The sequence below is a fragment of the Euzebya tangerina genome (assembly GCF_003074135.1).
GTDB classification, from domain to species: Bacteria; Actinomycetota; Nitriliruptoria; order Euzebyales; family Euzebyaceae; genus Euzebya; species Euzebya tangerina.
Genome location: NZ_PPDK01000001.1, coordinates 1 through 461,373 on the forward strand (window position 1 = coordinate 1; position 461,373 = coordinate 461,373).

Sequence of the window (461,373 nt, forward strand, 5' to 3'; positions counted from 1 at the left end):
ACCCGTGATCATGTTCTTGACATAATCAGCATGGCCCGGCGCATCCACGTGGGCGTAATGCCGATTGTCGGTCTCATACTCCACATGCGACACATTGATGGTGATGCCACGCTCCTTCTCCTCCGGAGCCTTATCAATGGCATCAAACGCCGAGGCCGTCACATTCGGGTTGTGCTTGGCCAACACCGTCGTGATCGCCGCCGTCAACGTCGTCTTCCCATGATCGACATGACCAATCGTGCCGATATTCATATGCGGCTTCGTACGCTCGAACTTTTCCTTACCCATGCCTGTTCAGGCTCCTGTGTCATGGCGAGAGCGGCCGAGTCATCGCGGCCGACGTGGACAAGCCTCCAAACCGGTTCTCGGTTGGAGGCAGTAGCGGCGGGTGGACTTGAACCACCGACACCTCGATTATGAGCCGAGTGCTCTAACCCCTGAGCTACGCCGCCGTGTATGTGATTCGAGCCCCCCAACGGAATCGAACCGTTGACCTTCTCCTTACCATGGAGACGCTCTGCCGACTGAGCTAGGGGGGCCTGGATGTTGCAGTGGTCGAGGGACCGACCGAGCGTCAGAGTATCGGCCGTCCTCCGCCCCTGCGCAACCTGTCGCCATGGCCGGCCAGACTCGACCGAGCAGGTACCGACTGGGGTTGGCCTGCGTGGCCTGAACGCCCCGAGCGGAGCGGAGGGCACCTGGTGCAACCACGCGGACTTCCCCGACTGAGCACCGCAGGTGCGAAGGACCGGGACACCGCGAGCGCAGCGAGTCGGTCCGCGTGGTGGGTGAAGGATTCGAACCTTCGTAGGCGAAGCCGCTTGGTTTACAGCCAAGTCCCTTTGGCCACTCGGGCAACCCACCGGGAGCGGACAGCGTAGCAGCGGCGTTTCCCTCGACACCCGGGCCGTCTACGCTCCACGGCTATGGCAGATTCAAGCTTTGATGTGGTAGCCGAAGTCGACCGCCAGGAGGTCGACAACGCGCTGAACCAGGCCGGCAAGGAGCTGGCTCAGCGCTACGACTTCAAGGGCACGAACGCCTCGATCCGGTGGTCGGGTGACGAGATCGTCATCGAGGCCAACTCCGAGGAGCGAGTCGCGGCAGCCCTCGATGTGTTCAAGACACGCATGATCAAGCGGAAGCTGAGCCAGAAGGCCCTGGACGTCCGTGACGTGAAGCCAGCCGCCGGGTCGATGTACCGCCAAGAGGTCGCGCTGGTGTCCGGCATCCCCAAGGACAAGGCCAAGGCGATGGTCAAGGTCATCAAGCAGTCCAAGCTCAAGGTGACCCCCGCGATGCAGGACGACAAGATCCGAGTCAGCTCCAAATCGCGCGATGCCCTCCAAGAAGTCCAGGCGCTCCTGCGAGCCAACGACCAGGACCTTCCGCTGCGATTCACCAACTACAAGTAGCTTGTTGCACACTGCGTAACAAAGGAACTTCGTAGAGCAGTGTCCAACCGGACAAGGGCGGGGGCGGCGTGAGCTGTGTTAGCAGTTGCAAGCGGTGCTATAGTAAGGGACGTAACTAAGAACGATCCTTTCACCGGGAGGTGACCCGTTATGTCGAACACTGAGTTCGAAACGTCCTTCAAGAACCTGCTCAAGGCGTTCAACCGCCACCAGGACCTGCGTGCGCGGGGCGCCGACCTTGGCACCCTCGCCCGTTCCAGCCACCGGCTGCACGTCGACGGCATGAAGGCGTACCGCGCCATTCGCTAAGTAGTCCCAAGCAGTCCCGCCACGACCCCGATTGCCCTTGGTGATCGGGGTCGCTTGCTGCTCCGAGCCACGCGCCACCCCGCAGCCACCGCATGGGTGGGGTTGCGCCGAATCGGGTAAGCCCGCCAGGTACGCCGACACCGCACGCAAGGAGATCTGATCATGGCCATCGAACGCACGTCAGCAGCAGAGTGGAAGGGCGACCTCAGGGGTGGGTCCGGGACCCTCGAGCTTGGAAGTGGCGCCTACTCGGGCAACTACTCGTTCGTCTCCCGGTTCGAGACCGGCGAAGGAACCAACCCCGAGGAACTGATCGCCGCAGCCCACGCAGCGTGCTACTCGATGGCGCTGTCGAACGAGCTGGCCAGCGGCGGCCACACCCCCGACAGCGTCGCGACCGAGGCGACCGTCACGCTCGACGGTCTGGAGATCACCACGATCCACCTGGCGTGCACCGCGTCGGTGCCTGACATCGATGACGCAGCGTTCCAGGAGGTTGCGGCCGGCGCCAAGGAGAACTGCCCGGTCTCCAAGGTCCTCGCTGGAGCTGAGATCACGCTGGAGGCCACGCTCCTGTAGCCCGCCACACCACCTGTCCGGCCTCGATGGTGGTGTCGATCAGCGGCATCCCGGGTCGATAGGCGAGGTGATCTGGCGTCGGGGCCGACACCACCGCGAGGTCGGCTCGTGCACCGGTCTGCAGGTGTCCGATGTCACTCTGCCGCAACGCGGTCGCGCCGCCGGCTGTCGCGGACCACAGTGCCTCCGGGAGGGTCATGCGGCAGTCCCGCACCGCCAGGGCGATGACCAACGCCATGGCCGAGGTGAAGCTCGACCCCGGGTTGCAGTTCGTCGCCAACGCCACCACCGCTCCGGCATCCAGCAGTCGCCGGGCGTCCGGGTAGGGCTGTCGGGTGGAGAAGTCGGTGGCCGGCAGGAGGGTCGCCACCGTCGACGAACTCCCCAGCAGCGCGACGTCTTCGTTCGTGAGGTGGGTGCAGTGGTCCGCGGACGCACACCCCAACTCGACCGCAAGCGCCACCGCGGGTCCGGCCTGCAGCTGGCCTGCGTGGATCGTCGGCGTCAAGCCTGCAGTCGCGCCAGCCTCGAGGACGGCGCGGGACTGATCCACATCGAACGCGCCCCGCTCGCAGAAGACGTCGACCCGAGTCGCCAGCTCTGCACACGCCGGCGTCATCTCCTCGACCACCAAGCTCACGAACGCGTCGGCGTCGACCTCGGGGGGGACGACGTGGGCGCCGAGCAGGGTCGTGTGCGAGGTGACCTCTCTCGCCATCCGCAGCAGTCGGGCCTCGCCGGAGGTGGACGCGGCGTAGCCGGACTTGATCTCTCGCGTCGTGATGCCCTGGGCACGCGACTCGGCGACCCGTCGACGCAGTCCCTGGCGCAGTTGCTCGGCCGACGCCGCGCGTGTTGCCTCGATCGTGGTTGCGATACCGCCTGCCTGGTAGGGCGCGCCGGCCATACGAGCGGCGAACTCGGCTGACCGGTCTCCGGCGAACACCATGTGGGTGTGACTGTCGACGAAGCCCGGGATGACCGTGGCGCCCTCCACGTCCATCACCCCGTCGGCGGCAGGTGGGTGACCAGTCCCGGTTCGCAGCACTCGTGCCACCCCATCGGATCCGGGGCCGAGGACCAGCCACGCCCCCGTGAGCCCCGTCCCAAAATCTGGGCGGCCATCTGGCTGGTCCCCCAGGACACGTGGATGAGCCGGATCGTGGGTCACCAGAACGCCGATGTTGGCGATCACCACGGTCCGGGCCGGGTCGGCCAGGTTCCCCACCGGGTCGGTCAGGTTCCCCACCGGGTCGGTCAGGTTCCCTGCCCGGCGGTTGGCTGCGGCACCCCCGAACGGAGCGTTCACAGCGACCCCTCCCCGACCAGCGCACGGACAGACCGCTGCAACTCCCCTGCGACGTCGACTGACCGATGGGCCCTGTCGGTGACGATGAACCCTCCCCCCACCACGGTGTGACGCACGTCGGCCGCCGTCGCCGCGAACACCACGCGCGACAGCAGATCACCAGACCCGGCAAGTCGGGGGCCGTCGAGGCCCACGACGCAGAGGTCTGCTGGCGCCCCGACCTCGATCCGGCCGCACTCCGGCCACCCCACACGTGCAGCTCCACCACCCGTGGCAGCGGCCAGCAGCGTCGCTGGGTCGAGGATGCCTCGGCGGCCGGTGATCAGTCGCAGGTTGAGCTCGACCGCCCGGGCCTCCTCGAACAGGTCGGTCATCACATGTTGGTCCGTGCCCAGGGAGAGAGGCACACCCCGCTCGAGCAGCCGGTCCGCCCGCACGACGCCGTCGCCCAGGTCCCGCTCGGTCGTCGGGCAGACGCACACCCCGCCGCCCCGCCGGGCCAACTGCAGGACCTCCTCCTCGTCCAGCCACACACCATGGACCGCCGTGAAGCCGGCCCCGACCAGACCGCTGCGGTCCAGCAGCGCCAGCGGACCCTCCCCGTAGCGGTTGATCGTGGCGCCCACCTCCGCCGGCTGCTCAGCGACGTGGGCGTGCACCACAGGGTCCGACCCCAGGACGCCTGCGGCCAGCACGTCGGCGAGCTCGACCTGCTGTGGACCTGGGACAGCGCGGACGGAGTGCACCGCCGCGCCGAACCGGATCCGCTCGGAGGGGACGAGCCGCCCAACCCGGTCGGCCCAGGCGTGCACCGAGCCGTCGCTGAAGCGTCGCTGGACCGGCGAGAGCCCGGGATCATCCGCAGGCCGATCCACATCCGCCGTCAGGTACAGCGCATCGAGCAGGGTCAGCCGGATGCCGACTTCCTCGGCGGCCGACGTGAGGGCGTGCCCCATCGCGTTCGGGTCGCGGTACCGTCCGCCGCCGGAGGGATGGTGCAGGTAGTGGAACTCGCCGACCGTGCTGATGCCGGCGAGGGCCATCTCGGCGAACACCGCAAGGGCGAGGTGGTGATAGCGGTCGGGGTCGAGCCGGCTCGCGGCGGCGTACATCACCTCGCGCCAGCGCCAGAAGTTCCCCTCCGCCTGGGCCCCCTGGACCCGTCCCCGAAGTGCTCGGTGAAAGGCGTGGCTGTGCGCGTTGACCAACCCTGGCAGCGTCACCCCGCGAAGGTGCACCGCCCCAGCGGCCCGTGCGACCTCAGGCTCGACCTCCACCTCGACGCGCACGACTTGGCCCTCGGCGATGCCCAGCAGGACATCGCGACGTACGGCACCGTCGATCAGGGCGTGGTCGCACCGGTAGGTCTGGACCGGCCCGCTCGTCTTGGTCGTCGACGCTGCGGCCAGGTCGGCCACCATCACGCCCCCACCCGCGCCACGTAGGCGGCGATCCGCTCCTCGAAGGCCGCCCGGTGGTAGCGGTCGTAGTTCTCCCACGTCGTGAGGGTCCTGGTGTCGGCGACCCGGTCCAGGAAGACAATCCCGGCCAGATGGTCGCACTCGTGCTGGAACGTCCCGGCCGTCACGCCTCGTCGGGTCTCGTCGTGGGCCACGCCGTCCTGATCCAGCCACTGGACCCGGACAGCCGTGGCACGCGGTAACTCACCCCGGAGGCCCGGGACGGACAGGCACCCCTCGTTGATGGTCTCGGTGCCCTCGTCCAGCACGGTCAGGACCGGGTTGATCAGCACCGTCAGCGGGATCGGAGGCTTGTAGGGGTACCGGGCCCTGGTGTGGTCGTCCACCTCGGCAATGGCAACCTGCCGCGACACGCCGATCTGGGGCGCGGCGATCCCAGCTCCTCCAGCTGCTCGCATCGTGTCGATGAGGTCGGTGATGAGCGTCTGCAGGTCGGCGGAGGCGATCTCCTCGGCGTCGACCGGGCTCGCGGGTGCACGCAGGACCGGGTCGCCGATGTGGACCAGCGGTCGGACGGTCACCGGCGCACCCTCACTGCTCCAGCAGCGGAATCCGCACGCCGCGCTCCCGTGCCACCTGGGCCGCCCGCTCGTAGCCGGCATCGGCATGGCGCATCACGCCCAGGGCCGGATCGGTGGTGAGCACCCGCTGCAGCTTCTGCGCTGCCAGGTCGGTGCCGTCGGCCACGCAGACCATCCCCGCGTGGATCGAGCGTCCGATGCCGACCCCGCCGCCGTGGTGCAGGCTGACCCAGGTGGCGCCGGAGGCGGTGGTGGCCAGCGCGTTCAGCAGCGGCCAGTCGGCGATGGCGTCCGAGCCGTCCTTCATGGCCTCGGTCTCCCGGAAGGGCGAGGCGACCGAACCGGAGTCGAGGTGGTCCCGCCCGATCACGATCGGTGCCGACACCCGGCCGTCGCGGACCAGGTCGTTGAACACCTGTCCCAGTCGGGACCGCTCGCCGTAGCCGAGCCAGCAGATGCGAGCCGGGAGGCCCTGGTAGGCCACCTTCTGCGAGGCCTGGGTGATCCACCGGTGGAGCGGCTCGTCGTCCGGGAACGTCTCCAGCACGGCCCGATCGGTCACGGCGATGTCAGCGGGATCCCCGGACAGCGCCACCCAGCGAAACGGCCCCCGACCCTCGCAGAACAGCGGGCGGACGTAGGCCGGGACGAAACCGGGGTAGTCGAAGGCCCGTTCGAAGCCACCCAGCTGGGCTTCTGCGCGCAGGCTGTTGCCGTAGTCGAAGACCTCCGCGCCGGCATCGGCGAAGCCGACCATGGCTCGGCAGTGCGTCGCCATCGACGCCCGGGCCCGGCGGGTGAGCTCGGCAGGGTCGTCCGCGGCCATCCGCGCGGCCGCCGCCGGTGAGAGGTCCACCGGCACATAGGTCAGTGGGTCGTGCGCGGAGGTCTGGTCGGTCACGATGTCGGCGGGAAATCCGCGGTCGAGCAGTTCTGGAACAAGAACGGCGGCGTTGCCGATCAGGCCGACGCTGAGCGCCGTCCCGGCATCCCGGGCGGCCACGCACTGCTGGACGGCGTCCTCAACGTCGGCCGCGATCACGTCGAGGTAGCGGTGTTCGACCCGCCGCTCGGCGCGGGCTTGGTCGACCTCGATGCACAGCGCAACGCCATCGTTCATGGTCACGGCCAGCGGCTGTGCGCCACCCATGCCGCCCAGGCCGGCGGTCAGGGTGATGGTCCCGGCCAGCGAGCCCCCATGGCGACGTCGGGCGATCTCGGCGAAGCACTCGTAGGTCCCCTGCAGGATCCCCTGGGTCCCGATGTAGATCCACGATCCCGCCGTCATCTGGCCGTACATGGTCAGGCCCTCCGCCTCCATCCGGCGGAAGGTCTCCCAGTCGGCCCAATCGGGGACGAGGTGGGAGTTGGCGAGCAGGACCCGTGGCGCCCACGGGTGGGTGCGCAGGACCCCGACCGGCTTGCCGGACTGGACGAGAAGCGTCTCGTCCTCCTCCAACTCGGTGAGGCAGGCCACGATCGCGTCGAACGCCGCCCAACTCCGCACCGCCCGACCGGTCCCGCCATAGACGACGAGGTTGTCGGGGTCCTCAGCCACAGCGGGGTCGAGGTTGTTCATCAGCATCCGGAGCGGCGCTTCGGTCTGCCACGACTTCGCGGTCAGCGTGGGCCCTCGCGGTGCCCGGACGGGGCGGGCGCCAGCCGTGACGGCGCGGGACCGAGCGGCAGTCATGTCATGGGCTCCTGTGGTCAGGGGTGCGTGGGGGTGGCCAGGGAAGGTCGGCGTGCTCGCGGGCCCGCGCCAGCACCGTGCCATCGGCGATCAACGCCTCGACGGCCCGCAGTCGCGGCGCCAGGTGCTGGTCGTCGCCAGGCCCACCCGCAGCGGAGATCACGGCCTCGGCGACCGCACCGGTGCACGGCGACGCGGTCAGCGGGCGGCGGAGGACCTGGGCGTGCGTGGCGGCCAGCAGTTCGACGGCGAGGATCCGTCGCAGGTTGCCCACACTGGCGCGCAGCGCGCGGGCGGCACCCCAGCCCATCGAGACGTGGTCTTCTTGGCCACCGCTGGTCGACGCGCTGTCCACACCTGCGGGGGCCGCCAGTCGTCGGTTCTCGGCGACCATCGCAGCCTGGGTGTACTGCGCGATCATCAGGCCGCTGTTGACCCCGGCATCCACGGCGAGGAAGGGCGGCAGGCCGGCGGAGCGCGCCGGGTCGAGCAGCCGGTCGGTGCGGCGCTCCGAGAGCACTCCGAGGTCGGCGATCGGGATGCGGAGCATGTCGGCGGCGTAGGCCAGGGGGACCCCGTGGAAGTTGCCACAGGAGGCGACCCGGCCGTCAGGCAGCACCACGGGATTGTCGATGAAGCTGGCCAGCTCATGTCCCGCGACCGTCTCCGCGAACGCGATGATGTCCCGCCCGGCACCGTGGACCTGCGGCGTGCAGCGCAGCGAGTAGGCGTCCTGGACGCGCCCGTCACCGTGTCGGTGGCTGGACACGATCCCCGACCCGGCGAGGATGGCCCTGAGTGCCCGGGCACTGTCCTGCTGGCCCGGCTGGGGACGCATGGCCACCAGGTCCGCGTCGAATGCCCGATCGGTGCCGAGCAGTGCCTCCACGGTCATCGCGGCCACCACGTCCGCGACCGCGTACAGCGCCCGCAGGTCGGCCAGCGCCATGACGAGCATGCCGAGCATGCCATCGGTCCCGTTGATCAGCGCCAGGCCCTCCTTCGCCGACAACACGAGCGGCTGCAGCCCAGCTGCCTGCAGCGCCCCCGCAGCCGCCTGCCGACCCGCTGCAGTCGTGACCTCGCCCTCGCCGGTGAGCACCAGGGCGCAGGCGGCCAGGGGGGCCAGGTCGCCACTGGCCCCGACGGACCCGTACTCATGGACCACCGGCGTGATGTCGTGGTTGAGGAGGTCGAGGATCGCCTGCGCGACGACCGGGCGTGCGCCGCTGTAGCCCATCGCCAGACTGCGGGCGCGGAGGAACATCATGGCCCGGACAACCTCGCGCTCAATCGGTGCGCCCATCCCCCCGGCGTGGGAGCGGACCAGTGCAACCTGCAGCTCTGCGGAGCGCTCGAGCGGGATGACGGTCCCTGCCAGCGCACCGAACCCGGTGGAGACACCGTAGACGGGCTCGGGGTTGTCGGTGAGCGCCCGCACCACCGCTGCCCCCCGCGTCAGGGCCGCTCGTGCCGCATCCCCGAGTCGGACGGGTGCGTCCGCACGAGCGACGGCGATCACGTCGTCCGCGCTGACCCCTCCGGCCTCGAGTAGGATTCCACCTGCTTCCACACTGTGGAAGGTACTTCTGTCAGATGGAATGTGTCAATCGGAGTGGATGAGATGTCCTCGTCAACACCTCGGTCCAGCGACCGCGTCCTCAGCCTCCTCGCCGCCGTCGTCGACGGTGACAGCCCGTCGGGCGGCCCCACGCTGACCGAGTTGGCCGACGCCGTGGGTCTGGCACCCTCGACCACCACGCGGCAGCTCGCGTCGCTCGAACTGGCCGGGTTCGTCGACCGTTCCGCAACCGGCTACCGCCCGGGACCTCAACTGCTCCGGCTGGCGCACCGGGTGGTCGGGGGCCATCCGCTGCCGCGACTGGCCCAGCCGATCCTCGATCAACTCGCCCGGCGGACCGGTGAGACCGCCTACCTCGCTGTCATCCATGATGAGGACACGGCCAGCTACCTCGCTGCGGCCGAAGGCGGCCACACCCTGCGCCACACCGGGTGGCGGGGACGAGCGGTGCCCCGGACCGGGACCGCCGTCGGCGCCGTGCTGGCGGGCGGCGTGCCGCCCGGTGCGACCGAGGTCGCCCACGACAACGTGGAGACGGGCGTCACCGCTGTCAGCTCGCCGGTGGTTGATGCGACCGCTCACGCCGTCGCCGCACTGTCCGTGCTCGGACCGTCATTCCGACTGCGCGACACGACGCTGCAGCAAACTCGTGAGGCGGTCGCCGACGCCGCGGCCGAGCTGTCCTCACTGCTGGGCTGGGTTGGGACCGGCGGGACGGACGGCCCGTTTCGCCCGGCAACTCCTCGGTAAGGGTTTTGATGAGAGGGGATCGAGCCTGACCCCCGCTTATTGCCGGTCAATGACCGGCGTTCCCTCTTGTTCGCCGATTCCAAGACCACAGGAGAGAGATTTTCATGTCATCCGTGCTGAAGGACCTCGTTGAGACGCTCGAGGACGGGAAGAAGGGAATGCACGACGCGGCCGACAAGCTGGCCGGCGACGGCCACACCAGCATCGCCGACGTCCTTCGCCGCTTCTCGTCCCAGCGTGCGGAGTTCTCCGAGGAGCTGCGGACCCTCGCCTCGTCACAGGGCCAGACCTTGGAGGAGAGCGGCTCGCTCGCCGGCTCGTTGCATCGTGGCTGGATGGGGCTGAAGGATGCGCTGAGCGGTTCGGATCCGTCGAGCGTGCTGAAGGCTGTCGAGTCCGGAGAGGAGCACGCCGTCTCGGAGTACGAGGATGCGCTGAACAATGACGACCTCCCCGAGACCGCCCGTCCCGTCGTGACCCAGCAGTTGGCTGGGATCCGCTCGGCCAAGTCCGAGGTGGACGCCTTGACGATCAGCTAGCCCAGCTGACTCACCCCCTCGAGCCCCCGCCACCACACGGTGTCGGGGGCTTCTGCAGCCCTCAACTCCCCAGATGCTCCACGAACCAGTCGCGCTGAACCGTGGACGAGAGCTCGAAGGCCTCGTCGACGTAGGCGTCGAAGTGACCGCCAGGCAGCGTCAACAGCTTCTTCGGTTGCAGGGCCGCCTCGTAGGCCCGGGCGGACAGGTCATAGGGGGTCAGGTGGTCGCCTCGAGCAGCCACCAGCAACAGCGGCGTGGGTGAGATGTTGGCGATGTAGGTGGTCGGCTCGTACTCCATGAAGAGCTCCACCGACTGCAGCGTGACCTGGTTCTTCCAGCCCTTCCCCCGGTCCGGCGGCAGCTGCGTGAAGAACTCGTAGGTGTCAGCGGTCGGCAGTGCGCACGGCTCACCCTCAGGAGCCGTCACCGGCATGACCGCGTGCGGCTCGCCCGTCATGCGAGCGGCACGGTCGGCATCGAACATGTCCCGCGTGGGGGCGAACATGTCGCCGCGAACCAACCGCCGGGCCGACTCGAGCCCATAGGTCAGGGGGACCTGCGCGACGACGCACTTGACGCGCCGGTCGATCGCGCTGACGACCAGCACATGTCCTCCGGAGTAGCTGGAACCCCACACGCCGATGCGGTCCGCATCGACCTGCTGCTGGCTCTGCGCCCAGGTGATGGCATCGCGGTAGTCGCGGATCTGCTGCACGGGGTCGATGTGCTGACGCGGTTGGCCCTCGGAGTCACCGAACCCGCGATTGTCGTAGACCACCACGCCCAGGCCCGCGGCCGCGAACACCTCGGCGAAGTCATCCAGATACATCTCCTTGGTGGCCGAGAAGCCGTGGGCCATCACGATGGTCGGGGCAGGTCCCGACGCTCCCTCCGCGTCGTAGCGCCAGCCTCGCAGGGTGACGCCGTCCTCGGTGCTGAACTCGATGTCGTGCCGCACTGTCGTACCTTTCGTCGATGGGGCTCCTAGCGTGGCTGAGCGATCGACGGCGGGGCTTGTTGTTCGGCGCACACGAGGTGATGATTCGTGCAACGTTCGAGCGGGAGTCGAGATGACAGCGTCCACATCAGGGCACGGCACGTGGTCGGCGTCCGATCTTCCCCACTCCGGTCGCCTTGCTGGTGTCCGCGCGGCCCTGAGCGACACCCATCTCCCCTGGCAGATCGACCCGCCCAGCACGCCGAGCGTGGTCTGCGACCTTCGCTGGCACTCGCTGGACGATGCCAGAGTCGTCGAGTGCGCCACGGGTCCGATCGAGGGACGACGCGGCCGAGCCGAGCTGCGCCGCACCGACGATGAGATGCTGGCCGTGCTGTTGGTCATGAGCGGACGTGAGCACGTCCGTCAGGGTGAGGTCGTGGTGGATCTGGGGGCCGGCGACCTGCTGGTGTGGGACAGCCGCGTACCGGCCTCGTTCTGCGTTCGCGAACCGCTCCACAAGATCACGCTGATGGTGCCGAGGGATCGCGTGCCCCACGCGCAGGCGACGTCGTTGATAGCCGCCGAGCGACCGTTGGGGGCGTTGCTCTCGTCCCAGGTGATGTCGTTGGCACGAGTGGCCACGGACATGGGACCTGTCGAGGCGGTCACCGCAGTCGACGTCGTGACCGACCTGCTGTCTCGCACCCTGGCTGGCTCCGCTCCGGTGGTGGACGGCAACTCGCTGCTGGCATCACGCGCGATGACGATCATCGAGCACGAGCTGGACGATCCCGACCTCGGCCCGACGGTGCTCGCATCTCGGCTGGGAGTGTCTGTGAGAACGCTGCACCTCGCCTTCTCGAGCGTCGGAAAGACGCCGGCGGCGCACATCCGGATACGCCGACTGGAGCGTGTGCGGCGCGACCTGGCCGACCCTCGCATGGCGGCGAGGACGATCACCGAGATGGCCCATCGCTGGGGCTTTGCCGACGCCGCTCACCTCTCCCGGACCTTCAAGAAGGCCTACGGGATCACACCCTCGGCGCACCGCCAGGACGCAGTTCCCTCCTGAGCGATCAAGGCCTCTTGCTGATCAGGGCCACGTCTCAGCCGCCAGCGACCAGGGTCGACATCTCCGCGAAGCCGGCGAAGACACCGGGCAGGATGCCGAGCACGACAGCCGCCGCTGCCAGGCCGCCGATGACCGTCCCCAGGGGGATGCCGGGCTTGAGCGTCAGGCTCCCATCTGCAGGGTCGTCCATCCACATCGTGCGCGCGAGGCGCAGGTAGTAGAAGGCGCCGATGACGCTGTTGACGACGATGGCGACGGCCAGCGCGATCCCGACCGCGTTGGCGGGCTGGACCACGGCGGCCAACGTCACGAACTTGGCGTACCAGCCGACCAGCGGCGGGATGCCCGTGAGGGCCACCAGGAACATCGTCAGAGCGATGGCCATGCCCGGCTGGGTGTGCCCCAGGCCCGCGTAGTCGCTGATCAGCTTGCGTGGCTTCTGCCGTGCCATCGCGATCACCACGCTGAACGCCCCCAGGTTCATGACCGAGTAGACCAGCAGGTACACCATCACGGCTTGGAAGGCCTGGGAGTTGATGTCGACGGCGCCGGACTGGACGATGCCGAAGGGCACCAGGATGAACCCGCCGGTGGAGACCGAGGAGTAGGCCAGCAGGCGGACGACGTTGTCCTGCTGGAGCGCGGTGAGGTTGCCCAGCGTCATCGTGAGGATGGCGATGAGGGCGAGGACGGGGGCCCACACGGCGGCGAGGGGCTCGAAGGCGATGAAGCAGACCTGGAGCAGACCGGCCATGCCTGCGGCCTTGGAGAGCACCGACAGGAACGCGGTGACCGGCAGCGGCGCACCCTCGTAGGTGTCGGGCGCCCAGAAGTGGAACGGCACCGCAGAGATCTTGAAGCCGAACCCGACGATGACGAACAGCATCGCGCCCAGGACCAGCGGCTCGGTCGACAGGCCGGCGAGCGCCTCACCCATGGCCACCAGGTCCGTCGTGCCGGTGTAGCCGTACAGGATCGAGGCACCGAAGAGCAGGACGGCGATCGAGAGCACACCGATGAGGAAGAACTTCATCGCGCCCTCGTTGGAGCGGATGTCGAACTTCCGGAGGCCCGCCATGACGAAGCCCGGGACGCTCACGATCTCCAGGGCGATGAAGACCATCACCAGGTCGCGGGCCGAGGCCATGAGCAGCATCCCGACGAAGGAGCTGAGCAGCAGGAAGTAGTACTCGCCCTGGTAGGTACGGACCTCCTGGAAGTACCGCCAGCTGAGCAGCAGGATCAACAGGCCGCTGAGCAGGAAGAAGCCCTTGAACAGCAGGGCGTAGTTGTCGACGACGAACATGTTGCCGAACGAGCTTCGGACGCCGCCGTCGTCCAGCGCCAGCCACACGACCGCGCCGAAGGACGCCAGGGTCCCGACGATGCCGATGGGGTTGACGATCCAGACCCGGTCCCGCCGGACGAACGGCTCGACCAGCAGGACCACGAAGGTGGTGACGAGCAGGATCAGCTCGGGAGCCAGGGACTCCCAGTCGATCGAGGTTGGGTCAACCGGTGGCATCAGGGGGCCCTACGCCGAGAAGAACGACATCAGGGAGTTGACGTCCGGCGTCGTGATGCCCCAGACGAGGAAGGGCAGGACACCCAGCAGCAGGGTCATGGCCAGCAGCGGCATCCAGGTACCCCACTCGATCACACTGACGTCCTTGAGCCCCGCGGACAGCCATCGCTGTGGCGCCGAGCCCATGTTGATCCGCTGCAGCATGTACAGGAAGTAGCCCGCGGTCAGCACGGTACCGAAGGCCGCCAGGACCATGAGGACGCGGTAGAAGGTCAGGAAGCCCGCTGCCTCCAGACCCGGCGCCGGCTGGAAGGCACTCAGCAGCGCGCCGAACTCACCGGGGAATCCAGCCAGGCCCGGCAGGCCCAGCGAGGCGATCGAGACGTAGGTGAAGATCACCGCCATCTTCGGCATCACCTGCAGGGCGCCACCGCCGATCTCGGCGATGTCGCGGGTGTGGTAGCGCTCCTTCATCGACCCGACGACGAAGAACAACATCCCGGTGATCACGCCGTGGGCGATCATCCCGAAGATCGCCGCATTGATCCCGACCGGCGTGAGCGTGGCGATGCCGAGCATCACGAAGCCCATGTGCCCGACCGATGAGAAGGCGATCAGCCGTTTGAGGTCGGTCTGGGCCATGCAGCACAGGGCGCCGTAGATGATCGCGATCACCGACAGCACGCCCACGATGGGCGCGAAGTCCATCGCCCCCTCCGGCAGGATCGGGATGGCGATGCGGACGAAGCCGTACGTGCCCATCTTCAGCAGGATCCCGGCCAGCAGCACCGACCCGACGGTGGGGGCTTCGGTGTGCGCGTCGGGCAGCCAGGTGTGGAAGGGCCACATCGGCACCTTGATGGCGAAGCCCAGGAAGATCCCGAGGAATGCCACGCGCTGGAAGGTCAGCGTGAACGCGCCGGCCTGGCCCATCTCGGCGAGTTCGACCATGTCGAAGGTGCCGGCGGTGAACCGCAGGGCCAGGAAGGCCACCAGCATGAAGACCGAGCCGAAGAGGGTGTAGAGGAAGAACTTGACGGCGGCGTACTCACGACGGGGACCGCCCCAGACCCCGATCATGAAGTACATCGGGACAAGCACGACTTCCCAGAAGACGAAGAAGAGGAGCAGGTCGAAGGCGATGAAGGTGCCGGCCATGCCGGTCTGCAGCAGCAACATCAGGGATAGGAAGGCCTTGGGCTTCCCGGGCTCCTCGATGTGGTGGTAGGCGTAGACGCTGCAGAGGAAGGTCAGCAGGTAGGACAGGACGAACAGGGGCAGGCTGATCCCGTCGATCCCGATGTGGTAGTTCGCGCCGACCGCGTCGATCCAGGGGACGTTCACCTCGAACTGCAGGCCAGCCGCGTCGAAGTCGTACCCCGCAAGGATGCCGAGGCTGAGCGCGAATCCGATGACGGACACGACCAGCGCGACGGGCTTCGCGTTCTCCTCCGCGCGCTTGGGGATCAACGCGATGGCGATCGCACCGAGCAGCGGTGTGAGCAAGGTGAGCGTGATCGCCCAGTCAGACCAGAACATGTTGTGTCGGAGACCTCAGTTGTCGATTGACCTCGGAAGAGGGTAGCCCGCGATGGCAGCGCAGCGTCGGGCCCGGTGTCGAGAGTTGCGGGCAGTCTACGAAACCCTCGCCCGTCCTGCCGAATCCACCGCACTCAGGCTGCCGTGGCCGACCGAGCAGGAATCAGCAGTCGGCCATAGCGGATAGCCGCTGGCATATCGCACCGGTGGCTTCGAGGCCGAGCGCCCCCACCCGGTCCGTGAGGAATGCCCGGCGAATGGGTTGGAGGTTGTCGAAGGAGGCGACGCAGGGCTCCGGGAGCCCGTGATCCTCGTCGAGGGGTAGCTCGGTCGGGATCCCTCTCACCGTGCGAGTGACCGGCGCGGCCACCAACCAGCCGAGGTGGGGAACGGCGTCACTTCTCGTCACGATGAGGACCGGTCGCCGCTTGTCCTCTGCTTCGGCCCACCAGATCTCCCCCTGCTGAGGTGTACTCACCAAGGCTCCTCGGCGATCATTGCTGTCGTTGCCGCGTCGGCCCAGCCGACCTCGGTGTCAGTCTGTGGGATTCTCTTGTAGCCCTCGGCGATCTGCCGGCCGATCTCCCGTCGGCGGTACCGGTCGAGCATCTCGCGCAGTCCCTGTCGAAGGGCATCCGATCGAGACGCGAAGACGTCCTCGGATACGAGCCTGTCCAACTCCGCCAGCGTGTCGTCGTCCAGGCGTGTCATGATCTGTGTCATGTGAACGACATTACACTCTGCATGACGACTTGATAGTGTGAGGGCGTGGACGGGGCATCGACGACGGCAGCACGGTCTCGGCGGCCGTGGCTTGTCGGCGTGCTGTGTCTGGCAGTGGTCGGTGTGGCCTGGGTCGCTCGTCCGTCGGTGGTCGAGGACACACGACCGACCCTGAGCGCATCGCCAGCCGACGTGCCAACGAGTAGCGGGCGACCGGGGCAGCCACCGGTCGTCGCCAGCCAGCCGGCAACACCCAAGGACCGCCCTGGACCCTCGTGGCCTCCGCCTCTCTCGACGCTCTCGACGCTGCAGGGTCTGCAGTACGAGCTGCCACTTGTCCGTGGCGAGTGGAGCCGGCCGGCTCCACCATTCCCCGACAGCGAGGTGTCGGTCAACCGGCCATTGACGTTCGCGTGGGACGGCCAGGAGGTGATCGTGATTGCTCTATCGACGGTGAGAGCCTACGACCCGGACACTGGGACGTGGCGGCGACTGCCGGACCTGCCCGACGATCGGTCGCTTGGGAGCGAACGACGGGCGTTCGTGCTCGAGGGTCAGGTCGTGGTGGTGGACACCGAGTGGCCGCCACCCGCAACTGAGGGTCCGGTCGACGGGATTCGCACCGGTGCGTGGGTGCTCGAGGAGGAGTGGGTGGCGGTCGAACCTCCACCGCCGGGAAACCTGATTGGAACGATCGACGACATGGTCCTGGTGGCAAGGGTCCGCCAGCCGCCGGACGAGCGGGATCCCGCGATCGTGGACTACTCGCGGTGGACACCCGGCGGGTCGATAGCGCCCCTCGATGTGCCCGACGAGATCCTCGTTGACTTCCTCGTGGACACCCCCGACGGCTTCGTCCTGATCGGCCGGCCGACGCTCGAGGCTGATCCGCCCACTGGGCCGGTGGTGTACGCCTTCACCGATGGCCGATCGTGGCGGCGGCTGCCGGATGCTCCGGTGTTCTCCTCGGCGGAGGGCTCGATGTGGCTGCCCGGCGGGTTGGTGGCAGGCCAGTTGGTGCTGGCGGGTGGCCTGGTGGACGAGAGCGGCGTGGCCATCGCGAGCCTGGACTTGGAGGAAGCACAGCAGGACGCCGACGCAAGTTGGGAGACGGTGCGGCTGCCGCTCGACCCGTCGGCAGCCGAGACCGGCGTGCGAGCGTGGCTCGCCCTCGCCTGGGACGGCCTGGGGACGGTGTACGCCTACGGCACTGACCCGTCCCCGATCTTCGTGTCGTTCGGGATTGAGTCCGGCGAGCTGAGTGTGGCGGTGCACGACGGGCGCAGTGTCCGGGGGACACTGCATTGGGCCGGAAGCCAACTGCTGCTCCTCGGCGGGTTGGGCGACTCGGGCCCGGTCGCCGAAGTCCGAGCCTGGTCGCCGCTCGGCGAGGTCATGGCACCCCTGGACCCCGACCAGCCCGAACTCTCGGGCTGCGTGACACTGAACCCGCGGATCAGACGCGGTCAGGTCGATGCGCCCGCGGGCGTCGGTATGCAGCTGACCCTCGAGGAAGGCCTGCGGGACGGCTGGACCTTGGCCAGTGGTCTCGTTCAGGTCCGGGCCTACGATCAGGGTGTGGACGGCATCTACTACACCGGTGCCGTGGTCCGCGACCCGGACGACGTCGAGGATCTCGCCGTCTGGGTGTCTCCGGACAGCAACGCCACGCTGATCGGGAACGGCGCGGGCGTCGACCAGACGACTGGTCTCATCGACGTTGAACCCGACGAGGTCTACATCTACGCGGCCGACGAGGTTGCTGAGGCTGCTGCAACCTGGCGGCGTGCAGAAGACGGAGCGGGCGACGCCAGCGATTTGGACCAGATCACGGCTCGCCTGGCGTCCTGCTTGGGTCAGTGAGCCGCTCCGCGTTCGCGGGCAGCCCGGCTCAAGTCGGCGCTCGTGCCCCACACACGTAGTACCGGAACATCCGGGCGAACCGACACTTGAACGGGATCTAAGGCGCTCAGGAGCCGGCCCCGGCGCCCAGCAATCCGCGGACGTTGTTGTCCAGTCGGTCCAGGGCCGAGGTGAGCAACCCAAGTTCAGCCTCGGTGAAGCCTTCGAACACCCGGCGGCGTTCGGCGACGGTGTGTGCTAACACGTCGTCCGACAGGGCCCGCCCCGAGTCCGTCAGGGAGATGACCAGGGCACGGCGATCCGACGGGTCGCGCTCCCGAAGGAGCAGTCCACTCGTCACTAGGCTGTCCACCAGTCGGCTGACGTTCGGGGCATCCTCGAGCCCCTCGACGGTCAACTGGCCCTGTCGCAGGGGCCCGTCCTGCTGCAGTCGCGCGATCAGGAACCACTTCTCCGGCGTCAGCACCGGGTGGATCCCGCGCAGGAACCGCGACAGGTGGGTGAGCAGCAGCCGGTTGGTGCGGTGGAGGCGAAACGCCACGGCGTCCTCGAGGTCCGGCGAGTCGTGAACGCTCTCCGCCGTCGCTGCCAGCGGCTCCGTCATCAGGGACCGACCCGGTCTCCCTGGTAGTAGGCGGAGTCCGGCGGCGCAGCCAGGCAGGGACCCGCGATGGCCATCGTCTTCTTGAAGTGATCCGAGGCGACGTAGGTGTCGAAGTCGTCCTTGGTGGCCCACTCCTCGGCGATCATGACCGTGTTCGGGTCATGGGTGTCGACGGAGACGACGAACAGCTCACAGCCCTCGAACGTGGTCGGGACGGACGCCGCCTCCGCACTCAGGGTGTCGATCAGCGTCTGACGACCTTCGTCGGTTGCGGTCACTCGAACTCGTGCGGTCAGCATGGCTCCTCCATTTAGTTGCCTGAGCAATAGTTGCGTGCGCCACTATACACCCAGCTCGAACTCGACGTACCGATGGATCTCGATGAAGCCCAGCCGCCGGTAGACCCCGACCGCAGCCGCGTTGCTGGCCTTGACGTTGAGCCCGACGGTCAGCCCTCGATCGAGCAGCAGACGGCTCAGCCGTGCGGTCACCGCCGCGGCATGCCCCCGTCCACGGGCGTCGGGTGCGGTGATGATGCCACCCAGGCCGGCGACCCCGTACTGCTCGCTCAGCACATGGGTACCGCCAGCCGCGACCAGCCGACCTGCCTCGCGAACGCCGACGAACACACCGGCCCGGAGCATCGAGGGCAGGAAGTAGGCGGCCCCCGGATCGGTGTCGTACAGCGCCTGCAGATCGGCCAGGTCGTCCGTGCTCAGGACCTCGGCGCTGCCCGCTCCTACCGGCTCTCGAAGAGCCGCTGGCGAGATGCTCATCTTCACGTGGGTGCCGAAGCTGTCCACCGCCCGCACCCGGGCCATCGCCTCGTCGGCCCCCACCGGGGCGAGGACCAGTGCACCCGCCGGGATCTGGTCCACGACATCGGTGAGCAGCGCGGTCGTCAGGTCGGGCGCCCGCGGCGAGATCGCGTAGACGGCGACCACACCTTCAGGCCCAGGAAGCCGAACTCGACCGACCGCGGCTGCGCCGTCACGCCACCACACCGAGTTGTCCCAGAAGCGGTCTTCGAGATCGGCCAGGCCGTAGACGTGGATGGCCGTGTCTCGGCGGAACAGCGCGGCCAGCCCATCCCGATCAGTCGTCATCATCAGTCGGCTGGGTGCGTGGGCCATCGCAGCTCTCCGGCGACGACGGTTGCGGCACAGGTGCCCGCGCCGGACCGGACGATCTGGGTCACGGCGTCAGCGGCGGCCACGCCCGGCAGGTAGAACACCGCCAGGTCCGCCCGCTTGCCGGGCTGAAGGGACCCCAGACGGTCGGCCAGCCCCAACGCACCTGCACCACCGAGCGTGGCCGCGTGGAGCAGTCGGTCGAACACATCGGGGGCGTCGTAGCCGCCGGCGAACGCCAGGTCGGCCAGCACCGCGAGGTCCTCCAGGGGGTCGAGCGAGGTGGAGGAGGACAGGGAGTCGGTGCCGACCCCGAAGGCCACGCCTTCGCGCAGGAAGGCGGCGACCGGCGGATAGTCGACCCCGACGACGTGGTTGGAGCGGGGACACAGCGCCACGACGGAGCCGTGCTCGGCCACTCGCCGTCGGCCGTCCTGACCCAGATAGACACCGTGTGCGAGGTGGACGTCGGGCCCCAGCAGGCCCAGCTGCTCCACGAACTCGCTGGTGCTCAGGCCGGTCCCGCCCTGCTCGAGGATCGGCATCGGACGGCGGCTGACCACACGCAACCGGTCGGCCAGCGTGCCTGAGCCGCAGCGGAAGTACTCCTCCTCGCCGTCGGACTCCGCGACGTGGATGTGGAGGCGGACGCCGAGCTCGCGGGCCAGGTGGGCCATGGCTCGGAGCACGGACTCGTCCAGGCTGTAGGGCGCGTGGGGCGAGATGCCAACGGAGGTCACCTCGCTCGTGGGTGCCGTGGCGACGGCCTCTCGGAGCTCGTCGCCCACACTGCCCGTCCACTGGTCGGCATCGACGGCGATCAGTTCGAGGAAAGCGACGCCGGGGAGGCCGGCGTCGAGCAGCACGTCCCGGGCCTCGAAGTTGGTGACGATGTCGCTGACGCAGGTGACGCCGGCCGCCAAGGACCGGGCGACCCCCTGCTCAGCCGAACGCACCCAATCGCCGTCGGCCTGTCGGGCGTACTCCTCGTTGAACGCGATCGACCAGGCCGTGTAGTCCTCGTAGGGGGTCGAGCCGACGGCGGCGAAGGAGGTGTACTGCAGGTGGGTGTGGGCGTTGACCAGCCCAGGTGTGAGGACCCCGCGATGCTCGACGACCTGCGCGCCTGACCCGTCGGCAACGAGTTGCTCGGCGGTCCCCACGTCCGTGATGATCCCATCACGGACGGCGACGGCTCCCTCCGGGATCGGGGGGCTGACGACCGGGAGGACCACGTCCGCGACGTGGATTTGACGCGATCGTGCAGAAACCCGCGCATGCGTGGGTTTCTGCACGATCGTGTCGACGGCGGGCCGGTCGGTCACCACCGAAGAGAGGCCTCCACCTGCGCGGGCGACGGAACGTCGATCGTGACCCCGACCGCGTGGAGTTGTGACAGGGCCACCTCGTCGTCGATGTGCTTCGGCAGCAGGTGAACTCCGACGGGCAGATCAGCTTCGACCAGGTAGTCGAGCGCCCGCATCTGCAGCGCCAACGACAGGTCCATCACCTCGATCGGGTTGCCCTCCGCTGCGGAGGTGTTCGCGCAGAACCCCTCGGCGATGACGAAGACGGTTGGGCCACCCGCCACCACCAGTTCCCGGACCCCCGGTCGAACCACCTCACCGAACTCCAGCACCACCCCGTCCGTCGGGGTCGGGTCGAACTCCGGAGGCCCCATGCCGCCCACCGCGACGATCGCCCCGTCCGGCATCGCCGCGACGTGCTCAGCCGTGAGTGAGTGACCGATGCCGGAGGCGGTGATGACGACGTCGGCCCACGTCACAGCCTCAGCCACGGGCGCGACATCGTGACCGTCGTGGTGGGCTGCCAGCGCCTCGACCGGGTCGATCTCGGTCACGGTCACTCTCGCACCCAGTGCCCGGGCGGACGATGCGATGCCCTTGCCCACGCGGCCGTACCCGACGACCACGACGCGTTTGCCCTGCAGTTGGGTGTTGGTTACGTCCAGGACCGCCATGACGACGGACTGGCCCGTGCCGTGCACGTTGTCGAACAGCAGCTTGGTGCGGGCGTCGTTCACGGCGACGGCGGGCACCGCCAACGATCCGTCAGCGGCCATGTTCCGGAGCGGACGTACACCACTGGTCGTCTCCTCCGCCACGCCGATCAGCCCCTCCAGAAGCTCAGGCCGGTCGGAGTGGAGGTACCTGATGACGCTCGCGCCGTCATCGGCCAGCAACTGCGGCTCGGTCGCGACGAACGCCGCCCGTAGTTCGGCCGCCCGCTGGGCTGACGCGCCTCGTTCGGCGAAGACGGCGATGCCGGCCTCCCGCAGCGCGTCGGCGGTGGCGTCCTGCGTGGAGTTGGCCGACCCGGCAACCACCACTTCGGCGCCGAGCGAGTCCAGTGCCAGCGCCAGGTTGGCCGTCTTCGGCTCCAGGACCAGCGACAGGGCCACCCGCTTCCCCGCCAGCCGGCCGCCAGTGCGGGCGACATTGGTTGCCGCGGCGAGTGCGGGCATGTGCCGGCCAGCAAATCCGATTGCCCGCTGCCCGTGGGAGGCACTCACGACGCCTCCTCCCCGCTGAACAGCTCGCTGAGCGTGTCGGTCTGACTCACATCCAGCGCGTCGAGCGAGATCCCCCGACTGGCGAGCTTGGCTCTGGCGATCGCGTCATCAAGCTCCACCGGGAAGTCGTGGACACCCGGCGGCAGCGGCTCCCCGGAGGCGTCGGCGGCAGCCAGCAGGTGACACCCCAGGGCCTGCACGGAGAAGGAGAGGTCCATGATCTCGATCGGGTGCCCGAGCCCGCCAGCGATGTTGACCAGTGCGCCCTCGGCCAGGACGTAGACGTGTTTGCCATCCAGGTCGAGCTGGGTGACGCCCGGCCGGACCTCCTCCTCTGCCACTGCCAGGGCACGGAGGGCCGGCACGTCGATCTCGTGATCGTGGTGGCCGGCGTTGGCCAGGACCACGCCGTCGCGCAGCGCCGCCGCATGACCCTCGGACACCGCCCGGAGCCCACCGGTGGCCGTGATGACGATGTCGGCCGCAGCCAGCGCGGCCGCGATGTCGGCCACGTCGTGCCCGTCGGTGTGGGCCTCGAGCGCCTTGACCGGATCCACCTCGACCGCGGTCACCCGCGCCCCGAGGCCTGCGCAGTAGGTGGCGATCCCCCGGCCGACCCAGCCGTACCCGACGACCACCACCCGCTTGCCCGGCAACCGGAGGTTGGTGAGCTGGAGGATGGCCTGGACGGTCGACTGGCCGGTGCCGTACCGGTTGTCGAACAGGTGCTTCAGCTTGGCGTCGTTGGCGGCGATCGCGGGCATCGGCAGCCCGTCACGCTCGTGGAGTTGGACGAGTCGGGCGACGCCGGTGGTCGTCTCCTCCGACACACCTCGAACGGCGGCGTACTGCTCCGGCCGGTCGCGAGCCATCCGAATGGTCAGCTCGGCGCCGTCGTCGATGATGAACTCCGGACCGGTATCCGCCACGGCGAGCAGGTCCTTCTCCCACTCCTCGACTGTGGACCCCCTGGTGGCGTGGACCTGGATGCCGCGCTCGACCAGCGCCGCGGCGACGTCGTCCCGAGTGGACCAGGGGTTGGATCCGGCAGCCACCACGACGGCACCGGCATCCGCCAGCACCGTTGCCAGCAACGCCGTCTTGGCCTCCAGGTGAACGACAACTGCGACCCGCCTGCCCTCCAGCGACCCGTCGGAGAGCCGCCGACGGACCATCCCATCGAGCACCGGCGAGCGACGACGGGCCCACTCGATCGCCTGGTGCCCGGATGCCGCCCGGGCGGGTTCGGCGATCCTGCTCCACGCGGCCGCATCCGAGGCGCCGCTGCTCACGAGCCGTCGTCCTCGACGGTCAAGCTGGCCGCATCCATCTGGAGCGCCATGATCGTGGCGATGCGCGCGAGGTCGCGGTCCTGGGCCAGGACTGGAACGTCCTCGCTCTGCGCCACGGCAGCGATCATGCAATCGAGGAGGCCGCGGGGCGTGACCCCCCGTGCTCGACACGACCGGTAGATGGTCACCGCGCCGTCGAAGTGCGCCGTGGGACGAAACCGGAGCAGCGGGAAGCGGGCCATCATGCGACGCAACTGTTGCTCTCGGGCGGTGTCTCGTGCACCGGCCAGCACCTCCATCACCACCGGCTCGGTAACAGCCACCCGGTTGGTCGTCGCGATGAGGGCGGTCAGCCGCCGATCGACCGCGCTTCCGGTCGCCCGGTCGAACTCCACCCAGGCCGAGGTGTCCACGAGGATCACGACGCGCGATCGGCACCAGGCGGGAAGACGTCATCCGGGACGTCGGCCATCGCATTGGTGCCACGCATCGCCAGCGCCTCGGCCCTCGTCATGGGGTCCGCGCTCAGACGCCGGAGCGCAAGATCGACCGCCTCGGTCTTCGTCGACAGTCCGTACCGTTCCATCACCGTCGCCAGAGCCTGATCGTCGATCTCTATGTTCGTGCGACTCCGGCCCATACACCAATCGTACACCTAGAGCCGCCCAGCCTCGATGATGCGTTGGAGGAACTGACGGGTTCGCTCCTCCTTCGGGTCGCTGAACAGGGCCTCAGGAGGTGACTCCTCCACGATCCGGCCGCTGTCCAGGAAGCAGACCCGGTCCGAGACATCGCGCGCGAACCCCATTTCGTGGGTCACGATCAGCATCGTCATGCCCTGGGCCTTCAGGTCCCGGATCACGGCCAGCACGCCACCGATGAGTTCGGGGTCGAGCGCCGCCGTCACCTCGTCCAGCAGCAGGACGTCCGGCCGGGTCGCCATGGCCCGGACGATCGCCACGCGCTGCTGCTGCCCGCCGGAGAGCCGGTCGGGGTAGGCGTCGACGAAGTCACCCATCTCGAACAGCCGCAGCAGCTCGAGCGCGTTGGACTCCGCCTCCTCGCGCGTCACGTCGTGCACTTTGCGAGGCGCCAGCGTCACGTTGTCCAGGACGCTCATCGTGGGGAAGAGGTTGTAGGACTGGAAGACGATGCCGACCCGCTTGCGCAGCTGTCGCTCCGGCAGCGTGCCGCTGGCGAGGTCGACGCCGTCCAGCAGGATCTCGCCGTGGTCATAGGGCACGAGCCGGCCGGCACACCGCAGCAGGGTGGACTTGCCCGAGCCGGAGGCGCCGATCAGCGTGACGACCTCATGCTCGGCCACGTCCAGGTCGATCGCGTTGAGGACGAGCGTCTCGCCGTAGTACTTCGTCAGCCTGCGGATCGAGAGCTTGGGCGCGGCAGGGCTGGTCTGGCTCATGCGGTCCGCTGCAGTCGCCGCTCCGCGTCACGCCGGGCGTACCAGTCGGCGAACCGGGCCAGCGGAACGCTGGCGATCAGGAACAGGATGGCCGCGACGATGAAGGAGGAGTAGTTGAACGTCCGGTCCTTGATGATCTGCGCCTCGCGGACGGCATCGCGGATCCCGATGACGCTCAGCAGCGCGACGTCCTTCTGCAGTGACACCAGACCGTTCAGCAGGGCCGGCGCGACGTTGCGGATGGCCTGGGGGATCACGGCGTACCGCATCGTCTGCCACTGGTCCAGACCGAGGGCCTTGGCGGCGGCCCGCTGCCCGTCGTGGACCGAGTCCATGCCGGCGCGGTACACCTCTGCGGTGTAGGCCGAGTAGCCGGCCACCAGCGCAACCGTTCCCCAGAACAGCGCCCCGTTGGGCAGACCCGGCAACTGGAGGGCCGGGACCCCGAAGCCCAGCAGCAGGATCAGCAGCAGGGCCGGAACCCCGCGCAGGAAGTCGATGTAGGCGATGGCGAAGACCCGCAGGGGGGCGAACAGCGGCCCGGTCAGCGATCGCATGACCGCGAGGACCAACGAGACGACCAAGATCAGGATCTCGGCGATCACCCACACGCGCATGTTGATCCAGAAGCCCTCCAGGACGGCCGGGAAGGCCTCGACCATGGCCTCGCCCGAGAAGAACTGGCGTTGGACCACCGGCCACTGCTCCGAGGACCCGATCCACCACGCCAGCAGCCCACCGACCACGACCGTCGAGAGGATCGACAGCAGGATCGGCGTCCATCGCTCCCGGCGGCTCAGCCGGACGGGGGCCGGCGCAGCAGGAGCCGGATCGGTCGCGCTGGCCTCGCTGGAGGCGACCTCAGCGGTCATCTCGCGGCCATGTCGGCGATCAGGACTCGATCAGGGGGATGTCACCGTCGCCCTGCAGCCACTCCACCGCGAGCTCGTCCAGGGTCCCGGCCTCGTCAAGACTGGTCAGGGCGGCGTCGACACACGGCTTCAGCTCACTGCCCTCGCTGAACAGCAGACCCATGCCCTCGCCCTCGGTGCCCTCCTCCGCAGGGAGGACGGCGGCGATGGTGGCGTCCTCGATCTCCACGGCGGTGAGGAACAGGGCCGTCGGGAGCGCGGCGACGGTGGCGTCGATCTGCCCGGCGACCATGGCTGCGACGACATCGGCCTGGGTGTCGAAGACGGCGACGTCCTCGAGCTCCAGGACGTTCTCCATGTAGTCCAAGTCGGTGGTTCCGACGGTGGCGCCCCATGTACCGGCCTGCAGCTCCTCGAAGCTGGTGGCCTCAGCCGCGGGTGTGCCGTTCAGCGCGATGACGGATTTCTGGCTCTCGTAGTAGGGCACCGAGAAGTCGACGACCTCGTCGCGCTCCTCGGTGATGGAGTACTGCTGCATGTTGAAGTCGTAGTCCTTGTCACCCGGCGTGATGGCCGCGTCGAACTCGGTCCGAACCCACTCGACTTGGTCGGCGCTGAAGCCCATCTCCTCCGCCAACGCGTAAGCGACGGCACTCTCGAAGCCCTCACCGTTGGTCGGGTCGTCGTCGATCATCCACGGTGGGAAGACCGGCTCGCCGGTGGCGATGGTGAGGGTTCCGTCGGCGAACAGCGGCAGGCTGTCGACCTCGCAGTCGCCCGCCTCGGCCGCTTCATCACCGGCGTCCTCGTTGGCCTCGTCGCTTGCCTCCTCGTCCGTGGCCTCCTCGGTGCCGTCAGTCGTCCCCTCGTCGTCGGTGGTCTCACCGCCACACGCGACGATCAGGAGGGCCAGAACGGTCAGGAGGGCGAGCAGCCGTGTGTTCAATGTCGTGTCTCTCGTGAGGGGCCGTCTCTTCGGAGGACGGCAGCGGATCGCGTGACTCTATCGAAGGGGTTCGCTGGACGCCAGACGACCACAACCGGTTGGCAGCCTGTCTCCTCGGTCCAAGGATGCGGACTCGTGGGACATACAGTCGAACACGGAGACCAGCGCAGGGTGTACACCTCTACGCATGGCCAACTTCCATGTGCAGACCGTGACAGTTCGTCGGACGTTGCCCGGCACGTTGGTGGTGGCCGTGGTGGCAGCGCTGCTCCTGGTCGGGCCGGCACCGGTTGGCGCGATGCCCCCCGATCCGGTCGACATCGACGCCGGAGGAAACCGGACCTGTTCGGTCACCGCCGACAACGACGTGCGGTGCTGGGGTGTGGACGACTACGGCTCGGCCACACCGCCGACGGATCTGGACGATGCGACCTCGGTCTCCGTCGGGAGCAACCACGCGTGCGCCGTGACTGCGGCCGAGAGTGTGGTCTGTTGGGGGCTGAACGACGAGGGGCAGGCCTCACCCCCACCGCTGGTGGCCGTGAGCAGCGTGTCCGCCGGAGGCAGCCACTCCTGCGCCGTCGACGGCGGCGGCACGGTGACCTGCTGGGGTGACGACGCGTTCGGGCAGTCCACCGTTCCGGATGGGCTCGAGGCGGCGCAGGTCACAGCCGGCGGCAGCCACACCTGTGCCCTTCGGGTGCTGGAGGACACGGTGGTCTGCTGGGGCAATGGCGCCGACGACCGATTGGATGCCCCGGCCGGGGAGTTCACGGCCATCAGCGCCGGTGTCGGCCACACCTGTGGCGTGACCCTCACGGCGACGGTGGCGTGCTGGGGTCTGAGCGCCCAGGGTCAGGCGGCGCCTCCCGCCCTCACGGCGGTGACCGACGTCGTTGCGGGGGCCTCCCACTCCTGCGCCGTGCACTCTGACGGCCAGGTGGACTGCTGGGGGCTGGACGACGTCGGCCAGTCGACGGTCCCGGCCGGCCTCGCCCCGATGGTGGCGGTCACGGCGGGGGTCGATGTGTCCTGCGCGCTCCCACCGACCGGGGAGCCCGTCTGCTGGGGCAAGGACGTCACCACACCCTCCTCACCGCCCGCGACGCTTGGTCTGATCGACGTCATCTCCTCCGGCGCCTCCGGCAGCTGCGCGATCACCGTCACGGCCGCCATCAGCTGCTGGGGTGACGCGACGGTGAGAGGTCTGCCGCCGCTCACGCTCACGCAGGTGGTTGCGGTCTCGGTCGGCGACCAGCTCACCTGCGCGATCGACGGTGCCGCTGAGGCGGTCTGCTGGGATCAGGCCGGAGCGGTCGATCCCCCGATTGACCCAGGTCCGGTACGGGAGATCTCCACGGGTGGAGCCCACGTGTGCGCCGTCGGACGCGACGACGACCTGGTGACGTGCTGGGGCGCCGACGGGGACGGTCAGGCCACCCCGCCGGTCGGGTTGGGGCCCGTTCGGTCGGTGTCGGCCGGCGCTCGTCACACCTGCGCTGTGGACGATGATGCCGTGGTGGTCTGCTGGGGCGACGGCACTGACGATCAGACCAACCCGCCCGGCGATCTGCCCCTCGCAGCCGCGGTTGCAGCAGGTGAGGAGCACACCTGCGCGCTGAGCACCACCGGCACCGTGCGCTGCTGGGGTGGGGACACCTTCGGGCAGGCCACCAGACCTGGCGGCCTGGGCAATGTGGAGAGCATCGCCGTCGGCCCGCGGACGAGTTGCGCCCAGATCACCGGGGGCTCAGTCCAGTGCTGGGGTGATGACCGGCTCGTCCAGCCCGCTGCGACGGAGGCGCTGGAGCAGGTCTCCGTCGGCACGGACCACGTGTGCGCGATCGACATCGACAGCAGACCCGTCTGCTGGGGAGCCGCACCGGGCGGCCTGCTCGGTGCCGACGCGGACCTGGTCGCTCCGGCCTTCCCCACCGTCGAGGTCGGACAGCCGGTGCGGTATCGGGCCTACACCACGGGGGCGCCGCTCCCGACCATCGAGGTGACCGATGGTGCCCTCCCTGCTGGCCTCTCCCTCTCCTCCATCGGCGTCATCACCGGCACACCCACAGAAGGTGGGCTGTTCACGGTCACCCTCACGGCTGCCTCCGGCGTGTTCGGACCGGCTTCTCAGGTCATCGACATCCTGGTCCTGACCGACCCCGAGATCGACATCACACCCTCCAGTCCATCCGTGGCGAAGGGTGACACCGTCCAGTTGGCGGCCGCCGTCAGCGATGCGGACAACAACGACCCGGACAATCCGGCGCGGGGACTGCGGGTCGACTGGGATCTTGACGACGACGGTCAGTTCGATGATGTGGAAGACGCGTTCGAGGTGTCGTTCGACGCCTCCGCGCTCGACCCCGGGACCTACGACGTCACCGCGCGCGTGACGGACGACGAGGACGACACGGCGACCGCAGCCGTGACCGTGACCGTGACGAACCAACTGCCGACGGTGACGCTGAGCCCGACGAATCCGAGCGTGCGAGCAGGCGAATCCGTGGTGCTCACCGCGGCCGCCAGTGATCCCGATGGTGGACCGGTCGCGACCGCGTGGGACACCGACGACGACGGATCCTTCGATGACGCAGACGGAACGGCGGTCACGTTCACCACCGCTGGCAGAGGCCCCGGCACCTACCGGGTCGCCGTTCGTGTGACCGACGACGAGGGCGGGACGCGCATCCGCGCCACCACCGTCACGGTGACCGCCGCCCCGACCCCGACACCCACACCCACACCGACCCCGACACCGACACCGACACCGAGCCCGACCCTGGCCGCACCCACGATCACCGTTCAGGGGCCGGGCGCCGACGACCCGGCAGGACAGATCACCCTGGTGGTGACCGCGCCGGAGGCGGGACCGATCGACACCACGCCCGTCGCCGTGCTGGTCGAGGGGGCCGCTGACGTCACCGCGTCCGAGGACTGTGCCGTGGGAACCTCCGGCGTCGCCTGCAGCCTGGACAGCTTGGGGCCCGGGGAGCAGCGGAGCTTCGTGCTGGTGGTGCAGCCCGCTGGAGTGACACCGGTGACCGTGTCGGTGGCTGGGCAGGTCGTGGTCGTCGACACCCAGATCGCCGACGACCCGATCCCCTTCGCCATCCAGGTGTCGCGCGAGCGGTTCCCCCAACCGTCTGGACAGTCAGGGCGCGCCGCCGCGCACGTGGTGCTGTCCCGCAATGACGTCTTCGCCGACAGCCTGGGCGGCAGCGTATTGACCGCCGGAGCTCCACTGCTGTTCACCCCCAGCAGTGTGCTGGACGCCGCCACCGCGGCTGAGATCGATCGTCTGCTCGGTGGCACGGGGCTGGTCTACCTCCTCGGTGGCGAGGTCGCGCTGTCGCTGGAGGTGGAGGCGGCGCTGACCGGCGCCGGGTACGACGTGATCCGTCTGGCCGGCCCGTCACGGGTCGAGACCGCCGTGGCCATCGCCACGGAGCTCGAGCAGGCCCAGGGACCGGCCCGGGAGGTAGCGATCGCCCGAGCTGACTCACCCGCAGGCAACCCCACGGCTGCGTGGGCCGACGCGGTCACGGCCGGCGGCTGGGCGGCGGACACCCTGAGCCCGATCCTGCTGAGCCCCACGTCGGGACTGCACCCGGCGACGGCTGCCTTCCTCAGCGGCCGGCCCGACGCATCGATAACGCTGCTGGGTGGCGATTTCGCCATCGGGGACGCGGTCGAGGATGCGCTGGTGGATCGGGCACCGAACCGCATCGCGGGGGTCAACCGGTACGCCACGGCCGCCGCGGTGGCGGCGGGTCTTTGGGATGCGCCAGCCCAGGGTCGGATCCTCGCTCCCGGTGGGTCGGAGGACGGCTGGGCCTTCACGCTGGCCACTGCCGGTCTGGCCGCCGACACGGATCAGCCGGTGCTGCTGACCGAACTCGACCGACTACCGGCCGAGACGGATGCAGCGCTCTGCACGGCAGAGGGGCGGCGGCCGTTCCTCCTGTTGACCCCCGCCGACCGGACGGACGCCGCGGTGACAGCGACTGTGGCGGCCGCGTGCCAATCCTGATCGGCTAGGCCCCGTACTTCGCGAACCTGCCAGCGGCCGCCATCATCAAGGGCAGCAGGTGCTGGGTCGGCCGCAGGCCGAAGAGTCCACCGGCACAGGCCCGTTCACCGAAGGTCGTCACGTCGTCCACGCCGGCCGATCCCCCGGCCAGCAGCGTGGGGACCGGGTGCCAGGAGTGACCGAACGCCGACGCTGGTGAGGCGTGGTCTCCCGTGACGGCGACCACGTTGGCCTCTGCCGCCTCGAGCAGGGCGGGGATGTCGGCGTCGAGGTTCTCGAGCGCCTCGACCTTCGCCTCGCGGTTGCCGTCATGACCGGCGGCGTCGGCATACTTGAAGTGGACGAAGTGGTAGTCGTAGTCCTCGCGGTGCTGGGCCACCAGGTCGATCTGCTCGCGCATCGTCGTCGGAGGGCCGAGCACGTCGAAGCCGATCAGCTGGGCCACGCCCCGGTACATCGGGTAGGACGCGATGGCGCAGGCCCGCATGCCGGTCCGGTCGGTGAAGTCCGGCATGTCGCGCAACGAGTCGAACCCCCGCATGAGCAGGGCGTCAGGCGTTTGGTCGTGCAGCGCCTCGCGGATGGCCGCATCCAGTCGGTCGAGCACGTCGGCCGTGTGCTGGGCTGCCGGATCCTGCGGCTTCGCGGGCAGCGGCGGCACGCCGACCTCCTGAGGGTCCATGTCGTCGATTCGCCCATCAAGACCCTCGCCGCGCAGGATGACGACGACCCGGTGCTCCGACTCCGGCTCGAAGAACACCTCGACGTCGTCAAGAGCGACCCGTTCGCGCAGCTTCTCCACGACCGGTCGGGCCTGCTCGTCGGGGATCCGGCCAGCACGCCGGTCGGTGATGTTGCCGTCGTCATCCAGGAACGCCAGATTCCCTCGGGTGGCGACGTCACCCGGCTTCATGTCGAAGGAGACACCCACCGCGGACAGGACCCCGCGACCGAGGTCGTACCGCCACGGGTCGAAGCCGAACAGCGCGAGATGGCCAGGGCCCGACCCGACCGTTATCCCGGGACCGGCCGGCTCGGTCAGACCGGTGATGCCCGACGCCGCGAGCGCGTCGAGGTTGGGCGTGTGCGCGTCCTCCAACTCGCTCCCCCGATCGGCTTCGGGAAAGCCGCCCAGTCCGTCCACGACGAGCAGGAGCATCCGCCCCCCGTCCTGCAGGAGCGGCGTGTAGCGGTCGAAGTCGAGTCCCATGGGGCGGAGTCTAGGACCTGGCCACGCCGAAGGTCAGGCGGCAGCAGCGAAGAGCACGCCGAAGAGGAAGACACCGATGAACATGGCGCCGGCGTAGGCCTGCACGTTGCCTGACTGGGCGAACTTGATCAGCCCGCCGGTCCAGTTCGCGCCGGTCCCGGCACCGTTGACGACGCCGTCGATACCCTTCTGGTCCACGACCTTGTACAGCCCCCGGCCGGTGGCCGTCGTCGAGGCGCCGGCGAGATACACGACCCGATCGATCACCTTGTCGTTGATCCAGTACATGGCCGGGGAGATCCGGTCCCGCACCGTGTGCATGATCACGCCCGAGTACAGGTCATCCAGGAAGTACTTGCGCTGCAGGACGGTGGTGACCAGACCCAGGTTGTTGAACGGGTCCTCCGCCGGTGCCTTATACGTCCGGTACATCAGGTAACCCAGTCCCAGACCCAAGACCCCCAGCAGGGACGACCCGGCCGCCAGCGGCAGATCGAACAGCGCCGGGTGGGTCGCGAAGTACTCCAGGCTCGGCATCGTCCAGGCGGCGAAGCCGTAGGGGTGGAAGAAGTCGAACGGCAGGTTGATGAAGCCGATGAGTGCCGCGGGCACGGCGAGCAGGATCAACGGCCACTTCATCGACGGCGGCGACTCGTGTGGGGTGCCCTCACCGCGGTAGGTGCCGAAGAACGTCATCGTCGTCGCCCGCGCCATGTAGAACGCGGTGACGAACCCACCGATGGCCCCGAGCGTCACCACGACCGTTCCCGTGTACCCACCGGTCGTGAGCGCACTGACCAGCGCCTCGTCCTTGGACCAGAACCCGGCCAGGGGTGGCACGGCGGCCAGCGCCAGGGTGCCGACGACCCAGGTCCAGAAGGTGACGGGCATCTTCCGTCGCAATCCGCCCATGTTGACCATGTCGTTGGAGTGGACGGCGTGGATCACCGAGCCGGAGCCGAGGAACAGCAGCGCCTTGAAGAAGCCGTGGGTGAAGAGGTGGAAGATGCCGGCGGTGTAGCTGAAGGCCAGCGCCGCGACCATGTAGCCGAGCTGCGACACCGTCGAGTAGGCCAGCACCCGCTTGATGTCGTCCTGCACCAACGCGAGGAATCCCATCGAGAACAGCGTGATCGCGCCGATGATCGCGATGACCGCCTTGGCGGTGGTCGACAGCGAGTAGACCGGGAAGATCCGCGCCACGAGGAACACGCCGGCCGTCACCATCGTGGCCGCGTGGATCAGAGCGGAGACCGGGGTCGGGCCGGCCATGGCGTCCGGCAGCCAGGTCTGCAGTGGGAACTGCGCCGACTTGCCGATCGCACCGATGAACAGCGAGATCAGCCCGAAGGTCAACAGCCCCTTGTCGAGCTCGGCGCCCCCGGCCTGCACGCCGGCGGTGGCGTCGTGGATGATCGTGCCGATGTTGAAGGTGCCGAACTGGGCCCACAGCGACACCACACCGACCATCAGCCCGACGTCGCCGAACTTGGTGGTCAGGAACGCCTTCTGCGCAGCGGACTGGTTCTTCCGACCTTCCCAGTAGAACCCGATGAGCAGGAACGAGCAGACGCCGACCAGTTCCCAGCCAACCAGCAGCTGCAGCATGTTGTTGGCGATCACCATGAGGAGCATCGACATGGTGAACAGGCCGAGCAGCGTGAAGTAGTAGGTGTACCGGGGCTCGCCCTTCATGTAGCCGGTCGAGTAGACGTGGACCATCAACGACACGAAGGTGACCAGCAGGAACATCATGGCGGCCAGGCCGTCGACCCGCTGACCCGCCTCCAACTCGAAGTCGCCGCCCAGGCTGCCGAGCGACACGGACCTCTCGTTGACGAAGGACTCGAGCCCTGCCGGGATGACCACCTCGTCATCCGCCTCGGCCGCCAGGATCAGCCCGTCCAGGCCGGTCGTCGCGATGGCGACGTTGTCCAGGAGCGAGGTCTCCTCCCCCTCCTCACCGGCGCCGCCCTCCTCGTCGCCGTGGCCCTCCTCCTCGTGGGACTCCTCGAACTCTGCGACCACGTCGACGTTGGCGGTGAAGACCTCGTAGGCAACACCGCAGGACAGCAGGAACGCGAACACCAGGGCGGTGATGCCGAACTCGGCACCCTTGCCCTTGAGGTGCTTGCCGAAGAGCCAGGTGAGCACGGCACCAACGCCCGGGATGACCGGGATCAGCCACGCGTAATCAGAGATCATGAAGGGACAGACCTAGTACTTGAGGAGATCGGCGTCGTCGATGTTGACGGTCGCCCGGTTGCGGTACAGCAGCAGGATGATGGCAAGCCCCACACCGACCTCGGCAGCACCGATGGCGATCACGAACAGGGCGAAGATCTGACCGGTGAAGATGGCGTCGCCGTTGCCGGCCGCCAGGATCCCGAAGGCCACGAGGTTCACCGTGACCGAGGCCAGCATCATCTCCACGCTCATCAGCACCAGCACGGCGTTCCGGCGGGCGAGCACGCCGTAGACGCCCGTGCAGAACAGCACAGCCGCAAACGTCAGCGGGATGATCATCTGCATCACTGACCACCTCGTCCCGATGCCACGACGGGCGCCGTCTCCGTCGACGGGATGGAGTAGCCGGGTTCGGCGACGGAGTCGCCACTCCTGATCGGCGGTGCCTCCCCGGAGTCGATGAAGTCCTCGTCATCCGGCAGTGGGCCCTCACCCTCCTCAGCGCGGGCGATGATCACCGCGCCGACCAACGCCACGGTCAGCAGGAAGCCCATGGCAAGCAGCGGGAAGGCCCACTCGACGTAGAGGAACTCGGCCAGTGCGATCGTCGGCGTGACCGAGAGGTTCAGCTCGACGCCGTTGAACGAGACGATGATCAGTGACATCAGGAAGCCGAAGAGGGCAACGCTGACGCCGAAGGCCAACCGTGCGTTCTCGGAGTCCTCTCGCATCGGGCCGATCGGCGCACGCGTGAGCATGAGCCCGAACAGGATCAACACGATCACCGCGCCGGCGTAGACCAGCACCTGGGTCCAGGCCAGGAACTCGGCTCCCATGAGCAGGAACGCCCCGGCGACGCCGAGCATGACGACGACCAGGGAGAGCGCGGAGTGCACGACGTTCTTGTTGACGACCACGAAGACGCTGGCTGCCCCGGCCAGCACCAGGACGACCAGCATGAAGATGTCTGCCATTTCCAGGCCCATGGCTATCCCTCTTCCTTCGCGCGGATCTCGTCGGCCTGCCGCTTCTTCTCGGCACGAACATAGGCGGCCTTGGCCTTGGCTCGGGCCACACGCTCGCTCTTGCCCTCGGCGACCAGCTTGTCGAAGACGTCTTGGTCGATCTGGGCCTCGACGTGGATCGTGTCCTCCAGGCGCTGCTCGACCTCCTTCTTCTCACCCGAGTCCTGCTCGGCGTCGTCCTTCGCCGGTGCCGCCGCGGCAGTTGCGGCCGCCCGCTGAGCTGCCTTCTTCCGAGCGGCATCAAGACCCTGCTGGATCTCCTTGGGCAGTTCGGCACCGTACTCGAGCTCCGGCGGCGGAGGGACCGTGTCCATCCACTTGCGGAGCTGCTCCTTCTCGTGGGTCAGCTCCTCGATGGTCTCGGTGGAGTACTCGAACTCCGGGCTCCAGAACAACGCATCGAAGGGACAGACCTCGACGCAGATCCCGCAGTACATGCAGAGGGCGAAGTCGATGGCGAAGCGGTCCAAGATGTTCCGGGTCCGGGCACGACCGCCGTCCTTGGGCGGGACCGTCTCCTTGTGGGAGTCGATGTAGATGCACCAGTCGGGACACTCCCGGGCGCAGAGCATGCAGACGGTGCAGTTCTCCTCCATCAGCGCGATCACCCCACGCGTGCGCGGAGCGAGGTCTGGCTTGGTCTTGGGGTACTGCTGCGTCGTCGGCTTGGACAGGAAGGTCTTCAGCGTGACGCCGAGACCCTTCAGGAGACCGATCTGGGGCGGCCCCTTCTTCTTGGGCGCGGTTGGAGCTGACATCAGATGGTCCTCCAAGACGAACGGGGAAGCAGCGCGTCCATCCGCGCGCCGTTGGCAACGCGCAGCGAGCGACGCCTAGCGGCGCTAGGCAAGTCGAGCCGCAAGGCAGCCAGCGGGGATGCGGGGGGCGCGGGGCGAGTCGGGCGTCGAAGGAGGGACATCTAGGCGATCACCTTGCCGATGGCGGTGACGATGAGCTGGAGGATGGCGAGCGGGATCATGACGGTCCAAGCGAACCGCTGGAGTTGGTCCTCGCGTAGCCGGGGGTAGGTCGACCGTAGCCAGGTCATGACGAAGACGAGTCCGAGGATCTTGACCATCGACACGCCGAAGCCGATCAGGTTGGCCAGGATGGCGTTGTCGGGCAGCGGCACGCCCGGCCAGATGTTCCACCCACCGAGGAACAGGACCACCATCAGGGCGGAGTACACCACCATTCCGCCGAACTCGGTCAGCAGGAAGAAGGCGAAGCGCAGGCCCGAGTACTCCGTCATGTGTCCGGCGATGACCTCGGAGTCGGCGATCGGCATGTCGAACGGCGGCCGGTTCAGCTCGGCCAGGGCTGCGATGCCGAAGATGACCAAGCCGATGGCCTGAGGCACCGCATAGGGCACCGGGATGCCGAACGCGGTGAAGTCCGCCTGCGCGTTGACGATCCCGACCAGCGACATCGTCCCGGCCTGCATCACGACGGCGGCTGCGGCGATGAACAACGGGATCTCGTAGGCGATGAGCTGCGCTGCCTCGCGGATCCCGCCGATCAGGGAGTACTTCGACGCCGACGCCCAGGCCGCCATCATCACGCCGACCACGCCAACGGAGGAGACGGCCAACGCGAAGAAGATCCCGACGTCGAGGTCTTCGGCGAACCCACCCGGTGAGAGCGGGAGCACGGCAATCATGATCAGCGTCGGGATCAGCACCACTCCGGGTGCCGCGGAGAACACCCGCTTGTCCGCCGCGGCGGGGATGATGTCCTCCTTCTGGATGAACTTGATGCCGTCAGCCACAAGCTGCAGTGCACCGAACGGGCCGGCCTCCATCGGACCCAGGCGGTTCTGCATGAAGGCCATGACCTTGTGCTCCTGGTACCCGGCGATCAGCGGGGCGACCAGGAAGAACGCGACGACGGCGACGAGCTTCAGGATGAGTGACAGCCAGAAGCTGTCGAGGGCGAAGATCGACTCAGCCATCTATCTGTCCACATCCCCGACGACGAAGAAGACGGAGCCGAGGATGGCGATCATGTCGGCCATCAACTGGTCCTTCAGCAGGTACGGGATCGCCTGGACGTTGGAGAACGACGGCGTCCGCATCTTCATCCGCCACGGCGTCTTCTGGCCGTCGCTGACCAGGTAGTAGCCGCCTTGGCCGAGCGGGTTCTCGGTCCGGACGTAGATCGACCCCTCCGGGGCCTTGACGATCTTCGGCAGCTTGACGTTGACCGGTCCCGCCGGGATGTTGTCGTGCACCTGCTCGATGATGTCGACCGAGGCCTTCATCCGTTCGATCAGGCAGTAGAACCGGTCGAATGAGTCGCCGTTGGTCCCCACCGGCACCCGGACATCGACCTTGTCGTAGGCGGCGTAGGGCTCGGAGATCCGGACGTCCTCGGTGATGCCGGTGGCGTGCAGGGCGCAGCCGGTGACGCCGTAGTCGAGCGCCACGTCCTGCGGCAGCACGCCGACGTTCTTGGTGCGGAGCATGAAGATCTCGTTGCCGAGCAGCAGGTCCTCGTACTGCGCGATGCAGGTCTTCATCCGCGTGGCCATGTCGGCGGACGCCTGCAGGAAGCCTCGCGGCAGATCCTCCTTCAGTCCGCCAACGCGGCAGTAGGTGAAGTGGAGGCGCCCGCCCGTGGCGGATTCGAGGATGTTCTGGATGTCCTCGCGCTCGCGGACGGAGTAGAACATCGGCGTCAGGGCGCCGAGCTCCAGCGCGTAGGAGCCGAGGAGGAGCAGATGGTTGAGGATCCGGTTCCACTCGCACATCAGGGTGCGGATCCACTGCGCCCGGTCGGGGACCTCCATCTCGAGCATGCGCTCGACGGCGATGGCGACGCCGATCTCGTTGCAGAACGCCGAGAGCCAATCATGCCGGTTGACCAGCGCGATGATCTGGCGATAGTCGCGGTCCTCGGCCAACTTCTCGAAGCCGCGGTGCATGTAGCCGATGACGGGCTGGGCCTTGACGATCTTCTCGCCGTCCAGATCGACGACGAGGCGCAAGACGCCGTGGGTGGCCGGGTGGGCTGGCCCGACGTTGAGGTTCATCGAGGCGGTGTCGAGCTCGCCGCCGCCCGCGACCTCCACGAGCATCCCCTCCTGGGGGCCGCCGGGGATGACCGGGGCGTCCGGCCTGGCCAGGGTCTCACTCATGTCACATCGTCCTCTGCGGATTGGTCTCCGTCGTCGGCCGAGGGATCCCCTTCGGTCGTCGGGCGCGTCGTGTCGGCTGCAGGCACCGGATCGGCATCGTCGCCGTCGGAGGTGTCGCTGGCTTGTGCGTCCACGGCCTCGTCCCCACTGGGCCGTGCGGTCGAGTCGTCGAGGTCGTGGGTGCCCTCCGCCTCGACCCCCGGCGTGCCACCCGGGGACGCCGGACCACCCTCCGCGGCCGCTGCCTCCCGCTCCTCGTCGACCTTCGGTTCCCCGGAGTCGGGCTGCTCGCCGGTGGCGACGTCCTCGCCCGAGGTCGTGCCGGCCGCGGCATCCTTGGCGACAGCGGTGTCGGCGATCTTGGCGGCGCCCTCAGGCGTCGTCGGGTCGGGGGTGTGCGCGGGGGTCTCGGCCCCTGCGGCCGCGTCGGCGGCCTCACGGGCACTGCCAGGCTCGGCGTCGTCCGTGATCGCCGATCCGTCGTCCGCCTCGGCCGCCGTGCCGTCCGGCTGCGGCTGCGAGTCGGCGCCCTCCGAGCCCGTGGGATTCTCAGCCGCCTCAGCCGCAGCGCGCTCCTCCGCCTTGCGCTTCCGAGCCGCCGCCGCCTTCTTCTTGGCCCGCTCGGCCTTGGCCTTCGCGGCAGCGGCCCGATCCTCCGGCTCGGCGGCAGCCGGCTCGGGCTTGGAGTCCTTCTTCTCGTCATCATCCGAGGAGTCAGTGGGCTCCTTGGCGCCCGGCCACGGCTTGACCACGCGACTGGCCAGCTTGAACTCCTTGCGAAGCGGCCAGCCCTCGAAGTTCTCCACCGTCAGGATTCGCGGCAGCAGGCCCGGGTGCCCCTCGAAGAGGATCCCGAACATGTCGTAGGTCTCGCGCTCGTGCCAGTTGGCGCCTGCGTAGACACCGGTCAGCGTCGGGACCTTCGGCTCCTCGCGACCACCCGGGACCATGGTCTTGAGCAGGACCGACTCCCGCTTGACGTGGTTGTAGACCCGCGCGACGACGCTGAACCCCTCCTCCCGCTCGTCGACCCCGCTGAGGAAGTCGAAGAACGTCATGCCCAGGTCGTTCTTGCAGAACCGCGCGACCTGCGGGAAGTACGCCGGGTCGACGGTGACCGTCAGCTGGTCGTAGGCGACATCGGTGCCCAGAACCCGTTCCCCCAGCTCATCGCGGATGTGCTCCGCCAGCGTCTCCACAGCCATCCGCTACATCGGGTCCGACAGCGGGTGTGCGGTCGGGTCTCCGCCACCGACGACGATCGGCTGGCGGGCGTCTCGCTCGGCGTAGCGGTCCTTCAGCGACTCCTGTCCGATGAGCTCCTGCAGGTGGACGATCCCCTCCAGCAGCGCCTCCGGCCGCGGCGGGCAACCGGGGACGTACACGTCGACCGGGATGATCTGATCGACACCCTTGGTGACGGAGTAGGAGTCCCAGTAGGGGCCACCGCAGTTCGAGCAGGACCCGAAGCTGATGACGTACTTCGGCTCGGGCATCTGGTCGTACAGCCGCTTGATCGCGGGGGCCATCTTGTCCGTGAGGGTCCCAGCCACGATCATGAGATCGGCCTGGCGAGGCGCGTGCGCGAACGGGATGACACCCAGTCGAATGAAGTCATGGCGCGCCGTGGAGCCGGCGATGAACTCGATGGCGCAGCAGGCCAACCCGAAGTTGTACACCCAGAGGGAGTACTTCCGCCCCCAGTTCAAGACGAACTTGAGCGGCTTGGGAACGTCTACCTGGTCGCTCAGACCCACTTCAGGACACCCTTCTTCAGTTCGTACGGCAACGTCACGGTGACGAAGAACAGGAACACCAGCATCACGCCGAGCACGAAGCCCTGATCAGGACCGGCGGACTCGAGGTAGTTGGCCCAGGGGAAGACGAACAGGGTCTCCACGTCGAAGATCACGAACATGAAGGCGAACATGTAGTACCTGATGTTCGTCTGAGCCCAGCCGAACCCGACGGGGTCGATGCCCGACTCGAATGCGATCGGCTTCTCGCCATATCGTCCGTACTCCCGCTTGGGGCTGACGATCCGGCCCAGGAGGAACGCGATCGCGACGAGTGCGATGCCGGCGAGCAGGATCGCGATGACGGTCCCGTAGGCCTCGTAGTACTCGGTCATTGGTCTCCAGGTCGGGTCGTCGGGTTGCTCTGCACGCACGCACATCACGCCGTGGACGCGGCAGGGGCCCGGTCAGTCTACGAAACCGCGCTCCACCTTGCCGAATCCCTCCCGCCGCTGATGTTGCCTCGGCGACCAAGTGCGGCGGACATAGGTTGGGACTCCGTTGAGCCCCACCCTCACGCGGAGGACGATCACCCTCCTGCTGACCGTCATCGTCGCCATCATCGCGATGGCTGCGCTGCTCCTGCGCGTGCCGGTCGCCGGCTCCACCGACCTTGCCGATCAGCGGGACCGACAACCGAGTCCCAGCGGCGACATCCGTGAGGCGCCGATGGACGAGGTGGCGGCAGCCCAGCTGTCACAGGGCGTCCTCGAGACCAGTGAGGAGCCGACGCCCGAGGCCGGCCCGCCACCACCCGCGGACCCGACCGCAGTCCCGGTCCCGACCCCACTGGCCACCGCTCCGCAGGACCAACCCACCGACGGACCACCGGTCGAGCCGACCTTCCCGGCGCGCATCCAGGGCGTCTGGGTCCACGTGCTCGACGACGTGCTCCTCACCCGTGGCTCGATCACCGGGATGCTCGACCGGGTGGTGGCCGGTGGCGGGAACACCGTCGTCGTGGAGGTCGGGCGGCGCTACGACGTCTACTACGACTCGGGGTTCCTCCCGCGAGCCGGGGACCTCGGCTTCGAGCCGGGCCTCGACGTGCTGGCCGAGGTGGCGAGCCAGGCCCGCGACCGAGGGATCAGCGTCCACGCCTGGTACACCGCCATGCCGGCCTGGACGCCTGAGACCGCCAAGAACCCCGACGCCGAGCCGAACTGGACGTTCACCCAGCACGGTCGGGACGCCGCCCCGGAGGACACCTGGCTGACCTTCAACCAAGCCGGGGAGCCCAGCGACTTCCTGGACCCGGGCCACCCGGCCGTCCAAGACCTGGTCGTCGCCACGGCGGCGGAGCTGGCGAGGTACGACATCGATGCGGTGCACCTGGACTACCTGCGATACCCGGGCGCCGAGTACGGCTACAACCCGACGGCCCTGGGTCGGTTCCAGGCCGAGACGGGCCGGACGGACATCCCGGCCCCCGACGATCCCGAGTTCTCCGACTGGCGGCGGGCCCAGACCACCCTCATCCTGCAACGGGTCAACCAGGTCATCGACGTCACCAACCCCGAGGTCGGGGTCTCGGCGGCGTTGATCGCGTGGGGAGACGGCCCGATCGACGGTCGACCGTTCGAGTCGACGCCTGCGTTCAGCCAGGTCTATCAGCCGTGGCACCAGTGGATGGCGGGTGACCTCGTCGACGTGGCCATGCCGATGCTGTACTTCCGCGAGAGCCGCCACGCGGCCTTCCACCGCAACTGGATGTCCTACGTGGCCGGCATCCGCAACGCTACCGGGGTGACGACCGCGCCCGGTCAGGGGTCGTGGCTGAACACGCCGGAGGAGTCGGTGCTGCAGCTGACCGCGGCACAGCCCTTCGTCGACGGTGAGGTGCTGTTCAGCTACCAGGAGACCGCGGTCGACACCGGCCCGGAGGGGCTCCTCGGCGGGGCGCTGGCCCGGTCCGTCTGGTCCGACGATCAGTAGCCGACCCCAGCAGTTCAGCGGGCGGTGAAGACGCTGATGGCCTCCGTCCGCGAGCGGACGTCGAGCTTGGGGTAGATCCGGTACAGGTGGTTGGCGATCGTCTTCGGGCTGAGGTGCAGCGCCGACGCGATCTCCCGGTTGCTCTTGCCGGTCGCGAGCAGCAGCATGACCTGCCGCTCCGCGTCGGTCAGGTCGAAGGGATCCGGAGTCGCCTCGGCGCTGGTCAGACGGAGCCAACCCTCGGCCCCCAGCTGACCGAGCGCCAGCCGAGCTTCCCGCGCATCCCTCTCCGCCAGGTCGGCTTCCCCAGCGGCGTCGTACAGCTGGGCTGAGCGCTGCATCGCCCGGGCCCGGTCGAAGGCGTCGACGACTGGATCCAGCACCTGCGTGGCACGGTCGACGTGTCGGCGGGCCAGTGACGGGTCGGTGCTGAGGATCGCCTGGCTTCGCGCCGCCACGCCGACCGTCCATCGGGTCGCCCCGGGTCGGGCGGCCTCGGCCTCCAGCCAGGTGCAGATCGCCGCAGCATCGTCATCTCGACCGTCGGCATGGTGCAGCTCGATCAGCTCGGGCGCCCAGCGGCCGAGCGTCGGTGCCAACGTTCCCCCCAGCTCCTCGAACAGCCGGCACTCCTCCATCGCCTCGACCGCCCCGGCCGTGTCCTCGCCGACGCGTCGCACGGTCCCGGCGGCAGCGGAGAGGAAGTACCGCGCCCCGACCAGAGACAACTCCTCGGCGATGACCAGCCCCAACTCGAGGTCCGCCTCGGCGTCCGGCTGACGACCCTGCAGCGCGTGCAGCCGGCAGCGGATGGCCAGCCAGAAGGGGGCGAACGCCCGTTGGCCGGTCGACAGGCTGAGGGCGATCGCCTCGGATGCCGTCCGGACCCCCTCGGTCCAGCGACAGGCCCGAAGTTGGATCTCGGCCATGGCCCCGAGCGTCATGGCGAGGGTCGGGCCGCCGTACCGGCCACGGCTGACGGCACGCAGGTCGGCCATGACCCGGTCGGCGTCGTCGAAGCGCTCGGTCAGGCCCAGGGGCCGACCGATGTGCAGCCCGATCATGGGGTCGATGGCGATGACCTGCTCGACATCGAGTTCGGGCAGGATCTTCTCGAGGAGCGACTCGCCGTGTCCCTCGCGGATCGCAAGGCTTGCGTGTGCCAGCGTGGCCGCGGCCATGGTGGCGATCGGTGAGTCCTCCGGCGCCAGGTCCAGGGCGACCTGCGCCTCTTCCTGGATCTGACGGGTCATCCCCAACATCCCGAGCGGCATGGCCATGCCGGCGTGGATCTGCGAGCGGACGTCGGCGCGGCGCTCCACCCGTGCGGCGTCCTGCAGCCGCTGCAGGGAGTCGAACGGGGCACCGTTCAAGGTCTCGAGGATCCCGAGGGTCAGGCTGGCCTCGGACCGGAGCTCGTCGTCGATCGTCTCCCCGACCAGCGTCCGCAGCCGCTGGATCGCGGCGGCCACCGAGCCACCGGAGGCCAGGTTGCGGCACGCGCGCAGGGTCCAGCGGTCCACCAACGCCGGCTCCGCGACCAGACGGGCGGCCATCAGCCACAGCCGTCCTGCCTCGCCGGGTGCGCCACGTCGCTCCAGCCGGTCAGCTTCGAGAGCAGCTTGCTCCGCGATGCCGGCGTCCGTCCCCATCGTCGCGCCAGCCTGGTGGACCAGCCTGGCGTGGTCGCTGAGCCCCGGCACCCGCGCCAGCCGCGCGTGGAGGTCGCGCTGCTCGTCGGGCGAGAGATCAGCCAGCACGGCGGACCGCAGCAGCGGGTGGGAGAACTCCACGCTGCGGTCCTGAAGGCCCGCCAGTCCGTGTCGCTCGGCCTGCGTCAACAGCTCGTCGGCGGCCGAGCCGACCGCGGCTCGCACCACCTGCCAGCTCCCGTCGGTCGAGGTCGCTGCCAGGCGCAGCAGGTCGAGCACCTCGCCCTCCACAGCCTCCAGCGGCCGCGAGACGATGGCCTGCAGGTGGCCACTCAGCGGCAGCGGGTCAGGCAGGAGTGTCCGTCCCGTCAGCTCGTCCTCGGAGAGCCCCTGGGCGAGGTAGATCAGCGCCAGCGGATTGCCGACGGCCGAGTGGATGAGCACCTCGGCCACACGTGGGTTGATGTGTCCCTCCACCGTGGTGGCCAGCAGCTCGTTCGCGGCCGCGCTCTCCAGCCCAGGAAGCTCGATCACCCGTAGGCCATCGGTGAACTCGAGCACCGTCTCGGTCGGCCGTCCCGCGAGGACCACGAGGACAGCTGCGTCCTGCAGCCGCCGAAGCGCCAGGCTGAGGGTGGTGCGGCTGATCGGGTCGACATCGTGCAGATCGTCGATGAACACGGCCGTCGGGCCCCGATCAGCGGCGTCGCGGAGGACCTGCTCCAGGGTCTGTGCCACACCCCAGACCTCGTCCTCCGCTGGTCGTGACCCGTCGTCAGCCAGTCGGGCCAGCAGTTCATCGACCAGACCGAACGGCATCGGAGAGGGTCCTGCGTACCCGACCAATGAGACGACCTGCCGTGCGGGGCAGCGCTCATGGGTCCGGACGGCACCGCGGAGCGCTCGCATGACGGCTGACTTGCCCATGCCCGCGTCGCCCGTCAGGACCACCACGCGAGCTTCGCCGGCAGCAGTCCGCTCCCACTCCGCCAAGAGCGAACGCAGCACTCGGCTCCGCCCGAAGAGCTGCGGGCTCACGGCTCGTACAGCGCGTCGACGGTCTCGGCATCCGCACCGGAGAGGTCCTCGATCGTCGCGGCGACCAACTGAGCGACCGAGGTGTCGTTGCGCGACGCCGTGGTCGCCACCGCTTGAGAGACCAGCCGCTGGGCCTCGATCAGATCGAAGCGCCAGCCGTCGGCCTCGTTCACAAATCGCCAGCGACGCGGCGTCTCGGCTCCGGTCCCCGGCTCGGTGGCGACACCGAGCACGGACTGGTCGCTGACCGGGATGATGCGGCCCAACTCGCCGAGCGAGCGGTCCTGCCCGGCAAAGCCTCCACTGACGAGCGCCATGAAGGGGTCATCGGCATCCAGGAGCTCGTCGTTGAGGCGATAGGTGAGCACGAGCAGCTGCTCGGCGGCGGGGAGCGCCCGGACCTCCTCGGCCGGCGCGGAGCGCGCCAGCTCGACGATGCGGTCCTGATCCTCGATCGAGTCCTCCGAGATCGCGCTGACGACCGCCTGAGCATCGCCCTGCGACACCCCGACCCGGTACTCGGCGAAGACGGCGTTGACGGCGCCCACCACCTCTGGGCTGGCTGTCGGCGTGGCTGCCGTCTCAGGCTCCGACATCGATCCACATGCGGACACGACCAGCGCCACGAGGATGACGGTGGCCAGAAGACGGCGCGTTGGAGTGGGGTTCAACCGACGGTCAGGCGGGGCGCGCCGCTCAGCCGGCGCGGTCGGCGGCGTAGTCCGTGAGGTAGGTCAACCCGTCCATCACCGGGGCGAAGGTGGGTGGCACATCCAACTCGTCCAGGGCGGCCTTCGCCAGCTTGGCTTGATCACGGGCGCTCTGGCGCGCACGTTCGAGCGCCTGATGGGCGCGCAGCAGCGACAAGGCTGCCTCGACGTTGGCCTCGGTCGGGTCGTCCAGCAGCGCCGCCAGCTCGGAGCCCTCGCCCTCGTCCTCGAGCGCGTAGAGCACCGGCATGGTGTGGACGCCCTCGCGCAGATCGGTTCCGGGAATCTTCCCGGACTCCGTCTCCTGCGAGGCGATGTCGAGGACGTCGTCGGCCAACTGGAAGGCGTAGCCCAGGTGGTGACCGAAGCGCGTGAGCGCCTCGATGTGGTCGCGACGCTGCCCCGAGAGCAGGGCACCCAGGCGGCAGGACGCACGAATGAGCGACGCCGTCTTGCCATCGATGACGTCGAGGTAGTGCTGCCGGGTGGGCTCACGACGGACGGCGCCGTGCCGCGAGGCATCCAGTGACCCCTGCACCTCGAGGATCTGCCCCTCACACAGCTCGGCGATCGTGCGGGCCATGATCCGGGTGACTTCGACACCGAGGGCGGCGGAGAGCTCAGAGGCCCGCGCCAACAGGAAGTCGCCGGTCAGAATCGCAACGGTGTTCGACCACTTGACGTGGGTGGACGGGGTGCCTCGTCGAGTATCGGCCGCATCGATCACGTCGTCGTGATAGAGCGTGGAGAGGTGGACGAGTTCGACGATCACCCCCGCGCTGACCAGGTCGGGGTGGTCGGCCCTCGCACCACCCAACATGCCCGTGAGCAGGGACAGCATCGGGCGGAAGCGCTTGCCACCCGCGTCGATGAGGTGGCGGGCACCGTCGGTGACGAAGGGATTGTCGCTGACGACGGTCTGGCGCATCTGACGTTCCACGGCTTCAAGACCGGGGCGGAGGTCCACACCTTGCTGCGCCCCACGTTCGGTGAGGTCATCCAGGGCTTCGCGGGACAGTGGCACGCCCCAACGGTACCCACATCTCTCCGCGGCTGACCAAGCCAGCCACCCGACGAACCCCCGTCGGCCACGGCGGAGGCGCGAATGGTGCTGGCGGATGGGCGAACCCCGATTCAGGTCAGGCGGACGCGATGGCGGCGAGCAGGCGTCGCGCGGTGCGGACCGATGGCCGACCTCCGCGCCATACGATGCGGACGGGCTGGACGATCCGGGTATCGACCACCGGCACCTGCGTCAGCGCACCGTGCTCCAGGTCTCGTTCGATGCGGCAGGTCGGGAGGAACGCCACGCCATCACCATTGAGGACAGCCAGTCTGGCGGCCGTGGCACTGGGTACCTCGACGTGCTCACCCATCGCGCCGATGGCGTGTTGGGCGAGCGCGGCATCGACCACATCACGGGTGCCCGATCCGGGCGCCTGCAGGACCAACGTCGCAGACGCCACGGTTGTCGGTGGGAGCCCCCGGCGGCGACCGAACCACCGATGGCTCCGACCGACCACGGGCACCAGTCGCTCGGAGACAACGACCTGGGACCTGAGCCCGATCGGTGCCTGAGGACCGTCGGTGAACCCGATCAGGGTCTCACCACTGCGCACGGCCTGGGCCACGCGCAGGGTGTCGGCCTCGGTGATGTCCAGGCGAACATCGGCGAGGTCTGTGGCGCTGACCCAGTCGGAGAGGAAGTGGTCGACCACGTGACGGGTGGCGGCGACGCTCACCCGGGAGTGCTCGTCGCGCAGCTGCTCGGATTGATTGATCAGCTGCGATGCCACCGTGAGCAGTTCAGCACATGCGGGGGCCAGCTGGATGCCGTCAGCCGTCGTCTTCGACCCCGTTGGACCTCGATCGAGCAGACCGACGCCCAGCTGTCGTTCGAGCTTCTGCAGACGAGCGGTCGCGGACGGCTGGGACAGGCCGTGCCGCGCGGCCGCCTTCGACACGCTGCCCAGCTCCACGACGGTGAGGAACAGCCGCACCGAGGACAGATCGAGATCATCGGTCTCCGCGATTGTTCTCATAGGAACATCCTATGACCTGAGAAGCGGTTTCGGGGTTCCGAAGTCGGCCTGCCCGGTCCACAGTCGGACCTCATGCACCACAGCCCGCCATCGCCGCTCCGACCGATCCGCTACGGCGTGATCGGAACCGGGATGATGGGGATCGAGCACATCGAGAACGTCGGTGCCCTGGATGGTGCCGTCGTCACCGCCATCGCCGACCCGGCCGCCGACTCCCGGGGCCGCGGCCGGGCAGTCGCCGGTGATGGCGTCGCCGTCTTCGAGCGCCACGAGGATCTGCTCGGTAGCAGCCTGTGCGACGCCGTGGTGCTCGCCTCGCCCAACCACACCCACGCCGCGGTGATGGCCGACGTCCTGGCGACCGAGCTCCACGTCCTGGTCGAGAAGCCGCTGTGCACGACCGTCGCGGACTGCCGCCGCCTGATCGAGCTGGACGCCAGGCGCCCCGCGGGGGCACTCACCTGGGTCGGCTTGGAGTACCGCTACATGCCGCCCGCTGCCGAGCTCCTGCGACTGGTGCGGCAGGGTGCCGTCGGGACACCTCGGATGGTCTCGATCCGCGAGCACCGGTTCCCCTTCCTCGTGAAGGTCGACAACTGGAACCGGTTCACCGCCAACACCGGCGGCACGCTCGTGGAGAAGACCTGCCACTTCTTCGATCTGATGAACCTCATCCTGGGCGAGCGTCCCACCCGGGTGATGGCCTCCGGCGCCCAGGACGTCAACCACCTCGACGAGCGCTACGACGGACGGCCGGCAGACATGCTCGACAACGCCTTCGTCATCGTGGACTACCCGAGTGGTGCCCGTGCACTGCTGGACCTCTGCATGTTCGCGGAGGCGACGCAGAACCAGGAGGAGATCAGCGTCGTCGGTGACGCAGGGAAGGTCGAGGCGCTCATCCCCGACGACATCGTCCGGGTCGGCCGCCGCGACCGCGACGGGATCGGTGCGGTCGAGGTCAGACCGGTCGCCGACGCGCAGATCGCCCACGTCGGCCTGCACCACGGCGCCAGCTACCTGGAGCACCTCGCCTTCACCGCCGCCATCCGCGCCGGCCAACCACCCGCCGTGACGCTCGAAGACGGACTGTGGTCGGTGGCCATGGGCGTGGCCGCACATCGCAGCATCGACCTCGGCCGTCCCGTCCACCTCGACGAGGTCACGGGCCACGACGCCGCGGCCACCCACCAGGAATCGTCCACCCACCACGAATCGTCCACCCAGCCCATGCACACCCCCGTCAACCGCCAGGAGATACCCGCATGACCACCGCCCAGCCCGCCTCCGACACCAAGCCCGGCACCCGTCGTCCTGTCGAGATGTCGTGGTTCGCCGCCCTCTGCGACGACGACTACGAGTTCCTCGGCGTCCCTGATCCGCAGCTGCAGAGCTCCTACGAGCACTGCCGCAACATCGTCCTGACCGCCGACCGGTACGGCTACGACAACGTCCTGCTCCCGTCTGGGTACGCCCTCGGCATCGACGGCACGACCTTCGCCGCAGCGGTCGCACCCCAGACGTCCCTGCGCATGCTGCTTGCGGTCCGGTGCGGTGAACTCGTCGTGCCGCAGCTGGCCCGACAGCTCGCCACGCTGGACCAGATCATGGACGGGCGGCTCACGATCAACATCATCTCCAGCGACATCCCAGGCGAGGAGCTGGCCAGCGAGCCGCGGTACCGCCGCTCGACCGAGATCATGTTCGTGCTCCGTGAGCTGCTGGACGGCCACGCGGTGAAGTTCCACGGCGACTTCGTCGACCTGGAGCTGGACCCGCCCCGCGTCGGCACCGTCAGCGGCTCGAGTCCGCTGTTCTACTTCGGCGGACTCTCTCCCGCCGCCCGTGAGTGCGCCGCGGCCGGGGCCGACGTGTTCCTGATGTGGCCGGACACCACCGACAAGGTGCTCGAGGTGAAGGCCGACATGGACCGTCGAGCCGCGGAGAAGGGACGGTCGCTGCGGTACGGCTGGCGCTCTCACGTGATCGTCCGCGAGACCGAGCACGAGGCACGGGGCGCGGCCGCACGGTTGCTGTCCAAGCTCGACCCGGAGCAGGGCCAGGCCATCCGCGCCCGGTCACTCGACTCGGCATCCGCCGGGGTGGCCAACCAGGCCGCGCTGCGCGAGTCGGCCGACGACGACGGCTTCGTGGAGCGTCACCTCTGGACCGGTATCGGTCGCGCACGGTCCGGTGCGGGCGCTGCCATCGTCGGAGATCCCGACCAGGTCCTGGGCAAGATCAACGAGCTCGTCGACGCCGGCATCGACTCCTTCATCCTGTCGGGCTACCCCCACGCGGCCGAGTGCGACCTCTTCGCCCGCCACGTCCTGCCGCACATCAACCACGGGCGGCTCGAGTTCACGCCGGACCCGGTCGCGGTCTGATCCCCCGCACCGTCTGATCTCGCGCAACGTCCGATCGAGCACGCAGTGACCTCGACAGCCGACGTCGTGTCGGACCGACCCAGGTCGTCGGTCCGTCCGACCGGTCAGAAGGCCCCCAGCTCATCACTGCCGGGCCTGCTCCTGGTGGTGGGGCTGGCGGGCCTGGCCACCGTGCTGGCTGAGCTGAGCGATTCACTCTCCCCACTCGTCGTCGGGGTCGGGCTCGGGGCGCTGGTGTCCAACACCGTTGCCCTCCCGCAGACGACCGCACCGGGCATCGCGCTGGCATCGCGGCGGCTGCTGCGGATCGGGATCGTCCTGCTGGGCCTGCGCCTGTCGCTGAGCGACCTCGCCGAACTCGGCCCAGGTGGCCTCGGTGTGGTCGCCGTCGTCGTGACCGTCACGTTCACCGGTACACGGCTGCTGGCACGACGGCTGGGCATCCCACCAGATCTCGGTCTGCTGGTCGCGACGGGCTACTCGATCTGCGGCGCCTCGGCCATCGCGGCGGTGAACGGCGTCGTCCGGGCCGACGAGGACGAGAGTGCCTACGCAATCGCCCTGGTGACGCTGTGCGGCACCTTGTCGATCGTGGTGCTGCCGGTCCTCGGCGGCCCGATGGGATTCGTGGGCGAGACCTTCGGCACCTGGGTGGGCGGCGCGGTGCACGACGTCGGCCAGGTGGTGGCGACCGCTGCTGTGGCGGGAGACGAGGCGATTGCGGCGGCGACCGTGGTCAAGCTGTCACGAGTGGTGCTGCTCGCGCCGCTGGTCGCGGCCGTGGCCCTCTCCCGCCGGCGGGCCTCATCGGGGAGGGACGAGGCGACGGTCGAGTCCGCGAGCGCACAACCGCTGGTGCCGCTCTTCGTCGTCGGCTTCCTGGCGATGATCGCCGTCCGGACCTCCTCCGTGCTGCCGGTCGGTGTACTGGAGGCTGCTGCCCTGGCGGAGAAGCTGCTGCTGACCGCAGCTCTGGTGGCGCTCGGCATGGGCGTTCGTGTGGCGATGCTCCGCCGACTCGGCGGCCGCCCGCTCGTGCTGGGCCTGGCCGCCTGGGTCCTGGTCGCAGGGACGGCGGCGGTGGGAACGGCCGTCGTCGGCGTGTGAGCCGTACGAGGAGGCAGTTGGACGCACTTGTCCGAGGTTTACCAGAATCCGGTAAAGCTCGGACAACTTGGTAAACCTTCCTCGGCGAGGCGGCCGGACATCGTCGAAGGACCCGTATTGGAACTCCGGACGGCTTCGGGGCGTCGAAGTCCGTACGCGCAGATTGGCCCTGATCGTTGCCCTGTCCTGGGGACTCGTGGGGTGTACGTCTCCGGATGCTCCGCCACCGGACGTGTCCGGCAGGGTGGCCACGTCCAACGCCTCGACGGACTCGACGGAACCGACGGAGGATGACGGGCGGCGACCGGTCCTCCGCGCCGGCTGGGAGTTGCGCGAGGTGACGGCGGACGGGACCGAGGTTGCGTTGCGCGTCTCACATGGGGCCTGTGACGGGTACGTAGGGCCGGAGGTGGTCGAGGACGGTCCTGACGCCGTCGAGATCCGGATCGCCTACCAGCGACCGGTCGGCGTTCAGGAGTGCAGCGCCGAGGAACTCATCGAGCTGGAGACCGTGCGGCTGCCGACCCGGCTCGGGGACCGCGAGCTGCGCGGCTGCCGCAGCATGGGCAGCTGTCAACGTCCCGATGCCGAGGCGGAGTGGAACTCCAACCGCGGACTCGCCGTGACCGAGGGCGTCGTCGTCACCGTCGTCGATGACGGAATCCTCGGGCTGGACGAGCGCACGGGCGAGGAGATCTGGCGCGTCCCCCACGACCCCGCCGCCGGCACCTGGCTGGAGCAGCCGACCGCACTTGGCCAGGTCGTCCTGATTGTCGACCAAGTTGCCGCTGAGGGCGTCATCGCCCTCGACCCCGGCACCGGCGAGGAGCTGTGGCGGGCCAGCGGTCGCAACCCCTTCGCGGAGTTGTCCAGCCAGGTCACCGCCACCGGCTCGCTGGTCCTGCTGGCCCCGCGCGGAGGTGGCTCCGAGCCGCCGACAACGGGATCGGTGGAGGCGAGACGTCCTGACGGGTCCGTGGCCTGGTCGACCACCGTCGAGGGTCAGGTCTTCCAGACCTCTCTCAGCGACGGTCACGCGATCATCGTGTCCGGCCGGAGTCAGGACGGCCAGCAGCTGGGCTGGACGGTTCTCACCGCCCTCGATCCGCTGGACGGCACCACACGCTGGGAAGCCGTTCTTCCGGGTCAGCCCTTCGGTGTCGTCCCCCGGCCCGACGAGGACGTCCTGGTCGCCGATGTCCTGGGGGCCACCTATGGCCTGGAGCTCTCGACCGGGGAGGAGCTGTGGCGGCAGCTACCGCTCAACTACGGCGGGATCACCGATGTCGGCTCGGGGATCCTGCCTCCGCCCGGGCCGCTACGGCGACCCGTTCCTGCTGACAGACCCGCAGACCGGGGAACCGCAGGACGAGGTCCGTCGCAGCCAAGCGCTCATCGATCTCGACGTCCGACGCTTCGCCCGCTTGGACGACGATCTCTTCATCGCCCGTGAGGGGCAACTCCTCCGCCGGGACGTGACCGAGATCCCGTTGATCCAGCCGGACCCCGACCCGGTGTGGACGACCGACCTGTTCGCCTTGGCCGGCCCTCCCTCACTGGGCTCGGACGGACGGGTGGTCGTGCCCACGCCGCTGGGCGCACGAGCCTACGACAGCCAGTCCGGTCAGATGCTCTGGGCCTTCGCCGACACGCCCTGATCCCGCTGCGCTCGCGCCTGCAGCGCACAGGGGCACTGCAGGATGGCTGGCCGGCAGCCGGTCAGAGGCCGGCGAACGTCCCGGCCTGTTGCGCCAGGTTGACGAGTGCGCCCGGGGCGACGCCCAAGGCCACGGTCACGGCCGCCGCGACGCCAAGACCCAGCATCGCCGGCGCGGTCTGGCTCATGTCGGCGACCTGGCGGGACATCGCCGTCTCGTCCTCGACGAACATCGACGCCATGATCCGCAGGTAGAAGAACCCGGCGATCACGCTGGACACCACGGCCACCCCGACGAGGCCGAACTGGCCCGCCTCGACGCCGGAGCGGAAGACCGCGAACTTCGCCACGAACCCCGCGGTGCCGGGAATCCCCGCCAGTGAGATGAGGAAGAGCCCGAGTGCCATCGCGGGCGCCGGGTAGCGCCGCCCCAGACCGCGCAGGTCCTCCAGGGTCAGCGACTTCTTCACGCGCCGCTCGAACAGCGCGATCACGCCGAACGAGCCGATCGACATGAACGTGTAGATCAGCAGGTAGAGCAGCATCGCGCCGACGGCCTCACGGCCGACCTCGGGGTTGCCGCCGACCGTCCCGGGCGAGAGGGAGACCAACCCGATGGCGACGTACCCGGCGTGCGCGATGGCCGAGAAGGCCAGGATCCGCTTGACATCGGTCTGCACTACGGCGAGCACCGCACCACCGAGCATGGTGATGACCGCCATCCCCGTCACCACCGGCGCCCAGGTCAGCTGCAGCGGTGCCAGCGCGCCCACGAAGACGCGCATGAACGCCGCGAAGGCGGCAGCCTTCGTCGCTGCAGCCATGAAGCCGGTCACCGGCGTCGGGGCACCCTGATACACGTCCGGCGTCCAGAAGTGGAACGGCACCAGACCGGTCTTGAAGGCGAACCCGACCAGCATGAGCACCATCGCCGCGATCACGATGCCGGTCGGGGCATCCAGACCCGACAGCGCGACCCCCATCTCAGGGATGTTCGTCGATCCGGTGACGCCGTAGACCAGCGCGATGCCGTACAGCAGGATTGCCGAGGAGAAGGCGCCCAGCATGAAGTACTTGACCGCCGACTCCTGGGCGTTGAGGTCGCGCTTGGCGATCCCGCTCATCACGTACAGGGCCAGGGAGAGGATCTCCACGGCGATGAAGACCATGATGAGGTCGTTCGAGGACGCCAGCAGGGTCATGCCCGTCGCGGCGAAGAGCAGCAGCGGGTAGTACTCACCGCGGTGGATCTGTCGGTCTTCCATGTAGGCGAAGCCGATCGGGATCGAGATCATCCCGGCCAGGCAGATCGAGAACCGGCTGAACAGCGCCACGCCGTCAACGGCGACCATGCCGCCGAGCAGTGAGTCGGTCCCCACGAACAGCTGCGCCGGATCGACCGCCGACGCCAACTGGCCGTCGTAGACCGTCCACTGCCAGATGGTCACGCCGAGACCCGCAGCGAACCCGATGAACGTCAGCAGGGCCCCGAGGGTCTTGGGGCGGTCCCTCCAGATCGCGGTGAGCACGAACTGCAAGACCGCGCCGAGGGCAATGAGCCCAGAGAGCACCGGCACCTGCGAATCCACATCACCGGCGTTCTGCCACAGCGCCACGCCGCAGCAGGCGAGGATCACGACACCGGCGACGAACGAGACCTGCAGGCGGCCGGCGTGCGGCCGGTCAGAGCCGACCGTCTTGCCCGATCCGGCCGTGTCGATCAGCAGGACCAAGATGCCGACGCCGAACAGGACCAGTTCCGGCGACAGCGCGGCCCAGGGGAAGTCGGGGACCACGAACTGACCTGGCGCCTGAGCCAGCACGAGTGGTGAAGCGAGGGTGATCAACGGTTCCTACTCCGAGTCCGACACGGTGGCGTTCTGCGCGGCTGCGAGGTCGGCGTCGACCTGCTGCAGCACCGCCTCGACGGATGGGGTGACGCGGTCGTACAGGGGCTTGGGGTACAGGCCGATGACGAGCATGAGGACCAGCAGCGGGGCGACGACGGCGATCTCACGGGCGTTCAGGTCGGTCATCGTCTCGGCGTGACCGCCGACCGGACCGTGGAACATGCGTTGGTAGGCCCACAGCAGGTACAGCGCAGCCAGGATGACGCCGAACGCGGCGGTGACGCCGGCCCACGGAACGGTCTGGTAGGTCCCGATGAGGATCGGGAACTCCCCGACGAAGCCGTTCAGGCCCGGCAGGGCGATGGAGGACATCACGGCCATCAGGAACAGCCCCCCGAAGATCGGTGTGGCCTTCATCAGCCCCGAGTAGTCGGCGATCGCCCGGCTGTGCGTGCGGTCGTACATGAAGCCGATCAGCAGGAACAGGCAGCCGGTGGTCAGCCCGTGGTTGACCATCTGGACCACGGCGCCGCTGGCCGCGGTCGGCTGGAGCGCGAAGATGCCGATGGCGATGAATCCGAGGTGGGCCACCGAGGAGTACGCCACCAGGCGCTTCACATCGGACTGGACCATGGCGACCATCGCGCCGTACAGCACGCCGATGACCCCGAGCGCCAGGATCGGGCCCGCGTACAGATCGGCCGCCTCCGGGAACAAGGGCAGGTTGAACCGCAGGAAGCCGTACCCACCGATCTTCAGCATCACCGCGGCCAGCACCACCGAGCCGACGGTGGGTGCCTCCGTGTGGGCGTCCGGCAGCCAGGTGTGCAGCGGGAACAGCGGCAGCTTGATCGCAAAGGCCACGAAGAAGGCCCAGAACAGCCAGATCTGCTCGGTCCTCGACAGGTCGGTCTGCAGCAGCGTGGTGTAGTCGAACGAGCCGCCGGCCTTGAAGCTGAGGTACAGGATCGCGATGAGCATCAGCAGCCCACCGACCAGCGTGTACAGGAAGAACTTGATCGAGGCGTACCGACGGTTCTTGCCGCCCCACACGCCGATCAGGGCGTACATCGGGACCAGCATGATCTCGAAGAAGACGTAGAACAGCAGCAGGTCCAGCCCGAGGAACACGCCGATCAGCGCCGACTGCAGCGTCATCAGCGAGACGAAGAACCCCTTGGCCCGCTCCACCTGCTCCCAGGAGGCCAGGATGACCAGGGGGAAGATGAACGAGGTCAGGATCACCAGGAACAGGCTGATCCCGTCCACGCCGAGGGAGTACGAAACGCCCCACTCCGGGATCCACTCGATGGTCTCGGTGAGCTGGAAGCCGGCACTGGCGTCGGTCTCGCTGATCAGGTTCAGGCTGAAGATGAACGTGAAGATCGTCCCACCGAGTGCGATCGCGCGCAGCGCCGCTCGGTCGGTCGGCTTGACGAAGGCCAGTAGCAGCGCCGTGACCGCCGGGATGGCGATGGTGATCGACAGCAGGGGTAGGTCACCGAACATCATGCACCTCCCCCGACGACGTCGGGGCCGAGGAAGGCCGCCGCGACCAGGATGCCGAGGAACACCGTCCCGGCCAGGATCCCCAGCGCGTAGGACCGGACGTACCCGGTCTGCGTTCGTCGGAGGCCGCCGGCAAGACGGCGGGTGAGGCCAGCCGAGCCGTTGACGATGCCGTCGATCCCGCCCTTGTCGGCCCGGGCGAAGCCGGTTGCCAGCGCCCCACCGAGCTTGACGGTGAAGAACTCATAGAAGGCGTCCACGTAGAACTTGTTGCGGGCGATGCCTGCCATTCCGGCGCCCGTTCCGACGGTCTTCATGTCCACAGCGCGGTACATCAGCACGCCCAGGCCGACACCGAGTACCGCCGCGGCGATGGCGGTCGGCAGGATCACGCCCTTGGGGATCCACGTCTCGACCCGCTCGAAGGCGACCACGATGCCGCCGAACCAGCCGTGCAGCCAGCCGTCCTCCGGCGAGGTGTTCAGCAGCCCACCGGCAGCTGATGCCACGGCCAGGATGCCCAGTGGCAGGGTCATCGAGAGCGGGGACTCGTGGGGGTGGACATCACGGGTCGGGGAGTCAGGCGACGCGGCGTCACCCCAGCGCTTGTCGCCGAGGAAGATCAGCACGAACCAGCGGGTCATGTAGAAGGCCGTCATGGCGGCCACGATGATCCCGAGGATCCAGATGAGCTCGCCCCCCACCGTCTGCGCACTTGCCGCCAGGATCTCCTCCTTGGAGAAGAAGCCCGAGGAGTAGGGGAACCCGACGATGGCCAGCACCGCGATCAGCGATGTGGTCGCCGTGATGGGCATCTTCCCGTAGAGGCCACCCATGTTGCGGATGTCGGTGTGGTCGGCCATGGCATGCATCACCGACCCAGCGGCCAGGAACAGCAGCGCCTTGAAGAAGCCGTGCGTCAGCAGGTGGAACACGGCAGCGGTGTAGTCGCCGACGCCGACGCCGATGAACATGTACCCGAGTTGCGAGACCGTCGAGTAGGCCAGGATCTTCTTCAGGTCGACCTGCGCGCAGGCGATTGCGGCAGACACGAACGCCGTGATCCCGCCGATCCACGCGACCAGCAGGCCGATGTCGGGAATCTCGGTGAAGATGGGCGAGGTGCGGGCGATCAGGTACACGCCGGCCGTGACCATTGTGGCGGCATGGATCAGGGCTGAGACCGGAGTCGGACCGGCCATGGCGTCGGGGAGCCAGACGTAGAGGGGGATCTGCGCGCTCTTGCCGGTGGCACCGACGAAGAGCAGCAACCCGATGGCGATCAGCGTGCCCGTCGTTGCGGTGGCAGCGGCCGGCAGGACCTCGTCGAACTCGAGCGAGCCGAACGTCGCGAAGATGATGAACATCGCGACCATGAACCCGACATCACCGATGCGGTTGGTGACGAAGGCCTTCTTCGCCGCCGCGGCGTACTCCTTCTTCTCGAACCAGAACCCGATCAGGAGGTAGGAGGACAGGCCGACCAGCTCCCACCCGACGAACAGGGTCAGGAACGACGAGCCGAGGACCAGGACCAGCATCGAGGCGGCGAACAGGTTCAGGTAGGCGAAGAACCGCTCGTACCGGGGGTCATGGTCCATGTACCCCAGGGAGTAGATGTGGATCAACAGGCCCACGCCGGTGACGAGCAGCAGCATCATCGCCGAGAGCGGGTCGACCAGCAGGGACCAACTGACCGTGAACCCGGAGATGTCCAGCCAGGGCAGCACCTCGACGACGAACTGCCGGTGATCGGAGGGTTCGCCCTGCAGGAAGAGGAAGATCAGGACCGAGAGGGTCAGCGAGAAGCCGATGCCCCCGATGGCCAGAGCCGCGGAGAGCCGCCCCAGCCGCTTGCCGAAGATCAACAGGATCCCGGCCATGACCGCGGGGACGACCGGGATCAGCCAGGCCAGGTCGACAACGGACCCTGCTGCCGCCTCGGAGACGGCGGAGAAAGGCTCGGCGCTCTCTGCGGCCAGGAGGAGGGCGCTCACAGCCTCAACCGATCAGCGTCGTCGGCGTCGATGGACGCGCGGAGTCGGAAGAGGTTGACGATCAGCGCCAGGCCGACGGTGACCTCGGCGGCCGCCACCACCATGACGAAGAAGCTCAGGACCTGGCCATCCAGGTTCCCGTTGATGCGGCTGAACGCGACCAAGGTCAGGTTGACGGAGTTCAGCATCAACTCGATGCACATGAAGATGACGATCATGTTCCGGCGGATCAGCACGCCGACGACGCCGATGGAGAACAATGCGGCCGCGAGCAGCAGGTAGTACCCCGCAGGGATGCCGGCTTCGGGACTCATGCCTGGTCCCCATCCGTGCCCCTGGATTCGTCATCGGAGGTGTCGTCATCGGAGGTGTCGTCATCCCGGGTTGCCGGTCCATCTGCGGGCGCGGAGGTGCCCGCTCCCGGGCCGTTGGCACTCTCTGCTGACTCCGCGAGCTCGGGGGCCGCCGGAACCATGACCAACTCGTAGGGCTCACCCGGCGGATCCGCCTCGCCGCTGTCGACCAGCTCGGAGAGCTTGTCCGTCCGCTTGCCGAGGACCATCGCACCGATGGCGGCGACGACCAGCAGGACGCTGGTCACTTCGAACGCCCAGACGTAGTCGCCGAACAGCAGCCGACCGATCTGGGCGACGTTGCCGCCGGTCTCGTCGGCGTTCTGGGCCTCGAGACCGGTGCAGGGCCGGGCGTCCGAGCCCTGCTCGGCGATCGCGGTCGTCACCGCCTCGGAGGTGTTGCAGGCCGAGTCGGTCCCCATGAAAGGACCGGCGACCGACACCGTGAGCGCCGCGAACAGCACCACACCCAGCGTGATGCCGGCCACGCGTTGGCCGCGCACCTTGCCGGGACCCGCCTCGGCCTCGCGGTCGACGCCCAGCAGCATCAGGACGAAGAGGAACAGGATCATGATCGCGCCCGCGTAGACGATCACCTGGATCGTGGCCAGGAACTGGCCCTGCAGGACGGCGTAGAGCAGCGCGAAGGTGAAGAAGTTGATCACCAACATCAGCGCCGCGTGCACGGGGTTCTTCAGGATCACCACGGAGATGGCAGCGGCCAGCGAGATCGGCGCGATGATCCAGAAGACCCAGAACTCGGCTGACCCGGACGCCGCGGTCACCTCAGCGGCGACCTCCTGCGCCAGGAGCAGTGCGCTCACGCGACGACCTCACCGTCGTCATCGAGGCCGTCGTCCGGCTTGGTCGCGGGATTGGCCGGGACCTGTGCCGCCGCCAGATGCCCGTCCACACCCTTGGTCCGGCGAGGATCCGAGGCGTACGCCTGCGCCTTGCTGACGAGTGGCAGCTGTCCGGCGAAGTTGTCCTCGTAGTACTCCAGTCCGCGTGCGGCGACGTCAGCGTCGGTGTGTGGTGTCTCCTGGGCACCCTCGGGCAGCGGGGCGAGCAACTGGTCCTTGGTGAAGATCAATGATTCCCGGGTGTCATCCGCGATCTCGTAGTCGTTGCTCATCGTGAGGGCGCGGGTCGGGCAGGCCTCGATGCACAGGCCGCAGAAGATGCAGCGGAGGTAGTTGATCTGGTAGTCGACGCCGTACCGCTCGCCCGGTGAGTAGCGCGCATCGGGCGTGTTGTCCGCCCCGCGGACGAAGATCGCGTCGGCCGGGCAGGCCCACGCACAGAGCTCGCAGCCGACGCACTTCTCCAGGCCGTCCTCGTGCCGGTTCAGGACGTGACGGCCGTGGAAGCGCGGCTGGGTCGGTCGCTTGACCTCCGGATACTGCGTCGTGACCGCAGGCCGGAACATGGTCTTGAACGTCAGGCCGAAGCCCTTGCTGAGTGCTTGGAACATGAAGAGGTCCTACTCGGCTCCGGCGCCGACCGGTTCGGGTTCGGCATCAGGGGCGTCGCCGCCGCCGTCGCTGTCACCGATCTGGTCGTCGGAGTCGTCACCGGGGCTACCCGGATCGTCGTCGAGAGTTGAGGTGGCGTCGTCACGGTCGGCGAAGAGTGGCGCCACCACGGAGATGAGGAAGAGCACGCCGAGGATGACCGCGCCCCAGGTCAGGAGGGTCTGGGGGGCGCCCTCGTTCCCGCGGGCGTAGGTGCGGATGACCACCGCGAACCCGGTGAGGAAGACCCAGACGATGCCGAGGGGGAGCATGACCCTCCAGCCGAGGTCCATCAACCGGTCGTAGCGCATCCTCGGGAGCGTGGCGCGCAGCCAGATGAAGATGAAGATGAAGATGAAGACCTTGGCGAGGAAGTACCCCACGGGCAGGACGATCTGACCGATCGTGGCCACGACGCCGTCGCCGCTGGGGACCGGTCCTGAGGGACCGCCCAGGAACATGGTCACGACCAACGCGCTCATCGTGATCACGTTCATGAACTCGGCCAGGAAGAACATCGCGAACTTCGCGCCCGAGTACTCCGTGTGGAAGCCGGCCACCAGCTCACCCTCGGCCTCCGGGAGGTCGAAGGGTGGTCGCTGTGTCTCGGCGACGGCGGCGATGAAGAACAGCAGGAACGCGGGGAACATCGGCACGATGTTCCAAGCCGGGATCGCGGAGATGACCGGGATCGAGTCGCTGATCAGCCCGCCGGCCTGCTGGGCGACGATGTCACTGGCACGGAGTGACCCGGTGTAGATGAAGACGGCTGCTGCGCCGAGCCCCATCGCCAGCTCGTAGGAGATCATCTGAGCGGAGGATCGAACCCCACCGAGCAGCGGGTACTTCGAGCCGGAGGACCAGCCGGCGAGCACGATCCCGTACACCCCGATCGCGCCGGTGGCCAGTGGCCAGAGCAGTCCGATCTGGGGATCCCAGATCTGCAGGGTGATCTCGCGATCAGCCAGGGTGAACGTGCCACCGAAGGGCACCACCGCAAAGGTGACCATGGCGATGATGGCGCTGACCAGGGGTGCGGCGAAGTAGACGACCTTGTCGGCGGCCTTGGGTGTGATGTCCTCCTTGAAGAAGAACTTCGCTCCGTCGGCGAGGGTCTGGAGGATCCCGAAGGGTCCCAGTCGGTTCGGGCCGATCCGTGACTGCATCTTCGACACCAGGCGGCGCTCGCCCCAGATGAGCAGCGCGGTGCTGATCAGGAACAGCGCCCAGCCGGCGACGACGACGAGGAGGATGACGAGGAAGTCGACCCAGTCGCCCAGCTCAGCGATCGGCATCAGCTGTCCTCTCCGTCGGCAGTGTCATCGGAGCCTCCGGCGGCATCATCGCCGGACTCGCCCGCAGATTCCACTGCGGCGACCGCCACGAAGCGGTGCCCCCCACCCAGCTCACGCCGAGCGAGCTTGGGCACCACCACCGTGCCGGGGGCCACAGCAGGCGTGATCCGGCACTGCAGCTCGAGCGTCCCGGCCGCGCCGGTCACACTGACGACACCGCCGTCGGTGAGGTCTCCCGCATCGGCGGCGTTGACCCAGACCTGATGCGGTGGAGCGGACTCGAGCAGCTCCTTGGCGTCGGTGAGCATCGTGCCACCCTCGAGCAGCATCGGGAGGACCGAGACGGCCAGCGACCGGTCCTCGCTGCGCTCGTCCGTGGGGGGCGATGAGGCCGTGGCCTGGGACGGTCCCCGCTCATCGGTGGCGGCCATCAGCGGTGCGGCCTCGCGCCGCACGTCGTTGGCCGTCTCCCAGCCCAGGTCGGGAGTGCCGTCGTCCAGGGCGTGCAACGCCCGGGAGACCTGTCGCAGGATGTCCCAGTCCTGCAGGGTGTGTCCGACAGCGCCCGTTGACTGGGGCCAGGCCTGTCGGCGGCCCTCCCAGTTGGTGAACGAGCCGACGCGCTCCGGGGGTGCGGTTGCAGGGAAGACGATGTCGGAGAGGCGGACGGTCTCGGTCGGCAGCAGGTCACTGGCGATCACCGTCGGCACTTTCCGCAGTGCCTGGCGACCGAGTTCTGGGTGGTCGAAGTCCGATGCCGGGTCGACCCCGATCAGCCACAGCACGTCGATCTCGCCGTTCGCTGCAGCGCTGAGGGTGCTGCCGGCGTCCATGCCGGGCTCCTCCGGCAGCCGCGTCCAGGCGCTTGCAACCGGACCGGGCGCCTCCAGTGGCCGCCCCCCGGGCAGTGATCCCGGCAGCAGGCCGGCCTCCACGGCACCGCGCGCACCCGGCTTCCGTGGCACCCATGCGAAGCCCGCGCCGACGGTGTCGGCCAGTGCCCGGGCTGCGGGCAGCGCGCCGTCGGAGGCGGCCAGTCGCTCGCCGGCCAGCACGACGGAGTGGTGGTCGAGCACGCCGGTGATCGGCGCCAGGGCGTCCACCGAGCCATCAGCCAGCGCCTCCAGCGCCGCAGCCTCCCCACCGACCTCGGTGGGCAGCCACTGCCAGGCGATCTCCTCGAGGCGGCCCATGACCGGGCCCACGACCACGATCTTCAGGCCACGGTCGCGCCACGCCTTGCGGAGCCGCAGGAAGAGCAGCGGCAGCTCCTCGTGCGGCTCGAGCCCGACGATCACGACCGCGGACGCGTCCTCGATGCGCTCGTTGGTGACCGCCGTCTCGCCGGCGATGGCGGGGAGGACCGCGAGGTCGTCGGCGTGTGGGGCGACCCGGAAGTCGACGTTGTCGGTGCCGATGACGTCACGGGCGAAGCGACTGACCGCGTAGGCGTCCTCGTCGGTCAGCCGTCCCCCGGTCAGGATCCCGACGCGCGTGGGGTCGACGCCATGCAGCGCCTCGGCCGCGGCGTCGATTGCGGCTACCCACGAGGTGGGCTGCAGCGAGCCCGAGTCGCCGCGGACCAGCGGTGTCGTCAGCCGCTCGGGTGAGGCGACGAACTCGTAGCCGTACCGGTTCTTGTCGTCCAGCCACGCGTCGTTGACGGCCAGGTTCGTCCGAGCCAGGGTGCGCTGGATGACGCCGCGTCGGACGTCGTGCCGGACGTTCGCGCCGGAGGCATCGTGGAAGGCGATGCCGGGTATGCGCTTGATGTCGAAGGGTCGGGCGCCGAAGCGGTAGGAGTTCGAGGTGAGCGCACCGACCGGGCAGATCTGGACGACGTTGCCGGCGAAATAGGACTCGTAGGGCTGATCGCCGTAGATCGACACCTGCTCCAGCGCGCCGCGCTCGAAGAGCTCGATGAACGGGTCGCCGGAGATCTGCTTGGAGAACCGGGTGCAGCGGGCGCACAGCACGCAACGCTCGCGGTCCAGGGCGATCTGGGCGTTGATCGGCAGGGCCTTGGTGAAGACGCGCTTCTTCTCATACATCCGGGAGTCGCCGCGACCGTGGGCCAGCGCCTGGTCCTGCAGCGGGCACTCGCCACCCTTGTCGCACTGCGGGCAGTCGAGGGGGTGGTTGACCAGCAGGAGCTCCATCTGGGACTCCTGGTACTCCCGGGCCAACTCGCTGGTCTCCTGGGTGCGGATGACCATGTCGGGCCGTACGCGCTCGGAGCAGGCCGGCGTGGGCTTGCGGGCACCCTCGACATCGACCAGGCACTGGCGGCACGCGGCGACCGGGTCGAGCAGGGGGTGGTCGCAGAAGCGGGGGATGGTGACGCCGATCTGCTCGGCGGCACGGATCACCAGCGTCCCGGGCTCGACCTCCATGGCGACCCCGTCGATGGTGATCGGGATCAGCTCGGGCTTGGTGTCCTCAGACGCCGTGTCAGACATGGCCGACTCCGACCATCATCTTGGGCCGGTTGCTCTGCGCGTTGTCGGTGATGGCGCCGGCGTGCGGCGTGATGTGGTCGGGCAGTCGACCGCGCTGGATCAGGTACTCGTACTCGTCACGGAAGTACTTGATCGAGGACTTGACCGGGGACGTCGCCCCATCCGCAAGCGCGCAGAAGGAGCGCCCGAAGATGTTGTCGGCCAGTTCATCCAGCGTGTCGATGTCCTCCGGGCGACCCCGGCCGTCGAGCATCCGCTCGAGGATCTGACCCACCCAGAAGTTGCCCTCCCGGCAGGGCGTGCACTTTCCGCAGGACTCGTGCTCGTAGAAGCGGATCCAGTTGAGCGTGGCCTCGACCACCGAGGTCTTGTCGGAGTACATCATCATCGCGCCGGTCCCCATGAGGGAGCCGGCCTCGGCGATGGAGTCGAAGTCCATCGGGATGTCGAAGTGCTCGTCGGTCAGCAGGGGGGTCGACGATCCGCCGGGCGCCCAGAACTTGAGGTTGCGGCCGGGCAACATGCCGCCGCAGGCCTCCTCGACGATCTCGCGGCACGAGGTGCCCATCGGGAACTCGTAGTTGCCGGGCCGGGCCACCTCGCCGGACACGCAGAACAGCTTGGTGCCCGGTGAGCGCTCGGGGCCCCACTGCTTCCACCAGTTGGCGCCGTGCTCGATGATGTGACCGGCGGCGGCGATGGACTCCACGTTGTTGATGACCGTGGGGCAGGCGTAGAGGCCGGCGACGGCGGGAAAGGGCGGGCGGAGGCGTGGTTGGCCGCGACGGCCCTCCAGTGCCTCCAGCAGCGCAGTCTCCTCACCGCAGATGTAGGCACCGGAGCCGTAGTGCAGCGTGATGTGGTGGCTGAACCCGGAGCCCTGGATGTCCTCACCCAGGTAGTTGTTCGCGTACGCCTCAGCGAGGGCCTCCTCCAGCCGGATGCCGGGGAAGAGGTACTCGCCGCGGATGAAGATGAAGGAGCGGGGGGAGTTCAGGGCATACGCCGAGCAGATGATCCCCTCGATGAGTTGGAACGGGTCGCGCTCCATGAGCTCTCGGTCCTTGAAGGTGCCGGGCTCGGACTCGTCGGCGTTGACGACCAGGTAGACGGGCTTGCCGGTGTCCTGCGGCACGAAGCTCCACTTCAGGCCGGTCGGGAAGCCTGCGCCACCGCGACCTCGGAGCCCGGAGTCCTTCACGACCTCACGCAGGACGGCGGGGTCCTGGGCGAAGGCGCGCTTCATCGCCTTCCAGCCGTCCAGCCGGGTGTAGCCCTCAAGCGTGTGGGCATCCGGCTCGTCGTAGCGCTTGGACAGCACCTTGACCTGTGGCATCAGCTTGCTCCTTCGCTGTCGGCCTCGCCCGGTGGCTCCTCGCGAGGATCCGCGTCGTCGTCGGTGTCGGCCTCGGCTCCCTGGACGCCGGGATCGGCGTCGCTGGGCGCTGCCTCCTCCGCGATCTCGTCCGGCTGACCACCGGCTGCCGCCACGGCGTCCTCGGTCTGCTCCTCCGCCTCGGCGCTGGACCCTGCCGCGCCGGGGATCGGCTCCTCGGTGATCGGGACGTTCTTGGCGGGCGGGGGTACCTCATCAGGGCGAGCGGCGGCCCCGTCCGCGGTGGGATCCGCCCCGTTGGTCCCGAAGCTGATGATGCCGACACCACCGGCTCCGACGCCGGCCTCGGGCTGGGGCACGGCTCCGTGCTCGGCCGTGGCCAGGCCCAGTCGCTGGCCGGGACCGTCGGGGTCGATCGGACCGATTGCGGCCAGCCGGTGCGAGGCCTCGCGGACGCCGGGCGGGATCATGCCGCGGGTGGGCTCCGCCGGGTTTCCCTCCCGGAGACCCTCCACCAGGGAGATGGCGGCGTCGGGCTCGACCATCTCGTAGTTGATGTAGTCGACGCTGATCAGCGGGGCGCCCTCGCAGTTGCCCAGGCACTCGGCGTGCTCCAGCGTGATGGTCCCGTCCTGGGTGGTCTCGTTGTGGCCGACGCCGAGGTGGTCGCTGACCCGGTCGTAGACCTCCTTGCCGCCTCGGACGGCGCAGGAGAAGTTGGTGCAGATGCTGACCAGGTGGCGGCCCATCGGCTCGCGCTTGTACATCGTGTAGAAGGTCGAGACTGCGGCCACCTCGGCCTTGGTCAGGTCCAGCAGTTCGGCGCACTCCGCGATCCCGTCATCACTGACGTAGCCGTCCTGGTACTGCACCAGGTGGAGCAGCGGCAGCAGAGCGCTGCGCTTGACCGGGTAGCGCGCCACCAGGCCTTCGGCTTTGGATCGATTCTCTGGTGAGAACACAGTCGGGAGGGGCCTTTCGGTGTGGTCTCGGGACGACGGGCGGCGCAGGCCCGCAGGTTATCAGCGGAGGGGTCGCTTTGTGATCGGGCTCACAAGCCCATGTGACACTCGGGAGATGCAGTCCTCGTTCAGGTGATCAGGTCAGCAAGTTCGGCCACTCGCGAACTCCCCGCCGAGCCAAGCGCCTCGTGCCACGAGCCTCGCGCGTGACTGATCGGCGTACGCCCGTCGTCCAGCCACTGCCAGACCGCGTGGGAGCCGTAGGCGAATCCTGCTGCACCAGCGCGCAGAGCAGCACGGATGGCGCGTTCGACGTCATCGGCGTCGAATCGTCCAGCAGCCGGATCGAAGTCGATGGGGTGATCCTCGTAGCAGGGTTCGGCATCTAGACATGGCCGAGACGGGTCGAGACGGCGCATGCGTTCGACCAGGCGACGCGGGGCCGTCCGGTCGGAGGAGTGACCTGACTGGCACATGTGGAAGTCGATCCACGTCTCTGCCGCCAACTCGTCAGCACTCGTGTGGCCAGCAGGTGGGTGATAGCTGCACAGGTGGGGTTGCGCCTGGGTCTGGTTGATTCCCGCGGCCATGGCGGCCCACAGCGGGCGGTGGTCAGCTTCCGGCTCGACGACCGGTCGATCACCACCCAGGATCCAGATCACGTTTGCATGATCACCGAACCGGTGTCCCACCCAGCGGCCCCAGCGACCGGCAGCCGCGGCATCGAACAGGACCGGCGTCGGGCGCCAGAGCGGCGTGACGTAGGCACCCCAGGTCGGGAGCAGGCCGACGACGAGCCCCCGGTCGGCGCACGCGCTGATGATGTGGTCGGCATGCGCCATGTAGGACTCGTTCGGCCGGTCGATGTCGCCATCGACCAGTGGAAGCTCCCCGGCATGGTTCGGCGTCGTCGTTCCGTCGAGTTCGGCCAGCAGAACGGTCTGGATCACCGTGAACCCCTTCGCGGCCCGGTCGTCGAGGTACCTCTCGATCTCGCCGGGTGCCGCTCGATGGATCAGCTCCCAGGCCGTGTCGGCTGCGTAGGCGAAGACCCCGCCATCTGCGCGGCGGAGCCGGTCGCAGTCGCAGATGAGCGGGAACACCTCACGGCCCTAGCGGTCGACGCCGCCCATCACCGGGTCCAGTGACGCCACCGCCGCGATCACGTCGGCGATCTGGAGGCCCCGGGTCACCGAGGGGATGGTGCCGATGTGGATGAAGGAGGGCTCGCGCACGCGGACGCGGTAGGGCTTGTTGGTGCCGCTGGAGGTCATGGCGTAACCCAGCTCGCCGCGGGGGCTCTCGACGGCCTGATAGACCTGCCCCTTCGGCACCTCGAAGCCCTCGGTCACCAGCTTGAAGTGGTGGATCAGCGCCTCCATGGACTGGCCCATGATCTTGCCGATGTACTCCTTGGCGTTGCCCAGTCCGTCGGGCCCGAGCGCCAACTGTGCCGGCCAGGCGATCTTCTTGTCCGCCACCATCACCGGACCGCCGGGCAGGACCTTCAGGGCCTGCTGGACGATCTTGATGGACTCCCGCATCTCCGCGATGCGGATCAGGAACCGCCCGTAGCCGTCGCAGGTGTCGACCGTCGGGACCTCGAAGTCGTACTGCTCGATGCCGCAGTATGGCTGGGATTTGCGCAGGTCGTGGGCCAGACCGGTGGACCGCAGAACCGGCCCGGTGACACCGAGGTCCAAGCACTGCTCACGGGTGAGGACACCGACGCCGCTGTTGCGCTCCAGCCAGATGGGGTTCTGGGTGAGCAGGTCCTCCAGCTCGTCGATCTTGCCGGGCAGCGCATCGATGACCTCGCTGACCCGCTCGATGAAGGTCTCCGGGACGTCCTGAGCCAGACCGCCGGGGCGGATGAAGGCGTGGTTCATCCGCAGGCCGGTGACGAACTCGAGGATGTCGAGCAGGTCCTCGCGCTCTCGGAAGCCGTAGATCATGGCCGAGAGCGCACCCATCTCCATGCCGCCGGTCGCCAACGCGACCTGGTGGGAGGTGATCCGATTGATCTCGGTGAGGATCACGCGGATGGCCTGCGCCCGCTCCGGGATCTGGTCGGAGATGCCCAGCAGCTTCTCGACCGCCAGGCAGTACGCCAACTCGTTGTGCAAGGGCGCGAGGTAATCCATTCGTGTGACGAACGTCACGCCCTGGACCCAGGGCCGGTACTCGGCGTTCTTCTCGATTCCGGTGTGGAGGTACCCGATGACCGGCTGGTTGTCGACGATGACCTCGCCGTCCATGGTCAGCAGCATGCGGAGGACGCCGTGCGTGGACGGGTGCTGCGGCCCCATGTTGATGACCATGAGGTCGTCTTCGATGGCATCCGGCAGGTTCTGCCACTCCCCGGGCGCGGCAACGGTGAACTCCCCGTCGACGGGCTCGAGTGTCGCGGTGCTGGTGGTCGTCAGCTCGGCGGTCTCATCCGCCCATGCGCCTGTGTCGTCAGTCACGAGTGGCCTCTCCAGAGCGTCACGCTAGTAGTCACGCTCATCCGGTGGGGGGATGGTCTCGCCCTTGTACATGACCTCGACCCCACCGAGCGGGTAGTCCTTGCGGTGCGGGTGGCCGTTCCAGTCGTCCGGCATCATGATCCGGGTGAGGTTGGGGTGGCCGGTGAACTCCACGCCCATGAGGTCGTAGGCCTCACGCTCCATGAAGTTGGCCGAGGAGTAGATCCCGGTCGCGCTGGCCACGGTCGGGTCGTCATCCGGGAGGGACACCCTGATGCGGAACCAGTGGTTCTTCGCGACCGAGCGCAGGATGTAGTTGACCTCGATCGACCCCTCGTCCCGCTCCTCGGTGTAGGTCGGCCAGCCGGTGGTCTCCTCGACGTCGACGGGCATCACCCCACCCGGCCAGTGGACCGCGGAGATGTCGCTGAGCAGCTCGCACTGCGTCGCTGCGTCGTCGCGGGCGAACTGCAACGCCGCTGTCAGCGTCACCGGGTCGACGGTGATGGTCAGCTCGCCGCGGTGCTCGCTGGCCGTGGCGCCCGGGATCCCGCCGGTCAGCACCTCGCGCAGCTCCTGGAGATGGACCGACAGGGTGGAAGCGCCGGTGTCGTCGTCTTCCTTGGCGGCCTTCGTGGTCGTGGCATCCACCATCAGGCGCCGTCACCTCTGTCAGTGCTGCCGGAGCCGGACCCGCTCCCGGACGACCCGTCCCCGAAGCCGGCCCCGGTCGGCACGGCCCAGGACGCGCCGGGCTTGCCAGCCTCGACGTCATCAGCCAACTGCGCGGCGGACCGCCGGACAGCGTCTGACTTGGAGGCGCGGCCCGCAACCACCGCCTCCTTCGGCATGATCCGGTGCAGGGCGGGTGCGGTCATGGGCTTGCCGTCGGGTGTGACCTCCTCCACGGTGTCGCCGTCGACCCAGCCGGTCCGACGCCGGAAGTCCTCCATGGACTCGCCCTTGCGGGGCCGCTCGACCAGCTGCTCGTTGCGGATCTTGTCGTGCAGCTTGAGGATGCCGTCCATCAGCAACTCGGGGCGCGGGGGGCAGCCGGGGACGTACATGTCGACGGGGATGATGTGGTCGACGCCCTGGACGATGGCGTAGTTGTTGAACATCCCCCCGGAGCTTGCGCACACACCCATCGAGATGACCCACTTGGGATCGGCCATCTGGTCGTAGAGGTTGCGGACCACGGGGGCCATCTTCTGCGACACGCGACCGGCCACGATCATCAGGTCCGCCTGCCGCGGTGAGGCGCGGAAGACCTCCATCCCGAAGCGCGCCAGGTCGTAGTGGGCGGCGCCTGTGGCCATCATCTCGATGGCACAGCAGGCCAGGCCGAAGGTCGCCGGGAACAGCGAGCCGGCCCGGGCGATCCCCAGCAGCTTCTCCGTGCTGGTCAGCAGGATGCCGTTCGGCAGCTTGGACTCTATTCCCATTCCAGACCCCCCTTGCGCACGACGTAGAAGTAGGACTCGAGCAGCAGGGCCAGGAACACGCCCATCACGGCCAGGCCGTACCAGCCCAGCTCACCCAGGACCGTGGCCCACGGGTAGAGGAACACCGCCTCGACGTCGAAGATGATGAACAACATCGCGATCAGGTAGAACTTGACCGGGAAGCGTTGGCCTGCCACAGCGGTCTCGGGCTCGGGGATGATCCCGGACTCGTAGGCCGCTTCCTTCGCCGGGTTGGGGTTCGACGGACCGAGCTTGGCCGAGACGGCCACGCTCAGCACGACGAACAGCGTCGCAACGGCGAAGAGCAGGACGATCGGCAGGTACTCAACCAGCACGGCGGCTACTCACTCCTCGGGCATCGAGCAACATGTTGCATCTGGGCCTCGTCATGAGGGCTTCCCGCAACCTGTCGCACCATTTGGCATCCAGTTCGCAGCGTACCAGTGAACCCTCGCCAACTAACCTGCTGGTTGTGTCCTCGTCGTCACTATCTGCGGGCGGGTCACCCGGAGAGCCGGGTGACGAATCAGCCACGGGTGGCCTGTGGGGTGACCCGGCCGAGTACGTCGATCCGACGGGGGATCTGATCCTGCCGAGCGAGGCGGAGCAGGAGCAACTGCGGCAGCGCGCGACCGCACGTGCCGGCCGAGCGGTCAAGCAGAAGGTGAGCGACCTGTTCGGCGCCGGCGGGCCGGCCTTCAGGCTGCTGGCCAACGCGCACGCCGCCTCGACCGCGGGGGACACACTGGTTGCGATCGCGCTGGCGAACTCGCTGTTCTTCCAGGTCCCCTCGGCTGAGGCCCGCGGCAACGTGGCCCTGTACCTGCTGCTCACGATGGCACCGTTCGCCGTGATCGGGCCACTGCTGGGGCGGTTCTTCGACCGTGCCGGAGCGGAGCGGACGGTCCTCATCTGGGCCTCCTCCGTCCGTGTGGTCGCTGCGGTGACGTTGGTGGTGCTGGCCGACTCCATCTGGCTGTTCCCGCTGGCCTTCTCGCTGCTCGTGCTGTCCCGGGTCCACGGGATCGCCCGATCAGCGCTGCTCCCCCAGGCCCTGTCCAATCCGATCGCCCTGGTCACAGCGAACGCTCGATTGGCGCAGGTCAGCGTCATCGGCGGTGGCGCGGCCGCACCGGTCGGGGCCGCGCTGGCTGTTGTCGGGTCGGAGGCGGTCCTGGTCGGCGCAGCTGCGGTCTTCGGCATCGCGACCTGGCAATCGATGGTCCTGCCGGCGCTGCAGGGACGCCCGACGGATGCCACAGCGGAACCGGCACCACCGAGCCCGCTGCCGCTGCGAACCCAGACGCCGTACACGGATCGTCTGCGTCGGACGCGGCGCGTGGAAGATGAGGAGACCGAATTCGTGGAGGCGGTCGAGGTCGACCCCCGACCGGTCACGGGTCTCCTCGCCCTGAGCCAGACCACGCAACTGCGCCTGGCCCAGTTCGCCACCGCGATGGTCCGGCTGCTGAACGGCTTCCTGGTCCTGATCCTGGCCTTCGCGTTCCGCGACATCGATGCCCCGCTGTTCGACTTCGGGGCGGTGTTGGCCGCGGCCGGTCTCGGCTTCGGGTTGGCGGCCCTCGCGGCCCCGATGCTGGAGCGAGCGCTGCGGGAGGAGCCCATGGTGGTCGCCGCCCTGGCCGTCGAGGCCGCCGCGGCGTTCATCGCCGGGCAGTTCTTCGGGTTGCCCGCGGCCGCCTTCCTCTCCCTCGCGGCGGGGTATGCGTGGGGGACGGCCAAGTTCGCATTCGACGGTCTGCTCCAGGCGACGGTGGCCGCCGAGAACCGCGGCCGTGCGTTCACGCGCTCGGAGACGATCTTCCAGCTGGCGTGGGTGCTCGGCGCGGTCATCCCGACCGCGATCGTGCTGGACGTCCGGGTGGGGCTGATCATCGCCGGGATCACCGCGCTGTGCGCTCAGACCGTCTACGTCTCGCGGCTCCTGCAGCAGCGCTGAGCCGTCCCTGGAGGCGGTCAGGCCACCTTGGTCGCCTGCAGCGTGAAGGTCGCCGGCAGCCGGTTCGGTCTGCGCCTGAGCCGGAACTCCCCGGCATCGTCAGCCGCCATGGCCGCACCGAGTGCGTTCCAGGGAGCCGAGTTGTGCTCCGTCAGGGCGTCGATCCGCATGCCGGCGGCCAGGACCGCGGTGACGATCTCCCCGATGCCGTGGTTGAAGGAGACCGTCGTCGGCGAGGCGATCGGGCCATCCGCCTCGACGTAGGTCTCGGTCTCCTCCTCCACGACCGCCTCACCCTCGAAGTAGTCATAGACCATGGCCACCTCGTCGTCATCACGGCCGTAGTCGAGGGCGAGGAGCACGGGGTGCCCGTCGCGGATGAACAGTCGCCCGCCGGGCCGGAGCAGGGCGGCCACGACCCTGGCCCACGGGGTGATCTCGGGGACCCAGCAGATGGCCCCGATGCCCGTGTAGACCAGGTCGAAGCGCTCATCTCCGAGGACCTCGTCGGCCCGCAGGACGTCCGACTCGACGTAGGTGATCGGCTGGTCGGAGTCCTCGGCCAGTTGACGTGCGACGGACAACGCCGAGGGCGAGAAGTCCAGACCGGTGACGGTCGCGCCCAGCCTTGCGAGGGAGAGGGTGTCGGTCCCGATGTGGCACTGCAGGTGGACGACGTCCAACCCCTCGATGTCACCCAGTCGCGGGCGGTCGAAGGCGACCACCGGGGAGAGGTGATCCGGATCGTGGCGGTAGGCGTCCAACTGGTAGCCCTGCTCGTGCAGCGGCACCCGACTCTCCCAGTTGGCCTTGTTGACGGCGGTGTAGTTCTCGATCGGATTCATCGACCCAGGCTAAATCCCGCAAGATCGACGAGACCGCGCCACAGTTGGGGCGTGCCTCGTGTCGTCGTCGGCGTCCTCTCCACGGTCCTCGTTGCCCTGCTGCTCCCACTGCCGTCCATCCCGGCGGCCGCCATCGTCCTGGCAGCAGGCGTGGACGGTGAGTCGGCCCCCGGCCAGCGGAACCCGGCCCGCCGGGGCCCCGAGGTGTCGGTGATACGCACGACCGGGTCCTTGCCGGCCGATGTGGTCGTGCAGGCCGCGAACGTCGTCGGGGTCACAGCCGTGGCGGAGGTCGACACCGAGACCGTCCGGCTGATGGACACCTCCGCCGGTGTCGGTTGGGCATCTGGGTTCGGCGTGGCCTTCGACCTGTACGGCGTCGACCCCGCCACCTACGCAGATGTCGTCCCGGCGGCCGGGGCGTTGGATCAACTCGGGGACGGCGAGGTGGTGCTGTCGGCTACCGCTGCCCGCCAACGAGGCATCGGACCGGGGGACTGGATCGCCTTGCACGACGGGCGACGACTCGCTGTCGTGGGGACGATCGCCGCTGGGCTGATCGATGGTGCCGGAGGGGTCGTGACCCGTGGGACCCTGCAGGGCCGAACTCGCTACGCACTCGTGGCGCACGGCGTATCCGATGGGGTCCCGGCCGCCCTCGACGCCATCGTCGCACCGATCCCCCGGACCCTGGTCCGCACGGTCGGGGCGGCGCCGTGGTCGATCGGCTGGCGGACCGTGGCCTCACTGACGGCGCTGGAGGATGCACTCGGTCCGCTGCCATACCGGCCGGCCGCCGGGCGCTCGATCGTCCTCGGCCAGGCGGTGGATGTGGTGGACGCTGAGGTTCCCATCCTCGGACGGGTCCGGTGTCATGCCGCCATCATCGAGCCACTGCGCCAGGCCCTGGGCGCGATCGAGCAGGACGGCTTGGCCGACCTGGTGGATCCGACCGACTACGCCGGCTGCCACTCCCCCCGGCTCATCGCGGCTGGCGGACCGATCTCCCGCCACGCGTTCGGGATCGCCGTCGACCTGAACGCCTCGACCAACGGGTTCGGCGTCGCACCGACGATGGATCTCCGCATCGTGGAGCACTTCTCCGCGGCCGGCTTCGTCTGGGGTGGTGACTGGCCGGTGCCGGACGGCATGCACTTCGAGTGGCACCCGGACGCCTGACGGAGTGACGCGTGAGTTTGACGCAACGTGTTCCGCGAACTACTATCTGTAAGTAGACGGTAAGCCGACCGCCGCCACCAAGCTGCAGGACATGGGGGAGACCTTGGAGTCACACGCCAACGCCCACCTGTCCTGGCAGTATCTGAGCGATCCTGGCGTTGCGTCCCACCCGCCTGCAGGCTCGGAGGGTGGTCCCCCGGTCGGGTCCGGGCCGACCAGGCGCTCGGTCTCCAAGCTGGCCGGAAGCTCCGCGATCATCGGTCTCATCTGGGGCCGGGTGCCCATCGTCGGTCCACTGCTCGCCATCGGGCTCGGCATCGCGGCGATCCCGAGCGATCAGGCAATCCAACGGCTCACTCCAGGAATCGAACGGCATATGAATCGGCAGAAGTCGCGGCGTGTTCGCCGACGGGGCGGCGCACCGGGTCCCCGCCTGCGGAGGGCTGTCCTCCCAGCCCAGTTGGACCGTCAACCGGCTCCCTGATCACGAATACGGTGGCCGAGTGGACCGACCGGACCGTCTTGGAACGCCCCGACGCTGGGCCGTGCTGGCCCTCGGGCTGGTCTTGCTCGTCATCGGCGTGTCGACGTCCATCCTCGCTGGCCTGGGCGTGGGGTCGTGGCAGGTGTTCGAGACCGGCCTCATGGCCGCCACCGGGTTGCCATTCGCTCCGGTCGCGATCGCCGAGTCCCTGATCCTGCTGGTCGTTGCCTGGGTCTGGCTCGGTCAGCCGCCGTGGGCGGCGACGGTCATCCTGGCGTTCGCCGGCCTGCCCATCGGGTGGGTGCTCGACACGTTCTCCCAGCCGGACAGCCTGCTCGCACAGACGGCGATGCTGCTGGGCAGCATCGTGCTGATCGGTCTCGGGGTTGCGTTCTACCTGGCTGCCGCCCTGGGCGCGTCGGCCCAGGACGCGATGTTCGTCGGGCTGTACGAGACCTACTCGTGGCGACCGGGCTATGTCCGGTTCGGACTCGACTTCACACTCGTGGTGCTCGGCACGCTGCTCGGTGGCCAGTTGGGGATCGGGACCCTGGTCGCAACCATCGGCATCCCGGTGATCATCGAGCCAGCGCTCCGCCTGGGCCACCAACTGGCCGATACACCACTGCCGGTCGCGATGCGTCCGTCCGGCTGAGCGCTGTGTACCAAGAGTCGGACGTGCCCATACTCGGGGTCATGTCCGACGACGCCCTCGACGTCCCGATCTCCGGCGACACGATCAAGCTGGGCCAGTTCCTCAAGTTGGCGAACGTGATCGAGTCCGGCGCGCACGCCAAGCTGGTTCTGGCCGACGGCGTCGTCACCGTGAACGGCGAGGTCGAGGTCCGCCGAGGACGTCAACTCTCCGTCGGGGACGCTGTCGAGGTCGCTGGCGAGGTGTTCCTGGTCGGCGAGGGACACGGCACCCGCTGACGAGAACTATGCGGCTGGGACGACCCGGCTCAGCGTGTTGATGACCACGTCGGTCACGTTGCGGTTCTTCTCATTGACCAGGTGGGCCATCGTGCGGAACACGAAGTCCATGAGCCGACGGCGCGGCATGCCGTACTCGGTGCACATCCGCATGACCGTGGGGTTGGCCATGACGGTCAGGAAGACCCGCCCCAGCTGGTAGTAGCCGCCCCAGGTGTGCCTGAGCTCCTCCGGGTACCGGCGCAGCAGGTCTGGGTTGTTCGCGACGAAGGCCTGATCGATCGCGCGTGCGGCCATGTCGGCCGCCTCGATGGCGTAGGAGATCCCCTCCCCGTTGAAGGGGTTGACCATCCCGCCAGAGTCACCGACGAGCACCGCGCCCTTCCAGATGTGGGGATGCCGGTTGTGACCCATCGGCAGGCCGGCGCCCTTGACGCGGCCGACGCGGGTCTCGGGGTTCATCTCCCACTCCGCCGGGAAGCTCGCCACCCAGTCGTCGAGGACCGTGCGATAGCTGGTGGACTGGTAGTGCTCCGAGGTCGAGATCAGGCCCCAACCGACGTTGGCCAGCCCGTCGTCGAGGGGGAAGATCCAGCCGTAGCCCGGCAGCAGCTCACCGTCGGGGTTCCGCATCTCGAGGAACCCTTCCATGTGATCCATCGTCGATCGCGGTGTGCGGTAGTAGGCCCGGACGGCCGTTCCCATGGGTCGCGTCTCGTCCCGGTGCAGACCCATCTGGACTGCCAGGCGGGAGGATCCGCCGTCAGCCAGGACGACGATCCTGGCGTGGATGGCACCGTGGCTGCCGTCGGGCCGTTGGTAGACGACGCCACACACGGTGTCCTCGGCAGGCGTGGACCAGATCGGCGCGACTGCCTTCGTCTGCTCCCACAGATGTGCCCCGGCACCGGCGGCGTTCTTCGCCAGGGTGTGGTCGAACAGGGCCCGCGTGGCGGTGATGGAGTGGGTCGGGAACTCGTCGGTCTCGGGCCAGGGCATGTTCCACACCACGCCGCCGCCGTACATCCGCAGCCCCGTCTGCCGAGCCCAGCCGTCAGGGGTGCCCTCCGCCTCGGCAGTCAGATCCAACATCCGCATGGCGTGCACGGCCCGTGGGGTCAGCCCATCACCGCAGACCTTGTCGCGGGGGAAGGATTCCTTCTCCAGGATCACGACGTCGTGGCCCAGTTGGGCCAGGAAGTAGCCAGCCGCGGCGCCGCCCGGTCCTGCGCCGACGACCACGACATCCGCGGTCTCGGTCGGTCCGGACAGGTCGACGGGTTCGGAGGTGTAGCCGGCCGGATTGATCGGTGATGCCATCACCAGCAACGGTACCCACGGGGCCGGGTCGTGACCCCCGGGGCGTCCGGGCAGCACCAGGCCTGCTGAGCGATGCGCGCCTCAGCTCCGGGCCACGTGCTGGATGGCGGAGGCGGGGACGAAGCGCAACCGTTCGCCGTCGTCCTCGGCGTTGGCCGTGCCGTCGACCAGCAGCGACAGGTCCGACCGGCCACCCTCCGACGGCCACAGCAGCGTTGCGTTCGCCGCCGCCTGGACGTTGGTGAGCGATCCTCGACCGGGCGTCATGACCAGGTCGGTGCCGTCCCAGGCGACCGTCAGGGCAACCACCTTGGGGCCGTCCTGCCCACAGGTGATGAGATAGGCGGCACGCCCCCGCTCCTCCACCTGGCCGGGCAGGTCCGCCAGCTCCACCCGGATGCTCACGACGACCCCGCCGGGACGTCGACCGACGGCTCGTGCAGCTCGTGCACGAGCTCGACGAGGACCTCGGGCTTGGACCAGTTCAGCGCGTGGCCGTGACCGGGAACCCAGACGTTCCGGGCGTTCGGGATGAGCTCACCCATCCGTTCGGAGTGCCAGCGCGGCGTGGTCTGATCCTCCTCCCCACACACGACCACCGTCGACACCTCGATCTCTCCCAGGCGGTCGTAGAAGCTGGTGTGCGCCAGCCGGCTGAGCAACGGCACCAACGCCTGGTGGTCCTGCGACAGGAAGTCGTCGATGAACGCACGGCAGGCGGCTGGTGAGGGGTTCGGCCCGTAGATGGACGCGGCGAACGGCAGCGCGATGGACTCGTACTGCAACATGCGCTCGAGGAGTCCGCTCGTTATGAGGGGTATCTGCGCCCTCGTCTGTGGCGCGTCGACCGCCGCGTCACCGGCCAGGCTGGCGAACAGCACCAGCCCGCGGAGTCGGTCAGCGGTCTCGGGGTGCTCGAGCAGCGTCGCGATCGACACATATCCGCCCGTGGAGTGACCGACCAGCACACCGTCGGTCACGTCGTGCTCCTCCAGCAGCGCGACGATGTCGTCGGCGATGACCTCCAGCTCGATGCCGTCGGTGCCGATGGTGGTCTGCCCGTGGCCACGCCAGTCGGCACAGATCACCCGGAAGCCCGCGTCGACCAGCATCGTGGCGACCACCGTCCACGCGCGCATGGAGACGCCGTAGCCGTGCAGCAGCACGACATCGGGGCCGCTGCCGGCCACCTTGGATCGCATCCTGGCCCCGTCTGGACGGTCCAACCAGACGGTATCGCCCGGGGGATCCGATTCGAGCAGCAGCGGATCGATCGGGTCGGGGTTGGCCTGGATGGCGCCGACCTGTCGGCGGACGGCGGCGTAGCCGGCCCCCACGATGGCCAGTGCAAGGAGAGGAAGTCGCATAGCTGGAACCTAGTCCCTGACCACCACTGGCACTAGCGTCGCGGGTGCATGCGGGGGTGGTCGGCTCGGAGGCACGTCTGCCTGATTCGGCCAGTGGGACACCACCTCGAACTCTCGGTACACGCTCCGACCCGCCGGCCCACGAGATTAACCGAGAGATGCGCCTGACCTGCCACTCCGGAACTCTCGGCACACGATGTCCCGATGAGGGCCGCCAACCGGGTACTGAGAACCAGCGCTGTACCGAGAGTCGACCGGTGTACCGAGAGTCGACCGGTCTACCGAGAGTCGACCGGTCTACCGAGAGTTGACCGGTGTACCGAAGGTGGACCCCGTTCTGCCGGGGACGCGGCCGGCCACCGTGGCGTGTTCAGCTCCCGTCTGGGGTGCCTTCCACCGGAGGACGCCGTCGAAGTAGGGTCAGCGGCCTGATGACCAGCGACTCCTCGCCACAAAGCCCCCAGGACACCACGATGTTGGAGGCCCGTGTCGTGGCGCTCGCCACGGAGCTCGACCCGACCGTGGAGATCGTGACGATCGATCCTGACCTGGCCGACACGGCCGCGTTCTGCGAGGCCTACGGGTACAGCCTGGAGGAGTCGTGCAACTGCATCGTCGTGCAAGCCAAGACCGGTGAGGCGGCCTATGCCGCATGTCTTGTGCAGGCGACGAGGCGGCTGGACCTGAACCGGCACTCACGGCTCATCGTGGGCGCCAGGAAGGCGAGCTTCGCCTCCGCCGAGGCCACCGTGGAGGTGACGGGGATGGTCCCCGGCGGGGTGACGCCCATCGGACTGCCGACGGATCTGCCGCTGTTCGTGGACGAGCCGATCATGGAACTCGACCGGGTCGTGGTCGGCGGTGGCGGTCGTGGGACGAAGCTGCGGCTGAGCCCCACCGTCCTGGGTGACCTACCCAACGTCACCGTTGCCGCAATCAGTCGGTAGTGGCTCAGGCCAGGACGTAGGTGTTGGCCAGGACCGCCTCCTCCTTCTCGGTCCGCACGATCACCCGGCGGCGGACATACCCCGGGCCCTCGAAATGGTCGATCAGGTTCCAGTCGATTGACGGAGCCTCGAGCAGGTCCACGTGCACCGGTTCCGTCCCCTCCAGCGTCAGTCCCGGGTAGCCGTTCCAGCCATCGTCCAGGCGGCGGCCCCGGACCGTTCCGGCCGTCCACCGTCCACCGAAGGGCCGCAGCACCGCCTCGTTCGTGCCACCGGGCGCCAGGGTCCCGTACACCGCCAGACGCGTGGCCGCTTCGGCGCGCAGGAGGTGCCGGACGGCCACGGCGTCCATCGCGGAGGTCCCGACGGACTTGTAGACCGTCGGCCGCCCGCCGGCGGGCCCGAGCGTCACCGTGTCGGTGACCAGCTCGGCCAGATCGGCCACGACCACGCCGTCGTCGACCACGCCCGCCTCGATGGCCATCAGGATGTCACCGGCCTCGTGGGCCGCTGCAGCACGGTCGTCGACGAACACCCGTCCGGCGGCGATCAGGTCCGCTGCCAACTCCCGCGTGTCCGGGGAGAAGGCTCCGATCGCCGTCACGTGCGCCCCGTCGGCGATGTCCGAGGCACCGAGGAGGGCGGTCGGACTGTTCGTGCAGACCGACACGATGTCCGCCCCGTCCGCCGCAGCAGCTGGCGTCCCGGCGACGGCGACACGGCTGATGCCCAACTCGGCACGCGCGTGCTCCACTAACGCCTCCGCGCGGCCCTGAGTCCGGTTCCACACCCGCACCTCGACGACATCGCGGACGGCGCAGATCGCCTCCAGGTGGGCTCGGCCCTGCGCGCCAGCGCCGATGACGGCCATGCTGGAGGCATCCTCGCGGGCGAGGAGGTCCACCGACAGGGCGCTGGCCGCAGCCGTTCGCCGGGCCGTCACGGCGGATACATCGAGGGTGACGAGCGGCGCTCCCGTGGCACCGTCGAGGACGACGAGCACCCCGTTGACGGAGGGATCCGCCGTGGGGAACACCCCGACCACCTTGGTCACGAAGACGGCGGGGTCCTGACCATCGTCGGGCAGATAGGAGGGCATGATGCCGATCTGACCGGGCATCCCATCCGGTTGGTGCCAGATCCGGTCGGCCTGATGGACGGCCCCTGCCGCGACAGCCTCGGCGGTGCTCCGGGCCGCCTCCACTGCGGCAGGCCACGGCAACAGGCCCTGCACCATCGTTGCGTCCAGATGCCTCATCGTGGCGGACGCTACCAACCCGACCGGCTCGGGCGTCTACGGTTGCGGCCGCCCATGAGCGCAGCAGACCCGACCTCCGAACGACCGACCCGCATCGCGGTGTTCTGCGGCTCGCAGCCTGGGACCAACCCCGCCTACTCCCGCGTGGCCGAGGCTCTGGGTGCTCACCTGGCAGCCGCCGATATCGATCTGGTCTACGGCGGCGGCAGCGTCGGGTTGATGGGGGTTCTGGCCGATGCCGTCCTCGCCGGTGGGGGCCGGGTGACCGGGGTGATTCCGCGGTGGCTGGCGGACCGTGAGTTGGCGCACCACGCGCTGACCGAACTGGTCGTCGTCGAAGACATGCATCAGCGGAAGGCGAAGATGGCCGAGTTGGCGGACGCCTTCGTGGCCCTGCCGGGCGGCATCGGCACGCTCGAGGAGCTCTTCGAGCAGTGGACGTGGGGGAAGCTGGCCCTCCACACCAAACCCGTCATGATCCTCGACGTCGACGGCTTCTTCGCCAGCTTCGTCCGGCTCATGGAGGACATGGTCACCGGCGGGTTCCTGTCGGACCGACATGCTGAGATGCTGTCGGTGCTGACCGACCCGGCGGAGGTGACGACGGTGCTCTCGGACTATCACCACCCGCCAGGTCAGTGGCACGGCGAGCACGGCGTCGAGGCCTGAGCACACGCGCCGCGACTCCGGACCTGACCCGGATCACTCTTCGGAGCCAGGAACTGGATCTCGGAGGGGGATGAACCTGGCCGGGAGCCGCACTCGCTCCGCCAGCCCGCCGCCCGTCTTCGCCCAGACCACGCACTCGCGAGGCGCGGACAGCGGGACGATGAGAAGTCCACCCTCCTGCAGCTGACGCGGCCAACTGGGGGCGACGTCCTCTGCTCCCGCGGTGACGATGATGCGGTCGAACGGCCGCTCGGAGTCGACCGGCTGCCGTCCGTCGGCCACGCGGATCGAGACGCGGTCACCCAACCCGAGCTCGTCCAGGGCGCCCGCGGCGAACGCGACCAGCGACGGCTCGACGTCGACCGTGACCACACGGCCGGTCGGGCCGACGATGTGGCCCAGCAGTGCCGCGTTGTAGCCCTGTCCGGTGCCAACCTCGAGCACGCGGTGGCCCGGAGCGAAGTGGCCGTGCTCGAGCATCTGGGCGATCATCGTCGGCTGGGAGACCGAGCTCAGCAGCGTCGTCCCGTCGCGCAGAGTCGCCTGTGGTTGGTCGGCGTACGCCTCCCGGGCGGACAGGCCCGGGAGGAACACGTGCCTCGGGATCTGCGACATCGCCGCGATGACAGCAGGGTCCTGCACGGCACCGCGCTCTTGGAGACGACGGACCATCGCCCGACGCTGGCGGCGGGTCTCCCGGGAGTCATGCGCCTGCCCGGGCGCGCCGTTCGTGGGCTGGTCGCTCACGGCTCGTCCGGGCCCGCGGCGTGCCTCACACGGCCGCCCGCTGGATCGCCGGGTCGGGTTTGAGGCCGGCCTCGATGGCCTGCATGAAGCCGTCGTACGTCGTCCGAGCCGGGAAGTGGGCGAACTCCGCGATCACAGCCTCAGGAGCCCGGAACAGCACCCCGACGTCCGCGGCAGCCAGCATCGTGACGTCGTTGTAGGAGTCGCCGCCGGCGATCACCCGATAGTTGAGCGACCGCAGCGCCTCGACCGCCTTCCGCTTCTGGTCCGGCTGCCGCAGCTCGTAGCCGGCGATCCGGTTGTCCTCGACCACCAGCCGGTGGCACAGCAGTGTGGGCCAGCCGAGCTGACGCATGAACGGCTGCGCGAACTGCTCGAAGGTGTCGGAGAGGATGATGACCTGGGTGCGGGCCCGCAACTGGTCCAGGAAGTCCCGAGCCCCCGGCAAGGGCTCGAGCCCCGCGATCACATCCGTGATGGCGTCGAGCCCGATGTCGTGCCGGTCCAACAGGTCCAGCCGGTACCGCATGAGGGCGTCATAGTCCGGCTCGTCACGCGTGGTGCGGGTCAGCCCCTCGATGCCCGTCCGTTCGGCGACGGCGATCCACACCTCGGGGATCAACACCCCTTCGAGGTCGAGGGTGACGATGGTCTGCGGGTACGAGGCGAGGGGTTCGGGCACGTCGGACAGTGTGCCTGCCGTCTCGGGTCCGGGCGATCACGTCGCTCGGCCGGCTCTGTGCCCCGACTCGATGACCGCCGCGGTCAGCAGTGCGCCCAACGCTGCCCGGTCGACTGCCGCGATCCGGCTGAGCTCCGGACCGACCTCGTCGCTCTGACCAACGATGACCAGAAAGCTGCCGACGCTCACGACGCCTATCAGAATCGCGGGGAACCGCCACTCGGACCACCGTGCAGCGCCGATCAGCAGCCCGCCCACGCAGAGGAACAGGGCCGCCCGATGCCGCATCAGGACAACGACATCGGGGTCGGTCAGGTTGGTCCCGTACAACCGCCGGAGCGCCTCGGGCCCGCTCATCCCAGTGACCGGCAGCAGGTGCACGACGCCCACAGTGACCAACAACAGCGGCGACAGCAGTCCGACGAGCCGACGAACGGGGCTGGATCGTGGACGCGCAGGCATGCCTGGACAATCCATGCTCGGCCCGACGGCCGCAACTACCTCGGAGGTAGTGGAGCGACGCGCCACGAGGACCGAACGACTCGTCCTCGGCTGAGGGACTTCGTTCCCGCCTCGCTGGTCACTGGCGGTTCACATCGGCTGGTCGTCTGCTGCTGCGGCCCGCCAGTTGAGGACCTCACCCTCGCCGAGCAGGGCGCTGCCGGGGAACACGCGCAAGCGCCACGGCGTGAACTCGAGGACGGCGAACTCGGGCCGAGTCGGATCGGACCACGCCGGGATGATGGACGGGTCGTACCCGAGCGGTGGGGGCGCGGCGACGTAGGCGTCCCAGATCCGGCGGCAGGTGTCATCGTCGTGGTGCCACGTCGCGCGGCACTCCGCGGTCGCGATGTCATGCTGGCTGTCCCAGTAGGAGACGGAGACGTAGGGGCTGTGCTCCAGGTCGGCCACCTTCACGGGCGTTGGACCGGTGCCGACCCAGCCGCTCAGGGTGCCGTCTTCCCACTCCCAGATCGGGTGCAGGACACGCGAGCGCGGCCGACTGTGACGGTCCACGGTCGCCACGGTCGCCCAGACGATGCGATGGGCGATGTCGATGAAGGCCGGAGCGATGTCGGTGAGATCGGTCATGGGCGCACGGTGGCACTGCGCCCGTCAGCTGGGCAGGGCTGGACGGCCACCCGGCACCGGATTTTCGGCCGGTCGCCCTGCGGTACGATCATTGGGGCAGGGTGGAGCTACGTCCTGCCGAAGCGGGCGAGGAGGTGCCAGACCCGTTTCAGATCCTGCGGATCGTGATCGCCCTGCCGTGCTGCCTGGCCGATGACCGGGGGGGTCAGCACTCCGCCCGCGGCCACCGCCTGTGCGACCGCCAGCACGTGCGGGCCCCGGTATCCGGCGACCGTGGCCGCGTGACGGTCGATCACCTCTTCCACGACCATCGAGAAGCCACGGTGCCAGCTGACTGCGCAGCCCAGGGTCTGGGCCGCCGCCTCGACCGAGGTCCCGCGATACGAGGGGTCGAGCACGACGGCGGCGGCATCACGGCTGACGAGCACCGGCCCGTGGACCTGAGCCTCGACGTAGTCGTCGAGAGGATCCTCGACGGTGTCGGCGAGCAGCGTCGAGATCAGGTCACAGGCGTCCGCCGTGCCCAGCGCCGCGGGCTCGAGGGAGCTGTCCGGGTAGCACATGGTCACCCGCTCACGGACGCTGGCCGCCAGCACCAGGTGGCAGGAGCCGAACCGGGGTGAGCCACCAACGGCTGAGCCCGTGTGGTTCAGCGCCCCGTAGACCGGTCGCTCCTCGGGCGGCGCGTGGTCGTAGGCGCCACCGAACATCCGGCTCTCCCAGCACCACCGGTCACCGCCCGGAACGGCCGTCAGACCACCCGCCGAGACACCGGTCTCGAACTGAGAGCGGTACCGGCCCGTTGCCGCAAGTGACGCCATGATCAGACGGCCATCCACGATCCGGTCCGGATGGAAGTTGATCGTGATGGGTGTGGTCGCCGGAAGCGGGGGTCCGACGGCCGTGCTCTGCACGAATCTGAGCGCCCGGTCCTGGGCTCGACTCAAGACTGACCCCATGAGCCTGAAGCCTACGTCCGCTCGGCGACCCCCGGCTGCTCCGCCGACACCGGCCCCGACCGTGGCGGGGCGATCACCAGGGCCAGCAGACCACTGGACATCGCCGCCCACATGATGTTGCCGGTCCAGAACTCGACCTCGAGGCCGATGCCGTCGCGAAGTCCGGCCACCGCGTAGTAGGGGATCCAGAGGATCAGCGGGATCGTCACACCCAACAACCACGTCTGACGATTCGACAGGACCCGGGGGCGTGGACCCGACCGGTCTTGCAGACGGCCCACCAGCACGTCCACCAGGATGCCTCCCGCGACCAACGCGATGACCGCTTCAGGCTCGTCGTACTCCTCCATCGCACCGGCCAGCACCGCGACCGAGGTCCACATCACCGGGATGGCACCTCGTGGCAGGACCCACCGCCGTCCGGTCACCACCACGGAGGCGACCAGCACCGCTGAGGTCACGATCAGCGCCGCTGCGGCGACGACCGGATAGAGGTCGGCCTCGAACGCGGAGACCTCCCCGAGCCACTCAGGCGACACGTCGGTGTTCAGCGGCGACAGGAACATCAGCATGAACATCGTCGCCGCGACGACCAGCGTCAGCGACGCGAGCGCCGGCCCGAAGTGGCGCAGCGAGGACCACCGCGTGCCCGAGTCCGCCCAGGCGCGGCGGAGCGGTGTGGACAGGATGAGCAGGATGCCCGCGAACAGCAGCAGGTGGGTCGGGCTGAACAGGGCGTCCAGGCCCGTCTCGATGCCGAAGATCGTGTGCCAGATCATGTCCCCGACCCCACCCAGGCCGAAGATCACCAGGCCGAGGATCGCCAGGTCGTACCCGCGCGGGACGGCGGCCGCTCCGCGGATGCCCTGGGACTGCCGGCGGTAGACGACCCAGCCGATCCACCCCGCCGTCGCGCCGAACCCGGAGTAGAACAGTGCGTGCCAAGGCGTGAAGAACGTCTCGAGCTCGTTCAGGTTGCTGTGCGCCCAGCCGTCCACGAACAGCCCGACCAACAGCCACGACCCCAGCACCATCGTGACGATGTCGGTACGGCGGCTGGCGTCCGGGGCGGCGGTGGGGCGGGCTGACGGCCCGTCGATCGTGGTGCTCATGCTGGCAGTGGAGCACGCGAGATCGGGTCGGGCCAGTGACCTCAGGGGGAGATGGGGGAGATCCCCTGACGCCGACCCGGGGACGGCCGAGTCAGCGGTACATCGCCTCGATCTCCTCGGCGTAGGCGGCGTGCACCCCGCGACGCTTGAGCTTCATCGTGGCCGTCAGCTGCTCGGAGTCGGGCAGCCAGTCATCGCCCAGGATGGTCCACTTCTTGATGCGTTCGACGTTGTTGAACTGCCTGAGCACCTCAGCGATGCCTGCATCGACGGCAGCCTGCAGGCCAGGGTCGGCGGCCAGCTCGGGCAGGGTGGTCGCCTCGATGCCCTGGCTTGCAGCCCAACCGGGTGCGGTGTCCGGGTCCAGGACGAGGAGCGCGGTCAGGTAGGGCCGGTCATCACCGATCACGCAGGCCTGCCCGATCATGGGCAGCGCCTTCAGCTCGGCTTCGATGTTGGCGGGGGAGATGTTCTTGCCGCCCGCCGTGATGATGAGCTCCTTCTTGCGATCCACGATGGAGAGGTAGCCGTCCTCGTCGTACCGACCGATGTCGCCGGTGTGCAGCCAGCCGTCCTCGTCGAAGGTCTCGGCCGTGCGCTCGGGATCCTTGAAGTAGCCGCGGCTGACGATCGGCCCGCGGCACAGCACCTCCCCGTCCTCGGCCAGGACGACCTCGGTCCCGGGGATGGGCCGCCCGACCGTGCCCTGCTTGACGGCGTAGGGCTCCCAGGTCATCCCGCCCGTGTTCTCGCTCATGCCGTAGATCTCGCTGAACGGGATGCCGATGCCGCGGAAGAAGTCGAAGACGTGTGTCGGCAGCGGGGCCGCCCCGGCGAAGGCGTACTCCAGCTCGTCCAAGCCGAGCATCGCCCGGACCGGCGCGAAGGCCGCGGCGTCTACCTGTGCGTGCTTGGCCGCCAACTCCTCCGGGATCTCCTGCCCGGCCGCTCGCATGGCGGCAACCTGCTGGCCCAGCGCCAGTGCCTGCTCGAATCCGGCCACGGCCTCCTCCCCTCTGGCCGCCACACCTGCCAACACCGCCGAACGAAGCTTCTCGAAGACCCGCGGCGGTCCGAACAGGCCCTGCGGCTTCACGGGCGCCAGATAGGTCGCGAGCGTGGTCGGATCGGGGACGCACGTGACGATGTTGCGTTGGAACAGCCAGCCGTACTGGCTCACCATCCGTTCGGCGATGTGGGCCATCGGCAGGTAGGAGAGCCCGCGGAGGTTGCGGGTCTCCTCCCCCACCAGGCTGAACGTCGAGGTTGCCGAGGCTGCGATGTTGCGGTGGTCGAGCATCACACCCTTCGGGGTTCCGGTGGTCCCCGAGGTGTAGATCAGCGTGACGATGTCATCCGGCTGTGCCGCCTCCACGGCGGCGTCGAGGTCGATCGGGGTGGCCGTGAGCATTTCGCTGAACAAGGTGACGTCGTCAGGGCGCAGGTCGTCGGGATCGTCGACCACCACGATCTGCTCGAGTTCGGGGAGCTGTGATCTGACCTTCAGCACCCGTTCGAGGAACTCGATCGAGTCGCAGATCACCACCTTCGCTTCCATGTGGCCGAGCAGGAATTCGACCTGCTCGGGCGCGGAGGAGTTGTAGATGCTGACCGAGCGTGCACGGCAGAGCAGGCCACCCAGGTCCGCCGGGTGGAACTCGGCCCGGTTGAGCAGGAACAGACCGACGGCGTCGCCGGGCTCCACACCCCACTCCCGGAGACGGGCTGCCACGCGAGCCGACTGGTCCCCCACCTCGTTCCAGGTCATCTCGCCCCAGGCGTCCTCGCCCGTCCGCCAGCGCAGCGCGACGTCCTCGCCGTGCTCACGGATGTTGCGGAGCAACCACTGACCCACGACGACGCCCTCGATCGCGGCCTCCAGGTCCTCGCGCGTCATCGTCGACTCACCCATGGGTCGTATCCTCCAGCTCGAGCAGCCGCCCGGGGCGGCCCAGCGGGCGGCACCTCCGCCAGCGTCCCGTGACCCTAGAGCAGACGCTCCTTCGGGCCAATGGTCAGCCTGTGTTCTGCAGTGCGGCGGCGATGCCGTTCATGGTGAGCATCAGGACCTGCCGGTCAGCGTCCGTGGCACCCTCGGCCCGCGCCGTGCTGGTCCAGCGGATCTGGATCGCGGTCAACACGTCGAGGTAGGGGTTGCGCAAGGCGGTGGCCTGCGCAACGACGTCGCGACTTCCCAACAGCTCGTCGTGACCGGTGACGGCGAGCACCAACGCCAGGGTCCGGTCGTACTCCTCCATCATCGCCTGTGCCAGCTCCGGACGGTCTCCCAGCGCCAGCACCTGTCGCGCAGCGACCGGGTCGGCCTTCGCCAGGCTGAGTTCGGCGTTCTCCATCAGCGTCGCGAAGAAGCGGGACTCCTGCTGCAGCCGCTTGAGTTCGTCCAGGCCGTGCGCGTCGACGGCGGCCTGGAGTCCGGTACCGAGTCCGTACCATCCGGGCGCGTTGACGCGACTCTGCGCCCACGCGAACGTCCAGGGGATCGCCCGCAGCCCGTCGAGGCCCGCAGAGGTCTTGCGCTTCGCCGGCCGTGAACCCATCTGCAGGGCGCCGATCTCATCGATCGGGGTGACTGTTCGGAAAAAGGTCGGGAACCCCTCTGCACCGACCAGATCCCGCCACGCCGCCTCCGCGGCCGTCGCCATCAGGTCCAGTAGTTCTGCGTCGTCCTCGAACGGATCGCTGGTGGTGATGCTGTCGTCGGTGCGTGCCGCGCTGGCCAGCATCGTCGCGTGGGTGATCTGCTGGAGGTGTCGACCCGCCAGCCGCTCGGTGCCGTACCGCTGGTTGATCACCTCGCCCTGCTCGGTGACCTTGAATCGACCGGCGACGGCGCCGGGTGGCTGGGCCAGCACCGCGCGGTTGGTCGGGCCGCCGCCACGGCCGAGCGCGCCGCCGCGGCCGTGGAAGAGCGTTAGCGTGATGCCGTTTCGCTCCGCCCACTCCACCATGCCCCGCTGAGCGCGATACAGGGCCAGGTTGGCGGCCAGGAACCCGGCATCCTTGGCGGAGTCGGAGTACCCGAGCATGACCTCCATCTCGGTCATACCGGGGTTCTCCACCAGCCAACGGTCCAGGGTGGCCGGCGCATTGTCCAGATCCTCACGGGTCTCGAACAGCGGGATGATCTGGCAGTCCAGTCCGGCAATCGACGTGAGGGCCTTGACTCGGAGGAGGTCGATCAGTCCGGTCGTGAAGGAGATGACCCAGCGGTGGCACGCTCGACGACCGAACCGCTCCTGGATCTCCATGACCGTCCGCATGGTCATCAGGACATCGGCGGCCGGGTCGGCGTCTGCGACATCGTCCAACGACAGGTCACGGGCGGGAGCCGAGGCGATCGACACCGGCCGTGGTGGTGATGGCCACGTCAGGTCGGGGGGTAGGTCCGGCGGCGACTCGATGATCGCGCGGAGCGCGTCCTCGTCGTCGGCGTCGATGCCCAGCCGCCCCAGTGCCTCGGCGTGGATGTCGGTGTGCTGTCGGATCTCCAAGGACGCCAGGTGGAACCCGAAGGTGTCGATCTGCCACGAGAGGTGCTGCAGTTCGCCGTAGGCCAGCCGTGCCGCACCGCCGGCGACCAGTGAGTCCTGGGTCAGCCTGATGTCACCGGCGAACTCCTCCGCGGAGGCGAAGGCCATCGCCGGGTCGGTCCCCCGCCCGGTGCGGGTGGCCGCCAGTCGGTCAGCGGCGATCGCCATCAGCCGGCGGTGGGGTGAGCGGGCAGCGCGCTTCGCCTGGGCGGAGGCGCAGATCGGGTAGGCCTGCTCCAACTGGCTCAGCCGCTCGAGGAGCGCATCCGAGGCTGGGGTCAACTCCTCGGTTGCCGACAGTGTCCGCGAGATCCGGCGTGTGGCGTTCTCCAGGCCCCGCAGGACCCGGTCTGCCATCAACGACGAGGTCTCGGCGGTCACCCGGGAGGTGACCCGCGGGTTGCCGTCGCGATCGCCACCGACCCAGGAGCCGAAGCTCAGCACCGCAGGAACCTGAGGTGTGGCCAGACCCGAGTCCTCACCCGACAGGGCCCGTTCGATCTCGCGGTAGTAGTGGGGCACCGTTCGGAAGACCGTGGCGTCGAAGACGGCCATGAGCTTGCGCACCTCGTCTACCGGGGTCGGCCGTCTGGTCCGGATCTGGGCCGTGCGCCACAGGATCGAGATCTCCTCCAGCAGGTGGCGGCGAATGGAGGCGTCCTCCCTCGCGCCGCGAAGCTCGAAGTCACTCCGGGTCAGTTGCTGGTCGATCCGCCGCAGACTGTCGACGACGGCACGCCGGCGGGCTTCGGTGGGGTGGGCCGTCCACACGGGGTGGATCGCGAGCTCGGCCAGGACGGCGGCCGGGTCGGCGATGCGGTCGATGGCCGCGGCCACCGAGTCGTCCAGCGGGGCATCCCCGGTGTCGCGGGTGAGCAGGGCCCGGACCCGGGCGCGCTGCTCGGCGATGTTGGTCAGCTGGAAGAAGACGGTGAAGGCACGGGCCATCTGCTCGGCCGTCGCGGCGTCCAGCGTGTCGACCAGGTGGGTGACGGTGTCACGCGGACCGCCGTCTCGTCGGGCCTGGACGGCGGACTGGCGCAGCTGCTCGACGAGCTCGTAGACCTCGAGTCCGGCCTCTTCCCGGATCACCTGTCCCAGCAGACTGCCCAGCATCCGGATCTCGTCGCGCAGACGGGTGGGGAGGGTTATCGACATAGCGCCGGACCGTAGCGCGGGCTGGTTACGACGTGGCTACGAAGTCTGCTGAACGACAGCGAGTCGCAGGCTCGGGCACGGCGGCGTGGCCCCCGGGCGAACCTGGCATGCCGAGAACGAGACGGCATCGTTCAGTGGACTTCACCCGAGGTCGAAGTCGTGCCGCCCGTCCGCGGTGTCGAGGCACAGCGTGTACGGATCGTACCGCCGATCTGAGCTCGGTTATCCACAGCCTCAAGGCTCGCGGCATGACGAAGGCCGCCCCGGTAGGACGGCCTCGACAACGGTGGGTGGTGCCTAGTAGCGCTTCTTCTTCGCGCCACCCTGGCGGACCTTGTACCGCGGGTTGGACTTGTTGATGACGTAGATCCGGCCCTTGCGCTTGACGACCTGGCAGTCGGGGTGGCGCTTCTTCAGGGTTCCGACGGAGTTGACGACCTTCATGGGTGCTCCTTGGGCGTGGGGTGGTCTGGGGCTGGGGTGGTGGCCCAGCGGCGTGTGGGAGCGCACCAAGGCGAGCGCGCTGCAACCGGTCAACAACTGTAGCAGGTGCTCAGCTCGCGATCCGGCGCGGCCTCAGGGAGCCACGGCGTGGTGGAGCGCGACGATCCCACCCGAGAGGTTCTGCCATCGCGGGCTGGTCCAGCCAGCCTCCACCAGCCAGCCAGCCAGCGCCCGTTGATCCGGCCAGGCGATGATCGACTCGGCCAGGTAGCGGTACGCCGACGGGTCGCTCGACACCACCTCGGCGATCCGTGGCAGCGCGCCGACCAGGTAGTCCAGGTACAGCCCCTTTAGGGCGGCGTTGGTCGGCGTGGAGAACTCGAGCACGATCATCCGCCCACCCGGACGGACGACCCGGGCGAACTCCGCGAGGCCGGCGCGAGGGTCCGGCAGGTTCCGCAGGCCGAAGCCGATCGTGGCGCCATCGAAGGAGTCGTCCGCAAACGGCAGTGCCGTCCCGTCGCCGTTCAACCACTCCAGACGCGGCAACCCCTCCTTCGCTTCGCTCGCCGCACCGGCCGCCAGCATGTTCCAGCTGAAGTCCAGGGCGACCGGGTGCGCACCGGCTGATTGGATCTCCCGCGCCAGCCGGCCCGTTCCGGTGGCGACATCCAGGATCCGTTCGCCAGGCTGCGCTGCCAGGGCCCGCACGGCGACGCGCCGCCAGTGCTGGTCCTGACCGAAGCTGAGCAGTGCGTTGGCGATGTCATACTTCGGTGCGACCCGGTCGAACATGTCCTGCACCAGCGCGGCGTCCTTCTCCAGGCTCGGGCGAGGGTCGGGCAGGGTCGGGTCGGGTCCGGTCAGGTCGGGTCGGGTCGTCGTCACAGCTCTCTCCACTCCTCCAGGACCGGCCACGGGGTGTCGGCGTCGTCGCGACGGGACCGGCGTACACCGCCGAGGACCGTCAGCACCTGCCGGCCGAGGCCGTGGTCGATCAGGTCGGTGTAGACGGTTTCCACCGAGGTCTGGATCGACACCCCGACGAGATCGGCTCGCCGACCGGGCTCGAGCACACCCGACACCGAGCCCAACCCGAGGGCCCGTGCGCCGTCCACCGTGGCTAGGCGGATTGCTGCCTCCTCCAGCGGAATCGGACCGGCAGGCGACGGCCAGAGGAACATCTCCCGCCGCCTCGCCGTCTCCACCCATGCCGCAGCCTCGGCCAGGATGTCGGCATCGCCGACCGCGGCCGGACTGCTGGTTCCCAGTGCCAACGCGACACCGGCGTCCGCGAACCGCTCGAGCGGCGCATCCCCGACCTGCAGAGCCGTGTTGGCCCGAGGGCAGCACACCACCGCGGTCCCTGTGGCGGCCAGGCGCCGCGCCTCCGCCAGGTCCACCCACACACCGTGGGCCACGGAGCCACCCGGTCCGAGGACCCCCAGCGAGTCGAGGTAGGACACGGCACCCGTGCCGACCGGCTGATCCATCCACTCGAAGTCCATGTCGAACTCGCGGACCAGGTCGACCAGTGGCCCGTCACCGTTCCGCAGCGCGCTGATCTCGGCGTTGGACTCGGCCACTGCCACCTGGAAGGGGCGCTCGAGCTTCGTCGCGAGCGCCGCCAGGGACTGCAGCACCCCGGTGCCCACGGTGTACGGCGCATGGGCGGCCACGCCCACCGTCCTCCCCGGCGCCGGCCGGCCGAGGGAGGTCTCGACGGCTGCGAGCACCTCGTCGGCAAGCGGGCGATCGACCCACATCAACCGGACCAGTGAGTGGCCTGCCAGACCCGCCTTGCTGGCCGCAGGAACCGCGGCCCCCCGGATCACCTGGTCCACGACGGTGGTGACGCCATGGCGCAGGGCGTCCTGGACCCCGCGCCGCGCTGACCGTGACCAGCGCTCGGCGTCCCACCCTCGCGTGTAGCCCATGACAGCGCGCAACCACAGGTGAAATGGGCCTGGACGGGCGATCTCCCGTACATCAGAGTGTTCGAGAACGGTGTGACCGTCAGTGAGGCCAGGCAGCAGAACGCCATCGACCTCGTGCTCGCGATCCGCCGAGGGTCGTAGGTCCGACCGGGCCCCAACCCCCACAATGAAGCCGTCTGAGACCAAGACGCCCCCCTGGGCCACCGGTGGCCCCGACATGGGACAGACGACAGGCGCAGAGTAGAGAACCGAAGGCACTAACGCGTGGAGTGTACGCAGCATGGCTGAACCATCACCCCTGAAGGACCGTCCCCCCTCAGCCCGTGCGCGTCGGAGGGCTCGGCGCCAACAGGAGCACTCCGGTCTGCTCGCGCGCTGCGACATGTGTGGCGCCGACGTGACTGTCGAACCATCGGGACTGTGCCGGTTGGGGCATCGGCTTATGACCTCCGAGGCAGCGATCGAGCGACACATCGAGGCTGGGGAGGCCTCACGGGCGACCGATCACGACGCGGCCCCGGAGGAGTACGTGAGCTACCAGGATCTGGCCGTCGAGATCGACCTCGACGAGCCGGAGCAGGCGGCAGACAGCACCTTGCCTCGAACGGCTCCGGCCGGCTTCTCGATCGCGCTGCCCTCAGCAGCATCGCGGGACATCCCGGTGACCATAGGGCGCTCGGAGGATGACCCGGTCTCGGCCTCGCCGGAGCCGGAGCACGAGGGGTTCGACTTCTTCGTCGGCGGCGCGGCGCCGGCAGCCCAGGCGCTGACCGAGCCCCTCGATGGGCTCGCTGAGACGCCGGACCGGGCACCGACCGAGGTGTCCCACACCGCAGCCGATCCTGCCCCGCAGCCGACAGCTGAGGACACCGCGCAGCTGCCACAGGGCGAGATCCTGGCATTCGAGGACCCCGCGGCGCGCACGACCGACATCGCGCCCGACATCACGCCCCAGGACGCAGCCGACGAGCCACTGCCGGTGTTGGAGCCTGCCCCGGAACTCCCGGGCGAAGGGAGCCTGCACCTGCCGGACAGGCTGCGAAACCCGCTCCCGCCGCCGCAGGACGCTGAGCTGGCCGCAGCGGGCGACGGGTCGACGACGGCGAACCAGCCGACTGACATCGACCTGACGGCCGAGCCGGAGGGCGTGGACGTCACCGACCTCATCGACGCCGAGAGCGACGAGGACCTCGACATCGTCGACGACATTCCCGACGTCAGCGAGCAGGTCACCATCGACCCCGAGCTCGCCGTGCTTGACGGTGTGGAAGCCGCAGGTGACCAGGACCCCGCGGGCGGGGGGCCGGCCGAGCACGCAGCGGCGCCGCGCGCTCCCGTACGGCTGTTCACGCGGAAGGACGCGGGCGGCATCCCCTCTGCCGCAGCCGCGGTGGACGACGACCGAACCGTGATGGCGGACCTGGACCCAACCGCCGACTCCGTGCTCGGCGAGCATGACCGCCCTGCCGCCCCGGTGGACGTCAGCGAGACCCCCGAGCCGGTGGAAGAGGTCGAGGAGCCGGATGCCGGGCTGCTGCACGGTGCGGAGGAGGGCGCGATGACCCCCGGTGCGGGGTGGTCCACGAGCGCCGTGGAGGACGACCGGCACTGGAACCAGATGCTCGAGCCCCGCCGCACGTGGCTCGACCGCATCGCCGCCGTCATCTTCGTGCTCTGCCTGATCGGCGCGGCGGTCTTCCTGGCCCTCAACATCTGAGCGAGAAGCGCGCGACCTCCTCCGGAGTAATCGCTCAGACAGTTCGAGCATCCACTCCTACAATCGTGGGTCATGACGACGGCCTATCGCGTGGAGGAGTTGGCAGCGGCCGCTGACGTCTCCGTCGACACCATCCGCTACTACCAGTCGCTGGACCTGCTCGAGCCACCGCGTCGGGAGGGGCGTGCGGCCTGGTATGACGAGGGGCATGCGTCAACGCTGGGGCGGATTCGATACCTGAAGGAGCAGGGCTTCACGCTGGCGATGATCGGCCGGGTCCTGGCAGGTGAACTGGACGCCGGGGAGACGGCACTGGCCGCGGCCATCGTCGCGCCACCAGCGGACGTGCCGGCGGAGATGCCGGCCCAGATGACCCTGGCCGAGTTGGGCGAGCGAACCGAGGTCGCCCCGTCCGTCATGCAGGCCGTGGCGCGTCAGGGCATCCTCATCGCGCCGGACCAGGACGGCACGACCTATGCCCCGTCCGACGCCGAGGCGGTACTGGCCGGGAAGGCCCTGCTGGACACCGGGGTGCCGATCAGTGAGTTGCTCGCTCTGGCCCGTGAGCACGATGCCGCCATTGGTGGCATCGCGGATCAGGCGGTGGACCTGTTCGCCCGGTTCGTCCGCGATCCCCTTCGCGCCCAGTACGACGAGGAGGAGGCGGCCACCCGGATGGTGGAGGCGCTTCAGACGATGCTGCCGGCAGCGACTGAGATCATCGCGCACACCTTCCGCCGTCGACTGCTGGAGGCCGCACGCCACCGCATCGAGGCCGACCAGTCCGCCGAGGCTGCGCAGGGTCCGTCGTCGTGACCGCCGCAGCGGACACCGCCCGTGTGGGCGGCCTGGACATGCTGCAGGACCCTGGCGGCTACGCCTTCCTGACCGACGGCAGCGGGTGGGCCGGCAACGGGGTGGCCCGCCGTCTCGAACCACGCGGCCCGACGCGGTTCGTCGACGCCGCGGAGTGGACGGAGGACCTGCTCGCACCAGGCCAGATCGCCTTCGCCTCGTTCACGTTCGATGGTGAGGCGGGCAGTGCGGTGACCATCCCGGAGCAGGCCGTCAGGGTCACCGACACCCGGTCGCGACGCACGCGCCTGCAGAGCGGGAAGGTCAGGTACGCCGGCTCGACCATCACCGAGGTCGAGTGGATGGAGGCCGTGACCGCAGCGACCGCCCAGATCGGCGGCGGCGAGTACGACAAGATCGTCCTGGCACGGGATCTGCACGTCTGGACCGACCACCCGCTGGACGCGCTGGCGTTGACCGCACGGCTGGCCGCCCGCTTCCCGTCCTGCATGACGTTCCTCCACGAGGGCTTCGTTGGCGCGACGCCGGAGTTGCTCGTCAGGCGGGCGGGTCGCGACGTGACCGCGGTGGTCCTGGCCGGCACCTCGCCGCCGGGCGCGGCGGCCGGTGCGGCTCTGCTGCGGAGCGAGAAGGATCGGACGGAGCACCGCTTCGCGCTGAGGTCGGCGGTCGCGTCGCTGTCGCCCCTCTCTCGCGAGCTCGAGGTCGATGAGGATCCATGGCTGCTTCGACTCGACAACGTGCAGCACTTGGCCAGTCGGATTCGGGGCCGGATGGTGGAGGACCGCCACGTGCTCGACGTGGTCGCCGCACTGCACCCCACCGCGGCAGTGGGTGCGTACCCCGCGACGGCGGCCTCGCGCATCCCCGGGCTGGAGCGGATGGACCGGGGCCGCTACGCCGGGCCGATCGGCATCGTCCACTATGGAGGCGACGGCACCTTCGGCATCGCGCTCCGGTGTGCCCAACTGCAGGGCAATCGCGCTCGGCTGTTCTCCGGCTGCGGCATCGTCGCCGACAGCCTCCCGGAGGCGGAGCTGCAGGAGACCCGGCTCAAGCTCCTGGCCATGCAGTCGGTCCTGTCCGACCAGTAGCCGCTCCCTCGCATCACCCCGCTGACCTGGCGGCCCGACCACACACGCCGAGCTATTCACGGGCCGCGCCACTTCTGTCAGACGCTCGTCAGGGCAGCCGCCACCGCATCTCGGATCGTGTGGTACCGGGCTGACTCTGTCGGTGTGTCGGTGGTGACCTCGATCAGAGTGATGCCCGGCGTCGCCCAGGCGTCCGCCATGGCCCGTGCCACCTCTGTGATCGTGTCGACTGCGGTGTAACGGTGGCCCATGGTCGACGCGAGCCCCTCCAGCGGCACGCTGTGCGGGGTCGTGAACAGTCGGCGAAAGGGCGCCGCAGGCACTCGCGTGCCGTAGGGCAGCAGATGGAAGATGCCTCCGCCGTCGTTGTTGATGACCACGATCGGCAGCGGCGGGACGGGCTCGTCCGGTCCGATCACGAGGCCGGTGAGGTCGTGGATCACCGAGAGGTCACCGGCCAGGGCCACGGTCGGCCCGTCGTGGCCGAGGGCCGCCCCGACAGCGGTGGAGAGGAACCCGTCGATGCCTGACGCCCCGCGGTTGCCGAGCACCCGCAGACCCGGCCGCGGGAGCATGACCTCGTTCAGGTGTCGGATGACAAGACTGCTCGCCACCACCAGCTGACCGCCGTCGGGCACGGCTTGGGCGACCTCCCGGGTCATCCCCAACTCGCTGATCTTCGCCCCATCGAGCAACTCGTCCACGGTGGTGCCGGCTACCTGGTCGGCGGCAGCCCACGCACGGGCGAACTCCGGAGCCTGGGGCGAGGCATCGCCGAGCCAGCTGACGACAGACTCGGTGAGCCGGTGGGTCACGCTCTGTCCGGGGTCCCAGCCTCGCTGCAACGGATCGCACATGACCACGATGTCGGCGGCATCGATCATCGCCGTGATGGCACGGGACAGCACGGGCCGGCCCAGCTGGAGCACGACATCCGGCTGGTTGACGGCGAGGAAGTCCGGTGCGGAGGCCAGCCAGTGCCCGGTCCGGATCACGTCAGGACGGGTGCGCAGTCCACTGGTGGGCTCGGCGATGACGGGGATGCCGAGCCGCTCGGCTGCGTCCAGTATCCGCTCCGCCGTCTTGTCACGGGTGTCGGTGGACTGCCCGGCAAGGGCTCCCTCCCCGGCGACCACGACGGTCCGACGGCCACCGAGGAGGGTGGGCGGCACCTCCGCGGTGGTGTCCCCTGGGTCAGGAGCGATGGATCGGGAGGATTCGGTCGGGAGCGTTGTGGGTTCGCCGCCGGCGGTCGGGCCGCCGTCCAGGGTGAGTACCGCGGGCGGAGGGGGGTCCAGCAGCGGTTCGGGGAGCGGGACGTTGAGGTGGACCGGGCCCGGCCAGGGGCCGGTGGCCGCTGTCACGGCGTTCCGCACGTGGTGACCGACGTCCTCCGCCGCGGACCCGATGACGTCGTCGAACCACCGGACCGCGCGGCCATAGAGCCCGACCTGATCGATGGTCTGGTTGGCGCCCGTGCCCCGCAGCTCGACGGGCCGGTCCGCGGTCACGACGATCAGTGGCACACCGGCCGCATCCGCCTCGATCACGGCCGGGTGGTAGTTGGCCGTCGCCGTTCCGGAGGAGCAGAGGACCGCCGCAGGGCGACCGCTGCCGCGGCTCAGCCCGAGGGCGAGGAAGGCCGCCGTGCGCTCATCGATGCGGACGTGCAGGCGGAAGTCGTCCGGGCGCGCGGCGACGGCCAGGGCCAGCGGGGCGTTTCGTGAGCCGGGTGAGATCACGAAATCGGTGACCCCGGCCATGGCCAGGTGACCGATCAGGATCCGCCCGGTCTCCGGCGCGGTCAGCACATCGGCTCGATTCCGGCGCGAATGCGTCGACGCATGCGTGAGTTGTACCGGTCCGACCGGGTCACCTCACGCATGCGCAGGACCGCCCCGCGCCGAGTCCCGGTCCGAGCCAGAGGGTTCGCGCCCGCCGCTACCGTGATGCCCGTCGCTGGCTGCCGCGCCGACGGCGGCCGCCGCCGCCAGGTACCGGTCGTGGATGTCTGCGGACGGCGGCGCGGCCCACTCCTCCACCAGACCGTCGTTCACCTCGACGGGCCCGACCGGGATGCGGCCGTCCACGGGCAGCCGTGGTGCGTGGGTGACGTCCCCCTCGAGCAGGGTCGCCGTCCCCAGACCGCAGGCATACGGAAGCTCGGGCAGCGCAGCCGCGAGGGCCGCCCCGGCCGCCAGCCCGACCGAGGTCTCGATGGCCGAGGACACCACCGCCGGTAGCCCGGCCGCCTCAACCACCCGCAGCGCCCGACGGACCCCGCCCAGCGGCTGGACCTTGACGACCACGACGTCCGCAGCCTCCAGACCGGCCACCCGCAGCGGGTCCTCGGCGGTCCGGATGGACTCGTCCGCCGCCAACGGCACGTCGATCCGACGACGCACGGCCGCCATCTCCTCCAACGTCGAACAGGGCTGCTCGGCGTACTGCAGCCCACCCGCGGCGCGGTCGAGGACGCGGAGTGCCGCCACCGCCTGATCGGCGTCCCAGGCGGCGTTGGCATCGACCCGCACGTGCCCGTCGGGCCCGAGTGCGTCCCGCACGGCCTCGACTCTCGCCTCGTCATGCGCCAACGACTGCCCACGCTCGGCGACCTTCACCTTGGCGGTCCGACACCCACTGGCGCGGACCATCGCGTGGGCGCGCTCGGGGTCCATGGCTGGAACCGTGGTGTTGACCGGGATGGCGTTCCGCAGCGGGGCCGGCCAACCCTCGGTCGCCGCCTCCTGGGCCGCCCGCCACCACCAGGCCGTCACTTGTGGTGGGTACTCGGGGAAGGGCGAGAACTCCCCCCACCCCGCCTCACCTCGGATGAGCAGCGCCGTCCGGCTGTCGACGCGCCGGAAGGTCACCCGGAGGGGGATCCGGACGGCGTGGGTCTCGGTGATCACGAGGTCAGGTTCCCCACCAGGAGGTCAGGTTCCCCATCACGAGGTCAGGTTCCCCACCATGAGGTCAGGTTCCCCATCACGAGGTCAGGTTCCCCACCACGAGGCCCACGGTCAGCGCCAGGGAGAACACCAGCTGCACCCGTGCGGTGCCAGCCAGGACCTCGATCAGCTCGGGGCCCTCGGCTCCGTTGCGGACCAGCTCCAGCGGCCTGGCCGACAATGGCACCGCCACCAGCGCGAGCAGCGGCCACAACGATCCGGCCGAGAGACTGATCACACCGAGGAAGGCGAAGGCGAGCACGAACAGCAGCAGGAACAGCTGCCGGGTCGCGCCATCCCCCAGCACGACGGCCAGGGTCCGCTTGCCCGCCGGACCGTCCGTGGGGATGTCCCGCAGGTTGTTCGCGACCAGGATCGCCACGGCGAAGAAGCCGACGGGGAAGGCGGCGATGACGGCGGTCCGGACGATCCGCTCGTCCTGCACGTAGGCACTGCCCACGGTTGCAACCAGCCCGAAGAAGACGAAGACGAACAGCTCACCGAGGGCCAACGAGGCGTAGGGCTTCGGCCCACCCGAGTACCCCAGCGCGGCCAGGAAGCACAGCCCCCCAACCGCCACCAACCACCACGTGGTCGCCGCCGCCAGCGCGAGCCCCGCCACCGCCGTGACCACCAGGGACACGCCGATCGCGCGCTTCATGGCCCGGGGCTCGATGAGCCCGGAGGCGACGGCCCGACGAGGGCCCACCCGCGCCTCGGTGTCGACGCCCGCCACACCGTCGAAGTAGTCGTTGGCGTAGTTGACGGCCACCTGGACCGAGACGGCCACCACCAACGCCCCGAGCGCCCGCCACGCCACGAACGTGCTCGCAGCGGCCGTCCCGACCGCCACCGGGGCCACCGCGGCAGTCAAGGTCTTCGGCCGGGCCGCCTCGAGGTAGACGTTCACGGGCCCTCACCCGCTCGCGTGCCCCGGAGCCCCTCTGCCCCGCCCGACGAGGAGGACGTGGCCACCGGCACCCGAACGTGGTGGATTGTGGACGCGGGGCGAGTACAGGGCACCGGCGTACCGTAGCCGCCGTGCCCGACCGTTCTCCCACCTCCGCGGGGCGCCTGCTCCTGGCCGTCCCCGCGACGGCGACCGACCTGCTCCCCCACCTCGAAGCTGCCTGGGACGGCGGGCCGGCCATCCTCCCGCTGGACCCGCGACTCCCGCTGAAGCGCCGCAGCGCGTTGCTCGCCGGTGTCAATCCCGGCGCCGTGGTCAAGCCGGACGGCCCGGTCACGCTGCCGTTCGGTGTGGACGTTCCCGACGACGTGGTCGCCGTCGTGCCGACCAGCGGATCGACCGGCCACCCGAAAGCCGTCATGCTCACCCGGCATGCGCTCGAGGCAAGCGTCCGTCGCGGCCTCGACCGGACCGATGCCGACCCGGACGTCCCCTGGCTGTGCTGCCTCCCGGTCAGTCACATCGCGGGGCTGCTGGTGCTGTTGCGCGGCATCGTCACGGGCACGCCAGCGATCCTGCACGACACCTTCGACCCAGATCGCATCGCCGCGCTCGACCAACCGGTCCACCTGGCGGTGGTACCCACGATGCTCCGGCGGCTGGTTGCTGCCGGCGTGGCACCTGACCGGCACACGACGGTCTTGGTCGGGGGGGCGCGGGTCCCCGAGGTACTCCGCCAGCAGGTGCCCCACCTGACGGCGACGTACGGGATGACCGAGACAGCTGGCGGGTGCGTCTACGACGGGATCCCGCTGGCGGGCGTGGAGGTGTCGGAGAGCGACGCCGGCCGTCTCGTGATCGGTGGCCCCACGGTGATGGCCGGCTACCACCTGCCTGGCGCCGGCGTCCACGGCGACGGGATCGGGCTGACTCCGGATGGGCGCTTCGAGACCGAGGACGTCGGACGGGTTGCCCCGGACGGCACCGTGGAGGTGCTGGGCCGGGCCGACGACGTCATCATCACCGGTGGGGAGAAGGTGGTGGCCGCACAGGTCGCCGCGCGAATCGAGGAGCACCCGGCTGTCGTCGAAGCCGTCGTCATCGGCGTCCCCGACGAGGAGTGGGGCCAGCGGGTGGTGGCCGTCGTCGTCCCCGCGCAGGTCGGGGCGATCCTCTCCCTGGCGCTGCTCCGCTCCTTCGTCGCCGACGCGATGCCCCGGTACGCCGCCCCCCAGGACCTGGTCGTGACCAACACGCTTCCGCGGCTGCCGAACGGCAAGTTGGACCGCCAGAACCTCGTCCGCTCCGTCGCCGATCGGTGATCCGGTGCGCAAGGCGGTACACAATGGGGGCATGGACCATCTCGAACGCGGCCCCGCGCTGGCCAACGCCGTCGTCGTGCTGGGCTTCGTGGTCCTGATGACGGTGTTCCTGACCGACTCACCGTGGTCGGTCATCATCGGTGTCGGGACCGTCGTCGCCGCCGGGCTCTGGGCCGGACTCGCTGATGGTCACCCGGGCAGCGGCACGCCGGCCAGCGAATCCCCAGTCAGCACCACCTTGACCACCGACCAGCCAGCCGACGAGCGTGACCACGGACACACCACCTGACTCCCGTCGGAGGGTTCGGCGCCGCGATCCCGAGGACCAACAGGGGTGGGGCGACGTCCCCATCTCCTCACTCGAGCACCCCTACGTGCGGCTGCTGCAGGTCATCCTCTTCGCCCTCGTCATCGTCCTCGGGTTGAACGCGCTCGGGCTGTTGGATCCGCAGCCACTGACCGTCGACGTCACCCGGATCACCGGCGAGGACCCCGTCAGCGCCTCCGCCTCGGTGGCCCGGCAGAGCCACCCCGGCGACGCGCCCATTGTGGTCATCGCCGGCACCGAGGCGTTGGCCGACGGCGTCGTCGCAACCGGCCTCGCCGGCGCCCTCGACGCGCCCATCCTGCTGAACGGCACCGACGCGCTGGACCCGCAGATCCTCGACGTGATGCGCGAACTCGATGTCGCCGAGGCCGTCCTGATCGGTGGCGTCAACGCCCTCTCGGGGGACTTCGAGGCGACCCTCGAGGAGGACCTCGAGATCGAGGTGACCCGTCTGGCAGGCGCCTCGCGCTTCGATACCGCCGGCCTGGTCGCCGACCTGTTTGCCCAGGAGACCGACCCGGCCGAGATCAACGGGCTGCCGTCCGCACTCATCGTGCCCGCCGAGAACGTCTCAGCGGGTCTGGAAGCCGGCAGTCTGGCGGCCTCACGGGCCACCCCCCTGCCCATCCTGATCTCCCAGGAGGGTCGCCTGCCCGCGCCGACGCTGTCGGCCATCGACCGGCTCGGCATCGAGCAGCTCTTCGTCGTCCCGGCCGACGCCAGCGGCCAGGGCCAGATCGGGCAGGACTTCGACGGCCCGATCCAGATCGTCCAGGGTCGCAACGGTGCGGCCCAGATCGCGATCGACGTCCGGGACTTCCGGCCGCCACGCGTCGTGGTGGTGCCGCCGGACGACCAGGCCAGGACGCTCGTTGCCGGGCCGCTCGCGGGCCGTGAGTCCGGCGTCATCCTGACCGCCGACAGCGCCACCCAGTGGCTCGCGACCAACTGCGGCACCGTCGACGACATCTTCGTCATCGCCGAGCCCAGCATCATCGGTGATGAGTTGATCGCAGAGGCGGAGGCTGCGGCGACCCAGTGTCCGGAGGAGTAGCCCCACCGTGACCACCGTGCAGGCACTGGTGGCAGCCGCGGCCGCAGCGATCGGCCTGCTCATCCTGATCGCCGTGCTGCAGTCCGACCCATCGGTGACCGTCGAACCGCTCTCGGTCGACGTGCCCACCACCCCGGAGGCCGACGAGACCATCGCCGTGGACGCGGCGCTGTACCTGCCGGAGGAGACGCCCGCGCCGGCCATCATCCTGGCACACGGCTTCGGGTCCTCACGGGCCGCGTTGGACGGACCGGCACGGTCCTACGCCGAGGACGGGTACGTGGTCCTGGCCTACTCCGCGAGAGGGTTCGGGCGGTCCGGTGGTGTCATCGGCCTCAACGACCCACGGCGGGAGGTGGCCGACGTCACCGCCCTGGTGGACGTCCTTGCCGCCCGCGACGAGGTGGTGCAGGACGGCGTGGACGACCCACGCGTCGGAATCGGAGGGGGCAGCTACGGCGGGGGCCTGAGCCTGCTGGCGGCCACCCAGGAGCCTCGACTCGATGCGGTGGTCGCCGCGGCGGCGTGGCACAGCCTGTCACGATCGCTGGCGCCGGACGGCACCGGCGGCGGACCGGGCGTGCTGAAGGAGCAGTGGGCCAGCGTGCTGTTCACCAGCGCCGCGGTCGGCAGCTTCGCCGGAGCCGACGGGGCCGGGACGACGGACGACCCCGCGGGCGCAGGCGGCGCCCAAAGCGGCCCTGCCCCCGACCAGATCGACCTGGACGCCCTGCTCGCCGAGGCGGGCATCCAGCCCGAGGCACTCGACGGGCTGGACCTGGCCGACCTCGATCCGGCCGAGTTCGACCTCGCCGAGATCGATCTCTCGCTGTTCGCCCAACTCACACCCGATGAGGTCGACCTCAGCGACCAACCCGAACTGGCGGCGCTCAACCAGGTCGCCTGTGGTCGCTTCAGCCTGGAGATCTGCGTGCTGTACGCGCAGGCCGCCACCGTCGGACGCCTCAGCAGCGACGCCGTCGACATCCTGGACCGGGCCTCCCTCAGCGGCCGGCTGGACACCGTGACTGCGCCGACGATGCTGATCAGCGGGCTCGACGACACGCTCTTCGATCTGCGCGAGTCGGCGGACAACGCCGCCGGCCTCCAGCAGGCTGACGTGCCACTGGCCGTCCGGTGGATCAGCGGCGGCCACGGCGAGGCCAGCAGCGTCACGGCCGGTGCCGCCCGCCGGTGGTTCGACACCCACCTCCGGGGCGGCGAGGCCGGACAGCCGGTGCTCCGCTGGACCGATGCCGCATCGGGCACCCCGCAGACCAGCGAGACGCTCCCCGATGCACGTGATCAGGCCGAGCAGCGCATCTTCACGCTGGCCCCGGACGGCGGCCTGGAGCCCGGCCGGCTGGACCCCGACACCAACAGCGTCGAGCGGCCGCTCGTCCACCCACCCGGGGGTGTACCCGCGGCGCTGTCGACGCTGCCCGGTCTGGGGTCGGTTGGTGGGCTGCTCCCCGGCGTCGACATCCCGGGACAGAACGCCACCTTCACCACCGCCCCGCTCACCGAGGACCTCACCGTGCTGGGGTCACCCCGGATCCGCGTCGGTGTCACGTCCGTCCAACCGCAGGCCGCCATCTTCGTCAAGCTCTACGACGTGACGCCGGGCGGCCAGACGACCCTCATCCACTCCGCCGTCAACCCGCAGCGCCTCGACGGGCCCGAGCAGACCGTTGCCGTCGAGTTGACCCCGGTCGCCTACCGCATCGTCGCCGGCAACCGCCTCCGCGTGACCGTTGCGACCACCGACCAGGGGTTTGCAACGGGACGGGAGCCGGGACTGGTGCTGCTGGCCGCGGGGCCTGACGCCACCCTCGGCCTCCCGGCCGTGCCGACCGAGGTGACCTCGGGTCTGCCGACGATCGTGCGCATCGCCATCCCGGTCCTGCTGATCGTCCTGCTCGCGCTGATCGGACGCCTGCTGACCGCCCGCCACGAGCAGCGCTTGCGTGACCGGACGGCGACGGCCGGGACGTCTGACGGCGTTCCACCGATCACCATTCGTGGGCTGGTCAAGGAGTTCGACGACGGCAAGGTGGCGGTCGACGGGTTGGACCTGACCGTCGAGCGCGGACAGGTCTTCGGCCTGCTGGGACCGAACGGGGCCGGGAAGACCACCACGATGCGGATGCTCCTGGGGTTGTCCTCCCCCACGGCAGGCGACATCCAGATCCTGGGACAGGACGTCTCGCCCGGTCACCCCGTCCTCGGCCGGGTTGGGGTCCTCGTCGAAGGTCCCGGCTTCGCGCCCTACCTGACCGGCATGCAGAACCTGGTCAGCTTCTGGCGGGCCGGCGGCCGGCCGCTGGAGGAGGCCAACCTCGACCGCGCTCTTGCCGTCGCCGACCTGGGTGCGGCGATCCACAAGCCGACGCGGACCTACAGCCACGGCATGCGCCAACGGCTGGCGATCGCACAGGCGTTGCTGGGCGATCCCGAGATCCTGGTGCTCGACGAGCCCACCGACGGGCTGGACCCGGAGCAGATCAAGGCCATGCGACGGCTGCTCGCCGAGCTCGGTGAGGAGGGACTGACCGTCCTGGTGTCCAGCCATCTGCTGAGTGAGGTGGAGCAGATGTGCACCCACGCCGCCGTGGTACGCGAGGGGAGCGTGGTGGCGGCCGGGCCGGTCAGCGAGTTGGTCGGCACGAACAGCACGCTGGTGGTGACCGCCCGGGATCTGACGCGGGCACAGGAGGTCCTGGCCGGGCTGCTGGGCGAGGATGCGGTGGCCCGTGAAGGTGAGGGGCTGGTGGTGTCGCTCAACGGATCCACCTCATCGGAGGTCATCAGCCACCTCGTGACCGAGGGGGTCGAGGTGTCGAGCGCCGCGCCGCGCGGCCGACTGGAGGACGCCTTCCTGGAACTGACGAGGGACCCCGCGTGAGAGGCGACACGATCGTGCAGATTCCACCACCTATGGGGGTTAGCCCCCGATCGTGCACACGCGGGGGGTCGCGAGGGCGAGGGGACCTCATCCCATGACGACCGAGTTGATCCGACAACTCCGCCGTCGACGCACCCTCTTCGGCCTGCTCGGCATCGCCAGCGTCCCGGTCCTCCTGGCGCTCGCGTTCTACTTCACCTCCGGCGACGGCGGCGGAGGGGGCGGCGGGGACCCCACCGGCCTGTTCGACCTGGCCCGGCAGTCGGGCCTGAACTTCACCATCATGAGCGTCGCGGCGGTCAGCCCGTTCCTGCTGCTCTCCGTCATCGCGCTGTTCACTGGGGACACGGTCTCGAGCGAGGCCGGCTGGTCGTCGCTGCGGTACCTGCTGACGCGGCCGGTCAACCGGTCCCGGCTGCTCGGCCGCAAGCTGGTCGTGGGCCTCCAACTCTCGGTCTTGGCGGCGGTGGTGATGACCATCTCGGCGGCCGTCTGTGGGCTGATCGCGTTCGGCGGCGGCGGCATGATCACCCCCTTCGGCAATCTGGCCGTCGCTGAGGCCGTTGGCCGGATCGTGCTGATCCTGGCCTACATCCTGTGGTCAGCGGCCTGGGTGGCCTGTCTGGCCTTCGCGCTCTCGACCGTGACCGACGAGCCGGTCGGCGCCGTCGCCGGGACCATCGTGATCGTCATCGTGGTGCAGATCCTCGACAACATCACGGCATTGGGGTCGATCAGGGACTACCTGCCCGTCCACGAGGCGAACGCGTGGCTGGGCCTGCTGGCCGACCCTCCCCGGTACGCCGACCTGGTGCGTGGGATGTGGCTGCAGGTGCCCTACATCATCGTGATCCTGGGGCTGGCCTGGCGCCACTTCCTCCGCAAGGACGTCCTCAGCTGATCCATGGGGTGCGGGCGGATGATTGCCAACCCGGCGCCCCGGTTACGGCATAGGTGAGGGGCCGTCAGCCCGTGAAGGTCCCCGATCCCCCGGAGGAGACCATGCGCGCACTGCAGCTACCTGATTGGAAGTCCGATCCGAAGCTCGTGGAGGTGGACCAGCCCGAGCCCGGGCCCGGGGAGGTCGTGGTGAAGATCGGCGGGTCAGGAGCCTGCCACTCCGACCTCCACTTGATGCACGACTTCGAGGGTGAAGAGCTGCCGTGGTCTCCGCCCTTCACATTGGGTCACGAGAACGCCGGGTGGGTCGATACCGTCGGCGATGGCGTGTCCGCGGTCGAGGTCGGACAAGCTGTTGCGGTCTACGGTCCGTGGGGCTGCGGCAGGTGCCCGCGCTGTCGGGTCGGTGTGGAGAACTACTGCGAGAATCCCGAAGCGGCGCCGATCCCCGGCGGGGGTGGCGGCCTCGGCCTGGACGGCGGTATGGCCGAGTTCATGCTCGTCCCGCACGAGCGGCTGCTGGTGCCGCTGCCTGACGGCCTCGAACCGGCGGTGGCGGCCCCGCTGTCCGACGCTGGCCTGACGCCGTACCACGCCATCAGGCGGTCGCTCCCACGGCTGCTCCCCAACACCCACACGGTCGCGATCGGGCTCGGCGGTCTTGGGCACGTCGGTGTGCAGATGCTGTCAGCCATGTCAGCCACGACCATCATCGCCGTGGATCTCAAGGAGGAGGCGCTTGCCGGCGCCGAGGCGGACGGCGCGCACGTCACCATCCTCTCCGACGACGGTGCCGCCGAGGAGATCATGACGGCGACCGGCGGCAAGGGGGCCGACCTCGTGCTGGACTTCGTGGGCGCGGACCCGACCATCGGCCTGGCGATGAGCGTCGTCAGACCGATGGGCGAGGTGACGGTCGTCGGCATCGGTGGCGGCACCTTCGAGTGGGCGTTCATGGGCGTCCCGTACGAGTCATCGCTGGCGAACACGTACTGGGGCACTCGTCCTGAGCTCATCGAGGTGCTGAATCTCGGAGCCCGCGGACTGATCCGTCCCCGCACCACCACGTTCAGCCTCGACGACGCAGTCGGTGCCTACGAGCAGTTGGACGCCGGCGATCTCGACGGTCGTGCGGTGATCGTCCCCTAGGAACTGGGGCGGGGGTGGAAGCCTCGGGACCGTCGGGCGGTTAGCGTTTGCACACACCCGATCCAGGACGGTCTCCCCGATGCCCACCTCCACCACCTGCACCTTCACGAGTCCCCGTGGCCACGAGCTCCACGCGCGGCTGGACCAACCGGACGACGGCCGGCTCCGCGGGGCGGCCCTGTTCGCCCACTGCTTCACCTGCTCCAAGGACCTCAAGGTCGAGAAGCAGATCACCCAGGCCCTCACCGGTCATGGGTTCGCGGTGCTCTCCTTCGACTTCACCGGTCTCGGCCGCAGTGGTGGAGAGTTCGCCGAGACGACGTTCTCGGCCGACGTGGAGGACCTCGTCGCGGCGGCGGCCTACCTCGAGCGCGAGGTGGCGCCGACCACGCTGCTGGTCGGGCACTCCTTGGGCGGGGCAGCCGTCCTGACAGCGGCTCCGCGGATCGACTCGGTCAGCGCCGTCGCCACGATCGGCGCACCGTCGGATCCGACGCACGTCGAGCACCTGCTGTCCGGTGGCCTGGATGAGATCCTCGCCGAAGGGGAGGGGGAGGTCACGATCGCCGGTCGGAACTTCACGATCGGCAAGTCCTTCGTCCACGACCTGGCCACCCACCGGCTGACCGAGCAGCTGCCCGAGCTGGGCCGTGCGCTGCTGGTGATGCACTCCCCTCTGGATCAGACGGTCGGCGTCGACAACGCCCGTGAGATCTACGACGCCGCCAAACATCCGAAGAGCTTCGTGTCGCTGGACCGTGCCGACCATCTGCTGAGCGACCCCATGGATGCCCGGTACGCCGCGCAGGTCATCGCCGCCTGGGCCGAGCGGTATCTGCCCGAATCAGCGATCAGGGACGGCGAGGAGGAGAAGCGGGACTACAGCGCCGACGGGGCGATCTCGACCACGGGAACCGAACTGGCCACGGACGTCGAGTCCCGGGGGTTCACCCTGCGGGTCGACGAACCGGCGTCCGTGGGAGGCACGGAGACCGGGCCCACTCCCTACGACTACCTGGCGACGGCCCTGGCCTCCTGCACGACTCTGACGATCCGGATCTACGCCGACCGGAAGGGCTACCAGCTCGAGTCGGTGACGGCGTCAGTTGACTACGACCGGGTGCACGCCAAGGACTGCGAGCGGTGCGAGCACCAATCCGGTCGGATCGAGCGGTTCACGAAGGTCATCACGCTGGAGGGCGCGCTGTCGGATGACGAGCGGGCAGACCTGCTGCGGGTGGCCGACAAGTGCCCGGTCCACAAGACGCTCCACGGCCAGATCGAGGTGTTCAGCAGCCTCGCATGAGCGTTCCGGCGCGCCCGCCGTTGCGCCGCCTGGCCGACCGGCTGCGTGCGGCCGACCCGGGCTTCGCTCGTGCCCGGTCCGTCGTCCGGTCGTTGGTGGCCGCGGGCCTCGGGGGCGGCATCGCGGCGGGTGTGCTGGCAGCGGCAGGGCAGCCACTGCTGCCGGCGGCCATCGCGGTGTCCGTCGGGCTGCTCGGGGTGCTGACCCTGCCTCCCGGCCTGCCGCGGCCCTGGGCCCCCGCAGCCGCGCTTGGTGCCGCCACGGCCGCGGCGGTCTCCGCGCTCCTCGGCGCCGGGCCGCTCGGGTATGCCGCCGCCATGGTGGTCACCGTCACTGCGGCGTGGGCTTCCCGGTGGGGTCCGGTCGGCGTGTCCGCGGGGTTCCTCGCATTCATCACCAGCTTGTTGTCCCTCCGCATCGGCTACGCCTTTGGCGACATCCCCGGTCTGCTGGTGGCGGTCATCGGCGGCGTTGCCGCGGTCGAGGTCACCGTCCGGGTGCTGCTGCCGGACAACCCGGCGGCGACCGTCCGCCGGCTGCGGGCGTCACTCCTCGCACAACTCTCGGTGCTCGTCGATGCCGTCGACCACCTCGCTGACCTGGGTCCGGGAGGGGGCCGGCAGCGACGGGCCCGCCTGCGGCTGGTCGACGTCCAGGAGACGGCGCTGCAGTTGGACGTCGTCATCGGGGTCGGAGCCTCCGAGAAGTCGGCGCCAGAACAGCGGAGCGGCGCGCTCCGGGCGGCCGTCCTGGACGCCGAGGCGCTGGCCGACCACCTGCTCTGGGCCGTCCTGACCCTGCCGCCGGACCTCACCCGTCAGGACCGCGACCACCTGGTGCAGACGCTGCGACGTGGTCGGGTGGAGTTGGACGAGGATGGTCACCCGGCGGGCCCACTCGTCCCCCGGTTGGGTGGACACGACGACCGGGTCCAGGAGGTGATCGAGCGGCTGGCCGCAGCTGCTCGCCGCTTCAGGCTGGCCGAGATCGACCTGCCGACCCGATCACCGCGCGGGACCGTCCCCGAGCCCGGCAGCGGTCGTGACGTGGCGCTGAAGACCGGTGCGGCCGCGATCCCGACGCTGCTGCTGGGGCTGGCTGTCGCCGAGACCGAGTGGTACTGGGGTGTCATCGCGGCCTACATCGTCGTGACCACGACCACCTCCCGCGGTGAGGGATTCCGCAAGGCCGTCGAGCGGCTGCTCGGAACGGTGGTCGGCGTCGTCGCAGGCATCGGAATCGCCGGGCTGCTGGCCGGCAGCGCGACCCTGGTCACGGTGGCGCTGGTCGGCGTGCTCGCGGCGATGATCTGGGTGTTCCGCGTGAACTACACGCTCTTCACGTTCGCCCTGACCATCGCGATCGCGCTGCTGTACCAGGTGACCGGCATCTTGACGACGGAGGTGATGCTGCTGCGGGTCGCGGAGACGACGATCGGGGTCGTGACCGCCTCGCTGGTGGTCGGCATCGTCCGGCCGGTCTCCAGTCGCCGCACCGTGGATGAGGCCGTCGTGACGCTCCTGCGGGCGCTGGACGACGGACTCCGGCAGGTGCAGACGACCGGCGGCCTGGCGACCGCGTGTCTGCGGGCCATCGACCAGACCGTCTCAGCCGTCCGACAGGCCACGGCACCCTTCGTGACCAGCCTGGCTCTGGCCACAGCCGACGGTCGCGCTGCCCGGTTGCTGGCCACGGCCCTGCGCGTCAGAGCGGCAGCCCTGGCCACCGCCACGCGCGACGACGTGGTGCACCCGGCGGACCTGGGGGCCCTCGCCCACCTCCGCACGCGGACGGCGGCGGTCATCGCCGGAATCGAGCGCGAACCACAGTCGGCCGACCGCCCGCTGGACCGGTCCCCGCTCCCCCCGGGTCAGACCGACGTGGGCGTCATCCTGCGAGCCATCGACGATCGGCTGGCCGGCTACGGGACGGCCCGTGACCTGGACGTCCGCGACGATCCTGGTGCCCTGGCTGCCGGCACCGGACGGGCCGAGGACTGATCGGCCCCCCGCTGCGTGTCCTCTCAGTCCGGATAGCCGGACCAGCGGGACACGATCCGCAGGCTGGTCAGCGAGCCATCGCGTAGAACTCGTCGTTCGGCCGCATCGAGGTCAGGTTGGCCAGTCGGTTCGACATCGCGAAGAACGCGGTGATGGCCCCGATGTCCCAGATCTCGTCGTCGGTCAGGCCGCCGTCCCGCAGTTCCTGGATGTCCTCGTCGGTCACCGACCCGGACTCATCCACCATCTGCAGCGCAAATCCGACGATCAGCCGCTCGCGGTCGGACAGATCGGCCTTCCATGGGTTGGTGGCCAACTGATCGGCGATGAGCGGGTTCTTGGCTCGGATGCGCAGGATGGCGCCGTGGGCGATGACGCAGTAGAGGCAGTCGTTGACCGCACTGGTCGCGACCACGATCATCTCGCGCTCGGCCTTGGACAGTCCCTCCGACTTGTCCATGAGGGCGTCGTGACCGGCGAAGAACGCTCTGAACTCCGCGGGCCGGTGCGCCAGCGCCAGGAACACGTTCGGGATGAAGCCGGATTTCTCCTGGACCGCCTCGATCATCTCGCGGATGTCCTCGGGGAGGTCCTCCAGCTTCGGGACGGGAAAGCGGGAGACGGCGGGAGGCTCGACGGGCATGTGGTCATTGTGGCATGCCGGTACCGGGGGCTAGACGGGCTTGCACCGCTTGTCGTCGATCATCTGCGCGGTTGCGGCGTCGAGGACGTCGATGAGCGGTGACCCGGCAGTCGCTTGGCTGGCCACGCCAACCGACGCGGCAATCGTCTGCCGCGCCAACGACGACGTCAGGCGGGCACGCAGGACGTCGACGAACTCGGGACCACACCGCGGCGCGAGGATCCCGAACCGGTCGCCGGAGATGCGGAAGGCGAGATCGCTGGTCCGGATCGCGTTCGCAAGCACGTCTGCGGCGCGGGAGATCACCTGGTCACCCACCCGGCGTCCCCGGGTGTCGTTCACGACGCTCAGGTCGTCCAGGTCCACGATGGCGATCGCGGTCTGGTGATCATGACGACGGCTTCGGGCCTCCTCCACCTCCAGGGAGGAAGCGAAGGATCGAGCGTTCGGCAGTCCGGTCAGCGCGTCGACGCGGGCCGAGAGCTTGGCCAGATCCATGTGGCGTCGGGTCAACTCCCGTTCGGCCTGGATCGTCAGCTCCCGGTCGATCGAGTCGCCCGCGAAGCGGAGCAGTTGGTCACAGCCCGCCCGGAAGCGAGTCGGCAGCTCGGAGACGCCGAGCAGCAGCCCGGTGCCGCCATCGCCCACGACGGTGATCGGGACGGAGCAGAAGGACTCGATGATGAACTGCTGGTGGATCGACTCCGGGACGGTTCCGGTCACTGCCTGGACGGTGTCCTCGACCAGTCTGACGCCCCCGGCGGCGACCAGGCCGCTCAGGAAACCGGGCGCCCACCCGTCGCTTGTGGTCATCTGGGCTGCTGCGATGGGGTCGCCGCTGGTGGCCTCGACGATCCAGACCCCGTCGTAGGACCGGGCGAACAGCCACATGTCCATCGGAAGCGCCGAGGTCAGGAATGTGAGCGACCGAGTGATCGCGTCGGGCGGCGCGGGCGTGGCCTGGCCGGCGGGCACACCGACCCGTCCCTCGCGCGCAGCCACGCGCTGGTCCTGGATCAACGAGGTGAGGGCAGCGGCCAGATCCTCGATCGGCTCGTCCTTGCTGATGAAGGCCGAGGCGCCAAGGCTCTCCGCGGCGAGGGCGGCCTCGGGCAGATCCGTGCCGGAGTGGACGACCACGGGGATCGAGCTGCAGTCCGCGGTGATCCGCAGGGCCTCGAACCCGTCGGAGTCCGGGAGACCCAGGTCGAGCAGGATGGCGTCGATCGCCTCGGCGCTGCCGAGGGCCTCCAACCCATCGAAGAGCGTGGCGGAGGACGTCACCGAAATGCCCTGGTCCTGCAGTCGCTCGGTCAGCAGGACGCGATACGCCAGATCGTCTTCGATGATGAGGACGTTCGAGCCGGTGCCGGTGTAGGGGTGTCGGAGAGGTGTGGCCATACCAGCCCAATCGGCGGCACCGGCTGCAATCTGAGCGTGTTCGGCGATTTACTCAGCGTGATTCAACGATCGTGCCTGGCCGCCGTCTGCCCGGGCCATCTCAGGGCGCGGTCAAGCCGAACGTGACGACGCTGGCGAGGGCCCTCGCGCCGCTGTCGCTGACGTGGACGCCATCGCCGTCGAAGTACGCCGGCGTGGCGTCGGAGGCGCCGTTCCAGTCGGCCAGGCGGGTGTTCGGCCACCGGCCTGTCGCGCCGGACAGGTGACGGTTGACCGCGGACTCCCACGGCCGCGGGACGCGGACGTTGACCAGGACGACCCGGCCGGCATCCGAGAAGTGGTCGAGCACCTGGTCGATGGTCTGGGTGTTCGTGGCCCCGTTGGACCCCAGGTGGATGACCACGGCGTCGTCGGGTCCGGGCTGGCGCTCGTCGCTGACCAGCTCGTGCCACTGGCGGCCGATGCGGGCGTCCAGCACGACGTTGGTTGCCAGGCCTTCGAACGCGTCGGATGCGCCGACCATGACCGAGTCGCCGTAGACGTAGATGGTGTCGTAGCGCTCCTCGAGCGTTGCGTTGCCGGGCGATTCATCTGCGTCGCCGGACGGCGAGGGGCCGCTGGGTAGCAGGGACACGGTCGGCGATGGGATCAGCGCGACCTGGCCCTCCGGCAGTTCAGCGGAACCGGCCGGGCCAGGCTCCTGGGGCGGCTGGGTGGCGGCGATGGCCCGGTCGACCGGTAGTTGGACGTTGCCCACGGCGGCCATGGCGATGACCGACGCGATCACGATGGCCGTCCCCCGCCGGAGCGCCGGCCGCTCGGGGGCCGCCCGCTTGAAGTCGCGGAACTGCTGGATGAACCGACCCTCGCGGATCGGCTGCTCGACGTAGATGAACGACAGCTCGGCGATGGCCACGGTTGCACCCAGCCGGACCAGCGTCAGCCAGGGATCGCCCACGACCGTGTCAACCCCGGGACGCAGGACCATGAAGAGCGGCCAGTGCCACAGGTACAGGCCGTACGACCGGGCGCCGATCCAGCGCAACACGGTCCACGACAGCGGGACGGACAGGAACGAACCCGGAGTGACGATCGAGCCGATGACCGCGGCGGTTGCGATGGCGACCAGCAGGAACCCACCCTGGTACAGCCGTTCGTCGTAGGCGCTCAGCAGGACGAACTGACTCAGCAGCACCACGATCCCTACGACCCCGAGCAGGTCGGGTATGGCAGCGGTGCGCACGGAGCCGACGCCGAGGGAGGCCCATGGGCGCCACACCATCGCGAGCAGGACGCCGACCAGGATCCCAGCCGCGCGCGTGTCGGTGCCGTAGTACAGGCGTGAGGGATCGACGTTGGGCTCGAAGAGCGCCCACATCAACGCCGTCGATGCCACGATCCCGACCGCCACGGCTGCCATCGACATTCGTCGCCCCAGCAGTCGCCGGCCCAGGATGAACAGCGGCGGGAAGGCGAGGTAGAACTGCTCCTCGATCGCCAGGGACCACAGGTGCTGCAGCAGTGGCGGGCGGCCGAAGCTCTCGAAGTAGGACTGCTCGGTGAGGATCAGGGACCAGTTGGTGACGTAGGCCAGCGCGGCGGCGGCCTGGCCCGTCAGGTTGCCCAACGCGTCCCGGGCCGTGAAGAGCGACAGGACGGCCACCCCGACCAACAAGACCCCGAGCGCGGGCAACAGCCGCCTCGCGCGACGTTTCCAGAAGTCGATGAGGTCGACGCTGCCCGTTCGCTCGAACTCCGTGATCAGCAGCGCCGTGATGAGGTACCCCGAGATGGTGAAGAAGACCTCGACGCCCAGGTATCCGCCGGGCAGCCAGCCCGCATCGGCGTGGTAGATCATCACGGCGATCACCGCGACGGCGCGAAGTCCATCGAGCGCCGAGAGGTAGGGCAGTCGTCTGACCGGAGCGGTGCTGAACGGGCGTGCTGGCGTTCTGCTGCGCGACAACAGCGAAGACGATGCGGGGAAGGACACGTGCGCCTCAGGGAAGGAGCGGCCAGCGAAGTGCCCGTACCGTACGGCATGGGCGGATGAGGGGCCATACGCCGGGTGGACGGGTCAAGTGCAGGTTGAGGGTCACCCCTATGCTCGCCCGCCATGGGAACGCACACGCGGTACGAGGTCTCCGACGGAATCGCCACGATGACGCTGGATCACCATCCGACGCGTAACGCGCTGTCAGGCCCGCTGGTCAACGGCCTGGGCGATGGACTGCAGGCCGCAGCTGAGGACGACGACGTGAGGGTGGTCGTCCTCACCAACGCCGGGTCGACGTTCTGCGCCGGGGCCGACCTGAAGGGCAGCAGCGACGAGGCACCTCGGTACGACCTCCCCGAACTGCTGTCCTTGATACTGGATCACCGCAAGCCGGTGATCGGTCGGATCGCCGGGCACTGCACCGGCGGTGGTGTCGGGCTCGCCGCCGCCTGTGACATCTCAGTGATGACGTCGGAGGCCACGCTGGGCTTCACCGAGGTTCGCATCGGTGTCGCGCCCGCCGTGATCAGCGTGGTGTGCCTGCCGAAGATGCGGCAGGGCGACGCGCTGGAGCTGTTCCTGTCCGGTGAGAAGATCTCAGCCCAGCGGGCGGTGCAGGTCGGACTGATCAATCACGCCGTGCCGGCTGCGGAGCTGGATGACGCGCTGGGGAGCATCCTGGACAAGGTCCTGCGTGGAGGGCCGGAGGCGCTCGCGGTCAGCAAGGAGCTGGTGCGGCGGGTGCCGTTTCTGAATCGGTCGGCGGCCTTCGAGTGGACACTGGCCACGTCCAGTGAGCGCTTCGGGTCGGCAGAGGCGGCGGAGGGCATCGCGGCCTTCCGCGAGAAGCGGGACCCTGACTGGGTGCCGCGCTAGAACCAGCGGCGATCACGCGCTCGTCGGGTGACCGCCTGGACCGCAGGCGACATCCACCCCCAGGGACTCCAGCTGGCCGACCAGCTGCTCCACGACGCGGAGCAGCGACTCGCGGTCGTCCCCTTCCAGGCGCTCGAACAGTGCCGCCACCTCGAGCACGTGCGCACCCCAGCACTCCGAGACCATCGCCTCGCCGTCGGTCGTGAGCTCGATCACGGTCGCGCGGCGATCCGAGGGGTGCGGGGCGCGTCGCGCAAGGCCGTCGGACTCGAGACCGTCGACGAGCTGGGTGACGTTGCGGGGACTGACACCAAGTCCCTCGCAGAGCTCGCGCATGATGAGGGGTCCCCCACCGTGCAGTAGCCAGAGGACCCGAAGCCGAGCGACCGAGAGCCCGCCCCGTCCGGCGCTGGTCTCGATGAAGCGTCGGTACGCCATCCCGAAGACCCCCATCTGTTCCACGAGACGAACCGACGCCGCACTGATGGCACCGCCATCGACGGCGTCGATCACTGCGGCCGGCAACTCGACCTGCGGCACCACAGTATCTGAGGACCTATATTGTGAACACATACAATATCCTGGCGTAAACGAACGTCCCTCATCGTAGCGCCGGCCCAACTCGATCGACGAACCGGAGCAGACATGACAACCTCAACATCCGCCAGCGACAGCGCGAGACCGACGGCTCTCGTGGTGGGCGGGACGGCAGGAATCGGGCGGGATGTGGCTCGGCGGCTGATTGACGAGGGTCACGACGTGACCATCGTCGGCCGACCGGGTGGCCGCGGCAGCAACACAGCCGCGGAGATCGGGGCACGCTTCGTCGGCGCCGACGTCTCGCTGCTGTCCGACACCGGGCGACTCGCCGACGAGGTGCTGGACTCCATGCCACGGATCGATCGGCTCGTGCAATCGGCCGACGTCCTGCGCCGTGAACGGATCGAGACCAGTGAGGGCTTCGACGAGGCCTTCGTCACCGCCTATCTCTCTCGCGTGCTCCTTGTCAGCCGCCTGCTCGAGCGGCTGATCGAGTCGCGGACACGCATCCTCCACGTGGCCGCGGCTGGTGCCCCGGGACGCCTGCGCGCCGACGGGATCCCGCCAGGGCCAGAGACGCGAGCCTTCGTGGCCCATGCTCGCGCGCAGGCGGCGAACGACGTCTTCGGTCTCGAACTCGCCGCGCGGCTCGCCGACACCGGTGTGCGCGTCCACGTCGCAAACCCGGGGGCGGCCGACACGGGCATCCGCTCCGAGATGGAGCAGAAGTTGGTGGGACGGATCGTGTCCCGGCTGTTCAGCAGCGTGATGACGCTGCGATCGGCCGATGACGTCGCAGGCATCCTGCTCGACGCCGCCGAGCGCTACCCGACCGACGTCCTGATCACCGTGCCCGGGCGCCCGGTCCGACTGCGCTCCGGCCACCACGACCTGGCACGGCGGCGGGAGGTGTGGGACGCGAGCGTCGCCGCAGCGGGCGCACGCTTCGACGCGCTCGACCCGCTGCCGAGTTCAGCCGGCTGACTCCGTCCACCGGGCCAGCTGCCGCGACTGGACGACCAGGGTGCCCGTCCCGTCGTAGACCAGGGCATCCTCCTCGACGAACCCGTCTGACACGTGGTTGGACACGACGTCGATCGTGAACGGGCCGGTGGCCGGACGGGCCCGGACGTGCGCGGTCAACTCCACCGTGGGCACCCAGCCCTTGGCCCCGAGCGCGTTCCACACCGCCGGCGGGGTCAAGTCACAGGCGACCAGCGCGGTCAGCTGATCGATCGGGCTGCTGTCGGCGACACCGCGCATGCGCCCCTCGGCACCGACCCGCCCCTGCACGAAGCCGGTGCTCGCCCCGTCCAGTCGCAACCCCATCGACTCGGCGATGGACGGGGGTGTGAAGTGCTCCGAGCGCCCTGGCGCGAGCTGGTCGCTCGGAATGGCCAGCGGCGGCACCCCAGACCAGGACGGCCCGTGTATCCCGTCGCGATCACCGACCGAAGCCATGAGGCTGAGGACCGTCTTCCCGCCCTGTGCCCCGGTGGCCGTGACGGTTGTGAACCGGCGGCTTCCCCCGACCGGTGACACGGCGAAGCGCAGCTCACCCACCTCGGCCTTGCGGAGGTAGTGACAGGTGACGCTGAAGATGTCCGGGGCAGCGGTGTCCCGCAGGATCGCGCCTGCCCCGAGCGCCAGCAGATAGCCCCCGTGCGGGATCCCGAAGACGTCGAACCCGTCGTGGACCTGCGCAACCCAGTGCTGGCCATCCTGGACCACGGCCAGCTGCTGGGACACGTCGCCGTTCACGCCGCGTACCTCCCTGGCGCGGCAGCCACGCGCTCCCCGGCCAGCCGTCGGGCCACGATCTCCCACACGTCGGGGTCGACGCCCAGCGTCAGGTGCGTGGACGCGACCTCGATGTGCGAGGCGTCGAGACTGGTCCGGTCCAGCGCGGCGCGCCAGTTCACCACCGCATCCCGCCGGGAGTAGATCACGGTGATGGGGATCGTCTGCGGTGTGGCCGCCTCGACGGCGGCGATGTGGTCGAGGATCTGCTGCTGTCGCTCGGAGGTCACGGAGCCGGCACTGCCGGTGTAGAGCGGTCCGCCGATCAGCGGACTGCCGAACACGATGACCTGAGACACGACATCGGGCGCATGACGGGCGACCTCGCGCACGATCACGCCGCCCAGGCTCCATCCGACGAGGGAGATCGGCTGGCCGGCCTGCTCGGCCGCACGCGTGACCAGCGGCACGAGCCGTGCAGCGTCGCGCTCGGGGTAGCCGTGGTGCGTCCCGAGCCCCCAGCCGCGCGCGTCGTAGCCGAGGAACCGCAGGTACTGACGGAGCGGCGCCATCGATGCCTCCGGCGCCCGCCACCCGGGGACGTCGATCACCGGTCGACCGTGACCGCGAGGCATGAACGCCAGCCGCGGGAACCGGTGGAGGAGACGGGGGATCTGCTTGGCGCCGGCGAGTTCGCGCCACAGCGAGCGGTCAGGCGGCCCGGTCGGCAGCTCGGCGTCCGGCAGGCCGACCCGTCCGGGGAAGGGACGGCGGGTAGCATATGATGCTGTCATATGACACTATCATAGTGATGGCTGCAGCTGACCGCATCGACGCGGGGGCACTCCCCCGGTCCGGGTCCCCGACCCGGGAGGACGTCCTGGCGGTGGCCGAGTCCCTCCTGGAACACGAGGGCGCCGCGGGACTGTCGATGCGCAAGCTCGCCGCCGCGCTCGGCACCAGCTATCAGGTCGTGTACTCACGCGTGGGGGGTAAACCCGACGTCGTCCGCGCGCTGCACGCAGAGGGCTTCCGTCGTTTGCGGGACACCTCCAGGATCCAGGCGGAACCCGGCTCGGACGAGCGGCTGATCCAGATGGGGCACGCCTACCTGGACACGGCGGTGGCCCATCCCGCGCTGTTCGACGTCATGTTCGGCAGCCCGGTGGTCGAGTTCCACCGCGACGCGGCGACCGAGGCGGTGGAGTGGGCCGGGTTCGAGGCCACGTGGGTGACGGCCTGCCACGAGTGGCTGGACGCCCGGCTGGGACCGCGACGTCGGCGCGAGGCCGTGCGGTTGGCCTGGCGGCTGTGGAGTGCGGTGCACGGCATCACGGTGCTCCATCTGGCTGGCCATCGGACGCCGGAGGGGGATGTGAAGGCTGAGATGGCCGACGTCCTGCGCCGCCTGCTGCGCGACCCGACCTGACCGGACCTCAGTCGCGCGATCGTGGATTTGCTGGCGCAGAGGCAGGAACTGCGCGATCCTGGGATCACGTCGACTGGTGCTGGCCGCGCTCACGCTCTCAGGTGGTCCTCGATGCTCCGCAGGGCGAATACGACACCGGAGCCGTCGTCCGCCCGCCGGATCACGCCCTTGGTGAGCAGCGCGTCGGCGATGGACCCGCAGTCGCTGGCCGTGGCCGAGTCCCGTCCCCGGAAGGCTCGACAGATCGACGTGAGCGTCCGCTCGCCCTCGGCGATTCCAGCCATGGCGCGCAACCACCCGAGCTGGCTCTCGGTCAGGCCGTTCAGCCGCGCCTGCGCGATCATGGCCAGCTCGCGTTGCGACTGGGCCACGCCGGCGCGGACGTCCTCGGCGGTGATGTGCTGGCCGTCCTCCCGGTGGTTCCAGGCGCCCTCCCCGACCAGCTGGAAGACGTGGGGGTGGCCACCGGTGGCCTCGATCATCTCCTCGATCCCGTCGCCGGCGAAGGTGACTCCCTCGGTGTTGAAGGTGTCGAAGCGCAGCAGGGTGTCCCGGATGGCCTCGTCCTCGAGGGACTCGAGCGGCAGGTCCCGGCAGCGCTCACCGAACGTCACCCGGTGGCGTTTGAACGCGGCGCGGGTGCCGGGCAGGCCAGCGAGCACCACGGCGAAGGGCAGCACCCGACCCGTGGCGTCCAGGGTGTTGATGACCTCCTGCAGCGCCGTGAAGACCGCGCGGCGGGAGGGAGCGTCGATCGCCTGCGCCTCATCGATCAGCAGCACCACCGGGCGGTCACCGTCAGCTCGAGCGGCGGCCCCGAGCTCCTGCAGCGCCCGACCGAGTGCCAGGGAAGCCGGCATCTCCGCTGTCTCGTCGACGTCCACCTCGAGCACGCCGGCCAGCCGGATCTCACGGACTCGGCCAAGCCAGCTGGAGACCTGGACCAGCGCCGCACCGACGGTTCCCTCGACCTGGCGGAGACCCTGCGAGAGCCGGTGTGCGAGCGCGGTCATGAATGGCTCGCCCTCCACGGCGGTGACGCGTATGACGACGGCGTCGTCCTCCCAGTCGGAGGCGAGGTCCTCCACTGCCGCGAGCAGACTGGTCTTGCCGAACCCGCGCTCCTGCTCGATCAGTCGTGGCGCCTGCCGAGCACCGGTGCGGGCTCGCGAGACCATGGCGCGGACCGCGGCCACCTGCCGCGTCCGCGGCACCCACACCGCGGCATCGCCGAAGCCGGGGGTGAACGGGTTGTTCGTCGCCGTGCGCACACCCTGAATTCTACATCGATCCGTAACATTCCGACGGTTCAGTAATATTACGGATGCTTCGATCAGTCCCGGAGTTCGATGCGACGTACCTTCCCGGAGACCGTCTTCGGCAGCTCCTCGATGAACTCGATCTGACGCGGGTACTTGTACGGGGCCGTGTTGACCTTCACGTGGTCCTGGATCTCGGATGCGAGCTCATCGCTGGCGGTCTGCCCCGGCCCCAGCACGACGAAGGCCTTGACCACCTGACCGCGTTCGTTGTCCGGTACCCCGATGCAGGCCACCTCCTGCACCGCCGGATGCTCCATCACGACGCTCTCGACCTCGAAGGGGCCGATGCGATAGCCGGCGGAGATGATGACGTCGTCATCTCGGCTGACGAACCAGAAGTAGCCGTCCTCGTCGACGTGGGCGCGGTCACCGGTCAGGTAGTAGTCACCGAGATGAGCAGCAGCCGTCGCCTCCTCGTCGTGCCAGTACTCGACGAACAGCCCGACCGGGCGTTCAGGCGTGACCTTGACGGCGATCTGCCCCTCGTTGCCCGGTCCCAGCGGGTTGCCCTCCGCGTCCACCACCGCGACCTCGAACCCAGGGGTGGGCTTGCCCAGGGCACCGGGCTTCTTCGGCATGCAGGGGTAGTTGGCCAGCAGGTTGACCGTCTCGGTCTGCCCGTACCCGTCGTGGATCTCGGTGCCGGTCGCTGCCTTCCAGGCGTTGAACGTCTCCGGATTGAGTGCCTCCCCGGCGGCCATGCAGTGGCGGAGCCGGGAGAAGTCGTACCCCGACAGGTCCATGGTGACGAAGTTGCGGTAGATCGTCGGCGGCGCACAGAAGGCCGTGACGTCGTGGTCGGCGATCATGCGGAGCATCTGGTCGAAGTCCGGTTTGCCCTGGGCATTCCACGCCAGCACGGCGGCGCCAACGCCCCACTGGCCGAAGAGCTTGGACCATGCGGCCTTGGCCCACCCGGTGTCGGAGACCCCCCAGAAGATGTCGTCAGGGCCGAGGTCCTGCCAGAACGTGGCCGTGATGCGATGTCCGATGCCGTAGGAGGCCTGGGTGTGCAGGACCATCTTCGGGTTCCCGGTGGTGCCGGAGGTGAAGTAGATCAGCATCGGGTCGTCAGCCGCGGTGATGTCCTCCGGCGGGGCGGCATCCTCCGCCTCGTCGCGCATCGTGTCGCCGTCCTGCCACCCCTCGGGCACCTCACCGCCCATGACGATGAACGTCTCGAGCGACTCGCAGGTCCCTCGAACCCGGTCCAGCTCCGCTGCGCCGGCGGAATCGGTCACCGCCACGCTGGCGTCGGCCCGGTTGATGCGGTACTCGATGTCCTTGCCCTTGAGCTGCGTGGTTCCCGGCATCGGGATCGCCCCCAACTTGATCGCACCGAGCACGGTGTCGTACCAGCCGATGACGCGAGGCAGCATCAGGAAGATCCGGTCGCCCTTGCTGACCCCCTGGGCAGCCAACACGGCGGCCATCCGGTTGGAGCGAGCGCGGAGGTCGGCGAAGCTGTAGTCGTCGGCGTGTGCGCCATCGGGGCTGACCATGCGCAGGGCGAGCTTGTCCGGGGTGGCCTCCGCCGCCGCGTCCACCACGTCGACTGCGGCGTTGAAGCGCTCGGGAACATCCAGTGAGAACGAGGCCTTGGTGGCGTCGTAGTCGGTCATGTTCGGCATCGATGACGGTCCTTCTCGGGTCGGGGTCCCCGTCACTTCATCACGCCGGGGCTGGCGCGTACACCCCCATCGGTCGGGCCGGCTTCCGTCAGCTTGACCTGGAGCGCGCTCCATGTGGAACGCTGGGCACATGGATACCTACAACCAGATCGGTAGCAGCGGACTCTTCACCTGGAAGGTCGGGCTCGGCACCATGCAGTTCGGCTGGACGGTCGACGAGCCGGGCTCCTTCGAGATCCTCGACGCCTACGCGGAGGCCGGTGGCAACTTCGTCGACACCGCCGACGTGTACAGCGCCTGGGCCGGCAATGAGGGCGGGGAGCCGCAGCCCGGCGGCGTCTCGGAGGAGATCATCGGCCGGTGGATGGCCAGTCGGCGCAACCGTGACGACCTGATCGTCGCCACCAAGGTCCGCGGGGCGATGGGTGAGAGCTTCTCGGAGGGCCGCGGCACCGTCCATCAGCGCGAGGGGCTGGGTCGCGGCTGGATCATGCGGGCCTGCGAGGACTCGTTGCGGCGGCTGCAGGTCGACCACATCGACCTGTACCAGGTGCACTGGATCGATCCGCTGGTGCCGATCGAGGAGACCCTGGGCGCGCTGACCGACCTGGTCCGGCAGGGCAAGGTCCGCTACCTCGGGTGCTCCAACTTCTCGGCCTGGCGGATCATGGAGTCGTTGTGGACGTCGGACCGCCGGGGGCTGGAACGGTTCATCAGCCTCCAGCCCGAGTACAACCTGCTGGCCCCGACCCGCGGTGAGGTCGAACGGGAGCTGGCGCCGATGTGCCAGCGGTACGGGATCGGCATGGTGCCCTACTCACCGCTCGCGGCCGGCATGTTGACGGGCAAGTACCGACGGGACGAGGGCCTGCCCGAGTCGGTCCGGGCCGACAGCAATCGCGCGAAGTGGATCTCGGAGCAGAACTGGGACGTCATCGAGACCCTCGTCGAGGTCGCCGAGGGGCACGGCATCTCCCCCGCCTCCGCCGCGATCCAGTGGCAGCGCGCCAAGCCCTGGGTCGCCTCACCGATCATCGGGGCCAACCGGCCGTCTCAGTTGGCCGACACCCTCTCCGGGCTGGATGCGCCGCTCTCGGCAGACGCCATGGCCCGGCTGGACGAGGTCAGCGACTTCCACCGTCCGCGATACGTGCGGGAGGCCTGACCTACAGCGCCACGCGCCACCGCAGCAGCCGCATGACGTAGGTGACGACCAGCATCCCGCCCAGCAGGATCGCGGTGAAGGCCAGATGTCGCCGGTCACCGTCGACCGGCAGGGACTCGAGCAGCTCACGCCGCAGCGTCCGCCCCTCCTCCACCATGGTGCTCGCGATGACGGTGATCGCGGCGTGCTCCAACACGTAGACGACCAGCGCGTTCTGGCCGAGGGTCTGGAACGGGTGGGACGCCACGACCCGCACCGCCTCGACGGCCCTGGAGAGCAGTCTCGGTGCGCGGCGCATCAGCGGGAGGTCCAGCAGCGCCCCCAGCACGGCGAGCGCCGCCACGGGGATCCCGGCTGCGAGGAAGGTGAACGCCGGCGTGTGCAGCCGCTTGTTGATCGGCTGGATCCCATCGCCCGCGAGTCCGGCCCAGATCAGCAGCCCACCACCGGCGAGGATCAGCAGCAGACGCCACCAGGTCACGTCTCGGCCGACGAATGCGGTGCCGGCGACGTAGCCGAACAGCACCAGGCTGCTCGCGACCACCATGACCGCGATCCCCTCCGGGTCGAACCCCACCTCGCCCATCCGATAGACCCGGCCAGCACCGAAGACGGCGACGTCCAGGTCGAACCACGGGCTGCAGTTCGCAGCCGGTCGCGTGCAGTCCCGGGCCGCAGCGGCCAGCGATCGGCCGTACAGCAGCGGCAGCGCCACCGCCACGCCGATGACGGGGATGACCGAGCGGGTCACCAGGCGCAGGAGCAGCACGACGACCGCAGCGATGAAACCGCTGACCCCGATGGTCTGCAGGACTCCGGTGACCCGGATGGTCCCGATGTCCCACGGCTGACCCAGCGCGTTGTAGAGCAGCCCGATGACCACCAGCGCCAGCAGTCGTCGCAGCAAGCGCCTGATGGTCGACAGGCTCACGGATCGTGCTCGGATCCCGCGGCCGACCCGCAGGAGGATGGCCCTCTGGCGCTCCCCCCGTGAGGCCGCGTGGGCCACCGTCACCGCGGCCGGGTCGGGCCGGGGGCCACGCGGACGGATGAGGAACGCCAGGCTCGCACCGCTGGTGACCAGGAAGGCGGGGAACACCGCATCCGAGACGGTGAAGCCGTTCCACTCGGCGTGAGCCAGCAGCGGATAGCTGCCGTTCTCACCGGTGATCGGCGTGAGCAGCATGGTGGCCAGGACAACGCCGCGGAGGACGTCCACGGCACGGACCCGCCGGCGCGCCGCCCCGTCAGACCGAGTCGTCCCCTCCTGCATCGCCGGCGTGGTCTCGGACGCGGTGTCCGAGGCCTCATCGCCGTGATGGTCGGTCGACTCGGTCGGTGGCGATTCCACCGGTTCGATGACGGGCACAGCCGACGTCCCCTCCGCCGTTCCCGGCGGCGGCGTGTCAGGGGTCGGTGTTGGTGTGGCGGTGGTCATGGATCCCAGCGAGGACGCATCAGGGCCGCCTCAGGTTCACCCGGCGACGAGAAAAGTGTCGGACGCGAATACAGTCTGGCCCGGTGGACACACGCGCTTGGGAGGACAACGTCGCTCTGTCGGCGTTCTGCCAGGCAATCCATCCGAAGATCCGCAGCGCACTGCTGCTGCAGACCGGTGATGCGGCCCTCGCCGACGACCTGTCCCAGGAGACGCTGTGTCGGGTCATCGAGCGCTGGGACAGCGTCATGATGATGGAGAGTCCCGAGGGGTGGGCGTTCACCGTGGCCTTCAATCTGTCGCGGTCGTGGTGGCGGAGGGTGGCCTCGCGGCGACGTGCCGTGGATCGGATCACCCGGGACTCGCGCGAGGTCGACGAACCTGACCCCAGCGTCGTCCCCTGGGTCCGCGACGCAATCGCCGCACTGCCACCCCGGCAACGCGAGGTCATCGTGCTCCGCTACTACGCGGATCTCGACGTGGCCGAGACCGCCGAGGCCATGGGCTGCGCCCCCGGGACGGTCAAGTCGCTGTCCAGCAAGGCGCGAACAGCCCTGTCAGCGGCGCTCGCCGTCGAGGACGACCCGCAGCCGTCCCGCGTTCGGGGCCGGGGCTTGACGAGTGGTGGCACAGTGGATGGCGTCGGGACCACCGGGCCCGGAGGACTGCGATGACCAGCGACAGCGAACTGCACGACCTGCTCGTCCGAGCCGTCGACGAGGCGCCACCACTCGACGCCGAGCGTCTGAGCAAGAGGCTGGGACAGCGCCGTCGCCGTCGTCAGGTCGGTCGGGCGGTCGGGGCGATCGGCAGCGTGGTCGTGCTGGTCGCTGCCGTGGCAACGCTCCTGCCGTGGCTGGACCGGGACGACGTCCAGTTGGCCGGCCCGGTCGCCGTCGCTGCCTTCGAGGGTGTGCAGGGCGAGGGTGTCCCCACGCTGCTGCCGGAGGCGGCCGTGGTCTGTCCCCCAGCGGAGCACGCACTCGGGGCCGCGGAAGCGGTCACCGTGGCGGCCGAGGACCCGGCCGTGACGACCACGTGGTTCTGCGCACCCGCGCTCGACGTCGTGTTGCTGGCCGGTCCCCATGCCTCGCTTCCCGAGACCGGGGATGTCGTGGCTGTGGCTCGACGGGACGGCTTCGTCCAGCAGGAGTCCGGGACCATCAGCCTGACCGTGTCCGACGACAACTCCCTGGAGGATGTCCACTATCGCGTCGTGGCCAGCGATCCGGTCGCGATCCAGACCCTGGTGTCGATCATGGAGTCCATCCCGGCCATCGAGCAGGCGCCGTTCAACGAGGCCGACTGAGCGCCTCGGCCGACGAACCCGGGGTCAGCTGACGATCACGACGGGCCGGGTTGAGGCTGACAGGATGTGGTCGACGTGGTGCCCGAAGTGCGCGCGGCCGCTGATGGGTCGTAGCGGCGGTGCCAGCACGATCACATCGACCTCCAGTCGGGTGGCGGTCTCGAGGACTCCCAGTTCCGGTCGGGTGGCGGACACCACGTGGGTGCGGATGGGCACCCCCGCCGCGTGTGCTTCCTCGGCGATGCTGTGGAGGAGTCGCTCGCCGATCACGAGGGCATCCTCAGCCGGCAGCCCGCCTCGATCGGCCTCGGTGATGACGTGGAGCACCTCGACCATGCCGTCCGACGCCCGCGCGAGGGCCATGGCGACCTCGAGGGCATTCGACTCGTGCTCGGTTCCGGCCACCGACAGCAGGACCCGGCGAGGCTCGACGTCGGACACGTCCTCGACCGTGCTCGGGTGGCTGACCACGAGGACCGGCCCGGGCGCGCCCTGAACCAACCGGTCCACCAGGCCACCGAAGAGCGGACGGTCCGGTCGTGGGACCGTCGGCTCCCCACTCGCGCCCATGACCAGCAGGCCGTAGCCGCGGCGGGCTTCCTCCAGGATCTGCGCTCCGACATCGTCCTGTGCTGGACGGATCAGGCGCCGTCGTTCCGACCGTGGCAGTGAGCGGAGCCCGGCTTCGACGGCGCTGACGGCACGCTCGGCGGGCGCGTCGGCCAGCGTCGCGGCGCCGCCCGTCGGCCGCGGTCGTGGCTCCATCGCAGCAGTCGCCGGGGCGGTGAGGATCATCGTGGTCACCTCGACATCGGAGCGACCGTCCAGCATCAGGCCCAGCAACCGACCGGCCAGCTGAGAGTTGCGCCCGCCACGCGTCGGCAGCAGGACCCGTGAGAGGGAGCCGAGGAAGCTGCTGGCCTGCCTCGCCTCCGCGTCCAGCCTGGCCTGCTCCTCAGCGCCGTAGGGGACCCGCCGGAGCGTGACGCGGAGTATCGGTGGCGCCATCAGAGACGTGGTGATGGCCACCAGCAGGATGATGGTGAAGATCTCGATGGTCAGGATCCCGAGGCTGAGACCGATCGTCGCGACGATGATCTCGATGGCGCCTCGTGCGTTCATGCCCGCACCGAGGGACAACGCCTCCCAGCGGCCCAGCCCACTGATCCGTGCACCCAGCGCGGCGCCCACGAACTTGCCGGCGATCGCGACCGACAGGACCAGCATGCCGACGGCGAAGACCCCCGGATCCGCCAGGGCTGCGAGGTCGACCCGAAGACCGGAAGCGGCGAAGAAGATCGGAGCGAAGACACCCACTGTGATGGCTTCGAGGGTGGCACGGGTCCGGTGGTCGAGCCGCCGTGACTGACCGGCCGTGATGCCGACCAGGAAGGCGCCGAGCACCGCCTCGATACCGAGGAAGTGGGTCAACGAGCCATAGAGCAGCGCGAGGATCAGCAGCAGCGTCAGCTTGGCCGCCTCGCCGCCGACGCGGTTGTCGACCTCACGGAAGGCAACGGCCACGGCACGTCGACCGGCGGTGAACGCCAGGCCGACCACCAGCACGACGCTCAGGAGGGACTGCACGACCGACGGAACGTCGACCACCCCGCTCCGCGCGAGACCCGCGACGATCGACAGGAGGATCCAACCGATGGTGTCGTCGATCATCCCCGCCGCCAGTGTGATCTGACCGATGTCTCGTCGGATCACCCCCATCTCCATGAGGACCTTCGCGATGACGGGGATGGCCGAGATGCCCATGGCCGTCCCCAGGAACAGGCTGAACACCAGGCGTTCGGAGCCATCGACCAGGTAGGCCGCGGGCAGGAGTTGCCCCAAGGCGAACCCGGCTGCGAACGGGACGACGATGCCGCACAGCGAGATCGCTGCGGCCTTGCGGCCCTTGCGGGCGATGAGTTGGAGGTCCGTCTCGAGGCCCGTGACGATGAGCAGCAGGACGACGCCGAGCAGGGAGACGACCTCCAGCAGGTGGACCTGGGCAGCATCCTGCGGGAACACCTCGGCGAAGGCGCCCGGCGCGATGGCCCCGAACAACGAGGGGCCGAGGACCACCCCGGCCAGGAGTTCCCCGACGACCGATGGCAAGCCCAGCCGTGTTGCCAGGACGCCGAGACCACGGGCGACGAGCAGGAGCAGGCCGAGTTGCAGGAGCAGGAGGACGACCTCGTGCTCTCCCAGCGGCTCGATCACCATCGTGACCGGGCCCGATCACCCCATCCGACTGGACCCAACCCGACCTGCACGATGCCGCCGACGAGCCTGACTGAAGAACGAGTCATCGCTCGACGTTCCCCCAGAACGGAGGGCAGCGCAATACGCATCTTCGGCCAGGTTCCGCCGGTCCATGACCGGCCGGTTCCCCAAGCGGTTCGGGGTGCCGTCAGCCGGCCGGGCCGAGGACCGCGTCGATGAGCCGCGGAACCTCCGTCGGGGGGAAGACGGTGCCGTCGAGCAGCCGCCTGGCGATGATCGCACCGCTGAGCGACCAGGCGGACAACTCGGCGTCCGTCTCGGCTGGGAACTCGCCGCTCGCCACCCCCTGCTCGATCGCTGTGCACAGCCGCGCCCGGCGGCGCGCGCTGTTGCGATGGTGGACGACAGCGATGCGGGAGTCATGCTCAGCAGCACCCACCATCGCCGGCAGGACGCCCGAGGTGAGGTCGTCTTCCATGGCTTCGGCGAGGTGCGCCAGCAACCTGGTCACCGCGTCCCTCGCCGACCCCACGGCTGCCTCCACGTCGGGCTGACGCGAGCCGTGGTCGAGTGCGTCCGCCAAGAGTTCGTGGACGTCCGACCAGTGCCGGTACAGCGTGCTCTTGGCAATGCCGGACGAGTGCGCGACCCGTTCCATGGTGATGCCGCCGTACCCGTGGGCCGCCAACTCGGCGAGCACTGCGAGCCGGGCAGACGCTCGGGTTCGTACCACGCGCGGATCCTGCTGTCTGACCATGGTGGGATCGTAATCGAACGGTACCGTTGCGCTATCGGACGCAATCGTTCTATAGTTGTGGCGACCGACGACCAGTGGAGACCGAGTGATGACGAACATGACCGCGGACGACACGGTGACCGTGCGGTACATCGCGAGTGACGTACCGCTCACGGCCGACTTCTACGTCGAGCACTGTGCCTTCGAGCGCATCATCGAGGGTGGCCGGGGCTTTGCCCTCCTGGGTCGCGGCAGGCTCCGCCTGGCCCTCAACGCCCCCGGCGCGGGTGGCGGGGGAACGGCGGGAGAGGACGCCCCTGAGCCAGGCGGTTGGAATCGCTTTCAGATCACCACTGACGACCTCGACCGGGACGCGTCCAGGCTCACCGGGGTCGGTGTGCCGTTCCGTGGTCAGATCACGGATGGGACGGGTGGTCGGCAGCTGGTCATCGAGGACCCGTCGGGCAATCCCGTCGAGCTCTTCGAGCCGAACCGGGGATAGGGCGGGACGGCAGCCCTGGTCGGGCGCGAGGACTGCTCCTTCGCGGAGGCCCGGAACCGCCTCAGGGCGTTGAGCGGCAGCCCAGTTCGGGGAGACTGGCGGTCATGCCGACACACCCGCAATCGACGGACGCAGCCCTCGCTCACCACGGTGCCCGTGTGGTCGGCGATGACCAGGTGACCTACTGCGTGTGGGCACCGCTGGCCGAGGGGGTCGAGGTGGCGATCGAGGGCGAGCCTGTACCGATGACTCCGACCGGGCGTGGCTGGTGGAGCCACACCGGCCCCGGACAGGACGGCACCCGCTACAGCTACCGGCTGGACGGCGGGGAGCCACTGCCCGACCCGGCTGCCCGGGCTCTGCCGGACGGGGTACACGGCCCGGCGGCCGTCGTCGATCCCGCCACCTGGGCGTGGACGGACCAGCGCTTCCAGCCGGTTCCCATCGAGGCTGCCGTGATCTATGAGTTGCACGTCGGGACCTTCACCGACGCCGGCACGTTCGAGGCTGCGACCGCACACCTCGACGGACTGGTCGAGCTCGGCGTCACCCACGTCGAGGTGATGCCGGTCAACGCATTCGACGGCCGCTTCGGGTGGGGCTACGACGGTGTGGCCTGGTGGGCGGTCCACCAGCCGTACGGTGGTCCGGCTGCGTTCGCGGCGTTCGTGGACGCGTGCCATGCAGCCGGTCTGGCGGTCATCTTGGACGTCGTCCACAACCACCTGGGTCCCAGCGGCAACTACCTGTCGCGCTTCGGTCCATACCTGCAGAGCACCGCCGAGTCGACCTGGGGGAAGGTCATCAACCTCGACGGCCCGGACTCCGACCCCGTCCGCCAGTTCCTCACCGGCAACATCGAGATGTGGCTGACCGATTACCACGTCGACGCCTTGCGACTGGATGCTGTCCACGCGCTGGACGACCGCGGCAGCGCAACCCACATCCTGGCCGAGTTCAGCGACGTCGCGCGGGCGGTATCCACCCGTACGGGCCGGCGGAAGCAGCTGATCGCCGAGACCGACCGCAACGACCCGGCGACCATCACCCCACGGTCGCAAGGCGGGCTGGGCATGGACGCCCAGTGGGCCGACGACCTGCACCACGCCGTACACGTCGCCGTCACCGGCGAGACCGACGGCTACTACACCGACTACGCCGAGGCGCTACCGGCGGTGGCCCGCGCGTTCACCAACGGGCTGGTCTACGACGGCATGTGGTGGAGCCCGTTCCGGCGACGGACCATCGGCGCCCCACTGCCATCGGACTGCTCCAGTCGACAGCTGGTCGCCTGCATCCAGAATCACGACCAGGTGGGGAACCGTCCGGCCGGGGACCGTCTGACCACGATCGTCCCGGCCGACTTGGTCCGCGTCGCGATCGCACTGCTGTGCGTCGCGCCCCAGACCCCGATGCTGTTCATGGGCGAGGAGTACGGCGAGACCAACCCGTTCCAGTTCTTCTCCGACATGCCCGGCGAGGAGCTCCGCGACGCCATCAGGACCGGCAGGCGTCGTGAGTTCGAGTACTTCACGTCGTGGTCCGGCGAGGTGCCCGACCCGCTCGACCCGGCGACCTTCGGACGGTCCAAGTTGAATCGGTCGGCTGCCGACACCGAGGAGGGCCGGGCCCGGCGCGCGCTGTGGACCGACCTGCTGGCGCTGCGCCGCAGCGTGCCGGCGCTCGGCACCGGCGACCGGCGTCTGACGGAGGTGGCGCACCTCGAGGACCAGGAGGTGCTGTCGATCATCCGTCGGGGCCCGGCTCCGCCGGATGAGGCCATCGTGATCACGGCCAACCTGTCCGACGAGCCGATCACCGTCTCGACCGAGGGCACGGTCCTGCTGTCCACCGCCGACCCGGCCTACGGCGGCACGGGCTCTCCAGACGGTCAGGTTCCGGCCCGCTCGGTCGTCATCCGGTCTCGTCCATGACGGCCGCCAACAACAGAGAGCAGCCCATGTCCCGCACCGTCCCGACCTCCACCTACCGTCTGCACCTGACGGGCGACTTCACCCTCGACGACGCTGCTGACCTGGTCGACCACATCGACGCACTAGGGGTGGACTGGGTCTACCTGAGTCCGATCCAGACCGTCCCGCGCGGTGCGACGCACGGCTACCACGTCCTGGACCCCGACGAGATCAACCCCGAGCTGGGTGGCGAGGAGGCGCTGGCCCGACTGCGAGCGGCGGCGGACGAGCATGACCGCGGGATGCTGCTCGACATCGTCCCGAACCACCTGGGAGCCTCGGTGGAGAACCCCTGGTGGCGGGATGTGCTGACCCATGGGGCAGCCTCTGCCTTCGCGCACTACTTCGACGTGGACTTCGAAGCCGGGCGTGTGGTGCTGCCGGTGCTCGGCGGTTCGGTGGAGGAGGCGATCGCGGAGGGTGCGATCCGCGTGACCGACGACGGCGTGGGGCTGCAGGTGCACGAGACGCGCTACCCGCTGGCACCCGGGACGGATGTGGCCGCGCCGCTCGCCACGGTGTTGGAGCAGCAGGCCTATGAGCTGACCATGTGGCGGGAGGGCGAGGCACGACTCAACTGGCGCCGGTTCTTCGCCGTGAACGAGTTGGCCGGTGTGCGCGTGGAAGATCCCGAGGTCTTCGATGCCGTCCACCGGACGGTGCTGGCGCTGCTGGCGGACGGGACCATCGACGGACTTCGAGTGGACCACATCGACGGTCTCAGCCTGCCGGGTGAGTACGTCACGCGGCTGCGGGATGCCGTCGGACCGGACACGTGGGTGGTGGTCGAGAAGATCGTGGAACTCGACGGACCCGGGGATGGCATCGAGACCCTCCCAGCGTCCTGGCCGGTCGCGGGCACGACGGGCTACGAGACCGGTGCGCTGATCCAGTCCTGGTTGACCGACACCGAGGGCCACCGGCAGCTGGTCGCCGACTTCCGGGCCGACACAGGCCTGACGGCCAGCACCGTCGAGGCGCTGCCCGGCTCGGAGCTCACCGTCACCAGGGAGCTGTTCACCGGCGAGGTGGCCCGCATCGTGGCCGAGCTGCGCGCGGGCCTGCCCGACCTCGCCACCACGGAGGACGAGTTGGCTGAGGCGGTGATGGAGCTCTCGGCCCACTTGGACGGCTATCGCACGTATGCCCCCGTCGATGGCCCGCTGTCCGACGCCGACCAGCGGGCGATCGAACACGCCGCCGAGCGGGCCGGAACCGCGCGTGCCGCGGACCTCGGTCAGCTGCTGCAAGCGCCGGCTGCCCGACCCGCGCTGCTCCGCTGGCAGCAGCTCACCGGGCCCGCGACCGCCAAGGGGTTCGAGGATCGGCTGATGTTCCAACACGTCGCGCTGGCCAGTCTCTGCGAGGTCGGCGCCGACGCCCACTACATGGACAGTCCACCGGACGCGGTCACCAGCGCCGCGCTGCTGGTCGAGCAGGCAACGCACGCCCCCTACGCCGGCATCACCACGTCGACTCACGACGCGAAGCGCAGCGAGGACGTGCGAGCGCGGCTGCTGGTGCTGGCCGAGGCCCCTGCCGCGTTCCGCGACACCCTCCAGACGGTGACGACGCACCTTGCCGAGGGCCCGACCGTAGACGGGCACGCGCGCTGGCTGATCCTCCAGGCAGTGATCGGGACGCTCGGACTGGCGCCGGCGGAGAGCCTGGCCGACACGCCCACCGAGCCCTACCGAGCCCGTCTGGCCGCGTGGACCACCAAGGCACTCCGCGAAGCCGATCTGCGGACCGGCCATCGCGACCCCGATGAGGTCTACGAGGCTGCGGTGCTGGAGTGGCTGGATCGGCTGCTCTCACCCGGTCCGGCGCTCGCCGCCGTCCAGGACCTGGTGGGGAGCATTGCCCTCGCGGGCGCCACGAACAGCTTGGCCACGGTCGTGCTGAAGATCGCAGCCGCTGGTGTCCCGGACATCTACCGAGGCTGCGAGATCTGGGACGACAGCCTGACCGATCCGGACAACCGACGACCGCTGCAGGTCGACCGTCTGCGCCAGGTGATGGCGAGCCTGGACGGGGCGACCCCGACCGAACTCCTTGCCCGTTGGGAGGACGGGGCCGTGAAGATGCACGTCACCCGTGCTGGGCTGCATGCTCGACGAGATCTGCCCGAGGTGTTCCTCGGTGGGACGGCCACCACCCCGGAGGTGGCCGGAGCCCGGGCTGACCACGTGTGCGCACTGGCACGGACGGGCGGGGAGGATGCCACCTCGGTCGTCGCCGTCACCCCGCGCCGGCCGTTGACGCTCGCCGGCGGGGACTGGGCCACCGGGCTGGTTTGGGACGACACCACGGTCGCGATGCCGGCGGGCACGGCCGGGGACTCCCACGCCACGGAGCTACTGACCGGACGTCGTGTCCCGATCACGGAGGGTAGAGTTGGGGTCGCGGATGCGTTGACTGACCTTCCGGTCGCGCTCCTCCGGGTGTGATCTGCGAGCAGGGGCGCAGACTGGGGATGTCGAGCCGCCCCAACCCACCCCACCTGTTCCCGACGACAAGAGAGCACTGTGTCCACCGAATCAACGTCATCCGACGACCTCCGCGTCTGGCCGGGAAGTCCCTATCCGTTCGGCGCCACGTTCGACGGCGTGGGGACCAACTTCAGCTTGTTCAGCGAGAACGCGAGTCGCGTCGACCTGTGCCTCTTCGACGAGGACGACACCGAGACGGTGATCGAGATCACCGAGGTGACCGGCCACTGCTGGCACGCCTACCTCCCTGATGTCGGCCCCGGCCAGCGGTACGGCTATCGGGTGCACGGTGAGTACAACCCTGCCGCCGGGCGCCGGTTCAACCCCAACAAGCTGCTGATCGACCCGTACGCCAAGGCCGTCACCGGCGGCGTCGAGTGGGACGAGGCGGTCTTCGCCTACCACTTCGACGACCCCGACAGCTTCAACGAGACGGACTCCGCGCCCTACGTGCCCCGGTCGATCGTCGTGAACCCGTACTTCGACTGGGAGGGGGATCGCCTGCTGCGGACGCCCATGCACCAGACGGTGATCTACGAGGTGCACGTCAAGGGCTTCACGGCAACGCACCCCGACGTTCCCGAAGAGCTCCGCGGAACCTACGCCGGACTGGCCACCGAGCCGGTCATCACCCACCTCCAGAACCTCGGGGTCACCGCGGTCGAGCTGATGCCGACCCACCAGTTCGTCCACCACCAACACCTGACGGAGAAGGGGCTGTCGAACTACTGGGGGTACGACTCGATCGCCTACCTCGCGCCGCATGACGAGTACGCGGCCACCGACCGGCCGGGCGGTGCGGTCCAGGAGTTCAAGCAGATGGTCCGGGCGCTCCACGCCGCCGGAATCGAGGTCATCCTCGACGTCGTCTACAACCACACCGGGGAGGGAAACCACCTGGGGCCACACCTCTCCCTCAAAGGTGTGGACAACCAGTCCTACTACCGGCTGATGGACGACGACCCGCGCTACTACATGGACTACACCGGTACCGGGAACTCCCTGAACGCGCGGAGCCCGTTCGTCCTGCAGCTGATCATGGACAGCCTGCGGTACTGGGTCAACGAGATGCACGTCGATGGCTTCCGCTTCGATCTGGCCAGCACCCTGGCTCGCGAACTCCACGACGTCGACAAGCTGAGCGCCTTCTTCGACATCATCCAGCAGGACCCGGTGATCTCCCAGGTCAAGCTCATCGCCGAGCCGTGGGACATCGGTGAAGGCGGCTACCAGGTGGGCAACTTCCCGCCGGTGTGGTCGGAGTGGAACGGCCGCTACCGCGACACGGTCAGGGACTTCTGGCGGGGCGAGCCGGCCAAGCTCGGCGAGTTCGCCGCTCGTCTGACCGGCTCGAGCGATCTCTACCAGTCCGACACCCGCCGGCCGGTCGCGAGCATCAACTTCGTGACCGCCCACGACGGGTTCCCCCTGGCCGACCTGGTCAGCTACAACGACAAGCACAACGAGGCGAACCTCGAGGGCGGCAATGACGGGACCGATGACAACCGGTCCTACAACCACGGGATCGAGGGCCCGACCGACGACCCCAAGATCCAGGCAGTCCGGAGCCGTCAGCAGCGGAACATGCTGGCCACCGTCCTGCTCAGCCAAGGTGTGCCCATGCTCCTCGGCGGTGACGAGATCGGCCGGAGCCAGGGCGGCAACAACAACGCCTACTGCCAGGACAACGAGATCAGCTGGTTCGACTGGTCCGACAAGGCCGTGGATGAGGACCTGCTCGAGTTCACCCAGAAGCTGATCGACTTCCGGCGTGAGCATCCCGTCTTCCGTCGGCGCCGCTGGTTCGAAGGACGGGACATCAGAGGGATGGGCCACTCCGACATCGGCTGGTTCCGGCCCGACGGCAAGGAGATGTCCGACGAGGACTGGTCCAGCATGCTGGCCCGCTCACTGGCGGTGTTCCTCAGCGGCCACGGGATCCACACCGCAGGCCCGCACGGCGAGCCCATCGTCGACGACGACATGCTCATCATCTTCAACGCCGACCCGGAGGACGTCACGTTCAAGGTGCCAGCCGATCTGCGCGGTGGCTGGCGTGTGGTGGTCGACACAGCGAAGGGCAGTTGGGAGGACGACGACACGTCCCCGCTGAAGCGGGTGTCCGTTCGAGCTACGGGCCGATCACTGGTGCTGCTCAGTCGTCCGCACTAGCCGGGAATCCCAGGTCGACCCCGCGGTGCATCGGGTCGGGCCAGCGGCTGATCAGCACCTTCTGCTTGGTGTAGAAGTGAACACCCTCGGGGCCGTAGATCCCGTGTGACCCGAAGGCGGAGTTCTTCCAGCCACCGAAGCTGTAGAAGCTGAGCGGCACGGGGATGGGCAGGTTGATGCCGACCATCCCGACGCTGATCTGCTGCTGGAAGAGGCGTGACGCGCCACCATCGCTGGTGAAGACGGCCGTGCCGTTGCCGTAGGGATTGGCATTGACCAGGTCGATGGCCGCCTGGTAGCTGTCGGTCCGCACGACCGACAGCACGGGACCGAAGATCTCGTCGGTGTAGACCGACATCCCGGGCGTCACGTGGTCCAGCAGGGTCGGCCCGACGAAGAAGCCGCCCTCGTGTCCCTCGACCACCAGATTGCGGCCGTCAGCGACGACTGTGGCACCCGCTGTCTCACCCGCATCGACGTATCCGGCCACCCGATCGCGATGCTCGGCAGTGATGAGCGGCCCCATCTCCGAGCCGTCGGCGTCACCTGCGCCGACCCGGAGGGTCGCGATCCGCTCCTCGACCAGAGGGATCAGACGGTCGGCGGCATCCCCGACGGCCACGACGACGGAGATGGCCATGCAGCGCTCACCGGCGGAGCCATAGCCGGCGGAGACGGCGGCGTCGGCGGCCAACTCCATGTCCGCATCCGGCAGGACGACCATGTGGTTCTTCGCCCCGCCAAGTGCCTGCACACGCTTGCCGTTGGTGGAGGCCGTGGTGTGGATGTACCTGGCGATCGGGGTGGATCCGACGAATGACACGGCCTCGACGTCCGGGTGCTCGAGCAGTCGGTCGACCGCGACCTTGTCGCCGTGCACCACGTTGAAGACGCCCTCGGGCAGACCTGCTTCGGCGTAGAGCTCGGCCATCAGCAGGGAGACGCTGGGGTCCTTCTCCGAGGGCTTGAGGACGAAGGTGTTGCCGGTGGCGATCGCCATCGGGTGCATCCAGCAGGGCACCATGATCGGGAAGTTGAACGGGGTGATGCCGGCCACGACGCCGAGCGGCTGCCGGATGGACCAGGTGTCCACACCGGTCGAGACCTGCTCGGAGTAATCGCCCTTCAGCAGGTGGGCGATGTTGCAGGCGAACTCGATGACCTCGAGGCCACGCTGCACCTCACCGAGGGCGTCGTCGATCGTCTTGCCGTGTTCGGCCGTGATCACCTTGGCCAGGTCGTGGCGACGACGGTCGACCAGATCCCGCAGCGCGAACATGATCCCCTGGCGGCGGGTGAGTGGCGAGTGGCGCCAGGTGTCGTACGCGGTAGCAGCGCTGGCCACGGCCCGATCGACGTCCTCGGTGCTGGCCAGCGCCACACGGTCGGTCTCCGCGCCGGTTGCCGGATTGGTGACCGGAGCGGTCCTCGCCGGCTCGTCGGTGACCAGGTGGCCGTCGATCCAGTGGTTGATGGTCATCAGCTTCTCCTCGCGGGTGGTGCGGTGCTGCCGCGTTCGACCAGCGCCGGCTCGACCGTCACGTGCTTGCTGCGTGATCGTGTGCCGTCCAGCCGCTCGATCAACAGGTCGACTGCGATCGTGCCCATCTCGTGTCGCGGTTGGTCGATGGTCGTGAGCGAGATCTGGCCGAGGCCGGTGAACGCCACGTTGTCGTAGCCGACGATGGAGATGTCATCCGGAACGCGCAGACCCGCCTGCTCCAACGTCTGCATGACGCCGACGGCAGAGATGTCATTGGCGGCGAAGATCGCCGTCGGGAGGTCACCCCCGCGCAGGAGTTCCTCCGCGCCGACGATGCCACCTCGCTCGGTGAAGCCGGCGGCGGCCAGGCGGGGCTCGAGCCCTCGTGACTCCATCGCCTCGACGAACCCATCGCGACGGGCCGCGGCGCCGGCCCCTGGCAGGCCGTGGAGGTGGACGATTCGGCGGTGTCCCAGCTCGGTCAGGTGCTGGACGACCAACTCGGCGCCGTGCCGATCATCGTTCATCACCACATCGATGCCGGGGACTGCCGTGTCACGGCCGACGGTCACCACCGGCACGGTCTTCGGCAACTGGGCCAACAGGTCGTCGGCAAACCGCGGGGAGCCGAGGATCAGGCCCTCCGTGCGCAGCTCCAGGAGCGTCTCGGTCGCCATCGTCTCGCGCTCGGCGATTCGACTGCCGGTATTGAACAGGGCGCGGTACCCCGCCAGCAGGGCGGCCTCCTCGATCCCCTCGAGCATGTCGGAGAAGAAGGGGTTGCCGAAGTCGCTGACCATGACGCCGATCAGGTGCGTTCGCTGTCGGGCCAGGCTGGCCGCAGCGGCGTTCGGCCGGTACCCCAGCTCATCGGCTGCCTCGAGCACCGCCTGACGCCGGTCGTCGGAGACGTTCGGCGAGCCCCGCATGACCAGCGACACCAACGACTTGGACACGCCGGCCTTCGCAGCGACGTCAAGGATCGTGGGAGCACTGCGGTAGGGCATGCCGGAACGATACCGGAAATGTTGGAACGTTCCAATTCCGGATCTTCGTATGGATCCCGTCGGCTCACGATTGCGCCGGCAGCAGCGCCAGAACGGCGGTCGCGTGCGCCTCCTCCGCGGTCGCCCTGACCGGCTTTCGCGCACGACCGACCGGCCGGGACAGGTCCAGATCCTGGTCCAGCAGCCAGCGCATCCGAATGGGGTAGTCACGGACGGCTGCCACCTCCAACTCGTCGTACAGCAGCGCAGCGGGTGGTGTCAGCTGATCGCCCAGTCGCCGGTACCACGGGCCGCCGTGGTCGCGCCCGAGGCCGTACTCCGACAGCAGGATCAGGTGCGCCGGGTCGTCCAACGGCGGCCCGCCCAGACCCTTGTTGTACAGGGCCTGCCCGTCGTTGGGATCGGCACCCGCCTCGAGCAGCATCCGGGCCAGTCCCTGGCCGTCGGGGTGGTCCGGTTCGCCCCGCTCGCCACCACCGATGGCACCAGTCAGCGCGGTGAAGGGCGGTACGAGACCGCGCCAGAGGAAACCCGCGTTCGGGTCGGCTCCCATCTCCAACAGGACCTGTGCGGTCGTGGTCAGCGACCACGCGGCCGGATCGGCCTGGATCCGTGAGTAGGCCGCGTACAGCAGTGGCGGCCAGCCGTAGGGGCCTGTGCCCCGTCGCGCCGCGCCGGGGTCGTCGGTCAGCAGACGCCGGACGGTCGCGTGGTCACCCACGGTTGCTGCCGCTGCCAGCGACGCCGTCGCCAGGTCCGGAGCGGCGGCGAGCAGCTCGTGGGCCCGCTCGATCGCCTGGGCGGGATCCCGCGGGTCGTAGGACAGGCACGCCTGCAGGATGAACGCATCCGCCGGCGTGGCCGACCGCACGTCGCGGCGGAACCGGTCGACGACCGAGAGATGATTGCGCAGGGCGACCCAGCACGGGAAGCCGTGCAGCCGCGCGATGGTGAGCTGCGCATCGGTCAGCTTGAGGTTTGCCACGTCAAGTGCGGCTGCTCGCGGGTGGAACTCCTCGACGAGTGCGAGCGAGCCCGAGTCACCTCGCCGCGCCGTGGTTCGGACGAACTTGGCCTGATTCTTCAGATGGGCGAGCGACGGGTCTTCAGGAAGTGGAACTGACGGCATTGCGGCCCCTTTCGGTCTCACCCACTGTCCGCACGATGGGTCGAAAGAGGAGGGTGCACGTGCTCAGCTGTCGGTCGGATGGGCTTGGCCCTTCCCGCGGACTGGGTGCGCTCCGACGCGCTGGCTGCAGCGTACGCGGTTGCGGGGCCGCGTTGCTAGCCCAGCCGGAGGAGCGCCTCCATCCGCGGGACGACGTGCTCCTCGATCGCCGCCTTCCGGGCAGCGGTGTCGGTGGTTGCGGCCTCCCGCCACACCGCCCGCCCGACGATGTAGCCGACGGCACCCCCATCGATGGCCTCGGCTGCCTGCTGCTCGAACGTCTCGAACGCCGCACCGGCCGACAGGATCACCCAGGGCCGCTCGGTGATCCTGGCGATCTCCGCGCATGCGTCGGCCGACCCGGGATAGGGCAACTTCAGCAGGTCGGCCGACGTCTCGGCGTGGTGGCGGACCCAATCGAGCACCCACCCGCCGGTCGGCGGCAGCCCACGTGCCAGCGGCTCGAGGACGAACGGCAGCCCGACGTCGTGGGTCTGGGCGACCGCCGTCTCGATCATCGCGTCCTGCTCCGTCCAGTGCTCGCCGTCCCACAGCGAGAGCACCTTGCCCATGTCGGCGCCGAGCGCCTTCGCCTGGCTGGCGTCCCACCCCTCCAGCAGCGTGGTGTGCGTGACCGAGTCGTCGGCCATGTACCCCTGCGCCTCGAGTGCCGCGACGATGCCGACGCCGTCCGGCAGCACGTCGAGGACTGGTGGCTGCAGACCGAAGCGCGGATCCAGCATCACCCCCGTGGCGATGCCTGCGGTGATGGCCACGAGGTCCGCCTTGAGCTGGATCACCTGATCGTCCGGCGTGTCGAAGCCGTCGGGCAACATCACGCGCAGTGCATCGCGGTGGTCGATCGCCAGGATGCGGAACAGGCCGGCGTCACCGGTCAGGGCGTCGAAGGAGCCGGCTCGTACCGGTGCGGCCACGGGTCAGGCCTCCACACGGGGCAGGGACCAGGCGCCCTCGTCCCAGCTGTCGTCGATCCAGGTGTACTCGGGCTGGAAGAACGGGGGCCGGGCCCGCTCGTCGTCCTGCAGCTCGCCTGCCAGGTAGTTCAGGAACCACATGTTGTGGCCGGGCGAGGCGGCCGAGGAGTGGAAGCCCTTCGTGACCAGCACGAGGTCACCGCTGCCGATCGCGAACGTCTCGTCGAAGTCCTCGTCCACTCGGTAGTTGCGGTGCATGGCCCAGCCGTCGTCCGGGTCGAGCCTGAAGTAGTAGGTCTCCTCGAGGTAGGGGGAGCCCGCGTAGCCGTCGTGGCAGTGCGGCGGCCATCCGGACCACATGCCGCGCGGCACGTAGACCTCGAACAGGATCAGGCGCTCAGCCTTGAGCGGGTGGGCCAGGACGTTGTTGACCTGGCGTGTGGCTCCGCCGCCGCCGCGGATCATGGTCTCCATCTCCGCGGGCCGATTCAGCGCGACCGGGTAGCGACCCTCGGCCGGTGCGCCGCCCAGGGCGAACTCGAACCCCTCCGGCCCTGCCTCCACACCGACGTCGGTCCCCGGTGGTGCGTAGAGGATCTCCGGCATGTGGTCGAACGGCGACGGACGACCGATGGTCCCTTCGAGCTCGCCCGCGCTGACCGACGCCGAGCCCGTGATCGGCGTCAGCGCCATCTCCCGGTCGTCGCCGCGATGGCTCAGCTGCTCCCCCGGGGCCAGCTTGTGCACCGCGAAGCTGAGGTAGCGCCAGCCGGCGGACTCGGGGGTGACGTCGTGCAGTGGCCCGTCTGAGGCGGGTGTCAGGTGATGGCGTGGTTCGGTCACGGGTGCTCCTTCTGGGCGTTGGCGTTGATGAATGCGTCGACCTCGTCCCGGGTCGGCAGGGCGGCCGAGCAGCCGTGCCGGGTCACCTCGATCGCGCCGCAGGCGTTGCCGAATCGGACGGCCTCGGTCCAGCTCCAGCCCTGCAGGTGACCGTGGATGACACCGGAAGCGAAGGCGTCGCCCGCGCCGACGGTGTTGGCGATCTCGACGGAGTAGCCGGGCACGTCGGTGGTGCTGCCGGGAGTGCGGACGGTCACGCCGCGCGGCCCTCGCTTGAGGACGGTGATGATCCCGCCCTCGCGAGCGTGCAGGCGGTCGAGCAGGTGATCCAGATCAGCACGATCCGCCTCCCCCAGCGCAGAGCCGTCGAGCGCCGGGCTGTGCTCTGCCAGGGCCGAGTGGAACTCCTCCTCGGTCCCGATCGCCACGTCGACGCTGGGCAGCAACGCCCGCACAGCGACGCCGAATGCCGGCGGATCAGCCCACTGGTCGGGACGGAGGTCGAGGTCCAGCACGACGGTGGTGTCCAGGGACGCGGCCCGCTGCCCGGCGTGCAGGGTCGCGTGTGCGCAGGTGCCGCGGGACAGCGCCGCACCGGAGAGCTGGAGCACCCGCGTGGTCTCCAGCGGGAGCGCGTCGACGTCCGCGACGGACAGGTGGATGTCGGCGGGGTTCTCCCGGTAGAAGGTCAGGGGGAAGGTGGAGGGCGGCTGGACGGCCAGGATGGCCAGCCCCGTCCGTGTGTCGGGGACGGTCCGGATGAAGTCGGTGGCCACGCCCTCATGCGCGAAGCCGGCGCGGACGAAGCGGCCGATCTCGTCCTCCCCGACGGCGGTGAGGATACCGACGCGGGCTCCGAGGCGGGCGGTGCCGATGGCGATGTTGGAGGGGCTGCCGCCGATCATGGCGTCGAACCCCTCGACTTCGGTCATGTCGGCGCCGATCGTCTGGCTGAACAGGTCCATCGAGACCCGGCCCATGGTGATGACGTCAAACTGGTCACGATCGGGGGCTGACCCGCGCATGTGCGGATCAGCCCCCGATCGTGTCGAATCCCGGTCAGACGCCACGACGCTGGTGCTTCCGCTCGGCGTCCTGCTCCGCCCGCGCCACCCGGACCGCATCCCGCTGGCTCACCTCGGGGATGCCGACCTCCCACCAGGTCCCGCCCTCGGTCCAGGCGTACTCGTCGACCTCGATCACGATGACCGTCGACTCCGCCGCCTCCTTGGCCCGTGTGAAGGCGGCCCTGAACTCCTCGACCGAGCCGACCTTCTCGGCGTTCGCGCCCATCGCCGCCGCGTGGGCGGCGAAGTCGACGCGGAAGAGCTTCTCGTGCCTCGCCGTCCGCAGCAGGTTGTTGAACTCCTCACCCCCGGTGTTGGTCTGGAGGCGGTTGATGACCGCGAACCCGCCGTTGTCGCAGAGGATCGTGATGACCTTGTGACCGGTGAACACCTGGGCGTAGATGTCGGAGTTCATCATCATCCACGAGCCGTCGCCGACCCAGCAGATGACGTCGGCATCGTCGCCAACGGCCATCTTCGCGCCCCAGGCCCCAGCCACCTCGTAGCCCATGCAGGAGTAGCCGTACTCGCAGTCGAAGGAGTGCACCGACTTGGCGTGCCACCCCATGTTCAGCTCGCCTGGCAAGCCGCCGGCCGCCGCGACCTGGTAGTCGTCGGGGTCGCAGAGGTCATTCACTGCTCGAACCACCTGGGCGTAGGTGGGCACGTCGGTGTCGGCCGTCGAGAGCCGGTCGAGGTAGCCGTACCACTCCTGCCGGACCTCTGCTGTGCGCTCCAGGCAGGCAGCGGGTGCGCGGTACTCGCCCAGCGCCTCGTCCAGCGCCGTCAGGCTGACCTCGGCGTCACCGACGACGCTCACCGCCCGGTGCTTGGTGGCGTCGAAGCGGCCGACGTTGACCGAAACCAGCGTCATGTCCGGGTCGCGGAACAGCGACCACGACCCGGTCGTGAAGTCCTGCAGGCGTGTCCCGACCGCGATGACGACGTCGGCGTCTTCGGCGATCGCGTTGGCCGAGGTGCTGCCGGTCACGCCGATCGGGCCGGCGAAGTTCGGGTGGTCGGCGAACACCGTGGCCTTCCCGGCGACGGTCTCGGTGATCGGGATGCCGCGCTCCTCGGCGATCCTGGTCAGCGTGTCGACGGCGCCGGAGTAGTGGACCCCGCCGCCGCTGATGATGACCGGCCGCTGCGCCGATCGGATGGCCTGCGCCGCCTGGGCGATCTCGCGCGGATCGGGACCGTGCCTGCGGATGTGGTGCACCCGCGGCTCGAAGAAGACCTCCGGGAAGTCGTAGGCCTCCGCCGCGATGTCCTGGGGCAGTCCGAGGTAGGCCGGGCCGCAGTCGGCCGGGTCGAGCATCGTCGCCAGGGCCTGGGGCAGTGAGCTCAGCAACTGCTCGGGCCGGGTGATCCGGTCCCAGTACCGCGTGACCGGCTTGAAGGTGTCCGACACCGTGATGGTCGGGTCCGCGAAGTGCTCGACCTGCTGGAGCACCGGATCGACCAAGCGGTGCTGGAAGCTGTCGCCCGAGATGAGCAGCAGCGGCAGCCGGTTGGCGTGCGCCACCGCGGCGGCCGTCACCATGTTGGTCGAGCCGGGGCCGACCGACGAGGTCGCCACCATGATCCTGCGCCGCAGCATGGCCTTGGCGTAGGCCACACCGGCCAGCGCCATGGACTGCTCGTTGTGGCCGCGCCAGGTCGGGAGCTCGTCCTGGACGGGCTCGAGCGCCTCGGCCAGGGCCACGACGTTGCCGTGCCCGAAGATCCCGAAGACGCCGGCGAACACGCGCTCTTCGGTCTGGAGCGTCGTCACGCGACCGCCGGCCACCCCGTCCGTGGTGTACTGCGCCGTCAGCCAGCGCACGAGGGCCTGGGCCGCGGTCAGTCGTACCGTCTTCATGTGCTTCCTCCATCGCTGTCGTGGCCAGCACCGTCGTGGCCGGCACTGTCGTGGCCGGCACTGTCCTGGCCCGGCTCGGACAGGTCCACGTCCTCCCAGCCCCCCGAATCGAAGGACCGGATCATGGCGTCGAGGACTCGCGCGACCCGGAGGGCCGCACCGAAGCCGGGTTCGAACGGCCGCCCCTCCGCGACGGCGGTGCAGAACTCCGCCGCCTCGATGCCCTTGAGGTCCTCGTAGCCCAGCGAGTTGCCGTACCCGGGCACGAAGTTGCCGTGGTGGGGCAACCAGTCCCCGGCGAGCACGCGCTGGTACCCGTCGGCCGGGCTCTCCTCGGGGAGGTAGAGGTCCATCTGGTTGAGGGTCTCGTGGTCCCAACTGGCCGCACCCCGCTCACCGTTCAACTCGAAGGCCATCGCGCTCTGCGGGCCGAAGATGCTGCGGTCGACCTCGAGCGTGCCACGGGCGCCACCAGCGAACTCGACCAACGCTCCGACGTAGTCCTCGTTGGTGACCGGCCCGGTCGGGTCTCCCGGGGCGCCCCGGTCGTAGTGCGTCCCCTCCCCCGGCTTGGGCAACGGTCGCTGCTTGACGAAGGTCTCCTTCGTCGCGGTCAGGCGCGTGATCGGACCGGCCAGGTGCAGCGCCATGTCCACGGCGTGGCACATCAGGTCGAGCAGCGAGCCGTAGCCGGCCTCGTCCTGCTTGAACCGCCAGCTCAGCAGGCCCAACCGGTCTCGTCCGTACATCGAGAAGAAGCGGCCCCGGTAGTGCGTGAGGGCGCCCAACCGACCCTCGTCGATGAGGGTCTTCAGGTGCTGGACCAGCGGGGTCCAGCGGTAGTTGTAGCCACACCCGCTGACGACACCGGCCTGGCGTGCCGCCGCCTCGATGGCCGCCGTGTCGGCAAGGGTGAGCCCCACGGGCTTCTCGCAGAAGACGTGCTTCCCGCTCTCCGCCGCCGCCACAGCCAGGTCCCGGTGCATGCCGTTCGGCGCAGTGATGTCAATGATGTCGAGGTCGTCGCGAGCGATCAGGTCCCGCCAATCGGCGTGGGCCTCCGCGAACCCGAAGTTGGCCAGCGCTTCTGCGCGCCGCTCCTCGACCGGGTCACAGACCGCCGCCAGCACGGGCGTGATGTCCCGGTCCCCGAACCGCGACGGCAGCGCGCGGTAGGACCGGGAGTGGGCCTGACCCATCCAGCCGAAGCCGATCACGCCGACCCGCAACTCGTGTGACACGTGCGCTTCTCTCTCCCTCGGGCACGGGTGCCCGTGGCAACTGACCCTTGAGTCTCCGGCGGCTCCCGGAGAGACTTGGGGGACTATAGCCATAACCTTGGAACGTTCCAACAGCAATCTTGGAGAAGGCGGTTCGCCATGCTCGACGACGAACGCTCATGAACGCCACACCCCAACCCACGATCCGCATCGGTCTCATCGGAACGAGTTGGTGGGCGGACGCGATGTACCTGCCGGCCTTGAGCTCACTCTCGGACGTGGCCGTCACGGCCATCGCCGGACGACGCCCTGGGCCGCTGGCTGAGCGGGCCTCGCAGTGGGACATCGCGGCGACCTACGCCGACTGGCGGGACATGCTGGACAGGGCCGACCTCGACGGTGTGATCATCGCGGCGGCCAACTCGGTCCATCATCCGGCTGCCCTCGCTGCACTGCGACGGGATCTTGCCGTGCTCTGCGAGAAGCCCTTGGCGGGCACTGCCGGAGAGGCCCATGAGTTGGCCGAGCTGGCCGACCAACGCCAGGCGGTGACGATGGTCCCCTTCACCTACGCCTTCATGCCCGGGTTCCGCTGGCTCCGCCGCCTGGTGCGTGAGGGATACGTGGGGCGCGTCCATCACGTCGGACTGCGGTATCACACCGGGTTCGGGCTCGACCCCGCCTACAACTGGAAGTTCGACGCTCGACGCAACCCGACCGGAGCGCTCGGCGACATCGGGTCCCACTTCATCCACCTCGCCATCGAGCTGGCCGGGCCGATCAGCCACGTCACCGCCCAGATGGACACCCTGGGTTCTCGCGCGACGACCGACCCCGACGGGCAGTCCTATCCCGCGGCCAGCGACGCTGCGATCCTCATCCTGGGGTTCGAGGGTGGGGCACAGGGGGTGCTTCACGCCTCTGCCGTCGCACACGAGGGAACCAGCATGGACCAGCGGCACATGATCGAGGTCCATGGCAGCGCCGGGACGCTGGCCTACAAGATCGACTGGGACGAGGTGCAGATCGTCACGGGCTCCCGGGTCGGGGAGGGGCCCGTTCGGCCGCTTCCGATTCCGGACGACATCTGGGGCCCGGTCCGTCGCAGTCCAATCCACGACACCTACCGCGACGTCTTCCGAACCACCGATGCCATGGCACGAGGGTGGGCGCAGGCCATCGCCCCGCGTCGTCAGGTCCGCCCTGACTTCGCCGACGGTGCCGCAGTCCAGCAGGTGCTCGAGGCCGCCCTGGCCTCCTCCACCAGCGGTCGGCGAGTGGCCCTCGACCCTCCGGCCGGTGAACGACCGTCTGCCCGACCGCGGACGGGGTCACCTGAGATGGAGCCGAAATAGCCCTTGACACGGCGGCTACTAGCTCTCTAGTTTCTGGATTTGGAACGTTCCATGGAGCGTTCCAACCACAACGACCCCTACTCAAGAGCCACCAGGAGGGTGCGTGAACGTCGGGCTGCTCGGTGCGGGACGGATCGGATCCCTGCACGCCGACACACTCGGTCGTGATCCTCGCGTCGATCACGTGCTGGTCAGCGACCCGATCGCCCAGCGCGCAGCAGACGTCTCCGACCGGGTCGGCGGCACGGTGGTCGAGGAGCCGGCAGAGCTGCTGTCGACGTGCGACGCCGTCGTGATCGCGTCCAGCACAGATCTCCACGAGCGGCACCTGGTGATGGCGGCCGAGGCCGGGGTTCCCGCCTTCTGCGAGAAGCCCATCGCATTGGATCTGGCGTCGACCGACCGGGCGATCGCCGCCGTCGAGGCATCCGGCACACCGGTCCAGATGGGATTCAACCGTCGCTTCGACCCCGAGTTCGCCGCCGCACGCGAGGCCGTCCGTGCCGGGGCACTGGGGCAGGTGCTCCTCGTGATCGGGCAGCACCACGATCACCAGCCGCCTCCCGTCGAGTACGTCGGACCCTCCGGCGGCCAGTTCGCCGACCAACTCATCCACGACTTCGATCTGCTCCGCTTCGTCACCGGTCAGGAGGTGGTCGCCGTCAATGCCGCGGGGAGCGACGCCGGGATGGACATGTTCGGACGGCACGGTGATACGGCGGTGTCCGTCGTGACGCTGTGGCTGGACGGCGGGACGATGGCAACGCTCTGCGGCGTGCGGATGGACCCGCTGGGCTACGACGTCAGGATGGAGGTCTTCGGGACCGAGGACTCCATCGCCGTCGGGCTTGACGATCAGACCCCCATCAGACCGGTCAACGCACCCGCTCCGACGTCGCCTCATCGGGAGTGGTTGCCCCGGTTCGGCGCCAGCTACGCCGCCGAGATGGACGCCTTCCTGCAGGTGGTCCAGGGGACGGCCGAGAGCCCCTGCACCGTTGCCGACGCCCGAGCGGCCCTGATGATCGCCACGGCCTGCCGCCTGTCGCTGCAGGAGGGGCACCCCGTGGACCTGAAGGACGTCTCGTGAGTCTGCTGGACCGCGTCGCTGGCGCCCCCATCACCTGGGGCGTCGACGGGTCGCCGGGCTGGGGGTATCTGATGCCGCCGGATCGGGTCCTGGCCGAGATGGTCGAGCTGGGCCTGCGGGCGACCGAGCTCGGCCCGGACGGCTGGCTCGGCGAGACCACCGACCAGGTGCTGGCTCGACTGGACCGCTTCGGCCTCGGTCTGGTGGGCGGCTTCGTACCCGCGGTCCTGTACCGACAGGACCGGGTGGACCAGGAACTGACGGCCTTTGCGGAGGCGGTCAGGACGTTGCGGGCCGGCGGAGCGGAGATCGCGGTGGTCGGCCCTGATTCCCACCTCCCCGGCTATGACACCGAGGTGCACCTGACCGACGACGAGTGGGACATCTTCTTCGAGGCGTTCGCACAACTGCAGGAGATCGCGGCCCAGCACGACATCACGGTCGCGACCCACCCCCACTGGGGCATGGCGGTCCAGGATTCGCGCGACGTCAACCAACTCCTCACCCGCACCAGCTCCCGCCTCTGCCTCGACACCGGACACCTGGCCTTGGCCGGCGTGGACCAGATGGCCCTGATCACGGCTGCCGCAGACCGCATCCACCACGTCCACCTCAAGGACGTCGACCCCGACCTGGCCGCCGCTGTGCGCTCCGGTGAACGGAACTTCCGAGCAGCGGTGATCGACGGCCTGTTCACCGCCCTCGGCGAGGGGGACGTCGACCTTCGCGGGCTCATCCAAGCGCTCGAGTCCCGAGGATTCAACGGCTGGTACGTCCTCGAACAAGACGTTGCCCTCGCCGAGGAACCCCCGCCGGCAGCGGGCCCGATCATCGATGCCCGCACCAGCCTCGACTACCTGCACTCGCTGGACGCGGACCTGACGGCACCGGTCTGAGCCACGCAGCCCCCAACCACCCCCTGCAAGACCCGATCCCCAACAAGGAGCAATGCACGATGAAATCCAGAGCCTGGCTTGCAATCGCAGCCATCATGTTGCTGATCCTGTCCGCCTGCACCTCCGTCGACGACAGTGACGGCGAGACGGCGGACGGCGGCGAAGACACCGACACCGCGGAGACCGACGACGGCGGTGAGGAGGAACCAGCGGACACCGGCGGTGAGGAGGAGGAACCGGCCGACGACAGCGACGACTCCTCGGATGACAGTGGTGACTCGGGAGATGACGGGGCGGTCGCCCAGCGTGACTACCGCTTCGTCGTGGTCAGCCATGGCCAGTCATCCGACCCGTTCTGGACCGTGGCAGCGAACGGCGTCAGTGATGCTGGCGACGACATGGGCGTGACTGTCGAGTACCAAGCGCCCGGCACCTTCGACATGGTCGAGATGAGTCAGATCATCGACGCGGCCGTCGCCTCCGAGCCGGACGGCCTCGTGGTCACACTGCCGGACGCCGAGGCGCTCAGCGACTCCGTCCAAGCTGCAGTCGACGCCGGCATCCCGGTGATCTCCATGAACTCGGGCTCCGATGACTTCGCGGACCTCGGCGTCCTGGTCCACGTCGGCCAGACCGAGTTCGAGGCCGGTCTGATCGCCGGTGAGCGGATGGCCGAGGAAGGGGTCACCAACGCCCTGTGCATCAACCAGGAGGTCGGCAACACCGCCCTGGACGACCGCTGCGGCGGCTTCGAGGAGGGACTCGACGGCACGGTGGACGTCATCCCCGTCGACCTGGCGGACCCCGCTGGGACGCAGTCAACGGTGGAGGGTGCCCTCAGCGATGAGATCGACGGCATCCTGGCGCTGGGCCCGACCGGCGCCATCCCGACACTGGCTGCCGTGGAGAACGTCGGCTCTGACGTCGCCCTGGCCACGTTCGACCTCGGACCCGAGGTGCTGACAGCCATCGACGAAGGCCGGATGCTCTTCGCCATCGACCAGGCCCAGTACCTCCAGGGCTACCTGCCCATCGTGTTCATGACGAAGTTCCTGGACACGGGAGCCCTGCCGCTCGGCAGCGTGGACCGCGTGGTCCTGACCGGTCCCCAGATCGTGGACGCGGAGACGGCCGCGTCGGTGCTAGAGGCTTCCGAAGCGGGTCTGCGCTAGCAGGCGATGGCCCTTCCGGCGGGCTGAGTCGTCTGCGAGACTGCTCAGCCCGTCGGGGGCCATGCTTCACACCCGGAGGGCCGCCATGAGCACACAAACTGCCGAGCCACCCACCACAACGAACAGCGGCGATGGGTCCGACGATGAGCGGGTTCGGTCGCAGAGCGTCCTCACCCGCCTGCTCACCAGGCCGGAATTCGGCGCGCTCGTCGCCGTCGTCCTGGTCTGGGGGTTCTTCGCCGTCGTGGCGTCGGACAACAACTTCATCTCGACGCAGACGACCGCTGCGATCCTCAACCGTGCCGCTCCCCTGGGCATCCTCGCCGTCGCGGTGGCGCTGTTGATGATCGCTGGCGAGTTCGACCTTTCAGTTGGCTCCGTCATCGGCTTCGCAGGCATGGCCATCATGCTGCTCGTGTCCTCGTCCGATGTCGGCGGGCTGGCATGGCCGCTGCTCCCCGCACTCGTCGTGGCGCTGGTGATCACGGCGGGGGTTGGGTTTCTCAACGGCATCATGGTGATCACCACGAGGCTGCCGTCGTTCATCATCACGCTGGGCGCACTCTTCGTCTTCCGTGGACTGGCAACGGCGATCCCGCGGACGGTGACGAACCGGACGCAGCTGGGTGGGTTCGACACGATTCCTGGTGCCGACGCGATCGTGTCGCTCTTCGGTCGCAAGATCGATCTGTTCGGAGCCCGGTTCGACATCTCCATCGCCTGGTGGTTGGGGTTGACGCTTCTGGCCTGGTTCGTGCTGTCGCGTACCCCCATCGGCAACTGGATCTTCGGCGTCGGGGGTGATGACAACGCCTCCCGAAACGTCGGCGTTCCGGTCACACGGCTCAAGATCGGCCTGTTCATGGTGACGGCCTCGGCCGCGTTCCTCGTCGCGCTCATACAGGTGGCATCGTTTGGTGGTGCCGACTCGTTGCGCGGTGAACTGCAGGAGTTCAATGCGATCATCGCCGCCGTCGTCGGCGGGGTGCTGCTGACCGGTGGCTACGGCTCGGTCATCGGAGCCACGCTCGGCGCGCTCATCTTCGCGATGGTGCAGCAGGGGATCATCGTCACCGGCGTCGACGGCGACTGGTTCAAGGTCTTCGTCGGCGCGATCCTCGTGGTCGCCGTGGTGTTCAACAACTTCATCCGGACCCAGGCACAGAAGCGGTGAGTGCAATGACCACGACGATCGACCTCGACCAGCCCATCCTCGAGATCAAGGGCGTCTCCAAGTTCTTCGGCAGCGTCATCGCCCTGCAGGACATCTCCATGTTCGTCCGGCCCGGGGAGGTCACCTGCCTCCTGGGCGACAACGGCGCCGGCAAGTCCACACTGATCAAGACCCTCTCCGGCGTGCACGCACCCAGCGAGGGTGAGTACTACTTCGAGGGCGAACCAGTGGAGTTGGCCTCGCCACGCGATGCCTTGAGCATGGGCATCGCCACCGTCTATCAGGACTTGGCGATGATCCCGCTGATGTCCATCTGGCGGAACTTCTTCCTCGGCTCCGAGCCGACCAAGGGCGTCTGGCCGTTCAGGCGGTTCGATGTCGATCATGCCAAGCAGGTCACCCGCGAGGAGATGGCCAAGATGGGGATCGACATCCGGGATCCCGACCAGCCGGTCGGCACCCTCTCGGGCGGCGAGCGCCAATCCGTTGCGATCGCCCGGGCGGTGTACTTCGGTGCCAAGGTCCTGATCCTGGACGAGCCGACCGCAGCCCTCGGCGTCAAGCAGGCCGGCGTGGTGCTCAAGTACATCCTGCAGGCCAAGAAGCGGGGCATCGGCGTCATCTTCATCACCCACAACCCACACCACGCCTATCCCGTCGGCGACCACTTCGTCATCCTGCGACGTGGCCTCGTCTCCGGCGACTTCGCGAAGGAGGATCTGCCGCTCGAGCAGCTGGTCCAGATGATGGCCGGTGGCGCCGACTTGGAGGCGCTGTCGCACGAGCTGGCCTCGGCATCCCGTGGGCAGGACTCAGATGACGAGGCTGCTGAACTGGCAGCCGCAGCTGACCAGCTCGCCTCGGAGGCCAAGGGCGCCCCCGAGTCGACGGGACCGGCGCAGGCGTGACCCGGTTGTGACGATGGCGGGGGGCGTCGCCGCAAGCGCGCGTCAGCCCTCCGCCCAGGTCTGGATGATCCGGAGGGTCTCGTCCGGCACGACGATCGGCGCTCTCGGGTCATCCTCTTCGAGGACGTAGTGCACGACCGCGGTGGCCCACTGCTCCGACGGCGTCTCGATCCACGTGGGCCCTTCCGACCAGTCACCGGACGACAGCCCCTGGGCCGCGCTCAGCTCCTCGCGGATCTCCACGTGGGAGGGGCAGGAGAACTCGAGGTGGTGGGCCAACTCGTGGACCAGCGAGACCCGCAGCTGTGGGGCGGTGGCCGGGATCCGGATCGTCACCTCCTGTGCACCCGGGTCGTATCGGGCCCGGTCGTCCAGCTCGCGGGCCCCGACCAGTCCGACGGCGCCCAGGCACTCCCGCCGGGACGGGAAGGCCGAGGTGAACGTCGTCATGACCTCGTCGGCCAGGTCCCGAAGATCCTGCGGGGTGTCGGCCCCATAGACCCACGCCGGCTCATCACCGGCCCGGGGTACGCCCTCGATCGGCACCGTCGAACAGCTGGTGAGGAGCACAGCCGCCGCGAGCGGGAGGACGGCAGCGGCAACATGCCACTGCCGTCGATCTCCACAACCGTCGAACCAGGCACGCACCTGCTGGAGGCTAGCCAGTCCGAATCCGGGGCGGGTGCGGTCATGTCTGGGTCACCGACTCATGCCGACCCCACCATGACCGGCCCCCCGTGCAGCAGCCCGACGTGCTCGATGTCGGTGCCGCAGCAGCCCCCGACCGCCACGAGCGACGGCAGTTCGGCAACCAACGCGCGATGGCACGACAGCAGATCCTGTGGGTCACCACGATCCAACTCCACTGCCTCGTCCAGCTCTTCGTGGCTCGCACGCGAGGCGTTGTAGCGCAGAAGGCCCAGCCGCTCCCACGGACCTGTCTGCTCAAGCGCCCGTGCCATGTGGGTCGGGTGGGCGCAGTTGATGCCGAAGTAGGCAGCCGCACCATCCGTCAGCTGGTCGACCCGCTCGATGGCCGTCGCCAGACTGGCACCGGACGGGAGGCGACCGTCGGTCTCGACCGTGAAGGAGATGGCCACGGGCGCCCCGACCTCCGTCGCCGCCTCCACGATCCCCGCCGCCTCGTCGGTGTAGGTCATGGTCAGGGCGCCGATCTGATCGGCTCCGCCTGCGACGAGCGAGGTGATCTGGGGCCGGTGGTAGGCCGTCGCCTCGGCACGACTCATGGCCCCACCGACGGCGTATCCGTCGACCCGTGGGCCGACGTTGCCGCTGACCACGACCGGGATGTCGTGGCTGGTCGCGGCCACCTGGTGCAGCAGTTGCACGGCACTTCGGTTGATCTGGTCCAGTTGGTCCGCGTCGTAGCCGAGGCGGGTGCCCCAGTCGCTGCTGGCTCGCCAGGTCGGCGTCTCGAACACGGCTCCCGTCCCCTGGGCTCGCGCGATCGCCACATAGTCCGCGAAGTACGCGGTGAGGCTGGCTCTCCCCGCCATGGTGGTCACCAGCGGGAACGCGGCGAACTCGGGCAGGTCGACCCCGTGGTTGAAGATCAGATCGGTCTCGAGCCCGCCCTCCGTCAGGAAGGGGCGGGACGCGGAGGTCGGAACGTGGGTCGGTGTGGTCATCGGATGCTCCTCGCGGCGGATGTCGTCTGACGCCCGTCTTTGACGTCGTGGGCATACGGTGACCGGCGCCGGCCTGAGGAGCTTGGGGACCAGGTGGAGATTGTGTGAGGACCCGGGGACAATGATGCCGCCGTGCTCACCTTCGCCGACGTCGCGATCGACCTCGATGCCCGCGAGGTCATTCGTGACGGGGCCTCGCAGCACCTGGAGCCGCAGGCGTTCGATCTGCTCCGGTACCTCATCCTCAACCAAGAACGGGTGGTGCCGAAGTCCGAGCTCCTCGACGCCGTCTGGGGGACCACTTCGTCTCCGAGTCGGCGCTCACGACCCGGGTGAAGGAGGCCCGGCGCGCGCTGGGCGATGACGGCACGCGGCAGGAGTGGATCCGGACCGTCCGCGGTCGTGGGTACCGCTTCCTACCGCAACTGGACGACGGCGCCACATCGCCGGGACCGTCCGACGACGATCTGCTGGGACGCGACGGGGAACTCGAGGACCTTCTGGCGGCGCTGCGCACCCCTGGTGTGGTGACCGTGGTCGGCCCCGGCGGGGTCGGCAAGACGGCGCTGGCCTCGGCACTGGCTCGGCAGATGAACACGGTGTCGTCCACCGACCCGGTCGTCGTGGACCTGGCTGCCATCGCCGATCCCCAGATGGTGGTCCCGGCCATCCGCCGGGCGGCCGGCATCACATCGCCGACCGCGTCCGATCAGCAGTCGGTGATCGCCATCGCGACCATGGATCGGCTCGTCGTTCTCGACAACTGCGAGCACGTCATCGACACGGTCGCCGAGGTGGTGCGCAGCATCGTCGAGGTCGGCGGCGATGTCCGACTGCTGTGCACGAGCCGTGAGCGGCTCGGAGTCCGGACCGAACGGGTGCACGCGATCGCCCCGCTGCCGCTGCCGGTCAGCCGTGCGCTGTTCGTCTCACGCGCACGACGGGTCAGACCCGAGTGGGAGCCGGACACCCGCGAAGAGGAGGCCCTCGACGCGCTGATCCCGCTGCTGGACGGCCTGCCACTGGCGATCGAGATGGCGGCGGGTCGTGTGGCCACCATCGGCCTGAGCGACCTGGCCGCCGTCCTGGCGGACCGCCTGGACATCCTCACCAGTGCCGACCGACGGCCGGTCGAGCGGCATCGGACCATACAGGACCTGGTGGCGTGGTCCTGTGAGCTGCTGACGCCGCACGAGCAGCAGCTCCTTGCCGACTTCACCGTCTTCGCCGGGCCGGTCGGCCTCGAGGACGCCATCGGCGTGCTCGGCAGCCAGCCGCACGATCCGGACGTCATCGCGGGTCTGTCTGCCCTGGTCGACCGCTCACTGCTGGTTGTGGACCTGCGCCACACACCGCCGACGTACCGACTGCTGGGGACCACGCGGGCCGTCGTCAGGGGGACGCTCGCCCCCGGTGACGAGCTCGAGCGCTGCCACGCCGAGTGGTTCGCCGGCGTGGCCGAGCGCTGCGACGCGGCGCTCCGAACGGACGACGAGGGATGGGCCAATGATCGGCTTGGCGGCGTCTTCGCGGAGATCCGAGCCGCACACGCCTGGGCTCGAGTGCACGACCACGACCTCGCGTGCCAGCTGTCGGATGCGCTCAGCTTCTACGCCCACAGTCGCCTGCAGGGTGAGCCGGCCACCTGGTCGGCGGCACTGCTGTCCCGACTGTCGCCGGACCATCCCGGCAGGCCGCTGGTGCTGGCGGACCTCGCCGCCGACGCCACGCACCGGGCCGATCTTGCGGCCGCTGCCACCTACGCCGATCAGGCCCGAGCGACTGCCACCGCGCCACTGCCCGTGCGGACGCAGGTGTCGCTGCTCGAGACCGCTGCCGACCTGGCCCTGTACGACGGTGACCTGACGGAGAGCGCGGCGAGGAATCACGCCATGATGACGTTGGGGCGTGACGCAGCCGACCGTCATGCCGAGAGCTTCGGCATCGTCGGTCAGGTCCTCGCCGCTACCTACGCCGACGATCTGATGCGGGCCACGTCGCTGCTCGACGGTCACGTCCCATCACCGGACACCTCGCCGTCGGCGCGCGGGTGGTTGGCGTATGCGCGTGCCGAGATCACGGCAGCGACCGCCCCGACGGATGCGATCGTCAGCTACGAACGGGCACTGGCTGCCGCGAGGCCCGTCGGTGCGTCCTTCCTGTCGTCGGTGGCTGAGGTGTCCCTGGCTGCAGCGCTGACCCGTGCTGGCGATACCACTGCGGCCCTTGCCCGGTTCGCGAGGACACTGCCGCGGCTGCGACGGGACGGCAACCTCAGCCACGGCGTCACCACCCTTCGCAACCTGATCGTGCTGCTTGCTCACATCGGCGCGGATGAGGCGGCGGTGACCCTCCACGCCGCCCTGTCCGGCGACGCGGGATCGGAGACCTACGGCGAGGAAGAAGCTCGGCTCAGGGACGCGCTGCGGGTGATCCGCAGCCGACGGCCGGAGGGGGTAATCGAGCAGTGGGATGTGACCGCCCGAGGCCTCGGTGTGGTCTGGGCGTTGGACCATGCCACGGCCGTGGTCCAGACCCGACTCGCCACGTCCTAGTCGGGGATCCAGTTGAACTCGTCGGGGTTCGGACCGCGCCGCCCGTCACGGTCGAGGCTGTGGATCGTGGCCATCTCCTCCTCCGACAGCTCGAAGTCGAAGATCTCGAAGTTCTCGGCGATTCGCTCCGGCTTGGTCGACTTGGGGAAGATGATGTCGCCGCGCTGGAGGGCCCAGCGCAGGGCCACCTGCGCCTCGGACTTGCCGTGCTGCTCGCCGATCTCGACCAGCGTCTCATCCCCGATGACCTCACCCTGCGCGATGGGCGACCAGGCTTCGGTCACGATGCCGTGCTCGGTGCCGAACTCCCGGACCTCATCGTTGGCGAAGTACGGGTGGACCTCGATCTGGTTGACCACGGGGACGACGTCGGTCTCGTCCATGAGGCGCTGCAGGTGATGGACCTGGAAGTTGGAGACCCCGATCGAGCGGGCGCCACCCGACGCATAGATCGCCTCCAAGGCCTTCCACGTCTCCACGTAGTCGAGGACCTCCGGCAGGGGCCAGTGGATGAGGAAGAGGTCGACGTAGTCGAACCCCATCCGCTCCAGTGAGCTCTCGAACTCCTTCGTCGCGACCTCGGGGTCGTGATAGCCGTTGTTCAGCTTCGTGGTGACGAAGACCTCCGAGCGGTCGAGGCCGGACGCTTGGACGGCAGCCCCCACGCCCGCCTCGTTGCGGTACATCTGCGCGGTGTCGATGTGCCGGTAACCGGTTTGGAGGGCGGTGAGGGTGACCTCCTTGGTCTCCTCCGGCTCGATCTGGAAGGTCCCGAACCCCAGCTGGGGGATCGTGACGTCGTTGTTGAGCGTGATCTGCGGTACAGCGGTCATGGAGCAGTCCTAACCACTGATCGAGGTCGGTACTCCCCGATGCGGGTCGAGGATCTCCGCGCGGCCGAGTTCGGCCACCTGGCCCAGGTAGATCCCCCGCGCCTCGGGACGCAGAAGGTGGTCGTGGACGGGGACGACCATGCGTGGCTTGACGGCCCGGGCGAACTCGATGGTCTCCGCCAGCTTGGCCCAGGGGGCGTTGAGCGGCAGGGCCAGCACGTCGATGTGGTCCGGCACCGTGGTGTAGGCATCGCCCGGGTGGAACAGGCGCGTCTCGCCGTCGTCCACGATCAGGCCGAGGTTCCCGATGCCGGGGATGTCGGGGTGGATCACGGCGTGGTCGCTGCCCACGGCTTCGACGCGCAGCGCACCGAAGCTGCCCGTCCAGCCGGTTTCGATGGCCGTAGCCGTGATCCCACCCTCAGCCGCGACGGCGGCCGCCCCGGCCTCGGCCAGCACCGGCACGTCAGCGGCGTCGAGGACCTGGCCGAGCACGGTCGGATCGATGTGATCGGGGTGCCGATGGGTGATGAGGACGGCGTCGATGCCGTCGACCGCGCTGGGGGCCGAGGGCGAGAAGACGCCGGGGTCGATCAGGACGGCACCTGGCCGGTCACCCGGTCCGTCGCCGGCGTCGATGCGGATGCAGGCATGGCCGAGGAGGGTGATGTGCATGGGTGTAGGTGTAACCCATCGAGGCGTGCTCGACAGCACCCGACCGTATCCTTCGAAGGCAGTGCCGGACCTCGCCCCCATCGCGACGCTGAAGCGCTCGTCGTTGTGGCGTCAGCCGTCGACGGGAGACCTGGTCGCGGGCGTGTCCGTCGCACTCGTCCTGGTGCCCCAGTCCGTCGCCTACGCGGTCTTGGCCGGCATCCCGCCCGAGCGGGGGATGGTGGTCGGTGTCGTCGCCACGATCGCCGCCGCCCCCTTCCTCGCCTCCCCCTACCTGCAGAGCGGCCCGACCGCGATCACGTCGCTGCTCACGCTCGGCACCCTCTCCACCCTGGCCAGTCCCATGAGCGAGAGCTACGTCGCCCTCGCCGCGCTCCTCGCGCTGATGGTCGGCGCGATCCGGCTCGGGATCGCGCTCAGCCAGGCTGGCGAACTTGCCTACTTCCTCTCCTCCCCCGTCCTGGCGGGCTTCACCTCGGCTGCGGCGGTGGTCATCGTCGCCTCGCAGCTTCCCACGCTGACCGGGGCCCCGGCCGACGCCGACAGCGTTCTGGTCCAGACCGGGCAGGTCATGGCGAACGTGGGCGAGTGGAACCCGGTGGCCGTCGCCATCGGCCTCGGAACGGTGGCGGTGGTCCTCCTCGCTCGGCGGCTCAGCCCACTCGTGCCGGGGGTCCTGATCGCCATCGTCGCCGGCGTGCTGATCGGGCAGGCCACCGCAACCGGTGACGTCGCGGCCGAGACACTCGGCGAGCTCCCCGCAGCGACCCCCGTCGTGTCGCTCGCCCTTCCGTGGTCCCGGGTGACCGACCTGCTCGTCCCCGCGCTGATCATCGCCGTGATCGGCTTCAGCGAGGCAGCGGCCATCGCCCGCAAGTTCGCTGCCGAGGAGCGGTTCGCGTGGGATCCGGACCGCGAGTTCGCGAGCCAGGGCGTGTCCAACCTGGCCGCAGGCCTGGTCGGCGGGTTCCCGGCTGGCGCCTCGTTCAGTCGCAGTGCGCTGAACCACATGGCCGGGGCCACATCGGCGTGGAGCGGGCTGGTGACCGGCCTGCTGATGGTGGGCGCCCTTCCCCTGGTCGGTCTGCTGGCCGACCTTCCGCGTGCGGTGCTCTCGGGGATCATCGTCGCTGCCGTCGGCCGACTGGCCGACCCGGGGCCGGTCTTCGCGCTGCGCACCGAGTCCCGCCAGCAGTTCACCATCGCCCTCGTGACGGCACTGGCCACGCTCCTCCTCGCCCCGCAGGTCCACTGGGCCATCCTCATCGGGATCGCCCTGTCGATCGCCGCCCACCTGCGTCGCGAGCGGTACATCACCACCGAGCACTGGGTGGAGGACGGACACCTGCACCTTCGCCCCACGGGGGTGCTCTGGTTCGGCTCGGCGCCACGGTTCGAGGAGCAGGCCACCACGTTGATCACCGGTCAGGAGGTCACCGCGATGACCATCCACCTCCAACGACTGGGGCGCACGGACGTCAGCGGGGCGTACGCGCTGCGCCGAATCGTCGAGCTGGCGCGCGACCGCGGCGTGACCGTCGACCTGACCGACCCGACGGAAGCCAGCCGGCTGATCATCGAACGGGTGATGCGCACGACCGGTTCCTGATCGTCGCGTGCACGTCATGGCCGATGGATCGAATCGGCCACGGACCGGACAGGCCGCGACCTATGATGCCGACACGCTGAACTGGAGCCGCGTTTGTGACTGAGCCCGTGACCCACCTGCCATTCAAGCGAATCGCCATCGTCAACCGTGGCGAGTCCGCCGTCCGCCTGATCCACGCCGTCGCCGAGTGGAACGTCCAGCACGGTGACGAGGTGGCCACCATTGCACTGCACACCCACGCCGAGCGCACCGCGATGCATGCGCGCATGGCCGACGAGGCCCACCTGATCGAGTCAGTTGGCACCGCCTTCCTGGACTACGACGTCCTTGAGCAGGCCCTGGTCGACACACAGGCCGACGCGGTCTGGGTGGGCTGGGGGTTCGTCGCCGAGCACCCTGAGTTCGCCGACCTCTGTGACCGTCTCGGCCTGACGTTCATCGGCCCCTCAGGCGACGTCATGCGACGACTGGGCGACAAGATCGGTGCCAAGAAGCTGGCGGAGGAGGTGGGTGTCCCGGTCGCACCGTGGAGCAACGGACCGGTCGAGTCGGTCGAGGAAGCGGAGGGGCAAGCCGAGTCAATCGGCTACCCGTTGCTGATCAAGGCGACGGCCGGTGGTGGCGGCCGGGGCATCCGTCGCGTGGACTCGCCCGAGGATCTGCACACCGCCTATCAGCGCGCCTGCGACGAGGCAGGCAAGGCCTTCGGGAATCCGGTCGTCTTCATGGAGCACCTGGTGACGGGCGCCCGCCACGTCGAGGTGCAGGCTGCCGGGGATGGCCAGGGCGGCGGCTGGGCGCTGGGGGTCCGTGACTGCTCGATCCAACGTCGGAACCAGAAGATCATCGAGGAGTCGGCCTCCCCGGTCCTGTCCGATGAGCACAACCGGATGCTCGGCAAGGTGGCCGTCGACCTGATCGTGGCGGCGAAGTACCAGGGCGTCGGGACCGTCGAGTTCCTCTACGACACGACCACTGACACCTTCGCCTTCCTCGAGGTGAACACGCGCCTGCAGGTCGAGCACCCGATCACGGAGCTGACCACCGGCGTGGACATCGTCAAGCTGCAGCTCGAGATCGCTGCCGGTCGCACCCTGGAGGGCGACCCCCCGCCGATCACCGGCCACGCCATCGAGGTGCGGCTGAACGCCGAGGACCCCTCCGCCGGCTTCGCCCCCGCGGCCGGCCGGATCACCGCCCTCAACTTTCCCTCCGGACCGGGGATCCGAGTCGACACCGGAGTAGCCGAGGGTGACTCGATCCAGTCGGAGTACGACGCCATGGTCGCCAAGATCATGGCCTGGGGCTCGGACCGTGCCGAGGCCCGAGGACGGCTGGTCCATGCCCTCGAGGAGACGGTGGTGTCCATCGAGGGCGGGGCGACCAACAAGTCGTTCCTGCTGCACCTCCTGGGCCTCGAGGAGGTCATCAGCGGGTCGGCGCACACCTCCTGGCTGGACAGCTACACCGCCGAGGGACGACACCTGGTCAGCGACCACGCCGGCGTGGCTGTCCTCGTGACCGGCGCCGAGGCGTACCTGCAGGCGGCGGTGTACGAGCGCAACGAGTTCTTCGCCTCCGCCGGCCGAGGACGTCCGCGGCTGACCCACGAGCCGGTCACGACGGTGGACGCGTCGCTGCGCGGCGAGCAGTACCGCATGGCCGTCCAGCGCATCAACCCGACGACCTACCGGATCGAGGTCGACGACGCCGTGGTGACCCTCGAGATGACGGACGTCAGCGAGTTCGAGTCCCGCGCACGCATCGGCGACCGCACCTACCGGATCATGTCGACCACCCAGGGCGGCGACCACCTGATCGAGGTCGACCACATCACCCACCGCGTCAGTCGTGACGACGCCGGCACGATCCGCTCACCATCCCCGTCGCTGGTCATCGCCACCAGCGTTGAGCCGGGCGACGCCGTCGCCCAGGGCGACCTGCTGGTCGTGCTCGAGGCCATGAAGATGGAGACGCAGATCACGGCGCCCTTCGACGGCACCATCGTCGAGGTCCCCGTCGGACCCAGCACCCAGGTGGATGCCGGCACACCGCTGGTCATCATGGAGGCGGCCAGCGACGGTGAGGAGGAAGCTGACGGGACGAATCGGATCGACTTCGCCGATCTGGCCGACACCGCCGACGACACGCCCACGGAGCGCGAACGCCTGCTGGCCTGCCTGGACGCGATCCGCTGGACCGTCATGGGGTTCGACACCAAGGAGGGTGTCGTTGCGGAACTGACGGCGCAGCTGAGCGACGCCCGCGACGACGCGCTCGCCCACGACGACGAGGCCATCGCGGCGTCTCTGGAGATCCTGCAGGTCTTCAGCGACATCGGCTCACTGGCCCGCAACCGTCGTGCCGGCGAGCTGAGCGAGGCGGAGGACCACAACGCCCAGGAGTTCCTCCACCACTGGTTGCGGTCGCTCGACGTCGAGGCCGAAGGTCTGCCGGAGTCATTCCAGGCCAAGCTCTCCAAGGCGTTCGCCCACTACGGGGTGGGCGATCTGGAGCAGGGCGTCGACCTCGAACGCGCCGCCTTCCGCCTCTTCAACGCCCAGGAGGAGGCGGCCTCGCACGAACGGTTGCTCGCGGCTGTGCTGAACGGCCTGCGGCTGGACCCGACGCGGCTGGACGCCGACGAGACCGAGCAGATCCAGGCGGTCCTGGGCGAGTTCATCATCGCGACCGAGTTGCGATTCCCGGACCTCGGGAACCTGGCTCGCAGCGTCCGCTACGAGACCTTCGACCAGCCAGCCATCGCCTTCCGGCAGTCCTCCGTGCTGTGGGAGATGGGTGATCACCTCGATGCGCTGCGGGCAGGCACACCGGAGGCACTGGGTGAGACCCGCGCTGAGGAGCGCATCGGGGCGCTGGTCAACTGCCCGGAGACCGTCATCGAGTTGCTGGGTGAGTCACCCGGGGACCTGACCGGGGATCCGATGCTCGGCGTGATGTTCGAGCGCCTCTACCGCGTCAAGCAGCTGCACGACGTCCAGATCAACCAGGACCTGCACTCGGCCGGCTACTACACCGACGTCTCGGACGGCTCGGGGGGCATGGCACCCCAGCTTCGCTACGTCGTGGCCACGATCACCGACATGAGCGACGCCGAGGCGGCCTTGGCGCGGGCACTCGAGCACGGCACCGGCGTGACAACCTCCGCTCCGCTGTCCATCGACCTGTACCTGCGGTGGGACGGTCAGCTGGCCTCGGCAGCCGAGGTGGCCCCGTGGGCCGAAGCGTTGGCGCGCGCCGCCGACCGCCCCGACAACCTGCGGCGCATCAGCATCAGCGGTGCCGACCCCGACGGTGAGGTGTTCCATCTCACCTACCGCGCCGTCTCTGGCGATGACGGCCAGGTCGAGCTGGTCGAGGACACCGTCATCCGGAACTTCCACCCGATGATCGCGGGGCGCCTGCAGCTGGGCCGGTTCGTGGAGAACTTCCACATCGAGCGGCTGCCGTCGCGACCGGACATCTACCTCTTCAAGCTGGTGGGCCGGGCCAACAAGCGGGACAGCCGGCTCTTCGCAGCGGCAGAGGTCCGGGACCTGACGCCGAACCTGGACCGGGACGGGACCGTCATCGGCCTACCGGCGGTCGAGCGTGTCGTCTCGGCCTGCGCCGACGCCATCCGGGTCGCGCAGACCGAACACGACCCCAAGCGCCGGATGGCCACGAACCGGATCACCCTCTACGTCTGGCCGCCGTTCGACCTGCCGGTCAGCGCCCTCGACACCATCGGGGAACGGCTGACCACGCCCACAGCCGGGCTTGGGTTGGAGGGCGTCGAGGCGATCGGCACCATCATCGATCGTGCGGCCATCGAGGGCGGAGCCAGCGAGGAGGAGGCGACCCACGACGTCGTCGTCAAGTTCGGCTTCGACGCGGAGCGTGGCCGTGAGTTCTCGATCGAGCAGCCCACCACCTCTTCGGTCCCGGGGCTCGACCCCTACCGACAGAACGTGATCCTGTCCCGCCAGCGCGGGTCGATCTATCCCTACGAACTCGTGGAGAAGCTGACCCGCGGGGGCGGTACCTTCACCGAGTACGCCGTCGGGGCGGACGGCTCCTTCGACGTCGTTGATCGGCCGCCCGGCACCAACCAGGCCGGCTTCGTGTCCGGGGTCCTGACCACGCCGACCGACCGGCACCCGGACGGCATCACCCGGGTGCTGCTGATGGGGGATCCGACCAAGGGACTGGCATCGATCGCCGAGGCGGAGAGCCGGACCGTGATCGCCGCGCTCGACCTGGCCGCCTCGCTCGGCGTGCCGGTCGAGTGGTACGCCGTCTCGGCCGGTGCCCGGATCGCCATGGACACCGGGACGGAGAACATGGACTGGGTCTCCCGTGCCCTCCGCCGGATCATCGAGTTCACCCAGGACGGCGGAATCATCAACATCGTCGTGACCGGGATCAACGTCGGCGCCCAGCCCTACTGGAACGCCGAAGCCACCATGCTGATGCACACCAAGGGCATCCTGATCATGACGCCGGACAGCGCCATGGTGCTGACGGGGAAGCAGTCGCTGGACTACTCCGGGGGGGTCTCGGCCGAGGACAACTTCGGCATCGGCGGCTACGACCGCATCATGGGCCCGAACGGCGAGGCGCAGTACTGGGCGCCGGACCTCGACGCCGCGCTCGAGCTGATGCGGCGGCACAACGAGCTGACCTTCGTCGTACCCGGTGAGCGGTTCCCACGGCAGCGGCCGACCTCGGACGACCCAGAGCGCGACGTCGGCAGCTCGCCCCACGACGGGCAGGAGTTCGCCACGGTGGGGGAGATCTTCAGCCCGGAGACCAACCCGGGACGGAAGAAGCCGTTCGACATCCGCTCGATCATGCGGGCCGTCAGCGACACCGACGTCGAGCCGATGGAGCGGTGGCTCGACATGCGCGACGCCGAGACGGGGGTGGTGTTCGAGACCCGCGTGGACGGGCAGGCGGTCACCATGGTCGGGATCTCATCCCGTTCGCTGCCCCGCACCGGTGTCCTGCCGGCGGACGGGCCCAGCACCTGGACGTCGGGGACGCTGTTCCCGATGTCATCCAAGAAGATCGCGAGGGGCATCAACGCCGCCAGCGGCAACCGGCCGCTGATCGTGTTGGCCAACCTCTCCGGCTTCGACGGCAGCCCCGAGTCGCTGCGGAAGTGGCAGCTCGAGTTCGGTGCCGAGATCGGTCGGGCCATGACCAACTTCGACGGCCCGATCGTGTTCTGCCTGGTGGGGCGCTACCACGGCGGTGCCTTCGTGGTGTTCAGCAAGGTCCTCAACGACAACACGATCGCGCTGGCGGTCGAGGGGACGTTCGCCTCGGTGCTCGGTGGTGCACCGGCCGCGGCCGTGGTGTTCACCCGTGAGGTGGACCAGCGGACCGATGCCGACCCGCGCATCACCGACCTGCGCGAGCGGATCGCCGCGGCGTCGGGGGCGGAGCGCAGTGACCTCGAAGTCGAGCTGAGCGAACTCCGACCCGTGGTCCGGGCTGAGAAGCTCGGCGAGAAGGCCGCCGAGTTCGACGCCGTCCACACGGTGGAGCGGGCCAGGGACATGGGCTCGGTCGACGCCATCATCCCGCCGCATCGGCTGCGCCCGGCCATCATCCAGGCGCTGAGCGAAGGGATGGCTCGGGCGACCCGGGGGTAGGTCCTCGGTCAGCCGTCAGCGACCGGACCCTCCAGCCAGGGGTCGTCGGCCGCTGCTGGCCAGCCGTCGCGGGCAGACAGTCGCCGCGCGATCGAGGCGAGGAGCACGCCGTACACGACCTTCGAGCCGACATCGGCGAAGGTGAAGAGGAGCTGCCGTCCGACCACCCACTCCGGACCATCACCCAGGGCCATCAGGTAGGCCACGGGGTACGCGCCCCAGGTCGCGGCGAACAGGTACGTGATGTTGCGAAGCGTCGTCGCGGCCTTGGCCGGCAGCGCCTGCAGCGTGGGGCCGAGATGACGCATCAGCAGCAGGACGAGGACGACGAACGGGACCGTCGAGACGGCACCCCACACCAGCAGCGCGCTGGTGCTGGTGACCTCGTACAGCTGTCCGATGTAGCCCGTCACGATCATCGCGACACCCATCACGACGAGCGACAGGCGCAGGCGGTAGAGCCGTTCCCGGGAGAGCTCGAACAGATAGGTCAGCTGCACCAGAAGGAGTGGGATGGTGATCAGCCAGGAGATGTACCGGAAGCCGTTCTCGAAGGTCCGGTCGCCAGGTACCCACATGCCGCCGTCACCGATGGTGCCCTCGAAGACGAACGCCCCTCGCCACGAGTTGCTGAGCTGCAGGAAGTGCCACCCGGCGACCAGCATGACCAGGATTGAGAGATAGGTGATCGGACGCCAGCGAGGAGAGATCTTGGGCAGGTTCATCAGGAACCAGCCGAGTCCGGCCAGCGCCGCCGCGAACGCGCCACTGAACAGCAGCGCAACGGCAGCGTGCTGCCCCGGCGAGTAGGTGAAGAGGTTCTCCATGTCGTGGTTTGTGACCGAATCTGACGGAGTTCTAACCACGACCGCCACCAGGGTTTCCGAACCCAGTACATCGGTCCAGTACGGCGGGGCGGCGTCGGCCGTCTCGCCAGGCGCTACCGTCCCCCCATGCTCAGACTGTCCTCCCTCTTCCTGCGCACCCTGCGCGAAGACCCCGCCGACGCCGAGGTTCCGTCCCACAAGCTGCTCATCCGTGCCGGCTACATCCGCCGCGCCGGGCCGGGCGCCTTCACCTGGCTGCCGCTCGGCTGGATCGTGTACCGCAAGGTCGAGGGGATCATTCGAGCGGAGATGGACGCTGCCGGGTTCCAGGAGGTCCACTTCCCGGCGCTCCTCCCCCGGGAGCCCTACGAGACCTCGGGCCGGTGGACCGAGTACGGACCGCTGCTGTTCCGCTTGAAGGATCGCCGTGAGAACGACATGCTCCTCGCCCCGACCCACGAGGAGATGTTCACGCTGGCCGTGAAGGATCTGTACAGCTCCTACAAGGACCTGCCGCTGTCGATCTACCAGATCCAGACGAAGTACCGAGACGAGGCGAGGCCACGAGCCGGCCTGCTCCGAGGTCGCGAGTTCGTGATGAAGGACTCCTACTCCTTCGACATCGATCAGGCAGGTCTGCAGGCCTCCTACGACGCCCACCGGTCCGCCTACATCGCCACGTTCGACCGGCTCGGGATCCCCTACACGATCGTGTCGGCCATGTCGGGGGCCATGGGCGGCTCCTCGTCGGAGGAGTTCCTGGCTCCGGTCGCGGTGGGCGAAGACACCTTCGTCCGCTGCTCCAACTGCGACTACTCCGCCAACGTCGAAGCCGTCGAGGTCCAGCCACCCCCAGCCCTTCCCATCGAGGGGCTGCCCGAGGCGCAGGAGGCGGACACCCCCGACACGCCGACGATCGACACCCTGGTCGCCCTGTTCAACGAGCGCGACAACCTGCGGCACCCTGACCGGGAGTGGACGGCGGCCGACACGCTGAAGAACGTCGTGCTGACCCTCCAGCACCCCGACGGCACGACGGAGCCGCTGGCCATCGGTGTGCCCGGTGACCGGGATGTCGACCTGGTGCGGGTCGAGGCGCAGCTCGCCCCTGCCATCCCCGTGCCCTTCACCGACGAGGACTTCGCGGCCAACACAGCCCTGTCGAAGGGGTACATCGGACCGGGCGCCCTGGGCGAGGAGAACGCCTCGGGGATCCGGTACCTGGTCGACCCGCGTGTCGCCGACGGCACCTCGTGGATCACCGGGGCCGACAAGCCGGGCCGGCACGTGGCCAACCTGGTCGCCGGTCGGGACTTCACCCCCGATGGGATCATCCACGCGGCGCAGGTCTTCGACGGTGACCCCTGCCCTCGGTGTGGTGGCGCCCTGGAGACGGCTCGAGGCGTCGAGATCGGTCACATCTTCCAACTCGGCACGAAGTACGCCGAGGCGTTCGACCTGACGGTGCTGGACGAGAACGGCAAGAGCCGGATCGTGACGATGGGCTCCTACGGCATCGGGGTCTCCCGCGCCGTCGCGGTGCTGGCGGAGACCAACCACGATGACGACGGGCTGATCTGGCCCCGCAACGTCGCGCCGGCCGACGTGCACCTGATCGTGGCCGGGAAGAAGAACGGCCCGCAGCCGGTCGTGGCCGAGCACCTGGCCGAGCAACTGGAGGCCGCCGGCCTGGAGGTCATGCTGGACGACCGGACCAACGTCTCCGTGGGTGTGAAGTTCAACGACGCCGAACTGATCGGCGTCCCGACCATCGTCGTGGTCGGTCGCGGTGCGGACCTGGACGGGGACACGCCCTCGGGCACGGTCGAGGTGAAGGACCGTCGCTCGGGTGAGCGGGAGGACATCGACGTGACCGGGGCCGTGGACGCCCTGGTCCGGATCTGCGCCGGGACGCACCCGTGAGGCAGAGCGGCAGGGCGCCCGAGCAGGATGCGCTGGCGGTCGGACTTGGTGTCGTGGCCGCATTCCAGTTGGCGCTGGCGGCAGGGGCTCCTTGGGGAGTCGCGGCGTGGGGCGGCGCGAATCCTGGTGTCCTCCCGCCGACGCTGCGACGGAGCTCAGCCGTGGCCGCCGTGGCCTGGGGAGCTGCAGCGGCTGCCATCGCCCGGCCGTCCAGCGACACCTCCCTCCGCCAGGTGACCTTGCTGAAGGTGCTGGCCGGACTCTCGGGGATCGGCGCGGCCATGAACCTCGCCTCGCGCAGTCACGTGGAGCGAGCGATCTGGTCCCCGTTCACGGCAGGGCTCACCTGGCTGTCGTGGCGCTCACTCCGCGGTCATCCCGCCGCCGCCTCGCAGCACTGATCAGGCGGCCGACTGGCTTCGAGCGAACCGGCGGCGGTAGGCCGTCGGCGTCACGCCGACGCACTCGCGCAGCCGCGTCCGCAGGTTGGCGGAGGACCCGAGACCGGACGCCGAGGCAACCCGGTCGATCGGCAGGTCGGTTGTCTCCAGCAGCCGCCGGGCCTGGTCCACACGACGGTCGGTCAGCCACTGGTGCGGCGTCGTCCCGGTCGCGGCCTTGAAGTGCCGGGCGAAGCTGCGCGGGCTCATCGCCGCCCGACCGGCCAGCACCTCGACCGGGAGATCCTGGTCCAGGTGCTCGAGCGCCCACTCCAAGAGTTCCGCAAACGAGGTGTCCATCACCTCAGGCTCCGGGACGCGCACGTACTGGGCCTGCCCACCCTCGCGGTGCGGGGGCACGACCAACCGTCGGGCGATCATGTCGGCCGCTTCCGCGCCGTGCTGCTTGCGCATCCAGTGCAGCGTGAGGTCGATGCCGGAGGCCGACCCGGCCGATGTGAGGATGTCGCCGTCGTCCACGTACAGCACGTCCTCGACGAACTGAACCGCAGGGAACTGCCGCCGGAACGTCTCGGCGTAGCGCCAGTGCGTGGTGGCCGGACGCCGGTCCAGCAGTCCCGCCTGAGCGAAGGCGAACGAACCGGAGCAGTAGCTCATCAGCGTGGCACCGCGGTCCGACGCCGTCCGGATCGCGTCGATGATCGCTGGTGGCACCGGCTCGGGATCGATCATTCCGCTTGCGCGCGTCTCTCGTTCGGCGCCCTTCGGACACATCGGCACCACGACGACGTCCGCCGAGGCGATCGTCTCCGGTCCGTGCTCGACCACGATCTTGGCCCCGCCCAACGTCTCGATCGCCTGACCCGCCTGGGCACCGGCGATCCGATAGTCGTACCAGTCGTCGGTCCCGAGGTGGCGGAGCACTTCACCACGACGGATCCCGAAGAACTCCGATGCGATGGACAACTCGAACGGGTTGGCACCCGTCAGGGCGACGGCGGCGACGAGGGGCTCGGGCACAACAGATCCTTCTGGCAGCAATATTGCGATATGTGTCAATCCTGCCACTCACCGAGCACACGGTCAAGCCCGACTCTGTGGACACAGCACCGAAGACGGTGACCACCTCAGGAGAGAGGACCACGATCATGCACACCTCAACCGCCACCACCGGCGCCAGGACACGCCGCACTCCCGGAACACTCAGCCCCGCGGCATTCACCCTGATCGGACGGATCCACGCCCTCACCGATGGCCAGCGCGTCGCCAGCCCCGGCCTTCGTGAGGCGGTCGCGGTGCTGACTGCGGCGGCGGAGCCCGACCGGGCTGAGCGCCTTCACCCCCGATCGGGCGAGCCTCCCGCGCTGGTGGCCCGACTGGCTGTCTGGGCCGCGCGCCGAGTGGACGACACCACCGTGCTGCGCGCCTCGGCGATCCTGGACCAGAGCCGGGACACCGCACTCACGGAGTTGCTGGAGGGCCGCACGGCGCGCTGCTGAGGAGAACGACGCCGGTGTGGGTACGACTGGCCTATGCCCACGCCACTGCCCACCGCATCCGAGACGTTGCTCGGACCACCCTCACGCGACGAGGTTCAGTTCATCGCCCGCGGCCTCGTCTCGGCCTGCCGGCCCCACACCGGTCTGACGGACCTCCAGACCGTCGTCATCGAGGCCATCACGAAGTCGATGACCGGTGTGGAGGTCGACACCACCACACTCGAACCACTGGCACCCGACGCCTTCGCGGAGGGCCTGCGACGACGTGACCAGGCCTTCCGAACACGACTCGTCCAGATCATGGAGCTCGGCAACATGATCCTCACCCCACCGGACCCGGCCGTCGCAGAGCAGGTCGAGACGTTTGCGGTGGAACTGAACGCCGACCACGAGTGCATCCGGATCGCGCGCGAGGTGGCTGAGGGCTCGAGGCGGCTAGCTGCCATCGACTTCGACCGGAACAGGTACCTGTCTTCCATCGCGGATGATGCGGTGACGGCCGCACACACGACGGGTGGGCTCGAGGACACCTGGAGCGGCTCCGTCATCGATGCCGACCTCGCCGCCCGCTGGCAGAGCCTGTCCGAACTGGCCCCTGACTCGATCGGCCGGAAGGTTCACAACTTCTATGTGGCACGAGGCTTTGCGTTCCCCGGCGAGGAGGGGTCGGCACCGCCACTGCTGGCCCAGCACGACTGGGTCCACGTGCTGGCCGACTTCGGGACCACGGTGGAGTCGGAGCTCGAGGTCTTCGGCTTCATCTCCCGCGCGTCGGACGACCCGGAGGCATTCGCGCTGCTGGCCATGGTGATCAACCTGTTCGAGACCGGCCAGCTGGATCACGCGGCGGGGATCTTCGAAGCCGATGCAGGACACCTGTCAGCCTGCGGCGTGCCCTGGCGGTTGGCTGACTCACTGCGGCGAGGAGCCCTGACCGATGGCAGCGTCGACTTCCTGGCAGTGGACTGGTTCGACCTGGCCGAGCAGACTCCCGAGCAGTTGCGTGACCACTTCGGCGTTCGTCCCAAGGCTGAAGAGGCCGTGCGCGCCGGCAGCGTCGGCCCCTGGGACCCGGGGGGCATCAGCCCGTTCCAGGTCAGGGCCGGCCGGGCTCTGGCCGACGACCGTGGCCGGGAGTACCGCAGCTTCGGGGCAACGCCGACCAGCTGACCAGGCCCGATCGACATCGGATGACCCTGGCCACGGTGGGCTGTCGCACCTCCATCGTAGGCTTGATCGGTTGTGCCAAACTTCGATCATGCCGAAGTTCGTCAACCGTGAACAAGAGCTGATCGCACTGGAGCGAGCCTGCTCACCCGGCATGGCGGTCGTCAGTGGACGGCGCCGTGTGGGCAAGACAGCCTTGCTCGACCACTTCGCGGAGCGGCGGCGGGCGATCTTCCTGCCGGGGACCCGAGCACCGGTTGCCGAAGCCATGCGTCGACTCGAGGAGCGGATCCGGCAGATCGCCCCGCCAGCTCCCGGCGATCTGCTGGACCTGGGACACCTCGAGTCGTGGGATGCGGCACTGGGGTACCTGATCGCCCGGGCTGCCGAGCAGCCGCTGTTGCTGGTGCTCGACGAGTTCCCCTACCTCTGCGAGTCCGACCCGTCGTTGCCGTCGACGCTGCAGGCCCGGTGGGACCACCGTGGCGACAGCCAGTTGTCGGTTGTCCTGGCCGGCAGCCACGTCGGCATGATGGAGGAGTTGGTGGCCTCGGATGCCCCGTTGTTCGGACGCCCGGACATGCACCTTCGCCTGCAGCCCTTCACGTGGCGGCACGCGCCTCTGCTGGTGGACTCCACTGACCCGGAGGTGTGGCTGGAGGCCTTCGTGACCGTCGGCGGGATGCCCCGCTACCTCTCCCTGTGGGACGGACGGCACGACGCCGCAACCAATCTCACCCACCTGCTCGACGGCCCCGGAGCGCCGCTCGGCGATGAGGGGACCGTGGTGCTCCAGGAGCTGACCCCCGGCTCCGCGGCCGCACGGGTACTCGAGTTGGTGGCGCTGGGGGCGGTCAGCTTCACCGAGATCCGCGATCGTGCCGGGACGGCCCCGGCGACGACGAGCGAGGCCCTCTCGTCCCTGGAACGGTTGGGGTTGCTCGATCGTCTGACCCCGGCGGGCGAGGACCCCCGGCGGACCAAGCGGGTCCGCTATCAGGTGCGCGATCCCTTCCTCCGGCTCTGGCTGGGTGTGGTCCTCCCCCACCGCGACAGCTTCGAGCTCGGCAGGGGCCAGGCCGTCCTACGACGGGCCGCCGACCGGATCGCCGCATCGCAGGCGGCCGCCCTGCGGGGCGTCGTGTCCGACTGGATGGCCGCCGACATCGGCGTGACGTGTGGCGAGTGGTGGGGCGGACCGGGCGAGGACGTCGTCGACGTCATCGCGGTCGACGGTCCCCACGTGCTCAAGGCAGCCAGCTGCCACTGGGCTGCCGGCGTGGACGGCGGTGTGTGGCGCGAGCGGGTGAGGCGGGAGATGGGCGACCGGCCTGGGGAGGTCGACGTCATCGCACGGACCGGCACGTCGGTCACCACGCCGGCGGCCCTCTATGACCGTGTCGCATAGACTCCCCTCTTGACATGGGATTCGTGACCGGTGACCGGAAGAAGGGCGACGAGCAGCAGCCCGGCGGCGGCTCTGGGCTGACGATGGACCTCGAGATGCGGGCCTGCCCCGCGTGCCGCCGCGAGGTGCACGCCTGGCAGGACAACTGCCCCGACTGCGGCGTGCAGGCTGTGGACCGGACATCGCTGGCCAGCGGGATGCCGGCCATTCCGGCGCACCTGCTGGAGGACGAGCCGGACGCGGCGGAGGACGCCGACCTCGACGAGTGAGTGTGTGCCGAGGGTCCCTCCATCAGGGGTGAGGGTGGGACGGCCGAGGGTGCGAGCCCTGGTGGGTCGTTGATGACCTTGTTACCGTTCGCCCACTGAGCAGCTCCCAGCGGGCCTGACCTGATCGCCCCGGCTGCGACTGCGCCCAATCGCACCAGTGGAGGATCCATGCTGTCCAGAACCGTCAACGTCGCCGCCGTGCAGGCCGAGCCCATTTGGTTCGACATGGACGCCACGACCGACAAGGTCGTCTCACTCATCGGGGAAGCCGCCCGCAACGGCGCCGAGCTGATCGCCTTCCCCGAGACCTTCATCCCCGGCTACCCATGGCACATCTGGCTCGACAGCCCTGCAGCCGGCATGGCCCACGTGCCGACGTACCTGGCCAACTCCCCCACCATCGACGGGCCCCAGATGGCCAAGGTCGCCGACGCCGCGCGATCAGGCGAGATCACCGTCGTCCTGGGCCACAGCGAGCGCGACGGCGGCAGTGTCTACATGGGGCAGGCTGTGTTCGACCCCTCGGGCGCGATGATCAAGGCGCGCCGCAAGTTGAAGCCGACTCACGTGGAGCGGTCCGTGTTCGGCGAGGGGGACGGCTCGGACCTCGACGTCGTCGACATGGAGTACGGCAAGGTGGGTGCACTGTGCTGCTGGGAGCATCTGCAGCCGCTCTCGAAGTACGCCATGTACAGCATGGGTGAGGACATCCACTGCGCGGCGTGGCCCTCGTTCTCGCTGTACCGGGGTGCTGCTCAGGCACTCGGGCCAGAGGTGAACAACGCCGCCAGCCTGATGTACGCCGTCGAGGGCCAGTGCTTCGTGGTCGCTCCCTGCGCCGTGGTGCTGGACGCTGGGCAGGAGCTGTTCTGCGACACCGAGACCAAGAAGGCCTTGCTCGGGCGTGGCGGTGGCTTCGCACGGATCTACGGTCCGGAGGGGACGATGTTGGCCGAGCCGCTGGCGGAGGACGAGGAGGGGATCCTCTACGCCGACTGTGATCCGGCGCTGCAGGCCATCGCCAAGTCCGCGGCTGATCCGATCGGCCACTACAGCCGGCCCGACGTGACCCAGCTGCTGTTGAACCGGGAGCCGCAGCGCCCGGTCGTCGCCGAGGCACCGCCAGCGGCGGACGTCACCGTGGTCGATGTGACCGAGGAGTCGGTGGAGGCCTGAGCGGAAAGAGTGACGGGTCGGTCCGCACCTGCGAACCGACCCGTCTCAGGACGTGTGGTGCCGAGGCTCAGTCGGAGCGGACCCGCACCTCTATCTCGACCGAGCCATCCTCGATCTCTGCCTCGAAGTCGACGCGGGTGGTGCCGTCGGTGAAGCTGACTTCGACCTCGTCCTCGTCATCCTCGTCGTCGTCCGGTCGGATCTGCCAGCCGTCGTTCGGCACGGCGTCGACCAGGACCAGACCGTCTGCCGTTCGGCTGATGGTCACCGTTCCGGCGATGTTGGCCTCGAACGTCCCGGTCTCGCCGACGGCCAAGTCGACGTACTGCTCCTCGACGACGCGATCGTCCTCATCGCCGGGATCCGTGTCGTTGCCCGTGTCGACATACGGCGGGCGAACGCTTGCGGCGGCCACCGCCTGACGGACGATGGCATCACAGATCGCGTCCGGACCACCCAGGGCGACCACCTTGTGCGGCCGCAATCGGTTGACCTCGCGGGCCACGACCGGCGGCAGATCGCCGCAGTTGGGGACCAGCAGGACGGGACCTCGGCGGAGCGAGCCAGCTGCGACCGCGTCGACGAAGTTCCTGGCCTGGGCCAGGTAGACCTCACGGGAACCGCGGGGGAACTCGTACCTGCTGATCGCAACGGAGGTGGAGATCCGGTCGGGACCGAACACGCGCGCAGCCGTCACGTTGGGGTGGCCTGGACGATCATCGTCGTCGTGATCATCGTCGTCGCGATCGTCGTCGCCATCGTCTCCCTCCTCGTGATCGTCGTCGTCACCATCGTCGTCATCGTCGTCGTGCTCGCCTGGGTCCTCGGTTCGGCCCTCGTCGGGCCGTTCGTCCTCACCTCCGGAGTCACCTTGCGCGGTGGCGACCGATGAGAGCCCGATGACGAGCCCGATGAGCAGGACCAGGATCAGCCCGGTCGATTTGAGGGATTGCAGCATGCGTGTTCCTTTCGTGTGAGATGGCGATGCTGGTCTGGTGCAGGTCAGCCGTCGTCCGGCTCGTCCCGTTCTTCGATGTCGTCGGGTTCGTCCGGCTCATCACGCTCGTCCGGCTCATCCCGTTCGTCCGGCGGTTCGCGCTCATCGGCGGAGCCGGGGGCGCTCGAGTGGCCCTCAGCGGGCCGGTCCGGTCCGTCGGGACGCTCAGCCGGCTCGTCCCGGGACTGCTCAGCGTCCTCGCCGGTCTCTTCCGCCTCCTCGCGGGCCTCCTCGCGGGCCTCTTCGCGGGCCTCTTCGCGGTCCTCGTCCCGATCGTCGTCGACCGCAGGGCGAATGGGAGGGTCGCGGGGCGGCCCCTCATCGGGCGCCGGGCGGTCACCGGGGCGGCTGTCCTCGTCGCCGCGATCGTCAGCCTCATCGGCCTCGTCGTCATCGTCACTGGCAGCGGGGCGGGCTGACGGCCTGGCCGGTCGGTCGGGCGGCCCGGCAGCCGCGTGGCCCGTCGGTGGCGCCGATGCGGTTGTACTGGCCGGGGCTTCAGTGACGGGCGGGGTGGAGGGAGCAGGCTCGGCCCCACGACCGTCCCGCTCCGAGGGTTCTTCCGAACCGTTGGGCTGCTCGGTCGGCGCAACGGTCGCCTCTGTGGCCGTCGGCGACGGAGGAGACGAGGGGATTGACGAGGTCGGCGTCGGCCGTTCCGTCCCAGCCAAGATCATCGGCTCCTGCTCGAGCCACAAGCCCTCCCCGGGAGCGGTCACGTCGCCGACGACCACCAGTCCGATGATCCGCCCGGCGGCCATCCCCAGCGCCAACATGACGCCGACCAGGAGCAGCCCGCGCAGCAGTCCTTGTGCTGTGAGGCCAGTGGCCGTGGATGAACCGACGCCGACGAGCGGACGACGTCGTGGGTCGTGCAGGACCACCGTTGGACGGTCGTCGTGCGGCTCGGACGGCTGCATGCGTTGCATGGTGTGCTCTGTATCGGCCGCCGTCGATCAGACCTTCGTCGTAGTACCCCCATCCCGTGTGCGTGGGTTCGGCATGATGAGGTCGTGGAAGGCGTGGCACCCATACCGTCAGTTGCCGCCTTCGTCTGGCGGTTTCTGTTCACCGGTCTGCTGGCACTCACCGTGATCGTCCTCGCCACCGGACAGATAAGTCGCAGTCTCGGCGAGGAGCAGGCGCTGGGAGAGGCGCGTGCCATCGCACGCCTGACCGGCGTCGGGATCGTCCAGCCACAGCTCGACGCCGCCGTCCTCGCGGGCGATCCTGCGGCACTCGACGATCTGAATGCTGTCGTGCGCGACTCCGTCATCTCGGGATCTCTCGTTCGGGTGAAGCTCTGGTCGGCCGACGACGAGATCCTCTACTCCGATGAGAGTCGGTTGATCGGGCAGTCGTTCGAGGCAGACAGCTCGCGAGCGCAGGCGCTGCAACAAGGTGCGATCGTGAGCGAGATCAGCGACCTGTCGGAACCGGAGAACCGGTTCGAGCGAGCGGGCGATGCGCTGCTCGAGGTCTACGTCCCGCTCCTCGCCGATGAGACCCCGGTCCTCTACGAGGCCTACTTCCAGCTGGATCGCGTGCAGGCCGCCGGGCGTGAGGCGTGGATCGCGTTCGCCCCGTTGGCCATCGGCGCGCTGGTGGTGCTGCAACTGGTCCAGGTCCCCATCGCCTGGTCGATGGCCCGCCGCATCCGTGACCAGGCGATCCGAAGCCAGACGCTACTGGAACGAGCCTTGACGGCCTCAGCCGTGGAGCGACGTCGGATCTCCGGCGATCTGCACGACGGGGTGGTCCAAGACCTCACCGGCATCTCCTATGAGCTCAGCGGACTGGCCGCGTCCGATGACATGTCCGAGGTGGCTGCAGCGGCGACCCGCATCCGCGGGTGCGTCCAACAGCTCCGGTCCCTGCTGGTCGACATCTACCCACCCGATCTGGAGGCGGACGGCCTGGGACCGGCCCTCCGTGATCTCATCGCCCGTCACGGCGAGCGGGGCATGGCCGTCGAGTTGGAGGCGCCCGACGAGCTCGACCTCCCCGCTGCGCAGTCGGCGTTGCTGTACCGCATCGCGCAGGAGGCCTTGCGGAACACCGCCGCGCATGCCAAGGCGTCGGCCGTTCGGGTGGTGCTGACACGCGACGCAGACGGAGGCGTGGTCATGGCCATCGATGACGACGGCCTGGGCTTCGACGTCGCCAGCCTGGTGGAGGACGACGGTGCACCAGCCGTCGCCGATCCCCGGCACTTCGGGCTCCGAATCCTGCGCGACAGCGCCGCCGAGTTGGGCGGACGGCTGACCATCAGCAGCGGGCACGGAGAGGGGACACGCGTCGCCGTGACGATCCCGTCATGAGTACCCCGACCGATTCGTCGGGCGTGCCTGGCCCCCAGGCGGAGTCCACGGACGATCACGTGCGCCTCATCATCGTCGATGACCACGCGGTGGTCCGGACCGGTCTCGAACGGCTGGTCGATGGCTGGGCCGACATCGAGCTGGTCGGCACCGCAGCCGACGGGCAGGAGGCGGTCGACATGGTCGCGCGGCTGGCCGACTCGGGACGGAAACCAGACGTGGCACTCATGGACCTGGCGATGCCGGTCCTCGATGGTGTCGCCGCCACCGCGCAGCTGAAGCGGGACCATCCGACGCTCCGCGTGGTGGTCCTCACCAGCCTCGGCGAACGTTCACAGATCGCTGCAGCGATCGACGCCGGGGCTGATGGGTACCTCTTCAAGCACGCCGAGCCCGACGAGATCGCGGCTGCCATCCGCAGCGTGGCCGGCGGTGACGCGGTCCTGGATCCCAAGGCGGCACGCGTTCTCCTCGACAGCCGCGGGCCGTCCTCGACACCCCTGGCGGAGACCCAGAACCCGCTGAGCCAGCGAGAGGAACAGGTCATTCGCCTGGTCCACGAGGGTCTGGCGAACAAGCAGATCGCCCGGCGACTCGGCATCGCGGAGCGAACGGTCAAGACCCACCTCACCAATGCCTTCAAGCGCCTCGGAGTGGAGGATCGGACGCAGGCTGCTCTGTGGGCACAGACCAACCTGATCGATCGGTCGAGCTGAGGAGCGGGCGCCGGGGTGGTGGAATAACGGCGGAACCGCCGCCATTGCAGCCTGCATGGTGAGCAATCAGGACAGTCGTCCCACGGGCGCGTCAGCCGCCCCCGGCTACTACCCCACGTCTCCCGTGGAGGTCGGCCACATCGCCCCGGTCCCCCGGCGGATCCGTGCGACCTGGCAGGACCGAGTGGTGCTCGACACGACCCGCGCCACCTACGTCTGGGAGCACCCCTACTATCCGCAGTTCTACATCCCCTCCGCCGACGTCGACGCGGAACTGCTGGTGGACACCGGCGAGGTGCAGCAGAGCGATCTTGGACCGGTCACGATCCGCTCGCTCGTGCTCGGGGATCAGCGGGTTGACCGTGCCGCACGGTTCCTCGAGCAGGCGACGGTCACTGGCCTGGACCACACCTATCGCTTCGAATGGTCAGCCCTGGATCGGTGGTTCGAGGAGGACGAGGAGGTGTTCGGCCATCCGCGAAGCCCGTACGTCCGGGTGGACGCCCTCCGCTCCCGTCGGCGCGTCCGCGTCGAGAAGGACGGGGTCCTGCTGGCCGAGTCCACCTCACCGGTCGCCGTCTTCGAGACGGGCCTGCCGACCCGCTGGTACCTGGACCGCACTGCTGTGAACTGGGAGCACCTGGTCGCCACGGACACGCAGACCCGGTGCCCATACAAGGGATTGACATCGGAGTACTGGTCGGTGGTGACCCCGGAGGGGCAGTACGACGACGTGGTCTGGTCCTACAACTTCCCGACCCGCCACCTGCAGCCGATCGCCGGCCTGGTGGCGTTCTACAACGAGAAGGTCGACCTCACCGTGGCCTGACCGCCTGCGGCGACTCAGACGCCGGCGTAGGAGTGCAGACCCACCACGAACAGGTTGACGGCGTAGTAGGTGATCATCAGGGCCCCGAACCCGATCACTCCGACCCACGCCGCCTTCGGGCCCCGCCAGCCCCGGGTCGAGCGGGCGTGCAGATACGCCGCGTAGAGCGTCCAGGTGACGAACGACCCGGTCTCCTTGGGGTCCCAGCCCCAGTAGCGCCCCCAAGCCTCCTCGGCCCAGATGGCCCCGCACATGATCCCGAAGGTGATGAGCGGGAAGGCGAATGCGGTGGTCCGGTAGGCCAGGTTGTCCAACTTGGCCGCCGGCGGGAGGTGCGGGATGGCGTACCAGATCCCAGCGCCGATGAGCGCGAAGGCCGATGCCGCCAACATGGCGGGGAAGAACGCCCGCCACACGGCCAGGACGAACACCAGCACCACCACGAACGGGACGACGGGGAACAGCAGCGGGTTGACGACGTCGCGCTGGGCGGTCGCGGATGCCTCCTCGACCTCGCGCTCCTCACCCTCGGCGACCCGGCCGACGATCTCCTCGGCCCGCGCATCCGGCGGCGCCAGGTGCGCGGCACCAACCGTCGACCCACCGAACGTGTCGGTCATCGACACCTTGCGCTCGGCCCGGTCCTTGACCAGGTACAGGACCGTGAACGTGAACGCCACGATGAACACCGACGAGGAGAACATCATGGCGCTGACGTGGATCTGCAGCCAGTAGGACTCGAGGGCCGGCAGCAGCGGCCCGGCCTCGGCGAACAGCAGGAGCGAGGTGACCATCATCAGGATGGCGCCGACGGTGACGAAGGCGAGCAGGTTCGGGTACTTCCGTCGGATCAGGAACAGCCCGGTCCCGACGGCCAGCAGCGCCATGCCCGAGCCGTACTCATACATGTTCCCCAGCGGGAACCGCCCGGTGGCGATGCCGCGTGACAGCCACGAGATCAGGTGGATGGCGAACCCGCCGGTCAGCAGGACCATGCCGAGCGTGCGCGCCCGCGACCCGGCAACGGTCGACGCCTCCACGCCGTCCGCCTGCACCTTGGTGAAGGCCAACCCGAAGAACAGCGAGATCATCGCCCCCAGGTAGGTGAACAGCGCGACGGTGAACAGCAGGTTTGACGTCTGGGCCAGTGCGGTATCGGTCACAGGTCGCTCCGGTCGGATGATGGCGGGTGGGGGGCTGAACTGGTGGACGCCGGGACGGGGTCGCGGACGCCCAATTCTGCCGGTGCTGACGGTGGCGGGCCAGTCGCGGCTGGGAGGGCTCCACGGACCCGCGAGACCAGGTCCTCGAACTCCTCCGAGAAGCGGTCCTTGCGGTGCAGGGCGACGCCGGCCACGAGGACGTGGTTGTCCTCGACCTGGACCCAGACGCGGCGGCGGTAGGCGTACATCGATGGGATCAGCCCCATCAGCAGCAGTGACGCCGCCGTCAGGATCAACCAGCGGAAGGGCTGGTGTGAGACCTGCAGGCCGGTCCACATCGTGATCTCGCCGCCGCCGAACTCGACCTCGAAGAGCGAGCCCAGTTCGCCGAGGTCGCCGATGCCGGCCGACTCGCCCGGCGTGATCATGGCGCTGCCGAGGATGGCCGACTCCGGCCACTCCAGCTGCGAGACCGGGACGGTGCGGTCGAGGCCGAGGTCGTCGGCGGAGTAGATCGTCACGGCCATGCGCGGGTTGTTGGGCTCGGGACTGTTGAAGCGGAACCCCTCGTCGGTGATGGAGGCGTCGGGGATGAACACGACCTCCATGCCGATCTGCGGCAGGGGTCGCGCCGGATCGTCGGAGCCCTGCGTGATCTTGGCCCGCCCGGTCCAGAACCCGCCGTCGTCTCTGAGGATCATGTTGCTCTGGAACAGGTCGCTGCCGTCCAGCCCGCTGCGCACGGTCACCTGCGGCGCGAACCCGAAGGCCCGCTGGTAGTACGTCAGCCCGTCGAAGTGCACCGGGTGGTTGACCCGGATCTCCTCCGTCCGGGTGGTCCCGTCGGCACCCTCGAACGTGACGGTCGAGACGAACTCGTCAGCCACGAAGCGGTTGTCCCCGTCGAGGTAGGTGACCTCGAAGTCATCGATGGTGGTGATGGCGCCACGGTGATCCGACTCGTCCCAGAAGGTCCCGGCCGAGCGCGCCTGGTAGCCGAGCGGGGTGTCGGCGAAGCGCTCACCCTCGGCGATGTCGATCTGGCCGGTGAAGGAGAACGCCGATCCCAGGGCCACGCCGATGAGGAGCAGGTAGAAGCTGGTGTGGAACACCAGTGAGCCGCCCTCGCGCCAGTGGCCGCGTTCGACCGCCAGCCTGGCCCTTCCGTCCGGCGAGATGACCCGCCGACTTCGGTAGGTGCGGAAGACGGGCTGGACCGCGTCCAGGACCTCGTCCTCGCTGGCACCTGCGGGCCGCGTCAACTCGATGGAGTGGCTGAGCCGTCGGAGGTTGGCCCCGGCGTTCGCCGGCATCCTGACGTTGCGGAAGAACACGCGCCAGCGCGGGATGAGGCAGGCCGTCAGGCTGACCAGCAACGCCACGGTCAGGACGGCGAACCACCACGACCCGAAGACGTCGAACAGGCTGAGGGCGTCGAGCACCCGGGCGACGCCAGCCCCAGGACCCTCCGTCCCCTCGCGCCAGGCGGACACGGTGCTGGCGATGACCGGTTCCTGCGGGATGAAGGTCGCCACCAGGGTCGCCGTGGCCAGGATGAAGAGCAGGACGAGGGCGGTCGACATCCGCCGCAGCCGCTTCCACACCAGGACCGCTGTCTCCCACGGACCTGGGATCAGCGGCAGACGAGATCCGGCCGGGGTCGCCGCATCCTCAGGTCGTGCCGTGTCCGGCGCGCTCGAGTTGGTCATGCAGTGGGTTCCAGTATGGCCCGGCGGCCCCTCACTGCCGGTGCCCGGGTCACCGATGCAACCGACTCATCGAACGGCACATACGTCCTTCATTGACGCACGCAATCTGATGCCGTAGTGTTCGCCGGGTCACTAGCCGTAGTGGTCGTCACGCTTGGCTACGACTTATGCGCGAAGAGCAATCCACAGCTGTGGACAACCTGTGCACTTCTGGTCTCGACCTCGGCTAGATCGGAGGCTCGAAGCCGCCGACGAACGGGCGGGTCCAGTCGAGGAAGACGTCCCACAGGCCGGTTGCGATGGCCAGGCCGACCAGGGCCAGCATGATGCCGCCGCCGACCTGAAGTCGGCCGGCGTTGGACCGCAGGAAGTTGAGCACCCGTCCGAGCCGGTTGAACAGCAGTCCGAAGAGGATGAACGGCAGCCCGAGCCCGATCGCGTAGACGAACGCCAGTGCCCCGCCGCGAATGGACGAGCCGCCGCCCTGTGCCGCTGAGAGGGTCAGGATCGCCGCCAGGGCCGGGCCGATGCACGGGGTCCAGCCGACACCGAAGACGAAGCCGAGTGGCAGGGCCCCGAGGACACCCTTGTCGATCGCGCTGTCGGTGATGCGGGCCTCCCGCTTGAGGAAGTCGAAGGGCAACAGGCCGGTGAAGGCGATCCCGAGGAACACCACCATCAGACCCAGGCCGATCTGCCACGGCCGGCTCTGCAAGGCGATCGACACCCGACCGCCGATCAAGCCGAGCAGCGTGAACGGGATCGCGAACCCGAAGACGAACAGCAAGCCGCCGGACAGCACCCGGGCACGTGCACCGAGGCCGCCCTGCCCGTCGCGCAGGTCGGCCCCGGACAGCCCTGTCATGTAGGCCAGGTAGCCGGGGACCAGGGGGACCACGCAGGGGCTGGCGAAGGACACCAGGCCGGCGATGAACGCCACACCAGCCGCGAGGACCAGGTTGGAGGAGTTGATGGCGTTCTGGGCGCTGGCGCCGATGTCGCTGACAGCTTGAGCGAGAACGAGGAGATCCACTGCGTATCGGGTCCAGGTCGTGAGGAGGTGAGTTCGAGCAGCGCTACTCAGTGGTCAACTGGTCGATGTAGGGGACCAACTGGTCAGCACTCACCCCGCCCAACACACGGAGGGCCACGCGGTGTTCCCGATCGAGCAGGATGGTCGAGGGCAACCCGATCGGGGCGGTGTCGCGGAACTCGGCCGCGATGACCGCGCCGCGGTCGAACCACGAGGGATAGTCGACGTCCTGGTCTCGTTCGAAGGACCTCGCGTTCGTGCGGGTGTCCTGATTGTTCACGCCGATGATCTGGATCTGGTCGGCGTAGAGGTCGCCCAGTCCCACGAGTTCGGGGATCTCCCGTGCACACGGGCCACACCACGAGGCCCAGAAGTTCACCAGGACCGGCTTGCCCGCGAACTCCTCGAGGCAGAGCTGCTCCTCCGTCACCGTCTCGCTGCAGACGTCGGGAGCAGGATCCCGGTCAGCCTGCGCGATGAGCGGCATCGTCTCGATGTTGACGATCCCGCCGCCGGGGATGTTCTCCTGATTGCCCAGCGTGCACCCGGTCAGGAGGACTGCCAGGAGCAGGGCGCAGGCCCGCAGGGTGTGGGCTCGACGGCGGTGGGCCCGAGGGGTGTGGGTCACACACCCACGGTAGCCCGCTCCTCGACCTCGACCTCCTCGGCCTCGGTCTCCTCGGTTTCGCGCCGCTCGCGCGTCTCGTCGCGAGCCAGCAGCCCCATGTGGAGTGCGAACAGCACCCCCATGATCCCGACCATCAGCAGTGACGGGAAGTAGGGCGCACCGGCGTCGAAGAAGGCGAAGAAGGTCTGCTCGTTGCGAAGGCTGTTGCCGTTCTCATCGACCGCGTCCGCAGGAAGAAGGTCGCCGTTCTCCAGTCCGGCATCTTGGCAGACGTCGGGAAGCACAGGCTCGGCGCCCTCCTCGGCATCGGCCGGGACGGCCAACTCGCAGGTGTTGCCGAAGGTGACGGCGATCATGGGTCGACCGTTGTCGGCGACGGTGTACAGGGGGTCACCGACCTGCGCCTCGGTGCCGAAGAGGACGTTCTGACCGAAGTCGAACTCCTCATTGTCGGCCAGCGATCCGAAGAAGGACTGGATGTTCTGGGCACCGACCTCGACACCTTCGGTGCCGGGCCCATCTTCCTCGTCCCCGGCCGGCATCAGCTCCGCCGGGGGGTCCTCCCACCCGTCCGGGTAGGCGTTGACCGCACTCGCGTACGGACTGCCTTCCTCGGTCACCACCGCAGCGTCCTGGGCGAAGGGAACCCAGACTGGCTGGTACTCGTCCAACTCCTGACCGGGCAGGTTCTGCGGCCCCGTGTTGGGCGGCGTGCCGGGTGCGCCGAACGCCCAGAAGAGGCTGAGCAGGAACCCGAACCCCCAGAGCGACGCCCCCATGACCAGGTACCCACGACGGGTGCCCAGGTTCGAGCGCATCAGCATGTAGACCGAGCCGACGAAGATGAGGATGCCGAGCGGCAGCGCCAGCTGCGACCAGGGGTTCGAGGTCGGGATGCCACCCTCGGTGGCGAGGATCAGGAGCTCCACGTGTTATACCTCCGTCGTTTCGTCGGACTCGGCATCCTCGTCGGATTCGGCGTCGGCGTCGTCTGCCTCGGCCTCACCACCGCCGCCGGTGCTGTCGGGCTCGCGCCCGAGCTGCTCCTCGAGGCTCTGGTCATCGGCCTCGACCGCCTCGCCCACGTTGGGGGTCTGGTACTGGTTGGCGTCCTCCGGCACGTCCTCGGCCTGGTTCTCGACCAGGTAGTCGATGATCCGTCCCAGGGCCTCGTCGTCATAGCGGGCATCCGGATACATGTACGCCTCCTGCCAGGGCGGCATGGACATGCCGGAGCCGACGATGTTGATGCCGTTCTGGAGGATTCCGAGGATGCCCTCCTCACTATGGCGTTGGAGGACGTTCTGGAGGCTGGGTCCAACGATCCCCTGGAGTTCAGCGCCGTGGCACTTGGCGCAGTTGGCCAGGTACAGCTCCTCGCCGCTGATGACCTCGCCCTCGTCGTTGATGGCGCCGCTCACCTCCGCCACCTCGCCGACCTGGTTGGCCAGGATCCAGTCGGTGATGGCCTCGATCTGGAAGTCGGTCATCGGCCCGTCGAAGGCAGCGCCCCACGCGGGCATCGGCGAACCGGGCCGGCCGCGGTACAGCGTCTGCTCGATGTGCTCGCGGACATCCACGATGATGCGGCTGTCGGCGTACCGGGCCGCGATGTTGGTCAGGTTGGGAGCGGGCCAGGGGTCGCCGCCGTAGGGCGAGGCGGCGTTGCCTCCCGCGGCGTCTGACCCGTGACACTCGGCGCAGTTGGCCTGGTAGAGCTCCTCACCCTCGGAGAAGTCCCGGGCGAACAGACCCTCCTGCTTGTCCTGGGCACGAATCGGCTCGCGCAGCCAGTACGCAGGCAGGAAGACCGCGAAGAAGAGGGTGAGCAGCAGCCCCCAGGACATCATCCGCTCGAGGTGCTTGCCCTCGAGTTCCTCGTCGGAGTACCCGGGTCGCATGGCAGGCGGGATCGAGCTGGACAGCTTCTGCTTCGCGTTGCCACTGGCAAGCAGCAACACGAGGGTGATGATCGCGCCAACGGCGAGGATCACGATCGCGATGATGAGTGGGCTCACGGTGGGAGTTCTACCTTCTGATCAGAAGAGCGTCGGGCTGCGGCTTCGAGCTCAGCCGTTGCAGTTCGGGCCGGCGGCCGGCTCGCCCAGCACACCGCCGGTCTGGGTGGGACCGGTGACGATGGTCGAGGTGTCCACGAAGACGTTGCCGTCGGTCAGGGTGACCGGGAAGCGGTCCAGTCCGCGAGGAGCAGGCCCGAACTCGTACTCACCCCATCGGTTGTAGCGAGATCCGTGGCAGGGGCACTCGAACCACCGCGAGGACTCGCACCACGGGACACGGCATCCCAGGTGGACGCACTGCTGGTAGATCGCCATGACGCTCGCGCCATTGGTGATGTCTTCGTACTGACCGTCGGGGTCGTTCGCCGCGTTGTACTGCACCATGTAGAGGCGGCCGCTGGGGAACTCGAACCGACCGCCCCCTTCGGCGATGCTCGACAGGACGTCCTCTTCAGGACCGAGGTCGATGTTCGCGCCGAACGCACCGGCGCCGAGTCGGGGCCACAGGAACCCGAGACTTGCGGCACCGAACGCACCCAGGACGCCGCCCATGCTGAGCAGCCACGAGTTGCGCAGGAAGGCGCGACGGTCCGGGCCGGTCGGCTTCTTGCGCTTCGGCTTCTTGGGAGCGGCAGGGGCGCTGCCGCCTCCCGAGCCCGAGGCACCCGGTCCCGACGCCGCTGCAGCCATGAGCGTCGCGCCGATGCCGCAGTCGGGGTCGGCCAGACCCGGCGGGACCGGACGACGCTGCGCCGGCGTCACGGCGAGGTCGGCTGCGACGGCTTGGACGATGGGGCGGAACCACCACGCGGCCAGCGTCAGCAGACCGATCGCGGTGGCGGTGAGGATGAGGAGTGTGGTCATGCCGATCCTCCTAGATCTCGAAGAACAGCCCGTCGACCCACGGCCACACCCAGTTGAATCCGGGTCCTCGGAAGAAGGAGCCGACCAGGGTGAGGATCGTGGAGCCGAGCAGGAACATGCTCATCAGCACGGTGGCGAACTTGCGGTTCTCGGGCTTGACCGAGGGGTTCTTGTCCAGGTACGGGATCGCCATGAGGCCACCCAGGCCGACGATCCCGGGGATGGTCACACCCGCGATCATCGGGTGGAAGTAGCGCAGCAGCTCCTGCAGACCCAGGAAGTACCAGGGGGCCTTCGACGGGTTCGGCGTCTGGTTGGGATTCGCCAGCTCACGCAGCGGGAACGCCGGCGTGATCGAGATGAGCAGCAGCGCAGCGGTCACCGCCAGCAGGCAGACGAGCTCGGAGCTCAGCAGGTGCGGCCAGGTGTAGACCTTGTCCTCCTGCTTTCCCTTGATCTGCTGGATCCCGCTGGGTGGGACCATCGCGAGCAGGCGGTGCGTGTGCTTCTGCCCGGCCAGCTTCGCCTCGGGCTGCTGCAGGTCCGCGACCTTGCCCTGCTTGCGCTTGAGCGCCTCGGCAACGCGCTTCTGGCGCTCCTCAGCCGACATCATCCCGCCGGCCTCGGGGGCCTCGGCAACTGCCGTGGCGGTGCCGCCTCCGCCGCCTGATGCGCCACCACCCGCGGCCTCCGCGGCGGCCTTCTGCTCTTCGAAGGACTTGGGGCCGAGCTCGGCGCCAGCGGCCTTCTTCTTGGCCCGGACAGCGGCTGCCTTGGCCTTGGCGCGGGCGATCCGCTCGCTCTTGCCGTCGGCGATCAGCTTGTCGTAGACCTCCTGGTCCATCTCGACTTCTTCTGCCATGAGGGGACTCCTTAGAGCGGGCCGGAGATGCCGCCGTCCTTGCGGATCCGCCAGAAGTGGACCGCCAAGAAGAGCGTGGTGACGAACGGGAGCGCGAGGACGTGGAGCACGTACCAACGCAGCAGGGTCTCGGGGCCGATCTCGACCCCGCCGAGTAACACGAACTGCACTTGTTGACCGAACACCGGCGTGAATCCAGCCATCTGCGTTCCGACGGCGACGGCCCACAGGGCCAACTGGTCCCATGGCAGCAGGTAGCCGGTGAACGCCAGGAGCAGGGTGAGCAGGAGCAGCACGACGCCGACGACCCAGTTGAACTCACGCGGGGGCTTGTAGGCACCGTGGTAGAAGACGCGGGCCATGTGCAGGAACGTGGTCAGCACCATCAGGTGGGCACCCCACCGATGGATGTTTCGCACAAGGTCCCCGAACTGCACCCCTGAGATGATCCGCTGCATGTCGGCGTAGGCCAACTCGTTCCCCGGTCCGGCGGACGGCCGGTAGAAGAACATCAGGAAGATGCCGGTGATCGTCAGCAGGATGAAGAGGAAGAAGCTGGTCCCGCCCAAGCAGTAGGTGTAGGTCAGCTTCAGCCCGTGCCGCTTCACCTTCACGGGGTGGAGGTGGTAGAGCACGTTGTTCATGGCCGCGAGTGCGCGGTCGCGCGAGGTGTCGCGGTAGCCCTTGCGGTAGATCGACCCCGGCCGGAAGATCGACTTCCAGACGACGTTGTCCTGGACGGCCTTCTTCAGCTCGTCCGGCTTGGGCGGTGAGGGGATCAGTTTCGACACGTGGGAGGGAACCTTCCTACTGCTCGACCCGACCGAGCCAGAGGGCGTCGGACGGGCAACGCTCCACGCAGATCGCGCAGCGGGTGCATTCGTTGTCGTCGATGATGAAGGTGGCGGAGGAGGACTGCGCCAGGGTCAGGACTTCGGGGTTCTCGGCATCGGTGATGATGTCCGGGGCGAGCATCCAGATGCACTCCCACGGGCAGACGTCCTCGCAGGCGCGGCAGAGGATGCACAGCTCTGGCGTGAGCCCGATGTGCCGTTTGGGCTTGACGCGCTCCTGCAGCCAGGACGGATCGACCGTCTCGATCTTGTAGTCGTCGTAGATCTCCGGGTGGAGACCCTGGTCAGTCAGACCCATGCCATGCTCACCTCACTCACTTGTAGCCCCCTGACTTCTCGCCCGGCTCCTCACCCTCGGCGAGGGTGCGGGGGTACTTCTTCTGCACCCACAGGGCCAGGGCCCCGAACGCCCCCATGGCCACGATGGTCTCCACCATCACGATCGAGTCGCGGAAGACCGTGTAGAAGTTGCCCATCACCACGAACTCGCCGATGGCGATCCGTGACGGGATGACGGTGTCGGTCAGGGTGTCCTTGGCGCCGTCGAGGAAGTAGATCCAGGCGGAGGGGAGGATTCCGAACGCCCACAGTCCCGCCACCATCGCCGCCGAGCCACCACAGACCGCCGAGACCCAGCCGTGGGTCTCGCGAGTGCGCTGGGCGGCCAAGCAGAAGCCGGCGACCAGGGCGATGCTCCCGACCGTGATGGCGAGGCCGGTGAAGCCGTTGCCGAAGGACCACAGCGCGCCGATGACGTCTGGGATCGTCCGGAAGAACTCGGAGATCACGTCCACCTTGCTGGTCCTTCCTCATACGGTCGATGCATACGTGAGGCTGATGCTACCCGGAACGGAGGAAGGCGGGCCAACCGATACGGGGCGCTGTGTTGCTGAACTGGCCTTTCTCGGTAACCGAAGTGACGGGGAGCTCGGGCGTGGTCGCTCACACCTCGACCTGCACGTCGAGGTGCTCGTCCAGCAACTCGGTCATCTGCTCGATGGTGAGCGGCCCGGTGTGCCGGTAGGCGACGCTGCCGTCGGGCTCGACGAAGAGCGTGGTCGGCATCCCGAAGCCACCGGTCAGGTTGAAGTACTCGCCCGTCTCATCGGTCGCGAGGTCGTAGGTGATGCCCAACTCCTCCACGAAGGGGACGGCGTTGATCTGGGCGTCCATGGTGTTGATGCCGACCAGTCGGAACGCCTCCGATCCGGCCTCGTGCACCTCCTGGAAGTCGGGCATCTCCGCGACGCATGGCGCACACCAGGTGGCCCAGAAGTTGAGCACCACCGGACGATCGCCCAGGAAGCTCGTCGCTCCGACGACCTCGTCAGCGCCGAACTCCGTCAGATCGAACTCGGGCAGGGCGCCGACGGCGTCGGTCAGGTCCAGGCTGCCCGGCGGCTGGTCTGGCGTGGCGCTGGGATCGAGCAGGTCGGCGATGTTGTCCGGCATGTCTGCCTGGTCGTCACCACCGAGCAGCAGGACCGCTCCGCCGAGCAGGATGATGACGATGAGGGCCCCGACGGCGATCGTGCGCCCCGCTCCGGCCGATGAGGGCGTGGTCGCGGGCCCGGACTCGCCCTGCTCGGCGACCCCCAGCGCCTCGTCGTCGGTCAAGGCCTGGTCGTCGGTGGGCACCTCGTCCTCCTCATCCATCCCTGGCTTGTCCATACCTGGTCCAACGTTGCTCGGGGTGGGCGGGTTCCACGGGCTCGTGTGTTGTTCAGGTCACGCTATCGGAACCCGGACAACACGCAGGCACCAAGACGCTGGGCTCAGCCGATCACGACACCATTGGCCACGACCAGACGGATGTCGTCGTAGGCGCGAGGGTCCTCGAACGGGTCGCTGCCGAGCACGACCAGATCCGCCACCGCGTTCTGCTCCAGACGTCCGTTGTCCAGGCCCAGGTACAGCGCCGGGTCGGAGGTGGCAGCCCGCAGCACCTCGGCCGGGCTCATCCCGGCCGCCTGCAGCAACTCGACCTCGGCAACCTCGATCCCCGGCGTTGTTCCGCCGTTGCCCAGGTCGGTGCCGTACAGCACCTCCCCGCCAGCTTCCCGGAAGGCCCGGAGGGCGGCCAGCGCTCCGTCGTCGGGCCCGCGGATGAGCAGGGTCGGCACCAGCACCATGCCCGCCTCGGCGGCCCGGATCATCTCAGCCTCCGTGACGTCGTGGAGCGGCAGGTGGGCAAGTTCACGGACGCCGGTCTCGATGGCCAACTCGAGCATCTCGGCGCTGCCGACGTGGGCGGTGACCCGCAGCCCCGCGTCGATGCCGTGGTCGACGATCGCCCGCAGGGTCGCCTCGCCGAACACGGGGAGGCCACCGCTCGGCTCGAGCGCGACCTTCACCACCGTGGCACCGGCCATCACCTGCTCGTCGACGGCGGCGACGGCGTCCTCGGGGCCCGAGATCTGCCGGCCGGTTCCGTCTGCGCCCCAGCTGGTCGTCGGGTACCCGCCCATCGGGGTCAGGATCCGTCCCGCCAGCAGGACCCGGAGGTCGGTCTGGCCACGGAGCGCCTGCGCGGCATCCGGTGGGCCACCCAGGTCGCGGACGGTCGTGACCCCTCCCGCGAGCAGATCGGTCGGATCGGCGAACTGCAGGTGGACGTGGCTGTCGGTGAACCCGGGGACCACCACGCCACCATCGGTGTCCAGCGTCTGGGCGCCGTCGACGACGTCCTGCCCCACCTGGAGGATCCGCCGGCCGCGGACCGTGATCGCGATGCGGTCGTCGCTGCCGGGCTGGCGGAGGCCGGGAAGTCCGATGAGGTCCAGGTCCATGGGATCGCGGGAGGCGACCTCGGTCGGGACGACCACCTCGCCGCCGCCGGAGCAGGCCCCGACGGCCAGAGCTCCCGCCGCGAGAGCGCCGCTACCGGCCAGGAAGCGTCGCCGCGACAGTCCTGGCTGCAGCGATCGTGGCATCGATGTCCTCCTCGCTGTGGGCGGTGGAGACGAACATCGCTTCGTAGCCGGAGGGTGGGAGATAGACGCCCTGCCGGAGCATCCCGTGGAAGAAGGCGGCGTAGCGCTCGTGATCGGCAGCCCGCGCACCCTCGAAGTCCGTGACTGGCGAGCTGGTGAAGTACAGGCCGAAGAGACTGGCGACCCGCTGGATGACCGCCGGGACACCCGCAGCGGCGAAGGCTGCCGTCCAGCCATCGATCAGCCGGGTCGCCAGCTGGTCCAGCCGGCTGTAGGCGGCCTCGTCGAGCAGTCGGAGCTGGGTCAGCCCGGCGGCCACGGCAACCGGATTTCCGGAGAGCGTCCCCGCCTGGTAGACGGGCCCGACGGGAGCCAGCAGCTCCATCACCTCGCGAGGTCCGCCGAACGCGGCCAGCGGAAAGCCGCCTCCCACGACCTTGCCGAAGGCCACCAGGTCGGGCTCCAGGCCCAGCAGCTCCGTCGCGCCACCACGAGCCAGCCGGAAGCCGGTCATGACCTCGTCGACCAGCAACAGCGCGCCGTGGTCCCGGCTGATCTGTCGCAGGAAGCCGTGGAGGCCCGGCTGGGCGGGGACGAGGCCCATGTTCGCGGCGACGGGTTCACAGGCGATCACGGCGATGTCGTCGCCGTACTCCTCGAAGGCGGCCTCGACGGCGGCGGTGTCGTTCCACGGCACGACGATGGTGTCCTGGGTCGCGCCGGCCGTGACCCCGGGGCTGTTGGGCAGGGCGAGGGTGGCCACGCCTGATCCCGCCTCGACCAGCAGGCTGTCGGCGTGGCCGTGGTAGTGGCCGGCGAACTTGATGACCTTGGTGCGGCCGGTGGCGCCACGGGCGACCCGGATCGCCGACATCGCGGCCTCGGTGCCTGAGGAGACGCACCGCACCATCTCCACCCCCGGCACACGGGCGACGATCTCCTCGGCCAACTCGATCTCGCCGCGGGTTGGCGCGCCATAGGACGAGCCGGTTCGGGTGGCCTCGATGGCGGCCTGGACGACGTCGGGGTGGGCGTGGCCCAGGATGAGCGGTCCCCAGGACATGACGTAGTCGAGGTAGCTGGTGCCGTCCTCATCGGTGACCCGTGAGCCCTTGCCGTTGCTCATGAACCGAGGGGTCCCGCCCACGCCCCGGAAGGCCCTGACCGGTGAGTTGACCCCACCCGGGATGACGGCCTGAGCCCGATCGAAGAGGCGGTCGGAGGTCGGGGTGGACGCGGCTGCGGAAGTCACACTGCCAGCCTGGATGAGGCCTCGCCTACTCGCAATGCTGTGCCTGGACGAGACAGCCGGACCGCCCTTCTGGGACGGTCCGGCTGGTCACACAGGTGGTCGCACGCTGCAGCTGTTAGCAGGCGGCTGCCTGGGAGAGCAGCGCATCGCTCACGACCAATGAGCCACCAAGTGCGACCACCTCGGTCGGGTCGAGGCGGGTGATCTCCGCACAGGTCTCGGCCGGAAGGTCACCCGAGCTGGGGACCAGCAGGATCGGGCCGTCGGTCAGCACGCCACCGGCCAGCGCGTCAGCGAAGCCGTCGCCGTTGGCCAGGTAGACGGTCGCCGCCGTGCTGAACTGCGACTGCGAGATCACGATGGAGGTAAGGATCCGGTTCTCGCCGGCCAACCGCGACGCGTTGCGGGTCGGGACGCCGTCGTCATCGTTGTCGGGAACACCGTCATCGTCATCGCCGGCACCGTCATCATCATCGCCAGCACCATCGTCGTCATCGTTGTCGGGAACACCGTCATCGTCATCACCGGCACCGTCATCATCATCGCCAGCACCATCGTCGTCATCGTTGTCGGGAACACCGTCATCGTCATCACCGGCACCGTCATCATCATCGCCAGCACCATCGTCGTCATCGGTCTGGGCGGCTGCAGGGGTCGAGTCTGCGAGAGTCGCGATGAGCGCCCCCGTCAGAGCGAGAGCGGAGAGCAGGGCAAGCATCCGTACAACCGATGCAAGTCTCAGTGAACTGATCATGTCGGACTCCTCTGTCTGTTGAACTCGGGACGGCGCGACCGTACGCCCGATTCCGCCTCCGACAAGGAGAATGAGGAAACTCTCACCTCCATGAGAAACCTCTCATGTCGGCGCAAAGAAGATAGGCCCACTCGCGTCGAGCCGGGGACCGCCATTAGAAGGTTCTCAGATAGGTTGCTCCGCGCCGAGGGGTGCAGTACCACAAGACCTGTGAGCCTCACCGTGGTGTACCGAAGCAGGCCGAGTCCGTGATCACACGCACTCGTCGCAGGCTCACAACACCCGTTGACGGGGCCAGCCTCGCCGTCCTCCGGATCGTCTTCGGCCTCGTGGTCGTGTGGGAGACCTACCGATACTTCTCCTACGACTGGATCGGCAACTTCTGGGTCGACCGGGCCTACACGTTCACCTATCCCGGCTTCGGGTGGGTGGCGCCACTGCCGGGCGACGCGATGTACGTGGTCTGGGCGGCGATTGGCCTCACCGGTCTCTGCATCGCCCTCGGCGTCTTCTACCGGGTCGCGACGGTCGTGTTCACGCTCCTCTTCGCCTACTCGTTCCTGCTCGACCACACCCTCTACCTGAATCACTTCTACCTGATGGTCCTCGTCGGGGGCATCCTGGCCGTCGTCCCGGCCCACCGGGTCTGGTCGGTCGACGCGCGCCTTGCCGCACGTCCGGAGACGACGGTGCCGACTTGGGCGCTGTGGCTTCTCCGCTTCCAGATCGCGGTGATGTACGTGGGCGGGGGCATCGCCAAGCTCTCCTCGGACTGGCTGGCCGGCAGGCCGCTGGATTCGTGGCTGATGGCCGGCGAGAACTGGCCGTTGATCGGCGAGTGGCTGGTTCGCCCGGAAGCGGCGTTGGTGCTCTCTTGGTCAGGATTGCTGTTGGATCTGCTGGTCGTCCCGCTGGTGCTGTGGCGACCGACCCGCGCACCCGCCCTCATCGCCGTCGGAGCGTTTCACCTGATCAACGCGCGCCTGTTCTCCATCGGCGTCTTCCCCGTCCTCGCCATGGGCGCGACGCTGGTGCTGTTGCCTCCTGACTGGCCACGACGGGCACTAGCCCGCGTGCGCACCGCGTTCGGTCGGGACGAGGTCAGCCGCAGCGCAGGGACGGTCACGTCGGAGCCCTCTCCCTCTGGAGGCGAACCTCGCCGCCAGGCTCCGACACCGAGGGCACTGCTGTCGGTTCCCGCGCTGCTGTTGCTGGTGGTCTTCGTGGCGGCCCAGACCCTGGTCCCTCTGCGGCACCTGGCCATCCCCGGGGACCCCAACTGGACCGAAGAGGGCCACGACTTCGCCTGGCACATGAAGCTTCGCTCCAAGAGCGGCCATGTCGACTTCGTCGTGTCCGACCGGGAGACCGGGGAGATCTGGGTTCCCGATCTGGAGCAGGAACTGGCGTCGTGGCAGATCAGCCGCATGGCGGCGCGCCCGAGGTTGATCCTGCAGTACGCGGGCGAACTCGGCCGTCAAGCGACCGAGGTCCGCGGCTTTGCCGACCCTGAGGTGGTTGCCCACTCCGCGGTGTCCCTGAACGGCAGGCCTCACGCACCGCTGGTCAGCAGCCGCGTCGACCTCCTCACCGTGGACGACGTCTCGATGATCATCGAGCCTCACCCCGACGAACGTCCTGCGCCCGAAGACGAGGCTCGAGGCGGCTAGTTGAGAACTCTCTCATCATGAACTAATCGTTAACCAACGTTGGCCGGGGACGCTCCCCGACATGAACGGCTCCCAACGACACAGCACCCATCCGCGCGGCAACGCCGGCCCCCCACGGTTCATGCTGTACTCCCACGACGGGATGGGGCTGGGCCACATCCGCCGCAACCTCAATCTGGCTTCAGCGCTGATCGCAGCCGAGCCGACGTCCTCCGTGCTCCTGGCAACCGGTGCCGAAGACCTGGACGCCTTCACCATCCCGGATGGCGTCGACGTCGTACGGTTCCCGGGCCTTCGGAAGGCAGGCGGCGGTTACCAGCCCCGCCGGCTTCAACTGGCGGCGACCGAGGTGCACGCCCTCCGGGCAGAGCTGCTGCGTTCCACCGTCGCAAGCTTCGCCCCGGACGTCCTCGTCGCCGACCGGCACCCCGGCGGTGTCAGCAGAGAGCTGGTCCCGGCCCTCGAACTCCAGCGAGCGGCTGGACGCCGGACGGTCCTCGGCCTCCGCGACGTGTTGGACTCGCCAGACCGCGTGGACCAGGAGTGGGTCCATGGCACTGCCAGACAGGATGTCGAGCGGTTCATCGACCAGGTGCTCATCTACGGCAACGACGGTCTGCTGGACCCGTTCCACGGCTCGGCGGTCTCGTCGGGCATGCGGGCGCTCGGCACCTACTGCGGCTACGTCGTCGACACCACACCGACCGCCCACGATGAGACGTTGAGCGGTCCGCGCCCCGTGGTCCTGACGACGAGCGGCGGAGGCGAGGACGGCCAGCAGGTGCTGAACGCCGCCCTGGACGCCGGGGCACTCGCCCCCTGGCGAACCGTCATCGTGTCCGGACCCCACATGGATCCGGGGGCCCGAGAGCGACTGGCCGCCCGGGCACTGCTGATTGGCGCCGAGTTCCACACCAGCATCACGGACCTCGGACGGCATCTCGGGCAGGTCGACGCCGTGGTGTGCATGGGCGGGTACAACACCGTGACTGAAGTCCTCGCCGCAGGCGTTCCGGCCGTCTGCATCCCTCGTGTCGTACCCCGACGGGAGCAGCTCATCCGTGCTGGCCGCCTCGCCGACCACGGCCTGCTCCAGTGCATCCACCCGGGCCAGGTCACCCCCAGCAGACTTCGGACAGCCATCGGCAGGGCGCTCCAGTGGGACCGTTCGACCCTACGCGCACGCATCGCTGAGCACATGACCTTCGACGGTGCCGGCCGCGCCGCCGCGTTGCTGGTGACCCTTGCCCGTACCGGGATGGCTCCGGCTCGGCCCCTCGCTTCACCCCCAGATCCGCGAATCACCCCCACGGAGGTACCAGCATGACCACCGAGCAGCCCCACATCGCCTACTTGCTCAAGCGCTTCCCGCGCATCTCCGAGACGTTCGTCGCGGCCGAGCTGATCGAGCTTCGCCGACAAGGCGCCCGGGTCAGCGTGTACGCGCTGGCCAAGCCAGAGGAGGCGTTCACCCACGACTTCATCGACGACCTCGACGTCGACGTGACCTACCTGACCCGCCGTCCGCTGCAGCAGCCACTGCGAACCGTACGCGGGACCCAGGAGCTGCTGCGCACACAGCCCCGCGCGACGGTCATCGCAGCCGGTAAGGCCACCCTGCCGCCCAGCGTCACGGGCTGGCGCCGTCTGGGACAGGCCGCCCAGCTGGCGCGCGCCCTCCGTCGGGATGGCGTCGACCATGTGCACGCCCACTTCGCCTCATCCGCCGCCAAGCTCGCGCACCTGACCTGGCAGCTCGGTGGCCCGAGTTACAGCGTGACCGCCCACGCCAAGGACATCTACCACCAGGATGTCGACCCCCGTCGGCTGGTCGAGGTGCTCGGCCAGGCCGCCTTCGTGGCCACCGTCAGCCGAGACAACGTCGAGTACCTGCGGGGCCTCCTGGGGTCGGATGCACGGGTCACGCTCGTTCCGAACTCCGTCGACCTGGCCCGCCTGGGAACGCCTGCGCGCACGCCAGAGCCCGCACTGGTCCTCGCCGTCGCACGACTGGTCGAGAAGAAGGGACTGGACGACCTGGTCGCCGCCTGCGGCCTGTTGCAGGACAGCGGCCAGCCGGTTGCGTTAGAGATCATCGGGCACGGCCCGCTCCGTGAGGACCTCGCGCATGCCGCGAGGAGACTTGGCGTGGCTGTCACCTTTCGTGGCGCCCTCGACAACGCGGAGGTCATGGAGCGGATGGCTCATGCCACGGTGTTCGCGTTGCCGTGTGTGGTGGCGAGCACCGGTGATCGGGACGGCCTCCCAACGGTCGTCCTGGAAGCGATGGCGGCTGCCGTGCCCGTGATCACGACCGATGTCAACGGTCTGTCCGAGGCGGTCCTGCACGGCCGCACCGGCTGGCAGGTGCCCCAGCGCGACCCGGCTGCTCTCGCCTCGGCGATCAGGACGATCGTGGGGGACCCCCCCTTGGCAGCTCGACTGGGAGCTGCCGGCAGGGACCACGTCGAGGCCAACTTCTGCCTCCGCGACAGCGTCGCGTTGCTGCGGTCCGCGTTCTCCGAGGCCACCGGCACCGGCGGCGTCCGATCACATCGCGACCGTGCACTGGTGGGCTCGTCAGCGCCGGTGGTCGGCCCATGAGTGCGCTGCTGATGGCCTGCCTGGACCCGGGGATCGCGTGGGGTGGGTCGAAGGGCGCGTCGGTGCACCTGGAGCAACTGGCCCGCGCGATCGCCGCCGAGGACACCCAGGTCTGCGTCTGCGTCACCCGAATCGCCGATGGGGCGCAGACGAGGGCCCACAACCTGGAGGTCCTGGAGATTCCGGGTCCGCAGCAGGGGGCCGACCTCGCCACCCGCCTGGACTGCGAAGGCGACCGTGCCGCGTGGCTGGCCGAGACGGCACAGGCACGCGGCGTGTCCGCCATCTATGAACGTCTGGCGCTGCACACGACCGCGGCCAGCCGGGCCGCCCGACACCTCGGCCTGCCCCATCTGGTCGAGATGAACGCGCCGCTGCGGGAGGAGGCATCCCGCTTCCGGACCCTTGAGCGACCTGAGGTCGCCGACCGTGCCGAGCAGGAGGTCCTGCGCCACGCAGCGCTGGTCCTCCCCGTATCCGAACCACTCGTGACGTACGCCCGCAGTCGTGGCGCCACCGCGGTCGAGCTCACACCCAACGCCGTGAACGCGGCCATGTTCCCCCGCGCGGCACGACCGGACAGGGCGGACCCGACGGCGATCTTCGTCGGTGCCCTACGACCGTGGCACGGGCCGGAGGTCCTCGCCGAGGCCTGGCGGAGCCTGGGCGCAGATGCCCCCCGGTTGGTCGTCGTCGGGGACGGCCCCGGCCGCCATCATCTCCAGTCGGTCGGGGCAGAGCTCCTCGGCACGGTGCCGCACGACGACGTGCCGGAGCTGCTCCGTCAGGCCGACCTGGCCGTGGCACCGGGCCCGGCCGACATGCCGACGTACTTCTCACCACTGAAGGTGTTCGAGTACATGGCCGCCGGCCTGCCCGTCGTCGCCAGCGACCTGCCCGGCACACGTCAGGTGCTGTCCGAACGGGGCGTGCTCGTACCAGCCGGTGACGCCAGCGCGCTCGCGGCAGCCGTTGCCGCCCTGCAGGCGGATCCCGATCGTCGTGCTCAGCTCGGGGCCGCGGGTCGCCGGGAGGTGCTCAGCAACCACACCTGGCCGCACCGGGCGCGGACCGTGCTGGCTCACGTGGACGGTCTGGCGGCCACACCCACCGCCTCCGTGGAGCTGTCGGCATGAGCGCCGTGCTGCGACTCCTGTGGCCCTTCACCCGCGGACGGCGAGTTGCTGTCGCGAGTGGCGTCGTCGGGACGTTGCTCGTGATCGCCGCCGAGCTGGCCCGCCCGTTCCCACTCAAGCTGGTCGTCGACTACCTCGCAGGCTCGCCCGAGCAGGTCGATGGGGCACTGGTGTCGACCGCTGCCGGCCTGATGCTCGCAGTCGCCGCGACCGGTGCGCTCGGGACCTATGCCTCGGAGACGTGGATGCGCCAGACGGCAGAGCACGTCGTCCACGACCTCCGCGTCGCCGTCTACCGCCATCTCCAGCGGCTGTCCCTGCGCTACCACAGCGGCCGGTCGACCGGGGACCTGGTGGCCCGGATCACCGGTGATGCCAACGCCGTCGGAGAGTTGGTGAGCGAGTCGATCGTCAAGGTCCTCGGCTCCGTGCTGCTGCTGGTCGGCATGGTGACCGTCAGCCTGCTGCTCGATCCGATCCTGACCCTGGTGGCGGTGGCGATCACGCCCATCCTGGCCGTCGCGAGCGTCCGGTCACGCCGGATCATCAAGCGGCAGGCGCGACAGCAACGCCGAGCCGAAGGGGAGATCGCAGCAATGAGCACCGAGGCGCTGGGGGCGATCGCCACGGTGAAGTCACTGGGGACCGAACATGCGGAGACTTCTCGTCTCGACTCCGAGAGCCGTGCCCGGCGGGACGCCGGCGTGCGAGGCTCGGTCGTGGAGGGGCGCTTCGGTGGCCTGGTCGGCGTGCTCGAGGCCGTCGGCACCGGAACCGTTCTCGCCATCGGCGTCATCCGCGTGGTCTCCGGAGCACTGAGTCCCGGTGACCTGGTCGTGATGGTCTCCTACGTCAAGCGCCTCTACCGCCCGCTGCGAGACCTGGCCCGCCAGGCCGGCCGGATCAGCAGGGCCCTGGCCAGGGCCGAGCGGATCAGCGAGGTCCTGGCGGCCGACGACGAGTTGACCGACCCGCCACGGGGCCATGAGGGCCCGCGGGCCGCGGGTGCGATCGCGTTGGAGGGCGTCAGCTTCGCCTACCCCGGCCGGGCACCCACCCTCCACGACGTGACCTTCGACGCACCCGCCGGGTCCACGGTCGCTGTCGTGGGAACCTCCGGGGCCGGCAAGTCCACCCTGGCCGCCCTTCTTGCCCGCTTCCACGACCCCTCTGAGGGGATCGTCCGGCTGGACGGCCGCGACGTCCGGGACTGCCGACTCTCGTGGGTGCGTGAGCAGATCGGCTTCGTGCTCCAGGACAGCGAGCTCTTTCGCGGGAGCGTCGCTGACAACATTGCCTACGGGACCGAGGCCACCCGGGGCGAGGTCATCGCGGCCGCTCGCGCAGCCGGGGCCGACGAGTTCGTCACGGCCCTGCCCGCGGGGTATGACACCCCGCTCGGCCCCGGAGGTGCCGGACTCTCCGGCGGGCAGCGCCAACGCCTGGCCATCGCGCGCACGCTGCTGCGGGACCCGGCGATCGTGATCCTGGACGAGCCGACCAGTGGCCTCGATGCCGACAGCGAACACGATGTGATCGCCGCGCTCGAACACCTGCTCGAGGGTCGGACCACGGTGATGATCACCCACTCCATGCGGTTGGCAGCCCGTGCCGACCGCGTGATCGTCCTGGAGCAGGGCCGGGTCGTCGAGGACGGCCAGCCGGGCCGCCTGCTGGCCCAGTGCGGTCGGTTCCGCGAGCTGGCGGTCGCCCAGGAGGTCGTCACGCCGCAGGCCGTTCCTGCGCCGCGCGACGAGCGGCTGGGCCAACTCGACCTGCTGCTCGACCCGGAGGCCGTGGCCGAGCGTCTGCGGGCCGTGACACCGGACGTCCGCCAGGTGCGGATCCGCTACGTCAGGTACAAGCCGGGCACCAATGTGGTGGTGGACTACGACGTGACCGGCCGGGGTCGCGACCGGCGGGTGGTTCTCATGGCCGCCGCAGATCGTGACCTGGCCAAGCGCGCGGCACGGCCCGAGAACCGTCAGCTCGCCAACCGCGTGGCGGAACGAGCCGGTGTCGACCAGCCGCTGATGCACCTGCCCGATGACGACGTGTTGGTGCAGTGGGTACCGCTGGACCTCTGGTTGCCGGCCTTGGCGCTGCCCCTGCGGGAGCTTGCCACACGCCTGGACCTCCCCACCCCGGACGTGGCCGACGATCCAGTTGAGATCCTGGCTTACAAGCCGCGCAGACGTGCCGTGCTGCGCCGTGGCGATGTCGTCTTCAAGCTCTACGCCGATCAGGGCGACTTCCGCAACGCGGCGAGGGCGCTGCTCGCCAGTCCGCTGCTACCGGTTCCCGTGGCCCCACCAGTGGGGCTCAACAACGACCTCCGGATCACGGCTCAACGGGTTGTCCCGGGACACCGGCTGGATGACCCATGGCCACACCTGGAACAGGTCGGGCGGACGCTGGCCAGAGTGCACCGAGCGACTGTGCGGACCACCGCTCGCCGACTGGACCCGCTGGCCGGCGCGCGGGCCAGCGCCCGCACGGTCGGTGCCCTCGTGCCCGAACTGGCTGACCGGGCCATCCGGCTGTCGGACCGGCTCGCGGCCAGTGAGCCGACGGGACCGGGGGCGTGGTGCCACGGCGACTTCCACCGGGGCCAGGTGCTCCTGGGTCCCTCGGGACTGACGGTGCTCGACACCGACGAGAGCGGGATCGGCGATCCGGCAATGGACCTGGCGACGTTCGCGGCCCATCTGCATCGTGGTCAGGAGGGCCTGGAGCGAACCCACGCGGCGTTGGACGGGTTGGTGTCGGGTTACGGGCGCCGACCCGCTGGTCTGGACTGGCACCTCGCCGTGGCGCTGCTCCGTCGCAGCATGTCTCCCTTCCGCAGCAACCCGACGCCGGACTGGCCTGACCGCGTCGCAGTCATGCTGAAGGTCGCGGAGGAGACTGCACCGTGACGGTCGTGCCACCGAGCGCGCCGACCAGCGCGACACCGCTGGCCGTTCCGTCCGTGGCGGACGTGGAGCGCGTGGCTGCCGCCCTCCTGGGCGGGCCGGTGTGGACCGAGGTGCTCAAGGACAAGCCGGGTCGGCGTCGAACCGCACGGGTGCACGGCCAGGCCGGCAGCGTCATCGCCAAGGCCTATGCCGGTGACCGCGCCGCCCGGGTCGCAAAGAGGGTTGGTGTCCTGGCCGACGGTCCGGACCGTCCGGTGGTGCCGCAGCTTCGCGCAGTGGATGCCGATCTCGGCGTCGTCCTCCTCGACGACGTGGTCGGGGCGCCGCTGAGCACCTCGTTGGAGGCGGGCGACGTGGCAGCGGTTCGCCGGGCCGCCCAGGCGCTTGCGGGCTGGCACACGGCGTGGGCAGGACGGGTCGTGGCACTGCAGCCGCACACCGTTGAGCGAGAGCGACGGGCCCTGCAGCGGCAGGCCGAGCTGGCGCCGACGACGTTGGGCGCGGCGGCGTTGCGTGCTGCCGAGCCCGGCCTCCAGACGCCGTGGCCCGCCCCCACGGTGGTCCATCGCGATCTCTACGAGGAGCAGATCCTGACCGGTGAGACCACGGCGCTGATCGACCTCGACGACATCGCGCTCGGACCGCCGGAGCTCGACGTGGGCAACGCACTGGGCCACCTCCTCCTCCGCGATACTCGCGGCGGATCGACGGCGGTCAGCGAGGCCACGGGAGCCTTCCTGCACGGCTACGGACTCAGCGGACGCCTCGACCCCGAGCGACTGGCGCGGTGCACCCGCCTGACCCTGTGCCGCCTTGCGTGCGTGCACCGTGCTCCCGACCTACTGGACCTGGCGCGGACGGTGACGCCGGCGGCGATCAGTCAGTGGCGCGATCTCGGGCGAGGCGCGTAGCGGTCGTCCCTCAGCGGTCGCCGCCGAGCCAGTTCAGCGCCGTGCGCTTCCAGCCGGTGGCCGAGGACGGTGGCCGGGGGATGTCCGGCTGGGTCGTGGTCATGCGGATCCCGTCGAGCGCACCGTCCAGGGCCTCCCGCACCCGTTTGGCCCAGGTCCGGCTGACGACGTTGGCGATGCCGACGCTGCCCGCCGCCCACACGCCGAGGTTCGTCGCGAACTGCGCCAGGTCACTGCTGATGATGGCCGAGTCCGGGATCGCGGCCGCGGCACCGATGCCCGTGACGATGCCGCCGATGACCCCGGAGGTGATGATGCCGATGGAGGCGTTCCGGATGGGCTGGGTGTCAGCCTCGAGCGTCACCACCGACTCCTCGTCAGCCTCCTCCTCGACGGTGACGGTCACCGCCTTCAGGTCACGCAGGACACTCTCCGCCTTCGTCGCCTGCAGGCCCAGCCGCATCTCGACCAGCAGCCGCTTGTCCTTGACCCAGCGCTCGGAGCTCCCGCGCGCCCCCGTCAGCTTCATTCCCTCGTCATGGGTCATCCAGTTCGTGGCCCCCCGACGGACGCGCTCGGCCCGCTCGGGCACGATCGCGGCTCCCCGGACCGACCGTGGCCCGAGGAGTCGCTCGGTTCGGCTGGGCTCGTACTCGGCAGCCGTGGCGATGCGGACGTCGGTCATCGCGCGCTGGACGAGTGACGGATCCACGCCGACCTGCGCGGCCACCTCCTGGATGTCCCGCAGGCTGAGTCCCGCGTCCGCCCGCGGGCGCTCTGAGCCCTGTAGCTCCAGCGCTCGGGCGATGACCCGCTCGGCCTCAGCCGGGCTCAGACGCCGACCGGCTGAGCGCGACAGCGGCTGGCGGGGCGTCGGCTGCGAAGTGGGCGTCGGCTGCGAAGTGGGCGCCGCAGCAGCCGTGTCGCCACCAGAGGAACCGTCCTCCTCCGGGGCCGGCTGCGCCGCGACATCGCTCACTCCAGGGTCCTACGCCTTCCTATGCGCCCAGTCCGCCGTTGACCTTGTCGGTGTCGGGCGTTGACTGCGGGACCACACCGAAGTTGTCGGCGTACAGCTCGGCGATCCGGTCGAGTTCCTGGGTCGTCAGGTCGCGCTGGTCGGGTGCGGCGGCGAACTCCGCTATCTCCTTGGACGAGTAGATGTTCGGCAAGGTGGTCACGCAGGTCCGGTGGGACAGCACCCACTTCAGCGCCGCCTGGCCGAGGGTCATGTCGTGGGTCAGGAAGTCGAGCCTGGCCACCTTCTGGACCCCTTCCACCAGCCAGGATCGCGGGCGGTGACGGCGGTGGTCGTTCTTGGGGAACACGTGGTCGGCGGTGAGGTTGCCCTCCAGCATCCCCGAGGAGTGCGGTACCCGGACGATGAGCTTGTGATCGGTCTCCTCGGCGACCTCGATCAGCTCCTTGCCGGGCGATTGCTCCAGCAGGTTGAAGATCATCTGCATCCCGGCCATCCCCGAGTCGCCCGGCATGACGTTCTCGGCACCGGCCCCGCGGTGGCGCATGGCGTACGCCCCCTCCTCGTACCAGCCGATCTTGGGGCCGAGCGCGATGCCGTAGGCGCGGATCTTCCCCGCAGCCTTCGCCTCCTCGAGGAAACCCCACAGGTCGTCGGCGTCCAGGTGCTCCATCCGCGGGTTGTGCAGCTGGTAGAAGTCGATCTCATCGACGCCCAGGCGCTTGAGGGACTCGTCGAGACGCTGGGAGATGTAGGCCACGTCGGTCCGGTGCGCCCGCTCCTGCTGGCCGACGCGCTGGTGGTCGGAGGTGATGTCGTAGCCGAACTTGGTCCCGATGACGACCTGGTCGCGGACGTCGGCCAGGGCTTCACCCAGGACGTCCTCGGCGTACCCCTCGGCGTAGGTGTCCGCGGTGTCGAAGAACGTGATCCCGTGGTCGAAGGCCTCGCGGTGCAGGCGGATCGACTCCTCCCGCGTGTACTCACCCCACCAGCCGGTCGTGACGGTCCAGTTGCCGAAGCCGACGACGCTGACGTCGATTCCAGGGGCGAGCTCGCGATAGCGCATGGTTCCGAGGCTACCGGGCAGCTCACGTCATTCCAGGGGCGATCCGACCGTGATCCGGGTGATCTTGTTGCGTCTGACCTCGAAGACGGCGTCGACCTCGACGTCGTGGGCGCCGGCCACGTTGCCGTGGGCATCCTGGACCGTGAAGCGGCGCGTCAGGCGACAGGTGAGCGTGGTGACCCGCCCCTCAACCGCACGGCCGGGGACGGCCCGCCGGATGATGGTCGTGGGGCGGTCGGCCCCGGTCACCCCCTCGAAGAGGGAGGCCAGTTGGGCCCGACCCCTGGCCGTCCCCCCGTCGGAGGTGAAGACGGCCTCCGGCGCGAAGGTGTCCAGAACGTCGGCGATGGTGCCGTGGTTGAGCGCGGAGACGTGCGCGTCGACTGCGACCCTGGGATCGGGGGAGGCGGTGTCGCGGTCATGCGATTGGTCGGACATGGCACTGCTGATCGTAGACCTACCCTCGCCCGGCGCCGCCCGGCACTAGGGTCGGGAGGAGATGGAAGACCTGTTCAGCAACATCGACCTCGACCCGATCGCCTCCCCCGTCGGCCTGATCGTCATCGGCCTGGGGATCAGATTGGTCCTGGGCGCCGTCAAGACCGCGATCAAGTTGGCCCTGGTCGTGATGATCCTCGTCGGCCTATACCTGTTCTTCTACGGGGGGAACGTCGTATGAACATCCGTCTTCCCACGCTCAATCGGCGCCGCACGGCCCGGCTGTTCATCATCGGACTGGGCGTGGCCAGGCTGGTGGAGGGGACCGCGGCCACGATCTCCCCCGGGCCGGTCCTCGACATCATCGGCGACGATATCTCGACCGCCGACTCCCGGGCCAGCTTCCGGATGAAGTCGGGGCGTGACGTGGCGCTCGGTCTGATGACGTTGAAGGCCATGCGTGACGATCGACGTCTGGCCGAGTTGGCTCTGGCCTCGGTCGTGGTCGACGCAGTTGACGGGCTGGCTGTCACCCTCGACGGGCGGGATGCCTTCGGCGCACCGGTCTACCCCGCCGGTGCGGTCCTCGGCTTCGCGGTCGCCGGTGCGGCTGCCTGGTCGGCACGGGCCCTTCGCCGGCTGTAGGGGTCTCCGGCCGACTATCGGTACACCGCCGCGATGCCAGAACTCGGTCGTGCACTGAAAGTCGGTTGTGACCTGGGCCGCCCCAACTCTTAGCACACGGTCAAGGGCTGACGAGGCGAACTCGTGTACCGACAGTCGCGGTCTCGGCAATCACCACACCACGAGGGACTCAGCCCGTGGTGTTGAAGGTGAAGCCCTCCGACGGCTGGATGATCACGAAGCCCTGACCCTGGAAGGCGACCTGGAACGCCTCCCCCGACCCTCGACCGATCAGCGCCGCCGCCTTGAAGCTGGACTTGATCGTGGTCTGCAGGTTGGCTGACCACGCCACGACCGCGTTGGTGTCGGCGAAGGTCGGCGCCTCCGCCGCGTTGAGGACCACCGGTGGACCGTCCGTGGTGATCGCCACCCAGCCGGTGCCGCGCAGGGTGGTGTTGAACAGCCCACCAGCCGCGATGCTCGCGCCCTTGACGCGCTCGATGTTCCAGTCGAGGGAGGTCGAGAAGGCCAGCACGTTCTTGCCGCTCACCGACAGGCCCGCGTTGTTCATCTGCAGCAGGTGGACGTCGTAGGCCAGATCGGCCAGGAAGACGTCGCCCTGTCCCTGGACCTTCATCAGCGGGAGCCCTTCGCCCGTCAGGGCCTTCTTGATGAACTTGCTGGCGCCGCCGCCCTCGAAGGCGAAGTCGACGTTGCCCTGATAGGCCACCATGGATCCCTGCCGGGCCATGAACGGCTGGCCGACCCGGACCCGCAGCAGCTTGGCGTTCTGGTTGGCGATCGGCTGGGCTTCCCGCTCCCCGTAGCGTCCGTCGACGAGGTCACCGGTGATGCCCTGGAACGCACCGCCCCGCCCACCGCCGTACGCCTGAGCCGACTGCTGCTGTGGCTGGCCGCCGACCTGGTCGACGACCGCGGCCTGGGGCTCCGCCGAGCCGCCGTCCTGACCACCCGCTGGCTGACCGCCGGCCTGCTCGACACCCGGCTGCCCGCCGCCGGAGCCCGCGCCACCCCGCCCCATCGGTGCGACGCCGACCTGTCCCTGGTGGGCCACCTGGTCGGTCCAGTTCTGACCGTCCCACCAGCGGTACTCGTACTGACCCTCGGGGTCCGGTCGCCACTCAGCCGTCATGGTCTGCTCTCCCTGGTCGGTCACGACCCTCGGATGGGGTCACCTGGGCGACAGCCTAACCCCCCGACCAGCGGCATCCCTGATCGTCTGGGGCCTACACATGTGTCGGTTCACCCGGACAATCCGGCAGAAGCTACACCTTCGGAGGACCGGGCCGAGCCCGAGCCTCAGCGAAGCGCCTGCACCACGGCCGCCGCAAGACCAGCCATGTCATGCGGGTCCGCCTCGGCGGTGATCGTCAGCCCCAGGTCCCGGCAGGCTGCGGACGTCACCGGCCCGACCGAGATGACCGCGATGTCGGGGTGCGGCAACTCGCCCAGCAGGTCGATCAGATTGCGGGCGGTGGAGGATGACCCGAGCGCGATGGCGTCGAACGTTCCCTCCCGCAGCCGGGTCACCACGTCTGGATCCAAGCCCTCGGCAGGGACGGTCTTGTAGGCCTCCGCCTCGACCAGGGCCACACCGGCAGCCGTCAGGACCGCCACCAGCGTGTCGCTGGCGATGTCCGCCCGTGGCAGGAAGACCGGATGAGCCTCTGCCGCGGCGACCGCCCCGAGCGCCTCGCCCAGACCCCGCGTGGTGAAGGTCTCAGGCACCAGGTCCGCCCGCAGGCCGACCGCCTCCAGTGCGGCGGCTGTCCCCGAGCCCACGCAGGCGATCTTGGTCGAGGCGAACCAGCGCGAGTCCCCGCCACGGTCAGCGATGACCTCCAGCACGGCCCGGACACCGTTGGCCGAGGTGAACGCCACCCAGGAGAACCGGCCGGACCGCATCCACTCGACCTGCTCGACCAGCGCACGTGGGTCGGCGGTCGGCTGGATCGCGATCGTCGGGGCTTCGACCGGGTCCGCGCCCAGCGCCCGGAGTCGTCGCGACAGCTGGCTGGCCTGGCTGCGGGTCCGTGGGACCAGGACCGACCGGCCGAGCAGCGGACGGTCGGCGAACCACGAGAGCTCGGCGGCCAGGCCTGCCACCTCACCCACAACTGTGACGGCTGGGGAGGAGAACCCGGTCTCGGACACCTGTGCGGCGATGTCGGCCAGCGTGCCGTCCAGCTGCTCCTGTCGGGTGGTGGTCCCCCAGCGGACCATGCTCACCGGTGTGTCGCCGGACCGGCCTGCGTCCATCAACGCCTGCGCGATCCGCCCGATCCGGCCGACGCCCATGAGGAAGATGAGCGTTCCGGGGAAAGCCGCGAGCGCCGGGTAGTCGACCTGCGTCTCGGGCTTGGTCGGGTCCTCGTGGCCGGTGATCACCGCGAAGGCCGGGGAGATGCCGCGATGGGTGACCGGGATCCCGGCGTAGGCCGGGGCGGCGATGGCGGAGGTGATGCCGGGCACGACCTCGAAGGGGATCCCCGCGGCGACGCACCGCTGCGCCTCCTCCGACCCACGACCGAAGACGAACGGGTCACCGCCCTTGAAGCGAACGACGGCGTGGCCCTCGGCGGCCTTGTCGACCAGCAGCTCGTCGATCTCGTCCTGGGCCAGCGCGTGCCGGTCCGGCAGCTTGCCGACGTAGACCAGTTCGGCGTCGTCGCGACAGACCGCCAGGGCTTCCGGCGGTGAGAGGCGGTCATAGGCGACGAACGTGGCGGTCGACAGCAACGTGGCCGCCCGCGCAGTGACCAGCCCGAGCGCCCCCGGCCCGCCACCGACGAGGTACACCGTCCCGGCGGCAGCGGGCTCTCCGCCCAGGTCCGCCAGCACCGCAGCTGCCGCCGTCGACGTCGCAGCGCGAACCGGATCAGCCACCCAGCGCCTCCCGCATCTCCTCGCCCAGTCGGGTGCCGATCTCCGTGCCCTGGTCGAACCCGCCGGCTGTCGACAGCCGCAGCACCCGCCGATTCACGGGGTCGCCCAGCATGCCCAGCAACTCGAGGCCCCCGAGGCCGGTCAGGGTGCACAGCGCCCCAGCCGGAGTGGTGCAGCCACCCTCGATGGCGGCCAAGAAGGCCCGCTCGGTCTCGACGGCCTTGCGGGACGGCAGGTGGTCCACCGCCTCGAGCAGCGACGCCGTGCGGGCGTCGTCGGCCCGGCACTCGATCGCGATGGCGCCCTGCGCCGGAGCGGGCACCATCTCTCCGGGCTCGAGCGGGACGGCCTTGAGGGGCAGGTCGAGTGGGCCGACCCCGCCCCGATCGGGGGAGGTGTAGAGCCGTTTCAACCCTGCGAGTGCCACCACGACTGCGTCGAACTCGCCGTCCGCAACCTTGCGCAGGCGGGTGTCGAGGTTTCCCCGCAGCGGCAGGACCTGGAGACCGGGCTTCACGCGCAGCAGTTGCAGCTTTCGTCGTTCCGAGGAGGTGCCGACGATGGCGCCGGCCGGCAGGGCCGAGAACGGGCGCCCCTCTCTGGTGACCAGCAGGTCGCGCGGGTCCTGACGCCCGGGGATGGCACCGACCATCAGGTCGGGGTGGGGGTCGGTCGGCAGGTCCTTGAAGGAGTGGACCGCCACGTCGCAGTCGCCGTCCAGGACCGCTTGTCGAATGGTGTCGATGAAGATGCCCTTGACGTCGAAGGCCTCAACTCGGCGTTCGGGGTGGTCATCCCCCGTCGAGGACATGGGGACCAACTCGACGGGCTGGCCGGTCCGGTCGGTGATCCTGGTGCCGGTCTGGAACGCCTGTGCCCGGGCCAGCGCCGACCGGCGCGTGGCGATGCGGATCATTGGCTGGTGACGTCGTGCGCGCCGCTACGACGCGGCGTCATCTGCGGCGGCCGTGGTCCAGCCGGCACCGTCGTCGTCGCCCGGATCAGCGGTGACATCCAGATCGAACAGGTGGCTGATCGCGCGCACGTACCGCTCACCGTCGGGTGTGTCGACCAGCTTCTTCAGGCGGACAGTTGGCTGGTGCATGAGCGTGTTGATGATGCCGCGCGTCAGGGCCTCGACTACGTCACGCTGATCGTCGTCGAGGGAGGAGAGGCGACTGGACAGCCGCTCCATCTCGGCAGCGCGCACGCCGTCAGCCTGGGCGCGCAGCGCGGTGATGGTGGGGCCGGCCTGGACGCCGCGACTCCACGCTGCGAAGGCGTCCGCCTCCTCGGCCACGATGAGCCGGGCGTCGCGGATGGCGTCTCCGGTCGGTCCCTGGGTCACGATCTTGCGCAGCGCGTGGATGTCCACGACCGTGACGCCGGGCAGCAGGTGTGCGCCCGCCTCGACGTCGCGCGGCACGGCGAGATCCACGATGACCAGCGGCCGGTCCGGACGGGACGCCATCGCATCCTCGAGCGCTGCCGACGAGATCACGGGCTGGCTCGCATCCGTGGAGGCGACGATCAGGTCGGCCTGGGCCAGGACCGTCGAGAGCTCATCCAGGCCGTGCGCCGTCCCGCCGACCCGCTCGACGAGGGACTGGGCCTTCTCGGTGGTCCGGTTGGCCACCAGGACCCGCTCGGCCTCGGCCGCGATCCGAGCGCCGGCCATGCCGCCGATCTTCCCGGCACCGACGAGGCCGACGACTGGGTTCGTGGTCGGCAAGGCCTGCCGGCCAGCCAGCAGTGCGACATCGACGATGGATGCCGCGCCCTCGGAGATGCCGGTCTCGGCCCGGGTCCGACGTCCTACCCGCACGGCCTGCCGGAAGACGCGGTTGAGCAGGGTCGAGGCCGTACCCTCCTCCAGTGCAGTGGTGAAGGCCTTGCGGATCTGCGCGTGGATCTGGCGCTCCCCGACGACCATCGAGTCCAGGCCGCTGGCGACCGCGAACAGGTGCTCGGCTGCGGAGGTGTCGAACCGGTCGTAGGTCAGGTGACCGAAGGTCTCGAGCGGCCGGCCGGCCCACTCGGCCAGGTGGTCGCGGAGATCAGCAACACCACCGTGATATCGGGTGACGTTGGCGTAGACCTCGACCCGATTGCAGGTCGAGACGATGGCTGCCTCGACGACGTGCTCCCGCTGCATGACCGAGGCCAGCGCCTTGGCGTGCAGGTCTGCCGGTACGGCCAGTTCGTCCAGCAGATCGGCGGAGGCGGAGCGGTGACTGACACCGAGGACGAGGAGGGTCATGGGGAGTTGTGCCGAGGGTAACGACGCCCCTTGAACGCCGCCAATCGCCACGGCATTCCGTACCGCCACTCCGTCAGCCACGCGACCATCCGGTTCGGGCGGCGGATCACCGCATCATGGCATCGCTATGCCAGGAGCATCCGCGAGATGATGACCTTCTGGATCTCGCTCGTCCCACCGCCGATGGTCGAGAGCTTGGCGTCCCGCCAGCCTCGCTCGACCGGGAAGTCCTTGATGTAGCCCCAGCCGCCGTGGATCTGGATGGCGGCGTCGGCGTTGGCCAGCGCACACGCCCCGACGTACGCCTTCGCCATGGACGCCTCCATCTGGTGATCCAAGCCCTGGTCCTTCTTCCAGGCGCCGTAGCGCAGCATCAGCCGGGCTGACTCGAGGTTGATCTTCATGTCCGCCAGCTTGTGGGCGATGGTCTGGAAGTGGGCGATGGGCTTGCCGAACGCCTGGCGCTCCTTGGCGTAGGCAATCGAGTCGTCCAATCCGCGTTGCATGCCGCCGATGGCCGAGCCGAGCATGACGGTCCGCTCCCAGCTGAAGCACTCGAAGCCGATGGCCCACTGGGCGGTGCCGATCGGACCGAGCCGGGCGGAGTCGGGGACTCGGACGTCGACCATGACCATCTCCGACGTCGGTGAGGACCGGTTGCCGGACTTGTCCAGGACGTTGCCGACCGACAGGCCCGGGGTGTCGCGGGGGAGGATGAACGCGGTCATGCCGCCTCCTCCGGCCCCCTCCTCGTGGGCGCCATCGGTCCGCACGATCACGGTGAACACATCGCAGACGGGCCCGTTGGTGATGAAGGTCTTGGTGCCGTTCAGGATCCAGTGGTCCCCGTCGGGTACCCCCCGTGAGGTGATGCCGGAGGTGTCCGAGCCGTGGTCGGGTTCGGTGATCCCCCACGCCCCGATCCACTCGCCGGACGCGAGCTTGGGCAGGTAGGCGGCCTTCTGCTCGTCGGTCCCGTGCAGCTCGATCGGCTTGGCCCCGATGACGAGGTGGGCGCCTAGTGAGAGCCCCAGCCCGGCGTCCAGTCCGCCGTAGGACAGCGCCTCGAGTGCCAGGCCGGTGTCGACGGCGCCAGCGCCCATGCCGCCCCACTCCTCGCCGATGCACATGCCCGTCAGCCCGACCTGTCCGCAGGCATCCCAGACATCCCGGTCGAAGCGGCCCTCACGGTCCCGCTCCCCCGCTCCGGGTTCGACGACGTCGCGGGCGAACTCGACGATCGTCTTGTAGAGGCTCTGCTGCTCTTCGGAGAGTGCGAAGTCCATGATCGAACTGTACGGGCTGCGTACTCGTTGCTTCAGCCAGCCGGGTTCCTGTCGAGCCAGTCGAGGATCACCCGATTGACCGCCTCGGGCTTCTCTTGCTGGATCCAGTGGCCGCAGTCGAGATTGACCACCTCGACATCTGGCACGAAGCGCGTCAGGTTGGGGCCGTGCGCCACCGGATCCCGATCGCCGTAGATCATCAGTGCCGGCTGGTGCACGATCGGATCCAGATCCGCCAGCAGGTGCCAGTTGCGATCCAGGTTCCGGTACCAGTTGATGCTGCTCGTGAACCCGGTGGACTGGAAGCTCTCGACCGTGACGGCGAGTTCCGCCTCGCTCATGAGCGGATCACCGACTGGCGCCTCGCGCGTGGCCAGATCGATCAGCGCCATGCCCGGCTGCGGCTGCGGGGGTGGCTCGTTCGTGCGGAACAGGTTGCGAAGGAACCGCTCGGTGTTCTCGTCGAACACCGCGTCCGCGACGCCCGGCTGCCGATTGAAGTGGACGAAGTAGAAGTCGTCACCGAAGACCGCCTCCATCCACTCGATCCAGGGCTGGTCGCCTCGCTCCTGGTAGGGCACGGAGAGGGCGATCACCCGGTCGACGCGCGCCGGGTGCAGCAGGCTGAGCCACCACGCGACCATGGCTCCCCAGTCGTGACCGACCACGGTCGCCGTGTCGTAGCCGTAGTGGTCGAGGAGCCCCACGATGTCGCCCGCCAGGTGCTCGATGTCGTACGCCGTCACCTCGGGCGGGCGCGAGGAGTTGCCGTACCCGCGCTGGTTCAGGACGATGACGTGGTAGCCGGCGTCGGCGAGCACGGATAGCTGGTAGCGCCAGGAGAAGGCGTGTTCCGGCCAGCCGTGGCACAACACGATCGGGTTGCCTACGTTCTGCTGGCCTGCCTCGTAGACCTCGAGGTTGACGCCGTCCAACGGGACGGAGGTTGGTCGGGGGAAGTCTGCTGGCTCATGCATCGGGACTCTGCCTTGTCGTCGGAGGGGCTCGAGGAGCACCGTATGGACTAAACTGGACAACCCACGACCACGTTCTTTTTGGGAGGAGTCCCCACCGTGCGCATCGACCGCCTGCTGGCCGTCCTCCTGCTGCTGCAGCGACGCGGTCAGGTGACCGCTGCCGACGTGGCCGAGGAGATGGAGGTCTCCGAGCGGACCGCCCGTCGCGACCTCGAGGCCCTGATGATGGCGGGCGTGCCCGTGTACTCGGTCGCGGGCCGAGGTGGTGGGTGGCGGCTCGTGGGCGGAGCCAGGACCGACCTGACCGGATTGACGGCGGACGAGGCCCGCGCGCTCTTCCTCGTCGCGGGGCCAGCAGCGGAGGCCACGCCCGCCGTGAAGGCGGCGCTTCGCAAGCTGGTGCAGGCCCTCCCGAAGCCCTTCCGCGGACCGGCCGAGACGGCGGCGTCATCGCTGGTGGTCGACCCGAAGCACTGGGGCGCGAGCTGGCCGGCCCAGCAGCCACCTCGGTTCCTGGAGGTGCTCCAGGAGGCAACCATCGCCGGCGTGCAGGTGCAGCTCGGCTACAACGACCGCCATGGCTCTCCGAGCCGGCGGACCATCCACCCCCTGGGCGTCGTCGTCAAGGGCCCCGCTTGGTACGTCGTCTCGAACACCGACGAAGGCATTCGAACCTTCCGGATCGATCGGGTGTCCTCCGTCGAGCTGACCGACGAGCCCGTCACCCGCCCAGCCGACTTCGATCTCGGCGCGACCTGGCGGCAGATCACCGAGGAGGTCAACCGCATCCGCGAGCCGCTCGAGATCGACGGGCTCTGCGCGTCCGACGGGATGGGCAAGCTCAGGATGACCCTCGGAGATCGACTGGCCATCGGCGACACCGCTGAGGATGGGCGGATCGAGGTTCGCATCCGCGGCTACAACGAGTACGCACTCGCGGGAGAGCTGGCGGGGCTCGTCGAGTGGCTCGAGATCACGGCGCCAGTGGCCGTCCGTGATCGCCTGGTGTCCATCGGCCGCTCACTGGTCGACCGGTACAGCCCCGCTGGCCTGAGCGTGCCGAGTTAGCCGGTGAAGCCGAAGCCGGGCGACCCGCCGCCGAACTGCCGCTGGGTCCGCTCGTCCTTCTCCGCCACGGCCTGACGCATCTCCTCCTGATGCTCCGCCACGGCCGCAGCGACGCCAGCGTCGAACGCCCCGATGATCCGGGCCGCCAGCAGTCCCGCGTTCTTGGCGTTGCCGATCGCCATCGTCGCGACCGGCACCCCGCCCGGCATCTGCGCGATCGAGAGCAGCGCGTCCATCCCCTGCAGGTTGCCGATCGGCACCGGGACGCCGATGACCGGCAGGGTCGTGTAGGCCGCCAGCATCCCCGGCAGGTGCGCAGCCCCGCCGGCCCCCGCGATCAGAACCTTGAGGCCGCGGTCGGCCGCCTCGCGCCCATAGGCCGCCATCACCTCAGGTGTCCGGTGCGCCGAGACGATGCGCACCTCATAGGCGATGTTCAGCTCGTCCAGGACCTCGGTGGCCGCCCGCATCACCGGTAGGTCACTGTCGCTGCCCATCGTGATACCGACCAGGACCTGCTCGGTCATGCCCTTCCCTCCAGGATCGCCGCGGCCGTTCGCGCCAGCGCGGCGACGGTGTCACGGTCCTCACCTGTGGCGGTGACGTGCCCGACCTTGCGGCCGGGCCGCGGCGTCTTGTCGTAGAGGTGCACCTTCACGCCGGCCGGCACCTCGCCGACCCGCTCCCGAGGGTCACCGGACCCCTCGGCACCACCGACGACGTTCACCATCACGCTGACCGGATCTCGCTGGGCGACGGGCCCCGGCGGCATCCCCAGGACCGCCCTCACGTGGTTCTCGAACTGCGAGGTCACGCAGCCATCGATGGTGTGATGGCCTGAGTTGTGGGGTCGCGCGGCGATCTCGTTGACTAGCACCTGCTGCTGGCCGTCGCGCTCGACCACGAACAACTCCGCGGCCAACACCCCGACCGCGCCGACGACCTGCGCCACACGCGTGGCGAGACGGACGGCCACGGTCGAGAGGTCGACCGTGATGCTGCCATCGGCGTGAATCTCCCGACACATCCCGTCGATCTGGACCGACACGACCGGCTCGTAGGTCGTCTGGTCCTGGTTGGCAGAGGTCACGCTGATCACCGCGAGCTCCGACGTCAGCTCGAGGTGCTCCTCGACCAGCAGCGCCCGTCCATCCGCGGCCGCGATCATGCCGTCGGCCTCGTCAAGGTCAGCAGCCACCGTGACCCCACGGCCGTCATACCCCCCGCGTGGGGCCTTGAGCACCACGGGCCAGCCGTGCTCCTGGGCGAACACCTCGATGTCATCCAGGGACTTGACCTCGGCGAACGCCGGGACCGGGATGCCGAGTTCGGCGAACCGCCTCCGCTGATGCAGCTTGTCGGTGAACGACAGCGTCGCCGAGCCCGGTCGGACCACGACGCCATCGGCCTCCAGGGCCCGGATCACGTCGAGCGGCACCAGCTCGTGGTCCAGCGTCACCACGTCAACGACGTCTGCCAGTCCGCGGAGTGCAGCCAGGTCCTCCGGCGCTCCGTCCATGACGGGGAACAGGCCCCGGACCCCCTCGTCGTGAGGACCGGCAAGAACCAGGACGTCGACACCCAGCCTTGCCGCGTCGAGCGCCATCATGCGGGCGAGTTGGCCCCCTCCGACGATTCCCAGTCTCGACATTCCCTGCTTCACCTTTCACGCGCCGTCGGCAGCGGCAGGGGCGGATGGTACCGCCCCGTCTTGGTCGAGGTACGAGGAGGTCCTTCCCCGAGGACTGGCGTCCACCAACGTCACACCACGGTCCTCCACCGCCCGGACGACCCGTTCCAGCCTGGCCGGCCGCGGCTGCTCCGCCCAGGGGTCGTCCCGTTCCAGGACACTCGGCATGACGAAGCGGGTCGGGTCCAGGTCGTCGGTCACCTCATCCCACGACAGCGGGGTCGCAACGGTTGCGGCCGGGTGTGCGCGGGGGCTCCACGCGGCGATCAGGGTCGAGGACCCACCACGAGACCAGTCGACCAGCGTCCGCCCACCGCGCTGGTCCTTGCGCATCTCCACGGTCAGCTCGTCCGGGTGCTGCTCGACCACGAGCCGGGCAATCGCCAGGGTCAGCGGTCGCAGCAGATCCGGCCCATACCGGCGTTCGATCGGGACGATGACGTGGACGCCCCGGCCGCCTGACGTCTTCACGATCGGTTCCAGCCCCAACTCCTGGAGTACACCCCGGATCCACCGGGCAACCCTCGCCGGCGGGACCTCCCGCTGACCGGGATCGACATCGAACACGAGTTGGTCAGCCCGGTCCGGTCGGTCGATGCGCAGGAGGGCCGGGTGGAACTCGATGGTGTTCTGCTGCGACATCCACGCCAACCCCTCACGATCGCTGACGAGCGAGTACGCAACCTCCCGATCGGCGGAGTGCGCCCACTCGCGCCAGCGGCCGATTGCAGGAGGCGCGTGATCCGGCGTGTCCTTGACGAAGAATCCCGTCGCCTCCACCCCGCGGGGGAAGCGCTTCACCGAGAGCGGTCGGTCAGCCAGTTGGGGCAGCAGTCGGTCGGCCGCGTCCAGCACGTAGTCGTAGAGGTCCTGCTTCGTCAGGCCGGCCGCGGGCCACAGCACCTTGTCAGGACTGGAGAGGGTCACCATCCCGCCACCGACCAGTCACCTCCAGAGAACGTCCGAACGTCCACGCGGACCGCTCCACCTTACGATCGCCCATGCAGGCCGCAGCCGGACGCCGGTGTGGCTACGGCTACCCTTCGGGCGCCAGATGCAGCCCCTCACGAGCCAGCTCGAACACCTCGCCGACCTGCCTGACGTCCACCGTCTGGGCGCCGGCAAGGTCCGCGAGTTGTTCGCCGTCGGCCGTGATCACCTGCTCCTCGTCGCCAGCGACCGGCTGAGCGCCTTCGACGTCGTCATGCCCACCCCGATCCCGGACAAGGGCAAGGTGCTGACGGGCACGACGACGTTCTGGCTGGACCACCTCGCCGGCATCGTCCCCGACCACCTGGTCTCGACCGACCCGGCGACGTTCCCCGCCGGGCTCGCGGACCACGCCGAGGTGTTGCACGGCCGGTCGATGCTCTGTCGCCGGGCCGAGCCGCTGGCCATCGAGTGCGTGGCGCGGGGGTACCTGGCCGGCTCCGGCTGGAAGGAGTACCAGCACAGCCAGCAGGTCTGTGGGGTCGCCCTCCCCGCGGGCCTGACGGAATCCTCAGCGCTGCCCGAGCCGATCTTCACGCCAGCGACGAAGGCTGAAGCTGGTGACCACGACGAGAACATCAGCTACGACCGGGCGGCCGAGATCGTCGGTGATGACCTGGCCGAGCAGGTGCGGGAAATCACGTTGGAGCTCTACGCCCGCGCCGCTGACCACGCCGCATCCCGAGGGATCATCCTGGCCGACACGAAGTTCGAGTTCGGTCTGATCGACGGGCAGGTGACGCTGATCGATGAGGCGCTGACCCCCGACTCCTCCCGGTTCTGGCCGGCCGACGAGTACGAGCCCGGCCGCCCGCAGCACTCCTTCGACAAGCAGTTCGTCCGCGACTGGTTGGAAACCCTGGATTGGGACAAGACTCCTCCCGGACCGGCCCTGCCGGACGAGATCGTGACCCTGACCCGAGCCCGGTACGTCGAGGCGTACGAACGTCTGACCGGTGCCTCCTTCGACGATTGGACCACCCCGTGACCCGCGTGACCGTTGACGTGATGCTCAAGCCCGAGATCCTCGACCCCGAGGGCCAGGCCGTGGAGCGGGCCCTGCCATCGTTGGACCTGCACGGCATCGCCGACGTGCGGATCGGCAAGCACATCGAACTCGACGTCGATGACGCGGTCGAGGACGTCGCGGGACTGGTCGAGCAGGTCGCCGACAGGCTTCTGGCCAACCCGGTCATCGAGGAGTACACGGTCACCGTCGAGCCCTCGTGAGCCAGATGGCAGACCGCCCACGGCCCGTCTACGAGGGCGCCCGCACCGAGGAGCTCGAGGAACCGCTCCTCCCCCGCTGGTTCGTGCTCCTGGCGCTGGCCGCCATCCCCGTCGCCATCGGCGTGGCGATCTGGGCCTTCGTGGTCTTCGGCCCCGAGGAGGTACCGGTCGCGGAGCGACGCCCGCCGGACCCCCAGGGCCGCCTCACCACCGACGTCGGTCAGTACAACATCGGCGAGACGGCCGCGGTGCCCCTCGTGTTCCCGGAGTGCCAGTTCTTCCGCGGCATCCGGGCCGGCGGAAGCGACCTGGACCGGTCGCGCATCCAGACGGCGTTGTCGACGCTGTGCGCATCACGGCCACCTGAGGCCGTCGCGCAGGGCATCGCCGCCTTCGCAGCGCGACGAGGCGTCATCCGGTTCGCCCAGTTCCAGGCGACCGGGGTGGACTCGACCCTGGACCTGGGTGCGGAGGACCCACTGCTGCTGCTGAACGCCCGGTTCTCTCGTGAGGACACCGAACCGCTGTGGATCGCACCACTGGTCGCCCACGACACGACCTACATGAGCGAACCGGTCGGCCAGGCCGAGTCCGAACTGGAGGCCCGGACCCGGGAGGCAGCGGTCTGCGATCTGGTCCTCGACGACACACGACCATCCCGAGCGTGCGACGATGCAGCCGAACTCCTGGGTTTCATCGACCCGATCCGCGCACTGCAGTCGGCCGGGTTCGAGTGACCCGCGCAAGCCCACTGCCGAGATCCGCCCCACTGCCGAGATAAGGCCTGCTCCCCCATGCCCCTCCCCATCACCGACGCCGCCTGGCTGATGGTGGAGAGTGCCGAGACACCCCAACACGTCGGTGTGCTGATGGTGTTCGAGTATCCCGAGGGAGCCGACGACGGCTGGGTTCGGCACCTCTACGAGCGGTTCGGCACCGCCCGTGACATCACCTGGCCGTTCAACCAGCGGCTGAAGCACCCGTACGGCCGCTTCAAGCTCTACGCCTGGGAGACCGACCCGGCGATCGACCTGGACTACCACCTGCGCCTCTCGGCCCTGCCGGCCCCGGGGCGGCCCCGAGAGCTGCTCATCCACGTCTCCCGGCTGCACTCGGTGATGCTGGACCGGACCCGGCCGCTGTGGGAGATCCACCTGATCGACCAGATCGCACCGGAGCCACCGAGCGACGTCCCGCGCTTTGCGATGTACGCCAAGTTCCACCACTCGGTGTTCGACGGCGTCGGCGCCATGCGGGTGATGCGTCGGATGTTCAGCGAGGACCCCGACCAGCGGGACATGGCACCGCCGTGGCAGACGTCCACGCGGGCGCAACGGGTGCCCCGCGACAACGTCCTCGACGTCGTGGACCCTCGTGGGGTCACCATCGCCAGTGCCCGACAGGGCATCGCCACGACGGCACGGACCATGCTCGACCAGTTCCGCGACCGCCGTGACGGGGTGACCAACGAGGCGCTTCCGTTCGTCGCCCCACGGTCGATCCTCAACACCCGCATCACCGGTGCCCGGCGGTTCGCCGCCGACGGCTGGTCCTTCGACCGGATGCTGGCGGCCTCCACCGCGCTCGGGGTCAGTCTCAACGACATCGTCGTGGCCATGTCGGGGCACGCGCTCCGCGCCTACCTGCTGGAACGGGACGCGCTCCCGCAGCAGCCCCTGACGGCCATGATCCCCGTCAACATCCGTGACGAGCACGAGGACGCGGGCGGCAACGCCCTGTCGTTCGTGGTGGCGGACCTGGGGACGAACTTGGAGGACCCGGGCGATCGGCTGCGACGGATCTCCGAGTCGATCGCCGACGCCAAGCGCCGCCTGCTGGCCATGGGACGGGTGGAGCGGATCACCTACGGATTGGCCATCGCCAGTCCCTACCTGATCGGACCACTGATCGGCCTGGCGGGGCACGGGCCACCCCCGATGAACATCGTCGTCTCGAACGTGCCCGGCCCCGAGAACACCCACTACCTGGACGGTGCCGTCCTGCGGGGCATCTACCCGGCATCGGTGCTCGAACAGGGTCAGGCACTCAATATCACCATGACCAGCTATGACGGGGAGATGCAGTTCGGGCTGACGGCGTGCCGCCGCAACCTGCCACACGTCCAGTCGATGCTCGGGTACCTGGAGGATGGCTTGGCTGCTCTGGAGGCGCTGGTCTGAGCCACTGATCCGTCGCGCGGACGGACGCGGACTCAAGCTCGACGCCCGCATCGCCGACACGTTGAGTCATGACCACCCATCGTCCCGCCGACGACGGTCCGTACGCCCTGGCTGTGGTGGAGCACATGGATCGGGCGCGAACGATCGTCCCACCAAGCCTTCGGCTGGGGTTCACCGCTCGCTACGTCATCGCCTTGATGATCGTGGCGACCCTCACCATCCTGATCGGCTGGTCCGGCGTGCAGGAGATCAACCAACGATCGACCGATGCCGCCATCGTCAACGTCTCGGGCAGACAGCGGATGCTCTCGCAACGCATCGCGCTGCTGGCCAGCCGACTGGCATCCGCCAGAGCGGACGCCGATGACGCGGCCGCGGAACGGATCGCGGGCCAACTCCGCACGGCGACCGAGGACATGGGCGCAGCGCAGGACGCGTTGTTGGAGGGCGATGCAACCCGAGGGTTGCCGGGCAGCCCCTCGCCGGAGATCGCCGCCCTGTACGCCTCGGATGTCGAGGGACAGGTCGAGGAGTACCTCCGTACGGCGACGGAGGTCCTGGATGCGTCGACTGCTGCCGCTTCGGCTCGCGCCGCGGCCGAACTGAGCACGTTGGCCACGGAGGGTCCACTCCTCGCCGACCTCAACGAGATCGTGGCCGCCTACCAGGCGGAGTCGGAAGCCCGACTGGCCAGCATCAGCCGCAACGAGTTCATCGTCGTCGGCGTGATGCTCCTGGTGCTCCTGCTGGAAGCGGTCTTCGTCTTCCGACCGATGAGTGACCGAATCCGACGAGAGACCCGTCGCCTCCGCCAGGCGGCAGCCCAGCACAAGGCCGAAGCGAAGCGACACGCCTTCGGTCTGCGCGTAAGGGACGCAGTCGAGTTGGCTGAGACGGAGGCGGACGTGGTCGATGTCGTGGCACTCGCGCACGAGACGTCGACCGGGATCGGCGACGTCGATCTGCTCCTCAGCGACGCCGCGGAGAGTGACACGCTGCTGCCGGTCCTCACGCAGTCGCCGAACCAGTGCGGCATTCGTGAGGTCGGGTCATGCCCGGCGCTCCGCCGCGGCCAGACGATGACGTTCGACACGCCGACGGAGCTTGGCGCCTGCGCGCAGTTCCGCCGGGACGCTCGGGAACTGGACCGGGACGACTTGCGTTGCGCCTGCGTTCCCCTGACCTTCCTGGGTCAAGGCATCGGTGTCCTTCGGACCGTCAGCGAGGGTGGAGCTGAGATCCCTGCCGACCAACTGGCCAACGCCGAAACGGTGGCCCGGGCTGCCGGAAACCACCTGGGCACCCTCCGCGCGTTCGCCCAGACACGCGCAGCCGCGGACAGCGATCCACTGACAGGGCTGCTGAATCGACGAGGGCTAGAGGCTGAGCTGGCCAAGCTCGGCAGCACCCAACACGTGGCCGTCATCGCAGCCGACCTGGACCACTTCAAGGCAGTCAACGACACCTACGGTCACGCGGCTGGTGACCAGGTCATCACCGAGGCCGGCCTCATCATGTCGCGCCTGACCCGGTCAGGCGACCTGGTCGCACGAGTCGGTGGCGAGGAGTTCGCGATCGTGCTTCCGATGGACGTCGTCGGCAGTACGCACGACCTCACGGCCGCGGCCCGCAACCTCGCCGAGCGCATCCGCGTCGAGTTCAGCGAGCTTGCGTCCGAAGACGGACCGTCGTGCACGATCAGCCTTGGTGTGGCCGGACCGGGACCGGACTTCGATGACCTCATGCGACAAGCCGACGCGGCCCTGTACGCGTCGAAGTCGGCCGGACGCGACCGCGTGACGGTGGCGGGTGAGCACGTACCTGCGGCGTCCTGAGTCGACGCGCCCGGCGTGCCTCGCCACCTGCGGTCCGGTCCGAGATCGACTGGCTACTCTCTGGACCATGCGAATCGGCATCCTGCGGTTCCCCGGCACCTGTGACGACCGCGACACCGCCTTCGCGATCCGTCACATCGACCTGGAACCGGTCATGTTGTGGCACGGCGACAGCGACTTGGATGGCGTCGATGCGGTCGTCGTCCCAGGCGGGTTCAGCTATGGCGACTACCTGCGCGCCGGCGCCATCGCCCGCTTCAGCCCCATGATGAGTCGTGTGGTCACCTTCGCTGGCGAGGGTGGGCGTGTGCTCGGCATCTGCAATGGGTTCCAGGTGCTCTGCGAAGCCGGGTTGCTGCCCGGCGCCTTGACTCGGAACGCCGGGCTGCGGTTCATCCACCGGCAGCAGCACCTGCGCTGGGAGCCATCCGGAGAGGTGCTGAGCATCCCCCTCAAGAACGGGGAGGGCCGGTTCGTGCACCCGGACCCCGAGGGGTTGGCAGCAGCCGGGCAGATCCTGCTCCGCTACTGCGATGCGGCTGGGCGGGTCAGGCCGGAGACCAACCCGAACGGCAGCGTCGGCAGCATTGCGGGGGTGACGAACGAGGCGGGAAACGTGGCCGGGCTGATGCCCCACCCCGAACACGCCGTGGACGCCCTGCTGGGGTCCACCGACGGACGTCGGTTCCTGCACGACCGCCTGGTCGGCTCACCGGTCCCGGCCTGATCCGGGTCACCACTCCGGCTCGTCGAGGGCGCGGGAGACCGCCACGGCCAGCGCAGCACGCGCCCGACTCAACCGCGACCGGACCGTTCCGATGGGAATGTCCAGACGTCGCGCGATCTCCTCGTACTCCAAGCCCTCCAACTCGCGCAGCCGGATCGGCTCGGCCTGTGTCTCGGGCAACGTGGCCAGCGTCCGGGTGATCAGATCACGGTCGGCCAGCACCGATGAGAGACGGGCGAGGAACGGCGCGGGGGTTGGTTCTGCAACCGGCTCGGCCGGTCGGCGCTGCCGGGAGCGCAGCACCATCCGGGCCTCGTTCGAGGCCACCGTGTGCAACCAGGTCGTGAACGCCGACCGGCCGTCGAACTGACCGATCCCCAGGGCAACCGCCGCCAGCGTCGCCTGCTCCGCCTCGTCGATGTCGGTCGGGGCGATGAGGACCCGATGGAGGGCTGGGCGTGCCACCCGGTGCCGGTCGAGGGTCATCAGCAGGGCGGCCAGCGCGTGGGGGCTCGTGCCCGCGGCAGCGGCGAGTGCATCCAGTAGCTGCTTGCCCTTCGGGTCGTGCTCGACCCACCACCCGTCGAAGGCATCGCGGACGTGGGCGAGGGCGGCGCCGGAGCCGTCGAGCTCCGCCACCAGGGTGTGGATGTCACTCATCGGTCACGGACCTCGATCGGGAGCCGGCTGGCGGTGACGGTGCCGGCCCGGTCCTCGATCAGCGTGATGCTCAGCGGGTCCAGGCTGGTCGGGGTGAGCGTCACGGCGCGCTCCGAGGACAGCGATCCATCGTCGAACTGCCAGGCGAACGAGGACGCCGACCGGTCCTCGTGGAGGTACGTGCCGGACTCGCCGATCAGCAGCGTCGTCGGGCCGATGATCCGCGGACCGGTCGCCGATCGTCCGGTCTCGACGTCGGCGAGGATGTCCGGGTCGGTCAGGTCGACGGCCTCGATCGCCGCCGTCTCCTCCAGCGAGGTTCCCGAGTCCGGGGTGACGATCAGCCACGTCGATATGGCGACGAGGGCCGCGACGGCGACGGCGACCACCAGGGCAGGTCGGGGACGAGACCGCGGCGATCGCCCGGGCGCGTTGTCATCGTCCGCCAGCCCACCGCGCAGCAGCGCAGCCCACGCGTCCGCGTCCGCCGGGCGCCGGTCCCGGTCGCTGGCGGCGCCCTGACGGATGGCGCGGGCGAAGGGGGAGGGGTCGTTCTCGGCCGGCAACGGGGCGTCCGCTCCCATTCGCGTCTGCCACACGATCACCGAGGCGGCGAACAGGTCAGCACGGGGGTCGATGTCGGTGGAGGGCGAGCGCTGCTCGGGCGCCATGTACCCCGCCGTGCCGCCGGCCATGGTCACGGTGCTGGCATCGACTCGTCGGGCAAGCCCGAGGTCCGCCAGGGTCAGCGACTCCCCCGGGTGGAGCAGCCGAGGTGGCCCCTCGGCGTCCGACCCGCGCGGCCGCGCGTGATCAGATGGCCCCTGGGCCCGGCGGGCGCGCAGGAGCAGGTTGGAGGGCTTGATGTCGCGGTGGACCACACCGGCGTCGTGGATGGCCCGCAGACACGCAGCCAGCTCATCGACCAGTCGCCGGACGTCGACGACATCGTGCGCAGGCCCGAGCCGGTCGGCCAGGGATCCCACCAGCACCGGCATCACGAAGTACGGCTGTCCGTCCGACTCGCCGATGTCGTGCACCTCGACGACCTCCGGCGTGTCCAACTCCCGGAGAAGCCGAGCTTCGGCGATGAACCGCTGCCGGATGTCGACGTCCACCGCGTGGTGGGCCGCGAGGACCTTGATCGCGACCGGTGCGTCGAGCACCGGATCGACGGCGGCGTACACCACCGCGAAGTTGCCTCGACCAAGGACTCCGGTGATCGGATACCGGCCGATGTGGTCCGGTGGATCGGGCCCGGCGGTCATTGCTGATGGATCCTAGTTGTGGCACGACGCGGAACAATCTTCGACGGCGCGATGGAACTTCTGGCTCGGGCGCGGCATCACAGCGGGGGCACGAGACCACTGCCACCAGGAGAGACCCGTGACATCTGACACCACCCTCGAACCCGCACGTCCGCCGTCGGAGGACGGCAGCGGCGCCGACCAGGTCCGGCCCTCGCGTTGGCGCGCCGTCCTGGTCGCCGGCCTCGTCGTGGCCGTGGTTGTTGCCGTGGCCTTCACGGCAGGGAACCGGTCCGCGACGGTTGCGCTGACGTCCGCCGAAGGGACCGATGTCGCACCGGAGGATCCGACGCACTACGTCCGTCAGGATGCAGCGGCAGTTGAGGCAGCGCCGAGTGATGACGCGCCGGGGGACGACGCACCGATCGAGCCCGCTACCCCACAGCCGACGGCGTGGGACTGGTCGACGGATGGCGCCGACATCGTGGACGCGGAGGGCAACGAGATCCGCATCCGGGGGGTCAACTGGTTCGGCTTCGAGACGGCCGTCGCGGCTCCCCACGGGTTGTGGTCGCGGAACGCCGAGGAGATGATCGACCAGATCGCGGGCCTCGGGTTCAACACGATCCGTCTGCCGTTTGCCTCGGCGCTGCTGGATGAGGGCGTCATGCCCGAGGGCATCAACCTGGCCGAGAACCCGGACCTGGAGGGGATCACCAGCCTGGAGTTGATGGACCGGATCATCGAGCACGCCGGCAGCCGGGGTCTTGCCGTGCTGCTGGACCGGCACGCCCTGGCTCCCGACAACCGCCACCACCTGTGGTACGACGACACCTACCCGGCCGAGCGCCTGATCAGCGACTGGCAGCTGCTCGCCGAGCGGTACGCCGACGTGCCGAACGTGATCGGCGCCGACCTCTACAACGAGCCCCACGACGAGGCCTGCTGGGGCTGTGACGACCCCGCGCGAGACTGGCGCGCGGCGGCCGAGGAGGCGGGTAACGCACTCCATGAGATCGCCCCGCACTGGTTGGTGTTCGTCGAGGGCGTCGAAGAAGCCGACGGCGCGTCGTGTGACGGGCCGGAGGGGTCGCCCGACTGCATCTGGTGGGGCGGCAACCTGCTCGAGGCGGGGACCGAGCCGGTGGTGCTCGACCAGGACGACAAGGTCGTGTACTCACCGCACGAGTACGCCACCTCCGTGTTCCGCCAGCCGTGGTTCGACGAGCCGGAGTTTCCGGAGAACCTCGACGAGATCTGGGACCGCTTCTGGGGCTACCTGGAGGAGGACGAGATCGCCCCGGTGATGGTCGGCGAGCTGGGCACCACCCTGGCGGCCGAGGAGGACCGAGTCTGGCTGGAGACGCTGCTGGCCTACCTCGACGAGCAGGGCGCCGGGTTCACCTACTGGACGTTCAACCCGAACTCCGGCGACACCGGCGGGATCCTCGAGGACGACTGGACGACCGTGGATGCGGAGAAGATGGCATTCCTCGAGCCGTACCTGTTGGGGCCGTTCGAGCCGGTCGGGTCCTAGAGGTTCGCCAGGGCAGCGCGGATGCGGCCGTCCACCGGTGAGTCGAGCGCCCGGCTCACAGCGGCCGGGTCGGGCTGCTCGGCGGAGTAGAGCTCCCAGAGCTCGATGGTGCCGATCCGCTCGCTCGGGGCCGCGGTCCAGTGGCCGTGGTCGTCCGGTCCCAGGCGGCCGGGTGTGATGACCCGGGCGTAGAACCCGGGGCGTCTGGCCTCGGTGAACCGCTTGACCCAGCCGGTGGCGGCGTCGGGGCCGAGCAGCTCGTGCATGCGGGCGGCGAACTTCTGGCAGGGGACACGGGGACCGGTCAGCTCAAGCTCGACCTGTCCGGTGTCGGTGTCGAAGGTGATCCGGTCGCCGACCCGCATGGTGCGGTCCGGCCAGCGTTCGATGGTGACGTTCTCACCGAAGTTGCCCGGCTCCAGGGTGGCGTCGAGCTCGTCCTCCCAGAACTCGTAGTCCTCGCGGGCGTAGAGATAGACGGCCTGCCCCTCGCCACCGTGGTGCCGGGGGTTCTCGATCTGGTCGTCGGTGATCCCGTCGCGCCGGATGTCGATGTGAGGGACCGGGAGCTTGGCGATGCCGCTGGTCACCGCCCGCTTGGTGCCCTCGGCGATCGTGCGGATCGCGCCCGTCTGGACGCTGATGACGCGTGAGGCTGCGGTGTCCATGGTCGTAACTGTACGGGGGCGTGCTCGTGCACCTGCAGGGCGCATGGTGGACGATCGGGTCTGAGCGCGACGGCTGGTCGCTGCAGACTGGCAGCATGCCGTTCTTCGTCCTCCTGCTGATCGCCATCATCGGGTACGCCATCTACCGCAACATCCAGCAGACCCGCGCCTCGCAGCCGATCGTGGTTCCGGCACCTAACCGGCCGGCGCCGCAACGCCACCAGCGCGTCACCGATGCCGAGCTCGAAGAGCGGGTGGCGCAACTCCAACAGGCCGTCGAGCAGGACACCATCCCCCTGGCCGACGCGGTCAACAGCCTTGTCCGGACCTGCGGGATCGAGCCGGATGAGGCCGAACGGCGCCTGCGCCGCTGACAGGTGGCGAGCGTCCTGCCTGATCGCCGGCCAGGCTGCGTCGTTGCCGACAGCACCGGAGCAGTCCGCGCTGGAACTGATAGGAGTGCAACTCTCAGAAGAGGGCCAGGGCGGGTTGCAAGACGCGGGAGCAGACGGGACCTTGAAACCCGTCCCTTGGCAGCACTTCTAGGTAAGGATACTCAGTGGCTTGAGAATAGGCGCTGGCACTGGATGAGGACGGTTTGACGCAGCTTGCTCCCTAAGGAGTGGTCGAACTCGTTATCAATTGTGGACACCCCGTACCTTGTTGCATATGCCGCGCAGCGTCCGCATAGAACCGGGTGTCGATGCCCCCTACGCCGAGCCGACCTCTCCCGCTGCGTCGAAGATGGGGAGGGCGAACCGGCGAAGGGATACCACCCCGGAGCTCCGACTCCGCAGCGCGCTGTTCGCGCGCGGGCTGCGCTTCCGCGTGGACCTGCCGATCCGGACGCAGGTGCTGCCGCGGGCAGTCCGCCCCGACGTCGTGTTCACCCGCTCCAGACTGGCGATCTTCGTCGATGGTTGCTTCTGGCACCGCTGCCCCGAGCATTTCGTCATGCCGAAGTCCAATCTCTCGTACTGGCGTCCCAAGTTGGAGGCGAACGTGCGTCGGGATCATCGGGTCACATCGGCTCTGGCTGATGCGGGGTGGACCCCGCTGCGCTTCTGGGAGCATGAGGACGCTGAGGAGATCGCGGATCTGATCGCAATCAGACATCGGCGGACTGTGGACAACCTCCCGTGATCGCCCTTCGCACGTGGCACCCTGGAGATCCCCAGCCGATCGAAGGGCAGTGAGCAGCCATGACCACAGTCGACGTCACGCCGTCCGCACGACGTCTGACTGGATCGCTCCGAGACATCGGCTACGACCTGAACACCGCGGTCGCTGACCTCGTCGACAATGCCATCGAGGCCGGCGCACGCCACGTCGACATCCAGCTGATCTTCGACGGACTGAGGTCCAAGCTGGTCATCGCCGACGACGGCGTCGGTATGACCTCAACGGTTCTGGATGAGGCATTGCGCTTCGGTACTCGACGTGACTACGAGCGGAATGCCCTCGGCCGCTATGGGCTCGGATTGAAGACCGCATCCATCTCACAGGGTCGCCGTTTGACCGTTATCACTCGATCCGCACCGCAGAACCGTCGCCTTCACGCGAGGCGTCTGGATCTGGACCACATTGCAGGCACGGACCGGTGGGAGGTGGTCGCCCCATCGAAGTCGGAGACAGTCCGACTGGCGGACGGCCTTCTGGACGACGGGCCGGGAACTGTCCTCGTGGTCGACAATCTCGATCGAGTTCTGCCCGAGCGCAATCCTGAAGGAGGGTGGGCTCGGCGCCGTTTCGTATCGCTGGCGAGCAAGCTAGGCCATCACCTCGGCATGGTCTTCCACCGCTTCCTGTCCGGAGAGGCCGGTATCGGGCTCACCATCACCTTGGATGGTGAGAAGATCAGGCCCTGGGACCCGTTCTGTCGCGATGAGGAGCACACGCTTGAGCTACCGGCCAAGGTGTTCCACGTGGAGGTCGAGGGTGAGCGGTCCTCGGTGTGGCTGCGGCCCTTCGTCCTCCCCGCACGTCGACGTTTCTCCTCGGCTGACGCGTTCGAACGCGCTGGCGGTCCGGGGCGGTGGAACCGACAGCAGGGCCTCTACATCTACCGAGCTGATCGGCTGATCCAGGCCGGTGGCTGGAGCGGGCTGCGGGCTCAGGACGAACACACGAAGCTGGCTCGCTCAGCCCTCGAGTTCGAGACCGAGGCCGACGAGGTGTTCCGCATCAACGTTGCCAAGATGCGTGTCTCGCTACCAGCCGAGATCCGCCCACTTCTCGGGCGGCCGGTCCAAGAGCTCTGCAACCGGGCCAACGCCGCCTACCGCATGGATGCTCGAAGTTCACGACCCGCTGGCATCGCAGACTCGGGGCTGTCAGGCGATGCGGGACGGTATGTCGGCTCCGCTCTCTTCGCCGCGGCCTCGGAGATCGGTGAGCTGGACGCGCTGATGCGTGTGTTCGACCGGGTGGGTCGTCAACATCCTGACGTGAGCGGATACCTGGGCCTCAGCTGAGATCGCGGCCTCACCGCGGCTGACTACGGAAGTTGCTCCGTTCCTGCTGCCGACGTCCGCGGCTCGTGTCAGATGGTCGCTCGTCCGTCCACGTCCAAGGACAAGTTCAGTTGCGTGCCAGCACGGATGGCGAACCTGCAGTCGTCAGCCAGAGGACAGCCACCGCATTGCGGCTTGGTCGGCCAGCAGTGCCGGTCGGCCAGTTCCAGGAGTGCCAGAGATGCGAGGGCCGCACGGAACCGAGTGCGGGGATCCCGCGTCTCCTCGTCGTCCGTCCCGATGAGCCGTGCTATCGCCAGCCTGCCGTCGGACATGCTGTTCTGGTTGTCGACGTCGATGTCGAGATACCGGGCGGCGACACGGAGAAGTCCCGACGTGACGATGACAGGGTCGCTATCCGGCCCTGGCACCAGACGGCAAACCAATCGTGAAAGGGCCCGGCTGATCCCCGGCAGCTTCTCCATCTCCTCCGGAGATCCCAGGGAGCCCTCACCTGCCAGTACCGCTTCAGCCAGGGCGTTGATCGACTTAGGGTCCACCGCACGTCCTTGCATGCGGATGAACCCAGTTGCTGCGGACCGGTTGCTGATCGTCGTCCCGGGATCGGCCAAGCCGCTCCTGACGAAGCTCCAGACGGCTTCCAGCCGGCTTCCTCCAAGACGACCACCGACGAGTTGCGTGATGAGCGTCGGCCATCGGAGCTCATCCTCCGGGTGCCGTCCGGCGGACAGCTCCTGTGCCACGGCACCCACCCTGGGATCGATGGTGGCGTCCTTATCCATCTGGTCCAGCAGCCAGTCGGCCAGATCCGAGCTGACGGCCCCAGTCGGCCGATCACCCTGACGCCCGGCGTGAAGAGATGTCCTGACCGACTTCGCGATCTGCCGTGCAGCTCGGGGCGGCACAGCGTTGCCGATCTGGCGGAACGCAGCCGTCGGTGGGCCGGCGAAGCGGACGTGGTCCGGGAAGGTCTGCACCCTTGCGGCTTCGCGTACCGTCAACGTACGTTCCTGTTCCGGGTGGATGTACCAGTAGCCATCCTTCGCGATGTGTGCGGTGATGGTCCGGCAGTAGTCGTCCCAAGCCAGCCGCTTGTACTTATCATCGAAGATGTCGTCGCGGTAGCGCTTGAGCTCATCGGGGAGTTCGGAGTAGCGCATGGACGGGTCCATGAGCGCGAAAGCCTGACGGTCGTCCTCTCTGACGGGCCGGGTGATGTGATCGCGCACACGGCTCCTCTCGTTCCCCTGCAGACCAGCCCGCATCTCCTGGGCGAACGCCGACAACTCGTTCTCAGGCGCGTACGAGGTCCAACCTCCCTCAGCTCCCTCCGGACGCCATCCCCCCTCGACAGGTGGCAGATCACTGATCGCATCTCGGAGGGAAACCGGTTCGTCGACCGGATCGGGCCAGTCATATCGGATGCCGTCGGCCAATGCGATGAGGATCAATCGCTGACGGAATTGCGGCACGCCGTACAGGAACGTGTCGACCAACCGCCAGTGGACCGAGTAGCCCAGTTGCTCGAGCTCTTCTGTCATGGTCCTCACGACCAGCATGTCCCTGTCGAGGGCCATATCCGGCACGTTCTCCATCATCACGGCGGGGGGCCTGCCGATCTCGATGACCCGCATGAACGAGCGCCAGAGCTGTGCTCGCAGATCCTCGGCATCTCTGCGGCCCTCGGACACCAGATGCCGGAGCATGGACCGGCCCGCCTTGGAGAAGGGCTGGCACGGCGGCCCCCCGGCGACGAGCTCGATGTCGAGCTCATCCACCAGCCGTCCCACCTGTTCGACCACCGCGGGGTCTGCGAGGTCCCAATCGACCGAGAGTCCCGGGCACAGCGATCGGTGGGTGTTGAGCGCCTCCTCGTCCACATCGATGCCGAGGACGACCGCATATCCGGCGTCCTCCAATCCGATCGACATGCCGCCGGCGCCGCAGAAGAGGTCGATCGCGCGAGGCTTGCCCGGCAGGGCGGTCCGCAGCATATGACGCAGATCGTCAACGGTGTTACAGGCGAGTGGGTGAGGACGCGGCTCGAGTATCGGTCCGCGGACCAGTTTCACGCCGTACTTGCCCGATCCCATGTGCCTCCCTACAGCCGCTCATGCGCAAGACTAGAGCCTAGGTGGACCATGGTGGGCGGGAAGGCCGAGGCGATGTTGTGTGGTCAAACCTGAGGACGCTGGGAGCGGTGCTACACCGGTGGGCTTCGCGCAGGCGGCGTCGCCCCGCCGCATAGGCCGCGGTTGCGCGGCATGACTGCCAACCTCCACTCTCTCCCGAACTCGGGGCAATTCCCGATTACGCTGGCCGAGGCGAAGCTTGCACTGGCCATAAACAACCGAGCTAGCCGCAAGAGTCCGGATGAGCCACCAATCGACCACCACCTGGGGGAAGATCATGCAGCCGACCGATTTGAATCGCTGGCTGATGAAATACCAAAAGTACCTTGTCATGATGGGCGCTGAAGATGCCCGCATCTCGCTGGCTGACGACGGATGGACCCAAGAGCGCATCGACATCGTCGCCGCGGAGCACACCCGCCGGATCGGCGCGGTCACTTTGTCTGGCGGACTGGTCGCCTCCGAGGTCAAGGGCTGGATCGATGGCAGCATGCTGGTCGATTCCGCACGACCTCGCTGGGTGTTCACGCGCGGCCGGCTTAACGTTCCTGACGATGCCCTGCCCATAATCGATCGCACGACAGACGAGATCCTCGCCAAGATGCCAGATCCCAAGCAGCCGGAGATCTTTGGCCGAGGTCTGGTCGTGGGCTACGTCCAGTCAGGTAAGACCACAAGCTTCACGGCGCTGGCTGCGAAAGCTGCCGACGCCGGATACGACCTGATCGTCGTCCTTGCCGGCATCCACACCAGCCTCAGGCGCCAGACCCAAGAGCGCGTGCAAGCCGATCTCTGGCACAAGGACGCGATGTGGTGGACCGCCACGGGCGTCAGCGACTTCGAGCCTAGGGGCGGTGGCACCTCACTGCGCTCCCGCATGTATGGGAACGGCAAGCGCGGCCTCCTGGTCGTCAAGAAGAACACCACCCGCCTCAAGAACCTCGCCGATTGGCTGTGGTCCGCCGGTCCCGGAGAACGGGCCAAGCTGTCTGTCCTCGTGATCGACGACGAGGCCGATCAGGCCGGGCTCGACGTCAGCCCAGGCCCAGAACTTGCCGGGGTGCACGAGCAGTTGATGCGCATCGTGAACCTCGGCGACGGTCCCAACGAGCAGGACCGCGGCAACCTTCGTTGTGCCTACGTTGGCTACACAGCGACGCCGTACGCCAATGTTTTGACGCGCGTCGAGGAGGAAAACCTGTACCCGCGGCACTTCATATATCCGCTGCCCAAACCCGACGGCCACGTGGGAGCTGCCGAGTTGTTCGGTGAGGCCGTAGTCGGTAGTCCCGTCCGCGATGTCACCACTGCTCCTAAGCTCGAATCCGGCGGCGCCGCCGGCGCCGACCTCGAAGCGGCGATCGACTGGTTCGTGTGCGCGACCGCGGCCCGAGCAGTGATCGCGGGGGGAGTCGACCGCTTCAACTCGACCATGCTGATTCACACGGGCATGACCGTAGACGAGCACCGAGCAGCACGCGACCTCGTCGAGGCCTATCTGCTACAGCTGAGACAGCGCTTGGCAGAAGCAGCCGGGCGGGGCGCGTTCAAGCACTTCTACGAGCAGGAGGCATCTCGCGTCAACGCAGCCGAGATCGGCGAGACCACGATCAGCTGGAAGGAGCTGTCACCGCACGTCGACACAGTCCTGCACCATTTGATCGACCGGACCGACGCTGGCAAGCGCTTCAAAGAGGACGGCCGCTGGCAGCGCGCCCACTCCGGCGTCATCATCGACAACTCCCAAGAGGACTCTGAAGATCGGCTCACCTACGGCGCTACCGACCGCGACGAATCCGGCGTGACGGTCATCGCAATCGGCGGGAACACGCTGTCCCGCGGACTCACGCTGGAGGGACTCTGCGTGAGCTTCTTCGCAAGGACGTCGGGCAACTACGACAGCCTCATGCAGATGGGCCGGTGGTTCGGGTTCCGGCCTGGCTATCGCCACCTAACCCGCCTGTGGACCACCTCCGAGCTGCGCCGCCGGTTCCGGAGGCTGACCGAGGTCGAAGACCGTTTCCGCCAAGAACTGGTGGCGATGATTGACCAAGGTCTTTCGCCGTCGGACTACGGCCCCCGAATCATGCTCGATCCAGACATGCAGGTGACGCGCCCGAACGCCATCAGAGCCGCGATGCGGTCCAGCACATGGGCCGGCTACACGGCCAGCATGACAACCCTGCTCTTGGACGACCCCAGCCTGATCGCGAACCAGAAAGCCGTGCGACGACTCGTCGCCGCACTCGACGACCCAGTCGCCCTCGATGGCGGCCCCAGCCTGATCGAAACCCATGTCTCAGGGCAGATGATCATCGACCTCCTCAGATCGCTGAGGATCCATCCCGATGACTACCGCATGAACACGCAGCAGATGATCGCCTACATCGCCCAAGCTGGCCTAGACGACTGGAACGTTGTCCTCCGCAGCGTCGGCGGCTCGCCCAGCACGTTCGACCTCGGCGAAAGCGTGGGTGAGATCGGAACAGTCGTGCGATCCAAGGTCGACAACGGACTTGCTGGAGGAGCGTACATCCAGACCCTGCTCGACAAGGGTGACGCCGTCATCGACCTGCGCTCGCCCCGCAGCGACGGCAAGCGCGATCAGGGCGATCCGCCCCTGCTGCTCATCTACTGCATCGACGGGACGAGTAGCCCCCAGCGCGGAGGTCGGGCGAAGCTTGGAGCAACGATGACCGTCCCCGCCGTCGGGCTGTCGTTCCCGGTATCGGACGAACCTGCGACGATCCAGTGGACTGGAGCCCCAGCATGAGCGACGAGTGGCTTCCGGATGTGCGCGACAGGCTGGCGCTCCTTCGCAGTGACGCGTCCCGACACCCAGGGCACACCGTGACCGTGGCCCCACCGGACCAACCAGGGACCATGATCGGCATCACCAGCGCTGGAACGCTCTTCTTGGATATCGACTGCCGGCCGAGCGATGTCGCCACGAACGTCAGCTCTGCCCGCGTCAAGATCGGCTCGACCGAGCAAGGGTGCCGCGTGACCATCGACCAAAACGTGTCGGACTGGACGGCCGGCTCGTTCCTGCTCGAGGTGTTCGCCCGGCTGTCGCAGAACCAGCCCCGCGGGCGGGTTGCCGACATGGCCTTGCGCCGCTGGGCCGACTTGGTCAGCCGACCCGCGGGCCCCCGACTCGGCGACCGCGAGCTCGCGGGCTTGTTCGGGGAGCTGGAGATCCTCGAACTGGCGATGGAGCGCGGTGCACTGTTCGACCACTGGACTGGGTGGCGCAGGGAGGCCGTTGACTTCCGGTTCCCGGGACTTGTCGTAGAGGTCAAGGCCACGCTGTCACCCAACTACCGGCGGGTGCGGATCCACGGCCTCGAGCAGCTCGCCGACCCGCTCGACGGCTCGCCGCTGATCCTCGTGCTGCGACGCCTGCAGTTGTCTCCTGAGGGGAGGTCGCTGCCCCTGCTTACCGACTCGCTCGTGGACCTCGGCGCCGATCGCGCCGCGCTCCTCGGGGCGCTCCACAACGTCGGCTACAGCGAGGCGCATCGAACCGACTACGAGGCCACGAGGTTCATCTCCGAGGTCGTCGCCCTCCGCGAGATCTCCGCTGATCACCCGAGACTGACGCCGGCAGCGGCCAGGGACATCGACTTGCAGGCCATCGACCGTGTCGACTACGTGCTGAACCTCAACGGAACGGATCAGGACGACATGAACATCTCCATCGAGGAGCTATTCGACGAGCACCTGGGGCCCGCGTCGTGATCACGGTGAGCAGCGAGCCGCTACCGGACTCGGGCGGTCACATCGAAGGCGCCGTCACGCTCTCGAGCCACCTAGGACTGGCCTCGCTCCTAGTGCGCGAGACGGTTCAGAACAGCTGGGACGCGCAAGATCACAACAGACCCGCTGGCGTGCCTGTGGAATGGCGGGCTGATGGGCGCACCGCCTCGGGATCGGAACTGGACGTTTTACGGCGGTTCCTGCCCGTCGGCGATCTTGGGGGCTTCGACCGCGGGCGTGACGACGGCAGCGTAGGGCTGCGCCATCCGGCCGATGTGCTCGATGCCACGAGGACGTCCGCGCAAGTGCTGATCATCTCCGACCGCTGGACCGTCGGTCTTTCAGGCCCTACGCGTGCCGGGGTCGACTGGAAGCCGGTGCGGAGCGGACGTCCCTGGCCCGACGGTGTCCAGCGCTTCGCCTACTTCATCCGCAACACCGGCCGCCCACGAGCAGCGGTCGGCGAGGGGGACGGTGGCTCGTACGGCATCGGCAAGTCGGTTCTCTGGCGCTCGAGTCTGTGCGGCACCATCTTGGTCCACTCGCGCACGACAGACGAGGATGGCGACCCTGTCGATCGCGTGATCGGGGCTGTGCACGGAGCGGACTTCACTGAGGAGGGCCGGCAGTACACAGGACGCCACTTCGCTGGCCGATTGTCCGGCACGGCCGGTCGTCATCTGATCGAGCCCGTCACCGGAGCAGAGGCACGCCGCTTCGCTATCGACATGCAGCTACCGGACTACCCCGACGGGAGCTTTGGTACCAGCGTTGTCATCCTGGCACCGCGGTTCGCGGGCAGCGGTCCCGCCGCGATGAGCCGCATCCGCGATGCGGCCAGGTGGCAGGTCTGGCCGAAGTTCACGCGTGGGATCCGCGATGCCGACGGCCCGTCTGACATGGCCGTCGCCGTGAGCTGGCAGGGAGCCGATCTCGACATCCCCGATCCCGACGACGATCCGGAGCTCCAGCCCTACGTCCACGCGCTGCGACACGCTGCCGCTGGCCGCGCCCTTTCGCCACGCGAGGACAGGCCCGCATCGGACCACAGGATAGAGTGCGGCAGCCCGAGAAAGCAGCTCGGATGGCTCCGGATCCGCAAGGCCATAACCGAGAACGCCTACCACGTCACCGACGACGTCACCGGCACGGAGGACCCCGACGACCCCGAGCAGGACGTCGCATCCCCCGCTCCGTTCGACGCCGGCCCGCATGGTCACGTCGCACTCATCCGCCGCAAGCCCCTCCTGCTCGTCAAGTACCTCGACCTGCCAGACGAGATGGCCGGCGAGCACGGGGCCCACGCCGGCGTCTTCCTGTCCGCAGACGATGAAGAGGTCGAACGTGCATTAACAGCGGCGGAACCCCCCGCACACGACGACTGGCGCCATCAGCAGGTCCGCGCCGAGACCGCAGGTAAGTACGGCTCGCGTTACGCCAAGCTGACCGTCGCTCGGATCAACGAGGCCCTCCGGTCACTCCGGACAGGTGTCGGCTCCGAAGCGCAGGCTGGTGATACCCAGGCTGCTTCGGCGCAGATCAGTCGGGGTCTCTTGGGCGCGGGCTGGGGAGGCGGCCGCAACGACGAAGGGGGAGGCGGCAGCGGCAGCGGTGGGTCGGCAGATCTGCGGGCCGTCGTGGAGCACCGGTCCACCGTCAGCCGGCGGTCCAGCACGGACCACGAGCTCCTTGTGACAGTCGAGGGCGGAACCGGACCCGTGGTCCTTCTCGCATCTGCCGTCGGTCGTGACAGCCAAGGACGCATGGACATCAGCGACATCGTCGAGTTCAGCTGGGTCGGACCCGACGGCGAGGTCGACGGTCCGGTGCTGCGACTCGACGACCCAGGTGAGGAGGCAGACTTGCGCCTCAGCGTCACCCAACCGATCACTGTCCTGCCGCGCGTGAGGGTCGAGGAGGTATCAGATGGCGGTTGAGCTCCGCCCGGAGTGGTGCGCCTCTGCCGTTTCGGCCCCCGGTGGGGCTGTCATCAGCGGTTGGCAGGTGACAGCGCCGGTCGCTAAGCCCTTGGAGGAGTTCGACGGCGACGACTGCGCCCCCGGCGCCGACATCATGCTGATGCGAGAAGCGGTGCTCGACGAGCGCGCGCTTCGGCGTGAGATGGGGCTCAGCGCCGCCGCAAGATTCGGCTTCACCGCTCGCTGGTACTGCCAGAAGGCAAACCTGGCCGGAGTCCATGATGGCGGTCCTAATCCGGTTCTAGTCCTCGAGGATCTCACCATCACGCTTCCAGGTGCGGTCGCCGGGAGCGTCGAGCTTGAGACGTGTGTCGTCCTGACAGCAGCTGCGCAGTCCGATCCGCCTGTCGGCAGCGTCATCTGGTCCGATGCGTGGAGCGACCGCCACGACCTCGGCGGACGCGTTCTGGTCATCGAGGGTGATGAGTTCCGAGTTCCAGTCGTGCTCACCAATTTCGACAGAAGCCTGCCACCGGAGTGTCGAGCAGGGCTCTGGCACATCGACATCGACATCGAAGCCGAGATGCAGGACCGTGCAGCGAACAACATCACGATCCAGCTAAACGCTCGCCTGATCGACCAACGGTTCGACGGCCAAGTCGGCAAGGTACCGTCCGCGCTGCTACAGGCAATGCGCATCGACATGCTGCGACAGGTGGCGGCCAGGTTCCTGCCAGAGCCAGAGCCACAGGACTTCGACGACGACACATTCGCTGCGCTGGCTCTCGGCATCGCAGCCGGGACCGGTGGATCGTGGAGCTCGTCAGCGAGGCAAATGCTGGAGCAGCCCGCTGTCTTCGAAACCGCTCTCTGGTCGATCTTTTCGGACGGTGCTTGGTGAGCAGCCCGCTTCTGCCCCGCTACACCATCGATGACGTTGTGAGGCGGCTCGCTGGAATGCACGGCAAGCCGGTCACCGCCTTGGAGCAGCTCCCTCCCGAGACGCTAGCGGATGTCACATGGGCAGCGGTCTCCGCTCCACGAGCGGAGCTCAGCTCGCTGCTCGGCCTCCGCAGCGAGCTGACCGACTGGGCAGCGGACGCCTTCGGCTTCCCCGGGGCTCTTGAGTCGGAGAAGCGGAAGGCAGACTGGAACACCGAGCTGGGGCTCCAGCTTCTCCAGCGCCTCGGAGAGCATGCGGAGGGCCGCCATCCGAACGTCCACGCGTGGCTGGCTTCGGCGCTCGTTCCCCACCTGGTCGTTCACCGGTGGGGCTGGCCCGAGACTGGACGGGACGGTGCCGTGCCGTCCAGTCCTCGCAAGTGGTCCCGCTTCGGGATGGGTCTGCGCAACGGGCTGCGCCTTGCCCTGTATCGAGTGCAGGTTCTCGGCGAGGACGTCGCCCGGAACGCCAACGAGCAGGAGTTCCAAGATGTGCTCGAGCGCCCGGCCTTCGGCAACGACCCCCGGGTGGCCCGCACGATCCTTGCCAGACTGATCGAGCTCCACGAGGATCCGAGGAGCTCCTACGGCAAGGCGGGCCTCGGGCGCACGGCCCACTGCGCGGCTGCGCTCCCGCGGCTCCGCACCCTCAACGTGCTGAGACCTTTGGCCTTCCTCGACGAGCGGGACATCGTGGATGCGGTCGACCGCTGTGTCGAGGCGGCTGTGGATTATGACTGACTGCGCGCCTCGCCCACCCTCGCAGAGCTCATGGGCATGTCGACAGGACCGTAGAGGATCGCGTTTGGCGGGTGCCGACGGGCGCATAGAGGCACGGGAGGCAGCCAGTGACCAGAAGCATCAGTAGGTCCATGCTTGAGCGTCCAAGGGTCCGCGGCCATGGTCGGCTGGAGGGTCCTGTATCCGCAGATCGGGCCCGCCCGGCGTCTGGACATTCAAACCTGCCCGGCCTGACCTTGGTCGTCGGCCGCATTGTCTCAAGCACGTCCAGTTTCGCCGAGAGCCTCGAAGTGGCCCTGCGCAGCGCGTCAACCCAGTGGGCTGATCGCCCGAAGGCCTTCCGCGAGGCGTGGCGCCAACCTGCGCCGATCCATACCCGCCGCCGAGGAGGTCGACATTGTCGGGTTGGACGACCAGCCCCAAACCACCAGTCCAGCTAGTCTCGGACGGCGACGTCGACCGTCACCGGTGCGTGGTCACTGCGCGCTTCCACCCCGGACGCACACCACTCCTCGAACGATCCCACCGAGACGTGCTCCACCACCCACGCCCGGGGGACCAAGACGAAGTCGACGTGGAACGGGTCGGACTGCTTGTGTCGCCACCACAGGGTTGGAAGCGTCTCGGCGCCGACGGCCTCCCCCGTCGCGGAGTGGTAGGCCGAGGTCAGGTCGTAGGTGTCGCAGATCTCGTTCAGCAGCTCTGGGAAGGCCTCGGGGTCGGTCTGTCCCGAGCAGTTGAAGTCCCCCGCCACGACGACGTCGCCCGCCTCGAACATGTGCTCGTGACGCTGGAGGATGTTGACCAGCGCGCCCATGTACGGGGTGCGATGTCCGGTGCCGTGCAGGGGCACCGTGACGATCCCGAGGACCCCCAGCTCGGCCTCAGAGAGTTCAAGCCGGACGCCGAGGCCGTACTCGCCCTCGCCAGCTGCCGGCCGGACGACCTCCATCCGGATGGCCGCTGGCGCGAAGATCCCGAGCCCCTTCTGTGGGTACGTGCCGGTCCAAGCGTGTGGCACAGCTGGACCGAGCAGGGAGTCCGCGGCGATCGACGGCGCTGCCGACGACTCGGGAACCACCGCAATGTCAGGACGCAGCCGGTCCAGCATGATCGGCACCCTCCTGTCGGTCCCCTGGCAGCAGTTCCATGTCGTCAGTCGCACGTCTCGACCAGCTTCTCTCTTGTTGTCGCGTCCATCGGATCCTCTCATGGCAGCAGCGAGGCGATGTGGACGACGGCGGCGTCGAGTTGCTCCCGCTGCCCCTCGTCGAACGGGTTCGGAGCCGCCTTGCGCCCATCCCACAGCGGGAAACCCTCGGGAAGCAGGTCGTAGCTGGTGCGGAGGAGCCCGAAGGTCCGGCTCGGGTCCCCCGTGAACACGCCCTCGTCGGACAGCTGCACCGCCCGCTCCATGCGCGGACCGTACAACTCGGCCCAGGCCTCTGTGTGCTGTCCGGATGCGGACCGGTCGTTCTTCGATCCGTTGCAGGAGGGATGGACCAGCACCAGGTTCTCGAAGGCGTCGTTGGAGAACCTAGACCAGGGCACGAAGTGATCGACCTGACCGGTCCCGGGTGTGCGGAGAGGCGTCGAGCCGGGGCAGTACAGGCAGCGCCCGCCTTGGATCTCGTAGAGCACCTCCGCCACGGGCCTGGCGAAGACCAAGCGGGTTGCCGGGAACAGTCGGCGATGGAGACGCTGGGTCTGGACATCCACGTGGGAGTACCGAGCGACCTCCTCACCAGCTTGCGCCGGACCAGTGGCCTGATGACCGCCCCGAACTGCAGTAGTTACCTGGCGGCGCCCTCGACGAAGACACTTGTGGCTGCTTCCATCCCCGGTCGGCCGCGATCCTCGCCCTCGTCAGCGAGGTGTGGTTCCAGTGGTACAGGAACTCCACCGATTCGGATCCGACGTTCTAGAACCGGTCCAGCGGAGTAGCGGCACAGGACGTCCTCCATCTGCTCCCGTAGACGGCGTCGTCGAAAGATGCGACGACCGCGTCCACCTCGCTGGTGGGGATCCGCGCCAGATCGACCAGGCGTACCAGGTTGACCGTCGGCGGCGCCACGTCAGTCCAGCCGCGCACAGGTGCCCACCGGCCGGGAGTTGCAGACCCGTTGCAAGCCCCGACCGTCCCCCTCACCCGCCGGGTCCGCTCGCCAAACTGCGGCAGACAGGCAGGCACTCCGCCGATCACCCGAGCCCAAGATTGGAGCACCCACGATGCGCAACCACCCCCGCAACCCGGTGGAGCCTGATCGCCGCCCTGGTGATCGCTCTCCTCCCGACCACCCCCGCAGTGGCGCAGCCCCCACCAGGGCTCCAAGGGACGCTCGTCTATCTCCAGGACGGGAACGTGGTCACCGCGAGGCCGGACGACTCGGCCACCCACCAGGTCACCGACGACGGCGGCTGGAGCACCCCCAGCATGGCGGAGGATGGGACGATCTGGGCCGTCTCCGACGATCGCACGCTCGTGCGCCTGACCCAGGCCGGTGCGGTCCTGAGGACGATCGAGCCCGAGTCGCTGCTTGCCGGCGGGATCTACGACCTCGAGGTCTCCGAGGACGGTCGCCTGGTCGCCCACAGCTCCATCGAGGTGTGCAGCCAGCCGGACGGCGACATCGATTCATGTCGACTCCACGCCATCGAGGCCGCCGACGGGTCGGGGCGGGTCGCTTCGGTCGTCCAGAAGCACGGCCTGACCTTCTTCCCCGGCACCGACACCGTCGTCGTGTCGGGGCTGGCGAGCTTCGGACCCGGCGACCAGATGGCGACCGACTGGTTCGACCGCGGCCTCCTCGACGCGAGCGACCTCGAATTCAGCGCCGACGGCTCCGTGCTCGCGCTGGCGGGCTGCGACTACGGCGACGTCGACGACCTCGGGGTCTCCCGCCTCCCCCAGATCGAGTTCCACCAGTTCTCCGGGCCGCCGCTGGCACCGGCCACCACGCCCGACTGCTTCATCTTCAGCGACGAGGACGTCGTCGCATTCGACGATGTCGCGCTCGCTCCGGACGCCAGCGCGGTGGCCTACACCGAACGCCCGGTGGAGGCGGAGGCCGAGACCGCACGGCTCCTCGTCCAGACGGAGATCAGCCTCGAGCCGTGCGGCGCCGGGGAGCTCATCGAGATCGCCGAAGGGGCGACGGACGTCGGCTGGTCGTCGGCCGCGTTCGACCCGACCGGAGGCCCGGTGGACCCAGGCCCCGGTGGTCCGGTCGATCCTGGTCCCGGTGGTCCGGTTGATCCTGGCCCCGGTGGTCCGGTCGACCCCGGCCCTGGTCCGGTGGACCCGGGCGAGGTGGAGATCAGCCGCCTGGATGGTGGCGGCGCCGCCGACCCGATCGGACAGGCCATCACCACCTTCGCGGCCATCTTCGAGGACGGCGCAGCCGACCGCGTCGTGCTGGCAACCGCCGACCGGTTCCCCGACGCCCTGGCCGGCGCGGCACTGGCTGGGGTCCGCGGACCGATCATGCTGACACCCTCGACGTCCCTGAACGCCGACACCGCGGGGTTCGTCCGCGACCACAGGATCACCCAGGCCATCATCCTGGGCGGCGAGGCCGCGGTCTCCTCCCCCGTCGCCAGCCAACTGGGCGTCCCCACCCGACGCGTGTCCGGCGCCGAACGGACCGAGACCTCGGCCGCCATGGCCCGCGACCTGTGGCACGCCGAGGGGCTGACCACCGGCTCGGTCGTGGTGGTCAACGTCCGCCACGAGCAGGGGTGGCAGCCCGCCCTCACCGCAGCGGTGGTCTCAGCAGCCCTCGGGGCACCGCAACTCGGGGTCGAGAACCCGCCCGCGACGATCACCCCGGCCGTCCTCGACGCCGCCCGAACAATCGGCCGCACACAGATCATCGGGTTCGGCGGCACCGACCTGGTGAGCGACGATCAACTGATCGGCGTGGCGCAGTAGCGCAGGCCCCACGATCCAACACTGCGAAGGAGGCTCTGATGAGCACCGAGGAGACCAAGACGACGAGCCCGTCAGCAAACGGCCGGCCCTGGCTGCCCGCCGACTTCGTCCACCCCGTCCACGTGCCGCTGCCCGCCGCCGACGGCTCGGGACCCACCGGGCTCCACCTGCGACCCATCCGCGCCGCCGACACCGAGATCGACCACCCCGCGGTCATGGGCTCCCAGGCGCGGCTGTGGTCGATCTACGGCGAGGCGTGGGGCTGGCCGCCACCGACCATGACCGTGGAGGCCGACCGCGAGGACCTCGCCCGCCACGAGGCCGAGATCGCGGCGCACGAGTCCTTCAACTACGCGCTGCTCGATGAGGGCGAGACCGAGTTGCTCGGGTGCCTCTACATCGACCCACCCGTCCGGCCCGGCACCGACGCGGAGATCTCCTGGTGGGTCGTCGACCGGTGCGTCGGGACCGAGGTCGAGGCGGCCCTCGACGCCTTCGTCCCGGTCTGGGTCGCCAACGCCTGGCCGCTTGCGGCCCCGCACCTGGGTCCGCCGACACCGTGACGGGTGGTGCGGCCTCCCCGGGGTACCCGGTCCGCGGTCAGTCCCGGACGTCGAGGGGAGAGGATCTCCATCGCGACATGCCGCGCACCAGGCTGGCAGATCAATGGTCACGACATCGACGTACCCACCGGTCTCGGCGGTCGGGGGGCGATCATCGAACCCCTTCTCCTCCGGTTGCGAGGCGTGCGTCGGGAAGAGCTGGTCGACCGTCGCTTCGCGCGGGGCGGCTCATGCCGACGGCGTCGGGCACAAACACCTCCGCAAGCGAGGTGTCGGACCGGCGCTGCTACTGAGGCCCGGCGTTGAAGCGGGCAGGACATGACGGCTTGTGGATAACAAGGGCGCCATGTCACAGGTATCTCGTACACTTGTTTGGATGTTGAGGACTGCCGAGAGGGGTGAGGAACTGGCCGACGTGCGGTCGGTCGACACGCCCGGTTCGGCCGTCTCAACGTCGATGGAACCCGAGCCGATCGCGGGCATCAGCACCGTCCTGCGCGGGCTCCGGCAGATCAACCGGTGGCTGACCTCCGTCGACTGCTCCGAGCTGCATGCCGACCTGATCGAGTCGGTCGTCGTCGGGCTCGGCCACATCGATGCCGCCACCACGACAGCCAAGGCCAGGGCGATCGTGGCCGCTGACGAGAACGGGCTGGCCGAGCGGGACGGCGCAACCTCAGATGTCGCCTGGATCGCCGACAAGCTGCGCCTCACCGGCGCGACCGCCGCCAGGGAGTCGCGCTTCGCACATGACTTGCTGAGCCAACCAGACCTGCTGTCCCAGCTCGAGGCCGGTCGGGTGTCCCGCGAGCACGCCACCGGTGTCGTGGCCGCCCTGGCACAGCAGCAACGCGACCACGACCACGCCGAGCATGCCCGCCGCCAGCAGCTCGAGGAGGAACGACGAGCCCGTGAGGCCGCCGCCGAGCGCGCCGCCGCGAAAGCCCAGGACGCCGCCGAGGCCGAGGCCCTCCGCCGAGCCGCACGGGATCGGGAACGACAGCTCGCCGAGCAGGCAGCCCGCGAGGAAGCCGCACGCGATGCCGCAGCCGACCAGGCCATCGCTGACCGTGCGGCCGAGTTGACCGATCTGGCCGCGGGTGGCCACTCCCCTGATGACGTCCGCCGCACGGGTCGGGAGCGACGCGCCGAGGATGCCGAGGCCCTTGCCCGCACCGAGCGCGAGCAGTTCTCCCGCCGTTCCGTCCGACACTGGATCGACCGGGTCACGGGCATGGGCACCCTTCACGCGAGCCTCCCAGTCGAGGCCTACGAGCAGGTCCTCGCCGCGCTCCGCGCAGCAACCCACTTCGACAGCCCAACCACCCCGGCGTCGGAGTGCCGCACCACGGAGCAGCGCCAGGCCGACGCCTTCATCGACGTCGTGGGTGCCAGCCTGCGCGCAGGCGACCTCGGGACGACCCAGGGCGTCAAGCCCCACCTGACCCTCCATGCCTCGATCGAGACGGTGACAGGGGAGGAGGATCGGGCGGCCACCACGACCTACGGCCACAAGCTCTCACCCGAGACGCTCCGCCGGATCGCCTGCGACGCCGGTCTGACCCGGGCGATCCTGAACGCCACCGGACAGGTACTCGACGTCGGCCGGGAGACCCGCCAGTGGAGCGTGGCGCAGTACCGCGCCGCCGCCCTTGCGTTCGGCGGCTGTGCGTTCCCAGTCTCCGACCAAGAGGCGTGCGGCCGGCCGATGGGCTGGACCGACATGCACCACGTCACCTACTGGCGCCGGGGCGGCCACACCGACCTGGCCAACGGGATCCCGTTGTGCCGCCGACACCACACGATCACCCACCGGCCCGATCATGACCTCACCTACGACCACGCCACGCTCACCGTCAGCCTGACCCGGCACGGGCGAGGCAGGCCGACCACCCGACACGTCACCTTCGCCACGCCACGCCAGCCGGAGAGGCAACCCGCACGCGTCGGCAACGAGCACCCGCCCGGCGCGGCCACGATCGATCGGAGGCACGCCGACGGCAGCCGTAGGGCGGGGTCGGACAGACGTGCCGCCGTGCGCGAGCGATTACCGATCTGACCCGACCCCCACCCGTCGGTGGGGGCCCAGGGCTGTCCCTGTCCAGTTGGGGGCCGACGGAGCCGCCCGAGGCAGACGTCGGGATCGTTCCAGGCGCAGCTGGACCCACACCGACTCGATCCGAGCGATCCTCGAGGACCTACGGGAGGGCTATAACACCCGCACCGCCCCGGCCTTGTCCATCGCCGTCCTGGCCCTTGCCTACTGCGCAGCCGTGGCGACAGGCGCTACAGGTGCTGGTCGAAGAAGGCGAGGATCCGCCGCCAGGCATCCTCCGCCTGGTCCGGGGCGTAGCCGATGCTCGCGATGCGCTTGGTCAACACCTCGGGCATGGCGTCGTTGAGGAAGCTGTGTCCGGCACCCTCGTAGACCTCGATGTCGTGCGGAACGCCTTGCTCGGCGAGGACCTGCCGCAGCCGGTCGGCGCTGTCCAGCAACCGCGTGTCCAGGCGGCCGTAGCTGCCGACGACCGGACAGATATCCTCGAGCTTGGCCGTGTCGGTCGGCACCTCGCCGTAGTTGACGCTGGCGGCCTGGAAGTCCCCGGTCGCAGCTGACATCACCGCGATGGCCCCGCCCAGGCAGAACCCGATGACGCCGACGCGGTCACCACGAATCCCCGGCTGAGTGGCCAGCCACGCCCGCATGCCGTCCACCGATGCCGCTGCCTCGATGGCGTCGTGGCGGAAGACGTCGGCGACCGTCCGGGCGATGCACAGCGGCTTGAAGCCGGCTGAGTACATGTCCGGGACCAGCGTGGCGTACCCGGCCTCGACGAACCGCCCGCCAATGGCGCGGATGTCGGCGTTGCGGCCCCACGCCTCGTGGATCACGATCACGGCCGCCACCGGGTCCTCGCCCGGCGGCAGGCCCAGCAGACAGTCGAAGCCGTTCACGTCCACCGAGTCCATGGTCATGGGGTCCATGGGCCGAGCATGCCAGACGGCCCTCGCGCACGTGAGCGAGGACCGGGCCGCCGTGGGCGTCATCTAGGAGTTGACGGGTACCACCGTGACAATCAGCCGGGCCACGGGCCCGAGCAGCCAAGCGACCGCGGCCGAGATCAGGGCCTGGGCGGTGTCGGAGGGTCTCGAGATCGCCGCCAAGGGACGGATACCAGCGCAGGTCAGAGCCGCCTTCGAGGCCTCGCGCAACACGCCGGCCGACGGCTGAGGTCAGCGCCCCCCGCCCGAGCCAGTCAGTCCAGCAGCAGGTCGATGTCGTAGCGCGCGCAGACCTCGATCAGACGAGGGACGTCGGGGGCCTCCGGAGCCACCTCCTCGTCGGCGCCGATGCGGTGCCCGTAGTCCGCAACCATGTCCTCGAACTGCGCCGGCGTGGTGATCTGCAGGATGCGCGCACCCTCCGCCCCACACTCGAAGCGGTGCGGCAACCCCTTCGGCAGGAAGGCGAAGCCGCCCGCCTCGTAGGTCGCCGAGGTCCCGTCGCACCAGAACTCCGCCGTGCCCTCCAGGACGTAGAACATCTCGTCCTCTCGGCGGTGGATGTGCGGCGGGGGGCCGAACCCGGCCGCGCCGGTGAACTCGATGACGGTCATGCCACCGTCCGTCTCCTTCCCGCCGGCCCGGACGATGTTGCGGTTGCCCAGGAAGTTGAAGTGCTCACCCTCGCCGGGGCCGTGGAGGGTGGGTGTCTGCATGCTCAAGTCGTGCTCCTCGTGGTCGAGTCGTGGATCCCGCGGGACTGCTCGGTCCGCGGCAGGTACTCATCACACCTGCCGGCGACGACGCAGACCATCCCAAGATCCGGGGACCCGACACCGCCGCTGCTACCCAGATCTCGGTACGGCACCGCCCTTCCACCCCGCGCACTGCCCCTCTACCCTCCAGCCATGGACCCCCGCAGAACCGCGCAGCACATCGCGGGTCGAGTGGCCACCCTCGACGGCGATCTGACGGTCTCGGAGGTGCTCCGCGCCGGCACCGCCGTCCTCGGCGAGGTGATCGACTTCGATGCCGCAGCGATGACCGCTGCCGACCCGACGACGCTGCTGCCGACCGCCGCGGCCCACATCGTCGGCCTGCCGCCGTGGTCCTGCGGACCGTACTGGGACGCGGAGTACCTGCGGCCCGACCTCATGACCTTCGCCGAGTTGCACCGTCGCGGCGAGGGGGCCACCACGCTGCACCGCCTCACCGGCGGGCGTCCCGAGCGCAGCCGACGGCACCGGGAGATCTACCGCCGTCTGGGGCTCGACTCCGAACTGCGGGCCCCGCTGTCGCTCGGCGGGGCATGCTACGGGATGCTCGACCTGGCTCGTGGCGAGGGCACCCCCGACTTCTCCGACGCCGATCTCGCGGTCATCGACGAGGCGGTCCCCGCGCTGGCCCGTCGCATCCGTCGTGCCATCGCCCGCCCGTCCGCCAGCGACGAGCCACTGCCCGAGGGCACCTCGGTCATCATCCTGGACGAGGTCGGCGAGATCCTCTCGATGACCTCAGACGCGCGGGAGAACCTCGCGCTGCTTCCCGAGACCTTGAACGCGGGTACCTCCTCGGCGATCTTCCTCAACGCCATCGTCCACGCTGTCTGGGCTCGGGCGAGGTTCCTCGCCTCAGGGCTGGAGGCACCCCCGGCTCGCGCCCGCATCGTGCTACGCGACGGTCGCCGCATGACCCTGCGCGGCAGCTGCACGCGCACCGAGTCCGGCGGGATGGGACACACGGTCCTGACCCTCGAGCCGACACGGCGGTCCCAGCTCGGGCCGCTGCTGCTGGCCACCTACGAGCTGACCGACCGGGAGGAGGAGATCGTCAGCCTGCTGCTGCGGGGTGACTCCGCCCAGCAGATCGCCACGCGGCTGGGGATCTCCCTGCACACCGTCCGGACCCACACCAAGCGGATCCACGACAAGACCGGCGTGTCCTCGCGGGCAGAGCTCACCATGCTCTTCATCGACGAGGAGTTCCTGCCGAACGCCGACATCACCACGCATGTCGCCGGTCAGCCGTAGTGTGACCGCCACTCAGTGCGGGGGAGGAGCCTCCTCCACATTCACCGTCGGGATGCCGGTACCTGACCGGCCGATGATCACCAGGGACGGCTCGGTGCCCGGGTTGGACTCGCGATGCACGGTCATCGCCGGAACCTCGACGTAGTCACCGGCCATCGCGTCGACGTGTCCCGCAATCCCTTCGCACTCGAACCGCAGCACTCCGCGGACGATGTAGAGAAAGGAGACGTTGGTGTCGTGGTGGTGCCATCCCGAGGTCACGCCTGGCTCGGTGATCACTTGACCGGCCCACAGTCCTGGCGTCTCGACGGCCCGGCGGCGGACCATGCCCGAGGTCGGATCAGCTTCCACCAAGGCGTCGTCACGGATGACTCGGACAGGCTCGGCCATGGCGACAACCTAGTCCATCATCGCCCCCGCCCGATGACATCCTGATCGGATCCCAACGGAATCAGAAGTAGTCGTACATCACGGGCTGCGGGCCGGCGAAGGCCACGTCCAGCGCGGTGATGTCTTCAGCCGACCCACCCCCCAGCCGGCCGTGGTCGGCGAGGGCCCGCGCCGACACATGACCGGTGAACAAGGCCGAGAGGGCGCCGATGTCCATCGTGGCGGTCCCCTCCGACCGGCGGGCAGGCGCCAGCTCCGCGCTGCCGCGAGACACGATCAGGTGATACGCCCCACTGTTGTGCCGCAGGATCGGGTCGTCGATCTGGAGGGGAACCGTGACATCGGCGCCGGCCGGCCAGCCACGCTGCTCGACGGCAGCCCTGATGTCGATGACCCGCGCCATCCAGCGCTGCACCTGATCGGTGCCGTCGTACTCGAGCATCGAGACGTGGTCCAGCAGCGGGTCGTGGGGACTGGTCCGGTACTCGGTGAACTGCGCCTCGGTCCCGTCCGATCCGACCAGCCGCCACAGGGTGAGCCAGACCTCCTGGTCCACAGCGGCCAACTCGTCGACCACGAGCTTGCGCAGTGAACGATCACCGTGATCAGGCTCGCGCCGTTCCCACTGGAGATAGCCGACGATGTTCCCGTCCTCGACGGCCACCCACGAGCGGATCTCGTCGTCCTGCTCGAGCATGTTCCGGTGACGCCGCTCGTCGCGCTGCATCCGACCATGTGTCCTGCTCCTCGCGTCGAGCAGCTCGATGACCGCGGCGAGGTCCCGTTCGGGGTCGAATGGCCGCAGCCGAGCGGGGTTCTCGGGACGCGGGAGCTGCAGCAGCGCAGCCGTCCTGATGGTCCGCGTCAATCGCAGTCCGGCCAACGCGTAGCCGTGCGCTCGATAGAAGGCGGGGACGGTGGGATAGAGGCAGCTGAGCGCATCACCCCACTCGTGCTCGGCGTGCAGCATCGTGCGCACCAGGGTGCTGCCGACGCCGCGACCCCGGGCCTCGGGCGCGATGACCACGCCACCAACCCCACCCATCGCCACCCGCCGCCCGCCGAGCCACTGCCCGAAGGGCCACACGCCGCAGGATCCGACCAACTCGCCGTCGGCGTACGCACCCAAGCGGCGCTCGTCAGGGATGTAGGTGGGCTGCCCGTCCTCCGGCCACGCCACCACTCCGGCAGCGGAGAAGGCGTCCACCCGCATCTGGAAGGCCGCCGGGTAGTCGGCTTCCGCGAGCTGCCTGACTTCGACATCGTTCACGCGTCGAGCGTACGTCCAGGTCACCCTCGGCCACGACGCCGGCCCAGAGGTGCGTTTGGCACACATCGACCACTCCTGGGGCATCATCGGCCTCACACCGCCCAAGAGTCGTCTGTGACCTCACCTGCTGGGGAGGTTCTGGTCGATGTGTGCCGAGATCGTGGTCGTCTACCCTGCCTGCTCAGATGACTGCGCCTGCGCCCGCTCCTGACCCCCGCACCCTGGCTCGTGAGCTCGGGATGACCGATGACGAGTACGAGAAGGTGGTCCTGACGCTCGGCCGCGAGCCGTCGACTGCCGAGCTCGGGACGTACTCGGTCATGTGGTCCGAGCACTGCTCCTACAAGTCCTCCAAGATCTACCTCAAGACCCTGCCGACCGAGGGGCCGAACATCCTGGTCGGCCCGGGGGAGAACGCCGGCGTGGTCGACGTCGGCGACGGCCTGGCCGTGACGTTCAAGATCGAGTCGCACAACCACCCCTCCTACGTCGAGCCGTTCCAGGGCGCTGCAACCGGGGTCGGCGGGATCATCCGCGACATCCTCACGATGGGTGCGCGACCGATCGCCCTGATGGACCCGTTGCGCTTCGGCGACCCAGCGCTGGCCAAGACCCGCCAGGTCGTCGACGGGGTCGTGCGAGGGATCTCGCACTACGGCAACTCGATCGGGGTCCCGACCGTCGGCGGGGAGGTCGCGTTCGACCCCTGCTACAACGGCAACCCGCTGGTCAACGTCTTCTGCGTCGGCGTGCTCCCGTCCGACAACATCCAGCTGGCCAAGGCCGAGTCGGTCGGCGACATCGCCGTGCTGATCGGCCAGCGAACCGGCCGCGACGGCATCGGGGGCGCCTCGATCCTCGCGAGTGAGGAGTTCGACGAGGACGGCATCGACGATGCCAAGCGGCCCAACGTCCAGGTCGGCGACCCCTTCGCCGGCAAGCAGCTGATCGAGTCGTGTCTGGAGCTCTACGCCGCCGATCTGCTCAGCGGCATCCAGGACATGGGCGCGGCGGGGATCGCCTGCTCGACCTCGGAGATGGCCTCGGCCGCCGGGCTCGGCATGTCAGTGGATCTCGACAAGGTCGAGCTGCGTGAGGCGTCGATGGAGGCGTGGGAGATCCTGTGCAGCGAGTCGCAGGAGCGCATGCTCGCCATGGTCAGCCCGGACAAGCTGGACGAGGTGCTGGCCATCTGCGAGCGGTGGCAGATCGACGCCTCCCCCATCGGGGAGGTGACGGGTGGCGACCGGCTGGTGTTCCACCGGCATGGGGAACTGGTCCACGATGCGCCTGCCGGCTCGCTGGCGCACGACGGTCCGACGTACGAGCGGCCCGTCGCCGAGTGGGTCCACCCCCTCCGCGATGTCGACGTGGACGGCGACGCGGCAGCGCAGTTCGCCGACGGCCGTGACCTGATCGCCGATGTGATGGCGGTCCTGACCAGCCCGAACATCGCGCCGCCGGCGTGGGTGACCCAGCAGTACGACTCGATCGTGGGCCATGGCACCGTGCAGGGCATCGGTGCCGACGCGGCCGTCATCCGCCTGGATCCGGGTGTCACCCGTGGGATCGCGATCGCCACGGACGGCAATGGACGCTGGTGTGCACTCGATCCGACGGAGGGTGCCCGCCGGGTGGTGGCCGAGTCGGCTCGCAACGTCGCCTGCACGGGCGCCCGACCGGTGGCCGCGACCAACTGCCTCAACTTCGGCTCGCCGGAGAGCCCAGCGATCATGGGCCAGTTCCGCGACACCATCACCGGCATGGGTGAGGCGTGCCTGGCCCTCGGCACCCCGATCACCGGCGGCAACGTCAGCTTCTACAACCAGACCGGTGAGGTCGCAGTCCACCCCACTCCGGTGATGGGTGTCCTGGGCGTCCACCCCAACGTCGCCATCGCGACCCCGTCGGGCTTCACGTCGGCCCGGCACGCGGTGCTCCTGATCGGCGCCAAGACGGCGCCAGGTCTCAGCGGCAGCGAGTGGGACTGGGTGACCGGTGAGCGAATCGCCGGCTCCCTGGACCCGATCGATCTCGAACGTGAGGCCCGGCTGCACACCTTCCTCGCCATCGCGGGCACCGATGGGGTGATCGCCAGTGCGCACGACGTCTCCACCGGCGGGCTGGCCACCAGCCTGGTCGAGGCGTGCGGGACGGACTTCGGGGTCACGCTGGACCTGCGAACGCCGCTGCCGGAGCACCAGATGTGGTTCTCGGAGTCACCGGGACGGGTCGTGGTGTCGGCGGCTGACCCGCGCGCGGTTGATGCCCTGGCTCGTGAGCACGACCTCGACGTCGAGGTCCTCGGACTGACCACCAACGCTCGTCGACTGGTGGGCGGCTCGCTGGACCTGGATCTGGATGCCGTCGCGACGGCGCAGGCACGCGTCTTCCCCGACCTCCTCGGGCCCTGATGACGGCGTCTGCTCCCCGGCGGACATATCGCTTCGGGATCTGCTGTCCCGAATGGTGGGGCATGTGTCATTGACGCCGTAGCGTGCGAATCGCAGGGTACGGTCGATGGACTCCCCCAGCGCCCACAACATCGTGTTCCTGGCCTACGACGGCATCCAGACCTTGGATCTCGCCGGCCCACACGACGTGTTCGCGGGCGCCAACGCCGTGTTGGCCGACCAGGGCCGTCAGCCGGCCTACCAGCTGACCGTGGTGACGCCCACGGGCAGCGTGATCGCCAGCGAGAGCGGCCTTCGCATCGCCACCGTGCGAGTCGCCGAGGCTCCTGATCCCCTCCACACACTGGTGATCCCCGGCGGCATCGGGACCCGGACGGTCTCCAACGACCCGGCGTTCACAGCGGTCGCCGAAACTCTCGGCCGCCGAGCTTCACGCGTCCTGACGATCTGCAGTGGCGCCTTCGTCGCGGCCGCAGCGGGGCTCCTCGATGGTCACACGGTCACCACGCACTGGGCGAGGGCAGACGGACTGGCGCGTCGCTTTCCTGACGTCACGGTGGATCCAGAACCGATCTACATCGAGGACGGAGCCGTTTGGTCCTCCGCAGGCGTCACGGCCGGCATCGACCTGGCGCTGGCCATCGTCGAGCACGATCACGATGTCGAGGTCGCCCAGAGGATCGCCCGGTGGCTGGTGATGTTCCTGCGCAGACCCGGAGGCCAGAGCCAGTTCGCCACGCCGGTCTGGACCGACCGGGCCCGTACCGGACCCATTCGGCAGGCCCAGCATCGGATCGATGAGGATCCCGGCGCTGATCACCGCGTCGCGGTGATGGCGCGACGGGCCGGGATGAGCCAACGGCACTTCACCAGACGATTCAGCGATGAGGTCGGGCTGAGCCCCGCTCGCTACGTGGCGGCTGTCCGGCTGGAAGCTGCACGCCGGTCCCTCGAGAGCAGCGACGCCACCGTCAGCGCCATCGCCGGCGCGTGCGGCTTCGGCACAGCCGAGACCATGCGACGCACGTTCGTCCGTCGGCTGCGGACCTCACCCGACCAGTACCGACGTCGCTTCAGGGCAACACCCGAAACCCCAACACCCGACAGAACACGGAGTTCAGCATGAGCATCCAAGCCGTCATCCCCCTCTTCGACCGGTTCACCGCCCTGGATGGCATCGGGCCGTACGAGGTGTTGCAACGCATCCCCGACATCGACGTGACCTTCATCGGTCACGGCAGGGGCGAGGTCCGGTCCGAGAACGGCTTCCTCGGCGTGACCCGCGACGCGACCTTCGAGGACGTGCCCCGGCCGGACGTGATCGTCTTTCCGGGAGGCGTGGGTTCGCGACCACTGATGACCGATACCCGGGTGCTCGACTGGGTCCGCGCTGCACATGAGACGTCGACGTTCACGACGTCGGTGTGCACCGGCTCGCTGGTGCTCGGCGCCGCAGGTCTGCTGGATGGGCTGACCGCGACGACGCACTGGGGGGCGTTCGAGACGCTCGAGGGGACGGGCGCGACCCCGGTCCCGGACCGTGTGGTGGAGCACCTCGATGATCGCATCATCACCGCAGCCGGTGTGTCCTCTGGCATCGACATGGCGCTGCGCCTGGTCGAGCTGTTGATCGACCGCACGGCGGCCGAGGCGGCACAGCTCATGATCGAGTACGACCCGCAGCCGCCGTTCGATGCCGGTTCGGTCGAGGCAGCCGGGCCGGAGGTGAAGCAACGGGTGCAGGAGTACGCCACGCAGCGGAAGTAGCTGGCCCTCAAGCCCCGTCCTGCAGGACCAGGGACGCCTCCGCGCCCGCGATCACCAGCGCATCACCGTCGGTCTCCCATGTCAGGCCTTCTCCAGCCAGCAGATCCATCAGCCAGCGGTCCTGCGCCATCAACGGCTCCGCACATCCGCGGCGGGTCATCGAGCCGTTCGTCAAGCTCACCTGACCGTCCTGGTCGACGGACCAGGCGAATCGGATCACGTTGCAGCCAGCCATGACCGCAACTCGCTCGTCCTCGAAGGTCATCGTGATGCCGGTCCCGTCGACCATCTCGTAGCCCTGCACCGTGGTCGCCTCGAGTGTCCGCCCCATGAGATCGTCTGCCGTCAGCGGCGCCGCGGCTGCTGCCTCCGTCGAGGTCGACGTGTCCTCGGCTGACCCGGTGGAACTGACCTCACCCGCACGGGAGGCACAGGCCGACAGCAGGAGGGCGAGAACAGTCAGGCTGGGCATCAGATGTCGCATGTCCGGTCCGACGCTGGCGGGAGCCGGAACGTTCCCGCCATCACGGTCTCCGAGTCGGTGGGATTCTCAACCGGCTGCGCGAGCTCTGCATCACCGGTCGCTCGCGCCAAGACGCCGGTCTCCGAGCCGGTCGGATTCTCAACCGGCTGCGCGAGCTCTGCGCAACTGCCACAGGAAGAGCGTCAACCCGGCTGGTCCGAACCACCACGTGAGCAGGCAGGCCAGCCGTGCGTTGATCCCCTCCTCCTGCGCTGTCCGCCAGATCCACTCACCGACGAAGAGGTCGAACGTCAGGTAGTGCGTCCAGCCGACCAACGTCCCCTCGGGGCGGGAGAAGCCTCTGGCGACCGAGGGCCCGCTAATGAAGTTCACCCGTTCGCCGCCTGACTGGGACGCCTTGACCAGCAGTCCCACGTAGGTCAGGCCAAGCCCCGCATGGACGGGCGCGGTGTGCTTCACGACGGTCTCGGTGAGCCTCTGTCGCGGCAGCAGGATGAGGAGGAGCCAGACCGGAACGGTCGAGAAGCTGATCGCGCTCCAGGCCCGCAACTGCCATGGCTGCCACTCGGTCGAGTTGCTGGGGGTGGTCATGACCCTCTTCTACACCGCCATCGGGTCGGTGGCCGATGAGCCTCTGCCGTCTACCCTGCTACGCGTGACCGCAGACCAGACGGCCGAGTGGGGCAAGGAGGGGCCGAAGGACGCCTGCGGTGTCTTCGGAGTGTTCGCACCGTCCGAGCACGCCGCCAAGCTGTGCTACTACGGCCTCTACGCGCTGCAGCACCGAGGCCAGGAGTCGGCGGGGATCGCGGTCAGCGACGGCACCTCCATCCTGGTCACCAAGGAGATGGGGCTGGTCAACCAGGTCTTCGACGACGGCGGCCTGGACGCCCTCGAGGGACACCTGGGCATCGGGCACGTGCGATACTCCACCACCGGCGCCTCGACCTGGGACAACGCCCAGCCGACGTTCCGCTCGACGCCGGGCGGGCACGTCATCTCCCTGGGCCACAACGGCAACCTGACGAACACGCGGTTCCTGTCCGGCCAACTGCAGGATCTTCGCTCCGCCCGAGCCGCTGCTCTCCGAGCCGGCGGGATCCTCGATCAGCTGGCGGAGCTGCCCGGCGACAAGTGCTCCTCCGACTCCGACCTGCTCAGCGCGCTGATCAGCGAGACGCGAGATGAGTTGAGCGACGGCGGCACCATGGAAGCCCTGCAACAGGTACTGCCCAACGTCGACGGCGCCTTCTCGTTGGTCGTGATGGACGAGACCACCATCTACGGCGCCCGCGACCCCCAAGGCGTCCGCCCCCTCGTCATCGGTCGCCTCAAGAGCGGCGGCTGGGTGATCGCCAGCGAAACCGCCGCTCTCGACATCGTCGGCGCCTCCCGCGTCAGGGACGTCGAACCCGGCGAGGTCGTGGCCATCAACGCCGACGGCTTCACGACGGCGCGGTTCGCAGACGCACGTCCCAAGTCGTGTGTCTTCGAGTACATCTACGTGGCGCGGCCCGATCACATGACCGAGGAGACGACGATCTACGGCGCTCGCCGGCGCATGGGCGAGCTGCTGGCCGAGGAGGCGCCGGTCCAGGCAGACCTCGTCATCCCGGTCCCGGACTCCGGGCTCGCGGCAGCTGGGGGCTACTCGGCGGCCAGCGGCATCCCCTACGCCGAGGGACTGACCAAGAACCGATACGTCGGCCGGACCTTCATCCAGCCGACCCAGTCGCTGCGGCAACTGGGCATCCGCCTGAAGCTCAATCCCATCGTCGACATCATCGAGGGCAAGCGCCTGGTCGTGGTGGACGACTCGATCGTCCGCGGCAACACCTCACGGCAGCTGATCCAGATGCTCAAGACTGCCGGCGCGTCAGAGGTCCACCTGCGCATCACCGCGCCGCCGATCAAGTGGCCCTGCTTCTACGGCATCGACTTCCCGACACGAGCCGAGCTCATCGCCGGCGGCCTGGCCGTGGAGGAGATCCGCACCTTCCTTCGGGCCGACTCGCTGGCCTACCTGTCGATGGACGGTCTGATCGAGACGACCAAGCTGCCGGCGTCGAAGCTCTGCATGGCCTGTCTCGACGGCAACTATCCGATCCCCGTCGAGGAGCTGCAGCGCAAGGACGGCAAGGCGGTCATGGCAACGCTGTTCGACCAGGCCTGAGGCGGGTAGAGGACACCCGTGACCACCGACCCTCCAGCGGGAGGCCAGACCTACGCGGCCGCCGGCGTCGACCTGGATGCCGCCGATGCCGTCATCGAGCGGATCAAGCCACACGTCGAGCGGACGCGACGGCCGGAGGTCCTCGACTCCATCGGCGGCTTCGGCGGCCTCTTCGCCCTGGACACCACCCGGTTCTCCGAGCCGGTGATGGTCACCGCAACCGACGGCGTGGGCACCAAGTTGGCACTGGCTCGCCAGTTGGGTCGGCACGACACCGTCGGCATCGATCTGGTGGCGATGGTCGTGGATGACATCGTCGTCTCCGGCGCCGAGCCGCAGGTCTTCCTGGACTACATCGCCGTCGGTGCGCTGGATCCTGACATCGTCACCGACGTCGTCGCCGGCATCGCGGACGGCTGCGTCCAGGCCGGTTGCGCGCTCGTCGGCGGCGAGACCGCCGAACACCCCGGCGTCATGGCGGCCACCGACTACGACCTGGCCGGCTTCGGCGTCGGCATCGTCGAGCGCAACCAGATCCTCGGTCCGCATCGTGTGCGCGCGGGCGACCAGCTGATCGGCATGCGGTCCAGTGGTGCCCACAGCAACGGCTACAGCCTCATCCGCCGTCTGGTCGAGGACGTGGACCTGGCTGACACCCACGGCCTGGACGCCCCCCTCGGCGAGGTGTTGCTGCGGCCGACCGCGATCTACACCAAGCCGTGCCTCGCACTGGCGGAGGCGGGGCTCGCGTCTGCCCTGTGCCACGTCACCGGTGGGGGGCTGCCTGGCAACCTGCCGCGGGTGCTGCCGTCGGGGCTCGGCGCAGAGATCGACACGGGGTCCTGGGAGCCCGGCCCGCTGTTCGAGTTGCTGGCCGGCCTCGGTGACGTCGCCGCCGCGGAGATGTTCCGCGTCTTCAACATGGGGGTCGGCATGGTGGCGGTGACCGACCCGGCCCGGACGGCAGGTGCTCTTGAGGTGGTGGCCGAACACGGCGTAGACGCGTGGGTGATGGGGAGCGTCACCGAATCCTCGGGCGTGCACGTGCGGTGACGCATGCGTGACCTTCCTCGCTCATGGCGGGACAACTCACGCATGCGTAGGCACCAGCGCGCCGAGCCGGACCCGTCCATCCGGCGCGGACGTCAACCGCGACCGACCGCCCGTCGGAAGCGTGCAGCGATGACCGCTGCCGGCATGCCATCGTTGATGACATCGGCGGCCCCCAGATCAAGCGCCGTCTCCTCGGTCCGGATGTCGGGCGAGGACAGCGCCACGATCACCGGCAGCGACGTCGTGGCAGGCCGACTCCGCAGGGTCGTCAGCGCCTCCGAGAGGTCGCGGGCCTCGGCACCCACCACGATCAGGTCCACGGACGACTCGCGACAGCGGTCGAGTGCCTCCTCCAGCGTCTCCACCTGCTGGATCGGATGATGGGCCGGCACCGCCTCGGACACGATCGCACCCGTCAGCTGGTCACCGAGGACGAGCACACGCATGTTGCCTGAGGTCTTGCGCTTCTCGCGATACATGTGCGCGTCGGCGACATCCATCAACTCGCTGATCGAGGGGTTGACGTGTGGGTCGAACCGCGCAGCACCGATCGTGACCGCCAACGGGAAGTCCACCAGGTCGTCGATGGACGACGCGGCCGACTCGAGCCGGTCGAAGGCCTCGTCCAGTGACTCCGGACGACCCTTCGTGCCGGTCAGCAGCACACAGAACTCATCACCCCCCACGCGGGCCACGATGTCGGAGTCACGCACCGTCCGGGTCAACATGTGAGCGGTCTCGATGACTGCGCGATCCCCTGCCCGATGACCGAAGCGGTCGTTGATGAACTTCATGTCATCGATGTCGATGAAGACCATCAGCGCTTCGCGGCCCTCTCGCTGGGCTACTCGGAGCGCCTGCTCCCCGAGCGCCAGGAATGCCCGACGGTTGCCGACACCCGTCAACTGGTCAGCCAGGGCGAGACGCTGCAACTCCTTGCGCATCCGGACCCGCTGGCTGACGTCGCGCAGCATCGCCACCTGGGTGCCGTTGCCTGCCTGGGCCACGCGGAGCTCGGCCACTCGAACCCCGCGAGTGCCGCTGATCAACTCGATCTCGACCGCCTCTCCGGTGGCCAGTGGCAGCCCGAGGTCGGTGCCGATCAGCTCGTCCGGGTCACGGCCCAGCAGGTCAGCCGCTGCCGCATTGGCGAAGGTCACCATCCCATCGGGATCGATGGCGAGCATTCCGTCCGTGCTGACGCGGACCATCAGCTCGAAGAGCTCAGGTCGCAGGTCGGGGTCAACCTCGTCAGGCACGGAGGACGGTCGCTCGCTAGTCGTCAAAGAGGGTCTCGATCCGTGTGACCTCATCGGAGGTGATTTGTCGCGGATTTCCGGCCAGAATCCCGCTGACGCCGTGGAAGGCCGAACCCAGGTGTATGCCCTCGCCGTTGATGGTGAACTCGCGGATGTCCTTGTCGTGCATCGACCCGCGCATCTTGAGCACGGTCAGCCCACGTCGCATCTGCCCGGCCAGTTCGACGTAGCGCAGCAGGATGATCGCGTCGGTCAGCGTCGAGATGTGCGCGTCGGTGACCGACGCGCCGCCCATCAACGACGCCGTCGTGGACGTGAACATCGCGGCTGCCCGCTCCTGCTTCAGGAACGATGTCAGCGCGATCACGAACTCGCGGAAGGACGCATCGGTCGAGCCCCGCTCCAGTGCCGAGAGGCTGTCGACCGCCACCCGATTCGGCTGGAACTCTGACACCACCCGCCGGACGTGGAGCAGGTGGTTCTCGAGGGATGCGCTCTCGGGGTAGTCGTTCACCACCAACAGGTCCCCGGACGCCTCGTACTGCTCCAGGTCGAAGCCCCAGCCCACGGCGTTGCGGAACAGTTGCTCGCGCCCCTCCTCGTAGGCCAACAGCAAGGACCGCTCACCGCGTTCGAGACCGCCGGCGACGAAGTGTGTGGCCATCAGGGTCTTGCCGGTGCCCGTCGCCCCGCTGAGCAGCACGATCGAGTCGTCGTACAGACCGCCGTGCAGCATCCGGTCGAGCTGGTCCGAGCCGGTGGTGATCCGGTGCCCGGAACCGTGCGAGGTCAGCTCCATGGCAGCCGACGGGATCATGACGATGCCCTGCTGCGGCACGACCGTGTAGGGGTACTGACCCGTGTGGTGCATCGCCCCGCGCATCTTCAGGATCTCGATGCTGCGACGACGGTGCTCACCGGTGAGTGCGTTGCGCAAGATCACGACGTTGTCGCTGACGAACTCCTCCACACCCCACTTCGAGACCGGCCCGTAGTCGAGGTCCCGCTCCGCGGTGAGGACGGCGGTGACGCCGATCGCCTTCAAGGCGGTTGCCAGTCGATACACCTCCTGTCTGATGGTGTCGGCGCTGACGAAGTGGTTGAACAGCGCACCCAGCGAGTCGATCGACACCCGCTTGGCACCGACCCGGTCAGCCGCATGGCTGATGCGACTGATCAGACCCTCCAGGTCGAAGGGGCCGGACTCGACCGGTCGCTCGACGTCAGACGGGGCACCGTCGACGAAGGCCCACCTGCCCTCCTGCTCCCACTGCTGGATCGGAAAGCCGAGACCGCTGGTGTTTCGTCGTATGTCCTCGACGGACTCCTCGAACGTGACGAAGACGCCTGGTATGCCCAGCCGGATCCCTTCTGCCAGGAACTGGCAGGCGAAGATCGTCTTCCCGGCACCGGCCGTCCCCGAGACGAGGGTCAGCCGGCTGCTCGGAAGGCCGCCGTAGCTGATCACGTCGAGCCCGGAGATGCCGGTGGGCGTCTTCTCCACCTCATCCTCCGGGTGGAGGAGACCCGCAACGCTCGGTCGTGATCTCATGGGAGCTCGCCCGCCTCAGGGTCGAGCTGCAGGCTGTGCAGCACCACGGCCGTGTCGGACAGGTCGCCGATCAGCCGTCGGGGTGGCAGCGGGTTGTTGCGGAGCAGCGTCGGCGTCGCCAGGATCAGCGCCTTCTCAGCCAGGTCCGGCCGGTCCAACACGTCGACGACCTCGACCTCGAACGGGATCCCGCGGTGGTCCAGCAGTCGCTGCAGGTTCTGGAGCGCTCGCTCGGCTCTTGGGCTTCGGCCCGCCACGTAGAGGGTCAAATCGAGCGGTGAGGACGTCACGGTGCGCCACCGGTGCTGGCGGCGGCTGCGGGCGTCGCCTCGTTCACGCCAGCCATCATCTGCCCGCGATAGGCCCGCACCAGGTGGCCCATCACCTCCACCAGCAGCAACCGCCCCTCCGAGGTGATCACCCCGCCCAACTCGCGGTCGCTGGTGCGGAACTGTCGCCGCAGCACGGCCCCGTGCACCTCCGTGAGCTCCCGCGGGCCGAACCGAAGGTCGGCGAGCGTGGCGGCGTAGGCCCGGATCTCCTCACGCGGATGCTGCGGCTCCGTGGAGGTCCGCGCGTGGACGACCGCGTCGAGGAGCCGCTCGTGCTCGTCGAGCAGGGCCAGCACAACACCGGGCACCATCTCCACCAGTGGGTCGGACGGCAGCCCGCGTCCGAGGGACTCGCGATCGCTGAGCCGCCCCAGTTCCCGCGCCACGGCCGCACCTGCTCGCTGTTCCTCGGCGCTCTCCGGACCACGAGCGGCCCTGGTCTGCCGACGTGCCAGCGCACGTCGCAACGAGCGTCCGAGCGACTCCGCAGTGATCTCATCCTTCAGGAGGACCTCCTGCGCACCGGCGAGGATCGGCTTGATCTCATCCTCGGGGCTGAGGAACGAGGACATGACGATTACGGCCACACCCGGGTCCAGGCCCCGGATGTTCTCGATGCTCCGGTTCAGGCGTGAGTCGGGCAGATGTAGATCGAGCAGCACGACGTCGCAGTCGTCGAGGGCAGCCTGCGCTGCCCCCCAGGTCCGCACCGCGTGGGTGCTCACTCCATCGAGCTGCGAGACATAGGTCTGCACCAGCGCGAGGAAGTCGGGGTCGTCTTCGACTATCAGGACGCGCATGCAGACCTTCGGGCTGGTGACAGTCCCGGAATGGTAAACGAGTCCGGCGACGCCCGTTGCCCTGGCGGCCGGTTAGGCGCCACCGAGGAGGCGATTGATCCCCCGGGCCAGCCGAGTTGGCTCGGGCGGGGCCGGAAGGTCGGTCTCTGGATCCTGCTCGTGGACGGCAGCCAGCACCTGGCCGATCTGGGGGTTGGAGAGGGAGCGGTCACCCACGGTGAGGGTGGGGACGAGCTCATTGCCATCGTTGACGCTGCGGACGAACGCTGCGCCCTGCGAGTCCTCCCAGATGTTCACGTCCTCGTAGGGCACCCCGCTGGAGTCGAGCTGCGACTGCAGTCCCGCACAGAAGGGACAGCCGGGGCGCCAGTACAGCGTGATCGGAACGGTTGTTGTGGGCATGGGCGCAAGGTCCTTCGCGAGGCGTCGATCGGTCTGCCGAGTGGGGCCGGAGGACATATGAACTCTCCGGTCGGCCAGCGTGTTCCCGGCCGCCCTACTCTGGTGCGGATGCACGAGCTCGTCATCGTCGTCGACGACCACGCCGGGATCCGGGAGCTGCTGGTGCGAACGTTGGCGGCCCACGGCTTCACGGCGTCTGCGTTCGCGTCCGCCGAGGCTGCGCAGGCGGGCGCCAACTGGGCCGAGGCTTCGCTGGCCCTGATCGACTGGATGATGCCGGGGATGCCCGGCACCGATCTGATCACCTGGGTGGCCGAGCACCATCCCGACGTTCACCTCGTGGTGGTCACCGCCGCCCGGGAGGCGCTGCTGCTCAGCATGCCGGAGATCGTCGACCACGCCGTGATCCTGGACAAGACCGATCTGACGCCGGAGCGATTGCGGCAGATCATCGCCGCCTAGCCATCACTCCTTCTTGGCGCGACTGGGTGCGACACGGGGCGGCTCTCCCGGCATCTTCGGGTACACCGGTGGCCACGGCGCGTCCATCAGCCCGGCCGCCATGTCGCGATCGTGCAGCGCGAGCAGCGGCTCCAGTGACTGCGGGTCGTCGTACATGGCGGCCCAGGGGTCCCCTTCGGCGGCCACCTTCGGCGGCACGGTGCTGATGGTCAGATCGTCGGGGACGATGTCGCCCAACTCCTCCCATCGGAACGGCGCGGAGACCTGCGCACCGACCTTGGGACGGGCGCCCCACGCACCGAACACCGTCTTGTGCGGCGCGTTCTGGTTGTAGTCGACGAACACCCGCTCGCCCCGCTCCTCCTTCCACCACGACCAGGTCAGCTGCTCCGGATGCCGGCGCTCGAGCTCGCGTGCCAGGGCAACAGCCCCCGCACGAACCTCGTAGGAGTCCCACCTCGGCTCCAGTCGCACGTACACGTGGATGCCGCGCTTCCCGCTGGTCTTGGGGAAGCAGGCGATGCCAAGTTCGTCCAGCAGGTCCTTCAGGAGCAACGCCGCCCGCTGCAGCTCACCGAAGCCCACACCCTTGGCCGGATCGAGATCCAGCCGCAGCTCGTCGGCGACGGCACGGCGTTGCCTCCCGCCCCACTGCTCGACGTCGATGTCAGGTTGCTCGATCCGTGATCTGGTGGCGGAGTCGAACACGACCACCTCCCCGTCGTCGCCGACCCGCAACGGCCAGACGTGGAAGCCCAGACAGCCCATGTTGACCGCCCACGCGATGTGGGCCAGATCGACACCCACCAGCGCATTGGACGGCGTGCCGTTGACGGTCTGGACCATGGTGGTCTGCAGCCACTCCGGGACACCCTTGGGCACCCGCTTCTGGAAGAACGACTTGCCGCGGGCGCCGTCGGGGAAGCGCTCGAGGAGGAGGGGTCGGCGGCCGAGGGTGGCCATGAGCGGCTCTTCGACGGCCTCGTAGTAGCGAACCAGGTCCAGCTTGGTCTCCTCGCGCTTGGGGAAGAAGACCTTGTCGGGGCTGGTGATCCGCACCGCCCGACCGGCGAGGTCGAGCACGATCGGGTCACCGGCGCTGTCGGACACGCCACCAGTGTGCCTGACGGGACGACGCCGGCGGAGAAGCCCCCAAGCGCCGTCAGCTCAGCAGGGCAAGGGCCCGGTTGTGGGCCGGGTCGACGGTCTCGCCCTCGGCCACCGGTCCGGGTGGTGTCCCGTCGCCGAAGGGACTGCCGCCCAGCTCCTCCCGGTGGTGCGGCGTGGCCCAGACGCGCTCGTCAGGGCCGAGCGGCACCACGCCGGTCGGGTTGATGTCGAGGTGGGTGGCGTAGTAGTGCTCCTTGATGCGCTGGAAGTCCTGGGTGTCGCCGAACCCCGGGGTCTGGAACAGGTCGCGGGCGTACGCCCAGAGGACGGGCATCTCCGTCAGCTTGCTCCGATTGGCCTTGAAGTGGCCGTGGTAGACCGCGTCGAAGCGAACCAGCGTGACCCACAGCCGCACATCGGCCTCGGTGATCGTGTCACCGACCAGGTAGCGCTGCGTCTCAAGCCGCTCGGAGAGCTGGTCCATCCGCGACCACAGGGCGGTGTAGGCCTTCTCGTAGGCCGCTTGGGAGCCGGCGAACCCGCACTTGTAGACCCCGTTGTTGATGTCCTCGTAGAAGCTGTCCGCCACCTCGAGGATCTCGTCCCGGTGCTCCTCCGGGAACAGGTTCGGCGCGCCTTCGCGGTGGTAGGCCGTCCACTCGGTGTTGAAGTCCAGCGTGATCTGCGGGAAGTCGTTCGTGACGACCCGGCCCGAGGACACCTCGACGATTGCAGGGACCGTGATGCCCTTGGGGTAGTCCGGGAAGCGCTTGAGGTAGGCGTCCTTGAGCTTGGGGATGCCGAGCACCGGATCGACCTCGCCCGGATCGAGATCGAAGGTCCACGAGTCGCTATCGTGCACCGGCCCGGCGATCGCCATCGAGATCGCGTCCTCGAGCCCGAGGAGGCGACGCGTGATCAGCGTTCGGTTGGCCCAGGGACAGGCGTGGGCCACGGCCAAGCGATAGCGACCCGGCTCGACCGGCCACTCGTACTTCCCGTCCGGCTCGGCCACGATCCGATCCTCGATGTAGGCCGTGTCGCGCGTGAACTCTTCTTCGATGTACTCGGTGTGATCCTTCGCCATGGGGAGAACGGTACCCGTACGAATTCAAACGAATCCCTCTGCGGTGACTCAGAAGACAAGTAACTCAAATGTGAGGTGACTCAGAAGACGACCGTCCGCTCGGCGAAGCGGAACACCCGCTGCTCGGCGAAGGCCTTGACGGCACGCGAGAGCACGATCCGCTCGACGTCCCGACCGATGATCACGAGGTCCTCGGGGGTCTGGAGGTGGGAGACCCGGGCCACGTCCTGGTCGATGATCGGTCCCTCGTCCAGATCCGCGGTGACGAAGTGAGCGGTGGCGCCGATCAGCTTGACCCCTCGCTCCCAGGCCTGGTGGTAGGGCTTGGCCCCCTTGAAGCCCGGGAGGAAGGAGTGGTGGATGTTGATGGCGCGACCGTCGAGCTTCCGACAGAGGTCGTCGGAGAGGATCTGCATGTACCGCGCCAGCACCACCAGTTCGGCACCGTGTTCGTCGACCAACTCGAGCAGACGACCCTCCGCCTGCGGCTTCGTCTCGCGCGTCACCGGAACGTGGACGAAGGGCACACCGTACTGGGCAGCCACCGGCTGCAGGTCCCAGTGGTTGGAGACGACCGCTGCGACGTCCAGCGGCAACTCACCCGCGTGCCAGCGGTAGAGCAGGTCGCGCAGGCAGTGGTCGAACCTGCTGACCATGATGATGGTCCGCGTCCGGTGCTCGGCGGGGCGGATCTGCAGGCCACCGTCCCCCACGTTGACCGCGCTGCGAACCGTGGCCTCGAGCTCCTCGACCAGGTCGTGATGGTCGCCGGTAGCGGCCAGGGTGAAGCGGGTCCGCATGCAGAACCGCTCGACGGACGGCTCGCTGAACTGCACGTTGGAGAGGATGTTCCCACCGGACCCGGCGATCCCGGCCGTGACCGCAGCGACGATTCCTGGCTGATCCGGACAGTCGAGCGTGAGGATGTGGCTGGTCGTCATCAGCCCGATGGTGACACGGCCCGTGCGATGTGGTCACCCTGGGGAGGCAGGCCCCACCGCCACAGATGTCGGCGAAGCGGGTTGTCCGCGCGTCGGAAGATCTGCCACATGACGGCCATGAGAGCTCCGACATCGTTGCGGTCCGAGAGGTAGACCCGCTGCGCAGACGTCGGTAGGGAGAAGAAGACGTCGAAGAAGTCCACCACGCCCGCCGCATCCAGGGCGAGTACCGCCTCGAGGCCACGCCGACGGAGGTGATGGACGACGAGGGCGGAGCGTGGCCACAGAACCTCACGCACAGCCGCCGCGGCCTCGACCTCGTCGGGGAGACCCGCGATCAGGGCCTCGACGACGGCGTCGACCAGCATCAACGAGGCTCCCAGGCTGTAGCCCGTGGCCGGGTGCATGGTCGGCGCCGCCGCACCGAAGGCCACGACGGGGCCGACGCCGGCGGTCGGCGGGGTGTCCACGGGGAACCGAACCTGCTCCGCGTGGGCGGCCGACGTCTCGATGCCGCGAGCCCGCAGGCGGAGGTGCAGGCGACGCTCGAGCACCGGCACGGGCAGCGCAGGGCGGCGGGCCAGCGCAGTCTCCTCGAGCAGCACCAGCGGGGTGCCGTCCGCGGACTCACCCATCGGCACGGCGTAGAGGAACGAGGGCCAGCCGTTCTGGCCGTGGTCAGCACGCCAGTCCATGAAGGCCTGCGTGATCCCACCCTGGTCGGGCACGGTGATCCCGTACGCCGTCTGCTCGGCGCGCACACCGGCCGGAACACCGCCTGAGAGCACGCGACGGGGGCCACTGCAGTCCACGATGACCCGCGTGTCGACCTCGGCGCCGCCGCCCAGGAGGAGCGTCGCCCCACGTGCACCCCGTCGGAAACTGATCGCCCGACTCGGGACGACGGTCACCCGCTCATGGGGGGCTGTCAGGGACGACTGGAGGCGGCGTGTGGACAGCATGGCGTAGGGCCGCTGGATGAGATGCTCACGTCGCGCGATCGCCCGTGGCGTGGCCATCGTCGCGGCGACGACCCCGTCCGGGAGCCACTCCGGCAGCTCATCGTGCCAGGCCCCGTAGGTTGCCGGCCAGGCTCGTCCTGCAGCCGGGTCGACGAGACAGACCTCGAGGCCGCGTGCAGCGGCTCGACGCGCGAGAGCGGATCCGGCGGGCCCGCCACCGGCCACGGCGACGTCGCAGGTGGTTCGGTCGGCCGACGACATGAGCCACGATCGTAGAGGTCTCGGCAGACTGGTCGTCATGGCAGGACAACTGCAACTGCGGTTCCGGATGTCGGTCGATGATCCCTCCGAGATGCCTCACTCGCGAGCCGAGGTTGCGGTGATCGGCCGTTCCAACGTGGGCAAGTCCTCGTTGGTCAACGCCCTGGCCCGCACGCCGGGGTTGGCCCGCACGTCCAAGACACCGGGGCGGACGCAGCTGCTCAACGTCTTCGACGCGACCACGGCATCGGGCGCCGTCGGAACCCTGGTGGACCTTCCGGGCTACGGCTACGCCAAGGCGCCAGCCGCCCTGCGCGTGCGGTGGCAGGAGCGCATGGAGGCCTACCTGCTGGACCGCGAGCCGCTCAGCATGATCATCAGCCTGATCGACGGCGCCGTCGGGCCGACTCGTCTGGACATCGCAACCGTTCGGTGGATGACCTACAACCACCTGCCCTTCACGGTCGTCGCCACCAAACAGGACAAGGTGAAGTCATCGAGGCGACAAGCGCGGCGGAGGGAGGTGGTGGCCGGCCTCGAGCTGCCGACAGATGTCGTCATGTGGGTCAGCGCGGAGCGCAACACCGGCATGGATCGACTTCGCGCCGCCACGGCTCGCTGGATCGAGCGCCCCAGCGGTGACTAGCCAGGCCTGCCCATTCACACACTGTCCGTTCGGCGGTGAGGGCTCAGATTCAGGACACCATGAGTGGGTAGGTTTAGGCGGTGTCGAGCTCACACCCGAGTTCGATGAGTTGTGTGCCAGCAGCCCGCCGGCCCGTCAAAGAGAGTGATCACAGTGGTTCAAGGAACAGTCAAGTTTTTCAACGCCGAGAAGGGGTTCGGGTTCATCGCGCCGGACGGAGGTGGCGACGACGTCTTCGTCCACTTCTCCAACATCGTGGCAACGGGCTACAAGAGCCTCGACGACGGCCAACGGGTCGAGTTCGAGATCGGCCCGGGACGCAAGGGCGACGAAGCTCGCGACGTGAAGCCGCTGGACTAGGCGCGCCGTCCGCCAGCCGCCATTCGAAGGCCGACCCGTTCGAGGGTCGGCCTTCGTCGTTGCTCCGGCGGTCCGGCTCTGCTCACAACCCGTCGATGATGTCGGAGAGCATCTCGTTGTACCCCAACTCCGACGACGGGATCTGCGGCGTGAATCCCATGCGAACAACCACCAGCTCTTCGGATGGGACGACGAAGACCCGCTGACCGTCATGTCCGGAGGCCCAGAAGGCATCTGCCGGCACATCGGGCAGCACGAGGTCGCCGTCACCCGTGTCGTTGGCCCACCAGTGCGCAGCGTGGCCGGCGTCCTCCCCCTCCGCGGCGCGACTCTCGCTGGAGTACTCGACCCACTCCGGCGGCAGGAGCTGCTCGCCCTGCCACGATCCGCCGTCGGCGAACCAGAGTCCGAAACGCGCCCAGTCGCGAGGGGTCGCCCACAGGTAGGAGGAGCAGACCAGGTCGCCGCTCGCGTCCGGCTCCAGCACGGCGGTGTGCATCCCCAGGGGTCGGAACACCAGCTCGTGGGCCAGCGCCTCACCGGTGCCGGTCTCGGTGTGCAGGATGTCGCAGATGATGTTCGTCGTGCCGCTGGAGTACTGGGTGACCGAGCCGATGTCGCTCTCCAGGGGGAGGTCTGCTGCGTAGGCCCCCATGTCGGTCTGGCGGTACAACATCTCGGTCACGGGCGTGCCGAGGGCATAGGTCTCGTCCCACTCGAGCCCACTGGCCATGTGCAGCAGGTCGTCGAGGGTGATCGCGGCCCGATCGCCCGTCCAGGCCGACACCAGGTTGTCCTGGTCGAGGGTGAGGACGCCGTCGGCCACGAGACGGCCGACCATCGCGTTGGTGACCGACTTCGCCATGGACCACCCCAACTGGGGCGTGTCGGCGTCGAAGCCGTCGGCGTAGCGCTCGGCGACGATCTGGCCCTCGTGGACGACCACGACCGCTCGTGCCCCGACGGCACGGCCCGCTGGGTCATCTTCGGCGAACGCCGAGTCGAGAGCCGCTTCCAGGGCGGCGCTGTCGACGTCAGCCGGTGGCGGGGGGACGGTCTCACCCAGCGGCCACACCTCGTCCGCCACGATCTCCACCGGGTCGGGGCTGGTCAGGGTGGGACGCTCGTCGGCCAAGGTGCATCCGAGGCCGGGCGTGTGCCACGCAGTCTGGCCGAACAGCCCGAACAGGGCCGCCGATGCGGTTCCCTCCGACTCATCGACGCTGGTCGACATGAGCGGAACCAAGGGGTTCGGCGGAAGATCTGCGGCCGGAGCCTCGACGCCACGCCCAGCCAGCAAACGAACGGCGCAGGCGTTGTGTGCGGCGTAGCCGGTGGCGGTCTCGAGGAGGGGGCGGGCGTAGAGCAGGACACCCGCCACGATGAGCACGACGGCGACGCCTGAACCCAACAGGACCTTCCGCGCGCGGCTCATGGCGGCAACCGTACCCCCCACTCTCAGCGGTTGAAGCCGCGAGACTCCGCGACGATCTGGTGACCGATCATGTCAGCCTTCGATGCCAGTTCGTCGGCGCGCGCCAAGTCGGTCGCCAGGAGTCGTTGCGCCTCGGCCAGCATCTGACCGGCGCTCTGGAGGCGAACCTTGGCCTCTCGGCTCCAGCCGATCAGGCCGAGACCGCTGGCCGCCGTCGCGCGGTTGATGGCCCACGTGGCGTCCTGGATCTTCCGGGCGACGTGGCCGTGGTAGGCCTGCGTTCGTTGCTGATCGCTCCGGGCACCGAACAGCACCGCATCGGTGACCGAATCGATCTCCCGCAGTCGCGCGCAGGCGACGAACGGGTCGGCACGGCCGCTGGCAGCCATCGCCTCGGTCTGGGCCAAGGTCTCGGCCGCTCGCTGCAACTGCGCCCCGTGGGCTGGCGAGACCTGCGGGCGGTGCTGCGCCACGAATGCGCGGGCCGCCTCCAGGCTGCGGACGGCCTCGGCGTGCAGGGCCGGGTAGGCCCGGATGGCGGCCTCGAGATCCTGCCGCAGGGTGTGGACGCTCGTGTTCAACTGGTCCAGCCTGGCCAGGTCGGCCTCGACGCCTGCCAATGATTCCTCGGCGCGGGCGAAGCTCTGGACGTCCATCGTGAGGGCCTGGCGGGCATGATCGAGCCCGGTATGGGCCTGCCGGATGAGCGCGGTCGCCTGAGCTGGCGAGTCCGCCAGACCGTCCCAGACGGACGGGGCGAAGCGGTCGCGAATGGCGTGCAGACCGTCATTGATGTCCTGGATGGTCTGGGATGCGCCGTCCGCCCGCGCCATCAGCGCCGCATGCCGACGAAGCAGGTCGGCCCGGCGTGCGCCCAACCCTCGAGCCTGCCCGAGGACGTGATCAACTGACTCGCTGACCCGGCGGAGCGTCGTCGTCGCCTCCCACAGCTGTGCGCCGGCCAGTGTCCGGCGAGCCACCTCCAGCTGCCGACCGTCGGTCTCCAGCCGGTCAGTCAGGTGGTCGACCCCGAAGCCGATGGCGCGGGCGTCCTCGATCGCCTGCGCGGCCGCCTCCATCCGGTCCTCGATCTGCCCGAGCAGGGCGGCGCTCCCGCTCTCCGCCCGCTCTGCCGCGTGGACCACACCCGACAGCTCGGCAATCGCCTGACCGGCCTGGTCGATGATCCCAGCGACTCGGCTCCAGCCGTCACGGACGGCGTGGGCGACCGGCACCGAGTCGAGCTCGGGCTCCTCATCGGCTTCGATGCGGACGTAGGCCGAGGTGGCCAACTGGACCGCGTCCGCGGCGGCCCGCCGATACTCCTCGAGTTGGATGGCAAAGCCGTCGTCCGGTCCCAGACGTCCCTGCAGCACGACGACATCCGAGACCACGTCGGTCCATCGACCGTCGAGGGTGAGGTAGCCGTTGCGGACGTGGGAGCGGACGTCCTCGACCTGCTCTCGGGCATCACGCAGATGGGCCGATCCGGAGAACGGCCCGCCCAGGAACGAGGCGACGGCGAGCATGCGCGGGTGGAGCCTACGTGGGAGACGGTGATACTGGAGGGCGTGGCCACCATCACCCTGGAAGGGATCCGCCGGGTGCACCCGGACGGGACAGCCGCGCTCGACGGCATCGATCTGCACGTCGAGGACGGTGAGTTCCTGGGCGTCATCGGCCCCTCGGGGGCCGGCAAGTCGACCTTGCTGCGAGTCATCGCCGGCTTGGAGGAGCCGTCGGCCGGAGTGGTGCGCCTGGACGGTCAGGACGTCGAGGGCATGCGGATGAAGGACCGCAACCTGGCCATGGTGTCGCAGTCGCAGAACCTGCTGAGCTTCCTCGACGTGGCGGGGAACGTGGCGCTGCCGCTCGAGTTCCAGAAGAAGTCGGCACAAGAGGTGGACCGGCGCACGGGCCAGGAGCGGCGGTCATTCCGCCTGGGCTCGATCTGGGGGAAGAAGGCCAGTGCGCTGTCCGGTGGGGACGCGCAGCGCACGGCTCTGGCGCGTGCCATGGTCCGGGCGCCCCGGGCACTGCTGGCCGACGAACCCCTCCAGCTGCTGGATCCACCGTCTGCGAACGAGCTGCGCCGCGAGATGCATCGCGTCCAGCGCGAGCATCACCTGACCATGATCTACACCACCAACGACCACAACCAGGTACTGGGGATCGCTGATCGGGTCGCGGTGATCCGGCGTGGCCGGCTGGTGCAGGTGGGCCCGCCGGAGGAGTTGCTGCACCGCCCGGTGTCGAGCTACGTGGCCGGGTTCGTCGGCGAGCCGGCGATGACGATGGTGACCGCCCGACTGGGCGATGAGAGTGGCCTGGGGCGGCTGTGGTTCGGCCAGCAGTGGGTGCGCTTCCCCGGCGGCCTGCCGGGTCCGCTGCGGGATCGCGTCGGCCAGGAGGTTCTGGTTGGGGCGCGGCCGGACCGGCTGCGCGGCTCGGAACTGGTTGACCCCGTCGACGCCCGGCTCGAGGGCACCGTGGTCACGGTGCAACGGCTGGGACCTTACGACCTGGTGGAGGTCCGCGTGTCGACCGGCGTCTGGCAAGCCACGTTCGACAGCGATCGTCGCGTCCAGCCGGGCGATCAGGTCGAGGTCACCGTGGACGTCCGCGGTCTGACCGTCTTCTCGCGGAACGGTGCGAGCGCCCTGTGGCACGCAGACGAGCCGGGGTGACAGCTCCCCGGGTATGAACGTCGCCCCGCCGGGCAGGCCGACGAGGCGAAGCTGGGATTCGTGGGATCTGGGGTGACTGCGGGCGTCCTAGGGCGCGGACAGGTAGCGACCGCATGAGGGCCACGCGCCAGGTCCCTGGGGGCGGTTGTTGCCATGCCCGTAGAAGGCGACGCGCTCCGCGATGTCGATCTGCTGCTCGGGCAATGCCTGGTGGGCGTAGGCTGCGTACTCCGTTCCGCCGAAGGCACGCCACGTCGAGGGGCTGAACTGCAGGCCTCCGTCGAAGCCGGAGCCACCGTTGTAGCCCCAGCGCCAGGTGGACTCGCAGAACGCAACGCGGTCCCACATGGCGCGTCGGGCGGGGTCGTACCGGCCCGGCCACTGGACGGCGATCAACTCGCGGTTGTCCGCGCCGCCGTCGGGCAGGCGCTGATAGGCGATGCCGAGGCGGCACTCGCCGCCCCCGCCACGGGTGAAGTGGGTGGGGCAGTGCTCGTAGACGCACCCGTAGGTCTCGCAGCCCGGGTTCTGCTCGGGGGCCGCAGCGCGAGCTGGGGAAGCGGGAAGCAACTGGACCGCCGTCGCCACGACGAGCACCAGGAACCCCTGGACCAACCGAGAGCGAAAGTTATCGTAGTGCTTGCTTTGGTTAAACATGTGCACTACCGTATGAAGCAGACGACCGGCGTCACCCATCCCATCTGGGTCCATCGGTCAACTGTCTGATCGGGAACGTTTGGGACAGGTCAAGCCGGTCCGCGGCTCACTCCCAGAGCGGGCTGTCCATGATGTCCGGACACCCCTCCATGCCGTGTTGCCAGTAGTCGTCGCGCCCGGCGTCGAGGCGGACCGCGTCTGCTGGCGAGCGCTGGATGGGCCCCTGGTAGAGGACGTCGTTCGGATCGTCGAAGACGTGACCGGTGCCCGTCGAATGGGGCGCGCAGTCCATGACCGCCCCCATCCCGTGCACCAACTCGTGTGCCACGGTGTGACTGGCGTGCGAACCCCACGTCGAGAAGGTGGTCGGCTCGAAGCCCCGACAGTTGCCCAGGAAGATCACGATCCCGGTCGGACCGCCCAGGCCGCAGGTCTGTGGACCGTGGTCGAGCAGTTCGGTGCGAACGTCGGCCATCACGACGGGAAAGACGTCGGACCGGAGGGCCTGCGGCACGATCTCGGTCAGGATCCGGAGGTAGGCGGCCCGTGCGTCTCCGCGTAGTTCACCGGTGGTCGCCTGGAGGTCCACGACGTAGCCGAAGTCGACGTCGCCCCGCAACGTTTCGCCGGTCTGCCCCTCCAACCAGTCCACGGCAAGGGTGGCCTCGTGGACCGCAGCATCAGCCAGTCCGTAGTTCGGCGTGTGGTCACCGGGGACCGCAACGAACAGTTGGATCTCACTGAACGCGGACAGCCCGTCGTCCGTTTGCACGGCGGCTCCCACCAGCGCCAGCAGTCCCACCACCAGGACGACCAGCGACAGCGCGGTCCTGCTCGGGCGCGCCTGAGCCTCCCAGGTGGTGTCATCCGTCACCCAGCCTGTATCGGCACGCGCCGCTGTGGCTTGACCCGAGCAGTCCCTGTGCGTGGCCGACAACACGCCGGCCTGATCACCGCCACCGACGACGTACTACGCTGATCACACGAGCCCGATGGCAGCCAGGACACCAACCGACACAGACTTGACCGACGAATCCGCAGGGGAAGGGGTGGACATGGTCCCGATCACACGCTCGATGTTCCTCGTCATCGTGCTGGCGATGGCTGTGAGCGTCGCCGTCGCCGCGCCCGCGTCGGCGCAGGCGACAGCCGCTCGGATCGACGGCGGAAACCGGTACGACACGGCCGCGGCGATTGCGGAGCAGGACTACCCGAACGGGACGTCGACGGTGATCCTCGCCCGCGCCGACGACTACGCCGACGCGCTGTCCTCGGCACCGGTGTCCCGACGATTCGGCGCGCCAGTCCTGGTCACCGACACCGGGAACCTGAATGCCGAGACCCGCGCCGCGATCGTCGACCTCGACCCCGAGAACGTGGTGATCTTCGGCGGTCCGGCCGCGGTCAACGAGACCGTGGTCGCCCAACTTCGCGCCTCCTTCGACGTCTCGCTGAGTCGGATCGCGGGGCCCAACCGCTTCGCCACCGCCGCCGCTGCCGGCGGGTTCATGGCCGCCAACGGCGGAATCGGACAGTTCCCCGCCGGCAACTCCGTCGCCTTCGTGACCCAGGCGAACGACTTCGCCGGCACCCTGGCTGCTGGGGCACCTGCCGCCGCCCAGGCCTTCCCGATCCTCCTGGCCGAGACGAACCGGCTGCCAGCGGAGACCAGCCAGGCCTTGGCCGACCTCTCCATCGACCGGGTGTACCTGATCGGCAACGAGGCCCAGATCGACCCCAGTGTGCAGAATTCGATCGCTGCGCTCGGCATCGAGGTGATCCGCATCGGCGGGGCCACCCGACTCGGGACCGTGACGGCTGTGGCGAACGCCGCCATCGCCGCCCCCTGGCTGGCCGGGACCAACGTCGTGCTGGCCCGCGGCGATCTCTTCGTCGACACCCTGGCGGCCGCGCCCCACGCAGCGGCCATCTCGGCACCCATCATCCTCAGCGACAGCCCGACCGCGTTGGGTTCGGCTGCCAGCGAGTGGCTGGGAGCGGGCACGACTCCTGACATCGGCGTCATCCAGGCAATCGGTGGTCCGGCCGCACTCAGTGAGCCCACGCTGGCCGCTGCCGTGGCCGCTGCTGACGGTGGCAACGATCCCGACCCCAAGAACAGCCCGAACCAGGTGTTCGTCGTCCAACCCCTTCAGGAGTTGGTCAACGACGTCGGGGAGAACGCCCGCTTCACGGTGACGGGGCGGTACGACAACCTGCCGCTTCCGGCGACCCTCAACGTCGGGCTCTACCCCTGCGCGACCACCCGTGTCGTGGGCACCGAGAACGACACCTTCGCCGACATCGAACCTGACGGGCTGGCGGACGGTCTGGGGCGGACCGACACCCAGTTCGCTGCCATCGCGACCCTGAACGGGGCCGACATCACCGACACCCGGATCGTCCGGCCGGCGACGGTCGTCGGCGGGCAGGTGACGATGCAGGTGGTGAGCGTCTCCGGGCCCGACTGCACGGTCGTCGTCGTCTGGCAGGACCGCAACGGCGACGGACAGTTGGGGGTCAACAGCGCCGGCCAACCCACCGAGTTGTACGGGGTGGGGAAGGTCACCTTCGGCTGAGCCGATGGCCCATCACGTTTATCGCCACGGGCCACCGTCAAAAGCATCTGTAGGGGCTGATTCGCCCTCGGGTCGACCAGGCCCGACGCAATGCAGAGGCAGGTACACCGCCGTGACCGTCCGATTCTTCCCGACCGCGCTCCTCGTCCTGGCGGTGATTGCCCTGCTCTCCTCGGTCCTCGCCGCCCCGGTCAGGGCCCAGCCGCAACCCGCGCGAGCCGACGGCGCCAACCGCTACGACACTGCCGCCACCATCGCCGCGTTGGACCATCCCGGGGGATCCGACACCGTGATCCTGGCGCGTGCCGACGACTATGCCGACGCGATGGCCTCGGCAACCGTCAGCGGGCGGCTCGACGCCCCCGTCCTGGTCACCGACACGATACGACTGAACGACGAGACCCGGTTCGCCATCGAGCGGCTCGATCCAGACGACGTCGTCATCTTCGGTGGCACGGCGGCCATCACCAGTCAGGTCGAGACCGACATCGCGACGACCTTCGACGTCGACGTCCGGCGGATCGCCGGTGGCAACCGGTTCGAGACGGCGGCCGACGCCGCGGCGGTGATCGCCGACTCCGGCGGGCTGGGGCAGTACCCGGCAGGCACCACCGTGGCGTTCGTCACCGAGGCGGACGACTTCGCCGGCACGCTGGCCGCCGGGGCGCCTGCCGCTGCGCAGGGCTTCCCGATCCTGTTGGTGGAGAGCGACCGACTGCCCCCGGCCACGGCTGACGCCATCGTCGACCTGGTCATCGGCCGCGTCTACGTGATCGGGAACGAGACGCAGATCTCCGACGACGTCGCCGACCAGATCGCGAGCCTTGGTGCGGAGGTCCAGCGCATCGGCGGTCCAGACCGACTCGGCACCGTCACCGCCGTGGCCGACGTCGCCGTCCGTGCTCCGTGGTTGACCGGCGAGAACGCTGTCCTGGCCCGCGGCGACCTCTTCGTCGACACCCTTGCTGCCGCACCCCACGCCGCCAGGCTGGGTGCCCCCGTCGTGTTGGCCGAGCAGCCCGACGTGCTCGGGGACGCTGCACGCACCTGGCTGGCCGATCCGACGACACCAGCACTTGACGCCGTGCAGGCCATCGGTGGCACGGCCGCCATCACCGTCGGCACGCTGGAGGAGGCCACCCTGGCCGCGTCCGAGGCTGGCGGTGGACAGCCCCCGGCTGTACCGAGCCAGGAGATCAGGGTCACGCCGATGGAGAGCCTGATCCGAGCGGTCGGCTCCCCGGCTGACTTCTCGGTCACCGGCCGGTACGACGACCGCCCACTGGCCGCGACGGTGGATCTGGCCCTGTTCCCCTGCGCGAACGCTGACATCGTCGGCAGCGGGCCCGATACCTTCATCGACGCCGACGCCGATGGGCACGCTGACGGGTTGGGCGAGACCGACACCGGTCTGGCTGCCTTCGCCACCCTGAACGAGGAGGACATCACCGACCAGCGGGTGCTGTACGAGGCGATCGTCCGAGACGGGCAGGTCACCACCGCCGTCGTCAGCATCGACGGCCCGGACTGTGCCGTCGTCATGGCCTGGCAGGACGCCGACGACGACGGAGAGGTGGCGGTCGACGGTGAGGGCCAGCCCGTGGAGTCCTACGGCGTGGGCCGTGTGACCTTCAACTGACACCGCGCCGGTGCCGTCCGGAGCTCACCCTGATCGGTCCCGCTCAGGCGGGATCAGGTCGAGCACCTCGGGGTGGGTCTCGGACAGCAGCGGCACATCCAGGGTTCGGAGCGGCCAGAACCCCCGTGGCGCGAGGAAGTAGTCGATCAGGAACTCGAGTTGCGGGGCGTACCCGTCGCGGATCTGGCGAGCGTGGGCGCGACCGATCTCGAACGGCACCAGCTCGAACCCGTGATCCTCGAGCGCGGCACGCGTCTGCCGGAAGGTCTCGCCATCGTCCTCTCGGAGCAGGTCCTCACGCTGCGCCTGGTACTCCGCCAACCGGGACTCGCCGGCGAAGAGCGTCATCTCGTCGAACAGCGCGGTCGCTCGTCGGATCATCCAGTAGCCGTGCCCGTCGTACGCACCGAGGATCTGCTGCGCCAGCAGCGCCGCATCGGTGACGACGCCGAGGGCGGTGATCCAGTGCTGGCCCCGGTCGTGGGAGCGGAAGAGCCGGAGGAAAGGATGGGTGGCGTGGGTCTCGTACACCTCAGCGGTCCACCGCTCCCATTCGGCGAAGCGGGCCTCCAGCTTCTTCGGGTCGGCGTCCGGCGACCAGGCCTTGAGCAGCGTGACCGGTGTGATTCGCTCCGAGCTGCCGTGGTCCAACGTCATCAGCTGCCGCTCACGGGCGGAGTAGGCGCTGTACAACGTCGGCAGGTAGCCGATGACCAACGCCGTCGTCACCACGCCGGTGTAGGCCTGGACCAGCGCGCCGACCCGCGGGACCAGACCGGCCGGGACGATCTCGCCGAACCCGATGGTGAAGGAGACGACACCGGAGTAGTACACCGCCGTCCCGATGCCGACCTCGTCGGACAGGCCTTGCGTCGCCCACCACAGCAGCCCGAAGCCGACGATCTGCAGGGTCACCCAGGTCGTGAGCAGGACGACCATCATCAGCGGGCCGAAGGCGGCCAGCAGATGTCGTCGAACCCGACTCTCACGGTCGAAGAGCCCAGCGAACCACCGCAGGCCTCCGTAGGTGAGCTGCCACACCAGTGTGGTCAGCCAGAATCGCGCGTAGCTGGTCGAGGGCGTGACCAGGGTGTTGACGACGTCGACGAGGACCGCGAGGACCACGACCACACCGAGTGCTCCGACGAGGACCTCCACTCGGGAAACCCTAGCGAGATCCCACGGCTTGACCCCTTGGCGTCCATCGCTACTGTGGAGGCACAGGCGCTGATCCGGCCATCACCGGGGAGCCATCGGAAGAACCGGGCCACGCGGCCCCAACTAGACCCGGTCGGGTAGGCCCGTCACAGCCCGTCAGAACGAAGTGGTCATCCGAACCGGATGGCAAGCGAGGTGGTACCGCGCAGACCCGCAAGCACCGGGTCGACGTCCTCGGGAATCCGTTCCACATCAGACTCCCAGGACCTGCGATGAGCGCCCACGACGGCTCTGACACCCCCACGGCCTATCCCCGGCACGGCGGCACCGTTGCCTCCTCCCCCGTCTTCCCGGAGATCGAGCAGCGGATCCTGTCCTACTGGGAGTCCGACGGCACCTTCGAGGCGTCAGTCGAGGCCCGCGTTGCCGGTGAGGGCGGGGCGAATGAGTACGTCTTCTACGACGGCCCGCCCTTCGCCAACGGGCTCCCGCACTACGGCCATCTGCTGACCGGGTACGTCAAGGACGTCGTCCCGCGCTTTCGGACCATGCTGGGAAACCGGGTCGAGCGACGGTTCGGCTGGGACTGCCACGGCCTGCCGGCCGAGGTCGAGGCCGAGAAGCAGCTGGGCATCACCCACAAGTCCGAGATCGAGGAGATGGGCATCGACGTCTTCAACGACGCGTGCCGGACCTCGGTGCTGCGCTACACCGACGAGTGGGAGGACTACGTCACCCGGCAGGCTCGCTGGGTCGACTTCGAGGGTGACTACAAGACCCTCGACCTCGACTACATGGAGTCGGTCATGTGGGCCTTCAAGGCCCTGCACGACAAGGGTCTGATCTACGAGGGCTTCCGGGTCCTGGCCTACTGCTGGCGCTGCGAGACCCCGCTGTCCAACACCGAGACCCGGATGGACGACGTCTACCGGCAGCGGCAGGACCCGGCCGTGACCGTCGGGCTTCGTCTTGAGGATTCCGGCGCGGACGATCCGCTCGATGGTGCCCTGGCGATGGTCTGGACCACGACGCCCTGGACGCTCCCGTCCAACCTGGCTGCCGCCGTCCACCCCGAGCTGACCTACCAGGTGCTCCGTCCCTCCGAGGGTGCGTTCGCGGGCCGCAAGTTGGTGCTGGCCGAGGCAGCGGTGGCCCGGTACGTCCGCGAGCTGGGCGAGGCGCCGGAGGTGGTGGCGACGGTGGTCGGCGCCGATCTGCTGGGCCGCTCCTACACCCCGCCGTTCCCGTACTTCGCGGGGCGGGAGAACGCCCACCAGGTCCTCGAAGCCGACTACGTGTCGGCCGAGGACGGGACCGGGTTGGTCCACATCGCCCCGGCGTTCGGTGAGGAGGACAAGGTCGTGACGGACGCTGCCGGGATCACGCCGGTCGTGCCGGTGGACTCCAAGGGCGAGTTCACTGCGGAGGTCTCCGACTTCGCCGGCATGCACGTGTTCGAGGCCAACACGCCCATCATGCGGATGCTGCGGGAGGACGGCGTGCTGCTGCGGCACGAGACCTACGACCACCCCTACCCCCACTGCTGGCGCTGTGACAACGCCCTGATCTACCGGGCGGTCTCGTCCTGGTTCGTCGAGGTCAGCCGGTTCCGCGACCGCATGGTCGAGCTGAACGAGCAGATCACCTGGGTGCCGGAGCACGTCAAGGCCGGCTCGTTCGGCCAGTGGCTGGAGGGTGCGCGGGACTGGTCGATCTCCCGGAACCGGTTCTGGGGTTCGCCCATCCCGGTGTGGCAGTCCGACGACCCCACCTACCCGCGAACCGACGTGTACGGCTCACTTGACGAGCTGGAGGCTGACTTCGGCGTCCGCCCGGAGGACCTCCACCGGCCGACCATCGACCACCTCACCCGCCCGAACCCGGACGACCCCACCGGCAACTCGACCATGCGGCGGGTCCCGGAGGTGCTGGACTGCTGGTTCGAGTCCGGCTCGATGCCCTTCGCCCAGGTTCACTACCCGTTCGAGAACGCCGAGTGGTTCGAGAGCCACAACCCCGGCGACTTCATCGTGGAGTACATCGGGCAGACCCGTGGGTGGTTCTACACCCTGCACGTCCTGGCCACGGCGCTGTTCGACCGGCCGGCGTTCACGACGTGCATCTCCCACGGGATCCTGCTGGGCGACGACGGGCGCAAGATGAGCAAGTCGCTGCAGAACTACCCGGATGTGCGGGAGGTCTTCGACCGCGACGGGGCCGACGCCATGCGGTGGTTCCTGATGAGCTCGCCGGTCCTGCGTGGCGGCAACCTGATCGTGACCGAGCAGGGCATCCGCGACGCCGTCCGACAGGTGATGCTGCCGCTGTGGAACACCTGGTACTTCCTGCAGCTCTACGCCGGGGCGGCCGGGACGTCCGGGCGGGTCCGGACCGACTCCTCCGACCTGCTGGACCGCTACGTCCTGGCCCGGGTCCGGACCACGGTCACGGCCATGACCGAGGCGTTGGAGGCCGGCGACATCGCCGGCGCGACGGCTGTGTTCGCCGACACCCTCGACTCGATCACGAACTGGTACGTCCGCCGGTCGCGGGACCGGTTCTGGAATGCCGAGACAGAGGACGGACAGGCCGCCGTCGACACGCTCCACACCGTGCTCGAGGTCATGTGTCGGCTGGCGGCGCCCCTGCTGCCGCTGGTCACCGAGGAGATCTGGCGTGGCCTGACCGGCGACCGCTCGGTCCACCTCACGGACTACCCGACCGCGGCCGAGCTACCTGAGGACGACGAGTTGGTCACCGCGATGGACAACGTCCGGGCGGTGGCCTCGACGACGCTCGGGATCCGGGAGGCGGAGCGCCTCCGGGTCCGCCTGCCCCTGTCCACCTTGACCATCGCCGTGACCGACCCCGACGCACTCAAGCCGTTCGTGGCGCTCCTGGCCGACGAGGTGAACGTCAGGGACGTCGAGCTGATGACCGTGGAGGCGGCGGAGGCGGCCGGCGTCGGCGTGTCGCAGCAGCTGACGGTCAACGCACGTGCGGCCGGTCCGCGGCTCGGTCGCGAGGTGCAGGGCGTGATCCAGGCCTCCAAGACCGGCAATTGGTCAGTCGAACCTGACTGCGTCATCTGTGGTGGTGTTCGCCTGGAGGAGGGCGAGTACGACCTGTCGACGGTGGTCGAGGGGTCCGACGACCATCACGTCGTGGCCCAGCTGCCAGCTTCCGTCGGCGGCTTCGTCCTGCTCGATACCCAGGTGACGCCGGAGCTGGAGGCGGAGGGTTGGGCCCGGGACCTGGTGCGGGCCATCGCGGAGAAGCGACGCGAGGCGGACCTGCACGTCTCGGACCGCATCACGCTGACGCTGAGCGTCCCGGTCGAGCGTGAAGGCGCCTTGGCCACACATCTGGACATGATCGCGGCCGAGACCCTGGCAACCGACGTGGCCATCACCGCGGAGGACCGCCCCGATGACAGCGTCGGCATCACGGTCCAACGGACCTGAAGGCCGGTTTACTGAGACCGGGCTTAGGGATCTCGGGATCGACCGGCTTGTGAGCGCACCGGCCCTGGACCCGCCGTCCGGGGTGGGCCGGAGCTGATCATCCGTGCCTCAAGAACTCGGCCGGAACGCCGACAGATCTCCCGGCGTCAAAGGGGTGATGAGGCGACGTCTGGGCCTGCTGTTGATCGCGCTGGCTGTGGCGCCGTCGTTGTTGGTTGCGGTCGCGCCGGCGGCCTCGGCGTGCTCCTGTGTGTTGACGGAGTCGTTCAGCGTTTCTGATGTCCGGGAGGGTGGCGGCCTGCTGCAGGCCGTCGCAGTCGATGGGACCGCCGAGGGTGACACGATCGTGGAGGTCCTCGTCGAGCGGGCCTGGGACGCAGCCGACGCAACGCCCCAGATGTACCTTGACGTGCTGACGTCGGACGGCGACTCCTGCGGCACGCGACTGATGCCGGGTGCGCGGGTTTGGGTCGGGGTCGATGAAGTGATCTCCTTGTGCACCCCCAGCGGCGTCGTGGGTACGGACGCCGCAGCAACCTTGGACGCGATTACGGGTGACGTCGAACCCACCTCCAGGGGGCCGGTGGTGCAACTGCGGCGACCAGGTATTCGCCAGGAACTCGCGTTGGCGCTGGCCGAGGACGCCGACGGACAACTGGTCACCGCCGTCCTGCCACCCGCCGGCTGGCCGGTAGGGGCGCGGATGGAGGTCCTGGCCCGTTGTCCGGGCAGCGACCGGCTGACGGTCGGTCGGCTGCTCGGCGAGTTCAACGGCGGCGACCCGGCACCGATCGGTGTGCTCGATCCGTCCACGATGACAGTCCAGACGTTCACGACCCGGTCGGCGGTCAACGGGAGCCCATACGAGCACCCAAACTGGCTGGCCCGCACCATCTGCCTCGATCCGAGTGGACAAGATGTGCTCGCGCTCTTCGCCACCTTCGAGTCTCCGCTTGTCTCACCGACTCGGCTGATGCGGATCACCAATGGCGAAGCCATGGAGGTAGCCGAGGGAGTCATCTGGGACATCGGTCGTGACGACGAGGGGCTGGTGCAGGCCGTCGTTGACGACCCGCCGCGCCTGGTCACCGTCGACCTGGGCAGCTCCGCTCTCATCGACGCGGGACCCTCACCGATCGGAGCAGAGGTGCGCGCCGACGGCCTGGGTCTGCCCGCCACCGGCCTGCCAGTGGCCGGCCGGACCGCCGCGCGGGACATGGCGCTCGTGGGCGATCCCTACACCCGGGGTCCGGCCGACGAGGTGCTCATCGACCTGCCCGAGCCAACGGCGCTCACGGGCGACCCGAACCCTGTTCCCGGCCTTACGCTGACAACCTTCGACCGGCCAACCGCCGAGCCGTCGGAGCCGATGCCAGCCCCAGCCGCCACGCGCAGTCCCGGCACCGATCAGACCGATGAGGCAGTCCCAAGCATCACAGTCCCCTGGGCCGTGGCCCTCACGACGGCAGTGGGCGTAGCCGCCGCACTCCTGTTGCGGCGTCGCAGATCTAGGGGCCGTCGAGGCCGTCCAGGATGAGGTCGAGGACGAACTCGAACTCCTGGCTCTCCGGTCCGGTCTCGTGCCAGCGGATGTGCTCCATGATCCAGGGGAACCGCTCGACGTCCAGCGTGCGCTTGAAGTCCTCGAGGAAGGCTTCAGCACCGTCATCCTGCGGGCTGGGCAGGGTGTAGCTCTGCTCCTGGAGCGCGAAGCCCTCCAGGTGGTTGTTGAGCGCGTGGAACCCGTGGTCCATCCGCTCCGGTGTGAGCGAGGCGGATGCCAGGGTTGCAAGGAAGGCCTCGAGCACATCCAATCGGGCTGGACCGGGAACGCGCGTGCTCAAGAGGGGGACGACCCACGGGTGCGCCTGCAGCACCCGCAGCCCACCGATCATCGCGCGCCGTAGTTCCGCCTTCCAGGGGCCCTGCGGATCGGGTCGCGGGAGTTCGGCCGCGACGGCATCGATCATCCGGGTGACCAACTCCTCCTTGTTGGCCACGTGGTTGTACAGCGACATGACCTCATAGCCGAGGGTCGTCGCGAGGCGGCGCATGGTCAGCCCACCCATCCCCACCTCGTCGGCCAGGGCGACTGCCGCGGTGACGATCCTGTCGGTGGTCAGCGGGTCGCGCATGGCCAAAATCCTAGCGTGCCGGTTGACGGACGTACGCCGTACATGTACAACGTACGTTAGCGGACGTACACAGTACGTTTTTCGATTCCGAACGACATACAAAGGACTCCCGATGCACACCGAGACAACACCTGAGGAGGACGCCGTGCCCAGACAGGAGCTGCACGCCAGACCCGAGAGCCACCGCCTGATGAGGGCGGCCATCCACACCGCGTATGGCCCTCCCGAGGCGGCCCTCCAGCTGCAGCAGCTGCCCCGCCCCAGCGCAGGTCCTGGCGAGGTGCTCGTCAGGGTGACGGCCTCCTCGGTCAACCCCGCCGACCTCTATCGGACCACCGGCCGGCCGTGGGTGGGCCGGATCGGCGGCGGACTCCGCCGGCCCTCCCGGCCGGTTCCAGGCGTCGACCTCGCCGGGGTCGTCGACGACGTCGGGGACGGCGTCACGACGTTCGCGCCAGGGGACGCCGTCTTCGGGTGGGTCCGGGGCGGCGCGTACGCCGAGTACGCCGTGGTTCCCGCTGATCAGTTGACGATCCGTCCCGCCGAGATCACCGACGTGCAGGCGGGGGCGGTGGCCATCGCCGGCATGACCGCGCTCCAGGGGCTCCGCGACCACGGCAAGGTCACCGACGGCACGCGCGTGCTGATCAATGGTGCATCGGGTGGCGTCGGTACCTTTGCCGTGCAGATCGCCCGTGCGCTCGGCGCCCACGTCACCGCGGTCTGCAGCACCCGCAACGTCGAGCAGGCCGAGCGGCTCGGCGCCGATCGTGTGGTGGACTACCGAACGCAGGACCTCTCGGTCCTGGCCGACGGCTCCGTCGACGTGCTCTTCGACGTCGCCAGCTCGATCCCCTCCGCCGAGGTCGGTCGGCTGCTGTCGCCGCGTGGACGTCGCGTCATCGTAGGCGGAAACGTCGAGCGCAACCGCGTGATCGGCCCGCTCGGGCCGACGCTGCGCGCCCTGCTCCGCTTCGCGCTGTCCAAGCGACGCGTGGTGGTCTTCGTCTCCACGGAGAACCTCCCCGACCTCGAAGAACTGGCCCGTCTGATGGCCGACGGCGCCGTGACACCGGTCGTCGAGCACACCTGGCCACTGACCCAACTGGTGGACGCGATAGATGAGATCGGAGGCGGCCGTGCACGCGCGAAGCTGGGCATCACCATCTGAGGCAGCGCCGAGGGACGCCGCCATCGCCACGGTCGGACTCGGTCGAGACTTCGGGACCACGACCGCGGTCCGCAGCATCGATCTGACCATCGCCGACGGGGAGATCTACGGCCTCCTCGGCGCCAACGGCGCGGGCAAGTCCACCACGGTGCGGATGCTGGTCACCCTCCTCCGCCCCTCCCGTGGCACGGCCACCGTCGCCGGTCACGACGTCGTCTCGGCCGCTGACCAGGTGCGCCTGCGCATCGGTGTGGCGCTGCAGGAGGCGGCTCTGGATCCCACCCAGACCGGCCGTGAGCTGCTGACCCTGCAGGCTCGTCTGTACGGACTGCGCGGTCGGACGGCAAGCCGGCGACTGGATGAGGTGGTCGGCCTGGTCGACCTCGGCGATGCCCTGTCGGCACGGGTGGCCACCTACTCCGGCGGCATGGCCCGTCGCCTGGACCTGGCGTGCGCCCTGATCCACCAGCCGTCGGTCCTCTTCCTCGACGAACCCACGACCGGCTTGGATCCCACCAGCAGGGCACGGGTGTGGGAGGAGGTGAGGCGGCTGAACGCAGCCGGCACCACTGTGCTGCTGACCACCCAGTACCTGGAGGAGGCAGACGCCCTCGCCGACCGCGTCGGGCTGATCGTCGACGGTCGACTTGCCGTCCAGGGCAGCCCCGGAGCGCTCAAGGAGGCCGTGCAGCCACACGTGTCCGGCCGCGCCGCAACCCTCGACGACGTCTTCCTCCACCACACCGCCCACACGGGTCGGCCGAGCCTGCCGGCTGCGGGGAGTGCCGCGTGAGCGCCGCACCACTCGCTCGCCCAGCCGGCGTCGCGTCCGACTTGATCACCGTCGCGGGTCGGGCGCTGCGACAGGCCCGACGCGACACCGAGGCGGTCATCCCGCCGGTCTTCGTCGGCGTCTTCTTCTACGCCGTCCAGGTCGGAATGCTCCAGGACGTCTTCGAGTCGCCCGGCGGGGGCGTCAGCGACTACCGCGCCTTCCTGCTGCCCATGGGCATTCTCTTCGCCGTGACCGGCGTGTCCCGGGCAACCGCCCTGGTCACCGACATCCAGGGCGGGTACTTCGACCGGATGCTGGTGACGCCGATTGCACGCCCGACGCTGCTGCTGGGCCTCATGGTCGCCGACCTCGTGGTCGTGGCAGGCGTTGCCGTCGCCGTGACCGCCGCCGGCCTGGCCATGGGGGTGGAGATCGCGACCGGGGTGGTCGGGATCGCTGCCTCCCTGGTGCTGTGGGGACTGTGGGCCCTCGCCTTCGCCGGCTTCCCCTACGCCGTTGCCCTCCGAACCGGCAACCCGGCCGCCGTCGGCTCGAGCTGGCTGCTGTTCATGCCCTTCACGTTCCTCTCCACGGCCTTCGTGCCGGAGGGAGCGATGACCGGTTGGATGGCCTCCGTGGTCGAGCTGAACCCGGTGACCCACCTGCTGGGTGCCCAGCGGGCGCTGGTCTCCGAGGGCTGGGCCTGGGCGACGATCGGCCGGGGTCTGCTGGCGACGGGGGCGGTCTTCGTGGTGACCTTCGGAGCAGCCATGGCCGCTCTCCGCCGGCGTCTGAGCCGGCACTGAGCGCTGCCGCCACGAGACCGCCGCTCGCTGAATGCGGCGCCACGATCGTCTAGCGTCCGGCCGGTGTCGTCTCACCCCGCGTCCGATCGTCGCCGCGGGCCGGCACCAGCATGAGCGAGTGGGCGCTGCTGGCACTCTGCGCGCTCACGATCGGGTTCAGCAAGACCGGGATCGCCGGTGTCGGGACCCTAGGCATCGTCGGGTTCGCCCTGGTCCTGCCTGCACGCGAGTCCACGGGTGCCGTCCTCCCTGTCCTGATCGCCGCTGACCTCGTGGCGATCACGGTGTACCGGCGAGATGCGGAGTGGCGGCTGCTCACCCGACTGGGACCGTGGGTGGCGGCAGGCCTGCTCATGGGCGTGGGCTACCTCGCGCAGGCCGATGACGAGCTGATCAGGATCACCCTTGGCGTGCTGGTGCTGATCGGGGTGGTCGTCACCGCCGTGGTGCTGCCCCGTCGGGAACACCTCGCCGAGGAGACCGAAGCCGGGCAGGCCGACCCACCACGACGGGGCCTGGCCGGGAGCGTCGGCGTCGCCGCCGGCTTCTCGACGATGGTGGCCAACGCCGGCGGCCCACCGATGGTGCTGTACCTGCTGTTCCAAGGGCTCCCCGTCAAGCGCTTCGTGGGCACCGCTGCGTGGTTCTTCTTCCTCGTCAACGTGGCCAAGCTGCCGTTCAGCTCCGGGCTCGGCATCCTCGACCTCGACGCCCTCACACGTGCCGCGACCCTCCTGCCCGCCATCGGCCTCGGCGCCTGGCTGGGCGTGGTCGTGATCAACCGGATCTCACGCAGGCTCTTCGAGAAGGTCGTGCTCCTCCTGGTGGCCCTGTCCGCCATCCCACTGCTCATCGGCTGACCAACCACTGCACGGCTATCCGTCGGGCTGTGCGAAGAGCCACTTCCGTGGCCGGATCTCCCACAGGACGACCGTGCCGACGTCGTCGTCCTCTGCCCGCTCGATGTTCCAGCCGTACTTCCGGTCGAAGGCGAGGACGACGTCGTCAGGCCGCTCGTCGGGATGGACCTCCACCACACCTTCCGCGACGACGGGGGCATCTCCGTCCTGCAGGGCGACGGACACGACCGGATTGGCGGTGACGTTGGCGGTCTTCACGTTGTCGGCACCCGTGCCGATCCAGAACCGCTGGCGGACGTAGACGAACCACACCGGCGTGAGGTGCGGCCGACCGTCGGGACGGGTGGTGGCGAGCCACACGTTGCGTTCGATCTCCAAGCGCTCCTCGACACTCATGCATCAACACTTCCCGGCGTCGGTGCATCCCACCCCCGGCCGAGCCGGGTCTCATCCCTGCCGGCTGGACCCTTGGCCGTCGCCGCTCACGGCGTGATAGTGAGACCTCCGCCGCTGTCACACGCCTCGTGAAGGATTCCGTCATGTTCGAGCCCGTCCCTGATCCGGAACTGCCGCAGCCGCCGTTCAGCATCGAGGTGGAGTTCATCGGTGGGCTGACCTTCACCCAACGCGCAGTGTTCGCGGAGGCGGCGGCGCGCTGGGAGGCCATCATCACCGAACCGCTGTCGACGGTCAGCGTCGGTGGACGAACCTTCGACGGCGTCGTCATCAGTGCCAGCGGCACCCGGATCGATGGTGAGGGGCGGATCCTGGGTCGTGCCGGTCCGACGATGCTCCGGCCAGACAGCCTGCTCCCCGCGACCGGCGTGATGGAGTTCGACACGGCCGATCTGGCAGCGCTCGAGGCGGACGGCAGCCTCGACGAGGTCATCGTCCACGAGATGGGACACGTCCTCGGCATCGGCACGTTGTGGCAGCCGGCTGGCCTGCTCGACGGACCGGGGGGCGCCGACCCGCGCTTTCGGGGTGTGCTGGCGACCGAGGAGTACGACGACCTCCTGGCCCCGGCGCCGGATCCCGAAACCGATACCGGCACCGACACACCGCTGATCCCGAACGGTCCGAGCGACCCGACAGCCGGGGTGCCGGTGGCGAACACCGGTGGTCCCGGAAGCCGTGACGGGCACTGGCGTGAGCTGGTCTTCGGAACGGAGCTGATGACCCCGTTCCTGGGAGCCGGGCCCCAGCCGCTGTCGCGACTGACCATCGCGTCGCTGGCCGACCTCGGCTACGTCGTCTCCTTCGACACCGCCGATCCCTACCGGCTGCCGAGTGCCACCGAACTGGCGCTCCGCGGCGTGGGCGACCCCGGCGCACGCCGCTGCCACCTGTCACACGAAGAGCGCTTCCCGCCGCCGATCGTCCTTCCAACATCCGCCCTGGTGTGACCACCTGATGGAGCGCGGCCGCCGAGTCCGACTGGTCGTCGTCGACCGGGACCGCGTGGTCCGCGGCGTGATCGAGGACCTCCGCGTGGCTGAGCCGTGGTGGCCGGAGACCGGGCCGATCCTGGACGTGGTCCCCGAGATCGTGGTCCTGCGTCTGCTGGATGCCACCCCCGACCCGGATGAGCCGATGGGCGGCCGCGTCACCTACCTGGTCCAACACGACGGGGTGGTCCCGCTTGACGGCGAGGGACCAGCCCAGGTGGCGGGCCACGCCGTGACGAGCCTCCCCACCGCTTGGGGCGCGGTCCTGGATGACCACCCGCTGCGCCAGCCGTGGGCGCGGGTGAATGGCCCCGCCGCGGATCTTCGCTGGGCCTCCTCGCACGTGGGACGCACCGGCCGGGCCAGACAGCACCGCACGTGGAACCTCTCCTCCATCTGGTCGTTGCCGACGACCGGAGGCGTGGCGTGGCTCAAGTGCGTCCCATCGTTCATGCAGCACGAGTCGGTCGTGCTCGCAGCACTCGCCGGGCAGGCCGTCCCCCGTCTGATCGCTGCCGCGGACCATCGTCAGCTGCTGGCGCCGATGCAGGGCGTGGATGGGTACGCGGCAACGGAGGACGACCAGCGCCGGATGCTGGCCGCGCTGGTGCGGCTCCAGCTCGACACCGTCGATCTGCTGCCAGGACTGCTGGCCGCCGGCGTACCGGACCGACGGACGCCGACGCTGCAGGAGGAGCTGCTCGCCTTCCTGGACCGCTTGGGCCGGGAGGGGCCCGAGTTGGCTCGGCTCCGCGAGGAGTTGCCCGGCCGCCTGGCGGCCGCTGAGGCCAGCGGACTCCCCGATGTGCTCGTCCACGGGGACGTCCATCCGGGGAACTGCAGGCTCGGGACCGATCCGCCGCTGTGGTTTGACTGGGGCGACAGCGTCGTGGGCCATCCGCTCCTGGATCTCGCCACGGCCGATCGGTTGCCAGCGGGCGTCCGTGCCTTCTGGCTCAGCCTCTGGGCCGATGCCGTACCGCACAGTCGTCCTGATCTGGCTTGGACGGCCCTCGAACCGGTTGCCCTCCTGCGCCAAGCCAGCGTGTATCAGGGCTTCCTCGACCGCATCGAACCCTCGGAGCGGATCTACCATGCCGATGATGTCGGCCGCTGGCTCAGGAAGGCCGAGGCAGCGATGCGACGACATTGGTCGTGAGCCTCACGGCTGGCGAAGCTCGAACGCCCCGATCTCCGTCGCCACCCCGTTCAGCAGCGCGTCGATCTGGTGGGTGCCCGGGTAGTGGGTCCGGGTCGACTGCTGGTTGAGGCGCACACGCTTGCGGACCGTCCGCTCCTCGCCGGGGTCGAGCTCCACCTCCGCGCCCTTGAACACCTTCGGGCTGGTACGACCGTCGGCCTTCACGAAGTGCAGCCGGAGGTCCAGCAGCCCGGCCCCCGGTTGATCCGAGGGGTTGTGCAGGGTCACTCGGATGTCGACCGCCTCGCCGATCACCAGCTCACTCGGTGCGACTTCGGCAGTCGCGATCGCAATCGGTGAGGCGGCGTGGAAGCCGAGCACGGCCAGCGCGTCAGCGTCGCCCTGCTTGATGAGCGTCCGCAGTGCGTGGCGGATCATCCAGCGTTCACGGAGGGCCTGCTGATCACCGGCACGGGCGGCGCGATGGTCGATGTCGGACCACCACCGCTGCGCAACCGCAACGACGGTGTCGGGGTGGTCCTTGGCGATGTCGTTGAGGTTGTTCGCCACCGAGCGTCGGACGTACTCCGAGGGGTCATGTCGCAGCTCCTCGAGCAGCGCCAGCACGGGGGCGGGATCCTCGATGAAGCTCCGCAGTCGAGGCGCCCAGGGCAGACGGGGCCGGCTCCCCTCCGACACCAGACGTCGCACATGCTCGTCGGGGTCGCCGGCCCAGCGGCGCAGCCGCGCCAACGTCGCATCTCGGTGCGGCCCCTCCAGGTAGCTGCGGATCGAGAACTCGGCGGTGAACCGAGTGGTGACCGCCTTCTGGAAGGCGAGCGCGGCCTCGAGGTGGTCGTGGCCGTGATCGGCCACGAAGAACACGAACGGCAGGTAGCGGAACGGCGCCATGCCCTCCTCCCCCGTCTCGGCCAGCGGTGGTCCAAAGGAGTCCTCGAGCACGGCCAGGGCCACTGCGCGATCGGCGGGGAGGTGATCGGCCATCACGGCCGCGACCTGCCGGGCCCGTGGCGTGAGCTCGAGGTCGTCGAACCCGGCACCCGCCGCCTCGGTGAAGGCGTCGGGGTCGAACGGGACCGAGGCCCGCGAGGCGGCGTCGTCGATCATGGTCGCGATCTCACGCACGACAGGGATGCCGAAGCTGTTCTTGAGGGGCTCAGCCATAGCTGCAGACGCTAACGGGGCCCGGTGACATCGCCTACCGCCGTGGCGCCACCGCCAGCAGCACCGGCACCGCCACCGCCAGGACCGTCCGTATCAGGTTCAGCTGGTTCCACGGTCCCTCGAACGCCGCGCGGGCCGCGGCCGCACCGCTCGGCGAGAGGTCGGTCACGATGGCCAGCGTGTTGTTGAGCGGGATGTTGCCCGCGAAGGTGATGCCGAGGACGGCGAGGTAGCACAGCAGCGCGGCCGCCGTCACCGCCACCATCCGGCGTCCCTGGTCACGGACGAGGACCAGCGCCGCGACCAGCACCGGCCCGGTGCCGAAGAAGATCGCCGCGAAGGGCGCGTTGCGGATGGTCTCGTTCACCGCTTGGAAGGTCTGGACGTAGGTCGCGTCATCAACCAGCTCGAGGCCGGGTAGGACCGAGATCTGGTAGGTGAAGAAGAACCCGGCCAGCATGCCGGAGAAGACCATCGCAACCCTGATCGGCCAGGTCTTGCGGGCCACGAGCAGGGGGAGTGCGGCAGACGGGCTCGCGGCGAGGTGGGTCGCCGGGGTGTGGGCCAGAGCGGTCATCGGAGTCTCGCTTTCAGTAATCGAACTAGTAGGTACGTTTCCTACTATCGTACGTGAGGGTACGGTTGTCAACCGATGGGAGATTCACGACGTGGGCGGCTGCCTGCTGCAGAGCGCGAGCAGCGCCGTCAGCAGGTCCTCGACGCAGCGTTCGCCGAGCTGCTCGATCAGGGCTTCGCCAAGGTCACGATGCTCGGCATCGCCGAGCGCGCTGGCGCCTCGAAGGAGACGCTGTACCGCTGGTTCGGCAGCCGTGACGGGCTGTTCAGCGCGATGATCCAGGCCAACGCCGACGCCTCGGCGGCCCGTGTCCGGGCGGCGCTGGACGAACCGGCCGATCCACGGCAAACGCTGATCGGCTTCGCCTCAGGGCTCCTCCGCTTGCTGACCGGCAGCCGATCGGTCGCCCTCAACCGGGCAGCCATGGAGTCCCCGGAGCTCGCCCGCCTGCTCCTCGAGTCCGGCCGACTGCGGGTCGGCCCGCTGGTCGAGCAGTACCTCTCACACCTTCGCGACGAGGGCGTCCTGGCCTTCGACGATGCCGAGGAGGCCTTCCGACTGCTCTACGGACTGACGATCAGCGACGCCCAGATCCGCGTGCTCCTGCATGACACCCCACCCACACCGGACGAGATCGAGCGCCGCGCGGCAGCGGCGGTCGATCAGTTCCTGGTCCTGCTCGCACCACGTGCGCGGTGAGCCCTCAGCGGCGGTCGGGCGGCGTGATCCGGTCCGCCTCCTGCAGCATCGCCGTCAGGCCGTCCAGGTCCAGGTCCTCGAGCCGCTTGAACGACACGTTGGCGGCGCCCAGCTTGACTGCGCCGAGCCGCTCGGCGTAGGCGTGACCGAGATAGGTCCCATCAGCGGCGGCGTTCACGTAGAGGCTGTAGGTCGCCTTCTGGCGGGCCAAGCCGACCAGGAACCACTCGACATCGGGCCCCTTGGGCCGAGACTGGACGATGTCGCCGTAGCCGATGATGGTCTGCTCCGAGCCGCCCCAGAACGTCCCCTCCCAGAGGACGCGCACACGCTCGGGCATCGCGGCGACGATCGTGTCGTCCACCGCGCGCATCACCTCCCCGGCCTCTCCGTCGAGTGACTCGAGGTAGGCATCGGGGGTGGTCTCACTGATCTCCACGATGCTGATCCTACGCCTGAGGGTGCACCGTCCGCCTACGGCGCCTCGGACCACGTCGAGCTCATCCGAGCCAGCGCGACCAGCATTCGGGCGTCGGCGACGGAGAATGCGACCGCGTGCGATCGCAGCCAGCGCACGACCCCCTTGACCGTCGTGACGTGGACGTCGGCCGGCATGCGCTCGATGGCCAGGTCGTCCTGCCCGTCGATGACCACGGCCGGGCTGACCACGATCGGCCGTCCGAACGCTCGGGAGAGGGCCGATGACGCCTCGTCTGCGGCAAATCGTGCATCGCCCAGGTGGCTCGTGGCCTGCCCGTCAACCAGGATCTGCAACTCCTCGACCAGCACTCGGCTGCCGCGGTGCTGCGTGGTCGAGAGCAGGAAGGCCCCCTGCTGACCGAGTAGCAGGTGCCGGATGCCCCCGTGAGCGGTGGCCTGCATCACGAACCAGTCCTCGCCCAGGCGCTCCAACCGACGGGACACCTGCGTGGCCAACTCGGCGTCGTCAGGACCCGTGGCGGCTGAGCCCCGCGGCCGACGAACCATCTGCAGCAGGCTGCGTGCCGAGGTGGAGGGCCCGTCGTGCGCGTCAGCCTCTCCCATCGCACGGGATCGTGGTGCGGCGATGCCGACCTGCCGCAACTGCGCCTCACCGAAGAGTTCAAGTGCACAGACGGCGCAGGTCAGCACGATGGTGTCGGTGCCTGACGTCCACAACTGGACCTCCGGGGGTACCGGACCAGTGCTGCGACGCAGCACGGCGTCCCCGAGGCACACCGGACACGTGACCCACTCGTCGTCCTCCCCCGTCGATCCGGTCATCGGCGCCGACGTGGCGGCGAGTGCTGCGTGACGGTCGCGAGCAAGTGCCACGCGTCTGGCCGTCGACCAGGCCAACCCGTCGGGATCCGGTCCGCGCAGCGCCGCGACGGCGTCGCCGAACGAGCCCCACAGTGCCTCCACCGACCGGTCGGGGCTGCTCCACACCGCCTCCACGACGTCCAACGCAGCGATCGTGAACTCGTCCAGGCCGTCAGCCACCGTCAACTCCACGCCCTGGCTGCGGACCTCGAACAGCGTCGTGGCCGCCTCGACGTCCAGACGGTTCGGCAGTCCCAGCTTGCGAAGGACGGTGATCGCCTGCGGCCCGTTGATGCTCCTGCGACCAAGCAGCTCCCTGCGGGCAGCAACACGGTCCTCCTCCGGCAGGAGATCCATGGCGGTGGCAGGGTCGCCGACCGGCTCCGACGGCGCTTCGCGCAGCAGCCGGAGGGCGCGGTCGCTCAGCTGCCCGGGCTTGCGGAACAGGTAGCGGGGGTCGTGGTCGGCGATGGCGGCCTTCGCGAGGTAGGAGGCCGCCGTGGACGCCGCGACCGCGAAGGCCAGTGGCTGGTCACGGCACAACTCGAGGATTCCGCGCTGGGCCGACTGCCGTCCGGTTCGGCGCAGCCGTTGCGCTACATCGGTCTCCGAGATCCCCACGGTCCTCCCCCATCGACAGCAACGCGACGATCCTGAAGGATCGCCGGGAACACCCGCTAGCGACGTCCTCCAAGGATCGAACCGAGCAGATCATCCAACCCGCCGCCGCCACCGGCCTTGCCGCCCAACTGGCCGAGGATGTCCCCGAGCCCACCGCCGCCGCCCGACGAGGACTCCTCACGCGAACGCGATCCCCCGAAGACGTCGCCCAGGATGTCGCCGATCTCGGCGTTCCGGCCACCGGTCGAGCCGCCCGGCCGACCGTCACCGCCGCTCGGCCCACCGCCCAGCACCGAGCCGAGGATGTCGCCGAGACCTCCGCCGCCACCCTCGGCCGGACGAGGCTGCCCGCCGCCGCCTTCGAACATCTTCCCAGCCAGGTAGCTCATCACCAGCGGCGCGAGCATCGGCAGCACCTTCGACATCAGGCCGCCGCCACTGCCGCCGAGGAACCCCTGCAGTTCGTTCTCGACGCGCCCTCGATCATCCCCGAAGACATGCCCGAGGATCTTCTGCCCGTCCGCGGCATCGACCCGGTCGAGTGGGTCGTCGTGCTCCAGGACAGCGGGGTCGTGGTCTCGCTGAACGGCGGTGGCCAGGCCCTGCCGTTGCTGCGGGTCACGGGCTTGGCGGGTCATGCCTGCCAGGAGCGTCGGCAGTGCCGCTTCGGCCGCCTCGCGGGCCGTCGCCTCATCGGTACCGAGCCGCTGGGCCAGTCGGCTGATGGACACGTTGGACAAGATCTCTTCGCTCGGCGTTGCCATTGACGGCTCCTCGGATCGTGTGGCTGGCATGGGGTCCAAGAATCCCCTGGGCACACGCCCGAAGCAAGGTCTGACTTCCTCACCAGCTCAGACCGCCTGTCCTATGGTGGGCCGGGTGTCTGATCCGTCCTTCCCCACCGTCACCGTGCGGAGTGGGCGCAACCGTCAGCTGTGGATCATCGTCGCACTGACCGCTGTGGTCGTCGCGCTCGCTGCAGCGGCCGCACTCCGGGTCGCCTTCTCACAACTGCCGCCTGGAACCACCGTGGCCGGCGTCGACGTTCGAACTCCGTCCGATGCGACCAACGTCGCTCGGGACATCAGCAATCAGCTGATCTCCCTCCCGGTGGAGTTGTCCACGACCGCTGGGTCGACCACCGTCCCTGCCGGCCAGCTCGGTGCACAGTTGGATGTCGAGGCGCTCTCGATGGCGGCGGAGGAGGGAACGGGGGCCGACGCGTGGACCGACCGCTTCACCGGCGGAGGGCGCCTTGAACTCCCGGTCGAGGTGACCGTGGCGGGCGGCAACTTGGATCCCATCGTGGCCGACGTGTCCTCCGACCCTGTGGACGGCGACGTCACCATCGCGGCCGGTCAGATCGAGACCACCGAGCCGGTGGTCGGCATCCGCGTGGAGCCGCAGCAGGTCACCACGGCGGTCACCCCCCGACTGGTCGAGTTGGCGGAGGTTCCAGCTGCGGAGTGGCCCCGCCCCCTGACCGTCCCGATCGAGGGCGAGGAGATCGAGCCCGCGGTCACGCAGGCCAGCGTCGACGCGGCCGTCGCGGAGCTGGAGCGGATCGCCGAGGCCGAGATCGAGTTGGTGACGTCCGTGGTGCCGGAGGATGCCCAGACCGTGGAGGGTGTGGGCGTGCCGACCCGCGAGGACGCCTCGATCGTGGTGACGGGACCACAGCTGCTCGAGCTGATGCAGACCCGGGTTGATCCTGACGCGATCCAGGTCCAGCGATTGCAGATCATCCCGAACGTCGAGAACCCACCGGCGGCGCTCGAGGAGTTCCTCGACGACGCCGACGTCGTGCCCGACATGACCGTGTCCGTCGAGAACCGGTCGCCCACACCTCCACGTGAGGGGCCGCAGGGGACCGGCCCGGGCGGACCAGCGGACCAGCCGCGCCTGGCTGACGTCACCGGGATCACCGGCGACCTGGTCGCCGAGGTCCGCCGCCCCGGTCTTGACGCCGACGTCGAGGCGACCATCACCGCCATCGTCGAGGCGGCAGTTGCAGGGGCCTCGAGCGCCGAGGTGCAGGGGCAGCCGATCACCGACGCCGACCCGGCTCTGCTCGGCATCACGACGCCGGTCAGCACCTACACCACGTTCTTCACGCCCGGTGAGGCACGGGTGACCAACATCACCAGGATCGCCCAGATCCTGGACGGCACGCTGGTGCCACCGGGCGGGAACCTGGAGATCAACCACGCGGTCGGGGAACGGACGGAGGCCGACGGGTTCGTTCCCTCCGGGGCCATCCTGGAGGGGGAGTTCATCACTGACGTGGGGGGCGGCGTCAGCCAGTTCGCGACCACGTTCTTCAACGCGATGTGGTTCGCCGGGCTCGACATCATCACCCACACGCCCCACTCCTTCTACTTCGAGCGGTACCCGGCCGGTCGTGAAGCCACGATCGACTTCCCCGGCGTCGACCTCGAGTTCAACAACAACACGCCGTACTGGGTGCTGGTGGACACGGCCACGACGGCCGACTCGGTGACGGTGACGTTCTGGTCGACGCCCTACTTCGAGGTGACCCAGTCGATCGGGCCCCGTGTGCCGGTCGAGGGTGGTGCGTTCCAGCTGGCCATCGAACGGCTGGCGGTCGCCCCCGAGATCCCCGACCCGCGTGATCCCGAGGAGATCATCCCGGCCATCAGCGACGACGACCGGTTCGTGCACGCCTACGGCAACCCGCCGTAGCTCATCTCGTGGGCCAGCGTCGCCTGCAGCGCCTGCCGCAGGTCGGTGCGAGGCGCCGCGCCGTAGGTCTCCTCGAACGCTGACCCGTCGACCTCCCAGGGCCGATCGAACTGGACCTGCACCGAGCGCGACTCGCGGATCATCGGGTCGAACAGGCCGCCGATCCGCATGGCCAGCGGTCCGACACGGCCGACCCGGACCGGCTTGGGCAGCAGGTCGTTGACGATGGCAAAGACCTCTCGTTGGGTCTTGGCAGGGGTCGTCGGAAGGATCCAGATGTCGCCATCACCCGCGTCGCTGTCGATCATCCTGACGAAGCAGGCAGCGGCGTCGGGCAGGTAGTGGAAGGCGTGGGGCTGATCGAGGTCGAACATCGCGCGCATGGTCTTGCCCTTGGCTGCGGGGTTGAGGGCCAGCATCGACAGACCCGAGTTGGACGCGCCAGGACCGAAGTAGTCGGTGAAGCGGCCGATGGTCACGCGGATGCGCCCGTCGCGATGGGCGGCCAGGAGTTGCTGCCCCATCTGAGCCCTGAGCTTGCCCTTGGTGTCGGTCGCGTGCTCTGGTGAGCGCTCGGTGATGACGCCCTGCGCGGGGGCGTAGGCGTAGAGGTTGTCGACGAAGACCAGCCGTGCCCCGGTGGCGGCTGTCGCCTCGATGACGCTATCGAGCATCGTCGGCCAGTCCGATGCCCACCGGGGGTACGGGGGCTGGGCCGACATGACGATCACCGCAGCGTCGGCACACGCCTCTTTGACACCCGCGGGATCCATCATGTCGGCGTCGTGGGTCTCGACCGCCGCCGGCAGATTCGAGGTCGTTGCACTTCGACTGACGGCGCGGACACGACGGCCGGGCGTGGTCATCAGTTCGTCGACGATCGCGCGACCGATGCCGCCGGTTGCGCCGAGGACCGTGATGAGGTCTCCGGTGGGCTGGTGGTTTGCGTGTGGCATGGCGGTGACTCCTCTGATCGATAGTGCGAACACTGTTCGCGTTGTTGGTTGGATCGTACGCGAACATTGTTCACAGTGCAAGCATCGTTTAGGATCGTCGTGTGCCGACCTCAGCAGATGTGCAACCAGAAGGCCGCCGAGCTCGCCTACGCCGTGAGGCGATCGAGCAGATCAAGACCGCCGCGCTGGACCAGGTGCGGACCAAGGGCGCCGCCGACGTCTCGCTACGAGCGATCGCCCGTGAGGCGGGGATGAGCCCCGCTGGTCTGTACCGCTACTTCGACGGTCGAGATGCACTGCTGACGGCCCTGATCGCCGACTCCTTCGACCGTCTGGCGGCGACCATCACGGCCGCCACGGACCGCAAGGAGACGCAGGACCACAGCGCTCGCCTGCTGGCTGCGATGCGGGCCTATCGCGAGTGGGGCGTCAGCCACCCGCACGAGTTCGGGCTGGTGTTCGGCAACCCGATCCCCGGCTACGCCGCGCCGCCCGACGGCGCCACCGTCGTCGCCATGAGCGGCGTGAGCGTCGCCCTGTTCACGCCCCTGTTGACGCTGTGGGCCGAGGGTCGGGTGGCCATCCCATCGTCCTTCGAGGACACCCGATGGGCTGAGCCGATCGCCGGACTGGCCGACGAGATCGCGGGGCTGATGGGCGGGATGGAGGTGCCTGCCAGGGTGGCCGGGATGATGCTCGCGGTCTGGGGGCGCCTGCACGGCATCGTGTCGCTGGAGGTGTTCGGGCAGCTCGACTGGGTGTACCCGGATGGGTCTGGACAGCTGTTCGAGGCCGAGATGGCCGCGCTGCTGTCCACGGTGCTCCGCTAACCAGGGACCCCTGGTGCGCAGCCTGGGCTCTACCCCCTCTGGTGACGGGACCGCCCGTCGGGCACGTTCAGGCCGACGCCGGTGTGACAGGAGATCCGGCGAGCCGCGTGATATCGCCGCAACGACACCGCGTTCATGGACCGCATCCACGCCTACCTCGCCGGGAGGGACGTCCTCAAGCTCAACCCCTCGTTCTTCACCCACCCTTTCGGGTTCGTGAGCGACTTCCTCGCCGAGTGCTGGACCCACCTGCGGCGGAGTACCGTCAGCAGCATGCGAACGCTGTGAGAGGCCACCCGTCCGATCAGCACCGCCGACCGCGAGATCGGCAGGGCGCAGAACCGGTCGACGATCCCGTCGTGCAGGTCCTCGACCAGCGCCACCGACGTCGAGGTGGTCCCGAGCACCAGCGACTGGACCAGCACCCCGGTCTCCCCGAAGCGCTTGCGAAGGCCCCGCGTCCGGATCATCGGCTGGTCGCGGCGCCCCGTCACGGCCCACCCCGTCACGACCGGCTCCCCTGAGCGTCGGGTGCCGGTGCCTGTTCGCCGCGGCGGCGGCGTCCTCGCCACCAGACGACGGGGGCGCCGAGCACCGGCAGCAGGACCAGCACGAACACGGCGGGGCCGAGAACATCCCCCAGGTCGGTGAACCGGGCGAGCACGATCATGACTCCTGTCGCCAGGATCATCGGGAGCAGGCTGCGAAGCCGCGGCCGGCCTGCGTCCACCTCAGCGACCCCCGGCGAGCGTGACGGGCAGGGACTCGAGGCCCCGCACGAGGAAGCTGGAGCGCCAGCGCAGCTGCTCGGGCGGCACCGCCAGTCGGATCTCCGGCGCGCGGCGGAGCAGCGTCTGCAGGCCGATGGCGCCCTCCATGCGCGCCAGCGGCGCACCCACGCAGTAGTGAATGCCCTTGCCGAACGCCAGGTGCGGGTTGGGAGAACGCCGCAGATCCAGGGTGTCGGGGTCGGTGAAGTGCGCCGGGTCGCGGTTGGCGGAGGCGATCACCCCGAGCACCAGCTCTCCGCGAGGGATGGTGACGTCGTGGAGGGTCACGTCCCCGAGGGCGTAGCGCTCGGTGGCGGTCTCGACCGGGGCGACGAAGCGCAGCAGCTCCTCGACCGCCGTCGTGCCGACCGACGGGTCGTCCCGGAGCAGGGCCAGCTGCTCGGGGTGCTGCAGCAGTGCCAGCGTCCCGCTGCCCAGCAGGTTCACGGTCGTCTCGTGGCCGGCGCTGAGCAGCAGGAAGATCATGGCCACGACCTCGTCCTCGCTCAGGCGGTCCCCGTCCTGATGCGCGACGGCCAGCGCGCTGACCAGGTCATCCTTCGGCGAGCGAGTTCGCTCCTTGACCAGGCGGCGCATGAACCGGAGCATGCGCAGCAGCGTCGGGACGACCCGGAGGGCACTGCTGCCGCCATCCCCGGCCGTCACGAACGTCTGCCACCAACGGTGGAAGCGGGTGGCGTCGGACTCCGGGACGCCGAGCATGCGTCCGATGACGATCAGCGGCAGCGGGGTGGCGTAGTCGGCGATCAGGTCGATGGTGTCCTTGCGCAGGGCGGCGTCGAGGAGCTGATCGGCCAGCACCTGGACGTCCTCGCGCAGCTCCTCGATCATCCGGGGGGTGAACGCGGAGCTGACCAGCCGCCGCAGGCGCGTGTGGTCGGGCGGGTCGACGGAGAGCAGGCCGGTCTGGAGCGGCTTGAACGGCCCGCCCGGGATCTTGGGTGCCCGCCGATACTGCGCCCGGGTCATCGCGTCGGCCGGGTTCTTGGCGAACCGGTCGTCTCGCAGCAGTGCGGTGACGTCGTCGTAGCGAGTGAGGATCCAGGCGGATCCCATCCGCTTGCCGGCGTTGACCTGCGCGACCGGCGCGGTCTGCCGCAGCTGGGCGTAGAAGGGAAAGGGGTCGGCCTTGAAGGTCGAGGCGGTGATGTCCACGCCGCTCGGGTCGATCCTCGGCAGGTCCTGGGTCACGTCGCACTCCTCCGGAAGCGTCTGGCCTAGCGATCGCTAGGTCGGCAATGTTGGCTACCCTAGCGAGTGCTAGGTAGGCTGTCCACCGATGAGTTCACGACCGACGCCGAAGCCGGCCGACATGCGCCAGCGGATCCTCCAGACCGCCGGGCGCCTATTCGCCGAGCGCGGGTACGACGCGACGTCGGTGCGTCAGATCGCCGCCGAGCTCGGCATCGCCAACCCGTCGCTGTACCACCACTTCCCCTCCAAGGGCGACCTGCTGGCCGAGCTGCTGCGCGGGCCGCTTGACCGCGTCACCAGCGCGCTGGCCGAGGCGGAGGACCTGACCGGCGAGGCGCGGACGCGACGCATCGTGGAGGGCATGGTCCAGGCCGTCCTCCTGCACGGCGGGGTCGCCGCCACGGCGCTGCAGAGCCCGGCCGGGACCAGCGAGGACGTCCGTCGCGCCCTGGCCGACGCCGGCCGTCCGGACGTGACGAGCGTCCTGGCGAGCACCATCACCACAGACCGTCAGGAGCTGCGGATCAGCATGGCCATGGGTGCCGTCGAGGGGGCGATCCGAGGCCTGGCCGAGGCGTCCGGGGAGGCCGACCCGACCGACCTCCAGCACGACATCGTCGAGCTCGTCATGCGCCTGCTGGTCGACCCGTGAGGTTCGCACGCCCCTCTGGTCTGTTGCGGTCAGACCACGCCGGAGCCTCCAAATCCTGGAGGAAAAACCCTCCAACAGTTGGTAGGATCTGTCGATGGATGTATCGCCGTTCCCGTTTCATGGGCCGCTGCGACCCGAACTCGTCAGGGGTCGCGACGACCTACTCGGCCGGCTCGTTGAGCAAGTCTCGTCCCGACGGCCGACGGTCTTGGTCGCACCTCGTCGGTTCGGCAAGACCAGTCTCCTTCGCCGCCTCGATGCTGAGCTGGCCGAAACCGTCACCACGATCTTCGTGGACCTCTACCAACTTCGGTCGTGGGCAGACCTGGCGGCACGACTGGACGACGGATTGTCGAAGGTCACTACCGAGCACCGCGCGATCCTCGAGCAGATCGCCGCTGGGTTCGAGATCAACCTTGGCTTCGTGAAGGCCTCCCTCACCGGACGGAAGCGCGACGACGGAGACCTCACGGCGGACAGGCTGCTGGACGTGGTCATCACGATGGCACAGCGAACGCCCACGTTGCTGATCCTCGACGAGTTCTCCTCGATCGTTCGGGTGGACGGTGCCGCAGGGCTGCTGCGAACCAAACTGCAGCAGCACTTCGACGAGGTCGGACTGATCTTCGCGGGGTCCGAACCCTCAACCATGCGAATGCTCTTCAGCGACACCGACCAGCCGTTCTACGCCCAAGCTGATCTGCTGAACCTCGGCGGGCTGGACAGGCACGTCGTCCAAGAGGTGGTCAGCAACGGCTTTGCCGGCCGCCCACCACGAGGACTGGCGGCAAAGATACTGCAGGTCGCTGGTGGTCACCCGCAACGAACCATGCAGCTAGCCGATGCGGCGTGGCGGCTGCGCAACGACATCGATGACGACGACGAGCTTTGGGAACTGGCACTTGGGGACGTCCGGGACGCCACCGCAGACGGATTCGAGCTTCGATTCGCAGAGCTGTCCTCCGCCGACCAGGCCGTCCTTCGCCTGGTCGCGTCGGACTCGCCACTCTTCGGGAACACTGCTGCCCTGCTGGGGCTGTCCGCCTCCTCAGCAGATCGGGCACGCAAGTCGCTGGTCGGCAGCGGCCAACTGGACACCGACGAGGACGGCCTGTCGGTCGTGGACCCGTTCTTCGGCGACTGGATACGCACTCGGTTCTCCCTCTGAGCTCTGGGAGGTCAGTGCACGGCTCACCCTGATCGAGCCGGGTCGTGGAGAAGCTGGTCCAGCACCTGCTCCTCGAAGACCGCCTGGCCGTGCCGGCGCATCGCCTGACCCAGCGCCGAGGACCAGGAGGGAGCGGGCCACTGCTCGTGGGCCAGACCAACCGTCGACCGCTCAACGGCAGCCTCGTACTCCGCCGCGGCCGCGGGGCAGCATGCCGTCGAACAGCCGGGCACCGTCGGCGCCGAACCACTCGAGGATCCCGTGGATCTCGGCAGTCAGTTGGGTGACTGCACCAGCCCGTGGGTCCTCACCGGTCAACGTGGGGGCGAGGTTGGCACCCTCAACGGCCAGTTCAGCCAGTCGGTCGACGCCGACGTCCACGATTCGTGTGCAGGCGCGTCGGATCGCCCCGGCCGGCCGATCGGCATCGAGCACGAACTGCTGCAGGTAGCTGAGGATCGCCTGCTTGGCCGCGTACACCTCGTCGTCCCCGGCGTCCACGCCGGTCAGGAACCGGTTGACGTCCTGCATGAAGGTGCGCAGGTTCTCCACCAGCGTCAGGTGGGTCCGGACCGCCTCGCTCAGCCGGGAATGCACGATCCCGACGTCGGGCGGAGTGGCCCGTGTCGCATCGACGGTCTGGGACAGTGCGGCAGCCAGGTCGTCCATGACGGCCGGCTGGAGTGCGGCGTATCGCGTCCTGGCCGCGACCGCGCCGTGCAGCGTTGCGATTGCGGCCTGCCCGTCGCGGGTCAGCTGCCACTGACGCGTCCGTCGGCGAAACTCGGCCGGATCTCGGTACCGAGCGGTCTCGTCGCGGGACTCTGTCAGCAGTCCCCAGCCCGTGGTCAGCTGATCCAGTGTCGCGTCTAGGGCTGCGTCATCGGCGAGTTCCGGCGCGTCAACCCTGGCCAGTTCGGCGTTCAGGGCCGGCTCGAAGGCGTTGGCGTCGAAGCAGGCGAGGACGGCCAGGTATCGGCGTCTGTTCTCGCCGGAGTTGAACGACCACAGGTCTCTCGGCAGGTCCGACCAACCGATGTCGGCCAGTCGATCCCTTTCCCGGTCCATGAGCGGAATAGGTTACTGTCAGCAGCGGCCGTGCTGCCTACGGCGAGATCAGGTCCGTCACGTCCGGCTGGGCCGTGGCGAGCCCTCGATCAAGGGTCAGCACCCGGCCGTCGTTCGCTCGCGCCAGGGCTGCGAGGTAGGCATCGGTGATCTCGCGGTGGCCTTGGATTCCCTTGGCAGGCACTACGTCGAAACCAAGCAGGTCGGGCCAGAACTCGTGATCGGGATGGGCGCAGATCTGCGACAAGACCTGCCACGACTCCGCTGCAGAATGGTCCATCCGGACCAAGTAGCGCAGCAGTGCCCCTTGCGTCATCGGACAGGTCGCGAAGGGGTGGCCCACACCGACGTGCGTGGCCACGAGGTCGTGATGGACGTGCTGCGACTCGGTGGCCGCGATCAGGACGTTGGCGTCGAGGAGGCTCACCACTCCTCGTCGAGCTCCCGTACGTCCTCGGAGGTGACGGGACGCCCGGCATCCACGACCGGCCACCCGCGCCCATCCGTTCGTATGCCCCTCGCCTCCCCTGTTGCGGTCAGGCCGCGCCGCAGGAGCATGGCCACCGCTTCGCTCAGCGTGATGCCCGAGTCCCTCGCGATCGCCTTGGCGCGACCGTGCAGATCCTCCGGCAGATCGATCGTGGTCCGCATACCTGCACCATAACATCATGATGCGCTCGCATCGCGATGCGGCGGACGGACTGCGACAGGGTCCGCGACCGAACCTGAACCCTGGGCGACGATCCCGACGGGTGGACCCCGGGCGGGACGGGCACGTCACAACCATCCCGTCCCACCCGATCCGAACGGCTGACCATGTCGAGCACCGCACAGACCTCCAGCGATCCGTCACCCCGGGAGCGGCTCAGAGCCCTCTCCCCACTCCACCGCGCCAAGCTCCTGTTCATGGTCGCCGGGTTCGTCTCGCTGGTCCTCAGCGTGTCGCTGTGGGCGACCGGCAACGAGACCGAGGCCATCTTCGTCGGGCTGTGGGTGCCGAGCGTCCACTCCCTCGGCACGCTCGTCCTGACCGGAGAGCGGTTCGATCGCGATGAGTAGCACCGTGCTCCTCGGCGCCGGCACCATCGTCTTCCTGCTGACCGTCTGGGCCACGCTGGCCGTCGGCTACTCGATCTTCGGCAGCCTGTACGACGACGACAAGGCCAAGGAGATCAAGCGTCGTCGTGAGCAGGACGCCGCGACGAAGGACCGGGGTGAGGCGCCCCCGTCCCGCGCGCCAGAAGACGTCGCTCACGACCGACCTGAGGACCTCGTCTAACGTCCGGGCGCCGCAACCACATCACGTCCGCTGACTCAGGGCCACAGCCGGCGGGCGCGCTGGGCCAGGTCACGCCGGGCCGCGGCCAGATCCAAGCCGCGGAGCATCCCGTCCTGCACGACCGGCTGACCGCCCACGAACACCAGCCGGGCCCTCCGGTCGGGGCCGAACACCAGCGCCTCGACCGGGTCGGGGATGTCGGCCAGGTCCTCCCCCGGCCACACCACCAGGTCGGCCCGCGCACCCGGGACCAGCCGTCCGACGTCCGGCCGACCGAGACAGTTCGCCCCGCCGACGGTCGCCATGTCCAGAGCGTCGGCCGCGGCCAGCGCCGCGGGGTCCTGCGTGCCCTGCCGGGCCGACCACAGCGCCTGGCGCATCTCGGTCATGAGCGTCCCCTGCTCGTTGCTTGCCACCCCGTCCACGCCGAGCCCCACCGGAACCCCGGCAGCCCGGAGGTCGCGGGTCCGGCAGAACCCGGCCGCCAGTCGGGCGTTGGAGGAGGGGCAGTGGGCCACGCCGGCCCCGGCCTGCGCGAGCCGGGCGATCTCGGCGTCGTCGAAGTGGACGCCGTGGGCGTACCAGACATCAGAGGCGACCCAGTCCCACTCCTCCAGCACCGCCAGCGGTCGTTGGCCGAAGCGGGCCAGGCAGTCCGCCTCCTCCTCCCGGGTCTCGGCCAGGTGGGTGTGCAGCTTCAGGCCGTGGCGGCGGGCGAGCGCCGCCGACTCGCGCATGAGCGTCTCGCTGACGCTGAACGGGCTGCAAGGAGCGACGGTCACCACAACCATCTCGCCGTCGTGCCAGCGGTCGATCACCCGCTCGGTGGAGACCAGGATCGACTCGGTGTCCTCCACGACGTGGTCGGGAGGCAGCCCCCCGTCGGACTCGCCGAGGTCCATCGAGCCGCGGGCCAGGTGGAGCCGGATCCCCACCTCAGCCGCCGCCGTGGCGATGGCGTCGAACACGCTGTCGTCTCCCCGCGGCACCAGGTAGTGGTGATCCGCGGCAGTGGTGCAGCCGGACAGGGCCAGCTCAGCCAGACCCACGCGGGCCGCGGCCAGCACGTCCTCGACGTCGAGCTGCGCCCACACCGGATACAGAGTGACCAGCCAGTCGAACAGGTTGCACCCGGTGGCCCGCCCGCGGGTCATCCACTGGTAGAGGTGATGGTGGGTGTTGACCAGCCCCGCGGTGATGATGTCGCCGTCGACGTCGATGACGGTGTCGCCGCCGCGACGCTCGACCTGCCCGGCCGCGGACCCGACCTGCGCGATCAGGCCGTCTGCGATGGCGATCTCGGCGACGGCGCCCGGTGTGTCCGCGGTCGTATCGCTCGCGCGTCCGCCGACCAGGACGGTCCGGCCCTCAGCCATCAGCCGTGGCACCGAGCGCGATGTCGGGCGCCCGGACCGGGACCCGTGGCAGCTCCAGGCCCGTGGCCGCACGGATGGCCGCCACGACGGCGGGGGTCGAGCTGATCGTCGGCGGCTCCCCGACGCCCTTCGCGCCGAAGGGGGCGCCGGGCTCGGGCTGCTCGATCCAGGTCTGGACGACGTCGGGCATGTCGAGGAACGTCGGGATGAGGTAGTCGGTGAAGGAGGGGTTGCGGACCAGGCCGTCGGAGACCAGCACCTCCTCCATGATCGCCAGGCCCACGCCCTGGGCGATGCCGCCCTCGATCTGCCCGGTGACCGCGAGGGGGTTCAGCGCGCGGCCGATGTCCTGCCCGGTCGCGATCTGCACGACCTTGACCAGCCCGAGATCGGGGTCGACGTCGACCACGGCCCGGTGGGCGGCGAAGGCGAAGCTGACGTGGGCGTTGCCCTGACCGTTGGAGTCCAGGGGGTCGGTCGGCGGGTGGTGGTGCTCGCGCAACGCCTCGACCGGCGCACCGGCCAGCAGGTCCGCCAGCGCCACCCGAGCCTCGCCGTCGACCTGCACGACCTCGCCGCCCTCCAGGTCCAGCAGCGCCCGGCGGGCCCCGGACACCTCCACGTCCAGCGCCGCGCCGGCGCGCTCGAGCAGCTCCTCCTTCACGGCCTGGCAGGCCAGCTGGACCGCGCCACCGCTCATCCAGGTCTGCCGCGAGGCGCTGGAGGAGCCGGCTGACCCGATCGAGGTGTCCGTCGGGCCGAGGTGCACCTGCTCGATCCCGAGCTCGCTCCGCACGATCTGCAGGGCGAGGGTGTGGAAGCCCTGCCCCACCTCGGCCGCCGCGCAGCGCACGGTCGCGACGACCTCCCCGGCGGCATCCAGCTCGACCCGGACCGCAGCCGTGGAGTAGTCGTCGAAGCCCTCGGAGAACATCAGGTTCTTGAAGCCCACGGCCATGCCGACGCCCCGCTCGACGTCCAGACTCATCGCCGTCAGGCCGGTGCCGCCGGGCAGGAGCTCCTCGGGGTCACCGGTGGCCCGGTCGGGCGGCAGGGGGTGGGCCATGGCCGCCTCGATGACCTCCCGGACCGGCGCGGTGCCGGCGATGACCTGGCCGGTGAGCAACCGGTCGCCGGTCGACAGGGCATTGCGCAGCCGCAGGTCGACCGGGTCCATGCCGAGGGCGTGCGCCAGCTTGTCCATCTGCGCCTCGTGGGCGAAGCAGGTCTGCACCGCCCCGAAGCCGCGCATCGCCCCGCACGGCGGGTTGTTGGTCCGCACGACGTAACCGTCGATGGCGGCGTGGGGGATCTTGTACGGACCGGCCGCGAAGCAGGTGGCGTTGGCGATGACCGCGGTGGAGGAGCTGGCGTAGGCCCCGCCGTCCAGCAGCACCCGCGCCTCGACCTTCACCAGCTCGCCGGTCGAGGTGGCGTGGTGGCGGTACCACATGCGGGCGGGGTGGCGGTGGACGTGGCCGTAGAAGCTCTCCTCGCGGGAGTACATCATCTTCACCGGCCGACCGGTCAGCATCGCCAGCAGGCAGACGTGGATCTGCAGGCTGACGTCCTCCCGGCCGCCGAACGCACCGCCGACGCCGGCCAGGTGGAGCCGGACCTGGTCCTTGTCGAGGCCGAGGCAGTCCGCGACCTGGTCCCGGTCGACGTGCAGCCACTGGGTGGAGATGTGCAGGTCGATCCCGCCCTGCCCGTCGGGGATGGCAAGGCCCGACTCGGGGCCGAGGAACGCCTGGTCCTGCATCCCGACCTCGTAGGTGCCCTCGACGACGACGTCGCCGGTCACCTCGTCCGGCTCGCCGTGCCGCAGCGTGATGTGGCGGAAGACGTTGCCGTCGGGGTGGATCGGCTCGGCGGTGATGGCGGCCTCGCTGTCGGCCAGCGGCTCGAGCGGCTCGTAGGTCACCTCGATCGCCTCGACGGCGCGCAGGGCGAGCTCGGGGTGGCTGGCGGCGACAGCCGCGATGGCCTCGCCGTCGTAGCGGACGACGTCGCGGGCGAACACCGGCTGGTCGCGGTGCTCCATCCCGAAGGTCCCCTGGCCCATCACGTCCTCGGCCAGGATGACCGCCTCGACACCGGCCATCGCCGTGGCCGCGGAGGTGTCGATCGAGACGATCCGGGCGGCCGCGTGGGGGCTGCGCAGCGTCCGGCCGAACAGCATCCCGTCGAGGTGGAGGTCGGAGGAGAAGGCGAACTCGCCGCTCACCTTCGCCACGCCATCGGGCCGGTCGGCGTCCTGGCCGAGCCCGCCGTCGACGTCGGTGGCGACGGTGCTGGTCCGCACGTCGCTCATCGGCCGGTCCCCCCGATGCTGGATCCTCCCTGGGAGGTCGCCGTCCCGCCCGCGTTGAGCCGGTCGTCGCGGACGGTCCGGACGGCCTGGAGGATCCGGCCGTAGCCGGTGCAGCGGCAGAGGTTGCCGGACAGCGCCTCGCGGATGGTGAGGTCGTCGGCCTCGGGGTCGCGGTCCAGCAGGTCGTGCGTGGCCAGGATCAGCCCGGGCGTGCAGAAGCCGCACTGGACCGCGCCGGCGGAGAGAAACGCTTGCTGCACATCGCTGGTGCCGTCCAGCGCCTCGATGGTGATGAGCTCGGCACCCACGGCGTCGGCGGCCATGACGCAGCAGGACACCACGGGCTGGCCGTCCATGATGACTGTGCAGGACCCGCACTCGCCCTGGTCGCACGCGTTCTTGGTGCCGGCGAAGCTCAGGCGGTCGCGGAGGACGTGCAGCAGGCTCTCGCCGATCCAGGACGAGTCGACGTGCACGTCCTCGCCGTTGACAGTCAGCGCGTAGGGCTGGGCGGCCTCCGGCGCGTCGGGAGGGGTTGAGTCGCTCACGTGAACAGGCACCTCGTCAGGGTTCGGGTGGCCAGGACACCGACGGCGTGGCGGCGGTACTCGGCGGTGCTGCGGTGGTCGGTGATCGGCGCGGCGGCCCGGGCGACGGCCTGCCCGAAGGAGTCGACGTCGTCGGCGGTGCAGGACAACGCGTCCCAGTCGATGGCCTGGCTGATCGCATCCTCGGCGGCGGTCGGCCGGATCGGCGTGGGACCGACCGAGCCGAGGGCCGCCCTGACCCGCCGGCCCGCGGTGTCGAGGACGAGGGCGAGGCTCGCCACGGAGATCGCCATGGCGCTGCGGGGCCCGATCTTGGCGACGTGCTGCGGTCCCTGGATGTCGGGGACGTGGACGCGGGTCACGATCTCGCCAGCGGCGATGGCGGTCTGCTTGACACCAACCAGGAACTCAGCCAGCGGCAGCCGGCGGGTGCCCTCTGGGCCGGCCAGCTCCACCTCGGCGTCCATCGCGATCAGCCACGGCAGGGCGTCCCCGGCAGGGCTCGCGGTGCCGATGTTGCCGCCGATCGTGCCGGCGTTGCGGATCTGCGGGGACCCGACGGTCCGGGAGGCCATCGCCAGGCCCGGGGCGTCGGCGGCCAGGTCGGTCTCGACCTGCCGATAGGTCGTCAGAGCGCCGAGGTCGATGCCGTCGTCGGTGCTGTCGACCCCCTGCAGCTCGGCCACGCGCCGGAGAGCGACGATGCGGCGAGGCCGCCGCTGGCCGTGGTTGACCTCGACCATCAGGTCGGTGCCGCCCGCCAGGAGGTGGGCGTCGGGCATGTCCTGGAGGGCGTCCAGGGCCTGGTCCAGGGTGGTGGGGCGGGCGATGGTCACAGCAGCAGACGGTCCCGGTCGTCGGATCGTGGCGGGCGGGGTCAGCCTCCCATGATCTCATCAGATCGTGTCGGACGTGTGACATCGGGCCAGGGCCTGCTGCCGCGCATCGCCGTGCATGCCCACCCCCGGGCTCGCGAGATCATCACGGGCGGGTCAGCTGAGCGTGGCGGGCACGTGACCGCGGTCGACGGGCAACTCGTCGACGACGGCCGTCACCTCGATCGCGACCAGCTCGGCCGAGCCGTCGTGAACCGAGAGGAACGCGGTGTCGGAGGCATCGCGGCCGGTGGCGATGCGCAGCATCGAGCCGCGCGGCGCCAGCCCGGTCGCGTCCACCACGCGCCACGAGCCGTCCACCCACGCCTCGGCGACCGCGTGGAAGTCCATCGGGGAGAGCCCCGGCGCGTACACCGCAGCCAGCCGGGCCGGGATGTCGCGAGCCCGCAGCATCGAGATGACGACGTGGGCGTAGTCACGACACACCCCCTCGCCCAGCAGGAGGCTGTCGACGGCGTCGTCGGTCGGACCGCTTGACCCGCTGCTGTAGGTCAGTCGCCGCTGGACCCAGTCGGCGACCGCGTTCACCGCGTCCCCGGGTTCGGTGATGTGACCGAACTCCGCGGCCTCCAGCGCCAGGAACCGGTCAGAGGGGCAGTACCGGCTGGGACGGCGGTACAGCAGCGGGTCGTGCTCGCTGCCCGGTGCGGTCAGCAGGCGGCCCTCCAACTGGGCGGTGTAGTCGACGATCAGCATGCCGGGCTCCGCATCGAGGAGGTGCATGCGGCCGTCGTGGGGGGCGGCGATCTCGCGGAGGAAGACGGGCTGGCCGTCGACCGACGCCAGCAACTGCTGCTGCCCCACGTGCGTCGCGATGGCGATCTGGAACGCGAGCAGCGCCTGTCGGGTGATGTCGACTTCGAGGTGGACCTGAACGCTGCGGTGCATGGCCGTCCGTGGCTTGGGAACCGGGAGCCTACTGGTGCCGTGGCTCCGCCGTCGGTTGCCGGTGTCGTCGGGGACCTGTCTTGACCGCGGCATCGGCCGGTGCAACGGTGCACGGTCATGCCGACCGCGCCTGTCGATCCATCCGAGTGGGCCCTGACCAGCACGCGCGTCCTGCTCGACGGTGCGCTCGGGCCAGCCACCATCGTCGTCCGCGACGGGGTCATCGCTCGGATCGACCGGAACGGCAACGGAACGGTGGACACCGACGGCGTCTCGAAGGTGGCTGGCGTCGACGTGGCCGACCGGGTTGTGCTCCCCGGTCTGGTCGACAGCCACGTCCACGTCAACGAGCCCGGCCGGACCCACTGGGAGGGCTTCGAGACGGCCACGCGCGCCGCGGCGGCCGGCGGGGTCACGACCATGGTCGACATGCCGCTGAACTGCCTGCCCCCGACGACGGACGTCCCAGCCCTGCAGGCCAAACGCCAGGTCGCTGGACCGAAGGCCCACGTCGACGTGGCCTTCTGGGGCGGGGCGGTCCCCGGCAACGACGACCAGTTGGCCGCCCTGCTGGACGCCGGCGTCCGCGGGTTCAAGACGTTCCTCTGCGACAGCGGCGTCCCCGAGTACGGCTGCGTGCACCCGAGCGACGTGACGCCCCTGCTCCGGCGGGTGGCCGAGCTCGACACCACCCTGATCGTCCACGCGGAGGACCCCGACGTCTGCGACGCCGCCGCGACCGCACAGCAAGGCGCCGACCATCGCCGCTACACCACCTGGCTGGACAGCCGGCCGCCGCAGGCCGAGATGGCCGCCGTCACGGCTCTGGTCGAGGCATGCCGGACGACCGGCGCGCGGGTCCACGTGCTGCACCTCTCCGCCGCCGACGCCGGCGAGGTACTGGCCGACGCGAAGGCCGAGGGGCTTCCGATCACGGTCGAGACCTGCCCCCACTACCTCACACTCAACGCCGAGGACGTGCCCGACGGGGCCACGCAGTTCAAGTGCGCCCCGCCGATCCGGGACGCCGCCAACGCCGACCGCCTGTGGTCCCTGCTCGGCGACGGGGTGATCGATGCGGTCGTGAGCGACCACTCGCCCTGCCCGCCCGGGGACAAGCAGCCCGAGACAGGTGACTTCGTGGCCGCCTGGGGCGGGATCGCCTCGCTCCAGCTGGGCCTGCCGCTGATCTGGACGGCGGCACGCGATCGAGGCCATGCCATCACCGAGGTGTGCGGTTGGATGTCCGCGGGACCTGCCCGGATCGCGGGGCTGGCCACGAAGGGCTCGATCGACGTCGGCTCCGACGCTGATCTCGTGGTGTTCGACCCGGACGGCCGGTGGATGGTCGACGGCGCCGCACTGGAGCACCGCCACCCCGTGACCCCCCATCACGGCCGTGAGGTGGTCGGACGGGTGGACAGCGTGTTCCTGGCCGGGCGGCAGATCGTCGCTGGAGGTCGCCCGGTCGGTGCACCCGCGGGTCGGCTGCTGTGACGGTGGCCGCGGACGCTCACGGCCGCAGGCGATCTCCCGACGGAACACGAATCGGCCGGCTCGCGATGCGAGGATGGACGTCACCCAACCGACACATCGAAGGAGTAGACCGTGGTCGATGACGAACCCGACCTCGATGACGGTCACCAGGACCAGGGGACCAACCCCGAGGGCGACGTGATCGCGCCGGCTGGTGCGGTCACCGGTCTGGTGGACCTGGCCGCCAAGCGGCTGGGTGGGATGATCCTGTCGGCCAGCGACGAGTTCTTCGGGGCCAAGGAGAACCTGCTGGAGCCGCTGCCTCCGACCTACGACGTGACCGCCTACGCAGACCGGGGGAAGGTCATGGACGGCTGGGAGACACGACGCCGACGCGGACCCGGACAGGACTGGGTGGTGATCCGTCTGGGCGTGACCGGTGTCGTCGAGGCCGTCGTGGTCGACACGTCCTTCTTCCGCGGCAACTTCCCGCAGGCCTTCGAGCTCTGGGGCACCGTCAGCCCTGACGGCCCGCCCACCGGCACCAGCGAGTGGACGCACCTGCTCTCTCACACCACCCTGCGAGGAGATCAGGTGCAGCGCTTCGAGATCGATCACCCGCAGCGCGTCACGCACGTCAAGTTCGTCATCCATCCCGATGGCGGCGTGGCCCGTCTGCGGGTGCTCGGTCGGCCACTGGTCGACGTCCGGGACGTCGCGGACCCCGGTGGCCGCCTGGACCTGGCGGCGCTGGTCAACGGCGGCCGCGCGGTGGCCTGCTCCGACGCGTTCTTCTCACCACCCTCCAACCTCATCATGGTCGGCGATGCACAGGACATGAGCGACGGCTGGGAGACAAAGCGGCGGCGCGGCCCCGGCCACGACTGGGCCATCATCGAACTGGCGACGACTGCGATCCTGGAACGCATCGAGATCGACACCACCCACTTCAAGGGGAACTACCCGGACACCTGCAGCGTGCTCGTGCTCGATGCCCCCGGCGTCCCGGTCGAGAAGTTGCCCGAGGAGGGCTGGAGCGTGCTGGCCGCCGAGCGGCCCATGCAGCCCCACCACCGGCACGTGCTGGACGTCACCGAGGGGATCCCGGCCACACACCTGAAGCTGCTGGTCGTCCCCGATGGCGGCATCGCCCGCCTGCGGGCCTTCGGGCAGGTCACCGAGGAGGGGTGGCGGCGGGCGACGGTGCGGCTGCTGGACACCGGCACGACGTCCTGGGCCAGGCATGCACTGCTGGCCTGCTGCGGCTCGAGCGCCTGGGCCGAGCAGATGGTCGATGCGCGCCCCTTCGGCGAGCCCGAGGACCTGCTGCGCGCCGCCGAGGAGATCTGGTGGCGGCTGGGGCCGGACGACCACCTCGAGGCCTTCGAAGCGCACCCGCGGATCGGCGAGCGGTCGGCGTCTCGCTGGTCCTCGCGCGAGCAGTCGCAGGCGCAGTCGGGCGAGCAGACGACCAAGGACCGGATCGCAGCAGGCAACCTCGCCTACGAGGAGCGCTTCGGACACATCTTCCTCATCCGTGCCGCCGGCAGGTCGGCAGAGGAGATACTGGCCGCCCTGGAGGAACGGCTGGACAACGACGCCGAGACCGAACGGCGGATCGCCGCGGAGCAGCAGGCCCAGATCACCGCGCTCCGGCTGGATGCGCTGCTGCGGGAAGGAACGACCGGATGAGCCTGTCGACCCACGTCCTGGACACCGCCACGGGCCGGCCGGCATCGGGCATCGTCGTGCGGGCCGAGTTCGCCGCGGATCCGACCGCCGCCGACAGTTGGAGCGAGACCGGTACGGGCACCACCGACGCCGACGGCCGCATCGGCGACCTGCTGAGCGGTGACCTGCGTCCCGGAACCCACAGGGTGACGTTCGCCACCGGACCATACTTCGCGGATCGGGGCGTGGAGGCCTTCTGGGGCGACGTGACCATCACCTTCCACGTCACCGATCCGGCCGATCACTACCACGTGCCCTTGCTGCTCAGCCCCTATGGCTACAGCACCTACCGCGGATCCTGACCACGACCCGACGATCGCGAGACATGCCTCCATGAGCCACACCCTGGGCCCCAACCGCTACGGCAAGTCGGGCATCCGCCTGGCTGTCGTCGATCGGGCGCACACCGCACACGAGTTCACCGACCTCGACGTCCAGGTGCGACTGCACGGTGACTTCGACGCCGCACACACCGCCGGGGACAACGCGGCCGTCCTGCCCACGGACACGATGCGGGGGACCTGCCATGCGCTGGCCAGAGACGGGGTGCCCTCCGTACCCGCCTACGGGATCCGCCTGGTCGAGCGCTTCCTCGAGGCCTCACCGGCCGTCGCCACGGCCGTGGTCGAGCTCACGGTGTTCCCCTGGGAGCGGGTGGTGGTGGAGGGGCAGCCGCACACCCACACCTTCCGTCCGGCGGCCGGGGGCCGGCCGACCTGGCGCGTGAGCCTGACCCGCGGCGGCGCGCCCGAGGTCAGCGGTGGTGTCAGCGGTGCACGGGTGGCCAAGACCACCGGCTCGGCGTTCAGCGGCTTCCTCCGGGACGAGTACACCACCCTTGGTGAGACCCGCGACCGGATCATGGCCACCACGATCGACGCCTGGTGGGGCCTGACCGACGGGTTGGTGGAGGCGGACGGCGGCGCTGACCGGCTCGGGACGGCCGTGCCGGCGACGATGCTGGCGGCGTTCGCCCGACACGACGACAGCGAGTCGGTGCAGCACACCATGCACGTGATGGGCTCGGCGGTGCTGGACGCGCACCCGGAGGTCACGTGGGTGCGGTTCCTCCTGCCGAACGAGCATCACATCCTCTCCGACCTCTCCCCCTACGACCTCGACAACCCGGGCATCGTGTACCTGGTGGCCGACCGCCCGTTCGGCGTCATCGAGGGCGTGGTGGCGCGGGACGGCGTGGACGTTCCGGCGCCGTGGTGACCGGCGGGACCGGACCGGTGATCCCATGAGCGAGACCGTCGGACGACTGCCTGTCGACGTGGTCCAGCACCTGCTCGACGGCGTGGCCGATGCGGACCGGACGTACAGGGGTGCGTGGCCCGGCCGACCGGATCGTCGCCAGCCGGTGCAGGTCCTCTACCTGCCCGCTCATACCGTCGAGGCTGGCACCCCCAGGTCGGCCGGCCGGCACGCGCTGGACTTGCTCGACCGGCACGACGGGGCTGGCTTCGCGGCGGCACTGGGCCTGGATCACCTGAGCGCGGCGGAGTTGGATCGGGTCGTCCAGCGGGTCCGGACCAAGCTCGAGCATGAGCCGGTCGAGGACCTGCGCGTCGACTTCGAGGACGGCTACGTCGGCCACGGGCCGGGGTCGGAGGACGCCGACAGCGTCTCCGCAGCCGTTGCGGTCGCGCGGATGATGGCCGACGGCAGCTGTCCGCCCTTCGTCGGTCTGCGGGTCAAGAGCTTCACCGACGGGCTGGCCGCCCGGAGCGTGGCGACGCTCGATCGGTTCGTCTCCACTCTGCTCGACGAGGCAGGGAGGCTGCCGGACGGCTTCGTGGTGACATTCCCCAAGATCATCTCCGTCGACCACGTGCACGCCTTCGTGGAGGTGCTGGCCGCGCTCGAACAGGCCAACGGCCTGCCGACGGGGACCCTCGGCTTCGAGGCCCAGATCGAGACGACCGCATCGGTCCTCGGGCCCGATGGCCGGGTGGCGCTGCGGGACATCCGCGCCGCCGGGGAGGGCCGACTGCGGGCGGTGCACTTCGGGGTGTTCGACTACACCGCCGCCCTGGGATTGCCGAGCACCGAGCAACGCCTGGACCACCCGGCGTGCGACTTCGCCCGGCACCTGATGCAGGTCACCTTCGCCGGGACGGAGGTGCGGCTCTCCGACGGCTCGACCAACGTCCGGCCGGCCGACGACACGACGGCCTCGGTCCACGCCGCGTGGCAGGTCCACGCCGCTCACGTCCGTCACTCCCTCGCCCACGGGTTCTGGCAGGGCTGGGACCTCCACCCCTCTCACCTGGTCAGCCGCTACACCACCGTGTTCGCCCACCTGCTGGACGGCATCGCTGCGGTCGAGGCCCGGGTGCGGGCCTGGGAGGAGGGCACGGCAGCCGGCGCGGTCATGGACGAGCCCGCCACGCTGGTGGTCCTCCGGCGCCGGCTCGACCTGGCCCGCTCGACGGGCGCCCTTCCGAGTTGAGGATGTGGGCTGGTCGGCGGCCGGGGCTGACCATCCCGACTCTCGGTCGCGGCTGTAACACCGCCGTCACCGCCACCTCGCTATGGTCATCCCGCGAACGAAGCGCGAAGCGACCTGAAGGAGACGACGTGCGCCTGACCCCGCACGAGCAGGAGCGGTTGATGGTCCACGTCGCGGCCACCGTGGCCCGAGAACGCCAGGCCCGCGGCGTCAAGCTCAACCACCCCGAGGCGGTGGCCCTGCTGACCAGCTTCGTCATGGAGGGTGCACGGGACGGGCGAACCGTCGCCGATCTGATGGACGCCGGCCGTCACGTCCTGACCACGGCCGACGTGATGGACGGGGTCGCTGACCTGGTCGGAGAGGTGCAGGTCGAAGCCACCTTCCCCGACGGCACCAAACTGGTGACGCTGCACGACCCGATACGCCCGGCCGACGGCGCGCCGGAGGAGGGTGATGCCCCCGGCGCTGTCCTCACCCCCGAGCAGATGATCGTGCTGAACCTCGGACGGGGCAGCGTTCAGATCACCGTCACCAACACCGGCGACCGACCGATCCAGGTGGGCTCGCACTACCACTTCGCCGAGGCCAACCCGGGCCTGCAGTTCGACCGCGACGAAGCGTACGGCCACCGCCTGGACATCCCCGCCGGCACCGCGATCCGCTTCGAACCAGGCGTGAACCGCACCGTCGACCTGGTCCCCCTGGCCGGCACCCGCACCGTGTGGGGCCTGCGGGGCGAGGTCGCCGGACCGCTCGACGACGGCCCCACGACCGAACCGGAGCCCACCGATGGCTGAGATCAGCCGTGCCCGCTACGCGGCCCTGTTCGGTCCGACGACCGGTGACCGGATCCGACTGGCCGACACCGACCTGTGGGTCACCGTCACCGAGGACCGCTCCGGCGGCGCAGGTGGCGGCACCGAACCCTCCAGCCTGGCCGGTGACGAGGTCGTCTTCGGCGGCGGCAAGGTCATCCGCGAATCGATGGGCCAGTCGGTCGCCACCCGAGCGGAGGGCACCGCCGACACCATCATCACGGGCGCCGTCGTCGTCGACCACTGGGGCATCGTCAAGGCCGACGTCGGCATCCGCGACGGCCTGATCGTCGGCCTCGGCAAGGCCGGCAATCCCGACACCATGGACGGCGTCGACCCGGCGCTGGTCATCGGACCCTCGACGGAGGTCATCGCCGGCAACGGGAGGATCCTGACCGCCGGCGCGATCGACAGCCACGTCCACCTGATCGCCCCGCAACTGCTGGCCACCGCGATCGGCTCGGGCATCACCACGATCATCGGCGGAGGGACCGGCCCGGCGGAGGGCACGAAGGCCACGACGGTCACACCCGGCGCGTGGCACCTGGCCTCGATGTTGCAGGCGCTGGACGACGTACCGCTCAACATCTCGCTGCTCGGCAAGGGCAACACGACGTCCCGCCAGGCCCTGGTCGAGCAGGCCAAGGGTGGCGCCTCGGGCTTCAAGATGCACGAGGACTGGGGTACCACCCCGGCGATCATCGACGCCTGCCTCTCGGCCTGCGACGAGTTGGGGGTCCAGGCGGCCATCCACACCGACACGCTGAACGAAGCGGGATACGTCGACTCGACCCTGGCGGCCATCAAGGGTCGCTCGATCCACGCCTACCACACCGAGGGCGCGGGTGGCGGGCACGCCCCGGACATCATCACCGTCGCGGGGGCACCCAACGTCCTGCCGTCGTCGACCAACCCGACGCGGCCGCACGCGGTCAACACCGTCGACGAGCACCTCGACATGCTGATGGTCTGTCACCACCTGAACCCGACGGTCCCGGAAGACCTGGCCTTCGCCGAGAGCCGCATCCGCCCCTCGACCATCGCTGCGGAGGATGTCCTGCACGACATCGGCGCCATCGCGATGATCGGCTCGGACTCCCAGGCGATGGGTCGGATCGGTGAGGTGATCATGCGGACCTGGCAGACCGCACACGTGATGAAACGCCGTCGAGGGGCCCTGCCCGGGGACGATGTGACCAGCGACAACGCGCGGGTCCGCCGCTACATCGCGAAGTACACGATCGCCCCCGCCGTAGCTCACGGCCTGGACGAGCAGGTCGGCTCGGTCGAGGTCGGCAAGCTGGCCGACCTGGTGCTCTGGGACCCCGGCTTCTTCGGGGTCAAGCCCGACCTGGTCATCAAGGGCGGCGCGATCGCCTGGGCGCAGGTCGGGGACATGAACGCCTCGATCCCGACGCCGCAGCCGATCCTGCCGCGGCCGATGTTCGGTGCGGCACCAGCGGTTGCGCAGGCAACGTCGGTGTCCTGGGTCGCGCCGGCAGCCATCGAGGACGGCCTACCCGAGCGGCTGGAGCTCGGGCGTCGCCTGGTGCCCGTCCGTGACTGTCGCTCGGTCGGTAAGGCAGACATGCCGGAGAACACCGCCACGCCCGACATCACCGTCGACGCCGATACCTTCGCCGTGACCGTCGACGGCCAGCTCATGGAGGCCGATCCGGCGACCGAGCTGCCGCTGGCCCAGCGGTACTTCCTGTTCTGATGATCTGCCTGCCCCGGACCCGCCGGCGCCGATGGTCCGCCTTCCCGTGAGCGACGCCGCCGGCCGCACGGATGCATCGGCTGCCCTGCTGCTGCTGGCCGATGCCCGGCTGCCGACGGGGTCGCACGCACACTCCTTCGGGCTGGAGGCGGCCGTGGGTCACGGCCTGGTCGGCGATCTGGATGACCTGGTCTCCTGGGTCGAGGGGTGTGTGCACACCACGTGGTTCGCCGATGCGACCGCGACCGCCCTGGCCGCTCGCCTCGCGCTGCTGCCGACCGGCGACGATGATCCGGCGCCCACCTGGCAACTCCTGGACGAGGAGGTGACGGCTCGGATCGGCAGCACGCACGGCCGGACCGTCAGCCGCGCCCTGGGACGGCAGCTGCTGCGGACCGGTCGGGGGATCTGGACCCACCCGGCCATCGGCCATGCCGACGCCGTCCACCACGACGGGCCGACAGCACCCCTCGCCCTGGGTGCCGTGACCGCGGCGGCCGGTACCGACCCCCGGGAAGCTGCGCTGCTCAGCCTGCACCACGCCGTGCAGTCCGCCGGGACCGCGGCGATCCGTCTGCTGGGCCTGGATCCCTACGCCGTCGCCCGCCTCTCAGCGGTCCTCGGGCCCACGCTGACCGACCTGGCCACGACGGCGGCCGCCAGCACCCCCACCAGGCCCACCGCCGCGGTCAGGTTCCCCACGACCGCGGGGCCCGCCACCACGACCAGCACCGTGGATGCTCCAGCCACCACTGCGCCCGAGGCGCTCTGCCGGTTCCGCGACCTGGCCCGCTGTCTCCCCGCTGCCGGCGCGCCCATGGTCGACCTCCTACTCACCCACCATCAGCACGCGGAGGGTCGGCTGTTCGCCAGCTGAGCTGCGCCCGAGACCACGAGGACCACCAGTGCACACCGATCCGAGAACCATCGTCCAGGGCGGCCTGGCCTCACCGGCAGCGCCGGACACGACCCGCCGGACGCTGCGAGTCGGCGTCGGCGGTCCGGTCGGCACCGGCAAGACGGCCCTGGTCGCCGAGCTCTGCCGCCGGCTGGGCGGCACCGTGGACCTGGCGGTGGTGACCAACGACATCTTCACCACCGAGGACGCGGATGCGCTGAAGCGAGCCGGCGTGCTGGACCCCGCCCGGATCCGGGCGGTCGAGACGGGGTGCTGCCCGCACACCGCTATCCGGGACGACATCGCGGCCAACCTGGATGCGATCGAGCAGCTGGAGGCGACGTACCCGGATCTGGAACTGGTCCTGGTCGAGTCCGGCGGCGACAACCTCACGGCGATCTTCTCCCAGGCGCTGGTCGACGTGCAGATCTTCGTGCTGGACGTGGCCGGGGGAGACAAGGTCCCGCGCAAGGGTGGTCCGGGTGTGACCACCGCTGATCTGCTGGTCGTCAACAAGACCGACCTGGCGCCACTGGTCGGGGCGAGCCTCGACGTCATGGACCGGGACGCACGGGCGCGTCGGGGCGAGCGGCCGACCGTGATGACCTCGCTGGTCGCCGAGGACGGCGCCCGGCCCGTCATCGAGTGGTTGGAGGGATGTCTGGCCGACCGTGCCGATGTGGTCCGATCCGGCCCGGAGTGAGGCCCACCACCGTGAGCCCGACCAGCGTGAATCCGACCAGCGTGAGTGCGACCCCCGTGGGTCGGGTCCCCTCGCAACCCTCGGAGCAGGCCCGCGCCGCCCGCTCCCGACCGATCGCCGGAGAACACCTGGCGAGCGGGCCGCGGGGGGTACGGGGACGCACCCGTGTGGTCATCGGGCGGGGCCGACGAAGCGGCGTGGCGCTGACCTCCCTGCAGGCCCAGCCGCCGCTCGGGGTCAGGCTGGCCGGCGGCGAGGTCCACCTGATGGGGACCGCCGGTGGGCCGCACGGGGGCGATCACCTGCACCTGGAGGTGGTCGTGTCGTCGGGCGTCCACGCCACCGTCCGCTCGGTCGCGGCCACCGTCGCCCTGCCCGGCGACGGCAGGCAGTCGGTGCTGACCACCGATGTCCGGGTGGAGGCGGGGGCGTCGCTGCGCTGGCTGGTCGAGCCGCTGGTGGTGGCGGCCGGCGCCGACCATCGGACGGTCACGACGGTCGAGGTGCACCCCGCCGCGCAACTGCTGTGGCGGGAGGAGGTGGTGCTGGGCCGGTGGGGTGAGCCCCCCGGTCGCCTGTCCGGCCACCTGCGCGTGCAGCGCGAAGGACGGCCGTTGCTCAACCAGGGCCTGGCCGTCGGCGCGCCCGGCTGGGACGGCCCGGCGGTCACCGCCGGCGCCGGCACCGTGGGCCTGATCGCGAGGCTCGCCCCGATCAGGCCGACGGGCTCACCGGCCGACGGGGCACCCGCTGCCGGCACCCACGCCGTTGTCGCCCCGGCGCCGTCCGAGGTGCCGGGAGTCGTGGTGAACCGGCTCTCTCCCGACCTGATCGTGGTGAGCGGGACCGCACCCGACTTCGCGACCTGGCGCGACCGGTGCGAGCTACTGACCCCCTCCCTCGACGCTGTGCCGGGCCGGTCCACCTGATGGATCTGCGCGTCGGCACGTTCAACCTGAACAACCTGTTCTCGCGCTGGAACTTCACGGCCGTCGTCGACCAGCTGCCCGCCGACGAGCAGACCGTGGAGTACGTCTTCGAGGTGGACGCCGACGCGACCGACGACGACGGCGAGGCCGTCGTGCGCTTCCGGACGTTCGACGGCCGACTGGTCGGCGGCAAGGATCCGGAGGACACCAGGCGTGTGGCCGATCGGATCCTCGCGATGGACCTGGACGTCCTGGCCGTGCAGGAGGTCGAGAACCTGCCCGCTCTCCAGGAGTTCAACGAGCGCGAGCTGGACGGTCTCTACGACACCGTCGTGCTGATCGAGGGCAACGACCACCGGCTGATCGACGTCGCGCTGCTCGCCAAGCTCCCGCTCCGGCGCATCCAGAGCAACCAGACCGAGGTGCACCCCGACGCGCCCGACCAGCGGGTGTTCAGCCGAGACCTGGTCGGCATCGAGGTGTGGGACCCGCGACGGACCCGGCGGCTGCTGACCGTCTACAACACGCACCTGAAGTCCAACTTCGTGCCGTACTGGGTCCGCGACGTCGACGCCGCCAGGCAGGCCAACGACGTCTTGCGGTTCCAGCAGACCCAGACCGTGGTCCGGGTGATCGAGCGGGAGGAGGACCTCGACCGGTACCTGGTGCTCGGCGACCTGAACCAGGAGCCGGACCACTTCAGCCTGACCCCGTTGACCCGTGGCCCGCTGGACCTCGTCGACGCCTTGGCCGACCTGACCGAGTCCCGGCCGCCCCCACCCGCCCGGAACCCCGAGGACGTGCCCCCGGGCCCGCGCTGGACGACCCGGCTGACCCAGGCCGGAGCCCCCGACCGCTACAACCTGTTCGACCAGATCTGGGCCTCGCCGGACCTGGCGGGCCGGATCCGTCAGGCCCAGGTCGAGCGCCGCCGCACCTGGACCACCTCGGGCAGCGACCACGACCCGGTGTGGGTCGAGCTCGCCGACCTGTAGCCGACCGGCCGCTCACCCTTCCGCGGCAAGCCGATCACCGTCGAGCAGGTCGAGCACGGCGACCACTGCCTCCCGCGCAGCCCGACTCGCACCGACGGTGCTGGCCGACGGCCCGTAGCCGAGCAGATGGATGCGCGGATCGGCGGCGACCTGCGATCGGGACGCCAAGTTGTCGGCCATGACGATCCCACCGGATGCGGTGCGAAGGCCGAGAGGGGCGAGGTGGTCCAGTGCGTGCCGGAAGCCCGTGGCCCAGACGATGGTGTCCGCCGCCTGGGTCGACCCGTCGGCCCAGACCGCACCGGTGGGGGTGAGCCGCTGGAACATCTCCCGACGGACCAGCGCACCGTTGCGCCGTGCCTGCACCGCGTGCTGGGAGTTGGCGGGCAGGCCGGTGACGGAGACGACCGACGCCGGCCGGCGCCCTGACTCGACCCGGGCCGCCACCGCGGCGACCACCTGCCGGCCGCGTTCGGGGGTGAGCGGCCCCTCGAACCACTCCGGCGGCCGTCGCGTGACCCATGTGGTCTCCGCGACCTCGGAGATCTCGGCCAGGTGCTGCAACGCCGAGATCCCGCCACCCACCACGATGACGTGCTGCCCGGCGAAGGATGCCGGGCCGTCGTAGGTGGCCGAGTGCAACTGCCGACCCTCGAAGGTGTCGCGCCCCGGGTAGGCCGGCCAGAACGGACGGGTCCAGGTGCCGGTGGCGTTCAGCAGCGCGCGGGCGTGGACGGTCAGCGACGGACTGTCCAGCCGCAGCCACCTTCCCTCGTCGTGGACCTCGCGCACCCGCACCGGTCGCCGGACCGGCAAATCGAAGCGGTGCTCGTACTGGGTGAAGTACCCGGCGATGACGTCGCTGGCCCTGGCCGCCGGGTCCACGTCATCCAGTGCGAAGCCCGGCAGGTCGTGGATGCCATTGACCGTCGCCATCGTCAGCGTCGGCCAGCGGTGCTGCCAGGCGCCGCCGGCACCGTCGTTGCCATCCAGGATCACGAACCGACTGCTCGGCAGGTCCCGCTGGCGCAGCCAGTAGCCCGCCGCCAGCCCGGCCTGACCGGCGCCGATGACGGCGACCTCGACCTGCAGCCGCTCCATGGTCACCCCAGCCTGCCGTCCCCCGCAACATCGTCGCCGGCCGCCGGCTGACACGACACGTGGCCCCACGCCCCCGGGAGCCGGGGCAGCCAACGACGGGCCTGACCCGCTGTGGGAGGCGGTCGAGGACCAGGGACGATGCCGAGCAGAGGGCCGCGGACCTGCTGCTGTTCAGAAGACTCCTAGAGGCCCAGGTCCTCGATGATCTGATCCCGGATGTCCTGCCCGTTGCGCTGCAGGTCATCGGCGGTGGACTGGTCGTTCACGCCGTCGATGGGATACCCCGCGATGGCTGCCGCGCCGACGCCCGCGCCCAGTAGGCCGAGCAGCAGGCCGATCACCGCCAGAGCACGGCCGGTCACGTTGGGCTTGCGGGTGCTGACCAGGCCGACGATGCCGAGCAGCAGGGAGAGCAGGCCGAGCAGGACTGCCAGCGGTGTGAACGCGGGGGCCAGGGCAGCGATCACCGCGCCGAGGCCGAAGACCAGGGCCAGGGTCGCCGAGGTGCCGGTCACCGCATCGTCCGCCGTCACGACACCGGTCGCCGTCGTCGCGTCGCGACGTTCCTCAGCGACGACGCCGTCGCCGTGATCGGCCCGGTCATGATCGTCGGGCCGATCCTGATGCGCGGGGCGATCCCCGTGCGCGCCATCGTCGTCGTGTGCCGGATGTGCCTCCATGGCGTGGGACCACGAGTCCGTCGGAGTCGTCGGGGTCGGCTGATCGGTTGCGACCTGCCCGTCGGAGCCGGCCTGCCGACTTGCCGCGGTGGGCTCGGTGGCGCGGTCGGTGTCCGTCGCCGTGGTGTCCTCCTGGTCACCGCGTGCGTCCTCGCGACGGCGCTCGGCCACGGGGTCGTCGTGGGTGCGTCGGACGGCACGGTCGACGGCCTCATCGTCGGCACGGGCGTCGTGCTCGTCCACGCCGACGGCTGGTGACGCGGGGACGGCGGCCTCGTCTCGGCTGCCGGTGTCAGACCGCTCGGCCAGTCGCTGATCGACGATCCGGGAGATCCGCGCCTCCAGATCGGCGTCCTCGACCCGGGTCGAGTTGGGCGACCCGGCGGGGTCGGCGGTGGACGGGTCGTGGTCGGCATTCGTGTTGGACATGGTTCCCCTGGCGTGAACGGCGGTGTACCTCCGACCTTCCCGCCATCGGGCGTCGCCGAACCGCCTGCCCACCCGTCGACCGGCGGCGACCAGCCAGCTCAGCGACCCTCTGGAGTCAGCGGACCTGGATGATGCGCCCTCCGTGGCTTCCCCAAGCTCGATCCGCGGTCACGAGCCCGAGACGAACCGCTCCGCCAGGCCGCCGGGCGGGTCGTTGCGAAGCAGCCACCGCAGGGACGGTCGACGGTCTGACACCGACGCAAACGCCGGTCGCTGCACCACGACCAGGGTCAGGATCATCAGGGGGAACGGGATGATCGGCAGGATCTGCGCCACGCCCGGGAACGTCGGTTGCAGCCGCAGGGCCAGGATCTGCAAGGCGCCGAACACCCAGCAGCCGACCATCGCGCGGATCGGGTCCCAGCCACCGAAGATGACGATGGCCAACGCGATCCAGCCGAAGTTCGTCGTGTGCCCCTCCGACCAGCCGAACTTGACGTCGAGGGAGAACGCCGCACCGCCGATCCCGACCAGCGCCCCGCCCAGCAGGGTGTAGGCCATCCGGAGACGGTTGACGTCGATCCCACGCGCGAAGGCTGCCTCGGGTCGCTCACCGACGGCCTGGAGCTCCAGACCGGGCCGCGTGCGGTAGAGGAACCACCACGCCGCCATGGCGACGAGGATGCTCGCGTACACCGAGGCGTTGTGGTCGAAGAGGATCTCGCCGAGCACCGGGATCTGCGACAGACCGGGGATCGGCCAGGCCGGCACGGCCTCACCCGGGATGCGGACGAAGTCGCCGCCGAGGAAGCTCGAGAGCTCCGCGGCCAGGATCGTCAGGACGAAGCCGACCGCGATCTGGTTCAGGCCCAGACTGATCGAGGAGGCGGCCACGATCCCAGCGATCGTCGCACCGACCACCGCTGCCGCGGCGTACCCGACCAGCACGCTCCCGGTGGTCACGGCGCCCGCGAATCCGGCCAGCGCGCAGAGCAGGATCGAGCCGTCGAGCGAGAGGTTGACCACCCCAACGCGCTCTGTCAGGGTCTCTCCGACGCTGGCGAAGACGAGCGGCGCTGCGGCCGCCACGATCGCGGCCAGGGTGATTGTCACGTGGTCACGTCCTCGAGCGGTGCCGTCACGGCTGGTGGGTCACGCTCCGGCGACCCCCGCCGACGATTGATCACATGGGCGACTCCGCCGCCCAACAGCACCAGCAGGACGAGCAGTGCGGTGAAGACCCCCGCCAAGGCCGAGTCGAGGTCCAGCCGCAACTCCAACTGGGCGGCGCCCACACCGACCGCGGCGAAGAACAGCGCGATCACCGCAGCCGGCAGCACCCGGTACGCCGTCAGCAGCACCAGCAGGATCGCCAGGAAGCCGTAGCCGCCGGAGATGGCCGGGACGAGCTTGTGGTGGAGCCCGTTGACCTGCATCGCACCGGCGAGCCCGGCCAGCCCGCCGCCGAGGGCGAACGCCGTCAGGGTCGTCCGTTCGACGGCAACGCCCAGTCGGGCGGCGGCTGTCGGGTTGGCGCCGATCGAGCGCAGCCGCAGCCCCAGGTGGGTGCCCCGCAGCACCACCCAGACGCCGACGACGCCCGCGATGGCGACGATCAGTGCGACGGGCGCGATGCGCAGGCCGGGCAGCGTCGGCAGGAACGCCTCCTCCCGGAAGAGCTCCGTCCCCGACGTCGATGCCACGCCGGGCCGCGCCCACGGGCCGATGATGAGGTAGATCGCCAGGCCGCTCGCCGCGAAGTTGAGTCCGACGCCGGCGAAGATCTCGTTGACCTTGCCACGGGTCTTCAGCAGGCCGGTGAGCACGCCCCACGCCACCCCGGCCACGAGGCCGCAGATGATCGCGGCAGCCAGGACCACCGGGGCCGGTCCGGGGACGATCCGCGACGCCCATGCGGCACCGATGCCGCCCAGGATGATCTGGCCTTCGACCCCGATGTTCCACAGTCCTGCGGTGAACGTCACCGACAGCGATGCCGCCGCGAGCACCAAGGGCACCCACACGACCAGCGTGTCCGCCACCTTGGGGGCCGAGCCGAGTGAGCCGGTGACCACCAGCCGCATCGCCTCCAGCGGTGGCGCGTCGACCAGCACCAGCAGCCCGGCGACAGCGGCCAGGGCCACGACGATCGGTACGCCCAGACGCGAGAGGGCGCCCGTCACGCCGGACGGCCGAGCATCCAGCGGGAGGGATCCCATCACGCTGCGGTCCCCTCACCCGGCGGTGCGCTCCGACCACCGATGAGGTATCCGAGCGCGTCGGCAGACGTGCCGTCTGGATCGACCTCGGCAATCACGCGCCCGTCGAAGCACACCAGGATGCGGTCGGCCCGGGTCTGGAGCTCGTCGAGGTCGGAGGAGGCGAAGACGATGCCGGAGCCGCTCGCAGCCCGCCGTCCCAGCTGCTGCCAGACCCACTCGGCGCTCTCGATGTCCAGCCCTCGGGTGGGGTGCTCCATCATGATCAGACGGGCGTCGTCGTCGATGAGTGAGAGCAGGACACGCTGCTGGTTGCCGCCGCTGAGCTGCTCCGGCGTTGACTCGGGCCGTGCCTTGATGCGGTACGTCGCGATCGACTCGGCGGCAACCGACCGTGCGGTGGCGGGATCGGTGAGCATGCGTCGCCAGCCGCGGCGTGGAGCGACCGCGCCCGCCAGCGTTGCATGTTCGGCCAGGGTCAAGCCGGGGATCAGTCCCTCCGCCAGTCGGTCAGCCGGCAGCCACTCGACACCCTCCGCCCGGCGCGCGGCGGCGGTGAGCGCCGCCACGTCGAGGGGCACGTCCGCGCGACCGGTCAGCTCGACGGAGCCGGCCTGCGGCGTGACGGCCCCTGCCGCGGCCATCAGGATGGTCCGCTGCCCGGACCCCTCCATGCCGGCCAGCCCGATGACCTCCCCGGCCCGCACTGTCAGGTCGACATCGGACACGCGGACCGCGCCGTCCGTTGCGTCGACGCCGGTCATGCGCAGCAGGGCTGCACCGGTACTGGCCTGTGGTCGAGCGACGTGGGCTGGCGGCTCCCCGAACATCATCGCGACCAGCTCGGTGTCAGGGACGGGCAGTGTGGCGGTGCCCACGACGCGGCCGGCGCGCATCACCGTGACGGTGTCACAGAGCTGATCGAGCTCCTCCAGCTTGTGGGTCACGTAGATGACGCTGAGGCCCTCAGCCGCCAGCCGCCGCAGGGCCGCGAACAACGCCACGCGCTGATCGGCCGAGATCGCCGTGGTGGGCTCATCGAGGATGAGGACCCGCGCGCCGGCGTCCATGAGCCGCGCGATCTCGAGCTGCTGGCGCTCGCCGACGGTCAGGGTCCGGACGATGGCGTCGGGATCGAGTTCGAAGCCCAGCTGCTCGCACGCGTCGCGCAGGCGGCGGCGGCTGTCCCCTGCCCCCAGCCGCAGACCACCGGTCCCGCCCAGCTGGAAGTTCTCCAGCACCGTCAGCGGCCCGAACACCATCGGGTCCTGGTGGAGCAGTCCGATCCCCGCAGCCAGGCCGTCGCCAGGATCGCTCAGGCCCAGCACCCGACCGTCGAGGGCGATCGTGCCGGCGTCCGCGCGCCGACCCCCGGAGATGATGCCGACCACCGTCGACTTGCCTGCTCCGTTCTCACCGATGAGCCCGTGGAGGGACCCCGGCGCCACGGTGAAGCTGACCCCATCGTTGGCGACGACGGGGCCGTACCGCTTGCGTACACCCTGGACGACCAGCCCGTCGGTGCTCACCGCCGGCTCACCTCAGCACCGCGGGCAGCTCACTCCTGGGTCTCGGCCACGCCGTCGATCCCCTCGAGCAGGTCCGGGAAGTACCACACCTGCTCATCGGTGGCGACCTCGCCCTCCGCGATGTAGGTGGTCCCGTCGGCCAGGACCAACGGACCCTCGAAGAGCTCGATCGAGCCGTCCAGGAGACCGGCGGTCAACGCATCGACGGCCGCCTCCGCGTCCTCCCCCAGCCCGTCGCCCTTGATGAAGCCGATGATGCTCGAGTCCAGATCGTTGATGTCGTCCTCGTCGGGCCCGAGCCAGCGCCACTCGGCGTCGAAGCTGTCGTCGACCACCGCCTGCGCCGTCTCCAGGTACGAGGGACCCCAGTTGAAGTAGGGAACACCGAGGCAGACGGCGGGCGCTTCGTCACAGGCGCCGATGAAGTCGTAGGGCACCGCAGTGACGGCCTCACCGGACTCGGCCAGCTGGCCGGTCCTGACGATGGCCTCCGTGGTGTCGATGCCGGACACCACGACGTCGGCTCCGCCGGCGTAGAAGTCATTGACGACCTGGGTCGGGTCGAGGGTCACACCGGGGATGTTGAACCAGAATCCGATGTATGTCACCTCGAAGGTCAGGTCGGCCGGGTCCTCGCCACGGTTCTCCGTCCAGCAGTGCTGGGCCCCCAGGTAGGCCGAGTTGACCAGACGGATGGTCTCGGCGTTCACCAGCGGCCCGAGGTAGGCGATGTGGCCGGCGTCGCTGTGCATCGCGGCGGCGCAGCCGGCGATGGCCTTGCCGACCTCCATGCGGCCCATGATGTTGCCCAGGTTCTCGAGCTCCGGCATGTAGGCCCGGCCCTCCTCCCACGCGGAGTCGCCGGAGCTCCAGATCATCGGCACGTCCGGGTGTTCGGCGGCCGCGGCCAGGATCCCGTCGCGCATGTCGTCGGAGGTCGCGAAGATCAGCTGTGCCCCCTGGTCGATCATGTCGGTCGCAACGGACTCCACGCTGAGCTCCGGGTTGTCGGCGGGGTTCACCGAGTCGATCGCGATCATCTCCGAGCCCGGCAGGTTCTCCTCGATGTACTCACCCCCCTCGAAGTGCGCTTGGGACCAACCCCGATCGTCGCGGGGTCCGACCAGGATCATGCCGAACGTGATCCCCTCTCCGTCGCCCGCAGCCGCGGCCTCGTCGTCTGCCGTCGCCTCGGCGTCGTCGTCCGCCGTCGTGGTCTCCTCCGTCGTCTCGCTCTCGTCTGCGATGTCCTCGTCACCGGTCTCGCCGCCACAGGCGGTCAGGAGGATCAGCAGGGTCGCACTGAGTGCCAGGAAGCGGCGCAGTGAGTTGGCGGGCATGAGGGCTCCAGTCAGACGGGTTCGTTCGAATTGGCCGCCATGCAACCACCAGCTTGCTACAGACAGGTTTCGGCTGATGACGTCGCTACATTTGGACTCCCCGAGGTGATGAGAGGGCCGACGAGCAGCCATGGTGAACTTCGATGAGACCAAGCTCCCCGGTGTCGGGGTGCGCCACGACTTCCTGACCGAGGACGGTCGGCGTGTCGGGGTCATCACGCATCTGAGCGGCCGGAAGGAGCTGCTGGTCTACTCCTCCGATGACCCCGATGCCTGTTCCGAGGTCGTCTCGCTGGAAGCCAACGAGAGCGCTGGTCTCACGGAACTGCTGGGTGGCTCCCAGGTGCACGCGACGCTCGACGAGCTGCAGCAGGATGTCGAGGGCCTGGCCATCGACTGGCTGCACGTCACGGACAGCTGGTGGTGCGCCGGACGGACGATCACCGAGACCCACCTGCGACGGAGGACGGGCGTGTCCATCGTGGCCGTGATCGCCGGCGAGAAGACCGTGCCCTCCCCCGAACCCAACGAGCCGTTGGCGGCTGACAGCACCCTGGTGGTCGTCGGCACGCCAGAGGGGATCACGCGGGCCATAGACCTGCTGCGCGACGGCCCATGATCCTGGCGGCCGCCGCGGGTGAGGGAGCCGCGCAGGCTGCCCTCATCTACCTCGAACTCGGCGCGGTCTTCGTCGGCCTGGCCCTGCTGGCGAGGCTCGCCCATCGGCTGTCGATCTCGCCCATCCCGTTCTACCTCCTGGCGGGTTTGGCGTTCGGCGAGGGCGGCCTTGCCCCGCTGGATCTGAGTGAGGAGTTCACCGCGCTCGGGGCCGAGATCGGCGTCCTGCTGTTGCTGTTCATGCTGGGACTCGAGTACACCCCCGCGGAGCTGGGGCGCAGTGTCCGCACCCAGGCCCTCGCGGGGCTGGTCGATCTGGTCGCCAACGGCCTGCCCGGTGTCGCGCTGGCGCTGATCCTCGGATGGGGTTGGCCCGCGGCCGTGCTCCTGGGTGGTGTGACCTACATCTCCTCCTCAGGTGTCATTTCCAAGGTGCTGTCGGATCTGGGTCGGATGGGGAACCGGGAGACCCCGGTGGTCCTCGGACTGCTGGTCATCGAGGATCTGGTCATGGCCCTGTACCTGCCGATCGTGGCCGTGGTGTTCCTCGGCGGGTCAGGAGGCATGACCAGTCTGGCCATCGCGGCCGGGGTCCTCGCGATCGTGCTGGTGCTGCTGCTCCGCTTCGACACGGCCCTGTCCAGCGCCGTCGGAACCGGCTCGTCGGAGGCGCTCCTGCTCATGGTGTTCGGGTTGGTCCTGGTGGTCTCGGGGCTGGCCCAGCAGATCGAGATCTCCAGTGCGGTCGGTGCCTTCCTGGTGGGGATCGCCCTGTCGGGAGAGGTGGCCGAACGGGCTCGCGAGCAGCTCACCCCGCTGCGGGACATCTTCGCCGCCACCTTCTTCCTGTTCTTCGCACTGGGCGTGGACCCGGCTGACATCCCAGCGGTCGCGCTGCCCGCGATCGGGCTCGCCGTCGTCACCGCCCTCACCAAGTACGCCACGGGCTGGTGGGCGGCGGGTCGAGCAGGCATCGCCGGTCCTGGTCGCATCCGCGCCGGTGCCACGTTGATCGCGCGCGGCGAGTTCTCGATCGTCATCGCGGGCCTCGCCGTCTCTGGTGGAATCGAGCCCGAGATCGGGCCGCTGGCCGCGACCTACGTCCTGCTGCTGGCCGTCGGAGGCTCGGTGTTGGCGCGGTTCGCCGACGACCTGCGGCGGTGGGCGACGACACGGTCAGCAGCGACCACCTGACTCGGGGCAGAGACTGGTCGGACGTTCAGATTCTCTTCGGTGAATTTACCAAACGGGACTGTATGGTAAGTGTTGTGACTGCCCCAACGACCACCCGACGTGGCAGGCCCCGCGATCCCGCCGCCGATCGCGCGATCCTCGCCGCAGCCCGCGACGTGATCGGACGTCGTGGCTTCACGGGTGCCTCGATGGAGGAGATCGCCCGAACCGCTGGCGTCGGCAAAGACACGCTGTACCGCCGCTGGAGTTCGAAGTTCGAGCTCGCTCGCGCCCTGCTGTCCCACATCGCCAGCACCGACGTGCCGATCCCCGCCGATGACGATCCCTCATTCGCCCTCTTCGTCTTCCTGCAGGACGTCGTCCGCGTGAACCGGCACTCCGACTTCGGGAGCCTTGTCGCTGGCGTGATCGGTGAGGCCGCTCGCAACGCCGAACTGGCGGCTGCCTTCGCCGACTTCTGGGCCGAGCGCCGACAGGTCGCCGGCGGACTGGTGCGCGATGTCGTCGGTCCCGAGCCGGATGACCGTGAGATCGACCGACTTCTGGACCATCTTCTGGGCCCCGTCTACTACCGCCTCTTGCTCACCGGCGCGCCCGTGTCCGACCAGTACCTCTGGGACCTCGTCCTGAGCCTCCCACGACACCAGTCATGAAGCACGTGAACCAGCCCACCACACCTCAGAGGAGGAACACCGCAATGGAACCACGAGACCACATCCTTGCCGTCGTCGACACGATGGAGGACTACGAGTCAACGCTGGGCCTGGCCAAGGACGCCATCGACCACGGCGGCCGTGCGACCGTCCTGGTGCACCTCGGCGACAGCGACCGCGCACACATCCGGCAGTACGCCGCGTCGGAGGAGCTTGCGCTCCACGAGGCGGAGACCACCTACATCAACGCGACCCTCGATCGTGTCCGAGCCTTCATCGGCGCTGATCACGCGGCGGCATCCGTGACCGATCAGGTCCCGGACGGACGTGCGGTCATCGAGTCTGCGGTTGCCTCGGAGGCAACCGCGATCACCGTCCCGAGCCGTCTTGTCGGCCGTCGCAGCTGGCGCCGCGCCATGGCACGGACGCCACTCAACGTCATCGTGACCCCCGTCGCCGCCTGAGGCGGGCCCGCCTTTCAGCCCCTACGCGCGGAGCACCCGCTCGAGGGGCACGAACTCGGGTTCCGCCAACTGCTCCGCCAGACAGGACTCGGGATCTCGATCAGGACGCCAGCGGACCATCTTGGTCGTCCCGCGGAAGCGACCCGACGTCGCCCAGTTGTACCGGACCTCCGCGACCCGCTCGGGCCGGAGCGGCACCCAGGAGTGATCGCGTCCGTTGGCGCCTGACCAGCGGTTCGGCGCACCCGGCATCGAGCCGTCCTCGTGCGCCTCGGCCTCCATCCACGACGCCCAGGGATGGTCCGCGATGTCGTCCAGGACCAACGGGGCCACCTCGTCCATCAGCTCCGCCCGGCGCTTGGCCGTGAAGCTGGCGGCCACGCCGACGTGCCACAGCGCGCCGTCATCGGCAAAGAGTCCCAGGATCAGCGAGCCGACACCATCACCACTCTTGTGCATCCGGTACCCGGCCACCACGCAGTCGGCGGTCCGGACGTGCTTGAGCTTGAACTGGCTGCGCTTGTCGAAGGCGTAGGGGGCATCGACCGGCTTGAGGATCAGGCCATCCAGCCCGGCACCCTCGAACGCCTCGAACCACTCCATGGCGCGAGCGCGATCCCGGGTCGCGGGGGCCAGCAACACCCGTGGGGCGTGATCCCGGTCGGCGAACCCCTCGGCCATCCCCTCCAGCACCTGACGGCGGTCCGCGAAGGGTCGTTGGGTCAAGTCGTCATCACCGAGGGCGAGGACGTCGAAGAGGATCAGGTCCGCTGGGGTCTGCTCGGCGAGCATCGTCGTCCGCGACTCGGCCGGGTGGATGCGTTGGCCCAACGCATCGAAGTCGAGCTTGTCGTCGACGGCCACGATCAACTCGCCATCGACCACACACCGCGGCGGCAGGCTGGCCTTGAGCGGGCCGGCCATCTCGGGGAAGTAGCGATCCAACGGCTTGGTGTTGCGGGAACCCATCAGGATCTCGTCGCCGTCACGGAAGACGATGCAGCGGAACCCGTCCCACTTCGGCTCGTAGGACAACTCCCCCTCTGGCAGCGTCTTGGCCAGCTTGGCCAACATCGGCTTGACGGGCGGCATCACGGGCAGGTCCACGGCCGCGATCCTAGTTGTTCCTCCCCCCGAGGTCGCCATCACCGCCGACGCCAGACCGCTTCAGCGCGCTGCACAGAGGTACAATGTGCTACATGTCAAGAAGCACCTCGTACAGGTTGAGCCAGGCCACTCGTGACCGCCTCGCCCGCCAGGCCGGACGCGAAGGCATCAGCGCGACCGCATTGCTGGATCGGTTCATACACGAGGGAATCGACACGATCGACTACCCCGGCATCGTTCATACCGGCCCTCCGCACGACCGCCGCGCGGCGCTCGCCGGTGGACCTGATGTGTGGGAGATCGTTGCGCGACTCCGGCAACTCGAGGGTGTTGAGGAGGCCCGCATCCGACTGCTGGCAGCGGAGACGGGACTGCACCCGCGGAACATTCGAGCGGCACTCGCGTACGGCGCAGCCAACCCGGCGGCCATCACCGCGCGGATCGAAGCGAACGAGACGGCGATCCGTGACGCCCAAGCCGCAACGGAGGCCCGCCGGTCGCTTCTCGCGTGAAGATCCTCCTGGACGAGATGTTCCCTCCGACAGCCGCCAACCTCCTCCGGGACGACCGCGGTCACGACGCTGCCCATGTCAACGAGGTGGGCCTTCGAGGGGCACCCGACAGCGACGTGGCGCAGTTCGCCCGAGCAAACGGCTACGCAGTCGTCACCGAGAATGTCGCTGACTACGTCAACGAACGCGACATCGTCCTCCTGTTCGTGCTCAAACGGAACCTCCGACCCGGAGGCGCACAGGCAGACGACCTCGCCACGATCCTCGCCTCATGGGCCGATGCCAACCCCGATCCATACCTCGGACCGCATTGGCCACACTGAGCCTTGTCCGCAACGTCATGGGGCAGAAACCTCGTGCGCGGCCGTTCGCCCGGCCCTCAGCCCGTCGGCTCGGTGCACCCGTCCCGGTTGGACGCCTCCACCAGGGCCTGCAGGGACTCCTCGGTCACGGCATCGGTCCCACCGATCGCGATGACGTCCAGGCCGAGCCCGCACGTCGCCGCATCGACATCGAAGGTCAGGATCTCACCCGTCTCACCCTCGAGCGGCAGGAACAAGCCGCCGAAGCCGGCGAACGTGGTGGCGGCCAACGCCCAGGCGTAAGCGCCGTCGTTGCGCAGGTTGATGGCGTAGGCCGCGACGAGGGGCGCGTCGCCGAGCTCCTCGGTGAAGATCCGCTCCTTCTCCTGCAGGATCGACACCGCCGTCTCGGTCCGGGTCAGGCCGCCCAGCCGGGTCACCGTGCCGCCACCGATGAGACCCTGGATCTGCCCGGCAACGCCGTCCGAGACGGCCAGTTCGCCGCCGACGACGTACACGGTGCTGGGCTGCAGGTCGATCAGGAAGTCAGCCGTCGGCTGGGACAGCTGATCGGTGTCCGTCAGGAGCACGGGCCAGGCGAACTCACCACTGAGCTGGCCGATGGTGAGCGCATCGGCCCAGTCGTCGGCGCGAGCCACGGCCACGGCGTCGAGGAAGGGCCGGCCATCATCGCCGAACTGGTCAAGAGCCGCCTGGGCGACCGCCGCGGCCGTTGCGGTCCGCTCAGGGCCGTCCAAGCGGATCGGTTCGAGGCCGGCCTCCCGCAGCTCAGCGTCCACCGTGGCGGGGATGGCGTCGACGCCGCCGAGGACGTAGACGGGCGTTGGCGGAGTGTCGGTGCCGGTGTCCGCCGGTGGCGCGCCGGCCACGATCGCGTCGATGGTGCTCTGGGCAAGCGCCCGATCCTGGTCGACGTAGAAGGTCGGGAAGGTGCCGCCCAGCGCCGTCCCGCCGAGGGCATCGGCGAACTCGTCGGAGCGCGCCAGCATCGCCGCCTCGAAGAAGAAGAACGAGGAGAGCTCCTCTGCGAGCGCCACCGAGTCGGTCGGCGTGTCCGGGGCGAAGCGGTCCCCCCGGGCGGGCGGCGGGGGCGGAGGCGGGTTGTCGGGGTCCTCGGCGCCGTCCCCACCAGCCAGGACGCCCGTGACCCAACCCAGGTACTGGTCCAGCTCGGTGTAGACGCCGGCAAACTCGACGCCGCAGAACTGCCCACCGAAGGAGACGATGCCGTACTGCTCCGCCGTCCCGGCGTTGTCGCGGATCAGCGGACCACCCGAGTCTCCGGCACAGGAGTCGTTCCCGGGGGCAGCGGGGTCGTCGGTCGGGTCCCCGGTGCAGAGGTGGCGGAGGGGGTCGATGAACTGCTCCGCACAGGCGGGTGCATCGTCGGCGACGAACGGCGTGGTCACCTTGAGCAGTTGCGGCGAGGCGACGGTTCCCTCGGCGTTGGTGGTGCCCCATCCGGCCACGACGAAGTCACCCGGGGCATCGCTGAGCGCCGCGTCGCTGGCCAATGGCTGCGCGGGCAGGTCGGTCGGCTGAGCCAACCGGAGCAGGGCCACGTCGTTGACGAAGGCGTTGGGGTCCCAGTTCGGGTGCCTGATGATCGCCTCGACATCGAGCAGGGGCGTCGGGGAGGTCTCGTAGTTGAGGGTCCCGGCCATGACCTTCACGGTCTCTTCGGTGTCGAAGTCGAAGCAGTGGGCCGCTGAGAGCACGTAGGTCGGAGCCACCACCGTGCCGCCGCACCCCTGCTGGAACTCCCCGTCGACCTCGAAGAAGACCGCCACGATTGAGGGGAACTCGCCCTCGGTCGCCGGCTCACCGTTGATGATGGTGAACCCGTCGTCATCGTCCTGCCCCACGTTCCAGGGCCGATCCGGTGGGCCGAGCGCCGTCCGCTGGGCTGCGCCTGCGGGGAGCGCGACAGCGATCAGCAGCGAGACTGCCGCGGCCGCGAGAATTCGCCTGCGGGTCATGATCTGGTCCTCCTCGTCGTGCCGGAGTCAGCCCGCCCCCCTTGTCATCGGCCGGGTGACCACGCCAGAGGTCTATCACGGACTGTCCGACAATCCCACCGTGGTGTTGTGGCCGTTTGGGTGTTGTAGCCGTTCGGGTGTGTGGCCGTCCGGCATAGCCGGACACCTCTCGTGACGTTTGCCGCTTCTTGCCGTTTCCTGACGTGTGATGTCCCACGTCTTCCGCCTTCCGGTGCTCGCTGGTCGCGTGGAGGCGGACGTGCCTGTCGCGGCCGACCACGGCCGTGGTGGCGACGGTCCCGGCATCGTCGCGGGATACCTCGCCCCACACCCGCCACACCTGGTGTACGCGGAGAACCCGCCACAGAACGAGCCGCGGTCCACCGGCGGTTGGGAGACCCTCCGCTGGGCCTACGAGGAGGTCCGTCGGCGGATCCGGGAGGTGCATCGGCCGGACGTGATCATCGTCCACGCGCCGCACTGGATCACGATGGTGGGCCACCACGTCAACTGCGTGCCGCACGTCCGAGGCCGCTCGGTCGAGCCCATCTTCCCCCACCTCTTCCGGTACGACTACGCCTTCGACACCGACGTGGAGCTGGCGGAGGCCATCGCGGACACCGCTGCCGACATGGGCCTGGTCACCTCCAAGATGCGCGTGCCGGGCGTGCGGGTCGACTACGCCACCATCGGGGCACTCCATCTGTTGAACCCCGAGTGGGACATCCCCGTCGTCAGCCTCTCGGCCAACAACAACCCGTACTACTACGCCGCGGCCGGACTGGAGCAGATGGAGACGCTCGGCGAGGCCACTCGCATCGCGATCGAGCAGACCGGCCGCCGGGCGGTGCTGGCAGGGTCAAATTCGCTGTCGCACCTGCACTGGGACACCGAACCCGACCTGCCGGAGGACATGGCCGCCGAGCACGCCTGGTCCCACAAGCAGTACGCGGCGGACATGGTGCTGCTGGAAGCGATTCGGGCCGGCCGCACCGCCGACCTGCGGTCGCACCTGATCGACGAGCACATCGCAGCAACCGAGTCCGAGACCAAAGCGGGCAGCCTGTCGTGGCTGCTGTCGGCCATGGATTGGCCCGAGGTTCCCGGCGACGTCCTGGCCTACGGCACGATCATCGGGACGGGCAACGCCGTGATCGAGTGGGAGCCCACGCCGTGACTGAGGGGGCCGTGACTGAGGGGCACATCGTCGGGGCCGCATACCTGCCCGGGATGCCACACCTGCTGGCCGAGGGTTCGGATGCCTCCCCGGGGTGGGTCGAACTCCGCAGGGCCGTCGAAGAGGTCGGTCAGCGGTTGGCGGCAGCGAAGCCCGACGTCGTCCTGACCCTCTCCACGCAGTGGTTCACGGTGCTCGGCCACCAGGTCCAACTGGACCCGAACCCGACGGGCCACCACGTCGACGAGAACTGGTACGACTACGACTTCGGCCACCTCGACTACGACCTGCCCATGGACGTCGAGTTGGCCACCGCCTGGGCCGACGAGATCGACGACGCCGGACTTCAGGCTCGACGGACTCGCTATGAGGGGTTCCCCATCGACGTCGGCACCATCGTCGCGCGCAACTTGGCCGACCCCGACAGTCGGCTGCCAGGCGCCCAGGTGTCCTGCAATCTCTACGCACCCGCCGAGGTGATGGGCCAACTGGCCTCCCTCGGTGTCCGTGCCGCGGGGGCGCAGGGCAAGCGGGTGGCACTGGTCGTGGTCTCCGGCCTCTCCGCGGGGCTGATCCAGCAGTGGATCACGCCGGAACAGGATCACATCCTGTCCCCGGACCACGACCGGTGGAACCGACGGGTGCTCGACCTCTTGGTGCAAGGTCGAGGATCAGACGTGATGGCCGTCCGGGAGGCGTGGGCTCGTGAAGCCGTCGCCGACTCCCAGGGTCGCGGGCTGGCCTTCCTGGCAGGGACCGGGATCCTCGACACACCGGCCGACCTGCTCGCCTACGCACCCGTGTGGGGCACCGGCGGCGCCGTCCTGCACTGGGGGCTGCCATGACGGTCAGGTTCCCCAACGCCGAGGTCAGGTTCCCCACCACGTGTTCCACCACCCGACCAGTAGACAGGACCAGCCATGAGCAACCAGTCCGTCGGATTCCTCGAAGCTGAGGGGTTCGTCCCGATCTTCGACGCCGTCGACGCCATGACCAAGGCCACCGACGTCACCGTCACCGGCGTCATGCGCCTGGGCGGCGGCATCGTCTCCGTCGCGCTTCGCAGCGATCTGGCCACGGTCGAGGAGGCCGTCGAGATCGGTGTCCAGACCGCTCGCGCGGTCGGCGGAGGAACGGTCAAGTCGATCATCTTCGCCTCACCCGCCGACCCCGTCGCCGCGATCGCGGCCAACACGTCGATCATCGACGGATAAGGAGCACCCATGTCTGCCAGTCCAGCAACCGAACAACGCACCGTCTACGCGGGCGCCATCGGCCTGATCGAGACCCGGGGCATCGTGCCGCTCACCGCCGGCATCGAGGCGATGATGAAGACCGCCGACGTCACCTGCATCGGCGTCGAGCGGGTCTCCAGCGGCTACTTCGCCGCCGCCGTGCAGGGCGAGGTCGCCGCCGTCCGCCAGGCACTGGCCGCCGGCTCGGCCGCCGTCGAGCAGTACGGCGACCTCCGATCGAGCCAGATCTATCCCAAACCACATGACGACGCGGCAGGGCTCCTGGACAATGGCAGCCGGGAACTCCTGGACGCCGGTGAGGCCAGCGGCTCATGATCCTGGGCCGAGTGACCGGACGAGTCTGGGCCGACCGGCAGCTCGGTCAGCTCGACGGTCGTCGGATGGTGGCCATCGAGTCCGCCGATGGGGGACAACTCGTGGCGACGGACACCATCGACGTGGCGACCGGGGACCTGGTGCTGGTGGTGACCGATGACGCCGCGATCACGCTCGCTGGGTTCGCGGTCGACGCGCTGGTCGTGGCCCGGGTTGCCGACACCGACGACGACGTCCGCAGACCGACGACATGACCGGGCCCACAACGGGAGACGCTGGCATCATCCGCTGGTTGGATGAGGCCACCTCCGCCCCATCCGCGGAGGAGGTGGGCGGGAAGGGTGCGGGCCTGGCATTCCTCGCGGGCTGTGCGACCGACACCGGGGCCACCGTGCCACGTGCCTTCGCGGTGACGACCGCCGCGTTCGAGACCGCGGTGGGCCCCGACGTCCTCGGCCGGATCGCGGACCTCGTCGCTGAGGCCGACGCCTCGCCCAGTGGCCTCGAGGCGGCGGCAGCCCAGGCCCGTGCGGTCATCACCGGCCTCGATCTGCCGGCTCACATCGAGACGGCGATCCGAGCGGCGTACGCCGCCCTGGGTGAGAGCGACGGTGACCAGCCCCGCGAACCGGTACCGGTCGCCGTCCGGTCCAGCGCCGCCGGCGAGGACTCCGCCGAGGCGAGCTTCGCGGGCGAGCACGACTCCTTCCTCTGGGTCAGTGGTGCTGACGCAGTGGTGAGCCGGGTCCGTGACTGCTGGGCCTCGCTGTGGACATCCCGGGCCGTGGCCTATCGGGCCAACTCGGTCCAGCCGGTCACGCCGATGGGGGTGGTGGTCCAGCACATGGTCCCAGCCACCGCAGCCGGGGTCTTCATGACCTTGAACCCGGTCAACGGCGACCGCTCCAAGATCGTGGTCGAAGCCGTCTGGGGGCTCGGTGAGCCACTGGTCAGCGGCACCGCTGATCCGGACCGCTGGGTGGTGGACAAGATCACCGGCGATGTCGCGACCAGCAGCATCGCGACCAAGCCGGAGCGGCTGGTCCAGGACCTGACCACCGGTCAGGGCACGGTCAGCGAAGCGGTCGAGGAGTCGGCGCGAACCCGGCCGTGCCTGACATCGGACCAGATCAGCCAGCTCGTCGCCGTGGCCCGCGTGATCGAGCGCGAGGCCGGCACCCCACAAGACGGTGAGTTCGCCGTCGCGCCCGGCCCCGACGGAACCCCGAGCATCCACCTGCTGCAGGCCCGACCTGAGACGATCTGGGCGAACAAGCCCCGCGAGAGCATCACCGGCGGCAAGAGCGCCCTCGGCTCGATCGTGGACACCCTCTCCAGAGGCAGCGGCTGGACCACGACCTGAGACCGTCACCCCGAACACCAGCCTTCCCCGAGCATCAGCCCACGACAGGAGCACCAATGGCCCAGCGATTCCCCGACCCCTTCGACGTCCCCACCCCCGACGGCGCGGACGGGTGGGAGGACATGTTCAGCTACTACCACCTCTTCGGCGAGGAGCGCCGCGAAGCCGACACCCAGACCTTCTGGTTCCAGGACCGCCTCCACCATCCTGGCGCGCTGTATCCCTACGACGAGATCCAGTGCGAGTGCTGGTGGCAGGCGCTCGGTGCCTTCAACACCCGGATCTTCTCGATGCCGCCAGCCTTCGGCGTCGACCAGCGGGTCCTGAACGGCTACCTCTACGTCAGCCCGGTGCCCGCGCCACCTGACCAGATCGAGGCTCGCGCCGAGGAGTTCGGCAAGCGCGCCTCCCACTACTACGAGAACTGGGACGAGATCTACGAGGAGTGGAAGACCAAGGTCACCGATCGTCTGGAGACCATCCGCGGGCTGGACTTCTCGGTGCTGCCCGAGCTCGAGGACGAGAGCGTCGTCACCTCCCACCGCGGGACGTCCAGCGGTTACCAGATGATCGAGAACTTCTCGACGCTCATCACCACGATGTACGAGACCTACCAGTTCCACTTCGAGCTGCTCAACATCGGGTACGCCGCCTACCTGACCTTCTTCGGCTTCTGCAAAGAGGCCTTTCCCGACATCCCCGACCAGACGATCAGCCGCATGGTCGGTGGGCTGCACGTCGACCTGTACCGGCCCGACGACGAGCTGAAGCGACTGGCCAAGGAGGCCGTCCGGCTGAACCTGACCGCCGTGCTCGCCGACCACGCCGGAGATCCCGAGGCGCTGTTCAGCGCCTTGAACGACTCGGAGGCCGGGCAGGAGTGGGCTGCCGACTACCGCCGGACGGAGGACCCGTGGTTCCTGTTCAACACCGACCCCGGCCACCCCGGCGGGTACCACACCTACCCGACCTGGCAGGACGACCCGCGACTGCCACTGTCCGCCATCCGGGACTACGTCACTCGGATCGAGGCCGGCGACGACCTCGATCGACCCACCGAGCACGTGCTCGCGGAGCGCGACCGGATCACCGGGGAGTACCGCGAGCTGCTGGCGGCCGACGACCAGGGGGCGTTCGACGAGATGGTGGCGCTGGCCCGCAAGGTGTTCGTCTACATCGAGGAGCACGTCCTCTACATCGAGCACTGGATGTGGGCGACGTTCTGGGCCAAGTCCAAGGAGGTCGGCGCCACGCTGGCCGCCATGGGCGGTCTGGACGAGGCCGAGGACATGTTCTACCTGCGCCGGACCGAGGTCGCCGACCTGATCTACGACGTGGTGGCGGCCTGGTCGGTCGGCGCTGCGTCGAGGGGCGCAGCGTACTGGCGGCCGATCGTCGCCCGACGCCGCGAGATCTGGCAGGCCCTCGACGCCTACGACGCCCCTGAGGCACTCGGACCACCCCCGGCCGAGGTGACCGAGCCGTTCACGGTCATGCTCTGGGGGATCACCACCGACACGGTGGCCGAGTGGCTGGCCGACGACGAGGGCGACGAGCAGGTGCTGCGCGGGATCGCGGGCTCACCCGGCGTGGTGGAAGGCCGGGCCAGGGTCGTCAAGCGGGTCGAGGAGCTCGACGCCGTGGAGGAGGGCGAGGTCCTGATCTGCCCCGCCACCTCCCCCTCGTGGTCGACGATCTTCTCCCAGGTCTCCGCCACCGTGTCCGACGTCGGCGGCATCATGAGCCACGCGGCCATCGTGTGCCGCGAGTACGGACTGCCGGCCGTGGTGGGGACCGGGAAGGCGGTGTCGACCATCCAGACCGGTCAGCTGGTCCGGGTCGATGGCGACAACGGGACGGTGACGGTGTTGGATGGCTGATCCCGGCTGTGCCTGTGCGGTCGACGCCGGTGCGGGTGCGCCGGCGCGCCGCCCGGAGCACTGGGAGACCGGTCGGCTCAAGGGCGTGCGTGATCGTGCGCGGGCCCGTCGCCGCGGGACCCCGGCGACGCCGCCGGTGCTGCTACTCGACATGGGTGGTGTGGTGATCCCGACCCTGTTCGAGAGCGTGGCGGTGCCGGGGTTCCCCGGCGGCCCGTTCGAGGCGGAGGAGGCCTACGCCACCGTCGAGCGCGGCGAGCGCCAGGAGCGCGAGTACTGGGCCGATCTGACGGTCAGACGGCCGGACCTGGACCTCGGCGAGCTGTGGCGAACCTGCTCGCGGGTGCGGCCACAGCTCGCGGGTGTTCTCCCACGGCTGGCGTCCGTGGCCCGGGTGGTGGCCTTCACCAACGACATGGCCCACTGGTTCGGGGACGAGTGGCCGACCGCGTTTCCTGAGCTGGCCTGGTTCGACCGGGTGCTCGAGGCCGCCAAGATGGGCGAGCTGAAGCCGGCCGTGTCGTCGTTCCGGCGAGCGGCGGAGGCCATCGGCGTCACGCCGAAGGAGTGCCTCTTCGTCGATGACCTGCAGTCCAACCTGGACGGCGCTCGCCGTGCGGGGATGCAGACGCTGCTGTTCGACGTGACGGATCCAGCAGGCTCGATCGCGGAGGTCTGTCGGCAGGTGGGGACCTCTCCGCCTCAGCCAACGGGTGCCCACCGCCCGTCGGCCTCGCGGGTCTTCGCCGTCCCACGAGCCCTCCTCTGACCCCGCCATTCGACACGATCGTGCAGATTGCTCCACCTATGTGGGTTAGCCCCCGATCGTGCCCCCTCCCCCACCGCCACGAGAGGACCCACGATGAGCGCTGAAGCCCGGCTGAGAGAGCTCGGCATCCACCTTCCGGACGCCAGGCCCGCCGCCGGCAACTACATACCGTTCCGCCGGCACGGCGACCTGCTGTTCCTCGCCGGGCAGGGCGCCGACGGTCACGTCGGCCGGGTCGGCGACACGATGACCCTGGAGGAGGGGCAGGCAGCGGCCCGGGCCGCCGGACTGAACCTGCTCACCCAGACCCGCGCCGCACTCGGGACCCTCGATGCGGTGGAGGAGGTGGTCCGAGTCCACGGCTGGGTCAGCTGTGCCGACGGCTTCACCCAGATCCCGGCCGTCGTCAACGGCGCGAGCGACCTCTTCGTCGAGGTGTTCGGTGACGCGGGCCGGCACGCCCGCACCGCCGTTGGCGTCTGGATGCTCCCCCTCGGGTTCGCGGTGGAGGTCGAGATGATCGTCGCCGTCCGGGACGGCGCAGGCGGCGCGTACCGGCACGCGCTGTGAGGGCGCGCCGTGGACGCGCACGGCGCTCTGGTCTTCGGGACACACTGGGGGCATGGCCCGAGCTGTGACCCGGCGCCGGTCCGACCGGCAGGGCGACGACCGGCGGGTGAACCGCACCCTCGGCATCCTGTTGATCCTGGCGGTGGCCACCGGACTGACGGCCAACACCCAAGGCACCGAGGTCGGGCGATGGGTGGTGATCGGCCACGGCGTCGTGGGCTGTGCCCTGGTCGTCCTGGCTCGTGCGAAGACCCGCATCGCTGGTCGCTCGTTGCGGCGGCCACGGTGGCGCCGCGGGTCGTGGCTGTCGCTGACCCTGGCCGCCCTGGTGGTCGTCACGCTGGCCAGCGGCTTTGCCAGCGCCGCAGGGTTCACCGGGCGACTGCTGGGCCTGACGATCATGCAGATCCACATCGGCGCGGCCGCGCTGGCGACCGTGCCGGCCATCCTGCACTACCGGAGCCGTCCGACCGGCCACGCGGCGCCGGGCCCGACAGCGACCCCGGCCACCGGTTTCAAGGGCACCTCCACGTCCCAGTCCACCGACCGGCGTGACCTGCTCCGCACTGGCGCGCTGACCGCGTTGGCGGCGACCGGCTGGTTCGGCTGGGAGCGGGCCCTGGAGGCGACCGGCGCGCCCGGCGGCGAACGCCGCTGGACCGGGTCGCACGAGGTGTCCTCCGGCGACCCGGACGGGCTGCCCGTGACGCAGTGGCTCGACGACCCCGTCCAGCGGATCGACGCCGCCGCGTGGCGGCTGACGGTCGGTGAGGTGGAGTGGTCCCTGGACGACCTGCGTGCGCTGCCGCAGGAGGAGATCACCGCCGTTCTCGACTGCACCAGCCTGTGGTGGTCGGAACAGGCCTGGTCCGGTGTGCGGCTCAGTCGGATCGTCCCGCCGGGAGAGGCCCGGAGCATCTGGGTGACGTCCACCTCCGGCTACGGGCTTCGCTTCCCGGTCCGCGATCTGGATCAGCTCTGGTTGGCGCTGGACCTTGGTGGCGAACCGCTCACGGCCGGCCACGGCTTCCCAGCACGCATCGTTGCGCCCGGTCGGCGCGGCTTCTGGTGGGTGAAGTGGGTCGAGCGGATCGAACGGTCGCCGCTGCCCTGGTGGGTGCAGCCGCCCTACCCCCTCACCTGACCGACGTCCGCGCCACCCGGCCAGCCGCCAGGTGGCGGCCGGTCAACGACCCCTCCACCGTGGCCAGCTCGGCAGGTGGTCCCTGGAACACGACCCGACCGCCGTCGTGCCCGGCACCCGGTCCCAGGTCGATGACCCAGTCGGCCCTGGCGATGATGTCGGTGTTGTGCTCGATGACCAGGACAGTCCGGCCCTGATCGACCAGATCGTCCAGGAGCTCCACCAAGTGGGCGACGTCGGCCATGTGCAGGCCGGTCGACGGCTCGTCCAGGACGTAGGTGTCGGCGTCGCCGGCCATCTCGATGGCCAGCCGCAGGCGCTGCCGCTCACCGCCGGACAACGTCGTGAGCGCCTGCCCCAGGGCGATGTAGCCGATCCGCACGCGATCAAGCGAGGTCAGCATCCGCAGCACCGGCTTCTCGGTGAAGAACTCCCGCGCCTGTGAGATCGGCATCGCCAGCACGTCGGCGATGGTCTGACCCCGAAGTTCGTAGGTCAGCACCTCGTCGGTGAACCGCCGCCCCTCGCAGGTCTCGCAGACCGTCGCGACGTCCGCCATGGTGGCCAGGTCGGTGTACACCAGCCCGATCCCCCTGCAGTCCGGACAGGCGCCGTCGGAGTTGGCGCTGAACAGCGACGCCTTCACATCGTTTGCCTTCGCGAACGCCTTCCTGATGTGGTCCAGCATCCCGGTGTAGGTCGCCGGATTCGACCGCCTCGACCCCCGGATCGGGGACTGGTCGACGAACACGATGGAGTCGCTCCGCGGCAGACAGCCGTGGATCAACGAGCTCTTGCCAGAGCCGGCCACCCCGCTGACGACGACGAACACGCCGGTCGGGATCTCCACGGTGACGTCCTGCAGGTTGTGCAGGTTGGCCCCCTCGATCCTGACGGCTCCCGTCGGTTCCCGGACCTCGGTCTTGATCGGCTGGCGAGTGTCCAGATGTTGACCGGTCCGGGTGTCGGAGGACCGCAGATCGGTGACCGAGCCCTCGAAGACCACCGACCCGCCATCGACTCCGGCCCCGGGTCCCATGTCCACGATGTGATCCGCCGCCAGGATCACATCCGCCTCGTGCTCGACGACCAGCACGCTGTTGCCCTTGTCCCGCAGGCGTTGGAGCAGATCGACCATCCGCTCGACGTCGTGGGCGTGGAGACCGACGGTCGGCTCGTCGAAGACGTAGGTCAGGTCGGTGAGGGAGGAGTCCAGATGGCGGACCATCTTGACGCGCTGGGCCTCGCCACCCGACAGCGTCCCGGACTCTCGGTCCAGGGAGAGGTAGCCCAGGCCGATGGCGACCAGGTTGTCGAGGGTCGCTGTCAACGTCGCCAGGATCGGAGCCACGTCGGGGATGTCCAACCGGCGGATCACCTCCGCCAGATCGCTGACCTGCATGGCGGCGCACGCTCCGATCGTGTGTCCGCCGACGGTGACGGATCGGGGAGCCTCGCCCAGCCGGGTCCCATCGCAGGCCGGACAGGTGTCGAAGGTCACCACGCGCTCGACCGCCCGGCGCATGTGGGGCTGCAGCGCATCGACGTCCTTGGACAGCACCGACTGGTCGAGCTTGTCGAGCAGACCCATGTAGGTGAGGTTGATCCCGCTGCTCTTGACCTTGGTCTCCTCCCCACGCAGGAAGCGCTCCATGGTCGCATCGTCCCACTGCGCCAGGGGGAGATCGTTGTCGAAGAAGCCCGAGTCGGCGTACAGCCGCCAGGCCCACGAGTCCACCTTGTACCCGGGCCACAGGATCGCCCCATCGTTGAGGGACTTCGAGCGGTCGAGCAGCGCATCGAGGTCGATCGAGGAGGCTCGGCCCAGTCCCTCGCACTCCGGGCAGGCGCCACGCGGGTCGTTGAAGCTGAACAGCGAGGCCGGACCGATGGCAGGGCTCCCGGCCCGGGAGAACAGGATCCGCAGGTAGGTGAACGCATCGGTGGCCGTCCCGAGCGTCGAACGCGTGTTGGCTCCCAAACGCTCCTGGTCGATCACGATGGCCGCGGAGAGGTTCCGCAGGCTGTCGACGTCCGGTCTTGGTGGGCTGGCCATGAAGCCCTGCAGGAAGGCGGAGTAGGTCTCGTTGATCAGCCGCTGGGACTCTGCGGCTATGGTGCCGAAGACCAGCGAGGACTTCCCCGACCCCGACACGCCGGTGAACACGACCAGCTTTCGCTTCGGGACGTCGACGTCCACGCCGGTCAGGTTGTTCTCGCGGGCCCCGCGGACCTCGATGTGATCGAACATGGGCGGCAGTCTCGCACGTCCCGCGGAACGGAGATCATGACAGCCGTGGCGTCAGAGGTCGGCGGTCACGGGTCGTGTGACGATCAACTCCTGGCAGAGCAGGCCGGCTTCGCGGTGGCGGGTCATCGCGACGTAGTCCCCGTGGCCCAGGGACCCCATGAACGCGGCGCGGCTGGGGAAGTGCATCACCAGGACCGCGTCCCAGTCGCCCGCGCCGATGAAGAAGCGCTCGACGTTGCTGTGGAGCAGACAGATCCCGCCCACCTCTGCCGCCGCGATCGTGAAGGCATCGACGTAGCGCTGGTAGGCGGCCGCACCGGACTCGTCGGCGCCGTACTCCGGGTCGCCGGGTGCGTAGGCGGCGCGCACTCGATACTTGAGCAGGTTCACCTGCGCGATCGGGCCGTCGTGCGGGTCGTCGCGGAAGCTGCGGAACTGGTCCGCGGTGGGTTGGAGTGCGGGCATGGCATCGTGTCTTCCTACTCGGGCGGTCGGCCGGCGAACCCCCGACCGGTCTCAGCTCTGAACGTCCCTCCGCCTGGCCCGCCGGCCTGGCCCAAGAAGTCAGCGACGCGGGGGGCGATCTGGTCGGCATGGTGGATCCAGGGTGCGTGGCCACCGTCCACGATGTGGAGCTCGGCGTTCGGCATGGCGTCCGCCATACGGCGACCGACGGCCGGTCCCCCCATCGGGTCATCCCTGGCGAAGACGAGCAACGTGGGCGTGTGGATGGCGGCGAGTTGTTCGGCACGCAGCGCTCGGTCAGGCCGGCCCCCACGCAGTCGGATGAGTCGGTTGAGTGTCGCGAGGAAGGTGTCTTCGAAGTGCTCCAGCCGCTCGGTGGCGAGGATCACGTCCGCGATCTCGGGCGGGAGAGGATGCTCGCCGACCATCGTCGAGAGCTGCGCGACCTGACGGGCTGAGGGCGGCTGCACGCGCATCAGCAGCCGACCCAGCAGTGGAACGGACAGCAGCCGCATCGGTAGGGGTGCCGAGGTGTCCAACACGATGGCGGGACAGCCGACGTGCGCGATGGCGGCGACGCGCTCAGGATGTCGTTGGACCAGCCAACTCGTCCACAGCGACCCCAGTGAGTTGGCGAGGATGGCGGGGCGGTCGAGGCGCAGGGCGTCGAGGACGTCCAGCAGGAACGCGACCGCATTGGTTCGCAGATCAGCGGCGAAGTTGGTCGTCGTGTCGGTCAACCCGTATCCCGGAAGATCCACGGCGTACAGGGTGGAGCCGTCGAGGTGCGCCATCAGCGGCGCCAGCATGGCGGCGGGGACGCCGATGCCGTTGAGGAGCACGATGGGTGGTCCCGCGCCGGCAACGAGTACGTGGGCCTGCCCATCGATGCTCGGGACCGGTACCCACCGCTCGTCGGCATCGATCCCGTACCGTTCGAGCACCGCCGCCTGTGCGATCGAGAAGTCCTCGTCCTGCATGGCCGCCTCCTCTCTGACTTTACATTGTGTAAACCCGACGATACAGGGCAGCTTTACGTCATGTCAACCAGTGATCGCTACGGCGCTCCGGATACCCGAACGCGAATCCTCACAGCCGCGTGGGACGCACTCCTCGACCAGGGACCCCACGTCACGTTGGCCGACGTTGCCGCGCGAGCCTCGGTGTCCCGGCAAGCGCTCTACCTCCACTTCGGCGATCGAGCCGGCCTGCTCGTCGCGGTCGTCAACCACATGGATGAGTCCCTCGACCTGGCGGAGTCACTCGCCCGCGTCCAAGGTGCGCCCGACGGGGCTGCCCTCATCGAGGCTGCAGTCCGTCTCAACACCACCTTCTGGGCCCAGGTCCATCCGGTGGCCCAGGTCCTGGAAGCGGGCCGGCACGACGACGAGGCGCTGGGCAGCGCCTGGCGCGACCGGATGCGGTTCCGGCAGGCCGCCTTCCGCGAGATGGTCGGGGCGCTGGCTGATCGTGGGGAACTGTCCGAGGAATGGACCGTCGACGATGCGGCCGCGACCCTGTATGCCGTCGCGCACTACGACACCTGGCGTGAGCTCATCATCGAGCTGGGCTGGACGGACGATCGCTACGTCGAGTCGATGGCCCGCCTGCTTCGGCGTTCGCTGCTCAGCGGGTGATCGGCTGCTTGGTGAGGACCTCCGAGACGGCCTGTGCGGCCGTTCGGACGCGGTCAGCGGCTCGTGTCGCGTCGCCGTCGGAGAAGTTCTCGTTGGGGCCCGCAAGCGAGATCCCGCCGACCACACGGCCGGCAGCCGAGATGGGGGCTGCAACGGACCGGCGGCCCCGTTGGAACCCGGTGTTGATGACGAAGCCGCGCTCCTTCGCCTTCGTCAGGTCCGCTCGCAGGCCGGCCGCATCGACCGGCCGGAGGCCCTCCTGCGCGACCACGTCTGCGACGCGGGCGACGGCTTCCTCGGGGGCGAGCAGCGAGAGCGCGGCCTTGCCGCACCCGCTGACGTGCGCCGGAGCACGAAGGCCGACCCGGTTGCGCATGGCTGGGAGCGGCGGTCGCGCGGCCCGGTCGAGGTAGACGATCCAGCCGCCGACCAGCTGGCCCAGGTGCGCCTCCAACCCCGGTCGGTGCGGGAGCGTGTCGAGGATTCCCTCGGCGGCTGCCACCATGCCGGTCCGGTCGATGACCTGACCGCCGAGCCCGACCAGGGCCGGCCCCAAGCGGTACCCGCCACCTTCGACCAGCTCCAGGAGGTCGACGGCACAGAGGCTGGTGCAGATCCCGTGGGCGGTTGACCGTGGCAGGCCACTTCGCTCGGCGATCTGGCGAACGCTCATCTGTGGGACGGCAGCCGAGAAGAGCGAGAGCACCATCCCCGCCTTCTCGACGGCTGCGACGCCGGCCATCATCTGCCCCCAGCACGTGACATGGTGCATCGGGGCCTCGCAGCGCGAGCGTCGTGCAACATGTTGCTCACGGGCTGCGCTAGGCCAACTCGCCCACGTGCTTGAGCGGCTCGACGCTGCACGAGATGTCTCGGCCCTCCTCCGCTGCCACGTAGTGCTCGATCTTGCGGTCCAGCACCGCCACGGCCTCCGTCAGCTCCTCGATCGCTGCGATCACGGTCTCCCGGTGCTCCTCGAGGTGTCGGCGCCGGTCGGCGATCGTCCCCTCCCCGGCGCGCACCATGGCGGTGTACTCCTCGATCCGCTGCATCGACATCCCGGTGGCCCGGAGACGGCGGACGAAGGTGATCCAGCCCAGGTCGTCGCTGCTGTACTGCCGCCGCCCGCCGGCGTCCCGTCGGACCGGCGGCATGATGCCGGCCTTCTCGTAGTAGCGCAGGGTGTCGGCGGACACCCCGGTTCGGGCGCCAGCCTCGGAGATCGTGTAGGTCGCAGGGGTGTCGGCGAGGAGTTGTCCCATGGGGTCACGATACCGGTTGACCTGGAGCGCACTCCAACATGTAGACGTTGGGCTATGACCGAACCAACGCCAACCGCACCCATGCCCACCGCCCCCCTCGGGACCAGCGGAACGACGGCCTCCCGACTGGCCCTGGGGGCCATGACCTTCGGCGCCGAGACCGACCAGTCCGGCGCGTTCGACCAACTGGACGCGTTCCTCGCCGCCGGGGGGACACTCATCGACACGGCCGATGTCTACGCCGACGGTGAGTCCGAACGGATCATCGGCCGCTGGCTGGCCGACCGACGGCCCGCGGACACCATCATCGCCACCAAGGGACGGTTCGCGCCGCCGCCCGGGTCGGCCGGGGCCTCGCGTCGGTCCCTGGTGCGATCCGTCGATGCCAGCCTGAACCGGCTCGGTGTGGACGCGATCGACCTCTACTTCGTCCACGGGTGGGATCAGCAGACCCCCGTCGTCGAGACCTTGGACACCCTCAGCGGGCTGGTTCGGGCGGGCAAGATCCACGCACTGGGCTGGTCCAACGTGACGGGCTGGCAGCTCTCGCGGATCATGACCGAGGCGCGCCGGGGCGGTCACGTCAGGCCCGCGGTGCTGCAGCCGCAGTACAACCTCCTCGACCGCGGCATCGAGACCGAGGTACTCCCCTGTTGCCTGGAGGAGGAGCTCGCGGTCACCCCGTGGTCACCGCTGGGCGGGGGCTGGCTGACCGGGAAGTACCGCCGCGACGACCGCCCCACCGGTGCCACCCGGCTGGGTGAGGACCCCGACCGCGGCGTCGAGGCCTACGACACCCGCAACACCGACCGGACCTGGGACATCATCGAGACGCTCGAGCAGGTCGCCGAGCGACACGGACGGCCGATGGCGCAGGTTGCGATCGCCTGGCTGCTCCGACGACCGGGAGTTGCGTCGGTCCTCCTCGGTGCACGAACGGTCGAGCAGCTGAACGGAACCCTCCCAAGCATCGAGATCGACCTCAGCGAGCAGGACATGGCCGACCTGACAGCCGTGTCCGCACCCGGACTTCCGCCCTATCCGTACGAGATGATCGAGGACTTCTGCGATGTGCCGTTCTGGCGGGACCTCGGCACCGCCAGCTGAAGGACCGTGGTCGAGCCGCGCGCATGGCCGACCCGACGGTTCCGAGCGGGTCGGCGAGGCTCAGCGCGTGGCCAACGTCCGTCGGAGGAGCCCCGCGACGTTCGAGGCGATGAGCCGACCGGCCGCCGTCGTGATCGGCAGGATGCTCGAGGTGACCGACGCCTTGGCCACGTCGAGATCAGGCTCCTCGTCCGGGGCTGCCTCCTCCACGGCATCGAACAGCGCCGTGAGCACCTGATCATCCAGCCCGAGAGCGATCGCAGCGCGCCGCTCGAGCCAGATCGTTGCGCATGCCCAGCCCAACAGGAAGTCGTTGCGCCGAAGCCGCTGGTCGAAGAAGCCGCCGAAGTCCCCCAGCAACTCGCCGGCCAGCAGCTGCGTGGTGTTCGCGTCCGGGTCCAGCAGGCGCGGGCTGATCACCTCACAGCTGACGGGCTTCTTGCCGTGCACCCCGGTCAACGCGGCCAGGACGGCCGTCAGATCTGCGTCGTCGTCGAGTCGGTCATCGGACCTCGACGACGGCTCTCCCGAGGTGTCGTTGACGATGTCGATCAACGCGCCGAGCAGCTCGGTGTCGACGCTGTCAGCCAGAGCGTCGGCAACCTGTCGCACAGCATCGATGCGGGCGTTGTACTTGGTGATCCGCCGAAGGTCGTCGCTGATCGCCTCCGCCGGGAGCAAGCCCGCGGTCCGCTTGAGGCCCGCCATCCAGGACGGCACGTCATCTGCCCCGGTGAAGGCCTGGTCGGTCGGACCCTCCGACCGTGGGTCCAGGACCAGGGCGAGCGACCCTGACCGCTCGTCACCGTCGATCACCCGCTCAGCGGCGTCGATGACCCTGCCCACAGGTTCGCGACATAGCGGCCCGCCGTCGCTGTACCAGAACACGCCGTCGTCGGGGAAGGAGGTGATGCCGTTCTCGCGGTAGTGGTCGCGGTGGTTGGATCGGTCCAAGCGGTGAGGCGCGAAGCCCCCGGGGTTGGCGGCGGAGGCGAACACCGCCTCCATGGGAGAGCTCCCCTCCGGCTCCCACAACTGGTGGCTGCCGGACCCCGGTTGCAGGACGAACTGCGACCAGTCATCGAAGGTCGAGCCCTGACCATCACCCTCGACGGCCAGGTCGAAGGTCAATCCGTGGAGGTTCAGCAGCCCCACGTGCAGCCCGAGCGGTGACGATGCTCGGGGGACGCGGTGAACGTCCCGCCCCTCCTCCTGCGGATTGAGGATTCGGTCGATCCGGTCAGCCAATCGGTCGAAGGACAACGGAGCCGAGCCCGCTCGCGCGCGGAGCAGGTCGACGGAGAGCCGCTCCACCCAGGCTTCGTTCATCAGCCATACGGGCTCGATGCCCTCCAGCCAGGCGTGTGCGGCGAGGATGCTCGCGAAGGCCCCGGCCGAGGTCCCTCCCACGGCATCAAGTCGGACGGCGTCCTCGTGGGACGCGGCTCGAAGACCGGTCAGGAGTGCGCTCAGGGCTCCACCGTGAAAGGCCCCGAGCGCGGCACCGCCCGACAGGGTGATCGTGACCGACAGCGGCGCGGCGGACGAGGGGGCGCTCACGCCTCCACATCCCCACCGAGCCGCCCCAGCCCGGGCGCGCCGGCGTAGGCCGGGAGGGCGGCCTGACCCCCGAGATGGCAGTACATGACCCGGCTGCCCGGTGCGATCTCCCCCGACCTGATCATGCCGATCAGGCCGGCAAGCGACTTCCCCTCGTAGACGGGGTCGGTCAGCATGCCCTCCGTCCGCGCGGCCAGATGGATGGCCTCGATCGTCTGGGCGTCCGGCACGCCGTAGGCCGGACCCTCGTAGCCGACCACGACGGTGATCTCGTCATCGCGCAGCGGTCGGGCGACACCGATGCGTTCGGCGGTCTGGGTGGCGATCCGGGTGACCTGGTCGACCGTCTTGTCCAACGTGGCGGAGGCGTCCACGCCGATCACGCGCCGCGGGCGTGGCAGTGAGTCGACGTCCTCCAGCGCGAACCCCGCGATCATGCCGGCGTGGCTCGAGCCCGTCACCGTGCACACGATGATGTGGTCGAAGAACACCTCGTGCTGTGCCTCCTGCTCGGCCAGCTCGACGGCCCAGTTGGCGAACCCCAACCCGCCGAGCGGATGATCGGACGCTCCGGCCGGAATGGCGTAGGGCGTCCCACCTGCCTCCTCCACCGACGTCAGCGCCGCCTTCCAGCTGTCCCGAATGCCGATGTCGAAGCCGGCCGGATCGATCCGGATGTCGCCGCCCATGATCCGCGTCAGCTGGATGTTGCCGACCGTGTCGTAGTTCATGTCGGGCCAGTCGACCCAGCCCTCCTGCACGGTCACACAGCCCAGGCCGAGATGCCGGGCCACGCCGGTCACCTGGCGGGTGTGGTTGGACTGGATCCCCCCGATCGACACGAGCGTGTCGCACCCCTGGGCGAGGGCGTCGGCCACCAGGTACTCGAGCTTGCGGACCTTGTTGCCGCCGAAGGCGATGCCCGAGTTGCAGTCCTCCCGCTTGGCCCAGATCTCGACCTCACCGCCGAGCGCCTCGGACAGTCGCGGGAGGGGGTGGACCGGTGAGGGCCCGAAGAGCAGTGGGTGACGTGGGTGATCGGCGAGGGTCATGGCCTCATCATCGCGCAGAGAACTCGGGGCTGCGCAGCAGTCGACGGCCGCCCGCCGGATCCGCGATGATGCCGCCATGAGCCATCTGGAGTCCGCCACCCGGCCTGACATCGATCTCGACGTGCTGGCCGAGGTCGAGCAGCGCGTGCTGTGGTTGGCCACCCGGATCGTCGACCACGCCAACCGGCGGGGGGACGCCGGCGTCAAGGTCGGTGGCCACCAGGCCTCGTCCGCCTCGATCACCTCGATCATGACCGCGCTGTGGTTCGGCCACATCGGCGGCCGTGACAGGGTGGCCGTCAAGCCGCACGCCTCGCCCGTCTACCACGCGATCAAGTACTTGACGGGTGAGCTGGACCGGTCCTACCTGACCACGCTGCGCCAGCGAGGAGGCTTGCAGGCCTACCCCTCGCGGACCAAGGACCCCGATGTGGCCGACTTCTCGACCGGCTCGGTGGGGCTCGGGGCCGTTGCGCCGTTGTTCTCCGCGCTGACCCGCCGGTATCTGGACAGCCACGTCGGGGCCGCCGACCCGGCACGCTTCATCGCCCTCGTCGGGGACGCCGAGCTGGACGAGGGCAACGTGTGGGAGGCCGTGGCCGACCCGGCCACCGCCGGCCTGGGCGCGTTCACGATGATCATCGACCTGAACCGCCAGTCCCTCGACCGGGTCATCCCCGACATCGCGGCGACCCGCATCAAGCAGTTCTTCGCCAACGCCGGCTGGCACGTCGCGGAGGCCAAGTACGGCCGAAGGCTGGCGAAGGCGTTCACCGAGCCGGGTGGGGATGCGCTCGAGGCGCACATCGACGAGATGCCCAACGAGGCCTACCAGGAGCTGTTCGGACTGGCTCCCGCGTCGGCGCGGGCAGCCTTCCTGGCTGGGGCCGATCCCGCCGTCTTGCGGCTGGCCGACGAGTATGACGACGAGGCACTCAAGGCACTGGTCACCGATCTGGGTGGGCATGACCTCGGGCTGCTGCTGGACACCTACCGGGCGTGCGATGCCGAGCAGGAGCGACCCTCGGTGGTGTTCGCCTACACGATCAAGGGCCACGGGCTGCCGATGGCCGGCGACCCGCTGAACCACGCTGCCCTGCTGGATCAGGCACAGGTCGAGGCGTTCCGCGACGAGCTCGGGCTGACCGCCGAGTCGGAGTGGGACCGCTTCGACCCCGACTCCGCCGCCGGCCGACTCTGCGCTCAGGTCGGTGGGGCCATCAACAACCCTCCCCCGACGCCCAGACCGCAGCTGCCCGTCCCGGCATCCGCCCGCCGGCTCACGACCAGCGGGAGCGTCTCGACACAGGACGCCTTCGGTCGGGTGCTGTCCAGCCTGGCTGACGTCGACGGCGTCGGTGAGCGGATCGTGACGACGGCGCCGGACGTCTCGATCTCGACCAACCTCGGCGGGTTCATCAACAAGTGCGGCGTCTATCACCACACCGAGCGCGCCGACCACGGCGGTGCGGACCGACTGCTCAAGTGGGCCCCCGGCCCGACCGGCCAGCACATCGAGCTCGGCATCAGCGAGATGAACCTCTTCATGCTGCTCGGCCAACTCGGGCTGGCGCACGACCATCATGGGCATCACCTGCTGCCCATCGGGACGGTCTACGACCCGTTCGTGCTGCGCGGGCTGGATGCCTTCATCTACGGCCTGTACAACGACGCCCGCTTCGTCGTCATCGGCACCCCGGCTGGGGTGACGCTGGCCCCGGAGGGCGGTGCGCACCAGTCGACGATCACCGCCTCCGTCGGTGCGGAGCTGCCCAACCTGACCACCTACGAGCCGGCCTACGCCAGCGAGGTCGACTGGCTGCTGTGCCACGCCTTGGCCGAGCTCGGTCACCCGGACGGGACCAGCAGCTACCTCCGACTGTCGACCCGGCCGCTGGACCAGTCGCCGTTCGCCGAGGCGCTCGAGCGCATGGGCGAGAAGCAGCTGCGCCGCCAGGTCATCGGCGGCGGGTACGTCCTCCAGCCCGCACCAACGGACGGGCAGCCCGGTGTCACCCTGATCACGACCGGCGTGATGGCGCCGGAGGCGCTGGCAGCCGCCGAGACCCTGGCCATCGAGGGGGTGCAGTCGAGCGTGGTGCACCTGACCAGTCCCGAGCGAATCTACGACGACTGGCGGGCCGGATTGACCACGGCGACGCGGTCAGCTCGGATCGAGCGACGGGCCAGCCTGCTCGAGCAGTTGGTCCCCGTCGAGCAGCGGGACTGGCCCGTGGTCAGCGTCCACGACGCCGCCAGCCACAGCCTGGCCTGGATCGGCTCTGCGCTGGGCACCCGACAGCACACGCTGGGCGTCGACAGCTTCGGTCAGTCGGGCACCATCGCCGACCTCCACGACATCATGGCGATCAACGCCGGAAGCATCACCAACGCTGCGCTGTACGCGCTGTCGCAACTCGACGAGCCGGTGCGGGAGCGCTCGGCGCGGTAGGGCTGCGCCGGGGAGAGACTCAGGGCTCGATGATCACGGCCTTCGGCTCGGTGAAGAACTCGCGGCTGTAGGCGCCGCCCTCCCGCCCGATGCCGGAGTCGCCATACCCGCCGAACGGGGCTCGCAGGTCGCGAACGAAGAAGCAGTTGATCCACACGCTGCCGGCCCGCAGGAGGCCAGCGACCCGGTGCGCGCGTCGGAGGTTCTCGGTGAACAGCATCGCGTTCAGGCCGTAGGGGGTGTCGTTGGCGAGTGCGATGCCCTCCTCCTCGGTGTCGAAGGGCTGGATGACGACCACCGGGCCGAAGATCTCCTCGCACGCCACTCGGCCTGCGGGGTCGATGTCGGTGATGACCGTCGGTCTGACCGTCCACCCCGCCCCCACACCGCCGGTCAGGATCTTCCCGCCCTCCTCGGGGACGAGGTCCAGGTAGGAGGAGACCTTGCCGAAGTGCTCCTCGCTGGCCAGCGGGCCGATCTGCGTCGCCTCGTCGGACGGGTCGCCGACCACCATGGCCTCGGCCGCTTCGACGAAGCGGGCGACGAACTCCTCGTACACGGCGCGCTGGACGTACAGCCGCGATCCGGCCAGGCAGACCTGCCCGGCATTGGTGTAGATGGCCTTGATCGACCACTCGACGGCCGCCTCGAGGTCACAGTCCTCGAAGACGAGGTTGGCACCCTTCCCGCCGAGCTCGAAGCTGACCGGGGTGAGGTTGCGCATCGCGGCCTGACCGATCGCGCGACCGGTGTTCGACTCGCCGGTGAACGTGATGCGGTCGACACGCCGGTCGGAGGTCAGCCACTCTCCGACGTCATCGGGACCGAAGCCGAGGACGACGTTGAGGACACCTGGTGGCAGGCCGGCCTCCTCGGCGATCTCGGCGAACCGGGCGGCGGATGCGGGGGTCTGCTCGGCCGGCTTCAACACGACGGTGTTGCCGAACGCGAGCGCGGGGGCGATCTTCCACGAGGCCAGCATCAGCGGGAAGTTCCACGGTGAGATCGCGACTGTCACCCCGGCCGGGTCATGGGTGGTGTAGGCGTGGTGACCGGTCGTCATCGGCAGGCGCTCATCGGTGGCCATGGCGGCGTAGTCGGCGAAGAAGCGCAGGTTGTCAGCAACGCGCGGGATGTCCTTGGCGCGAGCGGCGGCGATCGGCTTGCCCATGTCACGGGAGTCGAGTTGGGCGAGCTCCTCGAGGTGCCCCGTGACGGCATCGGCGACGGCGTGGAGGATCTCCTGCCGCTCCCCGGGGGACATGCGCGGCCACGGTCCATCGTCGAACGCGCGGCGAGCGGCGGCGATGGCGTCATCGACGTCGGACCGGGTGGCGTGGGCGACGGTGGCCCAGACGGCCTGGGAGTGCGGGTTGACGGTCTCGAAGGTCCCGCCGTCCTCGGCGGGCCGGGACTGACCGTCGATGTGGAGCTGGATGGTGTCCATGGTGGAGTCCTTACCTCTGGGATGTGATCGTGACCTCTGGGATGTGATCGTGGTGGGTGGTCAGTCTGGTGGGTGGACTTCCCCTCCGGAGGAGGAGGGAAGTCCACCCGCAGGTGCCAGGGCGCGGCGAAGTTGGCCCACGGACCCGGCGATGTCCGTCGGGTCGCACCGGACCGATCTGATGCCGCAGGCCTGCGCCCCCTCGACGTTCTGCGGCTGGTCGTCGAAGAAGACGACCTGGCTGGCATCGACGTCCAGCACCTTCAGCGTGTACTCGAAGGCCTCCGCGGCCGGCTTCAGGAACCCGGCATGGGAGAGGTCGATGAGCGGGTCGAAGCGGCGGATGACGGTCATCCGCTCGATCCACTCGGGTGGGTGGAAGGCCGCGAGGTCGTTGGTCAGCCCGGCCGTCCGGATGCCTCGGCGGTCCAACTCGTCGAGCAGCGCCACGATCTCCGGACGGACGATCCGCGCCTCGTCCGTGTCGTACAGCTCGCGCATGAACGCAAAGGTCGGGTCCTCCGCATCCGGGTGGAATTCACTGGCACGGCGGTGCCAGTACTCCCGTTCGGTGATCTCCTCGCTGACCGCCTGCTGCCAGAGCAGGTCGGCCTCGGGGTCGAAGGGGCCCCGCCACTCGGTGTCGAGCAGCTCGAAGGGGGTCTTGATCACGACCCCGCCGAAGTCGAACAGCGCGACATCCGCGGCGCTCGTGCCGTCAGTCGTCATGGGGAGGCTCGATCCCGATCATGCGCTCGATGGGCGTGATGTCGCCCGTCCAGTCGCAGCGGTCGCAGCGGGTGTGGAAGGTGCGGTTCTCGCCCTGCCAGTACTCGATCGCGATCGACCCGGGTCCGTCGAGAGCACCGCCGCAGGTCGGACAGAACCGGGGCTGATCAGCGGCGTGGGCGAGGCGGTCCGGGTCCCACCAGTGAGCCCCCGTCAGCCGACGGTCCGCGACGGGCGCAGGGATCTCCTGGTGGTTGGACCAGGCCGGCTCCTTGCGGTAGACCTGCCCAGGTTGTGGCGGCTGAGGATCCGGCAGCGTGGTCACCGCTCCTCTCGAGGGCCAGAGCGGGCCGGCCCGGTGGCCAATCGCTTCCGCCGGGCGACCTCGGAGGCCGACTGCGCGATGAACTCATCGGCTCGCGCCACCGACCACGAGGAGTCACCGCGAGCGGTCGCCGCCTCGATGTACAGCTTCTTCATCTGGTCCATGGCCGGTGAGTAGCGCATGGAGCCGCCGCTCAGCCACGACATCGCGAACTCGGTGTAGTCCACGCCGAACTTGTCCTTCTCGCAGGGCAGACCGATCCGGTCGTGCGCCTCGTACGTGGTGCCGACCGTCGGACGGCCACCCTCGGCGACCAGCGCCATCTGCTCGCGGAACATCCGCCGCAGCATGATCACGCCGACATCGGACTTGCCGAGGTGCTCTCCGGTGCGGTCGTTGATGTCGCCCTGGGTGACCCAGGCCATGATGTCCTGCCCCTCGATGTAGTCGACGATGTGCTCGCCCCGCTCGTCGAGCCAGGGGAACTCGTAATCGACCGGGTAGACCTGCTCGGGGAAGTCGCTGAACCCCGGCGGCTGGTGGGAGGAGTAGAACAACGTCCAGGTGTGGGTGTCGTCGATCGGCACGCGGATCTGCATCTGCTCGATCCCGGCCCCGCCGACGCGCATGCAGTAGGGGAACACCAGCGGGTGGCCGACGGCCCAGTCGTCGGCATCCTCGGTGTTGCCCTCCAGCACACGCCGCTTGAGGATCCCCCACTCCATCTCGTCGAAGCCGACCTTGACGTGCTTCTTCTGGAACCCGGGAGGCGCCAGGAAGCCCTGCTGCTCGCCGAGGAACTTGAAGTACCGACCGTGCAGCCACTCCACGTGGTGCGGGTCCACGGAGTTCTCCATGATCTGCAGCCAGTTGCACGGCAGCACGGTGTGCCCGACGTCCTTGAAGCCCTCGTCGACGTAGACATCGAACTTGGGCAGCTCGGGGGCTGGGTTGTCCTCGGTGTCGGGACCGATGTAGACCCACACCATCCCGCCGAGCTCCTCCGCCTTGCCGGCCTGGGCGGTGATGCGGTCGCTGAACGTCGAGTCGGCAGGCTCGGCCGGCTGGTCCAGGCAGGAGCCGGTCTCGTCGAACAGCCACCCGTGGTAGCCACAGCGCAGCCCCTCCTCCTCGACGACCCCGTAGACCAGGGACGCACGGCGGTGCGGGCACAGTTCCTGCATGATCCCGTAGCCGCCGTCCGCACGCTTCCACAGGGCGAAGTTCTCCGCCAGCAGACGGACCTTCTTGATCGGCCACTCGTCCAACTCGCGGACGAACGCGACCGGGTACCAGTAGTGACGCAGCAGGTCGCCCATGGGGGTCCCGGGGCCGACCTGGGTCAGCTGCTCGTTCAGTTCCTGCTTCAGCATGGTGAGCTCCTTTGGAGCGGTGGTGACCGGGCCCCCTGAAGGCGGGCCCGGTCAGGCCTGCTAGATCTTCGTCACTTTCCCGGTGTTGCCGTCGACCCGGATCATGTCGCCGGTCTGGATGGCCGTGGTGGCGTCGCCCGTCCCGGTCACGGCGGGCACGCCGTACTCGCGGCAGACGATGGCTGCGTGGCTCATGAGCCCGCCGATGTCGGTGACCGTGGCCTTGATCTTGGAGAAGACCGGCGCCCACGACGGTGCGGTGATGGGGGCGACGAGGATCTCCCCCTCCTGGACCTGGCCGATGTCATCGGCGCTCTGCACGATGCGGGCTGGACCTTCGGCCGTGCCGGGAGAGGCGGCCATGCCGGAGACGCTGCCGTCGTCGCTGTCGGTCGAGAGCCACCCGTCGATGGAGTCCTCGGTGATGCCCCACAGCATGATCGTGAAGGGCTCGGTGACGACCGCCGGTGGCGGGCCGAGGGCGTTCGGCTGCTTCGACGCCTCCAGCGCGTCCACGATCTTGCGACGCTTGGCGATGATCGGCGGCCAGTGGTGTGGCCCGGCTGGGTTGGCCCCGACCGCCCACGCGGTGTAGAGGTCGAACAGCAGGGTGTCCATCTCCTCGCGACGGACGAAGTAGATGTCGTCAGGCTCGACGAAGAAGCCCTCCTTGACGAGCATCGAGCCCAACTCCCGCGACTTCTTCCAGAACACCGACATGGACCAGTGCTCGATGTAGAAGTTGTGGTTCTCCACGTAGGGGAACACGGTGCGGGCCAGGCCGAGCTTGCCCTGGAAGGCCTCACGATCCTCGTCGGAGGCCAGGAACTCGGAGTACTCCTCCACGATCCGGTCACGCTCGGCCCGGATGGCCTCCATGGGCCGGGAGATGTCCTCGCCGGCCTGCAGCTTGGTGATGTAGTCGTGGACGAAGGAGTACGGCACCGACCGGTCCTGCATCCAGGTCTTGTCGTAGTAGTAGAAGCCGGTGCCCGAGGAGAAGTTGAACCACGGCTCCGCCACCTCCTCCCAGGCGGCCAGCCACTGCTGTCCGGCCTCACCGGACAGCGCCGCATGGACGGCATCGACGTCGTCGTGCTTGGCGAACGCATCAGCCACACCCAGGTCGATGGCCTTCTGCGCCAGCTTCTTGAGCTCCTCGTTGGGGCGGAACAGATCCACCTCGATGCCCGCCACCATCTTTGCGACCGCGAGGTCGGGGATCGAGGGGAACGCCTCCTTGCAGAAGCCGAAGAAGTCCAGATAGGCGGCGTAGCCGAGGTTCAGGAACTCGAAGTGGTACTGCCAGATCTTCTGGGCGAGGTCCTGGAAGCGGTGGTACTCCGCCTGCAGATCCCAGCCCGAGCCGACGCCGCGGCCGGAGGTGATGACCTCCATGTCCTCGGTCTCGGGCAGCGGCGAGAAGTCGATGGACTCGAGCGCCGCGATGTTCTCCTTGACCTTGTCGAGCCAGCTCTCGTACAAGTCGTCCCAGTTGGCGAAGTAGTGGCCCGCCCGTTCCATGAACTGCGGAGCCCGGGCCTCGATGGTGGCACCGTCGTCGATCGTCACCGGCGAGAAGTACGGGTAGCCGTTGAGGATGCGGAAGTCGATGCCGTTGGCGGGCGGGATGAGGTAGTGCCGGGAGTTGTACTGGGACAGACTCGCGATGGCGTACATCAGGTGATCGGCGTCCCAGGGCGACATCGCCCAGCCCCAGTGCATCGAGTCCATGAACCAGAACGTCGAGTCCTCGTACTCACGACGCCCCTCGGAGAACAGGACGGAGTAGGGGTACAGCTCCTCCCAGCCCTCAGCCCCCTCGGGGGTCTCGATCTCGAACGGGCTGGGGAATCGCTTGTCGGTCATCGGCTCGTGCTCCTTGCTCGTGGTTGTGGTGTCCCGCGCTGTGTGTGGGTGTGGATGGGGTGGTGGGCGTGCGTGGTCAGTTCGCCTTCTCGGCCTTCAGGGGGGCGGTCAGGGTCGACACGATCGACCCCAGCGGGTCGTAGGTGCCGCGACTGACCGAGGTTCGTGCCTTCTGCGACCAGACCGTCTCGGGACGGGCCTGCAGCAGCACGATGTTCTCCCCGTCCGGCAGGTGGCGGTCGAGGGCCCACTCGACGTCCTGGGGGCAGCCGTAGTGCTTCTCGGCACGGCGGGCCATGGCGGCGACATCACAGATCTCGGCGTCCGTGATGCACTGGCTGGTGCGGCGCTCCGCCTCCACCTCGAGCGTCTCCACACCGGAGTCGGTCCGGCGGATCTCGATGTGCTTGTCGGAGATGACCCGCTCCACCACCTCGCGGAGCACCTTGTCGACCAGGTAGTTGTCCGGGGTGACCTCGCCCGAGACCACCGCCTCGCCGAGCCCCCAGGAGGCATCGATGGCCACCTGGGTCCGGTCGCCGGTCAGGGGGTTCAGCGTGAATGCCACGCCGGAGGCGCGGGGGTCGACCATCTTCTGGATGCCGACCGACATCGCGATGGCCTGATCGTCGAAGCCCATCTCGTGGCGGTAGGCCAAGGCCCGGTCGGTGAACATCGACGACCAGCACTTCGCGACGTGGGCCAGCACGTTCTCGGCCCCGTGCACCCACAGGTAGGTGTCCTGCTGGCCGGCGAAGGAGGCGTCCGGGAGGTCCTCCGCCGTGGCCGAGGAGCGAACGGCGACACCGACGTCGGAGACCCCGCAGCGGCGGCAGAGCTGCTCGTAGGCGGTGAAGACCGCCTCCTCGATCTCGCCGGGGACCGCCAACTTCTCGATCTCGCTGCGGATCCGACGGGACACGGCCTGCAGACCCGTCGGGATGTCGAAGTCGATCTCCCCGATCAGATCGTTGATGAGGACCGTGAGGTCGTCGTGGCTGCGGAGGGTGTCGTAGGCGTTCGTCGTCACCGCGAAGCCCGGTGGGACGGGTAGGCCAGCGCCCATCATGGTTCCAAGGCTCGCGTTCTTGCCGCCGACGCGGTGACGGTCACGCTCCTCGTCGTACTCGTCGTACCAGACCACGTACTCGCTGGAGCCGGTCATGCGCCGAACCTCTGGGACGGCACGAGTAGCCGGGCGGGACGTCCACGCCGACTCCGCAACGGTCGGACAAGCCCTGCACATCCGCTGGTTCCTCTCATCTGTCGTTCGGCTCCTTCTCGCCCGCGGACGGTCTTAGCTGGCTTCAGCCGTGGGGGGCACCCACTGCTCGCCCTGTTGCCAGGTCGGCAGTTGGTCGATCTGGGGGACGTGGATCTCCTGCACCCGGTTGCGGTAGGAGACCAGCGCCTCGGTGCCCCCCTCGAAGACCTTCACGCGGACGTGCTCGGTGTTGTAGGGCTCGCCAGGGTCGTAGCCCAGCGCCGCGATGGCGAAGGCGCGGATGGGCCCCGAGTGGGTGCACACCATCATCCGTGATCCGGGATGCTCTGATGCCAGCCGGTGGATGCCCTGCCAGAACCGCCGCACACACATGGCCGGTGGCTCGAAGTGGAACATGGGGATCTGCAGCCAGTGCTGGATCGGGTCGGCGCCGCCCTGCTGGGTCCGCCAGAACCGGTCGATCTCGACCAGCCACATCGGGCGGTCCCCGAGCGCGGTCCGCTCGAACTCCTCGAGGGTCGTGTAGTACTGCCGGAAGGCTCCCGTCACATCGCGGATGCCATCGGGCGTGGCGACCCCGAAGTTGCGGAACTCCGGCATCGGCGCGGTGTCGACGACCGTGACGTCCTTCTCGAACATCTGCAGGCCGTCGTGCAGTCCACGGGCCAGGTTCTGAGCGGTCTCCCGTGCCCGGTTGGTGTCGGCGTTGCGGATCACGACCGTCTCGCCGTCCGAGACCCGCTTGGCGATGGTGTGCCCGTAGGTGTGGGCCTGCCAGTTCCCGGCCGGCGTGAGCCCGGACTCGGTGGAGTATCCCTGGGTCTCACCGTGCCGGATCAGGTAGACGTCGGCGAGGATCTGCTTCTTGGCCCGTGGTGGAGCGGAGATCTCCTTGGTCCGGTTATCCTCGGACATGGCCTGCTGCATGCCGAGGCCCACGCGCTCGTGCAAGGGCGGGAGGGCCTGGGTGACGGGGCCGGTGTCCTGCGCCTGCTTGTCCCGGAAGCGCCGCAGGTACAGCGGGGTGGTGTCATCGCCTGCCTCGTCGCTCGACGGCGCCGTGGTCTGCCCGTTGCGCCCGGCCCGCTGTCGGGCGTTGTAGTCCGAGAGGTACTTCGGCGGATCGACGCGCTGGGTCGTGGGCCGGGAGGCCGGCTGCTCGTTCGTGACGTCGCTGCTCATGCCTGCACCGCCCTCATGAGTGCACCGTCAGGAAGTTCTGATCGACGACGCCCTCGTAGTAGAAGATCGCCCGACCCATCTCCGCCTCGGTCCAGGTGATCGGTTCGCGCTCCGGGTCGGCGAAGTAGCCGCCGGTGTAGACCTCGTTGCGATTGCCGGCCGGGTCGAAGAAGTACAGCCCCCAGCCGCGCGTGGCGCCGTGACGCGTCGGACCGGCGTCGATCGTCACGCCGTGGTAGGCGCAGATGTCGGCGGCCCGGCGCAGGTCGTTCCAGTCATCGACCCAGTAGGCCATGTGGTGGAACCCGCCGTCCGGGCCGGTGACGAAGGCGATGTCGTGGGGCGTGTAGGTCCGCTCGAGGAACGTGGCCAGTTGGTGGCCGTCGTCGGCCAGGATCTGCTCGGTCAGGCGGAAGCCCAGCACGTCGGTGTAGAACTCGGAGACGCCGTCGACGTCCTCGCACATCAGGAAGATGTGGTCCAGGCGAGGCGGGTGGATGCCGGTCAGGCCCTGCGGCTCGGGCGGCGGGTTGTGCAGGGGCAGGGCGTTGCCGATCTGCTCCATCCCGTGGACCAGTTCGGTCACATGACCCGAGGGTCCGGTGAACCGGATCGTGGTCCCGCTGCCGGGGCCGAGCTCGCCCTTCTCGAACCGCTTCACGGCGATTCCGGCCGCCTCGATCTTCGCCCCGAGCTCATCCAGATCCTCCGCGTCCTGGACCTTGAACCCCATGAGCTCGAGGCCGTAGGTCGGCGCGTAGCGGAGGATGAGCGAGTGGTGCTGCTGCTCGTCCCAGCCCTTCAGGTAGACCGCGTCGTCCTCGCTGGCCGTCTCGATCAGACCCATGACCTCGGTGTAATAGGCCGTCGAGAGTTCCAGGTCGGGAACACGAACCTCCACGTGGGAGAGTCGAAGGATGCCCATGGTGCTATCTCTCCTGCCTAGGTGTGGACCGTGACGAAGCGTTCGTTCACTTCGCCCTCGTAGTAGAAGACGGCCTGGCCGATGTTGTCCTCGGTCCAGGTGATGGTCGGGAAGTCGGGGTCGGGCCGGTAGCCGCCGGTGAAGACCTCGTTCCGCGTACCCATCGGGTCGAAGAAGTAGATCGTGTTGCCCCGGGTCACGCCGTGACGGGTCGGCCCGACGTCCACGGCGATGGCGTTGTAGGCCAGGATGTCCGCGGCACTCCGGACGTGGTCCCAGTCGTCCAGCCAGAAGGCGAAGTGATGGAGTCCGCCGTTGGTGCCGTTGACCACTGCCAGGTCGTGCGGGGAGTGCGAGCGCTCCATCCACACGCCGATCTGGTGGCCGTCGCCGCCGACCAGCTGCTCGGTCATCCGGAAGCCGAGGACGTCCATGTAGAACTTCGCTGACTCACCCACCTCTTCGGCGTTGATCAGGAGGTGATCCATGCGGGGGGGCGCGATGCCCTGCAGGTTGATCGGGATCTGCGGGTTCACCTTGCCGACACGGCCGCCGACCTTCTCGACGTCGTGCACCAACTCCATCTCGTGGCCGGACGGGGTCTGGAAGCGGATGGACTCGCCCTGCCCGACCTCCTCCCCCTTGCTGACCCGGTCGACGTGGAAGCCGAAGGTCTCGACCGCCCGCTCGAGGTCGTCGAGGTCGTCTTCGCGCTCGACCTTGAAGGAGAACCGGTCCATGCCGACGCGGGGGTCATACCGGACCGCGAGGGAGTGGTGATCCTCCTCGTCCCAGCACTTGAAGAAGACACGGTCACCGTCCTCCTCGCTGATGTCCATTCCCATGACGCCGGTGTAGTAGGCCCGGGCGAGGTCAAGGTCCGGGACGGTGATGTCCACGTGGCTCAGTCGGAGGATTCCCATTGGCGTGACGCTATTCGCATGGTTGAGGCGCACGGAAGGACTGTCCCATCTAGCGGGATGGAATTGGCTGGCTCGATAGTCGTACGGTGACCGGCATGGACGAGGTGCGAGAGCTACAGCCCGACGAGTTCGACCTTGCCGCGCCGGTCTTGTTCGACCTGCGGCCCCAGTTGGGTTCCGAGGACGCGCTGCGGGCTGTGCTTCGGGCTCAGTCGGCCGATGGCTATCGCCTCGTGGTCGCCTTGGCGGATGGGACTGCTTATACGGTTGCTGGCTTTCGCATGGGCACGAACCTCGCGTGGGGTCGCTACTGCTATGTCGACGACTTCAACACGCTGCCCTCGGTTCGGGGGCGGGGTGGCGGCACGGCCGTCCTGAGCCATGTCATCCAGTTGGCTCGAGACAGGGGGTGTGATGCTCTACACCTGGACTCGGGTGCCGGTCCTGCCAGGCACGATGCCCACGCGCTCTACCACCGCGTGGGCCTGCGGATCACGTCCCACCACTTCGGGCTCGTCCTGAGCTAACTGTGGACGACAGACCGGCCAGGAAGTCGGCGGTCTCTGCCGCGATCTGCTGCTGCGCGTTGTCCCGGTTCACGGTCGGTTCGCCGTCGCCGGGCTGCTCCCCGTAGTCGCCGAAGTAGGCATGCGTGGCACCGGCGACCTCGACGAACACGGCGTCATCGGGCAGGTCGGCCGCGCTGGCCTCGATGTCCTCCGGGGTGCTGAGGCCGTCCTGCTCGCCGGAGATCGAGATGGTGGGCAGGTCGGCGGTGAACTCGCCGGCAGGGAAGGAAGCCCAGAACACCAGCCCGTCCACGCCGACGTCCACGCCCTGGGCGAACTGCGCCGCGGCGACCCCGCCAAGCGAGTGGCCGCCGACGGCCCAGGTATCGATCTCCGGGTGGCTCTGGATGACGGCCGCCGGCGCACCGATGGCGGTGAACCCGATGGCGAGGGGCTGCTGCACGATCACGACCAGGTGCCCCTCGGCAGCGACCCGGCTGAGGAGCGGGACATATGCCCGAGCGTCCACCCGTGCGCCGGGCTGGAAGATGAAGCCGGTCTGGGGTTCGCGTTCCTGCGGGGTGAGCGTAATACGGCTGGTGGTCGCCTCGACGCCCACCCCGGCCCGGGCGCCCAGATCGAGGAGGTCCGCCGCGGTGGAGGGGAAGGGTCGCAGCCAGATGGTTGCGCCCAGGACGATGACCGAGACCACGACGGCAGCGGCGACCCGGAGCCAGTGGCCAATCGTTCGTGTGGCGGGGATGGCCCGTTGGCGCGCGCCTCGCCAGACCAGGATCACGCCTACCACGGCCACGAGGGTCGTGAGCACGAGCAGGGCCGGGTGCGTGGCCGTGAGCACCTCGAACCGCGTCGTAGCGACCACCACCGCGGCCAGGATCCAGACGCCCCCCAGGACGACGCCGACCCACGCACGGCCGGTCGGTTCGGCGACCGTGTTCATTGGAGGGTCGGCGTCCAGCTCCATCAGGGCCATCCTCGCAGGCCGTCGGCTGGCCTACGCGAGGTGTCGCCCTGGCCGGTCAATCGCCTGCCCCCATCCCCAGACGGTCCGCGAACGCCGTGACCGCGTCGACGACCATCGGCCCCGCCACGAGCGCCGCGTCGTTGTGGCCCGCCCCGTCGACCTCGACGAACTGCGTGGGGCCACCGGCGGCGTCGTGGACCTGACGACTCTGGCCGCGTGGGACGATCCGGTCGTCGGTGCCCGCGATGACCAGGACCGGTGCCTCGACCGACGGGACGCGCTCCAGGTTGGCAAAGCGATCACGCAGCAGGAGGCCAGTCGGGAGGAAGGGAAAGTGGACGGCGGCGACATCAGCCAGCGAGGTGAACGGGGAGCGGAGGACCAACGCTGCCGGTGGGTGATCGACCGCCAGGCCGATGGCAACTGCGGCCCCGAGCGACTCGCCGAAGTAGATGAGACGGTCGGTGTCGACGTCGTGCCGCGACCGCAGGAAGTCATGGGCCGCGAGCGCATCCAGGGCGAGTCCCGCCTCGCTGGGCGTGCCCGGATTGCCGCCGTACCCCCGGTAGTCGGTGAGCAGCACCCCGAACCCCTCTCGGGCAAGCGCCCGCCCCAGCGCCAGCCGGTTCGCGCGGTTGCCGGCGTTGCCGTTGAAGATCGCGACCGTTGCGACTGGACCTGCCCCGTCTGCGGGCAGGAACCACGCGTCCAGTGAGAGACCATCCGTGGTGGTCAGCTCAACCGCTTCGACGAGGTCTGGTGTTGCCGGGACCGCGCGGTCCGGGAGGAAGATGAGTCGTCGCTGGGCCAGCCAGAGGACAGCAGCGACCGCGATCACCACCCCGAGCACGATCAGGCCGAGACGAAGAAGCCGGTCCATCAGCGACGATGAAACCACATCGCCGTTCTCTGACCTACGTCAGCTATCTTGATGGTATGCGAACATCGAACGCAGAGGCGGTGGACACCCTGCGGCGCTTCTCCCGTCTCTTCACCGCCAAGATCGGCGTGCTGGACGAGGACTTCCTGGGCCGTGACCGCCCCCTGGGCGAATCACGGACCCTCTTCGAGATCGGTCGGGGGACAGCCGCCGTGACCGATCTGCGCGACAGGCTGGGCCTGGACTCCGGCTATCTCTCCCGGCTGCTGCGCCAGCTCGAGTCGGCCGGCCTGGTCGTCACCTCCGCCGACCCGGAGGACGGACGGCGCCGACTGGTGTCCCTCACCGCCGCCGGCCAGGCCGAGTGGACGGTGCTCGACGGGCTCTCCAACCGACGGATCGAGGGGCTGATGGAACCCCTCGGCGCGCGCCAAGCCGCGCGACTGGTCGCGTTGGTCGCCGAGGGCCATGACCTGATCGCAGCGGCAACCGCGACGTTCACTCGGGCGCCCTCCTCCGACCCGGAGGCCATCCGAGCCATGTCCGCCTACTTCGACGAGATCGACCGGGTCTTCCCCGACGGGTTCGATCCTGGCGACTGGCGGGCGGAGAGTGCTGCAGCATTCGACGGCGAGAACGGGGCCTTCGTGCTCCTGCACCTCGCCGATCGTGTGGTCGGCTGTGGTGGCTGGCAGACGATCGACACCGGTGTGGGGGAGATCAAGCGCATGTGGCTTGACCCGGCGGCACGAGGGCTGGGGCTGGGCAGACGGCTGCTGGCCGACCTGGAGGACCGTGTGGCCGAGCATGGCCATCGGGCGGTCCGACTGGACACCAACGAGAACCTGGGCCCTGCGATCGCGATGTACGAGGCAGCCGGCTACCGGCGTGTCCCGCGCTACAACGACAACCCCTACGCCACGCACTTCTTCGAGAAGCACCTGGTCTGAGCGGCAAGCCGCGTCGAAACCGAGGGCACGGCCGGTGGAGTTGCGCGATGATCACCCACGTGCTCCCCGTCATCGGACCCCTGCGGCCATGGGCCGACCCGACTCAGGTTCAGATCGGGCGGCTGCCGATGAGCCAGCCGCTCCCCCGCGGGCCGGGGGACACCGTCCCGCTCGATGGTGTGTGGTCGTTCCGTCTTGCCGACAGCCCCTCCGACGTCCACGGCGACGATGTCCACGGGCCCACGCCCCTGGCAGAGGAGCGGTGGATGCCGATCGTGGTCCCTGGCAACTGGACGATGCAGGGCACCGCCGACCTGCCGCAGTACACCAACGTCCAGATGCCCTTCTCGGGGCCGCCACCACGCCTGCCCGACCGCAACGCGACCGGCATCTACCGCCGCGCGTTCTCGGTACCGGCCGACTGGACCGGCCACCGGGTGATCCTGGAGGTGGGCGGGGCCGAGTCCGTCCACGCCGTCTACTGCAACAGCCACTTCGTCGGCTACGGGACCGACTCCCGTCTGGCCAGCAGCTACGAGCTGACCGATCACCTGCACGCCGGTCAGAACCATCTGGCCGTCGTGGTGATCAAGTTCGCCGCCCACTCCTACGTCGAGGACCAGGACATGTGGTGGATGGGCGGCCTGCACCGCTCGGTGGTCCTGCGGCGACGGCCCCGGGTCTCGATCGGCCAGGTGGTGGTGGACGCCGACTGGGATCCCGGTACGGAGCTGGGGGCGCTCGAGGTCCGCACGGTCGTCGATGGTGGAGGGACCGACAGCGGAGCGGTCCCCGCCGGACTGGTGATCAGGACGACGGTGACACCAACCCTCCCCGCCGGGACGCCGAGTCTCCCCGCAGGTGGGGAGGCGGTCGCGCCCCCGCAGGAGCACGTCGTGCCCCACCAGTACGACGACCCCTATGTGTTCACCGGGTTCGAGGTGACGGCCGGCTGGCAGGACCTGGACATCCAGCCGTGGAGCGCCGAACGGCCGACCCGGTACACCGTCTCCGTCGACCTCCTGGACCAGGATGGGGCCGTCGTCGACCGCACCCAGCAGCACATCGGCTTCCGCAGGGTGGAGGTCACCAACCGCCAACTGCTGGTCAACGGCCAGCCCATCTGGATCTTCGGCGTCAACCGACACGACCACCACCCCGACCGCGGCTCCACTGTCACCGAGGCCGACATCCGCGCTGACCTCGAGCTGATGCGGCGCCACAACATCACCGCCGTCCGGACCGCCCACTACCCGAACGCCCCGACCCTGTACGACCTGTGCGATGAGCTCGGCTTCTACGTCATCGACGAGGCCAACATCGAGAGCCACAACTACAACACCAGCCTCTGCGACGACCCGAGCTACCGGGCCACCTGGCTGGACCGCGGCGCCCGCATGGTCACGCGCGATCGGAACCACCCCTCCATCATCCTGTGGAGCCTGGGCAACGAGGCCGGGTACGGCGTCAACCACGACGCCCTGGCCGGCTGGATCCGCCGTGCCGACCCGTCCCGACCACTGCACTACGAGCCGGCGATCCTCGGGGCCGACTGGACCACCGCCGGTACCCACGCCACCGACATCGTCTGCCCGATGTACGCAACGATCGAGGCGATCCGGCGGTACGGCGAGTCCGCCAGCGGTGAGCGGCCGCTGATCCTGTGCGAGTACTCCCACGCCATGGGGAACAGCAACGGCTCGCTGGCTGACTACTGGGACGTCATCACGGCCACACCGGGCCTGCAGGGCGGATTCATCTGGGAGTGGAAGGACCACGGACTGCGTCAGACGCTCCCGGACGGCACTGTCCGCCTGGCCTACGGGGGGCAGTTCGGCGACGACCCGCACGACGCCAACTTCGTGGCCGACGGGCTGGTCTCGGCAGACCTCGACCCGCACCCGGCGATGACCGAGGTCGCCTGGGTCCACCGGCCCGTCGCCGTGCGCCCGGCCGAGCAATCGCGTGAGGAGCCGACTGTCGAGATCCGCAACCGTCGATCGTTCACCGATCTTGCGGATCTTGAGGGGACGTGGGCGCTGCTGGTGGAGGGGGAGCAAGTGGCGACCGGCGCCCTCCACCCTCCGTGGGTCGCTCCGCGGAGCACGGCAGTGGCATCCCTCAGCGGCCTGCTGGGCGTGTCGTCGGAGGAGCTCCAGGGCCACCTGGCGGGTGCCCGCTCGGCGACCCTGACGGTTCGGTGGGTCACGACGACGGACAGCTGGTTCGCCGACGCCGGTCACGCTGTGGCCTGGGACGAGTTGACGCTGGCGGAGGGCAGACCTGCCAGCGAGCCCCTGACGGTGACGCAGCAGCGCCCCGAACGGGCGGCTGAGCAGCTCCCCGAGGGCGTGGTCGACGGGCCGACGCTCAACCTCTTCCGGGGACCGCTGGACAACGACGGGCTCCGCCTGCTCCCGCAGCTGATGCCCGACGAGATGGTCGGCAGCGAGGCGCTGGGACGTTGGGCGTCCCTCGGCCTCGACCAGGCCGACCCCGACACGCTGGTCAGCCACACCGCCTCGACGGAGGTCACCGATGTCGGCACGATCTATCGGCACGCCGTGGAGGTGCCGCCGCAGCTCGCCGACCCTCCCCGCGTCGGGGTCCTGTTGGCCCTCGACGCCCGGTTCAGCCGGATGCGATGGTTCGGACGAGGACCGGGCGAGAACTACCCGGACCGCAACCGCGGCTCGCTGCTCGGCGTCTGGGAGTCGCCGATCGACGACCTGCCCTATCTGGTGCCGCAGGAGTACGGGCTGCGGACCGACACCAGTTGGCTCGAGCTGATGACCGACGACGGCGAGGTGCTGCGGGTCGACGCCATCGGTCGGCCGCTGCACGTCTCAGCAACCCGACACCGGCCGGAGGCACTGTTCGCCGCCCCCAGCCAGGACGTGCTGGAACCGGACCCGAACCTGATCCTCTGCCTGGACGTCGCCCACCGCGGGGTCGGGACGGCCAGCTGCGGCCCTGACGTGCTGGAGGCCTACCGGATCCCCGCGGGACGGTACGAGTTCGCCTACCGGATCAGCGGCCGGCCAGCCTGAGGAGGGGCGAGCGGGATCAGCTGCCCGGCGCCCAGTCCCACTCCTCCGGTGGGATGTCCTTGACCCGCTGGGAGAACATCCAGTGGTGGCCCTCGACATCGCTGGCGCGGTACGTCAGGTCGCCGTAGAAGGTGTCCTCGATCTCGGCCATGATCGTGGCCCCGGCCTCGCGTGTGCGGGCGAAGTGGGCCTGGATGTCGTCGACGTAGGCCACCAGCATCAAGGTCGTGCCGCCGTGGGTTCTCGGGCTCGACCGATCGCTGAACGGTGGGCCCAGCATGATCAGGCCGCGCTCACCCACCTCGATCTCGGCGTGATAGGTCACGCCCTCGTGGGCCACTCTGGCAGAGACCCGCTCGCGGAAGCCGAAGGTGTCGCACAGCCAGGTGATGGCGGCGTCGACATCGTCGTAGGTAAGCGACGCGATCACCTGCGGCATGTCAGCAGGCGGGTTCTGGACAGGTGGAGCGTCGGCGTCGGCGCTGGGCTGGGACGTGAAGGGTTGGGACGTCGAGGGCTGGGACGGGGAGGGCTGGGACATCGGGTGCCTTTCGCGAGGTCGGGTGCTGGTCCTCCGCAGCGTCGGGCATGTCGGCGCCGGTGTCTTGAACGTTTGTCGCACGAACGCGTGCCGCAGGAACACGGCGTGGAGTCTGGGCGCCGACCACGGCGGCGACGACCAGCAGGGCGCCGAGCACCTGGACCATTGACAGGCGTTGATCCAGCGCAACCCAGCCGAGCAGCGTAGCCACGACCGGGCTCAGCAAGGCCAGGAAGCTCACCGAGGCGACGGGGAGCTGCTGGATCCCCTTGAACCAGTTGGCGTAGGCCCATCCGGTACCAACGATGGACAGCCAGGCCAGCCCGAGCAGGCTCGTCCCCGACACCTCGGCTGGGAGGCCCTCGATGATCACCACCAGCGGCAGCAGCACCAGACCACCAGCAGTCAGCTGCCATCCCGTGAACGTGACCAGATCGACGGGGCGGCCCCAGTGCTTGGTCAGCACCACACCGGTGGCCATGCTCACGGTGCCGGCGAGCGCAGCCAGGACGCCGATCGCGTCCAGGGCCGCCGCTGGACCGAGGACCAGCATGGCCACCCCTGCCACACCGAGCCCGCCCGAGACCGCAGTCCGACGGGTGAGCCGCTCACCCAGCAGCAATGCTGCCAAGCCTGCCGCGATCAGCGGCTGGATGGCACCGGCGGTTGCGGCAACGCCGCCGGGTAGTCGGAAGGCCGCGACGAACAGCAGCGCGAAGAAGGCGCCGATGTTGAGGACACCGAGCATCCCTGCCTTCCACCACCACGAGCCGTGCGGGAGCCGACGGGACCACAGCAGAAACGCTACGCCGATGGGCAGCGCTCGAAGCATGGCGGCGAGGAGCGGTCGACCGTCCGGCAGCAACTCGGTCGTGACGAGGTACGTCGTCCCCCAGACCATCGGCGTGAGGGCGGTGCGGAGGGCCATCCTAGGCATTTCTCTTGACATCAAGATACATGCTAGCTTGATATATCTTGACGTCAAGAGATAACCTGCCGCATGCCCGAAGCCGACCCACCTGATCACGTCGACGGAATCCTCGATCAGTGGGCATCGGTCCGCCCGGCCGTCGATGTCTCCGCCATGGCGGTATTCGGTCGGCTCGGCCGACTGGCACGGGTCGTGCAAGCCCGACTGGACCAAGTCTTCGCCGCCCACGATCTGGAGGGCTGGGAGTTCGACGTCCTCGCAACGCTCATGCGCAGCGGCGAACCCCACCGACTGAGCGCCGGCGACCTGCATGACGCGATGATGATCACCTCGGGAACCATGACCAACCGGATCAATCGCCTGGAGGCACGCGGCCTCGTACGGCGCGAGCGCAACCCCGACGACGGACGGCAGGTGCTCGTGGCCCTGACCGCGGAAGGACGTCGGACGGTCGACGCAGCCCTGGTCGACCACGCTCGGAACGAACGTGACCTGCTGGCCGGCCTGACGCCGGAGGAGCAGGCCGACCTGGCCAGCCTCCTGCGCCGGTTGGGGACGTCGATCGATCAGCACCCGCCCTCGTAGCACGGATCGATCTGGATCGGGCCGGTCTGGCCTGGCGATCCCGGTCAATCCGTCCCATCGGGCCCCGATGACCAGGGGCGATGACCCTCTGCAGGCGAGGTGACGCTGTGTAGTGGTCGATCCGTGCGCTGCTGGAGTACATTCCGCCAGGAGGTCAGACACGGTGTCGGCCTCAGGTACGACGTCGAGGAGGTGAGGTGTATGGGAACCGCCCGCTTTGCCCTGCACTTCGATCCCTTCGTACCTGAGGAGACCCTGCGTTGCCCCACCCAACCGACCTGACCGCACTGGGCTTCACCGGCCGATGGCCGGCGCTGCTCGACCTCGTCCGAGACGACCTCGACCCGGCGACCGCAGCCACCGCTGTCGCCGGCCGCATCATCCGAGCCGACCGAGGCGCTGCCACCGCACGCACCGCCGACGACAGCCATCGCATCATCTGGACCCCGGCGACCGAGCCGCCGGTGACCGGCGACTGGGTGCTGCTCGATCCGACTGCTGGCGTGCTGCTGGGGATCGCTCCTCGCGCCACCGCACTCACGCGGCCCCGCACGACCAAGCGCCCCGACGCCAGCGGACAGCAGGTGCTGGCCGCCAACATGGACCTGGTCGGCGTCCTGGCCGGCGTCGAGGACGACCTCAACGTGCGCCGCCTGGAACGCGCTCTGGTGATGGCCTACGAGTCCGGCGCGACGCCGCTCGTCATCCTGACCAAGATCGACCTGATCGACGACCGCACCATCCCCCTCGCCCAGGCCCGCGCCACGGCCGTCGGCGTCGACGTGCTGCCCGTCTCCCCCGTGACCGGTGAGGGCATGGCCGACCTGGCCGACCGCCTCGCCCCCGACCGGACCATCGCCCTCCTCGGCGCGTCGGGTGCCGGCAAGTCGACGCTCACCAACGCCCTCGTCGGCAGCGAGGTCCTGCAGACCGGTGCGGTCCGCGCGGTGGACGGGCGAGGACGGCACACCACCACCCACCGAGAGCTGGTCACACTGCCGACCGGTGGCGCCGTGCTGGACACTCCCGGGCTCCGCAGCCTCTCCCTCGGCGTGGTCGAGGAGGGAATGGACCAGGCCTTCCCCGAGATCTCCGAGCTCGCCGGTGCCTGTCGCTTCAATGACTGCCGGCACGACGAGGAGCCCGGCTGCGCGGTCACCGCGGCGTTGGACGACGGGCGCCTGGACGGCGACCGGTTCGAGGGCTGGCGTCGCATCCGGGCTGCCTCGGAGAGCGCGGCGTTGCGCGCCGACATCGCGGCCTACCGGGCGGAGGCCCGCTCGTGGGGGCGGGTCTACCGGGAGGCGCAGGCGCTGCGCCGGGACCGGGAGGGCCGATGACGCGGGGCCGGCTGCACACCGCGCTGCACCCACGCGACGCCCGCCAGCGGCAGGTTTCCGACGCATGGACCGGAAGAGTTGCTCGGGCCATGCGCGAGAAGTGCACCGCTAGCGGGCGGTCGTCAGGCGCCTGACGGCGCGGTCCCGGCTACGCGCAGGGTGCCTGGGCCGCCTGCTGAATGGTCGGCAGCACGCCATCGGCAACCAGGTTGGTGCTGCCGATGGCGAGGACCTGCGCGTCCAGCCCACAGACGCTGTCCAGCACGGACTGCTGCACCTCGGTCCCATCCCCCTCCAGCGGCGCGAACACACCACCGAAGTTCCCGACGATCTGGGACGCGGCCAGCACGTGGGCGAAGGCGTCATCCCGGCGCAGGTTCACGGTGACGATCGTGTCCGGGGTGGTGATGGACTCACCCTCGAACTCGAACACCTCGTCGTTGCGCTGGAACAACGCACGGGTCTCCGCGGCGATGGCAGCAGCTGTCTCGATGCGGGTCGGGCCCTCCAACTCGCGGATGGTGGCGTCAGCCGGGACGATCCCGCCGATCTCGTCCCGCACGGCCTGGCTGATCACGGCGTCACCACCCAGGATCCCGACGTAGCCGGGTTGGTTGGTTCGCAGGTACTCCGCCGCGGGTCCACCCAGCGCGTCGGTCGGGGTCAACAGCACGGGGATGCCGAACCAAGCGGAGAGAGACCCGACGGCAACGGCGTCCGGCCAATTGCCCTCGAAGGCGATGAACACACCGTCGAAGGGTGGGGTGAGCCCACCGTTGACCACCTGGTTCACCTCGTCGGCGACGAGCGCCGCCGTCTGCTGCCGGCCTGCGCCGGCCAGTCGGACCGGGGTGAAACCGGCCTGACGCAGGGTCTCGTCGACCTCAAGGCCGATCACGGCCGTTCCCCCGAGGATGTAGATGGTGCCGTTGTCCGGGACGACGCGTTGGAACTCCGCGACGGTCCGTGGGTCGAGGCTCGCATCGGCGTTGACGTATAGCAGCGGCCCGAAGTAGGAGGCCAGCGCCGATCCGCCCAGCGCGTCCGGGAAGTTCGAGGACAGCGCGAGGACGCCGAATGCCGCCTCGGTGCGGAACACCCGCTGGGACATCGCTATCGCGTTGTCGACCGGGTTGTCGCCGTCGGCTCCCTGGATGCGGTTGGGGTCGGCCTCGTTGCCGGTGGGCTGCGCGCCTGCCGGGCCGGGATCGGGGTCGCCCGCGTCGATCACGCCGCCGGTCACGCCGTTGATCCACTCGGTGTAGGTCGTGACCTGGGCGTAGACCCCCGCGTTGTCGACGCCACAGATGCCGCCGAAGGAGACCACGCCGAACTGGACCGGCTCGCCGTTCACGACGTCGAAGAGCGGCCCGCCCGAGTCGCCCTGGCACGAGTCGCGACCGGGGTTGTTGACGTCATTGGTCGGGTTGCCCGCGCACACCATGGTGTCGGGGACGAGGTTGTAGCCCTGCGCGCAGTCGGCGTCTGAGACCACGTCCACATCCACCTCGAGCAGCACGTCCGATGCGGGACCATCCGTCCTGATGGCGCCGTACCCGATGACCGTTGCCGTGGTCGGCGGCGCGTTCAGCGCCAGATCGTTCGGACCCGCAAGCCGGACCGGCGTGACATTCGTCATCTCGTTGGTGCGGACCAGGGCCATGTCGTTGTTGGTGGTTCCCGGGTCGTAGTCCGGGTGAGGGATGATCTGGGCTGCAGTCACCTCGTCTCCCTCGGTGACCCAGTTGTTGGCGTTGACCACGAACGACAGCCGATCCGGCGTGATCGAGGGCTGTCCACGGCCGTCGATCACGCAGTGCGCTGCGGTCAGGATCCAGTTCGGTGCGATGACCGAGGCGCCGCAGGCCTGGCCACCGTCTTCGAGGAAGGCAGCCATCCAGGGGTACTCCCCGGGGTCGGCTGGTTGACCGTTCACGATGGCGAAGGTGTCCGAGGTGGTGTGGCCGACGGCTGCCGCCGGTACGGCCGACAGTCCCAGGCACAGGGCAAGGACCAGGGTGAGTACTCGTTTCATGACGTGTCCGTTCTGTTGAGGTGAGATCGCGCACGCTAGGAACGAAGCGTTTCTGTACCGTTTGTTGCACTCGGGCCGCCACCGGCCCGACGAAGAACTCCGGACGTGAGCCAGTGCAGTTGAGTCACCCATCACCACACCGCTTGGGGTTGCTGGGCCACGCACGGATGACCTCAGCCGGCGGGCACGAGGTCAGCCTGTCGGACAAGCACCTGGCCCTCGTGGCCTATCTGGCGTTGGAGCACGACCGGCCACATGATCGTCAGCGGATCGCGGAGCTGTTCTGGCCCGACGTCACCCGCGGCCGGGAGCGGGACAACCTCAGGCTGGCGCTGCACAAGATCCGGGGCGCCATGGGCGAAGAGGCCACCTGGCTCCACGTCGACCGCAACAGCCTCCAGGTCACGATCGCACGTGGCGGTGCGCACCCACCGGGCGGAAACCCGCTCGGCCTCGATCTGGATGTCGAGCGCCTGCTCGAGGGCGGGGTGACGGGGGACCACGACGGAACCCGCATACCCATCCCCGCGGTGGCACCACTGGCTCCGTTCCTCCCCGACAGTCTCTCCGACCTGGCGTCGTGGTGGCAGGGCTGGGGGGAACGGGTCCGGACCGCAGCGGTGACCGGACTGGGGACGGTCGGCAGAGACGCGCTCGACGAGGGACGGCTGGACACCGTCCACGCCGCAGCCGACCAGCTCGTGATCATCGATCCGCTGGCCGTGGAGGGCTGGGAACTGCACATCCGCGGACACCTCCGGGCCAACCGGTCCACGGAGGCAGGTCGCCTCCTCGAGCGCTTCGACGCTCAACTGCAGGAGCAGTTGGGCGTGGCTGCACCAGAGCGGTTGAGGGATCTGGTGGCCCGCGCCGCGCAACGCCGAGCCGAACCCGTTCACGCCGCGCCGGGCGAGCGCTCGTTGGCGCAACTGCCGCTCCCGCGGCCCGCGACCCCCTTGGCCGGGCGGGCGGCCGAACTGGCAGAGCTGCAGACCGGGATGCGGGAGCGGCTCAGCCGGCTCATCACCCTCGTCGGTCCAGGTGGTGCGGGGAAGACCCGACTGTCCCTCGAGGTGGCGACCCGCGAGCAGCACCGATTCGGGGACGGCGCGGCGTTCGTGCGATTGGACACCATCACCGACCCCTCCGCCATCCCCTCGGTGGTCGGACAGTCGCTCGGCCTGTCCGGCATCGCGACCGCTCCCGACCCCCTCGAGCGCCTGTGTCAGGTCCTGGCTGAGCGCGAGGTGCTCATCGTCGCCGACAACCTCGAGCACCTCGTGGCGGCTGCGACGGGTCAAGGAGATGTCGCGGCCACCGTCTTCTCGACGATGGTCCGCCGCTGCCCCGACCTCGTGGTCCTCGCCACCAGCCGCCTGCCGCTGGGCGCTCGCGGCGAGCGCGTCGTGCCACTGACCGGACTGGACACGCCAGCTGAACACGGCGGCGCCCACACCGCGGCGTCCGTCACGGCTGTCGACTCGGCGCAGCTGCTGCTGGACCGGATCAGGCGCCACGACCGGCGCATCGAATTCGACGAGACGTCGATACGGGCGGTCTCCGACATCTGCAACCTGGTCGGCGGCCTGCCGCTCGGTCTGGAGCTGGCCGCCTCCGCCGTGCGGGTCATGACCCTTCCCGAGATCGCAGAAACCCTGCGCACCGCACCTCGAACGTTGCCGTCGACGCGCCGTGACGGGCCCGACCGGCACCGGGACCTGGCCACCATCTACGCCACAACGGTCGCAACCCTGGCACCAGCCGACCGGGCGACCCTGGAACGCCTGGCCGTCTTCGTCGGAGGCTTCTCCGCAGAGCACGCCGGTGCTGTGGCCGATGCGGACTCCGACGCACTGGCCACCTTGGTGACGTCGGGCCTGCTGGATCATCAGCCCGATGGGCGCTACCGAATGCACGAGCTGATCCGGCAGTTGGCCACCGCCGCTCGACCGGACCCCGACGATCCGGATGACGTTGCAGCTCGGCATTCCCGGCGGTTCCTGACCGATCTGGAGGAGGCAGCACCAGCCCTGAATCGGGCCGGGGCGGGCAAGATCGTCGCGGCGCTCGATGCCGATCGGGGCAACATCCTGGCGGCCTGGTCCTACGCCGTGGCACGCGGCTGGGGAGAGCGCCTGCTGGCGGCATCAGCGGGCCTCACGTCCTGGAGCCTGTCCAGCGGGCTCGTCCCGGAGCACCGATCACTGGTCATGGCCGCGGCTCCGCTGGCGACCACGGACGTCGAGCGGGCCACCTGGCTGCTTCGCGAGATCTCCACCATCGACGTGTACGCCACGGGCGCCGGACCGATCCCGCAACTCGCCGAGCGCATCCGGGGCCTCGACGACGGAACTCCGCAGTTCGCCGAGTTGATCGCCAAAGCCGAGCTGGAGCGCGGCTACAGCCAGATCGAGCAGGAGAGCCGCCTGGAGGAGGGGCGGGCCGCCATGTTGTGCGCCGCGGATCTCGCGTCAGGCGGCAGTCCGACCCTGCGAGCGTTCATCGAGCTCCGCCTCGGCTATCAGGGCCTTGACGTGGCGGACTTCGAGGAGGCACTGCAACGGATGACCGTGGCCCTGCGGATGTTCGAGGACGAGGGTCACCTGCGCGGCGTCGCCACGGCCCGCAAGGGGCTGGCGCACGTCCACGACGAGCGCTTCGACCTGTGGCCGGCACTGCAGGAGGTGAGCGCCGCCGAGGAGACCTTCGCCGCGCTCGGCAACCGCATCTGGGTCATGTACAGCCAGGAGCTGCGCGGAACGGTGCTCACCCGGCTGGGCCACTACGACGAGGCGTGCGAGGTGCTCGAGGCCGTCGTCCAGTACTTCCACGATCAGGGTGGTGCCGTCACCGCGATGGTGACCCAGGCGTGGCTGGGCGTCGCCCAGATCGGTCGTGGCCAGGACGACGACGGCTTTCGACGTCTGAGCGAAGGCATCTCCGCGATGCGCACGTCGAGTGAGCTGAACATGCTGCGCTTCCAGCTGTTCGACTTCGTCCGCGCACTGCGAGATCGGGGCCGTCGATTGGAGGCTGACCTGGATGTCACGGAACTGATCAGGCTGAACACCAAGATGGAGAGCGCGGTGCTCATAGCCGCGGGGCGGGTCCTGCGAGCACATGTGCGACTGCCCGACGGGATCACACCCGCCGTCGAGGAGGACATCTCAGCAGGCTGGGCAGCGATCCGTGACGGGCTGGTCGGCCGGCTGCTGGATCCGTTGGCCACCCTGTTGGAGGCGCGGGAGGTGCTCGAGGCGATGGGACGAACTGACGACGCGGCGGAGGCGCTGGTGCTGGCTCGGGACCGTCTGCGAGCGGTGGCCGGTCGGATCACCGATGCCGACGCCCGTCGGCGGTTCCTGCAGGACGTGCCCGCCTGCCGCGCCGTGCTGGCGGCCACGTGAGCCGCATCACTCCCCCAGGCTGAGCGCTCCTCGCTCCAGCGCCTTCATCACCGCAGCCGTCCGGTCGTCCACCCCGAGCTTCTCGAAGGCGCGGAGCAGGTGGGTCTTGACCGTGGCCTCGCTGATGAACAACTCCGCCGCGATGTCCCGGTTCGTCGACCCCCGGGAGACGTGCCGGAGCACCTCGATCTCCCGCTCGGACAGCGACACCTCGTCAGGCTGCCCCACCCGCTGCATCAGCGTGGCAGCCACCGTCGGAGCCAGGGTCGCCTCACCTCTCGCGCAGGCTCGAACGGCGCGGAACAGCTCGTCCCGCGGCGTGTCCTTCAGCAGGTACCCCGTCGCGCCGGCCTCGACAGCGCGCACGATGTCGGCATCGGCATCGAAGGTCGTCAGCACCAGCACGTTCACGCCCGGATGATCGGCGCTGATGCGCTGGATGGTGTCGACGCCGTCCAGCCGCGGCATGCGGAGGTCCATCAGCACCACATCGACCTCGGCAGCGGCGATGCGGGCCAGCGCCTCGACACCATCTGAGGCCTCGCCGACGACCTCGAAGTCGTCTTGACCACCAAGCATCCCGGCAAGCCCGTCACGCACCACGGGGTGGTCGTCGACGATCAGGACGCGAATCACGGTGCCACCGGACTCTCCACCGGACCTGCCACCTGACTGGCGGCAACCGGGACGCGAGCCATCACGGCGGTCCCGCTTCCGGGTTCGCTCTCCACGGTGAACGCACCACCCAGCCCCGCGATTCGTTCTGCCATGCTGGTCAGCCCGAAGCCGCCGTGCCGGTCAGAGTCGGTTGATCCAACCCCGACGTGCGTTGCCCCAGCAGTCGGATCGAACCCGATGCCATCGTCGCGCACATCCAGCGTCACCTCCGCGTCGAGGTACGACAAGGTCAGTCGGACCCGCTGGGCGTCGGCGTGCTTGGTCACGTTGGCCAGCGCCTCCTGTGCCACTCGGAGCAGCGCCACCTCCGCGTCGGTGCCCAGCGGTACGGCGGTTCCGGTGACCACGGTGTCGGCATCGAGCCCCCAGTGATCACGGACTCGGCTGGTGGTGCGCTGCAGCGCCTCCGGCAGCCCACCGTCATCCAGGAGGTCGGGACGAAGATCGCTGACGGTCTTGCGGACGGCGGCCAGGCTGTCGCGTGCGATGTGCCTTGCGCTGTCCAGGTGATGTCGCGCCTCACCGGAGGGGTCCAGGAACTGCTCCGCTGCTTCGAGCTGCATCACCACACCGGTGAACCCCTGCGCCAGGGTGTCGTGGATCTCTCGTGCCAGCCGTTCCCGCTCCTCCAGCGCCCCCTTGGCTGCGGCCACCTCGACCAGGTCGGCGCGAGCCGCCTCCAACGCTTCGATGATGCGCTGCTTCTCGTCGTTCTGGCTGGTGATGCTCCACACGAATGCCCCCATCGCCGCTGCGACGCCGACCGACCCCACGACGACCAGGAGGTTCACCGGGTTGTCGCCGATGTCCTCGAGCAGCCCTTGCCGCCACGTCCACAGCAGGGTGATCGGAATCGCCGCAACCGTCCCCCAGCGCTGCCCGAGGAAGGCGAACGCCTGCGGATACAGGATCCAGACCATCGTGAAGTACGCACCGCTGGCGCCGGTGAGGTAGACGAACGCCATCCCCAGGGCAAGGAAGTACGCAACCGTGCGCCACCGCGGCCCACCCCACGGGATCCCCGGCCGCTGGATGACGGTCCAGTACAGGGCGACCAGGAACGCCGTGCCGCCCAGGACCGGACCTGTCGGCACGTCGGCATCGCTCAGCGAGATGACTGCCGCACCGACGACCAGCGCGTAGTACAGGCCGTGCCAGTACCGATCGAGGGTGTCCTCGGTCGGGACGGAGGTCGAGGGAGTCGGGCTCACGGCCCGATTGTGACCGACGACCCGTCGGTGGCGTCGTCTTCCCGATCGGACAGGTCGGACGAGGTCTTGGACTCACGCGGCGACCAGGTGAAGAACCGCAGCGCGAGCACCAGCGAGACGATGAACCAGATGCCCATGACCAGCAGGTGGTCGGGGAAGAAGCCGAACCCCTCGACCGTCTCGTTGAAGCCGTCGGCGACCGCGGCCACGACGTGCTTGAGCGGGAACAGGTTGCCCACCGTGTCCATCCACGGCGGCAGATCGCCGATCAGGAAGATGTCGGACACGAAGGCCAAGGGCAGCAGCGTGCCGTTGGCGATGGCGGGCACTGACTCCGACTTGCGGACCACGGACGCCAGTGCGAGCCCGAGCGCGGTGAACGTCGAGATGCCCAGGACCACGGAGAGCAGGACGCCGGGGAACATCCGGGGGACCACCGCCACGTCGAAGAAGAGGATGCCGACGGTGACGGTGATGACGAGGCTGGCCAGCGCGACGACCACGGCAGAGGCCATTCGACCCGCGATGAAGGCCCAGGCAGGCATCGGGGTGCCGCGAACCCGCTTGAGCACACCCTGGTCCCGCAGTGCCGCGACTCGCTCGGAGAAGTCGGCGTACGCCGCGACCGCGACGCCGTAGACCCCGAGCGCCGGCGCGGCGAACTGCACCAGGGAGATGCCGCCGCGCGATTCGAGGTCGGGGTTGCCGAACACGAAGAAGAAGATCGCCAGCAGGACCGGTGGGAAGAGCAGCGTGAAGAACGCCGAGGCGGTCGTCCGTAGGAAGGCGCGCAGGCCGTGCCGCGCCTCCAGCAGCATCAATGACCACCCCGAGGGGCTCCGGTTCTCGACCGCGGCGCTGAGTGCGGCCACCGGTTGGCCGCTCCCGGCGGTGACCGGACTGGTGGCTGACCCGGCGGTGGAGCGGCCACCGACGGGCTCCCAGCGGAACCGGGCACGGGCCACGACCAGCCCGACCACCCCCCACAGGGCCATGACACCCAGATGATCCCAGCCGACGCCGGCACCGGGGGAGAACGGGTTGAACGTCTCCTGGAGCGCGACGGCGAAGTGCTTGACCGGGAACAGCCAGCCGAGGATGTCCAGCCAGCGGGGGAAGTCGGCGTCGATGACGAAGATCTCGGAGATGAACGACAGCGGGATGACGATGCCGTTGGCGATGGCCGACGTGGCCGCGACCGATGGCGAGAGCGCGGCAACGGCGCCACCCAGTGCACAGAACGCCAGGGTGCCGACGAGCAGGGTCAGCAAGGCTGCCGGCAGCTTGTCGGTCACGATCTGGACGTCGAAGACGACGACGCCCACGGCCACCATCAGCGCAGTCGCGAGGAGCGAGACCACGGCCATCGCGACGACACGCCCGGTCATGAGCATGGTCACGGGCAGCGGGGTACCGCGCAGCCTGCGGAAGACACCCTCCTCCCGGTCACTCACCAGTCCGATCGACAGCGAGGTCAGGGTGGCCGTGATGGCCGCGAGCACCGCGATGCCGGGGGTGATGAACTGCGCCACCCGCACGTCGGTGCCGCCGACGGTCTCGTTGCCGATGAGTGAGCTGAACAGCACCAGGAAGATCAGCGGGAAGGCCAAGGTGAAGAACGCAGCCATGGGTTCGCGGGAGAACGCGATGATGGCGTGCCGTCCGACGGCGGCGACCAACTCGGCCCCGCTCGGCGTGTCCTCCTCGACGGTGACGGCGGGGCCGAGCGTCGTATCGGCGGCCACGTCAGATCGCCCCCTCGAGGTCGCGCTGCCCGATCAGGTCGAGGTAGGTCTCCTCCAGGGTGGGGCGCCGGAGCTCCAGTGACGCCAGCTCGATGCCGTGCTCGACTGCCCAGGAGGTCAGCTGGCTCAGGTCCTTCGTCGGTGCCGCGGTTCGGACGCTGACGTGGTCGCCCTCGCGCGTGGTCTCGATGCCGAGGCCCGTCGGGGGTTGGGCGCCCTCTGGCAGCCGGAAGCTGATGGCCGCGCCGGCCCCGGCCTGATCGACCAGCTCCTCTGGTGTGCCGGTCGCGATCACGCGGCCTTCGGCGATCACGATCACGCGGTCGGCCAGGTACTCCGCCTCATCCATGTAGTGCGTGGTCAGCAGGATGGTCTTGCCCAGCGCACGCAGGTTGTCAACGAGGCCCCAGGCCTTTCGTCTTGCGGAGGGATCGAAGCCCGTCGTCGGCTCGTCCAGGAAGATGAGGTCGGGGTCGCCGATCAGGCCCAGGGCCAGGTCGACCCGTCGCTGCTGCCCACCGGAGAGGTTCTTGACCCGCTCGTCGCGCTTCTCCGCCAAGCCGACGAGCTCGATCACCTCGTCGGCGTCACGCCGACGGCTGTACAGGGAGCGGTAGTGGGAGATGATCTCCCGGACGCTGAAGGCGTCGTCGATCCCCGCCTGCTGGAGCACGATGCCGATCCGCTCGCGGAAGGCTCTGCCGCCGGTCGCGGGGTCGAAGCCGAGGACCGAGACCTCCCCCGCCTCCCGATCCCGGTGCCCCTCGAGGATCTCGACCGTGGTGGTCTTCCCAGCGCCGTTGGGGCCGAGGATGGCCACGATCTCGCCCTCGGTGACCTGGAAGCTCAGGTCGTCCACGGCGACGGTCTTGCCATAGGTCTTCCGGAGGTTGCGAACCTGGATTGCTGGCATGTCTGTTCCTTCTGCTCAAGCGGTGTGGCCATCGTGGCGCTCGCACTGCCCGTCGGGAACCGTCGAACGGCCCCATCTGGGGACCGATCCGACTGACACCGTGTCCACCATTCGGTGGACACGGAGCGGGTCGCCCCCCGACAATGGGGCACGAGACGTCACATGAAGCGATTCGACTACTCGCTGTGGGAGCACGTGTGGGAGCAGAACCTCACACACGTCGAGCGGCACACGATTGCGATGGCCGTCTGGCGCCTGCAGCCGCCAGCCAGCACCTTCGAGTTCCTGGTGGCCCACGAACTGGCCCACCGGTGGCGTCGCCACGCCGTGTTCCTGGTGGGGCTGTACGGCATGTGGACCCTCTTCTGGGGTGCCATCGCGAGTGGGCCGGCACCGGACGGCACCTCATCGCCCGTGGCCATGTGGTGTGCCGTCGTCGGTGTGGTCGCCATCGCCGCTTGCCTGGTGGTCCGCGCGCACATCGGCCGGTACGTCCGGACGGTGCGGCAGATGGCCTTTCCCACATAGCGGGATAAGTCTGGGATGGTCCCAGCCGTCCTGGTTATGGTCACCCCCACGTGACCGAGTCGAGCCCGCCCACACCATCCCCGGAGGGCACCCCAGCCCCCGAGGGCATGCGGGCAGCAATGGCCGACTACATCCGAACGGTGCACCAGGCCTACCTGTCGACCGGGTCGGGGCAGCCGCCTGGCATCCAGGGCCAGATGGCCCTGCTCCACGGGCCCTTCACCGTCGTGGCGGCCGGAGTGCGGAACCTGCACGTCATCGCCACCGCCGTCCAGTTGCCCGCCCCGACGGGGAAGCACGTCGCCATCGAGGAGGAGCTCGGCAGCCTGCGCTGGACCGTCCGCTTCTACGACCCGGTGGTCCTGCCAGAGCTCGGCCTGATCGACGAACACCAGGGGCCGGCCGGCGCGGCCGTGCGACGGGCGCTCGGTCTGACCACACACCTCTATCACCTCATCGTCCAGCCGGGCAGCCAGCTGACCGGGCACCACGCCGGGCACGCGGGTGCGGGCCTGGCGATGGACCACATCGCCGCAGCCCGCGACTTCGAGTCCATCCGCGCATCCGCGCGAGGCCGTGAGGTGTTCGTCGACGAGTTCGAGGGTGCAGCGCAGGCCGGTCTGTGGCATGCGCAGGGGCTGCTGGCACAGCAGGTGGCCCCCGCCGACGAGGCGGTGCGATCCATCGCCCAGGCGCGTGACCCGGATCCGGCCGCCCTGCGGAAGGCGGTTCTCGCCGCGGTGCGGACGCGGAACATGGCAGCGCCGTCCGGCCCGAGCGGGTCGGAGCGGAGCGCGACCCGTGGCTGACTCGCCCATCCTCTCCTCGGTCACGAACGCCGTCCGGGTGCTCAAGGCCTTCTCGGCGCAGAAGCGGTCGTTCGGCGTGTCGGAGTTGGCTCGGAAGCTCGAGCTGTCGACATCGACGACCCACCGGCTGCTGGCCACGCTGGCCGCCGAGCGGATGGTCGAGCAACACCCCGAGACCGGCCGCTACCAGTTGGGTCTGGCCGTCTACGACCTGATGGCGGCCACCACCGAGGGGTTCACCCTGACCGAGGCGGTCCTGCCGCCGATGACCGTGCTGCGCCGCCGAACCGGGGAGACCGTGCAGGTCGCGGTGCTCGATCGTCGGGAGGTGGTGTACGTCGAACGACTGGAGAGCCCCCGGTCGGTCCGGATGTTCATGGAGATCGGCCGCCGCAACCAGGCGCACTGCACCGGGACGGGGAAGGCGCTGTTGGCCTACCTGGACCCCGTCGTGCTCGATCGCACGCTCGACGGCTGGGATCTACCCGCCAAGACGCCGAAGACGTTCACCGACCCCGACGACCTGCGATCCGAACTGCGGGCCACCCGGACCCGCGGATACGCCACGAACGTGGAGGAGTCGGAGATCGGCGCCGTCAGCGTCGGCGCACCGCTGTGGGACCAGACCGGCTCGGTCGTCGCCGCGATGAGCGTGGCCGGGCCGACCGAACGCATGCTCCCGGCGCTGTCCGAGATCGCCCACACCGTCCTCGAGGCGGCCGCGGTCGCCTCTCGCCGACTGGGGCACCGCTCGCCGATCGCCGGCCGTCCCGACCTCTCCCGCCATCGACCCGACACGACGAACCAGCGAGCCCTCAGCCGATGACCACACCCGACCACGCCGCCATCGCGGCTCGCCTGCACGACGCGAGGCAGACCACCTCGCCGATCGGCCCGCTGATCGCCGACGACCCGTCCCTCACGGTGGACGACGCCTACGCGATCCAGCAGGGCCTGGTCGCCGCCATCCTCGAGGCCGAGGGCGGCAGGCAGGTGGGCTACAAGTTGGGGCTGACGTCCAAGCCGATGCAGCAGATGCTCGGAGTCGACGTGCCTGACTACGCGCCGGTGCTGTCCTCGATGGTGTTCGACGACGGTCACACCGTCGACCTCGACGCCTACATCCAACCGAAGGTCGAGGCCGAGATCGCACTGGTGCTCGACCAACCCCTCCGCGGGCCGGGCGTGACATCGATGCAGGCCTTCCGAGCGCTCGGCGGGGCCGTCGCCGCCATCGAGATGGTGGACTCCCGCATCGCCGACTGGAAGATCGGCCTGGTCGACACCATCGCCGACCTGGCCTCATCCGGGGCCACCATCCTCGGCTCCCGGGTGGTTCCGATGGACACGCTGGATCCACGACTGGTCGGCATGGTCATCAGCCGCAACGGTCAGACGGCGGCCACCGGGGCCGGGGCCGCGGCGCTCGGCAACCCGGTTGCGGCGGTGGCCTGGCTGGCCAACACGCTGGCTGCCTACGACGTCACGCTGGAGGCCGGGTGGTTCATCATGACCGGTTCCCTGCACGCCGCCTTCGAGGTCGAGCCGGGCGACCTGGTCCGGGCCGACTTCGACCACCTCGGCTCCGTGACGACCCACTTCACCCGCAGTTCAGGATCAGATCATCCCCGCACGTCAGAGGAGGAGTAGCCATGCGTTGCGCAATCGTCGGCTCCGGCAACATCGGTACCGACCTGATGGTCAAGCTCGACCGGTCTGAGCACCTGGAGATGGGAGCCATGATCGGCATCGACCCGGACTCCGACGGGCTGGCCAAGGCCCGGGATGCCGGGCACCAGACGTCCGCGGACGGCGCCGACTGGCTCCTCGAGCAGGCCGATGAGTTCGACATCGTCTTCGAGGCCACGTCCGCCCACGTACACGTCCGCAACGCCCCCCGGTATCGAGAGGCGGGGCTCAAGGCGATCGATCTGACACCCGCGAAGCGAGGGCCGCTGGTGGTGCCTCCCGTCAACGGCGGCCAGCACGTCAGCGCTCCGAACGTCAACCTGATCACCTGCGGCGGGCAGGCCACGGTGCCGATCGTCGCCGCCGTCTCCGCGGTGACCGACGTGCCCTACGCCGAGATTATCTCGTCAGTGGCCTCGAAGTCCGCTGGCCCGGGGACCCGGCAGAACATCGACGAGTTCACCAAGACCACGTCACAGGCGCTGGTCGATGTCGGTGGCGCGGCCAGGGGCAAGGCGGTCATGGTGCTCAACCCGGCCGAACCGCCGATCCTGATGCGCAACACCGTGTTCTGTGCGCTGCCCGACGGGTACGACGAGGCCCTCGTCGCGAAGTCCATCCTCGACATGGTCGAGCAGGTGCAGGCCTACGTGCCCGGCTACCGCCTGAAGAACGAGCCGGTGTTCGAGACCGACGTGTTCGGCACGCCCGGAGGCGTGGTTCCTGCGCGGGTCGTGGCGCTGCTCGAGGTGGAGGGGGCCGGCGACTACTTCCCGCCCTACGCCGGGAACCTGGACATCATGACGGCGTCCGCGATCCAGATCGCGGAGACCTACGCCACCAGCGGTGCGGCCCTGGATCTGTCGGAGGTGTCGGCATGAACGCGACGGCACCCGCCTTTCGCCTGACCGACTCGACGCTCAGAGACGGCTCGCATGCCGTGTCCCACCAGTTCACCGTCGACCAGGTCCGCACCGTGGTCGGTGCGCTGGACCGAGCGGGTGTCCCCGTCATCGAGGTCACCCACGGCGACGGGATGGGTGGGTCGTCGTTCAACTACGGCTTCTCCCACACGCCCGAGACCGACCTGCTGAAGGTGGCGGTCGAGACCGCCACCACCTCCAAGATCGCCGTGCTGTTCGTGCCCGGCATCGGCGTCAAGGACGATCTGCGCGAGGCCGCCGACATCGGCGTGTCGATCGCCCGGATCGCCACCCACTGCACCGAGGCGGACATCTCCGAGCAGCACATCGCGCTGACCAAGGAGCTCGGGATGGAGGCGGTGGGCTTCCTGATGATGAGCCACATGACCAGTCCGGAGGACCTGGCCGAGCAGGCCCGCATGTCGGCCGACTTCGGCGCCGACTGCGTGTACGTCGTCGACTCGGCCGGAGCGCTCACCATGGATGGCTTCAAGCGACGGGTCGCGGCCGTCAAGTCGGTCGTCGACATCGACGTCGGCGTCCACGCCCACAACAACCTCTCGCTGGCCGTGGGCAACTCGATGGCTGCGCTGGAGGAGGGGGTGGACCAGATCGACGGCTGCACGACCGGTCTGGGTGCTGGAGCCGGGAACTGCCCCACGGAGGTGCTGGTGGCGACCTGTGAGAAGTCGGGCATCGCCACGGGCGTCGACCCGTTCGCGATGATGGATGCGGCGGAGGAGGCGGTCCGACCGATCCGGCCGGAGATGGGCGTGATCGACCGGGACGGCCTCATGCTGGGGTACGCCGGCGTGTACGGCTCCTTCCTGCTGCACGCCAAGCGGGCGTCCGAGCGGTACGAGGTGCCGACCCAGGACATCCTGCTGGAGCTCGGCCGTCGTGGGATGGTCGGCGGGCAAGAGGACATGATCATCGACGTGGCGCTCCAGCTTCGGCGGGAACGAGATGCGGGTGCATCCGGGGATGCGTCGTGAGTGATCTTCCAGCCAGGTTGGCCGAGGCCATCCGCACGCGGACGGCGATCGCGCCCGAGTCGCCTGACCTCACGATCGAGCAGGCCTACGACCTGCAGGACGAACTCCTCGAGTTGCTGGACCGGCCCGTCGAGGCCGTCAAGCTGGGGCTGACCAGCGTCGCCAAGCAGCAGCAGATGAACGTGGACGAGCCGGCCTACGGCTATCTGCTGGAGGGCAGCCAGATCGAGGTCGGCACACCCCTGGTCCGGTCCGAGCTGATCCAGCCTCGGATGGAGCCGGAGATCGCCTTCCGACTAGGAGCCGACCTGGCCGGGTCGTCGATCTCGGCGAGCGACGTGATGGCCGCCACCGAGTCGGTCATGCCCGCCATCGACGTCCTCGACAGCCGCTACTCCGGCTACTCCTTCACACTGCCTGCGGTGATCGCGGACAACATCTCCTCGGGCCGGTACGCCCTGGGACCGGCCGTCGCGCCGGGCGGCATCGACCTGCGATTGGCCGGGTGTGTCCTCGAGAAGAACGGCCAGTTGGTGGACACCGCCGCGGGCGCCGCAGTGCTGGACCACCCCGCGGCTGCTGTGGCCTGGTACGTCCGCTCCCTCCACCAGCGGGGGACGTCGGTTCCGGCGGGCACGGTGATCCTGGCCGGCGCGATGACCGCCGCGATCCAGGTGGAGCCGGGCGACGTGGTCCGCGCGACGATCGACCACCTGGGCTCGGTCGAGATCCGCGTGGCCTGAGGGATGACAGGCTGATCAATGGGAGGCGGAGCGATGGCAGGCGGAGGCGTCGCCGAGGCTGCGGAGGAGCTGCACAGGGCCCGGGTCGCCCGACGGACCGTCGCACCGCTCAGCGAGCGGTGGCCCGACATGACCCCCGCCGACGCCTACGCCGTGCAGGCCGCCGGCATCCAGGCCCGACTGGCCGAGGGTGAGACCGTCATCGGCGGCAAGTTGGGCTTCACGTCCGCCGCCATGCGCCGGGCGATGGGCGTCGACAGCCCGAACTACGGCTGGCTTACCGACGCGATGCTCCTCGGCGGCCCGGAGGTGGACGTCGCCGACCACGTCTCGTCGCGGATGATCCACCCGAAGGTGGAGCCCGAGATCGCCGTCCGGCTCGCCGCCGACCTGGAGGCGCCGGTGACCGCAGCCGAGGTGCTCGCCGCCACCGAGTCGGTGATGGCCTGCCTGGAGCTCGTCGACTCCCGCTTCACCGGCTTCCGCTTCGGGCCTCTGGACAACATCGCCGACAACTCCTCCGCCGGTGCAGTGGTCCTCGGCCAACCGGTGCCGCTCGGCGACATCAACCTCCGCCTGATCGGTGTCGTGGTCGAGGTCGACGGAGCCGTCCACCACACCGCCGCTGGCGCCGCCGCCCACGACGACCCCGCCGCCGCGGTCGCCTGGATGGTCAACCACTGCGCGCGGCCGCTAGCCGCAGGCTCGCTCGTCATCTCCGGCGGCCTCACTGCCCCCGTCACCCTGGTCGAGCCGCTCCCTGGTGGACACGATCGGGGCCTAACCGACGGATACGCGGAGAATCCCCCGATCGTGCACAACCACGTGCCGACCGTGACCGCCCACTTCGACCGGCTGGGCTCCGTCACCGTCCATGCCGCCGTCCCCCACCCCACAGCCTGAGGAGTCACCGTGCCCATCGTCCACATCAACCTCATGCAGGGCCGACCACCCGAGCGGATCCAGGCCATGATCACCGCCGTCTCCCACGCCATCGCCGACTCGATCGATGCGCCCCTCGAGACGGTGCGGGTCCTGGTCAACGAGATGGAGGACCACCAGTACGGCGTCGGCGGCAAGCCGATCGCCCAGGTCAAGGCCGAACGCGCCGCCGCCGCACGCCAGCATGCGGCTGACGGATGAAGGTCGACTTGGGGCACATCGACGACCTACCCGACGACCACTGCATCGCCGTCGCCGACGGGCGGGCCATCGCCATCCGGACGGCCGAGGGGCCGGTCGTCTTCCCCAACCGCTGCCTGCACCAGAACTCCCCACTGGCCGACGGGCGGGTCTTCGACGGGAAGCTGACCTGCCCGCTCCACTTCTGGCGCTACCACCTGCCCAGTGGTGCCCACGTGGGAGGCCGTGGGAGCCTCGAGCGGTACCGGGTGCAGGTCCACGACGGCCAGGTGTCGGTCGACCTCCCCGAGCCCGAACCCGAGATGGGCATGCGTGAGCGCCTCCTGGCCCACGCCCGGGAGTGGGAGCGGGACCGATGAGCACGACGATCGCGGGGGCAGCGATCTCGATGGGGCCGCCATGACCGAGACGGCGGTCGTGGTGGGCGCAACCGGTTCCGTCGGCTCGGCCCTGACCAACCGACTGGTCCAGCGTGGCCTGCGAGTGGTCGCCGTCGCCAGGGACACGGCGCAGTTGGAGGCGTTGGCCTCACGCTGTGACGGCCCGGGCACCGTCACCACCTGTCCTGCCGACATCGGCCGCAACGTGGCGATGGACGCCATCCGCGAGTGCCTCGACGGACGGGTGCGACTGGCGGTGCTGGCAGCCGGCCTCCCCGTCCGGGGCTCGGTCGAGTCGATCGATCCCGATCTGATGGCCGTCGGGGCGCAGGTGAAGATGGCTGGTGTCATCCGCCTCCTCCAGGCGGTGGTCGAGCACATGGGGCCTGGCTCACGGTTCGCAGCGATCGCCGGCACGCTCGGCATCGAGCCGGGCCGCGACGAGGCCGGTCCCGGCGGGATCAACGCCGGTCTCATCAACCTCATGAAGCAGATCGCCAACAACCACGGTCGTGACGGCATCACCGTCCACACGCTGGCGCCGGGCCCGATGGACACGCCGCGTCTGCGCCGAATCGCTGAGACCATCGCCAGCGAGCGTGGGGTACCGGTCGACGCCGTGTGGGCCGAGTACGAGGGCAAGGTGTCCCTCGGCCGACTGCCGCGAGTGGACGAGGTGGTCTGGGCGGTTGAGATGCTCCTGGCGCCCGAGGCAGACATCCTCCACGGGACCGTGCTCCATCTCGACGCCGGCGGGCTCAGGTCACCGACCTGACGCGACGCGGCCGGGTTTCTCTAAGGCCATCAGCGTGGCTGCCGATGAGTAGGAGGATGCGGGACTCCCTGTCAGTGACGTCGCGGCCCGAGCTGGGCTCCGCGGAGTTGCGCGAGATCCTCGACCGGCAGCCGGAGCTGATCGTCCGGTACGACGTCACGACCGGCAGGATCCGTTTCTCGAACAAGACCTACGCCACGGCCTTCCGGTCGACGCCCTCGGCACTCGAGGGCACCGACATCATGGACCTGTTCGCGCCGCACGAACGAGACGAGGTCAGGGCCTGGTGGTCGGGCTTCACACCGGACGAGCCCGTTCGTGCCCACGACACCCTGGTCGAGACGGTGCTCGGAGAACCGCGTTGGCACCGTTGGACCGACACGGCCATCTTCGACGACGAGGGTCGCCTGCTGGAGATCCAGGCGGTGGGGCGGGACCTGACCGACGCCAACCAGCTGAGTGACGAGGTCCACCGCAGCGAGGCCCGCTTTCGCCTGGCGTTCGATCACGCCCCGATCGGCATGGCCCTGGTCGACTCGACCAACCACATCCGCCGCACCAACGACGCCTTCCGCAAGCTGCTCGGTTGCCAGGCCGAACGCATCATCGGCCGGGACGCCGGCGACTTCATCAGCGACCTCTCGAAGCTCACCACCACCGACACGCCCATCGAGACCGTCCTGCGGTCGCCGAGCGGCTTCAAGCGCTGGTGCTGGGTGTCCGTGGCCCACAGCGCAGAGGGTGACCGGCTGCTGCAGATCGTCGACGTCCACGATCGGAAGACCGCCCAGGACCGCCTGGCCGAGCTGGTCGGCTCGGACCCCGTCACCGGCCTCATCAACCGACGGGGGCTGCGGGCTCGCCTCAGCCGAGCCGTGACCAAGGCGCACGAGGAGCGCCAGTTGGTCGGGGTTGCGTTCTTGGATCTGGACGGCTTCAAGCTCATCAACGATTCCCTCGGCCACGGCGTCGGGGACGACCTGCTGCGATCCGTGGCGGATCGGATCCGCGACACGGTCCGACCGGAGGACACGGCCGCGCGCTTCGGCGGAGACGAGTTCATCGTGGTGCTGACGGGGCTCCGGACGCGACAGGACGCGGTCGACGCCGCCAACCGGTTGCGTCAGGCCCTCGCCTCCCCGCACCGCGTCCGCGGCGGCGAGTTGACGGTTGGCGCCTCCATCGGTCTGGCCGTAGCCGAGAACCCGCGGCAGAGCCCCAAGGATCTGCTGCGCGCCGCAGATGCGGCCATGTATCAGGCGAAGGCCGCCGGAACCGGCGAGATCGTCCTCAGCGACCACCGGATGGCCGCCACACTGGACGCCCAGATCGACCTCCGTGGGGATCTTGAGGCTGCGGCACACGACGACACGATGCGGCTGCACTACCAGCCGTTGGTCGACGCCGCCGGCGACATCGTGGCTGCCGAGGCCCTGTTGCGCTGGGAGCGGCCCGGGGTGGGTCCGGTCGCACCGAACGTCTTCCTGCCGATGTTGGAGCGCAGCGGATTGATGGCCAGCGTCGGCCAGCAGCAGCTCCGTCGCGGCTGCCGTGAGATCGTCGAGCTGTCCACACGCGTCGGTCGTCCCCTGGACCTGTGGTTCAACGTCGGACTACGCGAAGTGGTCGCCCCGAACTTCGCCGCCAACGTGCGTGCCGCGCTCGACGCGGCCGACATGAGCGCCGAGCGGCTGTGCCTCGAGCTCACGGAGTGGAGTGACCTCCGCGACCGGTCTCACGCCCTGACCGTCCTGGCTGAACTGCGGGAACTCGGGGTTCGCATCGCACTGGACGACTTCGGCACCGGCTACGCCTCCATGGACCTGCTGCGCGACGGCCCGCTCGCCTGCCTGAAGATCGATCGCGGGTTCACCGCTGCGCTCGCGGACGACGGCCCTTGTCGAGAGCGGGCGCTCGTGGCCGCCATGATCGAGATGGCCCGAGCCCTCGACATGCAGGTGGTCGCCGAGGGGGTGGAGACCGAGTCCCAACTCCGGCGCTGCCTCGAGATGGGTGTCGGACTCCTGCAGGGCTGGCACCTCGGCCGACCGGTCGCGCCAGCTGACTGGCAGGTCTGAGACCCCGTCGCCACCAGATTCCAATAGGGTCAGTGGCGTATGCAGCCATCGAACGCACTGGTCTTGGCGGATGTGACCACGACCACCGAGTGGGAACTGGTCGAGACGTGGGCCCAGAACGCCTATCCCGGGCAGCCGGTCGTCAGGCTGGACAGTCTGGCCGATCACATGTTGGAGCCGTCGGTGACCGTCCAGCCGGTGCGGGTCACCTGGCTACCGAATGAGCGGGCCAGCGGCGACCGCCTCTCCGCCGGTGAGCTGCTGCTGCTCGCACAGCCCCGACGGCCGTGGCACCCGATCCAGCAGGTGCTGACCAAGGTCCGGCCGAGCGCCGCCCAGGTGACTGCCGCGGAGTCGGCCACAGGAGCGGAGCTGGCAGCGCGCTACGCCGATCGGTATGGGGACTCGGAGGGGCACAGCCTGAGCGCCTTCGTTCGTCGCCAAGCGGTCGTCTCCCTCGATCGTGCCGAGCGCGTCACCTTCGGCAGCGCCTACAAGGTCCCGAAGCTGATCGCCGAACAGATCCTCGACAAGCCCAGCTTCAAGGCCAGCATGGAAGAGCTGAGCGTCCGGCTGGCGCAGAACCTCAGCGTCGTGATCGCCGACGCCAAGGAGGCCCTGCACGAACTCATCGCCGTCCAATCTCCGGTAGCGATCGAGCTGTGGCGCACCATCCTCAAGCCGATGCACTCCCACGCGTGGGATGTCGACGCGGATGCGACGGCCCTGGCAGATCTCCGGGAGCGCAACAAGTCCGACTCGCTGATCTTCCTGCCCTCACACCGCAGCTACGTCGACCCGTTGATCATCGCCGACGTCCTGCTCGAGCACGACCTCCCGCGCAACCACACCTTGGGTGGCGACAACCTCTCGTTCTGGCCGTTCGGGCCGATCGGCAAGCGTGCCGGCATCGTCTTCATCCGCCGCAGCTTCGGCGGTGATGAGGTCTACAAGACCGTCGTCCGGCACTACCTGGCCCACCTCATGGCCAAGCGGTTCAACCTGGAGTGGTTCATGGAGGGCGGCCGCACCCGAACCGGCAAGCTCCGCCAACCCAAGTACGGAATCCTTCGCTACCTGGTCGACGGCCTCGCCATCGAGCCACACGTCGATCCCATCATCGTGCCGGTCTCCGTGGTCTACGAGCAGCTGCACGAGGTGTCCACCATGGCTCAGGAGGAGCTGGGCGGCGCCAAACAGCCGGAGGGACTGGCCTGGGCGATCAAGTACCTGCGAGCCCAGCAGAGCCACCTTGGCCGCGTCGCCGTCCGCTTCGGCGAGCCGCTGCCGCTGCGCCAGGCCCTCGAGGAAGCCGGGGACGGCGGCAACCAGCTGCAGAAGGTGGCGTTCAGGGTCGCCACCCGCATCAACGCGGTGACGCCGGCCACATCGACGTCGCTGGTCACGCTCGTGCTGCTCGGCGAGCGGGATCGCGCGCTGACGACCGAACAGATCGGGCACCGCGTGGGACATCTGCTCGACTACCTCGACGCCAAGAACGTCGAGCGCCCGCGCGATGATCTGCGGCATGTCAGCGGCATCCAGGCCACCCTGAACCGGCTGGAGGAGGCCGGCGTCGTCGAGGTCTACACCGGGGGGACCACTCCGGTCTGGTCCGTCAGGCCCGACCGTCACCACACGGCGGCCTTCTACCGCAACGGTGCGCTGCACCATCTGCTCAACCGCGCCATCAGCGAGATGACGCTGGTGTACGTCGCCGGTCTGCCGGAGGGAACGGACCACCTGGAGGAGGGCTGGCGGGAGATGCTGCGAATCCGGGACCTGCTCAAGTTCGAGTTCTACTTCTCGGACAAGGCCGACTTCCGTGAGGAGATGCAGTTCGAGGCCAATCTGATGGCGCCCAAGTGGCTGGGCGATGACCTGATGGCGGGGCAGGCAGGCCGGGCGCTCGACCGCTTGATCCACGGCGATGACGGCGACAACGCGCCGGTGATCACCGGTCCCTTGGTGGCCGACCACGTGCTGCGGTCCTTCCTCGATGCCCAACTGGTGGCGGCAGAGGTCCTGACCGCAGTCGGGGCCGGTACCACGGTCTCGCCGGCGACGCTGGTGACGGAGTGCCTGCGACTGGGCCAGCAGATGGTTCGGCAGCGTCGGATCCACGGTGTGGAGTCCGTTTCCCGTGAGCTCTTCAGCGGCTGCTCGAACCTGGCCGCCAACCGCGACCTGCTGGCTGCAGGCCCGGATGTCCACGACCGCCGCGAGGCGTGGAAGCACGAGGTGGCCCAGCTGATCAACCGCCTGAACGCCATACGTGAGCTCGAGTCCCAGGCCGGGCACGACACCATACGAACGGTCGTGCCGACCAGCGCGTGATCCTCGAAAGGCAGGCCCATGTCCACTCCGCTCGCTGACATCGTCGCGACCATCAGAGCGGCCCCCGACGGGCCACGGGTCGCTGCGGTGTTCGACTATGACGGCACCCTGATCGACGGGTTCAGCGGCCTCTCCTACATCCGTGAACGCATCAAGCGACTGCAGCTGCGCCCGAGCGAAGCCGCCAAGATCGCCGAGGCAGCCATTCGCGGGGTTCGCACGCCCGAGGAGTTCTCGGACTTCCTCAACTGGTCGCTGGGTGCCTTCGAGGGACAGGCGGTGGAGGCACTGTCCAAGACCGGTCAGGAGATCTTCGATGGAGACATCGCTTCTCGGCTGCGCCCTGAGACGTGGGCGTTGCTGGAGCTCCACCGTCTGAGGGGCCACACGCTGATCCTGGCCTCCTCTGGCACCTCGCTGCAACTGGAGGCGATCGCCAAGGCTGCCGACATCAGCCACGTCGTCGCGACACAGCTGGAGAACGTCGATGGGCGGTACACGGGAGCGGTGTCGGGCCAGGCCCCCTGGGGGCCCCACAAGGCCTCGCAGGTTGCGGCTCTGGCGGAGACCCTCGACGTCGACCTGGCGCAGTCCTTCGCCTACAGCGACGGCGACGAGGACATTCCTCTGCTCACCTCGGTGGGACACCCCACGGCCGTCAACCCGCGTCCGAGGATGCGCAAGGAGGCCACGGCGCAGGGGTGGCCGATCATCCACGGCCAGTCGGTTGGCGGCACGGTGCCGCTCACGGCGCCCGCCCGGACCGCGGCGATGCTCTACGGCGTCGCGGGCGGCACGGCGCTGTCCGGCCCGGTCGGTCTGCTGAAGCGCTCAGCGCGAGCGTTCATCGACTCGAGCATCGGCCTGGCCTCGGACCTCGGCCTGACGCTCGGCGGTGTCGACATCGAGGTCGTCGCTGGCGAGCACCACCTCGAGGAGGCCCGACCGTGCGTGTTCATCTTCAACCATCGCTCCAACCTGGACGGGCTGGTGCTGATGAACCTGCTGCGCAAAGACGTGACGGCCATCGCCAAGGCCGAGCTGAAGCAGATTCCCGGCGTGGGTCAGCTGTTCGGCATGTCGGGCGTCGCCTTCATCGACCGGAGCGACTCCCGGCAGGCTCGCGAGGCGATCCAACCGGTCCTCGAGATGGTGCGTGACGAGGGCCTCAGCCTGGCGCTGGCCCCCGAGGGGACGCGGTGGCGGACGCCCGGGATGGGTCCGTTCAAGAAGGGGGCGTTCCACATCGCCGCGCAGGCGGGAGTTCCGGTCGTCCCCGTCGTGATGGCCGGATGTGGGGAGCGACTCCCGCCCGGCACGGCCCTGGTCAGGCCTGGCACCGTCCGCGTTCAGGTTCTGGAACCGATCGACGTCAGCAGTTGGGAGCGCAAGCACCTCGGCGACAACGTCACCGCCGTTCGTGAGGAGATGCTGCTCACGCTGATCGACCTGATCGCAGGCTGAAGGCCAACGGCCCGTCCAGCACCTCATCCTCGGTCATCGGTTCGCTGATCGCGAACCCCTGCAGATTGCCGGCCCCGGAGGTGGCGAGCTCGGCCCTGATGTCGTCGGTCTCGACGCCTTGGATGACCACATCGATCCCCGCCTGGCCGGCCTGGTGGATGATCGCCTCGATCAACGCCGGCGAGATGTACTCGTCCTGCAACAGGTGTTGATCGATCTTGACGACGTCGACGTCGAGGTCGTTGAGCCCGGTCAACGTGGCGTAGTCGGACCCGAACCGCTCCAGCGCGATGGCGACGCCGCAGCGCCGAAGCTGCTCCAGCCGGTTCTTGACCTGCGGCTCACGCAGCGCGTCCTGACCGACCTCGAGGACCAGCGACGACGCCGGAAGATCCACGTCCTTGAGCAGGCGGATCACCCGCCCGACGAACGTGCTCGACCGCAACTGCCGGAGGGAGACGTTGACCGCCGTCCTGATGGTCGGCGCACACTGAGCGCCCACCTCACACGCCTGCTGCAACACCCACATGCCGATGTCGTCGATCAGACCGGAGGAGTCGGCGATCGGGATGAACACATCCGGCGGGATTGCGCCACGCTCGCGGTGGTCCCATCGCAGCAGCGCCTCGATCATCCGCGTCTGGCCGGACACGGCATCGACGATGGTCTGGTAGACCACGCTCAGCTCGCCCGCTTCCTGAGCTCGCGCGAGGCCCCGCCGGAGGGCCAGTTCCGTCTCGGCATGTGCCGCGAGTGAGGAGGTGTACCGCTGCACTCGGCCGGGGCCAGCAGCCTTGGCGGTGTACATCGCCGCATCCGCCTGCCGCACCAGGTCGGGGGCATCCTCCCTGCCCGTGGCGACGGCGATGCCGATGCTCGTGGTGACCGTGATGGCGTGGTGATCGATCTCGATCGGAGCCCGCATGGCGGTGGCGATCTGGTGCGCCAGCCCACCGATGGAGCCGATGCTGGAGACGGCGGGAACCACGACGGCGAACTCGTCACCGCCGAGCCGGGCGGCCAGAGCGAACGGTGGGAGCAGGTCGCGCAGTCGGTTGGCGAAGGTCACGAGCACGTGGTCGCCGACCGGGTGACCCATCTCGTCGTTGATGCCCTTGAAGTCGTCGACGTCGAGCAGCAGCAGCGCCGTGTCCTCGCCCGTGGTGGCCGCCAGCTCCTCCTCCAGGACCTTGGTGAACAGACCTCGGTTGGCCAGGCCGGTCAGCGGGTCGTGCTCCGCCTGTCGTCGGAGCTCCTGCTCGAGCTCCACTCGGTCGGAGATGTCCCGGACGGTCAAGACGATGCCGTCGACGTCCTCGGTGTCGAGCAGGTTCGCGCCCACGACCTCGGCGTGACCCCAGTCCTCGCCACGGGACATGCGCACCCGGATGTGCGTGCTCTCACCAGCCGACCCGGCCGCCAGCTGCTGGCAGAAGGCGATGAAGCGGTCACGGTCAGCCGGGTCGATCCAGTGCTCGATCCGGTAGGTCCCTGGCTCGGCGGGGTCCTCGATCGGCTTCCAGTTCCGGGCCAGGGTGTCGCTGACGGTCATGATGACGCCGCCGGTGTCGATCACCACGATCGCATCCGTGCTGTGCCGAACCAGCGCGCGGAAGCGCTCGTCGACCCGTCGACGGGAGAGGTCCTCGACGATCTCGAGGAGCGACCAGGACCGCAGCAGCACGATCACCATGAGCGCGATCGCCACGCAGGCCAACCCGACCACATCGGCCGTCGACGTCGGCCGCAGGATCACCAGCACCAGGGGGGTGGTCGCGCTGGCCGTCAGGACCAGCAGCCGCGTCCGGCTGAGCTTGGGCGCGGCGGCTGCGCGGTCGCGCAGTCGAACCACAGACGGATGCAGGAAGGCAGAGCCGACGAAGGCAAGCGCAATGCAGTAGGTCACGTCGACCAGGACCGGGGTGGCGCCGGAGTCGGTCAGGGACCGGACGTAGAACGCCGAGTCGGCGCCAACGAACAGCACCAGTCCGGTCAACATCATGATGATCGACGGCGAGAGCGCCCCACCACCGAGGATCATCCGCAGGACGGCGGCCGTCATGATCACGTGCAACACCGGGAAAGCGACCCCGACCAGCACCTGCGTGGGCGAGGCGTTGGACGACGCGAGGACGGGTGAGACGATGAGGCTCCAGATCAGCGCGCCGGAGGCTCCGGCGATGACGACGGCGTCGTAGGTGGCGACGGCATCAGAGCCACGGCTGCGGACCACCCGGAGGATGCCTATGACCAGCAGGACCGACGAGGCGACGTAGACCACTTCCAGCGGAGAGCCGAACGGATCGGCAACACCGGTCCTGGTCATGGCGAACCAGACCACGTCTGCAGCCAGGGCCAGGCTCAGGGCGTGGCCGATGAGTCGGATGCCGCGTCTGCCTGGTCGGTCGAGCGCACGCATCCGCGCTGCCCAGTAGATGCTGCCGGCCGCCACGCCGAGCACGATCAGGTTCGCTTCGTCGAGCACTCCGGCGACAGCTGGAACCGTCAGTGCCACCACCGAGAAGGCTGAACAGAGGGCAAGCCAGATCAACCACAGCGCCGCTGCAGGCTCGGACTCAGACGTGCTCACAACTGCCATATCGGCAGGTCAGAGCCGCCAATTAACCCCCCATATCGCGTCAGCCCGTCTCGGCCAGCTGCGTCAACTCAGCCATCTCATCGTGGAAGTCCTGCATCATCCCCCAGATGTCATCAACCATCTCTCGGTCGGCGACGATGCCGAACTGCATCTCGTCGCGGTAGCTGAAGACGGTGACGTTCAAGCCCAAGCCGTCGTAGATCGCACTGACCGGATAGATGCCCTGCATCTGAGCGCCGGCCAGGTAGAGCGGAACCGGTGGTCCGGGCACGTTCGAGACCACGACATTGAATGGGGTCGAGACCCGGTCGGCCCAGCGCAGCCGAGCGACCGTCCGAGCCGCCGTGGCGGCCAGGGCAGGTGTGGCGAACTGCGTGAAGTCACGCAGGACCGTAGCCGGAACGGCATTGCCGGTCTTGGCGATGTCCATCGAGGTGGCGGCGTTAGCCAGACGCTCCTGCGCGCTGTCGAGGTGGGTCGGCAGCGTGGCGATCATCGCATTCACCGCATTGCCGCCCGCGCCCTTCTGGTCGTCCGTCCGCACGGAGATCGGCACCATGGCCTGCAGCGGCTGCTCACCCAGGTCACCGGTTCGAGCCAGGTAGCGTCGCAGCGCCCCGCCAGTCAGGGCCATGACGACATCGTTCAACTTGCAGCCGTAGGCGTCCTTGATCCGCTTCAGATCCTTGAGCGGCATGGCGCCGTATGCGAAGCGACGATGTGGCGAGATCTCGCCGTTGAACGGCGACGGTGGTGCCTGCAGACGAGGCTTGCCGAGCAGACCCTCACCCAGGCGACTCTTCAGCGCGGGCGGGGCAGCCCGCTCGGCCATGCGACCGAGCAGCGGGAGGGCACCAGCTGACCGAGCCGCCATCCGTCCCAGGCGCAGGGGCTGCTTGACCAGGCCCTTGGCTGACCGGACCAGCATCTGCGCCTCGCTCGGCTCGGGCTCGGCGTCCATCGGCTCCTTGTGGCCAGGGACGGGAGCCTTGGGCTCCAGGTCGAGGAGGACACCGAGGATGTCCGCGCCGCTCACCCCGTCGATGGCGGCGTGGTGGTTCTTGGAGTAGATGACGACGGTGTCGTCGGCCATCCCCTCGATCACATAGGTCTCCCACAGTGGACGTGCGCGGTCGAGCGGTCGGGCGTGGATGCGCGAGATGATCTCGGACAACGTGTGCGGATCGCCGGGCGGGGGGACGGCGATGCGGCGGACGTGGTACTCGAGGTCGAAGTTGGGGTCATCGATCCAGTAGGGGTGGTCCAGTCCGAAGGGTGTCTCGACCAGCCGCCAGCGGAAGGGCGGCAGCTTGTGCAGCCGGTTCCGGTAGGTGTCGAGCACCTGCTCGTAGCCGAAGCCCCCGGGGGCCGTCGAGGGGTCGACCACGATGATCGAGGCGACGTGCAGCGGCGTATTGGGCTGCTCGAGGTTGAGGAACAGGGCATCGAGTCCGGACAGTTGACGCATGGCTGTGGCCTTCGGCTGTGGGCGTTGCAGCGTAGAACAGATTCACGGACGACTGTGGGCTGGTGGCTGTGGCCGGTCACCCTGCTGCCAGACCGAGCCGTAGACGGCAAAGGCGCCCGCCAGTTCCGGTCCGGTCGACGTGGCGGTCGCGAGGGACACATCAGCTGGCGCCCCGGCGGCGAGGTGGTGGTGATAGGTGGTCATGGCCTCGGCAGCCACATCGTCGGGGATGCGGCACACCGCGGCGACCACGGTCGTTGTCCCCAGCGCAAGAAGTCCCGCGGTCAGGCCGAGCACCTCCTCCCCTGGCCGGGTCGTCGAGGCGCCGACGTCGCAGGCTGAGAGGACCACATGGCTGGCGGTGACACCCCGGGCTTCCAGGTCGTGGACGTAGACGGACCCGTCGTGCAGCCGAAGCCGGGCGAACATCGGGTTCTGCCGTTCGTGGGTGCCGTGCGCGGCCAAGTGCACCAGGTCGGCATCGTTCAGCGCGCGGGTGACGGCGTCGGTGGTCGCGCGGTCGCCGGTCAGTGTGCGCTCGGCGTTGCCCCAGGCGGCCGCCACCGCCTCTGCTTCACCAGCGGCGTGGGCCAGGCCGGGGCCCGCCACGCTGACGACCCGGGGGGTCGTTCGACCCCCCGCTCCTGTCGGGCTCGTGCGGGCGCCACGGGTCCACTGGGTCGCAGACTGCGCGACGGTGATCGGGGCGCCCTGCAGGCTGGGGAGCATGGCCCAGGGGAGCGCGCGGGTGCTGGCCGAGGTCACCAGGACCAGCCGTTCGGTACCCATCTTGAGCGGGCGGATCAGCCGTCGGTCGAGTTCGTCGAGGCCGGCCCGCAGGGAGCCCTGCACCGCTGCGGTCATGACCCCCAACTCACGGCCGGCCACCATGGCCAGGTCAGCCCGAACTCGCCTGGCCAGGCGGCTGATCTGTTCTGCGGTGCCCGCGCTCGTCAGCCCGACCCCGTCTGCACTGAGCGTCAGTGCGAGGACCTCCCCGCGATGGTCGATCAGTTGGATCAGTCCGGCGCCGCCTGCGCGGAGTGCCTCGTGGGTCTGATCGAGTCCCACCGGCTGGTGCTGATCGCCCGGTGTTGCGAGGGTGATCCCTCGCGCGATCTGCTGCACCTCGTGCCGGGCGTCTGCCAGGTCGTCGGTCCCTGCCCGGCCGTCGCGGACGGCGGCCTCGAGCCCACGGAGTCGGGCCAGCGCCTCAGCCAGCTCCGGGTCGTTCGCCGGCCGCACACCCGGGACCCGGAGGGAGGCGGCGCGCCAACGCTCGGCGGCGTCGAAGACAGCGGCCGGACTGGCCTGGCGGGCCAACGTGAGGTCGAGGTCAGCCAGGCGCGTCGCGTGCAACGACACGGCGGTCCGCAGGTCCAGGCTGCCGCCCAGGATCTGATCGCCGGCCAGGTCGTCTGCTGCGGCTCGGAGGGCCTGGAGTGCTCGGTCCAGGTCGCCGCCCGCGTGGGCTACCGACGCGGTCACGTAGGCCCGATCCAGACGGGCGCCGAGCGGTGAGATCCCAGCGGCGGTCGGACGGGCCGTGGCCTCCGCCAAATGGCGGGCGGCCCGTTCTTCGAGTGCGTCTCGGGTCGTTGTGGTGACCTCCGTGGTGCCGCCATCAGTCCCCGTGCCGATCAGGAGCCGAGCGGCCAGGAGGTGGGCATCACGGAACAGACCCGGGTCGAGTTCCGCGGCCTCGGAGCCCGCCAACTGCTCGGCTGACCGTGCCAACGCGATCCGATGCGCCGTGGCAGCCGGCTCCACCCCTTCCGCGAGGATCTGCCACAGCAGCAGTTCGCAGCGGCCCGCCCAGACGGTCGTTCCGCGGTCCGCGAGCCGTGATTGGGCGGAGCGAGCCAACTCGGCCGCGTCACCAAGCCGACCCAGCAGCAGATTCGCCCGTGCGGCCTCCATCTCGAGTTCGGCGCTGACCTGGTGCTGCCCGTCCTCCAGGCTGACGGCCAGTCCCGCAGCCAGGACCGCGCGGGCCTCGTCGAGCAGTCCTGCCGCGAGGAGGGCGCGGCCGTGGTCCAGGCGGGGGACACTGCGCGAGACATCCACATCCATCGCGTCCGCGCTCCGCATGAGGGTCAGCGCCGTAGGAACGTCGCCCGTGACGAAGGCCACGTAGCCGCGGTTGTGGCGGGCCATGAACCGAGGTGCTGGCAGGTCGTTCGACTCGGCGATCCGCTCGGCGAGCTCGAAGTCCCGCGCTGCTTCGTCGTACTCCGCCAGGAAGGTCGCCAGCGATCCTCTGGTCAGCAGCAGCTCACAGCGGTCGCGCGGCTGCAGCGCACCGAGGTGTGGACTGGCGGCGGCCAGTTCCTGACGCGCCTCGTTGAACAGACCCGCGCGGCCGTAGAGGCTGGCGGACTGGGAGTGGCAGAGCGCGGATAGCTCGGGCACTCCGCTCTGCGTGGCGGCAGTGATCGCTCGATCCATCGTGGCCAGCGACACCTCGAGTCCATCCTGCTCGAAGTCGACCAGACCCAGGGTCATGAGGATCCGGCAGGTCAGCTCGAGCCCAGCAGCACTCCGCGGAGCACCGTCGAGCAGCGCCAGCGCCGCATCCAAGGCCTCGCGGGCTCGGTCCGGCTGGCCGAGGCTCCGGGACCTCGTCCCGTCGGTGTGCAGCCGACGTACCTGCTCCAGAACCGTGTCCGTGATGGCCTCGTCGCCGTCGGGGCCCGCGTGTGGCCGACGCACCGGAGCCCATGGGAGTTACAGCTCGATCGTAGGGGTGATGACCGGTCGATCGTCAGATCGCTCGGGATTCGGCCAGATCACAACGTGCGCGGGGCCGTGCGGGACAGCCTCGAAGACGAACCGGCCATGCTCATCGGCGACGGTCTCGTAGACGGTGTTGGCGACCTGGAGTTCGATGCGTGCTCCGCCGCGCGTCACCCAGCCGTCGACCGACACCTCATCGGATGTGCTGTCGGCCAGCGAGATCATGACGCTCAGCGACCCACTGGTGAAGGTGATGGTCTGCGCCAGCTCGGCCCCCTGGAGATCGGGCTGGGACGCACGCGCAGCCGCGAGGGGGACCTCCGTCAGCTCGGCGACCTCGGCGTGCAGGGCCTGGACGGTCAGCGCGAACTTCAAGCGGTCACCCAACTCTGGCGGAACGGGGTCCACCCGCTGGTACAGGGACCTGACCTCACCAAGGATCTGGTCGTCGATCTCGTCTAGTGCATCACGCATGGTGTCCGCCCCAGTGGGTGTCGTCGGTCAGTGCTCGTCGAAGCTGTTGCAGACAGCGGCCACGCGTCGGCCCGATGCTGCCGATCGGCATGTCGAGGGCTTCGGCAATGCCCGCATAGTCCGGCCGTTCCGCGAAGGCGATCACGCGCAGGAGGTGCGCACATCGCTCGGACAGTGCTGAGATGTGCCGCCAGAGGATCTCCTGCTGTTCGCTCAACAGGCTGACCGCTTCGGGCGTCGGTGTGTCGCTCTCGGGTTCAGGCGCATGGTCGAGGTCGATCGTCTGCTTACCGCGCTTGCGAGCAGCGCTCCACGCCTCCCGCTTGACGGTGGTCATCAACCAGGCCAACACGCGGCGGCTGTCCTCGATGCGATCCGCATGGTCCACCAGGCGGAGCCACGCCGTCTGGATGACGTCCTCGGCCAACTCCTGACTCAGGCCCTGCGACCGCGCGGTGTGCCACAGGATCGGTGCGAGGAGGTCCACCAACTCACCCATGCGGCCGCGGTCGCCAGACCGATAGGCATCGAAGGCGGTCGCGGCACGGTCGATGAGTCCCGAGGTCGAGGGCGATGCGGCGTTGGTGTCGGTCTCCGTCATCTTGGATCCGCCTCATCGAGCACCGAGGTCACAGCGGTGACGGCGCGCTTGCGCATCGCGTCGATGCCGATGTCGTCCAGCCCGCCCTGGCGCACCAGGTCGGCAGCCAACTCCGCAGCCAGGATAGGACCGGCGAAGGACGTGCCGCTCCACACGGCGAACCCACCGGCGTAGTCGTCCATGTCGATCGAGCCACGAGCACCTGTGGGGCCCAGGGTGAGGTAGATCTCCTGCTGCGCGGCATCGAAGTTGGTTGGGAAGGTGCTCACGACGGCGGCACCGGGCCGGTACGCGGTCACCCACTCGCCGTCATTGGAGAACGACGCAACGGACTCACCGCCCGGGTTGAGCGCAGCCACACTGACCAGGCCGGCCGTGCCGTCTGCGGGCGGGGCGGCGAGGCCGGCAGGGAGCAGGGGCTCGGTCGTGGAGTCGTTGCCGGCGGCGGCGACGACGAGGACGCCGGCGTCGGCGTAGGCGGCCATCAGGTTGGCGACGTCGGTGGTGACGGCGTCATCTGCCGAAGTCTCGTGGTAGTAGCCGAGCGACAGTGACAGGACATCGATCACCAGATCCGTGTCCCCGGTCACCAATCCGGTCTGGTGCCGCAGCAGCAGGGCCTCGAGCGCGTTGAGCAGCGTGCTCTCGCTGACCGCGCCATCGAGGTCCATCACGCCGACGGGGATGATGTTTGCTGACGGGCACCCCTGTCGAATGAGACCCGCGATGAATGTGCCGTGTCCGGCCTGAGGCCCCAGGACGCGGTCGAGGGCGTCGACGACTCCGGTCCCCTGATCGGTCTCGTCTCCGCCGATCGGGATGCCGGCCCACGCGGGGACTCGGGTCACCTGTGTCCCAGGGAACCAGGGATGGGTTCCGAGCCCGGTGTCCGGCACCACGACAACCGGTTGGCGTCCCGAGGGGGACGCCGCGGAGCTGGCCGGGTTGGGGGCCTGTAGGTGGACCGGTGAACGTCCGCCGAACCCGGGTTGGCCGTAGCTCGTGGCGGGCCCGGCGTGGCCGCCCCAGAACGGGTGACCACCCCAGAACGGATGGCCACCCCAGAATGGATGGCCACCCCAGAACGGCACGCCACCGATCTCGCAGGCGAGCATGAGGTGGTCCAGACCGATCGAGACGTCGGCGTTTGGCCGGGCCGCGCGGATCTCCTGCAGCGCCGTCCAGGCGTCGACCGGGGGCTGGGGCCCCTCACCCGTCGGTCGCAGCGTGACTCGGGTGGTCCACAACCGCTCGGCGGACGCGAGGACCTCGTCAGGCAGACCGGCCTCGCGGACGGCCAGTCCAGCTTCGGCGTCCCGCCGGGTGATGATGGCCAGGACACCGATCCGCTTGAGGATCTCGTTCAACTCTCCAAGGCGCTCCCGGACGTCGTCCGGCAGACCCCGGACCAAGAGCGCCTCCGGGTCGTAGACCGTCGGACCCGGTGCCGCTTGGTCGGGTCGCCGGACCGCGGTGTCCGGGTCCAACACCCGCCAATCGGGCCCGTCACCCTTGCGCTCGACGCGGGCGATCTGTGGGCGCGGACGGAGTCGTCCTGGCTGGTCGGCTGGCATGAGGGTCTCCTACTGGACGGGGCGCCGGCGGAAGCGTATGGCCTCCTGCCTCATAGGGGAAGGAGTCGCGATCGGGACCGCTGATACGGAGGGGGACAGAATCCTGACAATTCGGTCGGGGGGTGTATCAGACGGCATCGCGTCCCCTCTTCCTCCACGTCACCCCGCATTCCCTCGACTCCGCTGTGCGGGACCCACAGATGAGGGGAACACACCATCATGACCAACGATCCACAAGCGCAGGCCCGGCAGGCCATCCGGCCGGTCAAAGAGCGCATCGAAGACGAACTGCTGGCGCGCGAGGGCGTCGTCGGCGTCGACATCGCAGAGAAGATCTCAGACGGCGAGCCAACCGGTGAGTTGAGCATCGTCGTCTACGTCGAGAAGAAGAAGGCCAAGTCCAGCCTGACCAAGGCCCAGACCGTTCCCGCCGAGGTCGACGGGGTCGTCACCGACGTGCAGGAGATGCAGATCGAGCTGCAGCCCAGCCGGGAGCTGCTCGATGAGGCAGATGCCCTGGTCGACACCGGGTCCTACACCCCGCTGATCGGCGGCATCTCGATGGGTCCGGCTCGCTCCGTCTTCCTGAGCCCGCCAGACGTACCCGCACCCGGCAACTACACCTTCAGTGGCACGCTGGGTGCCCTGGTCAAGGATCGCGCCACCGGCGCGATGATGGGGCTGACCAACTTCCACGTCGCGTGCGTCGACTCCGGCTGGAGCGTCGGGGACCGCATGACCCAGCCCTCCCGCCCCGACGGTGGCGCGACGCCCGGAGACGAGTGGGGTCAGATCGAGCGCGCCGTCCTCTCCGAGGAGGTCGACGGTGCCGTCATCAAGCTGGACGCCGGCCAGACCTGGCAGGCCAAGATCGCTGAGATCGGTGACGTGGCCGGCGGCATGCCCGCGGCGGTCGGCATGCCCGTGCAGAAGCGCGGACGGACCACGGAGCACACCTTCGGCACCGTCCGGTCGGTGGACTTCACCGTGACGGTCGACTACGGCGACGGCATCGGCCCCCGGACCCTTCGTCGGCAGATCCGCATCGAGACCGACACCGCGCGATCCGCCCGGTTCTCCAACGGCGGTGACTCCGGCTCGGTCATCATGACCAACGATCGCAAGATCGTCGGGCTGCTCTTCGCCGGAAGCACCGATGGGACGAACACGTTCGCCAACCCGCTGCAGTCCGTGCTGGACGAGTTGGCAGTCGATCTGGTGACGCCGCCGCCCGTGCTGCGGACGCGCCCGACCATCTGCTGGCCCACCCGACTGCGGCCGCTGTGTCCGCCGCTCACGCGCTCGATCCGTGAGTGCTTCCCGTTCACGAAGGTACCGACGATCTGCTACGGACCCCCGGTCACCCGTGACCCGGTGAACTGCTGGCCGGTCACCCGCGATCCGCGGGGCTGCTGGCCGGTCACTCGCGACCCGTTCGGGTGCGGCGGTCCGGTGACCCGTGACCCCATCGGGTGCGGACCCGTGACCCGTGGCGTCTGCCAGCCCGGGGACCTGGACCCGGGTGACCTGGATCCCGGTGACTTTGGTCCCGGTCAGGGTCCCGGCGGATTCGGTCCGGGAGGCTTCGGCGACGGCGACTACGCCGGCGGACCACCACCCGGAGGCGACGGGTACTGGGCGGGCTACATGGCCGCCCTGGAGGACGTCTCCGACATCTACGACGAGGAGGAGGACGCGTGATCTCCGCTCCGGATCTGCTGGCCGACGCGGTCAGGGAGGGCGTCGTCGAGGCCGCCGAGGTGGCCTCGGGTGCCGTGACGCTCGAACCGGCGACCCGGAGCAACATCGTCCACCGGCTGGCACGAGGGAACCAGTCGGTGGCTTTCGTCAAACAGCGGGGGGCGGCCTCGTGGCTGGACGGGGATGACCCGGTCAGCCACGAGGCTCGTGTCCTGGGGGCGCTGTTGAACGATGACGACTTGGGTCGGGCGCCAAGCAGCACAGCGCCCGACCGCCCAATCATGGCGCCCCGTCTGATCGCGCTCACGGCGGGGCGGGCGCTGTGGACCGAGGCGGTGCCCGGAACCTTGCTGCATCAGGTTCCGGGCGCTGGCGCTCTCGGCATCGCCCACGCCTTCGGCCGCGCCCTCCGCGCGCTGCACCAGACCCCGGTGGACAGCAACACGCCGGCGGCCCCGCGACCCTGGGTCCTGGACGGCCGGGTGACCCGACCGTCCATGGTGGGTGGGCTTCACCACACCAACGGCGCTGCTGTCGCCGCAGTCCTCGGTGCCCCGAGGGTGGCTGAGGTGTTGGACCGGCTTGCCGACCGCTGGCGTGACGCCCGCACGACCTGGACCCACGGTGACCTGAGCCCAGCCAACGTGCTGGTTGATCGCGGTGACGATGGCCGCTACAGCGTCCGCTTCATCGACTTCGAGGATGCCGGCGCCGGAGATCCCGCCTGGGATGTCGCGAGCGCACTGGACAGCTTGACCGTCATGGCACATACGTGGCGTCCCGACACGTCGACGTCCTCGTTCTCCCGTCCGACGAAGTGCTCGCTGATGGCGGCGTTCGCCGACGGCTACGGTGCGCTCCGCCCCGATCCGGACTGGCGGCGCGCGCGACTGCTCACCCGAGCATGGCAGACGGCTGCGATGGCCGACCGTCACCCGACGGTCGGTGGGCCCGGATCGGTGCACTCCGCCCCGACATGGCCCTCCGCAGGGCCGGCCTCCACCAGGCCAGTGGCCGCCGATACACCGACGCGCCCGGCGCCCGAAGCCGCGCCCACCTGGCCCCCGGGCACGCCGACGTGCGGTTGCGATGCTGCCGCGACCTCGCTCGACCCCACCGTGCTGGCTCTGATCGACGACGTGGTCGCTGCCAGCCCGGGTCGTCGATCAGTGACCCGCCCCGTGGAGGTCGCAGCATGATCGGCGCGTGGACACCCGGGGATCTGGTGCACATCAGCCGCGCCGTCGACCTGCTCACCCGGGACGCCTGGCAGACCAGTGACGTCCAGAGCCTGACGGAGATGCTCTACAGCCGGTGGTACGCGGCAGGCAGTGGTCTCTCAACCGAGTCTGCGATTCGGCCCGGTCTCCTGACGGCCGCCCATGCCGGCGCCGACCAGTGGGAAGATGCCGACGTCCTCCGCATCGGACTTGCCGGCGCGATCGTCGTTCGCACGACCGAGGGGCACGTGCGAGCCATTCCGCGAGGCGATTACGCCAGCGTGTTCGGCTCGCCCCGTGCGGGCCTGCTGCCACGGGTTGGTGATGCCGTCCGGGTGCGGCGCCGAAACGGGTGTGTGGTCGCGGACGGCTGGTGGCAGACCTGGCAGGGGCCGCGCCGCACCGCACTCGATGGGGCGGTCAGCCGGGTCTACCTGGCACCCCGGCCCCCGGCCCTGACCACCATCGTGTCGCGGACCACGGCCATCCTGCAATCCCGCACCACCACCGACCGGCTGGCCTGGACGCTCAAGGTCGGCGTCCACGAGGGGGCCACATCCCGCCCCGACGCCATGGTCGTCTACGTCCCCGACGTGGCCGCCTTGCCACTGATCCATGATCTGGCTGATCAGCTCGCCCGACTGGTCCGACCCACGAGCCCCCCGTTCACCCGAGTCGTCGTGCCGGGGATCGGCTGGGCCGAGGACCCGGGCGACGGCCACAGCTTCGGTGAGTCGCGCTGCCAGTTGGTAGCGCGCGCCGTCCATGATCTCCGCCACAGCTCACCTGGTCCGGCCGCGCGTGAGGGGGCGGCCGGACCAGGACTCACGACCCACTCGTTGGCACGTCGGCTCGAGCAACTCGGCCTCGATCCCGCCCAGCCCCACCGCCGCACGCGAGCATCGGATCAGCCGGCTGTCGACCAGCTGACCGTGAGAGCGACGTGATGAACGGGAGCACGGCAACACCTCGGCCTTCCGGCGCGAACGTCGCACCCGGGATGTCAGCCGCCGGCCGGACGGACACGGGGCCGCGGCTGGCCGCAGCGGTGGATCGGGCCGTCGACGTGCTCGTTCGGACCGCGGTCCAGACCGGCGATGACGTGACGTGGCCGAGTTGGGTGATGGGGCCGGACGGCGAGCCGACCGGTCTGACGGGTGGTAACGCGACGGTGTACGACGGCGACGCCGGCATCGTGTGGGCGCTGCATGCGCTGGCTGATGCGACCGGACGCCAGGACGTGGCGGACCTGGCCCAGCGCTCGAGGCGAGGTGTGGTGAACCGGCCCACCAAGAGTCTGCCTGCGGGGCTGCTGGATGGTGTGGCGGGGCTCTCACTGCTTGACCCGCGGGACCACGATCGCCCGACCCAGCCGGCACCTGGGCCAGCGCGTGCTCCACGCCGCAGCGCCGACCTGACCAGCGGTGTCGCAGGGGTTGGGCTGGCCGCCAGTCGGGTCGGCTGCAGCCGTGATCAGGCCGGGGAGTTCCTCCTCTCGCTTCGCGACCAGGCGCTCGACCGCGACGCGATCGGCGACACCGCCATCGGGCTCGCCTGGGCCGATCCCTCCCCCGACGGCGTTGCGGTGCCGCTGTGCGGTCTCTCGCACGGGGCCAGCGGCGTCGCACTCGCCGTGGCCGAGTTGGCCGCCGTCCATCGCGACCTGCCCGGCGCAGCGGAGCTGATCGGTGGAGCGCTCCGGTGGGAGTCGACCTGGTTCGACGTCCAAGCGGGGGGCTGGCCGGACCTGCGGCCGGATGTGGTGCAGACGGGGATGACCTATCCGGCCCTGTGGTGCCACGGTGCTGCTGGCATCGGGGCGACGCGACTTCGCCTGCTGGCGCTGGCAGCCGAGGGGGTTGACCTGGGCATCCCACTGGCGACCGTCCAAGCCGACGCCGAGGTGGCGATCCAGGCCTGCGGCCGATGGGTCGGCCAGGTCATCCAGGCCCACGCGCAGTTGGCTGACGACGACCGCTCGCCGCACGCTCCGTCCGCGACGGTCTGGCCCGGCGGACTGACCCTGTGCCATGGACTGGGCGGGGCGCTCGACCTGCTGGTGATGGCCTACGAGTGGAGTGGCGTCACCCGACATCTCGAGCTGGCACGCCGCGCCGCCGACGCCGTTCTCGACGCGAGTCCCGAGGACCCCGCCCTCTGGGCCAGTGGGCTCCGCGACAGCCCTTCGGGGGAGGCACACGGCTGCCTCGGCCTGTTCAACGGGCTGGCCGGGACGGCGGTCATCCTCGCGCGCCTGGCCTGGCCCGACCGGCACATCCCCTCCCCTGCGATCCTGGGGTGACCCTCAGCCCGCCTCACGAACCTGTCGCTTGAGCCGGGCGAGGATCGCCGACATCCCGTTCATCCGCAGGGGTGAGATCAGGGAGGCCAGGTTCAGCTTGTCGTGGAAGTCATCCTCCACACCCAGAACCTCCTCCCTGCTGGCACCATCCAGCCCCTGCGCCAGGATTCCCGCGAACCCGCGCGTGGTCGGGGCCTGCGGTGGCGCGTCGAACCACATCCTGACCGTCTCGTCCTCACCCACCTCGGTCGCCAGGAAGAACGGGGATTGACACTCCACCACCTGCTCCATCTCACTGGAGTCCATCCCCTCCGGCAGGGGTGGCAGGTCATCGGACATCTCGAGCAGCAACTCGGTGCGCAACTCGTCAGGCGCAGCGGCGAAGTCATCGACGATCTGTTGGAGCTTGGTCGGTAAGGGCATGGTCTCCTCGGCGCTGGTTGAGTTCATCGGTCTCAAAGCCGCGTTCGTACTGTCCGGCGAGCGGGCATGGCTGCCTACAGTGTCCCCACCCAACCCGTGTTTCAAGGAGCCATGATGTCCGTCCCCGCCGACCCTGCGAGCGCACACGCTGACTACGCCAACCCCGAGATGCTGGTCTCCACCGACTGGGTGGCCGACAACCTCGACAACCCCGACGTCGTGATCGTCGAGAGCGACGAAGACGTGCTGCTGTACGACTCCGGCCACATCCCCGGCTCGGTGAAGGTCGACTGGCACACCGACCTGAACGACACCGTCACGCGTGACTACGTCGATGGCGAAGCCTTCGCCGAGCTCATGCAGCGCAAGGGGATCAGCCGTGACACCACCGTCGTCTTCTACGGCGACAAGTCCAATTGGTGGGCCGCGTACGCCCTGTGGGTCTTCTCGTTGTTCGGTCACCCGGATGTCCGGCTGATGAACGGCGGCCGGTCGAAGTGGGAGGCCGAGGGGCGCCCGATGACCCGAGACAAGACCGAGGTCACCCCCGCTGAGTATCCCGTCGTCGCCCGCGACGACGCACCCATCCGGGCCATGCGCGGTGACGTCGAGGCCCACCTCGGCACCGGCCGCCTGGTGGACGTGCGCTCGCCGGAGGAGTACAGCGGCGAGAAGCTGCACATGCCGGACTATCCGCAGGAGGGTGCGATGCGGGGTGGGCACATCCCGGGCGCGAACAGCGTGCCATGGTCCCGGGCGGCGGCGGATGACGGCACCTTCCTCCCGGCCGACCAACTGCGGGCCATCTACGAGGACGAGCAGGGCCTCTCGCCGGACGACGACGTCATCGCGTACTGCCGGATCGGTGAGCGCTCCAGCCACACCTGGTTCGTCCTCACGCACCTGCTGGGCTTCGATGAGGTCCGCAACTACGACGGCTCGTGGACCGAGTGGGGCAACCTGGTCGGCGCCCCGATCGAGAAGTAGGGCTTCGTGGCAGAGGACGTCAGCGCCGACATCGGCCTCGTCGGCCTGGCCGTGATGGGCCAGAACCTCGTGATGAACATGGCCGACCACGGCTTCAGCGTCGCCGTCTACAACCGGACGACGTCGGTCACGACCGAGTTCCTCGAGGGCCCGGTGGCCGAGATGGACGAGGCCGCCGCGCCTATCACGGGCCATGAGACGGTCGAGGGAATGATCCAGGCGCTCTCGACCCCGCGCACGGTCATGCTGATGGTGAAGGCGGGCGGTGTCGTGGATGCGGTCATCGACCAGATCGCCCCGTTGCTCGACGAGGGTGACGTCATCATCGACGGAGGCAACTCCAACTACCAGGACTCGATCCGCCGGACGGCGGACCTGGCGGAGCGGGGTCTTCGCTTCGTCGGAGCTGGGGTGTCCGGCGGCGAGGAGGGCGCTCGACACGGCCCCTCGATCATGCCGGGCGGTCACGCCGACGCCTGGCCGGTGGTCGCAGAGATCCTGCAGGCCATCGCGGCCGACGCGCCAGACGGCCGGCCGTGCTGCGACTGGGTGGGCCCCGACGGAGCCGGCCACTACGTCAAGATGGTCCACAACGGCATCGAGTACGGCGACATGCAGGTCATCGCCGAGGCCTACGACATCATGGGCTCGATGGGCATGACCAACGCCCAGATGGCCGAGGTGTTCCGCGGCTGGGACGACGGGGTCCTGGACAGCTACCTGATCGAGATCACCGCCAAGATCCTGGACTACACCGACCCGGAGACCGACGAGGCCACGATCGACGTCATCCTCGACGCCGCCGGGCAGAAGGGCACCGGCAAGTGGACCGGGATCGCCGCGCTCGACGCCGGTCAGCCGCTGACGCTGGTGACCGAGGCGGTGTTCGCCAGGGTGGTCTCGGCCCTGGTGGACCGTCGACAGGCTGCTGCTGACGTGCTGGCCGGTCCGCAGCGCGACCTGGCACCGGGGGCCGTCGCGTTGGACGACCTGCGAGACGCCCTCTACGCCTCCAAGATCACGTCCTACGCACAGGGGTTCATGCTGCTGGCCAGCGCCAGTCAGGAGCACGAGTGGGACCTGGATCTCGGTCGGATCGCCTCGCTGTGGCGCGAGGGCTGCATCATCCGGGCCGCCTTCCTGGACGACATCACCGCCGCCTTCAAGGAGGACCCCGACCTGGACAATCTGCTCACCGCGCCGTTCTTCACCCACGCGGTGAACGGCGCCGAGCCGGCCTGGCGGCGTGTGGTCACCGCGGCGATCAGTGCTGGCATCCCCACCCCCGCCTACTCCAGTGCGCTGGCGTTCTACGACGGCATCCGCTCGGCCCGCACACCCGCCAACATGATCCAGGCACTCCGGGACTACTTCGGAGCGCACACCTACGAGCGGGTGGACGAGCTGCGGGGCGAGTTCTTCCACACCAACTGGACGGGGGAGGGCGGGGCCGTCACCTCCGGGTCCTACACCACCTGAGCGCGGTGGACGCCAGCCAGCGGCGGCACCTGGTCATCACCGGTCCCATGGGGGTCGGCAAGAGCACCACGGCCCGGGCCGTGGCGGAGGAGGTCGGTCGCAGTCAGCGGGACTCAGACGTTGACATCCAGCGGCTGTTCGGGCGTGACGGCGGTGACATCGCCGCCCATCTCGGCGTTGCGGCTCTCCACGAGATCGAAGCGGCCGTGCTGCTGGGTGCGCTGGCCGATCCGCGGCAGCTCATCATCTCCGCCGCCGCCTCGACGGTGGAGAACCCACACTGTCGTGCCGCCCTCCGCCGCCGGAGCGTCGTCGTCGTCCTCGACCTGGACCTCGACCGGCAGCTGCAGCGGATCCAGGAGGGCGATCACCGCCGCAGCATCAGACGGGCCGAACTGGACCGGCTGCGCCGCAGGCGGGAGCCATGGCTGGAGGAGGTTGCGGACCTCCGCCTGTCAGCCACCGCTCCCCCCGAGCGGCTGCGCGATCAGATCCTGCCACGATGGGACCCGCTGGCCGTCACAGCGGCGGTGGAGGAGGACCCAAGATCGTGATGCCGTGATCGGCACAGACCTGCGCCACCTCCCCAGGGTCGATGGCGACGTCCGGTGGAAGCACCGGTTCGGTCAGGGATGTGCCGAGCGCGGAGACCATCTCGTCGAAGCGCGGGACGTGGCTGCGTGAGGCGGTGACGTTCAGGATCGTGGCGCCGTCGGAGATGACCTGGAACGTGTGCGGGATCTCCCGCGGCAGGTAGGCAATCGTGCCGGTCGGGCCCGGCAGCGTGTCGCCGTCCAGCGTGAAGGCCAACTCGCCGTCGATGACGACGAACAACTCGTCTTCGTGTTCATGGCGGTGGAGGGGTGCACCGAAGCCCCGTCCGGCTTCGAACTGGACGACGCTCATCGAGCGATCACCCTGTGCGGCGACCTTGATGGTCGCCAGGTGGTTCAGGAAGTGGTGGTGTGCGCCCGAGCCGGGTGCGGTGACCTCGTGCGCTCGGACCTGGTGTGTGGTGTTCATGCCGGCAGGCTGCGGGGTGACCCTTCAGAGAACCTTCAGGCCGGGTCCAACGGTGGGACCTGCACACCACGCTCAGCAGCAGCGGCCACCCATGCCTGATGGACCTGGGCAACCGCCGCGGGCTGCTCGACCCGCAGGAGTGCGGTGACGAGGAGCTCGTGACCGTCCAGGTCGTAGGGGTCGTACTCGATCATGCGTCGGGCGATCTCTGCAGCCCAGCCGGGCAGTCCTTCATCCAGCAGCGCCGTCGCGCGACGAGTGGCGGCGGCCGCGAACCGGACGGCAGCCGCCGTCCTGGTCGGTACCGCCCACTCGGTGTCGTCCTCCTCTGGCAGGAACGGGCCGCCATACCCGGCAACGATCTCCGTGTCGCTGGTCGCCTGATCGAACGCTTGCAGGTCGAGGTCGACGGCGCCGAGGTCAAGTCGGACGGCCTCACGATCGGCGGTCAGGCCGCCGCCGAGCACCCGACGGGCCATCGACAGCTGCACCGAGAGACGAGGCCCGAGCGCCCGAATGTCGGTCTCCCCAGGCCACAGCAGCAACTGCAACTCGCTGCGGGGAACCGGCCACCCACGGGCGGCGGCGAGCCGCTTGACCAGGGTGCGGGCATGACGGCCACCCCAGGCCGACAACGGCACGTCGCGCCCGTCCACCGACACCCCGAAGCCACCGAACGTCCGGACCTGGGGGCGTCCGGTCGCCGACGCACCGGACCGGACCGCAACCCTCCCGGTGATCCAGCGCTCCATCTCATCCAGCCACACCTCGCGGTCGCCGATGTAGCCGAGGTGATCCGAGCCGGCGACCTCGACGACCCGGGCATCGGGGAGCAGGGCGGCCGCCTCACGGGCACGGCTGACATCGACGACCCGATCGCCGGTCCGGTGCAACAGCAGAACGGGCCTGTCCACCTGTGCACACACCTCCCGGACATCGGAACCCCACGACATGGCGATCAGGTCCCGCAGGGTCGCCGCGTCGCAGCAGGATCGTTCATAGCGCTGATGCCAGCGGCGGAAGTCCGAGTCACGAGCGCGGGAGGGTGCGAAGCGGTCCACGAAGACCGAGGCGCGTGTGCCCCAGGCCGCCGTGAACGCGGCCGCACCGGCTCTGGAGGCGGCTCGTTGCACGGCCGAGGCGGCGGGATCGATGACCGTCGCGCCGGAGCCGAACAGCACGACCGTGGCCACCCGGTCCGGGTAGGTGGCGGCGAAGAGCAGTGCGGTCATCCCACCGTCGGAGTTGCCGAGCAGGTGCGCCCGTTCGATCCCGGCGACGTCCATGACCAGTCGCATGTCGTCCACCCGCTCGTCCGGCGTCGGGACCCCCCGGATCCGGTCCGAGGCGCCGGTCCCCCGCTTGTCGTAGTGGGTGTAGCGGGCCATGGCACCGAACCGGTCGAACATGGCTCGGATGTCGGGCCATTCCCAGGCCAGCTCGATGTTCTGCGCGAGTGGGGGTACGCCGACCACGTCCTCTCCGGCACCCCACTGCTGATAGGCGATGCGGCCACCGGGGGACGAGGCGAACAGCAGCGCTGGCGTGTCCTCACCACTCACGGCGACCGCTGGGCTCCGTCCTGCATCACGGCGTGATCATGCCACCGTTCGGCTCAGGGTCACGGACGCTCAGGTCAGGGACGCTCAGGTCAGGGACGAGGCACCGATGAAGCAGTTGGAGTCCACGCGGGCTGCAAGCTCCGTCCAGGCGGCCGGCACAGCAGCGACCGGCTTGGCCCGTGTGGTGGCCGTCGCGGTCTCGTCAGCTGCCGGGAACCGACAGGGGAACTGGGCCTGCACACCGTTGCTGATCATCGCGGCGAGATCGACGACATGGTCGTGGGCGACGTCGTGGGCCTCCTGCTGGGTCTCAGCGCCCGCCAGGGTCTCGCGAATGAGTGCCTCGACGGTGTCGATGTGCCCGTCGAACTCGACGACGGTCGGCTCAGCCGGCATGTTGCCCTCGGTGGCCGAGGCGAAGAAGGCCGCGAAGTCCTGGGAGTACTGCCGCAGGTCTGCGTCGGCCGCGTCCTGCGCTGCCTGGTCCCCGGTGGCGACCCCGACGGCGTAGTCGACGAAGAACTGCAGATGACGGCGCCAGATGTTCACGAACGCATCTCCGGCCCCGTCGTCGTACACGAGGGCCACGGCGTCACCCAGTTCGAGGCCGTTGACGTCCAGGACGGTGTAGGCGGCCTCGGTCTCGGCTGAGTCCAGACCGGTCTCACCCGCCACGATGACCAGTTCGTGGGTCCGGGTGACGTGGTCTTGGATCAGGTCCCGGACCAGCTGGCGCAGCGCCGGCTCGGGAACTTCTGCCTCGATCGAGTCGTCGGTGCACTGGACCTGCCCGTCGGCGACCACGACCTCGCTTGCGCCGTCCTCGCCTTCGCCCGTGTCGGCGTCGCCCTCACTTGCGGCGGGCTCCGCCTCCGGGGGTGCCTCGGTGGCCTCGGCTTCCGTCGTCGCGGGTTCGGTGACCTCCGGTTCGGTGGCCTCTGGGTCGGTGGCCTCTGGGTCGGTGGCCTCGGCTTCAGTTGCCGCCTCCGTCGATTCGTCCGCTGCCGTCGCGTTGTCGGTGTCGGAGGCTGTCCCGCAAGCCGTGACGAGCAGGAGCAGGGTCAGCGTGGCGGCGATGAGTCGCAGGGTGATCATGACGTCGAAATTCCTTCGGTGGGTGTAGCTGGGCTCCCGTCAGGGCGGGGCGATTGGCGAGGATGCAGTGGCGGCAGGTCCGCCGGGTCGACGGCGGCCTGATTCCAGACGCCGGACTCGAGGTAGGGGCGCAGATGGTCCGGGTCCTGCGGCCGGGCCCAGAGGTAGCCCTGGCCCGTGTCGTAGCCGAGGGCTCGGAGGACGTTGGCCTGATCGGCGTCCTCGATTCCTTCGGCAACCGTCGCCAGACTGAGGTTCCGCGCCATGTTCAGAATCGTGGTGGCCAACTCGCGGTCGGTTTCTGCGGTCGCGACGGCATCGACGAAGCTCTTGTCCACCTTGAGGATGTCGATCGGCAGTTTCTGGAGGTAGGCGAGGGAGCTGTAGCCGGTGCCGAAGTCGTCGATGGCGATGCGGACCCCGAGGGCGCGGATCTGCGTCAGCCGCTTGGTCAGTTGGTCGGGATCGTCCAGCAGCGCGGTCTCGGTGATCTCGAGGATCAGTCGCTCCGGGGGGAGGCCGGACTCCTCCAGGCAGGCCGCCACCTCGTCCACGATCTCCGCACCTGTGAGTTGGGCCGCTGCCACGTTCACGCTCACCGCTGCGGGTGGGTGTCCCATGGGCATCGGCCACTGGGCAGCCTGCATGCAGGATTCGCGCAGTACCCAGCTGCCGAGCGGCACGATCAGGCCCGTCCGCTCCGCGATCGGTATGAAGCGATACGGAGCCAGGCGGCCCTCTGTCGGGTGATTCCAGCGGATCAGCGCCTCGGCCGTCTTCAACTCACCGGTGCGCAGGTCGTAGGAGGGCTGGAACTCGAGGAACAGCTGGTCGTTTCGGTCGAGCGCCCGCCGGAGGTCGGCAGTCAGGCGGAGCCGCTCTTCGATCTCCGCAGCCATCCCGTCGTGGTAGGCAACCGCCCGATCCCCGCCCGTGGTCTTGGCCTCCCGCGTGGCGGTGCCGGCCCAGCTGAGCATCACGTCGGGCGAGTCGATCTCGGACACCTGGTCCGCGTCGCCGACGGTCGCTAGGCCAGCGCTGGCACGACAGGGGTACTCCTGTCCAGCGATCTGGACGGGTGTGCGGAGCACGTCGAGGAGCAGGTCGACCAGGCGGAGGCCCCCCTTGGCACCCCGGCTGGTCAGGACCGCGAACTCGTCGCCGCCGATGCGCGCCACCGTTCCGTGGTCGCCGACCGTGGCGACCAGTCGTCGCGCAACCTCTTGGAGCACCGCGTCGCCGACCTCACGACCGGACGAGCTGTCGATCGCGCTGAACTGATCCAGGTCGAACAGCGCCACGGTGGTCGGTCCCTCGTCGCGTGCCGTGGCCTGCAGCGCGAGCTTGGTCCGGTCCAGCAGCAGCTCGCGGTTGGGCAGCTCGGTGAGGGTGTCGTAGAAGGCCGCGGTGGTGAGCCGCTCCTCGAAGGCCTTGCGCTCGCTGACGTCGTAGATCGTGACGGCCAGGCCACCGATGGTCGGCTCGTGCAGCAGGTTCACGATGACCATCTCACAGGCCAGTTCGATGCCGTCGGCGCGCCGCATCGTCAGGGCGGTCCGCTGACCGGACGACGACGTCCGCTCGATGGCGTCGGTGACAGCCACGAGCAGGTTCTCGCGGTCCTGCTCCACCACCAGGCCGAGGAGCGGCAGCCCTTCGCGCTCGAGCGGGTCATAGCCCAGCAGGCGTGTCATCGACGGGCTCGCGTACTGCAGGGTCGTGTCCGCATCGATCACGGCAACGAGGTCCGAGGCGTGCTGTGCGAGCATGCGATTTCGCAGCTCCTGCGCCTGGGTCGCCTCGCGCTCTGCGGCAGCGGCTGCCAGGCGCTTGCTGCGGCGGGCCGCGCTCACCCCGGCGAGGCCGAGCACGACCGCTGTGGCGATGAGGATGCCGCTGATCAGCAACTTGACGCTGGTGTTGTTCTCCTCGGCCGCCTCTCCCATGGCCTGCTGCAGCTCGAACAGTGAGGCGGAGAGGGCCGCGAAGGCCCCGGCGGCCTCACCCGGGCTCACGTCTCCTGCGGAGGCTGCGGTCAGGGCGGCCTCGACCGGCCGCAGCTTCTCGTCGGAGACGCCGATCGCCATCATGTCGGTCAGCAGGTCCCGGACTTCGCCGAGGCCTCGAAGCCGAGCGGACGCTGCTTCCTCGGCCGATGAGAGCTGGTCGACGGCCAGGTCCCGTTCGAAGGCCGCCTGTGCGCGGACCACGGTTGTCTGGGCCAGCCGGGCGTCGACAGCTGCGGTGTGGGCGGCCAGGACGCCGGCCAGTGAGACCCCGAGGAGGGCGGCGACGGCGAGGACGCGGAGCACCAGCTTGAGGCGGAGCGGCGAGGCGAACTCGATGAGCGTGCTCACGCAGACACCTCCACCGTCATGTCGATCCCCGGGTGAATCGTGCAGATCATCGAGTAGGTGCCCGGTTCATCGAAGGTGAACGAGGCGCTGGCCTGGTCCGGCTCGCGGCCGTCCAGCGTGAAGTCGAAGAGCCCGTCGGTCTCGGTGGCGGTGACCACGCCAAGCTCGCCATAGGTCCGGGAGCCGGACGTGACGGTGTGCACGATCTCGTCGTTGTTGTTCCATCGGACGCTGTCACCGGCGACGACGGACAGCTCGTCCACGCCGAACTGGAAGATCTCGATCTCCACCAGGTGTTCGGTTCCGGCGGGCTCGGGCTCGGGGTCGGCGTCCGGCTCATCGTCGTCGGCGGGGATCTCCTGGTCGGCGCCGACAGTTGTTCCTGCGTCGGCACTTCCCGCAGCACCATCCTCCCCCGCGGCTGAGCTGCAGGCAGCGCACGACAACAGCACCACCATCGCCCAGGCGAGTAGTCGTGTTCGGCGTGCACGTGCAGTTGACACCCGGTTGGAATCGGCACTCGGCTCGGCCCTCTTTAGCGAGTCCCTGGACGCCGCGGTGTAGAAAGGGGCCGTGAACGGTCGGATCGCGCTCGTTGTCGGAGCCACCGGCGGCATCGGGCGTGCAATCGCCCACGCGTTGGCTGGACGTGGTCACCGCGTCGCCCATGCCGATCTCGGTCAACCCGCTGTGGACATGGCATCCGATCGGGTGATGGGCGTCAGCTGCGATGTGACGGACTCTGCCGAGGTCGACGCCGCCTTCGGCCGTGTGGAGGCGGCCTGGGGCCCCGTGGAGATGCTCGTCTACGCCGCCGGTGTCCTGCGCAGCGAACCGATCGCGAGGACGACTGACGACGACCTCGCGGCGATGCTGGACGTGAATGTGGCCGGGGCCTTCCGGTGCATCCGCCGGGCTCTGCCGGCCATGCGGCAAGGCGGTTGGGGCCGCATTCTTCTGGTGGCGTCAGCAGCCGGTTTGACCGGCGGCAGTCCGGGTCTTGCCGGGTACGCCACGAGCAAGGGCGCGGTCCTCACGCTCACCAAGGCTGTCGCCCGCGACGTCGCCCCGGACGGCATCACGGTCAACGCCCTCGCCCCCGCGATGATCGAGACGCCGATGATTCAGGGCCTGTACGACCGACCCGCACCCGTCGGCAGGGTTGGGGCCCCGCAGGACGTCGCGCATCTCGCCGAGGCACTGCTGGCCGAGGAGGCCGGGTACATCACGGGCGAGATAATCGGTGTAGACGGTGGCTTCAGACTGGGTTGAGCGCGTCGCGCAGCACCCGGCTGAGGACGCCGTAGCCGCCCCGGTTCAGGTGGACGCCGTCGGCGGCGAAGAGCGAGGACGACACATCACCGCTCGTCCCGATCAGGTAGGTGAACCAATCCACGTAGGTCCAGCGCTCCCGCGAGGCCACGTCCCTGGCGATCAACTCGTTGGTCCGACGCACCGCGGCCACCCGATCCGACCGATCTGGGGTTGGCTTGAGCGAGACGAACATGAATGTTGTGTCCGGCAGCGTTCTCTCGGCCATGTCGGCGAAGCGAGCGATCTGCTGGGACACATCCTCCGGGGAGACACCACGTGCCACATCGTTCTCGCCGACGTATAGGACCACGCGGTCCGGACGGTGTGGTACGACCAGCCGATCGAAGTAGCTGTGACACGCGGCCACCGTTGACCCACCGAACCCCAAATTGAGGGCACCGGGCAGCCCGAGATCGGTCTGCAGTGTGTCCCACAGCCGAAACGTCGAGGATCCGTAGAAGACCGTCTTCGGACGCGATGACTTCTGCTGGGACGGTTGCAGCTCCAAGGCTCGGACGTCGATCTCGAACTCGTCGTCGACGGCGCTGACGGCGTCCCGATTGGTGATGATCTCGGGCGACGTCGAGGTCGACTGCCGCACCTCCTCGGCCAGCGCTGCCGCCTCCGCGACGTACCCGCGGAACTCGCTCCGATACTCCTTGAGGAAGGTCCGCAGGGTCGCAGGATCGTCCACATCGACCCCCCGCTCCTCCATCGTGAACGCCGGCTTGATTACACAGGCGAAGAAGGCCTCATGCGCCGGCTTGTCGAAGTTCGCCAGGGCGACGGGCACGATCCGGGGTGAGCTGTTGAAACGGGCACTCATGAGGAACGCGCCGGGACGCAACGGGCCGGGAGAGCGCTCCGTGGTGCTCTCCTCCTGCGTGATCGTGCCCTCAGGTGCGATCGAGATGGGCACGCCTGCCGCCAGGACCGCCTCGCACTCCTCCAAGAACCGGTCCTTGCGTGACCGTTTCTGCTCGGGTGTCTCCTCTCGCCACCCGGACTCCGGCGTGACCACCGAGATGTGCCCTTGCTGCTCGTAGTAGTCGGCACGCCAGAACTCGGTGAGATCGTTGGCTCGAGCGACGCGGAGCCCATCGCCGTACTTCGGCTCCATGATGAGACTGCTGATGAAGTGCGAATCGGGATTGAACAGGAACCCGTTCGGCAGGATCGAGTCGGGGGCGTAGGCCATGTGGTTGTAGATGACGATGCAGCCCGGCTCCTATGGGAGGTGCTCCCACCCCTTGATGGCGTACGGGACGTGGTCCACCGCCCGTCGGAAGTACTGCGACGAGAGCTTCCGCAGCTCCCGTGGCGGCAGGTGGCGGGACTGCACCACCGCGTCGTACGTGTCCTGCATGCCCTCGAAGAATCGGTGACTTCGTTCGAGGTCGCGAAGCAGATTGAGTCCCAGCGTTGCGACCACCCGTTCGTGTTCGCTGCCGTGGAAGTGCAGGCGATACAGCCGGTCGAACCCCTCCCGGCGCGTCAGGTAGTTGCCCAGGAGGTGCGTGACCCCGTACAGCGGTGACGTGGCCGGTAGCAGCGGCATGCTGTCCTCGACCAGGCTGTCCAGCACCGCGATCCCCCCGTCGGCAGGGCGGTCTGCCGGGTCCACCCGGGTCGACGTCAGGTAGTTGCGGAGCTGCGACTGCTGCTGCCTGAAGACTGCCGCCGCCCACTCGGGGCGCACATCCAACAGCTTGCCGAGGGCGGCGCGTGGGATGACGGCGAACCGCGAACGCCGCGTGGTCTGGACCGTGTAGGGGCCGGGGCAGGCGTGTCGAAGGTGGACCAGCACAGCAGGGTCCCGGATCGGACTGCATGCCGAACGGCCTCGCGCTCGCCGGTACCAACGCTGATCGTGAACCGCAGCGACGCGCGGCCGGACTGCAGCAGCCAGAGTCCGTCAACCGCCGCTCCCTCCTCCAGAACCTGAGTTCCCTCGTCCACGTCGTACAGGACGGTGTGCTGGGCCAGCCACGACCTGCACTCGGGATCCAACGGCGAGAAGCAGGGTGAGCTCCGGTACAGGTCCTGCAGGGTCTCCGGTTCCTGTTCGGGGGCACCGGTCAGGCCGAGGGCGGTGCCAGCCGCGACGAAGCTCGACTGCTGCGGGCGACCTCGGGCGTTCCACAACATCGTCGTCGTCATGCGGAAGATGAACTCCGCCAGACAGGCCCACAGCGTCGGCCGATCCACCGCCAACCGCTGCTGCTGGGTCAGCGGGAGCGTCAGCACGCTCACCTCGGTGGCTGCACGGACGGTGGCCCGATACCGGCGGACGTGGAGGCCTGTCCAGCCGACGGGCATCCACGGTGCCAGCGCGTCGGTGATGGTCTCGCCCCGATCGGCGTCTGCGACCAGGTGCTCATACGCCAGCGTTCCGGCGATGAGGAAGTGAACCGCCCGGGCTGGAGCATTCTGCTCCACGATGAGGTCGCCAGCGCAGTAGGTCGTGATGCTGGTCACCGGCGGCAGGTCGGTCGCCCACTCCTGGACCGGTTGGGCCACGGGGATGCCGGCACGTACGACATCGAGGAACCGCCGGACCGTGCCAGCGTCGGCCGGGGTCACCAGTCGACGGCGATGTACTTGGGCTCCAAGAACTCCATGAGCCCGTCCCGTGAGCCTTCACGGCCCAGGCCGCTCTGCTTCATGCCGCCGAAGGGTGCTGCCGGATCGGAGAGGAAGCCCCGGTTGATGCCGACCACACCCGCCTCGATCTGATCAGCGATGCGCAGTGCCCGCGACAGGTCGCCGCTGAAGATGTAGGCAGCCAGTCCGAAGGGCGTGTCGTTCGCCATGGCGAGGGCCTCGTCTTCGGTGTCGAACGACACCACCGGGGCAACGGGACCGAAGATCTCGTGCCCGAGAATTGGGTCATCGGAAGCGACGTGGCCGAGCACGGTCGGCTCGAGGAAGAAGCCTGGCCCATCCGGGGAGCCTCCACCGGTCAGGATCGTGGCCCCTGCTGCGATGGAGGAGGACACGAGGTCCGCGATCTCGGCTCGCGCCTGCGAGGTGATCATCGGTCCGACCTCGTTGTCCGGATCGGCTCCCGGACCGACTCGTAGTTCGCTCATCCGCTTGGCCAGGCGAGCACCGAACTCCTCGGCAATCGTGCTCTCGACGAAGAAGCGGTTCGCCGCGATGCACGACTCGCCTGCGTTGCGCATCTTCGCGACCAGGGCGCCCTCGACGGCCTCGTCCAGATCGGCATCCGCAAACACCAGGAACGGGGCGTTCCCGCCCAACTCCATGGAGCAGTTGAGAATGGAGTCGGCTGCCTGACGCAGCAGGATCGAGCCGACACCGGTTGAGCCGGTGAAGGAGACCTTGCGGACGGCGGGGTGCTGCATCATGGCGGCAACGACCTCTGCTGTGCGCCCGGTCGGGACGACGTTGACGACCCCGGCCGGCACGCCGGCCTGCTCCATCAGCATGGCCACGGCCAGTGCGGTCAGCGGTGTCTCCGTCGCCGGCTTCAGCACGACGGTGCAGCCGGCCGCAAGGGCGGGCGCGATCTTTCGTGTCGCCATCGCCGCCGGGAAGTTCCACGGCGTCACCAGGATCGAGACACCCACGGGCTGGTGGGTGGTGAGGATGCGCTTGTCCCCACCTGGTGCCACGCCGAAGGTTCCGGTGATGCGGACGGCCTCTTCGGCGTACCAGCGGAAGAACTCGGCTGCGTAGCTGACCTCCCCGTGGGCATCGCCACGACTCTTGCCGCCTTCCAGCATGATGAGCTCGGCCAGCTGGCCCCGCCGCTCGATCATGAGCCCGAAGGACCGTCGCAGGATCTCGGCACGTGACCGCGGAGGCGTGGAGGCCCACTCGGCTGCAGCCTGGTGGGCCGAGTCAACCGCCGCCAGCCCGTCATCGACGGTGGCCGAGGCCACGTCGGCGATGACCACCTCGGTCGCTGGATCGCAAATGTCGACCCGACCGCCGTCCAGCGCATCACGCCACTGTCCACCGATGTACAGACCGGTCGGGAGATCTGCGATCGGCAGGGCATGCGATCTCACGTCAGTGCACCGCCTTGACGCAGGCATCGACGATGCGCTGGACCGACGGCAGGACGGCGTCCTCCAGGTTGTCCGCGCTCGGGAGGGGAAGGTGTGGTGTGGTGACCCGGGTGAGTGGCCCGTCGATGTGCCAGATCGCCTCCTCCGCCACGATGGAGACCACCTCGGCACCCCAACCGCACAGCCGGGGATTCTCCTCGACCGTCACCAGACGGCTGGTCTTCTTGACGGATGCAAGCACCGTTGCGGTGTCCAGCGGAACGAGGCAGCGCAAGTCGATCAGCTCGGCAGAGATCCCCCGCTGGGCGAGGACCTCGGCTGCCTCCACGGCCTTGGGCACCATGTTGGCCAGCGCCACGATGGTCACGTCCGTGCCCTCGCGGAGGACGGCGGCCGTGCCGAGCTCGTCCACGATCTCGCCGTCCGGCACCAATCCCTTGGTGGGGTAGAGCTGCTTCGACTCGAAGAAGATCACGGGGTCGGGGTCGCGGACCGCCGCGGCCATCAACCCGATGAGGTCCTTCGGGTTCGACGGCGCGACGACCTTGAGCCCGGGGATCATCATGGCCCAGTTCTCAACGGCCTGGGAGTGCTGCGCGCCGAAGCGCAGGCCCGCCCCGTTGGCAGTCCGGATGACGAGCGGAACGGTGAACTGACCGTCCGTCATGTACCTCGTCTTGGGGATCTCGACCGCAACGAGGTCCCAGCACGTCGCCAGGAAGTCGCTGAACATGATCTCGGCGATCGGCTTGAGACCCGTCATGGCCGCTCCCATGGCGGCCCCGAGGATGGCTTCCTCAGAGATCGGGGTGTCGCGCACGCGTGACGGGCCGAACTCGTCGAGCAGACCCTTGGTGCCCTTGAAGACACCACCGGCTGCGGCCACATCCTCCCCGATCAGGTACACCGAGTCGTCCCGGCGCATCTCCTGGGCGATGCCGCGGGCGATCGCCTCCCGGTAGGTGATCAGCTGTTCCGCCACGAGTAACCTCCATCGGCCCAGACGTTGGTGAAGGCGGCCTGCGAGTCAGGGGCCGGTGCTGCCTTCGCATCCTCGGTTGCGGCGTCCACATCGGTCATCGCATCGTCCTCGATGGCAACCAGTGCGGATTCCTCGACGCCGAGGTCGACCAGACGTTGCCGGTAGTTCGGCATGGGGTCCCGAGCGAGCCAGGTGTCGACCTCCTCCTGCGGGCGGTAGTCCCCTGGATCGGCGCGCGAGTGCCCGCCGTGCCGATAGGTCTTGGCCTCCACCAAGGACGGACCGGCACCCGCCCGCGCCCGATCTACGGCGCGACGAGCAACGTCGTAGACGGCCTCCGGGTCGTTGCCGTCGACGATGATGGAGTCGAGGCCGTAGGCCGCGGCACGGTCGGCGGCCGGGTGTTCCACCGCCGTCACGTCATGGATGGAGGTGTACTCCATCCAGAGGTTGTTCTCGCAGACGAAGACGATCGGCAGCTCCCAGATCTTGGCGAAGTTCAGCGCCTCGTGGAAGGCTCCGATGTTGGTCGCCCCATCACCGAAGAAGCACACCGTCACCTGCCCGGAGTTGCGTTCCTTCGAAGACCATGCGGCGCCATTGGCGATCACCAGATGAGCCCCGATGATGGCGTAGGAGCCCATCACCCCATGCTCCGCACTCGTGAGGTGCATCGACCCGCCCTTCCCCCCGCAGACGCCCGTGGCCCGGCCGAGCAGTTCGCCCATCACACCGGGCATGGGCGTCCCGCGCGCAAGGGTGTGTGCGTGTCCGCGGTAGGTGCAGAAGGTGTAGTCGTCAGCGCGCTGGGCGACGGCGAACCCTGCGGCCACGGCCTCCATGCCCAGCGAGAGGTGCGAGGTGCCCTTCACCAAGCCCTGCATGAAGAGCTTGTACGCGCGCTCTTCGAAGCGGCGGATGCGGACGACCTGTCGGTACAACGCGAGGCGAACCTCGGTGCTGACCGTCGGGTTGGCGACGTCCGTGGTGAGGTCGGTGTGTGTGTCAGTGGTGGTCACGAGATAGGTCCTCAGTACTCGTTGGTGACAACAAGGTCTTCAGCGGGGAACAGGGTCAGCAACTCGGCGCCGTCGGCGGTCACGACGATCTCCTCCTCGATCCGAGCGGCGGAGTGACCGTCGGTGGCCGGCCAGTACGTCTCGAGCGCGAAGACCATCCCCTCCTTGATCTCCACGGGGTTCTCCAAGCTGTTCAGCCGGGAGATGACAGGCCGCTCGTGCAGGCCAAGACCCAGGCCATGACCGAACTGCAACCCGAAGGCCTCGTACTCCGAGGAGAAGCCGAACTCGTCCGCCTGCGGCCACAAGCGCGCGATCTGATCGGTCGACACGCCGGGCTTGACCGCATCGATTGCGGCATCGATGAGCTCGCGGGCCTTGGCGTAGGCGTCTCGGTGGGCCTGCGTCGCGCGACCCACGGCGAAGGTGCGGTAGTAGCAGGTCCGGTAGCCATTGAATGCATGGATGATGTCGAAGTAGGCCTGGTCCCCGGGGCGGATGAGGCGGTCGGAGAGAACGTGGGGATGGGGGTTGCAGCGCTCTCCGGCGATGGCGTTGATCGCCTCGACCTGCTCGGACCCCATCTCGAAGAGTCGTTTGGTGGCGAGGGCCACGATGTCGTTCTCCCGGACACCGGGCTTCAGCGCCTCGTAGATGTCGTGGTAGACGCCGTCGACCATCGCTGCCGCCTGGGACAGCAGAAGGATCTCGTCGCGGTTCTTGATCTCGCGGGCGTCGAGCATGACCTGCTGCCCGTCACGGACATCGACCCCGGCGCCCTCGAGTGCGCGGAGGAAGGGAATCTCTGTAACGTCAAGACCGAGCGGCATGTCGGCGACGCCCTCGTCCCGGAGGATGGCCGCGATCTCCTCCGCTGCAGCCTGTGGGAGGTCACTGGTCGGCGCGATGGCGCCCTGCAGGCCGGTGTTGCCAGCACGAGACTGCTCGCCGGCCAGCCAGGGCGAGTGGAGCCGGTGGTTCTTGGCAGCGGAGCCGAAGTCCCAGATCCACGGCTCACCCGTCCGGGTCAGCAGCGCCCATCGCTCGGTCTTGTTGTAGCCCCAGGTCCCGATGTGCGTCGACGTGAGGTAGCGGATGTTGGAGCTCTCGAAGACGAGCAACGCGCCGAGGTCGCTCTGTTCGAGTGCAGCACGGGTCCGCTCCAGCCGGTAGGCGCGGAGACGCCGGAAGTCAACGCGCTCTTCCCAGTCCACACCCTGGATGCCCGGGGCGGGCACGTTGCTCTGTGCGAACTCTGGCCGCATTCCCGTCACGGTGATCATCCTCCAAAGGGCCCTCGATTTGCAGAGCATTCTGCAATCGATTGCTTGGCACCGTAACGGCATCGGAGGGAGCCGTCAAGAGGTCAGTCGGGACGACGAGCACTCCCCGACCAGTCCATGGTCGACGCCCGAGGGACCAGCACCGGGGGCAGGGTCAGCTTCGGCGTTGCGCCGCCGCCCGCCTCGATGAGCATGGTCGCCGCGTCGGCTGCAAGTCGGCCGAGCTCGTAGCCCGGCAGCCGGATGGTGGTCAGTGGCGGGGCGGTGTACCGCGTCATCTGGGTGTCGTTGTAGCCCATCACGGCAACGTCTTCGGGACATGACAGACCCCGCTCCTTCAGCACGTCCAGCGCCCCGAAGGCCATGAGGTCGTTGTGGGCGAAGACGGCCGTCGGTGGCTCGTGCAGCGAGTCCAAGAGGCGACTCATCAGTCGCTGACCCTCCTGCAACGTGGGAAACGCCGCACGCTCCGGCGGTTCCAAGGACACGATGCTTCGCAACTCGAGGTAGCTGCGAAAGCCAGCCGTCCGCTCCTGGAACGAGGAGACGTTGACGGGACCGCAGAGCTGCGCGATGCGGCGGTGACCTGCGGAGACGAGGTGCTCAGCCGCCAGCCGCCCGCCCCGTTCGTCGTCGTGAACGATCGCGGAGAGACCTGAGTCGGGAAGATGTCGGACCGCCAGCACCAGTGGCACCTGACGAGCGATCCGGCGCAGCAGCTGCTCGTCCCCGTGCCTGGCAGCCGTGGTGATCACGGCGTCCACGCGGCGGCCGAGGACGGCGTGCATCACCTGCTCCATGCGTTCGGAGTCGTCCTGGGTCTCTGCCACGAGCGGCATCACCCCGCGCCCGCCGAGGCCGTTCTCGATGCCCCGAAGGACAGGAGCGATGAACGGGTTGCCGAGATCGGCGACCACGATCGCGAAGGTGTTGGTCCGCCCGCGCCGCAGTCCGCTGGCGATCGCATCGCCCTGATAGCCGAGTTCCACGGCGGCCGCCCGGACGCGCGCCCTGGTTGAATCACCGACCAGCTGCGACTTCTGGGGGTCGAGCGCCCGCGAAACCGTGGAGACGTGGACGCCAGCCTGACGAGCGACGTCCTTCAGCGTGACCTTCGCCATGCACTCCTCGCGCGAATCGTTTGGGGGGCGGCAACCCGATCGTAGTTCGCACTGTCACGGCCTCAGGTGAAGCTCTCATCAGCGCACCCACCGGAGAAAATCCCTTGACACCGTCTGAGCCACCACCCTATGCTGCCGTAGCGCAATCGATTGCAAAGCCAGGAGCCGACCCGGGCGCAGTCGATCAGTGCACGAAGGGAGCACAAGCGTGGACGCACCAGCCCAGCCGATCATCGAGGCCCACGACATCGTGAAGCGCTTCGGCGGCGTGGTGGCCGTCGACACCGTCAGCATCGCCGTCGCACCCGGCGAGGTGCATGGGCTGTGCGGTGAGAACGGTGCGGGCAAGTCGACCCTCATGAAGGTGCTCGCAGGTATTCACACGCCGACTGAAGGGCGCGTGCTCGTCGGCGGCGAGCAGATGGACAACACCACCCGGGCGGCGCTCGAGGCAGGGGTCTCCCTCGTGCACCAGGAGCTGAGCCTGGTCCCCGAGATGACGGTCGCCGAGAACATCGTTCTCGGTTCAACCCCCACGCGTGGGGGCTTCATCGACCGCAAGACCATGCGATCGGTTGCCACAGCGGCGCTGGAGAACATCGGCATCCCGATGGACCTCGACGAGCCCATCTCGCGGCTGTCGGTTGCGATGCGCCAGTTCGTGGAGATCGCCAGAGCGGTTGCCCGGGACCCCCGCGTCCTCATCCTGGACGAACCGACCGCAACCCTGACGCCGGCCGAGACCGACTACCTCCTCGACATGTTGCAGCGCCTTGCCGACACCGGGATGGCCATCATCTACATCTCCCACCGGCTGCCGGAGATCTTCACGCTGTGCGACACGGTGACCGTACTGCGCGACGGACACCACGTCGGGACCGTGACGATCGACGACATCACTCCGGGTGAACTGGTCGACATGATGGTCGGTCGCGAACTGAAGATGGACCTGCAGACGCGCCACAGCGTCGAGCCCGGCGACGTGGTGCTCCGGGCCAGAGGTGTCACCGCACCCGGGGTCAACGGCGTCGACCTCGATGTCCGCGCTGGGGAGATCGTCGGGCTCGGAGGCCTGGTCGGTGCCGGACGGACCGAAACCGTCCGTGCCATGATCGGCGCGGACCCGCGGACGGGCGGCCACGTGACTCTCACCGTCGACGGGCAGTCGACAGCCATCCGCAGCTTCGGTGGCGCCGTCGCGGCGGGCCTGGCGTACGTCCCCGAGGAGCGCCGCGCCGACGGACTCGCCCTCACCATGAGCGTGGCCGACAACATCGAACTCCCCAACCGGTCAGGGCTCGCGAAGTCAGGCATCCGCATTCCGCAGCGCATCGCCGAGTTCGCCCAACGGCTTGCCGACACCGTCGGCCTCCGGCCGCCAGATGTGACCCGCGACGCCGGAACCTACAGCGGTGGCAACCAGCAGAAGGTCGTGTTGGCCAAGTGGCTCGGACGCCAGCCGAAGCTCATCATCCTCGACGAACCGACACGGGGGGTGGATGTCGGCGCGAAGGTCGAGATCCACCGACTGATACGGGAGCTCGCGGAGGGCGGCACCGCGGTGCTGATCGTGAGCTCGGACCTCCCTGAGCTGCTCGAACTCTCCAGCACGATCCACGTGGTCCGGGACGGTCGCATCGTGGGAACGTTGTACGGCGAGGACGCCGATGAGAAGTCGGTCATGTCACTCGCGGCCGGAGAGGAAGCGACGGTGAGTGCGGCATGAGTGACAAGGCCGTGGCCGATCCGGCCACCACCACACCGACGGCGGCCTCCGCGGACGACCCTGGCGTCGAGGTCCGGAACACGTCCGTCCTCGAGTGGATGGCGGAGCGGGGAATCCTGATCTTCACCGCACTGCTCATCGTGGTCTCGGCGATCTTCATCGACGGGTTCGCCTCGCTCGACAACATCACCGACGTCTTCAACCGAGCCGCACCCATCGGGATCGTGGCGGTCGGCATGACCTTCGTCGTGATCACCGGCAACTATCTGGACCTGTCGGTGGTGGCCCAGGTTGCCACAGCCGCGGTCGTGCTGATCGCCGTCAATAACTCCCTCGGGCTGATCCCCGCGATGCTGCTCTCGCTGGTCATCGCCGTGGTCTACGGCATCGTGAACGGGGTCGCGGTCGGGGTCTTCAAGGCCAATGCGGTGATCGTGACGCTTGCGACGACGTTCATCGGCCTCGGCGTCCTTCGCTGGGCCAGCGGCGGCAGCATCTACTTCGGCCCGGAGGACAGTCTCATCCGCTCCTTCGGCCAGGCCAAGCTCGGCCCCTTCCCGCTGTCCATGTTGGTCTTGGTCATCGTGACGCTGCTGCTGGCCTTCGTGCTGGAACGGACCACCTTCGGCTTCACCGTCAAGTCGTTCGGCTCCAACGAGAGCGCAACCCGGTTGGCGGGGGTGAACACGTCAATGGTCGTCATCGGCGCGTTCTTCCTCTCAGCTCTGGGCGCAATGCTCGGTGGATGGGTGCTGGGGGCCTTCTCCAACACCGCCGTCTCGGCCATGTCGGTCGGCTTCGACTTCCGGGCACTCGCGGCCATCATCGTTGGGGGGACGTCGGTCTTCGGCGGTCGCGGCAGTGTCCTGCGGACCCTGCTGGGTGTGATCTTCGTGAGCATCCTGACCAACGTCATGGTGCTCTCTGGACTCGGGTTCGGCGTCCAACAGATGGCCATCGGCGGCCTCATCGTGGCCGCGGTCTCACTCGACTCCCTGGCACGGAAGGCCGCAGCATGACCACGCTGACCGAGACCCGCTCACCGCTGGGTCGCATGCGCGCCACCTTCGCTCGTCGCACCGAGGGCCGTGCGGTGGTCCTGCTGAGCCTCATCGCCCTCGTGACGATCTTCGTCGAGCCGGTCACCTTCACCTCCTTCGAGGTCACGCTTGGCCGGATCGCCCTGATCGGCCTGGTGGCACTGGGCCTGACCACGGTGATCCTGATGGGTGAGCTCGACCTCGCCGTCGCGAGCACCTTGGCCGTATCCGGTGTCGTGATGGCCAGCTTCGACAACCTGTTCGTCGGGGTGCTGGCGGCCCTCGCCGTGGGTCTGCTGGTGGGCGTGGTCAACGCCTTCTTCGTCGTGATCGTGGGCATCAACTCCTTCATCGCCACGCTTGGCATGCTGTTCTTCCTGCGTGGCGCCGCATTCGTGATCTCGAACGAGGAGCCGGTCCGGTTGGCCGACCGGGACGCCGGCATCACGTTTGGCCAGGACCTGATTGGCCCTCTCACCCCCCGCGTCCTGATCTTCTTCGCCGTCTTCATCCTGATCCATGTCTTCGTGACGCGAGTTGGCGCAGGCCGGCAGTTCTACGCCGTGGGCGGGAATCGTGAAGCGGCCGTCGACGCCGGCATCCCGGTGAAGCTCCGCGTCCTGACGGGCTTCATGATCTCGGGATTCATCGCCTCGCTGGCGGGTGTGATCAACACGCTCGAGCGGACCGCGGCTGACCCGACGGCAGGCGGCACGGTGCTCTTGGCCAGCTTCGCCGCCGCGATCATCGGTGGTGTCTACCTGAAGGGCGGCCGCGGATCCGTTCTCGGGACGCTCCTCGGCGCGGCGACGCTCGGAATCCTCCAGGTCTCCTTGACCCTCGCCGCGGTCCAGGTCGACGTCCAGAACATCGTGATCGGCAGTGTGTTGCTGCTGGCCGTGATCACGGACCCCGAGAACCTTCGCGCCGTCGTCGGCAACGTCCGCTCGTTCTTCTCAAGTCGCTCATCCACTCAGCTCCAAGCCTGAGACCCACTGCACCCGCCGGACCGGTGGGTGCCCGACTACCCCGTACTGAGATAGGGAGATACACATGCACACAACAACCTGGCGACTGCTCGGTCTCTTGGCCGTCGCGATGCTGGTCCTCGCAGCCTGCGGCAGCGACGACGGCGGTGATGAGGCAGCCGGTGGTGCGGACACCGAAGAGGCGTCGGACGATGGCGGGGAGGACCAGGGAGACGACGGCGGTGATGAGGGGGCGGATGACTCCGACGAGGCCGCGGACTCCGGGGGTGGGGAGTTCGAGGTCTTCGCGCTGCTGCCACAGGGCACCGACCAACCGTACGGCACGACGTACCTCCCTCCCTTCGAGGAGACCGCGGACGAGTTGGGGCTGACGCTGACCATCACGAACTCCCAGTACGACGCCGACACGCAGGCCAGCGAGTGCGAAGCCGCTGTGGCCGCGGACCCCGACCTGATCATCCTCTGGCCCGCCGTTGCTGACACCGTCCGCCCCTGCCTCCAAGCGGCCAACGACGCCGACATCCCCGTAACGGTCACTAACTCCGACGTCCTCGAAGAGGACCAGGAGCTGACCGCCGCCTACTCCGGGCCTGACACCTACGGGCAGGGCGTCGCATCCGCTGAGATCATGTGCGAACTCGCGGGGGGCGAGGAGACCGGCATCATCATGATCAACGGACTGACCGGCAACACGACCGCCATCGACCGTGAGAACGGCTTCGAGGACACCATCAACGAGCAGTGCCCCAACGTCGAGATCCTGGCGCGTCAGCCCGGGAACTGGAACAAGGACGAGTCGCAGCTCGCCGCCTCGGAGATGATCACGGCAGTCGGCCCCGAGAACATCGACGGCGTCTACGCCGCCGACGACACCATGGTCGCAGGCGCAATCGACGCCCTCCGTGCCCGGGACATCGACCCGTCCGAGCTGCTGATCACCTCGATCGGCAACACCTTCTTGGGCAACCCGCTCGTGGTGGAGGGCTCGCTGGACGGGACGGTGTTCCAGTCCTCCTCGTGGGATGGCGAGAACGCGGCATCCGTGGCGCACCAGGTGCTGACGGAGAGCCCGGGCGAGCGCATCGTCGAGTTCATGCCATCGGTCCCGGTGACGGCCGACAACGCCGAGGACGCCGAGGTCGCCCCCGAGTGGTGAGGTCGCCCCCGAGTGGTAAGGCCCCAGACCGTCGGGTCGCTCGACCGCATGATGTGGTCGGGCGACCGACACAACCGCAACAGCGAAAGGAACTGAGTGATGGATCCGAACCGGTTGGATGGCAGGTGCGCCCTCATCACGGGCGCGGCGCAGGGTATGGGGGCGGCCGTGGCGAAGAACTGGGCCGCCCAGGGCGCCAAGGTGTGCCTCGGCGACATCAACGTCGAGGGCGTGGCACAGGTGGCCAAGGAGATCGCCGAGGAGGGGGGAACCGCAACACACGTCCGGCTTGACGTCACCGACGAGGACGATGCGGTGGCTGCTGTCGCCCACACCGTCAGCCAGTTCGGCGAGATCAACCTGCTGCTCAACAACGCGGGCGTCAACAAGCCGCGCTTCTTCATGGACATCGACAAGCCCAACTACGACTTCATCATGGGCGTCAACGCCTGGGGGAAGCTGAACGTCATGCTGGCCGCCGCCCGGCAGATGCGGGAGCAGGGCAGGCGCGAGTACGTCTACAAGATCATCAACGTCGGCTCGATCCTCTCGCGGGAGACCTTCGACGATGTGATCGTGTACGGGATGAGCAAGCACGCGGTGCTCGGCCTGATCAAGGGTGGCGCGAAGGGGCTGTGGGAGTACGGCATCACCGTGAACGGGTACGCGCCCGGCGTGGTGCGGACCGAGATGTGGGAGCAGCTCGACCGTGACCTCGTCGAGATCGGGAAGTTCGACAAGAAGGGCGAGTCGATGGACTCGATCGCCGAGAACATGATCCTGATGGGTCGCTACTCCTACCCCGATGACATCATCGGCACCGCGGCGTTCCTTGCCAGCCCGGACAGCGACTACATGACCGGGCAGCTGCTGATGATCGACGGGGGCATGGTCATCCAGTAGCCAGCAGCGGTCATCGCCGAGGCCCCGACGGGCTCAGCACCCCTCCACGACAGCAGCCCTCACGGCCTCCGCTGTTCGGGCCGTCGGGGTCTGCAGCGATCGGCGGAGGGCCAACGCCTCACAGGTCTCTGACGGCACACGGTCCAGTTCGGTCAACAGGATCGGCATGTCGTACGTGCTGGAGAGTGCCGCAACGGCCAGCGTGAAGGCCCAGCCGTCCTCCGAACCACCAGGCGCAACGACATTCCCGGAGCTCTCCGGCCAGGCCTGCGCAATCTCTACCGCGGTGGCGTACCGGTTCGAGCCAGCGACACGAGTCACGGCTCTCACGAGGCCGGCCAGCGTTGTCTCCACAGCGTTGGAAACCGCCTGGGGCCCACCGATGATGCGTACGTCGACGTCCGATCGTGATGCCAGCCACTCTTCGACAGCCGGGTGAAGCCCCTCGGTCGGTGTCAGCAGAACGGGCTGCCCGGTCTCGGCCGCCAGGCCCCCGACAGCCACAGCGTCGGCCCACGCGGCCGTCGGATTGTCCGCTGGAGCGTCGGCGCGCGCGAGATTGACCTGTTCGGGAAGGCCGAGCACCTGGCTGGCCTCCTCGGCGATGGCGATCGCCGTCTCAACCCGGGTCGGACCGGAGAGCCGTCGAACGGTGTACCCACCTTCGATCAGCCTCGACTCGATGTCCGCAGAGAGCGCCGCGGGACCGCCCAAGAGATACACGGTCGCCCCAGCCGGCAGAATCCGCTCGATCTCAGTTCCGGTGGCGGAGTCCAGCACCTCCCCGCCGGTGAAGAGCAGCGGCCCCAGCGAGGTCAGGACGCTGCCAGCCAGCGCGTCAGCGAAGATGTCAGCGCGGGCTAGCACCACTGCGCCTGACTGGTCGCCAAGCCCAGTGCTGCGGCGCGACAGCTGCAACGCGAAGTCCGACGCGTTGCCAGGAACGTCCACGATCTCCGCTGGGAAGTCGAAGCCCGCTTCGCCGTACAGCCGAACGGCCAGGTCGCCGGTGGCCGCGCTGGACCGAAGAACCAAGGTTCCGTTGCGGACCTGACCGGGTCCTTCGACGAAGAGGCCAACCTGGATCGAACAGCCATGACCGGGTGGCACGGTTTCCCCAGAACAGGTGTCGACGAGGGGTGCGAATCCTCCGAAGCCCTCGACCGTCACGTCGTGTATGGACACGGCGTCGGGACCGGTGTTCGTCACCATGATGCGCCGGTCAGTCGAGCCGGTCGTGTCCGGACCGTCGAACGGAGCGAACCCGAGGTCGACGAAGGCCGGTGCCACCAGGAGTGACCCGTTGCCTCCGGTCCCCCGGTTGCGCAGCACCATCAGGTTGTTGTCGTCGTCCTCGGTCGCGACGACGTCCAGCCGCCCGTCGCCATCGATGTCAGCGGTTGTGACGAACTCCGTTCCGGTTCCGGCGACGAAGCCGCGCGCGGGCCCGAGGTTTCTGGACCCGTTGTTCACGAGGACCGACACACCGCCCTCCCACGCCCCGGCGACGATGTCGACCCTCCCATCGCCGCTCACATCACTCAGTGCCACCGAGTTCGGGAAGCCTGGCGCCGGGTAGGACCGCACCGCCTCGAAGCCACCCTCTGACCCGTACGCGATGGAGACGCCGGTCGGCTCGAATCCCAACAGCGCCAGGTCCGTGAATCCGTCTCCGTCGATGTCCGCGACTTCGAGCGTGTGGGAGGACAAGCCGGTCGGAAACGACGTCGCTTCGCCGTACTGACCTGCGCCCAGTCCCGGGAGGATGGCGATCGCGCCGTCCGCGGTGGTCACGATGACGTCCAATCCCGGTGTTCCGTCGACGTCCCCCAGGGCGACGGCCAGGGGCCCCACACCGACGGGGATGGTCTGGGACTCTGCGAACCCGCCGGTCCCGTCCCCGAACAGGATGGCGACCTCGTCGTCACGCTCTGCGGTCGCGGCCACGTCGGTGTTGCCGTCCCCGTCGAGGTCGAACGCGACGAGTGACGTCACACCGGTGAGCGGGATCGGGGACAACGGTGTGAATCGACCGAAGCTGTCATTCAGCAGCAGGTGGATTGAGTCGCCCGACCAGTCCGGGATGAAGAGGTCGAGATGACCGTCGCCGTTGACGTCTCCCGCCTCGATCCCGGAGGTGCCAGGAACCTGGATCGTCTGTTCAATCGTCAGGACGCCTGCTCGGTCATTGAGCAGGATTGAGACCGAGGCATCGGCGGACACGGCGACATCCATGTGCCCGTCGTCGTTGAAGTCCCCGCGCGTCGCGCCACTCGGAAGGTGACCCACCGGATAGAAGACTGGTTCATCGAGTTCGAACTGGACAGGTGTCTGTGCGACACCGGTCGTCGCCGGCAGGACAGCGACCACCAGCATCAGGATCAGGAGTTGGGCACGGCGGTTCATGGTTCCTCCCTCAAGGGACCGTCAGCGTCTCGAACGCGGCGTCATGGAGCGTCGTGAACCGTACTGAAGGGCGGTAGGAGATCGGTAGGAGCGATGGATCGATGCCCACCAGTCCCGACGGACCGTCGAGACCGGTCGAGGATCAGTGCGAGGAGATGCGGGCGACGGCGCGGCCCAGCACCGTCGGAAGGATCCGCCGTCGGTGGGCCGGCGGCCCATGGAGATCGTCGGCGTCGCCGGCGAACGTCGCATCCTCGGTCGCCATCCCGCCAGCCTCGCGCACGGTGGCGGCGTCGAGCCGCGAGCCGACCAGCCGCTCCTCGGCCGCCGACGCTCGCTGCGGGGTCGTGAAGGCTCCCGAGACGCCGATCCGAGCGCTGCTCACCACACCAGCGTCGTCAACCTCCACTGACACGCCCACCGCAGCCAGCGGCCACCCGCTGGCTGGGTGGGTCGTCCGCGCGTAGCCGATGGCCGTCGACCGCGGCAGCGTGACCGCCGTGACCAGCTCGTCTGACCGGCGGGCCGTGCGCGCCTCACCAGCTCCAGCGTTCAGGAACGCCTGGATGTCCAGTTGTCGCTCACCGCCAGACGAGCGGAGGACGAGTTGAGCATTCAGGGCCAGAGCAACGGCAACCCAGTCGCTGGCCGGATCGGCCTCGGCCAGGGCGCCGACGAGCGTGCTGCGGCCGCGGACCAGCGGATCCGCCACGTGCGGCGCGGCCGCTCGCACCAGCGGGGCGCTCTCGCGGACGGCGTCATGTCGTGCCAGCTGGGCAACGGTCACGCGCGGGCCGATGCGGACCCCGTCGTTGGTGCGCTCCACCGCGTCGAGTCCGGCGACACGACGCAGGTCGATGACCAGCCCCGGCCGGCGCTGACGGAGTCGGAGCTGCGGGATCAGGCTGTGACCTCCCGCCAGAACGGCGGCTTCGTCACCGTGTTGGGCCAGGAGCTCCAGCACCTCATCGATCGAGTCCGGAGCGACGTAGGCGAACGGTGCCGGGATCACGAGCGGTCCTGTGCGGCGTGGATGGCGGCGAGGACCCTCGCCGGCGTCAGGGGCATGTCCAGACGGGGGACACCAAGCGGTCGGAGCGCATCATGAACGGCACTGACGAGGACGGCCGGCGTCGCGATCGTCGCTGCTTCGCCAACACCCTTCACGCCCAGCTCGTTGTGCGGGGTCGGGGTCACCGTGTGCTCGGCGACGATGCGTGGCACGTCACCGGCGCGAGGGATGGCGTAGGTCTGCAGCGTGCCCGTGGCCGAGGTCCCGTCCGGGTTGGCTCGTGCTCCCTCGAGCAGTGCCTGCCCCAGGCCCTGCGCGGCACCGCCGTGGATCTGCCCGCGGGCCAGCAGCGGGTTGAGGACCGGCCCGCAATCGTCGACCGCGACGAGTTGGGCGATGGTCACCTCGCCAGTCCCCGGGTCCACCTCGACCTCGGCGATGTAGGCGCCGAAGGGGAAGACCATGTCCTTCGGCGTGTAGAAGGCCGATGTCTCGAGGCCCGGCTGCTCGCCGCGAGGGTACGTCGCAAGCGACGTCGCGAGCTGGGCCACCTCGTCCCATGCCAGCGAGTGCCGTCCCATGCCATCGTCGGGCAACTGGAACCGGGTCACGCGGCCAACTGCCGCGCCGGCGAGGCCACGCGCGCCATGCCGAACGGTCCGCAAGCCCCGGGCCAGCGTGGAGGGTTCGAGCACGACGAAGTGACCGTCGACCAGGTCGACGTCGTCGGCCGGCAGGCCCAGGGCGTTTGCGGCCACACGGCGAGCTTTCTGCCGGACTGCCGTCGCCGCCTGGTGCACCGCCATGCCGCCGGTCGCCATCGACCTCGAGTTGTAGGTTCCGTTGCCGTGGTCGACCCGGTCGGTGTCGCCTTCCAGCACGGTGATCCGGTCGGTGGGCAGACCCAGAGCGGCGCCGGCGATCTGGGCGTAGGTGGTGGCGTGGCCTTGCCCATGGTCGGCCGTGCCGACGCGCACAGTCACGTCACCCGTGGGGTGCACGCTCACACGGGCGTGCTCCCACCCGCCGTTGTCGTAGCCGACCAGGTTGAGGGCCCGGTGCGGGCCAAGACCCGTGAACTCCGTGTACAGGGCCACGCCGAGGCCGACCAGCCGCCCCTCCTCGCGAGCGGCCTGCTGGCGCCGTCGGGCATGGGTGAGGTCCGCCAGGTCGACGGCGAGGTCCAGTGCCGCCTCGTAGTCGCCGCTGTCCAGGCGGAAGGCCTTGCTGGGCAGTCGGTGGGGGAAGCGGCGGACCAGGTTCCGGCGGCGCACCTCGACGGGGTCCAGGCCGACCTCGATGGCAAGGTCGTCGACCAGCCGTTCGATGAGGTAGGTGGCCTCGGGTCGACCGGCCCCGCGGTAGGTGTCGACCCGCGGGGTGTTCGTTGCGACGACGTGGGTGACAACGTCGACGTCGCTGATGTCGTACACGCCGGTCACCATGAGACCGGTGTTGATGGCGGGCACGCCGGCGCCCATCCCCGACAGGTAGCCGCCCACCCCTGCCCAGATGCGCACGCGCAGTCCCAGGATGCGCCCATCGGAGGTGGCGACGAGTTCGGCCTCCTGCACCTGATCGCGGCCGTGGTTGGAGGCCAGCAGGTCTTCGGTCCGCGTCGCGACCCAGCGGACGGGTCTGCCCAGTTCGCGAGCCGCGAAGGCGACCAGGACCTCCTCCGGGTGGAGGTGGAGCTTCGCCCCGAAGCCGCCGCCGACGTCGGGGGCGACGACCCGGAGCAGGTGCTCACCGATGCCGAGGGACTCGGCCAGGAAGCGACGGATCCGATGCGGCGCCTGCGTGGCCGTGGTCACGGTGAGCCGACCATCCGCGCCGGGTTCTGCGACCACGGCGCGCGGCTCGAGCGGCGTCGGTTGCACCCGCTGGTTGCGCAAGGTCCGTTGGATCACCACATCGGCGCGACGACGTGCACGGGCGAAGTTGCCGCCGCCGGCAGGGAGCGACACGAGGACGTTGCCCTCTGCGCCGTCGAGGTCCGGATGCAGGACGGGTGCGTCGGGGTCCGCTGCCGCGCGGGGATCGGTGACGGCGGGCAGGACCTCCCAGTCCACGTCCACCATCTCGGCGGCGTCGACCGCGGCCTCGGCTGTCTCGGCGACCACCACGGCCACGCCCTCACCGTGGAAGCGCGCGACCTCTGGCGCCAGGGCATGGTGCTCGGTGATCGCCATCCCCGGGAGTCGCCACTGGACCGGCAGCGGCCGAAGTGGTCCGGCCGTCGCGTCCCCGGTCATGGCCGGGGCACCGGCGAGTTCTGCCCCCGTCCAGACCGACACGACTCCCGGCATCCCGGCCGCCGCTGCGGTGTCGATCCGCCGAATCCGGGCGTGGCCGTGTGGCGAGCGGACCACGACCAGGTGCACCGCGTCCCGCGGCGCCAGATCATCGGTGAAGCGCCCAGCTCCACGGAGGTGGCGCTCGTCCTCTCGCCGCAGGACCGGATGTCCGAGCGGACCGGGAAGGGCTACGTCGCCCAGCGGGTCATCCAGTGGGTCATCCATCAGCGGCCTCCAGGACGGCATCCACGATGTGCTGGTAGCCCGTGCACCGGCAGAGGTTGCCCTTCAACCAGGAGCGCACCTGTGCCTCCGACGGCGAGGGGTGCTCCTCCAGCAGCGCGCGACAGCTCATCAGCATGCCCGGCGTGCAGAACCCGCACTGCAGGGCGTGCCGGGCGTGGAACGCCTGCTGCAGCGGATGGTCGCCCCCGAGGGACGCCGCCGTCTCGACCTCGCCGCCGTCGGCTTGGACAGCCAGGACGGTGCACGACTTGACCGCAACCCCGTCGAGCACGACGGTGCAGGCGCCGCACTGGCTGGTGTCGCAGCCGACGTGGGGTCCGGTCACGCCGAGGTCTTCGCGGAGCAGGTGCACGAGCAGTCGACGCGGAGGGACTGCCGCGGTTCGCGCCTGCCCATCGACAGTGACCGTGACCGGGGAGGTCTCGTGTGGCTCCTGTACGGCGGTCGTCACGTCGTGGCTCCCCCAACGGCTGCGGTCGGCCGCGATGGGTCCGGACCCGCCATGGGTGCGGTGTCCAGGCGTCGGCAGACGACAGCGGTGCCCAGACCCGCGAACGCCATCAACGCGAAGGCTCCGCGGAAGTCCTCGACGGTGGCGAGATCGGCTTCTCCCACGAGGGCGACGGTGAGTGCGATGCCCAGGACCAGCCCGATTCGCTGGATCGTCTGGTTGATCGCGGTCCCCTGCGCAGTGTCGCTGTCGGGCAGGTCGTGCACTGCGGCGCCCGGCAGGTGCGGCAGGACCAGTCCGACGCCCAGCCCGCCGAGGACCACGCTGGGCCACCAGATCCGCAGCAGGTCAGGATCCGGCCCGGCGAGCAGCAGGACCAGTTTGCCTGCGGCGAAGAGCAGGGCACCGGTGACCATGACCGGCCGGTGTCCGATCCGATCGACGAGCCGGCCGCCGAGTGGGCCGACGATCCCCGCCAGGATCGGGCCCGGTGTGAAGAGCAGCGCCGCGATCACCGCGTCATACCCCCACCCCGAGGTCAGGAAGAGCACGATCCCGAAGAAGAACGCGCCGAAGCCGAGGTAGAACAGCAGGGAGGCCAGGTTGGCCTGGCGGTGGCTCGGCACCGCGAACAGCCGCAGTTGGACGATGGCATCTTCTCGTCCACGCGACCGCAGGACCAGGACCGGGAGCAGGCCCAGTCCGATCAGGAGGCCGCCGAGAGTGCGCAGATCGGTCCAGCCCCAGGTCTCGCTCTGGACGATGGCCGCCGTGAGGACGCCGACCCCGGCTGCCAGGAGCACGGTGCCGAGGAGGTCCAGTCGGGGGCGTCCTCCTGCGCGGGATTCCCTGAGGATGCGCGCTCCGGCGACGACACCGAGTCCACCCGGGATGAGGTTGACGAGGAACACGGCCTGCCAGCCTCCGAGGTTCACCAACCCTGCGCCGATCACCGGCCCGAAGGCGGCTGCCAGGCCACCGACCGCGCCCCAGATGCCGATGGCCATGGCCCGACGGCCTCGCGGGAATGCAGGCAGGAGCAGCGCGAGCGAGGTGGGGAACAGTGCGGCAGCCCCCACCGCCTGCAGTGCGCGTGCCGCGATGAGCAGGCCGGGCGTCGGGGCGAGGGCACAGAGGAGGGAGGCGACGGTGAAGAGCCCCAGGCCGATCAGGAACAGGCGCTTGCGGCCGACACCGTCGGCGATTCGGCCTGCGGGGATGAGCAGACCGGCGAACACCGCGGTGTAGGCGTTGAGCACCCACGAGAGCGTGACGGTCGAGGAGTCGGGGAAGTCCGCCAGGAGGTCCGGGAAGGCGATGACCACGATCGACAGGTCGAGCGCCGCGACGAAGATGGCGAGCGAGGTGATGGCCAACGTCCGCCAGGCATGTCGGGGGATCGAAGCCTCTGGGTCAGCGTGCTCGATGGACGTCACTCCACACTCCTAGAGCTAGGTTTCTCGGAGAGACTCAGCATGGCAGAAGCTGAGTTCGTTCGCAAGACCCAGGTGGTAGTGTCGGCTCATGATGTGGTCGGAGTACGACAGCGACGTCTGCTCGGTCGCCCGCACGATGGATGTGCTGCAGGACGAGTGGACGGTCCTGCTGCTGCGTGATGTCGTCAACGGGTTGCACCGCTTCGAGGAGATCCGAGACCACCTCGGCATCTCGCGCTCGGTGTTGGCGCGGCGTCTGGATCATCTGGTCGCCCACGGGGTCCTCGAGCGCCACGCCTACCGCGAGTCGGGCGCCCGTGAACGGCAGGAGTACGTCCTGACCGAGCGCGGCGCAGCCCTCCGCAAGGTCCTCATCGCCCTGATCGACTTCGGCGACCGCCACCTCGCAGCGGGCGGTCCCCCGATGATCCCACGGCACCGGGACTGCGGCGCGCCGGTGCACGGTGTCCTGCGCTGCGAGGCGGGCCACGTCGTCCAGGATCCCCCTGGCGTGGAACTGGTGCCGGGGCCTGGCGCACGACGCCGCTGAGCCTGAACAGCCAGACGAAGGGAGGCCATCCGCACGTGACATCGGCGCCGACGTCGGGAGGGGTCAACATGATCGCGATGCAAGATTGCGCTTGTTCGGCACCACGCGGATCAGCGTGCTCAACGAACGTGGAAGACTCCCCGTCGTGTCTTCCACGGCGTCACGCTGCGGTTGTCCAGACCCGATCCGGTTGGGAGAAATCAGTCATCCGTCACAACTGCGGCGATGGTGTCGACCACGGCTTCGGGGCGCTCGGCGTGCAGGAAGTGACCCACACCATCGATCGTCCGTTGTGCCCGGAGGTCGGTGAACATCCTGCGGTCGTGCTCGCGGTCAGGTCCATCCGGCTCGATCCCGTCGTCCGCTCCGTAGAGGATGCTGGACGGGACCGTGATCGGCTCGCCGTTGCCTAGCGCGGACTCAAGCCTGTGGTAGCGCTCGTCCCGCTCCCGCTCGGTGTAGGCGCTCAGCACGATGCGGGCGAAGTCCGGACCGCCGAGCGCCCATGCCGCCCGCTCAAAGGCTTCATCCACATCGTCCAAGGTGGGAGACCAGATCGTCCAAAGGTGGCGACTGAAGCCCAGAGGATCGGCGTGAAGGGTGCCCTCACCCCAACCCGTCGAGAGGAAGAACTGATACCACAGCGCCTGGATCTGCCGGTAGCTCGGCGGATCGCCGTGCTGGCCCCAACTGAGCGCGTAGCCACCCAGGCTGACGAGATGGTGCACTCGGTCGGGTTGGGTCGCGGCGACGCCCTGGACGGCACGGGCCCCCCAGTCTTGGCCGACCAGCACGGCACGGTCGATGTCGCACGCGTCGAGCAGGTCGATGACGTCTTGAGTCAGTGCGGCGAGCTGGCCGCTGCGGGGCGTCGAGTCGTCCAAGAAGCGCGTGGATCCGAACCCCCGCAGATGAGGAGGGAGCACTCGGTGGCCACGCGCCACGAGTCGATTTGTGATCGGAAGCCAGCTGCTGGGGGCATCTGGAAAGCCGTGGACGAGCAACACGGGGAGTCGGCTCGACGTGCCCCCGCTGTTGTGGTCGTGGTACGCGAGCTCGAGGGTCGGGGTGGCGATGGTCGAAGTCACAGGATCTTCGATCCGGTCAGGAGCATCACTCATGGACGAGAGGTGGCGGTCATGGCGGTGCGGACCGCCCAGGTTGATGCCACGAGAGCGAGGGCGCCCGCGGCAGCGAGTGCTGCGGCGATGTCGGCTCCGTTCCAGCCGCTGATGAGTAGCGAACGCATCCCTTCGATGATGTAGGTGACGGGGTTGTAGGCGGCAACGGCCTCCAGCCAGCCGCGCAGCTGCTCGCGGGGGAGGAAGGCCGGTGCCATGAAGAGAAACGGAAAGAAGATGAAGCTTGCGCTCTGCACGGCGGCGGCGTTCCTGGTGATGAGGCCGAGTGCCACGGTGTAGGCGGCGAACCCGATCCCCCAGAGGAGTGAGATGGCCAGGATCACGGCGAGCCCGGCGACACCGGCGGCGGGGTCCACGCCAAGAGCGACTCCAAGACCCACGACCACCGCGACCTGCGCCAGGACGGCTAGGGCGGCGACGAGAACTGGTGCGATGACGATGATCGAGCGGTTGATGGAGGAGGTCAGCATGCGGGTGAAGTAGCCAGACTGGATGTCCTCGACGAGGAGTTGACCGGCCAGCGAGCCGCCGACGGCCGCCGTGAGGATGGGGAGGGGCAGGATGAAGGTCATGTAGTCGCCACCGGCCAGGCGCGTCACGTCGTCGGAACCGCCGAGCAGGCCGTCGTAGACGAACAGGAAGAACACCGAGATCGCGAGGTTGGGAAGGGTCGCCTCGGGGGTGCGGATGATCCGTCGGCACAGTGCGACGGACAGCGTGGTCAGGTCGCTGAGCATGGTCACGCTGCACGCTCCGAGTCCGTGGCGGTCATGGCGACGAACACGTCGTCAAGGGTCGGGGTGATCGTTCGCACCCGGTCGACCTGCACACCAGCGCTTGTGAGGCGGCCAAGGATCTGAACGGCTGATCGCTCGGCATCCTCCACGTCGATGATGAGTTGACGATCGTTCCGCTGGGCGACATCCAGATCCAGGACGAGGAGGGCGGCGTCCAGATCGGGCAGATCCAGGACGACTTGATGCTGCCCTCGACGCTCTTTGAGCTGCCTCGCCGTGCCTTCGGCCACGAGCGATCCTGCTTTGAGGATCCCGATACGGTCGGCGAGTTCGTCAGCCTCCTCCAGGTACTGAGTAGTCAACAGGATCGTCGTGCCGGTATCCCGCAGCCGACGAACCTCGGCCCAGAGGGCCCGTCGGGACGACGGATCGAGTCCTGTCGTCGGCTCGTCGAGGAACACGACCTGCGGCCGGTGAACGAGGCTAAGCGCGAGGTCCAAGCGGCGACGCTGACCACCTGACAGGGTGCTGACCCTTGCCGCGATCTTGTCGACCAGGCCGAGCGCGTTCAACAGCTCCTCAGCGCGATCGCGAGCCGGTCCGCGAGCGAGTCCGCTCACGCGCCCCTGTGCCACGAGCAGCTCATGACAGCTCTGCACCGGGTCGACACCGACGTCCTGCAGCGTCACGCCGATCAGTGACCGAACGAGTCGCGGCTCGTGGGTGACACTGATGCCGCCGACGTGTGCCTGACCAGCGGTTGGCGCGAGAAGTGTCACCAACATCTTGACGAACGTGGATTTGCCGGACCCGTTCGGACCGAGGAGCCCGTAGATCTCACCCGGCGCGACGGCCACCGACACCGCGTCCACAGCCGGGGAAGCGGCTCCGACGTATGTCTTGGTCAATGCCCTTGTTTCGATTGCGTGCACATGTACCTCCATGAACTGGTAACTAGTTTGTCTAGTAATTAGACAGGCTAGTCTGACCCCATGGCAAACGCAACCCCCCGCCCCCAGCGCCAGGAGTTTGAAGAGACGGTGACGGACGGCACCCAGCTCAGCTGGGCGCTGCGTTCGGTCCTGTGGGCCTACGACGACGTCCAGCAACATGTTGCGGACCTGATGGATCTGAGCGAACGAGACGTCCGGGCACTGGAACACCTCATGGAGCGGCCCGACCTCGGACCCGCTGACCTCGCGCTACTCCTTGGAATATCGACCGCATCCTCCACGGTCCTCGTGGACCGGCTTGAGGACGCTGGCCACATCCGTCGTCAGCCACACCCGGAGGATCGCCGCCGCAAGCAGCTCGTCGTCACACAACACGCAAGCGACGAGATGCTCGCGAACCTCCGACCACTCTTCGACATGCTCAAGGCGATCGACGACGACTTCGATGAGCATGAGAAAGCGGTCATCGAGTCCTACCTCCGGAAGGTCACTGATGTCTACGGCCGCTTCACGGCTTGACAAGGCGATCCGATCCCTCCTCGGACGTCTCTACCTTCGGCGAGCACCCAACCCATCCGCGCCATTCCCTGCCATCCTAGGGCAGTAACGAGGGCAGTCAGCGTAGTCCGGCTAGTGGGCGAAGGGCGCCGAATGGACTCTGAGCTGGGAGTTTGTTGGTGGTCAGGGGCGGGGTCGAACCGCCGACCTTCCGAGTTTCAGTCGGACGCTCGTACCAACTGAGCTACCTGACCATGTGGCACTCGGCCTTCGACGGCCGATGTACCGAGCGGACCTGACGGGATTTGAACCCGCGGCCTCAACCTTGACAGGGTTGCGAGCACTCCTAACTGCTCCACAGGTCCTCGGTGAGATATGTAGTTGTGGGCTTCCCCTGGGGTAGGCCGTGCGGGACTCGAACCCGCTCCGCCGGATTAAAAGTCCGGAGCTCTACCCGGTGAGCTAACGGCCCGGCGGCAGCGTACCTGTTCGCCCGTTCGTCGGCCGGCGGGAATGCCCGGTCTGGCGGAGCGGAAAGTGTAGCGCAGATCGCTGCCGTACGCTGTCGCCGTGCCGCACCTTCACCTCCGCCACGACCTGGACGCACACGCACTCCATCAGATCACCGAACTGCTGGACGAGACGACGGAACTGGAAGGACACGCGCCCATCGGTGAGCACAAGATGGCGCACCTGACCGTCGGGGCGAAGGACTGGGACGGGATCCTCGCCTACTCGAGCCCGCATGCCGACGACGAGCACAGCACCTCCGCAGAGGACCGGCTGATCGGATACGCCCATCTGCGCTGGAATGCGGCCGGGGCCGACCCCCGTCTGGCCGTTGAGGTCGTCGTCCACCCGCACCATCGCGAGGAGGGAATCCAGGCTCGTCTCCTCGATGCAACCCGGACCACGGTGGCCCGCGCCGGTGGCGGCCGCATGTTCCTCTGGGTCCACCGGGTCACCAAGCCCGAGGACACGCTGGCCCACGCGATGGGCTTCGACGTCCAGCGCCAACTGGCCTACATGCGCCGTGAGGTCGAGCCCATCCCCGACGTGGCCGACCCCCCCGACGGCGTGGTGATCCGGACCTATCGGGGCCCGGAGGACAACCGGGCATTCCTGGAGGTCAACAACGCCGCGTTCGAGGGCCACCCCGAGAACGGCGGGTGGAGCGCCGAGGAGCTGGAGCACCGGCGGGGCTTCCCCTGGTTCGACCCTGCCGGGCTGTTCATGGCCTTCCGCCAGAACCCCGACGGGTCGGAGGGCGAGCCGCTGGGCTTTCACTGGACCAAGTGGCACAGCCACCCGGACGAGGAGCCACACCCGCCCCTCGGCGAGGTCTACGTCCTCGCCGTGCACCCTCGCACCCAAGGCCTGGGGCTGGGCCGGCTGCTGCTGCGGACCGGTATCCGCCATCTGGCGACCCGGTCCGACTCGATCGTCCTGTACGTCGACTGCGCCAGCACCGGTCCGGTGGCTCTCTACGAATCAGAGGGGTTCGAGACCCAGTACCGCGAGGTGTGCTTCGTCGATGACGTCGAGGCTGCTCGTGCGACGACGCGGGCGCTCCTCCGTCCCGCTGGCTGACCCACAAGAGGTGCGTGTCCTCTCAGTCCGTGTAGTCGGACGCAGGGGATCCAGACCGGCTGCTCTGGCGTCGGGCGGCTGAGCCCACCCGTGTGAGGTCAGCCGGCCGGGGTCCAGGGCGCCCGAGGGGCGTCCCACCAGCGCTGGGCGAGGGCTCGGCGATGCCGCACCTGGAGGTCCTCCTGGACCGCGCCGCCGGTCGTGAACGGCTCGAGGGTGCCGAGCAGTGGCTCCAATTCGGCGTCGGAGACCCCGTGCGTGGCAACGAGGACAGCACCGTCGCTGACCTCCCACTTCGCGAGCCGTGCCGGACGGTCCCCGGAGCCACAGATGCCGAGCACCCACTCACCGGCTTCCTGGGGCTCCTCCCAGGTCGGCGCCCCCTTGAGCGCAGACATGATCTTGGCCGGTGGGATGTTGGCCTGCCGCTTGCGGAAGTAGTTGAACAGCAGCGGCGTCGCGATGCGCTCCGCCAGCCAGTCGACATCCACACCCGTCCGGATGCCGCAGACCACGACGTAGCGATCGCCGACCGTGCGGTACGTCATGCGCACGACGGTCAGTTCCTCATCGAGCACCTCGACGGAGAGGTCGGTCGGCGCCCAGCGACGAGGGCCGGGCGGCAGCGACATCCAGGGGAAGTCGAGGTCGGGCGCGACGAGGTCGACCTCGACCACACCGTCGTCTGCTTCATAGATGGCGGCCGGGTCGTCCTCGCGCAGCTCGTCGTCGAGGGTGTCGTCCTTGACCAGCGTTGTTCCCACAGTTCCGTCCGATTCGAGTTACTCCCGTCACGACGCGCAGCAGCGCATCGCCTGTCACGGGTCAAGAATCGGCAGATCTGTCCGCAGCTTGAGGGTTCAACTTGTACCCCACGCCGCGGACGGTTCCGATCATCGCGTCGTAGTCGGCCCCGAGCTTCGCCCGCAGGCGTCGGACGTGGACGTCGACGGTCCGCGTGCCGCCGTAGTAGTCATAGCCCCACACCTCACTGAGCAGTTGCGACCGCGTGAAGACCCGGCCGGGGTTCGCGGCCAGGTACTTCAGCAGCTCGAACTCGCGGAAGGTGAGGTCCAGCGGCTCACCCTTCAGACGCACGACGTAGGTGGTGTCGTCGATCGTGAGGTCCCCGACCCGCGACACCGTTCCCCCGCCGATGGCCTGCAGCCGGTCCCCCAGCAGACGGATGCGCGTCTCGAGCTCCGCAGGACCCGCCCGCGGCAGGACGATGTCATCGAATCCCCACGTGGTCTTGAGGGCGGCCAGTCCACCCTCATCCACCACGACCAGGATGGGTCGGACCGCGTCCGAGGTTGCCGCAGCACGGCACGTCTGCGATGCGGCCGCAAGATTCGTGGTGGCATCGATGATGAGGATCTCGACGTCCGCGGCCATGTCCAGCGACTCGGGTTCGAGCGCCGCCGTGGTCACCTTGTGATCCAGGAACTCGAGCGCGGGCAGCAGCGCATGGGCACCGCCCGAACTGCCCAGGAGGACGAGCAGATGCATGTCTCTCCTTGGCGTGACGCTGGGCTCGGGCCCAGGACTGACAGTTCGCGGGCGGCCCCAACGCTACCAGTAGGCTTGCTGTCCTCATGACGCCTGCATCATCCGCGACCGTGAAGCTCTTCGCCGCGCTGCGCGATGCCGCTGACACCGCGGAGGTCACCGTCCCTGCTCCGGCCTCGCTAGCTGACGTCCTGATCGCCTTGGAGGGCCGGTTCGGCGAGCGCTTCGCAGCCCGGCTGGAGATCGCGGCGGTCATGGTCGATGGTGTGCCGGTGGACAACCCAACCGAGGTTTCCATCGCACCGGGGGCTGAGATCGCGCTGCTCCCCCCATTCGCCGGCGGTTGAGTGGGTTACTACTGCGATAAATACAGTATTTACCCAGCGCGTTGGCGTGTGACTGGCTACAACAGTCCGCGTGAGTGGACAGGTCAGCATCGGTCGTGCGCTCGGGTCCACCACCCGCGCGGGCATCTACGACCACTTGCGGCAGGTGGACGACGCCCTCACGGTCCGGGACGTCGCCGCCACGTTCGACCTGCACCCCAATGTCGCACGCACCCACCTGGGACTGCTGGCCGATGCCGGTCTGCTGTCGGTCGGGCAACGCAAGCACCCCGGCGGAGGCCGCCCAGCGCGCATCTACCGGGCTCGTGCTGACGTCGACAACAACCAGGTCGCCATCGACAGCGCGGTCCAGCCAGCAGGCGGTGCGGCTGCCGCGCTCATGGTCCGACTGCTGGTCGACCTGCTGGACAGTCCCGGCGGCGCACCGCTGGTCGCCCGCGCACATCAGGCGGCTCGTGAGGAGGGACGTCAGCTGATCACCTCCTCCGCCGGCCGGACGCCGCACCGCCGACTGACCGAGGCGAGTGATCGCACGGTGACGGCTCTTCGGGCGTACGCCCCGGAGATCCGGGTCAGCGGCTCGGGTGTCGACTGGATCGAGGTGGACGGTCTCTCCGACGCCGTCACGCTGGTCGAACGCAAGGACCCGGTGTTGGCCGAGAGCATCGAACGGGGGTTGCTGGCCGGCGCCTTCGAGGCGGCGGGGGTCCCCATCGAGCTCTCGGCGACGGTTGGGGCGCGCCAGGGTCGGTCGTGGCGGCTGCGCGCCTCGGGAGCTCGCGGTCCACGCTCGACCGTCGTGGCTGCGGCCTCCCTGGACGCCCGTGGACAGTCACGCGACGCCGGTGTGGTCGAGGCCATGCGGACCATCACCGACCTGGAACCGGGAGACGTGCTCGAAGTGCTCGCGGAGGGACCAGGATCACCGGCGGTGTTCGCGCGGTGGGCGGACCGGGCCGGCCACGCGCTGATCGCGGTCGAGCGCGCACAGGACCCCGGCGGCCGACCCGCCATCCGACTCCTGATCGAGAAGGCTCGCGCATGAGTGCCCGAACGACCGTGCTCGTGTCTGAGGGCGACTGCTGGCCCCTGGTCCTCGCGACCCGGCTTCGGGCCAGCGGCGACGTCCGCGTGATCCTGCTCGACCGCGGTGCGGACCTCGCTCGCCCAGGCCATCCCTCCGCCGCGCGTGTCCAGGCGGCCGTCGAGGCTGGCGTGGACGTGCTGATCGACACCGAGGCGCTTCGACGCCGCGGGATGGAACCGACCAGCATCGCCGCAGGCATCAAGCCGACGGACATCGCCATGGTCGCCGACCTGTTGGTGGACGAGACCGACAAGGTGGTGTGGTTGTGACCCGCAGCGTGGCCCTCATCCTCAACCAGGCAGGTGCAACGGAGCAGACGACGACGGCCCTGGCCCTGGTCGATCGTCTGGTCGAACGCGGCGTCACCGTCCGGGTCTTCGCCCACGACGAGGCCGCGGTGCTCTCCGCGGGGACGCACCCGGTCGCCCAAGCGGTTGCTGGGCTGATTCGCAAGGGCGTCGAGGGTGGTCCCGTGATCTGGATGACCGAACACGACTCCTCGAGGGCCCTGGGCGTTGAGGGCCAGCAGGCACCAGGGGTTATCGAGGGGGATCACGCCGACCTGTGGCGGATCGCCAGCGATGCCGACCTGGTGCTCAGCGTCGGGGTCGGTGGGTAGCGATGACCCGTCGGTTGGTCAGTCTCATTCGTCACGCACCGGGTGCCCCGCGGGGGAGCGAGCCGTCGCTCGAAGCCAACTCCTACGCGGTGACCCAGGACCTCGATCTGACGGTTGTGCTGTTGCGGGACGCGGTGCGGCTGGCGGTGGGGGCGGGAGAGACGCCGGCCCGGTACATCGCTGGCGCCGCCTTTCCCAGCGCCTCACCGGCCCACGATCTGCAGGCGCTGCTCGAGAGCGGCATCGACGTACTCGCCCACGACGAGGCGATCGCCGGGTTGGGCATCGACCCCAGCGAGTTGCTGCCGGGCGTCCAGGTCGCGGACAACGACGGGATCGCCGCGACCGTGGATGCCGCCGACGGGGTGCTGACATGGTGAGTGCAGGATCCACGCTGGTCCGGCCTCGCCCCGATGCGCCGGCGGTCATGCCCCTCTCGACCCAGCAGGAGGTCGCCGAGGCAGCGCGTGAGATGGATGGCGCCCCCGCGACCACCATCCTGCGGTGGGCCTGGTGGTCGATTCCGCGCTTCTGTGTGACGTCCAGCTTCGGCGCGGACAGCGCCACGTTGCTCAGCCTGGTCGCCCAGGTCGACCCGGACATCCCGGTGCTGTTCCTGGACACCGGCTTCCACTTCGAGGAGTCCCTCACCTACCGCGACACCCTGGTCGAGCGACTGGGGCTTCGTCGGGTGGTCCACGTGCAGCCGTGGCTCTCGGTGGAGGACCAGGCAAGCCTGCACGGGGATGCGCTCCACGACCGCGATCCCGATGCCTGCTGCCAGATCCGCAAGGTGGCCCCCCTCGACCAGGCGCTCGAGGGCTTCGACGGCTGGGCGACCGGCGTCCGTCGGAACCAGGCGTCGAGCCGCCAGACGACACCGGTCGTGCAGCGCGTGGTCAAGGGCGGGCGGTCGCTGCTCAAGGTTGCGCCGCTGGTCAACTGGACCGCCGCGGACGTGGCCGGGCACCGACGGCTACATGATCTCCCGCCGCACCCGCTGACCCTCCGGGGGTTCGGCTCAATCGGCTGCCAGCCCTGCACGTCGCCGGTGGCGGCGGGCGAGGACCCCCGCGCCGGCCGGTGGGCCGGGACGACCAAGACGGAGTGTGGGCTCCACCTCGGGCCCACCCGCAGATCGGAAGACGAGTGACCACAGCAGTCCCGGACGAGCGCGCATCGCAGGCGCCCGCCACCACGCCACCCGCGACCAAGGCAGGTGACCAGATCGACGTCCGCGGTCCCCGCTTCTCCGCCGGGATCACCTTCGTCGTGCTCGCGACGGCATTCCTCCTCGAGGCTCCCGCCCTGGTTGCCGGCCAGGTGATCGTGTTCGCCGTCGCTGCCATCGCCGGCCTGCGCTACTCACCCTACGGGACGCTCTTCCGCGGCCTGAAGCGCCGGCTCGACCTGGGGCCGCCACCGGCGACGGAGGGGGAAGCTGGTCCACGGTTCAGTCAGCTCATGGGCCTGCTGGTCGCCGGCGCAGGGCTCGGTGCCCTGCTCGCGGGGGCGACCACGCTCGGTTGGGCGCTGGTCCTGGTCGTGGTGGCGCTGTCCGGATTGTTGGCCGCCACCGGGCTGTGCGTCGGCTGTGAGCTGTACGCGGTCCTCGCGCGCGTGCGCCGCGGGAAGGTGCAGGCCTGATGGAACGGGCACTCATCCTGGTGGCCGTGATCGTCGTCGTCTTGCTCGTCGGCCGGTGGCGGCAGTCCCGCGACGGGCATGTGGTGTCGACGGTGCTCGACCTCGGTGCTGCTGACGGCAGCTCGAGCCCGCCATCCCGCACTCCCGGGGCGGAGACTTCCGTCGTGCTCGAGGCGCGTGACATCGTCGAGGTGCTGGCTCCGACCACACCGTTGGCCCTGGTCGAGTTCACCGCGCCCGACTGTGCGCCGTGTGCAGCCGTGGCAGCGGTCCTGCACCGGGTGGCACAGGAGCACCCGTCGGTCTCGGTGGTCCAGGTGGATGTGGCCGAGCAACTGGATCTGGCCCGGGCCCATCGCATCATGCGGGCACCCACGACGCTGCTGGTGAGCAACCGCGGCGAGTTGCTCGGGCGTGTAGCCGGTGTGCCTGATCACGAGGACGTGGAGCGACTGGTTCGCCGAGCAACCGAGCGCCTCCTCCTGCTCTCCTGACCTGGCGCGCCGCCGACGCCGTTCCACTGGCATGCGTTGACGCATGCGTGACTTCTCCCGGTGGGGGCGGGTCTGCCCACGCATGCGTGGGCGTCGGCGCACCAGGCCGGACCTCTGTGTCGGCTGACGGCGGGCCGGGTACCCGTCGCCCTGATGGACTCCGCCTCTCCCAACGCCCACAGCTCGGAGTTCGGCGGCGCACAGCAGAGTCAACCGCTCCTCGGTCGCCGAGACCGCCAGGTCGTTCGCCTTGCCGTCGCCTTCGTCGGTCTGTCGGTCATCTGGGGCATTGCCTTCAACGCGACAGCGCTGCCCTTCTTCCCGCTGGTCGTCGTTGGAGGTGTAGTCACGGGCCTGGTCGGCTTCTGGGTCCGGCGAGCACCGGACGAGGCTGAACCCGGGTTCGCCGTCACGCCCCGGCAGGCCGGCATCGCTGTGCTGGCGGCCCTGGTCCACTTCGGGATCGGGCACCTGCTCTTCGCGGTGGCGGCTCAGGTCGTGCCGGCGCTGACGGCGACGGCTCTCGAGGTCTACCAGCGGACGGACTCGATGCCGGTGTGGGGGCAACTGCTGCTCGGTGCCGTTCTGACCGCGGGACTGGAGGAGGTGTTCTGGCGTGGCGCGTTCACGCCCATGATCGCGGAGCGGGTCCGCCCTCGACTGCCGACCAGCTTCGGTACCAAGCGGCGGGGGACGGCGATGGTCCTGGTCTCGACGGCCGGTTACGCCCTCTTCCACGTCGCCACGCTGAAGATCGCGCTGATCGCCGCCGCCGCGCTGGGCGGGCTGGTGTGGGGGACGCTGCTGCTGCTCACCCGCTCCGTGGGTGTGACGATCATCGCCCACGTCCTCTGGACCAGCCTGATGATCCTGTTCCCGCCCTCGCTCGGCTGACGTCAGCTTCCCCGCGGCGAGGTCAGGTTCCCCGCGGCGAGGCCAGGTTCCCCACGGCGAGGCCAGGTCCCCCGCGACGAGGTCAGGTTCCCCACTGCGAGGCCAGGTTCCCCACGGAGAGGTCGGGTTCCCCGCGGCGAGGTCAGGTTCCCCACCGGGAGGGTCAGGTGCCCACGACCCCGCCGTCGGACTTCCAGATCGAGACCACGCCCGGACGAGCGGGACGGCCGGCGTCAGGGTACTGCGAGATCGGCTCGGTGATCGTGCCGCCGTCACCGGGGTGCTGGACGGCGAGGAAGAGGGTCCGGCCATCAGGCGTGAACTCCGGCCCGCAGGCCTCGGCGCCGACCGGGACGGTGCAGAACTGCTGCACGTGCCCGCGCTCCGAACCCGTGAGCGGGACGAAGTGGAAGGCGTCGTTGATCCCCAGTCCGCCCGGCTGGCCATCAGTGGCCAGCAGCAGGTCCCCGGTCGGCGTCATCCGGGAGTTGTCCGGGGCCGAGATCGGCGACACCTGCGACTTGTCGAAGCCGCCGTAGAACGTCTCCGGGTCCTCCGGGTCACCGCACAGCAGCAGGAAGTCCCATGAGAACGTCTCTGCCGTCCCGGTCTCCCCGTCCTCGACGATCTCGATGACGTGGCCCCACGGGTTCGGGGTCCGGGGGTTGGCGGCGTTGGCGTCCTCCGGCTTCTCCCGGTCGGTGTTGTTGGTCAGGCAGACGTAGACGTAGCCGGGCCGGTCCTGATCAGGTGTGACGTCCTCAGGCCGGTCCATCGGGGTCGCCTCGAGGATGTCGGCCGCCAACCGGGTCCGGATCAGGACGTCGCCCTGGTCGGTGAAGCCGTTCTCCTCGGTCAACCCGTTCTCGCCGAAGACCAGCGGGACCCACCGCCCCGTGTTGGTGTCCTCGAAGACGGCGACGTAGAGCGTCCCCTCGTCCAACAGGCTTCCCGCCTCCTCCGCTGACATCGCCGGGTCGTAGACGCCGTCGGAGACGAACTTGTAGAGGTAGTCGAAGCGCTCGTCGTCCCCGAGGTAGGCAACGACGTTTCCCTCAGGCGTCACGGTCATCTCCGCGCCCTCGTGCTTGAAGCGTCCGAGCGCCGTCCGCTTCTTCGGCGTCGAGGTCGGGTCGTAGGGGTCGATCTCGACGATCCAGCCGAAGCGGAAGGGTTCGGTGGGCTCGAGCGTGAGTTCGAACCGGTCGTAGAAGCGCTCCCACTTCCGACCCGATGCCAGCGGGATCGGGTCGGGGTCCGGCTGCTCCTCGGATTCCTCGCCCTCGATCGGCCCGACCGGCGTGTCGGTCGAGGTGTCCACAGGTGGGGGCTCGGGCTCCTCCACCTCCTCCTCGAACTCGATGCCGTACCGCTCGTGAGACAGGCGGATCTCGTCGTCGGCGTCGGGAACCTCGCTGTCCTCCCGCAGCCCGAAGTACTGGTTGAAGTTCTCCTCCGCGGTCAGGATCGTGCCCCACGGGGTCTTCCC

The 461,373-nt window shown here is 69.1% G+C and carries 423 protein-coding genes, 6 tRNA genes and 1 pseudogene (1 of these 430 only partly in view); 192 read left to right on the plus strand and 238 right to left on the minus strand.

The window, feature by feature from the left end; all coding sequences use genetic code 11:
• The 4 genes from C1746_RS00005 to C1746_RS00020 form a co-directional block, all read right to left on the minus strand.
• Window positions 1–288: GTP-binding protein (locus C1746_RS00005; protein WP_240598812.1), on the minus strand; the 288-nt coding region annotated here is incomplete at its 3' end.
• A 91-nt stretch (window positions 289–379) separates the two neighbouring features.
• A tRNA-Met gene (locus C1746_RS00010) sits at window positions 380–452 on the minus strand.
• 14 nt (window positions 453–466) lie between these two features.
• Window positions 467–539 (minus strand) — tRNA-Thr (locus tag C1746_RS00015).
• A 243-nt stretch (window positions 540–782) separates the two neighbouring features.
• Window positions 783–864: transfer RNA gene (locus C1746_RS00020), tRNA-Tyr, on the minus strand.
• Window positions 865–926: 62 nt separating this feature from the next.
• Here C1746_RS00020 and C1746_RS00025 point away from each other — a divergent pair.
• The 3 genes from C1746_RS00025 to C1746_RS00030 all read left to right on the plus strand — a co-directional run bounded on the left by C1746_RS00025 (window position 927) and on the right by C1746_RS00030 (window position 2,303).
• Complete coding sequence (locus C1746_RS00025; RefSeq protein ID WP_116712680.1) at window positions 927–1,415, plus strand: YajQ family cyclic di-GMP-binding protein; 489 nt, start codon at window positions 927–929, stop codon at window positions 1,413–1,415.
• 150 nt (window positions 1,416–1,565) lie between these two features.
• A complete protein-coding gene (locus C1746_RS21820; RefSeq protein ID WP_162867210.1) occupies window positions 1,566–1,724 on the plus strand; it encodes a hypothetical protein in 159 nt (52 codons plus the stop codon).
• A gap of 162 nt (window positions 1,725–1,886) precedes the next feature.
• Entirely contained in the window at window positions 1,887–2,303 is a 417-nt protein-coding gene (locus tag C1746_RS00030; protein WP_116712681.1) for an OsmC family protein, read from the plus strand.
• On the opposite strand, the gene hutI is transcribed toward C1746_RS00030, so the two are convergent.
• The 5 genes from hutI to hutH form a co-directional block, all read right to left on the minus strand.
• Window positions 2,278–3,522: an imidazolonepropionase gene (gene hutI, locus C1746_RS00035; protein ID WP_414627954.1), complete on the minus strand. Its 1,245-nt coding sequence runs from the start codon at window positions 3,520–3,522 to the stop codon at window positions 2,278–2,280. The genes C1746_RS00030 and hutI overlap by 26 nt on opposite strands.
• Window positions 3,523–3,608: 86 nt before the next feature.
• On the minus strand, window positions 3,609–5,033 hold the full coding sequence (locus C1746_RS00045; protein WP_116712684.1) for a formimidoylglutamate deiminase: 1,425 nt from the start codon (window positions 5,031–5,033) through the stop codon (window positions 3,609–3,611).
• Entirely contained in the window at window positions 5,033–5,614 is a 582-nt protein-coding gene (gene def, locus C1746_RS00050) for a peptide deformylase (RefSeq protein WP_205711610.1), read from the minus strand. Before def ends, C1746_RS00045 begins: the two co-directional genes overlap by 1 nt.
• Window positions 5,615–5,624: 10 nt before the next feature.
• Window positions 5,625–7,307: a urocanate hydratase gene (gene hutU, locus C1746_RS00055; protein WP_116712686.1), complete on the minus strand. Its 1,683-nt coding sequence runs from the start codon at window positions 7,305–7,307 to the stop codon at window positions 5,625–5,627.
• Between the two features lies 1 nt (window position 7,308).
• Window positions 7,309–8,880 carry a histidine ammonia-lyase gene (hutH, locus tag C1746_RS00060; RefSeq protein ID WP_205711611.1) on the minus strand — a complete coding sequence of 524 codons (1,572 nt, stop codon included), beginning with the start codon at window positions 8,878–8,880 and terminating at the stop codon, window positions 7,309–7,311.
• 51 nt (window positions 8,881–8,931) lie between these two features.
• Between hutH and C1746_RS00065 the strand changes: the two genes are divergently transcribed.
• Window positions 8,932–9,639: an IclR family transcriptional regulator gene (locus tag C1746_RS00065; RefSeq protein ID WP_162867211.1), complete on the plus strand. Its 708-nt coding sequence runs from the start codon at window positions 8,932–8,934 to the stop codon at window positions 9,637–9,639.
• A gap of 104 nt (window positions 9,640–9,743) precedes the next feature.
• Entirely contained in the window at window positions 9,744–10,178 is a 435-nt protein-coding gene (locus C1746_RS00070) for a ferritin-like domain-containing protein (protein WP_116712688.1), read from the plus strand.
• 61 nt (window positions 10,179–10,239) lie between these two features.
• On the opposite strand, the gene C1746_RS00075 is transcribed toward C1746_RS00070, so the two are convergent.
• On the minus strand, window positions 10,240–11,139 hold the full coding sequence (locus C1746_RS00075) for an alpha/beta hydrolase (RefSeq protein ID WP_116712689.1): 900 nt from the start codon (window positions 11,137–11,139) through the stop codon (window positions 10,240–10,242).
• 112 nt (window positions 11,140–11,251) lie between these two features.
• Between C1746_RS00075 and C1746_RS00080 the strand changes: the two genes are divergently transcribed.
• Window positions 11,252–12,193, plus strand: coding sequence for a helix-turn-helix domain-containing protein (locus C1746_RS00080; protein ID WP_162867212.1), 942 nt, complete (start codon window positions 11,252–11,254; stop codon window positions 12,191–12,193).
• A 34-nt stretch (window positions 12,194–12,227) separates the two neighbouring features.
• Here C1746_RS00080 and C1746_RS00085 read toward each other — a convergent pair whose 3' ends face one another.
• The 4 genes from C1746_RS00085 to C1746_RS00100 all read right to left on the minus strand — a co-directional run bounded on the left by C1746_RS00085 (window position 12,228) and on the right by C1746_RS00100 (window position 15,980).
• Window positions 12,228–13,718: an NADH-quinone oxidoreductase subunit N gene (locus C1746_RS00085; RefSeq protein WP_116712691.1), complete on the minus strand. Its 1,491-nt coding sequence runs from the start codon at window positions 13,716–13,718 to the stop codon at window positions 12,228–12,230.
• 9 nt (window positions 13,719–13,727) lie between these two features.
• On the minus strand, window positions 13,728–15,257 hold the full coding sequence (locus tag C1746_RS00090; RefSeq protein ID WP_116712692.1) for a complex I subunit 4 family protein: 1,530 nt from the start codon (window positions 15,255–15,257) through the stop codon (window positions 13,728–13,730).
• Window positions 15,258–15,420: 163 nt separating this feature from the next.
• On the minus strand, window positions 15,421–15,735 hold the full coding sequence (locus C1746_RS00095) for a type II toxin-antitoxin system PemK/MazF family toxin (RefSeq protein WP_162867213.1): 315 nt from the start codon (window positions 15,733–15,735) through the stop codon (window positions 15,421–15,423).
• Window positions 15,732–15,980 carry a ribbon-helix-helix domain-containing protein gene (locus C1746_RS00100; RefSeq protein ID WP_116712694.1) on the minus strand — a complete coding sequence of 83 codons (249 nt, stop codon included), beginning with the start codon at window positions 15,978–15,980 and terminating at the stop codon, window positions 15,732–15,734. Before C1746_RS00100 ends, C1746_RS00095 begins: the two co-directional genes overlap by 4 nt.
• A gap of 435 nt (window positions 15,981–16,415) precedes the next feature.
• Between C1746_RS00100 and C1746_RS00105 the strand changes: the two genes are divergently transcribed.
• Window positions 16,416–17,843 carry a Kelch repeat-containing protein gene (locus C1746_RS00105; protein WP_162867214.1) on the plus strand — a complete coding sequence of 476 codons (1,428 nt, stop codon included), beginning with the start codon at window positions 16,416–16,418 and terminating at the stop codon, window positions 17,841–17,843.
• A gap of 106 nt (window positions 17,844–17,949) precedes the next feature.
• Here C1746_RS00105 and C1746_RS00110 read toward each other — a convergent pair whose 3' ends face one another.
• From C1746_RS00110 to C1746_RS00160, 11 genes are all read right to left on the minus strand, one after another.
• The gene (locus C1746_RS00110) at window positions 17,950–18,447 is read right to left on the minus strand and encodes a MarR family winged helix-turn-helix transcriptional regulator (RefSeq protein WP_116712696.1); all 498 of its coding nucleotides are present in this window, start codon (window positions 18,445–18,447) and stop codon (window positions 17,950–17,952) included.
• On the minus strand, window positions 18,447–18,746 hold the full coding sequence (locus tag C1746_RS00115; protein ID WP_116712697.1) for a putative quinol monooxygenase: 300 nt from the start codon (window positions 18,744–18,746) through the stop codon (window positions 18,447–18,449). Before C1746_RS00115 ends, C1746_RS00110 begins: the two co-directional genes overlap by 1 nt.
• 42 nt (window positions 18,747–18,788) lie before the next feature.
• On the minus strand, window positions 18,789–19,580 hold the full coding sequence (locus tag C1746_RS00120) for a GNAT family N-acetyltransferase (RefSeq protein ID WP_116712698.1): 792 nt from the start codon (window positions 19,578–19,580) through the stop codon (window positions 18,789–18,791).
• Window positions 19,556–20,812, minus strand: a complete 1,257-nt coding sequence (locus C1746_RS00125; RefSeq protein WP_162867215.1) for an amidohydrolase family protein — start codon at window positions 20,810–20,812, stop codon at window positions 19,556–19,558. Before C1746_RS00125 ends, C1746_RS00120 begins: the two co-directional genes overlap by 25 nt.
• Before the next feature lie 86 nt (window positions 20,813–20,898).
• A complete protein-coding gene (locus C1746_RS00130) occupies window positions 20,899–22,110 on the minus strand; it encodes an adenosylhomocysteinase (protein ID WP_162867216.1) in 1,212 nt (403 codons plus the stop codon).
• On the minus strand, window positions 22,107–23,402 hold the full coding sequence (locus C1746_RS00135; protein ID WP_205711612.1) for an adenosylhomocysteinase: 1,296 nt from the start codon (window positions 23,400–23,402) through the stop codon (window positions 22,107–22,109). Before C1746_RS00135 ends, C1746_RS00130 begins: the two co-directional genes overlap by 4 nt.
• On the minus strand, window positions 23,399–23,824 hold the full coding sequence (gene vapC / locus C1746_RS00140) for a type II toxin-antitoxin system VapC family toxin (protein ID WP_116712701.1): 426 nt from the start codon (window positions 23,822–23,824) through the stop codon (window positions 23,399–23,401). The genes C1746_RS00135 and vapC overlap by 4 nt, the downstream gene beginning before the upstream one ends.
• The gene (locus C1746_RS00145) at window positions 23,821–24,042 is read right to left on the minus strand and encodes a type II toxin-antitoxin system VapB family antitoxin (protein WP_162867217.1); all 222 of its coding nucleotides are present in this window, start codon (window positions 24,040–24,042) and stop codon (window positions 23,821–23,823) included. Before C1746_RS00145 ends, vapC begins: the two co-directional genes overlap by 4 nt.
• Window positions 24,043–24,057: 15 nt before the next feature.
• Window positions 24,058–24,822, minus strand: coding sequence for an amino acid ABC transporter ATP-binding protein (locus tag C1746_RS00150; protein WP_116712703.1), 765 nt, complete (start codon window positions 24,820–24,822; stop codon window positions 24,058–24,060).
• The gene (locus tag C1746_RS00155) at window positions 24,819–25,694 is read right to left on the minus strand and encodes an amino acid ABC transporter permease (RefSeq protein WP_116712704.1); all 876 of its coding nucleotides are present in this window, start codon (window positions 25,692–25,694) and stop codon (window positions 24,819–24,821) included. The genes C1746_RS00150 and C1746_RS00155 overlap by 4 nt, the downstream gene beginning before the upstream one ends.
• A gap of 19 nt (window positions 25,695–25,713) precedes the next feature.
• Window positions 25,714–26,640, minus strand: coding sequence for an ABC transporter substrate-binding protein (locus tag C1746_RS00160; RefSeq protein ID WP_116712705.1), 927 nt, complete (start codon window positions 26,638–26,640; stop codon window positions 25,714–25,716).
• A 187-nt stretch (window positions 26,641–26,827) separates the two neighbouring features.
• Between C1746_RS00160 and C1746_RS21825 the strand changes: the two genes are divergently transcribed.
• Window positions 26,828–30,673 carry a cell wall-binding repeat-containing protein gene (locus C1746_RS21825; protein ID WP_116712706.1) on the plus strand — a complete coding sequence of 1,282 codons (3,846 nt, stop codon included), beginning with the start codon at window positions 26,828–26,830 and terminating at the stop codon, window positions 30,671–30,673.
• 4 nt (window positions 30,674–30,677) lie between these two features.
• On the opposite strand, the gene C1746_RS00195 is transcribed toward C1746_RS21825, so the two are convergent.
• The 10 genes from C1746_RS00195 to C1746_RS00240 form a co-directional block, all read right to left on the minus strand.
• The gene (locus C1746_RS00195; RefSeq protein ID WP_116712707.1) at window positions 30,678–31,883 is read right to left on the minus strand and encodes an alkaline phosphatase family protein; all 1,206 of its coding nucleotides are present in this window, start codon (window positions 31,881–31,883) and stop codon (window positions 30,678–30,680) included.
• Window positions 31,884–31,916: 33 nt separating this feature from the next.
• Window positions 31,917–34,088, minus strand: a complete 2,172-nt coding sequence (gene nuoL / locus C1746_RS00200) for an NADH-quinone oxidoreductase subunit L (protein WP_116712708.1) — start codon at window positions 34,086–34,088, stop codon at window positions 31,917–31,919.
• A 12-nt stretch (window positions 34,089–34,100) separates the two neighbouring features.
• Window positions 34,101–34,415, minus strand: a complete 315-nt coding sequence (gene nuoK / locus C1746_RS00205; RefSeq protein WP_116712709.1) for an NADH-quinone oxidoreductase subunit NuoK — start codon at window positions 34,413–34,415, stop codon at window positions 34,101–34,103.
• On the minus strand, window positions 34,415–35,056 hold the full coding sequence (locus tag C1746_RS00210; RefSeq protein WP_116712710.1) for an NADH-quinone oxidoreductase subunit J family protein: 642 nt from the start codon (window positions 35,054–35,056) through the stop codon (window positions 34,415–34,417). The genes nuoK (C1746_RS00205) and C1746_RS00210 overlap by 1 nt, the downstream gene beginning before the upstream one ends.
• A 2-nt stretch (window positions 35,057–35,058) precedes the next feature.
• Window positions 35,059–35,853: a NuoI/complex I 23 kDa subunit family protein gene (locus C1746_RS00215; protein ID WP_116715497.1), complete on the minus strand. Its 795-nt coding sequence runs from the start codon at window positions 35,851–35,853 to the stop codon at window positions 35,059–35,061.
• A gap of 161 nt (window positions 35,854–36,014) precedes the next feature.
• A complete protein-coding gene (gene nuoH, locus C1746_RS00220) occupies window positions 36,015–37,046 on the minus strand; it encodes an NADH-quinone oxidoreductase subunit NuoH (RefSeq protein WP_116712711.1) in 1,032 nt (343 codons plus the stop codon).
• Window positions 37,047–38,231, minus strand: a complete 1,185-nt coding sequence (locus C1746_RS00225) for an NADH-quinone oxidoreductase subunit D (protein ID WP_240598815.1) — start codon at window positions 38,229–38,231, stop codon at window positions 37,047–37,049.
• Window positions 38,228–39,436, minus strand: coding sequence for an NADH-quinone oxidoreductase subunit C (locus C1746_RS00230; protein ID WP_116712712.1), 1,209 nt, complete (start codon window positions 39,434–39,436; stop codon window positions 38,228–38,230). Before C1746_RS00230 ends, C1746_RS00225 begins: the two co-directional genes overlap by 4 nt.
• Before the next feature lie 3 nt (window positions 39,437–39,439).
• A complete protein-coding gene (locus tag C1746_RS00235) occupies window positions 39,440–39,988 on the minus strand; it encodes an NADH-quinone oxidoreductase subunit B (protein WP_116712713.1) in 549 nt (182 codons plus the stop codon).
• On the minus strand, window positions 39,979–40,362 hold the full coding sequence (locus C1746_RS00240; RefSeq protein ID WP_162867218.1) for an NADH-quinone oxidoreductase subunit A: 384 nt from the start codon (window positions 40,360–40,362) through the stop codon (window positions 39,979–39,981). Before C1746_RS00240 ends, C1746_RS00235 begins: the two co-directional genes overlap by 10 nt.
• Before the next feature lie 166 nt (window positions 40,363–40,528).
• On the opposite strand from C1746_RS00240, the gene C1746_RS00245 reads away from it, so the two are divergent.
• Entirely contained in the window at window positions 40,529–41,962 is a 1,434-nt protein-coding gene (locus C1746_RS00245) for a glycoside hydrolase family 10-like protein (protein WP_116712715.1), read from the plus strand.
• Between the two features lie 14 nt (window positions 41,963–41,976).
• Here the strand turns inward: C1746_RS00245 and C1746_RS00250 are convergent, their stop codons facing one another.
• The 4 genes from C1746_RS00250 to C1746_RS00265 form a co-directional block, all read right to left on the minus strand.
• The gene (locus C1746_RS00250; RefSeq protein ID WP_116712716.1) at window positions 41,977–44,652 is read right to left on the minus strand and encodes an AAA family ATPase; all 2,676 of its coding nucleotides are present in this window, start codon (window positions 44,650–44,652) and stop codon (window positions 41,977–41,979) included.
• Entirely contained in the window at window positions 44,649–45,248 is a 600-nt protein-coding gene (locus C1746_RS00255; RefSeq protein ID WP_162867219.1) for a hypothetical protein, read from the minus strand. Before C1746_RS00255 ends, C1746_RS00250 begins: the two co-directional genes overlap by 4 nt.
• 100 nt (window positions 45,249–45,348) lie before the next feature.
• Window positions 45,349–46,290: a polyprenyl synthetase family protein gene (locus tag C1746_RS00260; RefSeq protein ID WP_414627953.1), complete on the minus strand. Its 942-nt coding sequence runs from the start codon at window positions 46,288–46,290 to the stop codon at window positions 45,349–45,351.
• A 211-nt stretch (window positions 46,291–46,501) separates the two neighbouring features.
• Window positions 46,502–47,404 carry a LysR family transcriptional regulator gene (locus C1746_RS00265; protein WP_116712719.1) on the minus strand — a complete coding sequence of 301 codons (903 nt, stop codon included), beginning with the start codon at window positions 47,402–47,404 and terminating at the stop codon, window positions 46,502–46,504.
• Between the two features lie 72 nt (window positions 47,405–47,476).
• Here C1746_RS00265 and C1746_RS00270 point away from each other — a divergent pair, with 72 nt between their 5' ends.
• The 5 genes from C1746_RS00270 to C1746_RS00290 all read left to right on the plus strand — a co-directional run bounded on the left by C1746_RS00270 (window position 47,477) and on the right by C1746_RS00290 (window position 52,556).
• A complete protein-coding gene (locus C1746_RS00270; RefSeq protein ID WP_116712720.1) occupies window positions 47,477–48,673 on the plus strand; it encodes a Gfo/Idh/MocA family protein in 1,197 nt (398 codons plus the stop codon).
• Window positions 48,670–49,791, plus strand: coding sequence for an LLM class flavin-dependent oxidoreductase (locus tag C1746_RS00275; protein ID WP_205711613.1), 1,122 nt, complete (start codon window positions 48,670–48,672; stop codon window positions 49,789–49,791). Before C1746_RS00270 ends, C1746_RS00275 begins: the two co-directional genes overlap by 4 nt.
• Window positions 49,792–49,836: 45 nt before the next feature.
• A complete protein-coding gene (locus C1746_RS00280; RefSeq protein ID WP_205711614.1) occupies window positions 49,837–50,898 on the plus strand; it encodes a YeiH family protein in 1,062 nt (353 codons plus the stop codon).
• A gap of 244 nt (window positions 50,899–51,142) precedes the next feature.
• Window positions 51,143–52,351, plus strand: coding sequence for an outer membrane protein assembly factor BamB family protein (locus C1746_RS00285; protein WP_162867220.1), 1,209 nt, complete (start codon window positions 51,143–51,145; stop codon window positions 52,349–52,351).
• The gene (locus tag C1746_RS00290; protein WP_116712722.1) at window positions 52,323–52,556 is read left to right on the plus strand and encodes a PQQ-binding-like beta-propeller repeat protein; all 234 of its coding nucleotides are present in this window, start codon (window positions 52,323–52,325) and stop codon (window positions 52,554–52,556) included. The genes C1746_RS00285 and C1746_RS00290 overlap by 29 nt, the downstream gene beginning before the upstream one ends.
• Window positions 52,557–52,617: 61 nt before the next feature.
• Here the strand turns inward: C1746_RS00290 and C1746_RS00295 are convergent, their stop codons facing one another.
• The 15 genes from C1746_RS00295 to C1746_RS00365 form a co-directional block, all read right to left on the minus strand.
• Window positions 52,618–54,402 (minus strand): NADH-quinone oxidoreductase subunit N, encoded by a 1,785-nt coding sequence (locus C1746_RS00295; protein ID WP_116712723.1) that lies wholly within the window; start codon window positions 54,400–54,402, stop codon window positions 52,618–52,620.
• Between the two features lie 6 nt (window positions 54,403–54,408).
• On the minus strand, window positions 54,409–55,917 hold the full coding sequence (locus C1746_RS00300; RefSeq protein WP_205711615.1) for an NADH-quinone oxidoreductase subunit M: 1,509 nt from the start codon (window positions 55,915–55,917) through the stop codon (window positions 54,409–54,411).
• The gene (gene nuoL, locus C1746_RS00305; RefSeq protein WP_116712725.1) at window positions 55,914–57,911 is read right to left on the minus strand and encodes an NADH-quinone oxidoreductase subunit L; all 1,998 of its coding nucleotides are present in this window, start codon (window positions 57,909–57,911) and stop codon (window positions 55,914–55,916) included. Before nuoL (C1746_RS00305) ends, C1746_RS00300 begins: the two co-directional genes overlap by 4 nt.
• Window positions 57,908–58,225, minus strand: coding sequence for an NADH-quinone oxidoreductase subunit NuoK (gene nuoK, locus C1746_RS00310; protein ID WP_205711616.1), 318 nt, complete (start codon window positions 58,223–58,225; stop codon window positions 57,908–57,910). The genes nuoL (C1746_RS00305) and nuoK (C1746_RS00310) overlap by 4 nt, the downstream gene beginning before the upstream one ends.
• The gene (locus tag C1746_RS00315) at window positions 58,222–59,088 is read right to left on the minus strand and encodes an NADH-quinone oxidoreductase subunit J (protein ID WP_116712726.1); all 867 of its coding nucleotides are present in this window, start codon (window positions 59,086–59,088) and stop codon (window positions 58,222–58,224) included. Before C1746_RS00315 ends, nuoK (C1746_RS00310) begins: the two co-directional genes overlap by 4 nt.
• On the minus strand, window positions 59,085–59,738 hold the full coding sequence (nuoI, locus tag C1746_RS22375; RefSeq protein WP_205711617.1) for an NADH-quinone oxidoreductase subunit NuoI: 654 nt from the start codon (window positions 59,736–59,738) through the stop codon (window positions 59,085–59,087). Before nuoI ends, C1746_RS00315 begins: the two co-directional genes overlap by 4 nt.
• A 9-nt stretch (window positions 59,739–59,747) precedes the next feature.
• On the minus strand, window positions 59,748–61,073 hold the full coding sequence (gene nuoH, locus C1746_RS00325) for an NADH-quinone oxidoreductase subunit NuoH (protein ID WP_116712727.1): 1,326 nt from the start codon (window positions 61,071–61,073) through the stop codon (window positions 59,748–59,750).
• Window positions 61,073–63,532, minus strand: a complete 2,460-nt coding sequence (locus C1746_RS00330) for an NADH-quinone oxidoreductase subunit G (protein ID WP_116712728.1) — start codon at window positions 63,530–63,532, stop codon at window positions 61,073–61,075. Before C1746_RS00330 ends, nuoH (C1746_RS00325) begins: the two co-directional genes overlap by 1 nt.
• Window positions 63,525–64,868, minus strand: a complete 1,344-nt coding sequence (gene nuoF / locus C1746_RS00335; RefSeq protein ID WP_116712729.1) for an NADH-quinone oxidoreductase subunit NuoF — start codon at window positions 64,866–64,868, stop codon at window positions 63,525–63,527. Before nuoF ends, C1746_RS00330 begins: the two co-directional genes overlap by 8 nt.
• Window positions 64,868–65,791, minus strand: coding sequence for an NADH-quinone oxidoreductase subunit NuoE family protein (locus tag C1746_RS00340; protein ID WP_205711618.1), 924 nt, complete (start codon window positions 65,789–65,791; stop codon window positions 64,868–64,870). The genes nuoF and C1746_RS00340 overlap by 1 nt, the downstream gene beginning before the upstream one ends.
• Window positions 65,792–65,958: 167 nt before the next feature.
• Window positions 65,959–66,933 carry a glycoside hydrolase family 140 protein gene (locus tag C1746_RS00345; protein ID WP_116712731.1) on the minus strand — a complete coding sequence of 325 codons (975 nt, stop codon included), beginning with the start codon at window positions 66,931–66,933 and terminating at the stop codon, window positions 65,959–65,961.
• Window positions 66,934–66,942: 9 nt separating this feature from the next.
• Window positions 66,943–68,256: an NADH-quinone oxidoreductase subunit D gene (locus C1746_RS00350; RefSeq protein WP_414627952.1), complete on the minus strand. Its 1,314-nt coding sequence runs from the start codon at window positions 68,254–68,256 to the stop codon at window positions 66,943–66,945.
• A 66-nt stretch (window positions 68,257–68,322) separates the two neighbouring features.
• The gene (locus C1746_RS00355) at window positions 68,323–68,952 is read right to left on the minus strand and encodes an NADH-quinone oxidoreductase subunit C (protein ID WP_116712732.1); all 630 of its coding nucleotides are present in this window, start codon (window positions 68,950–68,952) and stop codon (window positions 68,323–68,325) included.
• A complete protein-coding gene (locus C1746_RS23055; RefSeq protein WP_205711620.1) occupies window positions 68,952–69,743 on the minus strand; it encodes a NuoB/complex I 20 kDa subunit family protein in 792 nt (263 codons plus the stop codon). Before C1746_RS23055 ends, C1746_RS00355 begins: the two co-directional genes overlap by 1 nt.
• Window positions 69,734–70,099: an NADH-quinone oxidoreductase subunit A gene (locus C1746_RS00365; RefSeq protein WP_116712733.1), complete on the minus strand. Its 366-nt coding sequence runs from the start codon at window positions 70,097–70,099 to the stop codon at window positions 69,734–69,736. Before C1746_RS00365 ends, C1746_RS23055 begins: the two co-directional genes overlap by 10 nt.
• Before the next feature lie 137 nt (window positions 70,100–70,236).
• On the opposite strand from C1746_RS00365, the gene C1746_RS00370 reads away from it, so the two are divergent.
• Window positions 70,237–71,724: an MFS transporter gene (locus tag C1746_RS00370; RefSeq protein WP_116712734.1), complete on the plus strand. Its 1,488-nt coding sequence runs from the start codon at window positions 70,237–70,239 to the stop codon at window positions 71,722–71,724.
• 17 nt (window positions 71,725–71,741) lie between these two features.
• On the opposite strand, the gene C1746_RS00375 is transcribed toward C1746_RS00370, so the two are convergent.
• Window positions 71,742–72,569, minus strand: a complete 828-nt coding sequence (locus C1746_RS00375; protein WP_116712735.1) for a class I SAM-dependent methyltransferase — start codon at window positions 72,567–72,569, stop codon at window positions 71,742–71,744.
• A gap of 51 nt (window positions 72,570–72,620) precedes the next feature.
• On the opposite strand from C1746_RS00375, the gene C1746_RS00380 reads away from it, so the two are divergent.
• The 3 genes from C1746_RS00380 to C1746_RS00395 all read left to right on the plus strand — a co-directional run bounded on the left by C1746_RS00380 (window position 72,621) and on the right by C1746_RS00395 (window position 75,165).
• Window positions 72,621–73,748, plus strand: a complete 1,128-nt coding sequence (locus C1746_RS00380) for a M15 family metallopeptidase (protein WP_116712736.1) — start codon at window positions 72,621–72,623, stop codon at window positions 73,746–73,748.
• A gap of 503 nt (window positions 73,749–74,251) precedes the next feature.
• Window positions 74,252–74,887, plus strand: coding sequence for a DUF6198 family protein (locus C1746_RS00390; RefSeq protein WP_162867221.1), 636 nt, complete (start codon window positions 74,252–74,254; stop codon window positions 74,885–74,887).
• Window positions 74,888–74,928: 41 nt separating this feature from the next.
• On the plus strand, window positions 74,929–75,165 hold the full coding sequence (locus C1746_RS00395; protein ID WP_116715503.1) for an RNA-binding S4 domain-containing protein: 237 nt from the start codon (window positions 74,929–74,931) through the stop codon (window positions 75,163–75,165).
• Between the two features lie 6 nt (window positions 75,166–75,171).
• Here C1746_RS00395 and C1746_RS00400 read toward each other — a convergent pair whose 3' ends face one another.
• The 3 genes from C1746_RS00400 to C1746_RS00410 form a co-directional block, all read right to left on the minus strand.
• Window positions 75,172–76,485, minus strand: coding sequence for an NAD(P)/FAD-dependent oxidoreductase (locus C1746_RS00400; RefSeq protein ID WP_116712739.1), 1,314 nt, complete (start codon window positions 76,483–76,485; stop codon window positions 75,172–75,174).
• A gap of 81 nt (window positions 76,486–76,566) precedes the next feature.
• Window positions 76,567–76,890, minus strand: coding sequence for a hypothetical protein (locus C1746_RS00405; RefSeq protein ID WP_116712740.1), 324 nt, complete (start codon window positions 76,888–76,890; stop codon window positions 76,567–76,569).
• Entirely contained in the window at window positions 76,887–77,852 is a 966-nt protein-coding gene (locus C1746_RS00410; protein WP_116712741.1) for an alpha/beta fold hydrolase, read from the minus strand. Before C1746_RS00410 ends, C1746_RS00405 begins: the two co-directional genes overlap by 4 nt.
• 431 nt (window positions 77,853–78,283) lie before the next feature.
• Between C1746_RS00410 and C1746_RS00415 the strand changes: the two genes are divergently transcribed.
• Window positions 78,284–78,799, plus strand: a complete 516-nt coding sequence (locus C1746_RS00415; protein WP_205711621.1) for a YbaK/EbsC family protein — start codon at window positions 78,284–78,286, stop codon at window positions 78,797–78,799.
• Between the two features lie 4 nt (window positions 78,800–78,803).
• On the opposite strand, the gene C1746_RS00420 is transcribed toward C1746_RS00415, so the two are convergent.
• Window positions 78,804–80,057 carry a gamma-glutamylcyclotransferase gene (locus tag C1746_RS00420; protein ID WP_116712743.1) on the minus strand — a complete coding sequence of 418 codons (1,254 nt, stop codon included), beginning with the start codon at window positions 80,055–80,057 and terminating at the stop codon, window positions 78,804–78,806.
• A gap of 54 nt (window positions 80,058–80,111) precedes the next feature.
• Between C1746_RS00420 and C1746_RS00425 the strand changes: the two genes are divergently transcribed.
• A complete protein-coding gene (locus tag C1746_RS00425; protein WP_116712744.1) occupies window positions 80,112–80,726 on the plus strand; it encodes an LOG family protein in 615 nt (204 codons plus the stop codon).
• A 33-nt stretch (window positions 80,727–80,759) separates the two neighbouring features.
• Here C1746_RS00425 and C1746_RS00430 read toward each other — a convergent pair whose 3' ends face one another.
• The 11 genes from C1746_RS00430 to C1746_RS00480 form a co-directional block, all read right to left on the minus strand.
• Window positions 80,760–81,473 carry a protein-L-isoaspartate O-methyltransferase family protein gene (locus tag C1746_RS00430; RefSeq protein ID WP_162867222.1) on the minus strand — a complete coding sequence of 238 codons (714 nt, stop codon included), beginning with the start codon at window positions 81,471–81,473 and terminating at the stop codon, window positions 80,760–80,762.
• Between the two features lie 25 nt (window positions 81,474–81,498).
• Window positions 81,499–82,155, minus strand: coding sequence for a bifunctional phosphoserine phosphatase/homoserine phosphotransferase ThrH (gene thrH, locus C1746_RS00435; RefSeq protein WP_116712746.1), 657 nt, complete (start codon window positions 82,153–82,155; stop codon window positions 81,499–81,501).
• Window positions 82,156–82,191: 36 nt separating this feature from the next.
• Entirely contained in the window at window positions 82,192–82,617 is a 426-nt protein-coding gene (locus tag C1746_RS00440) for a phosphopantetheine adenylyltransferase (RefSeq protein WP_116712747.1), read from the minus strand.
• Window positions 82,618–82,746: 129 nt separating this feature from the next.
• Window positions 82,747–83,247: a pyridoxamine 5'-phosphate oxidase family protein gene (locus tag C1746_RS00445; protein ID WP_116712748.1), complete on the minus strand. Its 501-nt coding sequence runs from the start codon at window positions 83,245–83,247 to the stop codon at window positions 82,747–82,749.
• Between the two features lie 107 nt (window positions 83,248–83,354).
• Complete coding sequence (locus C1746_RS00450; RefSeq protein ID WP_116715504.1) at window positions 83,355–84,206, minus strand: DUF3626 domain-containing protein; 852 nt, start codon at window positions 84,204–84,206, stop codon at window positions 83,355–83,357.
• An 11-nt stretch (window positions 84,207–84,217) separates the two neighbouring features.
• Window positions 84,218–85,318 (minus strand): hypothetical protein, encoded by a 1,101-nt coding sequence (locus C1746_RS00455; RefSeq protein ID WP_116712749.1) that lies wholly within the window; start codon window positions 85,316–85,318, stop codon window positions 84,218–84,220.
• 91 nt (window positions 85,319–85,409) lie between these two features.
• Window positions 85,410–87,230, minus strand: coding sequence for an AMP-dependent synthetase/ligase (locus C1746_RS00460; RefSeq protein ID WP_116712750.1), 1,821 nt, complete (start codon window positions 87,228–87,230; stop codon window positions 85,410–85,412).
• A 103-nt stretch (window positions 87,231–87,333) separates the two neighbouring features.
• Complete coding sequence (locus tag C1746_RS00465; RefSeq protein WP_116712751.1) at window positions 87,334–90,027, minus strand: phosphoenolpyruvate carboxylase; 2,694 nt, start codon at window positions 90,025–90,027, stop codon at window positions 87,334–87,336.
• A 297-nt stretch (window positions 90,028–90,324) separates the two neighbouring features.
• Window positions 90,325–90,471, minus strand: a complete 147-nt coding sequence (ykgO, locus tag C1746_RS00470) for a type B 50S ribosomal protein L36 (RefSeq protein ID WP_116712752.1) — start codon at window positions 90,469–90,471, stop codon at window positions 90,325–90,327.
• Between the two features lie 132 nt (window positions 90,472–90,603).
• Window positions 90,604–91,359, minus strand: a complete 756-nt coding sequence (locus C1746_RS00475; RefSeq protein WP_240598817.1) for a class I SAM-dependent methyltransferase — start codon at window positions 91,357–91,359, stop codon at window positions 90,604–90,606.
• The gene (locus tag C1746_RS00480; protein WP_116712753.1) at window positions 91,356–92,882 is read right to left on the minus strand and encodes an amidohydrolase family protein; all 1,527 of its coding nucleotides are present in this window, start codon (window positions 92,880–92,882) and stop codon (window positions 91,356–91,358) included. The genes C1746_RS00475 and C1746_RS00480 overlap by 4 nt, the downstream gene beginning before the upstream one ends.
• Between C1746_RS00480 and C1746_RS00485 the strand changes: the two genes are divergently transcribed.
• The 3 genes from C1746_RS00485 to C1746_RS00495 all read left to right on the plus strand — a co-directional run bounded on the left by C1746_RS00485 (window position 92,851) and on the right by C1746_RS00495 (window position 96,035).
• Window positions 92,851–94,125: a hypothetical protein gene (locus tag C1746_RS00485; RefSeq protein WP_162867224.1), complete on the plus strand. Its 1,275-nt coding sequence runs from the start codon at window positions 92,851–92,853 to the stop codon at window positions 94,123–94,125. The genes C1746_RS00480 and C1746_RS00485 overlap by 32 nt on opposite strands.
• A 72-nt stretch (window positions 94,126–94,197) precedes the next feature.
• Window positions 94,198–94,941, plus strand: coding sequence for a MerR family transcriptional regulator (locus C1746_RS00490; protein WP_116712755.1), 744 nt, complete (start codon window positions 94,198–94,200; stop codon window positions 94,939–94,941).
• On the plus strand, window positions 94,938–96,035 hold the full coding sequence (locus tag C1746_RS00495) for an isochorismate synthase (protein WP_116712756.1): 1,098 nt from the start codon (window positions 94,938–94,940) through the stop codon (window positions 96,033–96,035). The genes C1746_RS00490 and C1746_RS00495 overlap by 4 nt, the downstream gene beginning before the upstream one ends.
• Window positions 96,036–96,112: 77 nt before the next feature.
• Here the strand turns inward: C1746_RS00495 and menD are convergent, their stop codons facing one another.
• From menD to C1746_RS00510, 3 genes are all read right to left on the minus strand, one after another.
• Window positions 96,113–97,846 carry a 2-succinyl-5-enolpyruvyl-6-hydroxy-3-cyclohexene-1-carboxylic-acid synthase gene (gene menD / locus C1746_RS00500; RefSeq protein ID WP_116712757.1) on the minus strand — a complete coding sequence of 578 codons (1,734 nt, stop codon included), beginning with the start codon at window positions 97,844–97,846 and terminating at the stop codon, window positions 96,113–96,115.
• 66 nt (window positions 97,847–97,912) lie between these two features.
• Complete coding sequence (locus C1746_RS00505; RefSeq protein WP_116712758.1) at window positions 97,913–98,947, minus strand: o-succinylbenzoate synthase; 1,035 nt, start codon at window positions 98,945–98,947, stop codon at window positions 97,913–97,915.
• 76 nt (window positions 98,948–99,023) lie between these two features.
• Window positions 99,024–99,896 (minus strand): 1,4-dihydroxy-2-naphthoate polyprenyltransferase, encoded by an 873-nt coding sequence (locus tag C1746_RS00510; RefSeq protein ID WP_116712759.1) that lies wholly within the window; start codon window positions 99,894–99,896, stop codon window positions 99,024–99,026.
• 131 nt (window positions 99,897–100,027) lie between these two features.
• Here C1746_RS00510 and C1746_RS00515 point away from each other — a divergent pair, with 131 nt between their 5' ends.
• From C1746_RS00515 to C1746_RS00550, 8 genes are all read left to right on the plus strand, one after another.
• A complete protein-coding gene (locus C1746_RS00515; protein ID WP_205711622.1) occupies window positions 100,028–101,218 on the plus strand; it encodes a class I adenylate-forming enzyme family protein in 1,191 nt (396 codons plus the stop codon).
• Window positions 101,219–101,249: 31 nt separating this feature from the next.
• The gene (locus C1746_RS00520; protein ID WP_116712760.1) at window positions 101,250–101,507 is read left to right on the plus strand and encodes a hypothetical protein; all 258 of its coding nucleotides are present in this window, start codon (window positions 101,250–101,252) and stop codon (window positions 101,505–101,507) included.
• Complete coding sequence (locus C1746_RS00525) at window positions 101,485–102,600, plus strand: cell wall-binding repeat-containing protein (RefSeq protein ID WP_116712761.1); 1,116 nt, start codon at window positions 101,485–101,487, stop codon at window positions 102,598–102,600. Before C1746_RS00520 ends, C1746_RS00525 begins: the two co-directional genes overlap by 23 nt.
• Window positions 102,601–102,607: 7 nt before the next feature.
• Entirely contained in the window at window positions 102,608–105,505 is a 2,898-nt protein-coding gene (locus C1746_RS00530; protein ID WP_116712762.1) for an alpha/beta fold hydrolase, read from the plus strand.
• A gap of 94 nt (window positions 105,506–105,599) precedes the next feature.
• The gene (locus C1746_RS00535; protein WP_116712763.1) at window positions 105,600–106,406 is read left to right on the plus strand and encodes an ABC transporter permease; all 807 of its coding nucleotides are present in this window, start codon (window positions 105,600–105,602) and stop codon (window positions 106,404–106,406) included.
• Between the two features lie 101 nt (window positions 106,407–106,507).
• Window positions 106,508–107,554, plus strand: a complete 1,047-nt coding sequence (locus C1746_RS00540) for an NAD(P)-dependent alcohol dehydrogenase (protein WP_116715507.1) — start codon at window positions 106,508–106,510, stop codon at window positions 107,552–107,554.
• A gap of 79 nt (window positions 107,555–107,633) precedes the next feature.
• Complete coding sequence (locus C1746_RS00545; RefSeq protein ID WP_116712764.1) at window positions 107,634–108,860, plus strand: bifunctional alpha/beta hydrolase/OsmC family protein; 1,227 nt, start codon at window positions 107,634–107,636, stop codon at window positions 108,858–108,860.
• A complete protein-coding gene (locus C1746_RS00550) occupies window positions 108,857–110,860 on the plus strand; it encodes an FUSC family protein (protein ID WP_116712765.1) in 2,004 nt (667 codons plus the stop codon). Before C1746_RS00545 ends, C1746_RS00550 begins: the two co-directional genes overlap by 4 nt.
• A 67-nt stretch (window positions 110,861–110,927) precedes the next feature.
• On the opposite strand, the gene C1746_RS00555 is transcribed toward C1746_RS00550, so the two are convergent.
• The 3 genes from C1746_RS00555 to C1746_RS00565 form a co-directional block, all read right to left on the minus strand.
• Window positions 110,928–111,503 carry a peroxidase-related enzyme gene (locus C1746_RS00555; protein WP_116712766.1) on the minus strand — a complete coding sequence of 192 codons (576 nt, stop codon included), beginning with the start codon at window positions 111,501–111,503 and terminating at the stop codon, window positions 110,928–110,930.
• A gap of 30 nt (window positions 111,504–111,533) precedes the next feature.
• A complete protein-coding gene (locus C1746_RS00560) occupies window positions 111,534–112,904 on the minus strand; it encodes a GGDEF domain-containing response regulator (RefSeq protein ID WP_116712767.1) in 1,371 nt (456 codons plus the stop codon).
• Between the two features lie 100 nt (window positions 112,905–113,004).
• Window positions 113,005–114,870: an acyltransferase family protein gene (locus C1746_RS00565; protein WP_116712768.1), complete on the minus strand. Its 1,866-nt coding sequence runs from the start codon at window positions 114,868–114,870 to the stop codon at window positions 113,005–113,007.
• 150 nt (window positions 114,871–115,020) lie between these two features.
• Between C1746_RS00565 and C1746_RS00570 the strand changes: the two genes are divergently transcribed.
• On the plus strand, window positions 115,021–115,776 hold the full coding sequence (locus C1746_RS00570; protein WP_116712769.1) for an enoyl-CoA hydratase/isomerase family protein: 756 nt from the start codon (window positions 115,021–115,023) through the stop codon (window positions 115,774–115,776).
• Window positions 115,777–115,788: 12 nt separating this feature from the next.
• Here the strand turns inward: C1746_RS00570 and C1746_RS00575 are convergent, their stop codons facing one another.
• Complete coding sequence (locus C1746_RS00575; RefSeq protein ID WP_162867225.1) at window positions 115,789–116,319, minus strand: MarR family winged helix-turn-helix transcriptional regulator; 531 nt, start codon at window positions 116,317–116,319, stop codon at window positions 115,789–115,791.
• A 102-nt stretch (window positions 116,320–116,421) separates the two neighbouring features.
• On the opposite strand from C1746_RS00575, the gene C1746_RS00580 reads away from it, so the two are divergent.
• On the plus strand, window positions 116,422–117,300 hold the full coding sequence (locus tag C1746_RS00580) for an SDR family NAD(P)-dependent oxidoreductase (protein ID WP_116712771.1): 879 nt from the start codon (window positions 116,422–116,424) through the stop codon (window positions 117,298–117,300).
• Here C1746_RS00580 and C1746_RS00585 read toward each other — a convergent pair.
• The gene (locus C1746_RS00585; RefSeq protein WP_162867226.1) at window positions 117,289–118,077 is read right to left on the minus strand and encodes a thioesterase family protein; all 789 of its coding nucleotides are present in this window, start codon (window positions 118,075–118,077) and stop codon (window positions 117,289–117,291) included. The two genes, C1746_RS00580 and C1746_RS00585, sit on opposite strands and share 12 nt — an antisense overlap.
• Window positions 118,074–118,850: an esterase/lipase family protein gene (locus C1746_RS00590; protein WP_116715508.1), complete on the minus strand. Its 777-nt coding sequence runs from the start codon at window positions 118,848–118,850 to the stop codon at window positions 118,074–118,076. Before C1746_RS00590 ends, C1746_RS00585 begins: the two co-directional genes overlap by 4 nt.
• 17 nt (window positions 118,851–118,867) lie before the next feature.
• On the opposite strand from C1746_RS00590, the gene C1746_RS00595 reads away from it, so the two are divergent.
• Window positions 118,868–119,485, plus strand: coding sequence for a TetR/AcrR family transcriptional regulator (locus C1746_RS00595; protein ID WP_162867227.1), 618 nt, complete (start codon window positions 118,868–118,870; stop codon window positions 119,483–119,485).
• An 89-nt stretch (window positions 119,486–119,574) separates the two neighbouring features.
• Here C1746_RS00595 and C1746_RS00600 read toward each other — a convergent pair whose 3' ends face one another.
• Both C1746_RS00600 and C1746_RS00605 read right to left on the minus strand, forming a co-directional pair.
• Window positions 119,575–120,756 (minus strand): ATP-binding protein, encoded by a 1,182-nt coding sequence (locus tag C1746_RS00600; RefSeq protein WP_116712774.1) that lies wholly within the window; start codon window positions 120,754–120,756, stop codon window positions 119,575–119,577.
• A 62-nt stretch (window positions 120,757–120,818) separates the two neighbouring features.
• Window positions 120,819–122,438: an acetate--CoA ligase gene (locus C1746_RS00605; protein WP_116712775.1), complete on the minus strand. Its 1,620-nt coding sequence runs from the start codon at window positions 122,436–122,438 to the stop codon at window positions 120,819–120,821.
• A 130-nt stretch (window positions 122,439–122,568) separates the two neighbouring features.
• Between C1746_RS00605 and C1746_RS00610 the strand changes: the two genes are divergently transcribed.
• Window positions 122,569–123,603: an aldo/keto reductase gene (locus C1746_RS00610; RefSeq protein ID WP_116712776.1), complete on the plus strand. Its 1,035-nt coding sequence runs from the start codon at window positions 122,569–122,571 to the stop codon at window positions 123,601–123,603.
• Window position 123,604: 1 nt separating this feature from the next.
• Here C1746_RS00610 and C1746_RS00615 read toward each other — a convergent pair whose 3' ends face one another.
• Window positions 123,605–125,041, minus strand: a complete 1,437-nt coding sequence (locus C1746_RS00615) for a hypothetical protein (RefSeq protein ID WP_162867228.1) — start codon at window positions 125,039–125,041, stop codon at window positions 123,605–123,607.
• Window positions 125,042–125,124: 83 nt separating this feature from the next.
• On the opposite strand from C1746_RS00615, the gene C1746_RS00620 reads away from it, so the two are divergent.
• Window positions 125,125–125,715 carry an RNA polymerase sigma factor gene (locus C1746_RS00620; RefSeq protein WP_162867229.1) on the plus strand — a complete coding sequence of 197 codons (591 nt, stop codon included), beginning with the start codon at window positions 125,125–125,127 and terminating at the stop codon, window positions 125,713–125,715.
• Complete coding sequence (locus C1746_RS00625; protein WP_116712779.1) at window positions 125,712–126,350, plus strand: hypothetical protein; 639 nt, start codon at window positions 125,712–125,714, stop codon at window positions 126,348–126,350. The genes C1746_RS00620 and C1746_RS00625 overlap by 4 nt, the downstream gene beginning before the upstream one ends.
• Window positions 126,351–126,374: 24 nt before the next feature.
• Here the strand turns inward: C1746_RS00625 and C1746_RS00630 are convergent, their stop codons facing one another.
• Together C1746_RS00630 and C1746_RS00635 are read right to left on the minus strand one after the other, a co-directional pair.
• Entirely contained in the window at window positions 126,375–128,567 is a 2,193-nt protein-coding gene (locus C1746_RS00630; RefSeq protein ID WP_116712780.1) for a cation:proton antiporter domain-containing protein, read from the minus strand.
• 187 nt (window positions 128,568–128,754) lie between these two features.
• The gene (locus tag C1746_RS00635) at window positions 128,755–129,324 is read right to left on the minus strand and encodes a TetR/AcrR family transcriptional regulator (protein WP_162867230.1); all 570 of its coding nucleotides are present in this window, start codon (window positions 129,322–129,324) and stop codon (window positions 128,755–128,757) included.
• An 88-nt stretch (window positions 129,325–129,412) separates the two neighbouring features.
• Between C1746_RS00635 and C1746_RS00640 the strand changes: the two genes are divergently transcribed.
• The 4 genes from C1746_RS00640 to glgX all read left to right on the plus strand — a co-directional run bounded on the left by C1746_RS00640 (window position 129,413) and on the right by glgX (window position 136,442).
• Window positions 129,413–129,805 (plus strand): VOC family protein, encoded by a 393-nt coding sequence (locus C1746_RS00640; protein WP_205711623.1) that lies wholly within the window; start codon window positions 129,413–129,415, stop codon window positions 129,803–129,805.
• A gap of 104 nt (window positions 129,806–129,909) precedes the next feature.
• On the plus strand, window positions 129,910–131,739 hold the full coding sequence (treZ, locus tag C1746_RS00645) for a malto-oligosyltrehalose trehalohydrolase (RefSeq protein WP_116712782.1): 1,830 nt from the start codon (window positions 129,910–129,912) through the stop codon (window positions 131,737–131,739).
• A 26-nt stretch (window positions 131,740–131,765) separates the two neighbouring features.
• A complete protein-coding gene (gene treY, locus C1746_RS00650) occupies window positions 131,766–134,228 on the plus strand; it encodes a malto-oligosyltrehalose synthase (protein WP_162867231.1) in 2,463 nt (820 codons plus the stop codon).
• Between the two features lie 78 nt (window positions 134,229–134,306).
• Entirely contained in the window at window positions 134,307–136,442 is a 2,136-nt protein-coding gene (gene glgX, locus C1746_RS00655) for a glycogen debranching protein GlgX (RefSeq protein ID WP_116712784.1), read from the plus strand.
• On the opposite strand, the gene C1746_RS00660 is transcribed toward glgX, so the two are convergent.
• The 8 genes from C1746_RS00660 to C1746_RS00695 form a co-directional block, all read right to left on the minus strand.
• Complete coding sequence (locus C1746_RS00660; protein WP_116712785.1) at window positions 136,426–137,922, minus strand: CoA-acylating methylmalonate-semialdehyde dehydrogenase; 1,497 nt, start codon at window positions 137,920–137,922, stop codon at window positions 136,426–136,428. The genes glgX and C1746_RS00660 overlap by 17 nt on opposite strands.
• On the minus strand, window positions 137,922–138,932 hold the full coding sequence (locus tag C1746_RS00665; RefSeq protein ID WP_116712786.1) for a LacI family DNA-binding transcriptional regulator: 1,011 nt from the start codon (window positions 138,930–138,932) through the stop codon (window positions 137,922–137,924). The genes C1746_RS00660 and C1746_RS00665 overlap by 1 nt, the downstream gene beginning before the upstream one ends.
• Before the next feature lie 64 nt (window positions 138,933–138,996).
• Window positions 138,997–140,061: a hypothetical protein gene (locus C1746_RS00670; protein ID WP_116712787.1), complete on the minus strand. Its 1,065-nt coding sequence runs from the start codon at window positions 140,059–140,061 to the stop codon at window positions 138,997–138,999.
• A 155-nt stretch (window positions 140,062–140,216) separates the two neighbouring features.
• Window positions 140,217–141,035, minus strand: coding sequence for a hypothetical protein (locus tag C1746_RS00675; protein WP_116712788.1), 819 nt, complete (start codon window positions 141,033–141,035; stop codon window positions 140,217–140,219).
• A gap of 3 nt (window positions 141,036–141,038) precedes the next feature.
• Complete coding sequence (gene iolB / locus C1746_RS00680; RefSeq protein WP_116712789.1) at window positions 141,039–141,878, minus strand: 5-deoxy-glucuronate isomerase; 840 nt, start codon at window positions 141,876–141,878, stop codon at window positions 141,039–141,041.
• Window positions 141,875–142,903 (minus strand): 5-dehydro-2-deoxygluconokinase, encoded by a 1,029-nt coding sequence (iolC, locus tag C1746_RS00685; protein WP_116712790.1) that lies wholly within the window; start codon window positions 142,901–142,903, stop codon window positions 141,875–141,877. Before iolC ends, iolB begins: the two co-directional genes overlap by 4 nt.
• Window positions 142,904–142,937: 34 nt before the next feature.
• The gene (gene iolD / locus C1746_RS00690) at window positions 142,938–144,809 is read right to left on the minus strand and encodes a 3D-(3,5/4)-trihydroxycyclohexane-1,2-dione acylhydrolase (decyclizing) (RefSeq protein WP_116712791.1); all 1,872 of its coding nucleotides are present in this window, start codon (window positions 144,807–144,809) and stop codon (window positions 142,938–142,940) included.
• Window positions 144,806–146,050, minus strand: coding sequence for a Gfo/Idh/MocA family protein (locus tag C1746_RS00695; protein ID WP_116712792.1), 1,245 nt, complete (start codon window positions 146,048–146,050; stop codon window positions 144,806–144,808). Before C1746_RS00695 ends, iolD begins: the two co-directional genes overlap by 4 nt.
• 158 nt (window positions 146,051–146,208) lie before the next feature.
• On the opposite strand from C1746_RS00695, the gene C1746_RS00700 reads away from it, so the two are divergent.
• The 6 genes from C1746_RS00700 (at window position 146,209) to C1746_RS00725 (ending at window position 152,624) form a co-directional block, all read left to right on the plus strand.
• Window positions 146,209–147,384, plus strand: coding sequence for a Gfo/Idh/MocA family protein (locus C1746_RS00700; RefSeq protein WP_116712793.1), 1,176 nt, complete (start codon window positions 146,209–146,211; stop codon window positions 147,382–147,384).
• A 103-nt stretch (window positions 147,385–147,487) separates the two neighbouring features.
• Window positions 147,488–148,474, plus strand: coding sequence for a Gfo/Idh/MocA family oxidoreductase (locus tag C1746_RS00705; protein ID WP_116712794.1), 987 nt, complete (start codon window positions 147,488–147,490; stop codon window positions 148,472–148,474).
• Window positions 148,471–149,370, plus strand: a complete 900-nt coding sequence (locus C1746_RS00710) for a TIM barrel protein (RefSeq protein ID WP_116712795.1) — start codon at window positions 148,471–148,473, stop codon at window positions 149,368–149,370. The genes C1746_RS00705 and C1746_RS00710 overlap by 4 nt, the downstream gene beginning before the upstream one ends.
• Before the next feature lie 59 nt (window positions 149,371–149,429).
• Window positions 149,430–150,542, plus strand: coding sequence for a sugar ABC transporter substrate-binding protein (locus C1746_RS00715; RefSeq protein WP_205711624.1), 1,113 nt, complete (start codon window positions 149,430–149,432; stop codon window positions 150,540–150,542).
• 85 nt (window positions 150,543–150,627) lie between these two features.
• Window positions 150,628–151,716, plus strand: coding sequence for an ABC transporter permease (locus C1746_RS00720; RefSeq protein ID WP_116712797.1), 1,089 nt, complete (start codon window positions 150,628–150,630; stop codon window positions 151,714–151,716).
• Window positions 151,717–151,721: 5 nt separating this feature from the next.
• Window positions 151,722–152,624: an ATP-binding cassette domain-containing protein gene (locus C1746_RS00725; RefSeq protein WP_116712798.1), complete on the plus strand. Its 903-nt coding sequence runs from the start codon at window positions 151,722–151,724 to the stop codon at window positions 152,622–152,624.
• A gap of 42 nt (window positions 152,625–152,666) precedes the next feature.
• On the opposite strand, the gene C1746_RS00730 is transcribed toward C1746_RS00725, so the two are convergent.
• On the minus strand, window positions 152,667–153,272 hold the full coding sequence (locus C1746_RS00730; protein WP_116712799.1) for a hypothetical protein: 606 nt from the start codon (window positions 153,270–153,272) through the stop codon (window positions 152,667–152,669).
• 59 nt (window positions 153,273–153,331) lie between these two features.
• The gene (locus C1746_RS00735; protein WP_116712800.1) at window positions 153,332–154,273 is read right to left on the minus strand and encodes a homocysteine S-methyltransferase family protein; all 942 of its coding nucleotides are present in this window, start codon (window positions 154,271–154,273) and stop codon (window positions 153,332–153,334) included.
• A 258-nt stretch (window positions 154,274–154,531) separates the two neighbouring features.
• Between C1746_RS00735 and C1746_RS23305 the strand changes: the two are divergent.
• Window positions 154,532–154,629: pseudogene (locus C1746_RS23305) on the plus strand (winged helix-turn-helix domain-containing protein); the annotation flags it as partial.
• A 678-nt stretch (window positions 154,630–155,307) separates the two neighbouring features.
• The gene (locus tag C1746_RS00745; RefSeq protein ID WP_476702725.1) at window positions 155,308–156,828 is read left to right on the plus strand and encodes a winged helix-turn-helix domain-containing protein; all 1,521 of its coding nucleotides are present in this window, start codon (window positions 155,308–155,310) and stop codon (window positions 156,826–156,828) included.
• On the opposite strand, the gene C1746_RS00750 is transcribed toward C1746_RS00745, so the two are convergent.
• Entirely contained in the window at window positions 156,825–157,661 is an 837-nt protein-coding gene (locus C1746_RS00750) for an aldo/keto reductase (protein ID WP_116712803.1), read from the minus strand. The genes C1746_RS00745 and C1746_RS00750 overlap by 4 nt on opposite strands.
• A 9-nt stretch (window positions 157,662–157,670) precedes the next feature.
• Window positions 157,671–158,336, minus strand: coding sequence for an MBL fold metallo-hydrolase (locus C1746_RS00755; protein ID WP_162867232.1), 666 nt, complete (start codon window positions 158,334–158,336; stop codon window positions 157,671–157,673).
• A 61-nt stretch (window positions 158,337–158,397) separates the two neighbouring features.
• Here C1746_RS00755 and C1746_RS00760 point away from each other — a divergent pair, with 61 nt between their 5' ends.
• Window positions 158,398–159,945, plus strand: coding sequence for a SulP family inorganic anion transporter (locus tag C1746_RS00760; protein ID WP_162867233.1), 1,548 nt, complete (start codon window positions 158,398–158,400; stop codon window positions 159,943–159,945).
• Window positions 159,946–160,040: 95 nt separating this feature from the next.
• Window positions 160,041–165,605, plus strand: a complete 5,565-nt coding sequence (locus C1746_RS00765; protein ID WP_205711625.1) for an ATP-binding protein — start codon at window positions 160,041–160,043, stop codon at window positions 165,603–165,605.
• An 8-nt stretch (window positions 165,606–165,613) separates the two neighbouring features.
• Here the strand turns inward: C1746_RS00765 and C1746_RS00770 are convergent, their stop codons facing one another.
• Window positions 165,614–166,432: a bacteriorhodopsin gene (locus C1746_RS00770; RefSeq protein WP_116712806.1), complete on the minus strand. Its 819-nt coding sequence runs from the start codon at window positions 166,430–166,432 to the stop codon at window positions 165,614–165,616.
• A 126-nt stretch (window positions 166,433–166,558) separates the two neighbouring features.
• On the opposite strand from C1746_RS00770, the gene C1746_RS00775 reads away from it, so the two are divergent.
• Window positions 166,559–168,355, plus strand: a complete 1,797-nt coding sequence (locus C1746_RS00775; RefSeq protein WP_116712807.1) for a proline--tRNA ligase — start codon at window positions 166,559–166,561, stop codon at window positions 168,353–168,355.
• Window positions 168,352–168,756, plus strand: a complete 405-nt coding sequence (locus tag C1746_RS21830; RefSeq protein WP_162867234.1) for a hypothetical protein — start codon at window positions 168,352–168,354, stop codon at window positions 168,754–168,756. The genes C1746_RS00775 and C1746_RS21830 overlap by 4 nt, the downstream gene beginning before the upstream one ends.
• Here the strand turns inward: C1746_RS21830 and C1746_RS00785 are convergent, their stop codons facing one another.
• Window positions 168,757–169,776: a helix-turn-helix domain-containing protein gene (locus tag C1746_RS00785; RefSeq protein ID WP_116712809.1), complete on the minus strand. Its 1,020-nt coding sequence runs from the start codon at window positions 169,774–169,776 to the stop codon at window positions 168,757–168,759.
• A 128-nt stretch (window positions 169,777–169,904) separates the two neighbouring features.
• Here C1746_RS00785 and C1746_RS00790 point away from each other — a divergent pair, with 128 nt between their 5' ends.
• The 5 genes from C1746_RS00790 (at window position 169,905) to C1746_RS00805 (ending at window position 174,275) form a co-directional block, all read left to right on the plus strand.
• On the plus strand, window positions 169,905–170,255 hold the full coding sequence (locus C1746_RS00790; protein ID WP_162867235.1) for a hypothetical protein: 351 nt from the start codon (window positions 169,905–169,907) through the stop codon (window positions 170,253–170,255).
• A gap of 33 nt (window positions 170,256–170,288) precedes the next feature.
• A complete protein-coding gene (locus tag C1746_RS21835; RefSeq protein WP_162867236.1) occupies window positions 170,289–171,425 on the plus strand; it encodes a hypothetical protein in 1,137 nt (378 codons plus the stop codon).
• Window positions 171,426–171,513: 88 nt separating this feature from the next.
• A complete protein-coding gene (locus C1746_RS00795; RefSeq protein ID WP_162867237.1) occupies window positions 171,514–172,830 on the plus strand; it encodes an AAA family ATPase in 1,317 nt (438 codons plus the stop codon).
• A 14-nt stretch (window positions 172,831–172,844) separates the two neighbouring features.
• On the plus strand, window positions 172,845–173,099 hold the full coding sequence (locus C1746_RS00800) for a hypothetical protein (protein WP_116712812.1): 255 nt from the start codon (window positions 172,845–172,847) through the stop codon (window positions 173,097–173,099).
• Window positions 173,100–173,267: 168 nt separating this feature from the next.
• Window positions 173,268–174,275: a carbon-nitrogen hydrolase family protein gene (locus C1746_RS00805; protein WP_116712813.1), complete on the plus strand. Its 1,008-nt coding sequence runs from the start codon at window positions 173,268–173,270 to the stop codon at window positions 174,273–174,275.
• Window positions 174,276–174,342: 67 nt separating this feature from the next.
• On the opposite strand, the gene C1746_RS00810 is transcribed toward C1746_RS00805, so the two are convergent.
• Both C1746_RS00810 and C1746_RS00820 read right to left on the minus strand, forming a co-directional pair.
• Complete coding sequence (locus C1746_RS00810; protein WP_162867238.1) at window positions 174,343–175,233, minus strand: cell wall-binding repeat-containing protein; 891 nt, start codon at window positions 175,231–175,233, stop codon at window positions 174,343–174,345.
• A 44-nt stretch (window positions 175,234–175,277) separates the two neighbouring features.
• Window positions 175,278–176,201 (minus strand): hypothetical protein, encoded by a 924-nt coding sequence (locus C1746_RS00820; RefSeq protein ID WP_116712815.1) that lies wholly within the window; start codon window positions 176,199–176,201, stop codon window positions 175,278–175,280.
• 93 nt (window positions 176,202–176,294) lie between these two features.
• Here C1746_RS00820 and C1746_RS00825 point away from each other — a divergent pair, with 93 nt between their 5' ends.
• The 3 genes from C1746_RS00825 to C1746_RS00835 are packed head-to-tail and all read left to right on the plus strand — an operon-like array spanning window position 176,295 to window position 179,138.
• Window positions 176,295–177,593 (plus strand): sensor histidine kinase, encoded by a 1,299-nt coding sequence (locus C1746_RS00825; RefSeq protein WP_162867239.1) that lies wholly within the window; start codon window positions 176,295–176,297, stop codon window positions 177,591–177,593.
• Window positions 177,590–178,309: a response regulator gene (locus C1746_RS00830; protein WP_116712817.1), complete on the plus strand. Its 720-nt coding sequence runs from the start codon at window positions 177,590–177,592 to the stop codon at window positions 178,307–178,309. Before C1746_RS00825 ends, C1746_RS00830 begins: the two co-directional genes overlap by 4 nt.
• 55 nt (window positions 178,310–178,364) lie before the next feature.
• On the plus strand, window positions 178,365–179,138 hold the full coding sequence (locus tag C1746_RS00835; protein WP_116712818.1) for a DUF427 domain-containing protein: 774 nt from the start codon (window positions 178,365–178,367) through the stop codon (window positions 179,136–179,138).
• A 14-nt stretch (window positions 179,139–179,152) separates the two neighbouring features.
• On the opposite strand, the gene ccsB is transcribed toward C1746_RS00835, so the two are convergent.
• From ccsB to C1746_RS00910, 15 genes are all read right to left on the minus strand, one after another.
• Window positions 179,153–180,301, minus strand: a complete 1,149-nt coding sequence (ccsB, locus tag C1746_RS00840; RefSeq protein ID WP_116712819.1) for a c-type cytochrome biogenesis protein CcsB — start codon at window positions 180,299–180,301, stop codon at window positions 179,153–179,155.
• Window positions 180,298–182,010 carry a cytochrome c biogenesis protein ResB gene (gene resB, locus C1746_RS00845; RefSeq protein ID WP_116712820.1) on the minus strand — a complete coding sequence of 571 codons (1,713 nt, stop codon included), beginning with the start codon at window positions 182,008–182,010 and terminating at the stop codon, window positions 180,298–180,300. Before resB ends, ccsB begins: the two co-directional genes overlap by 4 nt.
• 226 nt (window positions 182,011–182,236) lie before the next feature.
• Window positions 182,237–183,043 (minus strand): cytochrome c biogenesis CcdA family protein, encoded by an 807-nt coding sequence (locus C1746_RS00850; RefSeq protein WP_205711626.1) that lies wholly within the window; start codon window positions 183,041–183,043, stop codon window positions 182,237–182,239.
• A 43-nt stretch (window positions 183,044–183,086) separates the two neighbouring features.
• Window positions 183,087–183,671, minus strand: a complete 585-nt coding sequence (locus C1746_RS00855; RefSeq protein WP_116712821.1) for a TlpA family protein disulfide reductase — start codon at window positions 183,669–183,671, stop codon at window positions 183,087–183,089.
• Entirely contained in the window at window positions 183,668–184,600 is a 933-nt protein-coding gene (locus C1746_RS00860; RefSeq protein WP_116712822.1) for a hypothetical protein, read from the minus strand. The genes C1746_RS00855 and C1746_RS00860 overlap by 4 nt, the downstream gene beginning before the upstream one ends.
• Window positions 184,601–184,603: 3 nt before the next feature.
• Window positions 184,604–185,689 carry a c-type cytochrome gene (locus tag C1746_RS00865; RefSeq protein WP_116712823.1) on the minus strand — a complete coding sequence of 362 codons (1,086 nt, stop codon included), beginning with the start codon at window positions 185,687–185,689 and terminating at the stop codon, window positions 184,604–184,606.
• Window positions 185,690–185,740: 51 nt separating this feature from the next.
• Window positions 185,741–186,556 carry a QcrA and Rieske domain-containing protein gene (locus tag C1746_RS00870; protein ID WP_116712824.1) on the minus strand — a complete coding sequence of 272 codons (816 nt, stop codon included), beginning with the start codon at window positions 186,554–186,556 and terminating at the stop codon, window positions 185,741–185,743.
• 10 nt (window positions 186,557–186,566) lie between these two features.
• Window positions 186,567–187,418 (minus strand): cytochrome b family protein, encoded by an 852-nt coding sequence (locus tag C1746_RS00875; RefSeq protein ID WP_116712825.1) that lies wholly within the window; start codon window positions 187,416–187,418, stop codon window positions 186,567–186,569.
• An 11-nt stretch (window positions 187,419–187,429) separates the two neighbouring features.
• Entirely contained in the window at window positions 187,430–188,209 is a 780-nt protein-coding gene (gene extP / locus C1746_RS00880) for a selenite/tellurite reduction operon b-type cytochrome ExtP (protein WP_116712826.1), read from the minus strand.
• 16 nt (window positions 188,210–188,225) lie between these two features.
• Window positions 188,226–188,570, minus strand: a complete 345-nt coding sequence (locus C1746_RS00885; RefSeq protein ID WP_116712827.1) for an NADH-quinone oxidoreductase subunit I — start codon at window positions 188,568–188,570, stop codon at window positions 188,226–188,228.
• Between the two features lie 16 nt (window positions 188,571–188,586).
• Complete coding sequence (locus tag C1746_RS00890) at window positions 188,587–189,066, minus strand: hypothetical protein (protein WP_116712828.1); 480 nt, start codon at window positions 189,064–189,066, stop codon at window positions 188,587–188,589.
• A 148-nt stretch (window positions 189,067–189,214) separates the two neighbouring features.
• Window positions 189,215–189,943, minus strand: a complete 729-nt coding sequence (locus C1746_RS00895) for a TlpA family protein disulfide reductase (protein WP_116712829.1) — start codon at window positions 189,941–189,943, stop codon at window positions 189,215–189,217.
• A gap of 104 nt (window positions 189,944–190,047) precedes the next feature.
• Window positions 190,048–191,205 carry an amidohydrolase family protein gene (locus C1746_RS00900; RefSeq protein ID WP_116712830.1) on the minus strand — a complete coding sequence of 386 codons (1,158 nt, stop codon included), beginning with the start codon at window positions 191,203–191,205 and terminating at the stop codon, window positions 190,048–190,050.
• A complete protein-coding gene (gene hemL, locus C1746_RS00905; protein ID WP_116712831.1) occupies window positions 191,153–192,457 on the minus strand; it encodes a glutamate-1-semialdehyde 2,1-aminomutase in 1,305 nt (434 codons plus the stop codon). The genes C1746_RS00900 and hemL overlap by 53 nt, the downstream gene beginning before the upstream one ends.
• 115 nt (window positions 192,458–192,572) lie before the next feature.
• Entirely contained in the window at window positions 192,573–193,211 is a 639-nt protein-coding gene (locus C1746_RS00910; RefSeq protein WP_162867240.1) for a cell wall-binding repeat-containing protein, read from the minus strand.
• 248 nt (window positions 193,212–193,459) lie between these two features.
• Here C1746_RS00910 and C1746_RS00915 point away from each other — a divergent pair, with 248 nt between their 5' ends.
• The 6 genes from C1746_RS00915 to C1746_RS00940 all read left to right on the plus strand — a co-directional run bounded on the left by C1746_RS00915 (window position 193,460) and on the right by C1746_RS00940 (window position 202,450).
• Window positions 193,460–194,881: an HTTM domain-containing protein gene (locus C1746_RS00915; protein ID WP_162867241.1), complete on the plus strand. Its 1,422-nt coding sequence runs from the start codon at window positions 193,460–193,462 to the stop codon at window positions 194,879–194,881.
• Window positions 194,882–194,942: 61 nt separating this feature from the next.
• A complete protein-coding gene (locus C1746_RS00920; protein WP_116712834.1) occupies window positions 194,943–196,208 on the plus strand; it encodes a glycosyltransferase family protein in 1,266 nt (421 codons plus the stop codon).
• Entirely contained in the window at window positions 196,205–197,485 is a 1,281-nt protein-coding gene (locus C1746_RS00925; protein ID WP_116712835.1) for a glycosyltransferase family 4 protein, read from the plus strand. Before C1746_RS00920 ends, C1746_RS00925 begins: the two co-directional genes overlap by 4 nt.
• Window positions 197,482–198,621 (plus strand): glycosyltransferase, encoded by a 1,140-nt coding sequence (locus C1746_RS00930; RefSeq protein WP_116712836.1) that lies wholly within the window; start codon window positions 197,482–197,484, stop codon window positions 198,619–198,621. Before C1746_RS00925 ends, C1746_RS00930 begins: the two co-directional genes overlap by 4 nt.
• Entirely contained in the window at window positions 198,618–201,539 is a 2,922-nt protein-coding gene (locus tag C1746_RS00935) for an ABC transporter transmembrane domain-containing protein (RefSeq protein ID WP_116712837.1), read from the plus strand. Before C1746_RS00930 ends, C1746_RS00935 begins: the two co-directional genes overlap by 4 nt.
• On the plus strand, window positions 201,536–202,450 hold the full coding sequence (locus tag C1746_RS00940; RefSeq protein ID WP_116712838.1) for a phosphotransferase: 915 nt from the start codon (window positions 201,536–201,538) through the stop codon (window positions 202,448–202,450). Before C1746_RS00935 ends, C1746_RS00940 begins: the two co-directional genes overlap by 4 nt.
• A gap of 10 nt (window positions 202,451–202,460) precedes the next feature.
• On the opposite strand, the gene C1746_RS00945 is transcribed toward C1746_RS00940, so the two are convergent.
• From C1746_RS00945 to C1746_RS00955, 3 genes are read right to left on the minus strand one after another with little or no spacing between them, the layout of a single operon-like run.
• Entirely contained in the window at window positions 202,461–203,429 is a 969-nt protein-coding gene (locus C1746_RS00945) for a hypothetical protein (RefSeq protein ID WP_116712839.1), read from the minus strand.
• Window positions 203,430–203,448: 19 nt separating this feature from the next.
• The gene (locus tag C1746_RS00950) at window positions 203,449–204,498 is read right to left on the minus strand and encodes an aldo/keto reductase (protein ID WP_116712840.1); all 1,050 of its coding nucleotides are present in this window, start codon (window positions 204,496–204,498) and stop codon (window positions 203,449–203,451) included.
• A gap of 27 nt (window positions 204,499–204,525) precedes the next feature.
• The gene (locus tag C1746_RS00955) at window positions 204,526–204,936 is read right to left on the minus strand and encodes a nuclear transport factor 2 family protein (RefSeq protein ID WP_116712841.1); all 411 of its coding nucleotides are present in this window, start codon (window positions 204,934–204,936) and stop codon (window positions 204,526–204,528) included.
• A gap of 61 nt (window positions 204,937–204,997) precedes the next feature.
• On the opposite strand from C1746_RS00955, the gene C1746_RS00960 reads away from it, so the two are divergent.
• Window positions 204,998–205,177, plus strand: coding sequence for a hypothetical protein (locus tag C1746_RS00960; protein ID WP_116712842.1), 180 nt, complete (start codon window positions 204,998–205,000; stop codon window positions 205,175–205,177).
• Window positions 205,174–205,581 carry a hypothetical protein gene (locus C1746_RS00965; RefSeq protein WP_116712843.1) on the plus strand — a complete coding sequence of 136 codons (408 nt, stop codon included), beginning with the start codon at window positions 205,174–205,176 and terminating at the stop codon, window positions 205,579–205,581. The genes C1746_RS00960 and C1746_RS00965 overlap by 4 nt, the downstream gene beginning before the upstream one ends.
• Window positions 205,582–205,750: 169 nt before the next feature.
• Here C1746_RS00965 and C1746_RS00970 read toward each other — a convergent pair whose 3' ends face one another.
• The 6 genes from C1746_RS00970 to C1746_RS00995 all read right to left on the minus strand — a co-directional run bounded on the left by C1746_RS00970 (window position 205,751) and on the right by C1746_RS00995 (window position 212,990).
• Window positions 205,751–206,713, minus strand: coding sequence for an AIM24 family protein (locus C1746_RS00970; RefSeq protein ID WP_116715512.1), 963 nt, complete (start codon window positions 206,711–206,713; stop codon window positions 205,751–205,753).
• Between the two features lie 167 nt (window positions 206,714–206,880).
• Complete coding sequence (cobA, locus tag C1746_RS00975; protein WP_116712844.1) at window positions 206,881–208,467, minus strand: uroporphyrinogen-III C-methyltransferase; 1,587 nt, start codon at window positions 208,465–208,467, stop codon at window positions 206,881–206,883.
• The gene (hemC, locus tag C1746_RS00980) at window positions 208,460–209,383 is read right to left on the minus strand and encodes a hydroxymethylbilane synthase (protein WP_116712845.1); all 924 of its coding nucleotides are present in this window, start codon (window positions 209,381–209,383) and stop codon (window positions 208,460–208,462) included. The genes cobA and hemC overlap by 8 nt, the downstream gene beginning before the upstream one ends.
• A gap of 24 nt (window positions 209,384–209,407) precedes the next feature.
• Window positions 209,408–210,727 carry a glutamyl-tRNA reductase gene (gene hemA / locus C1746_RS00985; protein ID WP_116712846.1) on the minus strand — a complete coding sequence of 440 codons (1,320 nt, stop codon included), beginning with the start codon at window positions 210,725–210,727 and terminating at the stop codon, window positions 209,408–209,410.
• A gap of 125 nt (window positions 210,728–210,852) precedes the next feature.
• A complete protein-coding gene (locus C1746_RS00990; protein ID WP_116712847.1) occupies window positions 210,853–212,013 on the minus strand; it encodes an acyl-CoA dehydrogenase family protein in 1,161 nt (386 codons plus the stop codon).
• A gap of 32 nt (window positions 212,014–212,045) precedes the next feature.
• Complete coding sequence (locus tag C1746_RS00995) at window positions 212,046–212,990, minus strand: alpha/beta fold hydrolase (protein WP_116712848.1); 945 nt, start codon at window positions 212,988–212,990, stop codon at window positions 212,046–212,048.
• 96 nt (window positions 212,991–213,086) lie between these two features.
• Between C1746_RS00995 and C1746_RS01000 the strand changes: the two genes are divergently transcribed.
• Window positions 213,087–214,058, plus strand: a complete 972-nt coding sequence (locus C1746_RS01000; RefSeq protein WP_116712849.1) for a helix-turn-helix transcriptional regulator — start codon at window positions 213,087–213,089, stop codon at window positions 214,056–214,058.
• Here C1746_RS01000 and purE read toward each other — a convergent pair.
• From purE to ligD, 3 genes are read right to left on the minus strand one after another with little or no spacing between them, the layout of a single operon-like run.
• Window positions 214,055–214,585, minus strand: a complete 531-nt coding sequence (gene purE, locus C1746_RS01005) for a 5-(carboxyamino)imidazole ribonucleotide mutase (protein WP_116712850.1) — start codon at window positions 214,583–214,585, stop codon at window positions 214,055–214,057. The two genes, C1746_RS01000 and purE, sit on opposite strands and share 4 nt — an antisense overlap.
• The gene (locus tag C1746_RS01010) at window positions 214,582–215,709 is read right to left on the minus strand and encodes a 5-(carboxyamino)imidazole ribonucleotide synthase (protein WP_116712851.1); all 1,128 of its coding nucleotides are present in this window, start codon (window positions 215,707–215,709) and stop codon (window positions 214,582–214,584) included. Before C1746_RS01010 ends, purE begins: the two co-directional genes overlap by 4 nt.
• Before the next feature lie 15 nt (window positions 215,710–215,724).
• Window positions 215,725–216,678 (minus strand): non-homologous end-joining DNA ligase, encoded by a 954-nt coding sequence (gene ligD, locus C1746_RS01015; protein WP_116712852.1) that lies wholly within the window; start codon window positions 216,676–216,678, stop codon window positions 215,725–215,727.
• A gap of 124 nt (window positions 216,679–216,802) precedes the next feature.
• On the opposite strand from ligD, the gene C1746_RS01020 reads away from it, so the two are divergent.
• The 6 genes from C1746_RS01020 to purQ all read left to right on the plus strand — a co-directional run bounded on the left by C1746_RS01020 (window position 216,803) and on the right by purQ (window position 222,710).
• Window positions 216,803–217,726, plus strand: a complete 924-nt coding sequence (locus tag C1746_RS01020) for a phosphoribosylaminoimidazolesuccinocarboxamide synthase (RefSeq protein ID WP_116712853.1) — start codon at window positions 216,803–216,805, stop codon at window positions 217,724–217,726.
• Complete coding sequence (gene purS, locus C1746_RS01025; RefSeq protein WP_116712854.1) at window positions 217,723–217,968, plus strand: phosphoribosylformylglycinamidine synthase subunit PurS; 246 nt, start codon at window positions 217,723–217,725, stop codon at window positions 217,966–217,968. The genes C1746_RS01020 and purS overlap by 4 nt, the downstream gene beginning before the upstream one ends.
• Window positions 217,965–218,705, plus strand: coding sequence for a hypothetical protein (locus tag C1746_RS01030; protein ID WP_116712855.1), 741 nt, complete (start codon window positions 217,965–217,967; stop codon window positions 218,703–218,705). The genes purS and C1746_RS01030 overlap by 4 nt, the downstream gene beginning before the upstream one ends.
• Window positions 218,706–218,762: 57 nt before the next feature.
• Window positions 218,763–220,148, plus strand: a complete 1,386-nt coding sequence (locus C1746_RS01035) for a WS/DGAT/MGAT family O-acyltransferase (protein ID WP_116712856.1) — start codon at window positions 218,763–218,765, stop codon at window positions 220,146–220,148.
• 68 nt (window positions 220,149–220,216) lie between these two features.
• Complete coding sequence (locus C1746_RS01040; protein ID WP_116712857.1) at window positions 220,217–221,983, plus strand: diguanylate cyclase; 1,767 nt, start codon at window positions 220,217–220,219, stop codon at window positions 221,981–221,983.
• A 67-nt stretch (window positions 221,984–222,050) separates the two neighbouring features.
• Window positions 222,051–222,710, plus strand: coding sequence for a phosphoribosylformylglycinamidine synthase subunit PurQ (gene purQ, locus C1746_RS01045; RefSeq protein WP_116712858.1), 660 nt, complete (start codon window positions 222,051–222,053; stop codon window positions 222,708–222,710).
• A 6-nt stretch (window positions 222,711–222,716) separates the two neighbouring features.
• Here the strand turns inward: purQ and C1746_RS01050 are convergent, their stop codons facing one another.
• Entirely contained in the window at window positions 222,717–223,370 is a 654-nt protein-coding gene (locus C1746_RS01050) for a sigma-70 family RNA polymerase sigma factor (RefSeq protein WP_116712859.1), read from the minus strand.
• Complete coding sequence (locus tag C1746_RS01055) at window positions 223,367–224,638, minus strand: serine/threonine-protein kinase (RefSeq protein ID WP_116712860.1); 1,272 nt, start codon at window positions 224,636–224,638, stop codon at window positions 223,367–223,369. The genes C1746_RS01050 and C1746_RS01055 overlap by 4 nt, the downstream gene beginning before the upstream one ends.
• A 118-nt stretch (window positions 224,639–224,756) precedes the next feature.
• On the opposite strand from C1746_RS01055, the gene C1746_RS01060 reads away from it, so the two are divergent.
• Window positions 224,757–226,154, plus strand: coding sequence for a glycoside hydrolase family 5 protein (locus tag C1746_RS01060; protein ID WP_162867242.1), 1,398 nt, complete (start codon window positions 224,757–224,759; stop codon window positions 226,152–226,154).
• Here the strand turns inward: C1746_RS01060 and C1746_RS01065 are convergent.
• The gene (locus C1746_RS01065; RefSeq protein ID WP_162867243.1) at window positions 226,151–226,822 is read right to left on the minus strand and encodes an MOSC domain-containing protein; all 672 of its coding nucleotides are present in this window, start codon (window positions 226,820–226,822) and stop codon (window positions 226,151–226,153) included. The genes C1746_RS01060 and C1746_RS01065 overlap by 4 nt on opposite strands.
• 95 nt (window positions 226,823–226,917) lie before the next feature.
• On the opposite strand from C1746_RS01065, the gene C1746_RS01070 reads away from it, so the two are divergent.
• From C1746_RS01070 to C1746_RS01080, 3 genes are all read left to right on the plus strand, one after another.
• The gene (locus tag C1746_RS01070; RefSeq protein WP_116712863.1) at window positions 226,918–227,196 is read left to right on the plus strand and encodes a hypothetical protein; all 279 of its coding nucleotides are present in this window, start codon (window positions 226,918–226,920) and stop codon (window positions 227,194–227,196) included.
• Window positions 227,197–227,491: 295 nt separating this feature from the next.
• The gene (locus C1746_RS01075; protein ID WP_205711627.1) at window positions 227,492–227,965 is read left to right on the plus strand and encodes a very short patch repair endonuclease; all 474 of its coding nucleotides are present in this window, start codon (window positions 227,492–227,494) and stop codon (window positions 227,963–227,965) included.
• A gap of 59 nt (window positions 227,966–228,024) precedes the next feature.
• Window positions 228,025–229,296, plus strand: coding sequence for an ATP-binding protein (locus tag C1746_RS01080; protein WP_116712864.1), 1,272 nt, complete (start codon window positions 228,025–228,027; stop codon window positions 229,294–229,296).
• Window positions 229,297–229,364: 68 nt separating this feature from the next.
• Here C1746_RS01080 and dcm read toward each other — a convergent pair whose 3' ends face one another.
• Entirely contained in the window at window positions 229,365–231,290 is a 1,926-nt protein-coding gene (gene dcm / locus C1746_RS01085) for a DNA (cytosine-5-)-methyltransferase (protein WP_205711628.1), read from the minus strand.
• A gap of 379 nt (window positions 231,291–231,669) precedes the next feature.
• Here dcm and C1746_RS01090 point away from each other — a divergent pair, with 379 nt between their 5' ends.
• The 5 genes from C1746_RS01090 to C1746_RS01110 all read left to right on the plus strand — a co-directional run bounded on the left by C1746_RS01090 (window position 231,670) and on the right by C1746_RS01110 (window position 238,789).
• On the plus strand, window positions 231,670–234,201 hold the full coding sequence (locus C1746_RS01090) for a Z1 domain-containing protein (RefSeq protein WP_116712866.1): 2,532 nt from the start codon (window positions 231,670–231,672) through the stop codon (window positions 234,199–234,201).
• The gene (locus C1746_RS01095; RefSeq protein ID WP_116712867.1) at window positions 234,198–235,169 is read left to right on the plus strand and encodes a PD-(D/E)XK motif protein; all 972 of its coding nucleotides are present in this window, start codon (window positions 234,198–234,200) and stop codon (window positions 235,167–235,169) included. The genes C1746_RS01090 and C1746_RS01095 overlap by 4 nt, the downstream gene beginning before the upstream one ends.
• A gap of 149 nt (window positions 235,170–235,318) precedes the next feature.
• Window positions 235,319–237,124, plus strand: coding sequence for a hypothetical protein (locus C1746_RS01100; RefSeq protein ID WP_162867244.1), 1,806 nt, complete (start codon window positions 235,319–235,321; stop codon window positions 237,122–237,124).
• Window positions 237,114–238,007, plus strand: a complete 894-nt coding sequence (locus C1746_RS01105) for a hypothetical protein (RefSeq protein WP_162867245.1) — start codon at window positions 237,114–237,116, stop codon at window positions 238,005–238,007. Before C1746_RS01100 ends, C1746_RS01105 begins: the two co-directional genes overlap by 11 nt.
• Window positions 238,004–238,789 carry a DUF6339 family protein gene (locus C1746_RS01110; protein WP_162867246.1) on the plus strand — a complete coding sequence of 262 codons (786 nt, stop codon included), beginning with the start codon at window positions 238,004–238,006 and terminating at the stop codon, window positions 238,787–238,789. Before C1746_RS01105 ends, C1746_RS01110 begins: the two co-directional genes overlap by 4 nt.
• A 436-nt stretch (window positions 238,790–239,225) precedes the next feature.
• Here the strand turns inward: C1746_RS01110 and C1746_RS01115 are convergent, their stop codons facing one another.
• Together C1746_RS01115 and C1746_RS01120 are read right to left on the minus strand one after the other, a co-directional pair.
• The gene (locus C1746_RS01115) at window positions 239,226–240,002 is read right to left on the minus strand and encodes an endonuclease/exonuclease/phosphatase family protein (protein ID WP_331334024.1); all 777 of its coding nucleotides are present in this window, start codon (window positions 240,000–240,002) and stop codon (window positions 239,226–239,228) included.
• Complete coding sequence (locus C1746_RS01120) at window positions 239,999–240,508, minus strand: HNH endonuclease (protein WP_116712872.1); 510 nt, start codon at window positions 240,506–240,508, stop codon at window positions 239,999–240,001. Before C1746_RS01120 ends, C1746_RS01115 begins: the two co-directional genes overlap by 4 nt.
• Window positions 240,509–241,064: 556 nt before the next feature.
• On the opposite strand from C1746_RS01120, the gene C1746_RS01125 reads away from it, so the two are divergent.
• From C1746_RS01125 to C1746_RS01135, 3 genes are all read left to right on the plus strand, one after another.
• A complete protein-coding gene (locus C1746_RS01125) occupies window positions 241,065–242,720 on the plus strand; it encodes a cell wall-binding repeat-containing protein (protein WP_116712873.1) in 1,656 nt (551 codons plus the stop codon).
• Between the two features lie 38 nt (window positions 242,721–242,758).
• On the plus strand, window positions 242,759–243,283 hold the full coding sequence (locus tag C1746_RS01130; protein ID WP_116712874.1) for a GNAT family N-acetyltransferase: 525 nt from the start codon (window positions 242,759–242,761) through the stop codon (window positions 243,281–243,283).
• A 376-nt stretch (window positions 243,284–243,659) separates the two neighbouring features.
• Window positions 243,660–245,342, plus strand: a complete 1,683-nt coding sequence (locus tag C1746_RS01135; RefSeq protein ID WP_162867248.1) for an HNH endonuclease signature motif containing protein — start codon at window positions 243,660–243,662, stop codon at window positions 245,340–245,342.
• Between the two features lie 227 nt (window positions 245,343–245,569).
• Here the strand turns inward: C1746_RS01135 and C1746_RS01140 are convergent, their stop codons facing one another.
• Entirely contained in the window at window positions 245,570–246,268 is a 699-nt protein-coding gene (locus C1746_RS01140; protein ID WP_162867249.1) for a dienelactone hydrolase family protein, read from the minus strand.
• A gap of 85 nt (window positions 246,269–246,353) precedes the next feature.
• Between C1746_RS01140 and C1746_RS01145 the strand changes: the two genes are divergently transcribed.
• A complete protein-coding gene (locus C1746_RS01145) occupies window positions 246,354–246,515 on the plus strand; it encodes an Lsr2 family DNA-binding protein (RefSeq protein ID WP_205711629.1) in 162 nt (53 codons plus the stop codon).
• Window positions 246,516–246,540: 25 nt separating this feature from the next.
• Here the strand turns inward: C1746_RS01145 and C1746_RS01150 are convergent, their stop codons facing one another.
• Window positions 246,541–247,002 carry a cupin domain-containing protein gene (locus tag C1746_RS01150; protein WP_116712878.1) on the minus strand — a complete coding sequence of 154 codons (462 nt, stop codon included), beginning with the start codon at window positions 247,000–247,002 and terminating at the stop codon, window positions 246,541–246,543.
• 192 nt (window positions 247,003–247,194) lie between these two features.
• Here C1746_RS01150 and C1746_RS01155 point away from each other — a divergent pair, with 192 nt between their 5' ends.
• Window positions 247,195–248,316 carry a helix-turn-helix transcriptional regulator gene (locus C1746_RS01155; protein ID WP_162867250.1) on the plus strand — a complete coding sequence of 374 codons (1,122 nt, stop codon included), beginning with the start codon at window positions 247,195–247,197 and terminating at the stop codon, window positions 248,314–248,316.
• 12 nt (window positions 248,317–248,328) lie between these two features.
• Here the strand turns inward: C1746_RS01155 and C1746_RS01160 are convergent, their stop codons facing one another.
• Window positions 248,329–248,706 (minus strand): cupin domain-containing protein, encoded by a 378-nt coding sequence (locus C1746_RS01160; RefSeq protein WP_116712880.1) that lies wholly within the window; start codon window positions 248,704–248,706, stop codon window positions 248,329–248,331.
• 61 nt (window positions 248,707–248,767) lie between these two features.
• Window positions 248,768–249,976: a GNAT family N-acetyltransferase gene (locus C1746_RS01165; RefSeq protein WP_162867251.1), complete on the minus strand. Its 1,209-nt coding sequence runs from the start codon at window positions 249,974–249,976 to the stop codon at window positions 248,768–248,770.
• A gap of 185 nt (window positions 249,977–250,161) precedes the next feature.
• Between C1746_RS01165 and purL the strand changes: the two genes are divergently transcribed.
• From purL to C1746_RS01180, 3 genes are all read left to right on the plus strand, one after another.
• Entirely contained in the window at window positions 250,162–252,390 is a 2,229-nt protein-coding gene (gene purL, locus C1746_RS01170; protein ID WP_116712882.1) for a phosphoribosylformylglycinamidine synthase subunit PurL, read from the plus strand.
• 106 nt (window positions 252,391–252,496) lie between these two features.
• Window positions 252,497–253,516, plus strand: coding sequence for a GlxA family transcriptional regulator (locus C1746_RS01175; RefSeq protein WP_116712883.1), 1,020 nt, complete (start codon window positions 252,497–252,499; stop codon window positions 253,514–253,516).
• Window positions 253,513–254,157, plus strand: a complete 645-nt coding sequence (locus C1746_RS01180; RefSeq protein ID WP_205711630.1) for a DJ-1/PfpI family protein — start codon at window positions 253,513–253,515, stop codon at window positions 254,155–254,157. The genes C1746_RS01175 and C1746_RS01180 overlap by 4 nt, the downstream gene beginning before the upstream one ends.
• A 7-nt stretch (window positions 254,158–254,164) precedes the next feature.
• On the opposite strand, the gene C1746_RS01185 is transcribed toward C1746_RS01180, so the two are convergent.
• Window positions 254,165–254,629 (minus strand): META domain-containing protein, encoded by a 465-nt coding sequence (locus C1746_RS01185; protein WP_205711631.1) that lies wholly within the window; start codon window positions 254,627–254,629, stop codon window positions 254,165–254,167.
• Window positions 254,630–254,779: 150 nt separating this feature from the next.
• Entirely contained in the window at window positions 254,780–255,232 is a 453-nt protein-coding gene (locus C1746_RS01190; RefSeq protein ID WP_116712885.1) for an ABA4-like family protein, read from the minus strand.
• A 64-nt stretch (window positions 255,233–255,296) separates the two neighbouring features.
• Here C1746_RS01190 and purF point away from each other — a divergent pair, with 64 nt between their 5' ends.
• Both purF and purM read left to right on the plus strand, forming a co-directional pair.
• Window positions 255,297–256,814, plus strand: a complete 1,518-nt coding sequence (gene purF / locus C1746_RS01195) for an amidophosphoribosyltransferase (protein WP_205711632.1) — start codon at window positions 255,297–255,299, stop codon at window positions 256,812–256,814.
• Window positions 256,815–256,832: 18 nt separating this feature from the next.
• The gene (gene purM, locus C1746_RS01200) at window positions 256,833–257,867 is read left to right on the plus strand and encodes a phosphoribosylformylglycinamidine cyclo-ligase (protein ID WP_116712887.1); all 1,035 of its coding nucleotides are present in this window, start codon (window positions 256,833–256,835) and stop codon (window positions 257,865–257,867) included.
• A 92-nt stretch (window positions 257,868–257,959) separates the two neighbouring features.
• Here the strand turns inward: purM and C1746_RS01205 are convergent, their stop codons facing one another.
• The 5 genes from C1746_RS01205 to C1746_RS01225 form a co-directional block, all read right to left on the minus strand.
• Window positions 257,960–259,126, minus strand: coding sequence for a diguanylate cyclase (locus C1746_RS01205; protein ID WP_162867252.1), 1,167 nt, complete (start codon window positions 259,124–259,126; stop codon window positions 257,960–257,962).
• 16 nt (window positions 259,127–259,142) lie between these two features.
• Entirely contained in the window at window positions 259,143–260,678 is a 1,536-nt protein-coding gene (kaiC, locus tag C1746_RS01210; RefSeq protein WP_116712889.1) for a circadian clock protein KaiC, read from the minus strand.
• Window positions 260,675–260,968 carry a circadian clock KaiB family protein gene (locus C1746_RS01215; protein WP_205711633.1) on the minus strand — a complete coding sequence of 98 codons (294 nt, stop codon included), beginning with the start codon at window positions 260,966–260,968 and terminating at the stop codon, window positions 260,675–260,677. Before C1746_RS01215 ends, kaiC begins: the two co-directional genes overlap by 4 nt.
• Window positions 260,965–261,810: a response regulator gene (locus C1746_RS01220; protein ID WP_116712890.1), complete on the minus strand. Its 846-nt coding sequence runs from the start codon at window positions 261,808–261,810 to the stop codon at window positions 260,965–260,967. Before C1746_RS01220 ends, C1746_RS01215 begins: the two co-directional genes overlap by 4 nt.
• Window positions 261,811–261,882: 72 nt before the next feature.
• Entirely contained in the window at window positions 261,883–262,212 is a 330-nt protein-coding gene (locus C1746_RS01225; protein ID WP_116712891.1) for a glutaredoxin domain-containing protein, read from the minus strand.
• Window positions 262,213–262,320: 108 nt separating this feature from the next.
• On the opposite strand from C1746_RS01225, the gene C1746_RS01230 reads away from it, so the two are divergent.
• A complete protein-coding gene (locus tag C1746_RS01230) occupies window positions 262,321–262,674 on the plus strand; it encodes a response regulator (protein WP_162867253.1) in 354 nt (117 codons plus the stop codon).
• A gap of 3 nt (window positions 262,675–262,677) precedes the next feature.
• On the opposite strand, the gene C1746_RS01235 is transcribed toward C1746_RS01230, so the two are convergent.
• From C1746_RS01235 to C1746_RS01250, 4 genes are all read right to left on the minus strand, one after another.
• The gene (locus C1746_RS01235) at window positions 262,678–263,784 is read right to left on the minus strand and encodes a DNA polymerase domain-containing protein (RefSeq protein WP_116712893.1); all 1,107 of its coding nucleotides are present in this window, start codon (window positions 263,782–263,784) and stop codon (window positions 262,678–262,680) included.
• Window positions 263,785–263,836: 52 nt separating this feature from the next.
• Window positions 263,837–264,871, minus strand: a complete 1,035-nt coding sequence (locus C1746_RS01240; RefSeq protein ID WP_116712894.1) for a glutathione S-transferase family protein — start codon at window positions 264,869–264,871, stop codon at window positions 263,837–263,839.
• Window positions 264,872–264,951: 80 nt separating this feature from the next.
• Window positions 264,952–265,812 carry a formyltetrahydrofolate deformylase gene (purU, locus tag C1746_RS01245; protein WP_116712895.1) on the minus strand — a complete coding sequence of 287 codons (861 nt, stop codon included), beginning with the start codon at window positions 265,810–265,812 and terminating at the stop codon, window positions 264,952–264,954.
• The gene (locus tag C1746_RS01250) at window positions 265,812–267,035 is read right to left on the minus strand and encodes a lycopene cyclase family protein (protein WP_116712896.1); all 1,224 of its coding nucleotides are present in this window, start codon (window positions 267,033–267,035) and stop codon (window positions 265,812–265,814) included. Before C1746_RS01250 ends, purU begins: the two co-directional genes overlap by 1 nt.
• A gap of 37 nt (window positions 267,036–267,072) precedes the next feature.
• Between C1746_RS01250 and yihA the strand changes: the two genes are divergently transcribed.
• Both yihA and C1746_RS01260 read left to right on the plus strand, forming a co-directional pair.
• Entirely contained in the window at window positions 267,073–267,681 is a 609-nt protein-coding gene (gene yihA / locus C1746_RS01255; RefSeq protein ID WP_162867254.1) for a ribosome biogenesis GTP-binding protein YihA/YsxC, read from the plus strand.
• A 153-nt stretch (window positions 267,682–267,834) separates the two neighbouring features.
• Window positions 267,835–268,041 carry a cold-shock protein gene (locus C1746_RS01260; RefSeq protein ID WP_116715516.1) on the plus strand — a complete coding sequence of 69 codons (207 nt, stop codon included), beginning with the start codon at window positions 267,835–267,837 and terminating at the stop codon, window positions 268,039–268,041.
• Window positions 268,042–268,123: 82 nt separating this feature from the next.
• Here C1746_RS01260 and C1746_RS01265 read toward each other — a convergent pair whose 3' ends face one another.
• Together C1746_RS01265 and C1746_RS01270 are read right to left on the minus strand one after the other, a co-directional pair.
• Window positions 268,124–269,476, minus strand: a complete 1,353-nt coding sequence (locus tag C1746_RS01265) for a serine hydrolase domain-containing protein (protein WP_116712898.1) — start codon at window positions 269,474–269,476, stop codon at window positions 268,124–268,126.
• Between the two features lie 23 nt (window positions 269,477–269,499).
• Complete coding sequence (locus C1746_RS01270; protein ID WP_162867255.1) at window positions 269,500–271,005, minus strand: coiled-coil domain-containing protein; 1,506 nt, start codon at window positions 271,003–271,005, stop codon at window positions 269,500–269,502.
• 42 nt (window positions 271,006–271,047) lie between these two features.
• Between C1746_RS01270 and C1746_RS01275 the strand changes: the two genes are divergently transcribed.
• On the plus strand, window positions 271,048–272,163 hold the full coding sequence (locus C1746_RS01275) for an ABC transporter ATP-binding protein (RefSeq protein ID WP_162867256.1): 1,116 nt from the start codon (window positions 271,048–271,050) through the stop codon (window positions 272,161–272,163).
• An 87-nt stretch (window positions 272,164–272,250) separates the two neighbouring features.
• Here the strand turns inward: C1746_RS01275 and C1746_RS22895 are convergent, their stop codons facing one another.
• Both C1746_RS22895 and C1746_RS01285 read right to left on the minus strand, forming a co-directional pair.
• On the minus strand, window positions 272,251–272,820 hold the full coding sequence (locus tag C1746_RS22895; RefSeq protein ID WP_276309944.1) for a transglycosylase family protein: 570 nt from the start codon (window positions 272,818–272,820) through the stop codon (window positions 272,251–272,253).
• Between the two features lie 106 nt (window positions 272,821–272,926).
• Window positions 272,927–273,694 (minus strand): hypothetical protein, encoded by a 768-nt coding sequence (locus tag C1746_RS01285; protein WP_116712901.1) that lies wholly within the window; start codon window positions 273,692–273,694, stop codon window positions 272,927–272,929.
• Window positions 273,695–273,875: 181 nt separating this feature from the next.
• On the opposite strand from C1746_RS01285, the gene C1746_RS01290 reads away from it, so the two are divergent.
• Together C1746_RS01290 and C1746_RS01295 are read left to right on the plus strand one after the other, a co-directional pair.
• Window positions 273,876–275,399: a cell wall-binding repeat-containing protein gene (locus tag C1746_RS01290; RefSeq protein ID WP_162867257.1), complete on the plus strand. Its 1,524-nt coding sequence runs from the start codon at window positions 273,876–273,878 to the stop codon at window positions 275,397–275,399.
• Between the two features lie 112 nt (window positions 275,400–275,511).
• On the plus strand, window positions 275,512–277,038 hold the full coding sequence (locus tag C1746_RS01295; protein WP_162867258.1) for a cell wall-binding repeat-containing protein: 1,527 nt from the start codon (window positions 275,512–275,514) through the stop codon (window positions 277,036–277,038).
• 24 nt (window positions 277,039–277,062) lie between these two features.
• Here C1746_RS01295 and C1746_RS01300 read toward each other — a convergent pair whose 3' ends face one another.
• Entirely contained in the window at window positions 277,063–278,196 is a 1,134-nt protein-coding gene (locus C1746_RS01300) for a potassium channel family protein (RefSeq protein ID WP_116712904.1), read from the minus strand.
• Between the two features lie 272 nt (window positions 278,197–278,468).
• Between C1746_RS01300 and ileS the strand changes: the two genes are divergently transcribed.
• Both ileS and C1746_RS01310 read left to right on the plus strand, forming a co-directional pair.
• Complete coding sequence (gene ileS, locus C1746_RS01305) at window positions 278,469–281,660, plus strand: isoleucine--tRNA ligase (RefSeq protein WP_116712905.1); 3,192 nt, start codon at window positions 278,469–278,471, stop codon at window positions 281,658–281,660.
• Between the two features lie 157 nt (window positions 281,661–281,817).
• Window positions 281,818–283,197 carry a hypothetical protein gene (locus C1746_RS01310; protein ID WP_116712906.1) on the plus strand — a complete coding sequence of 460 codons (1,380 nt, stop codon included), beginning with the start codon at window positions 281,818–281,820 and terminating at the stop codon, window positions 283,195–283,197.
• Here the strand turns inward: C1746_RS01310 and C1746_RS01315 are convergent.
• Window positions 283,169–283,795 carry a TetR/AcrR family transcriptional regulator gene (locus C1746_RS01315; protein ID WP_162867259.1) on the minus strand — a complete coding sequence of 209 codons (627 nt, stop codon included), beginning with the start codon at window positions 283,793–283,795 and terminating at the stop codon, window positions 283,169–283,171. The genes C1746_RS01310 and C1746_RS01315 overlap by 29 nt on opposite strands.
• Window positions 283,796–283,907: 112 nt before the next feature.
• On the opposite strand from C1746_RS01315, the gene C1746_RS01320 reads away from it, so the two are divergent.
• The 4 genes from C1746_RS01320 (at window position 283,908) to C1746_RS01335 (ending at window position 287,407) form a co-directional block, all read left to right on the plus strand.
• Window positions 283,908–284,966: an NAD(P)-dependent alcohol dehydrogenase gene (locus C1746_RS01320; protein WP_162867260.1), complete on the plus strand. Its 1,059-nt coding sequence runs from the start codon at window positions 283,908–283,910 to the stop codon at window positions 284,964–284,966.
• Window positions 284,935–285,759: an ABC transporter ATP-binding protein gene (locus C1746_RS01325; protein ID WP_205711634.1), complete on the plus strand. Its 825-nt coding sequence runs from the start codon at window positions 284,935–284,937 to the stop codon at window positions 285,757–285,759. The genes C1746_RS01320 and C1746_RS01325 overlap by 32 nt, the downstream gene beginning before the upstream one ends.
• Window positions 285,756–286,547 (plus strand): ABC transporter permease, encoded by a 792-nt coding sequence (locus C1746_RS01330; protein ID WP_116712909.1) that lies wholly within the window; start codon window positions 285,756–285,758, stop codon window positions 286,545–286,547. The genes C1746_RS01325 and C1746_RS01330 overlap by 4 nt, the downstream gene beginning before the upstream one ends.
• A gap of 110 nt (window positions 286,548–286,657) precedes the next feature.
• Window positions 286,658–287,407, plus strand: a complete 750-nt coding sequence (locus tag C1746_RS01335) for a sulfite exporter TauE/SafE family protein (protein WP_116712910.1) — start codon at window positions 286,658–286,660, stop codon at window positions 287,405–287,407.
• 15 nt (window positions 287,408–287,422) lie between these two features.
• On the opposite strand, the gene C1746_RS01340 is transcribed toward C1746_RS01335, so the two are convergent.
• Entirely contained in the window at window positions 287,423–287,803 is a 381-nt protein-coding gene (locus tag C1746_RS01340; RefSeq protein ID WP_116712911.1) for a pyridoxamine 5'-phosphate oxidase family protein, read from the minus strand.
• Window positions 287,804–287,946: 143 nt separating this feature from the next.
• Here C1746_RS01340 and C1746_RS01345 point away from each other — a divergent pair, with 143 nt between their 5' ends.
• Together C1746_RS01345 and C1746_RS01350 are read left to right on the plus strand one after the other, a co-directional pair.
• A complete protein-coding gene (locus C1746_RS01345) occupies window positions 287,947–288,813 on the plus strand; it encodes a M8 family metallopeptidase (protein WP_116712912.1) in 867 nt (288 codons plus the stop codon).
• 7 nt (window positions 288,814–288,820) lie between these two features.
• On the plus strand, window positions 288,821–290,014 hold the full coding sequence (locus C1746_RS01350; RefSeq protein WP_116712913.1) for a phosphotransferase family protein: 1,194 nt from the start codon (window positions 288,821–288,823) through the stop codon (window positions 290,012–290,014).
• 3 nt (window positions 290,015–290,017) lie between these two features.
• Here the strand turns inward: C1746_RS01350 and C1746_RS01355 are convergent, their stop codons facing one another.
• Together C1746_RS01355 and C1746_RS01360 are read right to left on the minus strand one after the other, a co-directional pair.
• On the minus strand, window positions 290,018–291,181 hold the full coding sequence (locus C1746_RS01355) for a DNA alkylation repair protein (RefSeq protein WP_116712914.1): 1,164 nt from the start codon (window positions 291,179–291,181) through the stop codon (window positions 290,018–290,020).
• A gap of 34 nt (window positions 291,182–291,215) precedes the next feature.
• A complete protein-coding gene (locus C1746_RS01360; RefSeq protein WP_116712915.1) occupies window positions 291,216–291,758 on the minus strand; it encodes an anthrone oxygenase family protein in 543 nt (180 codons plus the stop codon).
• 75 nt (window positions 291,759–291,833) lie between these two features.
• Here C1746_RS01360 and C1746_RS01365 point away from each other — a divergent pair, with 75 nt between their 5' ends.
• Window positions 291,834–292,457 (plus strand): TetR/AcrR family transcriptional regulator, encoded by a 624-nt coding sequence (locus C1746_RS01365; protein WP_116712916.1) that lies wholly within the window; start codon window positions 291,834–291,836, stop codon window positions 292,455–292,457.
• Between the two features lie 4 nt (window positions 292,458–292,461).
• Here C1746_RS01365 and C1746_RS01370 read toward each other — a convergent pair whose 3' ends face one another.
• From C1746_RS01370 to C1746_RS01380, 3 genes are read right to left on the minus strand one after another with little or no spacing between them, the layout of a single operon-like run.
• Window positions 292,462–292,896 (minus strand): DUF1801 domain-containing protein, encoded by a 435-nt coding sequence (locus tag C1746_RS01370; protein WP_116712917.1) that lies wholly within the window; start codon window positions 292,894–292,896, stop codon window positions 292,462–292,464.
• Window positions 292,897–292,931: 35 nt separating this feature from the next.
• On the minus strand, window positions 292,932–294,380 hold the full coding sequence (locus C1746_RS01375; protein WP_116712918.1) for a hypothetical protein: 1,449 nt from the start codon (window positions 294,378–294,380) through the stop codon (window positions 292,932–292,934).
• A 56-nt stretch (window positions 294,381–294,436) separates the two neighbouring features.
• Window positions 294,437–295,144, minus strand: a complete 708-nt coding sequence (locus C1746_RS01380; protein WP_116715519.1) for a DUF937 domain-containing protein — start codon at window positions 295,142–295,144, stop codon at window positions 294,437–294,439.
• 115 nt (window positions 295,145–295,259) lie between these two features.
• Between C1746_RS01380 and C1746_RS01385 the strand changes: the two genes are divergently transcribed.
• Window positions 295,260–297,083, plus strand: a complete 1,824-nt coding sequence (locus tag C1746_RS01385) for a VanW family protein (RefSeq protein ID WP_162867261.1) — start codon at window positions 295,260–295,262, stop codon at window positions 297,081–297,083.
• On the opposite strand, the gene C1746_RS01390 is transcribed toward C1746_RS01385, so the two are convergent.
• The gene (locus tag C1746_RS01390; protein WP_116712920.1) at window positions 297,065–298,039 is read right to left on the minus strand and encodes an NAD-dependent epimerase/dehydratase family protein; all 975 of its coding nucleotides are present in this window, start codon (window positions 298,037–298,039) and stop codon (window positions 297,065–297,067) included. The two genes, C1746_RS01385 and C1746_RS01390, sit on opposite strands and share 19 nt — an antisense overlap.
• A gap of 101 nt (window positions 298,040–298,140) precedes the next feature.
• Here C1746_RS01390 and C1746_RS01395 point away from each other — a divergent pair, with 101 nt between their 5' ends.
• Together C1746_RS01395 and C1746_RS23095 are read left to right on the plus strand one after the other, a co-directional pair.
• A complete protein-coding gene (locus C1746_RS01395) occupies window positions 298,141–298,869 on the plus strand; it encodes a TetR/AcrR family transcriptional regulator (RefSeq protein ID WP_116712921.1) in 729 nt (242 codons plus the stop codon).
• A gap of 135 nt (window positions 298,870–299,004) precedes the next feature.
• The gene (locus tag C1746_RS23095; RefSeq protein ID WP_116712922.1) at window positions 299,005–299,157 is read left to right on the plus strand and encodes a BREX system Lon protease-like protein BrxL; all 153 of its coding nucleotides are present in this window, start codon (window positions 299,005–299,007) and stop codon (window positions 299,155–299,157) included.
• A 217-nt stretch (window positions 299,158–299,374) separates the two neighbouring features.
• On the opposite strand, the gene C1746_RS01405 is transcribed toward C1746_RS23095, so the two are convergent.
• Window positions 299,375–299,560 carry a hypothetical protein gene (locus tag C1746_RS01405; RefSeq protein ID WP_162867262.1) on the minus strand — a complete coding sequence of 62 codons (186 nt, stop codon included), beginning with the start codon at window positions 299,558–299,560 and terminating at the stop codon, window positions 299,375–299,377.
• Between the two features lie 40 nt (window positions 299,561–299,600).
• Window positions 299,601–300,851 (minus strand): cytochrome P450 family protein, encoded by a 1,251-nt coding sequence (locus tag C1746_RS01410; protein ID WP_116712924.1) that lies wholly within the window; start codon window positions 300,849–300,851, stop codon window positions 299,601–299,603.
• An 88-nt stretch (window positions 300,852–300,939) separates the two neighbouring features.
• Between C1746_RS01410 and C1746_RS01415 the strand changes: the two genes are divergently transcribed.
• Window positions 300,940–301,506: a TetR/AcrR family transcriptional regulator gene (locus C1746_RS01415; protein ID WP_116712925.1), complete on the plus strand. Its 567-nt coding sequence runs from the start codon at window positions 300,940–300,942 to the stop codon at window positions 301,504–301,506.
• A gap of 94 nt (window positions 301,507–301,600) precedes the next feature.
• Window positions 301,601–302,674 carry an AAA family ATPase gene (locus tag C1746_RS01420; protein ID WP_331334021.1) on the plus strand — a complete coding sequence of 358 codons (1,074 nt, stop codon included), beginning with the start codon at window positions 301,601–301,603 and terminating at the stop codon, window positions 302,672–302,674.
• 171 nt (window positions 302,675–302,845) lie between these two features.
• Here the strand turns inward: C1746_RS01420 and C1746_RS01425 are convergent, their stop codons facing one another.
• From C1746_RS01425 to C1746_RS01435, 3 genes are read right to left on the minus strand one after another with little or no spacing between them, the layout of a single operon-like run.
• A complete protein-coding gene (locus C1746_RS01425) occupies window positions 302,846–303,742 on the minus strand; it encodes a DUF2397 family protein (protein WP_116712927.1) in 897 nt (298 codons plus the stop codon).
• Window positions 303,743–303,779: 37 nt separating this feature from the next.
• Window positions 303,780–304,169, minus strand: coding sequence for a TA system VapC family ribonuclease toxin (locus tag C1746_RS01430; RefSeq protein WP_276309945.1), 390 nt, complete (start codon window positions 304,167–304,169; stop codon window positions 303,780–303,782).
• Entirely contained in the window at window positions 304,166–304,393 is a 228-nt protein-coding gene (locus tag C1746_RS01435) for an antitoxin (protein ID WP_116712929.1), read from the minus strand. Before C1746_RS01435 ends, C1746_RS01430 begins: the two co-directional genes overlap by 4 nt.
• A gap of 165 nt (window positions 304,394–304,558) precedes the next feature.
• On the opposite strand from C1746_RS01435, the gene C1746_RS01440 reads away from it, so the two are divergent.
• Both C1746_RS01440 and C1746_RS01445 read left to right on the plus strand, forming a co-directional pair.
• On the plus strand, window positions 304,559–304,801 hold the full coding sequence (locus C1746_RS01440; protein ID WP_116712930.1) for a hypothetical protein: 243 nt from the start codon (window positions 304,559–304,561) through the stop codon (window positions 304,799–304,801).
• Window positions 304,794–305,021: a hypothetical protein gene (locus C1746_RS01445; protein WP_116712931.1), complete on the plus strand. Its 228-nt coding sequence runs from the start codon at window positions 304,794–304,796 to the stop codon at window positions 305,019–305,021. Before C1746_RS01440 ends, C1746_RS01445 begins: the two co-directional genes overlap by 8 nt.
• A 35-nt stretch (window positions 305,022–305,056) precedes the next feature.
• On the opposite strand, the gene C1746_RS01450 is transcribed toward C1746_RS01445, so the two are convergent.
• The 5 genes from C1746_RS01450 to C1746_RS01470 all read right to left on the minus strand — a co-directional run bounded on the left by C1746_RS01450 (window position 305,057) and on the right by C1746_RS01470 (window position 311,043).
• Window positions 305,057–306,397 (minus strand): 8-oxoguanine deaminase, encoded by a 1,341-nt coding sequence (locus tag C1746_RS01450; protein WP_162867263.1) that lies wholly within the window; start codon window positions 306,395–306,397, stop codon window positions 305,057–305,059.
• Window positions 306,390–308,711, minus strand: coding sequence for a xanthine dehydrogenase subunit D (gene pucD, locus C1746_RS01455; RefSeq protein WP_116712933.1), 2,322 nt, complete (start codon window positions 308,709–308,711; stop codon window positions 306,390–306,392). Before pucD ends, C1746_RS01450 begins: the two co-directional genes overlap by 8 nt.
• Window positions 308,708–309,259 carry a (2Fe-2S)-binding protein gene (locus tag C1746_RS01460; RefSeq protein WP_116712934.1) on the minus strand — a complete coding sequence of 184 codons (552 nt, stop codon included), beginning with the start codon at window positions 309,257–309,259 and terminating at the stop codon, window positions 308,708–308,710. The genes pucD and C1746_RS01460 overlap by 4 nt, the downstream gene beginning before the upstream one ends.
• A complete protein-coding gene (locus tag C1746_RS01465; RefSeq protein ID WP_116712935.1) occupies window positions 309,256–310,095 on the minus strand; it encodes an FAD binding domain-containing protein in 840 nt (279 codons plus the stop codon). Before C1746_RS01465 ends, C1746_RS01460 begins: the two co-directional genes overlap by 4 nt.
• Window positions 310,096–310,251: 156 nt before the next feature.
• The gene (locus C1746_RS01470) at window positions 310,252–311,043 is read right to left on the minus strand and encodes a transglutaminase-like domain-containing protein (protein WP_116712936.1); all 792 of its coding nucleotides are present in this window, start codon (window positions 311,041–311,043) and stop codon (window positions 310,252–310,254) included.
• Between the two features lie 117 nt (window positions 311,044–311,160).
• On the opposite strand from C1746_RS01470, the gene allB reads away from it, so the two are divergent.
• The 11 genes from allB (at window position 311,161) to C1746_RS01525 (ending at window position 322,768) form a co-directional block, all read left to right on the plus strand.
• Window positions 311,161–312,540 (plus strand): allantoinase AllB, encoded by a 1,380-nt coding sequence (gene allB / locus C1746_RS01475; RefSeq protein ID WP_116712937.1) that lies wholly within the window; start codon window positions 311,161–311,163, stop codon window positions 312,538–312,540.
• 111 nt (window positions 312,541–312,651) lie between these two features.
• Window positions 312,652–314,211 (plus strand): allantoicase, encoded by a 1,560-nt coding sequence (gene alc, locus C1746_RS01480; RefSeq protein WP_116712938.1) that lies wholly within the window; start codon window positions 312,652–312,654, stop codon window positions 314,209–314,211.
• Window positions 314,208–314,552 carry a hydroxyisourate hydrolase gene (gene uraH / locus C1746_RS01485; RefSeq protein ID WP_205711635.1) on the plus strand — a complete coding sequence of 115 codons (345 nt, stop codon included), beginning with the start codon at window positions 314,208–314,210 and terminating at the stop codon, window positions 314,550–314,552. The genes alc and uraH overlap by 4 nt, the downstream gene beginning before the upstream one ends.
• Before the next feature lie 31 nt (window positions 314,553–314,583).
• Window positions 314,584–315,468 (plus strand): factor-independent urate hydroxylase, encoded by an 885-nt coding sequence (gene pucL / locus C1746_RS01490; protein WP_162867264.1) that lies wholly within the window; start codon window positions 314,584–314,586, stop codon window positions 315,466–315,468.
• 25 nt (window positions 315,469–315,493) lie between these two features.
• Complete coding sequence (locus C1746_RS01495; RefSeq protein ID WP_116712940.1) at window positions 315,494–316,705, plus strand: DUF6986 family protein; 1,212 nt, start codon at window positions 315,494–315,496, stop codon at window positions 316,703–316,705.
• A 128-nt stretch (window positions 316,706–316,833) separates the two neighbouring features.
• Window positions 316,834–317,505 (plus strand): urease subunit gamma, encoded by a 672-nt coding sequence (locus tag C1746_RS01500; RefSeq protein ID WP_116712941.1) that lies wholly within the window; start codon window positions 316,834–316,836, stop codon window positions 317,503–317,505.
• Window positions 317,498–319,243, plus strand: a complete 1,746-nt coding sequence (locus C1746_RS01505; RefSeq protein WP_116712942.1) for an urease subunit alpha — start codon at window positions 317,498–317,500, stop codon at window positions 319,241–319,243. Before C1746_RS01500 ends, C1746_RS01505 begins: the two co-directional genes overlap by 8 nt.
• Before the next feature lie 46 nt (window positions 319,244–319,289).
• Entirely contained in the window at window positions 319,290–320,120 is an 831-nt protein-coding gene (locus C1746_RS22665) for an urease accessory protein UreF (RefSeq protein ID WP_162867265.1), read from the plus strand.
• Between the two features lie 28 nt (window positions 320,121–320,148).
• Complete coding sequence (gene ureG, locus C1746_RS01515; RefSeq protein ID WP_240598823.1) at window positions 320,149–320,844, plus strand: urease accessory protein UreG; 696 nt, start codon at window positions 320,149–320,151, stop codon at window positions 320,842–320,844.
• 197 nt (window positions 320,845–321,041) lie between these two features.
• The gene (locus C1746_RS01520) at window positions 321,042–321,773 is read left to right on the plus strand and encodes an urease accessory protein UreD (protein WP_205711636.1); all 732 of its coding nucleotides are present in this window, start codon (window positions 321,042–321,044) and stop codon (window positions 321,771–321,773) included.
• Window positions 321,773–322,768 carry an endonuclease/exonuclease/phosphatase family protein gene (locus C1746_RS01525; protein ID WP_116712945.1) on the plus strand — a complete coding sequence of 332 codons (996 nt, stop codon included), beginning with the start codon at window positions 321,773–321,775 and terminating at the stop codon, window positions 322,766–322,768. The genes C1746_RS01520 and C1746_RS01525 overlap by 1 nt, the downstream gene beginning before the upstream one ends.
• Before the next feature lie 12 nt (window positions 322,769–322,780).
• On the opposite strand, the gene C1746_RS01530 is transcribed toward C1746_RS01525, so the two are convergent.
• The 6 genes from C1746_RS01530 to C1746_RS01555 all read right to left on the minus strand — a co-directional run bounded on the left by C1746_RS01530 (window position 322,781) and on the right by C1746_RS01555 (window position 330,066).
• Entirely contained in the window at window positions 322,781–323,869 is a 1,089-nt protein-coding gene (locus tag C1746_RS01530) for an NAD(P)-binding domain-containing protein (RefSeq protein ID WP_116712946.1), read from the minus strand.
• 182 nt (window positions 323,870–324,051) lie between these two features.
• Entirely contained in the window at window positions 324,052–324,978 is a 927-nt protein-coding gene (locus C1746_RS01535; protein ID WP_116712947.1) for a hypothetical protein, read from the minus strand.
• A 168-nt stretch (window positions 324,979–325,146) separates the two neighbouring features.
• On the minus strand, window positions 325,147–326,091 hold the full coding sequence (locus tag C1746_RS01540; RefSeq protein WP_116712948.1) for an ABC transporter permease: 945 nt from the start codon (window positions 326,089–326,091) through the stop codon (window positions 325,147–325,149).
• A complete protein-coding gene (locus C1746_RS01545) occupies window positions 326,088–327,197 on the minus strand; it encodes an ABC transporter permease (protein ID WP_116712949.1) in 1,110 nt (369 codons plus the stop codon). Before C1746_RS01545 ends, C1746_RS01540 begins: the two co-directional genes overlap by 4 nt.
• Window positions 327,197–328,726 (minus strand): ABC transporter ATP-binding protein, encoded by a 1,530-nt coding sequence (locus C1746_RS01550; RefSeq protein ID WP_205711637.1) that lies wholly within the window; start codon window positions 328,724–328,726, stop codon window positions 327,197–327,199. Before C1746_RS01550 ends, C1746_RS01545 begins: the two co-directional genes overlap by 1 nt.
• A gap of 29 nt (window positions 328,727–328,755) precedes the next feature.
• On the minus strand, window positions 328,756–330,066 hold the full coding sequence (locus C1746_RS01555; protein WP_116712950.1) for a BMP family lipoprotein: 1,311 nt from the start codon (window positions 330,064–330,066) through the stop codon (window positions 328,756–328,758).
• 130 nt (window positions 330,067–330,196) lie between these two features.
• Here C1746_RS01555 and C1746_RS01560 point away from each other — a divergent pair, with 130 nt between their 5' ends.
• From C1746_RS01560 to C1746_RS01575, 4 genes are all read left to right on the plus strand, one after another.
• Window positions 330,197–330,685 (plus strand): cation:proton antiporter regulatory subunit, encoded by a 489-nt coding sequence (locus C1746_RS01560; protein ID WP_116712951.1) that lies wholly within the window; start codon window positions 330,197–330,199, stop codon window positions 330,683–330,685.
• On the plus strand, window positions 330,682–331,878 hold the full coding sequence (locus tag C1746_RS01565) for a cation:proton antiporter (protein ID WP_116712952.1): 1,197 nt from the start codon (window positions 330,682–330,684) through the stop codon (window positions 331,876–331,878). Before C1746_RS01560 ends, C1746_RS01565 begins: the two co-directional genes overlap by 4 nt.
• 74 nt (window positions 331,879–331,952) lie before the next feature.
• On the plus strand, window positions 331,953–332,531 hold the full coding sequence (locus tag C1746_RS01570) for a TetR/AcrR family transcriptional regulator (RefSeq protein WP_162867266.1): 579 nt from the start codon (window positions 331,953–331,955) through the stop codon (window positions 332,529–332,531).
• A gap of 44 nt (window positions 332,532–332,575) precedes the next feature.
• Window positions 332,576–332,995, plus strand: a complete 420-nt coding sequence (locus C1746_RS01575; protein WP_116712954.1) for a hypothetical protein — start codon at window positions 332,576–332,578, stop codon at window positions 332,993–332,995.
• Between the two features lie 21 nt (window positions 332,996–333,016).
• Here C1746_RS01575 and C1746_RS01580 read toward each other — a convergent pair whose 3' ends face one another.
• Entirely contained in the window at window positions 333,017–334,102 is a 1,086-nt protein-coding gene (locus tag C1746_RS01580; RefSeq protein ID WP_116712955.1) for an ATP-dependent DNA ligase, read from the minus strand.
• Window positions 334,103–334,194: 92 nt separating this feature from the next.
• On the opposite strand from C1746_RS01580, the gene C1746_RS01585 reads away from it, so the two are divergent.
• Both C1746_RS01585 and C1746_RS01590 read left to right on the plus strand, forming a co-directional pair.
• Window positions 334,195–334,614, plus strand: a complete 420-nt coding sequence (locus C1746_RS01585) for a hypothetical protein (RefSeq protein WP_162867267.1) — start codon at window positions 334,195–334,197, stop codon at window positions 334,612–334,614.
• Window positions 334,611–334,937: a DUF5615 family PIN-like protein gene (locus C1746_RS01590; RefSeq protein WP_205711638.1), complete on the plus strand. Its 327-nt coding sequence runs from the start codon at window positions 334,611–334,613 to the stop codon at window positions 334,935–334,937. The genes C1746_RS01585 and C1746_RS01590 overlap by 4 nt, the downstream gene beginning before the upstream one ends.
• Window positions 334,938–334,993: 56 nt before the next feature.
• On the opposite strand, the gene C1746_RS01595 is transcribed toward C1746_RS01590, so the two are convergent.
• The gene (locus tag C1746_RS01595) at window positions 334,994–336,916 is read right to left on the minus strand and encodes a trypsin-like serine protease (protein ID WP_116712957.1); all 1,923 of its coding nucleotides are present in this window, start codon (window positions 336,914–336,916) and stop codon (window positions 334,994–334,996) included.
• Window positions 336,917–337,124: 208 nt separating this feature from the next.
• On the opposite strand from C1746_RS01595, the gene C1746_RS01600 reads away from it, so the two are divergent.
• The 10 genes from C1746_RS01600 to C1746_RS01645 all read left to right on the plus strand — a co-directional run bounded on the left by C1746_RS01600 (window position 337,125) and on the right by C1746_RS01645 (window position 345,390).
• Window positions 337,125–338,093, plus strand: coding sequence for a DODA-type extradiol aromatic ring-opening family dioxygenase (locus C1746_RS01600; protein ID WP_116712958.1), 969 nt, complete (start codon window positions 337,125–337,127; stop codon window positions 338,091–338,093).
• An 11-nt stretch (window positions 338,094–338,104) separates the two neighbouring features.
• Window positions 338,105–338,938: a DODA-type extradiol aromatic ring-opening family dioxygenase gene (locus C1746_RS01605; protein ID WP_116715524.1), complete on the plus strand. Its 834-nt coding sequence runs from the start codon at window positions 338,105–338,107 to the stop codon at window positions 338,936–338,938.
• A 75-nt stretch (window positions 338,939–339,013) separates the two neighbouring features.
• Complete coding sequence (locus tag C1746_RS01610) at window positions 339,014–339,307, plus strand: BMC domain-containing protein (protein ID WP_116712959.1); 294 nt, start codon at window positions 339,014–339,016, stop codon at window positions 339,305–339,307.
• Between the two features lie 9 nt (window positions 339,308–339,316).
• Window positions 339,317–339,664, plus strand: coding sequence for a BMC domain-containing protein (locus C1746_RS01615; RefSeq protein WP_116712960.1), 348 nt, complete (start codon window positions 339,317–339,319; stop codon window positions 339,662–339,664).
• A gap of 11 nt (window positions 339,665–339,675) precedes the next feature.
• Complete coding sequence (locus C1746_RS01620) at window positions 339,676–339,918, plus strand: EutN/CcmL family microcompartment protein (RefSeq protein ID WP_205711639.1); 243 nt, start codon at window positions 339,676–339,678, stop codon at window positions 339,916–339,918.
• A complete protein-coding gene (locus C1746_RS01625) occupies window positions 339,915–341,027 on the plus strand; it encodes a PEP/pyruvate-binding domain-containing protein (protein ID WP_116712962.1) in 1,113 nt (370 codons plus the stop codon). The genes C1746_RS01620 and C1746_RS01625 overlap by 4 nt, the downstream gene beginning before the upstream one ends.
• Before the next feature lie 56 nt (window positions 341,028–341,083).
• On the plus strand, window positions 341,084–342,907 hold the full coding sequence (locus C1746_RS01630) for a PEP-utilizing enzyme (RefSeq protein WP_116712963.1): 1,824 nt from the start codon (window positions 341,084–341,086) through the stop codon (window positions 342,905–342,907).
• A complete protein-coding gene (locus C1746_RS01635; RefSeq protein WP_116712964.1) occupies window positions 342,900–343,676 on the plus strand; it encodes an HAD-IA family hydrolase in 777 nt (258 codons plus the stop codon). Before C1746_RS01630 ends, C1746_RS01635 begins: the two co-directional genes overlap by 8 nt.
• Window positions 343,677–343,769: 93 nt before the next feature.
• Window positions 343,770–344,246, plus strand: coding sequence for a RidA family protein (locus C1746_RS01640; RefSeq protein WP_116712965.1), 477 nt, complete (start codon window positions 343,770–343,772; stop codon window positions 344,244–344,246).
• Between the two features lie 52 nt (window positions 344,247–344,298).
• Window positions 344,299–345,390: a molybdopterin-dependent oxidoreductase gene (locus C1746_RS01645; RefSeq protein ID WP_116712966.1), complete on the plus strand. Its 1,092-nt coding sequence runs from the start codon at window positions 344,299–344,301 to the stop codon at window positions 345,388–345,390.
• Here C1746_RS01645 and C1746_RS01650 read toward each other — a convergent pair.
• From C1746_RS01650 to C1746_RS01660, 3 genes are read right to left on the minus strand one after another with little or no spacing between them, the layout of a single operon-like run.
• The gene (locus C1746_RS01650) at window positions 345,383–347,641 is read right to left on the minus strand and encodes an ATP-binding cassette domain-containing protein (RefSeq protein WP_116712967.1); all 2,259 of its coding nucleotides are present in this window, start codon (window positions 347,639–347,641) and stop codon (window positions 345,383–345,385) included. The genes C1746_RS01645 and C1746_RS01650 overlap by 8 nt on opposite strands.
• Window positions 347,642–347,692: 51 nt before the next feature.
• On the minus strand, window positions 347,693–348,106 hold the full coding sequence (locus tag C1746_RS01655; RefSeq protein WP_116712968.1) for a DUF1330 domain-containing protein: 414 nt from the start codon (window positions 348,104–348,106) through the stop codon (window positions 347,693–347,695).
• 14 nt (window positions 348,107–348,120) lie between these two features.
• The gene (locus tag C1746_RS01660; protein WP_116712969.1) at window positions 348,121–349,086 is read right to left on the minus strand and encodes an alpha/beta fold hydrolase; all 966 of its coding nucleotides are present in this window, start codon (window positions 349,084–349,086) and stop codon (window positions 348,121–348,123) included.
• A 60-nt stretch (window positions 349,087–349,146) separates the two neighbouring features.
• Here C1746_RS01660 and C1746_RS01665 point away from each other — a divergent pair, with 60 nt between their 5' ends.
• Window positions 349,147–349,743: a TetR/AcrR family transcriptional regulator gene (locus C1746_RS01665; RefSeq protein WP_116712970.1), complete on the plus strand. Its 597-nt coding sequence runs from the start codon at window positions 349,147–349,149 to the stop codon at window positions 349,741–349,743.
• Here the strand turns inward: C1746_RS01665 and C1746_RS01670 are convergent.
• Entirely contained in the window at window positions 349,733–350,515 is a 783-nt protein-coding gene (locus C1746_RS01670) for an IclR family transcriptional regulator (RefSeq protein ID WP_116712971.1), read from the minus strand. The genes C1746_RS01665 and C1746_RS01670 overlap by 11 nt on opposite strands.
• Before the next feature lie 49 nt (window positions 350,516–350,564).
• Window positions 350,565–351,005, minus strand: a complete 441-nt coding sequence (locus C1746_RS01675) for a MerR family transcriptional regulator (RefSeq protein WP_116712972.1) — start codon at window positions 351,003–351,005, stop codon at window positions 350,565–350,567.
• 54 nt (window positions 351,006–351,059) lie between these two features.
• On the opposite strand from C1746_RS01675, the gene C1746_RS01680 reads away from it, so the two are divergent.
• Window positions 351,060–352,112: an aldo/keto reductase gene (locus C1746_RS01680; RefSeq protein ID WP_205711640.1), complete on the plus strand. Its 1,053-nt coding sequence runs from the start codon at window positions 351,060–351,062 to the stop codon at window positions 352,110–352,112.
• 60 nt (window positions 352,113–352,172) lie between these two features.
• Here the strand turns inward: C1746_RS01680 and C1746_RS01685 are convergent, their stop codons facing one another.
• A complete protein-coding gene (locus C1746_RS01685) occupies window positions 352,173–353,672 on the minus strand; it encodes a patatin-like phospholipase family protein (protein WP_116712973.1) in 1,500 nt (499 codons plus the stop codon).
• A complete protein-coding gene (locus C1746_RS01690; RefSeq protein ID WP_116712974.1) occupies window positions 353,669–354,724 on the minus strand; it encodes a 1-aminocyclopropane-1-carboxylate deaminase in 1,056 nt (351 codons plus the stop codon). Before C1746_RS01690 ends, C1746_RS01685 begins: the two co-directional genes overlap by 4 nt.
• A 76-nt stretch (window positions 354,725–354,800) precedes the next feature.
• Between C1746_RS01690 and C1746_RS01695 the strand changes: the two genes are divergently transcribed.
• Entirely contained in the window at window positions 354,801–357,176 is a 2,376-nt protein-coding gene (locus C1746_RS01695) for a transketolase-like TK C-terminal-containing protein (protein ID WP_116715526.1), read from the plus strand.
• Between the two features lie 19 nt (window positions 357,177–357,195).
• On the opposite strand, the gene C1746_RS01700 is transcribed toward C1746_RS01695, so the two are convergent.
• The 9 genes from C1746_RS01700 to C1746_RS01740 form a co-directional block, all read right to left on the minus strand.
• Window positions 357,196–358,623 (minus strand): aldehyde dehydrogenase, encoded by a 1,428-nt coding sequence (locus tag C1746_RS01700; protein ID WP_116712975.1) that lies wholly within the window; start codon window positions 358,621–358,623, stop codon window positions 357,196–357,198.
• A 60-nt stretch (window positions 358,624–358,683) separates the two neighbouring features.
• Window positions 358,684–359,352: an HAD-IA family hydrolase gene (locus C1746_RS01705; RefSeq protein ID WP_116712976.1), complete on the minus strand. Its 669-nt coding sequence runs from the start codon at window positions 359,350–359,352 to the stop codon at window positions 358,684–358,686.
• The gene (locus C1746_RS01710; protein WP_205711642.1) at window positions 359,342–359,677 is read right to left on the minus strand and encodes a hypothetical protein; all 336 of its coding nucleotides are present in this window, start codon (window positions 359,675–359,677) and stop codon (window positions 359,342–359,344) included. The genes C1746_RS01705 and C1746_RS01710 overlap by 11 nt, the downstream gene beginning before the upstream one ends.
• Complete coding sequence (locus tag C1746_RS01715) at window positions 359,674–361,050, minus strand: aromatic ring-hydroxylating oxygenase subunit alpha (protein WP_116712977.1); 1,377 nt, start codon at window positions 361,048–361,050, stop codon at window positions 359,674–359,676. The genes C1746_RS01710 and C1746_RS01715 overlap by 4 nt, the downstream gene beginning before the upstream one ends.
• A 60-nt stretch (window positions 361,051–361,110) precedes the next feature.
• Window positions 361,111–362,919, minus strand: coding sequence for a PEP-utilizing enzyme (locus C1746_RS01720; protein WP_116712978.1), 1,809 nt, complete (start codon window positions 362,917–362,919; stop codon window positions 361,111–361,113).
• A gap of 76 nt (window positions 362,920–362,995) precedes the next feature.
• Window positions 362,996–364,084, minus strand: coding sequence for a PEP/pyruvate-binding domain-containing protein (locus C1746_RS01725; protein WP_116712979.1), 1,089 nt, complete (start codon window positions 364,082–364,084; stop codon window positions 362,996–362,998).
• A 132-nt stretch (window positions 364,085–364,216) separates the two neighbouring features.
• On the minus strand, window positions 364,217–365,326 hold the full coding sequence (locus C1746_RS01730; RefSeq protein ID WP_116712980.1) for a histidine phosphatase family protein: 1,110 nt from the start codon (window positions 365,324–365,326) through the stop codon (window positions 364,217–364,219).
• Between the two features lie 13 nt (window positions 365,327–365,339).
• Window positions 365,340–366,251, minus strand: coding sequence for a catechol 2,3-dioxygenase (locus tag C1746_RS01735; RefSeq protein WP_116712981.1), 912 nt, complete (start codon window positions 366,249–366,251; stop codon window positions 365,340–365,342).
• Between the two features lie 17 nt (window positions 366,252–366,268).
• The gene (locus C1746_RS01740) at window positions 366,269–367,174 is read right to left on the minus strand and encodes a catechol 2,3-dioxygenase (RefSeq protein ID WP_116712982.1); all 906 of its coding nucleotides are present in this window, start codon (window positions 367,172–367,174) and stop codon (window positions 366,269–366,271) included.
• A 95-nt stretch (window positions 367,175–367,269) separates the two neighbouring features.
• On the opposite strand from C1746_RS01740, the gene C1746_RS01745 reads away from it, so the two are divergent.
• A complete protein-coding gene (locus tag C1746_RS01745) occupies window positions 367,270–367,701 on the plus strand; it encodes a GNAT family N-acetyltransferase (protein WP_116712983.1) in 432 nt (143 codons plus the stop codon).
• Here the strand turns inward: C1746_RS01745 and C1746_RS01750 are convergent.
• On the minus strand, window positions 367,667–368,668 hold the full coding sequence (locus C1746_RS01750; RefSeq protein WP_162867268.1) for an alpha/beta hydrolase: 1,002 nt from the start codon (window positions 368,666–368,668) through the stop codon (window positions 367,667–367,669). The genes C1746_RS01745 and C1746_RS01750 overlap by 35 nt on opposite strands.
• Window positions 368,669–368,723: 55 nt before the next feature.
• Entirely contained in the window at window positions 368,724–369,548 is an 825-nt protein-coding gene (locus C1746_RS01755) for an alpha/beta hydrolase (protein ID WP_116712985.1), read from the minus strand.
• Window positions 369,549–369,604: 56 nt separating this feature from the next.
• Between C1746_RS01755 and C1746_RS01760 the strand changes: the two genes are divergently transcribed.
• Both C1746_RS01760 and C1746_RS01765 read left to right on the plus strand, forming a co-directional pair.
• Entirely contained in the window at window positions 369,605–370,498 is an 894-nt protein-coding gene (locus C1746_RS01760; protein WP_116712986.1) for a MarR family winged helix-turn-helix transcriptional regulator, read from the plus strand.
• Between the two features lie 47 nt (window positions 370,499–370,545).
• Window positions 370,546–373,548, plus strand: coding sequence for a glycoside hydrolase family 2 TIM barrel-domain containing protein (locus C1746_RS01765; RefSeq protein ID WP_116712987.1), 3,003 nt, complete (start codon window positions 370,546–370,548; stop codon window positions 373,546–373,548).
• A 16-nt stretch (window positions 373,549–373,564) separates the two neighbouring features.
• Here the strand turns inward: C1746_RS01765 and C1746_RS01770 are convergent, their stop codons facing one another.
• Window positions 373,565–373,987 carry a VOC family protein gene (locus tag C1746_RS01770; protein ID WP_162867269.1) on the minus strand — a complete coding sequence of 141 codons (423 nt, stop codon included), beginning with the start codon at window positions 373,985–373,987 and terminating at the stop codon, window positions 373,565–373,567.
• Window position 373,988: 1 nt separating this feature from the next.
• Entirely contained in the window at window positions 373,989–375,026 is a 1,038-nt protein-coding gene (locus C1746_RS01775; RefSeq protein WP_414627951.1) for an EamA family transporter, read from the minus strand.
• Window positions 375,027–375,089: 63 nt separating this feature from the next.
• Here C1746_RS01775 and C1746_RS01780 point away from each other — a divergent pair, with 63 nt between their 5' ends.
• Window positions 375,090–375,605, plus strand: a complete 516-nt coding sequence (locus tag C1746_RS01780) for a MarR family winged helix-turn-helix transcriptional regulator (protein ID WP_116712990.1) — start codon at window positions 375,090–375,092, stop codon at window positions 375,603–375,605.
• A gap of 260 nt (window positions 375,606–375,865) precedes the next feature.
• The gene (rsgA, locus tag C1746_RS01785; RefSeq protein ID WP_116712991.1) at window positions 375,866–376,945 is read left to right on the plus strand and encodes a ribosome small subunit-dependent GTPase A; all 1,080 of its coding nucleotides are present in this window, start codon (window positions 375,866–375,868) and stop codon (window positions 376,943–376,945) included.
• A 148-nt stretch (window positions 376,946–377,093) separates the two neighbouring features.
• Here the strand turns inward: rsgA and C1746_RS01790 are convergent, their stop codons facing one another.
• Window positions 377,094–378,980 carry a trypsin-like serine protease gene (locus C1746_RS01790; protein WP_162867270.1) on the minus strand — a complete coding sequence of 629 codons (1,887 nt, stop codon included), beginning with the start codon at window positions 378,978–378,980 and terminating at the stop codon, window positions 377,094–377,096.
• A gap of 167 nt (window positions 378,981–379,147) precedes the next feature.
• On the opposite strand from C1746_RS01790, the gene C1746_RS01795 reads away from it, so the two are divergent.
• The gene (locus C1746_RS01795; RefSeq protein ID WP_116712993.1) at window positions 379,148–382,387 is read left to right on the plus strand and encodes an AfsR/SARP family transcriptional regulator; all 3,240 of its coding nucleotides are present in this window, start codon (window positions 379,148–379,150) and stop codon (window positions 382,385–382,387) included.
• Between the two features lie 6 nt (window positions 382,388–382,393).
• Here the strand turns inward: C1746_RS01795 and C1746_RS01800 are convergent, their stop codons facing one another.
• The 4 genes from C1746_RS01800 to C1746_RS01815 are packed head-to-tail and all read right to left on the minus strand — an operon-like array spanning window position 382,394 to window position 386,934.
• On the minus strand, window positions 382,394–383,023 hold the full coding sequence (locus C1746_RS01800; protein WP_116712994.1) for a response regulator transcription factor: 630 nt from the start codon (window positions 383,021–383,023) through the stop codon (window positions 382,394–382,396).
• Window positions 383,020–384,276 (minus strand): sensor histidine kinase, encoded by a 1,257-nt coding sequence (locus tag C1746_RS01805; RefSeq protein ID WP_116712995.1) that lies wholly within the window; start codon window positions 384,274–384,276, stop codon window positions 383,020–383,022. Before C1746_RS01805 ends, C1746_RS01800 begins: the two co-directional genes overlap by 4 nt.
• Complete coding sequence (locus C1746_RS01810) at window positions 384,273–386,021, minus strand: ABC transporter permease (RefSeq protein ID WP_116712996.1); 1,749 nt, start codon at window positions 386,019–386,021, stop codon at window positions 384,273–384,275. The genes C1746_RS01805 and C1746_RS01810 overlap by 4 nt, the downstream gene beginning before the upstream one ends.
• A gap of 1 nt (window position 386,022) precedes the next feature.
• Entirely contained in the window at window positions 386,023–386,934 is a 912-nt protein-coding gene (locus C1746_RS01815; RefSeq protein WP_116712997.1) for an ABC transporter ATP-binding protein, read from the minus strand.
• 162 nt (window positions 386,935–387,096) lie between these two features.
• On the opposite strand from C1746_RS01815, the gene C1746_RS01820 reads away from it, so the two are divergent.
• The 14 genes from C1746_RS01820 to C1746_RS01885 are packed head-to-tail and all read left to right on the plus strand — an operon-like array spanning window position 387,097 to window position 400,798.
• The gene (locus C1746_RS01820; protein ID WP_116712998.1) at window positions 387,097–387,462 is read left to right on the plus strand and encodes a hypothetical protein; all 366 of its coding nucleotides are present in this window, start codon (window positions 387,097–387,099) and stop codon (window positions 387,460–387,462) included.
• A gap of 50 nt (window positions 387,463–387,512) precedes the next feature.
• The gene (locus tag C1746_RS01825) at window positions 387,513–388,271 is read left to right on the plus strand and encodes a hypothetical protein (RefSeq protein ID WP_205711644.1); all 759 of its coding nucleotides are present in this window, start codon (window positions 387,513–387,515) and stop codon (window positions 388,269–388,271) included.
• Window positions 388,264–389,097 (plus strand): IclR family transcriptional regulator, encoded by an 834-nt coding sequence (locus tag C1746_RS01830; RefSeq protein WP_116712999.1) that lies wholly within the window; start codon window positions 388,264–388,266, stop codon window positions 389,095–389,097. The genes C1746_RS01825 and C1746_RS01830 overlap by 8 nt, the downstream gene beginning before the upstream one ends.
• Window positions 389,094–389,921, plus strand: coding sequence for a 2-keto-4-pentenoate hydratase (locus tag C1746_RS01835; RefSeq protein WP_116713000.1), 828 nt, complete (start codon window positions 389,094–389,096; stop codon window positions 389,919–389,921). Before C1746_RS01830 ends, C1746_RS01835 begins: the two co-directional genes overlap by 4 nt.
• Window positions 389,922–389,923: 2 nt before the next feature.
• Window positions 389,924–390,841, plus strand: a complete 918-nt coding sequence (locus C1746_RS01840; protein ID WP_116713001.1) for an acetaldehyde dehydrogenase (acetylating) — start codon at window positions 389,924–389,926, stop codon at window positions 390,839–390,841.
• Window positions 390,838–391,878 carry a 4-hydroxy-2-oxovalerate aldolase gene (dmpG, locus tag C1746_RS01845; RefSeq protein WP_116713002.1) on the plus strand — a complete coding sequence of 347 codons (1,041 nt, stop codon included), beginning with the start codon at window positions 390,838–390,840 and terminating at the stop codon, window positions 391,876–391,878. Before C1746_RS01840 ends, dmpG begins: the two co-directional genes overlap by 4 nt.
• Window positions 391,875–392,621 (plus strand): 2-keto-4-pentenoate hydratase, encoded by a 747-nt coding sequence (locus C1746_RS01850; protein WP_116713003.1) that lies wholly within the window; start codon window positions 391,875–391,877, stop codon window positions 392,619–392,621. Before dmpG ends, C1746_RS01850 begins: the two co-directional genes overlap by 4 nt.
• A gap of 33 nt (window positions 392,622–392,654) precedes the next feature.
• A complete protein-coding gene (locus tag C1746_RS01855; RefSeq protein WP_205711645.1) occupies window positions 392,655–393,524 on the plus strand; it encodes a 2-keto-4-pentenoate hydratase in 870 nt (289 codons plus the stop codon).
• Window positions 393,525–393,533: 9 nt separating this feature from the next.
• The gene (locus tag C1746_RS01860) at window positions 393,534–393,764 is read left to right on the plus strand and encodes a 2-hydroxymuconate tautomerase (protein WP_116713004.1); all 231 of its coding nucleotides are present in this window, start codon (window positions 393,534–393,536) and stop codon (window positions 393,762–393,764) included.
• Window positions 393,761–394,123 (plus strand): Rieske (2Fe-2S) protein, encoded by a 363-nt coding sequence (locus C1746_RS01865; RefSeq protein WP_116713005.1) that lies wholly within the window; start codon window positions 393,761–393,763, stop codon window positions 394,121–394,123. The genes C1746_RS01860 and C1746_RS01865 overlap by 4 nt, the downstream gene beginning before the upstream one ends.
• The gene (locus tag C1746_RS01870; RefSeq protein WP_205711646.1) at window positions 394,077–394,919 is read left to right on the plus strand and encodes an SDR family oxidoreductase; all 843 of its coding nucleotides are present in this window, start codon (window positions 394,077–394,079) and stop codon (window positions 394,917–394,919) included. Before C1746_RS01865 ends, C1746_RS01870 begins: the two co-directional genes overlap by 47 nt.
• A gap of 44 nt (window positions 394,920–394,963) precedes the next feature.
• Complete coding sequence (locus C1746_RS01875; protein WP_116713006.1) at window positions 394,964–396,997, plus strand: putative bifunctional diguanylate cyclase/phosphodiesterase; 2,034 nt, start codon at window positions 394,964–394,966, stop codon at window positions 396,995–396,997.
• A 39-nt stretch (window positions 396,998–397,036) separates the two neighbouring features.
• Window positions 397,037–399,334, plus strand: coding sequence for a glycerol-3-phosphate 1-O-acyltransferase (locus C1746_RS01880; protein ID WP_116713007.1), 2,298 nt, complete (start codon window positions 397,037–397,039; stop codon window positions 399,332–399,334).
• Window positions 399,335–399,352: 18 nt separating this feature from the next.
• Window positions 399,353–400,798 carry an HAD-IB family hydrolase gene (locus tag C1746_RS01885; protein WP_116713008.1) on the plus strand — a complete coding sequence of 482 codons (1,446 nt, stop codon included), beginning with the start codon at window positions 399,353–399,355 and terminating at the stop codon, window positions 400,796–400,798.
• Here the strand turns inward: C1746_RS01885 and C1746_RS01890 are convergent.
• The 6 genes from C1746_RS01890 to C1746_RS01915 form a co-directional block, all read right to left on the minus strand.
• Window positions 400,770–403,313 carry a putative bifunctional diguanylate cyclase/phosphodiesterase gene (locus C1746_RS01890; protein ID WP_162867271.1) on the minus strand — a complete coding sequence of 848 codons (2,544 nt, stop codon included), beginning with the start codon at window positions 403,311–403,313 and terminating at the stop codon, window positions 400,770–400,772. The two genes, C1746_RS01885 and C1746_RS01890, sit on opposite strands and share 29 nt — an antisense overlap.
• Before the next feature lie 124 nt (window positions 403,314–403,437).
• Window positions 403,438–404,865, minus strand: a complete 1,428-nt coding sequence (locus C1746_RS01895; protein ID WP_116713010.1) for a WS/DGAT/MGAT family O-acyltransferase — start codon at window positions 404,863–404,865, stop codon at window positions 403,438–403,440.
• A 42-nt stretch (window positions 404,866–404,907) separates the two neighbouring features.
• Entirely contained in the window at window positions 404,908–407,577 is a 2,670-nt protein-coding gene (locus C1746_RS01900; protein ID WP_116713011.1) for a CHAT domain-containing protein, read from the minus strand.
• 15 nt (window positions 407,578–407,592) lie between these two features.
• A complete protein-coding gene (locus tag C1746_RS01905; RefSeq protein WP_116713012.1) occupies window positions 407,593–408,075 on the minus strand; it encodes a carboxypeptidase regulatory-like domain-containing protein in 483 nt (160 codons plus the stop codon).
• Window positions 408,068–408,676 (minus strand): RNA polymerase sigma factor, encoded by a 609-nt coding sequence (locus C1746_RS01910; protein ID WP_116713013.1) that lies wholly within the window; start codon window positions 408,674–408,676, stop codon window positions 408,068–408,070. Before C1746_RS01910 ends, C1746_RS01905 begins: the two co-directional genes overlap by 8 nt.
• The gene (locus tag C1746_RS01915; protein WP_116713014.1) at window positions 408,673–410,250 is read right to left on the minus strand and encodes a S8 family serine peptidase; all 1,578 of its coding nucleotides are present in this window, start codon (window positions 410,248–410,250) and stop codon (window positions 408,673–408,675) included. The genes C1746_RS01910 and C1746_RS01915 overlap by 4 nt, the downstream gene beginning before the upstream one ends.
• Window positions 410,251–410,469: 219 nt before the next feature.
• Between C1746_RS01915 and C1746_RS22385 the strand changes: the two genes are divergently transcribed.
• From C1746_RS22385 to C1746_RS01935, 4 genes are read left to right on the plus strand one after another with little or no spacing between them, the layout of a single operon-like run.
• Window positions 410,470–411,951 (plus strand): chymotrypsin family serine protease, encoded by a 1,482-nt coding sequence (locus tag C1746_RS22385; RefSeq protein ID WP_116713015.1) that lies wholly within the window; start codon window positions 410,470–410,472, stop codon window positions 411,949–411,951.
• Window positions 411,948–413,150 (plus strand): phosphotransferase family protein, encoded by a 1,203-nt coding sequence (locus tag C1746_RS01925; protein ID WP_116713016.1) that lies wholly within the window; start codon window positions 411,948–411,950, stop codon window positions 413,148–413,150. The genes C1746_RS22385 and C1746_RS01925 overlap by 4 nt, the downstream gene beginning before the upstream one ends.
• Window positions 413,147–414,118 carry a T3SS effector HopA1 family protein gene (locus C1746_RS01930; RefSeq protein WP_116713017.1) on the plus strand — a complete coding sequence of 324 codons (972 nt, stop codon included), beginning with the start codon at window positions 413,147–413,149 and terminating at the stop codon, window positions 414,116–414,118. The genes C1746_RS01925 and C1746_RS01930 overlap by 4 nt, the downstream gene beginning before the upstream one ends.
• Before the next feature lie 53 nt (window positions 414,119–414,171).
• On the plus strand, window positions 414,172–415,473 hold the full coding sequence (locus C1746_RS01935; protein WP_162867272.1) for a lanthionine synthetase LanC family protein: 1,302 nt from the start codon (window positions 414,172–414,174) through the stop codon (window positions 415,471–415,473).
• Between the two features lie 3 nt (window positions 415,474–415,476).
• Here the strand turns inward: C1746_RS01935 and C1746_RS01940 are convergent, their stop codons facing one another.
• A complete protein-coding gene (locus C1746_RS01940; RefSeq protein WP_116715529.1) occupies window positions 415,477–415,896 on the minus strand; it encodes a SufE family protein in 420 nt (139 codons plus the stop codon).
• Between the two features lie 114 nt (window positions 415,897–416,010).
• On the opposite strand from C1746_RS01940, the gene C1746_RS01945 reads away from it, so the two are divergent.
• From C1746_RS01945 to C1746_RS01955, 3 genes are read left to right on the plus strand one after another with little or no spacing between them, the layout of a single operon-like run.
• Window positions 416,011–416,883: a sulfurtransferase gene (locus C1746_RS01945; protein WP_116715530.1), complete on the plus strand. Its 873-nt coding sequence runs from the start codon at window positions 416,011–416,013 to the stop codon at window positions 416,881–416,883.
• A 6-nt stretch (window positions 416,884–416,889) separates the two neighbouring features.
• Window positions 416,890–418,362, plus strand: coding sequence for a decarboxylating NADP(+)-dependent phosphogluconate dehydrogenase (gnd, locus tag C1746_RS01950; RefSeq protein WP_116713019.1), 1,473 nt, complete (start codon window positions 416,890–416,892; stop codon window positions 418,360–418,362).
• A gap of 5 nt (window positions 418,363–418,367) precedes the next feature.
• A complete protein-coding gene (locus tag C1746_RS01955; protein ID WP_116713020.1) occupies window positions 418,368–418,916 on the plus strand; it encodes a shikimate kinase in 549 nt (182 codons plus the stop codon).
• Here the strand turns inward: C1746_RS01955 and C1746_RS01960 are convergent.
• The 5 genes from C1746_RS01960 to C1746_RS01980 form a co-directional block, all read right to left on the minus strand.
• Window positions 418,882–419,385 carry a cupin domain-containing protein gene (locus C1746_RS01960; protein ID WP_116713021.1) on the minus strand — a complete coding sequence of 168 codons (504 nt, stop codon included), beginning with the start codon at window positions 419,383–419,385 and terminating at the stop codon, window positions 418,882–418,884. The genes C1746_RS01955 and C1746_RS01960 overlap by 35 nt on opposite strands.
• 35 nt (window positions 419,386–419,420) lie before the next feature.
• A complete protein-coding gene (locus tag C1746_RS01965) occupies window positions 419,421–420,947 on the minus strand; it encodes an alpha/beta hydrolase (RefSeq protein ID WP_116713022.1) in 1,527 nt (508 codons plus the stop codon).
• An 84-nt stretch (window positions 420,948–421,031) separates the two neighbouring features.
• Entirely contained in the window at window positions 421,032–422,042 is a 1,011-nt protein-coding gene (locus C1746_RS01970; RefSeq protein ID WP_116713023.1) for a hypothetical protein, read from the minus strand.
• Window positions 422,039–424,399, minus strand: coding sequence for a putative bifunctional diguanylate cyclase/phosphodiesterase (locus C1746_RS01975; RefSeq protein WP_116713024.1), 2,361 nt, complete (start codon window positions 424,397–424,399; stop codon window positions 422,039–422,041). Before C1746_RS01975 ends, C1746_RS01970 begins: the two co-directional genes overlap by 4 nt.
• A complete protein-coding gene (locus C1746_RS01980; RefSeq protein WP_162867273.1) occupies window positions 424,396–424,857 on the minus strand; it encodes a plastocyanin/azurin family copper-binding protein in 462 nt (153 codons plus the stop codon). Before C1746_RS01980 ends, C1746_RS01975 begins: the two co-directional genes overlap by 4 nt.
• Before the next feature lie 115 nt (window positions 424,858–424,972).
• On the opposite strand from C1746_RS01980, the gene C1746_RS01985 reads away from it, so the two are divergent.
• Window positions 424,973–425,671: an SDR family NAD(P)-dependent oxidoreductase gene (locus tag C1746_RS01985; protein ID WP_116713026.1), complete on the plus strand. Its 699-nt coding sequence runs from the start codon at window positions 424,973–424,975 to the stop codon at window positions 425,669–425,671.
• On the opposite strand, the gene C1746_RS01990 is transcribed toward C1746_RS01985, so the two are convergent.
• From C1746_RS01990 to C1746_RS02025, 8 genes are all read right to left on the minus strand, one after another.
• Complete coding sequence (locus tag C1746_RS01990) at window positions 425,658–426,911, minus strand: GDSL-type esterase/lipase family protein (protein WP_116713027.1); 1,254 nt, start codon at window positions 426,909–426,911, stop codon at window positions 425,658–425,660. The genes C1746_RS01985 and C1746_RS01990 overlap by 14 nt on opposite strands.
• 30 nt (window positions 426,912–426,941) lie before the next feature.
• Complete coding sequence (locus C1746_RS01995) at window positions 426,942–427,412, minus strand: hypothetical protein (protein WP_116713028.1); 471 nt, start codon at window positions 427,410–427,412, stop codon at window positions 426,942–426,944.
• Window positions 427,349–428,296, minus strand: coding sequence for a cyclic nucleotide-binding domain-containing protein (locus C1746_RS02000; protein ID WP_162867274.1), 948 nt, complete (start codon window positions 428,294–428,296; stop codon window positions 427,349–427,351). The genes C1746_RS01995 and C1746_RS02000 overlap by 64 nt, the downstream gene beginning before the upstream one ends.
• Complete coding sequence (locus tag C1746_RS02005; RefSeq protein WP_116713030.1) at window positions 428,293–429,777, minus strand: NAD-dependent succinate-semialdehyde dehydrogenase; 1,485 nt, start codon at window positions 429,775–429,777, stop codon at window positions 428,293–428,295. Before C1746_RS02005 ends, C1746_RS02000 begins: the two co-directional genes overlap by 4 nt.
• The gene (locus C1746_RS02010; RefSeq protein WP_116713031.1) at window positions 429,752–430,732 is read right to left on the minus strand and encodes an alpha-ketoacid dehydrogenase subunit beta; all 981 of its coding nucleotides are present in this window, start codon (window positions 430,730–430,732) and stop codon (window positions 429,752–429,754) included. The genes C1746_RS02005 and C1746_RS02010 overlap by 26 nt, the downstream gene beginning before the upstream one ends.
• Window positions 430,717–431,751 (minus strand): thiamine pyrophosphate-dependent dehydrogenase E1 component subunit alpha, encoded by a 1,035-nt coding sequence (locus tag C1746_RS02015; protein WP_116713032.1) that lies wholly within the window; start codon window positions 431,749–431,751, stop codon window positions 430,717–430,719. Before C1746_RS02015 ends, C1746_RS02010 begins: the two co-directional genes overlap by 16 nt.
• A gap of 11 nt (window positions 431,752–431,762) precedes the next feature.
• Window positions 431,763–433,016 (minus strand): M24 family metallopeptidase, encoded by a 1,254-nt coding sequence (locus C1746_RS02020; RefSeq protein WP_205711649.1) that lies wholly within the window; start codon window positions 433,014–433,016, stop codon window positions 431,763–431,765.
• A gap of 101 nt (window positions 433,017–433,117) precedes the next feature.
• Window positions 433,118–434,155: a LacI family DNA-binding transcriptional regulator gene (locus C1746_RS02025; RefSeq protein ID WP_116713034.1), complete on the minus strand. Its 1,038-nt coding sequence runs from the start codon at window positions 434,153–434,155 to the stop codon at window positions 433,118–433,120.
• A gap of 208 nt (window positions 434,156–434,363) precedes the next feature.
• On the opposite strand from C1746_RS02025, the gene C1746_RS02030 reads away from it, so the two are divergent.
• The 5 genes from C1746_RS02030 to C1746_RS02050 all read left to right on the plus strand — a co-directional run bounded on the left by C1746_RS02030 (window position 434,364) and on the right by C1746_RS02050 (window position 439,969).
• Complete coding sequence (locus tag C1746_RS02030; RefSeq protein ID WP_205711650.1) at window positions 434,364–435,881, plus strand: sugar ABC transporter ATP-binding protein; 1,518 nt, start codon at window positions 434,364–434,366, stop codon at window positions 435,879–435,881.
• Window positions 435,878–436,900 carry an ABC transporter permease gene (locus C1746_RS02035; RefSeq protein WP_116713036.1) on the plus strand — a complete coding sequence of 341 codons (1,023 nt, stop codon included), beginning with the start codon at window positions 435,878–435,880 and terminating at the stop codon, window positions 436,898–436,900. The genes C1746_RS02030 and C1746_RS02035 overlap by 4 nt, the downstream gene beginning before the upstream one ends.
• Entirely contained in the window at window positions 436,897–437,910 is a 1,014-nt protein-coding gene (locus C1746_RS02040; RefSeq protein WP_116713037.1) for an ABC transporter permease, read from the plus strand. Before C1746_RS02035 ends, C1746_RS02040 begins: the two co-directional genes overlap by 4 nt.
• Window positions 437,911–437,974: 64 nt before the next feature.
• Complete coding sequence (locus C1746_RS02045; protein WP_205711651.1) at window positions 437,975–439,066, plus strand: sugar ABC transporter substrate-binding protein; 1,092 nt, start codon at window positions 437,975–437,977, stop codon at window positions 439,064–439,066.
• Window positions 439,067–439,165: 99 nt separating this feature from the next.
• Complete coding sequence (locus tag C1746_RS02050; RefSeq protein WP_116713038.1) at window positions 439,166–439,969, plus strand: SDR family NAD(P)-dependent oxidoreductase; 804 nt, start codon at window positions 439,166–439,168, stop codon at window positions 439,967–439,969.
• A gap of 33 nt (window positions 439,970–440,002) precedes the next feature.
• On the opposite strand, the gene C1746_RS02055 is transcribed toward C1746_RS02050, so the two are convergent.
• From C1746_RS02055 to C1746_RS02075, 5 genes are all read right to left on the minus strand, one after another.
• Entirely contained in the window at window positions 440,003–442,375 is a 2,373-nt protein-coding gene (locus C1746_RS02055; protein WP_116713039.1) for an FG-GAP-like repeat-containing protein, read from the minus strand.
• Between the two features lie 142 nt (window positions 442,376–442,517).
• Window positions 442,518–443,387: an FAD binding domain-containing protein gene (locus C1746_RS02060; protein ID WP_116713040.1), complete on the minus strand. Its 870-nt coding sequence runs from the start codon at window positions 443,385–443,387 to the stop codon at window positions 442,518–442,520.
• The gene (locus tag C1746_RS02065) at window positions 443,384–445,909 is read right to left on the minus strand and encodes a xanthine dehydrogenase family protein molybdopterin-binding subunit (protein ID WP_162867275.1); all 2,526 of its coding nucleotides are present in this window, start codon (window positions 445,907–445,909) and stop codon (window positions 443,384–443,386) included. The genes C1746_RS02060 and C1746_RS02065 overlap by 4 nt, the downstream gene beginning before the upstream one ends.
• On the minus strand, window positions 445,902–446,381 hold the full coding sequence (locus C1746_RS02070; protein ID WP_116713042.1) for a (2Fe-2S)-binding protein: 480 nt from the start codon (window positions 446,379–446,381) through the stop codon (window positions 445,902–445,904). The genes C1746_RS02065 and C1746_RS02070 overlap by 8 nt, the downstream gene beginning before the upstream one ends.
• On the minus strand, window positions 446,378–447,817 hold the full coding sequence (locus C1746_RS02075; RefSeq protein WP_116713043.1) for an MFS transporter: 1,440 nt from the start codon (window positions 447,815–447,817) through the stop codon (window positions 446,378–446,380). Before C1746_RS02075 ends, C1746_RS02070 begins: the two co-directional genes overlap by 4 nt.
• 88 nt (window positions 447,818–447,905) lie before the next feature.
• Between C1746_RS02075 and C1746_RS02080 the strand changes: the two genes are divergently transcribed.
• Complete coding sequence (locus C1746_RS02080; RefSeq protein WP_116713044.1) at window positions 447,906–448,367, plus strand: winged helix-turn-helix transcriptional regulator; 462 nt, start codon at window positions 447,906–447,908, stop codon at window positions 448,365–448,367.
• Between the two features lie 200 nt (window positions 448,368–448,567).
• Here the strand turns inward: C1746_RS02080 and C1746_RS02085 are convergent, their stop codons facing one another.
• The 3 genes from C1746_RS02085 to C1746_RS02095 are packed head-to-tail and all read right to left on the minus strand — an operon-like array spanning window position 448,568 to window position 451,154.
• Complete coding sequence (locus C1746_RS02085) at window positions 448,568–449,488, minus strand: alpha/beta fold hydrolase (RefSeq protein WP_116713045.1); 921 nt, start codon at window positions 449,486–449,488, stop codon at window positions 448,568–448,570.
• Window positions 449,485–450,246: an ABC transporter permease gene (locus tag C1746_RS02090; RefSeq protein ID WP_116713046.1), complete on the minus strand. Its 762-nt coding sequence runs from the start codon at window positions 450,244–450,246 to the stop codon at window positions 449,485–449,487. The genes C1746_RS02085 and C1746_RS02090 overlap by 4 nt, the downstream gene beginning before the upstream one ends.
• Window positions 450,247–450,248: 2 nt before the next feature.
• Window positions 450,249–451,154, minus strand: coding sequence for an ATP-binding cassette domain-containing protein (locus C1746_RS02095; protein WP_205711652.1), 906 nt, complete (start codon window positions 451,152–451,154; stop codon window positions 450,249–450,251).
• 84 nt (window positions 451,155–451,238) lie between these two features.
• Between C1746_RS02095 and C1746_RS02100 the strand changes: the two genes are divergently transcribed.
• Window positions 451,239–451,718: a MarR family winged helix-turn-helix transcriptional regulator gene (locus C1746_RS02100; RefSeq protein ID WP_116713048.1), complete on the plus strand. Its 480-nt coding sequence runs from the start codon at window positions 451,239–451,241 to the stop codon at window positions 451,716–451,718.
• Window positions 451,719–451,874: 156 nt separating this feature from the next.
• On the opposite strand, the gene C1746_RS02105 is transcribed toward C1746_RS02100, so the two are convergent.
• The 3 genes from C1746_RS02105 to C1746_RS02115 form a co-directional block, all read right to left on the minus strand.
• Window positions 451,875–451,951, minus strand: a tRNA-Phe gene (locus C1746_RS02105).
• 36 nt (window positions 451,952–451,987) lie between these two features.
• Window positions 451,988–452,062: transfer RNA gene (locus C1746_RS02110), tRNA-Asp, on the minus strand.
• Window positions 452,063–452,097: 35 nt separating this feature from the next.
• Window positions 452,098–452,169: transfer RNA gene (locus C1746_RS02115), tRNA-Lys, on the minus strand.
• Between the two features lie 98 nt (window positions 452,170–452,267).
• Here C1746_RS02115 and mshD point away from each other — a divergent pair.
• Window positions 452,268–453,287, plus strand: a complete 1,020-nt coding sequence (mshD, locus tag C1746_RS02120) for a mycothiol synthase (RefSeq protein WP_162867277.1) — start codon at window positions 452,268–452,270, stop codon at window positions 453,285–453,287.
• 98 nt (window positions 453,288–453,385) lie between these two features.
• Here the strand turns inward: mshD and C1746_RS02125 are convergent, their stop codons facing one another.
• Window positions 453,386–454,051, minus strand: a complete 666-nt coding sequence (locus C1746_RS02125; protein ID WP_116713050.1) for a hypothetical protein — start codon at window positions 454,049–454,051, stop codon at window positions 453,386–453,388.
• Between the two features lie 61 nt (window positions 454,052–454,112).
• Window positions 454,113–454,796: a winged helix-turn-helix transcriptional regulator gene (locus C1746_RS22900; protein WP_116713051.1), complete on the minus strand. Its 684-nt coding sequence runs from the start codon at window positions 454,794–454,796 to the stop codon at window positions 454,113–454,115.
• Between the two features lie 86 nt (window positions 454,797–454,882).
• On the opposite strand from C1746_RS22900, the gene C1746_RS02135 reads away from it, so the two are divergent.
• From C1746_RS02135 to C1746_RS02175, 9 genes are all read left to right on the plus strand, one after another.
• Window positions 454,883–455,143 (plus strand): MoaD/ThiS family protein, encoded by a 261-nt coding sequence (locus C1746_RS02135; protein WP_116713052.1) that lies wholly within the window; start codon window positions 454,883–454,885, stop codon window positions 455,141–455,143.
• Between the two features lie 70 nt (window positions 455,144–455,213).
• A complete protein-coding gene (locus tag C1746_RS02140) occupies window positions 455,214–456,188 on the plus strand; it encodes a sulfurtransferase TusA family protein (protein ID WP_116713053.1) in 975 nt (324 codons plus the stop codon).
• Window positions 456,185–456,499, plus strand: coding sequence for a DsrE family protein (locus tag C1746_RS02145; RefSeq protein WP_116713054.1), 315 nt, complete (start codon window positions 456,185–456,187; stop codon window positions 456,497–456,499). Before C1746_RS02140 ends, C1746_RS02145 begins: the two co-directional genes overlap by 4 nt.
• Window positions 456,496–456,849 carry a hypothetical protein gene (locus tag C1746_RS02150; RefSeq protein ID WP_116713055.1) on the plus strand — a complete coding sequence of 118 codons (354 nt, stop codon included), beginning with the start codon at window positions 456,496–456,498 and terminating at the stop codon, window positions 456,847–456,849. The genes C1746_RS02145 and C1746_RS02150 overlap by 4 nt, the downstream gene beginning before the upstream one ends.
• Window positions 456,850–456,851: 2 nt before the next feature.
• Window positions 456,852–457,229: a DsrE family protein gene (locus C1746_RS02155; protein ID WP_116713056.1), complete on the plus strand. Its 378-nt coding sequence runs from the start codon at window positions 456,852–456,854 to the stop codon at window positions 457,227–457,229.
• Entirely contained in the window at window positions 457,223–458,002 is a 780-nt protein-coding gene (locus C1746_RS02160) for a phosphoadenylyl-sulfate reductase (RefSeq protein WP_205711653.1), read from the plus strand. The genes C1746_RS02155 and C1746_RS02160 overlap by 7 nt, the downstream gene beginning before the upstream one ends.
• Window positions 457,999–458,496: a DUF4395 domain-containing protein gene (locus C1746_RS02165; protein ID WP_116713058.1), complete on the plus strand. Its 498-nt coding sequence runs from the start codon at window positions 457,999–458,001 to the stop codon at window positions 458,494–458,496. The genes C1746_RS02160 and C1746_RS02165 overlap by 4 nt, the downstream gene beginning before the upstream one ends.
• On the plus strand, window positions 458,496–458,990 hold the full coding sequence (locus C1746_RS02170; RefSeq protein WP_116713059.1) for a thioredoxin family protein: 495 nt from the start codon (window positions 458,496–458,498) through the stop codon (window positions 458,988–458,990). Before C1746_RS02165 ends, C1746_RS02170 begins: the two co-directional genes overlap by 1 nt.
• Window positions 458,991–459,143: 153 nt before the next feature.
• Complete coding sequence (locus C1746_RS02175) at window positions 459,144–459,884, plus strand: CPBP family intramembrane glutamic endopeptidase (protein ID WP_116713060.1); 741 nt, start codon at window positions 459,144–459,146, stop codon at window positions 459,882–459,884.
• Window positions 459,885–460,047: 163 nt separating this feature from the next.
• Here the strand turns inward: C1746_RS02175 and C1746_RS02180 are convergent, their stop codons facing one another.
• On the minus strand, window positions 460,048–461,373 hold the 3' portion of the coding sequence (locus tag C1746_RS02180; RefSeq protein ID WP_116713061.1) for a PhoX family protein. It continues 798 nt past the right edge of the window; the window shows 1,326 of its 2,124 coding nt (coding positions 799–2,124); its start codon lies off the right edge, out of view; the stop codon is at window positions 460,048–460,050.

Bases quoted from the DNA above. Each gene is read 5' to 3' on its own strand.
- C1746_RS02020 (WP_205711649.1), bottom strand. From the start codon at position 433,016: ATGCGGCCAGAGTTCGCACAGAGCAACGTGCCCGCCCCGGGCATCCAG.
- C1746_RS01230 (WP_162867253.1), top strand. From the start codon at position 262,321: ATGCACGAGCTCGTCATCGTCGTCGACGACCACGCCGGGATCCGGGAG.
- yihA (WP_162867254.1), top strand. From the start codon at position 267,073: ATGGCAGGACAACTGCAACTGCGGTTCCGGATGTCGGTCGATGATCCC.
- C1746_RS00145 (WP_162867217.1), bottom strand. From the start codon at position 24,042: ATGGGCCGGAGTCGCACGAACATAGAGATCGACGATCAGGCTCTGGCG.
- C1746_RS00090 (WP_116712692.1), bottom strand. From the start codon at position 15,257: ATGTTCTGGTCTGACTGGGCGATCACGCTCACCTTGCTCACACCGCTG.
- C1746_RS01855 (WP_205711645.1), top strand. From the start codon at position 392,655: ATGGCAGGCGGAGGCGTCGCCGAGGCTGCGGAGGAGCTGCACAGGGCC.
- C1746_RS01095 (WP_116712867.1), top strand. From the start codon at position 234,198: ATGAGCGACGAGTGGCTTCCGGATGTGCGCGACAGGCTGGCGCTCCTT.
- C1746_RS00625 (WP_116712779.1), top strand. From the start codon at position 125,712: ATGACCAGCGACAGCGAACTGCACGACCTGCTCGTCCGAGCCGTCGAC.
- nuoF (WP_116712729.1), bottom strand. From the start codon at position 64,868: ATGCCACAGGTCAAGGTGCTGTCCAAGCGCTACGACGAGCCGGATGCC.
- C1746_RS01640 (WP_116712965.1), top strand. From the start codon at position 343,770: ATGAGCGCTGAAGCCCGGCTGAGAGAGCTCGGCATCCACCTTCCGGAC.
- C1746_RS01895 (WP_116713010.1), bottom strand. From the start codon at position 404,865: ATGCGTCAACTGTCCGGACTCGATGCCCTGTTCCTCAACCTCGAGCAG.
- C1746_RS01755 (WP_116712985.1), bottom strand. From the start codon at position 369,548: ATGGACCGGCTTCTTCGTCTCGGCCTGATCGTGCTCGGGGTGGTGATC.
- C1746_RS01495 (WP_116712940.1), top strand. From the start codon at position 315,494: ATGAGCGAGACCGTCGGACGACTGCCTGTCGACGTGGTCCAGCACCTG.
- C1746_RS00590 (WP_116715508.1), bottom strand. From the start codon at position 118,850: ATGACAGCATCATATGCTACCCGCCGTCCCTTCCCCGGACGGGTCGGC.
- C1746_RS00820 (WP_116712815.1), bottom strand. From the start codon at position 176,201: ATGCAACGCATGCAGCCGTCCGAGCCGCACGACGACCGTCCAACGGTG.
- C1746_RS01105 (WP_162867245.1), top strand. From the start codon at position 237,114: ATGGCGGTTGAGCTCCGCCCGGAGTGGTGCGCCTCTGCCGTTTCGGCC.
- C1746_RS00460 (WP_116712750.1), bottom strand. From the start codon at position 87,230: ATGGGTGAGTCGACGATGACGCGCGAGGACCTGGAGGCCGCGATCGAG.
- C1746_RS02065 (WP_162867275.1), bottom strand. From the start codon at position 445,909: ATGGATGACCCACTGGATGACCCGCTGGGCGACGTAGCCCTTCCCGGT.
- C1746_RS00155 (WP_116712704.1), bottom strand. From the start codon at position 25,694: ATGACCGCTGAGGTCGCCTCCAGCGAGGCCAGCGCGACCGATCCGGCT.
- C1746_RS00410 (WP_116712741.1), bottom strand. From the start codon at position 77,852: ATGCGACTTCCTCTCCTTGCACTGGCCATCGTGGGGGCCGGCTACGCC.
- C1746_RS01220 (WP_116712890.1), bottom strand. From the start codon at position 261,810: ATGCGCGTCCTGATAGTCGAAGACGACCCCGACTTCCTCGCGCTGGTG.
- C1746_RS00485 (WP_162867224.1), top strand. From the start codon at position 92,851: ATGACCTCCGAGGCAGCGATCGAGCGACACATCGAGGCTGGGGAGGCC.
- C1746_RS01795 (WP_116712993.1), top strand. From the start codon at position 379,148: ATGACCTCAGCCGGCGGGCACGAGGTCAGCCTGTCGGACAAGCACCTG.
- C1746_RS01670 (WP_116712971.1), bottom strand. From the start codon at position 350,515: ATGCACCATGTCACGTGCTGGGGGCAGATGATGGCCGGCGTCGCAGCC.
- C1746_RS01160 (WP_116712880.1), bottom strand. From the start codon at position 248,706: ATGGCCGAGCCTGTCCGAGTCATCCGTGACGACGCCTTGGTGGAAGCT.
- C1746_RS00635 (WP_162867230.1), bottom strand. From the start codon at position 129,324: ATGGTCAGACAGCAGGATCCGCGCGTGGTACGAACCCGAGCGTCTGCC.
- C1746_RS01265 (WP_116712898.1), bottom strand. From the start codon at position 269,476: ATGAGCCGCGCGCGGAAGGTCCTGTTGGGTTCAGGCGTCGCCGTCGTG.
- C1746_RS00115 (WP_116712697.1), bottom strand. From the start codon at position 18,746: ATGCTGACCGCACGAGTTCGAGTGACCGCAACCGACGAAGGTCGTCAG.
- C1746_RS01335 (WP_116712910.1), top strand. From the start codon at position 286,658: ATGAGCGAGTGGGCGCTGCTGGCACTCTGCGCGCTCACGATCGGGTTC.
- C1746_RS00755 (WP_162867232.1), bottom strand. From the start codon at position 158,336: ATGCACATCACCCTCCTCGGCCATGCCTGCATCCGCATCGACGCCGGC.
- C1746_RS01010 (WP_116712851.1), bottom strand. From the start codon at position 215,709: ATGTCGAGACTGGGAATCGTCGGAGGGGGCCAACTCGCCCGCATGATG.
- C1746_RS00230 (WP_116712712.1), bottom strand. From the start codon at position 39,436: ATGGCTGTGGAGACGCTGGCGGAGCACATCCGCGATGAGCTGGGGGAA.
- C1746_RS01135 (WP_162867248.1), top strand. From the start codon at position 243,660: ATGTTGAGGACTGCCGAGAGGGGTGAGGAACTGGCCGACGTGCGGTCG.
- C1746_RS01635 (WP_116712964.1), top strand. From the start codon at position 342,900: ATGGCTGATCCCGGCTGTGCCTGTGCGGTCGACGCCGGTGCGGGTGCG.
- C1746_RS01840 (WP_116713001.1), top strand. From the start codon at position 389,924: ATGCGTTGCGCAATCGTCGGCTCCGGCAACATCGGTACCGACCTGATG.
- C1746_RS01565 (WP_116712952.1), top strand. From the start codon at position 330,682: ATGATCCTGGCGGCCGCCGCGGGTGAGGGAGCCGCGCAGGCTGCCCTC.
- C1746_RS00560 (WP_116712767.1), bottom strand. From the start codon at position 112,904: ATGGCCACACCTCTCCGACACCCCTACACCGGCACCGGCTCGAACGTC.
- C1746_RS02170 (WP_116713059.1), top strand. From the start codon at position 458,496: ATGGAACGGGCACTCATCCTGGTGGCCGTGATCGTCGTCGTCTTGCTC.
- C1746_RS01115 (WP_331334024.1), bottom strand. From the start codon at position 240,002: ATGAGAGGATCCGATGGACGCGACAACAAGAGAGAAGCTGGTCGAGAC.
- C1746_RS01140 (WP_162867249.1), bottom strand. From the start codon at position 246,268: ATGGACCCCATGACCATGGACTCGGTGGACGTGAACGGCTTCGACTGT.
- C1746_RS00870 (WP_116712824.1), bottom strand. From the start codon at position 186,556: ATGACCACACTCCTCATCCTCACCGCCACCGCGATCGGTCTGCTGACG.
- C1746_RS01650 (WP_116712967.1), bottom strand. From the start codon at position 347,641: ATGTTCGATCACATCGAGGTCCGCGGGGCCCGCGAGAACAACCTGACC.
- C1746_RS00885 (WP_116712827.1), bottom strand. From the start codon at position 188,570: ATGGGTCTGACTGACCAGGGTCTCCACCCGGAGATCTACGACGACTAC.
- C1746_RS01350 (WP_116712913.1), top strand. From the start codon at position 288,821: ATGGAGCGCGGCCGCCGAGTCCGACTGGTCGTCGTCGACCGGGACCGC.
- C1746_RS01680 (WP_205711640.1), top strand. From the start codon at position 351,060: ATGACCGAACCAACGCCAACCGCACCCATGCCCACCGCCCCCCTCGGG.
- C1746_RS00455 (WP_116712749.1), bottom strand. From the start codon at position 85,318: ATGAGCACCACGATCGACGGGCCGTCAGCCCGCCCCACCGCCGCCCCG.
- pucD (WP_116712933.1), bottom strand. From the start codon at position 308,711: ATGAGCGACGTGCGGACCAGCACCGTCGCCACCGACGTCGACGGCGGG.
- C1746_RS21835 (WP_162867236.1), top strand. From the start codon at position 170,289: ATGCCCACGCCACTGCCCACCGCATCCGAGACGTTGCTCGGACCACCC.
- C1746_RS01935 (WP_162867272.1), top strand. From the start codon at position 414,172: ATGTCAGCCGCCGGCCGGACGGACACGGGGCCGCGGCTGGCCGCAGCG.
- C1746_RS01310 (WP_116712906.1), top strand. From the start codon at position 281,818: ATGAGGCGACGTCTGGGCCTGCTGTTGATCGCGCTGGCTGTGGCGCCG.
- C1746_RS01735 (WP_116712981.1), bottom strand. From the start codon at position 366,251: ATGGGCATCCTTCGACTCTCCCACGTGGAGGTTCGTGTTCCCGACCTG.
- C1746_RS00570 (WP_116712769.1), top strand. From the start codon at position 115,021: ATGGGAACGCACACGCGGTACGAGGTCTCCGACGGAATCGCCACGATG.
- C1746_RS01555 (WP_116712950.1), bottom strand. From the start codon at position 330,066: ATGCCCGCCAACTCACTGCGCCGCTTCCTGGCACTCAGTGCGACCCTG.
- nuoH (WP_116712711.1), bottom strand. From the start codon at position 37,046: ATGGCTGAGTCGATCTTCGCCCTCGACAGCTTCTGGCTGTCACTCATC.
- C1746_RS01290 (WP_162867257.1), top strand. From the start codon at position 273,876: ATGGTCCCGATCACACGCTCGATGTTCCTCGTCATCGTGCTGGCGATG.
- C1746_RS00275 (WP_205711613.1), top strand. From the start codon at position 48,670: ATGACCACCGCCCAGCCCGCCTCCGACACCAAGCCCGGCACCCGTCGT.
- C1746_RS00395 (WP_116715503.1), top strand. From the start codon at position 74,929: ATGTCCGACGACGCCCTCGACGTCCCGATCTCCGGCGACACGATCAAG.
- C1746_RS01940 (WP_116715529.1), bottom strand. From the start codon at position 415,896: ATGCCCTTACCGACCAAGCTCCAACAGATCGTCGATGACTTCGCCGCT.
- C1746_RS01440 (WP_116712930.1), top strand. From the start codon at position 304,559: ATGTCGAGCACCGCACAGACCTCCAGCGATCCGTCACCCCGGGAGCGG.
- nuoK (WP_116712709.1), bottom strand. From the start codon at position 34,415: ATGCAGATGATCATCCCGCTGACGTTTGCGGCTGTGCTGTTCTGCACG.
- C1746_RS21825 (WP_116712706.1), top strand. From the start codon at position 26,828: ATGGCCAACTTCCATGTGCAGACCGTGACAGTTCGTCGGACGTTGCCC.
- C1746_RS00065 (WP_162867211.1), top strand. From the start codon at position 8,932: ATGTCCTCGTCAACACCTCGGTCCAGCGACCGCGTCCTCAGCCTCCTC.
- C1746_RS00070 (WP_116712688.1), top strand. From the start codon at position 9,744: ATGTCATCCGTGCTGAAGGACCTCGTTGAGACGCTCGAGGACGGGAAG.
- C1746_RS02085 (WP_116713045.1), bottom strand. From the start codon at position 449,488: ATGAGTGATGCTCCTGACCGGATCGAAGATCCTGTGACTTCGACCATC.
- C1746_RS01075 (WP_205711627.1), top strand. From the start codon at position 227,492: ATGCCGCGCAGCGTCCGCATAGAACCGGGTGTCGATGCCCCCTACGCC.
- C1746_RS00425 (WP_116712744.1), top strand. From the start codon at position 80,112: ATGAGCGCAGCAGACCCGACCTCCGAACGACCGACCCGCATCGCGGTG.
- C1746_RS01585 (WP_162867267.1), top strand. From the start codon at position 334,195: ATGTCAAGAAGCACCTCGTACAGGTTGAGCCAGGCCACTCGTGACCGC.
- hemA (WP_116712846.1), bottom strand. From the start codon at position 210,727: ATGACCCTCCTCGTCCTCGGTGTCAGTCACCGCTCCGCCTCCGCCGAT.
- C1746_RS00595 (WP_162867227.1), top strand. From the start codon at position 118,868: ATGGCTGCAGCTGACCGCATCGACGCGGGGGCACTCCCCCGGTCCGGG.
- C1746_RS00550 (WP_116712765.1), top strand. From the start codon at position 108,857: ATGAGCGTTCCGGCGCGCCCGCCGTTGCGCCGCCTGGCCGACCGGCTG.
- C1746_RS01760 (WP_116712986.1), top strand. From the start codon at position 369,605: ATGCGAACATCGAACGCAGAGGCGGTGGACACCCTGCGGCGCTTCTCC.
- C1746_RS00255 (WP_162867219.1), bottom strand. From the start codon at position 45,248: ATGTCGGAGCCTGAGACGGCAGCCACGCCGACAGCCAGCCCAGAGGTG.
- C1746_RS00735 (WP_116712800.1), bottom strand. From the start codon at position 154,273: ATGACCACACCGACCCACGTTCCGACCTCCGCGTCCCGCCCCTTCCTG.
- C1746_RS00300 (WP_205711615.1), bottom strand. From the start codon at position 55,917: ATGATGTTCGGTGACCTACCCCTGCTGTCGATCACCATCGCCATCCCG.
- C1746_RS01750 (WP_162867268.1), bottom strand. From the start codon at position 368,668: ATGGAGCTGGACGCCGACCCTCCAATGAACACGGTCGCCGAACCGACC.
- C1746_RS00420 (WP_116712743.1), bottom strand. From the start codon at position 80,057: ATGAGGCATCTGGACGCAACGATGGTGCAGGGCCTGTTGCCGTGGCCT.
- C1746_RS00415 (WP_205711621.1), top strand. From the start codon at position 78,284: ATGACCAGCGACTCCTCGCCACAAAGCCCCCAGGACACCACGATGTTG.
- uraH (WP_205711635.1), top strand. From the start codon at position 314,208: ATGAGCCTGTCGACCCACGTCCTGGACACCGCCACGGGCCGGCCGGCA.
- C1746_RS01875 (WP_116713006.1), top strand. From the start codon at position 394,964: ATGAGTAGGAGGATGCGGGACTCCCTGTCAGTGACGTCGCGGCCCGAG.
- C1746_RS02080 (WP_116713044.1), top strand. From the start codon at position 447,906: ATGATGTGGTCGGAGTACGACAGCGACGTCTGCTCGGTCGCCCGCACG.
- C1746_RS01080 (WP_116712864.1), top strand. From the start codon at position 228,025: ATGACCACAGTCGACGTCACGCCGTCCGCACGACGTCTGACTGGATCG.
- C1746_RS01885 (WP_116713008.1), top strand. From the start codon at position 399,353: ATGTCCACTCCGCTCGCTGACATCGTCGCGACCATCAGAGCGGCCCCC.
- C1746_RS02175 (WP_116713060.1), top strand. From the start codon at position 459,144: ATGGACTCCGCCTCTCCCAACGCCCACAGCTCGGAGTTCGGCGGCGCA.
- C1746_RS00800 (WP_116712812.1), top strand. From the start codon at position 172,845: ATGGGATTCGTGACCGGTGACCGGAAGAAGGGCGACGAGCAGCAGCCC.
- C1746_RS22895 (WP_276309944.1), bottom strand. From the start codon at position 272,820: ATGTTTAACCAAAGCAAGCACTACGATAACTTTCGCTCTCGGTTGGTC.
- C1746_RS01315 (WP_162867259.1), bottom strand. From the start codon at position 283,795: ATGCGCGACCCGCTGACCACCGACAGGATCGTCACCGCGGCAGTCGCC.
- C1746_RS00930 (WP_116712836.1), top strand. From the start codon at position 197,482: ATGAGTGCGCTGCTGATGGCCTGCCTGGACCCGGGGATCGCGTGGGGT.
- iolC (WP_116712790.1), bottom strand. From the start codon at position 142,903: ATGCGCGGGTCAGCCCCCGATCGTGACCAGTTTGACGTCATCACCATG.
- C1746_RS00240 (WP_162867218.1), bottom strand. From the start codon at position 40,362: ATGACCGAGTACTACGAGGCCTACGGGACCGTCATCGCGATCCTGCTC.
- C1746_RS01740 (WP_116712982.1), bottom strand. From the start codon at position 367,174: ATGGGAATCCTCCGACTGAGCCACGTGGACATCACCGTCCCGGACCTT.
- hutU (WP_116712686.1), bottom strand. From the start codon at position 7,307: ATGACTGCCGCTCGGTCCCGCGCCGTCACGGCTGGCGCCCGCCCCGTC.
- C1746_RS01720 (WP_116712978.1), bottom strand. From the start codon at position 362,919: ATGACCGACAAGCGATTCCCCAGCCCGTTCGAGATCGAGACCCCCGAG.
- C1746_RS00210 (WP_116712710.1), bottom strand. From the start codon at position 35,056: ATGGGCCTGGAAATGGCAGACATCTTCATGCTGGTCGTCCTGGTGCTG.
- C1746_RS21820 (WP_162867210.1), top strand. From the start codon at position 1,566: ATGTCGAACACTGAGTTCGAAACGTCCTTCAAGAACCTGCTCAAGGCG.
- C1746_RS01530 (WP_116712946.1), bottom strand. From the start codon at position 323,869: ATGGAGCGGCTGCAGGTCGAGGTCGCCGTCATCGGCGCCGGTCAGGCC.
- C1746_RS00910 (WP_162867240.1), bottom strand. From the start codon at position 193,211: ATGATCAGTTCACTGAGACTTGCATCGGTTGTACGGATGCTTGCCCTG.
- C1746_RS01240 (WP_116712894.1), bottom strand. From the start codon at position 264,871: ATGGCGAAGGATCACACCGAGTACATCGAAGAAGAGTTCACGCGCGAC.
- C1746_RS01665 (WP_116712970.1), top strand. From the start codon at position 349,147: ATGTCAACCAGTGATCGCTACGGCGCTCCGGATACCCGAACGCGAATC.
- dmpG (WP_116713002.1), top strand. From the start codon at position 390,838: ATGAACGCGACGGCACCCGCCTTTCGCCTGACCGACTCGACGCTCAGA.
- iolD (WP_116712791.1), bottom strand. From the start codon at position 144,809: ATGAAGACGGTACGACTGACCGCGGCCCAGGCCCTCGTGCGCTGGCTG.
- C1746_RS00700 (WP_116712793.1), top strand. From the start codon at position 146,209: ATGAACGCCACACCCCAACCCACGATCCGCATCGGTCTCATCGGAACG.
- C1746_RS01905 (WP_116713012.1), bottom strand. From the start codon at position 408,075: ATGCGTGATGCACTAGACGAGATCGACGACCAGATCCTTGGTGAGGTC.
- ligD (WP_116712852.1), bottom strand. From the start codon at position 216,678: ATGGTGACCCTCTCCAGTCCTGACAAGGTGCTGTGGCCCGCGGCCGGC.
- C1746_RS01560 (WP_116712951.1), top strand. From the start codon at position 330,197: ATGGTGAACTTCGATGAGACCAAGCTCCCCGGTGTCGGGGTGCGCCAC.
- C1746_RS02050 (WP_116713038.1), top strand. From the start codon at position 439,166: ATGGATCCGAACCGGTTGGATGGCAGGTGCGCCCTCATCACGGGCGCG.
- C1746_RS00100 (WP_116712694.1), bottom strand. From the start codon at position 15,980: ATGACACAGATCATGACACGCCTGGACGACGACACGCTGGCGGAGTTG.
- C1746_RS00610 (WP_116712776.1), top strand. From the start codon at position 122,569: ATGGATACCTACAACCAGATCGGTAGCAGCGGACTCTTCACCTGGAAG.
- C1746_RS22385 (WP_116713015.1), top strand. From the start codon at position 410,470: ATGACCAACGATCCACAAGCGCAGGCCCGGCAGGCCATCCGGCCGGTC.
- C1746_RS01425 (WP_116712927.1), bottom strand. From the start codon at position 303,742: ATGGACCGGGAAAGGGATCGACTGGCCGACATCGGTTGGTCGGACCTG.
- C1746_RS00790 (WP_162867235.1), top strand. From the start codon at position 169,905: ATGCACACCTCAACCGCCACCACCGGCGCCAGGACACGCCGCACTCCC.
- C1746_RS00580 (WP_116712771.1), top strand. From the start codon at position 116,422: ATGACAACCTCAACATCCGCCAGCGACAGCGCGAGACCGACGGCTCTC.
- C1746_RS00450 (WP_116715504.1), bottom strand. From the start codon at position 84,206: ATGGGGTCAGTCTTGAGTCGAGCCCAGGACCGGGCGCTCAGATTCGTG.
- C1746_RS00935 (WP_116712837.1), top strand. From the start codon at position 198,618: ATGAGCGCCGTGCTGCGACTCCTGTGGCCCTTCACCCGCGGACGGCGA.
- purU (WP_116712895.1), bottom strand. From the start codon at position 265,812: ATGACGACCAGCCACATCCTCACGCTCGACTGTCCGGATCAGCCAGGA.
- C1746_RS01780 (WP_116712990.1), top strand. From the start codon at position 375,090: ATGCCCGAAGCCGACCCACCTGATCACGTCGACGGAATCCTCGATCAG.
- treY (WP_162867231.1), top strand. From the start codon at position 131,766: ATGTCCCGCACCGTCCCGACCTCCACCTACCGTCTGCACCTGACGGGC.
- C1746_RS01625 (WP_116712962.1), top strand. From the start codon at position 339,915: ATGACCGGGCCCACAACGGGAGACGCTGGCATCATCCGCTGGTTGGAT.
- C1746_RS01415 (WP_116712925.1), top strand. From the start codon at position 300,940: ATGAGTTCACGACCGACGCCGAAGCCGGCCGACATGCGCCAGCGGATC.
- C1746_RS00490 (WP_116712755.1), top strand. From the start codon at position 94,198: ATGACGACGGCCTATCGCGTGGAGGAGTTGGCAGCGGCCGCTGACGTC.
- C1746_RS00480 (WP_116712753.1), bottom strand. From the start codon at position 92,882: ATGTGTCGCTCGATCGCTGCCTCGGAGGTCATAAGCCGATGCCCCAAC.
- C1746_RS00120 (WP_116712698.1), bottom strand. From the start codon at position 19,580: ATGGCCCACGCACCCAGCCGACTGATGATGACGACTGATCGGGATGGG.
- C1746_RS00025 (WP_116712680.1), top strand. From the start codon at position 927: ATGGCAGATTCAAGCTTTGATGTGGTAGCCGAAGTCGACCGCCAGGAG.
- C1746_RS01910 (WP_116713013.1), bottom strand. From the start codon at position 408,676: ATGACGGAGACCGACACCAACGCCGCATCGCCCTCGACCTCGGGACTC.
- C1746_RS00535 (WP_116712763.1), top strand. From the start codon at position 105,600: ATGACGACCGAGTTGATCCGACAACTCCGCCGTCGACGCACCCTCTTC.
- C1746_RS02025 (WP_116713034.1), bottom strand. From the start codon at position 434,155: ATGGCGAAGGTCACGCTGAAGGACGTCGCTCGTCAGGCTGGCGTCCAC.
- C1746_RS00925 (WP_116712835.1), top strand. From the start codon at position 196,205: ATGACCACCGAGCAGCCCCACATCGCCTACTTGCTCAAGCGCTTCCCG.
- pucL (WP_162867264.1), top strand. From the start codon at position 314,584: ATGAGCCACACCCTGGGCCCCAACCGCTACGGCAAGTCGGGCATCCGC.
- C1746_RS00965 (WP_116712843.1), top strand. From the start codon at position 205,174: ATGAACATCCGTCTTCCCACGCTCAATCGGCGCCGCACGGCCCGGCTG.
- C1746_RS02145 (WP_116713054.1), top strand. From the start codon at position 456,185: ATGAGTGCCCGAACGACCGTGCTCGTGTCTGAGGGCGACTGCTGGCCC.
- C1746_RS01050 (WP_116712859.1), bottom strand. From the start codon at position 223,370: ATGAGTGACATCCACACCCTGGTGGCGGAGCTCGACGGCTCCGGCGCC.
- C1746_RS01865 (WP_116713005.1), top strand. From the start codon at position 393,761: ATGAAGGTCGACTTGGGGCACATCGACGACCTACCCGACGACCACTGC.
- kaiC (WP_116712889.1), bottom strand. From the start codon at position 260,678: ATGAGATCACGACCGAGCGTTGCGGGTCTCCTCCACCCGGAGGATGAG.
- C1746_RS02155 (WP_116713056.1), top strand. From the start codon at position 456,852: ATGACCCGTCGGTTGGTCAGTCTCATTCGTCACGCACCGGGTGCCCCG.
- C1746_RS01185 (WP_205711631.1), bottom strand. From the start codon at position 254,629: ATGCCCAGCCTGACTGTTCTCGCCCTCCTGCTGTCGGCCTGTGCCTCC.
- C1746_RS01340 (WP_116712911.1), bottom strand. From the start codon at position 287,803: ATGAGTGTCGAGGAGCGCTTGGAGATCGAACGCAACGTGTGGCTCGCC.
- C1746_RS01745 (WP_116712983.1), top strand. From the start codon at position 367,270: ATGGACGAGGTGCGAGAGCTACAGCCCGACGAGTTCGACCTTGCCGCG.
- C1746_RS01320 (WP_162867260.1), top strand. From the start codon at position 283,908: ATGCACACCGAGACAACACCTGAGGAGGACGCCGTGCCCAGACAGGAG.
- C1746_RS00630 (WP_116712780.1), bottom strand. From the start codon at position 128,567: ATGGTGATCGAGCCGCTGGGAGAGCACGAGGTCGTCCTCCTGCTCCTG.
- C1746_RS00330 (WP_116712728.1), bottom strand. From the start codon at position 63,532: ATGTCTGACACGGCGTCTGAGGACACCAAGCCCGAGCTGATCCCGATC.
- C1746_RS02135 (WP_116713052.1), top strand. From the start codon at position 454,883: ATGACGCCTGCATCATCCGCGACCGTGAAGCTCTTCGCCGCGCTGCGC.
- C1746_RS00355 (WP_116712732.1), bottom strand. From the start codon at position 68,952: ATGGTGGATGCCACGACCACGAAGGCCGCCAAGGAAGACGACGACACC.
- C1746_RS01775 (WP_414627951.1), bottom strand. From the start codon at position 375,026: ATGCCTAGGATGGCCCTCCGCACCGCCCTCACGCCGATGGTCTGGGGG.
- C1746_RS01270 (WP_162867255.1), bottom strand. From the start codon at position 271,005: ATGCTCGCCGTCGCCTCGTTCCTGGGCGGGCCGTTCTCCGGATCGGCC.
- C1746_RS00660 (WP_116712785.1), bottom strand. From the start codon at position 137,922: ATGACCATCAACCACTGGATCGACGGCCACCTGGTCACCGACGAGCCG.
- C1746_RS01790 (WP_162867270.1), bottom strand. From the start codon at position 378,980: ATGAAACGAGTACTCACCCTGGTCCTTGCCCTGTGCCTGGGACTGTCG.
- C1746_RS00920 (WP_116712834.1), top strand. From the start codon at position 194,943: ATGAACGGCTCCCAACGACACAGCACCCATCCGCGCGGCAACGCCGGC.
- C1746_RS00540 (WP_116715507.1), top strand. From the start codon at position 106,508: ATGCGCGCACTGCAGCTACCTGATTGGAAGTCCGATCCGAAGCTCGTG.
- C1746_RS02160 (WP_205711653.1), top strand. From the start codon at position 457,223: ATGGTGAGTGCAGGATCCACGCTGGTCCGGCCTCGCCCCGATGCGCCG.
- nuoH (WP_116712727.1), bottom strand. From the start codon at position 61,073: ATGCCGATCGCTGAGCTGGGCGACTGGGTCGACTTCCTCGTCATCCTC.
- C1746_RS01470 (WP_116712936.1), bottom strand. From the start codon at position 311,043: ATGCACCGCAGCGTTCAGGTCCACCTCGAAGTCGACATCACCCGACAG.
- C1746_RS00990 (WP_116712847.1), bottom strand. From the start codon at position 212,013: ATGGACTTCGCACTCTCCGAAGAGCAGCAGAGCCTCTACAAGACGATC.
- C1746_RS00545 (WP_116712764.1), top strand. From the start codon at position 107,634: ATGCCCACCTCCACCACCTGCACCTTCACGAGTCCCCGTGGCCACGAG.
- C1746_RS01150 (WP_116712878.1), bottom strand. From the start codon at position 247,002: ATGCAGACACCCACCCTCCACGGCCCCGGCGAGGGTGAGCACTTCAAC.
- C1746_RS01525 (WP_116712945.1), top strand. From the start codon at position 321,773: ATGGATCTGCGCGTCGGCACGTTCAACCTGAACAACCTGTTCTCGCGC.
- C1746_RS00810 (WP_162867238.1), bottom strand. From the start codon at position 175,233: ATGCTGCAATCCCTCAAATCGACCGGGCTGATCCTGGTCCTGCTCATC.
- C1746_RS01930 (WP_116713017.1), top strand. From the start codon at position 413,147: ATGATCGGCGCGTGGACACCCGGGGATCTGGTGCACATCAGCCGCGCC.
- C1746_RS00750 (WP_116712803.1), bottom strand. From the start codon at position 157,661: ATGACCGCTGTACCGCAGATCACGCTCAACAACGACGTCACGATCCCC.
- C1746_RS02055 (WP_116713039.1), bottom strand. From the start codon at position 442,375: ATGAACCGCCGTGCCCAACTCCTGATCCTGATGCTGGTGGTCGCTGTC.
- C1746_RS00080 (WP_162867212.1), top strand. From the start codon at position 11,252: ATGACAGCGTCCACATCAGGGCACGGCACGTGGTCGGCGTCCGATCTT.
- C1746_RS00960 (WP_116712842.1), top strand. From the start codon at position 204,998: ATGGAAGACCTGTTCAGCAACATCGACCTCGACCCGATCGCCTCCCCC.
- resB (WP_116712820.1), bottom strand. From the start codon at position 182,010: ATGACCAACTCGAGCGCGCCGGACACGGCACGACCTGAGGATGCGGCG.
- C1746_RS00150 (WP_116712703.1), bottom strand. From the start codon at position 24,822: ATGAGCCAGACCAGCCCTGCCGCGCCCAAGCTCTCGATCCGCAGGCTG.
- C1746_RS01505 (WP_116712942.1), top strand. From the start codon at position 317,498: ATGGCTGAGATCAGCCGTGCCCGCTACGCGGCCCTGTTCGGTCCGACG.
- C1746_RS00110 (WP_116712696.1), bottom strand. From the start codon at position 18,447: ATGACGGAGCCGCTGGCAGCGACGGCGGAGAGCGTTCACGACTCGCCG.
- dcm (WP_205711628.1), bottom strand. From the start codon at position 231,290: ATGCTGCGGACCGCCCTGCCGGGCAAGCCTCGCGCGATCGACCTCTTC.
- C1746_RS00725 (WP_116712798.1), top strand. From the start codon at position 151,722: ATGACCACGACGATCGACCTCGACCAGCCCATCCTCGAGATCAAGGGC.
- C1746_RS00215 (WP_116715497.1), bottom strand. From the start codon at position 35,853: ATGTCAGCTCCAACCGCGCCCAAGAAGAAGGGGCCGCCCCAGATCGGT.
- C1746_RS00270 (WP_116712720.1), top strand. From the start codon at position 47,477: ATGCACCACAGCCCGCCATCGCCGCTCCGACCGATCCGCTACGGCGTG.
- C1746_RS01730 (WP_116712980.1), bottom strand. From the start codon at position 365,326: ATGAGCAGCGACGTCACGAACGAGCAGCCGGCCTCCCGGCCCACGACC.
- C1746_RS00265 (WP_116712719.1), bottom strand. From the start codon at position 47,404: ATGAGAACAATCGCGGAGACCGATGATCTCGATCTGTCCTCGGTGCGG.
- C1746_RS01020 (WP_116712853.1), top strand. From the start codon at position 216,803: ATGCAGCCCCTCACGAGCCAGCTCGAACACCTCGCCGACCTGCCTGAC.
- C1746_RS00795 (WP_162867237.1), top strand. From the start codon at position 171,514: ATGCCGAAGTTCGTCAACCGTGAACAAGAGCTGATCGCACTGGAGCGA.
- C1746_RS01155 (WP_162867250.1), top strand. From the start codon at position 247,195: ATGGACCCCCGCAGAACCGCGCAGCACATCGCGGGTCGAGTGGCCACC.
- C1746_RS01915 (WP_116713014.1), bottom strand. From the start codon at position 410,250: ATGCCAGCCGACCAGCCAGGACGACTCCGTCCGCGCCCACAGATCGCC.
- C1746_RS01545 (WP_116712949.1), bottom strand. From the start codon at position 327,197: ATGGGATCCCTCCCGCTGGATGCTCGGCCGTCCGGCGTGACGGGCGCC.
- C1746_RS01960 (WP_116713021.1), bottom strand. From the start codon at position 419,385: ATGAACACCACACACCAGGTCCGAGCGCACGAGGTCACCGCACCCGGC.
- C1746_RS02035 (WP_116713036.1), top strand. From the start codon at position 435,878: ATGAGTGACAAGGCCGTGGCCGATCCGGCCACCACCACACCGACGGCG.
- C1746_RS01575 (WP_116712954.1), top strand. From the start codon at position 332,576: ATGGAACCACGAGACCACATCCTTGCCGTCGTCGACACGATGGAGGAC.
- nuoI (WP_205711617.1), bottom strand. From the start codon at position 59,738: ATGTTCCAAGCACTCAGCAAGGGCTTCGGCCTGACGTTCAAGACCATG.
- C1746_RS00440 (WP_116712747.1), bottom strand. From the start codon at position 82,617: ATGCCTGCGCGTCCACGATCCAGCCCCGTTCGTCGGCTCGTCGGACTG.
- C1746_RS00720 (WP_116712797.1), top strand. From the start codon at position 150,628: ATGAGCACACAAACTGCCGAGCCACCCACCACAACGAACAGCGGCGAT.
- C1746_RS00225 (WP_240598815.1), bottom strand. From the start codon at position 38,231: ATGAGTGAGACCCTGGCCAGGCCGGACGCCCCGGTCATCCCCGGCGGC.
- C1746_RS01065 (WP_162867243.1), bottom strand. From the start codon at position 226,822: ATGGACACCGCAGCCTCACGCGTCATCAGCGTCCAGACGGGCGCGATC.
- C1746_RS01040 (WP_116712857.1), top strand. From the start codon at position 220,217: ATGACCACCCATCGTCCCGCCGACGACGGTCCGTACGCCCTGGCTGTG.
- C1746_RS01630 (WP_116712963.1), top strand. From the start codon at position 341,084: ATGGCCCAGCGATTCCCCGACCCCTTCGACGTCCCCACCCCCGACGGC.
- nuoL (WP_116712708.1), bottom strand. From the start codon at position 34,088: ATGATCTCTGATTACGCGTGGCTGATCCCGGTCATCCCGGGCGTTGGT.
- C1746_RS01405 (WP_162867262.1), bottom strand. From the start codon at position 299,560: ATGATCCTGGCGACAGGAGTCATGATCGTGCTCGCCCGGTTCACCGAC.
- C1746_RS00745 (WP_476702725.1), top strand. From the start codon at position 155,308: ATGGCGGCGGGTCGTGTGGCCACCATCGGCCTGAGCGACCTGGCCGCC.
- C1746_RS01815 (WP_116712997.1), bottom strand. From the start codon at position 386,934: ATGCCAGCAATCCAGGTTCGCAACCTCCGGAAGACCTATGGCAAGACC.
- C1746_RS00995 (WP_116712848.1), bottom strand. From the start codon at position 212,990: ATGCATGAGCCAGCAGACTTCCCCCGACCAACCTCCGTCCCGTTGGAC.
- C1746_RS01190 (WP_116712885.1), bottom strand. From the start codon at position 255,232: ATGACCACCCCCAGCAACTCGACCGAGTGGCAGCCATGGCAGTTGCGG.
- C1746_RS01690 (WP_116712974.1), bottom strand. From the start codon at position 354,724: ATGACCCTCGCCGATCACCCACGTCACCCACTGCTCTTCGGGCCCTCA.
- C1746_RS01450 (WP_162867263.1), bottom strand. From the start codon at position 306,397: ATGGCTGAGGGCCGGACCGTCCTGGTCGGCGGACGCGCGAGCGATACG.
- C1746_RS01765 (WP_116712987.1), top strand. From the start codon at position 370,546: ATGATCACCCACGTGCTCCCCGTCATCGGACCCCTGCGGCCATGGGCC.
- C1746_RS00665 (WP_116712786.1), bottom strand. From the start codon at position 138,932: ATGCCCTACCGCAGTGCTCCCACGATCCTTGACGTCGCTGCGAAGGCC.
- C1746_RS01180 (WP_205711630.1), top strand. From the start codon at position 253,513: ATGAGCATCCAAGCCGTCATCCCCCTCTTCGACCGGTTCACCGCCCTG.
- purQ (WP_116712858.1), top strand. From the start codon at position 222,051: ATGCGAATCGGCATCCTGCGGTTCCCCGGCACCTGTGACGACCGCGAC.
- C1746_RS00030 (WP_116712681.1), top strand. From the start codon at position 1,887: ATGGCCATCGAACGCACGTCAGCAGCAGAGTGGAAGGGCGACCTCAGG.
- C1746_RS01070 (WP_116712863.1), top strand. From the start codon at position 226,918: ATGCCGTTCTTCGTCCTCCTGCTGATCGCCATCATCGGGTACGCCATC.
- C1746_RS01660 (WP_116712969.1), bottom strand. From the start codon at position 349,086: ATGCAGGACGAGGACTTCTCGATCGCACAGGCGGCGGTGCTCGAACGG.
- C1746_RS23055 (WP_205711620.1), bottom strand. From the start codon at position 69,743: ATGGGAATAGAGTCCAAGCTGCCGAACGGCATCCTGCTGACCAGCACG.
- C1746_RS00830 (WP_116712817.1), top strand. From the start codon at position 177,590: ATGAGTACCCCGACCGATTCGTCGGGCGTGCCTGGCCCCCAGGCGGAG.
- C1746_RS02045 (WP_205711651.1), top strand. From the start codon at position 437,975: ATGCACACAACAACCTGGCGACTGCTCGGTCTCTTGGCCGTCGCGATG.
- C1746_RS01225 (WP_116712891.1), bottom strand. From the start codon at position 262,212: ATGCCCACAACAACCGTTCCGATCACGCTGTACTGGCGCCCCGGCTGT.
- C1746_RS01725 (WP_116712979.1), bottom strand. From the start codon at position 364,084: ATGACCGGCTCCAGCGAGTACGTGGTCTGGTACGACGAGTACGACGAG.
- C1746_RS01655 (WP_116712968.1), bottom strand. From the start codon at position 348,106: ATGCCCGCACTCCAACCCACCGCGGACCAGTTCCGCAGCTTCCGCGAC.
- C1746_RS02090 (WP_116713046.1), bottom strand. From the start codon at position 450,246: ATGCTCAGCGACCTGACCACGCTGTCCGTCGCACTGTGCCGACGGATC.
- C1746_RS01355 (WP_116712914.1), bottom strand. From the start codon at position 291,181: ATGGCTGAGCCCCTCAAGAACAGCTTCGGCATCCCTGTCGTGCGTGAG.
- C1746_RS02040 (WP_116713037.1), top strand. From the start codon at position 436,897: ATGACCACGCTGACCGAGACCCGCTCACCGCTGGGTCGCATGCGCGCC.
- C1746_RS00895 (WP_116712829.1), bottom strand. From the start codon at position 189,943: ATGGACAAGCCAGGGATGGATGAGGAGGACGAGGTGCCCACCGACGAC.
- hemC (WP_116712845.1), bottom strand. From the start codon at position 209,383: ATGATCCGCATCGCCACGCGCCGGTCGGCGCTGGCCCGGGCACAGGCG.
- C1746_RS00640 (WP_205711623.1), top strand. From the start codon at position 129,413: ATGACGAACATGACCGCGGACGACACGGTGACCGTGCGGTACATCGCG.
- C1746_RS01645 (WP_116712966.1), top strand. From the start codon at position 344,299: ATGGCCCGAGCTGTGACCCGGCGCCGGTCCGACCGGCAGGGCGACGAC.
- C1746_RS01380 (WP_116715519.1), bottom strand. From the start codon at position 295,144: ATGGCAACGCCGAGCGAAGAGATCTTGTCCAACGTGTCCATCAGCCGA.
- C1746_RS22900 (WP_116713051.1), bottom strand. From the start codon at position 454,796: ATGCATCTGCTCGTCCTCCTGGGCAGTTCGGGCGGTGCCCATGCGCTG.
- C1746_RS01595 (WP_116712957.1), bottom strand. From the start codon at position 336,916: ATGACCCGCAGGCGAATTCTCGCGGCCGCGGCAGTCTCGCTGCTGATC.
- C1746_RS00835 (WP_116712818.1), top strand. From the start codon at position 178,365: ATGGTGAGCAATCAGGACAGTCGTCCCACGGGCGCGTCAGCCGCCCCC.
- C1746_RS00775 (WP_116712807.1), top strand. From the start codon at position 166,559: ATGCTCAGACTGTCCTCCCTCTTCCTGCGCACCCTGCGCGAAGACCCC.
- C1746_RS00445 (WP_116712748.1), bottom strand. From the start codon at position 83,247: ATGACCGATCTCACCGACATCGCTCCGGCCTTCATCGACATCGCCCAT.
- treZ (WP_116712782.1), top strand. From the start codon at position 129,910: ATGCCGACACACCCGCAATCGACGGACGCAGCCCTCGCTCACCACGGT.
- C1746_RS00375 (WP_116712735.1), bottom strand. From the start codon at position 72,569: ATGAATCCGATCGAGAACTACACCGCCGTCAACAAGGCCAACTGGGAG.
- C1746_RS01345 (WP_116712912.1), top strand. From the start codon at position 287,947: ATGTTCGAGCCCGTCCCTGATCCGGAACTGCCGCAGCCGCCGTTCAGC.
- C1746_RS01390 (WP_116712920.1), bottom strand. From the start codon at position 298,039: ATGCCACACGCAAACCACCAGCCCACCGGAGACCTCATCACGGTCCTC.
- C1746_RS01610 (WP_116712959.1), top strand. From the start codon at position 339,014: ATGAGCAACCAGTCCGTCGGATTCCTCGAAGCTGAGGGGTTCGTCCCG.
- C1746_RS01130 (WP_116712874.1), top strand. From the start codon at position 242,759: ATGAGCACCGAGGAGACCAAGACGACGAGCCCGTCAGCAAACGGCCGG.
- C1746_RS00670 (WP_116712787.1), bottom strand. From the start codon at position 140,061: ATGCCGTCAGTTCCACTTCCTGAAGACCCGTCGCTCGCCCATCTGAAG.
- C1746_RS01705 (WP_116712976.1), bottom strand. From the start codon at position 359,352: ATGACGACTGACGGCACGAGCGCCGCGGATGTCGCGCTGTTCGACTTC.
- C1746_RS00970 (WP_116715512.1), bottom strand. From the start codon at position 206,713: ATGACGGCTGAGTGGCGACCGGACCCCGAGGGTCAGTACGAGTACCGC.
- C1746_RS01990 (WP_116713027.1), bottom strand. From the start codon at position 426,911: ATGGCCTACGCCCCCGACTCGATCCTGCCGAACGGGTTCCTGTTCAAT.
- C1746_RS01175 (WP_116712883.1), top strand. From the start codon at position 252,497: ATGGACTCCCCCAGCGCCCACAACATCGTGTTCCTGGCCTACGACGGC.
- C1746_RS00260 (WP_414627953.1), bottom strand. From the start codon at position 46,290: ATGCGCCAGACCGTCGTCAGCGACAATCCCTTCGTCACCGACGGTGCC.
- C1746_RS01880 (WP_116713007.1), top strand. From the start codon at position 397,037: ATGCAGCCATCGAACGCACTGGTCTTGGCGGATGTGACCACGACCACC.
- C1746_RS00715 (WP_205711624.1), top strand. From the start codon at position 149,430: ATGAAATCCAGAGCCTGGCTTGCAATCGCAGCCATCATGTTGCTGATC.
- C1746_RS01535 (WP_116712947.1), bottom strand. From the start codon at position 324,978: ATGTCCAACACGAATGCCGACCACGACCCGTCCACCGCCGACCCCGCC.
- C1746_RS00520 (WP_116712760.1), top strand. From the start codon at position 101,250: ATGGACCATCTCGAACGCGGCCCCGCGCTGGCCAACGCCGTCGTCGTG.
- C1746_RS01055 (WP_116712860.1), bottom strand. From the start codon at position 224,638: ATGACCGCCGGGCCCGATCCACCGGACCACATCGGCCGGTATCCGATC.
- C1746_RS01365 (WP_116712916.1), top strand. From the start codon at position 291,834: ATGGGAGATTCACGACGTGGGCGGCTGCCTGCTGCAGAGCGCGAGCAG.
- C1746_RS01715 (WP_116712977.1), bottom strand. From the start codon at position 361,050: ATGCTGAAGCAGGAACTGAACGAGCAGCTGACCCAGGTCGGCCCCGGG.
- C1746_RS00875 (WP_116712825.1), bottom strand. From the start codon at position 187,418: ATGGCAGAAGAAGTCGAGATGGACCAGGAGGTCTACGACAAGCTGATC.
- C1746_RS01945 (WP_116715530.1), top strand. From the start codon at position 416,011: ATGTCCGTCCCCGCCGACCCTGCGAGCGCACACGCTGACTACGCCAAC.
- C1746_RS01445 (WP_116712931.1), top strand. From the start codon at position 304,794: ATGAGTAGCACCGTGCTCCTCGGCGCCGGCACCATCGTCTTCCTGCTG.
- nuoK (WP_205711616.1), bottom strand. From the start codon at position 58,225: ATGAGTCCCGAAGCCGGCATCCCTGCGGGGTACTACCTGCTGCTCGCG.
- ileS (WP_116712905.1), top strand. From the start codon at position 278,469: ATGAGCGCCCACGACGGCTCTGACACCCCCACGGCCTATCCCCGGCAC.
- C1746_RS01675 (WP_116712972.1), bottom strand. From the start codon at position 351,005: ATGGGACAACTCCTCGCCGACACCCCTGCGACCTACACGATCTCCGAG.
- C1746_RS23095 (WP_116712922.1), top strand. From the start codon at position 299,005: ATGGACCGCATCCACGCCTACCTCGCCGGGAGGGACGTCCTCAAGCTC.
- C1746_RS01615 (WP_116712960.1), top strand. From the start codon at position 339,317: ATGTCTGCCAGTCCAGCAACCGAACAACGCACCGTCTACGCGGGCGCC.
- C1746_RS01700 (WP_116712975.1), bottom strand. From the start codon at position 358,623: ATGGACACCATCCAGCTCCACATCGACGGTCAGTCCCGGCCCGCCGAG.
- C1746_RS01090 (WP_116712866.1), top strand. From the start codon at position 231,670: ATGAGCCACCAATCGACCACCACCTGGGGGAAGATCATGCAGCCGACC.
- C1746_RS00605 (WP_116712775.1), bottom strand. From the start codon at position 122,438: ATGCCGAACATGACCGACTACGACGCCACCAAGGCCTCGTTCTCACTG.
- C1746_RS00615 (WP_162867228.1), bottom strand. From the start codon at position 125,041: ATGACCACCGCCACACCAACACCGACCCCTGACACGCCGCCGCCGGGA.
- C1746_RS01770 (WP_162867269.1), bottom strand. From the start codon at position 373,987: ATGCCGCAGGTGATCGCGTCGCTTACCTACGACGATGTCGACGCCGCC.
- C1746_RS00085 (WP_116712691.1), bottom strand. From the start codon at position 13,718: ATGCCACCGGTTGACCCAACCTCGATCGACTGGGAGTCCCTGGCTCCC.
- C1746_RS01600 (WP_116712958.1), top strand. From the start codon at position 337,125: ATGTCCCACGTCTTCCGCCTTCCGGTGCTCGCTGGTCGCGTGGAGGCG.
- C1746_RS00955 (WP_116712841.1), bottom strand. From the start codon at position 204,936: ATGTCCGACCAATCGCATGACCGCGACACCGCCTCCCCCGATCCCAGG.
- C1746_RS00045 (WP_116712684.1), bottom strand. From the start codon at position 5,033: ATGGTGGCCGACCTGGCCGCAGCGTCGACGACCAAGACGAGCGGGCCG.
- C1746_RS01835 (WP_116713000.1), top strand. From the start codon at position 389,094: ATGACCACACCCGACCACGCCGCCATCGCGGCTCGCCTGCACGACGCG.
- C1746_RS01980 (WP_162867273.1), bottom strand. From the start codon at position 424,857: ATGGTGGTGCTGTTGTCGTGCGCTGCCTGCAGCTCAGCCGCGGGGGAG.
- C1746_RS00770 (WP_116712806.1), bottom strand. From the start codon at position 166,432: ATGGAGAACCTCTTCACCTACTCGCCGGGGCAGCACGCTGCCGTTGCG.
- C1746_RS00465 (WP_116712751.1), bottom strand. From the start codon at position 90,027: ATGTCGATAACCCTCCCCACCCGTCTGCGCGACGAGATCCGGATGCTG.
- C1746_RS01435 (WP_116712929.1), bottom strand. From the start codon at position 304,393: ATGCGGACCACGATCGATCTGCCGGAGGATCTGCACGGTCGCGCCAAG.
- C1746_RS01820 (WP_116712998.1), top strand. From the start codon at position 387,097: ATGAAGCGATTCGACTACTCGCTGTGGGAGCACGTGTGGGAGCAGAAC.
- C1746_RS01420 (WP_331334021.1), top strand. From the start codon at position 301,601: ATGGATGTATCGCCGTTCCCGTTTCATGGGCCGCTGCGACCCGAACTC.
- C1746_RS01360 (WP_116712915.1), bottom strand. From the start codon at position 291,758: ATGACCGCTCTGGCCCACACCCCGGCGACCCACCTCGCCGCGAGCCCG.
- C1746_RS01695 (WP_116715526.1), top strand. From the start codon at position 354,801: ATGAGCCATCTGGAGTCCGCCACCCGGCCTGACATCGATCTCGACGTG.
- purE (WP_116712850.1), bottom strand. From the start codon at position 214,585: ATGACCGAGCAGGTCCTGGTCGGTATCACGATGGGCAGCGACAGTGAC.
- C1746_RS01970 (WP_116713023.1), bottom strand. From the start codon at position 422,042: ATGATCACCCTGCGACTCATCGCCGCCACGCTGACCCTGCTCCTGCTC.
- allB (WP_116712937.1), top strand. From the start codon at position 311,161: ATGCCGACCGCGCCTGTCGATCCATCCGAGTGGGCCCTGACCAGCACG.
- C1746_RS01035 (WP_116712856.1), top strand. From the start codon at position 218,763: ATGCCCCTCCCCATCACCGACGCCGCCTGGCTGATGGTGGAGAGTGCC.
- C1746_RS00900 (WP_116712830.1), bottom strand. From the start codon at position 191,205: ATGCCACGATCGCTGCAGCCAGGACTGTCGCGGCGACGCTTCCTGGCC.
- C1746_RS02100 (WP_116713048.1), top strand. From the start codon at position 451,239: ATGGCAAACGCAACCCCCCGCCCCCAGCGCCAGGAGTTTGAAGAGACG.
- C1746_RS01250 (WP_116712896.1), bottom strand. From the start codon at position 267,035: ATGTCGTCGGCCGACCGAACCACCTGCGACGTCGCCGTGGCCGGTGGC.
- C1746_RS00195 (WP_116712707.1), bottom strand. From the start codon at position 31,883: ATGGGACTCGACTTCGACCGCTACACGCCGCTCCTGCAGGACGGGGGG.
- ykgO (WP_116712752.1), bottom strand. From the start codon at position 90,471: ATGAAGGTCGTCAACTCCGTCGGAACCCTGAAGAAGCGCCACCCCGAC.
- C1746_RS00555 (WP_116712766.1), bottom strand. From the start codon at position 111,503: ATGCCCGTCGAGCCTCCCGCCGTCTCCCGCTTTCCCGTCCCGAAGCTG.
- purL (WP_116712882.1), top strand. From the start codon at position 250,162: ATGACTGCGCCTGCGCCCGCTCCTGACCCCCGCACCCTGGCTCGTGAG.
- C1746_RS00400 (WP_116712739.1), bottom strand. From the start codon at position 76,485: ATGGCATCACCGATCAATCCGGCCGGCTACACCTCCGAACCCGTCGAC.
- C1746_RS00805 (WP_116712813.1), top strand. From the start codon at position 173,268: ATGCTGTCCAGAACCGTCAACGTCGCCGCCGTGCAGGCCGAGCCCATT.
- C1746_RS02005 (WP_116713030.1), bottom strand. From the start codon at position 429,777: ATGCCTGCGTCAAGGCGGTGCACTGACGTGAGATCGCATGCCCTGCCG.
- C1746_RS00950 (WP_116712840.1), bottom strand. From the start codon at position 204,498: ATGCGCTATCGCGAGCTCGCCCCTGGAATCGACGTCAGCGTCGTCGGC.